At 54.2% G+C, this 461,373-nt stretch carries 394 protein-coding genes, 1 tRNA gene, 3 pseudogenes and 2 riboswitches (2 of these 400 only partly in view); of the genes and pseudogenes, 230 read left to right on the top strand and 168 right to left on the bottom strand.

The window, feature by feature from the left end; all coding sequences use genetic code 11:
* From AADB16_RS01050 to AADB16_RS01075, 6 genes are all read left to right on the top strand, one after another.
* Window positions 1-424 carry the 3' portion of an ABC transporter ATP-binding protein gene (locus AADB16_RS01050; protein WP_309043917.1) on the top strand. Its footprint begins 344 nt before the window's first position, so 424 of the gene's 768 nt are visible here — the last part of the coding sequence; the start codon falls outside the window, past its left edge; the stop codon is at window positions 422-424.
* A gap of 203 nt (window positions 425-627) precedes the next feature.
* Window positions 628-1,554: a LysR family transcriptional regulator gene (locus AADB16_RS01055; protein WP_200201323.1), complete on the top strand. Its 927-nt coding sequence runs from the start codon at window positions 628-630 to the stop codon at window positions 1,552-1,554.
* 126 nt (window positions 1,555-1,680) lie between these two features.
* Window positions 1,681-2,706, top strand: a complete 1,026-nt coding sequence (gene dctP / locus AADB16_RS01060) for a TRAP transporter substrate-binding protein DctP (RefSeq protein ID WP_410800781.1) — start codon at window positions 1,681-1,683, stop codon at window positions 2,704-2,706.
* A gap of 74 nt (window positions 2,707-2,780) precedes the next feature.
* Window positions 2,781-3,272: a TRAP transporter small permease gene (locus AADB16_RS01065; RefSeq protein WP_298450706.1), complete on the top strand. Its 492-nt coding sequence runs from the start codon at window positions 2,781-2,783 to the stop codon at window positions 3,270-3,272.
* Window positions 3,269-4,546: a TRAP transporter large permease gene (locus tag AADB16_RS01070; protein WP_410800783.1), complete on the top strand. Its 1,278-nt coding sequence runs from the start codon at window positions 3,269-3,271 to the stop codon at window positions 4,544-4,546. Before AADB16_RS01065 ends, AADB16_RS01070 begins: the two co-directional genes overlap by 4 nt.
* Before the next feature lie 4 nt (window positions 4,547-4,550).
* Complete coding sequence (locus AADB16_RS01075; RefSeq protein ID WP_309043920.1) at window positions 4,551-5,312, top strand: M15 family metallopeptidase; 762 nt, start codon at window positions 4,551-4,553, stop codon at window positions 5,310-5,312.
* Window positions 5,313-5,354: 42 nt separating this feature from the next.
* On the opposite strand, the gene AADB16_RS01080 is transcribed toward AADB16_RS01075, so the two are convergent.
* The 10 genes from AADB16_RS01080 to AADB16_RS01125 form a co-directional block, all read right to left on the bottom strand.
* Window positions 5,355-6,125 (bottom strand): heme ABC transporter ATP-binding protein, encoded by a 771-nt coding sequence (locus tag AADB16_RS01080; RefSeq protein ID WP_410800785.1) that lies wholly within the window; start codon window positions 6,123-6,125, stop codon window positions 5,355-5,357.
* A gap of 12 nt (window positions 6,126-6,137) precedes the next feature.
* A complete protein-coding gene (locus tag AADB16_RS01085) occupies window positions 6,138-7,178 on the bottom strand; it encodes a FecCD family ABC transporter permease (protein ID WP_298450718.1) in 1,041 nt (346 codons plus the stop codon).
* Window positions 7,168-8,049 carry a hemin ABC transporter substrate-binding protein gene (locus AADB16_RS01090; RefSeq protein ID WP_410800787.1) on the bottom strand — a complete coding sequence of 294 codons (882 nt, stop codon included), beginning with the start codon at window positions 8,047-8,049 and terminating at the stop codon, window positions 7,168-7,170. The genes AADB16_RS01085 and AADB16_RS01090 overlap by 11 nt, the downstream gene beginning before the upstream one ends.
* Window positions 8,040-9,131, bottom strand: a complete 1,092-nt coding sequence (locus tag AADB16_RS01095; protein ID WP_298450725.1) for a hemin-degrading factor — start codon at window positions 9,129-9,131, stop codon at window positions 8,040-8,042. Before AADB16_RS01095 ends, AADB16_RS01090 begins: the two co-directional genes overlap by 10 nt.
* 5 nt (window positions 9,132-9,136) lie before the next feature.
* Window positions 9,137-10,300 carry an HmuY family protein gene (locus AADB16_RS01100; protein ID WP_410800789.1) on the bottom strand — a complete coding sequence of 388 codons (1,164 nt, stop codon included), beginning with the start codon at window positions 10,298-10,300 and terminating at the stop codon, window positions 9,137-9,139.
* A 25-nt stretch (window positions 10,301-10,325) separates the two neighbouring features.
* Entirely contained in the window at window positions 10,326-12,350 is a 2,025-nt protein-coding gene (locus tag AADB16_RS01105) for a TonB-dependent receptor plug domain-containing protein (protein ID WP_410800791.1), read from the bottom strand.
* Window positions 12,351-12,503: 153 nt separating this feature from the next.
* On the bottom strand, window positions 12,504-13,313 hold the full coding sequence (locus AADB16_RS01110) for an energy transducer TonB (RefSeq protein WP_410800793.1): 810 nt from the start codon (window positions 13,311-13,313) through the stop codon (window positions 12,504-12,506).
* Complete coding sequence (locus AADB16_RS01115) at window positions 13,310-13,735, bottom strand: ExbD/TolR family protein (protein ID WP_410800795.1); 426 nt, start codon at window positions 13,733-13,735, stop codon at window positions 13,310-13,312. Before AADB16_RS01115 ends, AADB16_RS01110 begins: the two co-directional genes overlap by 4 nt.
* Window positions 13,732-14,130, bottom strand: a complete 399-nt coding sequence (locus tag AADB16_RS01120; RefSeq protein ID WP_410800797.1) for an ExbD/TolR family protein — start codon at window positions 14,128-14,130, stop codon at window positions 13,732-13,734. Before AADB16_RS01120 ends, AADB16_RS01115 begins: the two co-directional genes overlap by 4 nt.
* Complete coding sequence (locus tag AADB16_RS01125) at window positions 14,120-14,812, bottom strand: MotA/TolQ/ExbB proton channel family protein (RefSeq protein ID WP_309043927.1); 693 nt, start codon at window positions 14,810-14,812, stop codon at window positions 14,120-14,122. The genes AADB16_RS01120 and AADB16_RS01125 overlap by 11 nt, the downstream gene beginning before the upstream one ends.
* Before the next feature lie 203 nt (window positions 14,813-15,015).
* Between AADB16_RS01125 and AADB16_RS01130 the strand changes: the two are divergent.
* The 4 genes and pseudogenes from AADB16_RS01130 to AADB16_RS01145 all read left to right on the top strand — a co-directional run.
* Window positions 15,016-15,129 (top strand): annotated as a pseudogene (locus tag AADB16_RS01130) (CarD family transcriptional regulator); the annotation flags it as partial.
* Window positions 15,130-15,192: 63 nt separating this feature from the next.
* Complete coding sequence (locus AADB16_RS01135; RefSeq protein ID WP_353962130.1) at window positions 15,193-15,507, top strand: hypothetical protein; 315 nt, start codon at window positions 15,193-15,195, stop codon at window positions 15,505-15,507.
* A gap of 130 nt (window positions 15,508-15,637) precedes the next feature.
* Window positions 15,638-16,894 carry a cytosine deaminase gene (gene codA / locus AADB16_RS01140; protein ID WP_410800800.1) on the top strand — a complete coding sequence of 419 codons (1,257 nt, stop codon included), beginning with the start codon at window positions 15,638-15,640 and terminating at the stop codon, window positions 16,892-16,894.
* Between the two features lie 156 nt (window positions 16,895-17,050).
* Window positions 17,051-19,879 carry a M66 family metalloprotease gene (locus tag AADB16_RS01145; RefSeq protein WP_410800802.1) on the top strand — a complete coding sequence of 943 codons (2,829 nt, stop codon included), beginning with the start codon at window positions 17,051-17,053 and terminating at the stop codon, window positions 19,877-19,879.
* A gap of 36 nt (window positions 19,880-19,915) precedes the next feature.
* On the opposite strand, the gene AADB16_RS01150 is transcribed toward AADB16_RS01145, so the two are convergent.
* From AADB16_RS01150 to AADB16_RS01160, 3 genes are all read right to left on the bottom strand, one after another.
* Window positions 19,916-22,402 (bottom strand): EAL domain-containing protein, encoded by a 2,487-nt coding sequence (locus tag AADB16_RS01150; protein WP_410800804.1) that lies wholly within the window; start codon window positions 22,400-22,402, stop codon window positions 19,916-19,918.
* A 15-nt stretch (window positions 22,403-22,417) separates the two neighbouring features.
* Window positions 22,418-23,464: a spermidine/putrescine ABC transporter substrate-binding protein gene (locus AADB16_RS01155; RefSeq protein ID WP_410800806.1), complete on the bottom strand. Its 1,047-nt coding sequence runs from the start codon at window positions 23,462-23,464 to the stop codon at window positions 22,418-22,420.
* A 100-nt stretch (window positions 23,465-23,564) separates the two neighbouring features.
* Complete coding sequence (locus tag AADB16_RS01160) at window positions 23,565-25,970, bottom strand: neutral/alkaline non-lysosomal ceramidase N-terminal domain-containing protein (RefSeq protein ID WP_410800808.1); 2,406 nt, start codon at window positions 25,968-25,970, stop codon at window positions 23,565-23,567.
* Between the two features lie 174 nt (window positions 25,971-26,144).
* Between AADB16_RS01160 and AADB16_RS01165 the strand changes: the two genes are divergently transcribed.
* Window positions 26,145-26,774: an HPP family protein gene (locus tag AADB16_RS01165; protein ID WP_410800810.1), complete on the top strand. Its 630-nt coding sequence runs from the start codon at window positions 26,145-26,147 to the stop codon at window positions 26,772-26,774.
* 196 nt (window positions 26,775-26,970) lie between these two features.
* Window positions 26,971-28,437 (top strand): fibronectin type III domain-containing protein, encoded by a 1,467-nt coding sequence (locus AADB16_RS01170; protein ID WP_410800812.1) that lies wholly within the window; start codon window positions 26,971-26,973, stop codon window positions 28,435-28,437.
* Between the two features lie 22 nt (window positions 28,438-28,459).
* Here AADB16_RS01170 and AADB16_RS01175 read toward each other — a convergent pair whose 3' ends face one another.
* Both AADB16_RS01175 and AADB16_RS01180 read right to left on the bottom strand, forming a co-directional pair.
* Window positions 28,460-29,539, bottom strand: a complete 1,080-nt coding sequence (locus AADB16_RS01175; RefSeq protein WP_410800814.1) for a helix-turn-helix domain-containing protein — start codon at window positions 29,537-29,539, stop codon at window positions 28,460-28,462.
* A gap of 152 nt (window positions 29,540-29,691) precedes the next feature.
* Entirely contained in the window at window positions 29,692-32,589 is a 2,898-nt protein-coding gene (locus tag AADB16_RS01180; protein ID WP_410800815.1) for a ricin-type beta-trefoil lectin domain protein, read from the bottom strand.
* A 297-nt stretch (window positions 32,590-32,886) separates the two neighbouring features.
* Between AADB16_RS01180 and AADB16_RS01185 the strand changes: the two genes are divergently transcribed.
* The 3 genes from AADB16_RS01185 to AADB16_RS01195 all read left to right on the top strand — a co-directional run bounded on the left by AADB16_RS01185 (window position 32,887) and on the right by AADB16_RS01195 (window position 35,619).
* On the top strand, window positions 32,887-34,017 hold the full coding sequence (locus AADB16_RS01185) for a DcaP family trimeric outer membrane transporter (protein WP_410800817.1): 1,131 nt from the start codon (window positions 32,887-32,889) through the stop codon (window positions 34,015-34,017).
* A 137-nt stretch (window positions 34,018-34,154) separates the two neighbouring features.
* Window positions 34,155-35,324: an acyl-CoA dehydrogenase gene (locus AADB16_RS01190; protein WP_410800819.1), complete on the top strand. Its 1,170-nt coding sequence runs from the start codon at window positions 34,155-34,157 to the stop codon at window positions 35,322-35,324.
* 145 nt (window positions 35,325-35,469) lie between these two features.
* Window positions 35,470-35,619 (top strand): AMP-binding protein, encoded by a 150-nt coding sequence (locus AADB16_RS01195; protein WP_410800821.1) that lies wholly within the window; start codon window positions 35,470-35,472, stop codon window positions 35,617-35,619.
* Window positions 35,620-35,715: 96 nt separating this feature from the next.
* On the opposite strand, the gene AADB16_RS01200 is transcribed toward AADB16_RS01195, so the two are convergent.
* From AADB16_RS01200 to AADB16_RS01210, 3 genes are read right to left on the bottom strand one after another with little or no spacing between them, the layout of a single operon-like run.
* A complete protein-coding gene (locus tag AADB16_RS01200; RefSeq protein WP_410800823.1) occupies window positions 35,716-36,990 on the bottom strand; it encodes an NAD(P)/FAD-dependent oxidoreductase in 1,275 nt (424 codons plus the stop codon).
* A gap of 4 nt (window positions 36,991-36,994) precedes the next feature.
* Window positions 36,995-38,386, bottom strand: coding sequence for a cytochrome P450 (locus tag AADB16_RS01205; RefSeq protein WP_410800825.1), 1,392 nt, complete (start codon window positions 38,384-38,386; stop codon window positions 36,995-36,997).
* A 59-nt stretch (window positions 38,387-38,445) separates the two neighbouring features.
* On the bottom strand, window positions 38,446-38,766 hold the full coding sequence (locus AADB16_RS01210) for a 2Fe-2S iron-sulfur cluster-binding protein (RefSeq protein WP_410800827.1): 321 nt from the start codon (window positions 38,764-38,766) through the stop codon (window positions 38,446-38,448).
* A gap of 188 nt (window positions 38,767-38,954) precedes the next feature.
* Between AADB16_RS01210 and AADB16_RS01215 the strand changes: the two genes are divergently transcribed.
* Both AADB16_RS01215 and AADB16_RS01220 read left to right on the top strand, forming a co-directional pair.
* The gene (locus tag AADB16_RS01215) at window positions 38,955-40,016 is read left to right on the top strand and encodes an AraC family transcriptional regulator (RefSeq protein ID WP_410800829.1); all 1,062 of its coding nucleotides are present in this window, start codon (window positions 38,955-38,957) and stop codon (window positions 40,014-40,016) included.
* Window positions 40,009-41,196 (top strand): CynX/NimT family MFS transporter, encoded by a 1,188-nt coding sequence (locus AADB16_RS01220; protein ID WP_410800831.1) that lies wholly within the window; start codon window positions 40,009-40,011, stop codon window positions 41,194-41,196. The genes AADB16_RS01215 and AADB16_RS01220 overlap by 8 nt, the downstream gene beginning before the upstream one ends.
* Before the next feature lie 9 nt (window positions 41,197-41,205).
* Here the strand turns inward: AADB16_RS01220 and AADB16_RS01225 are convergent, their stop codons facing one another.
* The gene (locus tag AADB16_RS01225) at window positions 41,206-41,442 is read right to left on the bottom strand and encodes a hypothetical protein (RefSeq protein ID WP_309043944.1); all 237 of its coding nucleotides are present in this window, start codon (window positions 41,440-41,442) and stop codon (window positions 41,206-41,208) included.
* A gap of 131 nt (window positions 41,443-41,573) precedes the next feature.
* Between AADB16_RS01225 and AADB16_RS01230 the strand changes: the two genes are divergently transcribed.
* From AADB16_RS01230 to AADB16_RS01240, 3 genes are read left to right on the top strand one after another with little or no spacing between them, the layout of a single operon-like run.
* Window positions 41,574-44,810 (top strand): CHASE domain-containing protein, encoded by a 3,237-nt coding sequence (locus AADB16_RS01230; RefSeq protein ID WP_410800833.1) that lies wholly within the window; start codon window positions 41,574-41,576, stop codon window positions 44,808-44,810.
* Between the two features lie 4 nt (window positions 44,811-44,814).
* Window positions 44,815-45,726, top strand: coding sequence for a GGDEF domain-containing protein (locus AADB16_RS01235; RefSeq protein WP_410800835.1), 912 nt, complete (start codon window positions 44,815-44,817; stop codon window positions 45,724-45,726).
* Entirely contained in the window at window positions 45,677-47,896 is a 2,220-nt protein-coding gene (locus tag AADB16_RS01240; protein WP_410800837.1) for a putative bifunctional diguanylate cyclase/phosphodiesterase, read from the top strand. The genes AADB16_RS01235 and AADB16_RS01240 overlap by 50 nt, the downstream gene beginning before the upstream one ends.
* 16 nt (window positions 47,897-47,912) lie before the next feature.
* Here AADB16_RS01240 and AADB16_RS01245 read toward each other — a convergent pair whose 3' ends face one another.
* Window positions 47,913-50,291 (bottom strand): DUF6351 family protein, encoded by a 2,379-nt coding sequence (locus AADB16_RS01245; RefSeq protein WP_410800839.1) that lies wholly within the window; start codon window positions 50,289-50,291, stop codon window positions 47,913-47,915.
* A gap of 339 nt (window positions 50,292-50,630) precedes the next feature.
* Between AADB16_RS01245 and AADB16_RS01250 the strand changes: the two genes are divergently transcribed.
* From AADB16_RS01250 to AADB16_RS01295, 10 genes are all read left to right on the top strand, one after another.
* Window positions 50,631-52,247, top strand: coding sequence for a cbb3-type cytochrome c oxidase subunit I (locus AADB16_RS01250; RefSeq protein WP_309043949.1), 1,617 nt, complete (start codon window positions 50,631-50,633; stop codon window positions 52,245-52,247).
* Window positions 52,244-52,873 (top strand): cbb3-type cytochrome c oxidase subunit II, encoded by a 630-nt coding sequence (locus tag AADB16_RS01255; RefSeq protein ID WP_410800841.1) that lies wholly within the window; start codon window positions 52,244-52,246, stop codon window positions 52,871-52,873. Before AADB16_RS01250 ends, AADB16_RS01255 begins: the two co-directional genes overlap by 4 nt.
* Window positions 52,870-53,529 (top strand): c-type cytochrome, encoded by a 660-nt coding sequence (locus AADB16_RS01260; protein WP_410800843.1) that lies wholly within the window; start codon window positions 52,870-52,872, stop codon window positions 53,527-53,529. Before AADB16_RS01255 ends, AADB16_RS01260 begins: the two co-directional genes overlap by 4 nt.
* 1 nt (window position 53,530) lies before the next feature.
* Complete coding sequence (locus AADB16_RS01265; protein WP_410800845.1) at window positions 53,531-55,771, top strand: heavy metal translocating P-type ATPase; 2,241 nt, start codon at window positions 53,531-53,533, stop codon at window positions 55,769-55,771.
* A 554-nt stretch (window positions 55,772-56,325) separates the two neighbouring features.
* The gene (locus AADB16_RS01270) at window positions 56,326-56,652 is read left to right on the top strand and encodes a GreA/GreB family elongation factor (RefSeq protein WP_298450829.1); all 327 of its coding nucleotides are present in this window, start codon (window positions 56,326-56,328) and stop codon (window positions 56,650-56,652) included.
* A 166-nt stretch (window positions 56,653-56,818) separates the two neighbouring features.
* Window positions 56,819-57,844: a helix-turn-helix domain-containing protein gene (locus AADB16_RS01275; protein ID WP_410800847.1), complete on the top strand. Its 1,026-nt coding sequence runs from the start codon at window positions 56,819-56,821 to the stop codon at window positions 57,842-57,844.
* Between the two features lie 245 nt (window positions 57,845-58,089).
* Complete coding sequence (locus AADB16_RS01280) at window positions 58,090-59,580, top strand: parallel beta-helix domain-containing protein (protein ID WP_410800849.1); 1,491 nt, start codon at window positions 58,090-58,092, stop codon at window positions 59,578-59,580.
* 87 nt (window positions 59,581-59,667) lie between these two features.
* Window positions 59,668-60,855, top strand: coding sequence for an SO2930 family diheme c-type cytochrome (locus AADB16_RS01285; protein ID WP_410800850.1), 1,188 nt, complete (start codon window positions 59,668-59,670; stop codon window positions 60,853-60,855).
* 96 nt (window positions 60,856-60,951) lie between these two features.
* Complete coding sequence (locus AADB16_RS01290) at window positions 60,952-62,520, top strand: EAL domain-containing protein (protein ID WP_410800852.1); 1,569 nt, start codon at window positions 60,952-60,954, stop codon at window positions 62,518-62,520.
* A gap of 126 nt (window positions 62,521-62,646) precedes the next feature.
* Window positions 62,647-63,210, top strand: coding sequence for an NADPH-dependent FMN reductase (locus tag AADB16_RS01295; protein WP_309043959.1), 564 nt, complete (start codon window positions 62,647-62,649; stop codon window positions 63,208-63,210).
* Between the two features lie 60 nt (window positions 63,211-63,270).
* Here the strand turns inward: AADB16_RS01295 and nhaD are convergent, their stop codons facing one another.
* Together nhaD and AADB16_RS01305 are read right to left on the bottom strand one after the other, a co-directional pair.
* Window positions 63,271-64,779, bottom strand: coding sequence for a sodium:proton antiporter NhaD (nhaD, locus tag AADB16_RS01300; RefSeq protein WP_410800854.1), 1,509 nt, complete (start codon window positions 64,777-64,779; stop codon window positions 63,271-63,273).
* 154 nt (window positions 64,780-64,933) lie between these two features.
* Entirely contained in the window at window positions 64,934-65,692 is a 759-nt protein-coding gene (locus tag AADB16_RS01305) for a putative 4-mercaptohistidine N1-methyltransferase (protein ID WP_410800856.1), read from the bottom strand.
* 47 nt (window positions 65,693-65,739) lie between these two features.
* On the opposite strand from AADB16_RS01305, the gene AADB16_RS01310 reads away from it, so the two are divergent.
* The 6 genes from AADB16_RS01310 to AADB16_RS01335 all read left to right on the top strand — a co-directional run bounded on the left by AADB16_RS01310 (window position 65,740) and on the right by AADB16_RS01335 (window position 70,930).
* Window positions 65,740-66,732 (top strand): LLM class flavin-dependent oxidoreductase, encoded by a 993-nt coding sequence (locus AADB16_RS01310; protein ID WP_410800857.1) that lies wholly within the window; start codon window positions 65,740-65,742, stop codon window positions 66,730-66,732.
* Between the two features lie 6 nt (window positions 66,733-66,738).
* Window positions 66,739-67,266: a YqiA/YcfP family alpha/beta fold hydrolase gene (locus AADB16_RS01315; RefSeq protein ID WP_410800859.1), complete on the top strand. Its 528-nt coding sequence runs from the start codon at window positions 66,739-66,741 to the stop codon at window positions 67,264-67,266.
* Window positions 67,267-67,388: 122 nt separating this feature from the next.
* Window positions 67,389-68,414 carry a TRAP transporter substrate-binding protein DctP gene (gene dctP / locus AADB16_RS01320; RefSeq protein ID WP_410800861.1) on the top strand — a complete coding sequence of 342 codons (1,026 nt, stop codon included), beginning with the start codon at window positions 67,389-67,391 and terminating at the stop codon, window positions 68,412-68,414.
* Window positions 68,415-68,531: 117 nt separating this feature from the next.
* Window positions 68,532-69,125, top strand: a complete 594-nt coding sequence (locus tag AADB16_RS01325) for a TRAP transporter small permease (protein WP_410800863.1) — start codon at window positions 68,532-68,534, stop codon at window positions 69,123-69,125.
* A gap of 39 nt (window positions 69,126-69,164) precedes the next feature.
* The gene (locus AADB16_RS01330; protein ID WP_298450869.1) at window positions 69,165-70,451 is read left to right on the top strand and encodes a TRAP transporter large permease; all 1,287 of its coding nucleotides are present in this window, start codon (window positions 69,165-69,167) and stop codon (window positions 70,449-70,451) included.
* A 35-nt stretch (window positions 70,452-70,486) separates the two neighbouring features.
* Complete coding sequence (locus AADB16_RS01335) at window positions 70,487-70,930, top strand: universal stress protein (RefSeq protein ID WP_298450872.1); 444 nt, start codon at window positions 70,487-70,489, stop codon at window positions 70,928-70,930.
* 34 nt (window positions 70,931-70,964) lie between these two features.
* Here the strand turns inward: AADB16_RS01335 and AADB16_RS01340 are convergent, their stop codons facing one another.
* The 9 genes from AADB16_RS01340 to AADB16_RS01380 all read right to left on the bottom strand — a co-directional run bounded on the left by AADB16_RS01340 (window position 70,965) and on the right by AADB16_RS01380 (window position 81,414).
* Window positions 70,965-73,241 carry a GGDEF domain-containing protein gene (locus AADB16_RS01340; RefSeq protein ID WP_410800865.1) on the bottom strand — a complete coding sequence of 759 codons (2,277 nt, stop codon included), beginning with the start codon at window positions 73,239-73,241 and terminating at the stop codon, window positions 70,965-70,967.
* A gap of 146 nt (window positions 73,242-73,387) precedes the next feature.
* Window positions 73,388-74,428 (bottom strand): extracellular solute-binding protein, encoded by a 1,041-nt coding sequence (locus tag AADB16_RS01345; RefSeq protein WP_410800867.1) that lies wholly within the window; start codon window positions 74,426-74,428, stop codon window positions 73,388-73,390.
* On the bottom strand, window positions 74,425-75,192 hold the full coding sequence (gene potC, locus AADB16_RS01350; protein ID WP_410800869.1) for a spermidine/putrescine ABC transporter permease PotC: 768 nt from the start codon (window positions 75,190-75,192) through the stop codon (window positions 74,425-74,427). Before potC ends, AADB16_RS01345 begins: the two co-directional genes overlap by 4 nt.
* A complete protein-coding gene (potB, locus tag AADB16_RS01355; protein ID WP_309043970.1) occupies window positions 75,192-76,052 on the bottom strand; it encodes a spermidine/putrescine ABC transporter permease PotB in 861 nt (286 codons plus the stop codon). The genes potC and potB overlap by 1 nt, the downstream gene beginning before the upstream one ends.
* On the bottom strand, window positions 76,036-77,172 hold the full coding sequence (potA, locus tag AADB16_RS01360; protein WP_410800871.1) for a spermidine/putrescine ABC transporter ATP-binding protein PotA: 1,137 nt from the start codon (window positions 77,170-77,172) through the stop codon (window positions 76,036-76,038). The genes potB and potA overlap by 17 nt, the downstream gene beginning before the upstream one ends.
* A gap of 174 nt (window positions 77,173-77,346) precedes the next feature.
* Window positions 77,347-78,393, bottom strand: a complete 1,047-nt coding sequence (locus AADB16_RS01365) for a TRAP transporter substrate-binding protein (RefSeq protein ID WP_410803546.1) — start codon at window positions 78,391-78,393, stop codon at window positions 77,347-77,349.
* Between the two features lie 175 nt (window positions 78,394-78,568).
* Window positions 78,569-80,245: a methyl-accepting chemotaxis protein gene (locus AADB16_RS01370; protein ID WP_410800873.1), complete on the bottom strand. Its 1,677-nt coding sequence runs from the start codon at window positions 80,243-80,245 to the stop codon at window positions 78,569-78,571.
* 85 nt (window positions 80,246-80,330) lie between these two features.
* Complete coding sequence (locus tag AADB16_RS01375; protein WP_410800875.1) at window positions 80,331-80,534, bottom strand: DUF3565 domain-containing protein; 204 nt, start codon at window positions 80,532-80,534, stop codon at window positions 80,331-80,333.
* Window positions 80,535-80,544: 10 nt separating this feature from the next.
* A complete protein-coding gene (locus tag AADB16_RS01380; protein ID WP_309043974.1) occupies window positions 80,545-81,414 on the bottom strand; it encodes a cation diffusion facilitator family transporter in 870 nt (289 codons plus the stop codon).
* 95 nt (window positions 81,415-81,509) lie between these two features.
* Between AADB16_RS01380 and AADB16_RS01385 the strand changes: the two genes are divergently transcribed.
* Complete coding sequence (locus AADB16_RS01385) at window positions 81,510-82,391, top strand: LysR family transcriptional regulator (RefSeq protein ID WP_309043975.1); 882 nt, start codon at window positions 81,510-81,512, stop codon at window positions 82,389-82,391.
* Between the two features lie 3 nt (window positions 82,392-82,394).
* Here AADB16_RS01385 and rarD read toward each other — a convergent pair whose 3' ends face one another.
* Window positions 82,395-83,285 carry an EamA family transporter RarD gene (gene rarD / locus AADB16_RS01390; RefSeq protein WP_410800877.1) on the bottom strand — a complete coding sequence of 297 codons (891 nt, stop codon included), beginning with the start codon at window positions 83,283-83,285 and terminating at the stop codon, window positions 82,395-82,397.
* A 113-nt stretch (window positions 83,286-83,398) separates the two neighbouring features.
* On the opposite strand from rarD, the gene AADB16_RS01395 reads away from it, so the two are divergent.
* Together AADB16_RS01395 and AADB16_RS01400 are read left to right on the top strand one after the other, a co-directional pair.
* Window positions 83,399-83,779, top strand: coding sequence for a rhodanese-like domain-containing protein (locus AADB16_RS01395; protein ID WP_309043977.1), 381 nt, complete (start codon window positions 83,399-83,401; stop codon window positions 83,777-83,779).
* Window positions 83,780-83,821: 42 nt separating this feature from the next.
* Window positions 83,822-84,802 carry a diguanylate cyclase gene (locus AADB16_RS01400; RefSeq protein ID WP_410800879.1) on the top strand — a complete coding sequence of 327 codons (981 nt, stop codon included), beginning with the start codon at window positions 83,822-83,824 and terminating at the stop codon, window positions 84,800-84,802.
* Window positions 84,803-84,810: 8 nt separating this feature from the next.
* Here the strand turns inward: AADB16_RS01400 and AADB16_RS01405 are convergent, their stop codons facing one another.
* The 3 genes from AADB16_RS01405 to AADB16_RS01415 all read right to left on the bottom strand — a co-directional run bounded on the left by AADB16_RS01405 (window position 84,811) and on the right by AADB16_RS01415 (window position 86,939).
* The gene (locus tag AADB16_RS01405; RefSeq protein WP_309043979.1) at window positions 84,811-85,236 is read right to left on the bottom strand and encodes a hotdog fold thioesterase; all 426 of its coding nucleotides are present in this window, start codon (window positions 85,234-85,236) and stop codon (window positions 84,811-84,813) included.
* Window positions 85,237-85,281: 45 nt separating this feature from the next.
* Window positions 85,282-86,106 (bottom strand): substrate-binding periplasmic protein, encoded by an 825-nt coding sequence (locus AADB16_RS01410; RefSeq protein WP_410800881.1) that lies wholly within the window; start codon window positions 86,104-86,106, stop codon window positions 85,282-85,284.
* 80 nt (window positions 86,107-86,186) lie between these two features.
* Entirely contained in the window at window positions 86,187-86,939 is a 753-nt protein-coding gene (locus AADB16_RS01415) for a substrate-binding periplasmic protein (protein WP_410800883.1), read from the bottom strand.
* 207 nt (window positions 86,940-87,146) lie between these two features.
* Here AADB16_RS01415 and AADB16_RS01420 point away from each other — a divergent pair, with 207 nt between their 5' ends.
* From AADB16_RS01420 to AADB16_RS01480, 13 genes are all read left to right on the top strand, one after another.
* On the top strand, window positions 87,147-87,830 hold the full coding sequence (locus AADB16_RS01420; protein WP_309043982.1) for a type 1 glutamine amidotransferase domain-containing protein: 684 nt from the start codon (window positions 87,147-87,149) through the stop codon (window positions 87,828-87,830).
* Window positions 87,831-87,968: 138 nt separating this feature from the next.
* A complete protein-coding gene (locus tag AADB16_RS01425; RefSeq protein ID WP_309043983.1) occupies window positions 87,969-88,697 on the top strand; it encodes a flagellar motor protein MotA in 729 nt (242 codons plus the stop codon).
* The gene (locus tag AADB16_RS01430; RefSeq protein ID WP_410800885.1) at window positions 88,694-89,740 is read left to right on the top strand and encodes a peptidoglycan -binding protein; all 1,047 of its coding nucleotides are present in this window, start codon (window positions 88,694-88,696) and stop codon (window positions 89,738-89,740) included. Before AADB16_RS01425 ends, AADB16_RS01430 begins: the two co-directional genes overlap by 4 nt.
* Window positions 89,741-89,882: 142 nt before the next feature.
* The gene (locus tag AADB16_RS01435) at window positions 89,883-92,660 is read left to right on the top strand and encodes an endo alpha-1,4 polygalactosaminidase (protein ID WP_410800887.1); all 2,778 of its coding nucleotides are present in this window, start codon (window positions 89,883-89,885) and stop codon (window positions 92,658-92,660) included.
* Window positions 92,661-92,663: 3 nt separating this feature from the next.
* A complete protein-coding gene (locus AADB16_RS01440; RefSeq protein ID WP_410800889.1) occupies window positions 92,664-95,864 on the top strand; it encodes a tetratricopeptide repeat protein in 3,201 nt (1,066 codons plus the stop codon).
* Window positions 95,865-95,878: 14 nt separating this feature from the next.
* Window positions 95,879-96,409, top strand: coding sequence for a hypothetical protein (locus AADB16_RS01445; RefSeq protein WP_410800891.1), 531 nt, complete (start codon window positions 95,879-95,881; stop codon window positions 96,407-96,409).
* Window positions 96,410-96,415: 6 nt separating this feature from the next.
* A complete protein-coding gene (locus tag AADB16_RS01450; protein ID WP_410800893.1) occupies window positions 96,416-97,750 on the top strand; it encodes a PelD GGDEF domain-containing protein in 1,335 nt (444 codons plus the stop codon).
* Window positions 97,747-98,730, top strand: coding sequence for a HEAT repeat domain-containing protein (locus AADB16_RS01455; protein WP_410800895.1), 984 nt, complete (start codon window positions 97,747-97,749; stop codon window positions 98,728-98,730). The genes AADB16_RS01450 and AADB16_RS01455 overlap by 4 nt, the downstream gene beginning before the upstream one ends.
* Window positions 98,727-100,265 carry a GT4 family glycosyltransferase PelF gene (gene pelF, locus AADB16_RS01460; RefSeq protein WP_410800897.1) on the top strand — a complete coding sequence of 513 codons (1,539 nt, stop codon included), beginning with the start codon at window positions 98,727-98,729 and terminating at the stop codon, window positions 100,263-100,265. The genes AADB16_RS01455 and pelF overlap by 4 nt, the downstream gene beginning before the upstream one ends.
* The gene (gene pelG / locus AADB16_RS01465) at window positions 100,265-101,641 is read left to right on the top strand and encodes an exopolysaccharide Pel transporter PelG (RefSeq protein WP_410800899.1); all 1,377 of its coding nucleotides are present in this window, start codon (window positions 100,265-100,267) and stop codon (window positions 101,639-101,641) included. The genes pelF and pelG overlap by 1 nt, the downstream gene beginning before the upstream one ends.
* 75 nt (window positions 101,642-101,716) lie before the next feature.
* A complete protein-coding gene (locus AADB16_RS01470; RefSeq protein ID WP_309043988.1) occupies window positions 101,717-102,124 on the top strand; it encodes a YkvA family protein in 408 nt (135 codons plus the stop codon).
* A 24-nt stretch (window positions 102,125-102,148) separates the two neighbouring features.
* Window positions 102,149-102,925 carry a MotA/TolQ/ExbB proton channel family protein gene (locus tag AADB16_RS01475; protein ID WP_410800901.1) on the top strand — a complete coding sequence of 259 codons (777 nt, stop codon included), beginning with the start codon at window positions 102,149-102,151 and terminating at the stop codon, window positions 102,923-102,925.
* Window positions 102,926-102,930: 5 nt separating this feature from the next.
* A complete protein-coding gene (locus AADB16_RS01480) occupies window positions 102,931-103,860 on the top strand; it encodes a flagellar motor protein MotB (RefSeq protein WP_309043990.1) in 930 nt (309 codons plus the stop codon).
* A gap of 7 nt (window positions 103,861-103,867) precedes the next feature.
* Here AADB16_RS01480 and AADB16_RS01485 read toward each other — a convergent pair whose 3' ends face one another.
* The 5 genes from AADB16_RS01485 to AADB16_RS01505 are packed head-to-tail and all read right to left on the bottom strand — an operon-like array spanning window position 103,868 to window position 112,299.
* Window positions 103,868-104,953: a lipocalin-like domain-containing protein gene (locus AADB16_RS01485; RefSeq protein WP_410800903.1), complete on the bottom strand. Its 1,086-nt coding sequence runs from the start codon at window positions 104,951-104,953 to the stop codon at window positions 103,868-103,870.
* Window positions 104,950-107,241, bottom strand: coding sequence for an ABC transporter permease (locus tag AADB16_RS01490; protein WP_410800905.1), 2,292 nt, complete (start codon window positions 107,239-107,241; stop codon window positions 104,950-104,952). The genes AADB16_RS01485 and AADB16_RS01490 overlap by 4 nt, the downstream gene beginning before the upstream one ends.
* An 8-nt stretch (window positions 107,242-107,249) precedes the next feature.
* Entirely contained in the window at window positions 107,250-107,930 is a 681-nt protein-coding gene (locus AADB16_RS01495) for an ABC transporter ATP-binding protein (protein ID WP_410800907.1), read from the bottom strand.
* Entirely contained in the window at window positions 107,927-111,064 is a 3,138-nt protein-coding gene (locus AADB16_RS01500; protein ID WP_410800909.1) for an efflux RND transporter permease subunit, read from the bottom strand. Before AADB16_RS01500 ends, AADB16_RS01495 begins: the two co-directional genes overlap by 4 nt.
* Window positions 111,061-112,299: an efflux RND transporter periplasmic adaptor subunit gene (locus AADB16_RS01505; protein ID WP_410800911.1), complete on the bottom strand. Its 1,239-nt coding sequence runs from the start codon at window positions 112,297-112,299 to the stop codon at window positions 111,061-111,063. Before AADB16_RS01505 ends, AADB16_RS01500 begins: the two co-directional genes overlap by 4 nt.
* Window positions 112,300-112,492: 193 nt before the next feature.
* Here AADB16_RS01505 and AADB16_RS01510 point away from each other — a divergent pair, with 193 nt between their 5' ends.
* Entirely contained in the window at window positions 112,493-112,867 is a 375-nt protein-coding gene (locus tag AADB16_RS01510) for a potassium channel family protein (RefSeq protein ID WP_410803548.1), read from the top strand.
* Window positions 112,868-112,979: 112 nt separating this feature from the next.
* Here AADB16_RS01510 and AADB16_RS01515 read toward each other — a convergent pair whose 3' ends face one another.
* Window positions 112,980-114,995, bottom strand: a complete 2,016-nt coding sequence (locus AADB16_RS01515; RefSeq protein WP_410800913.1) for a TonB-dependent receptor domain-containing protein — start codon at window positions 114,993-114,995, stop codon at window positions 112,980-112,982.
* 247 nt (window positions 114,996-115,242) lie between these two features.
* On the opposite strand from AADB16_RS01515, the gene gdhA reads away from it, so the two are divergent.
* The 5 genes from gdhA to AADB16_RS01540 all read left to right on the top strand — a co-directional run bounded on the left by gdhA (window position 115,243) and on the right by AADB16_RS01540 (window position 123,194).
* Window positions 115,243-116,592, top strand: coding sequence for an NADP-specific glutamate dehydrogenase (gdhA, locus tag AADB16_RS01520; RefSeq protein WP_298450972.1), 1,350 nt, complete (start codon window positions 115,243-115,245; stop codon window positions 116,590-116,592).
* A gap of 16 nt (window positions 116,593-116,608) precedes the next feature.
* Window positions 116,609-119,185: a PEP/pyruvate-binding domain-containing protein gene (locus tag AADB16_RS01525; protein ID WP_410800915.1), complete on the top strand. Its 2,577-nt coding sequence runs from the start codon at window positions 116,609-116,611 to the stop codon at window positions 119,183-119,185.
* A 74-nt stretch (window positions 119,186-119,259) separates the two neighbouring features.
* Complete coding sequence (locus AADB16_RS01530) at window positions 119,260-120,525, top strand: sensor histidine kinase (RefSeq protein ID WP_410800917.1); 1,266 nt, start codon at window positions 119,260-119,262, stop codon at window positions 120,523-120,525.
* Complete coding sequence (locus tag AADB16_RS01535) at window positions 120,512-121,045, top strand: response regulator transcription factor (protein WP_410800919.1); 534 nt, start codon at window positions 120,512-120,514, stop codon at window positions 121,043-121,045. Before AADB16_RS01530 ends, AADB16_RS01535 begins: the two co-directional genes overlap by 14 nt.
* Window positions 121,046-121,067: 22 nt before the next feature.
* Complete coding sequence (locus tag AADB16_RS01540) at window positions 121,068-123,194, top strand: putative bifunctional diguanylate cyclase/phosphodiesterase (RefSeq protein WP_410800921.1); 2,127 nt, start codon at window positions 121,068-121,070, stop codon at window positions 123,192-123,194.
* 26 nt (window positions 123,195-123,220) lie between these two features.
* Here AADB16_RS01540 and AADB16_RS01545 read toward each other — a convergent pair whose 3' ends face one another.
* The 4 genes from AADB16_RS01545 to AADB16_RS01560 form a co-directional block, all read right to left on the bottom strand.
* Window positions 123,221-123,880, bottom strand: coding sequence for an energy-coupling factor ABC transporter permease (locus AADB16_RS01545; protein WP_410800923.1), 660 nt, complete (start codon window positions 123,878-123,880; stop codon window positions 123,221-123,223).
* Window positions 123,881-123,956: 76 nt separating this feature from the next.
* Window positions 123,957-125,687: a SulP family inorganic anion transporter gene (locus AADB16_RS01550; RefSeq protein WP_410800925.1), complete on the bottom strand. Its 1,731-nt coding sequence runs from the start codon at window positions 125,685-125,687 to the stop codon at window positions 123,957-123,959.
* A 7-nt stretch (window positions 125,688-125,694) separates the two neighbouring features.
* Window positions 125,695-126,561: an MBL fold metallo-hydrolase gene (locus AADB16_RS01555; RefSeq protein WP_410800927.1), complete on the bottom strand. Its 867-nt coding sequence runs from the start codon at window positions 126,559-126,561 to the stop codon at window positions 125,695-125,697.
* A gap of 85 nt (window positions 126,562-126,646) precedes the next feature.
* Window positions 126,647-128,155, bottom strand: a complete 1,509-nt coding sequence (locus tag AADB16_RS01560; RefSeq protein WP_410800929.1) for a diguanylate cyclase — start codon at window positions 128,153-128,155, stop codon at window positions 126,647-126,649.
* A gap of 192 nt (window positions 128,156-128,347) precedes the next feature.
* Here AADB16_RS01560 and AADB16_RS01565 point away from each other — a divergent pair, with 192 nt between their 5' ends.
* The 3 genes from AADB16_RS01565 to AADB16_RS01575 are packed head-to-tail and all read left to right on the top strand — an operon-like array spanning window position 128,348 to window position 131,317.
* Complete coding sequence (locus AADB16_RS01565; protein WP_410800931.1) at window positions 128,348-129,442, top strand: HlyD family secretion protein; 1,095 nt, start codon at window positions 128,348-128,350, stop codon at window positions 129,440-129,442.
* Window positions 129,443-129,452: 10 nt separating this feature from the next.
* The gene (locus tag AADB16_RS01570) at window positions 129,453-130,499 is read left to right on the top strand and encodes an FUSC family protein (protein ID WP_410800933.1); all 1,047 of its coding nucleotides are present in this window, start codon (window positions 129,453-129,455) and stop codon (window positions 130,497-130,499) included.
* Window positions 130,500-130,522: 23 nt separating this feature from the next.
* Window positions 130,523-131,317 (top strand): adenosylcobinamide-GDP ribazoletransferase, encoded by a 795-nt coding sequence (locus AADB16_RS01575; RefSeq protein ID WP_410803549.1) that lies wholly within the window; start codon window positions 130,523-130,525, stop codon window positions 131,315-131,317.
* Between the two features lie 12 nt (window positions 131,318-131,329).
* Here the strand turns inward: AADB16_RS01575 and AADB16_RS01580 are convergent, their stop codons facing one another.
* Window positions 131,330-132,001: a DNA-3-methyladenine glycosylase I gene (locus AADB16_RS01580; protein ID WP_410800934.1), complete on the bottom strand. Its 672-nt coding sequence runs from the start codon at window positions 131,999-132,001 to the stop codon at window positions 131,330-131,332.
* A 108-nt stretch (window positions 132,002-132,109) separates the two neighbouring features.
* Between AADB16_RS01580 and AADB16_RS01585 the strand changes: the two genes are divergently transcribed.
* Window positions 132,110-132,688: a nucleotidyltransferase domain-containing protein gene (locus tag AADB16_RS01585; protein WP_309044009.1), complete on the top strand. Its 579-nt coding sequence runs from the start codon at window positions 132,110-132,112 to the stop codon at window positions 132,686-132,688.
* A gap of 15 nt (window positions 132,689-132,703) precedes the next feature.
* Window positions 132,704-133,123 carry a hypothetical protein gene (locus AADB16_RS01590; protein WP_309044010.1) on the top strand — a complete coding sequence of 140 codons (420 nt, stop codon included), beginning with the start codon at window positions 132,704-132,706 and terminating at the stop codon, window positions 133,121-133,123.
* 3 nt (window positions 133,124-133,126) lie between these two features.
* Here the strand turns inward: AADB16_RS01590 and bluB are convergent, their stop codons facing one another.
* From bluB to AADB16_RS01620, 6 genes are read right to left on the bottom strand one after another with little or no spacing between them, the layout of a single operon-like run.
* Window positions 133,127-133,828 (bottom strand): 5,6-dimethylbenzimidazole synthase, encoded by a 702-nt coding sequence (gene bluB / locus AADB16_RS01595; RefSeq protein ID WP_410800936.1) that lies wholly within the window; start codon window positions 133,826-133,828, stop codon window positions 133,127-133,129.
* Window positions 133,825-135,294, bottom strand: a complete 1,470-nt coding sequence (locus tag AADB16_RS01600; protein WP_410800938.1) for a cobyric acid synthase — start codon at window positions 135,292-135,294, stop codon at window positions 133,825-133,827. The genes bluB and AADB16_RS01600 overlap by 4 nt, the downstream gene beginning before the upstream one ends.
* 3 nt (window positions 135,295-135,297) lie before the next feature.
* Window positions 135,298-135,909, bottom strand: a complete 612-nt coding sequence (gene cobO / locus AADB16_RS01605; RefSeq protein WP_410800940.1) for a cob(I)yrinic acid a,c-diamide adenosyltransferase — start codon at window positions 135,907-135,909, stop codon at window positions 135,298-135,300.
* Between the two features lie 26 nt (window positions 135,910-135,935).
* Window positions 135,936-136,703 carry an ABC transporter ATP-binding protein gene (locus AADB16_RS01610; RefSeq protein WP_410800942.1) on the bottom strand — a complete coding sequence of 256 codons (768 nt, stop codon included), beginning with the start codon at window positions 136,701-136,703 and terminating at the stop codon, window positions 135,936-135,938.
* Window positions 136,703-137,662, bottom strand: a complete 960-nt coding sequence (locus tag AADB16_RS01615) for a FecCD family ABC transporter permease (RefSeq protein WP_410800944.1) — start codon at window positions 137,660-137,662, stop codon at window positions 136,703-136,705. The genes AADB16_RS01610 and AADB16_RS01615 overlap by 1 nt, the downstream gene beginning before the upstream one ends.
* A 33-nt stretch (window positions 137,663-137,695) precedes the next feature.
* Complete coding sequence (locus AADB16_RS01620; protein ID WP_309044016.1) at window positions 137,696-138,565, bottom strand: cobalamin-binding protein; 870 nt, start codon at window positions 138,563-138,565, stop codon at window positions 137,696-137,698.
* 96 nt (window positions 138,566-138,661) lie between these two features.
* Window positions 138,662-138,883: riboswitch (cobalamin riboswitch) on the top strand.
* Between the two features lie 141 nt (window positions 138,884-139,024).
* Here AADB16_RS01620 and AADB16_RS01625 point away from each other — a divergent pair.
* Window positions 139,025-140,995: a TonB-dependent receptor gene (locus AADB16_RS01625; RefSeq protein WP_410800946.1), complete on the top strand. Its 1,971-nt coding sequence runs from the start codon at window positions 139,025-139,027 to the stop codon at window positions 140,993-140,995.
* Between the two features lie 68 nt (window positions 140,996-141,063).
* Window positions 141,064-142,278, top strand: a complete 1,215-nt coding sequence (locus tag AADB16_RS01630; protein ID WP_410800948.1) for a hypothetical protein — start codon at window positions 141,064-141,066, stop codon at window positions 142,276-142,278.
* Window positions 142,279-142,306: 28 nt separating this feature from the next.
* Here AADB16_RS01630 and cobD read toward each other — a convergent pair whose 3' ends face one another.
* Window positions 142,307-143,326: a threonine-phosphate decarboxylase CobD gene (gene cobD, locus AADB16_RS01635; RefSeq protein WP_410800950.1), complete on the bottom strand. Its 1,020-nt coding sequence runs from the start codon at window positions 143,324-143,326 to the stop codon at window positions 142,307-142,309.
* Window positions 143,323-144,273, bottom strand: coding sequence for an adenosylcobinamide-phosphate synthase CbiB (cbiB, locus tag AADB16_RS01640; protein ID WP_309044020.1), 951 nt, complete (start codon window positions 144,271-144,273; stop codon window positions 143,323-143,325). The genes cobD and cbiB overlap by 4 nt, the downstream gene beginning before the upstream one ends.
* 155 nt (window positions 144,274-144,428) lie before the next feature.
* On the opposite strand from cbiB, the gene cobT reads away from it, so the two are divergent.
* Both cobT and AADB16_RS01650 read left to right on the top strand, forming a co-directional pair.
* Entirely contained in the window at window positions 144,429-145,499 is a 1,071-nt protein-coding gene (gene cobT / locus AADB16_RS01645) for a nicotinate-nucleotide--dimethylbenzimidazole phosphoribosyltransferase (RefSeq protein WP_309044021.1), read from the top strand.
* Window positions 145,500-145,513: 14 nt separating this feature from the next.
* Entirely contained in the window at window positions 145,514-146,137 is a 624-nt protein-coding gene (locus AADB16_RS01650) for a histidine phosphatase family protein (RefSeq protein WP_410800952.1), read from the top strand.
* On the opposite strand, the gene cobU is transcribed toward AADB16_RS01650, so the two are convergent.
* Window positions 146,118-146,633, bottom strand: a complete 516-nt coding sequence (gene cobU, locus AADB16_RS01655) for a bifunctional adenosylcobinamide kinase/adenosylcobinamide-phosphate guanylyltransferase (protein ID WP_309044023.1) — start codon at window positions 146,631-146,633, stop codon at window positions 146,118-146,120. The genes AADB16_RS01650 and cobU overlap by 20 nt on opposite strands.
* A gap of 127 nt (window positions 146,634-146,760) precedes the next feature.
* On the opposite strand from cobU, the gene AADB16_RS01660 reads away from it, so the two are divergent.
* Both AADB16_RS01660 and AADB16_RS01665 read left to right on the top strand, forming a co-directional pair.
* Window positions 146,761-148,647 (top strand): putative nucleotidyltransferase substrate binding domain-containing protein, encoded by a 1,887-nt coding sequence (locus AADB16_RS01660; protein ID WP_410800954.1) that lies wholly within the window; start codon window positions 146,761-146,763, stop codon window positions 148,645-148,647.
* Entirely contained in the window at window positions 148,640-149,368 is a 729-nt protein-coding gene (locus AADB16_RS01665; protein WP_410800956.1) for a 3'-5' exonuclease, read from the top strand. The genes AADB16_RS01660 and AADB16_RS01665 overlap by 8 nt, the downstream gene beginning before the upstream one ends.
* Here AADB16_RS01665 and msrB read toward each other — a convergent pair.
* The 3 genes from msrB to AADB16_RS01680 form a co-directional block, all read right to left on the bottom strand.
* A complete protein-coding gene (gene msrB / locus AADB16_RS01670; protein WP_410800958.1) occupies window positions 149,326-150,537 on the bottom strand; it encodes a peptide-methionine (R)-S-oxide reductase MsrB in 1,212 nt (403 codons plus the stop codon). The two genes, AADB16_RS01665 and msrB, sit on opposite strands and share 43 nt — an antisense overlap.
* 78 nt (window positions 150,538-150,615) lie before the next feature.
* Entirely contained in the window at window positions 150,616-152,121 is a 1,506-nt protein-coding gene (locus tag AADB16_RS01675) for an ATP-binding protein (protein WP_410800960.1), read from the bottom strand.
* A 6-nt stretch (window positions 152,122-152,127) separates the two neighbouring features.
* Window positions 152,128-152,829: a response regulator transcription factor gene (locus tag AADB16_RS01680; RefSeq protein WP_410800962.1), complete on the bottom strand. Its 702-nt coding sequence runs from the start codon at window positions 152,827-152,829 to the stop codon at window positions 152,128-152,130.
* A 225-nt stretch (window positions 152,830-153,054) separates the two neighbouring features.
* Here AADB16_RS01680 and AADB16_RS01685 point away from each other — a divergent pair, with 225 nt between their 5' ends.
* Window positions 153,055-153,636 (top strand): hypothetical protein, encoded by a 582-nt coding sequence (locus AADB16_RS01685; RefSeq protein WP_410800964.1) that lies wholly within the window; start codon window positions 153,055-153,057, stop codon window positions 153,634-153,636.
* A 65-nt stretch (window positions 153,637-153,701) separates the two neighbouring features.
* Here the strand turns inward: AADB16_RS01685 and AADB16_RS01690 are convergent, their stop codons facing one another.
* From AADB16_RS01690 to AADB16_RS01700, 3 genes are all read right to left on the bottom strand, one after another.
* Complete coding sequence (locus AADB16_RS01690) at window positions 153,702-155,099, bottom strand: sodium-dependent transporter (RefSeq protein ID WP_298451064.1); 1,398 nt, start codon at window positions 155,097-155,099, stop codon at window positions 153,702-153,704.
* Window positions 155,100-155,221: 122 nt separating this feature from the next.
* Complete coding sequence (locus tag AADB16_RS01695; RefSeq protein ID WP_410800966.1) at window positions 155,222-156,796, bottom strand: methyl-accepting chemotaxis protein; 1,575 nt, start codon at window positions 156,794-156,796, stop codon at window positions 155,222-155,224.
* A 142-nt stretch (window positions 156,797-156,938) separates the two neighbouring features.
* On the bottom strand, window positions 156,939-157,811 hold the full coding sequence (locus tag AADB16_RS01700; protein ID WP_410800968.1) for a carboxylate/amino acid/amine transporter: 873 nt from the start codon (window positions 157,809-157,811) through the stop codon (window positions 156,939-156,941).
* Window positions 157,812-157,983: 172 nt separating this feature from the next.
* On the opposite strand from AADB16_RS01700, the gene AADB16_RS01705 reads away from it, so the two are divergent.
* On the top strand, window positions 157,984-159,387 hold the full coding sequence (locus AADB16_RS01705; protein ID WP_410803551.1) for an MATE family efflux transporter: 1,404 nt from the start codon (window positions 157,984-157,986) through the stop codon (window positions 159,385-159,387).
* On the opposite strand, the gene AADB16_RS01710 is transcribed toward AADB16_RS01705, so the two are convergent.
* Together AADB16_RS01710 and AADB16_RS01715 are read right to left on the bottom strand one after the other, a co-directional pair.
* On the bottom strand, window positions 159,376-160,404 hold the full coding sequence (locus AADB16_RS01710) for a GGDEF domain-containing protein (RefSeq protein ID WP_298451074.1): 1,029 nt from the start codon (window positions 160,402-160,404) through the stop codon (window positions 159,376-159,378). The genes AADB16_RS01705 and AADB16_RS01710 overlap by 12 nt on opposite strands.
* 179 nt (window positions 160,405-160,583) lie before the next feature.
* On the bottom strand, window positions 160,584-161,015 hold the full coding sequence (locus AADB16_RS01715) for a CBS domain-containing protein (protein WP_410800970.1): 432 nt from the start codon (window positions 161,013-161,015) through the stop codon (window positions 160,584-160,586).
* A 204-nt stretch (window positions 161,016-161,219) separates the two neighbouring features.
* On the opposite strand from AADB16_RS01715, the gene AADB16_RS01720 reads away from it, so the two are divergent.
* Together AADB16_RS01720 and AADB16_RS01725 are read left to right on the top strand one after the other, a co-directional pair.
* Window positions 161,220-162,581, top strand: a complete 1,362-nt coding sequence (locus AADB16_RS01720; RefSeq protein ID WP_410800972.1) for an alanine/glycine:cation symporter family protein — start codon at window positions 161,220-161,222, stop codon at window positions 162,579-162,581.
* 176 nt (window positions 162,582-162,757) lie between these two features.
* Window positions 162,758-163,411 carry a peroxiredoxin gene (locus AADB16_RS01725; RefSeq protein WP_298451082.1) on the top strand — a complete coding sequence of 218 codons (654 nt, stop codon included), beginning with the start codon at window positions 162,758-162,760 and terminating at the stop codon, window positions 163,409-163,411.
* A 109-nt stretch (window positions 163,412-163,520) separates the two neighbouring features.
* On the opposite strand, the gene AADB16_RS01730 is transcribed toward AADB16_RS01725, so the two are convergent.
* From AADB16_RS01730 to AADB16_RS01755, 6 genes and pseudogenes are all read right to left on the bottom strand, one after another.
* Window positions 163,521-164,303, bottom strand: coding sequence for a MetQ/NlpA family ABC transporter substrate-binding protein (locus AADB16_RS01730; protein WP_410800974.1), 783 nt, complete (start codon window positions 164,301-164,303; stop codon window positions 163,521-163,523).
* Between the two features lie 27 nt (window positions 164,304-164,330).
* Window positions 164,331-164,996, bottom strand: a complete 666-nt coding sequence (locus tag AADB16_RS01735; RefSeq protein WP_298451088.1) for a methionine ABC transporter permease — start codon at window positions 164,994-164,996, stop codon at window positions 164,331-164,333.
* Window positions 164,996-166,003, bottom strand: coding sequence for a methionine ABC transporter ATP-binding protein (locus tag AADB16_RS01740; RefSeq protein WP_309044035.1), 1,008 nt, complete (start codon window positions 166,001-166,003; stop codon window positions 164,996-164,998). The genes AADB16_RS01735 and AADB16_RS01740 overlap by 1 nt, the downstream gene beginning before the upstream one ends.
* Window positions 166,004-166,115: 112 nt before the next feature.
* Window positions 166,116-167,220, bottom strand: a pseudogene (locus AADB16_RS01745) (PLP-dependent cysteine synthase family protein).
* 65 nt (window positions 167,221-167,285) lie between these two features.
* Complete coding sequence (locus AADB16_RS01750) at window positions 167,286-167,900, bottom strand: hypothetical protein (RefSeq protein WP_410800976.1); 615 nt, start codon at window positions 167,898-167,900, stop codon at window positions 167,286-167,288.
* Window positions 167,901-168,011: 111 nt separating this feature from the next.
* Complete coding sequence (locus AADB16_RS01755) at window positions 168,012-169,514, bottom strand: amidase (protein ID WP_410800978.1); 1,503 nt, start codon at window positions 169,512-169,514, stop codon at window positions 168,012-168,014.
* Window positions 169,515-169,566: 52 nt separating this feature from the next.
* Between AADB16_RS01755 and AADB16_RS01760 the strand changes: the two genes are divergently transcribed.
* The gene (locus AADB16_RS01760) at window positions 169,567-170,706 is read left to right on the top strand and encodes a transglycosylase SLT domain-containing protein (protein ID WP_410800980.1); all 1,140 of its coding nucleotides are present in this window, start codon (window positions 169,567-169,569) and stop codon (window positions 170,704-170,706) included.
* The gene (locus AADB16_RS01765) at window positions 170,697-171,464 is read left to right on the top strand and encodes a sulfite exporter TauE/SafE family protein (protein ID WP_410800981.1); all 768 of its coding nucleotides are present in this window, start codon (window positions 170,697-170,699) and stop codon (window positions 171,462-171,464) included. The genes AADB16_RS01760 and AADB16_RS01765 overlap by 10 nt, the downstream gene beginning before the upstream one ends.
* Window positions 171,465-171,474: 10 nt before the next feature.
* On the opposite strand, the gene AADB16_RS01770 is transcribed toward AADB16_RS01765, so the two are convergent.
* Complete coding sequence (locus tag AADB16_RS01770) at window positions 171,475-173,823, bottom strand: GGDEF domain-containing protein (protein ID WP_410803553.1); 2,349 nt, start codon at window positions 173,821-173,823, stop codon at window positions 171,475-171,477.
* Window positions 173,824-174,175: 352 nt separating this feature from the next.
* Between AADB16_RS01770 and AADB16_RS01775 the strand changes: the two genes are divergently transcribed.
* The 4 genes from AADB16_RS01775 to AADB16_RS01790 all read left to right on the top strand — a co-directional run bounded on the left by AADB16_RS01775 (window position 174,176) and on the right by AADB16_RS01790 (window position 176,417).
* Entirely contained in the window at window positions 174,176-174,694 is a 519-nt protein-coding gene (locus AADB16_RS01775) for an Hcp family type VI secretion system effector (protein WP_309044038.1), read from the top strand.
* Window positions 174,695-174,767: 73 nt separating this feature from the next.
* A complete protein-coding gene (locus tag AADB16_RS01780; RefSeq protein WP_200201457.1) occupies window positions 174,768-175,118 on the top strand; it encodes a hypothetical protein in 351 nt (116 codons plus the stop codon).
* A 19-nt stretch (window positions 175,119-175,137) separates the two neighbouring features.
* Window positions 175,138-175,575, top strand: a complete 438-nt coding sequence (locus AADB16_RS01785) for a hypothetical protein (RefSeq protein ID WP_309044040.1) — start codon at window positions 175,138-175,140, stop codon at window positions 175,573-175,575.
* Window positions 175,576-175,760: 185 nt separating this feature from the next.
* Complete coding sequence (locus tag AADB16_RS01790; RefSeq protein ID WP_410800983.1) at window positions 175,761-176,417, top strand: hypothetical protein; 657 nt, start codon at window positions 175,761-175,763, stop codon at window positions 176,415-176,417.
* Here AADB16_RS01790 and AADB16_RS01795 read toward each other — a convergent pair.
* Window positions 176,400-179,072 (bottom strand): molybdopterin-dependent oxidoreductase, encoded by a 2,673-nt coding sequence (locus AADB16_RS01795; RefSeq protein ID WP_410800985.1) that lies wholly within the window; start codon window positions 179,070-179,072, stop codon window positions 176,400-176,402. The two genes, AADB16_RS01790 and AADB16_RS01795, sit on opposite strands and share 18 nt — an antisense overlap.
* 515 nt (window positions 179,073-179,587) lie before the next feature.
* On the opposite strand from AADB16_RS01795, the gene AADB16_RS01800 reads away from it, so the two are divergent.
* Genes AADB16_RS01800 through AADB16_RS01810 form a run of 3 tightly spaced genes read left to right on the top strand, consistent with a single transcriptional unit; the run spans window position 179,588 to window position 182,786 of the window.
* The gene (locus AADB16_RS01800; protein ID WP_410803555.1) at window positions 179,588-180,889 is read left to right on the top strand and encodes a CmpA/NrtA family ABC transporter substrate-binding protein; all 1,302 of its coding nucleotides are present in this window, start codon (window positions 179,588-179,590) and stop codon (window positions 180,887-180,889) included.
* Between the two features lie 23 nt (window positions 180,890-180,912).
* The gene (locus tag AADB16_RS01805; protein WP_410800987.1) at window positions 180,913-181,908 is read left to right on the top strand and encodes an ABC transporter permease; all 996 of its coding nucleotides are present in this window, start codon (window positions 180,913-180,915) and stop codon (window positions 181,906-181,908) included.
* Between the two features lie 11 nt (window positions 181,909-181,919).
* On the top strand, window positions 181,920-182,786 hold the full coding sequence (locus AADB16_RS01810) for an ABC transporter ATP-binding protein (RefSeq protein ID WP_410800989.1): 867 nt from the start codon (window positions 181,920-181,922) through the stop codon (window positions 182,784-182,786).
* A 9-nt stretch (window positions 182,787-182,795) separates the two neighbouring features.
* On the opposite strand, the gene AADB16_RS01815 is transcribed toward AADB16_RS01810, so the two are convergent.
* On the bottom strand, window positions 182,796-184,100 hold the full coding sequence (locus AADB16_RS01815) for a nitrate- and nitrite sensing domain-containing protein (RefSeq protein ID WP_410800991.1): 1,305 nt from the start codon (window positions 184,098-184,100) through the stop codon (window positions 182,796-182,798).
* A gap of 353 nt (window positions 184,101-184,453) precedes the next feature.
* Here AADB16_RS01815 and AADB16_RS01820 point away from each other — a divergent pair, with 353 nt between their 5' ends.
* From AADB16_RS01820 to AADB16_RS01835, 4 genes are all read left to right on the top strand, one after another.
* On the top strand, window positions 184,454-185,674 hold the full coding sequence (locus tag AADB16_RS01820; protein WP_410800993.1) for an NAD(P)/FAD-dependent oxidoreductase: 1,221 nt from the start codon (window positions 184,454-184,456) through the stop codon (window positions 185,672-185,674).
* A gap of 28 nt (window positions 185,675-185,702) precedes the next feature.
* Window positions 185,703-188,210, top strand: coding sequence for a nitrite reductase large subunit NirB (gene nirB, locus AADB16_RS01825; protein ID WP_410800995.1), 2,508 nt, complete (start codon window positions 185,703-185,705; stop codon window positions 188,208-188,210).
* Between the two features lie 125 nt (window positions 188,211-188,335).
* Complete coding sequence (gene nirD / locus AADB16_RS01830; protein ID WP_410800997.1) at window positions 188,336-188,704, top strand: nitrite reductase small subunit NirD; 369 nt, start codon at window positions 188,336-188,338, stop codon at window positions 188,702-188,704.
* 65 nt (window positions 188,705-188,769) lie between these two features.
* Window positions 188,770-190,152: a WS/DGAT/MGAT family O-acyltransferase gene (locus AADB16_RS01835; protein WP_410800999.1), complete on the top strand. Its 1,383-nt coding sequence runs from the start codon at window positions 188,770-188,772 to the stop codon at window positions 190,150-190,152.
* On the opposite strand, the gene AADB16_RS01840 is transcribed toward AADB16_RS01835, so the two are convergent.
* Together AADB16_RS01840 and AADB16_RS01845 are read right to left on the bottom strand one after the other, a co-directional pair.
* The gene (locus AADB16_RS01840) at window positions 190,145-190,552 is read right to left on the bottom strand and encodes an NINE protein (RefSeq protein ID WP_309044050.1); all 408 of its coding nucleotides are present in this window, start codon (window positions 190,550-190,552) and stop codon (window positions 190,145-190,147) included. The two genes, AADB16_RS01835 and AADB16_RS01840, sit on opposite strands and share 8 nt — an antisense overlap.
* A 212-nt stretch (window positions 190,553-190,764) precedes the next feature.
* The gene (locus AADB16_RS01845) at window positions 190,765-191,871 is read right to left on the bottom strand and encodes a helix-turn-helix domain-containing protein (protein ID WP_410801001.1); all 1,107 of its coding nucleotides are present in this window, start codon (window positions 191,869-191,871) and stop codon (window positions 190,765-190,767) included.
* A 221-nt stretch (window positions 191,872-192,092) separates the two neighbouring features.
* On the opposite strand from AADB16_RS01845, the gene AADB16_RS01850 reads away from it, so the two are divergent.
* The gene (locus tag AADB16_RS01850; RefSeq protein WP_410801003.1) at window positions 192,093-192,998 is read left to right on the top strand and encodes a metal-dependent hydrolase; all 906 of its coding nucleotides are present in this window, start codon (window positions 192,093-192,095) and stop codon (window positions 192,996-192,998) included.
* Window positions 192,999-193,049: 51 nt separating this feature from the next.
* Here AADB16_RS01850 and AADB16_RS01855 read toward each other — a convergent pair whose 3' ends face one another.
* Both AADB16_RS01855 and AADB16_RS01860 read right to left on the bottom strand, forming a co-directional pair.
* On the bottom strand, window positions 193,050-193,847 hold the full coding sequence (locus AADB16_RS01855) for a class II glutamine amidotransferase (protein WP_410801005.1): 798 nt from the start codon (window positions 193,845-193,847) through the stop codon (window positions 193,050-193,052).
* A gap of 112 nt (window positions 193,848-193,959) precedes the next feature.
* Window positions 193,960-194,775: an SDR family NAD(P)-dependent oxidoreductase gene (locus tag AADB16_RS01860; RefSeq protein ID WP_309044054.1), complete on the bottom strand. Its 816-nt coding sequence runs from the start codon at window positions 194,773-194,775 to the stop codon at window positions 193,960-193,962.
* A 198-nt stretch (window positions 194,776-194,973) separates the two neighbouring features.
* Between AADB16_RS01860 and AADB16_RS01865 the strand changes: the two genes are divergently transcribed.
* Window positions 194,974-195,432: a nodulation efficiency, NfeD-like protein gene (locus tag AADB16_RS01865; RefSeq protein ID WP_298451142.1), complete on the top strand. Its 459-nt coding sequence runs from the start codon at window positions 194,974-194,976 to the stop codon at window positions 195,430-195,432.
* Between the two features lie 2 nt (window positions 195,433-195,434).
* Window positions 195,435-196,469, top strand: a complete 1,035-nt coding sequence (locus AADB16_RS01870; RefSeq protein WP_309044055.1) for an SPFH domain-containing protein — start codon at window positions 195,435-195,437, stop codon at window positions 196,467-196,469.
* Window positions 196,470-196,501: 32 nt separating this feature from the next.
* Here AADB16_RS01870 and yfbR read toward each other — a convergent pair whose 3' ends face one another.
* Window positions 196,502-197,095: a 5'-deoxynucleotidase gene (gene yfbR, locus AADB16_RS01875; protein WP_309044056.1), complete on the bottom strand. Its 594-nt coding sequence runs from the start codon at window positions 197,093-197,095 to the stop codon at window positions 196,502-196,504.
* A 44-nt stretch (window positions 197,096-197,139) separates the two neighbouring features.
* Window positions 197,140-199,980 (bottom strand): DUF748 domain-containing protein, encoded by a 2,841-nt coding sequence (locus tag AADB16_RS01880; RefSeq protein ID WP_410801006.1) that lies wholly within the window; start codon window positions 199,978-199,980, stop codon window positions 197,140-197,142.
* Window positions 199,981-200,184: 204 nt separating this feature from the next.
* Here AADB16_RS01880 and pdxH point away from each other — a divergent pair, with 204 nt between their 5' ends.
* The 5 genes from pdxH to AADB16_RS01905 all read left to right on the top strand — a co-directional run bounded on the left by pdxH (window position 200,185) and on the right by AADB16_RS01905 (window position 205,604).
* Complete coding sequence (gene pdxH, locus AADB16_RS01885) at window positions 200,185-200,820, top strand: pyridoxamine 5'-phosphate oxidase (protein WP_309044228.1); 636 nt, start codon at window positions 200,185-200,187, stop codon at window positions 200,818-200,820.
* A complete protein-coding gene (locus tag AADB16_RS01890; RefSeq protein WP_410801007.1) occupies window positions 200,789-201,577 on the top strand; it encodes a 4'-phosphopantetheinyl transferase family protein in 789 nt (262 codons plus the stop codon). Before pdxH ends, AADB16_RS01890 begins: the two co-directional genes overlap by 32 nt.
* A 21-nt stretch (window positions 201,578-201,598) precedes the next feature.
* Window positions 201,599-202,201 (top strand): DNA-3-methyladenine glycosylase I, encoded by a 603-nt coding sequence (locus AADB16_RS01895; RefSeq protein ID WP_410801009.1) that lies wholly within the window; start codon window positions 201,599-201,601, stop codon window positions 202,199-202,201.
* A 460-nt stretch (window positions 202,202-202,661) separates the two neighbouring features.
* Window positions 202,662-203,060, top strand: a complete 399-nt coding sequence (locus AADB16_RS01900) for a hypothetical protein (protein WP_410801011.1) — start codon at window positions 202,662-202,664, stop codon at window positions 203,058-203,060.
* Between the two features lie 45 nt (window positions 203,061-203,105).
* Window positions 203,106-205,604, top strand: a complete 2,499-nt coding sequence (locus AADB16_RS01905) for a hypothetical protein (protein ID WP_410801013.1) — start codon at window positions 203,106-203,108, stop codon at window positions 205,602-205,604.
* A gap of 341 nt (window positions 205,605-205,945) precedes the next feature.
* Here AADB16_RS01905 and AADB16_RS01910 read toward each other — a convergent pair whose 3' ends face one another.
* From AADB16_RS01910 to AADB16_RS01945, 8 genes are all read right to left on the bottom strand, one after another.
* Window positions 205,946-206,275, bottom strand: coding sequence for a sigma factor (locus AADB16_RS01910; RefSeq protein ID WP_410801015.1), 330 nt, complete (start codon window positions 206,273-206,275; stop codon window positions 205,946-205,948).
* A 201-nt stretch (window positions 206,276-206,476) separates the two neighbouring features.
* Complete coding sequence (locus AADB16_RS01915; RefSeq protein ID WP_309044060.1) at window positions 206,477-207,919, bottom strand: aspartate kinase; 1,443 nt, start codon at window positions 207,917-207,919, stop codon at window positions 206,477-206,479.
* Between the two features lie 54 nt (window positions 207,920-207,973).
* Complete coding sequence (gene ectB / locus AADB16_RS01920) at window positions 207,974-209,242, bottom strand: diaminobutyrate--2-oxoglutarate transaminase (protein ID WP_298451163.1); 1,269 nt, start codon at window positions 209,240-209,242, stop codon at window positions 207,974-207,976.
* A gap of 77 nt (window positions 209,243-209,319) precedes the next feature.
* Window positions 209,320-209,835, bottom strand: coding sequence for a diaminobutyrate acetyltransferase (gene ectA, locus AADB16_RS01925; RefSeq protein ID WP_309044062.1), 516 nt, complete (start codon window positions 209,833-209,835; stop codon window positions 209,320-209,322).
* Between the two features lie 149 nt (window positions 209,836-209,984).
* Complete coding sequence (locus AADB16_RS01930; RefSeq protein WP_410801017.1) at window positions 209,985-210,938, bottom strand: metallophosphoesterase family protein; 954 nt, start codon at window positions 210,936-210,938, stop codon at window positions 209,985-209,987.
* Entirely contained in the window at window positions 210,935-212,341 is a 1,407-nt protein-coding gene (locus AADB16_RS01935) for a sodium:solute symporter family transporter (protein ID WP_410801019.1), read from the bottom strand. The genes AADB16_RS01930 and AADB16_RS01935 overlap by 4 nt, the downstream gene beginning before the upstream one ends.
* A gap of 18 nt (window positions 212,342-212,359) precedes the next feature.
* Window positions 212,360-213,328 carry a radical SAM protein gene (locus AADB16_RS01940; protein WP_410801021.1) on the bottom strand — a complete coding sequence of 323 codons (969 nt, stop codon included), beginning with the start codon at window positions 213,326-213,328 and terminating at the stop codon, window positions 212,360-212,362.
* A 23-nt stretch (window positions 213,329-213,351) separates the two neighbouring features.
* A complete protein-coding gene (locus tag AADB16_RS01945; RefSeq protein WP_410801022.1) occupies window positions 213,352-215,544 on the bottom strand; it encodes an FAD-dependent oxidoreductase in 2,193 nt (730 codons plus the stop codon).
* Window positions 215,545-215,774: 230 nt separating this feature from the next.
* On the opposite strand from AADB16_RS01945, the gene AADB16_RS01950 reads away from it, so the two are divergent.
* On the top strand, window positions 215,775-216,395 hold the full coding sequence (locus AADB16_RS01950) for an RNA polymerase sigma factor (protein ID WP_410801024.1): 621 nt from the start codon (window positions 215,775-215,777) through the stop codon (window positions 216,393-216,395).
* A complete protein-coding gene (locus tag AADB16_RS01955; RefSeq protein WP_410801026.1) occupies window positions 216,389-216,658 on the top strand; it encodes a zf-HC2 domain-containing protein in 270 nt (89 codons plus the stop codon). Before AADB16_RS01950 ends, AADB16_RS01955 begins: the two co-directional genes overlap by 7 nt.
* On the opposite strand, the gene AADB16_RS01960 is transcribed toward AADB16_RS01955, so the two are convergent.
* Complete coding sequence (locus tag AADB16_RS01960; protein ID WP_410801028.1) at window positions 216,612-217,367, bottom strand: DUF6969 family protein; 756 nt, start codon at window positions 217,365-217,367, stop codon at window positions 216,612-216,614. The genes AADB16_RS01955 and AADB16_RS01960 overlap by 47 nt on opposite strands.
* A 6-nt stretch (window positions 217,368-217,373) precedes the next feature.
* Entirely contained in the window at window positions 217,374-217,697 is a 324-nt protein-coding gene (locus AADB16_RS01965) for a cytochrome c peroxidase (RefSeq protein ID WP_410801030.1), read from the bottom strand.
* A 55-nt stretch (window positions 217,698-217,752) separates the two neighbouring features.
* Here AADB16_RS01965 and AADB16_RS01970 point away from each other — a divergent pair, with 55 nt between their 5' ends.
* Together AADB16_RS01970 and AADB16_RS01975 are read left to right on the top strand one after the other, a co-directional pair.
* Window positions 217,753-218,040 (top strand): hypothetical protein, encoded by a 288-nt coding sequence (locus AADB16_RS01970; RefSeq protein WP_410801032.1) that lies wholly within the window; start codon window positions 217,753-217,755, stop codon window positions 218,038-218,040.
* 184 nt (window positions 218,041-218,224) lie between these two features.
* Complete coding sequence (locus AADB16_RS01975; protein ID WP_410801034.1) at window positions 218,225-218,980, top strand: lipo-like protein; 756 nt, start codon at window positions 218,225-218,227, stop codon at window positions 218,978-218,980.
* A gap of 21 nt (window positions 218,981-219,001) precedes the next feature.
* Here AADB16_RS01975 and AADB16_RS01980 read toward each other — a convergent pair whose 3' ends face one another.
* A complete protein-coding gene (locus AADB16_RS01980; protein WP_410801036.1) occupies window positions 219,002-219,625 on the bottom strand; it encodes a YbhB/YbcL family Raf kinase inhibitor-like protein in 624 nt (207 codons plus the stop codon).
* A gap of 153 nt (window positions 219,626-219,778) precedes the next feature.
* Between AADB16_RS01980 and AADB16_RS01985 the strand changes: the two genes are divergently transcribed.
* Together AADB16_RS01985 and AADB16_RS01990 are read left to right on the top strand one after the other, a co-directional pair.
* The gene (locus AADB16_RS01985; RefSeq protein ID WP_410801038.1) at window positions 219,779-220,111 is read left to right on the top strand and encodes an ankyrin repeat domain-containing protein; all 333 of its coding nucleotides are present in this window, start codon (window positions 219,779-219,781) and stop codon (window positions 220,109-220,111) included.
* Window positions 220,112-220,139: 28 nt separating this feature from the next.
* Complete coding sequence (locus AADB16_RS01990; RefSeq protein WP_410801040.1) at window positions 220,140-220,880, top strand: spermidine synthase; 741 nt, start codon at window positions 220,140-220,142, stop codon at window positions 220,878-220,880.
* 24 nt (window positions 220,881-220,904) lie between these two features.
* On the opposite strand, the gene AADB16_RS01995 is transcribed toward AADB16_RS01990, so the two are convergent.
* On the bottom strand, window positions 220,905-221,465 hold the full coding sequence (locus AADB16_RS01995; protein WP_410801042.1) for a TIGR00730 family Rossman fold protein: 561 nt from the start codon (window positions 221,463-221,465) through the stop codon (window positions 220,905-220,907).
* A 187-nt stretch (window positions 221,466-221,652) separates the two neighbouring features.
* Between AADB16_RS01995 and AADB16_RS02000 the strand changes: the two genes are divergently transcribed.
* The gene (locus AADB16_RS02000) at window positions 221,653-222,963 is read left to right on the top strand and encodes an NAD(P)/FAD-dependent oxidoreductase (RefSeq protein WP_410801044.1); all 1,311 of its coding nucleotides are present in this window, start codon (window positions 221,653-221,655) and stop codon (window positions 222,961-222,963) included.
* Between the two features lie 174 nt (window positions 222,964-223,137).
* Window positions 223,138-223,545 (top strand): hypothetical protein, encoded by a 408-nt coding sequence (locus tag AADB16_RS02005; RefSeq protein ID WP_410801045.1) that lies wholly within the window; start codon window positions 223,138-223,140, stop codon window positions 223,543-223,545.
* A gap of 6 nt (window positions 223,546-223,551) precedes the next feature.
* Here the strand turns inward: AADB16_RS02005 and AADB16_RS02010 are convergent, their stop codons facing one another.
* A complete protein-coding gene (locus AADB16_RS02010; RefSeq protein ID WP_410801047.1) occupies window positions 223,552-224,010 on the bottom strand; it encodes a very short patch repair endonuclease in 459 nt (152 codons plus the stop codon).
* Window positions 224,011-224,120: 110 nt separating this feature from the next.
* Complete coding sequence (locus AADB16_RS02015) at window positions 224,121-224,702, bottom strand: hypothetical protein (protein ID WP_410801049.1); 582 nt, start codon at window positions 224,700-224,702, stop codon at window positions 224,121-224,123.
* 291 nt (window positions 224,703-224,993) lie between these two features.
* Here AADB16_RS02015 and dcm point away from each other — a divergent pair, with 291 nt between their 5' ends.
* Both dcm and AADB16_RS02025 read left to right on the top strand, forming a co-directional pair.
* Window positions 224,994-226,349, top strand: coding sequence for a DNA (cytosine-5-)-methyltransferase (gene dcm / locus AADB16_RS02020; protein ID WP_410801051.1), 1,356 nt, complete (start codon window positions 224,994-224,996; stop codon window positions 226,347-226,349).
* 64 nt (window positions 226,350-226,413) lie between these two features.
* Window positions 226,414-227,649: a type II restriction endonuclease gene (locus tag AADB16_RS02025; RefSeq protein WP_410801053.1), complete on the top strand. Its 1,236-nt coding sequence runs from the start codon at window positions 226,414-226,416 to the stop codon at window positions 227,647-227,649.
* Between the two features lie 59 nt (window positions 227,650-227,708).
* Here AADB16_RS02025 and AADB16_RS02030 read toward each other — a convergent pair whose 3' ends face one another.
* The 8 genes from AADB16_RS02030 to AADB16_RS02065 all read right to left on the bottom strand — a co-directional run bounded on the left by AADB16_RS02030 (window position 227,709) and on the right by AADB16_RS02065 (window position 238,032).
* Complete coding sequence (locus AADB16_RS02030) at window positions 227,709-228,386, bottom strand: class I SAM-dependent methyltransferase (protein ID WP_410801055.1); 678 nt, start codon at window positions 228,384-228,386, stop codon at window positions 227,709-227,711.
* Window positions 228,387-228,435: 49 nt separating this feature from the next.
* Window positions 228,436-230,403 carry a diguanylate cyclase domain-containing protein gene (locus AADB16_RS02035; RefSeq protein WP_410801057.1) on the bottom strand — a complete coding sequence of 656 codons (1,968 nt, stop codon included), beginning with the start codon at window positions 230,401-230,403 and terminating at the stop codon, window positions 228,436-228,438.
* Between the two features lie 52 nt (window positions 230,404-230,455).
* Window positions 230,456-231,796, bottom strand: a complete 1,341-nt coding sequence (locus AADB16_RS02040; protein ID WP_410801059.1) for an HD-GYP domain-containing protein — start codon at window positions 231,794-231,796, stop codon at window positions 230,456-230,458.
* Between the two features lie 104 nt (window positions 231,797-231,900).
* Window positions 231,901-232,134 carry a formate dehydrogenase subunit delta gene (locus AADB16_RS02045; protein ID WP_410801061.1) on the bottom strand — a complete coding sequence of 78 codons (234 nt, stop codon included), beginning with the start codon at window positions 232,132-232,134 and terminating at the stop codon, window positions 231,901-231,903.
* Window positions 232,131-232,970, bottom strand: coding sequence for a formate dehydrogenase accessory sulfurtransferase FdhD (gene fdhD, locus AADB16_RS02050; protein ID WP_410801063.1), 840 nt, complete (start codon window positions 232,968-232,970; stop codon window positions 232,131-232,133). Before fdhD ends, AADB16_RS02045 begins: the two co-directional genes overlap by 4 nt.
* 16 nt (window positions 232,971-232,986) lie before the next feature.
* Window positions 232,987-235,923, bottom strand: coding sequence for a formate dehydrogenase subunit alpha (fdhF, locus tag AADB16_RS02055; RefSeq protein ID WP_410801064.1), 2,937 nt, complete (start codon window positions 235,921-235,923; stop codon window positions 232,987-232,989).
* A 1-nt stretch (window position 235,924) separates the two neighbouring features.
* The gene (locus AADB16_RS02060; RefSeq protein WP_410801066.1) at window positions 235,925-237,484 is read right to left on the bottom strand and encodes a formate dehydrogenase beta subunit; all 1,560 of its coding nucleotides are present in this window, start codon (window positions 237,482-237,484) and stop codon (window positions 235,925-235,927) included.
* A gap of 17 nt (window positions 237,485-237,501) precedes the next feature.
* On the bottom strand, window positions 237,502-238,032 hold the full coding sequence (locus AADB16_RS02065; protein ID WP_410801068.1) for a formate dehydrogenase subunit gamma: 531 nt from the start codon (window positions 238,030-238,032) through the stop codon (window positions 237,502-237,504).
* Window positions 238,033-238,124: 92 nt separating this feature from the next.
* On the opposite strand from AADB16_RS02065, the gene AADB16_RS02070 reads away from it, so the two are divergent.
* The 4 genes from AADB16_RS02070 to AADB16_RS02085 all read left to right on the top strand — a co-directional run bounded on the left by AADB16_RS02070 (window position 238,125) and on the right by AADB16_RS02085 (window position 242,180).
* Window positions 238,125-239,195, top strand: coding sequence for a substrate-binding domain-containing protein (locus AADB16_RS02070; protein WP_410801069.1), 1,071 nt, complete (start codon window positions 238,125-238,127; stop codon window positions 239,193-239,195).
* 107 nt (window positions 239,196-239,302) lie between these two features.
* On the top strand, window positions 239,303-241,027 hold the full coding sequence (locus tag AADB16_RS02075) for a potassium/proton antiporter (RefSeq protein ID WP_410801070.1): 1,725 nt from the start codon (window positions 239,303-239,305) through the stop codon (window positions 241,025-241,027).
* A 108-nt stretch (window positions 241,028-241,135) separates the two neighbouring features.
* Entirely contained in the window at window positions 241,136-241,696 is a 561-nt protein-coding gene (locus AADB16_RS02080; RefSeq protein ID WP_309044090.1) for a murein L,D-transpeptidase family protein, read from the top strand.
* 202 nt (window positions 241,697-241,898) lie between these two features.
* A complete protein-coding gene (locus tag AADB16_RS02085) occupies window positions 241,899-242,180 on the top strand; it encodes an Lpp/OprI family alanine-zipper lipoprotein (RefSeq protein ID WP_298451237.1) in 282 nt (93 codons plus the stop codon).
* Between the two features lie 67 nt (window positions 242,181-242,247).
* Here AADB16_RS02085 and AADB16_RS02090 read toward each other — a convergent pair whose 3' ends face one another.
* The 6 genes from AADB16_RS02090 to AADB16_RS02115 all read right to left on the bottom strand — a co-directional run bounded on the left by AADB16_RS02090 (window position 242,248) and on the right by AADB16_RS02115 (window position 248,231).
* Window positions 242,248-243,000, bottom strand: coding sequence for an SDR family oxidoreductase (locus tag AADB16_RS02090; RefSeq protein WP_309044091.1), 753 nt, complete (start codon window positions 242,998-243,000; stop codon window positions 242,248-242,250).
* A 48-nt stretch (window positions 243,001-243,048) separates the two neighbouring features.
* Window positions 243,049-244,098, bottom strand: coding sequence for a L,D-transpeptidase family protein (locus AADB16_RS02095; RefSeq protein WP_410801072.1), 1,050 nt, complete (start codon window positions 244,096-244,098; stop codon window positions 243,049-243,051).
* 53 nt (window positions 244,099-244,151) lie between these two features.
* Complete coding sequence (locus AADB16_RS02100; RefSeq protein ID WP_200201512.1) at window positions 244,152-244,721, bottom strand: TMEM165/GDT1 family protein; 570 nt, start codon at window positions 244,719-244,721, stop codon at window positions 244,152-244,154.
* 228 nt (window positions 244,722-244,949) lie between these two features.
* Window positions 244,950-246,344 (bottom strand): DHA2 family efflux MFS transporter permease subunit, encoded by a 1,395-nt coding sequence (locus tag AADB16_RS02105; protein ID WP_309044093.1) that lies wholly within the window; start codon window positions 246,342-246,344, stop codon window positions 244,950-244,952.
* A 4-nt stretch (window positions 246,345-246,348) separates the two neighbouring features.
* Window positions 246,349-246,774, bottom strand: a complete 426-nt coding sequence (locus tag AADB16_RS02110) for a MarR family transcriptional regulator (protein ID WP_298451250.1) — start codon at window positions 246,772-246,774, stop codon at window positions 246,349-246,351.
* 170 nt (window positions 246,775-246,944) lie between these two features.
* A complete protein-coding gene (locus AADB16_RS02115) occupies window positions 246,945-248,231 on the bottom strand; it encodes an MFS transporter (RefSeq protein WP_410801075.1) in 1,287 nt (428 codons plus the stop codon).
* Between the two features lie 217 nt (window positions 248,232-248,448).
* On the opposite strand from AADB16_RS02115, the gene AADB16_RS02120 reads away from it, so the two are divergent.
* The 3 genes from AADB16_RS02120 to AADB16_RS02130 all read left to right on the top strand — a co-directional run bounded on the left by AADB16_RS02120 (window position 248,449) and on the right by AADB16_RS02130 (window position 252,368).
* Entirely contained in the window at window positions 248,449-249,351 is a 903-nt protein-coding gene (locus AADB16_RS02120) for a helix-turn-helix transcriptional regulator (RefSeq protein WP_309044096.1), read from the top strand.
* Between the two features lie 16 nt (window positions 249,352-249,367).
* Window positions 249,368-251,131 (top strand): ExeM/NucH family extracellular endonuclease, encoded by a 1,764-nt coding sequence (locus AADB16_RS02125; protein WP_410801077.1) that lies wholly within the window; start codon window positions 249,368-249,370, stop codon window positions 251,129-251,131.
* A 166-nt stretch (window positions 251,132-251,297) separates the two neighbouring features.
* Window positions 251,298-252,368: an AraC family transcriptional regulator ligand-binding domain-containing protein gene (locus tag AADB16_RS02130; protein WP_410801079.1), complete on the top strand. Its 1,071-nt coding sequence runs from the start codon at window positions 251,298-251,300 to the stop codon at window positions 252,366-252,368.
* Between the two features lies 1 nt (window position 252,369).
* On the opposite strand, the gene queE is transcribed toward AADB16_RS02130, so the two are convergent.
* The 3 genes from queE to AADB16_RS02145 form a co-directional block, all read right to left on the bottom strand.
* The gene (queE, locus tag AADB16_RS02135; RefSeq protein ID WP_410801081.1) at window positions 252,370-253,026 is read right to left on the bottom strand and encodes a 7-carboxy-7-deazaguanine synthase; all 657 of its coding nucleotides are present in this window, start codon (window positions 253,024-253,026) and stop codon (window positions 252,370-252,372) included.
* Window positions 253,026-253,691 (bottom strand): 7-cyano-7-deazaguanine synthase QueC, encoded by a 666-nt coding sequence (gene queC, locus AADB16_RS02140; protein ID WP_309044100.1) that lies wholly within the window; start codon window positions 253,689-253,691, stop codon window positions 253,026-253,028. Before queC ends, queE begins: the two co-directional genes overlap by 1 nt.
* A gap of 131 nt (window positions 253,692-253,822) precedes the next feature.
* Window positions 253,823-254,062: a hypothetical protein gene (locus AADB16_RS02145; protein ID WP_298451271.1), complete on the bottom strand. Its 240-nt coding sequence runs from the start codon at window positions 254,060-254,062 to the stop codon at window positions 253,823-253,825.
* 442 nt (window positions 254,063-254,504) lie between these two features.
* On the opposite strand from AADB16_RS02145, the gene AADB16_RS02150 reads away from it, so the two are divergent.
* Window positions 254,505-254,777, top strand: a complete 273-nt coding sequence (locus tag AADB16_RS02150) for a hypothetical protein (RefSeq protein WP_298451274.1) — start codon at window positions 254,505-254,507, stop codon at window positions 254,775-254,777.
* Window positions 254,778-254,802: 25 nt separating this feature from the next.
* On the opposite strand, the gene AADB16_RS02155 is transcribed toward AADB16_RS02150, so the two are convergent.
* Genes AADB16_RS02155 through AADB16_RS02165 form a run of 3 tightly spaced genes read right to left on the bottom strand, consistent with a single transcriptional unit; the run spans window position 254,803 to window position 259,278 of the window.
* Window positions 254,803-255,216, bottom strand: coding sequence for a response regulator (locus tag AADB16_RS02155; protein ID WP_309044102.1), 414 nt, complete (start codon window positions 255,214-255,216; stop codon window positions 254,803-254,805).
* Between the two features lie 55 nt (window positions 255,217-255,271).
* On the bottom strand, window positions 255,272-255,823 hold the full coding sequence (locus tag AADB16_RS02160; RefSeq protein WP_309044103.1) for a hypothetical protein: 552 nt from the start codon (window positions 255,821-255,823) through the stop codon (window positions 255,272-255,274).
* Window positions 255,820-259,278, bottom strand: coding sequence for a response regulator (locus AADB16_RS02165; protein WP_410803557.1), 3,459 nt, complete (start codon window positions 259,276-259,278; stop codon window positions 255,820-255,822). Before AADB16_RS02165 ends, AADB16_RS02160 begins: the two co-directional genes overlap by 4 nt.
* Before the next feature lie 308 nt (window positions 259,279-259,586).
* Between AADB16_RS02165 and AADB16_RS02170 the strand changes: the two genes are divergently transcribed.
* Window positions 259,587-260,453 carry a hypothetical protein gene (locus AADB16_RS02170; protein WP_410801083.1) on the top strand — a complete coding sequence of 289 codons (867 nt, stop codon included), beginning with the start codon at window positions 259,587-259,589 and terminating at the stop codon, window positions 260,451-260,453.
* Here the strand turns inward: AADB16_RS02170 and AADB16_RS02175 are convergent.
* Complete coding sequence (locus AADB16_RS02175; RefSeq protein WP_410801085.1) at window positions 260,447-260,704, bottom strand: hypothetical protein; 258 nt, start codon at window positions 260,702-260,704, stop codon at window positions 260,447-260,449. The genes AADB16_RS02170 and AADB16_RS02175 overlap by 7 nt on opposite strands.
* A 195-nt stretch (window positions 260,705-260,899) precedes the next feature.
* Between AADB16_RS02175 and AADB16_RS02180 the strand changes: the two genes are divergently transcribed.
* Window positions 260,900-261,244 (top strand): hypothetical protein, encoded by a 345-nt coding sequence (locus AADB16_RS02180; RefSeq protein WP_298451288.1) that lies wholly within the window; start codon window positions 260,900-260,902, stop codon window positions 261,242-261,244.
* Window positions 261,245-261,253: 9 nt separating this feature from the next.
* Here the strand turns inward: AADB16_RS02180 and AADB16_RS02185 are convergent, their stop codons facing one another.
* Entirely contained in the window at window positions 261,254-262,540 is a 1,287-nt protein-coding gene (locus tag AADB16_RS02185) for a serine hydrolase domain-containing protein (protein WP_410801086.1), read from the bottom strand.
* A gap of 78 nt (window positions 262,541-262,618) precedes the next feature.
* On the opposite strand from AADB16_RS02185, the gene ybaK reads away from it, so the two are divergent.
* Window positions 262,619-263,089: a Cys-tRNA(Pro) deacylase gene (ybaK, locus tag AADB16_RS02190; RefSeq protein WP_410801088.1), complete on the top strand. Its 471-nt coding sequence runs from the start codon at window positions 262,619-262,621 to the stop codon at window positions 263,087-263,089.
* Between the two features lie 80 nt (window positions 263,090-263,169).
* Here the strand turns inward: ybaK and AADB16_RS02195 are convergent, their stop codons facing one another.
* The 9 genes from AADB16_RS02195 to AADB16_RS02235 all read right to left on the bottom strand — a co-directional run bounded on the left by AADB16_RS02195 (window position 263,170) and on the right by AADB16_RS02235 (window position 276,552).
* Complete coding sequence (locus AADB16_RS02195) at window positions 263,170-265,413, bottom strand: NADP-dependent isocitrate dehydrogenase (RefSeq protein ID WP_410801090.1); 2,244 nt, start codon at window positions 265,411-265,413, stop codon at window positions 263,170-263,172.
* 475 nt (window positions 265,414-265,888) lie between these two features.
* The gene (locus AADB16_RS02200) at window positions 265,889-267,880 is read right to left on the bottom strand and encodes an acetoacetate--CoA ligase (RefSeq protein WP_410801092.1); all 1,992 of its coding nucleotides are present in this window, start codon (window positions 267,878-267,880) and stop codon (window positions 265,889-265,891) included.
* A gap of 16 nt (window positions 267,881-267,896) precedes the next feature.
* Window positions 267,897-268,676, bottom strand: coding sequence for a 3-hydroxybutyrate dehydrogenase (locus AADB16_RS02205; RefSeq protein WP_309044109.1), 780 nt, complete (start codon window positions 268,674-268,676; stop codon window positions 267,897-267,899).
* A gap of 62 nt (window positions 268,677-268,738) precedes the next feature.
* On the bottom strand, window positions 268,739-270,109 hold the full coding sequence (locus tag AADB16_RS02210) for a TRAP transporter large permease (protein ID WP_410801094.1): 1,371 nt from the start codon (window positions 270,107-270,109) through the stop codon (window positions 268,739-268,741).
* Between the two features lie 17 nt (window positions 270,110-270,126).
* Window positions 270,127-270,744 (bottom strand): TRAP transporter small permease subunit, encoded by a 618-nt coding sequence (locus tag AADB16_RS02215; RefSeq protein ID WP_309044111.1) that lies wholly within the window; start codon window positions 270,742-270,744, stop codon window positions 270,127-270,129.
* Window positions 270,745-270,823: 79 nt separating this feature from the next.
* The gene (locus AADB16_RS02220) at window positions 270,824-271,909 is read right to left on the bottom strand and encodes a TRAP transporter substrate-binding protein (RefSeq protein WP_410801096.1); all 1,086 of its coding nucleotides are present in this window, start codon (window positions 271,907-271,909) and stop codon (window positions 270,824-270,826) included.
* A gap of 339 nt (window positions 271,910-272,248) precedes the next feature.
* Window positions 272,249-273,661: a sigma-54 interaction domain-containing protein gene (locus AADB16_RS02225; RefSeq protein ID WP_309044230.1), complete on the bottom strand. Its 1,413-nt coding sequence runs from the start codon at window positions 273,659-273,661 to the stop codon at window positions 272,249-272,251.
* 138 nt (window positions 273,662-273,799) lie between these two features.
* A complete protein-coding gene (locus tag AADB16_RS02230) occupies window positions 273,800-275,914 on the bottom strand; it encodes a 3-hydroxybutyrate oligomer hydrolase family protein (RefSeq protein ID WP_410801098.1) in 2,115 nt (704 codons plus the stop codon).
* Window positions 275,915-276,189: 275 nt separating this feature from the next.
* Window positions 276,190-276,552: a DUF6164 family protein gene (locus AADB16_RS02235; protein WP_309044113.1), complete on the bottom strand. Its 363-nt coding sequence runs from the start codon at window positions 276,550-276,552 to the stop codon at window positions 276,190-276,192.
* A gap of 87 nt (window positions 276,553-276,639) precedes the next feature.
* Here AADB16_RS02235 and AADB16_RS02240 point away from each other — a divergent pair, with 87 nt between their 5' ends.
* From AADB16_RS02240 to AADB16_RS02255, 4 genes are read left to right on the top strand one after another with little or no spacing between them, the layout of a single operon-like run.
* The gene (locus tag AADB16_RS02240; protein ID WP_410801100.1) at window positions 276,640-278,052 is read left to right on the top strand and encodes a DUF2868 domain-containing protein; all 1,413 of its coding nucleotides are present in this window, start codon (window positions 276,640-276,642) and stop codon (window positions 278,050-278,052) included.
* Complete coding sequence (locus AADB16_RS02245) at window positions 278,049-279,479, top strand: GTPase/DUF3482 domain-containing protein (protein WP_410801102.1); 1,431 nt, start codon at window positions 278,049-278,051, stop codon at window positions 279,477-279,479. The genes AADB16_RS02240 and AADB16_RS02245 overlap by 4 nt, the downstream gene beginning before the upstream one ends.
* A 50-nt stretch (window positions 279,480-279,529) precedes the next feature.
* On the top strand, window positions 279,530-279,925 hold the full coding sequence (locus AADB16_RS02250) for an ectoine synthase (protein WP_216006726.1): 396 nt from the start codon (window positions 279,530-279,532) through the stop codon (window positions 279,923-279,925).
* Between the two features lie 6 nt (window positions 279,926-279,931).
* Window positions 279,932-281,122, top strand: coding sequence for a CynX/NimT family MFS transporter (locus AADB16_RS02255; protein ID WP_410801104.1), 1,191 nt, complete (start codon window positions 279,932-279,934; stop codon window positions 281,120-281,122).
* 143 nt (window positions 281,123-281,265) lie between these two features.
* On the opposite strand, the gene AADB16_RS02260 is transcribed toward AADB16_RS02255, so the two are convergent.
* Window positions 281,266-282,441 (bottom strand): type III PLP-dependent enzyme, encoded by a 1,176-nt coding sequence (locus AADB16_RS02260; RefSeq protein ID WP_410801106.1) that lies wholly within the window; start codon window positions 282,439-282,441, stop codon window positions 281,266-281,268.
* A gap of 254 nt (window positions 282,442-282,695) precedes the next feature.
* On the opposite strand from AADB16_RS02260, the gene AADB16_RS02265 reads away from it, so the two are divergent.
* Window positions 282,696-285,050, top strand: a complete 2,355-nt coding sequence (locus tag AADB16_RS02265) for a fatty acid cis/trans isomerase (RefSeq protein ID WP_410801108.1) — start codon at window positions 282,696-282,698, stop codon at window positions 285,048-285,050.
* 32 nt (window positions 285,051-285,082) lie between these two features.
* Here AADB16_RS02265 and AADB16_RS02270 read toward each other — a convergent pair whose 3' ends face one another.
* Window positions 285,083-285,901: a RimK family alpha-L-glutamate ligase gene (locus AADB16_RS02270; RefSeq protein WP_410801110.1), complete on the bottom strand. Its 819-nt coding sequence runs from the start codon at window positions 285,899-285,901 to the stop codon at window positions 285,083-285,085.
* Between the two features lie 160 nt (window positions 285,902-286,061).
* Between AADB16_RS02270 and AADB16_RS02275 the strand changes: the two genes are divergently transcribed.
* A complete protein-coding gene (locus tag AADB16_RS02275) occupies window positions 286,062-286,430 on the top strand; it encodes a DUF6746 family protein (RefSeq protein WP_410801112.1) in 369 nt (122 codons plus the stop codon).
* On the opposite strand, the gene hrpB is transcribed toward AADB16_RS02275, so the two are convergent.
* From hrpB to AADB16_RS02310, 7 genes are all read right to left on the bottom strand, one after another.
* Complete coding sequence (gene hrpB, locus AADB16_RS02280; protein WP_410803559.1) at window positions 286,431-288,929, bottom strand: ATP-dependent helicase HrpB; 2,499 nt, start codon at window positions 288,927-288,929, stop codon at window positions 286,431-286,433.
* Window positions 288,930-288,934: 5 nt separating this feature from the next.
* Entirely contained in the window at window positions 288,935-290,149 is a 1,215-nt protein-coding gene (locus AADB16_RS02285; protein WP_309044121.1) for a YbfB/YjiJ family MFS transporter, read from the bottom strand.
* 97 nt (window positions 290,150-290,246) lie between these two features.
* The gene (locus AADB16_RS02290; RefSeq protein ID WP_200370757.1) at window positions 290,247-290,912 is read right to left on the bottom strand and encodes an SCO family protein; all 666 of its coding nucleotides are present in this window, start codon (window positions 290,910-290,912) and stop codon (window positions 290,247-290,249) included.
* Between the two features lie 142 nt (window positions 290,913-291,054).
* The gene (cyoE, locus tag AADB16_RS02295; RefSeq protein WP_309044122.1) at window positions 291,055-291,975 is read right to left on the bottom strand and encodes a heme o synthase; all 921 of its coding nucleotides are present in this window, start codon (window positions 291,973-291,975) and stop codon (window positions 291,055-291,057) included.
* Window positions 291,972-293,054: a COX15/CtaA family protein gene (locus AADB16_RS02300; protein ID WP_410803561.1), complete on the bottom strand. Its 1,083-nt coding sequence runs from the start codon at window positions 293,052-293,054 to the stop codon at window positions 291,972-291,974. Before AADB16_RS02300 ends, cyoE begins: the two co-directional genes overlap by 4 nt.
* 64 nt (window positions 293,055-293,118) lie before the next feature.
* On the bottom strand, window positions 293,119-293,769 hold the full coding sequence (locus AADB16_RS02305; protein ID WP_410801114.1) for a hypothetical protein: 651 nt from the start codon (window positions 293,767-293,769) through the stop codon (window positions 293,119-293,121).
* Entirely contained in the window at window positions 293,750-294,487 is a 738-nt protein-coding gene (locus AADB16_RS02310) for an SURF1 family protein (RefSeq protein WP_410801116.1), read from the bottom strand. The genes AADB16_RS02305 and AADB16_RS02310 overlap by 20 nt, the downstream gene beginning before the upstream one ends.
* Before the next feature lie 53 nt (window positions 294,488-294,540).
* Between AADB16_RS02310 and AADB16_RS02315 the strand changes: the two genes are divergently transcribed.
* Window positions 294,541-294,744: a twin transmembrane helix small protein gene (locus tag AADB16_RS02315; protein WP_100638898.1), complete on the top strand. Its 204-nt coding sequence runs from the start codon at window positions 294,541-294,543 to the stop codon at window positions 294,742-294,744.
* Window positions 294,745-294,762: 18 nt separating this feature from the next.
* On the opposite strand, the gene AADB16_RS02320 is transcribed toward AADB16_RS02315, so the two are convergent.
* From AADB16_RS02320 to coxB, 4 genes are read right to left on the bottom strand one after another with little or no spacing between them, the layout of a single operon-like run.
* Window positions 294,763-295,650 carry a cytochrome c oxidase subunit 3 gene (locus tag AADB16_RS02320; RefSeq protein ID WP_309044126.1) on the bottom strand — a complete coding sequence of 296 codons (888 nt, stop codon included), beginning with the start codon at window positions 295,648-295,650 and terminating at the stop codon, window positions 294,763-294,765.
* A gap of 16 nt (window positions 295,651-295,666) precedes the next feature.
* Window positions 295,667-296,275, bottom strand: a complete 609-nt coding sequence (locus tag AADB16_RS02325; protein ID WP_410801118.1) for a cytochrome c oxidase assembly protein — start codon at window positions 296,273-296,275, stop codon at window positions 295,667-295,669.
* A gap of 13 nt (window positions 296,276-296,288) precedes the next feature.
* Window positions 296,289-297,872 (bottom strand): cytochrome c oxidase subunit I, encoded by a 1,584-nt coding sequence (gene ctaD / locus AADB16_RS02330; RefSeq protein WP_298451370.1) that lies wholly within the window; start codon window positions 297,870-297,872, stop codon window positions 296,289-296,291.
* A gap of 57 nt (window positions 297,873-297,929) precedes the next feature.
* Window positions 297,930-299,054, bottom strand: coding sequence for a cytochrome c oxidase subunit II (gene coxB / locus AADB16_RS02335; protein ID WP_309044129.1), 1,125 nt, complete (start codon window positions 299,052-299,054; stop codon window positions 297,930-297,932).
* A gap of 205 nt (window positions 299,055-299,259) precedes the next feature.
* Between coxB and AADB16_RS02340 the strand changes: the two genes are divergently transcribed.
* The 4 genes from AADB16_RS02340 to AADB16_RS02355 all read left to right on the top strand — a co-directional run bounded on the left by AADB16_RS02340 (window position 299,260) and on the right by AADB16_RS02355 (window position 303,158).
* Window positions 299,260-300,588 (top strand): MATE family efflux transporter, encoded by a 1,329-nt coding sequence (locus tag AADB16_RS02340; RefSeq protein WP_410801120.1) that lies wholly within the window; start codon window positions 299,260-299,262, stop codon window positions 300,586-300,588.
* Between the two features lie 199 nt (window positions 300,589-300,787).
* Entirely contained in the window at window positions 300,788-301,438 is a 651-nt protein-coding gene (locus AADB16_RS02345; protein ID WP_410801122.1) for a hypothetical protein, read from the top strand.
* Window positions 301,439-301,489: 51 nt separating this feature from the next.
* Complete coding sequence (locus tag AADB16_RS02350) at window positions 301,490-301,720, top strand: DUF1653 domain-containing protein (protein WP_410801124.1); 231 nt, start codon at window positions 301,490-301,492, stop codon at window positions 301,718-301,720.
* Window positions 301,721-301,835: 115 nt separating this feature from the next.
* The gene (locus AADB16_RS02355) at window positions 301,836-303,158 is read left to right on the top strand and encodes a Na+/H+ antiporter family protein (RefSeq protein WP_410801126.1); all 1,323 of its coding nucleotides are present in this window, start codon (window positions 301,836-301,838) and stop codon (window positions 303,156-303,158) included.
* Between the two features lie 476 nt (window positions 303,159-303,634).
* On the opposite strand, the gene AADB16_RS02360 is transcribed toward AADB16_RS02355, so the two are convergent.
* Window positions 303,635-303,886, bottom strand: coding sequence for a YheV family putative zinc ribbon protein (locus tag AADB16_RS02360; RefSeq protein WP_410801128.1), 252 nt, complete (start codon window positions 303,884-303,886; stop codon window positions 303,635-303,637).
* A 56-nt stretch (window positions 303,887-303,942) separates the two neighbouring features.
* On the bottom strand, window positions 303,943-305,988 hold the full coding sequence (prlC, locus tag AADB16_RS02365; protein WP_410801130.1) for an oligopeptidase A: 2,046 nt from the start codon (window positions 305,986-305,988) through the stop codon (window positions 303,943-303,945).
* 221 nt (window positions 305,989-306,209) lie between these two features.
* Between prlC and AADB16_RS02370 the strand changes: the two genes are divergently transcribed.
* Window positions 306,210-306,746 (top strand): gamma carbonic anhydrase family protein, encoded by a 537-nt coding sequence (locus tag AADB16_RS02370; protein ID WP_200370780.1) that lies wholly within the window; start codon window positions 306,210-306,212, stop codon window positions 306,744-306,746.
* Here AADB16_RS02370 and AADB16_RS02375 read toward each other — a convergent pair.
* The 8 genes from AADB16_RS02375 to AADB16_RS02410 all read right to left on the bottom strand — a co-directional run bounded on the left by AADB16_RS02375 (window position 306,743) and on the right by AADB16_RS02410 (window position 313,353).
* A complete protein-coding gene (locus tag AADB16_RS02375) occupies window positions 306,743-307,054 on the bottom strand; it encodes a PA4642 family protein (RefSeq protein ID WP_309044138.1) in 312 nt (103 codons plus the stop codon). The genes AADB16_RS02370 and AADB16_RS02375 overlap by 4 nt on opposite strands.
* A 32-nt stretch (window positions 307,055-307,086) precedes the next feature.
* On the bottom strand, window positions 307,087-307,920 hold the full coding sequence (locus tag AADB16_RS02380) for a flagellar motor protein MotB (protein ID WP_410801132.1): 834 nt from the start codon (window positions 307,918-307,920) through the stop codon (window positions 307,087-307,089).
* 4 nt (window positions 307,921-307,924) lie between these two features.
* Entirely contained in the window at window positions 307,925-308,698 is a 774-nt protein-coding gene (locus AADB16_RS02385; RefSeq protein ID WP_298451401.1) for a motility protein A, read from the bottom strand.
* A gap of 51 nt (window positions 308,699-308,749) precedes the next feature.
* Window positions 308,750-309,577: a shikimate dehydrogenase gene (gene aroE, locus AADB16_RS02390; RefSeq protein WP_410801134.1), complete on the bottom strand. Its 828-nt coding sequence runs from the start codon at window positions 309,575-309,577 to the stop codon at window positions 308,750-308,752.
* Window positions 309,578-309,589: 12 nt separating this feature from the next.
* On the bottom strand, window positions 309,590-310,516 hold the full coding sequence (gene hemF, locus AADB16_RS02395) for an oxygen-dependent coproporphyrinogen oxidase (RefSeq protein ID WP_410801136.1): 927 nt from the start codon (window positions 310,514-310,516) through the stop codon (window positions 309,590-309,592).
* Between the two features lie 8 nt (window positions 310,517-310,524).
* Entirely contained in the window at window positions 310,525-311,097 is a 573-nt protein-coding gene (locus AADB16_RS02400) for an L-threonylcarbamoyladenylate synthase (RefSeq protein WP_410801138.1), read from the bottom strand.
* 44 nt (window positions 311,098-311,141) lie between these two features.
* Entirely contained in the window at window positions 311,142-312,266 is a 1,125-nt protein-coding gene (gene dprA, locus AADB16_RS02405; protein ID WP_410801140.1) for a DNA-processing protein DprA, read from the bottom strand.
* Between the two features lie 67 nt (window positions 312,267-312,333).
* Window positions 312,334-313,353, bottom strand: a complete 1,020-nt coding sequence (locus AADB16_RS02410; protein WP_309044145.1) for a LysM peptidoglycan-binding domain-containing protein — start codon at window positions 313,351-313,353, stop codon at window positions 312,334-312,336.
* A 412-nt stretch (window positions 313,354-313,765) separates the two neighbouring features.
* Here AADB16_RS02410 and def point away from each other — a divergent pair, with 412 nt between their 5' ends.
* From def to AADB16_RS02465, 11 genes are all read left to right on the top strand, one after another.
* The gene (gene def / locus AADB16_RS02415) at window positions 313,766-314,269 is read left to right on the top strand and encodes a peptide deformylase (RefSeq protein ID WP_298451418.1); all 504 of its coding nucleotides are present in this window, start codon (window positions 313,766-313,768) and stop codon (window positions 314,267-314,269) included.
* 101 nt (window positions 314,270-314,370) lie between these two features.
* Entirely contained in the window at window positions 314,371-315,306 is a 936-nt protein-coding gene (fmt, locus tag AADB16_RS02420) for a methionyl-tRNA formyltransferase (protein WP_410801142.1), read from the top strand.
* Window position 315,307: 1 nt separating this feature from the next.
* Window positions 315,308-316,609, top strand: coding sequence for a 16S rRNA (cytosine(967)-C(5))-methyltransferase RsmB (gene rsmB / locus AADB16_RS02425; RefSeq protein WP_410801144.1), 1,302 nt, complete (start codon window positions 315,308-315,310; stop codon window positions 316,607-316,609).
* On the top strand, window positions 316,606-317,982 hold the full coding sequence (trkA, locus tag AADB16_RS02430) for a Trk system potassium transporter TrkA (protein ID WP_309044149.1): 1,377 nt from the start codon (window positions 316,606-316,608) through the stop codon (window positions 317,980-317,982). The genes rsmB and trkA overlap by 4 nt, the downstream gene beginning before the upstream one ends.
* A 153-nt stretch (window positions 317,983-318,135) precedes the next feature.
* On the top strand, window positions 318,136-319,143 hold the full coding sequence (glyQ, locus tag AADB16_RS02435) for a glycine--tRNA ligase subunit alpha (protein ID WP_410803562.1): 1,008 nt from the start codon (window positions 318,136-318,138) through the stop codon (window positions 319,141-319,143).
* 2 nt (window positions 319,144-319,145) lie between these two features.
* Entirely contained in the window at window positions 319,146-321,227 is a 2,082-nt protein-coding gene (gene glyS, locus AADB16_RS02440) for a glycine--tRNA ligase subunit beta (protein ID WP_410801146.1), read from the top strand.
* Between the two features lie 5 nt (window positions 321,228-321,232).
* Window positions 321,233-321,802, top strand: a complete 570-nt coding sequence (gene gmhB, locus AADB16_RS02445; protein ID WP_298451433.1) for a D-glycero-beta-D-manno-heptose 1,7-bisphosphate 7-phosphatase — start codon at window positions 321,233-321,235, stop codon at window positions 321,800-321,802.
* Window positions 321,803-321,826: 24 nt separating this feature from the next.
* Window positions 321,827-321,903, top strand: a tRNA-Pro gene (locus tag AADB16_RS02450).
* A 202-nt stretch (window positions 321,904-322,105) separates the two neighbouring features.
* Window positions 322,106-323,212, top strand: a complete 1,107-nt coding sequence (fic, locus tag AADB16_RS02455; RefSeq protein WP_410801148.1) for a protein adenylyltransferase Fic — start codon at window positions 322,106-322,108, stop codon at window positions 323,210-323,212.
* Between the two features lie 165 nt (window positions 323,213-323,377).
* A complete protein-coding gene (locus tag AADB16_RS02460) occupies window positions 323,378-323,698 on the top strand; it encodes a nucleotide pyrophosphohydrolase (protein WP_410801150.1) in 321 nt (106 codons plus the stop codon).
* On the top strand, window positions 323,695-325,884 hold the full coding sequence (locus AADB16_RS02465) for a DNA/RNA helicase domain-containing protein (RefSeq protein WP_410801152.1): 2,190 nt from the start codon (window positions 323,695-323,697) through the stop codon (window positions 325,882-325,884). The genes AADB16_RS02460 and AADB16_RS02465 overlap by 4 nt, the downstream gene beginning before the upstream one ends.
* A 61-nt stretch (window positions 325,885-325,945) precedes the next feature.
* Here the strand turns inward: AADB16_RS02465 and AADB16_RS02470 are convergent, their stop codons facing one another.
* Entirely contained in the window at window positions 325,946-327,475 is a 1,530-nt protein-coding gene (locus AADB16_RS02470) for a phospholipase D family protein (protein ID WP_410803564.1), read from the bottom strand.
* A 190-nt stretch (window positions 327,476-327,665) separates the two neighbouring features.
* On the opposite strand from AADB16_RS02470, the gene AADB16_RS02475 reads away from it, so the two are divergent.
* Entirely contained in the window at window positions 327,666-328,037 is a 372-nt protein-coding gene (locus tag AADB16_RS02475; protein WP_410801154.1) for a VOC family protein, read from the top strand.
* A gap of 28 nt (window positions 328,038-328,065) precedes the next feature.
* Here the strand turns inward: AADB16_RS02475 and AADB16_RS02480 are convergent, their stop codons facing one another.
* Together AADB16_RS02480 and AADB16_RS02485 are read right to left on the bottom strand one after the other, a co-directional pair.
* Window positions 328,066-330,330: a helicase C-terminal domain-containing protein gene (locus AADB16_RS02480; protein WP_410801156.1), complete on the bottom strand. Its 2,265-nt coding sequence runs from the start codon at window positions 330,328-330,330 to the stop codon at window positions 328,066-328,068.
* The gene (locus tag AADB16_RS02485) at window positions 330,327-332,021 is read right to left on the bottom strand and encodes a VRR-NUC domain-containing protein (RefSeq protein WP_410801158.1); all 1,695 of its coding nucleotides are present in this window, start codon (window positions 332,019-332,021) and stop codon (window positions 330,327-330,329) included. The genes AADB16_RS02480 and AADB16_RS02485 overlap by 4 nt, the downstream gene beginning before the upstream one ends.
* Before the next feature lie 160 nt (window positions 332,022-332,181).
* Here AADB16_RS02485 and recC point away from each other — a divergent pair, with 160 nt between their 5' ends.
* From recC to recD, 3 genes are read left to right on the top strand one after another with little or no spacing between them, the layout of a single operon-like run.
* The gene (gene recC / locus AADB16_RS02490) at window positions 332,182-335,730 is read left to right on the top strand and encodes an exodeoxyribonuclease V subunit gamma (RefSeq protein ID WP_410801160.1); all 3,549 of its coding nucleotides are present in this window, start codon (window positions 332,182-332,184) and stop codon (window positions 335,728-335,730) included.
* Window positions 335,727-339,458: an exodeoxyribonuclease V subunit beta gene (gene recB / locus AADB16_RS02495; protein ID WP_410801162.1), complete on the top strand. Its 3,732-nt coding sequence runs from the start codon at window positions 335,727-335,729 to the stop codon at window positions 339,456-339,458. The genes recC and recB overlap by 4 nt, the downstream gene beginning before the upstream one ends.
* On the top strand, window positions 339,455-341,701 hold the full coding sequence (gene recD, locus AADB16_RS02500; protein WP_410801164.1) for an exodeoxyribonuclease V subunit alpha: 2,247 nt from the start codon (window positions 339,455-339,457) through the stop codon (window positions 341,699-341,701). Before recB ends, recD begins: the two co-directional genes overlap by 4 nt.
* 77 nt (window positions 341,702-341,778) lie before the next feature.
* Here the strand turns inward: recD and AADB16_RS02505 are convergent, their stop codons facing one another.
* A complete protein-coding gene (locus tag AADB16_RS02505) occupies window positions 341,779-343,581 on the bottom strand; it encodes an ABCB family ABC transporter ATP-binding protein/permease (protein WP_410801166.1) in 1,803 nt (600 codons plus the stop codon).
* A gap of 108 nt (window positions 343,582-343,689) precedes the next feature.
* On the opposite strand from AADB16_RS02505, the gene AADB16_RS02510 reads away from it, so the two are divergent.
* The 3 genes from AADB16_RS02510 (at window position 343,690) to AADB16_RS02520 (ending at window position 347,643) form a co-directional block, all read left to right on the top strand.
* The gene (locus AADB16_RS02510; protein ID WP_410803565.1) at window positions 343,690-345,423 is read left to right on the top strand and encodes an ABC transporter transmembrane domain-containing protein; all 1,734 of its coding nucleotides are present in this window, start codon (window positions 343,690-343,692) and stop codon (window positions 345,421-345,423) included.
* 97 nt (window positions 345,424-345,520) lie between these two features.
* Window positions 345,521-346,798 (top strand): 4-aminobutyrate--2-oxoglutarate transaminase, encoded by a 1,278-nt coding sequence (gene gabT / locus AADB16_RS02515; protein ID WP_410801168.1) that lies wholly within the window; start codon window positions 345,521-345,523, stop codon window positions 346,796-346,798.
* 107 nt (window positions 346,799-346,905) lie between these two features.
* Complete coding sequence (locus tag AADB16_RS02520) at window positions 346,906-347,643, top strand: VC0807 family protein (RefSeq protein WP_309044166.1); 738 nt, start codon at window positions 346,906-346,908, stop codon at window positions 347,641-347,643.
* A gap of 117 nt (window positions 347,644-347,760) precedes the next feature.
* On the opposite strand, the gene gyrB is transcribed toward AADB16_RS02520, so the two are convergent.
* From gyrB to dnaA, 5 genes are all read right to left on the bottom strand, one after another.
* Window positions 347,761-350,175: a DNA topoisomerase (ATP-hydrolyzing) subunit B gene (gyrB, locus tag AADB16_RS02525; protein ID WP_298451473.1), complete on the bottom strand. Its 2,415-nt coding sequence runs from the start codon at window positions 350,173-350,175 to the stop codon at window positions 347,761-347,763.
* Between the two features lie 79 nt (window positions 350,176-350,254).
* Window positions 350,255-351,388 carry a DNA replication/repair protein RecF gene (gene recF, locus AADB16_RS02530; RefSeq protein ID WP_309044167.1) on the bottom strand — a complete coding sequence of 378 codons (1,134 nt, stop codon included), beginning with the start codon at window positions 351,386-351,388 and terminating at the stop codon, window positions 350,255-350,257.
* A 128-nt stretch (window positions 351,389-351,516) separates the two neighbouring features.
* A complete protein-coding gene (locus AADB16_RS02535; protein WP_410801170.1) occupies window positions 351,517-352,788 on the bottom strand; it encodes an ABC1 kinase family protein in 1,272 nt (423 codons plus the stop codon).
* 8 nt (window positions 352,789-352,796) lie between these two features.
* Window positions 352,797-353,900, bottom strand: a complete 1,104-nt coding sequence (gene dnaN / locus AADB16_RS02540) for a DNA polymerase III subunit beta (protein ID WP_298451481.1) — start codon at window positions 353,898-353,900, stop codon at window positions 352,797-352,799.
* A gap of 72 nt (window positions 353,901-353,972) precedes the next feature.
* Window positions 353,973-355,439 (bottom strand): chromosomal replication initiator protein DnaA, encoded by a 1,467-nt coding sequence (gene dnaA / locus AADB16_RS02545; protein WP_309044169.1) that lies wholly within the window; start codon window positions 355,437-355,439, stop codon window positions 353,973-353,975.
* A gap of 680 nt (window positions 355,440-356,119) precedes the next feature.
* On the opposite strand from dnaA, the gene rpmH reads away from it, so the two are divergent.
* The 6 genes from rpmH (at window position 356,120) to AADB16_RS02575 (ending at window position 361,743) form a co-directional block, all read left to right on the top strand.
* On the top strand, window positions 356,120-356,254 hold the full coding sequence (rpmH, locus tag AADB16_RS02550) for a 50S ribosomal protein L34 (RefSeq protein ID WP_008172542.1): 135 nt from the start codon (window positions 356,120-356,122) through the stop codon (window positions 356,252-356,254).
* A 15-nt stretch (window positions 356,255-356,269) separates the two neighbouring features.
* Window positions 356,270-356,677: a ribonuclease P protein component gene (rnpA, locus tag AADB16_RS02555; RefSeq protein ID WP_410801172.1), complete on the top strand. Its 408-nt coding sequence runs from the start codon at window positions 356,270-356,272 to the stop codon at window positions 356,675-356,677.
* Window positions 356,677-356,970 (top strand): membrane protein insertion efficiency factor YidD, encoded by a 294-nt coding sequence (gene yidD, locus AADB16_RS02560; protein WP_410801174.1) that lies wholly within the window; start codon window positions 356,677-356,679, stop codon window positions 356,968-356,970. The genes rnpA and yidD overlap by 1 nt, the downstream gene beginning before the upstream one ends.
* 4 nt (window positions 356,971-356,974) lie before the next feature.
* Window positions 356,975-358,696: a membrane protein insertase YidC gene (gene yidC, locus AADB16_RS02565; protein WP_309044171.1), complete on the top strand. Its 1,722-nt coding sequence runs from the start codon at window positions 356,975-356,977 to the stop codon at window positions 358,694-358,696.
* A 92-nt stretch (window positions 358,697-358,788) separates the two neighbouring features.
* Entirely contained in the window at window positions 358,789-360,177 is a 1,389-nt protein-coding gene (mnmE, locus tag AADB16_RS02570; RefSeq protein WP_309044172.1) for a tRNA uridine-5-carboxymethylaminomethyl(34) synthesis GTPase MnmE, read from the top strand.
* Between the two features lie 99 nt (window positions 360,178-360,276).
* Window positions 360,277-361,743 carry an aldehyde dehydrogenase family protein gene (locus tag AADB16_RS02575; protein ID WP_410801176.1) on the top strand — a complete coding sequence of 489 codons (1,467 nt, stop codon included), beginning with the start codon at window positions 360,277-360,279 and terminating at the stop codon, window positions 361,741-361,743.
* A gap of 46 nt (window positions 361,744-361,789) precedes the next feature.
* Here the strand turns inward: AADB16_RS02575 and AADB16_RS02580 are convergent, their stop codons facing one another.
* Window positions 361,790-362,248 (bottom strand): YchJ family protein, encoded by a 459-nt coding sequence (locus AADB16_RS02580; protein WP_309044178.1) that lies wholly within the window; start codon window positions 362,246-362,248, stop codon window positions 361,790-361,792.
* Between the two features lie 164 nt (window positions 362,249-362,412).
* Here AADB16_RS02580 and AADB16_RS02585 point away from each other — a divergent pair, with 164 nt between their 5' ends.
* Complete coding sequence (locus AADB16_RS02585) at window positions 362,413-364,521, top strand: TonB-dependent receptor domain-containing protein (protein WP_410801178.1); 2,109 nt, start codon at window positions 362,413-362,415, stop codon at window positions 364,519-364,521.
* Between the two features lie 202 nt (window positions 364,522-364,723).
* Window positions 364,724-365,479 (top strand): substrate-binding periplasmic protein, encoded by a 756-nt coding sequence (locus tag AADB16_RS02590; protein ID WP_309044180.1) that lies wholly within the window; start codon window positions 364,724-364,726, stop codon window positions 365,477-365,479.
* Between the two features lie 138 nt (window positions 365,480-365,617).
* On the opposite strand, the gene AADB16_RS02595 is transcribed toward AADB16_RS02590, so the two are convergent.
* The gene (locus AADB16_RS02595; RefSeq protein WP_410801180.1) at window positions 365,618-367,438 is read right to left on the bottom strand and encodes an acyl-CoA dehydrogenase C-terminal domain-containing protein; all 1,821 of its coding nucleotides are present in this window, start codon (window positions 367,436-367,438) and stop codon (window positions 365,618-365,620) included.
* 351 nt (window positions 367,439-367,789) lie between these two features.
* Here AADB16_RS02595 and AADB16_RS02600 point away from each other — a divergent pair.
* The 31 genes and pseudogenes from AADB16_RS02600 to AADB16_RS02750 form a co-directional block, all read left to right on the top strand.
* A pseudogene (locus AADB16_RS02600) lies at window positions 367,790-368,170 on the top strand (DUF3833 family protein); the annotation flags it as partial.
* Window positions 368,171-368,207: 37 nt separating this feature from the next.
* Window positions 368,208-369,302, top strand: a complete 1,095-nt coding sequence (locus AADB16_RS02605) for an efflux RND transporter periplasmic adaptor subunit (RefSeq protein ID WP_410801182.1) — start codon at window positions 368,208-368,210, stop codon at window positions 369,300-369,302.
* A gap of 3 nt (window positions 369,303-369,305) precedes the next feature.
* Window positions 369,306-372,419, top strand: a complete 3,114-nt coding sequence (locus tag AADB16_RS02610; protein ID WP_410801184.1) for an efflux RND transporter permease subunit — start codon at window positions 369,306-369,308, stop codon at window positions 372,417-372,419.
* A gap of 37 nt (window positions 372,420-372,456) precedes the next feature.
* Window positions 372,457-373,737, top strand: a complete 1,281-nt coding sequence (locus AADB16_RS02615; protein WP_410801186.1) for an MFS transporter — start codon at window positions 372,457-372,459, stop codon at window positions 373,735-373,737.
* Between the two features lie 356 nt (window positions 373,738-374,093).
* Entirely contained in the window at window positions 374,094-375,980 is a 1,887-nt protein-coding gene (gene mnmG, locus AADB16_RS02620; protein WP_309044185.1) for a tRNA uridine-5-carboxymethylaminomethyl(34) synthesis enzyme MnmG, read from the top strand.
* 8 nt (window positions 375,981-375,988) lie between these two features.
* Window positions 375,989-376,624, top strand: a complete 636-nt coding sequence (rsmG, locus tag AADB16_RS02625) for a 16S rRNA (guanine(527)-N(7))-methyltransferase RsmG (protein WP_410801188.1) — start codon at window positions 375,989-375,991, stop codon at window positions 376,622-376,624.
* A gap of 71 nt (window positions 376,625-376,695) precedes the next feature.
* Window positions 376,696-377,490 (top strand): ParA family protein, encoded by a 795-nt coding sequence (locus AADB16_RS02630; protein ID WP_309044187.1) that lies wholly within the window; start codon window positions 376,696-376,698, stop codon window positions 377,488-377,490.
* 66 nt (window positions 377,491-377,556) lie between these two features.
* Window positions 377,557-378,432, top strand: coding sequence for a ParB/RepB/Spo0J family partition protein (locus AADB16_RS02635; protein ID WP_309044188.1), 876 nt, complete (start codon window positions 377,557-377,559; stop codon window positions 378,430-378,432).
* Between the two features lie 202 nt (window positions 378,433-378,634).
* Entirely contained in the window at window positions 378,635-379,027 is a 393-nt protein-coding gene (locus tag AADB16_RS02640; RefSeq protein WP_298451534.1) for an ATP synthase subunit I, read from the top strand.
* A 15-nt stretch (window positions 379,028-379,042) separates the two neighbouring features.
* Window positions 379,043-379,894 (top strand): F0F1 ATP synthase subunit A, encoded by an 852-nt coding sequence (gene atpB / locus AADB16_RS02645; protein WP_298451537.1) that lies wholly within the window; start codon window positions 379,043-379,045, stop codon window positions 379,892-379,894.
* 54 nt (window positions 379,895-379,948) lie between these two features.
* Window positions 379,949-380,176: a F0F1 ATP synthase subunit C gene (atpE, locus tag AADB16_RS02650; RefSeq protein WP_014873137.1), complete on the top strand. Its 228-nt coding sequence runs from the start codon at window positions 379,949-379,951 to the stop codon at window positions 380,174-380,176.
* A 95-nt stretch (window positions 380,177-380,271) separates the two neighbouring features.
* Window positions 380,272-380,742 (top strand): F0F1 ATP synthase subunit B, encoded by a 471-nt coding sequence (locus AADB16_RS02655; RefSeq protein WP_200201633.1) that lies wholly within the window; start codon window positions 380,272-380,274, stop codon window positions 380,740-380,742.
* An 11-nt stretch (window positions 380,743-380,753) separates the two neighbouring features.
* Window positions 380,754-381,290 (top strand): F0F1 ATP synthase subunit delta, encoded by a 537-nt coding sequence (locus AADB16_RS02660; RefSeq protein WP_410801190.1) that lies wholly within the window; start codon window positions 380,754-380,756, stop codon window positions 381,288-381,290.
* Between the two features lie 28 nt (window positions 381,291-381,318).
* On the top strand, window positions 381,319-382,863 hold the full coding sequence (gene atpA, locus AADB16_RS02665; RefSeq protein WP_309044190.1) for a F0F1 ATP synthase subunit alpha: 1,545 nt from the start codon (window positions 381,319-381,321) through the stop codon (window positions 382,861-382,863).
* 67 nt (window positions 382,864-382,930) lie between these two features.
* Window positions 382,931-383,791 (top strand): F0F1 ATP synthase subunit gamma, encoded by an 861-nt coding sequence (gene atpG, locus AADB16_RS02670; protein ID WP_200201636.1) that lies wholly within the window; start codon window positions 382,931-382,933, stop codon window positions 383,789-383,791.
* A 53-nt stretch (window positions 383,792-383,844) separates the two neighbouring features.
* The gene (gene atpD, locus AADB16_RS02675; RefSeq protein ID WP_309044191.1) at window positions 383,845-385,239 is read left to right on the top strand and encodes a F0F1 ATP synthase subunit beta; all 1,395 of its coding nucleotides are present in this window, start codon (window positions 383,845-383,847) and stop codon (window positions 385,237-385,239) included.
* A 36-nt stretch (window positions 385,240-385,275) separates the two neighbouring features.
* Window positions 385,276-385,698 (top strand): F0F1 ATP synthase subunit epsilon, encoded by a 423-nt coding sequence (locus tag AADB16_RS02680; protein WP_298451569.1) that lies wholly within the window; start codon window positions 385,276-385,278, stop codon window positions 385,696-385,698.
* Between the two features lie 119 nt (window positions 385,699-385,817).
* The gene (gene glmU / locus AADB16_RS02685) at window positions 385,818-387,182 is read left to right on the top strand and encodes a bifunctional UDP-N-acetylglucosamine diphosphorylase/glucosamine-1-phosphate N-acetyltransferase GlmU (protein WP_410801192.1); all 1,365 of its coding nucleotides are present in this window, start codon (window positions 385,818-385,820) and stop codon (window positions 387,180-387,182) included.
* 57 nt (window positions 387,183-387,239) lie between these two features.
* Window positions 387,240-389,072, top strand: coding sequence for a glutamine--fructose-6-phosphate transaminase (isomerizing) (gene glmS / locus AADB16_RS02690; RefSeq protein ID WP_410801194.1), 1,833 nt, complete (start codon window positions 387,240-387,242; stop codon window positions 389,070-389,072).
* Window positions 389,073-389,243: 171 nt separating this feature from the next.
* Complete coding sequence (locus AADB16_RS02695) at window positions 389,244-389,954, top strand: PEP-CTERM sorting domain-containing protein (RefSeq protein ID WP_410801196.1); 711 nt, start codon at window positions 389,244-389,246, stop codon at window positions 389,952-389,954.
* A gap of 83 nt (window positions 389,955-390,037) precedes the next feature.
* Window positions 390,038-397,855 (top strand): putative Ig domain-containing protein, encoded by a 7,818-nt coding sequence (locus tag AADB16_RS02700; RefSeq protein WP_410801198.1) that lies wholly within the window; start codon window positions 390,038-390,040, stop codon window positions 397,853-397,855.
* An 8-nt stretch (window positions 397,856-397,863) separates the two neighbouring features.
* Entirely contained in the window at window positions 397,864-398,172 is a 309-nt protein-coding gene (locus AADB16_RS02705) for a hypothetical protein (RefSeq protein WP_410801200.1), read from the top strand.
* Between the two features lie 3 nt (window positions 398,173-398,175).
* Window positions 398,176-398,790, top strand: a complete 615-nt coding sequence (locus AADB16_RS02710) for a hypothetical protein (RefSeq protein ID WP_410801202.1) — start codon at window positions 398,176-398,178, stop codon at window positions 398,788-398,790.
* Window positions 398,791-398,890: 100 nt separating this feature from the next.
* Window positions 398,891-399,316, top strand: coding sequence for a hypothetical protein (locus tag AADB16_RS02715; RefSeq protein ID WP_410801204.1), 426 nt, complete (start codon window positions 398,891-398,893; stop codon window positions 399,314-399,316).
* 53 nt (window positions 399,317-399,369) lie between these two features.
* Window positions 399,370-400,548 carry a hypothetical protein gene (locus tag AADB16_RS02720; RefSeq protein ID WP_410801206.1) on the top strand — a complete coding sequence of 393 codons (1,179 nt, stop codon included), beginning with the start codon at window positions 399,370-399,372 and terminating at the stop codon, window positions 400,546-400,548.
* A gap of 46 nt (window positions 400,549-400,594) precedes the next feature.
* Complete coding sequence (locus AADB16_RS02725; protein WP_410801208.1) at window positions 400,595-400,903, top strand: hypothetical protein; 309 nt, start codon at window positions 400,595-400,597, stop codon at window positions 400,901-400,903.
* Between the two features lie 82 nt (window positions 400,904-400,985).
* Window positions 400,986-401,330 carry a hypothetical protein gene (locus AADB16_RS02730; RefSeq protein ID WP_410801210.1) on the top strand — a complete coding sequence of 115 codons (345 nt, stop codon included), beginning with the start codon at window positions 400,986-400,988 and terminating at the stop codon, window positions 401,328-401,330.
* Window positions 401,331-401,382: 52 nt separating this feature from the next.
* Window positions 401,383-401,748, top strand: coding sequence for a hypothetical protein (locus tag AADB16_RS02735; RefSeq protein WP_410801212.1), 366 nt, complete (start codon window positions 401,383-401,385; stop codon window positions 401,746-401,748).
* 110 nt (window positions 401,749-401,858) lie between these two features.
* Window positions 401,859-403,226 carry an amidase gene (locus AADB16_RS02740; protein ID WP_410801213.1) on the top strand — a complete coding sequence of 456 codons (1,368 nt, stop codon included), beginning with the start codon at window positions 401,859-401,861 and terminating at the stop codon, window positions 403,224-403,226.
* Window positions 403,223-403,936: a 5-oxoprolinase subunit B family protein gene (locus tag AADB16_RS02745; RefSeq protein ID WP_410801215.1), complete on the top strand. Its 714-nt coding sequence runs from the start codon at window positions 403,223-403,225 to the stop codon at window positions 403,934-403,936. Before AADB16_RS02740 ends, AADB16_RS02745 begins: the two co-directional genes overlap by 4 nt.
* Window positions 403,933-404,895, top strand: a complete 963-nt coding sequence (locus AADB16_RS02750) for a biotin-dependent carboxyltransferase family protein (protein ID WP_410801217.1) — start codon at window positions 403,933-403,935, stop codon at window positions 404,893-404,895. The genes AADB16_RS02745 and AADB16_RS02750 overlap by 4 nt, the downstream gene beginning before the upstream one ends.
* Here AADB16_RS02750 and AADB16_RS02755 read toward each other — a convergent pair.
* From AADB16_RS02755 to AADB16_RS02770, 4 genes are read right to left on the bottom strand one after another with little or no spacing between them, the layout of a single operon-like run.
* The gene (locus AADB16_RS02755; RefSeq protein ID WP_410801219.1) at window positions 404,864-405,610 is read right to left on the bottom strand and encodes a metal ABC transporter permease; all 747 of its coding nucleotides are present in this window, start codon (window positions 405,608-405,610) and stop codon (window positions 404,864-404,866) included. The genes AADB16_RS02750 and AADB16_RS02755 overlap by 32 nt on opposite strands.
* Window positions 405,597-406,520, bottom strand: a complete 924-nt coding sequence (locus tag AADB16_RS02760; RefSeq protein ID WP_410801221.1) for a metal ABC transporter solute-binding protein, Zn/Mn family — start codon at window positions 406,518-406,520, stop codon at window positions 405,597-405,599. Before AADB16_RS02760 ends, AADB16_RS02755 begins: the two co-directional genes overlap by 14 nt.
* A gap of 1 nt (window position 406,521) precedes the next feature.
* The gene (locus AADB16_RS02765) at window positions 406,522-407,640 is read right to left on the bottom strand and encodes a hypothetical protein (protein WP_410801223.1); all 1,119 of its coding nucleotides are present in this window, start codon (window positions 407,638-407,640) and stop codon (window positions 406,522-406,524) included.
* Entirely contained in the window at window positions 407,637-408,926 is a 1,290-nt protein-coding gene (locus tag AADB16_RS02770; protein ID WP_410801225.1) for a hypothetical protein, read from the bottom strand. The genes AADB16_RS02765 and AADB16_RS02770 overlap by 4 nt, the downstream gene beginning before the upstream one ends.
* 308 nt (window positions 408,927-409,234) lie before the next feature.
* Between AADB16_RS02770 and AADB16_RS02775 the strand changes: the two genes are divergently transcribed.
* The 3 genes from AADB16_RS02775 to AADB16_RS02785 all read left to right on the top strand — a co-directional run bounded on the left by AADB16_RS02775 (window position 409,235) and on the right by AADB16_RS02785 (window position 412,779).
* Window positions 409,235-410,242 (top strand): CobW family GTP-binding protein, encoded by a 1,008-nt coding sequence (locus AADB16_RS02775; protein WP_410801227.1) that lies wholly within the window; start codon window positions 409,235-409,237, stop codon window positions 410,240-410,242.
* A gap of 105 nt (window positions 410,243-410,347) precedes the next feature.
* Window positions 410,348-411,853, top strand: coding sequence for a sodium/proton antiporter NhaB (gene nhaB / locus AADB16_RS02780; protein WP_309044207.1), 1,506 nt, complete (start codon window positions 410,348-410,350; stop codon window positions 411,851-411,853).
* 116 nt (window positions 411,854-411,969) lie between these two features.
* Window positions 411,970-412,779: a substrate-binding periplasmic protein gene (locus AADB16_RS02785; RefSeq protein ID WP_410801229.1), complete on the top strand. Its 810-nt coding sequence runs from the start codon at window positions 411,970-411,972 to the stop codon at window positions 412,777-412,779.
* Between the two features lie 9 nt (window positions 412,780-412,788).
* Here AADB16_RS02785 and AADB16_RS02790 read toward each other — a convergent pair whose 3' ends face one another.
* Window positions 412,789-413,526 (bottom strand): DUF3047 domain-containing protein, encoded by a 738-nt coding sequence (locus AADB16_RS02790; protein WP_410801230.1) that lies wholly within the window; start codon window positions 413,524-413,526, stop codon window positions 412,789-412,791.
* An 81-nt stretch (window positions 413,527-413,607) separates the two neighbouring features.
* A riboswitch (cobalamin riboswitch) is annotated at window positions 413,608-413,805 on the top strand.
* A 144-nt stretch (window positions 413,806-413,949) separates the two neighbouring features.
* On the opposite strand from AADB16_RS02790, the gene AADB16_RS02795 reads away from it, so the two are divergent.
* Together AADB16_RS02795 and AADB16_RS02800 are read left to right on the top strand one after the other, a co-directional pair.
* A complete protein-coding gene (locus AADB16_RS02795; protein ID WP_410801231.1) occupies window positions 413,950-416,718 on the top strand; it encodes a ribonucleoside-diphosphate reductase subunit alpha in 2,769 nt (922 codons plus the stop codon).
* 28 nt (window positions 416,719-416,746) lie between these two features.
* Complete coding sequence (locus AADB16_RS02800; RefSeq protein WP_410801233.1) at window positions 416,747-417,805, top strand: ribonucleotide-diphosphate reductase subunit beta; 1,059 nt, start codon at window positions 416,747-416,749, stop codon at window positions 417,803-417,805.
* Window positions 417,806-417,829: 24 nt separating this feature from the next.
* On the opposite strand, the gene AADB16_RS02805 is transcribed toward AADB16_RS02800, so the two are convergent.
* Window positions 417,830-418,693 carry an integron integrase gene (locus AADB16_RS02805; protein ID WP_410803567.1) on the bottom strand — a complete coding sequence of 288 codons (864 nt, stop codon included), beginning with the start codon at window positions 418,691-418,693 and terminating at the stop codon, window positions 417,830-417,832.
* Window positions 418,694-419,150: 457 nt separating this feature from the next.
* Here AADB16_RS02805 and AADB16_RS02810 point away from each other — a divergent pair, with 457 nt between their 5' ends.
* The 35 genes from AADB16_RS02810 (at window position 419,151) to AADB16_RS02980 (ending at window position 450,518) form a co-directional block, all read left to right on the top strand.
* Window positions 419,151-419,351 (top strand): hypothetical protein, encoded by a 201-nt coding sequence (locus AADB16_RS02810; protein WP_410801235.1) that lies wholly within the window; start codon window positions 419,151-419,153, stop codon window positions 419,349-419,351.
* A gap of 118 nt (window positions 419,352-419,469) precedes the next feature.
* A complete protein-coding gene (locus AADB16_RS02815; protein WP_309045955.1) occupies window positions 419,470-419,742 on the top strand; it encodes a hypothetical protein in 273 nt (90 codons plus the stop codon).
* Window positions 419,743-419,840: 98 nt separating this feature from the next.
* Window positions 419,841-420,206 carry a hypothetical protein gene (locus AADB16_RS02820; RefSeq protein WP_410801236.1) on the top strand — a complete coding sequence of 122 codons (366 nt, stop codon included), beginning with the start codon at window positions 419,841-419,843 and terminating at the stop codon, window positions 420,204-420,206.
* A gap of 105 nt (window positions 420,207-420,311) precedes the next feature.
* On the top strand, window positions 420,312-420,734 hold the full coding sequence (locus AADB16_RS02825) for a DUF4160 domain-containing protein (RefSeq protein WP_200371163.1): 423 nt from the start codon (window positions 420,312-420,314) through the stop codon (window positions 420,732-420,734).
* A 167-nt stretch (window positions 420,735-420,901) separates the two neighbouring features.
* Window positions 420,902-422,770: a phospholipase effector Tle1 domain-containing protein gene (locus AADB16_RS02830; RefSeq protein WP_410801238.1), complete on the top strand. Its 1,869-nt coding sequence runs from the start codon at window positions 420,902-420,904 to the stop codon at window positions 422,768-422,770.
* On the top strand, window positions 422,760-423,377 hold the full coding sequence (locus tag AADB16_RS02835) for a DUF2931 family protein (protein ID WP_410801239.1): 618 nt from the start codon (window positions 422,760-422,762) through the stop codon (window positions 423,375-423,377). The genes AADB16_RS02830 and AADB16_RS02835 overlap by 11 nt, the downstream gene beginning before the upstream one ends.
* Before the next feature lie 208 nt (window positions 423,378-423,585).
* Window positions 423,586-424,152: a hypothetical protein gene (locus tag AADB16_RS02840; RefSeq protein WP_410801241.1), complete on the top strand. Its 567-nt coding sequence runs from the start codon at window positions 423,586-423,588 to the stop codon at window positions 424,150-424,152.
* On the top strand, window positions 424,153-424,494 hold the full coding sequence (locus AADB16_RS02845; protein WP_410801242.1) for a hypothetical protein: 342 nt from the start codon (window positions 424,153-424,155) through the stop codon (window positions 424,492-424,494).
* A 212-nt stretch (window positions 424,495-424,706) separates the two neighbouring features.
* The gene (locus AADB16_RS02850; protein WP_410801244.1) at window positions 424,707-425,141 is read left to right on the top strand and encodes a uracil-DNA glycosylase family protein; all 435 of its coding nucleotides are present in this window, start codon (window positions 424,707-424,709) and stop codon (window positions 425,139-425,141) included.
* Between the two features lie 83 nt (window positions 425,142-425,224).
* Complete coding sequence (locus AADB16_RS02855) at window positions 425,225-425,725, top strand: hypothetical protein (protein ID WP_410801246.1); 501 nt, start codon at window positions 425,225-425,227, stop codon at window positions 425,723-425,725.
* 96 nt (window positions 425,726-425,821) lie between these two features.
* Complete coding sequence (locus tag AADB16_RS02860; RefSeq protein ID WP_410801248.1) at window positions 425,822-426,295, top strand: hypothetical protein; 474 nt, start codon at window positions 425,822-425,824, stop codon at window positions 426,293-426,295.
* A gap of 680 nt (window positions 426,296-426,975) precedes the next feature.
* A complete protein-coding gene (locus tag AADB16_RS02865) occupies window positions 426,976-427,134 on the top strand; it encodes a hypothetical protein (RefSeq protein ID WP_309044216.1) in 159 nt (52 codons plus the stop codon).
* 637 nt (window positions 427,135-427,771) lie between these two features.
* Complete coding sequence (locus AADB16_RS02870) at window positions 427,772-428,863, top strand: hypothetical protein (RefSeq protein ID WP_410801250.1); 1,092 nt, start codon at window positions 427,772-427,774, stop codon at window positions 428,861-428,863.
* Between the two features lie 85 nt (window positions 428,864-428,948).
* A protein-coding gene (locus AADB16_RS02875) for an IS3 family transposase (RefSeq protein WP_410801252.1) occupies window positions 428,949-430,129 on the top strand; the annotation gives its coding sequence in 2 pieces (ribosomal slippage) (window positions 428,949-429,245 and window positions 429,248-430,129; 1,179 coding nt in all).
* Window positions 430,130-430,214: 85 nt separating this feature from the next.
* Entirely contained in the window at window positions 430,215-430,463 is a 249-nt protein-coding gene (locus AADB16_RS02880) for a hypothetical protein (protein ID WP_216007354.1), read from the top strand.
* Window positions 430,464-430,652: 189 nt separating this feature from the next.
* Entirely contained in the window at window positions 430,653-431,192 is a 540-nt protein-coding gene (locus AADB16_RS02885) for a DUF6988 family protein (protein WP_410801254.1), read from the top strand.
* A gap of 96 nt (window positions 431,193-431,288) precedes the next feature.
* Complete coding sequence (locus AADB16_RS02890) at window positions 431,289-431,627, top strand: DUF2750 domain-containing protein (RefSeq protein WP_410801255.1); 339 nt, start codon at window positions 431,289-431,291, stop codon at window positions 431,625-431,627.
* Between the two features lie 87 nt (window positions 431,628-431,714).
* Window positions 431,715-432,164: a hypothetical protein gene (locus AADB16_RS02895; RefSeq protein WP_410801257.1), complete on the top strand. Its 450-nt coding sequence runs from the start codon at window positions 431,715-431,717 to the stop codon at window positions 432,162-432,164.
* 863 nt (window positions 432,165-433,027) lie between these two features.
* Window positions 433,028-434,041, top strand: coding sequence for a hypothetical protein (locus AADB16_RS02900; RefSeq protein ID WP_410801259.1), 1,014 nt, complete (start codon window positions 433,028-433,030; stop codon window positions 434,039-434,041).
* 144 nt (window positions 434,042-434,185) lie between these two features.
* Window positions 434,186-436,066 carry a phospholipase effector Tle1 domain-containing protein gene (locus AADB16_RS02905; RefSeq protein ID WP_410801261.1) on the top strand — a complete coding sequence of 627 codons (1,881 nt, stop codon included), beginning with the start codon at window positions 434,186-434,188 and terminating at the stop codon, window positions 436,064-436,066.
* A gap of 12 nt (window positions 436,067-436,078) precedes the next feature.
* The gene (locus AADB16_RS02910) at window positions 436,079-436,702 is read left to right on the top strand and encodes a DUF2931 family protein (RefSeq protein ID WP_292276220.1); all 624 of its coding nucleotides are present in this window, start codon (window positions 436,079-436,081) and stop codon (window positions 436,700-436,702) included.
* Between the two features lie 184 nt (window positions 436,703-436,886).
* Complete coding sequence (locus AADB16_RS02915) at window positions 436,887-438,779, top strand: phospholipase effector Tle1 domain-containing protein (protein WP_410801263.1); 1,893 nt, start codon at window positions 436,887-436,889, stop codon at window positions 438,777-438,779.
* On the top strand, window positions 438,769-439,386 hold the full coding sequence (locus AADB16_RS02920) for a DUF2931 family protein (RefSeq protein ID WP_310966547.1): 618 nt from the start codon (window positions 438,769-438,771) through the stop codon (window positions 439,384-439,386). The genes AADB16_RS02915 and AADB16_RS02920 overlap by 11 nt, the downstream gene beginning before the upstream one ends.
* 199 nt (window positions 439,387-439,585) lie before the next feature.
* The gene (locus AADB16_RS02925) at window positions 439,586-441,466 is read left to right on the top strand and encodes a phospholipase effector Tle1 domain-containing protein (RefSeq protein ID WP_410801265.1); all 1,881 of its coding nucleotides are present in this window, start codon (window positions 439,586-439,588) and stop codon (window positions 441,464-441,466) included.
* A gap of 16 nt (window positions 441,467-441,482) precedes the next feature.
* Window positions 441,483-442,100 carry a DUF2931 family protein gene (locus AADB16_RS02930; RefSeq protein WP_410801267.1) on the top strand — a complete coding sequence of 206 codons (618 nt, stop codon included), beginning with the start codon at window positions 441,483-441,485 and terminating at the stop codon, window positions 442,098-442,100.
* A 137-nt stretch (window positions 442,101-442,237) separates the two neighbouring features.
* Window positions 442,238-442,531 (top strand): hypothetical protein, encoded by a 294-nt coding sequence (locus tag AADB16_RS02935; protein ID WP_410801269.1) that lies wholly within the window; start codon window positions 442,238-442,240, stop codon window positions 442,529-442,531.
* Between the two features lie 22 nt (window positions 442,532-442,553).
* Window positions 442,554-443,072: a hypothetical protein gene (locus tag AADB16_RS02940; protein WP_410801271.1), complete on the top strand. Its 519-nt coding sequence runs from the start codon at window positions 442,554-442,556 to the stop codon at window positions 443,070-443,072.
* Window positions 443,073-443,180: 108 nt separating this feature from the next.
* The gene (locus AADB16_RS02945) at window positions 443,181-443,582 is read left to right on the top strand and encodes a hypothetical protein (protein ID WP_410801273.1); all 402 of its coding nucleotides are present in this window, start codon (window positions 443,181-443,183) and stop codon (window positions 443,580-443,582) included.
* 100 nt (window positions 443,583-443,682) lie between these two features.
* On the top strand, window positions 443,683-444,471 hold the full coding sequence (locus tag AADB16_RS02950; protein WP_410801275.1) for a DUF2071 domain-containing protein: 789 nt from the start codon (window positions 443,683-443,685) through the stop codon (window positions 444,469-444,471).
* Between the two features lie 80 nt (window positions 444,472-444,551).
* On the top strand, window positions 444,552-444,800 hold the full coding sequence (locus tag AADB16_RS02955; protein WP_410801277.1) for a hypothetical protein: 249 nt from the start codon (window positions 444,552-444,554) through the stop codon (window positions 444,798-444,800).
* 23 nt (window positions 444,801-444,823) lie between these two features.
* Window positions 444,824-446,137 (top strand): DKNYY domain-containing protein, encoded by a 1,314-nt coding sequence (locus AADB16_RS02960; RefSeq protein ID WP_410801279.1) that lies wholly within the window; start codon window positions 444,824-444,826, stop codon window positions 446,135-446,137.
* A gap of 104 nt (window positions 446,138-446,241) precedes the next feature.
* Complete coding sequence (locus AADB16_RS02965; RefSeq protein WP_410801281.1) at window positions 446,242-446,907, top strand: glutathione S-transferase; 666 nt, start codon at window positions 446,242-446,244, stop codon at window positions 446,905-446,907.
* Between the two features lie 7 nt (window positions 446,908-446,914).
* Window positions 446,915-447,856, top strand: coding sequence for a M14 family metallocarboxypeptidase (locus AADB16_RS02970; RefSeq protein ID WP_410801283.1), 942 nt, complete (start codon window positions 446,915-446,917; stop codon window positions 447,854-447,856).
* 6 nt (window positions 447,857-447,862) lie between these two features.
* The gene (gene chrA, locus AADB16_RS02975) at window positions 447,863-449,047 is read left to right on the top strand and encodes a chromate efflux transporter (protein ID WP_410801285.1); all 1,185 of its coding nucleotides are present in this window, start codon (window positions 447,863-447,865) and stop codon (window positions 449,045-449,047) included.
* A 64-nt stretch (window positions 449,048-449,111) separates the two neighbouring features.
* A complete protein-coding gene (locus tag AADB16_RS02980) occupies window positions 449,112-450,518 on the top strand; it encodes a diguanylate cyclase (protein WP_410801287.1) in 1,407 nt (468 codons plus the stop codon).
* Here the strand turns inward: AADB16_RS02980 and AADB16_RS02985 are convergent, their stop codons facing one another.
* A complete protein-coding gene (locus AADB16_RS02985) occupies window positions 450,519-451,046 on the bottom strand; it encodes a shikimate kinase (protein WP_309045557.1) in 528 nt (175 codons plus the stop codon).
* Between the two features lie 74 nt (window positions 451,047-451,120).
* Window positions 451,121-451,285 (bottom strand): hypothetical protein, encoded by a 165-nt coding sequence (locus AADB16_RS02990; RefSeq protein WP_309045558.1) that lies wholly within the window; start codon window positions 451,283-451,285, stop codon window positions 451,121-451,123.
* Window positions 451,286-451,450: 165 nt separating this feature from the next.
* Here AADB16_RS02990 and AADB16_RS02995 point away from each other — a divergent pair, with 165 nt between their 5' ends.
* On the top strand, window positions 451,451-452,362 hold the full coding sequence (locus tag AADB16_RS02995) for a lysophospholipid acyltransferase family protein (protein ID WP_410801288.1): 912 nt from the start codon (window positions 451,451-451,453) through the stop codon (window positions 452,360-452,362).
* Here AADB16_RS02995 and AADB16_RS03000 read toward each other — a convergent pair.
* Window positions 452,359-453,873: a ShlB/FhaC/HecB family hemolysin secretion/activation protein gene (locus tag AADB16_RS03000; RefSeq protein ID WP_410801289.1), complete on the bottom strand. Its 1,515-nt coding sequence runs from the start codon at window positions 453,871-453,873 to the stop codon at window positions 452,359-452,361. The genes AADB16_RS02995 and AADB16_RS03000 overlap by 4 nt on opposite strands.
* A 140-nt stretch (window positions 453,874-454,013) precedes the next feature.
* Here AADB16_RS03000 and AADB16_RS03005 point away from each other — a divergent pair, with 140 nt between their 5' ends.
* Together AADB16_RS03005 and AADB16_RS03010 are read left to right on the top strand one after the other, a co-directional pair.
* Window positions 454,014-454,901 (top strand): hypothetical protein, encoded by an 888-nt coding sequence (locus AADB16_RS03005; RefSeq protein ID WP_410801291.1) that lies wholly within the window; start codon window positions 454,014-454,016, stop codon window positions 454,899-454,901.
* A gap of 5 nt (window positions 454,902-454,906) precedes the next feature.
* Window positions 454,907-457,699, top strand: coding sequence for an EAL domain-containing protein (locus tag AADB16_RS03010; RefSeq protein ID WP_410801293.1), 2,793 nt, complete (start codon window positions 454,907-454,909; stop codon window positions 457,697-457,699).
* Window positions 457,700-457,725: 26 nt separating this feature from the next.
* On the opposite strand, the gene AADB16_RS03015 is transcribed toward AADB16_RS03010, so the two are convergent.
* Together AADB16_RS03015 and AADB16_RS03020 are read right to left on the bottom strand one after the other, a co-directional pair.
* Window positions 457,726-458,181, bottom strand: a complete 456-nt coding sequence (locus AADB16_RS03015) for an MgtC/SapB family protein (protein WP_298451791.1) — start codon at window positions 458,179-458,181, stop codon at window positions 457,726-457,728.
* Between the two features lie 14 nt (window positions 458,182-458,195).
* Window positions 458,196-459,362, bottom strand: a complete 1,167-nt coding sequence (locus AADB16_RS03020; protein ID WP_410801295.1) for an AI-2E family transporter — start codon at window positions 459,360-459,362, stop codon at window positions 458,196-458,198.
* A gap of 208 nt (window positions 459,363-459,570) precedes the next feature.
* On the opposite strand from AADB16_RS03020, the gene AADB16_RS03025 reads away from it, so the two are divergent.
* From AADB16_RS03025 to AADB16_RS03035, 3 genes are all read left to right on the top strand, one after another.
* Complete coding sequence (locus AADB16_RS03025; protein WP_410801297.1) at window positions 459,571-460,581, top strand: DctP family TRAP transporter solute-binding subunit; 1,011 nt, start codon at window positions 459,571-459,573, stop codon at window positions 460,579-460,581.
* A 63-nt stretch (window positions 460,582-460,644) separates the two neighbouring features.
* On the top strand, window positions 460,645-461,139 hold the full coding sequence (locus AADB16_RS03030; protein ID WP_410801299.1) for a TRAP transporter small permease: 495 nt from the start codon (window positions 460,645-460,647) through the stop codon (window positions 461,137-461,139).
* Window positions 461,129-461,373, top strand: the beginning of a protein-coding gene (locus AADB16_RS03035; RefSeq protein WP_410801300.1) for a TRAP transporter large permease. Its footprint extends 1,060 nt past the window's final position; only the first 245 of its 1,305 coding nucleotides appear in the window; it begins with the start codon at window positions 461,129-461,131; its stop codon lies beyond the right edge, outside the window. Before AADB16_RS03030 ends, AADB16_RS03035 begins: the two co-directional genes overlap by 11 nt.

Genomic DNA, 461,373 nt, shown 5'->3' on the forward strand with positions numbered 1-461,373 from the left:
TATTGACGAAGCCATCCACTACCTGGAATTGGGGGAATACCAAAACCGCCACCTTGATGAACTCTCTGGGGGCCAGAGGCAGCGGGCGTATGTGGCCATGGTGATGAGCCAGAATACCGATTATGTTCTGCTGGACGAGCCGCTGAATAACATCGATATGCGCCACGCCGTGGGCATGATGCAACTGCTGCGTCGCGCTGCAGATGAAAAAGGCAAATCCGTAGTAGTGGTGCTGCACGACATCAACTTTGCATCCTGTTACTCCGACCATATTATTGCCATGCGCGGCGGCCAGCTCGCCTATCAAGGTACACCGGAGCAAATCATCCGCAGCGATGTTCTCAGTGACCTCTACGACATCCCTACCAGTGTTCACGAGCTGAATGGCCAGCGGATCTGCATGTATTTTCGCGAGTTGATCTAATCTTCAACGTGATGTGCGAGTACATCCACAAAGAAATGAAGACGGAGCTAACTTGAAGGCATTTGAGGGGCCCCGTAATCAAATACGAATAGCCTGCACACCCCTGCTAACTTTCAGATACTTGGTTTCTAGCGATCGGCTTGGCCCTGGAAACACCAAGCCGCTACATTAAGCTATACAACACCTACCAACCGGCGTTTTATATGCTTAACCAACGTGCACTAGCCTACCTGAACGAAGTCATTCGCCGCGGCTCCTTGCGGCGCGCAGCCGCCCATCTGAATGTCGACGCCTCCGCTGTTAGCCGCCAGATAAAAGCTTTGGAAGAAGAGCTGGACACGCGCCTGTGTGAACGGCACGGGCGTGGTATGCGGGCAACTGCTGCAGGGCAGCTACTTGTTCACCACTTTCATTCCCAGAGAGCTTCCGAAGAGGCTGTACTTTCCCAACTGATGGCTCTGCAAAACCTGGCCAAAGGCGAAGTTCGAATAGCCGTGGGGGAAGGCTTTGTCGCAGATTTGATTGCCGCACCGCTAGGCACTTTTATGTCGGAGTTCTCGGGGATCAATGTTGAAATCCGCATGGCCGGCGTTAACGAAGCCATGTCGCTTCTCAAAGATCGTGAGGTCGACATAGCACTACTCTATGCGCCACCGGCAGATCCGCAGTTTTTCTGCCATGTGGAAACCCGCCAGCCACTCGATCTGATTGTGCCTCCAGACCACCCGCTAACGGAGCTGAACCGCCCCGTAACACTCAACGATCTGAAAGGGTGGCCACTGGCACTTATGGACAACCCCTTTGGTATGCGGCAGATGGTGAATATGGCAGCTCACCAGGAACATGTGCACCTTGAGGCCCGCCTTCATACAAATTCCGTCTCTGTTTTGAAGAATTTTGTCCGTTCAGGGATCGGCGTTACGTTTATGCCAGAACTCACCGTCATGGATGAAATAATGCGAGGAGAAATCATTCCGCTACCCATGCAATACCCGATTATGAACGATACTCGCGCCCAGATTGTCAGCCTCAGAAGCCAGGAGTTAACGATTGCGGCAGCCGCGTGTATCGACCATTTGCAAAAAGGAATGCGTTTTTTCTCCGCTGACGCCCCTAGACTGTTGCAATAAAGTCCACACTTTAGGTATTGCATAGTCAACACTTCAACACATAGCCTACTAACTGGCATCCTTGAAGCACCTGTGGGTTCGTGTTTGGTGCCCCGCAACTAATGACAATAAAACAGGAAATTAAATATGATGACTAAACTCTTTTCACCCAAGCGCCTGATCTCAGCTTGCCTGCTTGGCTCTGCCTTGATGGCTGGCAACGCCCTCGCAGCAACCACAATTAACCTGAGCTACAACGGCGCACCAGATCTGGAAAAGAACGCTGTTCACGTTTTTGCCACGAACCTGAAAGAGCTGGTCGAAGAAAAAACCAATGACCAGCTAAAGCTGACGCTGTACCCCAACAGTATGCTGGGCGAAGAGCAGGAGCGCATGGAGCAAACCATGAGTACGCCGTCGCTCAACATCGCATCCTTTGCGGGTGTCTCGCCTCTGGTGGATGAGATTTTTGTCAGCGCCATTCCGTTCCTGTTCGAAGATTTTGCAGCCGCACGCACGTTCTTTGATGAAGGCAAGTATTGGCAGGAAGTAAGCGGTGCCCTGAAAGAACGCGCTGGCATCGATATGCTGGCTGTTGTTGAAGAAGGCGGCTTTCTGGCCTTCACCAACAACAAAAGGCCCATCACCCGCCCGGCTGACTTCGAAGGCCTTCGATTCCGCGCCATGGACCCAAGCCAGGTAGCACTTTATGAAGCATTTGGTGCATCCGGTACGCCCATCCCCTGGACAGAAACCTATATGGCTCTGCGCACCCGAGTAGCAGACGGCCAAATGAACCCGCCCATGTACATCGCCCTGGGCAGCCTTCATGAAGTTCAGAAGTACCTGACCCTTGCGAACATTCAGTATTCCGACCAGTTTCTTGTAGGCAACAGCAAGATGATCGAGAGCTGGGATGAAAAGACTCGCAACGCATTCATGGAAGCCGTGGCCGAAGCTAACCGCAACGCCAGAGAGCTCAACGAAGCGCAAGTTGAAAAGCGTATCGCCTTCCTGGAAGAACAAGGCATGGAGGTTATTCGCCCTTCTGAAGAAAACCTGGCTGAATTCCAGAGCATTGGCCAGCCTGCCTACCTCAAGTGGCTCAAAGAGCGTGGTATTGAGCAGCGCTGGATTGATATGGCACTGGAAGATGCGGGCGTGAAACGCTAAACCACCCCTCGCTATGACGACAGAGGGCTGGTTTCGCCAGCCCTCTCTATTTCTGTGCTTACTGGAACACTGCAATGCTCACCAAGCTTCGTTATCGCCTGCTGGCTATAAGTTGCCCGTCTACCCTGACTCTGGCGGGTGCTTTGCTATCCCTTAATGTTGCAGCCATTCTGTTTGGCGTTTTTGCACGTTACATCGCGGGTGGCGCACCGATCTGGACAGATGAGCTCTCCCGCTTTTTGATCATAGGCACCGTTATGCTCGGGGCTGGCGCGGTTTGGGCCGAAGGTGGGCACATGCGTGTTGGCCTGTTGGAAAAACTGCTACCCGCGCCAATCGCTCGAGTGCTGGTTGTCTATCAATGGTTGCTTACTTTGTTTGTTGCCTTGGGCGCAGCGTGGGCCAGCTATCGCTATGCATTGTCGGTCAACATGTTCACCACATCCGGGCTCGGCATTAGCCGTACAATCCCGCTGATGTCGTTACCCCTCGGCTTTTTACTGCTGGCCTGGCATGTACTGCTGTATGGGCCTGCCCCCCTCAAGACTATAGAGGACCAGCTATGATCCTCACCATGCTGGCCGTTTTTCTTGTCCACGTTCTACTTGGACTGCCTTTGTTCATTGCGCTGATTACAACGGCGATTGCTGGTTTTCTATTTGTCGATCCTTCGATGATTCCGCGGATGATGCCGCAGCAGTTCTTTAGCGGGATCAACGTGTTCTCATTAATGGCGATTCCATTATTTATCTTCGCCGGTAACCTGATGAACGTTAGTGGATTAACCGAACGTTTGATGGGGCTCGCTCGCCTGATGGTTGGGCACTTACGGGGCGGCATGGGTCACGTTAACGTGGTCTCGAGCATTTTCTTCGCAGGCATCAACGGCTCAGCCGTTGCCGACACATCGGCACTGGGTTCTCTGTTGGTCCCCGCCATGGAAAAAGAAGGCTATTCAAGGGCGTTTGCCGCCGGTTTGACCGCGGGCAGCTCGCTCATAGGCCCTATCATTCCACCCAGTATCTTCATGATTCTTTATGCCTCACTGACAAACATTTCAGTGGGTGATCTGTTTCTGGCGGGCGTTGTGCCTGGCTTGCTGCTGGGCGTGGCTTTTATGGGCATGAACGCCTGGTATGCCTGGCGCAAGAAGCTGCCCAAAAGCGGAAAGCTACCTTCCTTCGGCCAACTTGGAGTCGCATTTATTGGTGCGCTGCCCGCTCTGATTGCACCGTTCATTATCGTTGCAGGCATAGTGTTTGGCTTTGTAACTCCGACCGAATCCGGGGCGCTCACAGCTCTGTATGTGGCCTTGTGTGGTTTCGTGCTTGGCGGGCTACGTGTACAGGAGTGCTGGAAAGCGGTCGTTGATACAGCACGCCTGACCTCTGCGATTTTCCTGATCATGGCAGCCTCTGCCACCATTAGCTGGCTTCTCTCCTACGCTCAGGTTCCTGCGCAGTTTGTGTCTCTGCTCGCACCTTATGTCGACAATGGTGTGATCATTCTATTGCTGCTGAGCCTTATCACCTTCTTCACGGGCATGTTTATGGAAGAAGTGTCGGCGCTGATGCTGCTTACGCCAATCTTTGTGCCAGTAGCCATGATGGCCGGTATAGACCCGGTTCATCTGGGTGTCATCATCACGCTGAACATCACCATTGCGCTGATAACACCACCGCTAGGCGCCTGCGTTTTCGTGGCAGCGGCGGTCAGTCGGCTTGAGATAGTCTCGCTGTTCAGAACCATCTGGCCCTTTGTGCTGACGGCTGTTGCGGTACTCATTCTATTAATTCTGTTCCCACCGCTGACGCTGTGGCTCCCTACCCAGTTTGGATAAGACAATGCCTTTAACTACGTTATTGAGTGATTTGACGCCCATCCCCAGCTACCCGGCTCCCAGCTGGGAAACTCTGCGCTCCGTGTCGATTGAAGATAACGGTGAGAGCCTGGTGCCAATGAGCCTGGCTCCTGCACCCATAAAGGTCTTTCCTGCCTACGCCCGAATGGGCATACCCGGTGCGATACAGGAATGCTTTGTTCGTGAAGGTGTGTACCGGGCACTACTCGCTGCGGCGCGCAGTCTGCCCGAAGGGATCGGCATCATCGTTCTGGACGGCTGGCGCCCATGGCGGGTGCAACAGTACTTGTTCGACACCCTGCATGAGGCCATTCAGCATCAGCAACCCGACCTGGACGAAGCAGCACTACTTGAGAGAACAAGGGAGTTTGTCTCAGTCCCAAGCCGCGAACCGACAGCCCCAAGCCCCCACCTTACCGGCGGTGCAGTGGATGTGACGCTCTGCGATGCTGATGGTTTGCCGTTGGATATGGGTACGTTGTTTGATGAAGCACTACCGGCTTCCCACAGCGATTATTTCGAGCAACTCGAAACCCTCACGCCGCAGCAGAAGAACGCACGGGATCACCGCCGCCTGCTATTCAACACCATGAAACAGCAGGGTTTCACCAACCTGCCCAGTGAATGGTGGCACTACGATTTTGGCGATCAGTTATGGGCTTACTACGGCGCCCATGACCAAGCCTGCTACGGCCCGGCCGAGTTGGACACCATTGAAAACCGCTGGCGCCAGCAGCTGGCGTAACGGCTGATATGAACATTCAGGCTTGGCGCGCCAATCGGCGCACTAAGCCTGCGGAATTACCATAGGGTAGCCCTCTGGCAAGGCCAGCACTCGTGCCTTTAAGCCAAACACCCTATCCAGCAGCCCTGGCTCCAGAATAGTCGTCGCTGCGCCGTCTTCTACTATGCGCCCTGCCGCCATCATCACCAGACGGTCGGCGTAGCATGACGCTACGTTCAGGTCATGGACTACCGCTACCACACTGTAACCCTGCTCTTTCGCCAGCTCACGCAGCAGGCTGAATACGGTTTGCTGCTGGGCAGGGTCCAGCGCCGAGGTGCATTCATCCAGCAGCAATAACCGTGGCCCGTCTGTGTTCCAGATTTGCGCCAACACTCTGGCAAGCTGCACCCGCTGTTGCTCACCCCCAGACAAGGTTGGCACCAAACGGCCGGCCATATTGCCAATGCCCAATCGCTGCAGCAGGTAATCAATCAGTTCATTGCGGTCTGCGGCAGCCAGGCCCGAGCACCCCAATGCCACTATTTCACGAACCGTGAATGGGAAACTGACATCCACCCGCTGGGGCATCACCGCCCGTTGACGGGCAAGCTCAGAGCCTTTCCAATGGCGAATTGAGCGGCCAAACAGTTCAATGGTGCCCTGCCCGAATGCCAGCTCTCCCGCCAGCGTTTTCAACAATGACGACTTGCCAGCACCGTTAGGGCCGAGCAGAGCAACCAGCTCTCCCGGTTCGACGGTGAGTGACACATCTTGCAGTATTCGGCTACGCCCTAAGGTCAGCCCTAACTGCTTAACCCTCAAAACGGACATGTTGCCAGCTCCCTATGCGCCAATGCGCATTCTCATTAGCAGTACCAAAAAGAATGGCCCGCCTAACAGAGACATCATCAAACCAATGGGCAGCTCCGCCGGCGCCACAACCACCCGCGCCAAACTGTCAGCCGCCACCAGCAGCACACCGCCGGCCAGTCCACTGGCGGGGATCAACACCCGATGGCCAGCACCAACAATTTGTCGTAGCAGGTGCGGCACCACCAACCCAACGAACCCGATAAGGCCGGTAACCGCCACTGCCGCGCCAGTGCCCAACGCAGACAACACAACCGTCGCCCGCTTTACCCACTGCACCGAAAAACCCAGATGGCCAGCGACCGATTCACCAAGGGCAAACGCATCCAGGGGTTTGGCTAACACGGGGGCCAGTAACAGCGCCAGCAGCATCCAGGGGCCAGCAACTTGCAGGTCTTCCCAACTGGCGTGGCCAAGACTGCCCATGCTCCAGAAGGTCAACGAACGCAGTTCACTATCGTCGGCGTAGAATGTCAGCAGGCCGGTTAAGGCTCCGGCGACTGCATTTATGGCGATACCCGCCAGCAGCAAGGTTGCCACAGCAATGCTGCCGGAACGGCTGGCAACGCGCCAAGCCACCAGGGTGGTTAGCACCGAGCCCACAAAGGCGGCCAGAGGCAGCGCCCATCTGCCAGTGAGTATCGTCCAATCGGACAGCCAACTGCCCCCAAGCACAATAACCGATACTGCCGCCAGTGCCGCTCCGCCGGACACCCCGATTAACCCAGGGTCGGCGAGAGGGTTGCGAAACAATCCCTGCAGCAAGGTGCCGGAAACAGCCAATACCGCACCGGTGAGAAATCCCAGAACCAGCCGGGGCATACGCACATCAAAAAACACCATGTGGGCTGCGGGTTTTGCGGCCTCAGGTTCCAGCAGCAGATTCACAACATCGCTGGTGCCCAGAGGATAAGCACCGTTGGTCAGCGAGAACAAAGCCGCCAGAACAGCCAGCCCAGCCAGAACCATAAAAATGAGACTGGCAGGCGCTCGCTTTGCAGTATCAGTCGCCATGGCGACTAGCCAGGGTGCTCTCTGCGGTGGGGGCTTCAGGCAGGATTCCGTCAAGTATCACCAGGGCCTCTGCCAATCTTGGGCCAAAGCTGAGTAGCATCATGCTGTCACCCACATACCGGTGGCCGTTTTTCCAGGCCGGCAGCTGGGCCAGCTCTGGCCAATCGGCAATCCGGAACTGCCCCGGCGCAGATTCAGCAACCACAATCGCATCGGGGTTGGCGCTGATGATCGCTTCGCGACTGGCAGGTTTGTAGCCACGGATATTGCTGACCGCGTTAGTCGCCCCGATCGCTTTCAGCAGGGCATCTGCACCCGTGTGGCTACCGCCGAATGAAACACCATGGCCACCCGCGGCCAACAACAGCAAAACCTTGGGCGCCGAACCCCTTGCAGCCACCTTTTTATCGATGTCGGTAAAGACCACCTGCAATTCACCGGCGAGCCTTGCCGCTGCTTCCTCACGGTCGACCAACTCACCAATGGCCATAATCCGCTGAAGAGTCTGCTCCGGGCTTTGCGCAACAGGCAACCGAGTGACTTTGACTCCCACCTGTTCCAGGCGCTGCAGGGTTTGTTCCGGCTCCGCTTCTTCGGTGGTGATCAGGTGATCGGGCTCCAGCGACAACACGCCTTCGAATGGCAAGGCCCGCAGATAACCTACTTTCGGCAGCTGATTGACGTCTTCCGGGTACTTGCTGGTGGTATCAACACCCACCAGACGATCCTCTACGCCCAGAGCAAACAATATTTCCGTCACCGCGCCATCGGCACTGACAATGCGTGAGCCTTTGGCACCTGCATTACTGGCACTTCCGGCATAAGCCGGAAGTGCCAGTAATGCAGCCAGCAGCAACCCGGTCAATCGCATAGCTTTGCCTCCAGCGCACGCACTTCGGCTTGCCAGTTTTCAGCTTCCACCTCGCCCGGCTTACGTTTGCCAAATACCGTCAGTACGATTTCCCCGCTGGCGTTATAGCCTTCCACTGAGGTTATGGTGCCATCCACAGAAGGCCGTTTTACCGTCCACCAGTCGGTCACATCGCCAGTCTTTGCATGCAGGTTAAAGCCAGGGTCCAGCACATTCATCCACTCACCTACTCGGCGAATGTTGTCCACCTGGCCGGTCCAGATTTGCACAATGCCGGGGTTTCCCACGAACACCATAATCGGGCACTGGTTGGTTTTTACTTGCTGTAAAAGCTCATCCAAGGGGGACTCAATGGAGTCGGTGCTGCGCTTGAGTTTTCGGGTGTAGGCCGGGCCAACCAGCTCTACCGCCGTTAGCCGGTCGACCTTGTTGCGTTTGAGCATGGAGTGGAAATGGTGCACGTCTTTCAGTGTTGCCCAATCCTGCTGTAGTGCTGATACATCAACACTAGCCGGGTCCACCCGCGGCTCTGGGGAGGGAGCTGCTTTCAGTTCCGGCACCACAGGCTGATCGGCTTTGTATTTCGCGACCAGTGCATCCCAGGCTTCAGCTTGGGTGCCTTTGGTTTTGTACACTTTCTGGATGGCTCGACCACTGGTATCAAAGAACTGCAGACTATGGCGAGTGCCGGAACGCACCTCTTCAACTACATGGAAGCCAAAGGTCCAGCTTCGAAAAAATACCCGCAGGTCCATCTCACCAACGGACAGCCCCATGGAGCCACCGCCGGTTACCTTGAACCCTTTCAGGTGGCCGGTAATCTCATGCACCATTTCATCGTTGCGGGCGAGCATCATCACTTCGCCAACGGATTCCAACTCGGTGAGCAGTGCACCAAAATCACTAGACAGCGGTGTGAGTGCACCTTCTTCACGACACAGCATCAGTTCCATTTCACTGACATCAAGCAGGTTCGCGGCGTTACGGATGCGCAGGTTTGGCTGCTCCGACAGCAACTGTTGCCAGCGGTCTTTTAGCGCAATTTCTAACTTAACCTCAGGGAATTCTATCGTTGCGTTCATAGTATTTACTCTGCTGCGGTTAGTGATGCGTTAGTCCAACGAACAATGGGTTGTCCTGAAACAGTGTCGTCACCGTAATAGCCGACGATCTGCACGGCATAAACAGGGGCTTGAGCATCGTTGGTATCGGTATCGATCAGGTATACCCGGAAGTTCGGGCGAAGTAAGTGCCCACCCGCCTGATCATATGCGTACCAGCTGGATGCGTTGAACACGCCACTGGTGGTGTCGGCCGCGTATCTTCCTGTTATGTCCTCGCCTGATCCTGGCGCAATGGTGGCGCTGGTATAGACCGCCAGATCATCCCACTTGAACGGCCCGAACACCCCGCCATTACCTTCGCCAGAGGTGCCACTGTTACTTCTCAGATAGATATTTCGGCCAGCGAAACCCAGCTTCACATCCCAATGTGCGGAGGTTTCGCAGCTCACCGTTGAATCAGCGTCAAAATCAAAGCAGAGCTCGCCACCTTCAGAACCTATGGACCCGGTAAACGTGGCCGATTGGGTGAAGGTAGTGGTCTCTGGAACCTGAACATCAAAGGCCATCGTAAAGCTCTTGATGCCCTCGCCCGTGCGGGTAGGAAAATCCATCCCGGTCATACGCATGCGGGCGTAACTGTTGCCTTCCGCTGACCGCAGCAACCAGCCATTGTCCGGATTGGCGTTCATGATTCCGCCGTTAGGGTTGTAGCTGTACCATTCACCCCCAAAGCTATTGGTGATTGAGTCGCTGATCCAGTCCCTGCTGCCCGGCTCTGGATACTCCGCCAATAACGCCTCTTCCTCGGATGATGCCGTGGCATTGACCAGAAGGTTGAAGTTCGGCTCCCCGGCGGCGTCATAAAACTTGTCCTGGGCGTTAGCCACGGTGCCAGCCACGCTGCCCATTCCCGAAGCTCCACCATTAACCTGCACCGTGTCGCGCTTGAACGACAGATGCCAGTCGGTGCGGCCTTGCGCCTCATCCGCCGTCATCTGCATGGTTGCGCCCGTGTTCAGGTTCAGATAGGTGGCCTGGTTATAGGATTTCGCATCAATCACCTGATGCCGAAATTCCGGGTTGCCATTGCTCTCATCTGACCCACCAAGACTGTTCTCACTGCCGCCACAACCAGCCAGCAATACTACTGTTGCCGCCAACCCGAGCCCCCGGTAACTATTACTCATGCACTTTCTCCTTGTTGATCGATCGTTATTTTCCAAATCCAAGCGTCACGCCCATGTACACAAACCTTCCTGCCACCGGGCCGAAGTCATCGGCATCGTCGAAGTCACGCTGCTTATTGGTGAGGTTGTCGACGCCGGCAAACAGTTGCAGGTTGTCGCCAACGGTCTGATTCAGTTTCAGATCCACCGTGGTGTAACCCGGGGACTTTTTGGTTTCGTCTGTATCCACGTATTCCGAACTCTGGTTGCGAACCCGCACCGACCAGTTCAGCCCAGGGATGCCGCCAGGCCCATCCAGGCCAAGCCGGGTTTGATGATGCGGCCGATTGGGTAAAGCAAAACCGGTAGCCCGGTCTTCTGCCTGGGTGTAGGTGTAGCCTGCGGTCACTTCCAAGCCTCGGGCGAGTTGCCAACCCGCTGTGGTTTCCACGCCGCGGGTGCGTGCTTTATCAACGTTGGCGTACCGATACACATCCACACCATCACCACGGGCGGCGGTGGCATCAGCATCGAATTGGGTCTGGATCAAATCTTCAATCAGGTTCTGAAAGGCGTTAATTTCAAGCCATCCGGCGTTCAGGTAATTGACGCCCCAGCCGAGCTGGAGGTTTTGCGACGTTTCTGGTGACAGGTCCGGATTACCTTCAACCACATAACCAAGCTGGCTGTGGTCAAACCGGTAATGGCGCTCTTTCAAGTTAGGCACTCGATAGCCGCCACTCCAGCTTGCACGGAGGTATTGGCTGGCTGGGCTGTCTGGCGTCAACTCATAGCGGGTATTGATCTTGGGGGCGTAGTGGTCGCCGAAATCGGAATCCTGCTGGCCGCGTAGTCCGGCCACCCATTCCCAGCGGTGCGATGGAATCCAGGTGTCCTGGAACCAGATTTCCTTGCTGCTGCGTGATCGCTTACCGCCATCCAGTTCCATCTGGCCGTCAATCGTTTGCTCCAGAGTTTCATGGCGAAAATCAGCGCCCACCATCAGCAAGTGATTCTTACCAACGGCAACTTCAGTGTGAGCCGAAGCCTGGGACAACACCTGATTCGCATCTCGGTGGTCAAACTCACCAAAGGCCGAGTATTTGTAGGTGTTGTCTGTGAGCTCTTCCCGCAGCAGATTCCAGAACACAGTTTGGGCATCGCTCATGCCATGCTCGCCACCCAGCACCGTGCGCCAGCGCTCGACGGACTCTTCCTTTCCTTGCTTGAGAACCGTACCGGCCTTTTCGTTCAAAAACCGGGAGCCGGACGCTTCATCAAAATAGCCGACTTCCGCAAACAGCCGATGATCGTCCTCCGGTAACCACTCCAGCCGGGTATTGAACTGGTTGCGATCGTATTCATCCCCTGGCCTCGCCCAGGTGGATGGCTCCGGATCAATGCCGCTGGAATTCTGATGTGATCCACTCAGGCGAACCCGCAGTTGTTCAGTGCCCATGTCGATATTGGCTCGCGCACCGTAGCGACCAAAATCAGCACGGTCGCCGCTGGGATTTTGCTCGCCATAACTACCGCCATCAACCGTAACCTCTCCCCGCAAACCTGGCTCAAGGTCCTGGGTAATAACGTTGACGACACCGCCGATGGCCGCACTGCCGTATTGTGCAGAGCCCGCGCCCTTCACCACTTCAATCCGCTTCACATTCAGCAGCGCCAGCTGGCTTACATCCACCGATGAGCCAGTTGTGGCCGTGAGTGGCAGACCGTCTACCAGCACCAACACCCGGTCAGCACCAACACCCTGCAGCCAGACTTCCTTGCCCGCCTTGCCGTGGATGTTTCGCAGCTGCACTCCGGCAACGTTCTCGATCGCCTCCGCAACGTTTCTGGCGTGGGTCTTTTCCAGTTCCCGGGCTGTTACAACTTCAGTCCGTACGGGGGTGTCACTCAGCATGCGGTTGGAGCGGGTACCGGTAACGACGATTTCATCGAGGTAATAGGAGGATTGCGAAGTGGTTTCCGCTGTCGCCTGCCCGCAAACACTCAGAGAAAGCAAAGCGATAGAGAACAAAGGCAGTGTCGAACGATTCTTCCCGCAGGCAGCACTCACTCACTTCAACTCCTCTCAAGCGGGTCAGGCTAACAACAGCCACCCCAAATAGTAACGAGAAGCATTCTTGTTTAGATTTTGATTTCTGTCAACAAAAAACAGGGAACTTTTACGCAGGAAAGAAAAAAGGAAGGCGCGAGCGGGTTGTCGAGGCTATCGGCGATCGCTGAGCTTGAACGCCACGGGAATGGACACGCTCAGGGTGTTCTGGGTGAGATCATCGGGAAAGGCGGGCAATGGTGCCGCATTCTCGAGCATGCGTATGACCGCCTTATCCAACTCAGGGTGGCCCGAAGGATCGGTAATACTGGATTCCACAATGCGCCCTTGGCGATCAAGGGTGAAGCTGAGCCCGACTACCCCCTCCTGACGCCGCAGGCGAGATGATCTTGGATAGCGTTTAGCCCGGGCGAGTTTGGCTGCGACCACTGCCAGATAGGTACTTCGCGCACCGGGGTTGCCTCCAGAGGCACTGGCGCTGCTTTCGCCACTGCCAGCCTTGCGCGCCGGAGCAGCTGCCACATCCTTCGCCGTTTCGGTGTCGGGTAACGCTTGGGTAGACGTCGTTGCTATAGGAGACTCCGGTTCAGGCTCCGGTTCAGGGTCTGGCTCCGGTTCAGGCTCTGGTTCAGGCTCTGGTTCCGGTTCAGGCTCAGGCTTTGGAGGCTCTTCTACGCTCACCTCTGCTGTTTGCCTGGGCTGCTCCGGCTCACTTACTACAGGTTCCGGTATGGGAGGTGTCGGGATCGGTTTCGGTGGCTCGACAGTGGCCGGAGCCGCTTCCTGGGTTTCGGCCTCTACACCCAGATCACCCAGCATGCCAAGATCGATTTCAACACCCGCCTCCCCAGGAGCCTCAGCCCCTTCCGGAATGGTAGCGGTGCGCGCAAACGCCGCAAGCACCAACAAATGAAGTGCCAGCGTCAGTACCGCTGCACCGAGCCAGTGACGCCTTGCAATCATTCAGCGTCACCTTGGCGGGTTAGCAGAGCCACCTTTAACAGCCCGGCCTTTTTGATGTGTTGCAGCACTTCCTGCAACACCTCAACCGGTAACATGGCATCGGCTTTAACTAATACAGAAACCCCATCAACCGTTTCCGCTTCATCCAACAGATTTCCCAGTTTTTCTACCAGACGATCCGGAGACACCTCGGCGTTATCCAGGTACATGGAACCATCAGCCGCAACCAAAACCGTCGCTGAGTGCTCTTTTCCTTGAGCTGCTGTAAGAGATTCGGGAGCTTGAACCATCACCGCATCAGAGGCAGTGATTTGCCCGGCGACCATGAAGAAAATCAGCATCAAAAATACAATGTTGATCAATGGCACCAGGTTATCATCTGAAGCCAGATCCTTTTTCGGCGCGGTTGCTGAGAGCCTCACTTCGGCCCCTCTGCAAGCGACACGTGGGCAGCGCCAGCATTCTTCAAGCGATCCAGCAAAGTGATGAGCGCCTGCGTGTGGAGACCTGCATCAGCCTGAATGGCAAACACCGCATCGGGTTCAGCCGACACCAATTCAGCCAGCTCATCGCGACTGGGGTCCCTGTAGACCCGCCCCTCCAGCTCAAAATGACCCTGATTAGAGGTTAGGCGAATCAGCTGTATGTCTTTCGGTGGCTCGGAATTACTGTCGGCAGGCGATGCAACATCCAGCTGCCGCCAAGTAATAAACGTGGATGACAGCATAAAAAACAACAGCAGAATGAAGACCACATCAATCAACGGTGTCAGGCTGATGCCTTTGGCCCGCCTTACCGGTGAGGCATCAAGCTGCATTCCGCAGCGCCTCCGATGATGCAGCGGTCTCAAACGGCGGCAGCGTGGGCGAGCAGGTAAAAACCCTTGTGACCGCATCGCTCATAGTTGCGGATACCCGCTCAACCTTACGCTCAAGCCAGGAGTGCACGGCAACAACAGGTATGGCTACCGAGAGGCCAACGGCGGTTGTCAGCAACGCTTGCCATATACCACCGGAAAGCACCGAAGGATCTACCTGATTACCAGCGGCTTCCATTTGCTGGAACGCCACAATCATCCCCATGACGGTACCGAGCAAACCCAACAGCGGGCTAAGTGAACCAATCACCTCAAGGGGCCGGAAAAAGCTGCGCAGATCGTTCAAGTACCCCGTAGCCACTCGCTCTACTTCTTCACGCAGGATCCCATCGTCTGTGGTATTCAGCTGCCCTTGCATTGCCATAGCCACAACGGATGAGATGGGCCGTCGCACATTCAGGGCCTTCATTGCCTTCCTGCGGTCACCCTTTTTCCAAAGGCTTAGCGCAGCGTCCACATCAGCAGTGCTCTCTGCGCGCGCCAGCATGAATTGCCACATTTTGACCAGAATGATGGTCATGGCAACTACAGAAAACACCGCCAGAATCCACACCACCGGGCCGCCAGTAACCAACAGCCCTTGTAGCTGTGCAAAAAACGGAACAGATATACCAGCGCCCACAACGCTCCCCCTCGAGTAAACATCAAGAATATTCGTGAATGCTAATTGTTATCATTTGCCTTCGCAAGGGCGCCAAGAGAACTTTGACTTTCAGGCAACAAAACCGGCTGTTTGATTTTTGTGCAGAAATAGCGTAACATGCTGATTATAGTTATTTTTTAAAAGGAACATTTTCTTAGTAAAACAAGGAGAATATTATCACTATTAATCAAGGCGATCGTATTTTTCACCCCGGTCATGGCATCGGAATCGTTGAATCCATTCTTAAAAAGAGTTTCTCTGGCGAGGACAAAACCAAGTTCGTAAAACTTTATTTCGAACGTGACGACCTCACCTGGCTGGTGCGCGCCAATGATCTCCCAAGCAACATACGCTTCCCCATGAGTGCTCAGGAAGCGAAGAAGATCATCAAGCATGTGAAGAGCTGGCAAGGAAAGTTAAGCGAACAGTGGAAAACCCGGTCAACCGCTAACCAGGCCGCTATTGATAAAGGCGACCCCTACGGTTATGCGGAGATGGTTAAGGGCCTAAGCGTTATGCAAGAGGAAAACCCGCTGAGCATGACAGACCGCAGGCACCTGAACCTCGGCATAAAGTTTTTGTGTGAAGAACTTTCCAGTGCACTGGGCAAAACGCAAGAGCGGGTACAACAGCTTATAGAAGAAGCTTCCAGGTCAAAGCCAACCGCAGCCTGACCCACAGGCAGCTCGAGCTCATAATCCAACGTGTGCTCAGTATTTTTAAGGCCTTACGCGAGAGCGTAGGGCCTTTTTCGTTACAATGTGGGGGTGAGCTCTCAGCGACCCATTACACGAGGACGTTTTTATGAAGAAATTTATTAATGCAAACATATACCGCAACAACGATGCCACCGAAATCCTCGTGGAAAATGGCGTTATTCGAGCACTTGGAACCGACCTCCCCCCGGCTGAGGAAACAATCGACCTGAAAGGCCGCCTCGTTGTGCCACCTTATGTGGACGCCCACCTTCACCTCGACTACGTCTACACCGGCGGCAGCAAGGGGGCCAAAAACAACACTGGCACGCTGTTCGAGGGCATAGCTCGCTGGCACGATGTGAAAAAGAACCAATCGTTCGAAGATGCAAAAGAACGTGCGCTAAAAGGCATCCAGGAAGAAGTCTCAAAAGGTGTGCAGTTCATCCGCACCCACATCGATGTATGCGACCCGAATCTCACCGGGCTAAAAGCCATGCTGGAGGTTCGTGAACAACTTAAGGATAACGTCACCATTCAGATCGTCGCCTTTCCCCAGGAAGGGATGTACGCCTACAAAGGCGGTGACGAATTGGTGGAAGAAGCGTTGAAGATGGGCGCCGACTGCGTAGGCAGCATTCCCCACTTCGAGTGGGCCCGTGAAATCGGCGAGAAATCCATTCACCGCACCGTTGAGCTGGCCATCAAATACGACAAGCTTATCGACGTACACTGCGACGAAACAGACGATGTGATGAGTCGTTTTGTTGAACTTCTGAACGCCCTGGCCATGACCGAAGACATAGGCACTCGTACCGCGGCCAGCCATACCTGCTCCTTCGGTTCGGCCGACAACGCCTACGCATTTCGCATGATGAGACTGTTCCAGAAATCAGGTCTGAACTTCATTGCCCTGCCCACTGAGAATGCCTACCTGCAAGGCAGGCAAGACACCTACCCGAAACGCCGAGGCATGACGCGAGTAAAAGAGTTCTGGGAGAGCAACATTAACGTCTGCTTCGGCCAGGATTCCATCAACGACCCCTGGTATCCGGTAGGCAACGGAAACCTGATGAACATTCTGGATAACGGCATTCACATGGCCCAAACCATGTCGATGGATCAACTCGATACCTGTCTGGACCTGATCACCTTCAACGGTGCTAAAACCCTGAACGTGGAAGACCAATACGGCCTGGAAGCGGGCAAACCAGCAAACTTTCTGGTGCTGGATGCCACCAGCCCGTTTGAAGCTGTTCGCCAGCGAGCGGATGTACTGGCATCCATCCGCAACGGGGAATACCTGTTCCGGAAACCAGAGCCCAGTTACGACATTGAGCTGGATCTGTTCAGAAAAACCAGGTAACACCGACTGGCCAACACTGACAAAAGGGAACGTAATGGTGACGTTCCCCACACTTTTACACTTCTACAACAATCCAGTTGTTTGTAACAATCGGTAAATTAAGCAGAATCCCCGCAATTAAGAAGAGTACACCACCAAAACCGCGATAAGGGATTCATGATGTATTTCAGAGGTGCTGCAGCACTCGGGCTAACCGCCATTTTACTTTCAGGCTGTGGGGGAAGTTCCTCAAGCAAAACAATCACCGAATCCCGGCACTCAGTCAGCTTGCCTGATGCAATCTCTATGGTCAGTTATCAGTATCAGCCACAACATGAGGCGCTACCGGGAAACGTACGATATAGCGGATACAACCTCCCGAACTGGGCCTCAGTTGATGCAAGAACCGGTATCATTTCGGGCACCCCGGGGCCGGAGCATGCATCGGCGCAGGTCGAGCTTTCAATCGCAGCGTCCAATGACTCCCATCGCCTGATCCTCACTGACACAATCCAGGTGGAACACGCTGGCGCTTTTCTCAGCCCGCCCGCACTGGATTTCTACGCCAAGGATTTTGATGGCAACCCACGGAAGCCGCGAAACGATCTATCGGGGGGCGAATTAGAAGGCGAAGTTCAATTTGTACAGTCCCATTCCGTTGCGCCGGGCAATAATTTTGAGCGAAACGCAAACGACGAGACCAAGAGCAAATACATGCCCCGGCTAACAGCGCTGCGGGATACCCTGCTCCTGTTTATCCCCAAAAACGGAATTGAGCCGATTACCATGCATGCCGAAGTAAGCGTTAATGGCCAACCCTTGCTGACGCTACCAATGGCACACCCAAACGACTTGCCGCAATCAGACGTTACGGGCGCTCAACCCATTCAGTACTCCAAGCAGGCATGGTCCGTCAATCTGCCTTGGGATACCGTCAAAAACGGTTTGTCTCTTCAATTTATTGCGGACAAAGGCGCAGACGGCAGAGTTTCCGGCTACTTACCTGCTGCCGATATCGACATCGGCGAAGCCTCCCGAATTGTTTTCCAGAGCATTCGTTTAGGCATGCTGACCGAGCCCGGGCAAAGCGATGGGCACTACACGCTTCGGGACCCAATAATGGCCGCTACGGATTACTTCCAGACCCTTCCTGTCTCGAAGCTCGTCATGGGCAGCTACGCAGATGCCGTGCTCAACCGGGTAATCATCCGCTCGGGCACCATATACGACAAAGACATTGATGGTAGCAGCCAGGTTACAGGTGACGTATACAGCGGTGACATGCGCGAGAACGTTGGCAAATCGCAGGTCAGCGTTGGCATAAACATGGCCAACTTCGGTTACGCCAGCAATCACATGAACCAGCAGCACCCTCATGTCTTCAAGCAGATAACCAATCACCATGCCTGGGGCATGTACACAAATGGCCGCGTTGGTCACGGCCTCAGTGGCGGCAACGGTATCGGAACGCTTTACGACTCCTGGGGCAATGAGGCCAGCCATGAATGGGGCCACGCCTATGGCCTCGGCCATTATCCTGGCCAAGGCCTGACCGATGATGGGCGCTGGGCGGTCCATCACGCTGACAGTGGCTGGGGATACATTGCGCACCGCAACCGGATGCGCGCAAACCTGTTTGGCCTGAACGATGAAGGCGCGTACAACTACAAACGGGACGCCATGTCAGGCGGCTCTGACGGTAAACCTTTCTCTGTATACACTCATTACACAGGCTATACCGCCAGAATCATTCAGAACGATCTGGCCGGGCTCCCCATTCCAGACGCCAGCTACCCGGATGGCTACAAAAAGTGGAATACAACCACCGGCCAATATGAGAATCACGCCAGTTCACATCCTGCGCCTGTGGCCGTGGGGGTGGCGGTTGCGACCATTCTGGGCGGCTATGATCCTGATGGCACCAACGCCGTCATCTATCCGGTATTCCACGGCAACTACGGGAATCTGTTCGACCTGTCGGAACCTGACCTCAATTCCTCAGCCAATCAGTGTTGGGTAGAGGTGAACAACAGCCAGGGTGAGCAAAAGCACATCAGCGTTGCTTCCTCTCGGCATAGTCCGAACAGCATCAACCAGCTTCACTTCAATTTGCGGGCAGACTTCAAACCAACCAGTGCCAGCCTTTATTGCCGGCGGGATGGCACCGACGAGAAACTCACAGAAACTTCTTTTAGCGGGGAAATACCTGAGCTCCCACCCGTAGCGATTGTTGGTCAGGAAGCGGGACATCACCAGTTACGCACGAGGGAAATAGCCGAAATAGAAGATAAGCTCAAAGCTATGGACCCCGACCGCTTCAATACCTTGAGCGGTGATCTTGCAGTCCAGGTAGCCAGCTATACTGAGCAGGATTTAAAGGATGGGCTGTCTGGCCCGGCATGGCGACTGCTTCAGAAGATCAAAAACAACCAGAAGCTGACCACTGAGATTGCGGTTATCCTGGCCAAGGCCCGGCTTGAGAACCTGTCCCCAAAGGAGACGAAAAAACAGCTGATGCAATCACTGACCGCTAGCGGATTGATTGAATCGATAGATGATTTACTGCTGACTGGCGACGTTATCCAAGGGAGCAATGTGTATTTCGACACAAATCTTGTGGATGCCCAATACGTTGCCGTGACCGCTGTGCCGGCTGACATTGTCAAAGCCAGCCACTGGGTTATGGATCTCAAAAATCGCATCCACCCTGTCGCAACGCCCTGGCAATGCCTGACCCCCTCAGGCGAGCGTCTTGGACTGGCGCTCTGCCAGCATGACAATGCGGCACAGCGCTGGATCTACAGCTCTGATGAACAACAGTTGCGTAATGAAGGTAACGGCAAGTGTGCCGACTATGCTCGTCACAACGGCACCCTGATCACCTATGGCTGCTCAGGCAACTGGAACCAGCAGTGGGCAGGAGTCATCACTTCAGAAAACAAACTGTTATCACTGTTGGATGGCAACTTACTGGCCGAGGTCTACGGGGTCATTCTGGCTGACTGATCAGGGTGTCCCCATGCGGTTTATCATCCTGTGGGGTCACGACACCTGCAAGGTCGATTTGAGCAGATCCAATGCCTTTCTGCTCTTCAAAAACCGGGTCATTTCTGCTGCCGGCAAAGGCCGGCTCAGCAGATAGCCCTGAAGCTGATCGCACTCTTCACTGGCAAGATACGCCGCCTGTTCCGGCGTTTCCACGCCCTCGGCGGTTGAGGTCAGCCCCAGGCTTTTTGCAATAAAAAGTATTGCCGAGACGATGGCTGCGTCCTTTGGGTCGACCAGCATATCCCGCACAAAGCTCTTATCGATCTTGAGCTTGCAGATAGGCAATTCCTGAAGAAGGCTCAAGGACGAGTATCCAGTACCAAAATCATCCAGCGAAATAGTCACACCTTTTTGGCGCATCTTATCGAGATAGCCAATAACCTCCGGTCGGATCTTCATCAACGCAGTTTCGGTGATTTCGAGTTCAACTTGCCAAGGTTTCAGCCCGTTCACCTCCAGCACCTCATCAACAATCGCTATAATATTCTGCCGCTGAAGCTGTATGGCGGACACATTGACGGACACACAGGCATTGCTGAGCCCGGCCGCCTGCCAAACACTTAGCTGGCGCCCAGCCTCGCGTAGAGCCCACTCACCTATAGGCAGGATCAAACCGCTATCCTCAGCGACCGGAACAAATCTATCCGGATCGATAGCGCCTTCTCTCGGGTCATTCCAGCGTAGTAAGGCTTCCAGGCCAACGACTTTACCGGTGCTGGCCTGCACCAGTGGCTGATAATAGAGTTCCAACTCGTCATTACTCAACGCGCGCCTTAAACCGGCTTCCAGGGAGATATGTTCCAGCGCCGCACGGTTGTAGGTAGCGGAATAAAATTGAAAATTATTACGGCCCTGCTCCTTGGCCTGATACATAGCGGCATCAGCGCGTTTTATCAGATCGTCCACCCCGGTGCCGTCATCCGGAAACAGGGAGATTCCGATACTACTGCTACTGTAAATCTCCTCATGCCCAAAGTGGAACGGCGCTTTCAGTGCATCAAGGATGCGTGAGGCAACTTTTGCTGCATCCTGGGAGCTATCAACCTTGGGCAGCAGGATAACGAACTCGTCACCGCCCAGACGAGCGAGGATACCCGAGGTGTTCTGGGGTACTTCCGGGTGCACCACATCTTCCATCCTCAGTACCGATGTGAGACGAGCGGCCGTTTCCATGAGCAATAGATCACCCACCTGATGGCCCAGGGAGTCGTTGACCCGTTTGAAGTTATCGAGATCCAGAAACAACACGGCCATTTTGCCGTCCTCCCGACGGGCAAGAGAAATCATGCGGCGCAGTGTCTCGTGGGCTCGGAATCGGTTGGGTAGGCCCGTCAAACTGTCGTGATAGGCCAGCCGCTCAATTCTGGTGCGAGAGGTGTCCAGATTGCCAGCCATCTCCTGAAAGCTCTGCACTAACTGGCCCAACTCATCCCTGGTGGACAGCGCAATCTTTGGCGAGAGATTGCCATGGCCTATCTCGCGTATGGCTCTCATCAGGGTTTGCAATGGCCGAACCATAAGCAAATTCATGGAAATAAACAGCCCGACAATCATCAACACCACGGTGCCGAGTATGATCCAGGCAACCGTCGTCCCAAGCTGCTGACTCTCTTTGAGCAATTCCCGCTCCGGCAGCACGCCAATCATCAGCAAGCCTTCGTGTAATCGCCGAGTTGCCAAAAGACTCGCTTCCTGCTGGTAGGTCGCCGGCACAAGCTCCTCACTATTTTCCGCCCCGGAGATCTTGGTCAACAGGGATTCGGGTATGCGCTGCCCCAATCGCGAGCGGTTCCGATGGAAAAGAATCTTGCCTTCGTCGTTGATGATAAGCGTATGGCCGTCTTCACCAATCCGGCTGGCAGCCATTTGCTCCACCATAAAATCCAGCCCCATGGTGACGACCAGATACCCGCGCAGTGTCGGCTTGCTGTTGAGCGGGTCCTGAGTGGTTGGGTCGATTAACCGCATGGGCCGCGCGACTTGCAGTGATACCGTGCTGCTACCGGGGGTAGAGGTAACCCAGACAAACGTCTCACCCTCAAACTGGCGAAGCTCCTGGAAGAACGGTGTGTTCCCTTCCTCTTCGTTAACATTCGACGCCGGCGCCAAGGCGACACGGGCATCTTCATAGCCATCGGGCAGCAGGTATCGAATCTCAGTGTAATCAGGGTAAGCGCGCAGATAACTGGAAAACAGTTTAAGCAGTGAGGGCAGCATTAATGCATACCGTTCTTCCTCATCCTCTGTGAGCGCATAGGCTCGCATAAGCGAGGCATCGGCAAACAGTTGCACATTCGCTTTGGCAACGTCCTGATGCACCTGGAAGTTGCGGGCCATTTGGTCCATTAGCGTGGTCATCTGGCTCGAGCTGCGCTCTACCGCCGTCGAGCGCAGCTGATCATAGGCCAACCAGCCCAAAATCATTAACGGAATGACCGCTAAGGGTACGACGACTAACAGAACCTTGGCATGAAGACGCATAGGCGTATCTGAGTCTCAGTTGACGAGGCGCGAATAGATAACGGCACGGTTCTTTTTGGCACGTGGCGGCAGACGGCTATAGGCTTCCGAGTTGTCGAGTGCTTCCCCTCTTGGATAGATAACCTCGTCATCTCTGAAGCTCCCGGGCAGCAAGGCTTCGGCAGCCTGATTCGGGGTTGCATAATAGACATACTGGGCCAGCCGCGCGGCAATCTCAGGCTCATTGAGAAAATCGATGAACCGCTTGGCATCCGCTTTTCTGGTGGAGGCTCGGAGTACCCCCAAATAATCAGTCCAGATATTGCTACCTTCCTCAGGGAGTACAAACACAACATCGTCACTGTGTTCCTGCAACATACGAGTGTCGCCGTTGTACATCATGCTCATGACAACCTGGCCGGATAGCAGGGCAGAGTCCTCATTCAGGGAAATGTAGCGATAGGTTTCGACCGCTGGTGCCTGTGCATGCAGAAGCGCTTCCGCTTCTCTCAGCTCTTGCCTGTCAGTGCTATTAAGCGAGTAGCCCAGCGCCTTGAGCGCTACGCCAATCATATCCGCGCTGTCGCCGATCATGGCGATTTTGCCCTGTAGCTCTGCCACCGGCTGCAACAGGTCCATCCAGCTTGTCACCTCGAAGGGAACCAGATCTTTACGGTAGACAATGCCGAGTGTTCCCCAGAAATAAGGCACACCATACTCTTCGGCTTTTTCAAACGCGGAGCGCCAACGCGGGTCCACATGCACCAGATTGGGAATGCTGGATTCACCAAGAGGTTCGAGCCAGCCGCGCTTGGCCAGAATTCGGATGGACGCCCCATTGATGAGCACAACATCAAAGCCCTTGCCTTCCGTTTCAAGCAGCAGTTCGTCCCTGGAGGTATCGGAATCGAAATAGCTTTGCTTTACTGCGATGCCCGTGCGCTGCTCAAATTCCTCAAGAATCGCAGGGTCCATGTAATCCTGCCAGTTGAGGAACACCAGCTCCCTTGATTCAGCGGCCTGGGCAAACACTGCAGTAGCGAGCAAACAAAGCGTTAGCCATAGAGGTTTTCTTGAGCGCATATTCTTTCCCACCGTCTACAGTCAGCAACGCATACTGCCCGCCCTGTGCCACGAACCAACCTTCGACAATGCTACAGGATTCGTTGGCTTCCATCCCCTGCTAAGGGCAACTTGCTTGCACACCCTCTACTTTCACGGTTCCACTCACGCCTTCCCAGGCTCCACCAGGGCTGGCGACACCTTTGGTTCTGAGGCGATAGCTGCCCGGAGCCAAATTACGGGGTAGTTTCCAGCTAACCGTGGCTTCCGAGGCTCCGGTGAAGGGCAAATCCAAAGGCATGGGCGGCAAATACTCGGGGTGCCATGTGTACAGCAGGTCCGGATGGCGATCGGTGGCAATCACCGCCCAGCGGCCATCGTCATCAAGCTTTTCAGCAAACGCGTAACTGTCGTTAAGCATCAAATCGTTGCGAGGGTGGCTGGCCTGAAACCGGGCAGCAATCTGATCGCCAGGTGCCGCCTGGGCGGGAACATCCTCGATCAACGCACCAAACCCCTGGGCGCCGGGGCGGTCACCCGCTATGTAAGGAGGCCTGCGCAACATCGGAGTGACATCCGGATAAGCCGGGCCCTCTGGCAAAGCCGTTCCTTCCGCCATCGAGACCGCCAGCTTTCTCAGCTCCTGAGTAACAGCGGCGAGACTCCAGGGGCCAAATACCGTCGACGCGCCTTCGTATTGCTGGCTGGCGTATTCTTCCCGGGTGGTCAGGTAGTGGTTGTAACCATTCGACAAACCGGCGATGACCACCGTGTCCACACCCACCGGCACCAGCTCTTCCAGTACTATCGCCCGTATGCGCCGGGCAGAGGCAGTGGTCAGCTCCCATGGCAGGCCAACCATGGCGAGATTGCCGATACGAAATACCTGAAACGGCTGCACCGCCGGTTCGAGATTGAGGGTCAATCCGAACAGCTTGCCCAGCGTTCCAGACAATCCATCGAATACCTCCCCGGCATTGGTGAACATCAGCACCGGCTTTTCAGCGTGGCAGCCCAACCCCAACCCAGGCAGTTGCTGCGTTTTACACATCAACAAATCCCCGAGAATATTGAAAGGAAAAGCAGCGCTGGCGATATCAAGGGTCCCGCTGGACTCTGAGGATGGCGAAGTGCTGCACGCAAGCCCTTCACGACTCAAGGGGCCGGGCCCATCTTCTGCACCGGCCGGGAAGGACAACCCGAGAGCTGCATTGCAGGTTTGTTTAACTGTCGCATCCAGCTTTGGGGGATGCTGCAGGCTAGCCAGAACCTGCGCGTCTGTGACGGTGACTTCGTTCATCTGTACGTGCATCAACCGGTAGTCCACACCACCCTCAAGCGGCTGTCCGGCCTGCCAAAGTTCCAGTGCTCTGGCCAGCTGCTTCGTTCCGGAGATTGCATTGGAATCCATCGGCGTTTCACCGCCACCACGGCGGGGGTCCGGGTGGGGAAATTCGTTGATGAAAATATTAGGGGAAACATCACCTTCATCGGCCTGGGCAAAGGCGGCTACAAAACTGTCGGTTGCCGGGTCATCTCTGTATTCAGTGCCCATTATTTCTTCAAAACCCAAGGAGGCGAAGCCCTTGATATCAGAACTGACGTACGGCACCTCGGGCCCCATCACTGTGGGATGCACGCCAAACCAGTTGATGACCCCTACGGCGTTGCCATTGCCGCGGCGCAAGTTCAGCTGCACCATGGTCTTGTTAACATCAACCTCTTCGCCCCTCACGTTCAGGTACTGCTGCCGCTCCTGTTCCGGATTCATGGCATAAGCAGGCCGCGAGCGGTTGATGTTGGTGTTGAGCAGCTCACCCTCTGCCATGGAAATAGGCGCAGGCTGGGGATTGGCTTCAATGTTGCGGTGAGCACGGGATATGGCGTCTGCAATCCCGCTTACTATGGTTTTGTATACTAGCGAATCGAAGCCCAGATGCAGCGAATTCCCGGCTTCATGATGGGCGTAGCCGGCAGGGCCATTGTGGGTGTGGGTGGCAGAAAGCATGAGATTGTCTGCGGCATATACGCCCGCCAGCTCCGGGTCCGCAGCCAGCGCTTTGAGCACTCCCACCCGAATGCTTCCCCACATCAGGCCGATGTCGGCCGACACGAACATCAGCCGCTTGCCGTTGCAGGGTGATTCCACCGCAAAAGCCCGCGCATATTGCCGCTGATGAAGGCCGTGCATAACCTGGCCTGTGTCTTCCCAGCCGGCACCACTTTTCAGCGCCACAGGACCCGTAATATCCGACAGGCCACTGCCAAAGCGGAACGCTCGATTATCACGGCAAGGCGTTCTTCCGAACTCTGCCGGGATAGCAGGCTTTCGATGACCAGCCGGGTGTGTTGATGGGGCATCCAGACCTGCCCCAACCTCCCGAAGCTGGCTTTCCATAACACACTGCGCCAACGCCGGGTTCGCGAAGGGTTTTGGGGCCTCCCCGCCCGCAGCATAGGGGGCCACAACCGAGGCGAAGGCCAGCAAAAATAAAGCGTAAAACCTCACCTTGATGTTGCGAATCACGACTGGCTCCAATCAATGCCGTATTTCTTAGCCGGCACAGCATAGCGCCAGATTGCTGCGATGCATTGACTGCACTGACTCAGGCATTAAAAAAATAACCATATAACAAACGGGAAATTGCGAAAACCACTGCCACAACGTACTCTAGCCCACTTTTTTGTGTACGGACGCACCATGGGTATCAAGAACGAACGATTACGCTGGCAACTGGCTTCCGGCGTTTTACGAGCCTTCCACCTGGAACGCTTGGCAAGCAGATATAGCCGAAGAACCGTGATGGCTGGCTTCAACCTCGTTAATGGTGGGTTAAGCATCGCTCTGGTGTCATTTATCGCGCTGATCACTCAGGAAGCTTTTATTTTCCCGTCTTTGGGCGCGACTGCTTTTATTCTTTTCTATGTGCCCATGGCTCAACCAGCCTCACCAAGAAACACCCTGTGCGGACATTTAATTGGCGCTTTGATGGGGCTGTTAGCGCTGTATCTGTTTGGCTTACAGGATGCGCCCTCAGCATTTGTCAGCTCTGTGGATTTACCGCGCGTGGGTGCCGCCGCCGTGTCTTTGGGCTTGACCAGCTGTTTGATGGTTTTACTGAAAGTTGCCCATCCACCCGCAGGCGCCACTGCGCTGATCGTATCTTTGGGGCTTATGCCCAACCCTTCCCAGTTACCTATTTTGATGGCAGGTGTACTTGTGTTACTGGTGCATGCGTTCTTGATGAACCGCCTGTCGGACATTCCCTACCCGCTGTGGTCATCTGATGCGGCTGGGCCAGCACTGTCCCTAAGCCCCGAAAGGCCGTAATAGAGCTATAGCACGGGCATAGTAAGGGCACAGCACGGCCACCGCACACCACGCTTAACGCGTCCACACCCCCGCTTATCGAACTTGATGGCGACGGTTTTTTGGCTCAAAAAGTAACCAAATAGCGCCATATTTTACACCATTTAACACGCTTGCCCGATAGGATTGCATCATCCAAATACCCCGGAGATGCACAATGTCCTTCCTTACAAGCTCACGCTCAAGCCTCTTTATCATCGCGCTGAGCTCACTCCTTACCGCCTGTGGTGGTGGCGATTCTTCAGCCCCATCACCTCAAACACCCAACTCATCGGTGACCACGCCCGGTGACAACAACACCCCGGAAGAAACCCCGGAGCAGAAGTTTTGGGTAGAAGGTTATGCCGTTAAAGGAGCTGTGAACGGTGGGCTTATCTCGATCTGGCATCACGAAGCCGACGCTATGGTCAGCACTATGCATAGCAACTGGGTAAAAATCGGTGACACCGTCAGAACCAACGAAAATGGTGGATTCCGGATCTCAGTACCTGAGGCCTATTCAGCTGAGCCGTTAAAGGTGATTCTGCAGTCAGATACTGAAACCCTCATGCGCTGCGATGCCCAACCTTCGTGTAAAACACCTTCTGGAGTCAGCATCAGCTTTGGCGAATGGTTCTGGCCGGGTAACAACCTGGAGCTGAAATCCCTTGTAGTGCCGTCCAATGCCAACGAAGGTGTTGTTTTAACACCACTGGTAACTCTGGCATTTGAAAAGTTTCTCAAGTCATCGGATCACAGCGTTTCCCGGTTCACGGAATTGCTTCGCGATCAGGAAAAGCACTTTGGCCTTGGTGCCGGCGCCTTGCTGAAGAAGCCAATGGACCTTGCATCCGCAGATTTGAGCAGCATTCAAGCCCAGGACCTGAAAACCGCCTTGTTGAACATTGCCTTTCTTAGCTTGGTAGACGGACAAGAATGGAAGACACTGGGCGATGTTCTCAGTGCTGCCAAAGAGGTTTCTGAACCCAATGGTGACCTGCCGCTAAGCGCCGGAGAGAATCTGAACCTGAGCGTTGAGCTGCTAACTGTCGCAGCCATTGTGCAGGCCGATCTACTATGGGACGTGCTGAAAGGAGCTGGCGTTAAAGATGCGGTTATGGACAACACCCTTGCAAGCCTCGAACAAACCCTGGGTTCCACAATGCCGACAGTTCCGCCAGCGCCGGAACCCGTTCCTGACCCGACACCTGAGCCAGCGCCAGAGCCAATGCCAGAGCCAGAGCCAGCTCCCGAGCCTGAGCCAACACCAGAACCCGAGCCGACGCCTGAACCAGCCCCAGAGCCCGAGCCAACACCTGAGCCTGAGCCAGCGCCGACTCCTGAGCCAGAGCCAACTCCAGAGCCGATAACGGGTAACGCAACAATGAGCTGGAATGCGCCTGCGACCCGCGTAAACGGAGAAGCACTGGCCATGGGTGAAATTGACAAGTACATCGTTAAATACGGCACAGAAGAAAGTGTTGATGACAGAACGAATGAAATCACTGTAGAAGACGGTCAAGCGATGGAATACCAAGTCGCCGGCCTTACCGAGGGTACCTGGTATTTCGCAATGAAAACCGTAGATACCAATGGCCTTGAAAGCGACTGGTCCGTTTCTGTAAGCAAAACGATTTCCCGGTAACTCCGGGAAATCAACCTTAGCCTCAGCTGGAGAGCAGGTCTTTTACACCTGGATCCTCTCCAGCCTGAAGCTGCTCAAGGCTTCTCTCATGCCGAAAAGCCGTTGGTGTAGTGTTCATAATTTCCCGAAAGGCACGATTGAAAGAGCTGAGGGTTCGGTACCCCACATCCAGAGATATGTTCAGCACAGGCTCATCTGGCGTATCGATCAGGCGGCTCGAAGCCTCCGCGATCCGAAGGTGGTTGATGTAATCACTGAAGTTACGATACCCGAGCTTTTGATTAATCAAACGGCGTACTCGGTACTCCGGAATACCCAGAGCATCTGCCAACTGTTTTAACGCCAGTTTTTCCCTCTTGTAGAACCCACCTTTCATAAGCTCTTCCAGTTTTAACCCATCATCACTATCCACTTGCCGTGGCGCATCAACCAGAGCGCAAGCTTCCGGTTCCGGCTGTTGTTCACATTCAACCGACTGCTCGCTTGGCGTCAGTTCCAGCAATACATCACGGGACGAAATAATGCAGAAAAGAATCGCCAGGGATGCCAAACCCACAATCATGCCTCTGGTCGCCTCAGGGTATATACCAAAATTCAGGCTGATGGTTGCGGTACCCACTGCGCTCCCCAGAATCAACAGCAGCGCCAAGCGGAGCTTTCTACGCGCTTCAACCAGATCGTTGCGCCAATGGCGAACCACATAGATAACACCATGCAACACAACCACATACTCAAACCACTGCCCCAATTTCAGCCCCAAAAACACACCCAAATCAGACCAGTGCCCAGCCTCTATGAAAGGAGTGGATAACGCGGGGGCAGCAAAGCTGTATAGGGCCATTGCGCCCCATACGCTCAATAATCGTGGGCGCGACGCAAAGACAAGCTGACAAAGCACCCAGAACAAAGCGGGCAGCGCGGTTTGAAGATCAGAGGTTAGCCAGCGCCAGTGAGCCGGAGCGAGCGGATCCATAAGGTATGCGACTGATGCGAGGATGATCAGAATAAAAACTTTCCCTACGCGCAAGTGCCGGAAGTCTCGCCAGGAAATCAGGAACAGAGCAGCCAGAGAACCAAAACCGAACCCAGTGAGCGCGAGCAAAGCGAACCCCTCGATTATTGATGTTATTATTTTTTATCAAGTATAGGAGGAATTCAGGGAATTATGCGTCGACTGGTTTGCAGCCTTGAAAACGGTGACTGTAGAGGGAAGAACCGCCCGCCCGTCAATGATGACGAACGGGCGGCGATTAACTATTGAGGAAGTGTCGCAATCCACTGCTGATTGCTACCGCCATGGTGCTGCCACATCACCAAATTCTGGCCTGCTGCATCCAAAGCGTAATGGCTGTTTTGTTTCAGCCGGAAGGATTTATCGGCATGCTGCTCGAACTGCTGAGCCGCACCGGCACTGCAAGCGGCGAGCACCAGCGGTGTGTTGTTGATGGTCTGAGCTGAGCTGGCCACACACAAGCTGGGATCAAGCCCGGAGCGCAACACGCCCAACGTGGGCTGCCATTGCCACAACTGAGCGTCGGCTCCTGAGCAGGCCGCAAGGTTCAGTTGGGCACCAACACCGCTCGCAGTCAGGCACAAACCAGACTTGGCGCTCCGGTACTCCGCCAAGCGACCGCTTGCAGAATCCATGCGCAACTCCCATTGCTGGTTCGCGTTACCGTGGGACTGCCAGAATCCTACCCAACCGCTGCCATAGGCATCCAGAGAGTGGTTATTGCTGCCCGCATTGGTTATCCGCTGCCCGGAGTACTGCCAGCTTTGCTGTGTACTGCCGTTACACGCCTGCAGGTTGGGATAGCCGTTGTTCCAGGGCGTACCGTTGTTATCCAGGCAGAATGCATCGTCGCCTTCCTGGTTGGAGATCGTTCCCTGTGCGAGATCGAACAACCACCGCTGATCCCGGGCCAGGGGCTGGCAGGCGTAATGATCTACCCAGGCACCACTGGTTACGCCATCGTCGTTCCCCGGAATATCCATGCAGGTGTTGGTACCACGGTTATAGATAGTGACGTAGTTTGGTAACGGATTCACAAACTGGCGATTCGTGTTGCCACGAGCCCGTTCCCACATCTGCAGATAAGCTTCTGCGGAGTTCATAACAGACTCATATACGCGATTAGGCGCGCGCTCGCGAAGATCCTGAATGTGATCAGCAACCAGACCGTAATGGGCCATGCCATCAGAGTTGAGATCGAAACTGCGATTGCCGGTAACCTGTTTGTTTACCGTAAATCCGAACTCCGTAGTGAACGGATACTCAAGTGGCGATACCCCAACACTTGCGCGGGGGCCAGGCTGGTTGCCAATTCCGCTCATGTCGGTAGAGAAGGTCACACCCGGCAGATAATCCGTGGCCTCAACCTTGTCCAGAAACCCGGAAATCGCGCCGCCAATCGTGTCCGCATCGCTGTTATAGGGCGCCAGAATGCCGCCAAGTTCAGCAATCCGAACCGCATTCGGATGCACAGTCCCGTTCGTACCCGCGTGCATATGGCTGTGGCCGGAAATCAGCCCGGAGTACTGTCGCGCCTCGGCAATAGCGAGCACGGCTTCGTGGCTATGCTGGGACATATGATCCACCTCGATGACCATGCCCATATCCATCAGCCGGTTCACCAGATAAATACCAAGATCGGTTAGCCCGCGATTGTTGCACTGGCCCGTGGTTTCATCGTAATTGGTAGAGCCACTCACCCCCAGCAAGCCCTCAAGCCCGAACAGTCCCAGATCGTTAATCATCATCTGGCCTTCGGTTTCCTCAGCACAGGCACTGGTGGAGAAATACCGGCCGGTCGACAGGTTGTTACCCACATTGATTAACCCGCCTTCAATTCTGGCGCCACCAAACTGGTTATCAAACCGGTGAATGGGGTAGACCACACGAACACCCAAGTCGTGATATTTCTGCAGTTGAGCATCCACATAGGCCTGGGAGCAGGTTTGATCTTTCAAGCCACAATTAAAGAGTTCAGATGCCTCGATGCCCAAAACAATCGCCATTTTGCCATCAGCGATAACCTGTCTGGCTTGTTCGGGGGAGCTTACCAACCGGAAGAATCCCTTGCCCGGGCCGCCAGCCTGAGCGTCCACATAGGCCTGCATTTCATGCAGCCGGAGAATCTGAAGGTCGATACTCTCCATCGTATTGCAGCTGTTGGTGCCGCCCCAGCTTTGAGGCAACAGGGTGGATTGAAGATTACACAGAACTTCGTTTTCTACGAGGTGGGTCACCATCATGCGCTGCCCGCCAAGGAAGGCCCGTTCGATCCATCGATAGTAGTAGCCGGTATGGGACAAGCTCTGGTGATTGGGCCAGAAGGGGAAATCCGGCCAGCCGGCGGTGTTGTAGCGGAAGTTAATATCGTTGAAACCCATCAGGTTGCCAATCACATCCAGCGAGCCATTGGGTCCATGCACATCGGAACTGTCGGCAAGTGCTTTGGTTACACCAAAGGGATGAAACGGGGCGCCGCCCATCATGGTTCCACCCATGAATTCGTATGAGGTGATGTGAGTGTGCGCATCAATCGAGCCGCGAACCGGGGCATTCAGGTCGCCTTTGAGCTGCTCGCGGTCGCCCGCAACATTGAGCTCGGCCTCAGGGAAGTCTGCACAGTTTTCAGCAGGCACAAACCTGAACCAGTCTTCGCTATTCCTGTTCCAGGGGTTCAGCAAATCAATGAAATAAATACCCCGGCTGTTCCAGTTATGCCTGAGTGAGCGGTTCAGATACAAACTGGTTAACTTGAATTGGTGCTCTCCGCCCTCGACACGCTGATCGATACGCCAGTTTGCGTGCTTAGCAGGATCGGTGCCCGCCGTAATTTCTGCCGGAAGCCGTGTATCGAGGAAACGTCCAGCCTGGTCGCGCATGAGGAAGGTACCAAACCCGCTGGGCTTGAAGTAAAAGCTTGCCGCTTGCCCGGCATTCTCTGCCCTGAAGTCAAAACTCCAGCCATTATTAATGGTGCCGCTAGTCTTATAGCGGCGCATAAACCGATCGTTGTGCACTGACTGAACTGCATAACAACCCTGTGCAAGCCCAAACACTGCGTCTGAACTTTCGTCAGATGCATGGGCTGTTGAACCAAGTAAGGTGGCGGCTCCGAAGAACGCCAAGAGGAATCGAGCCATGATCCTGTCCTTTTATTGTGTGTTATATCGGATTGACTGGGTGGATCCGTCACAAACAATAGGAGCAGGACTTGGCTCGTGCCACAGCAAGAGGTTTGCATAACCTGAAAGAGCTGTGCAGTTTCTTGAATGCGTGTCAGGACGGGCCAGACAAGCACCCAGCCAACGGCACCGAAAAGAAAAACACAGACATTCGTCGAACAAACACAAAGATTTATTTGAGTTGTCATGGGATGGCAACTATCTTTCGTGCGGGGTCTTACAAAAATAATTACCTAATGTTTGGAGTTAACAATAATGCAAAGCAACAAATTAGGAATGGCCCTTCGTGCGGCTGCCGCTATGACTGTAGCCGGTATGGCAAGTCAGGCAGGTGCAGTAAACTTTGACGCTAATGGTTGGGACAGCAGTATTTACGGGTACGCGAGCTTGAAAGCAAGCTACGACATTGATGAAAATGCTGCATCATCCACCCGGTCTTTCAACTACGAAGCAATTAACGTGGGTGCCGCTGAAAACAACGAGGCAACAGGCTATTTCGGTGCCGATGCGTTCCAAAGCCGCATTGGCGTTAAAACAACCAGCCCTGAAGGCGTCACTTTTAACATTGAAGGGGATTTCCGTGGCGGCGGTGGTGGGACTTTGCGCTTGCGCCATGCCTACGGTTCATACAATGGTGTTTTGGCCGGCCAAACCTGGTCCAACTTCACCAGTTTCGTAGGTAACACATCAACGTTGGACTTCGACTCCCTGCCAGGTTTAGCTGGGTATCAGGCCCGCACCCCGCAGCTGCGCTACACGACCGGAGCTTTATCCGTTTCTGCAGAACAACCAATGAACTCGGTTGAAGGTGCTGGCGCTGCAGCCAAAGATGGCATGCCTGCCCTGACAGCTCGCTTTGAAGACAGCTCGGGCGGGCTGTCCTACTCTGCCGCGGTTCTGGCGCAGCAACTTGGCTATGATACAGGCACAACCGATGACAGCGCCTTTGGCTTTGCAACCTTCGTGGCTGGCAAAATCGCGCTTTCAGATATGATTACGATTCAGGGAACCCTGAGCTTCACGGATGGCGCAAGCAACTACCTGTATCGTTCAGGTGTAGCTAGCGCATATGTTGCCCCCAATGGCGATGTAGAAACTATCTCCGGATACGGCGGCAGCCTTGGCGCTGGCTTCAAACTTGGCAATGGCCGGAGTATCAACATCGGCTACGGCATGACAGAGGTCGATCTGGATGATGGTGTTGCCGACGGAGTGATTGCCGCTACCACATCGGAGACAATCTCTGCTGTGATGGCAAACTATCAGTGGACTCCGGTCAAGAACGTAATGATGGGCGTTGAATACCAGTATGGTATGCGCGAAGTGCAGAGTGGCGACGACGGCGATGCGAGCCGGCTTTTGTTTGCAGCTCAGTACAACTTCTAAAAAACCTGCTGTTAAGTAAGTAAACATACACCCCGGACTCTTCCGGGGTGTATGTTTTTGGATTGTCCGTCTCCTCAAAGCTCATCACACCCTGTGAAAATGGCATACCTGACAACTACTTTTTTTGAGGAAGAAAAATGGCTTCTGCACCTTGGAACGACCTGCTGCAACTCGATAAACAACTGGATGAAACAGAGCGTCAGGTACGGGACAGCATTCGTGGTTTTTGTGACCAACGCCTTATGCCTGGCATTCTTGCAGCAAACCGTCATGAAAAATTCGACCGCAATATTTTCAATCAAATGGGCGAACTCGGCATGCTTGGCGCTACCTTGCCTGAGGAATACGGCGGCCCTGGCCTGAACCACGTTAGCTACGGCCTGATCGCTCGCGAGGTTGAACGAGTTGATTCTGCCTATCGCTCTGCACTGAGCGTTCAATCCTCACTGGTCATTCACCCAATTCATGCGTTCGGCCAAGAAGCTTTAAGAAAGCGCATTCTGCCAAAGCTGGCCTCAGGCGAACTGGTTGGCTGCTTCGGCCTGACCGAACCCAACCACGGCTCTGACCCGGGCAGCATGGAAACCCGTGCCAAAAAGGCAGACGGCGGCTACCTGCTAAGCGGCTCCAAAACCTGGATCACCAATTCTCCCATCGCCGATATTTTTGTAGTCTGGGCCAAACTGGACGGCAAGGTGACCGGTTTTGTGATCGAGCGTGACGGTGCCAAAGGGCTCGACACCCCGAAAATTGAAGGCAAGTTCTCACTCCGCGCCTCAGAGACCGGCTCAATTTTTATGGACGAGGTGTTTGTACCGGAGGAAAACAAGCTGGACGTAGAAGGCTTGAAGGGGCCTTTCAGCTGCCTGAACAAAGCCCGCTTTGGCATTAGTTGGGGCTCCTTGGGCGCTGCCGAGTTTTGCTGGCACGCCGCTCGCAGTTACACCCTTGAGCGTACACAGTTCGGCCGGCCCCTGGCCGCCAACCAACTGATTCAAAAGAAGCTGGTAGACATGCAGACCGAAATCACTCTGGGCCTGCAAGCCGCACTGCAACTGGGGCGCATGATGGATGCCGGTGATGCCACGCCCGATGCGATTTCCCTGCTCAAACGCAACAACTGTGGCAAGGCGCTGGACATAGCTCGGGTCGCCCGCGACATGCACGGCGGTAACGGCATCTCAGACGAGTACCACGTGATCCGCCATGTGATGAATCTGGAAGCAGTGAACACATACGAAGGCACCCATGATGTTCACGCCCTGATTTTAGGCCGTGGCCAAACCGGTATTGCGGCGTTTAGCTGATGCCCGGGGGGGGGGCAGAAGCCAAGCAAGCGCTTACTGCAACTCGCTGCGTGCATTAGATTCAGCTCACGATAAGTACAACACGTCGGAGTTTTTCTATGTCCACAAGCAGTGAAGTTTCACTGAACATGATCGACCAGAATCCGTGCAACTGCTTTATACCAGTGGCACCACGGCAAACCCGAAAGGTGTTATCACCAGTCACTTGGCCGTCACCATGACGGCCATGAGCAATACGATCGCAAAAAAAACGTCATCAAAACCGGCGGCGAGAACGTCGCGTCTCAGGAAGTAGAACGTTGCCTGCCAGGCCACTCCGCCGTTTCAGAAGCACATGATTCGTAAGAGCCTTGAGGGCCATTACTCAGACAATCAATCCATAAATCTGTGCTCAACCCCCGGCACTGGCCAGTGCCGGGCTATCCGCCAGCAGCAATTCTCTGACCGGCACAGACTCATCCGCAAACCGATCCGGCTGAACAGCCAGGTTTTGCGCGATGATTCGCTTACTCAAAACAAACTCTTGCGGGCGGTTTACACAGTCCGCAGCAATGAGCCTCCCTTCTCTAAAGTAGAACGCAGCGAAGCTTCGGCCGGTGAGCCTGTCGCCTCGAATAACCAGTTGGTCGTAACCCTGGCTCAGGCCGGCGATCTGCAATTTTAAACCGTACTGATCTGACCAGAACCAGGGCAGAAACTCTGAGGTTCTGTTTTGGCCACAAATCGAGGCAGCAGCAATCCTGGCTTGTTCCGTAGCATTAGGAACAGATTCCAGGCGAATGCGGCAACCGTAAACGCTGTTAAACTGATTGGCGCAATCCCCCGCGGCAACTATGTTCTGGTCGCTGGTGCGGCAATGTTCATCCACCTTTATGCCGTTGTCCACGTTGAGGCCAGCCGCTTCAGCAAGCTCCGTGTTCGGCAACACCCCTACGCCAACCACAACCAGGTCGGCAGGGAACTCGGCGCCATCGGCACAAATAACCTTCTGCATACGACCATTACCGGAGAATCCTGAAACAGCGATATTGGTATGGATGCGCACGCCACCTTCCGTGTGTACCCGGTGGTAGAATTCGGATACCTCGGGAGCGGTCACCCGCCCCAGTAATCTTGGGCCTCGCTCTAAAAGGGTTACATGCATCCCCAGTTGCCTTAGCGACGCCGCTGTTTCGAGGCCAATATAACCGCCACCAACAATCACGGCATGCCTGCCGTCCACAACCCTCGCTTTAATGGATTCAGCGTCGGCCATATTGCGCAAATAATGAATTCCGTCCAGATCACTGCCGGGCAGCTCCACCTTCCGGACTCGCGCGCCGGTGCAAAGCGCAAGCTGGTCATAGTTCAGCTGTTCGCTCTCTCCATCTCGCTCTCCATCACCCCCAACCAACGTCAGCGTCTGCTGATCCCGTTTGATGGCAGTAACCCGCCCTTGGCGAAACTGTATATCGTTCTTTTGATAAAACGCTGCCGGGCGTATAGGCAAGCTTTCAGCCGTTTTCTCACCAGACAAAAACGCCTTGGACAGCGGAGGCCGGTGATAAGGCAAGTGGGGCTCATCACCAATCACCAGGATCTGGCCCTTCCAGCCTTCCTGGCGAAGGCTGGTGGTCAGTTGTGCCGCCGCATGGCTGGCACCGACTATGATACAAGTCCGGTTCATAAGCTCATGCCTCTGAGGGTTTGGCAGACAACTGCACCATCATCTTCGAATAGCCGCGCACGAAGTTGGATTGCACATACTCCGGCTCGCCAACCACCTCAATTTTGTCGAAACGTGCCAACAACTCTTCCCACAAGATACGCAACTGCAACTCGGCCAAACGATTGCCCATGCAACGGTGAACACCAAATCCGAAAGACAGGTGGTTGCGGGCATTTTTGCGATCGATAATGAACTGTTCCGGCTGGTCGATAGCGCGTTCGTCGCGGTTACCCGAGGCGTACCACATCACGACCTTGTCGCCTTTCTTGATGGTCTGGCCGTTCAGCTCCACATCTTGTGTTGCAACACGGCGCATGTGCGCGAGGGGCGTTTGCCAGCGAATGATTTCCGACACCATGTTCGGGATCAGGCTGGGGTCATTTTTGAGTTTGGTGAACTGATCCGGGAACCGATTCAGCGCAAACACCCCACCTGTCATGGAGTTACGAGTGGTATCGTTGCCACCGACGATCAACAACGCCAGATTGCCCAGAAACTCCAACGGCCGGTTGATCAAATCTCTGGTTTCGTCATTGCTTTGCAGCAGGGTAATCAAATCAAAGCCAGCTTCTTCCCCGGCTGCCGCTCTCGCCTTTTTGTCATACCACAGGCGTGAAAAATGCCGGGACATATCCACCATGCCGCGGAATAGCTCGTCAGAGTCATTCAAGCCACCGGTAGACTCAGCACCACCCCCCGCCAGGTCAGACCAGTAAACAAGTTTGCGACGAGTTTCGTAGGGAAAGTCGAGCAGGGTTGCCAGCATTCTTGAGGTCAGCTCAATGGAAACCTCTTCCACCCAGTTGAAGGGTCTGTTCAACGGAAGTTTATCCAGAACGTCCCGGGTGCGTTCACGAATCAACCCTTCCATCTCTTTCAGGTTCTTAGGCGCGACAGCACCTTGCACCGCCGCCCGCTGAACGTCGTGTTTGGGTGGGTCCATGGCGATGAACATTTCCACCGCGAGCTCGTCCGGTGCTTGGCCGATCACGATAAAAGGCTCTGAGGAAAACAACTTGTGGTTTTTGTCCACAAACAGAATGTCGTCATAGCGTGTAACCGACCAGAAGGGGCCGAATGCGCTGTTCTTCTGGTAATGCACCGGGCATTCATCCCGCAAACGCTTGAAGTACGACTCCCAACGATCTTGCCGATACGAAAAAGGATTGCTGACATCTATGTCTTCTATCGCCAGCGTTGATACATCCGGAATGGGCGCTTCCACGAATTCGGGAAATTCTTTGTATATGCCCAGCCTGGTTTTGGCCTTGTAAACAAAATGGGCGGCTTTGATTTGCATGGGCACGGGTATAAAAGCAGCGCCCTTCTCGGCAACCAGATTAACGAAATTCATAATGCGTCCATCCTTGCGGTTATTGTCTTTTTTGGAGGTGGGGGAGTGTCTAGCGCCGGTTACATCTGAAACTCAGGCAAACGCGCAACCAGTCCATCCATCGCATCCGTTGCGATGATCTGGCAGGACAAACGGGAAGTAACCGCTCTATCCGGCGTCATATCCAACATCTGCAACTCCTCATCGCTGGCTTTGCCTGTGGCGGCAACCCAATCGCCACCAACGATCACGTGGCAGGTGCCACAGGCCGCTTCACCGCCGCAGTCTGCATCAATGCCCGGCACGCCGTTATCCATGGCTATCTGCATCAGCGATTTACCCGCTTCTATTTCAACAGCGTGTTCTGCACCGTCGTGTTCGATGAATGTAATACTGCCCATATAGCGCTCCATAAAACCGGTTGATCGTATGGCCACCTGCAATTCAGGCGACGGGTACAGACATACCTTCTTGTCCGACAGCACCAGACTAGGCAATCACCGCCCGGTAAAAGAGGTCATTTTTTGACATCGCAGGGTCATTTAAAGACACTGTGTTTTTGAGGCGCTCACTGGAAAGGCGAAATGAAATGAAGAATAAACTGCAGGCCACAGGCCAAACGGTGGGACATTCCGCCTGCATACCCCCGAATTATTCTCGCCTGATCGCCCGGGTATTGGGCCTGCAAGCAAGGGAGCTGCCCACCCTGCTCGCGCAGACGGGCCTCTCAGTGGATCAGCTGATGCAGGACGACACCCTGCTCACATCCAGCCAGCAAATGCAGATACTGCAAAACGCCTTGCGGATGACTGACGATGAGCTATTCGGCTTGCGCATTGGGCAATGCCTGACGCCAACCACCCACGGAGCCATGGGTTTTCTGGCCAGCAGTAGCCCCAATCTGTTGATCGCGCTTAAGGCTTTCGAGACTTACCTTCCCACCCGAGCCGACTTTTCCCACCTGGAGTTGAAGCGCAGCGAGTACTACTGGGAGTGCTATTGCTACTTTGATATGGCGCTTGATGCGGATGTGCACCGGGTTATTTCGGAAGCCTACGCATCCATTCTTTTTCAGTGTGCAGAGTTCATTATCGGGCAACCAGTTGAAGGCGCGCGCACCTGTTTCTCCTTTGCGGAGCCTGATTACAGCCAGTGTTATGCTGAATTCCTGCCTGGTGGCGTAGAGTTTTCTTCTCCGGAGTTGGTACTGAAGATCCCAGCACATCTGTGCGATATCCCAAACGCTGCGGCAAATAATGAAAACTATTCACTGGCACTGCGACAGTGCCAATCAATGCTGCAGAAACTACCGCTCAAAACCAACAACTGGACCCATCGCCTGCAAAAGCTGATGCTTTCGCAGCCTCCGGGGGTGCTCAGCGAAGAAGAAGCGGCAGCCATGATGTTCATCAGCAAGCGCACCCTGGCCCGAAGGCTGGAACTGGAGGGTCGCAGCTTTCGGAGCATTCGCGATGAGATACTGTCGCAGCAGGCCAGTAGTTATCTGCGCAGCAGCACTATGTCGGTGGATGCGATTGCGGCCGTCCTCAGCTACCATGACAGCTCCAATTTTCGGCGAGCCTTCAAACGCTGGTTTCAGCTAACGCCGGATCAGTACCGAAAGCAGGCAAAATCCCAATCTCATGATTAACAAACCCCGTCCCCAGCAAGCCCGAAACGCCATAATGATGTTTGTAGGCATGATGCTGGTCGCCCTCAACCTGAGGCCAGCGCTGACCAGCGTTGGGCCGATTTTGAAGACTATTGGCGATAGCCTGCCGCTGTCGTCTGTTGGCCAAGGCGTACTCACAACCCTCCCGGTATTACTGCTGGGCCTGGCAGCGCCGATTGCCCCGCGTGCAGCGCGTAAACTCGGAATGGAACGCTCCGTGTTGCTGGTTCTCATTACTCTGGGCCTGGCCATTGTTGCGCGCCCCTATCTGGGGGTAAGTGGCTTGTTTCTGGGCACGGCAGTGGCCGGCGGCTGCATCGGCATTATAAGTGTTTTGCTGCCGGGGATCGTGAAGCGCGACTTCCCCGAATCCGCCAGCCTGATGACCGGCATATACACTGCCACCTTGTGCGCAGGTGCCGCCATAGCGGCTGGCTCTACCGAGCCACTGCGCATGTTTTTTGATGGCAACTGGCAGCCGGCTCTGGCTATCTGGGCAATACCTGCCGTTATTGCGGCACTTGTCTGGTGGTCCCAACTCGGCGGCAAGTACGTGCCCACCGAATTACCCGCTGCCGAAAAATCACTATTCAAAGACAAGCTGGCCTGGCAAATAGCGCTTTTCATGGGCCTGCAATCCTCCCTCGCCTACACGGTATTCGGCTGGCTACCAACCATCTTGCAAGATCGGGGCGTAGAGCCGGTTCAGGCCGGGCTGGCCCTGTCGGTTTCCATTATGGTGCAGGTACCCGCAGCCATTGCCGCGCCATGGATTGCCAGCAAAATGCGCGATCAGCGCTGTATGATTATGTTGGTTATGCTTGCGACGGCGATGGGGCTTGGTGGCAGTATCTATGCGCCCATTGAGAGTGCCTGGTTATGGGTAGCGGTGCTGGGACTGGGCCAAGGCGGCTCCTTCAGTATTGCCCTTACCCTCTTGGCTGTGAGAGCACGAGATGCCCAAACCGCTGCCCGCCTGTCGGGAATGGCCCAGAGCCTGGGCTACACCATGGCCGCGATAGGCCCTTTGCTGATGGGAATTCTGCACGAACAATTCGACAGCTGGAATGTTGCCGGCGGCGTCCTTGGCCTTATTGCGCTCGGTGCTCTCATTGCCGGGCTGGGTGCCGGCCGGCAGCGGTACGTGCTTGATCAATAAATAGAGGCGCTATTGCGTGCCATCACCTCGCACGCCGAGACGGTCGAGGTACACATGCAGTTCGGCTTCGCTCATATCGACATACTCCAACACCCGCCCATAAAGCATAACGGTTGGAACGTTCCGCCCGTTCCGCTCTTTCTGGGTTTCATGGATCAGGTACAGAATAAGCCTCTCTGTGCGTGTCAGACCATCTCGCACATCCGGAATCACCTCCAAAACCTGCTGCCACTCTTCAGGGCCCATAAGCTTCCTTTATTTCACACCGAAACAGGCTCACATCCAGATCCCCTAACTGTTTGTCTTACTAGTACTTCCCGGAGACCTCAGCTAACCTGATTCTTGGTACTCAAACTCACCGCTCAACAGATCATTATATGGGAAAGATCCGGGACGCCGCAGCCCAAATAACCAAACTGCACTGGATAGTCATCTGCCTTTCCTTTCTGCTGACCGTGTCCGCCTGGCAGATCTCTTCACAGATTGCCGATGCCAGGGCTGAAGACCAGTTTGAACAACGGGTTGAACAGCTCAATGAACTGTTAATGGACCGGATGCAAAAATACGAGTTTGCGTTGATTTCCGGGGCAGGCGTAATCCGCGCAAACAACAATGCTCTCTCGCTCACCCAGTGGCGGCAATTTGCAGAGGTTCTTGCAGTGCAAGACCGATTGCCGGGGGTTCGCGGCATTGGCGTTATCAAAAGGGTGCCGGAAAGCAACCTTGAAGCCTACCTTGCAGAAGAGCGGATAGAACGTCCGGACTTTCGTGTTCACCCGCCTCACACAGGTTCGGACTATTGGCCCATCACCTACCTTGAACCTCTCGCCGGGAACGAAGCCGCCATTGGCCTTGATATGGCTCACGAATCAAACCGCTTCACTGCGGCCCAGAAAGCGATGCGCACAGGCGAAACGCAAATTACCGGACCCATAGCGCTGGTTCAGGACGATGAGAAGAAGCCAGGTTTTCTGTTTTTCCATCCCTTCTATCGCACCCAGGGCGTGCAACAACAAGACAACAGGGAAGCTGACTTCCTTGGCCTTGTGTACGCGCCCTTTCTTGTTTCCCGACTTATGGGGGGCACCCTGGCAAACACGAACCGACTGTTGCACTTTCAGATCAGTGATGGCGATCACCTGCTTTACAGCGAGTTCAGTGAAACAGCGGAAGATAACTACGATAGCTCACCCATGTTCCAGGCCTCCTACTCTCTCGATATTTATGGGCGGGAGTGGCATTTTGACGTTCAGACAACCCGGCTTTTCGACAAATACAACGCCAGCAGGCAACCCGCAGCCATTCTGGTGAGTGGTCTAATCATCAACGGGCTCATACTGTCAGCCTTCTTCCTGCTTTCCAACGCCAAACGGCGGGCCGAACAGGAAGTTATTGAGAAGACGGCTGAGTTGAACATGCAAAAGTTGGAAGCCGAGTCTGCCGTTAAAGTAAAAACCGCGTTTCTTGCCAACATGAGCCACGAAATCCGTACACCAATGAACGCCATTATCGGCATGTTGGTGCTTTTGAAAGAGGCTCGCCTCAACGACTACTCCCGCCGGCTGGTAAGCAAAGCATTCCTGGCCTCAGAAGTGTTGTTGCAGCTTTTGAATGACATTCTGGACCTGTCCAGAATTGAAGCAGACCATATCGAACTGGATTATCAGCCGTTTGAAATCGAAGCGCTGGTTCAGCGCAGCGTTGAGCTGTTCGCCATCACAGCAGAAGAGAAAGGGTTGAAACTGCGGGTAAACATTGCGCCGTCCACGCCCAGGTGTGTCACAGGCGACCTCTTGCGAATCTCCCAGATATGCACCAACCTGGTCGGGAACGCAATCAAGTTCACCCAGGAAGGTAGCGTGATTGTGAGCATCGGATTTAGCAGCACAGACGAGACCCACGGAGATCTCAAAATCACTGTGAAAGATACCGGCATCGGGATCAGAGAAGAGGACCAACAGCGGGTTTTCGAGAACTTTCGTCAAGCCGATGAATCCACCAGCCGCGTATTCGGCGGCTCGGGCCTTGGCTTGGCAATCAGCAACCATCTCGCAAAACTCATGGGCGCGACGCTCAGCCTGGAAAGCGCCGAAAACCAGGGTTCCAAGTTTACCCTGACGATCCCGGTCGCTCTGACCGAGAATGAGAAGAGCATCGGCACCCGCCATGTTACAAGCCCGATTCAAGTCTATCACTATGGCATGAACCACAACCTTTCCCTGCTGGAAGCCTACCGCGAACACTGGTCTCTGGAGCTGACGAAAGCCGCATCCTTGAATGAGATCAAGTCCCTATTGGCAGAGGGCCCTGTCGAAGGAAGTACCAAGCCTTCAATGGTGATCGTCGATATGGAGGATGTTGAAACAGAAGCAATCAAAGAGTTTGTGCAGGATTTGTTGGCAGCACCAGAGCAATACCAGATGAAGGGGCTTCTGGTGGTTGTACCTGCTGGCTTCAAACATAGCTGGATGGTTGAGTTTCAGGATGCAGGGGGGCGCACAGCCTATGAACCTCTAACTCCCTCCAAGCTATTCGAGCATCTCGCGCCAAAGCAGCTGGAAGAACACACGCTCTCATCGTCTCCTCGTCCCTTATTTCACAATCTGAGGGTACTGATTGTGGATGACGTGCAACTCAATTGCGAAATCGTTGCAAGCTACCTTAGCTCGTTTGGTGTGCAATCCGAGTCTGTCCATAACGGAGCCGACGCCATGCGGCGCCTGGAAAGCCGCCCATTCAATCTTGTTCTGATGGATCTCCATCTGGATGGTGAAACAGGGCAGGATATTGCATGCCAGATTCGAAGCCACGAAGGCATCAGCCAGCCGATCATAGCCGCGCTTTCTGCTTCAATATCCGAACACGACCGCAGCAGCGCATACAGCGTGGGTATGGACGACTACCTGACCAAGCCCGTTCTTCCCGGAGACATCCAAAGGTTGCTGCAAGCCTTCTTCAAAGACCATGCCGCTAGCGGCGAACCATTCCCCCTGGCACGAGCGGCAAGGGCGCCGGAACAAACATCCAACGTTGAACTGCCCGATTTTATATCCGCATCTGCATACCAGACTCTATTCGGAGCCGACCCCGGCCTGTTCAACCGTTGTCTGCGCAGCTTTCTGGCCAGCTCCACAGAGATGATTGCTGCTCTGGAACACTGCGTGAAGCAAAACGATCCGGCAGCGACCAAGGCCATTGCTCACAAAATTAAAGGGGCCGCGGCGAATATCGCTGACACGGAATTAGCCAAGGTTGCGGATAAGGTTGAAGAGGCCGTGGAATCGGGCAGCTCAGGACTCGGGCCGGAAATGCTTCTGACAACTCTGGCGGAGCATATTCAGCAGCTTTCTGAAATGGCCAGCGCCGCGGAATCCACAGGGCGGGCTGATATTATGACAAGCGAACCCGTGATTCAGATCATTGAACGGATGATGCAGCGACTCGCTGGCAACCGTATTGCGAGTGACGGTGACATCGAGCAGGTGTTGGAATTTCTGCACGAGAATGGCGAAACTACCCTTGCATCGCGCCTGCGCCTGGCACTTGAAACCTACAAATTTAGCGAGGCCACTGATCTGCTGTCGAAGATCAAATCTGAGGGCCGAGGCGGTTAACCTGATGAGTATAAACAGCGCACCAACGGTGCTGATCGTAGAAGATGAACCCGTAGGTATTGCCAGTCTCGTTGGCATTCTGGGGGACGCCTGCGAGCTGATCATCAGTCAGAGCCTGGCAGAAGCAAAAGAGCTACTGTCTGACGAAATAGACATAGTACTTCTCGATCTGTACCTGCCCGATGGCTCCGGGCTCGATTTCCTGAACGAGCTCAGGGCGTCTGAACGGTTTGCCTACGTGCCTGTTATCTGCATTTCTGCTTCTGATAACACTCAGGATATTGAAGAAGCCTTTCGGCATGGCGCAACAGACTATGTGCTGAAACCGTTCAATAAAACCATACTCAGCTCCAAAGTATCGACGTTCATTGACCTTAAGCGTAAAACCGACATGTTGGCAGAAGCAGCTCTTATTGACCCCTTAACCGGGGTTGGCAACAGGCGCCTGTTCAACCAACAACTTGATCTGGAGTGGCGACGAGCTTGGCGCCAGAATAACTCCGTAGGGCTGGTACTGGTCGACCTGGATCATTTCAAGCAGATCAATGATCAACATGGCCATGCCTTAGGCGATGCGTGCCTGCAAAAGCTCGCAGCTATCATGAATTTCAGTTTTGCTCGGGCTGGCGAGGTGGTTGCACGCCTCGGAGGTGACGAGTTTGTCGCACTTATACCCGGAGCCGATCTGCAAAACACCGTGCTGGCGGCAAACAACCTCATCCAGTCCGTTCGGGCCGAATTCCAGAACCGCCCAGAGTATGCGAAAACCTGCCCGTCTTTCACCATATCCGTCGGTTGCTCGGCCATTCAGCCGTCATCTTTGTCAAATGCCGCCGAGTTGGTTGAAGCCGCAGACAGGAGTCTATATGAGGCCAAGGAAGATGGAGGGCGCAACTGTGTCAGACCCTTACTTTGAATTTATCATGCAAAATGGATCAGAGCTGTTCGGGTTAAGCGGCAACCCAAAGATTCTGGTTGTTGACGATGAACCGACCAACATTCGTGTTCTGACAGATGCTCTCAACGAGGACTACGACTTGGTGGTCGCATCCAGCGCTGCTGAAGCCATGAACATTCTTGAGCAAGGCGACAAACCCCACCTGATTCTGCTGGACATCATGATGCCGGGAACGGATGGGCTCCAGATGTGTCGCGACCTGAAAGCCAGACGTGATTTGCTGCATATACCGGTTATATTTATCACAGCCCTGAGCGACTCGAAATCAGAAGAGAAAGGGTATATAGCCGGCGCCGTTGACTATATCCACAAGCCTATCCGCTTGCCTGCCGTCAGGGCGCGAGTGCGCACGCACATTTCCCTCCGGGGAATGCTTGCTCACATCACGGCTCTGAATAGAGAACTCAAAGAACAGATTGAAAAACTGGCCAACTCGGGACAACCTGGCAATAACCTGTTCGAAAGAGTCTTCATGGCAACCTCGGAAGGCATTATCCTCTTGGACGCCAACAGCGCCGTCATCGCAGTGAACTCTGCGTTTTCCCGCATTACCGGGTATTCCGAAAAAGACGTACTCAATATGAGCTACGCGAATCTGAGCAAAGATATAGATACTCAATTGAACCTGGACAGCGTCTGCAAGCATCTAACGGAGCACGACCACTGGTCTGGAGAGCTTCATAGCCGGCGCAAATCCGGCGAGCTCTACCCGGAACTCCGAACCATCAGCACCATTCGCTCAACCAACAATGATGTCACGCACTACGTTGTCGTGTTTAATGATATATCCAGTGTAAAAGAGACAGAGCAGCGGCTGGAAGAACTGAAGTGGCGCGATCCGGTTACAGGCCTTTCAAACCGGGCTCTGTTCCTGACCCAGCTTGGTACCGTGCTGAAATTCTGCACTCATGGCGGTGTATCTACCGCTGTACTCGTGGTGGATATCAATAATTTCCGCTATATCAACGAAACCTTCGGTTTTAAATGCGGTGACCTGGTGATCAGAGAGTTCGCCAAACGCCTGCGCCGCGCTGTGTTCACTGACGACTCCATAGCCAGGCTGTCTGGCGACGAATTTGGCATTGTTCTGGCCCCTAAGCAGTGGGCCATTGATGACGCGTATCGGGTTGTATTAGGGCTGTACGATCGTATCCAGAGCAGTCTGACCGAACCCATTCAAACTGACGACAACCCTGCCGTCCATGTTGAAGTTACCGTTGGTGCCGCCCTATACCCGACTGAAAGCTCAAACTCACCCTCTTCCGCGCTGCAACATGCCGAAACCGCTCACCGCAGTGCCAAAGCGGTAAATCGGCCATTCGCGATTTTTGAAGATTCCATGAGTGATCGAATTCGCCACCAGCTACAGATTGAATCGGAGTTGAAGCGGGCGCTAGAGCGGGATGAGCTGGTGCTGTATGCACAGCCTCAACTGTCTCCAGAGAGGGTTCTCTACGGGCTTGAGATTCTGGTGCGCTGGAATCACCCCGAACGCGGTCTACTGGGCCCGGGCGAATTCATCCCTCTTGCGGAAAACACCCGGCAAATTGTGAAGGTCGAGCGCTGGATTCTACGCAAATCCATGGAAAAAATGGCAGAAGTTCATAGAACCCATCCCGAGCTTCGCTGCGCCATCAACATATCGATCAAGCACTTCGCAGAAGATGATTTTGTAGCGGCTGTGGAAAACCTGTTAGCCGCGTCCGGGTTTCCGGCTGAGCTACTTACCCTGGAACTTACAGAAAGTGTTTCAGCTGACAATCTGGAAGCCGTTATCCAAAAGATGCAGGCATTGCGCAGCCTGGGGTGCACCTTCTCACTGGATGATTTTGGAACCGGCTATTCGTCGCTATCCCGCTTGCAACGCCTGCCTATATCCGAGGTCAAAATTGATCGCAGCTTCGTGCTTTTAGCTCCCAATGAGCCCATGAACGCCAACATCGTTGCAATGGTTGTGAGGATTGGCGACACCATGGGCGCTCGCGTCGTTGCGGAGGGTGTCGAAACCCAAATTCATGCAGATTTTCTCGCAACTCTGCACCCTCACGTTTGCCTACAGGGTTACTTCTTCGGCGTTCCACAGCCTATTGAAACGTTTATGGACCCGGAAGAGCCACCGTTGAGCTGACTCTTCCGGGTTTCATTTAGCCTGCGGGGCGTCCTTGATCTGGCTGGCTGTAGTCGCAAACACCATCAGGGAAGATTTCATTCAGCCTCGTAATCTCGGGTTCCGTGAATGAAACGGTTCCGTAGGTGTCGTCGTTCAATGCTGTTTCAACCGACTTTAGCGCGCACTTGAAAATACTACCCTCGATAGGGCCACCCGCCACTATCCGAGAAGTAGTGTAGGTTTCAAATTCGGCAGTACAAGCGCCATCAGGCTGGTCATCAAGAATGCCGTTCCATACGCTGTCTCCCTTGGCGATAAGAGTACCGTCCGCTTTAAAGCAGCTATCTACCGCTGCCGCCGGCTTGTTGTCGGCGATACTCAGCTCGGGATTCTCACGCATATTCATCAGCCAGTCGTGCAGCACTCCCAGCGCATCCATCGTTGGGTCTGAGCTTTTATCCGGCCTCGGTCTGTTTCCATCCGAAGTGTCGGTTGGTCTGCCGTCGGTAAACCAGATTACCTGGTTACCTGAGTCTTCCATCTTGTTGATGATGCGCTGGCGCACTGAGAAGGACTGGTGACTGTTGTGCATATCCAGCACTTCCTCCAAGTAGTGCCTCCAATCTATAACCGGAATATTGAGCTGGCCGTCGAAGACCATCCCAACGTCATAGGCCGCCTGAATCGCTAACAAATCACCCTCAGTGCGAGGTGCTGGCGCCGTACCATCGGCACTCAGGTTCATGTTGCGGGAGCTCCAGGGGTCGAACTTGGTTGGATCAGCAAAGACGTCTGCTTCCGTACCAATAAACGGAAAGCCCTCCTGCACCATTTCGGAAGGATGTTTCCATCCGCCAACCTGCGCGTTCAGCTTGAGAAACTCGGTTTTGGTGATTTTGCCATCAACCAATGCTCCGAGGCCGTACTGTACGCCAACGTTGTCGTACAGAGTACGTGGGTCGCCGTTCTCATCAACGCCGTAGATATTTCGCAGGTCGTCATAATGAGACCATTCCACAGTACCCATCACGCCGGCTGGCTCCATACGTTCCTGATTATCCGCATACCCAAACGCAGGGTTCATCACCAAAGGCGTAAGCCCACGCCAAGCCGGGATGCACTCAGTCATTCCCGGCGCGGTACTGAACCCAAGCGTTTGCTTTGCACCCGCAAATGGATCCGGGTAGTCGTCGGTGGCATTTAACCCCACCAGCCAGGAGCGGTTTTTGGTGATCTGCCACTTGGCATTGCCCTTATCGGTTACGTCCATGTAGTACTCCAGCAACTCACAGTCACCGATGTGAATGGTCTGGGTGACCATGTCGGGATAGGAGTACTGGGGCATACCTGCATCCAGCAAGTCGGGATGATTCTGAGAATAGACGTACTGTTGGATAGCGCCACCAGATCCGCCGACGGACACGGTGTACTCAGGCACACCAAAGCGCTTGATGAAGTGTTCCTTCACCATCAATGCCGTTTCGCCACCCACCTGAAGGTTGTAGTGGGTGTCTGCTTTGGTACCGGTGGAATAAATAATGGCATAACCCTTCGCAAGGGCATCTGGGCGCAACGCTCGGCTGTTGCTAACACGGCCCTGTGAATGCCCTATGGCAACGCCGCCCTGAAAGTGGAACAGCAATCGGCCGTTCCAGTTTGCAGCCGATGTGTCATCCGGCTCATCCCCGAGATTGGCAAGTGTGGCAAAGCTGTATATGAACCGATTAATGGTACCTCGCTCCTGCCGAACAACGAAATCAACAGTGCGACCGTCGGTCAGTTCAGTGGTGGCCATGTCCGCCGGCCGGGGGCCTTCACCTGGAAGCGGCACCCAATCACCATCGGTTGTGCGATAGACAAACTCCACATAGGAATCGATCGAACAATCCTTGCTCAAACCTATCTTGTTCGCATCGCTATCCATAACCGGGAAGCCGGCATCGCCCGCGGTATCTACCAAAGGCTGCTTCCCCAGCTCGGTTGTAACGGTACATACAAACGGATATTGCTGTGGACCAGAAAAGATTGGGCCGCTCACAGGGAAAGCCGTCAGAATCAGATCGCTCACTGGCCCGGATTCGCTATGGTGCAACTCCAGCCGGTTTTCACCTTCAACGAGGCCCGCTACCAGAATCTCCGGGCCATTCCGCCCTGTCCTTACTTCCGGAGTGACCATCGCACCATTAAGCCAGAATTTCAGGCTGTTCATTTCTCTGGAAACGGCTGCTACGTCTCCCTCCAGGCCAATCAGTACCGTATCGCCACTGATCTGGTCTGGAGCGCTGGAAAGACTGACAAGATCAAGATCTGGCGGGCTTGAGGAACTATTACTGGAGCCACCAAAACAACCACTGAGCAGAAACACAGATATTCCGGCAATCGCTAAAGATTGCACTATCAGGCGAGTAAGCATCGAAAATACCCTCTTGGCGTTATTATTGTTACCGAGCGTTTTATCGAAGCTGGAAGCTGGTACTACACGAAAAAGCTATGTTTTTTTCTTTTCAAGACTAGTCCACCTTTCACCGAAGGTACAGTGCACCACCGGTATAGCGTAAATCTTCACACAGCCACCCAGACTTGATTTAGAACAATGACAACTATCGTCCGATCAGGCCTGTCGCGTTAATGTAGTGCAACCCCTCGTTATCTTCCAAACGAATACAAATACTGTTTTTAAAGCCCGCCTTTACTTGCTTTCGGTTGTCGGCTTTGATTAAGGTGTATTTGTAATGCATCAACAGGAAAAACTATGACGCCCACCATCGCCATTCTCCTGATCATTACCTTCGTGCTTTCCACGGTTGGTTTACTGCTACTGATCTGGTCTATCGCCAACAATCAGTTCAGCCATGGTCAGGCTGCGGCACGCACTATCTTCTCCCCAGGTGAAGAAGGCCACAGCGAAGACCCTGCGCGGCCTTCAGACCCGACGTTTACCGGCAACACCAGTGAGCAGACCGCAGCCATAGAGGCACGCTGGACAGCTGATCAATCCTCAAGAACAGCGGTCCTCACCTGGCTGAGCTCATCGGTTTTCTGGTTGCTTCTGGGCTCATTTTTTGGCCTGGCATCCTCCATCAAAATGCACCTCCCGGAATTTTTGACGGCCAGTGAGTTTCTTACCTTTGGCCGAATTCGCCCCGTACACCTGAACGCCGTTACTTATGGCTGGGCGTCTATGGCGGGCATTGGCGTAGCGCTTTTTCTGATTCCAAGATTGTTCAAAACCCCGTTAGTGGGCGGTAAGTACGCCGTTATTGGCGGCTTTATCTGGAATATCGGCCTGGTTCTGGGCTTGAGCGCCATCACGCTGGGGCTTTCTGATGGCGAGGAGTGGCTGGAGTTTCCCTGGCAAATCGACATTCTGTTTGTAGTGGGCGGTGCCCTGTGTGCCGTACCTTTGCTACTCACCGCCGCCAACCGGAAAGTGGAACACCTATATGTTACAAGCTGGTACCTGATGGCTGCGTTGGTGTGGTTTCCCTTTCTGTTCCTCATTGCCAACCTGCCTTTTGCCTTTCCGGGGGCCTCAGGCGCTACAGTAAACTGGTGGTTCGCTCATAACGTGCTTGGGCTCTGGGTAACACCCATCGGCATCGGCATTGCCTACTACATGATTCCTAAAATTCTTGGCCGGCCAATTATCTCCTATCAGTTATCGCTCATCGGCTTTTGGTCACTGGCCTTGTTCTATAGCCAGGTAGGTATCCACCACCTGATTGGCGGCCCCATTCCGACCTGGCTGGTCACGCTTTCAATTGTTCACAGCGTGATGATGTCGATCCCGGTGATTACCGTTGCCATCAACCATCACGGCACCATGATGGGCAACTTCAGTCGCCTGAAAGACTCCCCAACCCTGCGCTTTGTATGGATTGGTGCACTCATGTACACCGTGGCTTCGCTTCAAGGCTCTATGGAAGCTCTTCGCAGCATCAACGTGATAACGCACTTCACCCACTACACCGTGGCCCATGCGCATTTGGGCATGTACGCCTTCCTGAGCTTTATCCTGTTTGGCGCCGTGTATTTCATTATGCCTCGCCTGACGAACTGGGAATGGCCATGGCGCAAGCTGATCAGCCTGCACTTCTGGCTGGTGAGCATTGGCATTCTGATTTACGTGGTGTCGCTGACCATCGCAGGTTGGAAGCAAGGCGTTGCATTGCTTGATGCCGCCATGCCGTTCATGGACATAGTGAAAATGACACTGCCCGCACTTCAGGCCCGTACCGTTGGTGGTGCTCTGATGACACTGGGGCACCTGGTGTTCGCCTTCCACTTCATCGCCATGCTGATGCGCCGCGGTGCTGCCACTGAGCAACCGACCCTCTTCCGCCCAGCCACCAAGGAGAACGCTCAATGAAACGTGCTCTTGCAATCATGGTCGGCGCAGCTCTGATTCTATTGCTGGCCACGCTTACCCTAGTGGTTATGCCCTACCTGCAAATGTCTGCAGAACAGGTTCCGCCAGATCTCAAGCCTTACACGGAACAACAACAGCGTGGGCGGCAGGTCTATATCGCAAACGGCTGTGTCTACTGCCACAGCCAGCAGCCCCGAGACCCAAGCTTCGCACCGGGAGACAAAGACCGGGGATGGGGTCGTCCATCGGTGCCCGGCGACTACGCCTACGATGAACCTCACCTGCTGGGCACCATGCGTACCGGCCCGGATCTGTTCAACATTGGCGCTCGCCAGCCCAGCATCGACTGGCAGTTGATGCACCTGTACAACCCGAGGGCCATTATCAAAGGCAGCATCATGCCTTCCTACCCCTTCCTTTTCCGCCATGTGGAGGAACCGGCAGAAGGCGACAAGGTGGTGAATATACCACCGCCCTACGGCCCGGAAACCGGGAAAATTGTCGCCACTGAAGATGCGCTGGCCTTGGCGGAGTACATGCTCGCCCTTGACCACACGTACCCGGCACCGACTTTTCCGAAGAAACCGCCGAATTCCGATGAGCCCAAGGAGAACCGTGCGCCATGAACCAGCATGACCATCGCGCTCAATTTCGTGAAGCGCCCGAACCGGAAGAAGGCACACGCGCCACGCCAAAGATTGTATTGGCCTGGATCGCCGTACTGATTGTGTGGGGCGTGGGCTATTACGCCTGGCAGATTGGCAAGCCGATGCTGGGTGGTGACAGCCGCTCAGCGGTGGCAACGGTGCAGCAGGAGCCAAATCCTGCCGACAATTCTGCAGCTACCAGAGGCGCTGAAGCGTCAGGGAATTCAGATTCTGGCAGTAACACAGCGGCTGCAAAGCCTGACGGAAAGGCCATTTACAGCGCACAATGCAGCGCCTGCCATCAGGCAAACGGGCAGGGTGTGCCGGGTGCCTTCCCTCCACTGGCTGATAGCGAGTGGCTGGTCGCGGATGCGGCTATTCCGGTGGCGATCGTTCACGATGGTCTGCAGGGCAAAATTGAGGTTGCCGGCAATAGCTACCAAGGCGTCATGCCCAAATTCGGTGGCACTCTCTCCAATGCGGAACTGGCTGCTGTCCTGAGCTATGCCCGCAATGAATGGGGCAATAGCGCCAGCGAGATCGCCCCCTCCGCTGTCAGCGAACACACAGACCGTTTTGGTGACCGCGGAGACTGGTCTGCCGAGGAACTGAAGGAGGTTTTCGGGGAACCCTGAGATGGCCGCCAACAACGGGAGCACCGCACAGGAACATCATAATCAGGACATCCTGATGATTGAAGGGATGCGCTGTGGCAGCTGTGCGATCGCAGTTGAAGCCCTGCTGAAAAAGCAACCGGGGGTGAGTGACGCCGCCGTTAATTTCGCGGCAGACGTAGCAATGATTTGCTGGGACAAAGAAAAGCCCTCACTGGCGAATCTTCAGCAAGCTGTTGCTCGCTTGGGTTACAGATTGCACAGCTCGGTTGACCCGGACCGCAGCAAGCTCCAGGCGGAATCGGTGCGCAAGCATCTACAAAGGCGGCTGGCGGTTGCCGTGGTCTTTGGCATGTGGAGCATGATGCCGGCCTTGCTAATCTATCTCGCGCCCTTGGGTGCAGTAGAACCGGAAGTCCTATGGCCGCTCGCCATCGCCAGCGGTCTGTTCGCGGCGCCGGTATTGTTTTACTCAGGTTCTCACTTCTACCGGGTGGGCTGGCGCACTCTCCTTGCTGGCACACCGGGCCTCGACAGTCTTATCTTTCTGGCCGTCTTCGCTTCCAGCATCATCTCCACATGGCAGCTCTTTGCAGGCAGCTACCACGTGTATTTCGATGCGGCCGTTATGCTGATCACTTCCCAGCTGATCGCACGTTTGCTGGATACCAGCGTGCGCCGCCGCGCCTCGGAAATCATTCGCCGCTATCTTCAACAGGTGCCCGAGCAGGTCACACTCAAAGCCTCTGGCGGAACACGGGAAACCCGCCCAGCCAAAGACGTTAAAACCGGCGAGCGCATCATCCTCCAGGCCGGCGAACAACTGGCGCTGGATGGCCAGATTGTTCAAGGGCATGGCCAGGCCGACCTGTCCATGCTGACCGGGGAGCACATGCCACAACCTCTTGGGCCGGGCGCAGACATGCTGGCAGGCTGTCAATTGGTTGAAGGTGAGCTGGAACTGGTGGTAACAGCAAACATTGGTCAGCGCCGCATCGACCAGTTGTCACGCTCCATCAGCGCCTTGCTCAGCCGTAAAACCACTTTGCAGCGGCTCACCGATCGTATTGCCCGCATCCTATTACCGGTTATTGTGATCGCAGCCACACTGGCTGTGGGACTAGCCCTTGTTCAAGGCGTTCCGATGCCAGAGGCAGCGGCCCGTGGGCTGGCGGTTATGATCATCAGTTGCCCCTGCGCTCTTAGCCTGGCGATCCCGTTGGTGATCACCATGGGCCATGCCACTATGATCAGTCGCGGTATTGTATTGCAGGACCCCGCGGCACTTGAGGCGGCGGCCGACGTGGGCGCGATTGTTTTTGATAAAACCGGCACATTAACCACGGGCGAGCCCAGCGTCGACAGCATCGCGCCGGCCGGCCAATGGACGGACGATGAATTGCTGAAACTGGCACAAGACACGCTCAGTGAATCAGCGCACCCGGTTGCCCGGGGGCTGATGGCGAAAACGACATTGCCGCTTGCCCTCGCTCCAGACGGAACACGGGAGAGCTTCGCCGGCGCCGGTACTCGCTGGATAAACAAAGGGAACACTGCCCTGGCCGGGCGCGCCAGTTGGCTTCGGGAACAGGGGGTCGATGTGCCACCTACCGAAGATACCGGAATGGGCGTTCATCTCGCTTTCAATGGTCTCTACGCGGGCAAGATCGGGTTTCAGGAAACCCTCAGACCGGAATCGGCAGCCACTATTCGCCGGCTGATCAACCAGGGTTACGCTATTTACATACTCAGTGGTGATACCCGAAAAGCCTGTCTCGATCTGGCCATGCGCTTGGGTGTTCCACCCGAGCATGTGCTCGCGGAGTATTCCCCCGAGCAAAAACACCGCTTTATCGACAATCTGGAGAAACAGACACCCACCGTATTCGTGGGGGACGGCCTCAACGATGGTTTGGCCTTGGCCGGCGCCAGACTGGGTATTGCTGTAGGAAATGCCGCCTCTGCCACAGGTGCAGCAGCGGCTGTCTACCTTACAGAAAGCATCGACAAAGTGCCCGCCACTCTGCAATTGGCGCAACGAGCCCGAAAGCTCATGTACCAGAACCTCTTCTGGGCAGTGGGTTATAACGCGCTGGTGATTCCCCTGGCGGTTATGGGCTGGATTCAGCCGGTTATCGCGGCCGTGGCCATGTCTCTCAGCAGCCTCTGTGTTCTGCTCAATAGCCTGCGCATGCAAAAACAGGTTGCCGGTGATGCACCAGACAGCACCCCTGCGGTCAGCCAGACAACTGCGCCGGCCTGAACGACCGCACCAAACCCATGAATGTAATGGCCCATGCAACAAGCGCAAGGTAGAAAAAGCTGATGGGAATAAAGTCCAGAAAGTGAAAGCCCAGAGCGGCCGCCCGGCCAGGGTGAAATCCGTCAACATGGTAAATTGGCTGCCAAGCACACTGGAGCCAGCAGACAGCGTAAAAAAAACCAGGGCTACGAAGATGGTCTATCACATCGAGGAAAAACGCCTGACGGAAGAGCACCAAGCGCGAGAGTGTGGGCGGTTAAGGAGATACCATCACCATGCCAAAATAAGCCGGCGACAAGCCTTTCAAATCCTGAGCTACACTCCTTTTACCTACACTCATCTAACTGCCTGCTCCCCGGCTATGCAAACTTCAGGTCAAACTGCAGTTTAGTTCAGAGCCGGGCTGGTTCAACTCTGGCGCGGCAACATGACCCACCCTTGCCTTTAAATCCAAAGGTGCTATGGTGCCGGCAACCTCAGTGAAGGAGCTTTCCATAGTTTCTTTATGCCTCCTTTCGATTTCCTTTAATTAGCCGGTGAGCAGAGATACAGACATGATGATGAATGTGGGTTTTAACCTGGGTTCACGTGATATCGCAACGCTTAATGCAAAACTGGGAAGGCTTTACAGAAACCCCGTTATTCCCCCCGAAAACACTGCCATGATTGGCAGCACGGTAACGCTGATCAACTGCCTGGACTCATCGGAACTTACCTTTCGCCTAACAGATTCTGGCTCCTGCCCGGAAGCCGAAAAAGATGACGTCTGCATAGGCTCACCATTCGGGCTTGCGCTGCTCGGCACCACGCCGGGAAGCGTGGTTAAACTGGGGTCGGGCAATGAAGAAGGGCACGCGGTTGTGCTCAAAATATCTGGCTGACGTAGCCTGGCCCAAACTACCACTCTCCCTTTCGCTTTCCTGCAAAGTCTCTCAGCCGGGCCGTTACGAGACGTATCGTATGTCGTAATTGACACCGGCACGCCTGAGTGACATGTTTGCATCGGTCTCATACAAACAACAATAAACAGCGTCGAGTATTTTAAGCATGCTGATTTTGACCGGCTTTGGTCTGGCTTGTCTGGTTATTCTTCTGATCGCAACAACCCGGGAACTGCAACATTCATCTGCAGCGCGGGTATTCGCGGTTTTTCTCATCGCCAGTTTCGGTTTTCTGCTCCACCCGCTCACGCCTGTTCACTGGCAGTGGCTCACCCTGAACCTGCAAGGCATGCTGCCGGCCCTGTTCTGGTTTCTCTGCCAGGCAACCTTCCGCCAGCGGTTAAACGTGTTTTCCGTGTGGAGCGCGATGGCACTCTATAGTGTGATTGCTCCCTCCATAGCAAGGTTATTTTCCACCCATCAGAGCGCGAAAGGGCTTCTGCTTTTCTTTGGCTGGGATCTGGGGGAAGTGTTCGAGTTCTTTATCATCGCCAACGGATTTTGGGCGGTTATCGCTGATTGGTCGGCTGATCTGGTGGAACCCCGCCGAAAGCTTCGCGCGTTCGTTCTGGTTGTTGCCGGCACCGCCGTGGCACTTGTAGCTTTGGCATTCAATCTGGACGCTGCCTATGCCGTTAACCGGGCACTGGTGGTTTCGGTTACGGGAGTTGCTATAGCGACCTTCCTTCTAAAAGGCCGGTTCAGCGACCTCTCGTTCCGCAGCGGCCCTCCCCCGATTGTGAAAACCGAACACCCCGTGCAGGCACCGGAAACCGACACCCAGGCACCCCCCCAACATGAGCACATAGCTCGCCTCACAAGCCTGATGGACGAAAGGTATTACCGTACAGAACACCTGACGTTGAAAATGCTGGCGGGAAAACTCGAACTTCCGGAATATCGCACTCGGGCGCTGATCAACAAGCAATTGGGCTATCGCAACTTTAACGACTACATTAACCAGCTCCGAATTGCTGAAGCTTCAGAGCGCCTGATCGCCGAACCAGAGACGCCAATCCTCAATATTGCGCTGGATGTGGGGTACCGAACCCTGAGCTCGTTCAACCGAGCGTTCCGGGAAATCCAGCAGTGTACGCCTACTGAATTTCGCCAAAAAAGTACAAACACCTGACTCCACAGGCTGTGCACTTTTTGTAATTTTCACATTTTACCCAGCCGATATAACTTCACGCCATCCCTTGTGCCAGAAGGCATCGAAGTTTTTGCACACCACCTGCTGCATTCTGCGCAGCTGTTTTACTCGTGATATTCATCAATCCTGCTTAATTTATTGTTCAGCCGCGCTGTTCTTTTTTTCAGAGCCGCCCGGCGCGCAAGAAATACACAAAAACAAAATCTTAAGCACCCGGAGTTGGTATGCAGGCTAAAAGAAGTCACATCAGCGTCAACAGAAAGGCCCTTTTACTCGCGGGGATTGTGCCCGCACTGCTGCTGGCAGGTTGTGGGGGAAGCAGTAAAAACGACTCACCGCCTGCCGTCACGTTCCCGGAAGGTGCCATCATGCTACCTGCCGATGACACCCTCACCACGGAAGCTAAAAACGCTTTCATCAATGCCAAATCCGGAGACGTTATCGTATTCCCGGAAGGTAAATTTTCGATTCAAGGCACACTTATCTTTGATGCAGACTCTGACGGCGATGGCACGCCTGTTGATAACATCACCATCACCGGCTACGGAATGGGCAAAACCATTCTGAATTTCGAGAATTCAAGTGGTGGCGACGGCCTGTTTGTCCAGAACGGAAAAGACGTAACCATCAAGGATCTTGGGGTTTACGAGGCAGCTTCCAACGCCATCAAGTTCAAAAATACGGACGGCATTATTCTGAAGTCCGTTGCAACTGTGTGGGAAGGTGAACTTAACGACCAAAACGGTGCCTATGGCCTTTACCCGGTTGAATCCAAAAACATTCTTATTGAAGACTCATACGTGCGTGGGTCTGCCGACGCAGGCATTTACGTTGGCCAGTCCGAAAACATTGTGGTGCGCCGGAATATTGCCGAAGAGAACGTGGCAGGTATCGAGATTGAGAACTCGATCAACGCAGACGTATACGACAACATCGCCCGCAAGAATACTGGTGGCATTCTGATATTCGATCTGCCCATTGGTAATGAGATTTACGGCACCAACGTGCGGGTTTTCGATAACGACGTGCTGAGCAACAACGAAGTAAACTTTGCGAAAGTAGGGGACTTTGAAGGTGGCGTTCACATTGTACCACCTGGAACCGGCATCATTGTGCTGTCTACAAACGATGTTGAGATCTACAAGAACCGCATCACGAATCACAAGACCACGTCAGTCGTCACAACCAGTTACTACATTGCAGACGAGAACCTAGGCTACGCAAATCCCAAATATACCACTGCAATTGATGATGGCTGGGAAGCGGTGCCACGCAATATTTCGATCCACGATAACGAGATCGAAAACTCAAGCTACGAGCCAACCGGCGACCTAATCACCGATATCATCGGTGGCTACACCGCTTTCCACGGTGCCTTCCCCGCCATTTTGTACGACGGCCTTGGTGAGCTAGTAGCCTATGTTGGGGCAGATGCAGCCACAGCAGGAGCGCCTTTCAGCCAAGGAGACTACATCTGTTCTGCGAACAATGGCAGCGTGAGCCACGGGGTTGTGTTTGACCCTGAGGGTGATGGCAGCAAACTCGCAGATGGCGCCATGCCAGACTTCCTGTTCGAAGCTAGCCAAACCAACCTGATGGCATGCGCCACCATGCCTGCAGCGCTCAGTCCTTCAAAAGCAACCATCAATGGCATCAACTACGGCTGCGGCGAGGACGACGCAAGCGATCCAAGCTCCGCATCCTGCGCACTGTAAAAACGACGAGGCCCACACCATGTGGGCCTCGCCTTCCTTTTTGAAACAGGCTTGCGAACTTAGCCGGAAGCCTGCTGGAGTGGCCCTATGACCCTGAAAAAAACCAACTACCTGTTAACAGGTCTATCCCTAGCGGGCTTTTTGTTACTGACAGCTTGTGGCGGCGGAGATGATGATGGCACTACTGGCGGCGCCACTGATGTCTGTGAAACGGCCGGAGAAGGCATCAATATCGATGCTCTTATGACCACAAACTGCAAGTATCTGAGCAATTATCGACTATTTGAAGATCCGTCCAACCCCACAGCTAACCCAACAGATAACGGCACCCCCTACGATCTGACAACCGCTCTCTTTACGGACTACACGAGTAAATACCGGTTTGTTTTCGTGCCAGAAGGTAAAAAAGCCCAATACTCGACCAACGAGGTTTTCGAGTTTCCTGTAGGCACGGTTATCACCAAAACCTTTGCACTCCCAGCTGACACTGCCTTTCGTGGCCGGGAGAACGAAACCCTGCTGGAAACCCGATTATTGATCCACCGGGAGAGTGGGTGGACTGCTCTACCCTATGTCTGGAACGCTAGCGCCACTATCGCCGAGTTTAAAAGTGCAGGGGCATTCCTGCCTGTTTCGCTGGTCCACAACGGTGAGCAACAAGACTTCACCTATGAGGTTCCGGACACCAACATGTGCAAGCAGTGCCATCAATTTGATGTCGCTGGCACCAGCAGGTTCATGCCGATCGGGCCCAAAGCTCGCTTGCTGAATAGACCCTATGACTATCCTCAGGGCTCAGAGAACCAGCTTACCTACTGGCAAACTGCAGGGTTTCTGGAAGGCCTGCCAGCTGACCTGACAAGCATCGACACCATACCTGCATACACAGATGCAGATGCCCAACTATTGCCAACCAAAACCGACGATGAGTTGATGGATCTGGCAAAAGGTTATCTGGACATAAACTGCGCCCACTGCCACCGTCCTGAAGGTGGTGCCAGCAACACCGGTCTGAACCTGGAATATTGGCGTTCTTATAACGACCACAAGCCACAGCATGGCTACTGCAAAGAACCGGTGGCCTACCGAGGCAGTGACGGACTCAATGTCGACCTGGTACCAGGCGATGCTGAAAGTTCTATTCTGCACTACCGAATAAACACAACGCAGCCTCGCCATCGCATGCCGGAAATTGGACGAGCGTTAGTGCACGAGGAGGGCGTTGCGCTGGTTGCCTCATGGATTGATAGTTTACCAGGCTCTTGCACCCCCTGATGCTCAGCCCCGTTGTGCAAGGATGCCTGGGGCCCAGTTTTCCCACTTCACCATCTTCAACTATAGTGAGCAGACTCCCTCAACGAAGCTTTGAACATGCCGACAGCTGATCAACATTTTCGATGGACACACGCTTTCATCGTCGCGCTTTCCGGCCTATTCGTATTTTTTCTGTACGCAGTTTTCACCATCACTCTAGCGGTTCAAAGCACTCTTGCTTCCCAATCTGAAAAGCTGAACGCCCTCACTTCCGAAGCTTCGAAAATAGCCCTGGAGAGCCGTTTGATTATTAATCGCCTTAACGGCCAAGGGTTTGATCACTGCAACGACGAGATGCTGCAAGCCATGCAACGGGAACTTTTTCTTGCGAGTCGTGTGAAAGATATCGGTTTTGTAAAAGACAATGCCGTGCTGTGCACAACTGGCCAAGGGGTTTTGCAAACACCTTTTAAGCAAGGCCCTTGGGACTTCACTGGCAGAAACGGCTTCAAATTCCGACCCGACGCTCAACTTGTTCTTTTCGATGGAGAAATTACTGCGCCTATCATCCAGAAGGGCCATTTCAATGTAATTTTCGATACCCGGTGGCTCGAGCGATTAGCTTCCAATAGCAACCGCTGGCAAGTGGTATATCGCAGCAGTCAGTCAGACACCCGACATGCTTACGGGAGCCGCGGAGTGTTTCGCAATCTGGGCGTGAAATCCGGGCACGTTGTCACGCCAACAACCACATACTCAGAGGCCTGCAGCAACGATATTCCATACTGTGCAGGCCTTGAGATAGAGCACGCAGATCTCTTGGCTCAAAACCCGTCGCTCGCGGTATTTCTGGGCATTACCGGCCTGGTATTAGGCTCGGGTTCAAGCCTTGTAGGCTGGTTGCTTTTAAAAAGACGGCTCAGCACAGGGCAAAGGACAATCAGAGGTTTACAGCACAACGCCTACTTCCCTCTCTATCAACCTATCGTCGATCTGAAGAGTGGCAAAATTATTGGGTGCGAGGTGCTGGCCCGGTTTCACGATGCGGTTGGCCCCCTTTACCCGGATGAGTTCATCCCAACGTTAGCTAAAGCGGGTCAAAGTTGGCCATTTACCCAACTGATCATGCAGAAAACCCTGGACGACCTGCACTCCATGACCGGGCTGCCCGACGGGTTCAAGGTAAACATCAATCTATTTCCATCAGATATTGCCCAGAGCAGGTTGACGGACGCCGATATTCCCCTAGCCCTTTCGGCATCAAGGTTTAATATCGCTTTCGAAATCACCGAAGACGAACACCTGGATACAGCCACCGCAAAAGACTGCATCCAGTGGATCAAAAAAAATGGCTTTGAGCTGGCAGTAGACGACTTTGGTACCGGTTATTCCAACCTTTCCAAGGTGCGGGATCTGGGTTGCAACACGCTGAAAATTGACCGCAGTTTTGTATTTGATATCGATACCGGCGGGCTGGGAGCAGCGCTTGTGCCGTTAATGGTGCGTATTGCAAACGAGCTGGGCATGGATGTTGTTGCCGAGGGAGTGGAAACAAGCGCACAAGCAGCAGTTATTGCAGAAATGGGCGTACGGCTGGCTCAGGGCTGGGCATTTGGCAAACCCATGTCAGCAATTCAATTGGAAGAACTCGTAGGCACAACACTCCGACCCAACCAGCGCACTTGATCGGATTTCCTGTTCATCTCTCTCAAAATGCTCCGTTTGAAGTAATGGACGCGAACATCTAGATTTAAAGCACATCTTGTACCGCCGGTTTTGGCACGGCACTCACATCCATTCAGGACATTATTCATGGCACTTAAACTGAATATCGTAATTTGCAGCACACGCCCTGGCCGTATTGGCCCATCCATCGCAACCTGGTTTCACGAGTTTGCGACAAACAACTCCAGCTTCGACTGCGAACTAATAGATTTGGCTGACTTTGATCTTCCCGTTTACAACGAAGCCAACCACCCGCGCTCAGGCATTTATGAACACGAACATACGAAACGCTGGTCTGAAAGCGTTAACTCAGCCGATGCCTTTGTGTTTGTAACGCCAGAATACAACTACTGCCCACCGCCAGCCTTTGTGAACGCTCTGAATTACGTTTACACAGAATGGAACTACAAGCCCTGCGGCTTCGTTAGCTATGGCGGCGCTGCGGGCGGTATTCGCGCAGCAACACTGGCTCGCCAGCTGGTCAATACCCTGAAGATGATGCCGATGGTTGAAGGCGTGATGGTGCCCATGGCCTGGAACCACCTGGACGACAACAAGGTGTTCAGCTCCAACGAGCACATCGACCATTCAGCAACAACTATGCTGACAGAAATGGAGAAGTGGGCAACAGCCCTGAAGACAATGCGCTAATAGGCGCTGGGCAATACGGCTTGAGCAACGGAGCCCCTTGAGGGCTCCGTGCTTGGCCTATCAAAACAGGTGGGCGTTAAACCACATATGGGTTGCAATGGATGCTGCGTATCCAAGGGCAATCACTGGCGTCCAGCGCAGGTGTGACATAAGGGTATAGTAACCCCTCGCCTGGCCCATCAGCGCGACACCTGCGGCAGAACCAATCGACAACATAGATCCACCCACCCCTGCAGTCAGCGTAACCAGAAGCCACTGGCCATGGGACATATCCGGCCCCATTGAAAGCACCGCAAACATCACCGGGATGTTATCCACGATGGCTGAGATCACACCCACCGCAATGTTCGCACCCGTTGCATTCCAGTCGGTATACAGCAACTGGGAAATCTCGGCGAGGTAGCCGATATACCCAAGCCCGCCCACACACAGCACAACCCCGTAAAAGAACAGTAGCGTATCCCACTCTGTGCGTGCCATTGGGTTGAATATGTCGAAAGGCACCGCCTTGTCGAGCCGTGCGAGCAGGCGTGTATTCTGATGGTTTTCAGCCCAAACCCGCTCACGGGCAACGCCACGCTTGAAGCTGAGTTGCAGGTAATAACTCAGGAGCTGAAGATAGGCGAGGCCCATCATCATGCCTACCACTGCGGGCAGATGCAGGAAGTTGTGGCCTAGCACGGCTGTGGTAATCGTGAGCAAAAACAGCACCACTGTGCGACGAGCGCCACGCTTCATGATTACGGGATCCGATGCATCCTGAGGCTGTTCGCGGGGGATAGCAAAGCTCATGATAATGGCTGGCACGAGGAAGTTAACAGCCGACGGAATAAACAGCCTGAAGAACTCCGTAAACTCAACCACACCCTTCTGCCAAACCATTAGTGTGGTGATATCACCAAACGGCGAGAAGGCACCACCGGCGTTGGCTGCGACCACAATATTGATACAACCGAGACCGATAAATCTTGGGCTGTTTTCACCGACTTTCAGCAGCACAGCACACATCAATAGAGCGGTAGTCAGGTTGTCTGCAATAGGCGATATGAAGAATGCCAACAGGCCGGTAATCCAGAACAGGCTGAGATAGCTAAAGCCTCTGCTTACCAGCCAGCCACGCAAGGCATCAAACAGCTGACGCTCCTCCATGGCATTTATGTAAGTCATGGCCACCAGCAGGAATAGAAGGAGCTCTGAGTATTCCAGCAGGTTGTGTTTCAACGCTGCGTTAGCGCTTTCCGTATCGCCACTCATGGCCGCCGCGCCGGCAACCAGGAACCAGATCAATCCCGCCGCCAGCAACACCGGCTTGGATTTGCGCAAGTGTAGCTTTTCTTCCAGCATCACAAACGCCATGGCGATGACAAAGATGATGATAGAAATATAGCCAACCGGATGATGGGTAAGGCTTTGAGCATTGGATTCTGCAGCGCTGGCCAGCGCACTGAAACCAAATGAGAAGACTGCAAAAAAGACTAAGGCTACTTTTGCAAAAATGCTGGAAGGGACAATTACACGGTTGGAACAACGCCGGAACGGCAATTTTTCGGAACTACTGTTTTCAGTCATGGGATCTGGCTCAAAAGTTTGGGGCGCACATTATCAATCAAAGTGCACTTTACGCACCATAGCTTCCGTCAAGTCGACGTGATCTAAGTCGTTCGTAAGCTATTATATTTTTCATCCCGCCCAGCGCGTTTACTTTTTGAGCCTTGCCCAGCCGCTAATCAGCCCTGTTTTTCTCCCAAATGGTCAGTTCGGAAAAGCTGTGCTGAAATTTGTTGCGCGTTTCACGAATTACAAAAGGCAGGCTTCGGGTCTCCTTCATCAAGGTGAAGTGCGGCGCCAGCATATCTTGCAACCCCTGGAAGGTGCTGTAGTCCTCCCCATCTTTCTGGTAGCCCCCCACCCACTTTTCTTTAGGTGTGTACTCTTTCAGCCAAGTGTAAGGAGAGGCAATCAGCAGGAGCCCGTTGTCACTCATGCGCTCGTGAATGCGGGTTAAAAAGAGTGAAGGGTCGTAAAGCCGGTCGATAAGGTTACCCGCCAGCACCAGGTCGTACCCTGTGAACTCAGGCTTCAGGTCGCAAGCGTCGCCCTGATGGAACGCCACCCGCTCAGCAGTCTCTTCCAGGTCCAAAGACGCGAGAGTACGCTCCTGATACGTCACCAGTGAGCCTTCTTCCGGCCGGGCGTAGCGAACCACTTTATCTCTGGCCATCACCTGGCACTGCTCCACAAACTTGGTGGAGAAGTCGATGCCATCCACATGCGCAAACACCCGGGCCAACTCAAAACTGGTGCGCCCACAGGCACAGCCAATATCCAGAGCTTTCCCCATAGTGCGCCCGTCCATGGCCTCAATAGCTACTCTTGCCAGGCCCCTGGGAAAGTTGGCTTCGCCATGCCACTGCTCACCAAAGTGAAACTCCAGGTACTGGGCCAGTGTGGTGTCGTCTTCATAATAGGCACTTTGCTGCACAATGGTTTCCTTCTCTGTAGTGGAGCTTCAAATGCTATCCTAGCACTATGAACAATTATCCTGACTACTCATTACTCGAACTCGCTTCGGTTCGCGAAGGCGATACCGTTGGCAACACACTGGCGAACAGCGTGGCTTACGCCCAGCATGCCGAAAGTCTCGGCTTCAAGCGGTTCTGGCTGGCTGAGCACCATAATATGGAGGGTATCAGTAGCTCCGCGACCTCTGTACTAATTGGTCTCATCGCAGGTAAAACCCAAACCATTCGGGTTGGCTCCGGCGGTGTAATGCTGCCTAACCACCCACCTCTGGTGATTGCAGAGCAATTCGGAACGCTCGAAAGCATTTACCCCGGCCGCATTGACTTGGGCCTTGGCCGGGCGCCAGGCACTGACCAAATAACGGCTCGTGCCCTGCGCCGGGACGGATTGGGTGCGGAGCAGTTCCCGGAAGATGTTGCGCAATTACAGTCTCTGCTTGGCCCCCTCAAGCCCGGCCAAGCCGTTAAGGCTATTCCTGGTGCAGGCACAAAGGTGCCGATATGGCTGCTTGGCTCCAGTCTCTACAGCGCACAGCTAGCGGCTATGCGCGGCCTACCCTATGCCTTTGCCGGGCATTTTGCTCCGCGCCTGTACCGTGAGGCTCTGAAGGTGTACCAGGATAACTTCCAGCCTTCCGATCAGCTGCAAAAGCCTTACAGCATGCTGGCGGTTCCCGCCGTACCTGCTGCAAGCACCGAGGAAGCAAAGTACCTTGCGACCACCAGCTACCAGAGAATTCTGGCGCTTTTCCGGGGACAGCCCCTTTGGATGAAAGAGCCGGTGGAATCAATGGATGGCCTTTGGAACCCAGCTGAACATGCGACGGTTAAGGATTTTCTGGGACTGCAACTGCTTGGCGATGCCGCGGCTATCAAAACCCAAATCAACGAACTACTGGCCAGTGTGGACGTGGATGAGCTTATGTTTACCGTGGATATTTATGATCCAGAAAAACGGCGGCATGCACTCGACATACTTAATGGAACCCGGGAAGACTAAAGCGCCATGAATAAAAGCATTACACACATTTTCCTCTCCCATGGTATGGAGAGCGGTCCCGGCGGAACCAAAATTCAGGCCCTCAAAGCCTTGGCCGAGTCCTTTGAAGACGTCCGGGCGCACGCCATAGACCATAGAAGCACCAAAGACCCGGCCACTCGCCTTACCCAGATGCAAGACGCCATAGCCGCCAGTGGCGCAGATCCCCGCAACATTATTCTTGCGGGCTCCAGCATGGGTGGCTGGGTTTGCGCACAAACCAGTGAGCAAACCCCGTTCCTGGGTTGCTTTCTGCTGGCACCGGCGTTGGCAATGGAGGGCTACCCGCAATCCAGCCCACGCATACAAGCCAAACATGTGCAGATCATCCACGGCTGGGATGACGACGTAGTTCCCCCAATGCCCGTTATTGAGCTAGCCCGAAAACAGGGATTGCCAGCGCTGCTACTCCCCGATGGTCACCGCCTTGCAAACAGCCTTGAACGGATCACCAAGGAGTTCCAGGGATTCCTTTCAAGAGCCGGCATCCAGTAATCGCACACATATTGGCCAATATGGAACCAAACAGGCCATTTTCTTGCGAAAGTCGGTAAGTTTTGCCAGTCTCTACTAATGTAACAATAAATGTCTGAAGAAAAATGAACGGAGAAAACCCGATGAGCAGCATGAGAAAACTCAAGAAACTGGCCGGAATTTCAGCGTTCGCATTCGCGGCAATGACCGCAGCAAACTCCGTGAACGCAGCCAACTGGCGCTACGCTCACGAAGAGTATGAAGGCGACGTACAGGATGTATACGCATATAAATTCAAGGAATACATCGAAGAGAACTCTGACCATTCCCTCCAGATTTATCGTTTTGGCGAGCTGGGTGAGTCTGATGACATCATGGAACAAACCCAGGCAGGCATTCTGAACTTTGTTAACCAGTCGCCTGGCTTTACCGGTGCTCTGATTCCTGAAGCACAGATCTTCTTTATCCCTTACCTGATGCCCACAGACATAAGCACGGTTATTGATTTCTTCCGTGAGAGCAAGGCCATCAACGAAGACTTTCCGAAGCTTTATGCCGAGAAAGGCCTTGAGCTTCTGCAGATGTACCCGGAAGGCGAGTTTGTTATCACGCTGGATGAGCCAGTCACAACGCCCGAAGGCATGAAAAACAAGAAGATCCGGGTTATGACCAACCCACTGTTGTCTGAAACCTACTCTGCGTTCGGCGCAACACCAACGCCACTGCCCTGGGGCGAAGTTTACGGTGCTCTGCAGACCAACATGATCAACGGTCAGGAAAACCCGATTTTCTGGATCGAGTCAGGCGGGCTATACGAGGTGTCACCTAATCTGATCTACACAGGTCACGGCTGGTTTACCACTGCGGCAATGGCCAACAAGGACTTCTACGACGGCTTGTCAAAAGAAGACCAGAAGCTCATCCAGGATGCAGCAGACTATGCTTTTGAAAAAATCATCACCCATATCGATGGTTTGGCGGATGAAGCTCTCGCGAAAATCCAGGCCGCCAGTGACGAAGTTACTGTCACGCGCCTGAACGAAGAGCAGATCAAAGCTTTCAAAGCTCGCGCTCCTCAAGTTGAGAAAAAGTTCATTGAGATGACTGGCAAGGGCGGCGAACAACTGCTAAACCAGTTCAAGAAAGACCTGAAAGAAGTGCAAAAGTAATATTCTTGCATTGCTCCTGTGTCCGTCGGCACTCGCCGGCGGACACTCCATAGAACCAACCCCGCCCCGCCAAGCGTTAGTGACCGGTCGGGAGCGACATGAACCGGAGCAGATCCCATGTCGGAGAACACCCCGGAGATAGATGACGATACCGGTCCTTTTGAGTCCGGTCTGCCCGGGTTTCTGGGAACCATAGACGGCTGGATTGCCAATGCCGAGGCCGTCATATTGGCCGCAGGTATTATCCTCATGGCCATCAATACCGTTGTAAACGTTATTGCGCGATTTGTGTTTGGAGAGGGCTTTTTCTTCTCGGGCGAAATCAATCGCATCCTGATTATTCTCGTGACCTTTGCCGGCATCGGGTACGCGGCGCGTTACGGGCGTCACATTCGAATGTCTGCGGTTTACGATGCACTACCAGCCAAAGGCCGCAAGGTGCTGATGATCTTCATCTCCCTGTTTACTTCTGCGGTAATGTTCTTCCTGTGCTACCACTCCTACGGATACATCGAGACTCTTTACAGCCGTGGCCGTATTTTGCCGGCGTTGGGTTTTGAGATCTGGTGGATTTATATCTGGGTGCCTGTGGGCTTTGCCGTGACTGGCATTCAGTATTTCCTCACAGCAATCAAGAACTTCACTACTGAGGATGTTTATCTCTCCACCGGAGTGATCGACGGATACGCTGATTCAGAATCGGAAGTCTGATCCGGTTTTACACCGGGCACGATAAAAAAGGGCACACCTATGGCGACTATTTTAATGATCATCATGATCGGGCTACTGCTGCTCGGTTTCCCGATGATGATCCCACTGACGACCGCCGCCGTCGTTGGCTTTGTAATGATGTTCGATGGCTTCGGCCAAATGGGCACCTTCATTCAGCAGATGATGGGGGGTATTCGACCCGCTTCATTGATTGCCGTACCCATGTTCATTCTCGCTGCAGACATAATGACTCGTGGCCAGTCTGCGGACAGATTGATCAACATGGTTATGGCCTTTATCGGCCATATTAAGGGCGGCTTGGCGATCAGTACCGCAACTTCCTGCACCCTCTTCGGCGCGGTTTCCGGCTCTACCCAGGCGACCGTTGTGGCGGTTGGCTCGCCATTACGCCCAAAAATGCTCAAGGCCGGTTATTCCGATTCGTTTACGCTGGCCTTGATCATTAACGCCAGTGACATTGCCTTCCTGATTCCTCCCAGCATCGGCATGATTATCTATGGAGTTATCTCCCAAACCTCCATTGCAGAGCTGTTCATTGCGGGGGTCGGCCCGGGCATCCTGATCCTGTTCATGTTCTCGCTTTACTGCCTGTTCTACGCCTACAAAAACAACGTACCCACGGAGCCTAAGGCAAGCTGGCGCCAGCGGGCACTTTCGGTTCGTGATGCCAGTTGGCCATTGTTTTTCCCGGTTATCATTGTGGGTGGTATCTATGGCGGTATTTTCAGCCCTACAGAGGCTGCAGCGGTGTGCGTACTCTATGCATTCCTGTTGGAATTCATCATATTCCGCTCCCTGAAGATTGGTGAAGTTTACAAGATTGCCAAATCTACCGGCCTGATCACCGCCGTGGTCTTTATTCTGGTGGCCGTAGGTAACGGTTTCTCCTGGATCATTTCCTTTGCCCAGATCCCCCAGGCAATCCTGGAGTCTGTGGGTGTAAACGAAGCCGGCCCGGTGGGCGTGCTTATCGCTATCTGTGTGGCCTTCTTTGTCGCCTGCATGTTTGTAGACCCCATTGTCGTCATCCTGGTATTAACGCCAATATTCGCTCCTGCCATTCAGGCAACCGGGTTGGACCCAGTGCTGGTGGGCGTACTCATCACCCTGCAGGTTGCAATCGGATCGGCAACGCCGCCGTTTGGCTGTGACATCTTCACAGCCATTGCGATCTTCAAGCGGCCTTACCTTGAAGTTATCCGGGGCACGCCTCCGTTTATTTTCATGCTGATCCTGGCGGCTGGGCTGATCATTGCCTTCCCGCAAATCGCTCTGTTCCTGCGTGACCTTGCCTTTGCAGACTGACGCACACCTGGATCTGAATTTATAAGGAGACAAGCATGTTCAAACGGATACTGGTGGCGGTGGATGGGTCCAAAACCTCACTCAAGGCACTGGATAAGGCTATCGGGTTTCAAAAACTGATGCCTGAAACCGAGATCTTCATTCTCTGCGTGTACAAACACCACAGCCTGTTCGAAGCGTCTCTCTCCATTGGCAGGCCTGCGGATATGGATATTCCAGACAAAGTGCTGTCTGATTACGCTAAAGAAGTGGTCAAACATGCCAAGGATATGGCTATCGACCACGGAGCAACGAAGATTCGCGGCTTTGTGAAATCCGGGCGTCCATCAAAGGTTATTGTGAAATTTGCCCAAGACAAAGAAGCAGATTTGATCGTGGTAGGAACTCGAGGCACTCATAGCGACAAAGACGGGATGCTTCTCGGTAGCGTTTCACACCGGGTGGCCTCTCAAGCCAAGTGCCCGGTTCTGGTGGTTTGAGCCCCATTTCATTGGCCGGCCTTGTGCCGGCTGGCTAGATTTCCGGGAACGCCTCAACCTTATTTCGCCCGCCAGCTTTAGCTTTGTATAGCATCTCATCTGCCAGCTTCAACAGCTTTTCGGGATTGTTGGTACTCCCCGGCCATGACGCAACACCAATGGATATGGTCAGGAAGCCGAGGTCCTTGCCCTCAAACACAACAGGATCTTTTCGCACCGCTTCGCGCAATTGCTCAGCTCGTTCTCTTGCTCCGGTTATATCCGAGGCGGGCAGAATCACCACAAACTCTTCGCCACCGTAACGGCAGACAACATCACTGCCACGAAAACGCGATTCCAGTATTGCAGCGAATGCTTTCAGTGCGGCGTCACCTGCTTCATGCCCATGGGTGTCGTTAAACTGCTTAAAGTGGTCTATATCAACCAGCAACAGCGACAGTGGCAATTCTTTGCGTAGGGCTACGGTAGCTTCGTGTTCAAACAACTGATCAAAATAGCGGCGATTCTTAAGCCCCGTGAGGGCGTCTTCATAAGAGAAGCGGCGCAGGTCTTCCTTGAGTGAAATGCCTGAAAGCGTTACCCCAATTCGTTCAACCACCAGGTTGATTGAAGCCATTAACCTTGCGGCGCCACCTTCAGTTTTCCCAGAGCTGCTTATGCTGTCTGCATCCAATAGCAACAAGCATTCCGGCGCTGGCCCATGGCCCATAAACTCCACATTGATAGAGAAGCACACAAGTCCCTGGCAGTTATTGCAAGCCGCCTCAGCCTCCTCGATGGAACCGCCAAGAAGATGAACCGGGGGCGGCATATGACTGAGCGTCTCAATAGCAGGAGGCAGATCAGGCAGTGAATCTCCGTAGCCCCAAAGCGCAAGGCGTTCATACCCACCAAAGGCCGTTCTCCGGTATACCATGCCCTTGATAGGACTGCACAAACTGGGCATATCCTCAGCGAGCCGATGACACGCCTGATCAAGGCTAACGCATGCTTGCAGTTCCGAAACAACCTCGGCAAATACCCGGCTTTTCTGATTTTCGAACGCCAAAACCTCAGCTCTGGTCTGCTCTCGCTGCAAAAGCTTCTCTGTTTTTTCGGTTCGCTCAGCCACTTGGTGTTCAAGTGTGACAGTTAGCTCCTGCAGGGCTCGCTGGGTCATCCCGTAATGTCTTAACGAGATTATTACAACGGCCAATATAAACACGAGAAGACCCAGGCCAACGGGCACCTGAACCCAAGGCATAAAACCATGGGCTACCGCCATGTCTGCAACCAACAAAGCACCGAACACGCCACACGCCAGCACAAGAACTTGCTGCTCAGTGGTCATTAAGCGCATCCGGGGAGCGGTTATCAGCGCCATCGAAAAGAGGGACAACAAAAACAGAGCATCAAAGGGCGGGAAGGTAAACGAAAGGCCTATAACACCTGTCAACGCCAGGCTCAGCGCCCCTAGCGCGTATACAAGATGCAGCTTCCAGATCACTGAAATGGCTCGCGGCGGGCGGGCGTCACCCAGCCATTGGTCGAGCATAAGCCAAAGACCAACAGGTAGCAGAAAGTAGCTACCGGCGGCCAGGTAATCCCACATCAAGGCATCGGGCACAAGCAACTGGCTGGCTGCGCTTTCGGAGAGGAGCATCACTGACGAAGCCAGCGAAAAAAGAGCAATGCTGGTAAAGGTTTTCCTGCCGCCCTGCAGCAGGGAAAGTATCAGTGCGAGCACAGCCACCAGCAGCGAGAACCCTGCTACAAGTAGAGCCTCCAGTGAGTTGTTGAGGATATGCAGAATCAACTCGGAGTGATCCATGAGGCTCACTTCACCCCAAAGACCGATATCCGTGTAATCAGAAAACACGCGGAAATACAGCGTTTTATTCTCGTAACCCTCTGGCAGGGTGATTTTGTGCCAGGGCCAGCCTTCGAATTTTCCCCGGCCATCCTTGTCGAAGGTGCCGTATTGATAGATGTTTTCACCATCCAGCCACACCTGAACAATCAAATCGACGCTCAAGATATAGAGCACGGGATCTTGCCAGTCACCCGCGGGCAGGGTTATCCGATACCACACCTGGTCCTGGCCATTTCGGCCTGAGGGGTTAGAAGGAAAATCAATGGCGTGCCACTGTTCTGGCTGCTGTGCAAGGGACCAGTCAGGTGTACCTTCCGCGGTGAAGGGCATGTCGCCCCAGCGGTACTCCCAGCCTTCCGTTAGAGGCTGTGGTGCAGCCAGAGATGCGACAGGTACAAGCCCGCACAGGGCTCCAAACAGGATAATGAGGGCTTTCAGAATGTGTGCAGATATAGACACGGATATTCGGCCATTAGGAGCTATACCGGCCAGTATAGAGCACCCTCGCCTCGACGTGTACAAAATCCGGACACCAAAATATATTAAAACGTGAGGGTTGCAGGGCCAGGAGAGGGCCCTGCAATGTCACACTCTGAGGCTGGGATTTACAGCCCTGATTTCAACTTTTCCCAGTATTTGGCATAGACCTGCAAGGCTTCATCCCCTATGTCGGTCTGAAACTCGGCATTCACCATGTCTTCCGGCGTTGGATAGCTGGCCCGATCTCCGGCGACTTCATCGTCCAACAGCTCCCTGGCGGATAGCACCGGCGTGGCGTAGCCAATATCTTCGCTGATCAACGCCGCAATTTCCGGCTGTAGCACAAAGCTGATGAACGCGTGGGCCGCTTCCGGGTTCTTGGCATTCTTTGGAATCACGAAGCTGTCGAGCCAGGCAATAACGCCTTCTTCTGGATACACGTACTCCAGTGCTTCCATACTCTCCTTGCCCATAACGGCTTCGCCGTTCCAGATCATACCCACATCAGCTTCACCTTCAAGGAAGGGCATGCGGGGTGCATCCGAGTTAAACGTACGCACGGAGGGCATGAGTTCCGTGAGCTTTTCATAGGCTTCCTCAATTTGCTGAGGATCGGTACTGTTACCGGGGTAACCCAGTACCCGCAGGCTCATATGAAAGACTTCACGCATGTCGTTCGTAAGGTTCACCTTGCCTTTGAAGCGCTCGTCCCAAAGGTCTGCCCATGCGGTCACCGGGTCGCCGGAAATATCAGCAGTATCCACGCCAATACCGGTAGTGCCCCAGAGATAAGGCACGCTGTACTGGTTGCTCGGGTCTATATCCAGGCCAGTGAGCTCCGGATCAAGCTGATCAAAGCCACTGATCTTGCTTTGATCAATTGGCAACAGCAGTCCTTCATTGCGCATTTTGCTGACATAGTAAGTAGAAGGCACGGCAAGGTCGTATGCGGCACTCTCATCCAGCAACTTCAAACGGGCGTACATGGCCTCGTTGCTGTCGTAGGTGGTGTATACCACCTTGATGCCGGTCTCATCTTCGAAGCGGGTCAGCACTTCCTGAGGCATGTATTCAGACCAGTTGTACAGATTAAGTACCTGCGGGTCATCGGAACTGCAGCCAGTCAGGCCAAGGGCCAGAATGCCGGCCAGTGCGAGTTTCTTCATTGTTTGCTCCTTGAAAGAATCCATTGCGACAACATCAACATCACCAGTGAGAACACCAGCAATAGAGTGCCAAGTGCGTTTACTTCAGGTTTAAGCCCCACGCGCACCATGGAGTAGATGCGCAGTGGCAGAATTTCGTAACTTGGGCCGCTCACAAAGGTGCTCACCACCACATCGTCCATGGAGAGGGTGAAGCCAAGCAACCAGCCTGCCATTAACGCTGGCATGATAACCGGAATCAAAACGGTGCGGGTCATGGTGAAGTCGCTCGCGCCCAAATCTCTGGCTGCTTCTGGTAAGCGTTCATCAAAACCGCTGAGCCGTGCCATAACGGTAATCACTACAAACGGCAGGCAAAATGTCACGTGCGCAAGCAGCAATGAAACGTAGCCAAGTTTCAGGCCGAGCAGCAGGAACAGCCCCAGCAACGAAATGGCCAGCACAATTTCAGGCGACATCATCACCACAAAAAGCATGCCGTTCAGAACTCTTTTGCCACGAAAGCGATAGCGATGCAGGGCCAGTGCGGTTAGCGCGCCAATGATGGTGGACACCGTAGCAGCGGTAAGTGCCAGCCACAACGAGTTCCACATGGCCTGCACCATGGCGTGATTGTTAAATAATGAATCGTACCAGCGCAGACTCAACCCGCCCCAGCTATAACCCGTGCGGGAGTCGTTAAAAGAAAACACCACCAGCACCACAATCGGCACATACAGCAGCAAGTACACTAGTGCGAGATAACCACGGGACAACCAGCGCATCAGGCACCCTCCTCGCCCAAACGGCGCTTACTCAGACGGTGTGCAAACATCAGCAACGCCATGGTAAGAGTCAGCACAATGCTAGCGGCGGCACCAAAGGGCCAGTTGCGGGCATCCAGAAATTGGTTTTTGATCACGTTGCCCACCAGCAGGTTGCGCGAACCACCCAGAATGTCCGGCACAAAGAACAAGCCCATGGCCGGCAGCAATACCAGCATCACACCCGCCAGCACGCCCGGCAGCGTCAGCGGCACCACGACATTTTTAAAGGTAGCAAAGCGACCCGCACCCAAATCGTGGGAGGCGAGCAGGACATCCTGCCGCAAATCTTCGAATACCGAGTACAGGGGCAGGATCATAAAGGGCAGCAGCAAATACACCAGGCCGACGATTACGGCGCCTTCGGTGTATAAAAGCTGCGCCGGTTCGTCAATCACACCCAGAGACATAAGTGCGCTGTTCAAAAGGCCGTTGGTCGCCAGGATTAGCTTCAGGGCGTAGGTGCGCACCAGAGAGTTTGTCCAGAAGGGCACAATCAACAGGAATATCAGTAGCATCTGCCGGCGCTTTTCCACCCGCGACAAGGCCCATGCAAAAGGGTAACCGATCAGCAAACAAATCAGAGTTGTTAGTGCTGCCATGTATAAGGAATGAAGAAACACGTCCAGATACAGGGGATTAAACAGTTGCCGGTATGCATCCAGGTTCAAGGGCAGCGAGATAAAGGTAGAGGGGTTCCGCGTCATCACGCTGGCACCCACCACTAATATATTGGGCGCGAGTACGAGGAACAGCAGCCAACCCCACACTAATACCAGTACAGCCGCCCTGAACGGCTGCTGTTTAATGCTCCGCATCATCGGCTGCCAGCTCCTCCTCATCGGTGAGCGGCTCGTCGCCCTCTTCCGCCAACAACCATTCCCAGCCATCTACCCAGCTAACACGCACTCGCTCACCAATGCTGTAATCGAATGTGGGGTCGTCCTCATCAAAGAACTCGCTCGCCATCACATGGCTGCCGTCTTCCAGCTCAATCACCGAATCCAGAGTACTGCCCTTGTAGTTACGCTCTACAATCTTGCCAGCCACACCGTCTGTATCATCCGGTGCAAGCACTCGAATATCTTCCGGGCGCAGCAAAACGTGCAGCGACTGATTCATCGCAACACGGAACGAAGGCTTGTTCAGATCCCGGGTCAGGCCAAACACATCCACACTGATGCGCTCACCCTCGATTTTAGTCACACGGCCAGGGAAAAAGTTGGTCTGGCCCACAAAGCGCGCGGTAAACACATTGGCGGGGCGTTCATAGACTTCGCGAGGTGTGCCTAGCTGCTGAATGTGCCCGTCTTTAAGCACCACAATTCGATCAGACATGGACAGCGCTTCTTCCTGATCGTGGGTGACGAACACGAAGGTTATGCCCAGCTCCCGCTGCAAACGTTTGAGTTCCACCTGCATGGTGCGCCGTAATTTGTAGTCCAGTGCAGACAGGGGTTCATCCAGCAGCAGCATCTTGGGCCGTTTGACCACCGCCCGGGCAATCGCAACCCGCTGCTGCTGGCCTCCGGAAAGCTGGTGAGGCTTGCGCCTGACAAAGTCCTCCAACTGAACCATAGCCAGCGCCTCTTCAACTCGCTCCGTTATTTCAGCTTTCGGCCGTTTTTCCATTTTCAGGCCATAGGCCACATTGTCGAAAACCGACATGTGCGGAAACAAAGCATAGTTCTGGAAAACGGTATTGAGCGGGCGGTGTTCCGGAGGAGTCTGAGTGATATCAACACCAGACAGGGTAACAGTACCCTCATCAGGGTGTTCAAAACCCGCCATCATGCGTAACAAGGTGGTTTTACCACAACCGGAGGGCCCCAAAAGGGTAATGAATTCGCCATCATCAATGGTAAGGCTGAGTTCATCCAGCACGGTCTTGCCATCAAACTGCTTGCTGATACCGCTTAGCGATAGAAGTGTTTTAGTCATCAACCCTGCCCAAAAATAAGAGAGCTTCTGAAAAAGCCCCTGTTGCGGCGTATTTTTCCAGAAAGGAGGCTACATAAAAAGCAGTGTGCAGGATTTACGCACTGCATTCATGGGGATTGTTCTGCAATGAGAGCACCCTGTCTACCTCAGTAGTCAGGGTGCAGTGTAGAGGAGTCAGTCGGTGGCAATACTGTTCAGGTAGGCTTTATCGGAAATATTGGTCCACTGTCGAACCTGTTTCAGATAGTCACGCTGGGAATTTATGATCTCTTTTGCAAGATCATCCTTCTCAGCTGCCTCAGCCAACAACTTATTTGTTGCATCACGCATAGCGTTGATGACTTCCGGCGGGAACGTCTTGTGGGTCACGTTCGGGTAGTCTTCTTTCATGCGGTCCCAGGCCACACCGCTTTCGTGGGTGGTCTGAATATACATGTCGTAAGCCGCTGTGCGCATGGCGATGCGAAGGATTGCCTGCAGATCTTCCGGCAGTTTATTCCAGGTTTTATCGTTGATGAGGAACTGAACCTCTGCGCCCGGCTCCTGCCAGCCAGAATAGTAATATTTGGCAATCTGGTGAAAGCCCATGGGGAAGTCCAAAGCCGGACCTACCCATTCCACAGCGTCCACTGTGCCACGCTCAAGTGCAGTGTAAAGCTCACCGGGTGGCAAATTGGTAACGGCAACGCCTAACTCGGCCATCACTTCGCCGGCAAACCCGGGCGTGCGCATTTTCAGGCCTTTGAGATCTTCTACCGAATTGATTTCCTTGTTGAACCATCCGCCCATCTGGTTACCAGTGTTGCCGCCCGGAAAGGACATCAGACCGAAAGGTTCGTAAACCTTCTGCATCAGCTCCATACCCTGATCGTGATAGAACCAGGCGTACATTTCAGGCGCAATCATGCCAAAGGGAACGGTGGTGAAGTACATGGCATTGGGAATGGTGCCCTTATAGTAATAAGAGGCAGTGTGGCCCATATCGTATTGGCCATTGCGCACCAGATCAAAAATACCAAAGGGTGCTTTGTGTTTGTTGGCGCTATCTATGCGGATTCTCAAGCGGCCACCGGACATTTCTTCGGCCATTTTCGCCATATTTGTGGTGGTTTCACCAAGAATCGGAGAATTCGGGCCCCAGGTTTGCGCAAGTCGTAGCGTATATTTATCTGCAGCCATGCCAAAAGAGCTAACCGTAAGCAGCAGCGTTACCGCTACCATCTTGAACAGACGTGTCATCATCGTTAACACCATTTACCTTGTTGCGTTGTTATCGTTTGAACGCCTGCAATACTAGCCCGTGAACACACTCCGCGCCACGGGTGGCCTTAAAAACCACCCTGCCGGAAAATGCTTCACACCTCGCACTGTATTCTCAACACCGTCAAGCCGTTTATCAAACCTTGAACTGGCTCACCAGATCCCGCAAATTCTCGCCCAACCGAGCCAGCTCATTGCTGGCCTCATTAGTCTGGGTAACGCCGGCATCGCTACGCTGCGCTGCTTCTACAATACGCACCACATTCTGGTTGATTTCCTCTGCCACTTGGCTTTGCTGCTCTGCAGCCGTGGCGATCTGGGTAACCTGATCGTGAATCTGACCCACTGATTTCTCGATGGTCGAGAGGGCGCCGGTCGCATGATTGATACGTTCAACCGTATCGGATGAATAATCCCGGGATCGATTCATACGCTCAACAGCAGATCGTGACTCGCTCACAAAGCCGTCAATCATTCCCCGGATCTGATCTGCGGATTCTGCGCTGCGCCGCGCCAACTGTCGCACTTCATCCGCAACGACAGAGAACCCTCGGCCATGATCGCCAGCCCGTGCCGCCTCTATGGCAGCGTTCAGTGCAAGCAGGTTAGTCTGCTCGGTAACGGCATGAATCACGTCCAGAACCTGCTGAATATCGTCCGATTTTTCAGCAAGGGCATTAATGCTTCGAGCACTCTCCTGAATTTCTTCAGATAGTTTATTCACAGCACCCTGGGCATTGGTAATAGTCTCACCACCATCGCGAGCCATGCGATCAGCATTAGATGCGGCACTCTCAACTTCGTTGGCATTGCCAGCGATTTGCTGAATGGTTGCAGCCATCTCGTTAATCGCAGACGCAATCTGGTCTGTTTCCGCGCCCTGCTCCTGCACAGACGCACGCGTTTCATTCGCCACACGGCTCAATTCTTCCGCGGCAGAAGCCACCTGATCTGTTGTGGAGCCGACTTCCTGAATCGTTGTCTGGATTTTGATTACGAACGCGTTGAATCGACGCCCCAATTCAGCGAGCTCATCCGTGCCTGCATCAGGCAAACGCTGGCGAAGATCGCCTTCACCATCAGCAATTTCTTGCATCATATCGCTGACGTTCTTAAGTGGGCGAGTAACCGTGCGGCCAACAACAACGCCGATCACCAAAGAAATAATCACAACAACAACCGTAACCAGAAAAATAAGGCCGAGGGTTGCGACTATTCTCTCTTCAATTTCAACTCGCGCAGCTGCAACTTGCCGGTCAATATCAGTGATGTATACACCCGCACCGATCATCCAGTCCCAGTCTGGAATAATAGTGGAGTAGGAAACTTTGGGTTCCTCTTTTCCAGACGCGGGATTCATCCAGTCATAGCCGTAGTATCCTCCAGACTCCCCTGCAGCAAAAAGATCGCCCACCAGCCGCCTTAGTGTGGGGTTATTGCTTGGACCTTCTTTGGAAGGGTCAGGGGCGTATGCAAGGTTGTATACATCACGCCTATAGGCAAACACGTAGTTTGTTTTCTCGAACCGGATGGAGCGCAGGCTCGATGCCGCTGCTAACTTCGCTTCATCTTCTGAAAGAGCAGGGTTGTTTTTTGCGTCCAGCACTACTGCTTTTGCAGCATCAATCAAATTTTTCAGACCTGCCTTCCTGGCCGCCAGCAAGCTCGTCTCAAGACGCTCTAGTTCCACCTCTCCATTCGCCTGTATCTGACTAACCGATATCCAGGCGACAGTTGCCGCTGTAACCAATACAGGTATCAGTACAGCCAAAAGCAAGCGGGTTCGTATACGCAGATTGGTCAGGAAATTCATTCAGGTAGATCCTCAGAAAAGCGTTATCTTGGTTTGTTAACGGCTGTATCCGATTCTACTTGAACAAAAGATATGCCTTTGCCTGTTATAAATCGACGACGGCACCGTCATCACACTTACGACACTCGAGCTCAAAACCCAGCATGGACGCCCGACCCTCTTCCGTAATTACCCACGGCCGGTTCACCCAGGGTGGAGTGTGGCGCACATGTTGATTATGACCACAAGCCAACCGGGCGACCCAGTGGTCTTCTTCATCTTTATGGTAGGCGGTTATCGGTTGTTTCATACCGCCTAGGTCAACTGACCAGGCTGCGGATAAAAATCGCCGGGCGCACCGGAAGATCCGACAGGTGTTTTAACAGACTCCGCTTCAGGCGCTCAGTGCGCCCCGGCCAGTTGGCAGGGAGACTGATTTCCATCATCAGGTTGGGGCCAACTTTCGCCATTTTCACCTGATCCGGATCAAGCCCAACAGAGCTCAAGGCCTCATGAACCTCTTCTGCAAATTCCGCCGGAGGCGCTGCCAGCAACAACTCACGCACGGCACCGACGGTCATTTTCACAGGCACAATGATGAAATAGGCGGAAATAGCGATCATCATCACCGGGTCGGCATACACAGCCCATGCGGACCAAGCGCTCTGCTCCAACCACCAGGCTATTCCAAACCCCATCAGCACGGCTGCGCTGAGTACAGAATCCATAAACCACTGACCCTGCTCTGCAACCAGCAAACCCGAAGACTGGCGACGCTCGGCCCACTTCAGGTACACCCACACTGCGGCACACCCCAAAACACTCACGCCAGCAAATACCAGCGCTTTGTCGGCACTCACCGCGCGACCACCTTCAAGCATCGCAGCAATGGCAGAAGCCAAAGACAGCACACACACCAGCGTTATCACCAAGCCTTTGATAGCAATCACCAAAGGCTCAACCGCTCCGCGGCCGAACGGGTATTCCTTACTGGCCGGGCGGCGAATAATCCGCGCAGCGTATAGTGACAGCAGCGACAGCAACAGGCTGACCAGTGAATAGGCGCCGTCAAACAGAATAACCAGCGAATCAATCCACAAACCCCAGGTAATACCGGCCAGAGCAAACAAACCAGCAGCTACCGCAGACAAACTCAGCGCCATGTTTTCCCGCGCTATAAACTTAAACATTTTGATCTCCCGTGAATTACCAGCATATTATCGCCACATAGCTGACAGTGTGAGTCGGTCACCGACGGAAAAACCGGCGGAACGGGAGATTTCTTTTGAAAACATCGCAAATACAGGTTTTTCTGGCCGTGGTTCGCAATGGCACCATCGCCGCAGCCGCCCGGGAACTCAGCCGAAGCCGCACCACTGTGAGCACCGCCCTCGCTGCGTTGGAGGACGAACTCGGCGTGGCATTATTTGAGCGCAGCGGCAACCAGTTGCAACTGACCACCATCGGCCAGGCCATAGTGACCGATTGCCGCCGATTTGATCAGGTGGCCGGGCAGATCTTTTCACGCTGCCAGCACCATCTCAGTGGTGCCGAGTCGGTTTTACGGATAGCTCGGGACGATTCGATTCCAGAACCGGTTTGGCGTGATCTTATGCGCCGGCTAAAGATCCGCTTTCCTCAGACCAGCCTTTCGGTCTACCTGGCCACACCCAGGGAACTGCCACCTCTGGTCAAAAACCAGTCAGTAGATGTCGCCTACGGGCTTATGCCTGCGCTGGTGAGTGAGGGCTATCAATGGTTTCGGGAGCTTGCCGATGTGCGCATGCTGACGGTAGCTGCACCGGATCATCCACTGAGCCAACTGAAGCGCGTAACCCAGGACGACCTCATCAGCTTTACCGAAGTCACACTGGCCTTTATGGAAAACGATCGGCTGGAGGCCGAGTCTCCGGAAACAGCCAACTACCTGGCTTTCACCATGTACGAGCTAATCCGGGATGCGGTAATCGATGGTGCCGGGTGGGCAGATCTCCCTCTGCCCCTGATTGCAAATGCCTTGAAACAGGAAAAGCTCAAGGTTGTTCACCATCGCAGTGCACGTTGGTGGAAAGCATTCAGCGCACTGGAATCCGAACAGGCACAAGGCGGCGCCGTTGTGGGATGGCTGGCTGAAGAGCTTGAGCAGTACCTCGAAACAATGGAATAGCGCTCACTGCACTTTCGGCCTGCTTCGCCCGACCCAGGCAGACCATGAGTACATTGCCAGAGCTACCCAGATCATCACAAAGCTCGTCAGCTTTTCAGGGCTAAGAGGTTCACTGAATACCAGTAGCGCAATGAGAAACTGGATGGTCGGGTTGATGTACATAAGAAAGCCAACAGTGGAAAGCCTTAACCTTCTGGCGGCACCTGCAAAGGCCAACAGGGGAACCGCCGTAACTATGCCGCTGGAGAGCAACAAGAGCGTGGTTGCAGTGCTGCCCCCGAAGTGGGAAACCCCGGCATAACTGAGTGTCGCAAGGGCAAGAATGCCCACTGGCAACAGCAGAAGCGTTTCCACAAACAGGCCAGAAAGCCCATCAAGGGCTACCTGTTTGCGGAGCAGGCCATAGGTTCCAAAACTGAACGCCAGCACCAGTGTGATCCAGGGCACCACGCCCAGCAGGAACAACTGATACAGAATCGCAATAGTTGCCAGCACCACCGCTACTATCTGCAGCCGGGAAATGCTCTCTTTCAGCACCAACATCCCCAACCCGACGTTTACCAGTGGCGTAAGGAAGTACCCAAGACTTGCCTGCAGCACCTGCCTACTTTCCACAGCGTAGATGTACACACCCCAGTTAATTGCAATAAGCACTGCGCAGCCAAGAACGTAGCCAAGCTTCGATGGGCGCGCCAGCGCGGATTTCACAGGTGACCAGCGTTTGAGAAAGGTAACAATCACGGCCAGAAACACGCAGGACCAAAGCACCCGGTGAATCACTACCTCCCAGGCTGGCACCCCATCAAACAGCGCAAAATACAGCGGGAAGCAGCCCCACATAACGTATGCAGACAGACCGTAGGCAACGCCTTTACTGGTTTCCGACAGAGCCATTAAATAGCTTCCTCACTATGCTTTGCTGGTGAATTTAACACACCTGAAGGGTTACGCACCTTGGTAATATGTCTTAGTCTGACCAAACACCCTTATAGTAGAGAGAACCTGTTATGAAAACCGCCCAGGATTTTGTTGCAGAAGCAAAACAGCAAATTCAAGAAGTTTCCCTCGATCAAGCTGACCGCGCCATTCAAGCTGCAGATCTGTTATTGGACGTTCGCGATGGCGACGAGTATCGGCAAAGCCACATTCCACAAGCCACAAACATTTCCCGGGGCATGCTGGAGTTTAAATTCAGTAATGACCCGACGCTGGCAAACCGGGATATGAAAATTGTTCTGTATTGCAAAACCTCAGGCCGATCAGCGCTGAGTGCAAAGGTCTTGAAGGAAATGGGCTATCTGCACGTGCAATCGATTGAAGGCGGGTTTGATGCCTGGCAGGAAGCCGGAAAACCGATTGCCAAGCGGGAATTGCCATCCTTTGATTGATCGCTGATATACTGCGCCGCAAACTTACACGAACTGACGCCGATGACTACCCATAAAGCCGGGGATCGCATCCCGTCCAGAAATGTTGATGTCTATCATTCAACGTCTCTGGCTACTGAAGAATCTACTGCGCCAGCAGGGCTTCAGACGATTCTCGACAATCTTGACGCTCTGGTTTATGTGGCAGACTTCGAGACTCACGAGCTGCTCTACATGAATGCTTATGGCCGCAACATCCTAGGCAGCTTTTCCGAGGGGCAGAAATGCTGGCAAATGCTGCAAAATACTGATGGTCCATGCAGTTTCTGCACAAACCACCTTCTGATCGACAGCTCGGGCGCCGCCACAGGCATTCATGTATGGGAATTCCAGAACCGGGTAGACAAGCGCTGGTACCAGTGTCGTGATCAAGCCATAGAGTGGACAGATGGGCGCCTGGTTCGCTTGGAAATCGCCACCGATATTACCGACCGAAAGCACATGGAAGTAGCGCTTCAGAAAGCCCAGCAGGCAGCAGAAAAAGCATCCCTACAGGATGAACTGACGCTCCTGAACAATAGGCGGGCTTTCTTCCAGTTTGGTGAACAACTCCTGAAACAGGCAAAACGAAGCCAGACACCTGTCGCCGCGATTATGTTCGATCTGGATCACTTCAAACAAATCAACGACACCTATGGCCACGAGGCGGGAGACGAGGTTCTCAGAGAGATCGGAAATCTGCTACGGACCAGAGGGCGAGCATCTGACATAACCGCACGGATCGGCGGCGAAGAGTTTGCACTGCTACTGCCTGACACCCCTCAGGATCAAGCCCTGGAGCTGGCGGAACTGTTACGCCAAGCACTTCAAGCACTCCGGGTTCAGTACAAACACGCAGAGTTAAGGCCAACCGCCAGCTTCGGTATCGCCATGCTGTCTAATGATGACGGCCGCCTAGAATCACTGCTTTCACGCGCCGATGAAGCCATGTATCTGTCCAAGGCCAAGGGGCGGGACAAGGTCAGCGTACTCCCGCGGCTCTAAACGGCTGATTACGGGCGCTTCGTTACTGCCATAGTCAGGCGCGAGATACAGGTGGTTTTGCCCTCTTCGTTCGACATGCGAATTTCCCATACTTGGGTTGTGCTGCCAATATGAAGCGCCCTGGCCGTTCCGTACACCCAGCCCTTGGTAGCAGGGCGTATGTGATTGGCATTGATTTCCAGCCCCACTGCCACGGTGCCGGGATCTTTCAAGCAGCAATTTGCCGCCATGCTGCCCAGCGTTTCCGCCAAAACCACCGATGAACCACCATGCAAAATGCCAAACGGCTGAACCGTGCGCTCATCCACCGGTATCCGGCCTGTGACATAGTCATCACCAACTTCGATGTATTCAATACCCATGTGACTGACTGCGGTGTTCATGCTGGCCTTGGCCATGTGCTCAAGATCCGGTGTACGGGTCCAGATTGCCATACTGATAAAACTCTCTTACGGGTTGAATGAGTTGTCCGGTGGGCACTAAGGCTTAAGGGACATGTAACGGGCAGTATATTCGCTGACAAGTTCGTCCAGGCGGCCTGCGTTAACCAGTGTATACAGTCGATCGGCAATGCGCTCACGGAGTTCAAACGTATTGCAGCTTGAATTCTTGGAAAACGTAAAGAAAAGCCCCTCGGTACTGACAGGTACATCCAGAGCTACAAACTCATCCGCCAGTCCCAAGCGTTGCAGCTTCACCTGCCCCTGTAATCGCTCGTACAAAACGTAATCTATGCGCCCGGCAATTGCCATTTCAAAAGACTGCTCTATGGTTCGTACACCAACAATCTGCAAGTTGTCTTCTGCATAGCGGTCGAAACCCTGGCCGAAGCTGTTGTTGATCAGCGTGCTTCCACGCCTGCCCTGCAAGTCTGGCCAGTGGCGATACTCGAAAACCTTGTCCTTGGGCACCCAAATGGACGCAGCAAGGTTGGTAAAGGGCGGTAGCAGATAGTCCATATACTGGATGCGTTCAGATGTAATAAACGCGCCGGCAACCATATCCAGCTCACCAATCTTGGCAAGGCGCTGAACCCGTGCCCAGGACCCGAGGTTCTGAACTTCAAGTTTTACCCCAAGGGATTCAAGAATTTCTTCCAGCAACGCCGTGACTGCTCCCGTGAGGTGCTCCGGTGCTCCTGGGTCCTCCCATAGAAGTGGTGGATACTCCGGGTTGCCGCTGGCAGTCAAGGTTTTGCAGGTGGGCTTTTGCGCTGCGCTGGCCACACAAACAAGCATGAGAGCCAGCAGAAAAGTAACAATTCTGGCAGAGGCGGAAAGCGTCTTCTTTTTAAGGGCTAACACGTAAATGACCATCCTGCTCCCGGGCATCAAGCCACCTGAACTGGCCAGACCATAGTATTATTATGGAGGGCATTCTCATCTTACTGAGCGTACTGATCCAAATACTTTAGTACCAGATCTTCATAGATGCCCTCGGCCTCAATCAGTTTGAACGCTGCCCTTATGTCGTCCTCATATTCCAACACCGGCGACGCTTTGGCAACTGCAATCCATGATCGCTCTCCTGGCACAAAAAAAGGCGATATCTTCACCGGCATACCCAGCTCGCGAAGTGTATAGATACCAATGAGTTCGGGCACCACAACAACATCTACCCGACCTTTTTCCATCATCAACATCAAATTTTCATAGCGGGGCGCGGGCTCTTTGCGCAACTGCCCATCGTTATCAAATTTCCGAAAGTAAGTAGAGCCTTCAAGAACTCCGATTGTTTTGCCATAGAGGTCCGAATAACGCTCAATTCGGTTGGCATCGTCAAAATACAGAAACAGTCGACGATCCGCTGGAAACGCAGGAACAACGAAGGTCATATAGGCTTCTCTTTCCGGGGTTTCGCGAGCGCCCAACATAACGTCCACCTCGCCCTTTTGTAACAGATTCAGCACTCTGCGAAAGGGCACTTCCCGATAGTGCGTTTTCCAGCCGAGCCGAGCCGTGATTTCCTTGAAAATCTCGACGTAAAGGCCTGAGGGCTCGCCGCCCTGTATAATCCGGTATGGCGGCGCGTGATTTGCACCCACCGTAACCGTCAGGGCACGAACGGTCTCGGTACCTTGTTGTGCTGCGGCAGAAAACGTTATTGCTGCCAGCAAAGCAACAATCAGTAATCGCATTGTTTGTTGTCTCCTGAACACCTTTGCAAATCACAACAGGCAGTGAAATGTATACAGAGTATAGACGCTCTCAGATCTGCACAGGGCCTGGTTGCGTAAAAAGGCCTAGGTCACTGCGGTTGAATTAACAGCCAGGCAACACAAGACACAGTAACAAGTCTGCTAAAAACAGGTGACTCTCACTTCACGACAGAAAGGAAAGGCACTATGAAGATCCTTATGGTACTTACGTCACACAGCCAAATGGGCGACACCGGGCATAAAACCGGCTTTTGGCTGGAAGAATTCACCGCACCTTATTACGTATTCCGCGATGCTGGCGCTGACATCACCATCGCATCACCAAAAGGCGGCAAGCCACCGGTTGACCCTAATAGTGAAGCCGATGACGCTCTGACCGAATCCACCCACCGATTCCAGAAAGATGCCCATGCCAAGGAAGCTCTCGCCAGCACAAAAGTGCTGAGCAACGTGGACATGAACGAATTTGACGCCGTCTTTTACCCGGGTGGTCACGGCCCGCTGTGGGATCTGGTGAACGACAAAACCTCCATTGCCCTGATCAAGACCGCCTACGAACAGGACAAAGTAATCGGTGCCGTATGCCATGCACCAGCGGTGTTCAAACATGTGGAAATCAAGCCAGGCCAGAATCTGGTTGGCGGCAAGCAGGTGACCGGATTCAGCAACAGTGAAGAAGAGGCGGTCGGCCTGGCAACCACCGTGCCCTTCCTGCTGGAGGATATGCTGAAAGAAAATGCCGGAACCTACTCCAAAGGCGACGACTGGGCTCCGCACATCGTTGTGGATGGCAAGTTGATCACCGGCCAGAACCCGGCGTCGTCTGAAGGCGCTGCCAAGGCGATGGTGCAAACGCTTCAACAAAACTGAATCCGGTAACGCCCGCCCCGGCTTGGTGCCATACCTGACCGGGGCGCTCCTGCCCCCCATGATGTCCCGCAATTAACCATCAAGACTCGCCAGTCTGTGCTAACTTTTGAGGAACAACTCAAAAGGCTGGCTTCTTTCATGAGTAATCCAAAACACACCCTTTTCTGGATGACCTTTTTTCTGGCGGTTGTTACCGTTGTTGGCGTGTTGGTCCACAAACCTCTGGCCACGGCGTTTATGGCGAATTGGGTCTTCAACCTGTTAATTGTGGGCGTTCTGATTGTCGGCATCGGCCTCACCTATCGGCAGGTATTCGTGCTGTTCCCCGAACTACGCTGGATCGCCCAGTTCCGTACAGGCCATTCCGGCCTTTCGGTGCTGGAAGAGCCCCGGCTGCTCAAACCACTGGCACGGCAGCTAGGCGAAGACGCCAAACGTGATCGTTTCACCCTATCAACCATGTCACTAAGAACAGTTCTGGATGGCATTCATTCAAGAATGGACGAACAGCGGGAAATCACACGCTACTTCATTAACTTGCTGGTGTTTCTCGGGCTGCTTGGAACCTTCTGGGGTTTGCTTGGCACCATCAATGCCGTTGGAGAGGTCATTACCAATCTGGATATGGGTCAGGGTGACTTCGGCAAGGTGTTTGTGGATCTTCAGACGGGATTGCTGACGCCCTTGCAGGGTATGGGCACGGCATTCAGTTCATCACTGCTCGGTCTTGGTGGCTCGCTGATCCTGGGTTTTCTCGACATTCAGGCGGGCCACGCCCAGAACCGTTTTTACGATGGCCTGGAAGAGTGGCTAACCGGTGTGACCAACCTGCTGGACCCATTCACCAGCAATGAACGCCAACCATGATCGGATCCAGGCGCCGAAGCCGAAGCACCACCAACGTATGGCCGGGGTATGTAGACGCATTGTCGGCCCTGCTGATGCTGGTCATTTTCATGTTATTGATCTACGTGGTCAGCCAGCTTTTCCTGTCTCAAACACTGTCTGACCGCAATTCCGAACTGGCCCGACTGAACCAGCGCCTGAACGAAATATCGCAACTGCTGGGGCTGGAACAGAGCAAAACAAACGCGCTCGAACAACAAATACTCACGGCTCAAAGCAACTTCAGCGCCAGCCAGGCTGAGAATCAGGACCTGCAAGACCGCCTGGCGGCCGCTCGCAATCGCCTGATGCAGCAGACTGCCGATGCCGAAGCCCGCGCAGAAAGACTGGCGAACATGAATCAGGCGCTGGATGACAAAGACGAACTCTCCGTCAGCCAGCAAAATATGATTCTGCAGCTGTCCAATCAGATTGCATCGCTGCAGAACCAGTTACGCCAGATAACCGCTGCCTTGAAGCTGCAAAAGGAGATGGCTGCAGATAAAGAAGGCGAGCTGGAGAACGTCAGCCGGCGTCTGAATACGCTGCTGGCTGAGCGCGTCAACGAACTGGAACAGTACCAGTCTGAATTCTTCTCCCGGTTGCGGAACATTCTGGCGGCCAATGAAAACATCCGCGTAGTTGGCGACCGCTTTCTGCTGCCTTCCGAACTGCTGTTCGCTTCCGGCTCAGCCAACCTGGGCGCTGATGGTAAACGTGAGCTGGATAAGCTGGCCGAGGTGCTGCTGGATGTGGTTAAAACCATCCCCAAAGATCTTGACTGGATTCTGCGCATTGACGGCCACACCGACCTGATTCCCATCAACACACCGCAGTTTCCCTCCAACTGGGAGCTATCAACCGCCCGTGCGGTAGCGGTTGTCCGCTATCTTGCAAATCAGGGTGTGCCGCAAAACCGCATGGTCGCTGCCGGATTTGGCGAGTTCTTCCCGGTTGCGAAAGGCACCGCGCCGGAGGCACTACAGAAAAACCGACGTATCGAAATCAAGCTGACGGACCGATAATGCTTGTCCTTGCCGGCAAACAGAGTTGCCTTGTTCGAAACAGCATAAAGCTATAACCTGCTCAGCATCTGATCAGTTCTTTCTTATTAAGCGCTGGGCAACCACAGCACACCAATTCGCTTTCGATGCACTACTTGCTTACATGATCCGAAATACCCTGTTCGCTTTACTTTTACTGCTACCAGCGTCACTACTAGCCAGTGCTGGGCAGGGCTCTCCCTCAACCCTCAATGTTGGCTTTTATTATGGGCTTGAAGCGCCCATTGGCAGCCTATATGCCTATGATTGGCTGGTGCTGCAACCAACCCAGACCTCCGATGCTCGCTTGGACTTTCTTAACCTGGGCAACACACGCCCCATTGCCTACCTCAGCGCTGGAGAAATGGCCCACTCTGACCAAGCCATAAAAACCCTGGGCAAAGGTTGGGTATTGGGCGAGAACACGGCCTGGAAGAGCTATGTTCTGGATATCCGAAGGGCTGATGTTCGGGCTTTCATGCTCGACGACCTGGTAACGCCTGCAATGACGCGTGGTTTCAGGGGTGTTTTTCTGGACACGCTCGACAGCCACCTGCTTACCGAAGAAGGCAAAAACAATCAGCAGGCATTCGCCGATGCCCAAGCGCTATTGATAGCAGAAATCCGCGAACGCTTTCCAGAAAGCCGAATCATCATTAATCGCGGGTTTCATCTGCCCGAGCAGATCCATCGACAGGTTGATGCCCTTGCGTTTGAATCCTGGCGCAACGGCTACGAAGCCGGCGGACGGCGCTACTACCGCACCTCGGAACAAGACCGAGAATGGCTGGCTGGCCAACTATCCCATTGGCGCGAGAACCACCCGAACACTCCCATCATTGCGATTGATTACGCTAAAAGCGGCGCTGAGGCGGTTGAGCTGTCTCAGCAGCTGGCACAAGAAGGATTTACTCCCTATGTCTCGGACCATGATCTAAATCGCCTTGGCCCCACACTGCCACCCATTAAGAAACGCCACATTCTGGTGTTTCATGATCTGCCCAAACACCAGGCAGATCAGAGTTCAGCTCACCGACGCCTTGGCATCCTGTTAGAGCGCTTGGGGCTGGTACCAACTTATCGCTCTATTCTTCAGCCTTTGCTCAACGAACCGCTTGACGATCGTTACCTTGGCGCCGTGGTTTGGCGGGAAACCAACGCAAACGCATCAGCCTTTTGTCGCTGGCTTGGCCAATCACAATCCACAGGCTTTCCGGTCGTTGCCTTTGGGCTCTCCCCCACATCCACCCCCTGCAAAGCCCTGATACAAAGCCGACGACTGGCAGTCCCGGCTGGCAGTCTGGAACCTGCCTCTGCACACCCTTCTATGGGGAACTTTGAGAGCAAGCGCTTGCCCACAGGCACGCTCACGCCTCTACCCCAACCTCGCCTCGCCAGCAGCTGGCTGACGGTTACAGACTCTTCCAGCAACAACTTCACCCCGGTTTACACCCATCCAAAAGGCGGTGTAGCCATTGCGCCGTTCATTTTTGAAATGGGTCCTGGTGATCAAGCCTATTGGCGATTTGATCCTTTCAGCTTCCTGAAAGAAGCACTTAAGCTGGACGATTTCCCTGCGATAGACAGCACCACAGAAAGTGGCCGCCGTATCCTCACTGCGCACATTGATGGAGACGGACTGGTATCTCGTGCAGAACTACCCGGCAGCCCACTGGGATCAGAAGCTATTCAGGAACGAATCTTGAAAGTCTTCGACATCCCGCACACCATCTCGGTAATCGAAGCTGAGACCTCGCCGCAGGGGCTCTTCCCCACTGTTAGCCAAGAGGCAGAAGCCAGCGCCCGTGATATTTTCCGAATGGGCGATGTTGAAGTTGCCTCGCATTCCTACAGCCATCCGTTTTTCTGGCAAATGGTTGAAGGCGGCGCTGCCATGGCCCCGGACCCGGAAGACACTCTTTACGGCTACTCGATGGATGTACCTGGCTACACCCCTTCCTTGACCCGGGAAATAGACAGCTCAGTTGCCTACATTAATGAGCGCTTAGCCCCCAAGGACAAACCTGTATCCGTGTTTCTCTGGACTGGAGATGCCCGCCCGGGGCTTGAGGCATTGAAAGCCACCAGGAAGTTAGGGCTAGCCAACGTAAACGGTGGTGATACGCGCCCACTGCCTTATGCCTCGGAACTGGCCGGCGTATGGCCTGATGCCCGCCCTGTCGGTGATGAACTCCAGGTGTACGCCGCGACCATGAACGAGAACGTATACACTAATCTGTGGACGGGGCCGTTTTACGGCTTCAGGAATGTGGTTGATACCTTCAAGATTCTGGAAGCCCACAACCGACTGAAGCCCATAAGCATCTATTACCATTTCTACTCCGGCACCAAACCCGAAGCTCTGAAAGCGCTGAACGAGGTGTACGAATACGCCCTTTCCCAGCTGGTTACACCGCTGCATCTGAGCGACTATGCCAAGCGTGTTCAGGGGCAATACTACTCGGCGCTTTTGCAGCAAAGCGAAAACACCTATCGCTGGCGCGGCATACGGCCACCTTCAACCGTGCGCATTAGCCAAAACCAGTATCCCGATATGGAACACAGTGACGGCGTGGCAGGCTTTCACGACACCCGCAACCTGCGCTTTGTGCATCTCACGGGTGACAATCCTTTGCTGGCTCTGTCGAGCAATCCACCAACTGGCCCATTGCTCGATTCAGCAAATGCTCAAATTGTGAGTTGGCAGCGCAGCGAGCGTGACGATAGCTGGAAAATACAACTGGAACTGAAGGGGTACCAACCGCTGGAGTTTGTCTTATCGGGCGTTTCCCATTGCACTGCGCGAGATAAGCAACTATCCATTACAAAGAAACCAGACGGCCTTATTCATTTCAGAGCAAAATCACTGCGCTCAGGCCACTTCGATCTGGAGTGTGATTGATTCATGCAGCAGCGTAAGCCTGCCTTTTTCAGCCTTCCAGCCTTGCTGGCAATGACCGCACTTGTACTGGTTGCGCTCTACCTGCTGTTCCCGCGCCACGCTATTTATGAAGACCCGCGTTACCTCGAATCGCCAGACAGTATTTCCCTTGCTTATCTGGACACTCTGCTTAAATCCGACCCAGACAACCAGACCCTGCGCTTGACCTTGGGCCGAATGCAGCAGAAGGTCGGCGAAAACGACCGAGCTCTTGCAACCTTGGCTCCGTTACTGGACAACGCCTCTGTACCACTGCAGGTAATGACCACCTACACAGAATTGCTGCGTGGTAAATTTTTCAACGCCGAGACAGACGCTGCTCGCCAGCAGGTTCGGAACAGCCTTACATCTACTCTTGAGCAAGCGCTGGCACAGATCTATTCCGTGGGAGAAAAAGAGGCTCTTGTCGCCAGCACTCTGCCACTGCTGAGCACAGAAGAGCAGCTTGCTATCCGCCAGCAACTCTTTGAGCTGACTACGGGTAAAACCCGTTTGAGAATCGGGCAACAGCAAGCCATACAGCAAGAAGGCATGGGCGACCTTGAAGGCGCAAAATATACCCTTGAGTCAATTCAGGGACTGGCTCCGCCAAATGAAGCCGCAGCCTTTACGCGCAATCTGATACGTCTGGACTTAGCCACCGGTATGCCGGAATCTGCTCTTGGGCGTTTTCAGGACGCCCACAAAGGGCGCGAGCTAACGGCCCTGGAACTGCGAGAAGGCATGCGCCTCGCTGACCTGGCTGGCAAACCCGAAGTAAGTGCGCCCTGGCTGAAGATGCTGGCGCAAGCTGAACCGGCCAACATGGAGGTTCAGCGTAGGCTTCTCCTGCAACAAACGGGGCAAGGTAACATTCGTGAAGCGTTAATTACCGCCGAAGGAATGGAAAACAATGGGCGGGACTTGTCCCGCACCGACAGGGAGCGTATCGCCCGCCTTTATGAGTGGAACAACCAACCCGAAAAGGCCCTGGTTTATTGGCGTGGATTGTTTCTCGACCAACCTCCCGGGGACACACCCTCTCTGGCCTACGACAGGGCAACTAGCCTGGCTGCGGGCCTGTTTAAAGGGCCAGCTCTGATCGAGCTTTATAAAGTTCGCGCTGCGCGCGGACAACTTTCCGCTGAAGGCTATAACAATCTTGCCAATGCCCTCATCAGTAACGGCGAATGGAACGATGCTGATCGCTATTTGAATGAAGGCATGTCGCGGTTTCCCAGGAACGCATTATTGCGCCAGCGCAAATTGTCATTGTTAATAAATAGCCGCCGATTTTTCGAGGCCATCCAGTTACTGGAAACTGCTCCCACCCTTAGTGACGAAGAAAAGGTACAACTGGCCAATTTACACTGGCGCCTCAGGGACCCTGAGGCAGCACTGGCTGTTCTGGACTTCACCCCTTCAGACCCTGCCCTGGCGCAGGAGGTCGAGACCATGCGTCTGGACCTTGCCCGAATGCTAAACCGCACCGATTTGGTCGAACAGCATTATGACCGCCTTACGGCTCTGCCATCTGATTCGCTGACGGTAGAAACAAGGGAACGGCTGATTGGTTATTCCTGGCAGTTTGGCTCTCCGGAAGAAACTCTGTTATTGACCCGCCAGCAATACGAGGAAACCGGAGAGGTACGCCATTTGGTCGTCATGGCGGAACTTCAAAGTTCCCTTGGGCTCTACACCGAGCTGTCCGAATCTCTTGTGGAATGGAACAGGCTATCTCCACAGGCAACAAACGACCCCGCATTCTGGCGATTGTCAGCACGGGCACACCAGCAAAACAGCAATCCGCAAGCAGCTCAGAAAGCGTTCCAGGAGGCCGCCAGGATTAGCCCGAATGACACGCGCCTATTATCCAGCTGGGGCTGGTTTCTGGTCAGTCAGCCTGACCTGTTGCCCGCTCAGCTACCGGTCATCTTATCACTGCTGGCCGACTCCCCATCCCCAGACACTTATGCCCTGCAAGTTTACGGGCATTTCGCGCTGGGTGAGCAAGAGCAGGCAGACGCATGGCTCGCCGCAGCTCGCACAGAACTGAGCGATGATCCAGACCAGCTGCTGGCGCTGTCTGATTACGCCAAAAACTATGGTGCTAAAACACAAGCTGAGGCCGAGGGCCTGAGAAGACTGGCCGTGGGTCTCGCAAACAAGCAGGAGAAGCTGCACCCGGATACCAAAGCTCGGCTCTATTCGGTACTCCGCGATCCCGTTCAGGAACCTTTTGAACCTCTTTACCGTTTCGACAACCGGGCATTACAGGCAGGCTTCAAAATACGAGACCTGGGCGGGTTTTCGTTAAATGTGGCCGAGGTAACGGGACAGCTCAGCCACGATCGCTATCGCTGGCTGTTCTCTGCGGAGCAAGCTACAACCAACGACCAGGGACTGCTAAAAGACCGCCCCCGGCCAGGCTCAAGTGGCCGTCTACAATGGCAAACCAACTATTACGACTATCTGGTTACAGCCGAAGTAGGCACTTACACACTAGCCAACGGTGAACAGCTGAGGGGGTTACTGGAACTGACCACTCAGCCTTGGGACAAGGTTACGGCAGGAGCGGCCCTCGCGATGAACGAGCGGGTGACCGACAGCGCAGAGGCTTGGTGGCTGACCTCCGCCAACAGGCTCTCTCTTTCTGCCGGGCTTACGCCCTGGAGCAGGCTGGAGGTCAACGGGGAAATTGACTACCTTTCCATCAATGAGGCTTTTGGTGGCCAGATTGGTACTGGCTACGATGCCAACCTCAGGGCCACCTACAGTCTGTTCCGGAATGACCCCGCCTGGAGAGTTTCCCTGAACTATCAGAGCCGCCAACTTAGCCTTGGCGATAGCATGTCACCTCAAACTCTGGCCAGGCTGACAGTGCCTCTCTCGCCTGGAGGGCTGTTATCCGAGGATTACCGACGCATCGGGTTCAGCTCCGAATGGTCCCATGGCGAGCCCCACGCCCTGTACCGGACAACGGCCTCCCCGCGCTACTTTTTAGCACTGGATGGCGGCTATGTTTTATCTACCTCAAATTTCGACTATGGCGCCCGCATGGGCCTTGGCTGGCGTATTGCTGGTGATGACGAGCTGGCGATCTCTGCCGGCTATAGCAGCGACAGTCCGGGCGGGCAAGCCCGCGCAGATGCAAAAATAACCTATACACTCTATCTAGGCCATTAACAGGAGTTTCCATCATGCTCATCCGATCCATCACTCTCGGGCTAACACTGGCCTTTCTGGCTGGCTGTTCTGTCATGCAAAGCCAGCAGCAGTCTGAACCTGTTGATCTGGACAGTCGCTTCGCAGTTATCCCCCTTGGCAATTTGTCGCAGACGCCTCAAGCTGGAGATCAGGCCGCCAGTATTCTCAGCGCGCTATTACGCGCCAGAGGTGCAGCTGAGGTAGAACTTTACCTGCCAGCCGATGACAACCCCCTGATTTACGACAACCATGGCAGGCAGCAAGAAGCCACCGAAGCTGCAAAGGAAAGCGGTGCCGATATTATCGTATCGGGCACTGTAGACGAATGGAGATACAAATCCGGTCTGGACGGCGAACCTGCTGTAGGCATTACACTGGTATTCCGAAATGCAGATGACAACTCTGTGATTTGGTCCGGCACCGGAGCCCGCACGGGCTGGGGTCGTGAAGGTGTCACCGTGGCCGGCCACAAGGTGCTTGAAGAACTGCTGGATGAAATGCCTGTTATTGAGACCGCACGCTAAATCGATATGACAACTTCCGACGTGTACGGCGACCTCAACCTCGCCAGCAAAGACACCGCAGCCTGGGTTAAATGGCTCGAAACCCTCGTGATCACGGGTGTGTTTATCGGGGTCGCCTTCTGGCAGCACCCTGAAGACCCTTTGCTGATTAGTGGGGAATTCCCATGGCTTGCGCTGGCAACGCTCATTGCCGGGCTCAGATACGGCTTTTTGATGGCTCTGGTGTCGTCTACCCTGATTCTTGCAACAGGAGGGCTGTTTCTGCGCGCTGACCTATTGCCTGTAACAGCGCCGCCGTACATATGGGGCGTCGGGGTGATGGGCGTTGGCCTGCTCGCGGGTGAGTTTCGGGATTACTGGGACCGTCGGATTGAAAAACTGGTCGCTGCAAACCAGTATCGCCACACCCGTCTTGAAGAGTTCACTCGGAATTTCTATCTCCTGAAGGTCTCCCATGACCGCCTCGAACAGCAGTTAGCAGGCAACTCAAACAGCCTTCGCGAAGCACTGAGGCGCCTGGATAGCGAAATCTCTCACGCCCAGGGCACCGGGCTAAACCGCGAAACAGGCGAACTGATGATGCGATTACTGGTGCGCTATGGCCAGTTGCAGGTTGCCGGAATCTATACGGTCAGCGAAGGCAAGCTGGCTGAAAGGCCTGTCGCTTCCATCGGTAGTTTTCAGCCTGCACAGACTGACGATCCAATATTGGTCCATGCTCTTCAGGAACAGCAACTGGTCTCGGTTCATACTGAGCACCGGGAAAACCGGAATTCCATGGAAACCAACCTGCTGCTGGCCCTGCCGCTGATAAACTCTGAAAACACCATGGTCGGAATGGTGACCGTGCAGGCCATGCCATTCTTCAGCTTCCAGCCCAAAACATTGCGCTTGCTTGCCATTATGGCCGGCCACATGGCAGATATGATTCAAGAGCACGCCAAGGTGCCGGGGCAGCCAATAGCCGACTGGCGTCGCTTTGAATTTCAGCTTGCCCGGGTTGCATCTGATGCCCGAAATCACAAACTGTCGTCAATGGTGATTCACTTTACCTTCACCGACACCGCCACAGCAGTCCAAATCACCCAGCGGATGCAGCGAATGCGCCGTGGTCTGGACGTTATCGCGTTCCCGCCGGAAGCACCCGAAACGCAGCTGGTCATTCTATTGCCTTTGACCGACGAACTGGGCGGCGCGTCTTATCTGCAGCGGCTGACCGATGACATTCGCCAACACTCCGGTGAGAGCCTGCAATCTATAGCGCGCATCCAGAAGTACTTGGTCGGCCCAAAGAGCAATGTCCCCGAGTGGCTTGATCGTGTTCAGAAGGCCCCTAAATGACCGGCTGGCTCATCTCGCTTGGAGTCATGCTCGAAACAGCGGGCATTGCTTCGCTGTTTACAGACCTTCCGCCTTCGATTGCGCTGCTTACTTATCTGTCTATACATGCACTGGCGTCTTTGGTGCTTACTCTGGTGTGTTTGCCGCTGCTACCTGCAAGCTATCGGAAGAAGAGCCTTCAGGCAGGGCTTTTTCTGTTCACCCTGCAATTTGCCATGCCCATTGTCGGCAGTCTTGGTGTTTTTGGCGGCATCTTGCTGCCCTTGCACCTTCCGCGCAAAGCACCCAGCACCCCATGGCAGGAGACACCGATACCGGAGTTGCCCTTTAGCCCTATGGATATGGATCAACAAATGATCCTTAGCGACGGTGGTTTGCGCGAAGTGCTTCGAGAAGCCAGCGCCCCGGAGAAACGCTTGAAAGCTCTGCTGGCCTCCCGGCAGCTGAATGATCGAGAAGCTGTTGGCCTACTTCAGGAGGCCCTCAAAGACCCCTCCGACGATGTCCGGTTGCTGGCGTATTCAATGCTGGAGCAAAAAGAAAAGAAACTGGCCACGCAGGCTCAACGTTTGAAAAAGCTACTGGAGAGGCCTGACCACCCAGAACGCAATTTGCTCGCCCGTCGGCTGGCTCAAACCTGGTGGGAGATTGCCTATCTTGGGCTGGCACAAGGTGGCCTCAAACAGTACTACCTTGAGAATGCTCGCAAACTGTTAGTAGATCTGACCGGCACAAAATCACAACATAACGACTGGCGGCTGCTGGGTCGGGTAGAGCTTGCGCTGAACAACACCACTGCGGCGGGCGCGGCATTTGAGGCGTCCCTTGCCAATGGGGCACCGCCAGAACTGATTCTTCCGTATCAGGCTGAAATGGCGTTCCTGGCCCGTGACTTTCAAAAAGTTCGCTTTCAACTGGCGAATTGTTCTCGCTACGGTCTACCACCTAACGTTAAAGCAGTAATCGAGGGCTGGTTATGATCGGTCGAAAAGCCGCGAAAGAAAATCCCGTAGCTGATATTACCTTGCTATTGGAGGGCACCTATCCCTTTGTTCGCGGAGGTGTTTCATCCTGGGTGCACCAAATCATTACCGGGTTGCCTCAATATAGCTTTTCGCTGGTTTTTCTGGGCGGCGACCGCAGCCATTACGGCGAACACCAGTATGAGCTACCAGACAACGTTACGCATCTTGAGTGCCATTACCTGATGGATCCGCTTGATGAGGCAAAACCGAGCCCGAGAAAAGGCAACCGCTCAGCCTTCAACGACCAGCGCAAGCTGCATACTCAGTTTCGCCAAAAAGCTCCAATAAAGAAGGGGCTTATGAGTAAAATCTTCAAGGATCTCGGACGCAAAGGCGGCATCAGCAAAGAAGACTTTTTATATAGCCAGGAAAGCTGGAAAGTAATCGGCGAAAGCTACAGCAAGTATTGCACCGATCCGTCGTTCATAGATTATTTCTGGACCATCAAAATCATGCACGGGCCGTTGTTCCGGATTGCGGAAATCGCCCAGAACATCCCGCCCACCCGTGCAGTGCATGCCGTTTCAACCGGCTACGCGGGCTTGATGGGAGCGATGATTCAGGAATCCCGAGGCGTGCCGTACATCCTGACCGAGCATGGAATTTACACTAAAGAGAGAAAAATTGACCTCTCTCAGGCCGACTGGATAAGCGATGTCAGTGACAAGGTCAGCACCAACCTTAACGACCAGCTGGGCTATATCCGGCAGTTATGGATCCGTTTTTTCGAATCCTTGGGGCGTATGTCGTATCAAATGGCCGACCCGATCATCTCGCTCTATTTAGGTAACCAGCAGCGTCAGTTGGCTGATGGCGCAGATCCAGCCCGCACCCACATAATTCCAAACGGGATCGACCCAACACGATTCGAAGGCCCTCTCGCTGCGCGACCAGAAGAAGTACCAATGGTTATGGGGCTGGTGGGCAGGGTCGTTCCAATCAAGGACATCAAAACGTTTATTCGAGCCATGCGCTCCGTATACGAGGTTATTCCGAATGTGGAAGGCTGGATTGTCGGCCCTGAGGAAGAAGACCCCACCTATGTGACCGAGTGCCGGGAGTTAGTCAGTAGTCTGGGCCTGGAGGGCCACGTTAAGTTTTTGGGCTTCCAGAATGTAAACGATATCCTGCCTCAGCTAGGTTTGATGGTTCTGACTTCGATTTCAGAGGCGCTACCACTGGTCATTCTTGAAGCCCAAGCTGCTGGCTTGCCCTGTTTGGCCACAGATGTAGGCGCGTGCCGCGAGCTTATCGAAGGCGGCACCGGGGAAGACAAAAGCCTGGGGCGCAGTGGCGCCGTGGTTCCCATTGCCGACCCTGAAGCGACGGCCAGAGAAGCAATCCGGCTCTTGCTGGACCCGCCGCTCTGGAAAAAGGCGAGTGAAGCTGGCCTCGCACGGGTAAAACGCTATTACACGCTCGACGCTATGTTTGATTCGTATCGCAACATTTATGACACGGCCCTGATGGCCTCGGACCGGAAAGACTAATGGCGGGTATAGGATTCGAACTCAGGCGCATTCTGAAGCGCGACAACCTGAGCAGCCTGATTGGCGCTTACGGTCTCGCCAGCATTATCAGCTCAGGCCCTTGGGTGCTCTCGGTTCTCGGGGTGATGCTGATTGGCATCGTCAGTATCACTTTGGCAGTTCGTGATTTGGAGATCGTTCAATTTCTGGTATCCGTTACCTATTTGATGGCGATTTCCCTCACGCTTTCCGGGCTCTTTCAGCACGTATTTACCCGCTGGGTGGCCGACCGGCTCTATGAAAAGCGTAATGACCTGATCCTGCCCAATCTGATGGGGGTGCTTTGGCTTTCAACTCTTTTAGCACTGGCGGGCGGGCTTCCTGCCGTCCTGTTTTTGCTGCCCGGCACCAGCACCATGTACAAGCTGCTGATGCTGGCCAACTTTGTGGTGCTGTGTAACCTCTGGCCGGTCACCATTTTCTTGTCAGGGATGAAATCCTATTTCCTGATTGTCGGGCTGTTTGCAGTTGGCTATACCACATCCATTATTGCTTCGCTGCTACTGTCAGGCTTTGGCCTGGAAGGCTTGCTGGGTGGTTTGTTATTAGGCCATGCACTATTGCTGTTCAGTTTTCTGTTCACCATCGTTCGCCAGTACCCGAGCGATAGTCCTGTAAAGTTCAACTTCACTCAAAGGGCACAGATTTTCCCCGCACTGATTGCCACCGGCTTGCTGTTCAATGCTGCGGTCTGGGCCGATAAGTTTATTTTCTGGTTCCACCCCGACACCTCTCAGCATGTCATAGGAACGCTCAGAGCGTCCGCCATCTACGACCTGTCGATCTTCCTGGCTTACCTCGCCATTATTCCTGGTATGGCGGTGTTTCTGGTTCGCATGGAAACCGACTTTTCCGAAGCCTATGATCGTTTTTACACCGCCGTTCGGGAAGGCGACACCCTGGCACGCATCAGTGGTTTCCGGGATGAAATGGTGCGCGTAGCGCGCAGTGGTATCTACGAGATCTTCAAGGTTCAGAGCTTTACGCTGATCGTTCTGTTTATCTGGGCCGATGACCTGCTGTCGGCTATCGGTATATCCACTCTGTACCTGCCCATGTTCTATATAGACTTGGTCGCCGTTACCATGCAGCTCATTTTACTGGCCATCCAGAACGTGCTCTTTTACCTGGACTCTCGCCAAATTAACGTAACCCTGTGCGCAGTCTTCTTCGCCAGCAATATTATTTTCACCATCATAACGATCGAGCTCGGCGCCAGCTTCTACGGTTACGGTTATGCTGGTGCTACGTTCCTGTCTTCCGTTATCGGTCTGGCAATGCTGTCACGCAAGTTCGACCGGCTGGAGTACGAAACCTTTATGCTCCAGGGGCGGTAAACCGATACAGAACGTTGACTGATTTCATGACATCATTACGGTAGATTGTTAACCATCAAAAGAGGACTCGTTTTCATGGCCTTGTTCAGCCAGAAGAACGCCCGCAAACAGTTAGATGCCGAAGCCGAGAAGGTAAACCGTGCCGATCTGGAGGCGCTACTTGAGCGGCAGAAGGCTATTGAAAAAAAGGTCAAAGGCAGTGGTAAGCTGAAACGGTTCAGTGCCGATATAAAGCTGATGTTTTCCATGATCCGCGACTACTGGAACGGCAGTTATCGAGATGTACCATGGAAGAGCATAGCGGCCATGGCTGGCGCCCTTCTCTACGTAATGAATCCTCTGGATTTCATACCCGATATAATCATTGGTATCGGCTTTCTGGACGATGTCGGGGTGGTTGCACTATGTTTGAAGCTGGTCGAGTCTGATTTACACAAGTACGCTGCCTGGAAAGAAGTCAAAGAAGAAGCTACTTCCCCTTAAACCGTCAAATTCCCTGGAGATCACGTGGATTTAGCCACCCTGATTGGCCTTCTTGGTGCCATATTACTGATCGTAACGGCCGTTGTTCTTGGTGCGGCGCCTGGTGTTTTCCTCAACGGGGCATCACTGCTGATCGTAGTTGGTGGAACTCTGCTGGTGGTTCTCGCAAAATTCAGCATCCCGCAGTTTCTTGGTGCCTTCAAGGCAGCTGCCCGGGCGTTCAAGTTCAAGCTCCCGGAAACCCAAACCAGTATTGAAGAGCTGGTAGAAGTTGCAAACATAGCCCGCAAAGAAGGCCCCCTGGGACTTGAAGGCCGTGAGGTCAGCTCGCCTTTCCTCGGTAGCGGCATCCAGATGCTGGTGGATGGTCAAACCGATGACACCATCAAGCAGCTTCTTGATAAAGAGCGCCTGATGACACTTGATTACAACCGCTCTGGCTCCAAAGTGTTTACCGCCATGGCGGATGTCGCACCAGCGATGGGCATGATCGGTACCCTGATTGGCCTGGTGCAAATGCTCTCGAATATGGAAGACCCAAAATCCATCGGCCCTGCCATGGCGGTTGCCCTGCTAACCACACTTTACGGCGCAATGATTGCCACCATGATAGCCACACCGATTGCCGACAAGCTATCTCTGCGGATGACAGAAGAAGCTCGCATGCAAATGCTGTACACCGATGCGCTGGTGGCTATTCAGCAGGGCATTAACCCACGGGTTATCGAACAGATGCTATCCAGCTACCTGACTCCAAAAGAGCGCGGCAAGGCGCCTGAGGCGGAGGCCGCCAGCGGATAAGCACCATGGATGAGCTGCCAGAAGAGGAAAAACCGGGTATACCGGCTTGGGTTGTCACCTTTGCCGACCTGATGTCGCTGCTAATGTGCTTCTTTGTGCTTCTGCTGTCGTTTTCTGAAATCGACGCCATGAAGTTCAAGCAGATTGCCGGTGAGCTATCCAAAGCCTTCGGCGTGCAGCGGGATGTACCGGCACTGGAAATCCCCATGGGTACCAGCCCTATTTTCGACAAATTCTCGCCGGCGCCGCCAGAGCCTACGCTGGTTAACGAAATCAAGCAGACCACCACCGACCAGCAACCCGAACTGCAAACCCTGAAAAGCCCCACCGAAGACGCGCTTGATGCTGCCGCAAAGGACTCATTAGAGACCAGCACATCCAGTATTCAGGAGGTACTTGAAGAGGCCATTGACGATGGGCGGATTACTGTAGAAGCGGATCTGGACAAACACAGAATTGTTATCCGGGTTGAAGAAAAAGGGTCGTTTCCCTCAGGCTCAGCAGAACTGACCTGGGAATTTGAAAGCCTGCTTCTGGATATGGCAAAGGTTCTTGCAGATATGCCAGGGGAGCTGACTGTGGAAGGCCACACCGATGACATTCCCATTCGTACATCTCGGTTTTACAGTAACTGGGACTTGTCTGCGGCACGTTCTGCAGCCGTTGCCAACGCCTTGTTAGCCACCGGAGGCGTTGATGCAACACGGCTGGCCGTTAAAGGCTTGGCTGACACAGAGCCGAGAATAGCCAACACCTCCGCTGAGAACAGGGCAAGAAACCGACGCGTTGAGATCATCATCGACATGTCCGAGCCCTTGGAAGAGCAGCGTATGCGGCTTCGTGAATTAATTGAAAAAGACACAGCCGAGCGCGAGGCCATCATCGATATTCGCCCTGTCAGCCCGGATTCGGATTCAGGCACCATTACCTGGTAACTCACGCTCAATCGGCATAACCCGTGAGTTCCATATAGCCCTCTCCAGAATGGCTTCCTGACACCTCTACCGGGCTCTCCCAATAAGGATAGAGCCCGGAGTTAAGGTAATCGCCTGGTGGCGCACTCAACTCCAGATTCACCTGATAGGCTGGAACACTGAGCTGCCAGCGCACAGGTACGCCCTTACGCCGCTCCAGTGCTTTCACGCCAACCTCTGCAGAACTCAAGGGAATAGGATCACCTTCTGCAGGAAGCCAGGTGCCTGCTCGAAAACTGCCGCTGTCGTCCCGTAGCTGGAATGCCATCAGCTTGTCGCCGGTATCCAGATGCAGCGCAAACCAGTCCCATCCTTTTTGTCCGGTTTTCAGAAGCTGGCTGCTCCATTCCCGATCAAACCAGCCTTTACCTGATACCTCCAATGCCTTTCCTTCCAGCACCACCTCGCCGGTTATGGCAATGTCTACCAGGCTGAAGTACATGGAACCCTCGCCACCCGCGGATTTGGCGCTGAAGCCCTTATTCCCATGGCCCACTGGCTCGCCCTGAATAGCGAGCGTCAGGTCGTAACTCCAGCCTTCGCCTGCCGCTTGCAGCTGCCAGCGATCGTTATTGGCATTGCCCTGCAGCCGCCAGTTATCCAGCCAAACCTGAAAGGGAACGGCCGATGCCCCCGCATTCTCCATATCGCCACGGGCCAGCTTTTCCGTAAAGTAGTGCTTCCCCTTCCAACTCACTGCGCCGTGGGCCATCCATGTCGCTTGCAATGGCCAATCGGTTGAATCCGGCGCTGGCTTGGAGGCAACTCTGGGCTGAAGTGCCTGCCGGAACTGGGTCCACTGCACCCCCAAGGGTTCGCCATCAGTCGTTTCAAGGTTTGCAGTGAGGTACCACCATTCGATTCGATGCTGAGGATGCGGCCCGAAATCAGCGGGGAACGCCAACCGATCTCCGGGGCCGGGCTGCAAATAGGGCGTTTCTCCTGCAGCGCTTTGCTCAAGCCCCGCCAAACCTGCAAAGCCTTCCTCGCTGGCATCGCCAGAGCAGCCAGCCAATAGCAGTAGCCCCAATGAAAATCCCAGATACCGATTCATCGCTCGCCTCCCGTCAAGGCGCTGGCAGATACAGGTGCAACGGAGGGCTTGCCAAGTTGCCTGCGCATCAGCACAGCAATGCTCACGCCAATGGCCAGACTAAGAGCGCCAAGCTCCAGCCAGAATGCCGGGTACACGGCCATGGGCAACGACCAGCCAAATGCTAATGGATTTATCCGGTGCACCAGTACCCAGGTCAGCCAAATACCCAGTGGCAAGGCCAGCAAAGCGACACCGCCGGTCAGCGTTAGTGCCAACCTTAGCAACTGCCTGGCCACCTGCCGCTGCGACATGCCCCACACCACTAGAAGCCGGAAGTACCAGGCTCGAGTAGTGAAAAACACCCAACCCATCATCAATAGCGCCGAAGCAGCCAGTATCAGGGTGAGCAGTGTCATAGCTCGGGTTAACGCAAAAGTTTGATCAAACACACCTGTCGCCAACTCGCGAATGGTGTTGTTGTCTCTCATGGACAAGGTTTCTACAGCCCAGATTTCCTTAAGTGCATCAGTAACAGGTGCAATCCCTGACTCACCCGGCGTTATGGAGAAACTCTCGGAACGGGCAATGAAATTCTCGGGCAGTGCTTCTGCGTTCATCAATACTTCACCCACCGGGCGGCCATAGTCCGGGTATACCCCGAAAATCCGCATGTCCCGAGTCTGCTCGTCGAGAACCAATTGCAGGGTATCCCCAGCCCCAAGCGTTTGCCTGCGTGCCAGCTGCTCGTTGATCATTACGCCCTTATTGCCAGCCAACGCCTCCCAAGAGTGATCTTCCGCTTCCAGCAGTCTCCACTTGGTTATCAGAGTGCTTATTGGCGCAAGTGCGTAAACATCCACCTGCAGCCTGCTTGCGGCAGCCTTGTCTGCCATCCGGATGCTGCCCCGAATTACCTGATGCCACTGCATGTCCGGATTACTTGCCTGGTGCCCGGTGAGCCAATCGGCTGCTTTGCGGCTATCTGCACCAACGGGCACTTCAATGTAATAGGCGGCCTCCAGTCGCTGGGCCAGCCAGCGATCAAAGGTATCCTCGAAGGTGGTAACCAGAGCCTGAACCGCCAGCACCATGGCAAGGGCAAACTGTAAGGCAACCAGTGGCAATGTCAGGCGACGCGCCAGCACGGCGAGTTCCCTGTAGCGCCACCGGGCAAGCGGAGCTTTCGATTGATCTGCGCGCCAATTGACAAAATGTGTGACCGTGGCGGGTGTCAGCCAGGCGGCCCCCGCGAAAACCAAAGCCACCGCAACAAACACCCAGGGCAGCGAAGGCGCCAACCAAGCCATAACCAGTCCAGCCAAAAGCAAAGCCGTCGCCAATCTGCCCTGATTGGGCACCGACAAAGACAAGCGCTCACGGAATCTGAGCAATAGCAGATCCCCCAAACAGGCAATCACAACCACAGTCAACATAACCAGAACCGGCGTTATCCAACCCTGCCCATGCCCGGCATAGAGAGGTATATCGAACAACCCATCAAGGGCCTGGCCAAAACCACCCCCAAGCCCGGCCGCCAGCCACCGGCCAAGCCCTACGCCGGGCACCACACAAATCAGCGCCAACGCAATAATTTCCAGCACCAGCCAGCGCTGAACCTGCCCGGGCGAAACCCCAAATCGGTGCAGCAAGGCGAAGCTGTCCCGGCGTTGCGCCAGCCCCAGCAGGTAAACGCTGCGCAACAGCAGAGCGGTAATGAGCAGAACCAGAACCCCCAAGGCTTCAAGATTAAGCAGAAAGCTTTCCCCCAGCTCGCCTGTTTCCGGGCCGGTTGCGAAGGTTTTCAGGTGGTAGCCATTGGGCAAATCAGGGGCTTGCGTAGAATCAGGGGTCAGCAGATAAAAACGGCTTTCACGAGCGGGGGTGTCAGCAGCGCTGCTCATATCCACAAAAGGTTTTCCATCCAAAGGCTGATCCAGTGCTTCGGATGCTCCCGCACCAAAGCAGTGGGCGGCCAAAGGATCCACTCCGATAATACGGCTACCGGAATCCGGAGTGACTTCGAGCCAGGGCATTACGCACACACCAACAAGGCGAAGGGACACAAAGTCTTCAACCATCAGAGCCTGGCCATCATCCCTGAGCACTTGCTGGCGCTCTGCCACCGCCTGTTCGCTCTGATCAAGGCTCGCCCGTGCCTGGCTGGTGAGATGATTCACCCCTGTCCACAACATGGTGGCCAAGACAATCATGGCCGCCAGGGCAAATAGCTGCAGCGGATGGCGGCGATAATGGCTGAGCAGAGCCCAGGGTATGGGTAAAGCGGGTAAAGAAGGACGGAGAGACATTAACCGCTTCATACGGCGCTCAGGTGGCCAAGATCCAGAAGCTGTTGGCAACCGGCGGCAAGCTCGGCGTCATGAGTCGCCAGTATCAGGCCGCAGCGATAACGGGCCTGAAGATCGAACAATACCTGGGTAACCTCGGCGGCTGTCTGGCGATCCAGACTGCCGGTGGGCTCGTCTGCCAGAACCAGTGCTGGCTCCATCGAGAAAACCATAGCCAGTGCCGCACGCTGGCGCTGGCCGCCGGATACCTGATCCGGATAACGCTGGGCCAGCTCACCTATATCCAGACGTGTCAGCCAGTCTTCACTGTTTGCGGGATCACGGCCTGCCAGTTGGGCGCGGAACTGCACATTTTCCAGCAACGTAAGTGCTGGCATCAGGTTGGCTTCCTGAAACACCACGCCAATTTGCTGCCGGCGCAAGCGGGCCCAAGCCGCAGCCTTTTCCCGTGTCGCTGCGCTGCCCGCATCAAAAACCTGCCCCTGCATAACAATGGTGCCTGCATCGGGCGATTCCAGGCCACACAACAGATTCAGCAGCGTACTTTTACCGGAGCCGGAACGACCAACCAAAGCCAACGACTGGCCTTGGCCGAGGGTGAACGAAAGCTTTTCGATCACCGGGACCGTTTCATTGCCGCTGACGAAATGCTTGCTCAAACCCCGAACAGCCAGCAGAGACTCAGTCATATCGGCTCCCCTTCTTGCCTCCCTTCACGAAACTGTTCCAGCAAGGATAGCAGGGCCGGAATAATCACTAATACCAGAACAGTAGACAGCCCCAAGCCAAACGCAATCGAGGTGGCCATCGGAATCAGGAACTGGGCCTGCAGTGAGGTTTCAAACAGCAGGGGTAACAGCCCACCGATGGTGGTCAGCGAGGTCAGCAGAACAGCCCTCACCCGCTGCACAGCTGCCTCATTCAGTGCTTCGTTGATGCCCAGCCCCTTCTCACGCTGGTGGTTGTAGAAAGACACCAGAATAATCGCGTTGTTCACCACTATACCGGCCAGCCCAAACAACCCGAACAGTGATAGCACCGTGAGCTGAATCCCCATCACCCAGTGGCCCAGCAGAGCACCCACCAGGGCGAAGGGGATGATCGCCATCACGATCAACGGCAAGCTCCAGGAGGCGAATACCCAGGCCAGGATCACGTACATCAAGGCTATACCGACCACCATGCCGGTTTTCATATCCGCAATGGTTTCCCGCTGGTCCGCCGACCGACCTTCAAAGCTGTAGCGCACGTTGTAGCGGCTGGCGATGTCCGGCAGGGCGTCGGCCTCCAGGCTTTCAATAATCTGGTCAGTGGTGCTTACCCGGGTGTTCAGGGCGGAGGTTACCTCTACGGCCAGCTTGCCATCGGCATGGCGCAGAGCCTCAAAGCCCTGGCGGTGATCCAGATTCATTACCTGCCCGAGCGGCACGAAACGCCCATCCGGTATACGCACGGTCACGCGAGAGAGTGTGGATAAGCGCTCACGCTGGTCCCGGGGCAGCTGCACCCGCACTTCCATCTCATCACGCCCATCCTGATAGACCTGGGCAACCCTGCCGTCAAATGCTGCCCGCAACTGGCTACCCAAATCGGTGGTGGTGAGGCCCAGCGCCTCGCCATAGGCACTGGCCTGATAGATCAACTGCTCGCGCCCCCAGGGCATGTCATCTTCTACATCCAGAACACCGGGCAATGTCGATAATGCCTGTGCCAGTTCTTCGGCCGCAGACTTCAGGTTTTGCGCATTTTCCCCCGACAAGCGTACATTCACATCCCGACCCGGCGGCCCGGCCTGGCGTTCGGTGATAGACAAGTTATCCAGCCCCGCTGGCAGGCTCAGGCGGCTGCGCCATTCATTCATAAATTCCGGATTGCGCACCTCACGCTGATCCGACGGCGCCAGTTCAATCATTATGGAACCCAGCTCATCACCGGCACGAGAGCTTCCACCACCACCCAGGGTGGCGCCTTCTGTGGTCACTGCATGCAATATGAGATTGCCGCCCAGCGCCGATTCCGCCTCGTTCAGTGCTTTTTGCATATCCGCCATAAACCGGTCAACGGTTTGGCTGTCGGTGCCCGCAACAAAGCTGGCGTTGGCGTATAGCACAGAGGGCTCGGGAGTGGGGAAGAAGTTGAACCCGAGGCGACCACCGGCCAGCAGCCCAACGGTAACCAGTGCCAGGGCCAGAACACAGGCCATGGTGATGCCACGATTATCCAGGCTACGCTGTGAAAACCGGCGGAAGGGGCCTTCGCGAAAACGATCAAACCGGCGTTCGAAACCATTACGAAAGCGCGCAACGGGATTACGGCTGGGCTCCGCAGGTTCTGGCGCACTCTTGTTCGCGTTTCTCGGCTTGAACGCGTGCCGCAAGTGCGCTGGCAGAACAATGAAACACTCAAGCAACGAAGCAATAAGCACGCAGATCATGATGACGGGAATGTCGCCAAGGATATTACCGATAACACCACCCACAACCAGCAGCGGCATAAAGGCGGCAACGGTAGTCAACGACGACGCCAATACAGGCCACACCATGCGCTTTGCCGCGCCTTCCGAGGCGTAAATGGAGGCCTCACCCATGCGGGCATGGGCGTCTGCGTCTTCCCCCACCACAATGGCATCGTCCACGATCACCCCCAACGCCATGATCAGCGCAAACAGCGACATCATGTTGATGGAGCCGCCAATCAGCCAGAACACACCAAGCGCTGCGAGAAATGCGGTTGGAATCCCCACTGCCACCCAAAGCGCAACACGCCCCGGAAGGAACAGGTACAGCAGGCAAACCACCAGTATCAGGCCACTAAGGCCGTTGCTGGTGAGGAGGGAAATGCGGTCATTCAGCAGCTGCCAGGTTTCATCGTAAACCTCCAGCTGTATCGTAGGCTGCAAGGTGGCCCGGGTATCATCAAGCCATTGTTCCAGAACCTTGGCTGCCGCCAGGGAGTGACCGTTTTCAGATCGCAGCAGTTGTAATTCAATGGCCGGAAAACCATTACGGGTGAGTGCCACCTGGCTTTCGCGGTCTTCCTGACGAACATCGGCAATGTCCCCCAGCTGCAACTGAACACGCTCACCACTGAGCACAGGCAAGGATTCAAACGCCTGCGGGCTACGCCGCTGTTCTATGGATCGCAGCTCACGGGCCGCATCCTGCTGTGCCATGATCCCGGCGGGTAAATCCCGCGAAACCGACGCTACTCTGTCGGCAATCTGCCCGAGCGTAAGCCCAAGCGTCTCCAGCCTTTCCACCGGAACATCAATACTGATTTGCTGCTCCGGCAGGCCCCGGAAAGACACCCGGTCTATGCCCCGCTGCAGGAGTTCGTCTTCATAGCGGTAAGCCAGCGCCCGCAGTTCGCGCCGATCCACATCACCGAACACCAACATTCGGGCCACGGGCTCGTAGCGCTCGATCCGGGCGACCCGGGGTTCCTCGGCGTCTGTGGGCAGGTTGTTGAACTCATCCACTTGCTGGCGCACGTCATCCAGTGCGGTGATCGGGTTGGTGCCTTCCTGAAACTCCAGAGTGATAGACGCAATGCTCTGGGCCGAAGTGGAGGTCATCTTCTTGAGGCCATTTACACTGCGCAGTCGCTGCTCCAGCGGATTGGTAATGCCCTGCTCCACATCTTCCGCGGAGGCACCGCTCCAGACCACGCGCACGCTGACCACATCCAGCGCAAAGGTGGGGAAGAACTGGACGTTCATACGGGTAAGGCCCAGGGTACCGGCAAGCAACATCATCAACATCACCAGGTTGCCAGCAACCTTGTGATGGACAAAAAACCCTATGACGCCTTTTCTGCGCCTCATTGAACCGGCCTCCCATCGCTGGCCACGTCTACTTTAAGTCCAGTGAGGGCATTGGGAAGATGGGTAATAATCAGCTGGGCGCCAGGCTTGAGCGCCTCACCGGCAACCAGAAGGCGCCGCTCACCATTGGCGGAGAGCGCTTCGCCTACCCGTTCAACAGACACACGCTGCATGCGGCTGTCGTCTGCCATCAGGTACACATTGCTGGCGCCATACAAGGCACTGAAGGGAATGGCCACTGTCTGGCTGCGCTCTGGCCGCTCAAGGATAACGGGCAACAGGGCGCCAGGCCGCAAGCCCGCTGAATCTCCAGCCAGTGCGAGGATTGCCTCGGTTCCAGCAGGGTCGCTGATTCCGGCGAAGCGCTCCAGCCGGAAGCGAATCTCGCGCTGATCGCTGTAGGCATACAGGTTTTCACCCTTCGCCAAGGCGCTCATCAGCTCTGCCCGATACAGGTCAGGCACCCGGGCCCGAAGCTCCAGGCCCTCTATTGCATACACAGAGAGCAGTTTCTGGTGTTTTGATACCTGGTCGCCCAGAGCCACCTGAACATCTGTCACAACACCGTCAAACGGGGCAACAACCCGGGAGCGTTCGCCATCCCGTTGCGTTGTCGCAAGCGCAGCATTTGCCTGGGCCAACCTGGCCTCCAGGCTTTGCAGCCGTGCCGGGTGTTCGTCAATGGCGCGCTGGCGAATGCTCAAGGTGAGCTCGGCTCTGGCAGCGCCGTCTGTTACGCCCTCCAGGCTCTCACGGGAGGCAAGGTTTCGGCCCACCAGAGAACGCGTGCGCTCCAGCTGCCGGTGAGCATTGGCCAGGATGGCCTGCTCGCTTTTGAGCGCAGCCTGATCATTCCGGTGGCGTACCTGTTCCGAGCGGATCTGCGCTTCAAGATCAGCCACCTGGGCTTTCGCCTGGGCCAACACCGGCTCAACATCCTGAGTATCCAGAGCCACCAGCAGGTCACCGGCGCTCACCCGCTGCCCTTCTGCCACGGGCCGCTCTGAAATTCGGCCCGCCATTGCGGCAACCACCAACATCTGCTCGGGGGCCACCACCTCGCCGTACAAAGGCAACACAGGCGTGTGCACGGTTGGTTCAACCAACTGAACTTGCACCTGCCAGCTACGCTCAGTTGCAGAGACCGGGGCAGGCTCTGGACGAGTCACCTTAAGAAACAGGAAGCCAAGAACACCAACGGCCAGAATAATTGCGGGTATAATTCGTTTGGACATAACGCGTGGGCCAGCTAAGGTAAATAAAGCTCCGCCACAAGACGGCAACGGGTAGTGAGATACCTCTGAAGGCACCTCCGGATTGCTATAAAAAAGTACAGTCAGGAGTACTATACGTTTGTTAGCAGAAAATTATGCCAACCTTCTAAGCGCCACATTTATCAACGCCTTCATTGTGGTTCTCGTTGTGCTGATGCACCGCGAGGCGCTTGTCCTCCTCAGCCGCCTGTTAAAAAACATGCATTCCCATCATCACTTTCGCTTGGTTGCTGCTGTTCTTGGCGTTCTGATCGCTCACACCGCACAGGTGTGGGTATTTGCAGCAGCCTTTTATTTCATGCACCACGCCGATGCATGGGGCTCGCTGGCCGGCAACTTCAATGGCAGTTTTCTGGACTGCGTTTATTTTTCTTTCAGCACCTTCACCACCGTTGGATATGGTGATATCGAACCCTTGGGCGCGCTGCGTTTTCTGACCGGAATCGAAGGGCTCACAGGGTTGGTACTGATTACCTGGAGCGCTTCGTTCCTATTCATGAAAATGCAGCGTTACTGGACGGGCAGCTAACGTTTCAGCCCCGGGCTCCTGAGAATAAAAAACCCCATGCCGGGAGTTCATCCCGCATGGGGCAAAGTGTTACCCGCCGCCTATGAGAAGCGGGCAATCGCCATTACAAGGTTTACCACCTGGCCGTCAAAGCTGCCCGTAGCATGCGGCCCGGCTCGTTCACCCGAATCGCATCAGGATTGAACGGATCGGTGTTTGCGCGGCTCACGTGGGGCGCCCAGGTGTTATCAAACAGGTTATCCAGAGCCCAATTAAAGGTGAGATACTCCATTAACGGATGGCTACCGGAAAGGTTGAACACGCCATACCCGGGTGAAACCCCCGCATCCAGCCCCGATTGCGGATCGATACGACCCTGACGGCGGGCAAGCTGCCATTCAGCCTCAATACTATGGCCCATCGCCTGCCAGCCCAGAGTTTGCACAAATTGAACCGGAGGAATCTGCGGCAGGGCTTTATCATCATCACGGTTTTCGCCGCGAACCGACGCCAAGGCACTGCTGCTACTCCAGGTGCCATCGGTCCACCCAATCATTGCCTCAACACCCAACAAGCGGGCATCTATGTTCTTGTAGCGAGTGCAGCCGTTGACCTTGCCGCACTGAGCCTGCGTTTCTTTGTAACGCAGCACAAAATCATCCACCTGATCGACCCAGACAACAGGCTTCCAGCTCCACTGATTCTTGCTGCCACTCAGAGCCAGCTCCAGTTTGTAATGTTTTTCGATATTCAGATCCGGGTTGCCAATCCAGCTATCGCCCATGGTATTGCGCGCCAGGTAGCGCTCCGTAACGCTGGGACTGCGCACACTGCGGCTGCCGGTCAGGGTTAACGCCTGGTTCTGTGGCAGGCGCCATTCACCCGATACGAACCCACTCACGTTGTTATCTTCAACGTCTACATCCGCCGTACCGTAAGCACTCTGGTAAAGCATGGCCGGAGTCATACCCATACTCGCCACGTCGTCCGCTTTGGTGGCATTCATTTCAACACGGTCATACCGCAAGCCCGCACCCACTTTTATGTCACGGGCAATGCGCCGAAAACCCTCCGCAAAAAGCCCCGCTCGCTCACGCTCCACTCCCGGCCACATCAGCGACACCGTCATTGGCATAGGGTTACTGACGTTGAACAGGGTGGCATCCCAGTCGTTGGTCTCCAAGTCAGCGCCCATGGCCCAATCAGTTACGCTATTCGGGCTTTGATCGAGCGTGAAGCGCACGCCTCGGGTTTCGGTAATGGAGTCCGTCTGCATCTTCATCATGCCGGCCGGGCGCAGGCTGAAGTTGTCCATGGTGTGATCCACATCTGCCTGCCAGGCCAGCAGGCTCCACTCACCCTTTGCTACCGGAGAACCAATCTCCATGCGGTAAATATCTGTGTCGGTTTGCGGTGCATCCATACCGGAACCGGCGTATTTCACATCGCTTTCTTCCTGCCGGCTCACCATGGCCTTAATGAAGAAACCAGTCTCCGCCGTCCAGGCCGCGTCGGCGCGGCCTTCGGCATTTTCGTAGGCACTGCGCACCTTGTTGCCATCACCATCTTCGTAATCGTTCGCTTCGTCATATCCGCCAGACAACCTCAACCAGGCCGCCTCACTGCCCACGGCCGCTGCTGCGTTCACCAGCTTGCCGTTTCCATTATCTGAACCACCAACTGTTACCTGGCCGGTGGTCACACTGCCGTTGAACCGAGGCTCTGCGGTGGTGGCAATCACCTGCCCGCCGGCAATGGGGCCCCAACGCAGGGTGCGGTTGTTAGTTCGCACTTCCAGAGCCGGTGCCAGCGCGCTGCTCAGGCGACTCGTTGGTGGATCCATGCGGTTGGGACAAGCGCCTTCTACCCGAATGCCATCGAGCAACACATCCACTCTTTCCTGGCTTTGCCCGCGCACTACAGGCTCCAGACCGCGACCGCCCATCCGGGAGAGTGAGACTGTGGGATCTGAGGCCAGCCGATTGACCGGCTCACTTGCCAGCACCGTAGAAGCCTTATCAGCTACCTGCCCCTCGGTTACCCGGATAACAAGGCTATCTCCGGAGGCTTGCGCCAGTGCAAGAGCAGGTATTCCTGAGAGCCCTAAAGCCGCGATCCATGCGCATTTCGCAAATACTGGTTCTTTCATGCAACTGCTTCCCCGGGGGCGTTCCCGCCTATTAATCTGTAGAACAAATGTGCCCGGGCATGATAAACAGGCAGCCGCCGCAGCGCGTGAGACACAATGCCGCATCTCTATGGGGGTATGCCTTCAGCCCCCTGCCGCAGGGGCTCGCTTGCCAAACCTGCCGCAATATGGTCAAATCACCGCCCCATTTTTCCACCATCCTTTTCATTTTCCTGCAATAAGCAAGAACCGAAATGAGGAATACTCTATGACCGCCCGACTTGATGAGAAACTGGAACTGATTTACCAAGACGTTCTGCACCGCAACCCGGGTGAAAACGAGTTCCACCAAGCTGTACACGAAGTTCTGGAGACTCTGGGGCCCGTTCTGGTGAAATATCCGGAATTTGCCGAGAAGAAGATTATTCAGCGCATCTGCGAACCAGAGCGCCAGATTATTTTCCGCGTGCCCTGGCAGGACGATAAAGGCGAGATCCACATCAACCGCGCCTTCCGCGTGGAATTCAACAGTGCCCTGGGCCCCTACAAGGGCGGCATGCGTTTTCACCCATCCGTGTACCTGGGCATTATCAAATTCCTGGGCTTCGAGCAGATCTTCAAAAACGCCCTGACCGGCCTGCCTATCGGCGGCGGCAAAGGCGGCAGTGACTTTGACCCCAAAGGTCGTTCAGACGACGAAATCATGCGCTTCTGCCAGAGCCTGATGACGGAGCTGTATCGTCACATTGGTGAGTACACAGATGTACCTGCCGGCGACATTGGCGTGGGCGGGCGCGAAATTGGCTACATGTTTGGCCAGTACAAGCGCATCACCAACCGCTATGAGTCTGGCGTACTCACCGGCAAAGGCCTCGACTGGGGCGGCAGCCGTGCACGTACCGAAGCGACGGGTTACGGCACTGTGTTCTTCACACATGAGATGCTGAAAGCCCGTGGCGACTCCATGGAAGGCAAAAAAGTGGTTGTTTCCGGCTCCGGTAACGTCGCCATCTACGCCATTGCCAAAGCCCACGAACTGGGTGCCAAGGTTATTGCCTGTTCCGACTCCAGCGGCATCATCGTGGATGAAAAAGGTCTCGACCTGGCCGCTCTGAAGCAGATCAAGGAAGTGGATCGTCGTCGCCTCAGCGCCTACACCGAGTTCCACAAAGACGCAAAATACGTCAAGGGCGGCAGCATTTGGTCGATTCCTTGCGATATCGCACTGCCCTGCGCCACCCAGAACGAGCTGAATGCCAACGACGCCAAAACGCTGGTTGAGAATGGTTGTATTGCAGTTGCTGAAGGCGCCAACATGCCCACCACGCCAGAAGGGATTGCCATCTTCCAGCAGGCCAAGATTATGTACGGCCCGGGCAAGGCAGCCAATGCCGGCGGTGTGGCAACGTCTGCTCTGGAAATGCAACAGAATGCCAGCCGTGATTCATGGTCCTTCGACTACACCCAGAAGCGCCTTGAAGACATCATGATTGATATCCACAAGAGCTGCTATGAAACCTCAGCTGAGTTTGGCTCCGAAGGTAACTATGTACTGGGAGCCAACGTAACCGGCTTTATCAAGGTAGCCCGCGCCATGCAGTCTATGGGCGTTATCTGATTATGGAGTAGGCCTCATGAGCGGGAACGGCGGAAACTCACAGGATAACAACCGGGTTTCCACCGGCCTCCCGGGGCTGGATGACGTTCTTGATGGCCTGAGAATTGGCGACAATGTGGTCTGGAGAGTCAGCGATCTGGACGACTACCGCCGATTCGTTACTCCATTTATCGAGTCTGCGGCGTCCGCCGGGCGCCGTATCATTTATTTGCGTTTTGGCCAGCATCCTCCGCTGGTGCCCGCAAACACCAATATCCACACCGAAAACGTCGATGCTCTGGATGGCTTTGAAGCTTTCACCGGCAGAGTATGGCGCCTGATTGAAGAACATGGGCGCGGCGCATTCTATGTGTGCGATTGCCTGAGTGATCTACTCAACGCCTGGGCCACCGATGCCATGGTAGGCAATTTTTTCCGGGTGGTCTGCCCCTTCCTCTTTGAACTGGATACGGTCGCCTGGTTTGCTCTTTACCCGGATCGGCACTCCCGCACCACGCTGGATCGCATCCGGCAGACAACCCAGGTAATGGTGGATGTGCACCGCCTGGAGGACGATGTACAGGTTCAGCCGATCAAAGCCTGGTGTCGCCAATCCCCCACCATGTTTTTGCCACATCGAGAGCGCGATGGTCGTTTTCTGCCGGTCTCCGACAGCAGCGATGCCACCCGACTACAAGCTGGCCTGGAAGTGGCGCAGCTACATCGACAACCGCTTCTGGACTACTGGGACCGTCTGTTCATGCAGGTTACCAGTGCCATGCAAGATGATGATCAAGACCAGGCTGCCGCTATTCACGAACGCGTGCTGAATGTACTGATCAGCCGGGATTCGCGCATACTGGATTTGGCCAGAAACTATCTGAATCTTGGGGACTTGCTCGCGATACGCGCGCGAATGATCGGCAGCGGGTACATTGGTGGAAAGGCCGCTGGCATGTTGATCGCCCGCAGCATTCTGCTTACCAATCAGCCAGCTATCTGGCAGGAAAGCCTGGAGCCTCATGACTCCCGCTATCTTGGCTCAGACGCCTATTATGCATTTCTCGTACACAATGGGTTGTGGCCAGCAATCATGCGTCAGCGTGCACCCGAGGGTTATTTCAGTGAAGCGGCAACCTTGCGCCAAGGCTTACTGGAAGGTGAGTTCCCACCGGAAATCCGGAGTGAACTGGAACGGCTGCTGGATCACTACGGGCAATATCCGATTTTGGTGCGCTCAAGCAGCCTGCAGGAAGATGGTTTTGGCAACGCCTTTGCCGGCAAGTACGACAGCGTTTTCGTGATCAACCAGGGCGCTCCAGAACACCGGCTTGACGCTCTGGAGGACGCCATCCGCCAGGTTTATGCCTCTACCATGAGCGACGACGCCTTGGTATACCGTAAACAACGCGGTCTCGACCAGCGGGAAGAACCCATGGCTCTGCTGATCCAGCGAGTCAATGGTCGCTTCCATGGCCGCTACTACCTGCCAGATGCCGCGGGCGTTGGTGTTTCTCGCAATACCTTTGCCTGGGATACCGATATGGACCCGGCTGCAGGCATGGTTCGGCTGGTTATGGGGCTGGGCACCCGTGCCGTTGATCGGATCGAAGGCGACCACGCTTGCGTGATGGCGTTGGACTACCCTCGCCGCCAGCCCTTCCGCAATCAGGATGAAAGCTACAAGTTCTCCCAGCACCTGCTGGATGTACTGGATCTGCGAGAAGGCGAATTAGCCACCCGCCCGTTAAGCCAGCTCACACAGGAGGTTTCCGACCTGCCGTTGAGCCACTTGGGCGAAATAGACCAGCCCGCCAGCAGGCGAGCTCGGGAGCTGAACTTGCCAACACCGGTATGGCGCCTGACTTTTGCACCCCTGGTGCGCAATGGTCTTTTTGTGGACCGTCTCTCCAGCTTGTTGAAAACCCTCGAAGCAGGCTATAACCACCCGGTGGACGTGGAATTTACCCTGCATCTGAACAGTGCCGGAGAACCGGCCTTTAACCTGGTGCAATGCAGGCCTCTGGCAACTATCGGCGAAACCACGGCCGTTGCAATACCCGACGAAATACCGGCACAGAATCTTCTGTTCCGTACCCAGGGACACTTTATGGGGGGCAATATCAACCTGGGAATCCAGCGCGTTATCCGGGTGGACGCTGCCGTTTATAAGCAGCTCAGCGTGAGCCAACGCTACGAAGTTGCCCACCTGGTAGGCGAGCAGGTGCGTATGGACAAGGGTAAAACCATGCTTATTGGCCCCGGCCGCTGGGGCACCAGCAGCCCTGAGCTGGGCGTACCCGTTCGTTTTGCGGACATCGCGGGCGTGGCCGTGCTGGTTGAAGTGGCAGAAATGGACGGCGATATGGTGCCGGATCTTTCTTACGGCTCACATTTTTTCCAGGACCTGGTAGAAGCCGGTATCGCCTACGCGGCTCTTTTCCCCAATGGCCGGAACAGTGTTTACCAACCAGATCGACTTCCCGGCACAAACACACACAGGCAAGGGAGCTCACCTGAGGCCGCGATTCAGAGCTTTGACCTGCGCGAGAATCCGCTGCAGCTGACCGGCGACGTGATCAGCCAGGACCTGGCCTGTTACTACCCGGTTTGATACCTATCAACTATTTCAACAAAAGCACCTGACTGCAGCCCCGCTGCCCACCTGGCCCTGCTAGAATCCAGCCCATGGAATGGCTCACGCACTCTCAAACCGGTTTTCAACAAGCTGCCCGCTACCTGCTGGGCATGCGTTTGGCCGTTGCCGGTCTTCAGCTTGTCGCGCTGGCGGTAGCAGAGACCGTTATTGCCCTGGCGTACGGGGCAGAAGCACTCATACTGTGCCTGTTTTATGGGGTTCTCGCGGTTCTTGGCTGGCTTTGGTTTACTCGTCGGCCACCGCAATCCGCCATAAGTGTAAGCGCTGGCCTTGCTCTTGACCTGGTTTTGATTGGCGGATGGCTTTTCCTCACCGGCGGCTACACCAATCCTCTTGTGTCCCTGTTACTGCTGCCTATAGCGGTCGCGATCATTCTGGTTCCCCTGAGCCAGAGTATGGCCCTGACCCTGGCAGGAATCGGCGTTTATACGACTCTGATTATCTGGCACACCCCCATTACCCATGAACATCACGATGCCAATCTGGCCCAACTGCACCTCGCGGGTATGTGGGTGACCTTCGCTATGACGGCTGCAATTCTGCTATTGGTGGTTGGCGCCCTGGCACGACGGTTAGGGCAGCAACAGCAGCAGCTATCAAGCATCCGGGAAACGCGCCTGCGCGATGAACAGATCATCTCCATGGGGCTTTCTGCAGCCGCCGTTGCCCATCGCCTCGGCACCCCCTTAAACACCATGACCCTTTTGGTCGACGAGATCCGTGCCGCCTTCCCCGACCCGAGTCTTGCGGATGACTTGAAGCTGATGGAGAAACAACTCGTTCTTTGCAGTGAACATCTGCAGCAACTTTCCAGTGCGGCAGTACAAGCAAAAACTGCCCAGCTGGAAACGCTTACTGCCGAGAGTTGGATTGCACGGCTGAAGGAGTCAGCAACGCTACTGTGGCCTGCTGCACCTATCGACTGGCCCGGGGTGGTTCCGGATTGCCGGGTTGCGGTGGATGCCACCCTGGATCAGGCCATATTGAACCTGCTGGCAAACGCGCTAACCGCCAGCCCATCCTGGGTTGCCGTTAGTGTGCATTGTACAGAAAACAACCGGATTGAAATGGTGGTGGAAGACCACGGCGACGGCCTGGAAGATGACTTTCAGAAAAGCCTGGGCGAACAGATTGTTGGCTCGGAAAATGGCATGGGCGTCGGCCTCTTTCTTACCAACGCAACCATCCAGCGCCTGGGAGGCACGCTGAAGGCTCGCGTCGACCAGCAAGGAACGACTATGATCATCGACCTGCCTGCAGCCGAGACAGCGGGAGTAGCACGTGACCACCAATAAAACCTGGTTACTTATCGACGATGACACAGCGTTTCTGGAGGTGCTTCAGCGCGCCCTGAAGCGCCAAGGCGTTGACGCTACTATAGCCACCTCCCAGGCCGAAGCACTTGGCACTCTGAGCTCAAGAAGCTTCAGCCGGTGTGTGCTGGATCTGAATCTTGGCGGCGAGAGCGGCCTGCAACTTCTGCCGGAACTGCTTCACCGGCAGCCTGATCTGGACATACTGGTACTCACGGGTTACGGCAGTATCGCCACAGCGGTTGAGGCCATGCGCCGCGGGGCAATCAACTATTTATGCAAGCCGGTTACTGTTAGCCAGCTCATCAGCGGCTTTGATGCTCTGGCAATCACACCGGAGCTCCGCCCGGAACCACCTTCGGTGGAAGAAATGGAATGGGAGCACATTCAGCGGGTACTCAATGAGCACGAAGGCAATGTATCCGCCACCGCCAGGGCGCTCAACATGCACCGGAGAACCCTTCAACGCAAACTGCAAAAACACTCTCGCTGGCGAAATTGAAACACCAGGCGCAAATTGAGCCATGCCAACTATAAAGGATCCGGAAAACAAAGTGCCCACCCCAAAGGTTGACGCCAAGCGTTTGTCTCTGGTTGCGAGCGCCAGCCGCAATCTGATTATGATCCTTGACGCTGCAGGCACGATCGAGTGGGCCAATCCGGGCTTTGAGGAGCACACCGGCCACCAGCTACAAGACATTGCAGGCGCTCGCCCCCCGGAGCTGCTCAAAGGCCCCGCCACAGATCCAACAACACTGCTACGCGTTGCCCGGGAGCTGCACAGAGCTAAACGATTCGAAGAAGAGATTTTGCTTTACACCCGCTCCGGTGAACCATTCTGGGTTCACGCCTACGGCCTTCCTATTGGGGACGAACCGGGTGTGGCGCCGGGCTTTATTGTTATCATGAACAACATTTCGGATCACAAACACAGCGAGCGCGGCCTTCGTATTGCAGCCAGCGTGTTTGACCGTAGCCACGAAGCCATCATCATTTCAGATCAAAATAACCGCATACTTGATGTGAATCCCTCGTTCTCACGTATTACCGGATACAGCCGTACCGACGTTCTGGGGCTTAACCCCTCCATTCTCAGTTCCGGCCGGCACTCGCCTGCCTATTACTCTTCTATGTGGCAGAGTATTGAGGAGAGAGGTTACTGGCGAGGTGAGATCTGGAATCGGCGGAAAAACGGCGAAGAGTTTGTTGAGCTGCAGACAATCAGCCGCATTCACCTGGACGAGCCCGGACGCTATTACCATGTGGCCAACTTTACTGATATCACGGAACTTAAAAACCACGCAAAAGACATAGATCGCGCAGCCAATTACGACGACCTCACCGGCTTGCCCAATTTACAACTGCTTAAAGAACGCCTGCATCAGGCTCAAATACAAGCGGACACTCACCAAAAAAGCCTATCCGTCGGCTACATTGACCTGGATGGTTTCAAGGCAATCAACGAAAACTTTGGCGCAGAGGTGGGAGACAGAATACTGCGCACCCTGGCAGGCCGTCTTACCCAGGACCTCCGTAGTGGCGACACGGTCGCCCGAATTGGCGGTGATGAGTTTGGGCTTATCCTTCAGAACGACAACCATGAGGCTATCTACGACCGCATACTCTCTACCATCAATGAACCGGTTGACCTTGGCGGAGAGGCAGGTTCGATTGTTGTTACAGCAAGCCTCGGTATCACCCGCTACCCCTCAGACAACACAGACGCTGAAGGCCTGATTCGCCATGCCGATCAGGCGGTATACGCAGCCAAGGATAAAGGGCGTAATCTGCTGCACGTTTTCGATCCGGAACTGAACGAGCATCGCCAACAGAAACGTGCTCAACTCATAGAGCTCAGCCGTGCGCTGGATAACAACGAGTTTGAACTCTACTTCCAGCCTCAGGTACGAATAGCAGATTGCAGAGTCATTGGTTTTGAAGCACTGATTCGGTGGAACCATCCCCACAGAGGCCTGCTTTATCCAGATGTGTTTCTACCATCATTGGAAGACAGCGATCTGGAGGTGCCTTTGGGCCAGTGGGTACTCCAGGAAGCGGTTGTTCAGATGGGCCTTTGGCACGGTGCGGGGGAGGATTTGTCTGTCAGCATAAACATCAGTGCGCGACACATGATGGACCGGAATTTTACGTCCTACCTGGAAAACTATTTGCACAACCACCCTGCAATCAAGCCTCACCACATAACCCTGGAAGTGCTGGAATCGACCTCCCTGGATGACATCAAACGCGCCGGCGATGTGCTTGCCCGTTGCCAGGAACTGGGATTCCGCGTTGCTCTGGATGACTTCGGCACAGGCTTTTCGTCACTGTCCTACCTCAGCACCTTACCCATTGATCTGGTGAAAGTGGACAAAAGCTTTGTCATCAACATGCTCAACGATCCCAATGACCGGGCAATCGTGGAGAGTGTGATTTTTATGGGCCAGAGGTTTAGCCATCCCATTCTGGCGGAAGGTGTTGAAACCATGGCGCATGCCCGTGCCTTGAGCGATTTGGGTTGCGAATATATGCAAGGCTATGGGATTGGGCGACCGATGCAGGCCGGGAATGTTCTGGAGTGGGTGCAACAGTGGCGCCAGCGCCACACCGACCCGCTGGGGCCAGCGCACAAAAGCGGTCCGGGTTGGTAACTCTAAGCATCCCGGGCGCAGACTACCTATCGATAGCGTCGCTGATCCAGCGTTGTAAGCCTGTCCGGATGGAACACCATCATGCCGGTTACAACCGCGCCATTCACAAAGCCCTCTGGAACCATGAATAGAGGGAGGTAGCGCAGGTAACCGTGAACCAGCTCTGAAAACTCATAGACTCCGCTGGCCCAGAGCATAGCGCACATCATTACACCAGCAGCGGCCACCGAAATACCCGCCCCGAAAAAGCCACAAAAAAAGATGTAAGCAAAAAAATTACTGAAATCCCGATGCCTTTCCCAAAGCATGATGGCCTGGGTGACGAGAGCGGGAATCATAACGGTCACCAAGCCGTTGGTGGCAAACATCACAAGTGGCTCACGACCCGTTATCACGGTAATAACCAAGGCCAAAAGCCCGGCGAGTACGGCCAGCCCCCAGCCCAGCATCAAGGTGACGACTGTGATACCAAAGATGTGGATCGCCAGCCCGGGATAGATCCCCGCTCGCAGTTGCCAGATAAAGCCCAGCGCCACTGCCGCTCCAAAAAAGGAATGTTGCAGCGCGTTGTCGGAGCGCAACGCACGCCAACGCACCGAACGGGCGGCCTGAAGCAGAATCAGCAGGAACGCGGCCAGTGTTAGATACCACAGCCCGGTTGAGAGCAGGTTATCGGTCATCCCCATAGTGAAGCACGCCTACAATAGCTCGGAACAAACCCAATAATAACGGCCGAACCCACCCCACAGCTAATGATCCAGGTTATCCGGAAGCCGAATTAATGCAGCTATTGGTGAGAGACTGCCATGCTTCAAAGGTGCTGAGGAACACTTTTCCACCCAGATGAGACAGCAGCTGGGTGTCCTTGAGACGGTCCATTACCGGCCCTTTCACCTCAGAGAAGTGCAACCGCACACCTGCGTCTTTCAGACGCTCATTTATCGCCTCCAGGCTTTCCAGCGCAGACGCATCGATATGGCTGATCGCCGGGCACACCAACACCAGATCTTTCGTCTCTGGTTTACGAATGGCCAGCGCCATCACTGTTTCTTCAAGAAAGCGTGCATTGGCGAAATACAGACTTTCATCCACCCGCAAAAAGGTAACCTCCGGGCACAGTTCCACATCGTGACGAAGCACATTCCGGAAGTGCTCCGTACCCGGAACCAGTCCAACAACTGCGCTATGGGGGCGACTGGTTCGATAGAGATACAACCCCATAGACATCAACACACCTGCCGTAATGCCCGCCTCAACGCTATGGGCAAGCGTCAGCAGAATGGTTGCGAGCATGGCGCCAAAGTCCGCGCGGGAATAGCGCCAGGTGCGCTTCAGAGCTGGCAAATCGATCAACGAGGCGACAGCAACAATAATCGTTGCAGCCAGCGTGGCCTGCGGCAGATAAGCGATTGCAGGCGTCAGGAACAGGGTTGCCAATGCAATGCCGATTGCCGCATAGGCACCGGCAGCGGGAGTTTTTGCGCCTGCGTCAAAATTAACCACGGAGCGGGAGAAGCCACCGGTGACCGGCATGCCTCCGGATAAGCCTGCACCAAGGTTGGCGGTTCCCAGACCAATCAATTCCTGGTCGGGATCAATACGCTGGCGCCGTTTAGCCGCCAGTGTCTGCCCCACAGACACTGACTCCACAAAGCCCACAATACTGATCAGCAATGCACTGGCAGCCAACTGCTGCCAAAGTTCCCAATCCAGTGGTGGCATCGTCAGCTCGGGTAAGCCTGAAGGCACAACGCCAACCAACTGAACGCCCTGAACATCAAGCTGCAGGAGCCAGGCAGCCAGTGTAGTGACCACTACTGCGAGAATCGGAGCTGTTTTTGTAATGATGTCGGCGAGCCGTGTTTCCACACCACACCAAACCAACAGAGGCTTCAAATGTTTCCGGGAAAACATCAGAAACAGCAAGGCACCGGCACCAATTAACAGCGTGGGTATGTTGGCGGCCCCGATCGATTGGATCAGGGACTGGGTAATCGTCAACAGGTTCTGCCCGGATGCCTGCACGCCGAGAATATGCTTGAGCTGACTGGCGGCGATCACAATGCCAGAGGCGGTGATAAAACCGGAGATGACCGGGTGGCTGAGAAAGTTGGCGAGAAAACCGAGCCTAAGAATCCCCATCAGCGTGAGCATTAGCCCGGAGATAACGGCAAGCAAGACAGCCCCCGCAAGATATTCCGGCGTTCCGGCTTCTGCCAGTGGCGCCAGTGCGGCGGCGGTCATCAAGGAGACTACCGCCACCGGCCCCACCGACAGTGTGCGGCTTGTGCCGAAGATGGCGTAAATCATCAGCGGCAGAATGCTGGCGTACAAGCCTACGTGCGCAGGCAAGCCTGCCAGCAGGGCATAAGCCAGTGACTGCGGAATCAACATCACGGTTACAATAACCGCAGCCACCAGATCACTGGAAGCCTGGTTACGACCGTATTGAGGCGCCCACTGGAGAAAAGGCAGATAGCGTTTGAAGTTCATTCGGAACTCAGAAGAAGTTGACCGGAACTTTCAGGTACACCTGGCCATTATCCTCCGCTGGTGGCATCTCACCTGCCCGCATATTTACCTGCACGGAAGGTAGAATTAGCCGCGGCATATCAAGCGTCGCGTCGCGCTCAGTGCGCATCTTCACAAATTCGTCTTCGCTGACGCCATCGTGCACGTGAATGTTGGCCTCTCGCTGCTCTGCCACAGTTGTCTGGTGCACATACTCTTCCCGGCCCGGAGCTTTATAATCATGGCAAAGGAAAATACGGGTTTGAGTTGGCAGTGACAGCACCTTGCGAATCGACTGGAAGAGCACACGGGCGTCACCACCCGGAAAGTCACAGCGTGCAGTTCCGTAATCAGGCATGAACAAGGTGTCGCCCACAAAGGCTGCGTCACCTATTACATAGGTCAAACAGGCAGGTGTGTGGCCAGGGGTGTGCATAACGCGACATTCAAGGCCGCCAATTGCAAAACTATCTCCATCCTGGAAAAGACGATCAAACTGGCTCCCATCACGGGCAAATTCAGTGCCCGCATTGAACGCCTTACCAAAAATTTCCTGTACATCCCGTATGTGGGCACCAATTCCGGTTTTACCACCTAGCTTTTCGTGAAGATATGGCGCAGCGGAAAGGTGGTCCGCATGAACGTGAGTTTCCAAAATCCACTCGACGCACAAATCATTTGAGCGCACATACTCAATAATCTCATCTGCAGAACGCACATCGGTAGTGCCCGAGGCGTAGTCAAAATCGAGTACCGAATCAAGAATGGCGCAAGCCTGACTATCAGGGTCACGGACCACGTAGCTGAACGTATTGGTGGGCTCATCAAAGAAATGTTGAACGATAGGGCTGTTCACTGCACTCACCTCCGTTGGGGTGTAATCCTATAATCTATAGCATAAGGATATACCAAAACGGAATATAAGATGAAATTCTCTTTTCCTATATGCGCGATACCCCTAATGCATCAACAAGGCAGTCCCGCCCCGCCTGCTTTGCTGCATAAAGCCTGTCGTCCGCCAACCGGATCAGCGGGTCAGGCGAAGCAGGAAACTCATCGAGCTCACCGATGTCAGCAATACCGGCGCTGACCGTTAACGGCACAGTGTGATCTTCAAGATCGAAATCATGATTGCGCACGGCACAGAGAATACGGCTTACGATACGACGCACACCCGTTGCGTCTATGCCACAGAACGCTACTACAAACTCCTCTCCACCAAATCGAGCCACCACATCAGCCTCTCGGGTTTGCTCCAGAAGAACCTCGGCAAAACTCCGCAAACAGGCATCTCCTCCCAAATGGCCTACAGAATCGTTAATGTGCTTGAATCGATCGAGGTCGAACATGGCCAGTGTAAAGTGCTCCTCATATCGGCTGGCACGGCTCAGCATTTCATGAAGCCTGGGCATCAGATAGCGACGATTATGCAATTTGGTTAGGGGGTCTCGGATAGACTGGTTTAGCAGCTCTCGTTCAAGCCGGTGGCGTTCAAGTGCTCCCGACAGCAGGCTGGATACGATAATAAGAAGGTCTGCCTGGTCTTCACGCCAAGTACGTTTTCGATTGGAATCTACGCCAAAAAAACCTGTAACCACACCTCTCACACGAACCGGCACGCAAAACATTGAACACACCCCCTGCTCTTCCAGCATCGTGCGCTCGGGGCCGGCAGGAATCTGCTCGATTTCCTCAACAAAAATGACCCGGTTGCCACTTACCATTTCGACGATTTTGCATTGCCACCAATCAAAATCGTCGGTCGGCACATTGCGTTGGCTTTCGATGAGGGCTGGCACACCTTCAGAGCACCATTCGTGAGTGTTATCCATCACACGGTGGTCTTGCGAAAACTCATACAAATAGGCCCTGTCCACCCCAAAAAAGCCGCCAATGGCTTTCAATAACTCGTTAATGCACTGGTCAATGGTGCCAAAGCTCAGGTTGATAAACTGCGTTGACAGCTTGGCGATCAATTTCTGAAAATCGGCCTGGAAGGAAGCTTCCGCTTCGCGTGCTCTGAGTGTGCACTCAAGATCTTTGTAATGCTGAATGTTATGCAGCTGGCCAAACCACACCATGCTTCCATCAGCCTGGCGCTCTGGCGTTGCCTGGGCTTCGAACCACTCGTAGTGCCCCGCTCTCACTTTCATCCGGGCTTGATACCACCAGCTTTTGAGAGCAGTAGCCGATTCTTCAATGCTGGTTTCTACACCCTGGATTTGCTCCGGGTGGACCGTTAAAAACATCGAATCGGCGTTTTCGCGCAAGATGTCAGGATCAAGGCCAAGAATGTCACTTACCTGATCACTGACAAACAGATACTTATGAGTCTTCGCGTCTGCACTCTTCCAATAAGTAAAGAGTACGCCGGGAATGCCCAAGGCCAGTTTTTTGAAAAAATAAACAGAGTCGGTGTAATGCGGCCGTAGGCCGATCTCTTTGATCATGAACCTTTCGCCTTACTGGCGTGAATCATCTTAATCCTAAAAGTGTAGTCCAAGGCACCAGGCTCAGCCATTTCAAATCAAAGCCTTTCATTCACCTCAAGCGTCTCGCGCCAATTTTGAGCAGGTGCTACCCTATTTTCGTATCGGCTGAAAAGTACGGACAAGCCTAATAATTCCCCGGGAGAGCACCGAATGAGCGAGATCGACGAACAAGCTCCGACCAGGAACCCTGCAAAAACCATCGCTATCGGTGTCGTTCTGCTCCTTATTATCGTGGCGGTCACCTACGCGTTGAGCGACCGATTGGCACCGTCTTCGTCGCGAGGCTTTGTTTCGGCCCATGTTGTCCAAATTGCACCCCGGGTTTCCGGTGACATTACCGAAGTGATGGTTCAAGACGACGCTGTGGTGCAGGCTGGTGATCCGCTTTTTGCCATCGACCCCCGTCCGTTTGAACTGGCGCTTCGACAGGCGGAAGCCAATCTGGCCAGCACCGTTCAGGGTATAGATGCCTCAGCCGCCTCACTGGTAGCCGCCCAAGCTGGCGTTACCCAGGCCAGAACCAACCTTGATACGGCCCTTACAGACGCAGACCGCACATTACGCCTGGAAAAACGCGGCATAGTGCCGGTTGCGCAAGGTGATGCAGCACGGGCCAAAGTTGCGGATGCCAAAGCACAGCTCAGTACTGCAGAAGCCAATTTGGAAAGTGCCCGCAAGCAGCTCGGCCCAAAAGGTGCTGACAATCCGTCCATCCTTGCGGCACAGGCACAACTGGAAAGCGTGCAGTATGACCTTGCATCCACAAGGGTACGAGCACCCCATTATGGCGTAGTGACCAACATGACTCTGGCAAAGGGCCAGTTTATCGGTGCAGGCAACCCGGCGCTGACGTTCATTGATGCGGAGGCTGCCTGGGTCACCGTGGATCTGCGGGAAAACCAGCTTCAAAGCATCGAACCCGGTGACACAGCGCACCTGCTTTTTGATGCCGTGCCCGGCACTATCTTCGAAGGCCGTGTACAGAGCATTGCCTGGGGCATTAATCCGGGGCGCAACGTTCAAGGCGGCCTGGTGGTTAACGAAGCCTCCAATCGCTGGTTTGAACCCGCGCGACGTATTCCAGTGAGAATTGAGCTGAAAGGCTCGCAAGACGACTGGCCGCGGCAAGTGCGCGTAGGTGGCAAGGTGCATGCGGTGGTATTTGCCAACGGAACAAGCAACCCAATTGCCCTGATCGCCCGTGGGTTTCAACGCGTGAGATCCTGGTTCAGCTACCTGTATTGAGGCGTACACCATGTACGTAACCCCCCGTCCCAACGAAGCTGACGATCCGCTTTACGCTGTGCGCCTGGGTGTCACTGGCATGCTGGCTTATGCTGCCATCCCCCTGATCGACCCGGCGTTGCCGCCCATTATTGCGGCACTCCCGGTAGGCTTGATTGCCGCGCAGCGCAAAGCCTTCAACCCGGGCAAAGCCATTGGTGGGCCCATTGCGCTCATCCTGATGGTCTACCTGATGACCTGGTTTGTAGAAACCCTGCGCCCCATGCCATTGGTGTATGTAGGGGCCATGTGGCTAACCTACTTTGCCGGCTTTCGTATGATTCTGCAGTCCGGCGCACAGGCGGGCATGCTGATTGTCGTTGTTGCCGTGCTCATGTCCGTTATGGGCATGCACGGCAACGCTACGGTTGAGGCTATGCGTGACGGATTTGTTCAGGCCTCTTTGGTGGGTCTGGTGCTGGGGCCGCTTGTGTATGCAGTTTTCCCCGCACGAACCCGTGAGCAGCATGTGGACGAGCCTGTGCCCACAGGCGGCAATGTCACCCTGGGTGCTGCCATCAGGGCCACGGTGCTGATGTGCCTGTCGTTCTGGCTCTACTCCGTAATGCAACCCTCCGATATGATGATGGCGGTGATTGCGGCCATGGTGCTGGTTTTCCCAACCCGCCGCGCTGTGTTCTACGAAGCCCACCAACGAATACTGGCAACCTTCTACGGCAGCGCCGTCGGGCTTGCGGTGCTTTGGCTGTTCACCCTGTCTTCGCACTTGCCCATTCTACTCGGCCTGATTTTTCTTGGCGGATTGTGGCTTGGGCATCTGATGCTGCACGGAAAGCATCCCAGCATGGTGTACCAATATGGACTTTCTGTCGCCATGGCGCTGATTGCCGGCGCGCTCTCAACCCAGGATCCGGGTTACGCAACCTTTACGCGCATTGTGCTCACGCTCGCCGGTGCCGGCACCGCCGCTCTACTGGTTGCTGGACTGGACGCCCTCACAGGGTGGCGGAGCTCCGAACAATCACGGAAGCAACAAATACAAGAGACTGAGGCATGAGTAATCATGGTGTGGATGACCAAATGATAGACGGCCAGCCTGCTGAGGCAGCCCCATCGCCTTCCCGTTCGGTACTGCAGCACGAATGGCAAGCCTTCTGGCTAGCCGTTGGCTTTCTTACCCGCATTCCCATGCTCGCACGCATCGATTATTCCCAGAAACTGATGAACCAGTGCAGCATGTACTTTCCAGTCGTAGGCCTGCTATTAGGTGCTTTGTACGCCGGCCTATTCGCACTGCTCAGTTTGGCCTGGAGCCCATTGGTCTGCGTACTGCTGGTGCTGTGCTTTCACCTGTTTATCACCGGCGCCTTCCACGAAGATGGCCTTGCTGACAGCGTAGATGCACTGGGCGGCGGCTACACAGTTGAAAAGCGCTTGGAGATCATGAAAGACAGCCGCATAGGCACCTATGGCACGGTTGCGCTGGTGATGGCATTAGGTTTAAAAGCAGCACTGCTGCTGGATATGGAAACGATCTGGCTGGCATTGCTGGTGGCGCCCGCCATCAGCCGTGTAACACCCCTACTGCTGATGGCCTTTATGCCCTATGTAACAGACCCGGATAAAAGCAAAAGCAAGCCCGTAGCAGAGACCTTTTCCCGCCAACGCTTACTGACCAGCTGTGCATGTACTGCCCTGATTTCACTCGTATTCAGCATTTGGTTGCCGGGGCTTTGGCTTAGCGCCTTAACCGCTGTGCTCATGGTAGCCCTACTGTGGGGCTGGTACTTGCAGCGGCAATTAGGTGGTTACACCGGCGACGCACTGGGGGCGAGTGTGGTGTTTTGCGAGCTGGTGCTGCTGATGTTCTTGTGAGATGTGGCAGACTTAGTCGTTATCCACGGTGAACGAGACGATTCGGGATAAGTGGCTGATGGGCAGGCCGGTTTCCTGGTGCCACTGATTGAACGCATGCTGAGCCTGGGTCAGCCCTTTTTTGCTGGTGAGTGACGCATCCAGAATATCGGCGCGGGTCAATGCGGTCACCACATCACGGGACAGGATGAAGCCATCCCAGCCCACCCGACGCAGGAAGTATTGAGCAGTGTTCCCGCCCAACCGGGCGCCGTTGCGCTTCAAATATATCAAAAGGCCAACCTGATCCTCACTGGGCCATTCCGCTAGAAACTGCCCAAAACTACCGTAGTCTTGCGCCACTTCCATAATCATCCGGGCATTTTCAGGCACGGTGCGAATCTTCTGCATATTACGAACAACCCGCGTATCTTCGGCCAATCTTTCCAAAACTTCTGGTGGAACTTGCTGCCAGTAGGCGGGCACGAAACCTTCGAAGGCCGCCTCGAAACTTGGCCACTTATTCTCAATTACACGCCAGACAAAACCCGCCTTGAAAATACAGCGGGTGATTTCGGACAGGTAACGGTCGTCGCCAACCTCCATCAGCCGCGCGCGCTTGGGCAATGGTGGCAGCAGTGCCTTCACGGCTTCCTCGCCACCTTTTCGAGCGACTGCCTGCTGATAAAATTCAGAAAACTCCATAACCCCCCCCAAAAGCCCAAATTGGGTCTTAAGAGCCCCACTTAGGGCTTGATAAACCCCAATGTGGGGACTAAAGTACCCACATTGAGTCTTTTAAATGAGCCTACCATGCCCGTAACCAACATCGGCGATGCCCTGTTTACCAAAACCCAGCAGCGTGTACTCACTCTACTGTATGGCCAGCCAGATCAAAGCCTATACCTAAACGAATTGGTGCGGCTGGCTCAGGTTGGCCGCGGCTCGGTGGCTCGGGAGCTAACCAAGCTTACCGACTCTGGACTGGTGGTCATGACCCGCCAGGGCAACCAGAACCATTATCAGGCAAACCGGGACAACCCGATCTTTCATGAGCTGATCCATATCGTTCAGAAGACGTTTGGTATTTCTGAAGTTCTGAAAAACGCCCTGCTACCGGTAGCCGATACTCTCCAACAGGCCTTTATCTATGGCTCCGTCGCCAAAGGCGAAGCACACGCTGGAAGCGACATAGACCTGATGCTGATCGGCAAGGATCTCAGTTACAGCGACATCATGGAACTGCTGGCACCTGCGGAGCAACAGCTTCAACGAACCATCAATCCCACGTTATACTCCCCCGACGAATTCGAGGAACGCATTGCTGACAACCAAAGCTTTGTTACCCGGGTGATAGAACAACCCCGCCTCGAGCTGAACTTCGCAAGCTAAACCACGGTTCCGCGCATGGAAGCACTCGACAATCTGGTAAAGATACGACGGCTTAAAGTCGAACCGCCCGATGCCCGGGAATTTGATGGCATGCTTAGAGCGGCTGATGCCAAACTCAAAGACGCCTGCATAGAAGGGCTTTCTGAAGACAGCCAGTTTTCTCTCGCCTACAGTGCCGCTCATGCTCTGTCACTCGCCGCGCTCCGATGGCACGGTTACCGCTCAGAAAGCCGCTACATTGTATTTCAGTGCCTGCAGCACACGGTCGGTTTGCCGAATGCAAAATGGCGGGTACTGGATAAATGCCATGCGGCCCGAAACCTGGCAGAATACGAAGGGCACATGGATGTGAATCCACAGCTGTTGAAAGAGCTAGTTGCTATCACCCGCGAGTTACAGGTGTTGGTAAAGGCGTTGGCGCCAATCACAGTCTGACGTTCAGACTTTCTTTAATTGCTCAGTCAGGCCAGTCTGATCTAACGACTTTCCCCAGCCATTTCCGTGCACGAGCTCTTCCAGCGGAAGACGTGATCGCCAGCCCTTCGCCTGCAGTTCTGGTTGATCCAGAAACTCACTGACATAGCCCAGGCAAAGATACGCCAAGGGGTAGACCTGCTCCGGCAATTGTAGAATATCCGACAATCGATCCTGGTCCAAAATACTGACCCAACCCACACCAATGCCTTCCGCCCGCGCCGCCAGCCAGAGGTTTTGTACCGCAAGACAGGTGCTGAACAGATCCATCTCCATGATAGAGTTTCGGCCCAAAACATGAGGGCCACCCCGGGAACGGTCACAGGTGATACACAGGTTGATTGGGCTTTCGATAATGCCTTGAAGCTTTAAGCTACGATAGGCTTCCTTGCGCTCACCGGTATAGTTATCAGCGGCTTTGGCGTTCTCTTCATTGAAGCTGGCAAGAACCCGCTCTCGCACCGACAAACTGTCGATCACAATGAAGTCCCACGGCTGCATAAAGCCTACCGACGGCGCGTGATGGGCAGCCTTCAGGATTCGGGCTAAGACATCGTCCGATATGCGGTCGGGCAAAAACTGTGAGCGCACATCACGGCGTTCAAAAATAGCCCGGTACAGCCCTTCTCGCTGGGCTTTGGTGAACGGGTCATTGTGGTTGCTCATAGCTGCAGCAGGCTCCTTAGCCGATCGGTATCCAAACACGCCTCCACCTGGTCAGCCAAGCGATCCAACTGCTGTAACCGGTGGCTCTGGTAATCCACCGCTTGCGCAGCTGCCTGATTCAGCCCTGCCCACGCCAAGATGGCATCGCATGCTTCGGGCGCATCGAACAAGCCATGCACATAGGTGCCGGCTATTTGGTCATCATGACTAACGGCGCCGTCGGGCTGGCCTTCCAGTTCCGCAAAAGGGCGAGCGAGTGCTGGGCCTTCGGACACGCCGTTGTGCATTTCATAACCCTGCATGGTCACGCTTGTGGTCGCCCCGGCTACGCTGCACGCCAGGGTGCCGGACACTTGTTTCAGCTGCTTACCGGGTACCATTCGCGTATTCATTTCCAGCAGGCCCAAGCCTTCTGTGTGGCCAACTTCGCCCTCAAGGCCATCAGGATCTTCGACCCACTGCCCCAGCATCTGAAAGCCGCCACAAATTCCCAGCACCTTGCCGCCGTAGCGCAGGTGTTTGCGCAGTGCTTCCGGCCAACCTTGATGTATAAGCCACTGCATGTCGTGACGGGTGCTTTTACTGCCCGGCAGGATGATCAAATCAGCTGGAGGTATGGGTTGGTCCGGGCCGACAAAGATGAGGTTTACCCCCGGATGCAGCCGCAACGGATCAAAGTCGTTGTGGTTGCTGATGCGTGGTACTACCGGCACCACCACGTTCAGCGCACCAGCTTCGCTACTTCCTTCAGTGCTGACACTGTCTTCGGAATCCACCACCAGCCCGTGAAGGTACGGCAGTACGCCGAACACCGGTTTGCTCGTGCGGGTTTCGAGCCAGTCGAGCCCCGGTTCCAACAGCGCAATATCGCCCCGAAAGCGATTGATGATAAACCCTTTTATGCGCTGCTGTTCACTGGCAGAAATCAGCTCCAGCGTGCCAACAAGCTGAGCAAAAACCCCGCCCCGATCGATATCCCCAACCAATAGCACCGAGCAATCCGCTGCTTCCGCAAAGCCCATGTTGGCGATGTCGTTAGCGCGCAGGTTAACTTCCGCCGGGCTGCCGGCGCCTTCCGCAATGATCACATCGTAACGTTCGCTGAGTGAACGCCAGGCGGCCATCACCGCCTTCATGGCTTCGGCTTTATAGGCGTGATAATCCAGCGCATCCATGTTCCCATGAACCTGCCCGCGCAGAATAACCTGGGCACCACAATCACTTTGGGGCTTCAGCAATACCGGGTTCATGTCGCTGTGGGGCTCAAGGCCACAAGCCAGCGCTTGCAAAGCAGTGGAGCGGCCAATTTCACCGCCATCCACCGTCACCGCGCTGTTCAAAGCCATGTTCTGGGGTTTGAACGGTGCGACTGATACACCCTGGCGGGCGAGCCAGCGACACAGGGCGGCGACAACCGTGGTTTTACCAGCGTCGGACGTGGTGCCCTGGATCATCAGAGTGGTCATATTTTAAAGCTCGACACCCTTCTGGGCCTTGATGCCCTGATCCTCAAAAGCGTGCTTCACTACGCCCATTTCAGTCACTGTATCTGCGATATCAATCAACTCTTTCGGGGCGCTTCTGCCAGTGACCACCACGTGCTGCATCTCTGGCCGTGCTTGTAGATCGTCCAGAACACGGTCGAGATCGATATAGTCGTATTTCAATGCGATATTGAGTTCATCCAGCAAAATCAGATCGTAGCTGTCGTCGTTCAACATGCCTGCAACGATGTCCCACGCGGCATTGGCCGCTGCAACATCCTGCTCCCTGTTCTGAGTTTCCCACGTGTAGCCCTGCCCCATAACGTGGTAGTCCACATTAGGCAAATCCCGGAAGAAGGCTTCTTCACCGGTACTGAACGCACCTTTAATGAACTGCACAATGCCGACTTTCATGCCGTGGCCTAAAGAACGAGCCACCATGCCAAAACCAGAGCTGCTCTTACCTTTGCCCGGGCCGGTCAATACCAGCAATATGCCCTGTTCTTTCTGGGCGTTGGCTATGCGTTCGTGCATGATTTTTTGTTTGGCTGCCATGCGTTTGGCGTGGCGTTCGGGGTCTTTTGCGCGTTCTTTCATGGCGATTGCCTCACATCAACGTTAGTTTATTGAGCCGGCACAAATACCGACAAACCATCTTTTTCCAAGGCGATAAGGCGCTGGTTGTATAAACGTTCCAGTGCTTCCGGCACCAACATGCTGTCTGTCGCCCCCCAGCACGCATCGCCATTGGTGTACAGCAACAGAACATGGCTACACCAGCGCGCCGCCATGTTGAGATCGTGCAAGCACATAAACACAGCTTTTCCGGACTCTGCCTGGTTGCGAAGCAGATTCATCACCTTTACCTGGTGGTGCAGATCCAGATGGTTGGTGGGCTCATCCAGCAACCAGATGTCCGGGTTTTGGGTCATCAAGGTGGCAATGGCAACGCGCTGGCGTTCTCCGCCAGACAGGGTGTTGAGCAAGCGTTCAGACAAGCCATCGACATCCAGTGCCGTCAGAGCCTGTTCCGCAAGAGCCTGATCCTCGCCTTGCTCACTTTCCCAGGGTGACAGCCAGGGATGGCGGCCAATCAGGGCTGTTTCCATCACCGTTGCCGGAAACGTGTCCTGACGCTCCTGGAACACCAGGCCCAGATGCCGTGCAATATCCCGGCGCTTGAGCTCTTTTAAAGGTGAGTCATTCAGCACCACCTGCCCGCTGCGAGCAGGAAGCAAACCCGCAAGGGTATGCAGTAATGTGGTTTTGCCAGCACCGTTAGGGCCTAGCACACCCCAGATCTGGCCCGGCTCAACATTCATATTCAGAGCAAAGCCGTCAGCGCGCCCCGGTATGTTGATGATCAGTTCGCGGGCTCTCAGCGTGCTCATCAGCGACTCCGGTGCAACAGATAGAGAAACATGGGCACACCCAGCAATGCGGTTATCACGCCAACCGGCAACTGTTCGGGCGCAATCACCGTACGCGCCAGAGTGTCTGCCAGCACCAGCAACGTCCCGCCGGCCAGAGCGCTGGCAGGCAAGATAGTGCGCTGGTCATTCCCCAACACCAGCCGGAGCATGTGAGGCACGATTAATCCTACAAAACCAATACTCCCTGCGGTCGTCACGGCCGTTGCAGTCAGCAGGCTGGCAAGTAGATACACCACCCATTCCAGCGGCCGCACAGACACACCCAGCGCGGCTGCCTGCATAGGCCCCCGCGCCAGCACGTTGAGGTTCCGGGCAAGTGGCATAATCAACATTATGGATACAACCAGCACCACAAATGCCGGCCAGGGTGTACGAGCATAGGAAACATCCCCCATCAGCCAGTACAGCATACCGGGCAGTTTGTGCGAGGGCGTGATTGCCAACATGAGTGTGATCACAGCCCCCCAACCGGAAGCGACCACAACGCCAGTGAGCAGTAGGCGGGAAGGTGTCCAACTACCGGTTCCATGGGCAAGACCAAACACCAGCATGGTTGCCAGCATGGCACCAGCAAAAGCCGAGCCCGAGATTAGCAGCGTTCCCATCCCGGCAAGCATCGCCAGCAATGCCCCTACTGCGGCACCACCCGACAGCCCCAGAATGTATGGATCAGCAAGTGGGTTGCGCAGCAATACCTGCATCAGTGCGCCGGCCACAGCCAACAGCCCCCCCGTCGCAAACGCCGCAATCGCTCGCGGCAGCCGTAATTCCCAAACAAGCGTACGATGCAATGCGCTGCCGTCGCCCTGAATAACCTGCCAAAGATCAAGCAGTGGAACGGTCACACTGCCCATAGCCAAAGCCAGCATCATGGCTGCCAGTGCCATCACGCCAAGACCCAGAAGTGAGCGGGTCACTGGCCACCCTCCCACAGGTGCTCACCCACGCCATCAATGCCCACGAGCAACGTCCAACTTTTCACAAATCAGCTTGCTGGCCTCGAGTAGCCTGGGCGTGGGCCGGGAAATAGGGGAGGCGGGAACAAAAATAAGGTTATCCCGAACCACCGCACTCAACTCGGAATACTCCATCCAGCGATCCAGCTGTTCATCGGCTTCGCCATCTACACTCCCCGTGAGAATGGCATGAGGGTTGGCCTTCAAGACAACTTCCGCACTTATTCTTGGCACTAAACGTGGCATATCGCCAAACACATTAACGCCACCACACAACTGCAGAACCTTACCAATCAAATGATCATTATTGATGGTCATCAGCGGCTGCTCCCACACCTGATAAAAAACCGGTATCGGCTCCGCGTTGCGATACTCGTCAGCAATATCCGCAATGCCCTTTCTGAAACGTTCCGCTTCCGCAAACCCAGCCTGCTCTGTACCCGCAAGAGTAGAAAGCCTCTCGAGAACACTGGAAACACCTTCAAAAGTTCGAGGCTCTATGGCGAACTGGGGAATACCCAACGCCTCCAAAAGCTCAATCTGGGCCGGGGGATTTCCTGTTACCCAAGTGATCACCAAATCCGGCTTAAGCGCCACAAGGGCTTCCAGATCTATCCGCGTATGATTGCCAACCCGCGGGAGCTTGAGTGCAGCGGGAGGATAATCACTGTAATTAACACCCGCGATTACCTTATCGCCCGCCCCGGCTGCGAACGTAAGCTCGGTTGCGCCCGGCGACAAAGTAGCAATTCGCTGTGCAGGCGCCGCCAGACACAGGGGTTGACCGGCATCATCCGTTGCACAAACGTCTGCAAACGCACCGCCAACTAGCGCGAAAAACAGAAAAAAAGCACGAAATATCATTGAAAGCTCATTCCTTGGTCTGCTGCCAAAATGACGGATCCGGCGCCACAAATAACATTAATTGACTGACATAAAACGGAACCCTAGACTATGCGCCAAGTTCTATCCGTAGCAGGTGCCCGTGGCGCAATATACGTTATCGTATTATTGAGCGCAGGGTGAAACTGGGAAGTTCGGTTAAAGTCCGACGCTGCCCCCGCAACGGTAAGTGGCAATGAGCAGGATCAGCTCCAGCCTTCTGGCTGGCGCGAGCGCATCCTACTCTGGCGACATCGCCAGCCGCAAGCCCGGAGACCGGCCTGCTACCGGCTATCAGTGAGTACTGGCGGAGGGCTGGTACCGCGGAGTTTTTGCCTGCTCGTGTTGGCGTTAAACCTCCTGATGATAGCTGTTCTCGCAGCTGAAGCGGTTTTCTTTAGCTGTGGTTTATAGCTCATTTGGCCATGGTTAACTGCTCTAATGCGTCGTTTTTTCTGCCTGCTATTTCTTTTCCCCCTGGCTGCCGCAAACGCGGACGACGCTGCGCCGTTTATCATTGTTGAAAGCTCACCCGCCAACGCAGCAACAACCATCGATCCCTCCAAGGCAACCGGCCCGGTACGGGTAATCCCCCGTTCGGAATATGAAAACCGCACCGCCAATCTGGCCGACGTGCTCAGCAATCAGACGGGCGTTCAGATTCGCCAAAGTGGCGGCTTGGGTAGTTATTCCTCCGTCTCCATCAGAGGTTCCACCGCTCGCCAGGTTCAGGTTGTGGTTGACGGCATGCTGCTCAACGATCCCGTAACGGGCGGGGTGGATATGGGCAAGCTAGGGCTTCACGACATCAGCCGAATTCAGATTTACCCTGGTGGCGCACCCGCGCAGTTTGCCCAGGCTGGTATTGGTGGCGTGGTGGTTATGGAAACCCTGGGCAAAGATATTGAAGATTCCACCCGCATTAACTTGGGCGCAGGTTCTTTTGATACCTACAAGATGGGCCTGTTCAACAGTGGTGGCCACGAAGATTTTTATTATTGGGTATCGCTGGATCGGCAGAGCAGTAACAACGATTTTGAGTACCCCAACAGCCGCGAATGGTTCAATCCGAACGATGGCGCCACGACAAAACGCCGGAATGCAGACTACGATCAGGATGCTGTCAGCACTAAGCTGGGTTGGGAGATCAATAACACCAGCACGCTGGACGCGCTGATTCAGTACAACGATAACGAGCAGGGCGTTCCAAGCATTCAGAACTGGCAAAATAACAAAGCGTTTTTAGCCAACGACACCCTACGCACCCAATTGCACTATCAGCAAAAAGGCTGGATGGATGGCCAGGTTCACTCCAGCCACCGAGTGATATGGTCGGATGCCAACGAGCGTTACAACAACAAAACAGGGCTGGTCGGGCTGGGCACAACCGACGTCTATACCCGCACAAAACAGCTTGGAATGACCAATACCGTCACTTGGTTGTTGGGCAACCACACGCTTTCCGCCGCTATCGATGTCGCAAAATACGACTACCGACAGAACGACAAGCTCAGCTCGGATCTGCCTGACGAAAGGGAACGCCTGCAAATCGCCAGCGCGCTTTCCCACCAATGGCTCAGCTCAAACAGCCGCTGGCGTTCGCAGGTATCTCTGCGACAGTACCGCATTGACGACCATTCCGATGAATCACTCGGCAATGGCACCGTCACGCAAACCTCCAGTACAAATCGCTACAACAGCTGGCAACTGGGGTTGAGCCATTACTTTGCCGTCAACTGGGAAGTTTCTGGGGCGTTATCCAGACAAGTTCGTATTCCAACTCTGCAGGAGCTCTATGGTCAGCAGGGGTTATTCGTCGGCAACCCCGATCTTGAAGCCGAAGAGTCAAAGAACTACGAAATAACTCTGCGCACAGACCGGGGCTGGGGGCACGCCGAATTAACAGGGTTCTATCGTGAACTTGACCCTGCTGTTGCCGCGATCTACGACGCCCGCGGCGTTGGCCGTTACACCAATTTATCCGCAGAAATATACGGCGCAGAAATAGATGCATTGTGGCGCATCTATCACTGGTGGGAGCTGTACGGCAACGCAACACTTCAGGAGTCTGAAAACACTGATGACAGCGTCAGTGATCGCTTCGAGCAACGACTTCCCGGCATCTACCATGAGTCATTCGTCGCCGGCAGCCGCTGGCATATCCGGCCTTTCCGCTTTGACGTTTCCTACAACTATGACGACAAGCTCTATTATGACGCCGCCAACAGGCTCATGGCCGACCCCCGTACTCTGATAAACGCTTCCATAAGCTGGACAAAAGTCTGGCCCAACCGTGGCGAGAGCGAAGTCACTCTGGAACTTCAAAATATAACAAACGAAACCTATCAGGATTTCAGCCGCTTTCCCGGTCCGGGAAGGAGTTGGTTTGTGAATGTGAAGCACATTTTTTGATCGGCGAATATCTAATTACGCAAACCAAAAAGAAAGACCTTATATAAACAGGAACCAAGGAACCCATCATGAAAACTGAACTGCACTTCCGTAGATTCGCTCTACCCTTCGTGCTCGCCCTGTCTGCCACACTTACTGCCTGTGGCGGAAGCTCAAGCAACAGTGGCAGCATCGAGATCGATGAAAATACAAAGTACGTTGCCGCAATCGCGACTGCGTCGAGTGATTACCTGTCTGGCGAAGTCGAGTTGGCTGAACTGGGCAAAGACGATATATCGGCTAACGGTGGTTATTTTCCGGGGCCGTCTGATATTACAGTGAATGCCTACGGTGAAAACTACTACCTGATTGGTAAATTCTTCATTGATACCATCAAGAAGGTCAATATCAAAGATCCGGCCATCGCTACGTGGGACTACTCCACACTGGCAAAAGGCGCTACCGGCTCATCAAATCCTTATCAGCTGGTCTTTGTTAGTGAGCAAAAAGCGTATCTCCTCCGCTATGGCGCAAGCACCGCATGGATCGTAAACCCGTCAGCCGCCAATGAGTCAGAGTTCTATACGGGTGAACTGGATTTGTCCGCTTACATACCCCAAAACACAACCGGAGCACCAAACATGTCCTCTGGGGTGATTGTTGGAAGCAAGCTCTTTATTACTCTTGAGCGTTTGGGTAGCGACTATAAGCCGACAAACACAAGCTATGTCGCGGTCTTCGACACAACAACCGACAAGGAAATCGATACTGACTCAGGGAATGCAGAAGGGCTTGAGGGCATTGCCTTGCTGGGTCGCAACCCAACACGCATTGAACATGTTGAGGGACTTGGCTTGGTGGTAGTTAATCGAGGCGGGTTCAGCTCCCCATTTGCTGGCACAGGTCTGGACATCATTGACCCTGACACCTATACCGTCAGCCCTTTAATTACTGACGCTGAGATTACCACACAGATCAACAACGCCGTATTTGTGAGTCCAACACAGGCTTACGTTCTTAACTACACAGGCTGGCAGGACATTTCCCTGCAACGCTTCAACCCATTGGCAGGCGCCAACAGTCTCACGGATGTTGCTGGTCTAACAGGCGGTGATTTCAGAACTATCGACCTAAGCCCCGAAGGTACTCTCTGGATAGGGGATGCCAACACCAGTGCTCAAGGTGTTCGCATCTTTGATACGTCCACCGATCAACAGGTCGATTTTGTAGAAACACAGCTACTGCCCATTGCAGTTGCATTCATCGAAACAGGCAAAGACACGGAAGTAGCAGGCACACCATAAGCGAAGTAAAACTAAAGGCAGCGGTGGATTATTGCGCCGCTGCCTTTATCACCTCAGCCAAGCGCTTCCACTCGCCACTGCTGCCGGGCAGTCCAAATCTCAGCATTTCTGGCTGGGTAAAACAGCGAACCAGCACGCCGCTACGGGCAAAGATTTCCGCCAAAGCGCTCGCTTGGCCGACCCTTACGGTCTGAAACAGAGGGCTACCGCCGAAAACCGGAAACACACTGTCTTGGAGCAACCCTCTCAACTTGTCAGAGTCACCGCGCAAACGGTGCAAGGCATTCTGCTGCCAGTCATGATCCTCCAGCGCCCGAGCCATCACATAACGAGCAGGCCCACCAAGCACCCAAGGGCCGAGCGCACTTCTTAAAGCCCCAGCAACAACAGGATCCGCTAGCACCGCCCCTGCACGCACCCCCGCCAATCCAAAAAACTTTCCCAGCGAACGCAGAATAATCAAACCTGGCAAACCGGCACGGAATGCCAAACTGAATGCCGGCGTAGCATCCATAAACGCCTCATCGACAACGAGCCAACCACCGCGCTTCTGCAGCTGCTGATGCCAGCGCAGGAGCGTCGAGGGCGGGACGATTTCACCGGTGGGGTTATTGGGGTTAATCCACACCAGCACATCCAGCCGGTCCAGCCAACGGTCATCACAGCCTGTCGCTCCACCGTCTGTTTGCTCAGGTGCTATAGGCACAATTGTATGGCCTGCCTGCCGCCAGCTTTGCCCATGCTCTCGATAACCCGGCACAGGTATACCCACACGGCAGGGTTTGCGTAATTTCGGCAGCGCCATGATCGCTGCCTGGCTGCCCGGCACAGGCACACAGGCCGCCTCCGCGGGCGCTCCTGACCACTTGCGAATAACTTCTTCAAGCCCATCATCGGCTTCGGGCAGCCTTTGCCAAAGCTCTGCCGGTATTTCAGGCACTGGCCAGCCATTGGGGTTAATGCCAGTAGACAAATCAAGCCATTCCGAACGGGGGATTCCGCAGCGTTCTGCCGCTTTGTTTAAACGCCCACCATGTTCCAGCATCATGATGAATGCACCGCCAAAAACCAAAACACTGTGGTCACCAGAAGCGCGCCAAGCCAGAGCCAGACTCCCCGCCGTACCAATGTGATCGCAGCGTCCACACTGGCGGAGCTCGCATTCTGGGTGCCACCCAGCACCGGGCGATGTTTAACGCCGGAAGGATAGGGTGAGGGCCCACCAAGCCGAACATTCAGTGCGCCGGCACCCGCCGCCATCACAGGGCCGGCATTGGGGCTATCCCATTGTGGCGCCTGATGTCTCCAGCACCACCATGCCAGCTTGCGATTGCCCAGCAGCATGTAGGTAAGGGCTGTCAGCCGAGCGGGCACCCAGCCCATAAGGTCATCCAGCCGTGCGGCCACTCGGCCAAAATATAGAAACCGTGGGTTGCGATAGCCCCACATGGCATCCAGGGTATTCACCATTCGGTGCAGCACAACACCCGGAATGCCTGCAGCCAGGAACCAGAACAAACTGGCAAACACCGCATCGGCTCCATTCTCCAGCATGGACTCAGTTGCCGCTGCAGCCACACCTTTTTCGTCCAGCGCACTCGCCTTACGGCTGACAATACGACTGACTTGCTCACGAGCTGTCTCAAGATCGCCGGCCTGCAATGGCTCAGCCACCGCTCTGCCATGCTCAGCCAATCCGCGAAGAGACATGGCGAGCCAAAGGACGATCGATTGAATCAACATCAACAGCCACCCATCGAGAGTGACAGACACCCAGATCGCTAAGCCCAAAAACGGTGCTGTGAGCAAAAATACGGAAAACAGACCAGCCAACAGACTCAGCCGGGAATTAGTCGGTGCGGTGTTAAATCGCTTTTCAACGGCGTTTGCCAAATGCCCGAAGCCGACCACCGGATGCAAGCGACGCGGCTCACCGAACAGCTGATCAAGGGCGAGGGCGAGCACAAAAACAATTAAAGGAGTGAATAAAAGCACTGGTGATTCCAAGCCGGTCAGTCGATGAAACCGTCAAGCCTACCTCATTACACCCAGTCGGAGTATGATCCCGCTCCAAACTCTATTGAACCCAAGCCCTGATCGCCGTAATAGCATCTGACGTTACGGTCTATTGATGTCTGAAGGTATGTGAAATGTCGTTTCCCAGCAGTTGGACTACCCCTCCCCAACAACCCGACGCACAGTTTTTTGAACGAGCCGCCCAGCGTCAAAGCGTTCTGACCAAGCCCGCCGGCTCACTGGGTCGGCTCGAAAACGTGGCTGTTCAGCTAGCCGGGCTGCAGGGCACTGTTACGCCAGCAGTTGATCGTGTTCAGATCAGCGTTTTTGTGGGTGATCACGGTATTTGTGAAGAGGGCGTTTCAGCCTATCCCCAGGAGGTTACGGCTCAAATGATTGCCAATTTCGCCAATGGCGGCGCTGCTATAAGCGTGTTGGCCAAATCCCTGGGTGCGGAACTGGAAGTTGTTAACCTGGGCACGGTAGCGGATGTTGAGCCCAACTTACCCGGTGTGGTTGATGCTCACATCGCCCCCTGCACCCGTAATTTTTCAGAAGCCGATGCCATGACGACTGAGCAGCTATGCGCCGCGTTGAGCCACGGCGATGCCGCAGCCCAGCGTGCTGCAGACAAGGGCAGCCAGTTATTCATTGGCGGCGAAATGGGGATAGGTAACACCACCTCCGCCACGGCTCTTGCCAGTTCGCTCATGAGCAAAAACCCCATGAAACTCACTGGTCCTGGCACCGGCCTGGACATGGCGGGCGTGCGCCACAAAGCGGAAATCATCATCCTGGCCATTCAGCGCCACGATAACGATGACGATGGCGAGGATGCCATTGCCGTACTCAAGGCCTTTGGTGGCTTTGAAATAGCCGCTCTGGCAGGCGCCTTTGCCGGCTGCGCAGCGCGATCCATTCCGGTGTTGGTCGATGGGTATATTGCCTCTGTCGCAGCGTTGCTTGCGGTGAGCCAGCAGCCAGGCATCCGCCCTTGGCTGCTATTTGCTCACCGCTCCGCTGAGCCTGGCCACGAAGCTATTCTTGCCGCATTGGGTGCTGAACCCTTGCTGGATCTTGGCATGCGGCTCGGTGAAGGCAGCGGGGCAGCTGTCGCCATTCCGCTATTGAGAATGGCCTGTGAGCTTCACAACAAAATGGCCAGCTTTGAAGACGCTGGCGTTAGCAATAAAGATCCGCAATAAAGAGGGCAGGCACCATGGCTGATAGCACATCCGTGTTTGACCTGATTCGCCACGGCGAGCCGGAAGGCGGCCCCATGTATCGCGGCAGCAAAGACGACCCGCTAAGCGAGGCGGGGTGGCAGCAGATGCGAAGCGCAGTGACTGAAAGTGAGCACTGGGATGCCATAGTTACCTCCCCCATGCTGCGCTGCGTTCGCTTTGCGCAGAAACTCGCAGATAACCGCGGAATCCCCCTGCATAAGGACGAACGTTTGCGGGAGATTAACTTCGGGGAATGGGAAGGGCGCACAGCCGATGAGGTGATGGCCAACGATGGCGAGAGGCTCAGCCAGTTCTGGGCGAACCCGGTTGCCTACACGCCTCCCGGCGGTGAAACAGCCAAGGACTTCAATCGCCGCGTTACTGAAAGCTGGCACCATTGGCGGGAGAAGCTTGCAGGCCAAAAGGTCCTGATCGTTTGCCATGGTGGGGTGATCAGGATGGTTATTGCGGATGTTATGAACATCCCCCTGGAGCATTCCTTCTCCAGTGTGGCCACGCCCTATGCCTGCCGTAGCAGAATACAGGTGGACACATCAGCTCACGGGGCTTTCCAAAGCCTTGTAGCCCACGGGTCACTCAAGGCTTCAGCACCGTAGGCAGTCCGGCGATACTCATCACCACTTTGTCGCTCACAGCGGCCAACGCCTGATTCAGCCAACCCAGCTCATCCGCAAAACGCCGGGTGAGCGGGTCCATCCCGATCGTACCCAAGCCTACCTCATTGCTGACTATCACAAGCTCGCCGGGATAAAGGCTCACCTGATTTAAAAATGCTTCCCGCTCCCGGGCAAAGGTTTTTTCTCCGGCGTGCAGCAGGTTGCTCACCCACAGGCTCATGCAGTCAATCAGTATACAGGGCAGTTGCGTGGCTTTTGCCTGGCGGGCAAGCACCTGGGCCAGAGCCAGCGGCTCTTCCTCAAGCCCCCAGCTATCCGGGCGCTGCTGTTGATGGCGCTGAATGCGCGTGCGCATCTCGTCGTCTCCGGCGGTTGCGGTTGCCAGGTACACCACTGAATTGTTTGTGCCCGAAGCCAACTGCTCCGCAAGCGCGGTTTTACCGGAGCGGATGCCGCCAAGTACTAGTGTATGCATGATGTTTGATGGTTTCTCCGAAGGTCAAAAGCCACATTATAGCCTTTCGGCCCAACCTCCACCGCTCAGCCGGCGGCTTCTGCTATAGTTTTGCCTGAACGTTATCCAATTCCATCCGGGAGACAGCATGCAGGCTGAACTGATCGATATCCGCAACCACCTCATCCAGCATGCCCCATTTGATGAAATGCCTGGGGAGCTGGTGAACGAGCTTACTGCCAACATTGAGATCAGTTATGTGCGGGCAGGAACCCAGATAACAGAAACCGGGCAAACCAGCACTCGCATGTATTACGTGCGAAGCGGCGCTGTGGAAATTTTCCGTCGCTCCGGCGAGTTGTATAACCGCATAGGTGAAGGCGAGATATTTGGCCAGTTTGGCCTGCTTATGCGTGGCCAGGTGAGGTTTCCTGCGCGGGCACTGGAGGACAGCCTGCTCTATCGCGTTACGGCAGAAACCTTTCATTATTTGTTTGAAAACGATGAGAATTTTGCAGATTTTGTGGAGATAGAAGATCGCAGCCGTTTGCGTTCAGCCGTCTCCCGCCGGGAAAAATCCAACGCTCTGATGACCTCCCGCGTTAACCGTCTTATTTCCAGAGAAACCGTCTCGGCACCCACCACTGTGAGGCTGCAGGAAGCTGCGCGAATCATGACAGATCAGGGTGTATCTGCTCTGCTGCTGATGGATGAAGAGTGCGGTGGCACCTGCGACAGGGAGCGGTTGGTGGGCATCATCACCGATCGGGATCTGCGCACGCGGGCGGTAACCGAAGCGCTGCCCTCCGAAACGCCCGTCAGCGATATCATGACCACAGGTTTGATTACCATTCGGGCCAGCAGCTATGTGTTTGAAGCCATGCTCACCATGCTGCACAACAACGTGCATCACTTGCCGGTAATAGACGGCGATGAGGTTCGAGGCGTAATCGCCCTTGCAGACATTGTGCGCTACGAAAGTCAGAGCAGCTTGTATCTGGTAAGTAACATCTTCCACCAGCAAGATGTGAAAGCCCTGAAGAAAATCAGTAATGATGTCCGCGACAGCTTTGTGCGTATGGTGAATGAGGACGCCAATTCACACATGATAGGCAGTGCTATGGCAGGTATCGGCCGAAGCTTCACTCAGCGCTTGCTGGAGTTGGGTGAGGAAAAACTGGGGCCGCCGCCGGTCCCCTACTGCTTCATGGCACTGGGCTCCATGGCCCGGGACGAGCAACTGGTGGTGACAGACCAGGACAATGCCATGATTCTGGACAACAGCTTTGTGCCAGAAGAACACGACGAGTACTTCCTCGCACTGGCAAAATTTGTGTCTGACGGGTTAGCTGAATGCGGCTACACCTACTGCACCGGCGACATAATGGCCACCAACCCAAAATGGCGCCAGCCGTTGAAGGTTTGGCGCGATTACTTTACCGACTGGATTGAAAACCCCAAGGCAGTCGCCCTGCTGAACAGCAATATCTTTTTCGATCTGGACGGCATTTATGGCCGCACGGAATATGCCGAAGAGCTGAAAGCTCTGGTCGCCCAGAAAGCCAGCAGCAGCCAACTGTTCCTGACCCTTATGGCGCGCAATGCGCTCAACCGAACACCTCCTCTGGGCTTCTTCCGCACCTTTGTGCTTGAAGAGGACGGTAAACATCAAAAAACCTTCAACCTGAAACGCCGGGGCACAGCTCCACTGTCGGACCTCATTCGGATTCACGCCTTGGCTTGCGGCTCACAGGCGCAGAACTCCTTCGAACGATTGAAAAGCATCGGCAAAACCAAGCTGATTATGGAAGACGACCTGAGCAACCTGCGAGACGCACTGGAGTTCATTTCTATTGTGCGTATTCGCCATCAGGCGCTTGCCCTGGAAGCTGGAGAGGAACCCAACAACAATGTGCGGCCAGAAGATTTATCGCCATTTGAGCGTAGCCATCTCAAAGACGCCTTCCAGGTTGTGAGCAATGCCCAGAAGTTCCTGAGATTCCGCTACAACTCTCAGGCGACCCGGCATGTCTGATAACCAATCCTTACCAGACGCCGTTAATACCCTGCCATGGCCTGAGCAATACCAGGCTCTGTCGGAAAGCGCCAAGGCGCCTGTGCTGAAAGCCTTTTACGAGGCCGGCTGCGTTTCTGAGGACACGGCAATCTCCGAGGTGCCCATGGTGGCCCTGGATTTTGAAACCACCGGCCTTGAAGCGGACGCTCATTCAATCGTCAGTATCGGGCTGGTGCCTTTTACGATGGACGCTATTCTGCTTAATCAGGCCAAACACTGGATTGTGCGCCCGAGACTGCCACTGCACCAAGCATCTGTGACATTCCATGGCATCACCCACGCCGATATCAGCGACGCGCCAGATCTGTCAGAAATACTTGAAGACGTCTTTGCCAGCCTGAATGGCCGCATTGTGGTCGTTCACTTCAGACATATCGAACGACCCTTCCTGAATGTGGCACTGCAATACCGCCTTAATGAGGGAATCCGTTTTCCTCTTATCGATACCATGGCAATAGAGGCGCACCTGCACCCAAACCGGCAACCCTCTTTCTTTAAAAAACTGGCAGGAGAAAAGCCAACATCGATACGGCTAGGGGATAGCAGAAAGCGCTACGGGCTGCCTCACTACGCGGCCCATAACGCTCTGGTCGATGCTATAGCGACTGCAGAACTTCTGCAGGCCCAGATTCAGCATCATTTCAGTCCAGAAACGCCTGTTGGCGACTTATGGCTATAAGGCGCCTCCACCTCGGCAATCCAATCGCCGTAGCCAGACGCAGCCATGTCTTCCAACGGGATGAACTTCATCGCCGCTGAGTTCATGCAGTAGCGCAGGCCCGTCGGGGCGGGACCATCATTGAACACATGACCGAGATGCGAGTCAGCAAAGCGACTTCGAATCTCGGTGCGCTTCATAAAGAACCCATTGTCTTCCTTTTCCACAACCATGTCCGGGCTCAGCGGGCGGGTAAAGCTCGGCCAGCCAGTTCCGGATTTGTATTTGTCACGGGAAGAAAACAGTGGTTCACCTGACACCACATCCACGTAGATTCCCGGCTGTTTGTTATCCCAGTACGGATTGCTGAACGCCCGCTCGGTGCCATCGTTCTGGGTTATTTCATACTGAGTACTGGTCAGTCGCTTCTTCAAGGCTTCGGGATCGGGCTTTACAAAGCTTTCCGGGTCGAAGCCTTTTTTGTCGCCAGAACTGCCCATTGCCTTCTCGCTTGGTTTGAACTGGCTGAAATCCAATTCATAGTCTTCGCCATATACGCTTTCAATGAACTGATAGCGGCCCGAGTTGTAGGTGTAGAATTTATAGCGCACCGGATTCGTTTTATAGTAATCCTGGTGATACTTCTCTGCCGCGTAAAACGCGCCCAGTGGTGTGATTTCAATAACCACCGGCTTTTCATAGACACCGGAAGCCTGCAGTGCCTGTTTGGCCGTTTCAGCCAAACGCTTCTGATCAGCATCGTGATAGAAAATTCCCGGGCGATACTGTTGGCCACGATCCACAAACTGACCGTTGGCATCCGTGGGATTCATCATTCTCCAAAGGCCCTGCAATAAACCTTCATAGGTGATTACGGTCGGGTCGTAGTAAACCTGAACAGCCTCTGTGTGCCCGGTGCTACCGCCGGCCACCTGCTGATAGTTCGGATTAGGCTCGTCGCCACCGGTGTAGCCAGAAACAGCTTCCACCACGCCGGGGATTTTCTCGTAGCCAGCTTCCACGCACCAGAAGCAGCCACCGGCAAAGGTAGCGACTTTCAGGCCCGGGTCTGTCGGAGCATATTCATTGGCCGTGACGGTGCTTTTCTCGGCTGTGGCAACGGTGGCATAAAAGGCACCGGTAGCTGCGACAAAAAGCGCAGTAACCATCACGAGTATTTTTCGGTTCATAACAACTCTCCTGCGAGTAATAACGAAAGCCATCCTATCGCCGTGACTTCACCAAAACGTTCCTTAAATCTTACGAATTTATAACGCTGTGGATTCTTTTGCCGCTGAATCCGCCAGCGGCAGCCAAAATAGAAACCTGGCACCTGCCCCTGAATGGCTTTCTACGGAGATTCGCCCACGCTGCAACTCCGCCATTCGGCGCGCTATTGCAAGGCCCAGCCCCGCATGCCCGGTGCGGTTTGCGCCAGGGGCCTGATAAAATGGTTCGAACACATGATCGATATCCTTCGGAGCGATGCCTTCGCCTGCATCCTTTATGCAAATTGCAGCACCATCACCGTTCACCGTCACACTTAGCTGTACCTCTGCACCCTTGGGTGAATGATCCACAGCGTTGCCAATCAGGTTATCCAGCACTCGCTCGGTCATGGCGATATCAGCCAGCACTATGGCCGGCTCGGCGCTTGTGATGCTCAACGTAACATCTGCCTGTTCGGCTTTTGGCCTGTGCTTTTGCACAACGTCGTGCAGCAGCTCTGCGGGCATAAACGACTCCGCAACGGGTTGTCGTTCGCGGGCATCCAATGCCGCTAATTCAAACAGCTCATCAACCAATTTGCTAAGGCGCAGGGTTTCAGCCAAAGCCACATGAAGAAAGCGCCGGCGCTCATCAGGGCTCAGCTCCTGCTGCTTTATTCCCAGGGTTTCCAGATACCCCTGAATGGACGCCAGCGGGGTGCGTAAATCGTGTGACACCTGAGCCACCAGTTGGCGGCGCAGGTGATCTTTATCTTTCAATAACTCCAGCTGGCTGGCAATGCGAGCCGCCATCTGATCAAACCGGGCCGCCAAATAATCCACATCGTCCCCGGGCACACTGGTGTCGTCTGCAATACCCGTACTTGCTGAATCTTTTATCTCTGCCGCAAAAGCCTCCACTCGAGCAGTCAGCCCAGACAAGCGCCGTGTCAGCAGCCTAAAGAACACAAGGCCCGCAAGCAGCCCCACAAATAGGCTGATGGCTAAAGCCCCGCCGCCCATCTGTAGCAAGTGGTCGCTGTGCACCATACTTTCAGCAAAATCGTACTCTTCACCCCTAAGCACCACATACAGGTAGCCCGTGGGATTCTCCGCACTCGGCACCGGGGTGACCGAGAACACTTTGCGGCGATCGTGACTGCGCGGGTCGTCGCCCTGCAAAGGGTAGGCGCCCGGGTTGCCCAGCAACTTGTGAATAGGCTCCAGGGATACATGCTTGCGTTTGATTTTCGCCGGGTTGGCAGAGTAAGAAAGAATGCGGCCTTCGTGATCCAGCAAGTAAATCTCAATGCTGGGGTTGATGCTCATGTACAGATCAAACAGGCGCTCCAGCTCGCTGTGATTGAGTGTGCCGTTGGTGACCAGGTTGCGATCTGAGACGAGGTGGCTGGCAAGATCGCGATTCAGCTCCTGGCCCACTGCCGCACTATACTCACGCACGGAGTAGAGGCTTAACGCCGTAAACAGCCCACCAACAATCACGAGCAATAGAAACAGGCCGAGGGCCAGGCGCGCATACAGGGTTTGAAACAAAGGTCGGGGCATAATGGTTCAATCCAGAAACCGATACCCGACACCCCATACCGTTTGCACGTAACGGGGCTCGGCTGCATCGGCTTCAATCTTGTTGCGCAAGCGGTTGATGTGGGTATTCACGGTGTGTTCATAACCCTCGTGGTTATACCCCCACACTGCATCCAGCAACTGCGCCCGGCTGAACACGCGCCCGCGGTGGCAGGCAAAGTGCCAAAGCAGATCGAACTCACGGGCGGTAAGTTCCGCCTCAGTGCCTTGCACAAACACTCGCCGCCGCACAGGGTCTATTCTGAGCCCGTCTACCTCCAACTCTTCGGCTTTCGCTTGCTCGGAACTGCGGGAAGAAAGTGCATCCACCCGCCGGAACAAGGCTTTGATGCGGGCCGCAAGTTCCGCAACGCTGAAAGGTTTTGTCAGATAATCGTCTGCACCCATTTCCAGGCCAAGCACCCGATCCAGCTCGGAACTTTTGGCGGTCAGCATAAGCACCGGAACGTAACCGGGGATAGCCCGAATTTCCCGGCAAACAGAAAGTCCATCCAGTCCCGGCAGCATCAGGTCGAGAACAACCAGATCAATGCCGCCTTTTTTAAAGCGCTCAAGGCCATCATCCCCGCGATCAACAAGAACCGGCTGCATATCCAGATCTTTGATCTGCATACTCACCAGTTCCCCGATACCGGGATTGTCTTCAATAATCAATACAGTTCGCGTCATAAACGGTGGTTTAACCTGAGTGACAATACAGTCTTTGTGCGCTTTCTCATGAAATGAGTCTAGCGTTAAAAGTTCACAAATTCGTCACAACCTTCTGCTCCGACCGGGCTTCGCTAAGATAAAGCCAATGGTCTACGCTAAATGCAGGCTCTATCGCACGCAGAGTGTTCATCGAATGAGGGAGGTGCAGCAATGCCGCTCACCAGTATAAATAAGGAGTGTTCTATGTTCAGGGGTCAAATCATCGGTCGGTGTCTACTGGCGCTGGTGCTATCGATACTGGCGTTTACGGCGCAGGCAGAGAGATTGACTGACTCAACAATCGGAGCATTTATCGCATCCATGCAGGAGGCTCAGGCACTTCAGAACCAATACGAAGATACAGAAGGCTGGCCGGATCCTGACACAGAAGACATAGATTCAATACCCGACATGACGCGGCTCTTTTCTGATGGTGTTGAAGAAATGAAGGGCACCCCCGCCTATGGCAAGTTCGAAGGCGTGGTCAAAAAGCATGGTTTCAAAGACCTTCAATCCTGGGCATCTGTCGGTGACCGGGTTTTCGGCGCCATGATGGCCATTGAAATGAAAGGCGCGGGCAATGGTGGCTCCGAGATGGCCGAAGCCATGGCAGAAATGGAAAACGATCCGAACATGAGCCCTGAAATGAAAGCCCAAATGCGGGCAATGATGGGCGCTGCGCTGAACATTACAAAAGCCGCCGACAACGTACCTGCCGCAGACATAGAAGCAGTCAGACCCCACATGAAAGCTTTGCAAGCCACGATGAACGACGACGAGGACTGATGTTCAGTCCAAAAAAAGCCCGGAAAGGCACCACTGCCTTCCGGGCTTTTTTGTTTCCAGTGCAACTACACCAGCAAGTTGTAAGCAAACACGATCACAACGGCCACCGGCGTAACAAAACGCAAGAAGTTCAGCCACAGTGCAAAGGTGCCATCGCTCATTTCCAGATCTGATTTCAGTGATTCTTTAGCGACAAACCAACCCACAAAAATCGCGGTCAGCAAACCGGATAGTGGCAGCAGGATGTTGGCAGTAAAGAAGTCCAGTAGATCAAAAATCGTTTTCCCTTCAAACCGCGCGAACATATCAAGGGGCGTAACATCTGCCCAAACGTTCAGCGACAATACAGACGCAATACCCAGCAGCCAGCAGAGCACGCCAACAAAAATGGCACTGCCCGAGCGCTCCATGTTGGTGTTCTCTTCTACCCACTCAACTACAGGTTCCAGAAGGGAAATTCCCGAGGTCCAGGCGGCAAACAGCAGCAACACGAAAAACAGGGTGCCAAACACATCCCCCATAGGCATGTTGCCAAACGCCAGTGGCAGGGTCTGAAATATCAGGCCTGGGCCTGCACCGGCTTCAAGGCCATTGGCAAACACAATCGGGAAAATGGCCAAGCCGGCAAGCAGAGCCACGGCTGTATCCATCAAACCGATGGTTACCGCGGTGCGCCCAACCGCTACATCGCGCCCGAGATACGAGCCATAAGCCATCATGATGGCCATGCCCAGGCTGAGTGTGAAGAATGCATGGCCCAGAGCAATCAGAACGCCGTTGACTGTTAAGGCATTGAAATCAGGCGTAAACAGGAAGCTGACAGCCTCACCGAAGTGCCCGGTGGTGGTCGCATAACCAACGGTTATCAGCAGCAGAATAAATAGCGCTGGCATCAGTATGCTGACCGCTCTCTCCAGCCCGTTTTTAAGGCCTTGAGACACAACAAGAATTACCAAAACCATAAACAGTGTATGCCAGGCTAACAACTGCTTGGGGCTCGCCAGCAGATCACCGAACAGCTTGCCAATGGACTCTGAGTTGCCACCGTTAAAATCCCCCAATGCTGCGTGACCAACATAGGATGCAGCCCAGCCACCAATGACAGAGTAAAAAGAGAGAATGACAAAGGCGGCGATCATGCCGATAACAGCGGAGATACGCCATGCAGGTGAACTGAGGTTGCGCTCGGCAACCAACCGCATACTGCCGATCGGATTGTGGCGGCCGCTGCGGCCTATGTAGATCTCAGCCATCATGATGGGCACACCGATAATGGCGATGCACAACAGGTAAACAAGCACAAATGCGCCGCCCCCGTTCTCACCTACGATGTAAGGAAACTTCCACACGTTTCCAAGACCAACCGCGGAACCGGTTGCGGCAAGAATAAAGGCAAAGCGAGAAGACCATAGGCCGCGGGAGACGCCGGAATCGTTAGTTGAAGCCGGGTTAGACTGAGACATGTTTAGTTCCTGTGCTTTTGGCTGAGGACTCGGATTTGAAAAAATTGTGGGAATTTTGCCAGCAGTAGCCAAGGGATACCAGAGCCAGCAACACATTGGCCCCGGATTCCCTGCAGGAACACCTAATCGGCTTTGTGGAGAAAGCGCGAAACCAGATCTTTCAGCCCATGGGACATGTTGCTCAGGCTATCGCTGCTTTGTTTGGCGGAGTTAGCCTCTACTTCGCTGTGGTCTGCCAGCTCGGCAATGTTGATGATTTGGCGATTGATCTCCTCAGACACCTGATTCTGCTCTTCAAACGCTGCCGACATGCTGATAAAGCTGTCGGATATATTTCCGATGGAAGTAACAATATCCCGCAGTGAGTTCTCGGCTTCCCGTACCTTTTCAAGCCCTTGGCCGGCAACCGCTTCCCCATCCTGGGTAGCCTTAACGGCGGTATCTACCTGCAGGCGAAAATCATCAATCACATCCTGAATGCGCACCGTGGATTCGCGGGTACGCTGTGCCAGCGACCGGACCTCATCCGCAACAACCGCAAAACCACGACCCTGCTCACCAGCGCGGGCAGCTTCAATGGCCGCATTCAGGGCCAGCAGGTTAGTCTGATCCGCAATGTCTGAAATCAGGCTGGTGGCCTCACCTATGCTTTTGGTGGACTCCCCAAGCCTGCTGATGGCTTGACCAATCCCGTTCACACTGGTTACCAGCTGTTGAATGGCAACCAGGGCTTCTGAACTGCGTTCGCTGCCAATCACAGCAAGACGGTCTGCCTCCTCAGCCTCGCTGGCATTGCCCAGCATGGCGCTTGTGACTTCCTGAATGGAGGCTGTCATTTCTGTGATAGCAGAGGCTGTTTGATCTGTTTCAGCACGCTGACGCCCGATGGCTATCGCCCCATCACTGATATAACCATGGGAAGCGCGGGCCTGCTCATACAGTAGTTCAGCCTGATCTTCGATTCGGGCAAGAGCTGTGCGAACCCGGGCCTCTTCACTAATCAGTAACATTGCCAGCTGGGAAAACGTTCCAGCCTCAGCGCTGTAGGTACGAGCGACAACAGGATCGTGGAACGCATCCGGGCGGAGCTCTAGAAGCTGCCTCAGCCGGCTGGTGAGGCTTTTCTGAAACATAAATGCAGCCAACAGATGGCCAGCGACAATCAGCCCCACAGCCAACCAGGTTTTCTCGAACCCGAGCGCAACAACACTGAACACCAGCGATAGCAACAGCGGCCAAGCGCTCTTCAGTGCCGACAGTGTTCGGCTCGTTTTTTGTCGGATGGGCTTGCCGGCAACAATTCCTGCGTAGAACCTCTCAGCTCTTGTCACGTCTTCGCGGGCAGGCTCAACCCGAACCGACTCATAACCCGTCATCTGCCCGTTTTCCAGAATGGGCGTCACATAGGCACTCACCCAGTAAAAATCACCGCTTTTAGCACGGTTTTTTACCAACCCCATCCAGGCTTTACCCGCTTTCAGGTACCGCCACATATCCTCAAATACTGCCTGCGGCATGTCCGGGTGGCGAATAATGTTATGAGCCTGGCCAATCAGCTCGGCCTCAGAGAAGCCGCTTATCTCTGCAAACTCTTCGTTGCAGTAGGTGATAACGCCTTTGAGATCGGTGGTAGTAATAAGCCGGCCACCCTTGCGCATTTTTACTTCACGCTGGGTTACGGGGAGGTTTTTGCGCATAAGTTGGTCTGTTGCTCAGTGCAGGCTGGAGTATAGGTCGCTACACAATATAGATTCACCCAACTCATTGATATTGGTCAAACGTAAAACAGAGTAACAGGACTTATCCATCCGCCCCATGGCTGGGGCGGAATTTACCTACTTATGCAGTTCCGGCAAGCCGGGCACGGGGGTGGAGGCGCGCATTCACCCAGAGCGAAAAGGCGATAATGGTACCACCCAGCGCAAGTTTCAGCAGGTCGGCATCACGGTTCCAGATCACAAGGTTTACCACCAATCCGGCAGGCACCAGCACGTTATTCATGATAGCCAGCGTGCCTGCATCCACTTTGCAGGCGCCACGGTTCCACAGGAACAGGCCGGCGCCGGAAGCCGCCAGGCCCAACCACGTCAAAACGCCCCATTGCAGAGCCGTTGAAGGCAAACGCTCGGCATTGCCAAATATCATGAACGACGGCAGGGCAATAATCAGCGCACCGATAAAGAAGTAACCGAAAGTACGGTATGCGGGTATATCCACCGGATAGCGCTGCATCACGTGCTTGTAGCCCACCTGCCCCGCCGCAAACGTGAAGTTGGCCACCTGCAGCAACAGGAAGCCTGTAATGAAGTCTTCACTCAACCCATCATAACGAATAACGCCTGCGCCAAATGTTGCGATTGCAGCAGCGACAAGTGCCACCGGGGAGAACCGCCGGAACAATGCATCATCAAGCAGGGTGACGTAGAGCGGTGTAAATATGGTGAACAGCAGGACTTCCGGGACTGTCAGGTAACTAAAAGAGCGATAAAGGCACAGGTAGGTGATGCCAAACTGCAGCATGCCTGTTACCAGCACGCCGAAGCGGAGCCCTCCCGGTACACCGCGCCAGCGCGTGAAAGGTAAAAAGATAAGCGTTGCCAACAACACGCGGCTGAGCACTGCAAAATCGCTGTCGACCTGACCGGCCAGAAACTCACCAATCAAACTGAAAGAAAAAGCCCAGAGGATCGTTACAAAAACCAGAAGCCCCATACTGCACGCCACTCGAAGGAATTGGACGGGTACTTTAACGGGTTTTAAAGTGAGTTTCAGTGCCTTTGCGCGACAAATCCCTATAACGCGCGCACTGACGAACGGGTAGGATATTTCGCCCGCAATTCAACCACTCATGCCTAACAGCACCAGCTATCCGGATCAGCACTCTATGGATGAAGCCGACCAGCCACTACCGGAAGTTCGCAAATCCCTCCTCTCGCGAACACTGACCGAATGGAAAACCCTGGCAATTCTCGGCGGGCCTATTTTGATTGCCCAGCTAGCTCAGATGGCCAACGGTGTTATCGACACGGTGATGGCGGGCCATGCCAGCGCAGAAGACCTGGCGGGCGTGGGAATAGGCAGTAGCCTCTGGGCACCGTTGTTCCTGTTATTCATGGGAATGCTCGGCGCACTGCAACCCATCATTTCCGGTTACAACGGCGCGCGTACACCGGAAAAAATAATGCCGGCTACGTGGCAGGGCCTCTACATTGCGGGGGTAGGGGCCATCATCATGACTCTGCTGCTCACCAATGTTCACCCGGTTTTGCAAGGGTTGAACCTTGAGGCCAATACCGCGCGCATCACCCAGGGCTACCTGGATGCTTTTGTCTGGGGAATTCCAGCACTCCTGTTAATGGCTGCGCTTCGGGGCCTGACCGATGGTCTGGGACACACTCGAGTGATTATGGCGTTCTCACTACTGAGCACGCTAATTAACCTGCCACTGAACTATATTTTCATTTACGGCAAGCTCGGGCTGCCCGCCATGGGCGGCATTGGCTGCGGTTGGGCAACCTCTATTTCCAATGGCGTTGCTGCGATTGCACTGCTCGTATACCTGAGCCGCAGCAAGATATTCAAAAAGTTTCATCTGATTGCAGACTGGGCCAAGCCCAATCCCGCCTTGATTCGCTACGTGTTGAGCATTGGCATACCCATCGGGTTCACTATTTTTGTAGAAGTCAGCATGTTCTCGGTGATCGCGTTGTTTCTTGCGCCGCTGGGGCCTGTGGTCGTTGCGGGACATCAGGTTGCCCTGAACGTTGTCTCCTTGTTGTTCATGCTGCCTCTGAGCATTGGCATGGCCCTTACCCTGCGAGTCAGCTTTCTTATTGGCGCTGGTGCCCCGGATACAGCCCGACTGATTTCCCGCAGCTCACTGATTCTGGCGGCCATGACAGCCCTGGTGTTTGCCACCCTGTTGTTTACATTCTCACAAGGCGTTTCAGCGCTCTACACCAGTGATGCAGCGGTTCAGGCAGTGACAGTAAGGTTGTTGATGTTCGCAGCTATTTTTCAGGTGGCAGACGTCATTCAGGTAACCTGCATCAGCGCCCTGAGAGGCTATAAAGATACGAGTATTCCCTTTTTGATCATGTTGTTTTCGTTCTGGGGTGTGGGTTTGCCGGTAGGTTATATGTTGACCTTTACTGACCTGCTGGCGCCGGCAATGGGGGCTGCCGGTTTTTGGGTAGGGCTGACTGGAGGACTGGGTTGCGCCAGTGTGCTGCTTGGGTGGCGGTTGTTTCGCTATCGACCTGCAACCGTCGCGCAGTTAGGCAGTTAATTCCGGATTGGCGGAAGGCGTAACTGTGTCAGCCCCAGGCATCACGTCTGAAAACACCACCCGATCCCTACCGGTCTCTTTGGCTTCGTAGAGGGCGTCATCGGCCCGCTCCAGCCAACTGCCCACACTCTCACCATGCCTAAGCAACGCGACCCCAACCGAAACAGTGATTGGCCCGCCCGGGTGGGTCATTTTCTTCCGCAAAATGTGCTGGAGGTTATTCATTACCGCAACTAACCCCGCGCCATCAACGCCCGGCAGCAGAAGCACGAACTCTTCGCCTCCGAAGCGAAAAAGCTCATCGGATTTACGCGTGCTTTGCTGTATCAGCATCACCAGATCAACAAGTACCTCATCGCCCACTCCGTGGCCGTACTCATCGTTCACCTTCTTGAAGTGGTCAATATCCAGCATAACCAAAGCATAAGGTATACCCGTACGTTCTGCATGAGCCGCGGCCAGATCAAGCTCTTCATCCATGGAGCGCCGATTTTTAACGCCGGTCAGTGGGTCAATGGTCGCTAAGTGTTCCAGGCGCTCACGTTGATTATCAGTACGCTGAGCAAAGGCAAAGGCTGTGGCGCTCACCACCAGGGCGGTTGCCATAAAGGTCCACTTCTGTACATCGTCCTGGAAGGCGTCACCATGAAGCACAATGGCACCAATCGAAGAGAGATTGAGGAATGTCGCAACCCGTGGACTCACCAGAAAGAAGGCCGTCACAAGGCAGGGATAAAGCCAGAACAGCCCCACCTCCCCAACCACCATAGCCACTACAACGGCACCCGAACAGGCGATGACGGCAAGAAGCATTCCGCTACGCCGCGTATCACCGGTTATCCATGCATAAACCATTCCACCAAGAATCGTGAGCATTATGGTGGTATCTATGGCCCCCGCAACATGGTTGCCTTGCAAAAAACGCATGATTGCGAAGGGAGTGACACCCAGCAGGGCGCTGGTGCCCAAAATGGTAATGATCGACAACCGAAAATCGGTTCTTAGGCGCTTTAACATGCTTGTCATCTTCCGGTCAGACGGAGCTAGCCTCCCAAGCATAATTCAGTGCGGCCCAATAAGCGCCAAATCCTACTATTTGTAACATAACGACCCGAAAGAGTCGCGCAACGCTACACATAAATACATCAACCGATCTCTACCTGCCAAAAACTCTGGCTCTTAACAGGTGAGCATGCTCAGTCGTCGTCGCGCGTGTGCCTCGAAAGCTCGAGCCCACAACCAATTCGCGCAAGCTCAGCAAGCACTGCTGAACGGGTAACGATGCCAATGAGCTTTCCGTGTTCCACAACGGGGTACACCTTAGGTTTGCCAGAGCCGAGTTTCTGCGCGAGATCAACAATCGCCATGTTTGGCGAAATCGCCAAAGGCTCACGGAACATAACATCATCTACAATCGGGTCGCCCTCGCAGTGATAGTTACTGACCAGCAAGGCATGAATGCAGTCCTGCTCGGAAACGAACCCCAGTATACGCCGCTCCGCATCGACCACCGGAAGCCCGGTGATGTGATTTTCAAGCAACGCTTTGACTACCTGTGTTAGCGGCGTTCCGCAACGGATGGGCTCAATATGATTGGACATGACATTGGAAACTTTAAGCGCACACATGGTTAACTCCTCACAGTTTTTATGACCCAGCAACATCAACGGGTTCTGGCACTGAGCTCTACTGTAAACATAGACAATGGGCGCCCAATCCTCCATTTTCCTCTCTGGCGGTTTACAGATGCCAATATGTGACTAAACTCAACTAGTTATACTCCTTGCGGGTAAAATCACAACATCAAACCATGGCACAACAAGGGGATTTCCATGGAAGCCTTTGAAAACATTGTTGGTTCCATTAACGGGCTGGTCTGGGGACCTCCCATGCTGATACTCATTCTTGGTGTTGGATTGTTCCTGAGTCTCGGACTGAAACTGATGCCAGTACTGAAAATTGGCACCGGCCTGAGGTTAATGTGGACGGGGCGGAGCTCCAAAGATGCAGAATCCGACGGTGAAATCCCTCCTTTTCAGGCACTGATGACCGCTCTTGCAGCAACGGTCGGCACTGGCAACATCGCCGGCGTCGCGACCGCTATTTTCCTTGGCGGACCGGGCGCACTGTTCTGGATGTGGCTGACCGCTCTGGTGGGCATGGCTACCAAATACTCCGAAGCCGTGCTTGCTGTACGCTTTCGTGAAGTCGACGAACGCGGCGTTCACGTTGGCGGGCCCATGTATTACATCCGCAATGGTCTTGGCAAAAAGTGGGCCTGGCTAGGTGTACTCTTTGCGATTTTTGCGGCCATTGCCGGCTTTGGCATTGGCAACACAGTGCAAGCGAATTCGGTTGCAGATGTTATGGAAGCCACTTTCGGCCTTCCTCACTGGATTTCAGGCGTTATTCTGATGGTGCTTGTGGGTCTGGTGCTTATTGGTGGTATTCGCCGTATCGGCCGGGTGGCCAGCGCTCTGGTCCCTCTGATGGCGCTGTCCTATCTGGTTGCCGGCTTGATTGTCCTTGGTATTAATTTCTCGGAAATCCCGGCCGCATTCGCCCTGATCTTCGAGCATGCCTTCAGCCCCATTGCAGCAGAAGGTGGTTTTGCCGGTGCCGCCGTGTGGGCAGCAATACGCTTTGGTGTTGCCCGCGGTGTCTTTTCCAACGAGGCTGGCCTGGGTTCTGCGCCTATTGCCCACGCGGCTGCCCAAACCAAAAACCCGATTAATCAGGGCATGGTGGCCATGCTGGGCACCTTTATCGATACCATTATCATTTGTACGATTACCGGGCTGGTCATCATCACCTCAGGCACCTGGACATCTGGCGAATCCGGCGCGGAGCTCACCTCCATGGCGTTCGCACAGGCACTTCCCGGCGTGGGTGATTACGTGGTGGCCCTTGCCTTGGCAATCTTCGCCTTTACGACATTGCTAGGCTGGTCATTCTACGGAGAGCGCAGCGTTGAGTTTCTTTTCGGAGTGAAGGCTATCGTGCCTTACCGTGTCGCCTGGGTCCTTGCCATTCCTCTTGGCGCAACCGTAAATCTGGGTTTGGTGTGGCTGGTGGCAGACACGCTGAACGCCATGATGGCGCTGCCCAACCTGATTGCCCTGTTGTTACTCAGCCCGGTTGTATTCAAGTTGACGAAAGAGCATTTTGAACGAAAAACGGCGGCAGGGTTCTAACATAGTAATAGCTCAACAGGCACCCGGTGCGGGATGAGGTGAATCAAGTGACCCTTGCAAACCCGTCATCCCGCACCAATGATACTCGTATACACTTACAAGATAGTTCCGGTGGGTACATGCCCACCGGAAGCTCGAATAAAGCCACTAACAAGTGACACCGAAGGAGAGCAAATATGAGTTTACGTCTAGGCGATACTGCGCCGGATTTTGAACAGGATTCCAGTGAAGGCAAGGTTTCTTTCCACAGCTGGCTAGGTGACAGCTGGGGTGTGCTGTTTTCTCACCCTGCAGACTTTACGCCAGTGTGCACCACAGAACTTGGCCTGACTGCGAAATTGAAAGATGAGTTTGCACAGCGCAACGTCAAAGCCATCGCGCTGAGCGTTGACCCTGTTGACTCCCACCATGAGTGGATCAAAGACATCAACGAAACCCAGGGCTGCGCGGTGAATTTCCCGATTATTGCAGACCACGACGGCAAAGTGGCCGAGTTGTACGACATGATCCACCCCAATGCCGACAGCACGCTGACCGTACGTTCGCTGTTCGTGATTGATCCGAACAAAAAAGTTCGTCTGATCATCACTTATCCAGCGAGCACCGGCCGCAACTTCAACGAAGTTCTGCGGGTAATTGATTCTCTGCAACTGACCGACGACCACAAAGTTGCCACCCCGGGTAACTGGGAACGCGGCGGAGACGTGGTGATTGTGCCATCACTTCAGGATGAAGATGAGATTGCACGGCGCTTCCCCAAGGGCTACAAGAAGGTGAAGTCCTACCTGCGGATGACGCCAGATCCCTCAGCTAACTGGGGTGGTGAATAATCACCAGCACCAGTGTCTGAATGTAGAAAGTACTGAATGCAAAAAGCCGGGCAGTTTTCACTGACCGGCTTTTTTAGTACTGCTTTTTCAGGTTGTGTTCTGGCTTCGATCAGAATGCCGGAACAACGGCACCTTCATACTTTTCTTTGATGAAATCGCGAACCGCATCAGATTTCAAAGCCTTCGCAAGTTTCTGCATGGCATCGCTGTCTTTGTTATCAGGACGCGCAACCAGAATGTTCACATACGGCGACTCGGAACCTTCAATGATCAGCGCATCTTCAGACGGGTTCAGGCCCGCTTCCAGCGCGTAGTTGGTGTTGATCAGCGCAACGTCTACCTGACCAAGAATTCGTGGCAAGGTTGCTGCCTCCAGTTCTTTGAAGTCGAGCTTCTTCGGGTTATCTGCAATATCACGCGGCGTTGCGGTGATCTTGCTGCCTTCTTTCAAAGTGATCAGTCCGGCTTTTTGCAGCAGTAGAAGTGCACGGCCACCGTTGGTGGGATCGTTTGGAATGGCGATGGTTGCGCCATTTTTCAGTTCATCAAGCGACTTGATCTTGTTTGAATAAGCGCCAAACGGCTCAACGTGGATGCCAGCAACGGTTACCAGGCTTGTGCCGCGGCCGTCATTGAACTCATCAAGGTACGGCTGGTGCTGGAAGAAGTTGGCGTCCATGCGCTTCTGGTCTACCTGTACGTTTGGCTGGATATAATCGGTGAAGACTTTAACATCCAGTTCCACGCCCTGCTCGGCCAACTGAGGTTTAACGAACTCCAGCAGCTCTGCATGGGGTACAGGGGTTGCTGCTACAGACAGCTTCTCAGCGGAAACCGCTGCAGAAAAAACAGATGCGGCAGCCAATGCCACCAGGGCTTTCTTAAAGCTCATCACTCACTCTCCTATTGAATTGGAAAACTACTTACGACTGAAATACAGAACCAGACGGTCACCGGCCATCTGCAACACTTGTACGAAAATCACCAAAAGCGCCACAGTAATCACCATCACATCGGTCTGGAAGCGCTGGTAGCCAAAACGAATGGCCAGATCACCCAAGCCACCGCCGCCAATGACGCCAGACATGGCCGCATAGGAGACCAAGGTGATCGCCGTGACCGTGATGCCGGCGATGATGCCCGGAAGCGCTTCAGGCAGCAAGGCACCAAAAATGATCTGCCGCACATTGGCACCCATGGCCTGCGTGGCTTCTATGATGCCCCTGTCGACTTCCCGCAGAGAGGTTTCCACCAATCTTGCGAAGAAGGGTGCACCACCCGCAACCAGCGGCGGAATCGCACCGGCCACACCCAACGAAGTCCCAATCAGCATCACGGTGAAGGGGATCATCACAATTAGCAGAATGATGAACGGCACGGAACGCAGCACGTTCACCACAAATGACAGTACGCCGTAGGCTAAAGGTTGATCCAGCAACTGCCGCTTGCTCGTGAGGAACAGCAGCACACCAATCGGCAGGCCCGCCAGAACACTGAACAGCAGGGACATTCCCACCATTACCAAAGTGTCCCAACTCGCTATACCAATTTCTGGCCAATCCACGTTACTCAATAAGGCTTCCATCAGCGCAGCACCTCCACATGTACATCGGCCGCTTCCAGAGCCGTCATGGCGGACTCAAGATCACCACCCACCAGGGACAGCGTCAACTGGCCATAGGGCGTGTCCTTGATATGGTCGATGCGGCCAGAGAGGATGCTGAAATCCACACCGGAGGCGCGAGCCACACTGCCCAACAAAGGCTGATAGGTAGATTCGCCCTTGAACGTCAGCCGCAAAATACGGCCACTGGCCTTTTGCAGATCTTCCTGCCGCTCCTGGCTGTCGATGCTTTCGCTTTCAAACACGAAATCCCGGGTGGTGGGATGTTTGGGGTGCAGGAAAACATCGCTCACAGCGCCCATTTCAACAACACGGCCAGCGTCCATAACAGCAACCCGGTCACATACACGGCGCACCACATCCATTTCATGGGTGATGAGCACGATAGTGAGACCTAGCTCTTTATTGATCTCGGAAAGCAAACGAAGTACCGACTGGGTTGTTTGCGGGTCCAGAGCGCTGGTGGCTTCATCGCACAGAAGAATGGTTGGTCTGCATGCCAACGCCCGGGCAATACCGACCCGCTGTTTCTGCCCGCCCGACAGTTGCGATGGGTATTTTGTGGCGTGATCAGCAAGACCAACACGATCCAGCAGTTCCTGCACACGGTCTCGAATTTCCGCTTTGGAATAGATGCCCGCCAGCTTCATAGGGAAGGCGATGTTGTCCGAAACGGTTTTAGAGGAAAGCAGGTTGAAATGCTGGAAAATCATGCCAACGTTGCGACGGAAGGCACGCAGCTCGGCCGCGCTGTAGCGGGTGATATTCTCGCCATCGATCACAATATCACCACCCGTCGGTGGTTCCAGCAAGTTGATCAGGCGCACCAGGGTGGATTTCCCCGCCCCGGAATGCCCGACAATACCGAACACCTCGCCGGTTTCAATGGTCATATCAGTAGGATGGAGCGCGGGGATCGCCCGGCCGTCCACCTGATACGACTTCTGTACCTGGTTAAATACAATCACGGTCAGCGCCTTGTGGGTGCAAGAATAAAGCCGTCAATTATAGCCTATTCACCGGCCAAACCCGAACCCACAAATCATCGCTAGCGCTCGTAACCTTGGGCAACGTAAGGGATCAGCCTATGGACGCGCTTTCAAGACCCGGCTCGAACACGCCGCTTCGATCGAAGTTATCCAGGGCTGCCTCCCATTCCGTTAAATCCAGCCCCTGGCTAGCTACCCAGGTGGGGTTAAAATAGGTGTCGATATAACGATGGCCACCGTCACACAGAAGCGTAACGACTGAACCTTTCTCACCGGCTTTTTGCATTTCGCTGGCCAGGCTCAGCGTAACAATCAGATTGGTGCCGGTAGAGCCACCGCAACGCCGCCCCAGGTGCCGCTCGAGATAGCGCAACGCAGCAAAACTGGCGGCATCGGGCACGCGCACCATGCGATCGATAACCGCGGGGTTAAAAGAGGGCTCCACTCTTGGGCGGCCTATACCCTCGATACGTGAGCCGCACTGGCCAGTGATATCCGATCGGCCGCTGGCGAACGCCTCATAGAACACCGAATTTTCAGGGTCGGCCACGCACAGTTCGCAGCCTTTGGCGAGGTAACCACCGTAGCGGATATAACGCCCGATGGTTGAGGAGGTGCCTCCCGTGCCGGCGCTAACCACAACCCAGCGAGGAACAGGGTGTGGTTCCCGCTGTAGCTGTTGGAAAATGCTTTCAGCAATATTGTTGTTGCCACGCCAGTCCGTCGCCCTCTCGGCATAGGTGAACTGATCCATATAGTGACCACCCAACTCACGGGCAAGTCGCTGCGATTCGGTGTAAATCTCGCTGCCGTTATCAACCAGATGGCACTCACCACCATAAAATTCAATTTTTGGCGATTTTTTGAGCCGACGTCGTTCTGGGCATCACAGCTATGAAGCGCAACCCCAGGAGCTTGGCAAAATACGCCTCGGACACCGCCGTAGAACCGCTGGAGGCTTCGATAATGGGTGTGCTCTGCGTGATCCAGCCGTTACAGAGGCCGAACAGAAAAAGTGAGCGCGCCAAGCGATGTTTGAGACTGCCTGTGGGGTGGGTCGATTCGTCCTTTAGATAAATATCGACGCTCTGCAGCCCGGGCAGATCCAGTTTGATCAGGTGGGTGTCTGATGACCGATTGAAATCCGCATCGATACGAGCGATGGCGTCGGATAGCCACTGGGCGTTATTTAACATGGTCGTAGGTCCTGAAAGCCGGGCACTTGGCCCGGCTTTTCATTTCAGGGTTTCAGAGTTTTGAACTAGTGCAATGCTCGCAACTGCCGAGGGTAGAGTGCAGCGCTTACTTCAGGCTCCTCCAGAAGATCAGACAGTTCAAGATCAACATCCGTTTCCTCACCATGTTCTGGCAGGGGGTCAAACAGCGTGCTGAGCCAGGAGGCGATTGATGGCTCCTCGTCACGCCGGTAGTCCGTAGACAATGCTTTAATCCGGCGAAAGCCGATAATGCGCTGATGCTTGGGGTCCCGGATCTGTTCAAATCCACGCCAGTACACATGATCCCGGGTGTGGAGCTGCACAAACAAGGTATCTATCGGCTCGTTTGGCTCGACCTCCGGGCTATCACTCGATGAGACCTCAAGGCCGTCATCCTCTTCCGATTCCTTCTTTTTCTCACGAATGGTTGTCCAGGCGGGGTACAAGACCGCCACCGCATCCGCTTCAACATGCTCACGGGCAGCGCGGAGAATCAATCCCCAGCGTGCCTTGTCGGCATCGGTTTCAAGTGAGTTGATGGGCAGGTCATAACTTTGCTCACTGGCCAGAACAATCGCCATCATCGGAGCATCCAGCTCTCCCATGGCTTCTGCCTGTGCGACTGACACCAGTTCTTCGATTGCCATCGGTTGGTTCATAATACGCTCGCCTCCTCGATGCCATCAGGGTCTAACAGGAAGATGATCTCCCTGACACACAGCATAGCCTGATACGCGTAGAAAGATAAACGTGGGGTTTCAATCAACAGATCACAAGCCCTCTGCCGGAAATGCATTTTCCAGCCGTTCGTAATAGCCAAACCATGGCGCAGCCTCCTCAAGCTGAGCCGCCAGCTGCAGCAACACGCCTTCACCGCCATGGGGTGCCCCAAGCTGCACACCAACCGGCAAGCCGTCAGCCGTCCAGTGCATGGGCACGGACATGGCCGGTGTTCCGGTCAGGTTGGCAAGTTGAGTAAAGGGGGTTCGGGCCAGACTGTCCATCGCAATCTGATCCACCTGGCCACTGCGATGCAGTATTTTCCCGGCCTTCAGGGCGAGCGTCAGCTTTGCCGCCATCTTCAAATGTGCCGGCGTGTCCAGCTCACCGATGCGAGCTGGCAACTGGCCAGCAGTGGGGCAGAGATAAAGGTCATAGCCTGCAAAAAAAGCGCCCAATGCCCGGGCGAATTCGTTCCACTGCTGGCGGCGAAGCACATAGTCTGACAACGGCATGGTATCGCCCAGCATGCCTATCAGCCGTGTATCCAGCTCAAAATCACTGTCTGCAGCACCAAGCTGACTCTTGGCTTTCGCCATCAAGGCCGACACTTCACCAAAATAGAGGCCGAGGTAGCACCGGGCCAGCGCCATGCCATCAAACTCCGGCCGGGCGTACTCAACCTTGTGCCCCAGGTTCTCCAGAATCCGCGCGGTTTCTTCAACGGCAGCAACGCATTCGGGAGCAACCACGGTATCGTAGGGAGACGCGGTGAACACACCAATTTTCAGGCTGCCGGGCGACTTCTGCATCAAATCCGCATAAGCCTCGCCGGGGCCGGGAATAACAAATGGATCGCCGGAAGCCGGGCCACTCAGCACATCCAACATGGTCGCACTGTCGCGCACCGTGCGAGTAACCACATGGTCTGCCGAAGCGCCCGTCCAGGCCTCACCCATCATGGGCCCACTGGAGATGCGTCCGCGAGAAGGTTTGAGCCCGAACAAGCCGTTATAAGCTGCGGGTATACGGATTGAGCCACCGCCATCGTTTGCGCCGGCCATGGGCACTACACCGGCTGCAGCTGCGGCACCGGAACCACCGCTGGAACCGCCGGGGGTCAACTTGGTGTTCCACGGATTGCGCGACGGCCCCCACAACTCGGATTCCGTAACGGCCTTAAGGCCGAACTCCGGGGTTGCTGTACGCCCTAGAAACACCAAGCCACCCACACGGGCACGGCGTACAAACTCGGAATCCTGAGGCGCAATGTAGTTCTGGAAACCACGGCTGCCATAGGTGCAGGGCCGATCGCCCTGTTCCTGAGCCAAATCCTTGAGCAACAGGGGTACACCCGCAAACGCGCCTTGCTTCGGGAAGTCCTGGGCCAGAGCCTCTGAAAACTGAGGGAAGCAGATGGCGTTCAACGAACCGTTCACAGTGGTTGCTCGTTCCACTGCAGCCTCGCATACTTCCCGGGAAGTTACTTCGCCGCGGCGGATAAGATCGGCCAGCGCGGTGGCGTCATAACGCAGATACTCAGATTGCTTCATAGCGGCGCCCATTTGTTATTGTGGTGCCCGGAATGCCACGGACACATTGCTTATGTACTCAAGGTTCGCAAGCTTACGTCAGCTTGCCGTTATTTTCATCCTGACTGCGCTGGCGCCTGTAGCAGCGCAGTCAGAAGAGAAGCAGCCCGAAGCCGACAGTGCTGATACTGCTGGCTGGACCGCCATTGTGAGGAACTCGCCCTACTGGGTCAGCCAGGGCGTTTACACAAATATCCTTACTATCCGCCGATGGGTGTTGAAAGAATCCGGCTACTGCTCAAATACGGATCGTCACATTCTGTTCGATATGCGCGGGCAGTTTTTGGGGTGGATCAGCAACGGCACAACCAGCGCCGCCACTCAGCAGCGCCTGAACGACGCCCGTCAGGCTCAGCATGAAAAAGGGGTCACTGAAGAGTGGATTGCCGGGGACGCAAATACGAATGGATACCCGTTTGCTCTGGCGTGTGATCAACCCCATGTAAACCTGGATCTTGCCGTTGGCCGTTATCTGGGTGCCCGGGGGAAAGATCGTGTGTGGGGTGACTGGGACGACCTCTCCTTCGCCACGCGCGAAAACCCGGGATCGCTCCACGATGCGCTGATGTACATTGTTCAGCTCAGGAGCGAGCAAAACCGATATACATTGCCGGCGGTTTTACCCAGGTATCTGGCCGGGCAAATCCTGATTGAAAGCGGTGGGCAAGCCCGGGCACACTCCCGTGCGGACGCCAAAGGCATTCTTCAGCTGTCTCCCTCCGCCCTGAATGACTGCCAGATCAAGCCGCAAAACTATTGGCACCGGTTGGCCCAGATTGATTGTGCATTGCGCCTGATGCACCAAAACGCCCGCAATCTGCAGCCGGCCTTTAATGAACGCTTCGGCCACCTGCCGGAGGACAAACGCAACGAGTTGTTTGTACTCTTGCTGGTTCAGGCCTACCACGGCGGCGCGGGGCGCGTGCAAGCGCTTCTTGATGATGAAACACTGGCAAAGCCAGCCGAGTACTTTGCAGCCAACCACGAACGCTTCACCGCAGGTGATATTGCCTTTGGCATGGTGTTTCACAATCTGGGCCGGGACAGACTTGGGCTGGCATCCCTGTATTATGTGGCCGATGTGCAGCTGGCAACAGAAGCCCTATGCCGAACCCCAACTCTTGAATCCGAGGAATTCTGCGCGTGGAAATAGCGTTGCTCCCTGAGAGCCTGAGCCTGTCAGTGGCGATTTTCCTGCTGGCGAGTTCTGTTGTTACCTCAATGATCACAGCCAGTTTGGGCGCCGGCGGCGGTGTTCTTCTGTTGATTCTGATGGCCACATGGATGCCGGCAGCCGCTATTATTCCCGTGCACGGCATGATTCAGCTGGGTTCTAACGGTGGCAGGACAATACTGACCTGGAAACACATCGACTGGAGAACCATTGCAGCTTTTGCACCCGGCGTCATCGTAGGTGCAGCAGCGGGTGCCTGGTTGCTGGTGAGCCTGCCCGCCTATTTATGGCAACTGGCCATTGCGGGCTTCGTGCTCTACCTGTGCTGGGGACCATCGCTACCAAAAGGCGCCTTCGGCCCGGTTGGTGTTTTTGTTGCTGCTGCACTGACCAGCTTTATCAGCCTGTTTGTGGGCGCTACTGGCCCGCTGGTCGCAGCGTTTATCAAGCAGATTCACGCTGACCGGTTTCGCACTGTTGCCACCTTTGCCACGGCAATGGTTCTGCAACATGCCCCCAAGGCCCTGGTTTTTGGTGTGACGGGATTCGTGTTCGCGCACTGGCTGCCGTTCATCCTGGCCATGATTGCCTGCGGCTTTGCCGGCACCTGGTTAGGATTGCGTGTTCTGAACTCACTTAACAATCACTGGTTCAGCAAAGCGCTCAATCTGGTTCTGACCGTTCTGGCTTTACGCCTGATTTGGCAGGCCAGCCTCGCAGCACACTGGTGGGCATAACGTTATCTGGCTACTGCTCTGGCTCCGGAGCAGGTATAACGACAACACGGTTGCGGCCTTTTGATTTGGCTGCATAAGCGCCTTCATCGGCGCGTGCGACCACGTCTTTGGGCTCGCGGTCTGTAGGGAGCAGTTCAGTCACCCCGATACTGGCCGTAACGCCAAGCATGCGCCCTTCATGCTCTATTTTTAGCGCCTCAACGCCTGCACGAATGCGCTCGGCAAGGGCCTTGGCTCTAACCATTCCACACGCTGGTAAAATAATGCCAAACTCATCCCCGCCCAGGCGGGCAACAGCATCTGACTGACGTACCGACTCCTTGAACAGATCGGAAAGTCGACGGAGCATTTCATCGCCAAGCAGATGTCCACCTTCGTCGTTTACCGGCTTGAAGTGATCAAGATCGATGAGTATCAGCACGGAGCTTGCGTCCTGGCGGGTCATGTCGTCTAGGCATTTATTAAGCACAGCGGTAAAGGCACGGCGGTTCAACAATTGGGTCAAACTGTCGTGGGTGGCTTCCCAGGACAACCGCTCCTCCTGACGCCTGCGCTCGGTATCATCACGGAGTACAAATACCAATCGCTCGTTCTGCCGGCCTTGGCGGATGTGAATCATGCTGAGGTCGACATCGAACAGATCGCCGTTGGCGTTGCGAAGGGTAACGTAAAGGCTGTCCAGATCATCCCGGTCAAGAAACCACTCGTGGTTGAGGGCTTGGTCCTCGTGGTCGATGCCCACCAGCTCAAATACATTTTTACCAACATATTCCCCACCGGCGCCCAAAAAGCGGGCCGCAGCCTGGTTCGCATATCGGATAACACCGCCAGTGTCGGCCATCAAGACGCCGTCCTGCATTACGCCTAATATGCTCTCCGCCCTTAGTTGCTCGTCTCGCAGGGCGTCTTCTACCGCCAGTTCGTGGGAAATATCCCTCACAACCGTAATGGTACCCATAACCTTTTCGGGAGTTTCAAGAATTGCCGTCATTACCTGGCACCAAACCGGCGTGCCTGCGTTAGGCCCTTGCAACTGATAGCGCCCGCGGAATACCTCCTGTTTCTCAAGGGCTCTCTGCCAGCCATGAATCACTGCATCACGATCATTCGCGGTGACGCAATCAAACAAATGGGAACCTGTGAGCTCTGCCAGTGTCAGGCCGATAATGCCTTCAAATACCGGGTTCACGAACTCAATGCGGCCAAGTACGTCAGCCTGCACAATACCTATCGGTGCTCCGCGGGTAAGTGACCGGAAAAAGGCCTCCCGCTCTGCCAGTGAGCTCAAAACATCATCACGCTCGTCCATAACCATGTTGAATATTTCAGCCACCTGGCCTATTTCCGAACTACCGGAGACCCCCACCGGGTTACTTCGCACCCCCAGATGGCGCTCGCGCACTTGCTGCCCAAGCTCGCCCAACGGCGCCATCAGGCGACGAAAGCGCCACATGGTCACCGGAACAACCAGCAGGATCACCACCAACAACGTCCAGAGAAAGGCATCCTTGATTCGGCTAGCCGGCGCATAGGCTTCGCGAGCGGGCCAACTAGCGGCCACAAACCAAGGCACCTCAGACATTTGCTGAACCGACAGAATGATACTTTCCCCCTCAGAACCACGAGTTCTGGCGGTGCCCTCAAACCCGCCCACGGCCTCTTTTAGCAGCGGGTTAGCGTCGTTAATCGGTTGCATAACCTCACCGGTCCGGCCATTGGCCAGAACCGTTCCACCGTGGGTTACGATCGCCAAATATCCGGTTTCACCAATACGGATGTCAGAAAACTCTTCAATTAGATGCTCACCCGAAAGCACAACTGCACCCCCGAGCATGCCGATAAAGCGTTGTTTATGATCGAATACGGGCGCTGCCATCATCAGGGCAGGCCGGCCTTGATCGTATGATCTGTAGGGCTCACTGATAAGCGGGGTAAGTTGCTCTTTGGCGCGGCGAAAATACGAGCGGTTACTAATATCCAACCCGACCAGCTCCAGATCTTCCGGGTGCTCGGCAATCACTTTCCCTTGCGCATCAATCAGGTAAACACCATCAAAAAGGTGCTGCAATGCTGTTTGGCGGCGCATCACGACTTTTGCTCGCACCTCGAATGCGGCCTCACTCATGGTGAGCCCTTTGGCCACATGGCTGAGAGTTTCCAAGCGCTGAGCCAACTTATCGTCCAGTTCGCCAGCCACTATCTGCGCAATGGTCTCTACCTGTTTCGCCGCCTGCTGCTCAAGTTCGGACTTGCTTAAAAGTGAGCCAACAAGAGCAACCACGAGCGCAGTCAGGACAACAGCGGCAACCACGAAAAGCACAGCCCGGTTGACCAAGCCTCGCAGCCAGCGGGAAATCATCACAGCAGAGTTACTCCTCTTTTCAGAGATAGCGTAGTAATGGTGGGTCCCCCTGCTGTTCAGTTCGCTTAAAAATGTTTTCGGTCGTTTAAATTTTAGCAGAGCCTGTGCAGTGGGGAATTACAGGCCTGCAATCACCAGCACTATTTGCCCAGGCAAATATTCGCCCAGGGAGCAATTTATCGCCCCAGGGCCGAGCATAAGCTTGCCCATCGCAGAACAGCGCTTTGCGGAAATCCTGTTAGATACTGTTTTGAATGAACTTTACCAACTTGGCACGGGCTTTGTTTATATCTTTTTGTCCAGGGAACACCCAAGGACATTCATTCATTTAAACGTCATGGAGCAGACTATGCCAACTCCTTGTTATATCTCTATCGAAGGAAAAACTCAGGGCAACATCACCGCTGGTGCATTCACGTCCGATTCCGTAGGCAACATTTACGTTGAAGGTCATGAAGACGAAGTACTGGTTCAGGAATTCAGCCACGTTGTTACCGTTCCTACCGATCCCCAGTCCGGCCAGCCTTCCGGCCAGCGTGTACACAAGCCGTTCAAGTTCACCTCAGCACTGAACAAAGCCACCCCGCTGATGTACAACGCTCTGGCTTCTGGCGAAATGCTGCCAAAGGTTGAGCTGAAGTGGTACCGCACCTCGGTTGAAGGCAAGCAGGAGCACTTCTTCTCCACCATCCTGGAAGATGCCACTATCATCGACATCAACTGCACCATGCCCCACTGCCAGGACGCCGCCAGCGCTGACTTCACCCAGCTGGTAACCGTGTCCGTGTCCTACCGCAAGGTAACCTGGGAGCACGCCGTTGCCGGCACTTCCGGTGCTGACGACTGGCGTTCGCCAATCGAGGCGTAAGTTTCGATTTGGTTCTAAAAGAGAGGCTCCACGCCTCTCTTTTTGCATTCCAACTATCAAAAGGAAGTTGATAGTGAGCAATACCAATTTATCTGAAGAAGATGTCTCAGCTGTAAAAGCAGTAATCACTGCCTTTTACGGTGAGCGCATCGCAAACCGTTTTCATGCGGGCAGCATTACGCCAGAGACGCTACAGCTTGTTGCTCAATTAATAACCGAGACTGAAGTGTGCAGCCAATGGATCGATGCTGTCCCAAACCCAAAAGACATACTTTCTCCCGCAAATGGCATTCGAAAATGGGCCATCAGGGTTATTCGAGCTGCAGGCGAGCCATTTGCAAAGGGCCACATTAAAATCAGCCTTACTTGCAAACTAACTCGTGGACTACAATTCAGGAGTTTGCTGGAATCCTCTCTCAGATAAGACAAGGAAGCCTGAATAAATGAAACTCATCAGCACAGCTATATTTTTACTGTTTTTATCGGGCTGCAGCTCGGTTCAGCCGATATCATTTTCGCCAAGTCAGGATTATTCGGTGTCTGTGGGTTCTTCTTTATTCGATGCAGTGCGTATTGACGTAAATGACACATCTCTCTTCCGTAAAGGCAAGGCCATTGGGTTCATCCGCATTGAACCTGTCCCCGAAGGCTCCGATTCAGCGGAAGCTTTTCTGAACGAGCTTAAACTCAGCTCTGAATCAGCATCCACGAATACAACGCCATTGAATCTCCCATCTGGCTTCACGGGGTTCGCAGCAAAAAACCGTAATTACGTTACCGGCTACCTATTCAGCGAAACGCACTCCGACTCAATTCTTATTTTCAGCTTCCCTGAAGGTGACTTCGACGAAATCGTCAAGACAGTCTCGGCCGGAATTTAATACGCCGCCTTCAGACAAACTGTCACCACTTATTTTTATCTGGTGACGTTTTGTCTGACTCGTCGCCGAGAATCTAGTAAATTGGCAGGTAACCTAACGAAACCGACTTACCAGATCATGAGGCGCGTAGTCCTTCGATTGACATGAAACACCCGAAATATCAAATGCGTCAGCTAGGCGAGCTGATGTGCACTGTTACAGAGCAGATTCTCTGGCAACACGCTGCAAACCAGGTTCAGGCGCAAGCGCCCGGGAGCACTCTGGTGTGCCGGGTAGGCTCAGGCCAAGCGACCTATCACCGCTTTAACCCGCAGCCAAAACAGCACCAGATCACTTACGGCCTTCGCATGATTCAGGCCAAACACCATCCCGCCACAGCGAGTGGCTGGCTCTCCAGTCGCGAGATCCACCGGCGCGGATATTTCGGCGGCGAGCTGAACACGCTTAATCTGCTGGCACACACCTGCTGCCATGAGTTCGCACATTTGCTGCAACACAGTGCGGGCCATAGATTTCCAGGCTCGGTTCACAACCGGCACTTCTATAACATTCTTGATGATCTGCATGAAAATGGAGAAGCAAGTGTCGTGCGAGAAGTATTAGTGGAGCGCGCGGAACAGCAGGGCATTGATCTGCCTCAGCAGTCTTTCGAAATGCCTGATATCAATAAACAGAAGGCGGCGTGGAGCCTTGGCGAAGCTGTGGCCTTCGACCAGGGTTTGCGGGAATTTCAGGGCGATATTACGCGAGTTAACCGCAAAACCTGTACCGTGGACGGCACAGGCAGGTTCCGGGGCCAGCGCTACCGAGTCCCCATGTCGTTGCTACGCAGGGTGCGCTAACAGCTCACGAATTTCCGGAACACAGGAGCCACAGTTGGTGCCGCACTTTAGAGTGCGCCCCAAAGCCTCCAGTGTCGCGTGCCCACGGCGGATGGCACTGGCAATCTGGCGGTCACCCACCTGAAAGCAGCTGCATACCAGAGCCCCGATTTCTTCCGTTTCCACAGACCGGCCCGCAAGCAAACACTGTCGCTGATCAGCGCTCAAACATTCAGCCGAAAAACACTGATCCAACCACACCAGGTCCGGCAAAAGATCCGCCTCACGATCAACCAAAAGAACAGCATCCAACCGGCCATCAACTACGTGCGCTGCCCGGAAGCGCCCTTGCGCCGCATCAGCCATAATTAGCTGTGGCTCTCCCCCCAGCCAACTCTGCGCATCACTGCCCCAGTCCATCGTCTGGTTACCGGCCAGCCACCAGCTCGTACTATGGGTCAGTGGCTGGCGGCACCAATAATCACAGAGTCCCGCCAGTGCCCCCAGCCCTCCTCCGGATTCGCGACGCATCAGCCGAGCCTGCCATCGGCTCGCAAGGCTAGATAGGCTGGCAATACCGTGCTTGCTTTCTGGCTGGCCAGAGATCGGATCGGTCACCGCAGCAATCAGATTTGTTGCAACACTTTGCGAGGCAAAACATCCGCTCCAGTGAATCGGTATGAAGACCTCTCCGGGGCGTTGATCCGCTGTCAGCCGAGCCCGACCAAGAAATGCCTCAGGCCCTGGCCCGGTGAGCTGGCACAAGGTCCCGTCACTGATCCCATAGTGGAGCGCATCGTCCGGATGGATCTCAATGGAAGGTTCCTGGCGGTGCGTCAGAAGCCGAGAGACCAGTGCCGTGCGCGTCATGGAGTGCCATTGATCACGAATACGGCCGGTATTGACCACAAGTGGATAGCGTGAGGTTACGACTTGGCAGGGCAGCCCTGCAGAAATGGGCACCATTCGGGCGCGCCCGTTATCCGTGGCAAAGCGCCCGTCAGAAAACAGCCGGGGTGTGCCGGTTACATCACCCGCCGCACCCATGGACACAGGCCACTGCACAGGTTCCAGCTGGTTATACTGAGCATCTGTCAACTGGGCCAAAACGCCGATATCAAACACCTGACGCCCATCGCTAGCCTTGCAAGCAAGGGCGGAGAGCATCGCGTGCTCCCGAAAAATATCTGCCGGACGCTGATATTGAAAGGCCTGGGCGTGCCCAAGCTCCCGCGCAACCGACGTCAGTATCTGCCAGTCTGGGCGAGCTTCGGAAGTTAAAGGCAGAAACGATCTCTGGCGCGAAATGCAGCGCTCCGAATTGGTCACGGTTCCGTCTTTTTCACCCCAGCCAGCCGCCGGCAACAATATATTGGCGAAGGCTGTGGTATCCGTATTCGCCATGCAGTCGGACACTATCACCGTGGGGCAAGCTGCCAAGGCCTCACACACCCTCGCCGAATCCGGCAGGCTGACCGCAGGGTTGGTGCCCATAATCCAGAGCACCTTGATATCACCTCGATGCACGGCCTCAAAGAGTTCAACGGCTTTGAACCCGGGTGCCTTCGGAAGACGGTCTGTATCCCAGAATCCGGCCAAACGCTCACGGGCGCCCGGAGTATCGTATTCCATATGAGCAGCCAGGGTATTCGCCAAACCACCCACTTCCCGGCCACCCATGGCATTGGGCTGGCCAGTCAGGGAAAAAGGGCTGGCGCCCGGCCGGCCCACACGTCCCGTCGCCAGATGGCAGTTAATAATAGCGTTGCAATTATCGGTACCGGCTACCGCCTGATTAATCCCCTGAGAGAACGTTGTCACAGTTCGAGGTGTGTCGGCATACCAACGGTAGAACTGCTCAACATCACCTTCGTCAAGATCACACTGGGTGGCAACGGATGTCACGGAGGGGGCAACCTCCTGTGCACTCGCAAGGGTTTCTTCAAAGCCGCTACAGTGCCTAGCGATATAGTCAGAATTTGTCGCCCCGTGTTGCACCAGCCACACCAGCAATCCGTTGAACAGAACCGTATCTGTACCAGGTTTCAGTTTAAGGTGGAGGTCTGCAAGGTCAGCCGTGGCTGTTCGCCGCGGATCAATAACCACCACCCGGCGTCCGGCGCGCTGCGATGCCTGCATACGCTGGTAGAGTACGGGGTGAGCCCAGGCGGCGTTGCTGCCCGCCAGCACCAGAAGATCGGCGAGTTCCAGATCCTCGTAACAGCCGGGTACACAGTCCTCGCCAAACGCTCGTTTGTGGGCTGCCACCGCTGAAGACATACAAAGTCGCGAGTTGGTATCCACATGGGGCGTACCGATAAACCCTTTGGCAAGTTTATTGGCAACATAATAGTCCTCTGTTAACAGCTGACCCGACAGGTACAGGGCTACAGATCCCGGGCCGTACTGATCAACAGCATCGCGAATGGCATCGCGCACTGCAGCAAGCGCCTCTGGCCAGCTTCGCTCCTCACCCTCAACTTGGGGCTTCAACAGCCTTCCGTTGGGAACCAGAGTGTCATGCAACGCTGAGCCTTTAACACACAGCCGGCCCTGATTGGCGGGGTGACTTTTGTCGCCGGCCACTAAAGAAGGTGTCGCCGCCACACCACAACCCACACCACAGTATGGGCAAGTGGTTTGAATGCTGTCAGCCGGTTTGATATTGGAATCCACGCTTCTACCTCTTCGCCTGTGTTTGATCACTGTTTGCTCAAAACCCAGATGCGAACTGCAATAACAAGGCCAGCGCAGCCCCAAAAACCATGACCCTGGCCCGAATGCGCCGCGTACAGCGCCCGCGCGCCCACAACTCACCTACGACAGACTCTCGTCTGGTACGTCTCCAACGATTCACAATGGTGCAAAACCACTCGGTCCTGCACTAAAGCAAACCAGAAAAATCTTTCCCAAACACAACCTGAAACCTGAAGAAGAACATTACACCACTGTTTTTAAAGCGTTTTTTATCACTGGCACAGGCTATGCAACCTCACACATGAACTTTCGAGACCACTCAATTTAATCGGGCATAGGTGCCTGCCTTCCGACAGCGGAGGGCAGGCATTTTTTTGCCTGAAAGAATGTCACGAGGTAGATACGTCATGGAAACAACCCTGAACATCGTCACCGGATCGTTCCGCCGACTGGCCGGGTTGGCTGCTACAGCCGCCCTTATAGCCAGCGCCGGCATGGTTCAGGCAGAGATTGGCCCGCCTGAGAAGCCGGATCTGAAACTCGGTTTTATCAAACTGACCGACATGGCGCCTCTGGCCATTGCCTGGGAGCAGGGTTTCTTTATGGACGAAGGTCTGTTCGTTGAGCTGGAAGCACAAGCCAACTGGAAGGTCCTGCTGAACAGAGTTATCACCGGCGAGCTGGATGGCGCCCACATGCTGGCAGGCCAGCCGCTGGGAGCGTCCATTGGCTATGGCACTCAGGCCAACATCATTACTGCGTTCAGCATGGACCTGAACGGCAACGCGATTACCGTTTCCAATAATGTATGGGAAACCATGCGCCAGCACATTCCTGAAAAGGACGGAAAGCCGGTGCATCCAATCAGCGCAAGTGCCCTGAAACCGGCGGTAGAGCAATCCCGTGAAAAGGGTGAACGTTTTCGCATGGGCATGGTGTTCCCGGTTTCCACCCACAACTACGAGCTACGCTACTGGTTGGCGGCGGGTGGCCTGCACCCTGGCTACTACGCCCCTCAGAGCGGCGATACCAGCGGCACCCTCAGCGCAGACGTACACCTTTCTGTAACCCCGCCCCCACAAATGCCCGCTAGTCTGGAAGCGGGCACCATTCACGGCTATTGCGTGGGTGAACCCTGGAACCAACAGGCCATATCGAAGGGCATTGGCGTTCCGGTGATCACCGATTACGAAATCTGGCCCAACAACCCGGAAAAGGTGTTTGGCGTCAGTCTGTCCTGGGCTGAGAAATACCCCAACACCCACCTGCACCTGCTGCGGGCCCTGATTCGCGCTGCACACTGGCTGGATGAAAACAACAATGCCAACCGGCAAGAAGCCGTCGAAATACTGTCTCGCTCGAGCTACGTGGGTGCCGATGCCGAGGTCATCGCCAGCTCCATGACGGGTACCTTCCAGTATGAGAAGGGGGATATCCGCGAGGTGCCCGATTTCAACGTTTTCTTCCGCTACAACGCAACCTACCCGTACCCGTCTGATGCCATCTGGTATCTCTCACAGATGCGCCGCTGGGGCCAGATACCCGAGGCCAAACCGGACGACTGGTACATGAAAACGGCAGCACAGGTATACTGTGGAGACATCTATGCCGAAGCGGCCAGATCCCTGATCGACGATGGCTTGATGGAGGCTGAAGACTTCCCCGACTTCAATCAGGAGAACTTCTCCCGCCCCCATCAGGGTGAGTTGATTGATGGTGTCGCCTTTACCCCGCGCCAACCCAATGCCTACATCGACAGTTTTGACATTGGCCTGAAAGGCTCCGATACCCCTTAACGCGCTGTCCTCAGGAGAACCACATGAGCACGCTAATGAACACAAACTCCAGAATCCGACGTTTCGGGGGGCTGAAAGCACTGACAGATCGATTCACTGGCGTGGAGCTGGTCCGAACCGGCAAGCAGCTGGTACTCCCGATGGTCGGCATTCTGGTCTTCCTCGGTTTCTGGCATCTGGCTGCGCCCCAGGTGAACACCTCGTTGGGCTCCTTCCCTGGCCCGGTGCAAGTCTGGGAGCAGAGCGGACAGCTCTGGCAGGAGCACATCAATCAGAGGGAACGGGCGGACAAGTTCGTAATAATGCAGGAGGAGCGAAATGCTCGAATTCTGGCTAAAAACCCAGACGCCGAAGTCAAGATCCGAAGCTACCCCGGTGCCCCGACGTTTGTGGACCAGATTGTCACCAGCTTGATCACCGTCATGGCGGGCTTCCTTCTGGCAACGGCGATCGCCGTCCCACTGGGCATAGTGCTGGGTCTTAACCGGCACCTTCAAGCAGCGATCAACCCACTGATCCAGATCTTCAAACCCGTTTCGCCGCTAGCATGGCTACCTCTGGTCACCATGGTGGTATCGGCTACTTACGTCAGTGAGAACCCGATGTTCGAGAAGTCATTCCTCACCTCGATGATCACCGTCACCCTGTGCAGCCTTTGGCCCACCCTGATCAACACCGGCGTTGGCGTAGCGGCGGTGAATCCCGACCTGCTGAATGTTTCGCGGGTTCTGCGGTTGTCATTCTGGACCCACGTGATGAAGGTCGTTCTTCCTTCCTCGGTACCCATAATCTTCACCGGGCTTCGCGTCTCGCTCGGCATTGCCTGGATGGTGTTGATAGCTGCTGAGATGCTGGCGCAGAGCCCAGGGCTTGGAAAGTTTGTCTGGGATGAGTTCCAGAACGGCAGTAGCCAATCCTTAAGCCGGATCATGGCAGCCGTGCTGGCCATCGGTTTTATCGGCTTTGTACTGGATCGCATCATGTTGATGCTTCAGAAGAAAATTGCGTGGAACGAGTAACGGAGAAACTTATGAGCAAGCCCCATTTGGAACTGACCGGCGTGGAAATGTCTTTTGATACACCCAAGGGTTCCTTTATTGCACTGGACAACATCAACCTGAAAATCAAAAAAGGCGAGTTTGTCTCCCTGATTGGCCATTCCGGCTGCGGTAAATCCACAGTCCTGAACATCGTTGCCGGCCTGCTGCAAGCTACCAAGGGCGGATGCATTCTGGATGGCCATGAGATCAACTCTCCCGGGCCAGAGCGGGCCGTGGTGTTCCAGAACCATGCTCTGATGCCCTGGTTGACGGTGTACGAGAACGTGGAATTGGCGGTGCAACAGGTATTCCGTAAGTCCATGACAAAACAGGAGCGTCGAAGCTGGATTCATCACAACCTGGAACTGGTAAACATGGCCCACGCCGCCAACAAGCGGCCGGGAGAAATCTCAGGAGGTATGGCACAGCGAGTCGGGATTGCCCGGGCACTGGCAATGAAGCCAAGCGTGCTGCTGATGGATGAACCTTTTGGTGCTCTGGATGCACTTACCCGGGCTCACCTGCAGGACTCCCTGATGGAAATCCAGCAAGAGCTGAACAACACGGTGATCATGATTACCCACGATGTGGACGAGGCCGTGTTGCTGTCTGACCGCATTATCATGATGACCAACGGCCCCGCTGCCGCCGTCGGGGAAGATCTTTATATCGACCTGGAAAGGCCCCGTAACCGAGTCACTCTGGCGGATGATCCCACCTACGTGCACTACCGGCAGGAGGTTCTGAAGTTTCTCTATGAGAAGCAACGTAAGCTGGAAAGCATCACCCCGCGCCGGAATAATCAACCGACTGGCACAAACATGCAAAAAGACATCGTTCCGGCGGCGAAGGCCTGAACAGGTCGCTTACTTCAACACATCAGCCATAGACACCAGTGCCCGAGCAACCTCGGGCAGCTTTTTACCCTGATCCATGGCCAGCTTTCGCAAAACCCGATGAGCCTCATCGTTGTTGATTTTGCGGTGACGCATCAACAACAAGACCGCTTTTTCCTGAACCTTCCTCTCTTCCAGAGCGTCTTTGGCACTCTGCAAATCCTCGCTCATCTGTTGAAGCCGACGTGACTGCGCCTGCACCAGGTCAAAAATTGATCGTCCAGATTGTTGACCAATACCGCCGCTGTTCCAGGCTTCACCTGATTGGATCTGCCCACTGTTGTCTGGCTCACAGAGTACCAACATGGACGGCACAGAATTTTCTGGCTGCTCAAGTGCTGCAATCAGTACCTCATGATGTGCCAATGTGCTCCGTGCGTCTGCATAGCGCTCGGCACAGCGACCATGAAAACTGTTTTCCACCGATTCTTCTACCTTTTTGAGCTCATCCATACGCTCGCTCATTAGCGCAAACCAGTGATCAGCAAGTTCCGGGTCCAGTGGTTTGTATCGGCCGATGGCGCATCCGAAACGCCGCAGGCGCTCCACTTCCTGTTCCCGCTCATGAGCAAGCAGGCTCTTTAGTAGCTGGCCGCTCTGCTCATCGGCAAACTCGACAAACACCTCAAAACACCGCCCCTGCGCTTCAACAAGGTGCGTCATGCGCCGGCTCAGTGCACTGGCAAAGCGTCCTGTGGAGAAACCGACGGAGCCTGCTGCGCGCTCTTGGCCACAGAACTCTTTACCCTTCATCAGATGCACCATAGCCACCAGCAAACGCGCAAGCGAGGGATCTACGGCAGTATCCGCCGCTTCGAAAACCACGGTAATCAGCCGCTGGATAAGCGTACTGTAGGACTCGGTTGTCTCTGGCACCGACAGTGCCCGGGCTTTCACCCGCTCGCGCAGCGCTGTCAGGCTCTCCAGCCCATGAAGGGCGCTGGCAATATGAGCCAGCAAGTGGCTGCTGACAGGGTGTGTCGTCAACTCTTCATGGATCTCAGCCAGTGCCCGCTTGAAAACGATATACAAACACTCCGATTCAGCGACCATGGTTTTTCTCTCCAGGCCAAACTTTTCACCACCCGATCCCAGAAAAATGGAGGACGCTCCGCGTTCCCGCTGCAGCCCGTGCACGAGATTGCTGATGCTCTGTACCAGCCTCCCCATCTGCAAAAAATACTGGAGGTTCATAAGCTCGCACCGCCGCGATGCGATCAGGTACGCCTCAGCCGAGGGTTGGACAGGGTTGTGTCGACGCTTGCTGATATCCATTTCAAAACTCCGGGTGTAGTCACATTGCTGCATCGCTGGAAACCGGAGCAATTACCGCGCCAGCAAAAACGCATCAAAGTCGTGCAGCCTGCTCCTGCAAGGTGCAAAAAAGCCGGATACCCAAGCACCACACTTATCAAGAAAACATCAAAGCATTGATTTTAAAGGTTTTTGCAATTTGGCACGAACATCGCTTTATACAATTCAAGGACGATTGTTACGGCCAAGGATTCGGCCGAGCTTCCAGAAAACTATTGATGGCATTGGCGCCGGATCATCGATTCCCCGAGGGGACGAGATGCTCCGGCTTTTTTGGTTTTAAGCGCAGCATAGGTGCAAAGATGATCCGGAAAATGGAACCGACATTGATCGTCTGTGGCCACGGAATGGTGGCTCAACGATTCCTTGAAGAGTTGGTGAGCAAAGCCTCAATCCCCTATCGGAATATCATTGTGTTCAACGGCGAAACCTATGCGGCATACAACCGTGTTCAGCTTTCTGCCCTGCTCAGCGGAGACACCCAAGAGGATAGCCTGCCCTTGAAGCCAGACGCCTGGTTTGCCCATCACGGCATTCAGGTTCATCACGGTGAAGCAGTCGAGGCTATCGCTCCGGATGAGCACACGGTGACGACAAGCTCAGGCCGTGTTTACAGCTATAGCACACTGGTTATTGCAACCGGAGCCGGCCCCGCCCGCCTGGGTATTCCCGGCGAAGAACTGAGCGGTGTTATGAATTTTCGCGACCTTAACCACACTCGCACCCTGATTGAGCTTAGCAAAAGCCGGAAGCGGGCCATCGTGGTTGGCGGCGGATTTCTCGGGCTTGAGGCTGCCGAAGGTCTGCTGCGCCGGGGCATGGATGTCACCGTTTTGCACCGAAGCCGTCATCTCCTGAACCGGCAGCTGGACCCTGACAGTGGCAAGCTTCTGTCTGATGCCCTGACCGAACGCGGCATGCATATTCTGACGTCCACATCCCCCTCCCGGATACTGGGGCAAGAACGTGTTCGTGCCATTCAACTGCACGACCAGACTCTTATCAGCACGGATCTCGTTGTCATCGCTACCGGCATCAAGCCCAACCGTGAACTGGCACAAAACGCCGGGCTGGCCTGCGGGCGGGGCATACAGGTCAATGCTCAGCTACAAACCAGCGCTGCAGACATTTTCGCCATTGGCGAGTGCTGCGAGTTCAACGGCGAAACCTATGGGCTTGTGGAGCCGGGTTACCAGCACGCAAAAACCTTGGCATGCGTACTGGCAGGAACAACCAGAAGCGCGACATACCAGCCTTCTGAAATCGCCACCAGGCTCAAGATCGGCGGCATACCTGTTTTTTCCTGTGGCAAGCAGGCACCCGATGAGCATACCGAATCCCTGATCTGGCAAGACATTACAACCGGCGGATACAACCACCTGCTGGTTCGCGATAACCGGCTGGTTGGCGCCATTCTGATGGGCAACACAAGCCAAGGCCCGTGGTACCAGGAGCTGATTAACGACAACACCGACATTCAACGATTCCGGGCCCAGTTGCCCTTTGGCAAACCCTATTGCGAAGCAGCAGCCTGAAGCGCTGCCCATGAGAGAGGAAAGAACCATGAGCAAGAAAACCCTGATCGTGATTGGCAACGGCATGGTTGGCCATCACTTTCTCGAGCAATTTGTCGCCAGCTCTGCGGCCCCGGACTATGACATTCTGGCTTTCGGCGAAGAGAAGCAGTTGGCCTACGACCGGGTTCACCTGTCTGAGTACTTCGCAGGCTCTACCCATGCAGATCTCGCCATGGGCACGGAAGACTGGTACACCGAGCAAGGCATTGAGTTGCATTTAAACGAGCCAGTCACCGCCCTGAACCGGGATCAGCGTACCTTGATCACACCGAAAGGCGAATACCACTATGACGAACTGGTGCTGGCGACCGGCTCCTTCCCGTTCGTGCCGCCGATTGAAGGCCGCGAGCACCCCCACTGTTTTGTATACCGAACCCTGGACGATCTCGATGCCATTCGCGCCAGCGCCAAAGAGGGCAAATCCGGCGTCGTAGTAGGCGGTGGCCTGCTTGGTCTGGAGGCCGCCAATGCGCTAAGAAGTCTCGGCCTGCAGGCCCATGTGGTGGAATTCGCCCCCCGCTTGATGCCGGTGCAGCTGGATGCCGACGGCGGTGCGCTGTTGCGCCACAAAATTGAAGAGCTGGGTGTTCAGGTTCACACCGAGAAAGCCACCACCGCCATCGTTGCGGGCGAGAACGCGCGGCTGCGCATGAACTTCAGCGATGACAGCCATCTGGAAACCGATCTGATCGTATTTTCCGCCGGTATTCGTCCGCAAGACGCACTCGCGCGAGCCAGTGGCCTGAACGTGGGCGAACGCGGCGGCATCGTCGTAAACGACCAGTGCACCACCTCCGATCCGCATATCCATGCCATTGGCGAGTGCGCGCTCTGGGACCAGAGGATTTTCGGTTTGGTCGCACCCGGCTATACCATGGCCCGCACCTTGGCATCGGTGCTGAACAGCCACTCTGACGCTGCCTTTACCGGTGCCGATATGAGCACCAAGCTGAAATTGCTGGGCGTGGATGTTGGCTCCATCGGTGATGCCCACGGCCAGACGCCCGGCGCCCGCAATATACGCTTTAACGACGAGCAAACAGGCCACTACCGCCGCATGGTTGTCAGCGAAGACGGTCAAACACTGCTGGGTGCCATTCTGGTAGGCGATAACAGCTACTACGATACTTTGCTGCAGTACGCACTGAACGGCATAGCGCTACCCGACAATCCGGAAGCCCTGATCCTGCCGGAGAGCCAGGGCGGTGCGCCGGCGCTGGGCCCTGACGCGCTTCCGGAAACCTCTTCCATCTGTTCCTGCCACAACGTCACCAAGGGCGACATTTGCTGTGCCATTGATGCGGGTAGCAGTGACCTTGCCGGCGTTAAAGCCGAGACCAAGGCCAGTACCGGTTGCGGTGGCTGTACTGCATTGCTCAAGAGCGTCGTAGATAACGAGCTGGAAAAACGCGGGGTGGCGGTCAGCAAGGACCTGTGTGAGCACTTCCCCTACAGCCGACAAGAGCTGTTCCATCTGGTGAAGGTGAATGGCATCCGCAGCTTCCGCACCCTGATCAGCCAGCACGGCAAGGGCCATGGCTGTGACATTTGCAAGCCGGTCGTCGGCTCCATTCTGGCCACCTGCTGGAATGAGCATATTCTGGCCACCGATCATGTGCCGCTGCAGGACACCAACGACACCTTCATGGCCAACATGCAGAAAAACGGCACCTATTCCATTGTGCCGCGCATTCCTGGCGGGGAGATCACGCCCGATAAGCTGATTGTGCTGGGCGAGGTGGCCAAAGAGTACGACCTGTATACCAAGATCACTGGCGGCCAACGGGTTGACCTGTTTGGCGCCACGCTCAGTGAGTTACCGGAGATCTGGGAGAAGCTTATTGCAGCCGGCTTCGAGACTGGCCATGCCTACGGAAAATCGCTACGCACGGTGAAATCCTGTGTTGGCAGTACCTGGTGCCGCTATGGCGTGCAGGACAGCGTGGGCATGGCGATCCTTCTGGAGAATCGCTACAAGGGCCTGCGGGCGCCGCACAAGGTGAAGATGGCGGTGTCTGGCTGCACCCGCGAGTGTGCCGAGGCGCAGAGTAAGGATTTCGGGGTGATCGCCACCGAGAACGGCTGGAATCTCTATGTTTGCGGTAATGGCGGCATGCGTCCGCGGCATGCTGATTTGTTTGCCACCGATCTGTCTGATGAGGCGCTGATCCGCACCATTGACCGGGTGGTGATGTTTTATGTGCGCACGGCCGACCGGCTGCAACGCACTAGCGTATGGATGGAGAACCTGGAGGGCGGTCTGGAGTATCTGAAGCAGGTGGTTCTTGAGGACAGTCTGGGCATCTGTGCTGAGCTCGAAGAGCATATGAACGGCATTGTAGATACCTACCAGTGTGAGTGGAAAACGGCGGTGGAAGATCCCGACAAGCGTAAGCGGTTTCGGGAGTTTGTGAACTTGCCGGAGCAGAGGGATCCGGTGCAGCAGTGGACTACTGAGCGGGGGCAGAGGCGGCCTGTTTTGGAGTCTGTGTAGCCTGTTTGTTTTGGTGGGGGCGCGCGGCGGCACGGGGGGGCTTTCCTCTGGGAAAAATAACTCGCTGCGCTCACGATCCACCTGGATATCGAAAAGCTAAAAACACAAATTTAAGGAGAATACAGATGAGAACTCGTACTTGTTGGAACTCGGTTTGTACTGTTGATGATCTGGTGCCGGAATCCGGTATTGCGGTCTGGACGGTAGACGGGCCGGTGGCGGTGTTTTATTTGCCGCATCGGCTGCCGGCGCTCTTTGCCATCAGCCATGCGGATCCTTTCAGTGGCGCTAATGTTCTGGCGCGAGGTATCACGGGGGATCTTGGGGGTGAGCCAATCGTCGCATCGCCGTTGTACAAACAACACTTTAATCTGAAAACCGGTGCCTGTTTGGAGGATGAGTCGGTTAGGGTCAGAACCTACTCGGTGCTTCTTGATGGAAATCGGATCCTTTTGGAAACAAGGGAAACACATCAGGAGGCTGTGGCAGCCTAACCTTGAATCACTCGCGGGCAACCTGATGTAAGATCAGTCAAACAATCATAAAAAGGATCCTGCCCGTGAAGCCTCTCAGCCCTACAGACCAGCTTTTTCTCTGGCTGGAAAAGCGCCAGCAACCCATGCATGTGGGCGGGCTGCAGATTTTTTCGTTTCCGGAGAATGCGCCTGACGATTATGTCGCAAGGCTTGCTGAGCAACTTCGAAAAGATACGGAAGTAACAGCGCCTTTCAACCTGCGACTGGACAGCCGCTTAGCACAACCTGTGTGGGCCCAGGATGATCATCTGGATCTGGAGCACCATTTTCGCTTTGTCGCCTTGCCTACTCCCGGCCGTATCCGTGAGCTGCTTGCATTTATCTCTGCCGAACACTCCCACCTGATGGACCGGGAGCGGCCTTTGTGGGAGTTCCATCTTATTGAGGGGCTTGGCGACAGGCAGTTTGCCGTTTACATAAAGGTGCACCATTCCTTGGTGGACGGTATTTCCGCCATGAGAATGACTCAAAAAATGCTGTCGACGGATCCCTCCAGGCGCAACATGCCGCCCGTTTGGGACATGGTTGTACGACAAGGGCAGAGCGGGGACAGAAGCAGCCCCTCTCTCTGGCAGAGTATCAGCCATTTACTGGGGGAGTCGGGGAAGCAGCTTGGGACTGTGCCAGCCGTCGCTCGGGAATTACTGCGCTCGGTGAATAAAGCCCGCAAAGATCCACTCTACAATTCCATGTTCCATGCGCCACGCAGCATTTTGAATCGAAAAATTACCGGCTCCCGTCGATTCGCTGCGCAATCCTATTGCCTCAAGCGCATCAAGGCCGTTTGTCATAGGTACGACGCAACTGTGAACGATGTGGTCACCGCCATGTGCGCCAGTGCTTTACGTACCTATTTGATGAACCAGGATGCGCTGCCAGAAAAGCCATTGATTGCAATGGTTCCGGTGTCTTTGCGCAAGTACCAGAAGTCAGGGGAGGATCAAGCGGAGGGCAATCACGTGGGCGTTATTCTGGCCAATCTGCACACGGATGAAAGCCACGCTGGTGAGCGGCTCAGGAAGATTCACCAAGGCATGCAGGAAGCAAAGGAACGTTACGCCCACATGTCGCCTGAAGAGATTCTCAACTACACCGCTCTTACCTTGGCGCCGGCGTGCTTTCACCTTCTTACCGGCATGGCTCCGAAGTGGCAAACGTTCAATGTGGTGATTTCAAACGTACCCGGGCCAAAAGAAACCTCTTACTGGAACGGTGCCAAGCTGGAAGGCATGTATCCGGTGTCGATTGCCATGGATCGCATGGCATTAAACATGACGCTGACCAGCTATAACGACCAGATCGAGTTTGGTCTGATCGGGTGTCGCCGCACCCTACCGAGCCTCCAGCGGATGCTGGACTATCTGGAGGACGGTTTGGTGGAGTTGGAGCAGGATATGGCTAGCTGAACTTCACTTCGCGGTTCCGCTCTGAAATCTGGTCATTCAAGGTCCAAAAGTCGTAGAGAATACCAATCAGGAACAGGCCGCCGGTCAGCAGGTAGATGATGCCTGTGATCCATTTGCCCATGTACATTCGGTGCAGGCCAAATACGCCGGTGAAGGTGAGTAGCAGCCAGCCGATGTTGTAGTCGACTTCGCCTTCCCGAAACCGGCTGTCTGCCTGTTCGTCCATGGAGGGGATCAGGAAGAAGTCGATTATCCAGCCGATCAGAAAGAATCCGAACGTAAAGAACCAGATGGTTCCGGTGATGGGTTTGCCGTAATAAAAGCGGTGTGCGCCCAGAAATCCGAAGATCCAGAGTAGGTATCCAAACAGTTTGCTGTGTGTATCTGGGCGGTTGAGCATTATGGCTCCGGTGTCGGTTATCGGTAGCTTTTATATGGGGCTTGGAGGTTGATTCTACAAGGTCTTTGGTTTCGGTTCCGGGCCGGAGGGTGGCGCATATTCTCCTTGGGAAAAATAACTCGCTTCGCTCAGACATCTTTTTCCTGGCGGATAATATGCGCCACCCTCCGTCCTTCGACTCTTGCGATACCTCCAAATACTTTAGACGTTGGTCACGGCCCCAGCTCTGGTGCTGGGTCGGGGCCGCCTTCGCGGAATTCGCTGGCGGATTTCCCTGTCCATTTTTTGAAGGCTCGGCTGAAGTTGGAGAGGTCAGCGTAGCCCAGTTCGTAGGCGATTTCGCTCACGGATTGGTTGGTGTAGCGCAAGAGCTGTATGGCGCGGTCTTTGAGTACTGATTCCACGATTTCACGGTAGCTGGTTTCGCGGTCCGCCAGCCGGCGTTTCAAGGTGCGGGAGGAAACGCAGAAGCGCTCGGCCATGGCTTCCAACGAGGGCAAAGGGCCCGGCATCAGGCGCAGCATGTTGCGCACGGCCATGGCGATGTCGCCCTGTTCTTTTAGTGCTTTTTGCAGTTCAAATTCGCACTCATCGCTCGCCAGGCGGGAAGCGTCTGCATCGGCCAGCCGCATGGGCACGTCCAGCAGTGCTTTCGGGAATACCAGCATTTCATCGGGCTGGTCATACTCAAACTTTACCGGCAACTGGTCGGCAAACTGGCGGTAATAGGCAGGCTCCGCAGCACTCAGGCGCACACTGACTCCCGGCAACTTGCCGTCTTTCATGGTAAACCCACTTTTCTCTGCATCGCCACGGTCCAGCAACTGTTCAGTGAGCATCACCAAGGTTGCACAGACAGTTTCTGCCAGAAACGGATAAACGCCGGGCGCGTCGAACTCGGTGCAGAGTTTCACCAGTACCTGATCATCGGTTTCCGACTGGCTCATGGTGAGAAAAGGTATCCGCAATTGGAGGTAGCGGCGAACCGAATCCAGAGCTCCGGCCAGGGTGGGGCTGGTTAGCGCGGCGAATCCAAGCGTGCCGTGAATGGTTACCCGCAGTTCGCGAGCCAGCATAAAGCTTAAACCGTCTTTGCCGGCGAGCTTCAGGGCGCGTTCAGTCATAACCGTGGCATCTGTAACAAACACACGGCTGTCGTTGGCTTTCAGGTCTTCTGCGCTGAAATTCAGGCCCTGATAAAGCTGGCGGTCGTTATGACCAAGCTGCTGTACGGTCTGGGCCAGCACACGCAGGTATGCGCCTGGCACCAGGAATAGTCCCAGCATCTGCCGTTCTTTATCCGGCCCGGAGATCGCCATAGGTTGCCCTTGTTTGCCTAAGTGAGTACTTGCTGAAGACTCTAGCAGAAGCCCGCAGCCATGGCAGTGGGGCCGGTTGCACCTGGTGTTCCGTCGCGTTGGTCAACTTTTGTGCCGCCCTGTCCCATTTTGAATGGTGACCGGCCTGCTTTCGCATTCATCCCGGCAGTGGACTCCGACACACTGAGGCCATGTCATCAGCCAATGTGAGGAGTAGACCCATGCTGAGTACAAAAGCCGCCGAAAAGCAGGTCACCGCAGCTAACCGGGCATCGAAAACGCCGGATAACGTCAACATCAAAGCCCAGCGTATGGGGTTTGAGTTTGATGAACAGGTACCCCAGTACTGGTTGGAGGACAGCCCTTTTCTGAGTCACATGATGAATGCACTTTCCGTGCTTTTCCCGCAGGGTGAGCAGTTTTTTGTGGATTCTGTACGTGCCTATCGGGATCAGATTGACGATCCCAAACTGAAAGCCGAAGTGCGGGGATTTATCGGCCAGGAAGCCATGCACTCACTAGAGCACATGGCCATGAACCAGCATGTTCGGGATCGCGGCATGCCGGTGGATGAAATGGAAAAGCACCTGACTCTGGTACTGGACGCCACCAAACTGCTGCCAAAGCGCCACCAACTGGCCATTACCTGTGCCCTTGAGCACATGACGGCCATGATGGCGGATATGCTTCTGGAGCGTGACGATGTGCGTGAGGGCATGCACGAAACCATGCGCCCACTCTGGGCATGGCACGCTATCGAGGAAACCGAGCACAAGGCGGTGGCTTACGATGTGTTTCAGGAAGTTGGGGGCACCTACGCCGAAAGAACCTTTTATCTGGTGTTCAGCACAGCGGCACTAGGGGTCATGGCCTCTTATTTCACCGGCCGACTGATGCTGAACGATCCCAAAGGCTTCTCGATTACCGATACCGCCAAAGGCCTGTGGCGTACATGGGGCAAAAATGGCACCTTCTCAAGCCTGGTTCCGGTCTGGCTCAGTTACTTCAAGCCGGGGTACCACCCATGGGATCACGACAACAGCGAGCTAATCGCACGTTTCAAGGAGGAGATCCAGTCTTTTATAGCGCCTCAGTACCAAGGTGGGAATCGCAAAACCCTGCAGTAATTCAAGGATGCAAACACGCAGGCTGGCCATGTAGAGCCGGCCTGCCCAGTTTCAAGCCCCCGCGCTCTGCGCGTTCGCTGCAATGCCTTTGGCTTCCACTATCCCTTTCCGCCACAGCCGCCATTCACCGGGTTGGTAAACATCCCATTTCTCATCGCTGGTCAGGGGCTCGGTTACAATCACGCTGACGATATCGTTCGGGGTGGTTTCTGATTCGAAATCCACAATCACGTCGGCATCCTTTAACCTCGCGGGGCCAAAAGGTGCGCGACGGGTGATGCTGGCCATTTTGGTGCTGCAGTAGGTGAACAGCCAATCGCCGTTACTCAGCAGTAAGTTGAAAACGCCTTGCTCCGCATACCCCTGCGACAGCTCTACCAAGTGTTCTGTAATAACCTCAACCGGTTCATCCCGGTCACATTGCTTACGCAGGTGGTTGAGAATATCGCAGAACAGGGCCTCGCTGTCTGTGTCGCCAACCGGCTCGTAGAAACCCGATGATGGCCGGAACTCGGAGAGCTGGCCGTTGTGGGCAAAAACCCAGTAGCGACCCCAGAGTTCGCGCTTGAACGGGTGAGTATTGGCCAGACAAATGTCACCGACATTGGCCTGACGGATATGGCAAATAGCCACTTCGCTTTTGATAGGGTGGGTCTGCACCACTTCGGCAAGCCGGGAGTTTGAACTGGCATCCACATCGTGAAAGGCCCTCACACCTTTGCCCTCGTAAAAAGCGACACCCCAGCCGTCCTTGTGAGGGCCGGTGTCGCCACCTCTGCGGGTCAGGCCGGTGAAGCTGAAGCAAAGATCGGTGGGGGTGTTGGCACTCATGGCCAGTAGTTCGCACATAACGGGATGCGGCTCCGTGCAGGATGGGGGGTTCCAGTTGAAGGATACCGCACTTGGGCGGGTATGCCAGCAGCCGGCATACCCGCCTTTCTTCACAATCCGATAATAGCGATCAGATAATCAGCTTGTTGCGGGTGAAGCGTTCCACCAGTGGCTGGTAGGCAGACCCCAGCAACCGATTAATGACATCGATACCCCAGGCATCTGGCCCGACCAGAATGCGGGATTCGTTTTTGAGAATGCCTTTAACAATGGTTTCGGCCGCTTTTTCCGGCGTGGTCATGGCTATTTGGTCGAACCCTTTACGCAACTCTGTCGCGCTTTCCAGCCTGCTCATGCGCGCAGAATTGGCAATATTGGTACGAATACCGCCCGGGTGCACACAACTTACAGCCACTGGCTGCTTCTCCATTCTCATTTCCTGACGCAAGGATTCTGTAAAGCCACGAACCGCAAATTTCGCTGCGTTGTAGGCGCTTTGCGTAGGTACGCCGATCAGGCCAAACACACTGGAGATGTTCACTACATGGCCATCACCCGACGCAATCAGATGGGGCAGGAAGGCTCTTGTGCCGTGGGCGACACCCCAGAAGTCGATATCCATGATCCACTCGAAGTCTTCATCAGACATCTCTCTCACCGTTGCAGAGAGTGCTACGCCAGCGTTGTTGATAATCACATTAACCTGGCCGAAATCTTTCACTACCTCCGCTGCATGGGCGTATATCGCGTCTCTGTCGCCAACATCCAACCGGTAGGTTTTAACCTCCGAACCCGTCAGGCCGGCGGCGGTTTCAGCAAGGCCTTCCTCGTTAACATCAGACAGCGCCAGCCTGCAGCCCCGCACTGCCAATGCCTTGGCGAGAGCCCGACCGATACCGGAGCCTGCTCCGGTGATTACCGCTACCTTGTTTTTCAGATCTTTCATGGGCATTGCGCTCTTGTTGTGTGTTGTGCTGCTTAAAGAAGATACTCTAACAACTGCCTCTGAACAGCATATGGCCTTGAATTTCTGTGTTCACGACGCCCGGGCCACTCGGACTCAGCCCCCGCTTTTGGGTACAATCCACTTACCGGGAGTTCAATCTCGCGGATTTCTTTCACCCTGAACCTGCGGACTTTCTGTATGGAATGGAGTCTTACACATTTTTGGCTGATTCTGGCCCTTGCATTGGGCCTGGCTGAGTTGACGTCCGGCGTGCTGTTGCTGCTGGCATTGGCTATTGCTGCTGGCCTGACCGCTGTGCTCGCCTATGTCGGCATGTCGTTCGAATGGCAACTGGTCGGTATGGGCATGTTCTCGGGCCTGCTGGTGCCAATCGCTATCCGCTGGATCCGCCCACGGTTTTCCCCAAAAGGCGTGGCCTATGGGACAACTGGCACAGGCGTCGAACAGGGAGAGCGCTATCGCACCCTGAAACGGGATTTTGATGGCGCTACGGGTATCAAGATCAACGGCGACTTTTATCGCTTGAAAGATGACAATACCGGCGCCACCGATTTCCCTGAGGGAACCGAAGTTATTTTCAGTCAGTTTGATGGCACAACCGCCATTGTTCACACAGCCACACACAAGGAACAGTAAGTATGGAAGCGTTTATTACACCCGGGCTGATCATCAGCCTCATTGTTGTCGCCATCGGCATTTTCATCATTGCCAAAGGGCTAGTGATCATCCGTCAGTCAGAAGTGATGGTTATTGAGCGTCTGGGCTCTTTCAACCGGGTTCTGGAAAGTGGTGTAAACATCATTATTCCCTTTGTCGAGCGCCCCCGCCCCATCACCATGATCCGCTACATGCGCATGGGCGAGGAATACCACCCGATGATGACTGACGAAACCCGCATCGACCGCCGGGAAACCGTGATGGACTTCCCCGGCCAGCCAGTGGTGACCACCGATAACGTGACCGTGAAGATCAATGGCGCGCTCTATTACCAGATCATCGACCCCCGCCGTGCGGTATACGAAGTGGCCAACATGAGCCAGGCGGTGGAAGTATTGGCTAAAACCACCTTGCGTTCAGTAGTGGGCAAAATGGAACTGGATAAACTGTTCGAATCCCGCGCTGAGGTGAACAACGCCATTCAGGCCGAGATGGAAGAAGCGGCCTCAAAGTGGGGCGTAAAGCTGACTCGGGTAGAGGTTCAGGACATCAGCATGCCGGAAGAAGTTGAAGAGGCCATGCGCCTGCAAATGGCCGCCGAGCGTAAACGCCGGGCCACGGTAACCGAGGCAGAAGGTGAAAAGTCAGCCGCTATTGCCAAGGCCCAGGGCCAGCGTGAATCTGCCATTCTTAACGCCCAGGGCGACAAGGAATCTGCCATTTTGCGTGCTCAGGGTGAGCAGGAATCCATTCGCCTGGTACTGAGCGCCATGGGTGACTCTGAAGACAACAAGCAAACCGTTATCGGCTACCTGCTGGGCCAGAGTTACATCAAGGTTTTGCCGAACATGGCAAAAGACGGCGAGCGGGTGTTTGTGCCCTACGAGTCTTCTGCTCTGTTGGGCTCCATGGGCATGTTCCGGGAACTGGCTGGCAGCCCGGAAGACGCTGTCCGCCAATCGCTGCAGAAAGATGGCCTGCGTGGCGGCTTGGTGGGCGGCGCCAGCAACGCCTGATTTTCTGGCACGTAAACGGACAACCTCTGGGCTCAGCCCAGCAGGTTGTCCAGAGGCTCTTCGTAACTGGGTGCGAACACTTCCATAAAGTAGGTCACTTCCGGCAACCTTTCCTGCACAAGTCTCTCTCGGATTTGCTTCTCCGCAGGCTCAAACTCGCGGTTACCCGCTCGCACCTCTGCTTGGCATTTCAGCCAGGCTGACAGGCGGTCTGCTGCTTTGATCAGTTCACGATCCTCCTCTGGTAATCGGGACTCCTGAAGGTAGGGCGCAAAGTCCTCACGCAGGTCTTCCGGTAACAATGCCAGCAGCTCCGCTTCTGCTTTATGCTCAATATCACCAAAGGCCTCTCGCATAACCTTGGAGTGGTACTTTATGGGCGTGGGCATATCGCCGGTTATAACCTCTGTTGCATCGTGGTACAGCGCCGCAGCGGCAATCTTGTCGGCATTCACCTGCCCGCCAAAGTGCCGGTTGCGAATCAGCGCCAAAGCGTGGGCCAACGTAGCCACTTCCCAGGAGTGAGTCGCTACGTTTTCTTCTATAGCGTTGCGCATCAACCCCCAACGCTTAATCCAGCGCAAGCGGGAAACGTATGCAAAGAAATGACTGCTGGCCTTAGGCACGAGCTGTGTTCCTTTTGAATGCTGTTATGTGCTTCATGAATGTCTTAGCGGGAATCCAGAGTAAACCCAACGATAACCTTGCCACCTTCCGATACCGTCGCATCACGGGAAGGCTCGAGCAAAAACAACTGCTTGGCTGGCACATCGTGGGTGTCTCGCAGTATATCCATCAATACACCAGCGCGGGCGCTGGCGAGATTATTCAGCGTTTCAGGCGCCAGTGATCGCTCGCCCGCAAGATACGCCTCGCGGGCCTCTTCCCAGGCCTGTTCTGTCAGTTCGACGCTTTGGTTTGCTGCCAGCTCTTCACGCAGAAGCACCAGGCCATCAACGTTGGGTGAAACACCACCGCGCACGTTCAGCAGCAGATTCGGCCGATCAAGCAAGGCGTTGCCCAAAGCCGCCAGCTTTTCAGCCTCACCCGGGGCCAGCCTGTTGGTGCCCGGCTCAAAACCTATCTGCCCCAGTTCTTCGCCACTCAAGCCCGCAAGCTCGGCAATGGAGCCCAGCATACTGAACGGCGATGTTGCCGCTTTCGCCAGCAAATTCACAAAGGTGCGCATCACCACCTGGCCCACTCTGAAATCCGGGCTGCTCATATCGCCGCTGATGGGCAAGTTCACCTCAATGACACCATTGTTGTCCCGCATCAGCGCCAGTCCCAATTTCACTGGTGCATTCACGGCGTCTTCACTGGCAATAGCCTGTCCCAACCCAAGGCGATCCATAACCACCCGGTTCGATGCGTTTATCTGGCTGCCGGTAATCTCATAATCAAGGTCCAGTTCCAGCTTGCCGCTGTCGATGCTATAGCCCAGATACCGCCCCAGATAAGGCGTAAGTGCAGGCAAGGAGAAGTCCTTCATCACCAGTGTTAGGTTGTTGGTTTCTTCAGCTCCAAGAGTGCCGATCGTGCCATCAAGCTCCATACTCGCACTGCCTCCTACTCGCCCTTTCAGGCTAATCTTGCCCTGCTGGGGCGACACATTACTAAGGCCGGAAACAGTGCCATTAAGCTGGTCAATTGAGGTTGTAAAGGCCGGCTTCAACGTGCGATCTGTATAGTCGAGTGCGCCTTGTTCAAGCACCAACTGGCCAATACGGAAAATAAGCCCGGCCTCATCCGTGGCTTCTGGCTGAGCTGGCTCGGCCGCATTATCCGTTTCAGAATCCCGGCTGATCCGGGCAAGGTTATGAATGTTATCGGTGTTGCGTACCAGATTAATCGACGGCTCGGCGAGGGTCACCGTGCCAATTTCAAGCCGCGCCGGATGTACGTTGTACTCAATGGGGGCCAGGCGTAGCGTCTTCCATGAAACAAGACGTTCCTTACTGCCCGGCAATTGAAGGTTCAACGCGGAAACCTCAGCAGTGCCACTGAAGGTGCCGGTTAAAGGCTCCTGTTGACCATCCAGATCAAGATTTCCATCCAGCCCCAATGTGCCGTCTGCAATTGCGAGATTGGCCGATTGCTGTAAATAGGGCTCAAACGCAGCCAGAAGAATGCCTGAGCCGGCGATGGCGGCCTCCAACGTAAATGGCTCAGGGGTCAGCTGGCCCTTAACGGATAGCTTGCCCCCACTGCCCAGAGTCGCCTGTAGCTCATACGGCACCTGATCTTCCATCTCGCTGTTTATGCTTCCGATAGATAGCGACAGCGGTTCAAGTTCAAGTTCCGCTGGCGATGCGGGCTGCAAATCCTGCCAGAGCACTCGGCCATCAGACACATCGATGCCCGCAAGCGACCAGCGAAACGGCCGCTGCGTTTCCGCTGGTGCGGGCTCGCCTGATTTGGAGGCGCTCTCCTCGTTGCCCGCCTCATTCTGTTCGGAAAATGCTGCAAGCGAGGCAATCCAGTCAATTTCTCCCCGGTTGTTCCGCGCCAGCGCAATATCCGGCTGCGCCAGAGAGATTTTCCCAACTTGGGCTTCACGAGCCCGGAGATCAAACCCGATATCCTCGATGGCGATTGAGGCTGTACTCAAACGGGCCTGTTCAGCCTGCTTATCTGGCGCAACTGCAAGATCTTCCACCAACACCCGGCCATTCGTGGTGACAAGTTGCAGCGTATCCCCTGCTTGCAACTGGTAATCGGAACCCACAGTTACTTTACCTCCGAGTAAACCGTAGGGCAGGTAGGGTGTCAGGAAGTGCCCGAGTGTTTTGTGGTCGACCCCTGAAACAGCAAGATTCCCGCTGGAATAAAGTGGCGTAATGCTCAGATTGCCTTGCCACTCAATCGTCTGGTCACCTATGGCTGCCTGCAGATGGTAGTCGCTGTTGCGATCATCACGCTGCCAGGTGGCCAGATCACTCAAGGTAAGATCCAGCGGCAGAATGCGGAACTCTGCCATTTCTGGCTGAGTGAAATCCCGGAACAGCAACTCACCGCCGTTGATGGTGAGCTGTTGAAAGTAAATCGAGGGAGGCGACTGGCCATCCTCTGGCTCAGCGGGCTCTTCAAGCGCCTCCTTTTCTCTTGCGCTGGCCGCCTGAAAGTCCCGGGCGAAATTCACGCTGTAATCGTCAAGCAAATCCAGCCGGATGAACGGCTCATCCAGCTCAATCGCCTCAAACCCGACAATACCGCGAAGCAACTCAAAGAAATTCAGGTTGATATACAGCCGATCAAATCCCACGACCTTCTGGTTATCACTGTCCTGGGCCGAAAGATTCAGGGCCTCAACGCTCAATGCAAACGGGTTACTGTTGATATCACCCACCTCTGCCTGCCAGCTCATGTGTTGTTCCAGCTGATCCGGCAAAGCTCGCTTTAACCACCAGGGCAACACCAGAAAGCCCGCCAAGCTATACAACAGGATGAACACAAGCGCGACGATAATCAGAATTCCGGGAAGGCGACTGCGCTGTCGGCTTTCAGCCACGTTTTTCTCCTTTGAGACGAGGGGGGGCTAGAGCAAATAATCTTTCACAAGGATAGTCCGGAGAACGCCTGTTTGTCAGCCATTGTGCAGCAACCGCTGACACGGGAAACCGAACTCTATATCCTGATAGCTCTTACCAAGCATGGTTTGCAGTCAGTTTTTTACACGTCTTTTGTGGTTTTCAGTGATCGAGAGGGGGCATTTATGGACATCAGCGATATGCGTCGCGATTTTGAAAGTGAAGGACTCGATCATGAAGCCCTGAACAATGACCCTGTGCAACAGTTCGAAGCCTGGTTCGGAGACGCGCGCGATGCTGGTATTCTTGAGCCCAACGCCATGTCACTGGCCACTTCGGGTGCCGACCACATGCCCGATTTGCGCACAGTGCTGCTGAAGTACTTTGATAGCCGCGGTTTTGTGTTCTATACCAATTATGAAAGCCGGAAAGCCCACGAAATTGCCGAGAACCCGCGGGCGGCGCTACTGTTTCCCTGGATTGGCCTGAATCGCCAGGTACGAATTCAAGGCAAGGTAGAGAAGGTCAGTAAAGCCGAATCCCTCAAGTACTTTGCCTCGCGCCCGAGAGGCAGCCAGATTGGCGCCTGGGTTTCCGAGCAGAGCAAGGCCATCACGTCACGAGGGCTACTTGAGCAGAAAGTGGCGGAAATGAAACGCAAATTCAGCGAAGGCGAGGTGCCACTGCCCGGCTTTTGGGGTGGCTACCGCGTTGTACCTGATCGCATCGAGTTCTGGCAAGGCCGCCCCAGCCGCCTTCACGATCGGTTCGAATACGTGAGGGAAGGCGATGGCTGGCTCATCCAACGACTCCAACCCTGATTCCGGAAAGGCTCTGCAAAAGCCCACCATAAAATTGTGCCATCAGACGGGGCAAATGCCCGGCGCTGCACCGATTTGGCTGACAGCCCATGAACTTGACCGGTTCGCTCAGCTCAGTGGTAATCGCGCGGCTGAGTTTCTTACCAGCCGGTGGTTGATCCGCCAGGCTTTAAGCAAGGCAGGTTCTATGGAGCCGGACCTGTGTTGCCCGGTGGAAGGCCGCCCAACGGCCGCTGCCTGCCCGGCAGGTTGGCACCTCTCTCTGAGTCATAGCCATGGGCTGTCTGCCTGCGCGACTCAATACGGCTCGCCAGTAGGTATAGACATCGAGCCCAGCAAACGGCATCCGCAATGGCAAAAGGTGGTTAAACGCTGGTTCTCCCCGGTTGAACAGGAATGGCTGTTTCAGGAAGATGATTCCCAGGCATTCCTTCAAGCCTGGACGCTGAAAGAAGCCTGGTTAAAGGCCACTGGCCGTGGCATTGCGGGCAATCTTCAAACACTGGAGGTGCGCAGGAATTTTGAGCTTTACGGCGACCAGCCAGACGGCCTCTGGCAGGCCTGTGTGTTTTATACAGAGGGGTTCTTGTGCACACTGGTGTACAGACAAAACGCAGATGGTGAGGGTGGTTCATGGCCAAGGATCACACTGCTGGAACCGCCCCTTGATGATTACAGCCTGAGCTCAGCACAGGCACTGGATACGCACTGGGAGCCCATGTTTCATCGCAAGATTCAGGCAAAGCCACAGCAATAATACCGACTGAAGGGCCGTAGCATGGCAGTTTCGCAGGAATACCAAACACCCCCGGAGCGCTGCTCATGGTGCGGTACCGATCCGCTTTACGTTCACTACCACGACACAGTATGGGGGCGCCCGGAATACGACGACCTGGCGCTGTTCGAAAAACTTTGCCTGGATGGCCAGCAGGCAGGCCTGAGCTGGATAACCATACTGCGCAAACAGGAAAGCTATCGGGCTGCCTATGATGACTTCGTTCCGGAAAAAATCATTCAGTACGATGATGCCAAGGTGTCGGAACTCTTGACGAATCCAGGCATTGTACGAAACAGGCTGAAAGTGCAGTCGATCATCAAAAACGCCAAAGGCTTTTTGAAACTGCAGCAAGAAGGCACAGGGTTTTCAGAGTTTCTCTGGTCGTTCGTAGGCAACAAGCCCATTCAGAACCAGTGGTCCAGCTTTGCTGAGGTACCCGTTACTACGCCGGAATCCGAGGCTATGTCGAAGGCGCTAAAACGCGCAGGCTTCACATTTGTAGGCCCAACCATTGTTTATGCCTTCATGCAGGCCACCGGTATGGTCAACGACCACATGGTGTACTGCCCGCAACACGCCCAGTGCCATTCACTGGCGGAATGACCTTAAAAGTCCACGACCTCGTAAGTTCTGAAGTTTCAGATATCCCGGAGCCTTGGCGAAAAGCATGACTTCAGTAGCAAGACTGGCAATCTTTGTTGGAATAGCAGGATTAATACCCTTCATTGCCTGGGTTGCGGCCATTTGCAATGTCACAATACAGTGTTTCCCTGCTGAACTATTTTTACCTCTACAGCCGTTTTAAAACCGTCCGTGGAAACGGGGTAGAACCCAAGTGATGAGTAACTACATCTAACACATCGCCGAAACACCGCTATCCCACCCCCACGGCCGGCCTGCCAAAAGTTGGCGAACCCGCCATGCTTTGTCTATAGTTTTCTTGTCTGCCAAGTCATCGAGTTCTCTTAAGGAAGTGAGAATCGCATTTCGACGCGCGGCCAGACATTTCCACCCCCTGACGTACGCAAGCAGCTCCAACGAATCAGCACAAGGAAACACTGTGATGGCCGCCTGGTACCACGTCTATATCAAAAATTCGACGACTTATGATTTTGTTTATATGGGAGGCCGTGTTGATGCCGCGAGTAACTTCGGCAACGGCAAATGGAACAGGCACCCCCATGACATCAAATCCCAGCTGGGTGCGCCCGACCAACATACCTATGCGTTTGACTGCAAGGGAACAGATGGCTGCCAGGGGAGTGCGAGTTTTGCCATTCTGGACCCAGAGGCGGACGAAAAAATCGGTACTCTGAGCCTGAACTGGCTCGTTCGGGGCATCGGTTCGAGTAGCGCTTCAGCTTCCGTAGACAGTGAAGCGGTTCGTATCACGCGAGATGAGCGGAATGACGAGGGATACGAAGAAGTCATTCACTACGTAGAGGTCAAACAGGGTATATAGGCCTCGCGACGCCCGCCTTGCAAATACTGAGAAAGGATCTGGCACGTGAATGAAACTACCAGCTTTGATTTCAGGCCCGGTCTGGATGGGCTCAATGGTAAGCCAGAATCGGCGCCGTTGGTGTCGTCCTCTTCATTCCCTGAACTGCTTTACCATGGGTTTGTCCCTGTGGCCTATGACGTTCCGCAGGCCTCGATAGCGGATCCGGCCAATGAGTCAATAGATGACACCGTACCCGCAGGCGCACAGGTTTCTGCGAACGCTGACCTGGCCTCTGACGTTCCAGATAGACAGGCGAAAATTGAAGCGTTACTGGATGAAGTCCGCCAGTTTGAAGCTGCGATCAAATCCGGGGAAACATCCTACACCGAACATGTTCGGCATCTGGAGCGTCTGGAGAAAGAACTAAACCACCGCAAGACGGATCGCATTGCCAGCAAGCAGCCCGAGGAGTACGCGGGTTACCTGAAGAAGATTCGCGAGGATTACACTGCAGAGCTGAAGCACCTGGTCGAAGAGCAGACACCGGCCCCTCCGGTGAAAGAAGACGGTCCACAGCAGGGTGAGCCGACTGGCCCGCCAAAGCCGAAACCGGGCCCTGTTGCAGTGCCGCCTCAAACCGCGTCACCGTCTGATTTCCTGAAGCCAGCCACATCGTCGACCGCCCAGGGCGGCATGTTGGGGTACGGTGTTCTGACTACCTATCGCCAGGACTGGAAAAAACTGGGCGTATGCCTGGGCCGGCTGATCAGCACCATCTGTCTTGCCCCGGGAGAGGTGACCCGTCTGGCGATTATCGACTGGCAGCGAAAATCAGCCGGGACGAGCCACGAAGCCATCGATCAAACCGACACCGCTGAGGAGTTTTCTGACCAATCCAGGCAGATTGATGAAATCAAAGCCGGCACCGCCAGCCGAATTCAGGAAGCAAACAGCAACAATACCCAGATCGGCAGTAACACTACCGTGAGCGCCGGAGTAAGCAACCCTACCTGGAATGCCGGGTTGAAAAGCTCACTAAATGTCAGTCATGGAGTGCAGGCTTCCTACGCATCGGCAACGTCTGATCTTAACGCCAGCGGCAGCAACCGAGTTGATCAGATTACCCGTGAACTGACGCAAACCCAGCGTTCAAAGCGCGCGACTATTGTTAAAGAAGTCACGCAATCCGAGGCCGAGCGGTTATCCACCCGCGTGGTGGCCAACTATAACCAGCGGCACTCGCTAAACCTGCAATACTTTGAAATTCTGCAGAAGTATCAGATTACTACGCAAAGCGAGACAGGCAAGGGCTGCGTGTTTGTGCCCATCCAGCCACTCAACTTTAACGCAAAGGCCGTTCGAATCGCCTTCGCACCACAGCTGTTTTCGATGTTTCAGGAAGATCCAACGCTAGCCGAGCGAACCGCTGATCTGGTCCAGTTTCTCTATGGCGGTGAAACAGAGCAGGATGATCTGATAAAAGGCATTCAGGAGGCCATCTCCAGCGATGAAACCTTTATCACAGAGCATCAGGAAGAGCTGGATAAGCTCGCCGGCATTCTTAACAAACTGGACGATCTACGCCTGAAGATTAATACCCGCTCCTCGTTACAGGAAACGCTTGCAACGCTTAAGCCCGTCATCGCATCGGGAGATTATCGCGAGCTGATTGCCAGCCTGGGGAGTGGTCACACCGTCGATTACTACACCTCAGCGGTCCTCAAGCTTCGAGAGAAGTACGAGATTGCCAGCAAAGATATTGTCCGCGCGATCGATGACAGGCGCCTTATTTTTCAGGCTCGCAGGCGGCGGCTGCGTAATCAGCAGGTATCCATCCAGACCATTTTTGCCATGAATGCCGGGTACTTCACTCAGCAGATCATCATGCGGCTGGATCCGACCGAGTTGTTTCGCTTTCTGAGTGCGGTTAGCGTCACCGAAGCAGGGTCGCAAAGTGCTTCCTCTCTGGCAGACCTGGGAGTTCAGCCTGTGCCCGTGGGCTATTCGGGCAATATGATCGCTTTCCTGTTCAAATCCCCTGTAGAGAAGGCCAGTGAAACGATCAGCAAGGTGACCCAACGGTTGCTCGGCCTGCCTGGCAATCAATCTGGCTCAGCAACTGAAACCAGCGTGATCACGTTGCCCACCTCTGGTGTGTTTATGGAAGCGGTTCTTGGAGCCTCCATGGCCGCGGAGAACACGGAAACCGAGTACAAGGATTGGCGACACCACGAACACACCATTCCGATTCTGCCACCGGATATTGACGGTCTGGCCTCAAGAGATCGCAACCAGGAAACCTTCACCCTGGAAGAGGCGGGCTTTGGTGCGCAGATGCATTCTATGCGTCAGCGTGCGTTGGACAGCATTTCGAGCCTGACGGATTTTGTCTCCCAGCTCGATGCCCGGCCGTCTCTGCCAAACCAAAATACCACCGCTGCTCCCGCGACCGAGGAGCCCGACGACGAGCCCGAAGCAACGACCAAAGCGCCTGACGGCGGAGAGGGCGAGGGCAAAGGCGATGGGGATGGGGATGGGGATGGTATCGAAACCATCGATTGACGACGTTTCATGGGAGGAAGAGAGCTATGGCCACACACCTTAAGTGTTACAAAGACCCAACTGGTGAATACCTGAACAAGCTGAAAGTCTCTGCCAAGAATGGTACTTTCTTTGGCGGTATGAAGAACTATACAAATATGACGGTGTTCGACAACCAATATGCCAAGGATGGAGACACGGGCGGAGCGCATCCGGACTGGGCCCTTTTCTGGCTAAAATGCTATTCCAAGAACAACGTAAACGGCAAAAAAGTGTACTTGGACGCCTATAAGAAAAAGTATGAGGAATGGAAAAACGGGCGCCGCGTGGAGCAGGCACGCCAGCAACATACACCGTATGTGCTAACCGGCGTTGTCGGCGATGGAACCGTCAATCAACCGCCAACGGTTTACCTCTATGAGGGCTATCAGGGAGCTCAGGCGAAATGCCGGCTCTGGAAATTTACTCCCTAGATTTGGTTGATTCGTGACTTGTTGGATCTGGAGGTTGCCGATTTCGGCCACCACGTTCTCCGGCGCATGAACCAGGCGCACACCCCGTTGCAGGCAGCGCTTTACCTCTTCACTGATCCACCAATAGGCATAGATGGAAAAACGGAAGCCCTTGGTAGGATCAAATCGCTCAGCACCTTTAATCAAACCCACATTGGCATCCTGAATCAGATCAGACATGGGTATGCATTGCTGCGACAGGCGTTTGCGAGATGGAAGGCACGACGGCACTTGGATGAAAATGCACAAGCATCACCAAGGCTGCCGATAACAGCGCGGAAGGTTTGAGGGGTGTCGTCGGGCGGATACGTCCTCATGCCAAAGATGGATTCATCACAAGGCGCCCACACCTTGCAACGAACCCATCCTGGTTTTCAGTATTCAGGCGGCAACAATCGCATAACCATGGTTGTGAGGCTCAACCAACGCACCGTGCAGCGCAATGATCGCTTTTTCGTAGTTGTCTTCATCCACCACAAACTGAAGATCCACCTGGCGCATGCACTGGTGCATGGCCAGCACGTTGATCTTCTCTTCAGCTAGGGCTTTGACAGACCGCACAAGAATGTCCGGTATTTTAATATCACTGCCAATCGCTGAAACAACCGCTACTTTGCGGGTGCTGATTTCACCGTTTGGAAACTCGTCTTTTAACGCACTCACGACACGCTTAACGTGCTTGAGCGTGCTTCCCACGTAATGGGTAATGGTGTTGGCGTTAGTGTCCTTGGCCATAAAGCGCACTTTGAACCGGCTCAGGATATCCAGGATACGGCGGTCAGAACCCGGCTCTCCCTGCATGTCTTGGTCGAACACCTCAATAGCGAACACACCCTTGGCGCCGGCGATGATCTCTACCTGCGGCTTTTCACTGACGTAATCACCGGTGATCAAGGTGCCAGTATGCTCCGGCTCAAAGGTATTCATTACCCGCAGCGGAATCTCCGCCTGGCGCAGGCCTTTACCGGCGCGGGGGTGAATGGCCTCCATACCCAGGTTTGCCAGCTGGTCAGCCACGTCGTAGTTGGTGCGTCCCAATGGAACCACTTTATCGGCGCCCACAATGTTGGGATCGGCCGAGCTCAGGTGATATTCCTTGTGAATGATCGCCTCGCGCGCGTCGGTCATTACCGCAACCCGGCTAAACGTCATTTCACTGTAGCCTCGGTCAAAGGTGCGCATCAGGCCTTCTTTGCACTGGGCGTAGCCGGTCACAATGGGCAACTCACGGCTTAAATCTACCGCATCGAATGCCTGTTTCAGTTTCTCATCCAGCGGCAGCAATTCGGTATCGCGCCAGCCAGTAAGATCCACAAAACGAGCATTAATCCCTTCTTGCTGAAGCTTCAGGGTGGTGTTGAACGCACTGTGGGCTTCACCTATGCCCGCGAGCATTTCCCTCACGGTCAACAAATGCTCTTCCAGCTGAAACTGGCCATAGGAACACAGGCGCTGCAGGTCTATCAGGCAGCCACGAACCCCTTCAATGCGGTCGGTAATGAACTGATCCGCCTGCTGTTTGAGCATAGGGTCTTCAAACAGCTCACCGTTAATATCGGTGATGAACTTGATCAACTGGGTAAGGTCATCGCCCCAGGCCCAATCCGATTCGGCATCGGCGAACAACGCATACACGCCTGGCTCGCCGGTTTTTTTGTGCTCCAGCAACTCGTTGGTTACGCCACCGTAGGCAGACACCACGAAAATACGTTGATAAAGATCTTCTTTATTGCGGTCGCCAACAATAATGTTGTCGCGCACCGCTTCGTAGTTGCTCATTGAAGTACCGCCGATTTTTTCGACGGTATGTAATTGGCTTGTCATAGTCCTACCCTGGCTTACCGTGCAGTGTAAATGTCCTGGTTAACAACAGGCGTCTTAAGACGCCTTGCTCATACTTTCCTGCATGATTTCATCCACACTCTTTGCCAGCAATTCAGCACCCAGCTTCAGGTCATCCTTGCTGGTGGTCAGCGGCATCAGGCACTTGATCACCTCATCATTCGGGCCGCTGGTCTCAATGATCAAGCCGTGCTCAAACGCACGCTTGGTGACCGGTCCGGTGATGTCAGCATTGGTCGCTTCAATGCCACGCATCAAACCACGTCCTTTCATTTTGAACTCACCCGGATACTTATCGCAAATGGCCTGTAGCGCATCGCCAAGCACCTGGGTTTTTTCCTTCACTTCGTTGGCAAAGCTGTCATCTTTCCAATAGGTCTCAATGGCAGCACGGGCCGTAACAAACGCCATGTTGTTGCCACGGAAGGTGCCGTTGTGCTCACCGGAACTCCAAATATCCAGTTCAGGCTTGAACAGCACCAGTGCCATGGGCAGGCCGTAGCCGCTCAGAGACTTGGATACAGTAACGATATCCGGCGTGATGCCAGCAAACTCAAAGCTGAAGAACTCACCAGTGCGACCATTACCCGCCTGGATGTCGTCCAGAATCAGCAGCATGTCATGCTTCTTACACAGCGCTTCCAAGCCCTTCAGCCATTCGGCGCGTGCCGCGTTCAAACCACCTTCACCCTGAACGGCCTCAACAATAACGGCAGCCGGCACCTCAACACCCGAAGAGCCATCCGACAGCAGTTTGTCCATAATGGCCAGGCTATCTACGTCTTCACCCAGGTAGCCATCGTAGAACATAAAGTCCACATTGCTCAGGGGCGCGCCAACACCACCGCGATGGTGCTTGTTACCGGTTGCAGCAACGGCACCCATGGTTACGCCGTGGAAACCATTGGTGAACGAAATAATGCCAGTACGGCCTTTTACCTTACGGGCCAGTTTCAGAGCAGCTTCCACACAGTTAGTGCCTGTGGGGCCGGTGAACTGCATTTTGTAATCCAGCCCACGGGGGTCAAGAATGTACTTTTTATAGGCTTCCATGAAGCCTTGCTTGGCGGTAGTGAACATATCCAGCCCCTGGCTCACGCCGTCGGACTCGATGTACTCAAGCAGCGCTTTTTTCAGCGTATCGTTATTATGGCCGTAGTTCAGTGAACCGGCACCAGCCAGAAAATCCAGGTACTGCTTGCCGTCTTCAGTGTAAAGATGCGCGTTCTTGGCGCGGTTAAAGATCACTGGAAAGGCACGGCTGTATACGCGTACTTCGGATTCAGTAGACTTGAAAATTTCCATAGTGTTACCTCATTGCCTTACGGCATGTTTATGCAGAATTTTTAAACGATCGTTCTGATGCTTTGACGTGCGGGCACTCAGGGATTGCTGGTAAACGGCCCGATGCGCAACAGAAACTCGGAATCGTGCTTGCCGCCAAAATGGATGCCCTTCTCGAAATGCTCATGGTGCTCAATGTCTGCGCCCATATCTCGCGCAAAAGAGCGGAACAATGCCCATGAAGCTTCGTTATCGGCGGTGATCGTGGTTTCCATGTGGGTCACGTTTTTGCACGCTTCCCTGGACACGATCTCTTTCAACATTCGTTTGGCCAAGCCTTGCCCACGGCCCTTTTCATGAACGGCAACCTGCCATACGAAAACGGTTTCGGGTTTTTGGGGAGGGGTATAACCGGAGATAAAACCAACCAGATCGCCGTCTTTCTCCGCAGCTACGCCTGTATCGGCAAAATCGCTGCACTGCAGGAGGTTGCAGTAAATGGAGTTGGCGTCCAGTGGAGGGCACTCTGCTACCAACTGGTGGAGCCTGAAGCCATCATCCTTTGTCGGTTTGCGAAGGGTGATGGCGGTGGTATTCGATCCTTCAGAAGTCATAACTTAAGTGGTTCGCTATTAAAATTAAGCGTTAAATTATATAGACCACAAAATATATTTCAAGTCGAGCCGGGGAGTTACACCCCGGAAAACCCTTATACCCACCCCAAGGATAGCCCAAATTACCGCTTTCGCCAGCGCAGGAAAGATTATGGTGACAAGGGGAAAACAAGATCAGAGGGGCTTAATGAAGCGCCTTCAAGGAGACGTTGTCTATATGAGATTGCGGCCGACGAGCCCGCAGGCCAGAGCTGATCGAACTGCTCCACCCACGCACTGACATTATAATTTACAGGCATCAAATCCAGGTGCAACCCGGCCACTGAAACCAAGCCTTCCACAGGCCCCAAAGTTGATGCGGTGCGACTTATGCGAGTGATCAACCCTCTTGCGTCCCCGCTCAGGTTGCCCATACCAGATGAGCCGTTATTAGCCACTGCACAAAGCCTTCCCTGAACCAGTCCAGACCAAAGCACAGGAAGGCATGTATGGGTAGAGACCATCACATCTGCGCCGGATTCCCGGAACCACTCTTCAAGACGATGTTCATTGCCGGCAGCAAAGGATTCATGGGCCAACCCCCAACCCGCCAAAGACTCCGGATCACCATGCAAGACCAAAACCTTTAGTCCTCCAAACATCAAGCATTGATATCTGGGAAGGGCAGCCAACTGCTGCTGAATATCCGGGTGCGATCCGGCGGTTTTTTGTAGCCTCGACATAATCTCATTGGAGCGCTCAACCACATCCTGACTTACAAACTCAGGGTAGGCACAGCCGCATCCGGCACCGCTATTCGGAGTTGCCAGCTCATAATCCACATTGCCCAAAATGGCCGTGTGGCTCAATACCCGGCAGTTGATATCGCGGAACAGCTCATCACTGGCGTTAAACCAGTTGAAATCGCCGTTGAACACCAGCTTTACGCTGCGCCCTTGCCGCTCTTCCGCAAGGGCCATGTTCTCAATTTCATCCAACGCAAACGGATTGCCGTAGAGCCCGCCAATTACATAAATAACGTCTTCAGCCACCGGCACAGGGTCGGCACACAAAGCAGCGGGCTGATAGCGATACGCCAGAGGGCAACTGCGGCCTTCCGTCATCGCGCTTCTCCGGCCGCCAAAGTTTTCCCGGCCAGCAGGCGCACCGCCAACGGCAGGAAGAAGCCCGCGGTGCATATCAGGAACCCATAGGCGTTAACGCCCAACAGCGTGGCGTACTTGCCATCCCCAATCGCCCAGCTCGCCGGAATAAGCCCCGCTGCCAGAAAAACGCCTAGCCCGAGGCCTGTCCAGAAACTGAGATGAAAACTCCACGGCGACCAGCGAGTGAATCCATAAAACAAAAACACCGGCGCCAGCCCCATCACCATAGTGCCGGAAACGGTCGTGGCCTTGAGAATATCCGTGCCAGCGAACATCGGCAGGTTGCCGATCACCGCAAACACGATCATCACCACCGCACCCGCACGCATGCTCGGCAGCCGGTCTTTCGCCCCTTGCACCAACCGAGGCAAATCCACCGCCAGTGATTTCGCCAACGAGGTAAACGTGGAATCCAGCGTAGAGCCCGCAGACGTCATCATCACCACACTCATGAAAAACAACGCTGTTAGCCCCAATGACTGCCCGACAGCTACCGGTGCATTGCCTATGGCCTCAATGCCGTTAAGGCGAGCGTGAACACCCACCAGACTGAACAAAAACACCGCCACAAAGCCCAGCAAGCCTGCCACTACAAAGCTCTTGAGCATGGTTTTTTCTTTATTCACAAAGGCTCGATCAGTAAGCACCGGATCGTGAAACGGATAGCTGAACATCTGCAACAGGGCCACAAGCAACAGATCGAAGCCCGCATTCAACCGGAACTCGCCCTCGCTCAGCAAAGCGGAAGAATCGTTGGCCGGGATAATCATGAACAGCACCGCCCCCAGGAAAAACACAAACACGAACGTTTGAATCACATCCGTAAAAATCGAAGACCGCAGCCCGCCCTTCAGGCTGTAGGCCAGCGTAAACGCCGTGAACACCATGGCCGCAAGGTAATACCCCAACTCCCCTGGAAGCCCGAAGTAACCACCCACAACCGCCGTATTGCTCCAAACCTCGTTATACAACCGAATCAGAATAGCCGCCGCAAACGCCAAGCCCGCAAAACGCCCAAACCGCGACGTAAGAAAATCCTGCAAGCTCCGCGCACCCGTCTGCGTACGAATCAGATAAATCACATACCCGGCCACCGGAATCGAAAGCCAGTAACTGGCATAAGCCAGCCCACCAACCACCCCGTAATCCGCCCCCAGATTCGCCGCATTGGTCACCGACTTGGCAAAAATCCAACTGATAAAAATACTGGCCGTAAGCGACCACTGACTAACCGGATTACCCTGATCATCAGCGCCCTTGTAGAACGACTCCGAGTTCCTGCTTTTCGGCGACAGCACATACATAACCACGCCATAAACCAGCAAAAATCCCCAAAAAAGGGCGGCTTCTGTGATATTCACTGTTTGTTATTTCCTCGTTTAACCCGGCGCAGAACAACTAGCCCCATACCGATAACAGGAAAAACACCGATGATGCCGCAACATAACCCGCTCCCCCATGCTCTCGGCCAGAGACCCACCCAAATCATACTCAGGATCATCATCCACCAGCGTGCACGCATAAACCCGCACCGAATCGCCCTTCTTCACCAGCATCCGGGTATAAGTGCACATGAAATGAGCGCGGCTCTGAGGCGTTGGATATTTCTCCATACACCCCTCAGTAATCTCAGGACTACCATCCTCAGAACCCGGCGTACCCAAGTCTGGAAACGCCGTGAACGCCAGATTCTCCGGAATTTTCCATTCCCGGAAAATCTCGTGGAAAGCCGCCTCCACCTCTGCCGGCACCTCACCTGCATCAGTCTGGCGAGCAACAGACACCTTGAAACCCTGCTCAATCAGCCAGTGAATCCCCTCCAGCGCCTGATCAAAACTTCCCTCGCCGCGATCCTTGTCGTGACGAGCACGATCAGGAAAATCCAGGCTCACACGGAAATGAATCGGGTAGGGGTTCTCCAGCAACGGCAATACCTGATGCCGACGCTTCAGTAACGGCTCAGTGGCATTGGTCAGCACAAAACAGGGCCGGTGCTGACTGGCGTAATTGAGAATGTTCACAAAGTCGCGAATCACGAACGGCTCGCCACCGGTGAAAGAAAACTGCTCCACACCCATATCAATGGCTTCGTGGATGAACAGCTTCACATCGCTCAGCTTCATACCAGGAATACGGCCATCACCGGGATGACTGCCCTCCAGGCAGAACGGGCAAGCCAGGTTGCAGGCCGTACCCGTGTGAATCCACAGCTCTTTCAGTTTCTCTGCATCAATGTAACCCCGAGGATCACCATTGCGGGTGTGAGTCCAGCTGTCATGGGCTCTGGGCGCCAGCACTTCTACCGCGGGGATACGTTGCCTGGCAGGCTTTGTTTCAATCAGGGGCATGGATGCTCCTTGGTGCTGTGACACTATGGCGTCACGTTTGAAGTGTCGGGCAGGCGGCGCTGATTTTTGCCACGCCGCCAGCCGTGTAATTTTTCCAACAGTTTGAGAACGCCTTCAGGCGCATTCGCACGCTTCCACTCACCGGCAGCGTACTTAGCCGATTCGTTCCAGGTGGGGTAGGGATGAATCGTGCCCAAGATCTTGTTCAGGCCCAGGCCGTGTTTCATGGCCAGGGTAAATTCCGCCAGAATTTCAGCGGCATGGGAGCCGACTACCACAGCGCCAAGAATCTTGTCCTTGCCCGGCGGCGTAAGCACTTTGATAAAGCCGTAGTCTTCGCTGTCGGTAATCGCCCGGTCGAGATCGTCCAGGCCGTAACGGGTTAACTTGTAAGCCACACCACGCTCTTTCGCTTCTGCCTCGCTGAGCCCCACACGGGCCACTTCCGGCGAGGTGAAGGTAACCCAGGGCATAACCCTGTAATCCACCTTGAAGCGCTTGAACTGCCCAAACAAACCGTTTACTGCCGCATACCACGCCTGATGGGCTGCCGCGTGGGTAAACTGATAAGGCCCAGCCACATCGCCACAGGCGAATACGTTGGGATATCGCAGGCTCATGTCGTCTTCCACAGCCACCGCACCGTTGGGCAGAGGCTCCACGCCAATCCGCTCCAGATTCAGGCCAGCGGTGTTTGCAGTGCGGCCTACAGCCACAAGCACCTGATCGAATGGAATACGCACCCGCTCGCCCTTGTGATCGCAGTAAGCAACTTTTTCACGACCCTCCATACGGAACTCCACAGCGGCATGGTTCAGGCGTAGATCAATACCGTCTGCCTCAAACTGCTGCTTGATCAGGGCAGAAACATCTCCGTCCTCTTTAACCAACAAGCGGTCGCCACGCTGAACCTGAATAACCTTGGTGCCCAAGCGCACAAAAGCATGAGCAAGCTCAGAACCAATAGGCCCACCACCCAGAATCAGCAACCGCTCCGGCTTTTCCTCCAGATCCCACAGCGTGTCTGAGGTCAGTGGGCTCATATCCTCAAGCCCGGGGATAGGAGGCATGGCCGGTTTACCGCCCGTGGCAACCACTATACTGCGTGCCGTAAGGCGCTCGGTGCGGCCATCGTTGTGCTTTATTTCCAGCTCCCAGGGGGAGATAAAACTCGCTTCACCGAAAATACAGTCCACGCCCAACTTCTGATACCGCTCGGGGGAATCGTGTGGCTCAACTTTGGCAATCACATCTTTAACCCGACCCATAATGTTCTTGAAAGAGCCTTTCACAGGCACAGATTCCAGCCCGTAACGATTAGCATGGCGCATCGTATCGGCAGCTTTGGCACTGCGGATCAACGCTTTAGACGGAACACAGCCGGTATTGAGGCAATCGCCACCCAGTTTGTGCTTTTCAATCAGCGCCACCTTGGCTTTTACTGCGGCGGCAATATAAGCCGTCACCAAACCCGCCGAACCACCACCAATCACCAGCATGTTGTAATCAAAGGATTCCGGCTTTTGCCAGCCAGAGTAAACCCGGCGGCGGCGAATAAAGCCCACCACAAACTTGGCAACCAGCGGGAAAATGCCCAGCAGGGCAAAAGAGAATAGAAGCCCTGCAGAAACAATGTCAGATGTGGACTGTATCTGCCCCAATTGGGTTCCAGCATTCACATAGATGAACGTACCCGGCAGCATGGCTGCCCAACTCACTAGCGCGTAGGTACGCAGCTTCATGGACGTAAGACCCATGGCCAGATTGATCAGGAAAAACGGAAAAACAGGGACAAGCCGCAAGGTGGCCAGATAGAAGGCGCCGTCTTTTTCCACGCCACGATCCATCTTGGCCACAGTTTCACGGTAGCGGGAACGCAGGGTGTCTCGCATCAGGAATCTTGCAACGAGAAAGGCGAGAGACGCTCCAATAGTAGATGCCACTGATACAGCCACAAGCCCGTAAACATTGCCAAAAAACGCACCGCCAGCGAGCGTCATTATCACAGCGCCAGGCAGCGAAAGTGCCGTTACCACCACATAGATAGCCGTGTAACCTGCCACCGCCAACAGAAGGTTGGCGTCAATCCACTCAGCCAGGCTTGCCTGGTGGGATTGGAGGTTCGCCAGGGTTAGCAGCTTGTGGCCGTCCAGCCCTACAAAAAGGCTGATAACGGCCACAATGACCAGGATCAGTATCAGCTTGCTTCGATTCATGTTTAAGCCTGTTAAAAGTGTATAAAACAATTCGTTGTTATTACCCAGACACTATCACTGACTGAATGTTACAAGGTGAACAAGCTGATTTTTTTCGCAACCGTTCAAAAGTGACGGAACTTTTCTGGCAACTGAAACACTATAGAGCATGCACAATCGATCATTTCGGGTTCATATTTCAGCATTCCAGCCGCTTGACGAGTGGCGCACAGCAAAGGAATTTAATGCTCATGGATATCGCAGCGCATACGGAAACCGAACTCTCTCTAGTAGAGCGCCTGAAAGATGGCGATGCGCCGGCCTATAAGCACGCGGTTCGCCAATATTCCCCCAGCATGCTCGCAGTTGCCAGATTCTACCTTGATCATGCCAGTGCTGATGAGGTCGTTCAGGATTGCTGGGTATCGGTGATTGATGCTATCCACAAGTTCGAGGGCCGATCTGGCCTGAAGACCTGGTTACACCGTATTGTCGCCAATCGATGCAAAAACCACCTCCGAGCAAGCAACCGCGAAGTGGTGACTGATTTTTCCGAGAGCCTGGACCCGGACCTCACCGATCGATTCAAGCCTTCTGGCCGCTGGAAAACACCGCCACAGATGCGCTTTCACGAGTCGGCTGAGCTTCTTATGGAATCCGAAGCTCTCAATGACTGCCTCGACAAACACCTTGCAGCGCTACCGGAAACCCAGCGTTCAGCCCTGATGCTTTACGAAGCCCATCAACACGCTTCCGATGAAGTGTGTAACATTCTGGATGTCAGTGCCTCTAATCTGCGGGTACTTTTACACCGTGCCCGACAAAAGGTATTCCTAATGGTGGAGGCCTTCCAGGAGACAGGCGAATGTTAATGTGCAGGGATCTGGCCAGAATCGCCAGCGATTACATAGAAGACGAGCTCGGCACCCGACAAAACCTCTCAGTGAAAGTGCATCTGATGATGTGCAAAGGCTGTCGCACGTTTATCGACAACCTTCGTACCAGTACAGAACTGATGAAACACCATTCATCCGGCAGGGTAGACGAGGACTTGCTGCGCCGAATTGATGAACGCGTAGAAGAAGCACTCAACACTCAGCAATCTGACGCAGATAACCAGCCACGGGAGCTCTGACCCCCGCGTTCTGGCGGCGGCTCTGCTCGGCCTCCAGCCTGGCTGCCCACACCTCCACATTGATTGGAATACTGCCGGTAATTTCCAGCGACCGATCCTCCAGAACCTGCTCCAGATTCTGCCCGCTTCGCTGTGAGACGACGGCATCCCGATGGCGAATCAGAGCTTCAATCTGCGGAGTAAAACACCGCACCATCGCACCCAGCCACCGGTTAACCGGCAGGCTTGGATAAGCATGGTCGATATCAAAACGATCCAAAGCAGAAATAACGACTGCGGCCGGCAGCCAGCTTTCATCGGTAACCCAGCGATTCACCGCAAACAAATCGGTTGGGTAGCCCCAGGCATCCATCGACACTGCCACCAAATGCGCCACCCTGCTTTCTCCCTTGGGACCCAGCACTGGCTCAAAACCGTCTGGCAGTGCTTCTGCCCGCAAAAACAGGTGAAAGTGCCCATGCTCCGGGTGGTTATCCCGGTGGGCGTGGTAGTAGTACTGGGACGCTGTTTCCCTATCAAACACATCCTCGCTCGGGTAGTGGTCCATCTCGTAAAAAGCCCCTTGGCCTTTGAGAACTTCACCCACAATATTCAACCCGCCTTTTTTCAGCACCCGGTAGCACTCCCGGATATCCTCGATGGCCTCGAGGCTGCCTAGTAGCTGCCCGTCATCGATACACTCCAACGCTGGGACCTGTATTTGGGTCATGGTTACCTACCTCCCCCGCTGAACCTCACCCATGTATGCAGTCAGTGCGGCCAACTCCTTACTACTCCATGCCAGCGGGTCCGTCGCCATTGGCTGAACCATGCAAACCTGAACCATTTCATCCAGATGCACCGAGTCCAGACCAAATATCTCCCGAGCCATGGCCACTGAGTGCGGATACGCCTCGGCAAAGGTTGCCTTGTACCCAGCACCATCGTTATGACAGGTGGCACAAGCAAGGCCGTTACTGCTGAGGGAGGTGTCGTTGAACAGTTTTTTGCCCAATGCCATCAATTCATCAGGATCGCCTTGGTAAGGTTGATAGCCCATTGGGCGCGATACCTTTTTCGCAGCACAGGGATTCGGCTTTGCCCCGCACTTTCCCTTGGCAGAACAAGGGTTACACTCGTTCTTTGTGCAAGGATTACATTTTTTGGTCGCGCAAGGATTTTTCATTGCGCAGGGATTCTTTGAGGCGCAAGGGTTCTTTTTTATGGCGCAAGGGTTACAACCGGCTTTACAGCCCGCCTTGCAGTGCTGCCCAGCCCTGCATTTATTCTTGCAAGGCGAGCACGGAGCACACGCAGCAACTGCCATGCCGCCAGCACCCATCATCGTGGTCATCAATACAGCAGACCACAGCCCGGTGCGCCTGCGCTCGCATGAAACTTGAACTTTCTGTGCAAAAGGATGAATAGTAGACATGATCTGTCTCCCCGCCCATGGCGTGATTTTGGGCCCTCTGAGCCCGACACCGCCTAGAAGGGGCGGCTAGGAGATAGACACACAACGTGGGAACTTATTACAAAAAACCTGCGCACTGCCAATAACGGCATTGAAGTCAACCGGAGTGAAGAATGTTCCTGAACTGGCTGGCGAAGCATCTTGCCGCTTACCTTACCAAGCAAGTGGCGCAACATTCCGTGCCCGTCTCAACATGGGAAGCCTTGGCCAAAGCGCTCAAGCCGGGGGATGTTTTGCTGGTTGAGGGGAATACGCGCATCAGCGTAGCCATAAAGTACCTGACCCAGTCGACCTGGTCTCATTCGGCTCTCTATCTGGGGCCGGATGCCGGTTTGGGCACTTCCGAAGATGGCGAACCCCACACGCTGATTGAAGCAGATCTGGAGCTTGGCATTCGTTCTCTGCCTCTGTCCTTTTACCGCAATAGCCATACCCGTATCTGCCGCCCTGTAGGGCTTGATGACGAGAATATTCACATGCTCACTGAGTATGCTCTGGGCCGCTTGGGTAATCAGTACGATCTGAAAAACGTATTCGATCTGGCTCGCTATCTTATCCAGACACCGCCGGTTCCATCACGGCACAGGCACAAGCTACTGGCGTTCGGAAGCGGCGATCCTACACGGGCCATCTGCTCCACCTTCATAGCCGAAGGGTTTCAGCGCCTGCACTACCCAATACTGCCAACGGTCAACACCCTGCCTGCAAACGACCCCAATTGCCGGGACTGCATTCGCGAGCATTATCGAATCCGGCAAACATCCTTGTTTACGCCAAGGGATTTTGATGCATCCCCGTATTTCCAGATTATCAAGCCAACACTGGAAAACGATTTCGACTTCCGCACAATCGACTGGGCAGATCTATAAGTTGCCCAGTCGCCATGGGTCTTAACGCAAATCCGGGTTCAGCGTATAGGTTCCGGTCACTCTCGCACTGGCCAACACATGGCCTTTCATCGCCTTGCGCACGGCCTCACCATCAAATTCGCCAGAAAGCCCCAAAGACTCCACATCCAGCGCATGCACTTCGTAATGATAGTGATGCAGCAGCTCGTCATTCCAGGGCGGGCAAGGGCCATCGTAGCCGAAGTAGATGCCTGCCATATCCGGGTTTCCAGCAAGGAATTGGGTAAAATTGTTCACCCCACGCTCGCCAAACGGGCCGGAATTTCCGCACTTGCCTTTGGGCGTAACGCCATCACTGTCTTCGCCTTCCGGAATGCGACTAACACGGGCAGGAACATCCACCAGCAGCCAGTGGAAAAAATCCACCCGCGGAATATCCTTCGAAATGGTTTTGCCTTCCTGATTCGCATCGTCCGCCACGCTGGGCACATCCGGGTCGAACATCATAATCACAAAGCTTTTTGTACCTTCCGGTACATCTTCCCACGACATTCCGGGGTTCCGGTTAGGGCCAAAACTCATCCGGTCTTCCGGGTGGAACACTCCGAACGCGAATAAATCCGGGATCGGTTTGCCCTCTTCAATCCCCTCAACGTTCAGTTTCATGGTGCCTTCTCCTGTCAGTTATTGCTGTTGTTAGCTTAGATATATTCTACCGATTGTGCCTGAGGCTAACTCATTCTGTGATAAAAGGTTGTATCAACGGTATCGTACCCATGTCTACAACGACCGATCAGACATTATTTAAATGGAGCCAAGATGAGCGAACACAAGCCCGGCCAGCCGCAACAACCAGAAAATCAACTGGATGAAGATGCCATCGCCTTCGCCCAAGGTATTTTTGAACTGGCGCGCAACGGTGGTACCGGCCCCCTCAGTATAATGCTGGATGCCGGCGTCCCGGTGAACATGCGCACCAGCAACGGCGAAAGCCTGCTCATGCTTGCCGCCGGCAACGGCCATGCAGATACAGTGCAACTTCTGCTGGAAAAAGGCGCCAACCCGGAATTCCAGGACGCTGAGGGCAATACAGCATTAAGCCTCGCCCGCGCCAACGGCAACCAGAACGCGATCAAGCACCTGAACCGCTAGCACCCCGGATTTTTTCAAAGAGCAACGCATGTTCAACAAAGGCGATATTATTCACCACAGCCGGGATAAGCTCGGCAGCATTTTGGTGATCGACTACCGCAAGCATCGAGTACTAACCTTCAACTCGGTGTTTGAGCAAAGCAAAATCGACCGGCGCTACCCACAGGTTCCGGTACACGAATACAACCGCGCGATGTTTCTGCCTGCAGCATTTAAACGCCCGCAACACGTCACCATATTGGGGCTTGGCGGCGGCGTAATGGCCAGCGCGTTTCACCATCTGTTTCCTGACTGCCACATACATGCCATCGAACTGCGCGAGGCCGTGCTATACGTGGCCCGGGAGTACTTTGATCTGCCGAGCAGCGAGCGCCTGAACGTAACCATTGCCGATGCCCGCGACGCCCTGAGCAACATCCCTGAAAGCAGTACGGATTTAATTCTGGCCGACCTGTACAGTGCAGACCGTATGAGCCCCGCACAGGCGCAACGCCAGTTTGTCGAAGGTTGCAGCCGGGCCCTGAGTGACCATGGCTGGTTGGTGTTGAACTACCATCGCTCCCCAGACCCGGAAGGGCCTTACTTCCGCCAGCTGAAAAAGCACTTTGCCGTGTTACTGGTTTTCAAGAGCAAAACCAACAACACCATCGTGTATGCCAGCAAGCAGCCCTTCGAGGCCATGCATCCGAAAGATCCCGCACTGGCCAGCCTGGAAAAGCGATTACCCATTGGTTGGAGCCAGCTAATGAGCAAAGTCAGCCGGCTTTAGCTCTATGGAATGCTCCACTGGGGCTCAGGTCCACTTTTCCTGCGGTGCCGTGTAGCCCTTGAACCCCTCTATCAGCGCTGCCGGCGTATCCGCTAACACAATCATGTCGAGGTATTGCTGCTTGACGAACCCCGACGCCACCATGGTTTTTACCATATCGAGCTGCGCGTTGTAGAAGCCTTCCACGTTATAGAATGCGCAGGGCTTTTTATGAAAACCAAGCTGCCCCCAGGTCCACACCTCGAAGATTTCTTCTAATGTGCCAATACCCCCAGGCAGGGCCACAAAACCATCGGCCAACTCTGCCATCTTCGCCTTGCGCTCATGCATGTTGTCGACAACAAAAAGCTCAGTAAGGCCCGGATGCGCCAATTCCCGGCTAACCAAATGCTGCGGAATCACGCCATAAACCTTGCCGCCACTGGCCAGCACCGCATCAGCAACAACGCCCATAAGGCCAACATGCCCACCACCAAACACAAGATCAATCCCGTTATTACCGAAGAACTCACCCAGCTCTCTGGCCTTTTCAACGTATAGCGGCTCATTACCTGAACGGGAACCACAGTAAACTGCTACTTTCATATCGTTCTGTCTCTAGCTGTGTTTCAAATAATAAATGGGCCTTCCGACCAATTGTGCGGGCTGCCCGCAGCGCGTTAGTATTATCCTCGCAGCATCCGTATCCTACCTGTAAGCCACCCCCAGTGACGACAGCCAAGCGTTTTTCCGCAAGAGCGTTTGGCTTTCATTACTTAAAGGTCTGAACGCTATGGATAACCTTCATCACATTGTGGTGGTCGGCGGCGGTGCCGGCGGCCTCGAACTTGTTACCAGCTTGGGCAAAAAGCTCGGCAAAAAGGGCAAAGCCCGCATTACGCTTGTTGATGCCGGCCTGACCCATGTGTGGAAACCCCTCCTGCACGAAGTAGCCTCTGGCTCGCTGGACGCCAACTCAAACGAAGTGAACTACCGGGCCCACGCCCGCAAACACCACTACGAATTCCAACTCGGCCGCATGAACGACCTCAACCGCCAAGCCAAAGAGCTGGTCATCGCGCCCTTTGTTGATGAGGACGGCATTGAAGTAGTACCTGAACGCCGCCTGAAGTACGACACACTGGTGATTGCCGTGGGCAGTACCGCTAACGACTTTGGCACCCCGGGCGCACAAGAGAACTGCCTGTTCCTGGACAGCCTCAAACAGGCCCGGCGCTTCCACAATCTGATGCTCAACGCCTTTCTGCGAAAAAACCACGAAGCCATGCAAGGCGGGGCTCACGCGCTCAATATAAGCATTATAGGCGCAGGCGCCACAGGTGTTGAGCTGGCTGCAGAGCTGCGAACGGCATCACGGGAACTGCCTGTATACGGCATGAACCACCTGAAAGCCTCTGATGTATCCATTACCGTAATTGAAGCCGCCGACCGCATTCTGCCCGCACTCCCGGGCCGGCTATCGGCAGCCGCCACAAAAGAGTTGGGCCGCCAGCATGTGAAAGTACTCAACGGCCAGCCCGTAAGCGAAATCCGCCCCGGCCTTGTGATACTGAAAGACGGCACCGAACTGCCCTCGGAAATGACCATCTGGGCCGCCGGCATCAAAGCGCCTGCGTTTTTGGCCAACCTTGATGGGCTCGAATCCAACCGCAGCAACCAGCTAATAGTGCACCAGACCCTGCAAACCACCCAGGATGCAGACATCTTCGCCTTTGGCGACTGCGCCGCCTGCCCACAGCCAGATTCTGACCGCCCCGTAGCGCCCCGCGCCCAGGCGGCACACCAACAGGCCGACACCCTGTTTAAAACCCTGTGCAACCGGCTGGAAGGCAAAGACGCTGTGCCCTTCGTGTACAACGACTACGGCTCGCTGATCAACTTCAGCCACTACACCGCCGTAGGCAATCTGATGGGCAACCTCTCTGGCCGTAGCATGTACATTGAAGGCAAGGTGGCGCGGCTGTTTTACGTATCGCTATACCGCATGCACCAGGTGGCGGTGCACGGTTTTCTGCGCACGGGCGTGATCTGGTTTATGGATAAGATTAGCCGGGCGATGCAGCCGAGGATGAAGTTGCATTGATTGGCTCTGGGCCAGAATCTTAAGTATCAGGTTTTTCAATAACCCAGCTTTTTGTCAATAAAATCCTGATAAAAAAGCCGCCCGAATTTGTGACTTGGACGGCTTTTTAACGTTGCAAATATTAACTCCCCGGAGTACTGTACATAAACACAGTATCCGTTAGAGGGAGCCCCCATGAAGAAGGAACTTCAAACCTCAAAAAGCGTTCTGGATGAAGGCATCGACAGAACTCTTCGTCTCAATATCCCGATTCCAAACCCGGACACGGTTACACCCGAGGACGTAATCCGCTATCGAGTGCTCGTCGCTCAAGCCTGGATACAGCGGGATATTAAATTCAACTTTTTACCCGATGACATTCCTGATTTTGCCACGATTGGAGACTATTGCGATCACAACATGTATCTGTTGGACGAAGCCCTACACGGCTCCAAAGTTGGCAGCTTTTATGAGTGGGACTGGGATGTGCAGAAAATATGCGACCACTTCAATGCCGTCGCAGATGCTCTCAGTATGTGGTTAGCATCAGGTCGAAAAGGAAGCGCTGCCGACTACATTGATATCGAAGCTTCGTTCAACTGAGAAAACTCATGGCCGAGCTGGGCTGGTTTCACCAAAACAGCTCGGCCCAGTAATCCAGCTTGATAGATCGTCGATGACTGGCGTAAGGGATTCAGCGCGTGCGTTCTTTATTGAACACTCCCACAGAATGAAAACCCGCCAGCCTCGTTCCAGCAGTGTTTCGATGTTTTTGCGGTCACGCTCCTGATTAGCTCCAATTTTTGAACGCCAGAACTCAGGCCGGGTTTTAGGCCATTTGAACAGGTGACAACTGTGGCCGTGCCAAAAACACCCATTGATGAAAACCACGGCGTTGTAGCGCGGAAGCGTGATGTCTGGCTTCCCTGCAAGATCCTTGCGATGAAGCCGGTATCGAAATCCCTTGGCATGCAGGGCTTGTCGAACAACAAGCTCCGGCTTGGTGTTTTTGCCGCGGATTCCGGACATCATTCGTGAGCGTGTTTGCTTATCAACAATGTCAGCCATGTGTCCATTTAAACATGGAATTCATTCAAAGGTCTGGCTGCTGAAGCGCCATTAAAGGGCGCTCGAGGCCATTCAAGGGTAAGCTTGCCGCCAATCATATTTTTCGCATATCAATGCGGTAACTGTTTTTGGGGACTCATGGCAGACTGCACATCAGATGGAAATTTCTGAAGATCCCGCAGCAGCCTTGTTCCGTTAAAATTCTTGATTTCTCGCTGCTCTGAACCTAGTTGGTTCAGAAGATTGCGCGGCATATAGATCGCAAGAAACCCCCGGTAAAGATAGGAGTTGCATCTTTCGAGCCCCCACTCCCCCGGGTCGTCAAACAATCCCCACCCAAGCGTTGGAGTCAAAATGCTTCCTGTGCCACTTGCAATCAAGCGTTCCTTTGCCTTGAAGCTCTTGATGGAAACCGCGATATCGTATGGATGGCCCGGTAACAAAATATCACCAACCCACTGCCATGCTTTACCAAATGGCCTGATTTGTATTTCAGGAACTTCTGTCAGCCCGAGTTTGCAAAGGCGCTCAGATATCGTTCCTGTTGTTCCCGGCGGGATTTTTGACTTCGCATTCAACCTGTCCAGGTAACTCACTATATCCTCGATCTTTTTGTATTTGTCGCTGTCGCACAAGCCCGAGATATTGAGATGCTCGTATGCTTGACCCAACAACTCGTCGGCTTTTGTCATTGCTGCTCCGAATCGTTTGTCTGGCAAAAAATATTCAATATATGCCGCATTCCACCCCAACAGGCGGTAGGTGCGCTGGCCGTGATAGAAATTGCAAACGCCACTTTATCGAAAATTTTCGCCCCCACTGGACACTGTATGTTTAAACAGTATTATTACATGAAAGTCTCTTGGCTTCCGGAGTTTTGCTGACTAATTCAAGAAAATTCCTGGATAGACTAGCCAAGACTGGCTAATATGGAACGATTGAGTGACAAACCGTCACAGGTTTGACCCAGAATGGAGCGGATAATGAAAGACGAAGAGGGTCTGACTCTTATAAATCAATTACTTGAAATCTATGACCAGCGCTTTATTGCTGAAACTCTCAACAAACTGGGCTTTGATTCATGGTGTCGCGAAACCATCAATCGCTGGGTCAGAGGCAAGGTAGACAGAAAACTCAGTCACGGTGAATTTGAACATCTTCAGGCGCTGCTGCCGAAACCTTTTCAAAAATCTGGTCACGAGTTCCGATTTGTGGACCTCTTTGCCGGAATCGGGGGCATCAGGAGAGGATTTGAAGAAGTTGGTGGCAAATGCGTGTTTACCAGCGAGTGGAACAAGTACGCTGTGCGCACCTACAAGGCAAATCATTTCAGTGACGACGAACATATTTTCAATGAAGATATCCGCGAAGTTACTCTTTCGGATCGCCCCGAGGTTTCAGAGGACGAGGCCTATGCCCATATCGATAAGCTTGTTCCTGACCACGATGTTCTCCTGGCAGGCTTTCCCTGCCAGCCCTTTTCCATCGCGGGTGTGTCCAAAAAGAACTCTCTGGGGAGAGCTCACGGCTTCGAATGCAATACCCAAGGCACACTCTTCTTTGATGTTGCACGTATTATTCAGGCCAAGCGGCCAGCCGCATTTCTACTGGAGAATGTGAAAAATCTGAAGAGCCACGATAAAGGGAAAACCTTCAAGATAATTCTGGAAACACTTGATGAACTGGGCTACGAAGTTGCAGACGCTAGCTATGACGGAGCCCGCGACCCGAAAGTAATTGATGCCAAGAACTTTGTCCCCCAGCACAGAGAACGTATCGTTTTGGTTGGTTTCCGTAGGGATCTTGATGTTCACCAAGGGTTTACTCTGCGTGACATCAGTAAACACTTTCCTGACCGTGTGCCCTCATTTGGCGAAATCCTCGATTCGGAAGCTGAAGTGGATAGCAAGTATGTTCTATCGCCCAAGCTCTGGAAATACCTCTATGACTACGCCGCCAAACACAAGGCAAAAGGAAATGGTTTCGGGTTTGGCCTTACCGGATCCGGGGATGTAGCAAGAACCTTATCTGCGCGGTACTACAAAGATGGTTCAGAAGTTCTTGTAGATCGCGGGTGGGATACGGATGCCGGTTTTGACGATATGATCAATCAAGCAAACAGACCAAGACGCCTAACTCCGGCCGAATGCGCCAGGTTGATGGGATTTGACCAACCCGGGGAATCGACTTTCAAGATTCCTGTTTCCGATACGCAGGCCTATAAGCAGTTCGGAAACTCCGTCGCCGTTCCGGTTTTTCGGGCAGTGGCGAAGATGATGAAACCTTATGTTCTCGAATCCATTCTCAGAAATGAGGGGCGCAGAACTGAAGCTGCCTGAGGGCTGCGGACGGCCTGATCAACTGTAGCTACGACATGCCGGCGTATTGAACAGGGGTAACTAGATGCTCGATTCTGTTAGTGAGATATTTGAGGGTGCAGCTGCCAAATACCTGAGTGTTGTAGATTCAGATTCATCGCGGTCAAACCAACACGAAATAGGCGGGCTACCTAGTGTTGGCTTCAAGCGCTACCTCGGCACCCCCGGCAAATCCGATGAATATCGATTTCCCAGTCTTATGGCATATCTCACTGACGAGGAAGAAGCTGAGCTGTGTCAGGATTCGGTTACGTGGTACGACTCACGGAGAAAAAACCCCAAGCGTTCACCCGAGTACCGTCTATATTACAAATCGAACGCTGTAACAGACCAGATTCAGCCAACCGATTTTTTCCTCGTGGCGAAAAAGCGCGATGGAAGCCTGCTTCTTCTTTTTACTCCTGCGGGCTCATCAGTGGAATTCCAGTTACGGCACCTTTTCGGGTTATCAGATGTCGACAAGGATTTCACTTCAGCGTCCATGCCGACACAGACTCTTATCCTCCCGATAAAGATGCTGTTGGAAGACCTTGGTGTGCAGGCATTCGACGAGACTGAGGCTCAAAATGACCTTGATATGCTTCTTGCCAGATTCCCTGACAAACTTCCGAAAACATCGGAATTCTCAGCTGTTGCCAGAGAGGTCACCAACTTCGATTGCGTTACTGATCCTGATGTAGCCTTACTGGGCTGGATGGAGCGCGAGGAAGCGCTTTTCAGGGCCTACGAGCGGCATATAGTGTCTGAGAGACTGCGCTTCGGTTTTGGCCCTGCTGGTGACGACGTTGACGAGTTCATCACGTTTTCATTGAGCGTTCAGAACCGCAGGAAATCTCGCGTTGGTCATGCGTTTGAGAATCACCTAGGCTTTGTCTTTTGCGAGCACAGGCTTCCTTTTGAGAAAGGAGGAGGCTCCCGTGTAACCGAAAACAAAGCCAAACCTGACTTCCTTTTCCCTGATTTTAAGGCGTACCACGACTCTTCTTACCCGATAAGTAAGATCTTTCTTTTAGGCGCCAAAACAACTTGTAAAGATCGCTGGCGACAAGTTCTATCAGAGGGTGACCGTCTGGATCGGAAATTCCTAGTAACACTCGAGGCGGGTATCAGCACTACTCAGACTGACGAAATGAGAGCTAAAAACCTGCAACTGGTAATACCCACAGGTGTTCATGGAAGCTTCAACGAGGATCAGAAGCGCTGGCTGTACTCTATGTCCGATTTTATTGAGAAGGTGAGAGCAGTTCACAGTAGTAGTTGAGGCTAGCAGTTTCCTGGGCAATGTAGCGCTTGGGGCAACACTCCTCCTGTGAATGAGATTTAAGGGGCACGGAATCCATTAGAGGCTCCTAAATCCCTGAGGAAAATAACTTGCTCAGGCCGGCCACCGCTAATTAATTTACCCAGTGATTTCCGGCGCTTATGAAAAACCCCATTCACCCAATACTCATCCCGCCCCGGCCTGCGATCTGCAGTCTGCCAAGTGGTTATCTTCTCAAGCCCGGGTAATGCACCTGCCCAGCGTTCAAGCTGAGCCTCTGTTGCATCGGTAAAGTGCCGGCCATTGTGTTCGCGCTGCCCTTCTCCTCTTTTGAAACTCAGGTATAAAACGCCGCCTGGCTTCATGGCTTGCCATAGTTGGGAGAGTGCTTGGGGTATCTGCTGCTGGGGGAGGTGGAGCAAGCTGGCGCAGGCCCAGATGCCATCGTAGGCCTGATGTTCAGTAACCTGGCTAAATGTGCGAACAGAAACCGGGTGGCTTATGGCTTTGGTTGCCAGGGCAGCCAGTTTTTCGGAGGCATCAAACGCCGTAACGCGGTAGCCATGGGCCAGAAACTCCCGGGAGTCCCGCCCTGAGCCACAGCCTGCGTCCAGAATGTGTGCGTTTTCAGGGAGGTGTGGCAAAAATGCATCGTACAGTGCGGACATATCTACATGCAGCGTTTCGTCTATAAACTGCTGAGCGTGCGCGTTGTAGTAGGCAACCGATTGGCTCATGCCGAGAAGCGCCCTTTTGATTATCAACGAAGATCAGTGCACGACCAGTCTAGTCGTCGGTATTGGAAATTGGCAGGTCATGCTCACTGATAAAATACCGGTTCTTGCCCGCTCGCTTCGCTTCATACATGGCTGCATCGGCACTTTGCATAAGGCCTTCGTTGGTAATTCCAGCACCGCGAGCAACCACAATTCCAATACTCACACTCACCCGAGCAACCCCTTCGGGCATATAAACGGGCGCTGCAACTGCCTGAATAATCTTTTCAGCCACTGTTGTGGCATTTTCCGGTGAGGAGACTTCCGGTAGCAATACGATGAACTCGTCTCCACCCATACGCGCCACTGTGTCTGTCTCACGAATGCTGCTCTGCAGCCTCGCCCCGATTTCTTTTAAAAGGCTATCACCAGCATCGTGGCCAAGGGTGTCGTTCACTTCTTTAAAGTGGTCAAGATCAAGGAACATCAGCCCAAGATAGCGGGAATGACGCCTTGAGAGCGCAATAGCCAGGCTCAACCGATCGTCCAAAGCTCGCCGGTTGGGAAGGTCAGTCAAAATATCCTGATACGCGAGTGTGTGAATTTTCTCCTGGTACTTTTTCATCTCGGAGAAATCCTGGAATGAGATCACCACCCCCTCATCGCCAGTATCGCTGGTTAGCGGAGCAGCATTCAGGATCACCGGAATGGTGGCATTGTCTTTTCGGCGAAACTCCTCGTCTTTACTGCGGTATAGCTCGCGGGTATTCATCACGTTGAGGATGGAACAGCTGGTTTCATCTCCCTCATGCACGTGGAATACATCGTGCCCTTGTTTGGTGACGATTTCCTCAGAGCTCCAGCCCAAAATTCGCTCAGCTTCCGGGTTGATATAGGTAACAACACCCTCGCTATCCATAACGATCAGGCCATCTCCAAGCACGCTGGAGATTTTCCAGAAGCGCCGGGCCTGCTGTGCGTTTTCGCGCCTTAGCTGGCGGCGATTGTGGAGGGAAAACTGGAAATAGAACGTCACCACTAATATCAGCACCACACCAATCAGGTAAAAACCAACTACCCATGGGTGCGTAAAAAGTGCGTTCGTCGGTAGTGTGCTTGAGGGTAAAAACGACACAGCCTTCCATACGTAACTCTCACCTTCTGCTGATGAATCCAGCCCCAGAAGCGGGTGAACAGTTTCAAACACAAAGAGACCTGCCGGTGTATCAACATGGCCCTTTTCTGTTTGTGATATGTACTCCCATGCTTGCGGATAATCTCGCTGAAATGCAGAAGGCAAGCCAAACATGAAGCCCCACTCGTCGTTTTCATCCGGAGCAGATAGCACGCCACCCTCGCTGTTAAGCAAAAATGCCGGGTAGGTTTCCCCCATGCTCTGCCTGAAGGTGTCCAGAAGCGACTGGCCTAGCATATTGAGAATTACAGTACCTTGCTTTTGGCCACCATCACCAAACACTGGTACACCAAACCGAACCATAGGCAGGTAGGGGGATTCGACCTGGCCGTTCTCAACATTCAAATCGAGAGGGGATACGTACACATTGCCCTCAGGCATGGCCAAGGTGCCAGTGAAATAGTAACGGGTGCCTTTAGACTGCAGTTGGCCATCAGGGGTAGTTACGCTGCTACCGGATGAATAATCCAGCCGAACCAACTCAGTTCCATCAACGTCGAGAAAGCGAATCTGGTTATAGATTGATTTTTGCTCGAGCAGGACACGAAACACCTGCTTAAGCCGCACTTTGTCAATGTCAGAGCGGGATTGATTGAACGCCTCGGTCGCTGGCAGTTTTGACACTGTGCGCAGGTCATTCGCCGCGTAATCATAGATTTGGGTGAGTAGCCCGGAGGTGAGCTTAACTTTGGCCTGCTCAGCAGTTTTTATATCCGCGAGTTGTTCGCTTGCCTGATACGTTAATGCACCGTAAACAATAGAGGTAAATACCACTGCGCAGAGAAGGCCCGTGATCAAGGCCGATTTAACATACCCTTGTTCTTTTATTCCAATATCTGACATGTGTTTCCAAAAGTGCTTTATTAAAAAGAATGGAAGGGCTGACTCAGTAATCTCAATCGTTCTCTTCGGGATCAAGCGCTGGTGAAGTAGCGGCTACAATCAAACCGTCCCTCACAAAATCCTGCAAAACAATACCATAGGTGCCATCCGGCACCTCTTTGGATATATGAAAAACCTGATCTCTCTCGTCTGTTGGGCCGGTTTTCAGGTCCAGCATCCTGGCCGGTGTCACTGGTAATTTATGGGCGTTCCGTACCATCAATACCTTGGGTTTGAGCTTATGGTCAGGATCACTCTCTACTACTATCCCTACCTCTCCATTCATCATTTCAACAATGGAGCCAGGTGGGTATATCCCTATCATCTGGATAAACGCATCGGCCAGTTCCGCATCAAACTGAGTTCCGCGATTCTTGTGAATAATTTCTAACGCATGCATGGATGCCAGGGCTTTTTGGTACACCCGCTTACTGGTGATTGCATCGTAGGTGTCTACCAATGAAATGATCTTCGCAAAATAAGGGATTTTTTCAGCCGGCAGGCCCCGCGGGTACCCTTGGCCATCCACTCGTTCATGATGAGAAAAGGCAACATCCACGGCGGAATGCAGCGCAGCGCCCGTGCTCATCAGTATGGTTCGGCCATGAACTGCGTGGTTTTTCATCAAATCAAATTCGTCGGCGGTCAGGCGCCCTGGTTTGTTCAGAACTTCGTTCGGTATTTTGGTTTTACCCACATCGTGCAGCAGGCCGCACAACGCCAGGTTCTGAATTTCACCCTTTATCATGCCCAGTGATTTGCCAAACGCAGCCGCCAGTATGGACACGTTGATGCAATGCTCTGCGGTGTATTCATCCTGGTTTTTGATTCTGGTGAGCAGCATCAAGGCGTTCTCATTACGTAGAACGCTCTCCACACAACTGTTCACAACCGCTCGCGCGTTGTTGATGTCCAGAGCACGGCTTACCCGCAAGCCAGACATGATGGATTTGGCCGTATCTTGAGCCTCTTCAAATCGCATGCTGACGGTTTGAAGCTCACGGCCCACACTCACTTGATTAATATAGGAAACCCGCTTTCTCGGAATAACCCGAGCCGAGCCGGGTTGCGGTGTTTTTGCCTGTTGTTTTTTGCTTTTGAAAAAACCGGTAAGGCGATTGGAGCCGGGCTTTTTTTCTATGGGCTCGCGGTGTCTTTCAGCCACGCCCTGTATAAACACATACTCACACTGGCGGCGCACAGCGTGCAGCTGTGTCATATCGTTGATGATAAACCCCTGAACCAGGAAGTCTGTGTCTTCCCAGGGTCTATCCAGTCGGATGACGTGCATTCCGACTTCCAGGTCAGCGACATCGACCTGGGTTTCAATAAGCTCAACGTATGTGCCGCGCATGAGTTTTTCTCAAATGTGAGATTTCCAACATCAACGCCAGGCAGTTTATAAGTAAAACGTGCTTTGGGTCTGTTAAAAACGGTTAAAACCTGTACAGTTTCACGCTATACCTCCACAGCAGGCTCGAGTTTGTCGACTGTCAACTTCGCCAGAATAGACAACTCATCCGGGCGCTGGTTGGCATAGGCAATGATTTGCTGCTTCATGCTACGGGCCCAGAATTTTTGAAGGTGATCGGCGGCTATATCGGTTACCTTTTCGTCGTCACCGTGGTGCAAGTTGTTGGCGATTATCTGGTCGAGCATCTTAATCAGGTTGTTCAACTGCTGATCACTCACAACTCTCTCTCCTGAGCCTTTTCATCGCCACGGGCATAGATTACGTGGCGGCCGGGGCGAGCAAATCCGATAAGGTTCATGCCACTTTTTTCGGCTTCGCGAATGGCCAAAGCAGTCGGGGCGGATACTGCCACCAGGCTGCCTATGCCCACGTTGGCGCTTTTCTGCACCATTTCAAAGCTGGCACGGCTGGAGATCAGTGCAAAGCCTTCACTGAAGGCTTGTTCGCCATGCTCCCGTAGCCGGGCGCCAATCAGTTTATCCAACGCGTTATGCCGGCCTACGTCTTCCCGAACCATTACAATCCTGCCCCGGGAATCGCACCAGGCTGCGCCATGGGTAGCGCCCGTTTTCAGTTGGAGCGGTTGGTGTTTTTTCAGGTTTTTCAGTGCTTTCTGAACGGCCTCGTCACTGGGCAGCGGCGTCGATACCACCTTTTCAGGCGTTCTCACCACATGAGCGAGCGATTCTGTACCGCAGAGCCCACAACCGGTTCGGCCAGCCATATTGCGGCGCTGCTCCCGCAAGCGGGCATAGCAATCGCCGGCGATGTGCATCTGCACTTCTATGCCGTCTTCACCCGGCTTTATCTCAATACTGAACAGCTGGTCCGGCCGCTGCAAGATGCCTTCGCTCAGGCTGAAGCCCAGGGCAAAGTCCTCAAGATCACAGGGCGAAGCCATCATCACCGCATGGGACACTCCGTTGTACACCATAGCCACGGGTACTTCTTCCGCAACCAGATCGTGGGAGCGCGCGCCCTCGATACCGCCACGCACATTTACCCAGGCCTCGCTCACTGCTGGTGGCGAGGTTTTGCCAGGTGAATCAGCCACAGCCGCTGGCCTCTGATTACTTGAGAGTATTTGCATGGCTATTTTCCTGCTTACTCATGGCCGGTTTCAGCAGTGCCTGCTGGCGCTTGTCGAAATCCACAAAATCCCGTTGCCAATCCGATGGCTGGGACACTTTTTCTACCTGAACGGCGGTTACCTTGTATTCCGGGCAGTTGGTGGCCCAATCGGAGTTGTCGGTGGTTACCACGTTGGCACCGCTGCTTGGGTGATGGAAGGTGGTGTAAACCACGCCCGGCAACATTCGGGTACTCACTTTTGCTCGCAGCACTGTATGGCCAACGCGGCTGCTGATACCCAGCCAGTCACCGTCTTTTACGCCGCGCAGTTCTGCATCGCTGGGGTGCAGCTCCAGCACGTCTTCTTCATGCCAGTCGCTGTTGCTTGTGCGACGGGTTTGGGCGCCAACGTTGTACTGGGACAGGATTCGCCCTGTCGTCAGCAGCAACGGGAAGCGGCGGCTTGCACGCTCTTCGGTTGCCAGGTACTCGGTTACCGCAAACCGACCCTTGCCGATGGGGAAGTCCGCCATGTGCATGGTGGGCGTACCATCCGGGTGCTCATCGTTGCAGGGCCACTGAATGCTGCCCAGCCGTTCCAGCTTGTCGTAATTCACGCCGGTGAACGTGGGGGTTAATGAGGCGATTTCATCCATGATTTCGGATGGATGGTTGTAATGCATGGGGTAACCCAGCGCATTGGACAACGCCATGGTCACTTCCCAATCTTCCATGCCGGCAACCGGCTCCATTACTTTGCGCACTCGGTTGATGCGGCGCTCCGCGTTGGTAAACGTGCCGTTCTTTTCAAGGAAGGTGGAACCCGGCAGCAACACATGGGCAAACTTGGCGGTTTCGTTCAGGAAGATATCCTGCACAATCAGGCAGTCCAGAGCTTTCAGCGCCGCTTCCACATGCTGGGTGTTGGGGTCTGACTGGGCAATATCCTCGCCCTGCACATACAGCGCCTTGAAGCTGCCAGCGATGGCGGCGTCAAACATATTCGGAATGCGCAGCCCCGGTTCGTTATCGATGGGCACACCCCATACAGCTTCGAAGCGCTCACGCACGGCTTGATCGTTCACATGCTGGTAGCCCGGCAACTCATGGGGAAAGGAGCCCATATCGCAGGAACCCTGCACGTTATTCTGCCCGCGCAGCGGGTTTACACCACCGCCTTCTTTGCCGATGTTGCCGGTGGCCAGCGCCAGGTTGGCAATGCCCATCACCATGGTGGAGCCCTGGCTGTGTTCGGTTACACCCAGCCCGTAGTAGATGGCTCCGTTATTTGCCTGCGCATACAGGCGGGCGGCTTCGCGCACTTTGCTTGCAGGTACGCCAGTAACCGCTTCCATGGCTTCGGGGGAATTCCGCTCTTCCGCAATAAAGGCTCGCCAGGTGTTGTAGGCCTCCGTATCACAACGGCTATTTATGAACGCCTGATCTTCCAGGCCTTCAGTCACAATCACATGGGCCAGCGCGTTCACTATGGCCACGTTAGTGCCGGGACGCAGTGGCAGGTGCAGGCCTTTCTCGGCATTGGGCGTGTGGACTAAATCGATTCTGCGCGGATCGATTACGATCAACTTGGCACCCTGGCGCAAACGCTTGCGCATCAGCGAGCCAAATACCGGGTGGGCATCGGTTGGGTTGGCGCCAATCACCATGATGGTGTCGGCCTTCATCACCGAATCGAAGGTTTGAGTGCCGGCGGATTCGCCCAAGGTGGTTTTCAGACCATAACCAGTAGGGGAATGGCATACCCGAGCACAGGTATCTGTATTGTTGTTACCAAAGGCAGCCCGCACCAGCTTCTGCACCAGATAGGTTTCTTCGTTAGTGCAGCGAGAGGAGGTAATGCCACCAATGCTTTCACGGCCGTATTGGGTCTGAGTGTCTTTGAGTTTTTTCGCCGCGAACGCCAGGGCTTCGTCCCAGGGCACCACTTTCCAGGGGTCGTTAATGGAATCGCGAATCATCGGCTCGCGAATGCGATCCTCGTGGGTGGCGTAGCCGAAGGCAAACCGGCCTTTTACACAAGAATGGCCGTGGTTGGCTTCGCCGCCTTTGTAAGGAACCATGCGCACCACCTGGTCGCCTTTCATCTCAGCCTTGAACGAACAGCCAACTCCGCAGTATGCGCAGGTGGTGACTATGCTGTGCTCGGGCTGGCCGGCGTCGATCACGCTTTTTTCCATCAGTGTGGACGTAGGACAAGCCTGCACACAGGCGCCACAAGACACACACTCGGAATCCATAAACGGGTCGTTCTGGCTGGCGACCACTTTGGAATCAAAGCCGCGGCCTTCTATGGTCAGCGCAAAGGTGCCTTGCACCTCGTCGCAGGCTCGCACGCAGCGTGAGCAGACAATGCACTTGCTGGGATCGAAGCTGAAATAAGGGTTGGAGCTGTCGGTTTCCGCATCCAGATGGTTCTCGCCCTCAAACCCGTAACGCACTTCCCGCAGGCCTACTACGCCGGCCACATCTTGCAGCTCACAATTGCCGTTGGCGGGGCAGGTAAGGCAATCCAGCGGGTGATCGGAGATGTACAGCTCCATGATGTTGCGGCGCAGTTTCGCCAGCTTGCCGGTCTGGGTGGTAACGGCCATGCCTTCCGCCACAGGCGTAGTGCAGGAGGCCGGGTAACCGCGGCGGCCTTCGATCTCTACCGCGCACAGGCGGCAGGAGCCAAAGGCTTCCAGATTGTCTGAAGCACACAGCTTGGGGATATTGATGCCGGCCAATGCCGCTGCGCGTAATACCGAGGTGCCTTCGGGAACCGTGATATCACCACCATCCACCGATATGGAAACCAACTCTTCTGAGAGGCTGGGCGGTGTGCCCAGATCCCTGGAAAAAGAGTCAAAATCAGGGTTCAGGCCGTTTTTGCCGGGCTCGTAGCTTTGGGTGCTGGGATCGTAGTAATGCAACATATCAAGCCTCCACCTGGCGCGGACTGGCCATCAGGTCTTCTGGAAAGTATTTCATAACGCTCTGTACCGGGAAGGGGGTCATGCCACCCATGGCGCAGAGGGAACCGTCCACCATGGTTTCACACAGGTCTTCCAGCAATTCCAGATTGCTGTTCTGGTTCTCACCCGCACGGATGCGGTCAATCACTTCCACACCACGCACCGAACCGATTCGGCATGGGGTGCATTTGCCACAGGATTCAACAGCGCAGAACTCCATGGCAAAACGGGCTTGTTCGCCCATATCCACGGTGTCATCAAACACCACCACGCCGCCGTGGCCAATACCGGCGCTGAGTGCGGCGAAGGCTTCATAATCCATGGGAGTGTCCCATTGGCTTTCCGGCATGTAGGCCATGAGCGGCCCCCCCACCTGCACAGCTTTCATTGGCCGGCCGGTAAAGGTGCCTGCGCCAAAGTCTTCCAGCACGGCGCGCAAGGTAACGCCGAAGGCCAATTCAATCAGGCCTCCCTGTTTGATATTGCCCGCCAGCTGAATTGGCAGGGTGCCCAGTGAGCGGCCCATGCCGTAATCGGCGTAGGCTTTGCCGCCGTTAGCCATTATGTAGGGTACCGCCGCCAGCGAGAGCACGTTGTTGACCACTGTGGGCTGGCCGAACAGGCCTTTGATGGCGGGTAGTGGCGGCTTGGAACGCACCAGCCCGCGCTTGCCTTCCAGGCTTTCCAGTAGTGAGGTTTCTTCACCACAGATATAAGCGCCTGCACCGAGGCGCACTTCAAGGTGAAAGGGGCGACCACTACCGCAGACGTTTTCGCCAAGATAGCCTTGAGCCTCGGCCCTGCGGATAGCTTCGTTCAGCATTGTTTCCGACAGCAGGTATTCCGAGCGCAGGTAGATAAAGCCGAGAGTAGCGCCCACTGCTAATCCGGCAATAGCCATGCCCTCAATCAGCATGTAGGGGTCGCACTCCATCACCAGGCGGTCAGCAAAGGTGCCGGAATCGCCTTCGTCGGCGTTACACACCACGTATTTTTGCTGATTATGTGGTTCATCTAGCACGGTTTGCCATTTAATGCCCGCCGGGAATGCCGCGCCACCACGACCACGGAGGCCAGAGGCTTTTACTTCGTCCACAATGTTCTGGGGTGTCAGCGCAGCGGCTTTCTTCAAGCCGGCGAAGCCGCCAAGGGCAATGTAATCGTCAATACAGATGGGATCGGTGATGCCTATGCGGGCAAAGGTCAGGCGCTGCTGTTGCGCAAGGTATGGGTGCTTTTCGATATCGCCCAGATGCAGTGGGTGATCCGGTTTGCCTTCAAACAAGCCAGCAGCTGCTAACTCTTCTACTTGCTCCGGCTCTACCGGGCCATAAGCCACTCGGCCCTCGGGTGTTTGTACCTCCACCAAGGGTTCCAACCAGAAGAGCCCGCGGGAACCATTGCGCACCAGGTTTATTTCCTGGCCCTGCGCCGCGGCTGCGTGCTTTAGTTCTTGCGCTACACGGTCGGCGCCCAGAGAAAGAGCTGTGGTATCGCAGGGGACATACACTGTTATTGTCATGGAATTTGCTCCTGCTTTCATTTTAGCTGCAAAACAGACGTGGTGAGTCTGTCCGCCAGCTGGTCGAACTTTTGGGGGGTCATTCGGCCGATCGTTTCATTGTTTACGCGAATAGAGGGGCCGCAGGCGCAGTTGCCCAAGCAATACACCGGCTCAAGCGTGAACTCGTTGTCCGCTGTGGTTTGGTGGTAGTCCACACCCAGCTTTTCCTGAACATGTCGTTCAAATGCGCGGCCACCCCGAGCCTGACAGGCTTCCGCACGGCAGACTTCCAGCAGGTTGCTGCCGGCCGGGCGGGTGCGAAAGTGGTGATAAAAGCTGATAACCCCGTGAATATCGGCGCGGCTCTGCTGCAGCATTTCAGCAATAATGGACACAGCGCCCTCTGGCACATAGCCAATGCGGTTCTGTATGGCATGCAGAATGGGTAAAAGCGCACCTGGCTTATGCTGCAGGGCTGCGACTTCCTGGCGAATGATGTCAGGGCTCCAGTCCTCGGGCACGGTCATCACCGGCGCGTTATGGTTGGTGTTCTCTGACATATGCATAATCGTTCCTACCTGTTTTTATTCTGATACAGTAATCAAGCTCTCTTCAGGCAAATTAGCACTCCCCGCACAGCTAAGGAATATGAACGCAAATGCATAACAAGAAACTGGATATAGCCCCTGCGTGGGTGTTTCGCACCGACACCGATGAATTCTTTGAACCGGTTCTGTTTCGTTTGCTGGAAAGCATCCGCGATACCGGCAAGCTAACGGTTGCGGCAGCGGCTGCCGGGGTGTCGTACCGACATGCGTGGAACCTCCTGAACCGGGCTGCGGATATTCTGGGCTTGCCGCTTGTGATTATGCGCAAAGGGCACGGCAGCCAGCTCTCTGCGTTGGGGGAAACTCTGCTGTGGGCCGAACACCGGGTAAAAGCCCGGCTGGGGCCTCAAATCGATAGCATGGCAGCAGAGTTGAATGATCAGGTTCAGCAACTACTGGCCGGGGCACAACCCACTCTGCGCCTGCATGCCAGCCATGGGTATTCGGTTGCGCTCTTGCCTGAGTTCTCCCAACAGATAAACATCAACCTGCAGTACAGGAACCCGGAAGAAGCACTTACTGCGCTAAACCGTGGCGAATGTGATGTAGCGAGCTTTCACTTGCCAACGTGCCCGGCGCTTGCCCGGCAAATTATCAGCCACTATCGAAAACATCTAAGCGGGAACAACTTGCGGCTGATTCGCTTTGTTACCCGTCGCGAAGGGCTGATGATGCGTAAAGGTGAGCACGAAAACATTCGCACCTTGAAGGATCTGAGCGAATCTGGCCTCAGCTTTGTGAGCCGGGACCGCCACTCAGGCACTCGTATCCTCTTTAATTTGTTGCTGAAGCAACAGGGGCTTGCCGAGCGAAGCATCAATCGCACGCCCCAGCAGGAGTTTACCCACACAGCTATCGCGGCCTTTGTGGCTTCGGGTATGGCAGAGGTGGGCTTTGGTGTGCAGGCGGCGGCGGAGCAGTTCAATCTGAACTTTATTGAATTGGCGTGTGAGCACTACATGTTGATCTACCGTCAGGATCGCTTACCGGCTGCCACACTGGAATACCTGACCACATCAATGAAATCCCCGGCGCTGATAGATCGTATCAACACGGTGCCGGGTTATGAGCCAGACAACCTTGGCGAAATCACTACCTTTGACGCACTGACTACTCGGTAACATTGAGGAACACTCTTACTTGTCTATCGGACTCGCGATGGGCAAACTTGGACTAGCCCACTCGCGCTTCCGCCATTTCCCGGCAAGCAGTCACATACGGAGTTCTGATGGATCCAATGCTCACCCTGGTCGGTGCTCTGATGCTTGTCATCAGCATCCTGTTGAGCCCGCTTTCCAGCCGGGTAGGCATGCCGGTCCTGCTTGTTTTCCTTGCGGTGGGCATGATGATGGGCAAAGACGGCCCGGGCGGCATCGAATTCGATGATTTCCAACTTTCCTTCCTTGTAGCCAGCCTGGCGCTCGGCGTTATCCTGCTTGATGGCGGCATGCGAACCCGGGCTGAAACCTTCCGCGTTGGCCTGAAACCCGCCATGTTGCTAGCTACGGTCGGTGTTGCCATAACAGCACTGGGGGCGGCGCTTGTCGCCTGGCTTGTGTTCGATTTGAGCTGGATGACCGCATTGCTGGTGGGCGCCATCATTTCATCCACCGACGCGGCTGCCGTATTTTCGTTGCTGCAGGGGCGCGGACTGCACCTGAATGAGCGGGTGAGTGCCACTCTGGAAATCGAATCCGGTAGTAACGATCCCATGGCGATCTTCCTGACGCTAATGATGGTTACCCTGATTGCCAGCGACGGCGATCACGCCATTCAGGATTCACTGATTCTGTTGTTCAAGCAGTTCAGCATTGGTGGGATTGGCGGCGTCCTTGGCGGCTTTCTGATTTCCGAGCTGACCAACCGCATTCGCCTGATGCCATCACTCTATCCACTGCTGGTAGTAGCCGCAGGCATTCTGTTGTTCTCCGTTATTAACCTGTTGGGCGGCAGCGGATTTTTGGCAATCTATCTTTGCGGCGTGGTGATCGGCAACCGCAAGGTTCGGATGATGCCGATGATTCTGCAGGTGCACGACGGCCTGGCCTGGCTGGCTCAGCTTTGCCTGTTCCTGATTCTGGGGCTTCTGGTGAACCCCTCCGACCTGCTGCCACTGGCGGGCGCGGGCCTGGTACTGGCGTTGGCAATGATTTTCGTGATCCGGCCGGTCACTGTTCTGGCGACGCTCTGGCCCTTCGGCTTTAACCGCCGGGAGCTGGGCTTTATCAGCTGGGTGGGTTTGCGAGGTGCCGTGCCGATCGTGCTGGCACTATTCCCGATCATAGCCGGCCTACCGGAAGCACAACTGGTGTTCCATGCGGCTTTCTTTATTGTTCTGGTTTCTTTGTTGGTTCAGGGCACCACAATAACACCGCTTGCGCGCCTGTTGCGTCTGGAAATCCCGGCAAATGGTGAGCCTTTTCGCCGTTTGCCCCTGGACGCCCCTGCGGCGGGCGACCACGAATTGATGCTGTTCCCGTTGCGAGGCGAGAACTGGGAAACCCCAAGGTTGCTGAGCCAACTGCGCTTCCCTGAAAACACGGCTGTTGCCGGCGTATTCCGCAACCGGGTGTGTCTACAGCCAAAAGCTGATCTGGAGGTATCCAGTGGCGACATGGTGGCCATGTTTGCCACGCCCAGCGTGCTGAAAGAACTGGGCAAAGCACTGAGCGGCCGTCACACGCCGAAGTATCTTGCGGAAAGAGCTTTTTTTGGGGACTTTGTGCTGAACGGCGATGCGCTGCTTGGTGATGTAGAGCAAGTGTACGGCATCGCATTTGATGAGTTGGCGCCCGAGTTGTCACTGGCTGAATGTTTTGCCAAGCGCACCAAGGGTCATCCGGTTGTTGGCGATACCGTTGTTTTGGGGCCAGTCACTCTGGTGGCAAGGGCAACCGAAGCCGACCAGGTTACCAAGGTGGGTTTAAAAATGGATAAGTCACAAAACGTGTGATCTATGCACGGGATAGCTATAAAAGTTAACAAAACCCCTTAACATCCCCAGGGGCGGTTATGTTATAAACTGAACTGCATAAAGATTAATCATTGGTAAGTTTAGTATATGGCTATTCCCCGCTTATTAACCCGGTGTTTTCTGGCACTTTTTATTACGGCATGCTTTCCGGCCTATGGCACAGAGTTGCTGGCCAGAGCCGACACCTACATGCCGGTCATTGAGGACTCTCCAGGCGATTCCCTAGTGGTTAACAAGGTCTTGGTGAAGAAAGGACAACGGCGGCTCTTCCTGATGAATGGGGAAGAGATTGTGCGCAGTTACCGCATATCACTGGGAGACAACCCCAAGGGCCATAAGCTCTATGAAGGCGACGAGCGCACTCCCGAAGGCGACTACACGCTGGATTGGCGCAACTCGGGCAGCGACTTTTACAAATCCATTCACATTTCCTATCCCAGCGAAACCGACCGTGAGATGGCTGAAAACTGGGGTTTGAGCCCGGGTGGCAGCATTATGATACACGGCCTGCCCAATGGCTCAGAAGACATGGCTTTTGCCTATACAGGTCTGGACTGGACCAACGGCTGCATTGCCGTTAACAACCAGGAAATGGACGAAATCTGGCAGCTGGTCAACGATGGCACGCCAATACGCATCCTTCCCTGACGACTTTTCCGTGGTACAAATATTAAGTTGTTGTCATATCCTAAGAAAATATACATATACTGAGTTAACAATTCCTCTCAGAGTGTTTTACACTGTTTCACGACTCCGGTAGTCAATGCCTATCGGGCCGATGCTATTAGAAAGTCGTCTATACTGACTTTTGAAACACCAGGAAATAACTCGACCAATAAGGGGATTTACAATGCGTAAACTGACAATCGCCGGAATCGCACTGGCTACTGCTCTGACTGCAGGTTGTGCAACTAACGATCAGGGCGCTCTTGACGAAGCAAATGCAACTGCAAGCTCTGCTGAGCAGTCTGCAGACAAGGCAATGAACACCGCTAACAGTGCAGCTAGCGCTGCGCGTTCTGCTCAGCAGACCGCTGACCGTGCACTGGCCGCAGCTAAAGCAGCTCAGAAATCAGCTGACGAAGCTAACGAGCGCGCCAAGCGTATGCTCGATCGTGCAAGCAAGAAGTAAGACTTCTGCTTAAAAGCATGATAGAAAAAGGCCGGGATTCCCGGCCTTTTTTATTGCGCTTGATTCGTTAGAACAGCTTGGCCAATACTGAAACCGGCAGGCGCCGGATGAGGAAGCCAATAGGCGTCCAGGGCCAACAAGGCACAAAACTCTCACTCTTCCCGGACTCAATGGCTTTCACCATCGCCTTGCAGCCAGTTTGCGCATCCACAATGAACGGCGCATTTTTCACCTTTTCATTGATTGCTGTTCTGATATAGCCCGGATACAGCGTTGTCACCTTGATGGGCGATTTCGTCTTTTTCAGTTCAACCCGCAAGCCCTCTGAAAGCGCCGCAAGGCCCACCTTGGTTGCCGCATAGGTGTTCACATTACCCGGCATGCCGCGCACAGCGGTTACTGACGACACGGTTACCAGATGCCCCCGGTTTTGCTCACGAAAAATCTCCATGGCCGCTTCCATTTGCGCCAGGGCGGCAACAAAGTTGGTTTCTGCGGTTTGGCGGTTGGCGTTAAACGCACCGGTACCCAGAGGCTGGCCTTTGCCAATGCCGGCATTAACGATAATCCGGTCCAGGCTGCCAAATTCCTGCTGAAAGGCCCTGAACACCTCAAAATTCTGTTCGTGATTATTCACATCCAGTGCACGAATACTGATAGTAATCTGCGGGTATTTGCCCGCCAGCTCATCACGCAAGGTTTCCAGCCGTTCGGTACGGCGAGCACACAGGGCCAGGTTATCACCTCTGGCCGCAAACTCACGGGCCATGCCCTCACCAAGCCCGGAACTGGCTCCGGTGATCAGTATGGTGCGTTTCATGAATTCTCCCGATTTATCGTTATATGGAAAACTGCGCTGCGCGCGACATCAGAAATACAGCTTCTGTTCCGGCTTATCTGACACTGGGCTCTGTTTGTCTTTAGACGTTTTGTCTGAAGCCACCCGTGAAATCTGCTCTCCCACCATAGCCGGAATACCGTCGGCCTGGTCTACCGCCAGCTCTATCGCCTTGCGCTGAACCTCTACACCCGGGTGTTTCAAGCGGAAGGCTTCAACCTCCTGAGTTACTTCTCGCCATAGGCGATCTCTGTCCTGCTGGCTGTAGTCTTCATGGGGGCGGTGAACTTCAAGCCACACTTCTCCTCCGGACATGCCCATCTTTACCGGCTTATTCACAATCTGGACCGACGTCCCTTTGCTCACCTGATAAACAAAACGCGAAATGTCTTCGTTGTACATGCGAAAGCAGCCATGACTGACAGGCATTCCAACGCCAAACCGTTTGTTGGTGCCGTGAATCAGATACCCCTTCTCACTCAGCAAAAGAGCGTGGGTTCCCAACGGGTTATCCGGGCCAGGCGGAATCATGCGGGGGAGGAAATCACCCGAGGCTGCATGCTCGGCACGAATGCTCTCGGGGGGATACCACGCCGGTGATTCCAATGGCATGGTGACCTTTGCATCGGCCAGTGGGGACGGATTCTCGGAGGTGCCGACGCCCACCGGATAGACCTGCACACCATCTTCTGCAAAATAGTAAAGCCGGTATTCCGCCAGGTTAATCACAATGCCTTCACGGCGGACATCCGGAATTATGTACTGGCGCGGCAGGGTGATGTTGGTGCCTTCACCCGGGAGCCAGGGATCGACCCCCGGATTGGCTTTCACCAATTCGAGATAGCCCATTGCAAGCTGGCTACCCACTTCGGCAAAGGTATCTTCGTACTGGGTGGTAAACACGTCGAGCCGGCCCGCCAGATCCCCTTTGATCTCGAACGTTGGTACACGGGGGCTACGATCCGTTGCCTGCACCGCCGCAGGCTGCTCTGGCGTGCTTTTTGGCTTTGCCGCCCACACCGGCTGAAAAGCCAGGCTTCCTGCTAGTAACGCCAGTACTGAATACGTTTTAAATCCCATAAACCCCATTCCAGATAAACCTGCTTCTTAGCATGCAGTGACAGCCGACACCCTCAGTAGTTCCAAACCACTGATGACAGTGTCACAACCGCCATAACTGCGAACAATATACTTGCACAAACCCGGGCAGCTGCCAGCGGCAATCTGTCCATCAACCAGTGCCCCGCTATAATAACCGGTATATTGGCCAGCAACATCCCCGCTGTTGTACCGATAACAACCCAGAGCGTCTCAGTATAGCGAGCAGCCAGAACAACGGTGGCTATCTGGGTTTTGTCGCCCATCTCTGCGAGAAAGAACATCACCGTGGTTGCTGTGAAGGCGCCCATGCCCAGAAACCGTGAGCTTTCGCTGTCGTCTTTATCTGGCACCAACAACCACAGGGCAATTACCACAAAGCTCAGGGCGAGAATCCAGGGTAACCAGGCTGCAGGAATCCAGGCGGCCACCCAGGCTCCCAACCAGGCCGATAGTGCGTGATTCAGGATCGTCGCAATGAGTATGCCCATAATGATGGGAAAGCGCTGGGAGTAGCGAGCAACGAGGAACAGCGAGAGTAGCTGGGTTTTGTCGCCAATTTCGGCAATGGCAACGGCTACTGTAGAAGTGAGAAATGCGTCCATGGATTCTTCCGGGGCGGATAGTCAGACATGAGACAGCTCACCATCCGCCCTTGGGGGTGAAACTGCCTCAGGTCTCGCCAATTTCACTGAAACCAAGTGAAACACGGTAGCCATGGGGATTGAGCCCCAAGTATGTTGACCACCGTCCGCCCCGGATACCGGTTGCGGAGGCTACTCCCCTGAAGAGTTGAACTAATGCTAATCAATCACGCGGATTATGGCAAACCGTTAAGCGCGCATGCGCCAAACAGGCAACACCGCCACCGCTACAAATACAGCAACCAGCCACCAGGCCGCATGGAACGCATTGATTGTGGGTACGCCGCCGCTGTGCTCACCAAACTCAATGGTCAGTGCCACAATATTCACGCCAAAAGCCCCACCCAACTGGCGGGTAAAATTGATGGTACTGGAGCCTGCGCCCAGCTCTTCGGGTTTAAGTGGGTTCAGCGCGCCAATAGACAAGGATGGCAACATGAACCCAATCCCTATACGCCCAAATACGGTCCAGAGCGCAAGCCATCCAAACGCCAGAGTAAGGTTAGATAGCGCAAAAAGTATGGCCGATGACGCAAACATCGCCATACCGAAAATAACCAGTTTACGTGCATCACCGCCACGGTCAGCCAGCTTGCCCGCCAGCGGAAATGTCATGCCCAAAACAATGCCCGCCGGCAGCATCAGCAGCCCCGCCTGGGTCGCTGTATAACCCAAGGCCGTTTGAACATAGAGCGGTATCAGGTAGGTGGAGCCAAACAGCGCCAATCCCAGCGCCATAGCGCCCAGATTGGCATACAGGAAGCTGGGCTTACGCAGCAGGCTGACATTTACCAAGGGATGCTTTATGCGCTTTTCACGCAGAACAAACAGAACCAGTAGCAGCAGCGCCACCAGCCCTTCAATGGCAACCCGAACTTCCTGACCGTCCAGATTTTGCAGGCGGTTCAGGGTATCAAGGGCAAGCCCGATAGTGGCGCCCAGCAACACCAGGCCGGGCAGATCAAACCGATAAGGCGCTGGCCGGGAGGCCGGTACCGGCAGGAATCTCAGCGCCATAAATACGCCAATGAATGTGACCGGTGCCGGCGCAAACATTACAAAACGCCAGTCCAGTTGATCCACCAGAAAGCCGCCCAGCACAGGCCCAAGTGCCGGTGCCAACACCACGCCCATGCCATAGATACCCATGGCTTGACCACGTTTATTGCGGGGGAATATGCGGAACACAAGGTACATGCCCATGGGCTGCATCAGGCCAGCCATGGCGCCCTGGCCAATGCGAGCGGCAATGAGTTGCTCCGGTGAACTGGCAAAACCGCCAACCACGGAAATCACTGTAAATGCTGCCATGGCAACCGCCAGGGTCTTGCGCACGCCAAAGTGATCAAGCAGCCATGAAGACGCCAGCATGGTGGTGGTCATGGCCGCAATAAACCCGGTTGCGAGCCAGTGCACCATGCCTTGGCGAATACCAAATTCCACCATGATTTCGTGAAGTGCCACATTCACTACAGTGGCACTCAGCACGGTGGCAATGGTGCCCACCATTACCGTACAGACCGCTAGCCAACGCCAGCTATCGCCATATCGGGCCGTCAGCCCTGCTACTGAATTATCACTCAACGGATTACTTCTGCTTTTCGCCGTTTTCCATGATTCTGTGGAACACCTTTAGGGCGACCGCAATATCGCCTTCATCCACACCCTCAAGCATTTCATCCCGCAGCAGATTGGCACGAGCAGTGAGAACCTCCATGAATTCACGGCCAGGGTCGGTCAAGTGCAACCGGCGGGCTCTGCGATCGTTGGGGCAAGCCCGGCGCTCAATCAATTTCTGTTGTTCAAGGCTATCGAGCAGACGCACAAGCGTGGGATTTTCAATGGCCATCAATCCGGCCAGTTCACGCTGTGTCAGGCCTTCGCCACCTTGCTGCAGATAAACCATGGTGGTCCATCGAGCCTGGGTGACGCCCAGGTCTTTGAGGCGTTCATCCAACAATTTCCGCCAGCGGCGGGTTACTCGAGCGACGGCAAAAGGGAACTCATCTTTCATAGTGACTACTCCGTTCCGAGGCCGGAATCGCGCTTCGCGTATCGTGCTGCGCCGGCCCACAGGCTTACATTACAGGAAAGCTACCAATAGTAAGCTAACAATTGGAATAAGAACAGATGTAAAAATAAAAACAAAATCGGAAAACCTGAAATTTATTCAAAGTCCCTGGTTCAACCTGTGTGACGCAGGGACTCCTCGTTCATTTCCTCAACCTCCGGAGACTCACAAAACTCCGTATTCCGCGGATCCAGCTCTGTCAGTACAGACGAGGTTTCCGGCATGGCTGGCACATAGTGTTCCTGATCTTCCACTGCTACGTCTTCTGTGTAGGTAATACGCAGGGATGTGACGATGGCGAGAACCAGCAGGAACCCGGCATTGCCCAGGAACAGGCCTTCGGGACCCAGCAGGTTGATCAGTTCGGCCATCACGATGGGGCCAATCACACTGCCAACGCCATAGCTGAGTAACAGCGTGGCGCTGGCCGCGACTATACGGGTGCTTTCCATGCGGTCGTTGGTGATCGCAACGGAAATCGGGTAAATCGTTGCCGAAAGGCCGGTAAACGCACCTACCAGAAATGTGAGCTGCCAAAGGTTGTCGGCCCCGGTAAAACTGACACCAACAGCTGCCAGCGCGGCAAAAAACACTACCCAGAACATCACTCGGCGCCGGTCAAAGCGGTCACACAGCCGCCCCAAAGGCCAAGCAAGTATCATGGCGGCTATAATGGCGCTGGCCATGAAGGTTGATGTTTTGGCGACATCCAACCCCATCAAGGTCGCGTAAACCGGGCCCATGGCATAAAACCCACCAATGAGAACGCCACAGATCAGGGCACCGGCAACACCGGTAAACGACTCTCGGGCCAAGGTGAAAAAGGAGATACGCTGAACCTGCTCGATGATGGGAGCTTCCATGCGGGTGAGCGACAGAGGAACCAACGCCAGAGTCAGCAAAATCGCGGCGATGGAAAACGGCATGAAATTGGCGGGGTCACCCACGTTGATTATGAGCTGCCCTCCCGCCGCAGAAAGGTAAAAAATAATCTGATAGACCGCGAACATTGCCCCGCGATTGCTGTTGGTCGCTCGGCTGGAGAACCAACTCTCAATGACCACCAAAACGCCTGCGATAGTAAAACCGGAAAGCACGCGTAAGAGCGCCCAGAACACCATCGATATAGCCATCGGATACATCAATGACGTAACCGCTGCAATCGCCGCAAAAACTGCAAACGCGCGGATATGCCCGACACGGCCGATAATATGGTGCACGTAGAGGGTGCCCAGAACAAAGCCAATGGAATAGCACACCAACACCCAGCCGATGATGTCGGGTGAAACCGACTCGATGCTCAGGCGAATGCCCAGCAACGTCATCAGAAATGCATTTCCGCTGACCAGCAAAACGATACTCAAAAGGAGAGCAGAAAGAGAGGCGACCATTCGGGTCATGACGGAAACTCCGGAGGTTCTAACTAGCTATTACAGCAGCCCTTAGCGGGCCTGACTACTAAGCACTTCCCGAAGCGGGAAAAAGCCTCGGAGCGCAGCAAACTGGGGCCACCGCGCTGTTTCACAGTGTTTTACATTAATGCGCCGTAACAGACCCGCAAGTCCATAGGAGGTAACATCGATAATCATTATTCAACGAACCCGTGAGCGTCTGGTTATGAAAAAAACGGACTGGCCCATCCGATGGGATTTGCTGCTTCGCTACCGTCTCATCGAAACCATCGCACTGTGGGAAGGTCGCCTGACGACAAATCACATTTGCCACAGCTTTGGTATTGGTAGGCAGCAAGCATCCAAGGATATAAACACATACCTGCGCGAACTCGCCCCGGGCAACCTTGTTTATGACCGCCATCTAAAGGGCTATGTGCCGGCTCCCCGTTACCAGCCAGTCGTGACCCGCGGGCATGTCAGCGAGTATCTGGATCTACTGGCACGCCAGCAAAGCCTCAGCAGTACATTTGAAGCCCTGGACATCGGTTTGCCAGACAGCACCGTTGTATACAGCCCTAACCGCGTCATTGCACCCGAAACCATGCGCGCTGTCGTAACGGCAACACGATATGGCAGGCAACTCCGAGCCAGCTACTCTTCCCTGAGCCGCCCCGAAGCCGTTGAAGGCATTCTTGAGCCGCACACTCTGGTGTGCACAGGCAATAACTGGCACCTGCGCGCCTGGTGTGATTCCAACCGGGAGTTCCGGGATTTTGCCCTCAGCCGCTTCCACGCAGCACCTGTGGCGCTGCGGCAAAAGGCGAAACACTCCGTGCAGCAGGATGAAGACTGGAACCGCACGGTTACCATGTCCATCTCCCCGGATCACCGCCTTACCGAAGCTCAGCAAAAAATCATCGCGCTGGACTATGGCATGGAACATGGCCGCTTGGACGTTGAGACCCGCGCAGCTCTCGCACCCTATGTGCTGTCGCGCCTGGGAATCACGCTCGACAATTACCATCCGGACCCACTCGTTCAGCAACTAGAACTGACCAATCCGGATCACCTCGGATTTGGCAGCAAACGTGAACGCGCCCTGAAAGCCGTAGCTGGCCTACGCTAACCGTAAAGCGAGCAGTGTGAACTCAAGCATCGGGAATGTTGGTGCCTTAATTTTTATTCTGGCACTGCTGCCGGCCTCTCAGATATTGGCTGCCACTTCCTGTGGCAGTCCGGCAACGCCGATTTCCGAAATTCAGGGCCGAGCTGACAGTTCTCCACTGGTTGGCCACAGGGTTACCGTTGAAGGTGTGCTCACTCTCGATGCTCGCATGAGAGGCGGTTTTACCGGATTTTACTTGCAGCAAGCGGATGCTGAGACCGACGAAAACCCTGAAACATCAGAAGCCCTGTTTGTTTATACCCGCAAGAAAACCGGCACACCCGGTGAGCGCCTTCGAGTGACCGGCACCGTAAAAGAATTTCACGGCCTGACTGAGCTGGTTAACATAAAAACCATACAGTCTTGCGGCCCCGCGGGGCTTCCTGAAGCTCAATTTCTATCGCTGTTACAGCCGGGGGCCTTCGAGTCTCTGGAGAGCATGCGCGTTCGTATAGCCCAGCCCCTGACCATCATTGATTCCTGGAATCTCGCTCGTTACGGCGAGCTGACGCTGGCTGTTAGCGATCAGGTTGTACCAACAGAGTATCAGGAGCCTGGGCCCAAGGCGGCAGCGGATGCGGCACGTAATCAGCAGCAAAGATTGCTGCTGGATGATGGCCGCGGCGTGCGCCAACCTACACCGATTCCCTGGCCCCCGGGAGGGTTGACGAGCACCAGCACCATTCGCAGTGGCGATAGCGTCCATGATATAGCTGGTATTCTCGATTACCGGTTCGGGGCCTGGAGAATACAGCCCGAACGCCCCCCAATCTTCAGTACAGTGAACACTCGCCCTTCGGCTCCGCCACGGCCAGACACCCCGCATATCCGGGTAATGACCATGAACCTGGAAAATTACTTCAATGGTGATGGTGAAGGCAATGGTTTTCCCACTACACGGGGTGCGCCAACTACCAAGGCTTACAAATTCCAGCATAAGCGGCTGGTAGAAGCGCTACAACAGCCAGACCCAGACATACTGGCGGTCACAGAGCTGGAAAACGACGGATACAGTGAGACCAGCGCGATAGCGCAACTGACTCGGGCCCTCGGCCCTGATTGGTCTTTTATTGCGACCCCGGGCGCTGACGGTAACGACCAGATACGCACGGGCTTGCTGTACCGCCATGACCGCGTTATAGCTGTTGGGCAGCCCGAACGCCTGACCAACGGACTGTTCAGGCAACAGGGCCGGCCGCCTTTAATGCAGGCGTTCAGGCCCAGGGGCCAACACTCTTCCATTCAGGTAGTAGTGCCACACCTGAAATCTAAATCCTGCAGGGGGGCTACGGGCAAAAACCAGGACACGAATGATGGGCCGGGCTGCTACGCTCATCGTCGTTCAGAGGCTGCTCAAGCCCTTGTGCAATGGCTTGGGCAGTTACCGAAAACGTCTGCTCATGTCGGCACACTGATTACCGGCGATCTAAATAGCTATTACAAAGAAGCACCGCTACACACCCTGAAGCTTGCCGGCTTCACCAGCATGGTGCATCACTTTCATCCATGCTCTGCACAGCAGTGCGATCACTACACCTTCAGGTACAAAGGCGAGAAGGGCACATTGGATTACGCGCTTGCCTCATCGTCACTCCTGCCACGAGTACTCAACGCCAGCACCTGGGCTATCAACGCCGACGAACCACGAGCCCTCGGCTACAAGGCCAATTTGCCGGGCACCGCTGCATTGCCCTGGCGCTCTTCAGATCATAACCCCGTGATTATCGATATCCGGTTCTAACCCCTTCCTCATATTCCTGAGGGAATCCGCTGATATACCCACCAATTGGCCTGTCGCCCCTCTTGACGCGTCATTGAAGTCATGGGGGCGGAGTGCTGCAAAGGTCATAATCAAAGCCAGCATTCAGAATGACTGACAACAAGAACAGCGGATAACAAGGATTACCATGCGTGTCTCTGCCTCCAATACACAGGATCTGGGTATGCCGGCCATTTACCTGCATATACTGGCTGAACTGTTAAAGACCATCGGTCTGGACGAGCGCGAACTGTTGCTCAGGGTTGGATTGGACCCTGTCCGGCTGCAATCAACAGACGTTCGGGTTAGCCACGCGCAAGCCAACGAGTTCGTCACCCGCGCTATCATCGAAAGCGGCGAACCCGGCCTTGGCATTATGCTGGCCCGTGAGCTGAAGCTACCTTTGCACGGCGCGCTAGGCGTGGCTGTCATGAGCAGCCGCACATTGAAAGACGCGCTGGATTTGATGACTCGTTACCTCACTCTTCGCGCACCCCATCTGAGTGTTAGCAGCCGCGAGCACGATGGTGCGATGCACTACACTATTCGCTGTGATGGCGACCCGGGGCCGCTTCAGGGGTTCATTGTGGACGCCATGCTGTTTGGCTGCGCCTTCATGGGAGAGCAGCTCGCTGGCACCACTATCGGCGGCGCGGCGATTCTCCGGAAAGGCCCTGAACCCTCGTATTTCCGTCGCTTCAGGCAGTCGATCGTGATGCCGGTAACCTATGGTTCCCAGGAAGATGCGCTGGTTATTCCCCATGGCATGCTGTCTGTGCCTATCCGCTTCAGCGACGACCAGCTTGCGGCGTCGTCCCGTGCCCAGTGTGAAGATGCCCTGCAACAACTCACAGAGGATGCAGGCTTTGGATGCCGGGTACGACGGGTAATTGAAACCAGCTATCCCTTCCCCCCAAAGCTGGCGAGAGTGGCGGCCACCCTGTTTGTATCCGAGCGCACATTAAAACGCCGTCTACAGGAAGAGAATGCCAGTTTTCAGAATTTGGTAGATCAGGTTCGGCTGGAACGTGCCCGGGAACTGCTCACCGGCACCCGCATGAACCTGAACCAGATTGCAGACGTTCTAGGCTATGCCGACGCGGCAAACTTTACCCGAGCATTCAAGCGCTGGACGGGAAACAGTCCAAGCCGCTATCGGGATGCAGTGGAAAAGCCAGGCAGAGTGTTTCTACACACCAGCACGCCGGCTCATGCGTAAATCAGTCAATACCGATGATTTTGTGCATTTGTAGCGTCAGACGCCAGCGGGGGTTAGCGAGGCAATAATCCGTCGCTTTGCGGGTGTTGCTCTGTTTGACCGGGTCCGTGCTGCCGTCAGGTGCCGATGGCGAGGCCATAGGCGACAGGAAGAAATGCCGGGCGTTGAAGTGAACAAACCGTTCCGGCATGGCTTTAGGCTGAGGGTACACCAGCTTCAGTTCATCACAGGCTTCAATCACCACCGGCGCATCTGCCTTGGGGCTCACACACAACCAGTCAATCCCGGCCGGTGCAGGCAAGGTACCGTTGGTTTCCACACCCACTTCAAAACCCGCCTGGTGAAAGGCCTCTATCAGCGTTTCGTCCAACTGCAACAAAGGCTCTCCACCCGTACACACCACGTAAGGCTTGCCGGGAGCGTCTGGCCACAAGCTGCGTATGTGATCCGCCAACGCCTCTGCCGTTTCGAACGCGCCCCCATTCTGGCCATCAGTGCCTACAAAGTCCGTATCGCAGAAATTACACACGGCTGCCGCACGGTCCTTTTCCCGGCCTGTCCACAGGTTGCACTTGCTGAAACGACAGAACACCGCAGCGCGACCGGCTTGGGCGCCCTCGCCCTGCAAGGTGTAGAAGGCTTCTTTTACTTTGTACATCAGCGACCTGCCTCGTAGGCCAAGGGGTCTGCAAGGCCATTCTCTGAAAATGCTTCAAGCCGCTCTACGCAGGATCCACAAAGCCCGCAGGCCTTTTCCCGCCCGTTATAACAGGTCCAGGTGTGAGCATAATCGAGCCCCAGCTTCAGGCCTTCAGCCAGAATATCGCCCTTGGTCATGTGCATGAAAGGTGCCTCAATGCCCACGGGTTCATAGTTGGCAACCCGACATACGGCGTCCATCTTTTCGACAAATTCGGGCCGACAGTCAGGGTAAATCGCATGATCCCCGCCATGGGCGCCGTACCAAACTGCACCGGCATTCACCGTCACTGCATAGCCTGTGGCCAGCGAAAGCAGAATCATATTTCGGTTAGGCACCACGGTGGCTTTCATGTTTTCTTCGTCGTAATCGCCTTCGGGTATGTCGCTATCAGAAGTTAGCGCAGAGCCCGACATAACCTCACTCATGGCGCGAATATCTATAACCTTGTGAGGTATGTCGAGGGCAGTGCACACCGACCGCGCAACATCCAGTTCACGCACATGGCGCTGGCCGTAGTTGAACGATAATGCATGAACCTTCAGCCCCTGCGCGCGCGCGCGATGCAGCAGAGTAAAAGAATCCATGCCTCCAGAATAAATAACAACCACGGTGTCAGTCATGCAGGCTCCAGGCAAGCAGATAAAGGGTTCTGTAAAGACCGGGTAATCACGGGGCGGTATTGTAGCAGTGCAAAGCCAGGAAGGGTTTACGCCCGTATAAAACGGGCGAAGGTTCCAAGACCTGATATACGTTAGTGCTTGAGTGCACTCATTCTGAGGGCGATCACTTCGAGACCACCTCTCAGGGTGGATAGCGTCCAGTATGTCACCAGCGCCATCAATCCTGCACCGATTACGGTGAAGGCCAAATCGTCACCGACGACTCGTTCTTTTGCCAACACCATATACATAGCCAGTGCGGCAATTAAAAGGATTTCTACGACAAAATGGAAACGGAACTTGTTACGGGCAGATCCGGATTCGTCGGACATTTTCTTAGGTTTCAACCTCTGGGTTTCTATCAGTGTGGGTGATTGGTTAGTGTACGAATTATCCCCCAACGCAACCCGGATATCTGTACGAGTTAGTGGCTACGGACTTTCCACTACCGAAAAACACGCGCTCCTTACCAGCGTCTGTAGGGGTTTGCCGCAGATCCCAAGCTATTGCAAACGCCGGCCTAACGGATACACTACCAGATCAAATACACCAGAAATGCCGACTATGATCCGAATGATTCCACAGCTCTTGATAAACGCCGCAGCAGTCTGCCGTAAAGGCCACTGCGTGCGTGTGATGGTAGAAATTATCTAACGGCTTTCGGTCAGTTCCCGGGAGCCTTTCAAGCGACCGGGTCAGCGTCTCCAGCAAACCCCGGTTGCCCTCGGCTCCGGGGTTTTGTTTTTGCTGTCGAACAACGACAAGGAGATCACCATGAGAAGACAACACACTTCGCGTGCCGCGAACCAGCCCATGAACAACCGGGCAGGGGCCATTCGTCGACCGGAACAACTGCCGCTGCTTGATGCTATCTGCAAAAAACTGAATCAGCGCGTGAATCTGGATGACGAGCAGAGGGTACTTGGTGTTTACGAGCGGGGGTGGATCTTTAACGGTGTGCTCGCCACCCTGGGCACTGCGGAAGCCCGCTACGTTCGCGCACTCGCTACGCGCCACAACTCCTGGATAGCGCGCCAGGTGGCATAACACATCAATAGAAGGTCTGAACCGGTCAATGCTGCCGGTTCAGACCAAGCATAACGGCCGCATCAGGGCCATGCACTACCGCGTAGTTGTTAACCACATCGAGTATCTTTTCCTGCGAGTAAGGCTTCACCACATAACCATTGGCGCCAGCACTGATTGCCCGCTGAATACTGTCGATAGAGTCATCCGCTGTAACCAGAACAATATGTTGGCCATCCCGCGCTTTTTTGAACTCTTTCATCAGTTCGTGGCCGTCGCCATCCGGTAAACCAAGATCCAGAAGGATAATGTTGAACTTACCACCGTCAAACGCTTTGCGCCCCGATGCGACGCTTTCGCAATCCGTTACATCCGTCGCCCCCGCCTTATAAAGCATATCAACCAGCCGCTCGCGCATTACCGGCTCATCTTCCACAACCAGTACCGTCAGCTTATCCATTGTTATCTCCTTTTTCGTCGGGCGCAGGTTGTGCGGGTTTTTCGTATCGCATGGGTTACCACGAATCTGTGCCTGTGTGCCGGGGAAGGTCCAGAGGCGCATGTGCAGCTCTGGCCGGGTTGCCCGGCTCTACGGCTTTCCCGTCGGCGCCAGAACCATAAACATCCTGGCCATCGTCGCGGGTCAAAATATTGCTGATGCCCACCGCCGTAGAATAAAGCGATATAGCAAGAATGAGCAGAATCGGCTGCACAAACGCCACGAATCCAGGCACCTCAGCGCCACTTATGATGCTCAGTATAAGGATGATGGCTGGCCCCAGCACTACAAACAGTGTCAGAGCGATAAAGAATACAATACGCTCCTTGAAACGGCCAAGATCCCGATTAATCACCAGCCCCAAAACGAACTTCCCTATGGCCAGTCCGGCAAGAATGGCCGCCGCTATGCTCAGGTCTGCATGCATCAGCATCTCGTAGAGGCGGCCGTCCCATAGACGCTGCATGCCAATAACAAGAAACGGAAAAAGCACGAACAGTACGTCGGCATAGGTGCCGTACATCATGCTCATGGACTGCTGTTCACGGTGGAACTGGCGCTCACTCATTGATCTGATCCTGTTTCATTCTGGGTTAGTTCACGCTCGATCATCTTATTCAGTACGGCAAACTCGCTTTGTATCTGGCTCCACACGGGATCAGCTTCCTTTACAAGTGCTTCCACAATGCCTGCCTGAACGGTCATTTCGGGGTAGCCCATGGTGCCAGCAGACCCCTTTATCTGATGCGTTTCCGTCTGGAGCACTTCCCGGTCATGGTTTGCCATTGCCTGCTTCATTCGTTGCTGGCGCGTGACCAGCCCCGACAGAAATCTGGCTACCAGGCGACGCATAGCTTCGTCTTCTGCCTCTATTTCAGCGGGGCCGGAATCCAGAAAGCGCCCCAGCAGTGCTTGCAATCGATGTTCGTCAATCGGCTTCTCCAGCACTCCGTCGCAGCCTGCCTCACGCAGTGCATCGGTTTCTTGCTGATCGCCCGCAGTGAACGCAATAATTGGGCGCCGAAAACCTGCCTGCCTAAGCAGTTGGGTTGCCTCAACTCCATCCATTTCTGGCATGTGCCTGTCCATAAGCACCAGTTGCACTGTATCTGAAAGTGCCTTGCGCACGGCTTCGTCACCTGACGCGACAGACACCACTTCAAGGCCCAGGCGGGTCAGCATTCGCTCTACCAACTGCCGATTCCCGGCATTATCTTCAGCTACCAGTACTTTGCCCCAATGTTTCTGCAGGGGCACTGCGGAACTACCTGTTTCAACCTCAAGGTAACGCGCCAAAACCTCGTAAAATTGTTGTTTGTCGATGGGTTTGGCCAGGTGCTCATTGCAGCCCGCCAACCGGTAATCGGCAATATCCTCGGTCATGACATTAGCGGTTAACGCAATTACCGGCGTATTCACCCCCGCCTCCCGCAACGCCACGGTAGCATCGCGGCCATTCATCACCGGCATCTGAATGTCCATCAAAATCAGATCAAACGGCTCCCGAATGGCCATTTCCAGAGCTTCCGCACCGTTGCCAACGTGCACTATTTCAGCACCCGTACGGCCCACCAGCAAAGACACCAGACGCCGATTCACATCGTTATCTTCCGCACAGAGTATACGCCCGGACAGACGCGGTGCCAGAGTCATCGGGATGCTACGGCGGAGCTGACTCAGCTCAGAGGCATCCCGCAGGAAATGAGCCTGCTCAAGAGAACCGGTGCATATGGATAGCTCGAACTCACTGCCTTCTCCATATGTGCTGCTGACACGGATACTGCCACCAAGCATTTCCGCCAGCCTGCGTGAAATGCTCAGGCCAAGGCCCGTGCCGCCATACTGCCGTGAGATCGCAGCGCTGCCTTGGGCAAAGGGGTCGAACAACCGGCCTATCTGTTCTGGCTTCATACCAATCCCGGTATCCACAATGCGGGCAACCAGAACCTCCGCTTGGCGCTCGCATCGGATCGCCAGGGAGATCGATCCTTTTTCAGTAAACTTAAGCGCATTTCCACACAAATTAATAATAATCTGGCGCAAACGTGTGGGGTCGGTCTGAATTTGCTCAGGCAGCGGGAATTCACAAACTACGTTGAAATCCAGCCCTTTTTCCCGAGCCCGGGGCGCAAAAAATGCGCGGATTTCATCCAGAAGCTCGGGCAGGTTTACCGAGATCACATCAACATCCAGTTTGTTGGCGTCGATTTTAGAGTGGTCAAGAATGTCGTTCACCAGTTCCAGCAGGTGGCGACCGCTGCGAACGACGGTCTCCGCGCTGCTGCGTTTTTCCTGCTCATCAAGATCCGGGTCCATAAGCGTTTCGCCGTAGCCAATAATGGCCGCCAGCGGCGTGCGGATCTCGTGGCTCATATTGGCAAGGAACTGGCTTTTAGCCTCCGCTGAGTTACGGGCCAGCTCTTTCTCGAGCCGCTCCTGCTCCCGCTCACGTTCAATACGTTGGCGCCGATGACTTTCTGTGGAATCAACACACGTGCCTTCCAGATGGGTAGGATCGCCTTCGGCATTGTATGCGGTGTGTAGCGAGATAATGGCCCAGCGCTCGTCTCCTGACCGGGTCAGATAACGGGCTTCCACGCCTTTTACCGTGCCCCGCGCTTGCAGTTGTTCAACCACCAGCTCACGCAGTCTGTCATCGGCAATACATGCGTCCAATACATCGGGGTTAGTTTCCAGTAGCTCCCGGCTGCTACTGAAGCCCATCAGGCTCGCCATAGCCGGGTTAGCCGTTACAAACCGGCGATTTATCGACATCTGAAAAACACCTTCAATGGCGTTATCAAACAGTGACTGGTATCGCTGCAAGTTGGATAGCGCCCGCCGGCTCCAGTTCAGTGCCTGGCCCTGGACCTGTTTGATTCGATCTGCCAGGGCAAAAGAAAACAGGATTATCTGCGCGGTGAGCCCTATCTGGGGCGCGTAACCGGTGAAAGCATTAAGCGGCAAGTAACCCATGACCGTCAGGGCGTATACACCAAAGCCCACCAGGGCGAGCGTCCAGGCGAAAAAGTAGGAACGGGCCGCAGGGTTGTAATAGCGCCAGGACAAATAGCTGACCACGATCAAAATGAGACAGAGCAGCATCGACCCTATAACAATCCATTCCATGGCAATGTGATAGGGAACGAACAGCGACAGCACAAAAGTGAGAAGCACAGAATACAGGCACATGATCAAAACCCGGTCGAGATCCAAAGATCGGGTGCGGGTTTCGAGTAGTGCCCGGGCCATCAACAGGCCCCAGAACCAGGTCATCGTAATCTGAAGGTGCAGGTACTCCTTGTTGAACAACGCAGGGCGGTTGTCCAGGAGCTGAATTCCGTGAACCTGCTCGGTGGCGATAAACACCCCGGCAGACACCAGATAAAGCACATAGTAGATGTTGCTGCGCTCACGAACGGACACCGCAACAAACAGGTTATAAGCCAGAATGGCAAGCAAACTACCCAGCAGCGCTCCACGGATAATTTCGTCTACCGACACCTTTTCAATGTAGCTGTCGGGGCTCCAGAGGCTGATGGGCAGGCGGAAGGTATTGGTATTGATAATGCGCAGGTACACAGATGAAACACTACCGGGCTCCAGATCCAGCCGGAACGTGGGGTTGGGCACCGCCAGATCACGCTCTGCCCAGTTATCATGATAGCCGGCCTTGCGCTGATCGATGAGCTCTCCGTCGCGCACCATATACAGTACAACTTCATCTACTAGCGGAAGGGCCAGCTCGAGAATCCATTCTTTACTGTTCCGCCTGGTATCAGCATGCACGTCAAAGCGAATCCAGTAAGCTGATTCGGTATAGCCAAAGTTCAGCACACCGTTTTCATGCCGGGTAAACCGTTCTGGTTCCATGGCGAGGATGTCTGACAAAAGGTAGAGCTGGCCTGCATCCTCCAAATACAGGATACAACCGCCAAAATCGCGGACACTTTCCGTGCCCCTGTCCAGAACAAGCTGGCCGTTACGGCATTGTTCTTGAGCACTCACCAAGCCCGGCACCATAACCGTGACAAGGCATATCACAACAAGCAGCCACTGCACTGCGTTGCCTGAAGCCGGTTTACACCGTTGCTGCAAAATGTGATCTCCGCGCGGGCATGAGCCTGTTTTATGGTTTATTGTCAGCAGTCGGATCGGGGCAGACCGCCCCGCGGGTATTTACTTTAGCCGTTTATGGCTGACTTCGCACCTCAGGGCCTTCTGAAATGAGACACTCCTGCTTTTTCACCGCTATCTCAATTGCACTCTTTGGCATCAGCGGGTGCAAGATGGCGGATACCGGGCCTACAGGGATTAATCCTGCGACTAACGTGGATTACTCGCTCGCAACATTCATACTTCAAGATAAAGAAGGCGTTGAGCCCGTATTGAAATACACCGTTTTCCGTGATGTTTACCGGGGAGTAGAACCTTTGGTTGCAGGAGACGACAACGGCTTTGCGGCCCAATTGCGCGAGCATCTTGGCGCTTATTTAAATATTGTCCCGACCCAAAGTGGCACCGACTACATAAGCACCCGCAATCCGGTCGACCTGATGAATGAAGTCATTCGCTCCGGACAAGTCGATAATTTTAATGAAGGTCGGCGACTCATGATCTCAAGCATCAGAGATAATAGGGCCGCGACCTATAACACCCCTGCAAATCAAGTCCTGACGCGTTTCTCGGAATACAACAGTGATGAGAACACCCCTCCGGAAGATCGCACCTGGATCTACCGAATGCTGGATTGGACTTACAACGCAAATATGGGGAAAGTTTTCCGGGCAATGCTGTTTGTCGCCACCCCTCCAGCCCAGAACAGCAGCTCCACTCCAGAACTCGCCAGTGCCTCCTGGAGTGGGCGCTACGCAAAAGAAAACTTTGGCGCGATCGGGTTTAATATGCCGGAGTACTCAGCAACGAGTCTTGAGGGCCACACCCGAGGAAAAGTGGAACTTTTGCAAGAATTTGTATCGCTACAAAGAGACACTCTTATGCTTACAGGGACTTCCGGCATTACAGTCGATGGCACTGAGCCAGATTGCGTCAAGGCTGTATTTCAATACAACACGTCACGCGTGAAGGTGTTTATATCGAAAGATAAGCCCTCAAACTACCCTGACAATTGCGGCAACCAAACAGACGGCGCACAAGTGTTGGAATACGATATGGTCACAATCGATACTCGTCAGTAATAACGCCGACCATCCATCTCCCAATTCTGCAAAAAGCCCTTTTTGCGGTCGATCATGCGCTCGTAAGCTGAAATCATGACCGCCACATGGGGCGCTTTGGCCAGTCGCAAAATTTCGATTCGGCGCTCCAGGCGTTCCACTTCGGTGCAGACTTGTTGATGCACGTGAGTACGCACACTGTCGTGGTGGTCGAGCCGAACCTGCCGGGGCGAGGGGGGGAATTCTTCGTAGGGATTTCTTGGCTTATCCATTGCGTATCTCATCCATTGAGTTGCCGTGGTTCCTTCATCAAACTGCAGTTTGCACAACTGTCTAACAAAGTGCAACAAAATGAACAGAGTTTCACTTCTACGCAATAATTCAGACAACAGCTCCACACTCAGAGAATCCCGGCAAATCCGCTGCTATAGTTCCCATTATCAATTTCACAGTGAACAGGATTGTGTATGAGCCCGACATCCGTTGCCGACACCCTCAGGGAATACCTGTCTTTGCTTGAACTGCTAGACGACGCCTACTGGGAAGCTTCAAACATCGCGCACAAGGACATGCTGTACGACATCATCAGTATTTTCAGCCAGGAAGTGTCCGAGATAAACAAGCTCAGCATTCAGGATCACCACTACCCCTATGAGGTGATCACTGAAGGTATTCGCCGTGTTGTACCAAAACTGGAAAGGCTGGACGAAAGCCGCGAGGACGTCATTCAGCGCACTCAAACGCTGACAGACTTCCGGGACATACTTTCGTCCGTACTCGGTATTCTTGAAGATCAGCTCAGAACCCTTTGAATGACCGCCTCAAAAGGCGACCACAGGGCGCTCGCTTTCCGGGCGCAGCGGGAACTGGCGGGCAATGGTGTATACAAACTTACCCAGCGCCGGAATGTGATGCCCCACAATCGGGAACCCGGTGTTGAGAAGGCTGACGGAGATATCCCGCGCCGCATCGGCCCAACACAACTTATTGATCAACCCGACATGGCCGAATGCATACCGGCTTCTTTGCCCCCACAAGCCAACGGGGTTGCCGCCCAGCATCATGCCGGCACTGAAGCGCATAGGCATCATCATGGTGCGATCAATCTGCAAGGAGCCGAACTGCTGAATGGCCCGGCGAACGGTAATCTCATTACAGATGCGCTTGCCGTTCCAGGCACCGCCATTGAGCATCATCTGGAAGAACCGGCCCATCTCTTCAGCAGTGCCGCAGAGATTACCGGCGGGGATCACCGCTTCCTGAAACAGGGGGTTGTTGGTTACCTGCTCCACGGTTGAGATGTCGCCGCCAAGGGCGCGGTTTACAATCCACGACACCGGGAAACGGGGCGTTGGCCCGGTCGCGTAATTCGTAGCCAACTCATGCAGGTTCTCTGCCTCGATCCCGTAGGTAAACCACTTCATGCCCATGGGCTGGCGGATATGCTTGTCGAGGTAGTTTTCGATGGTGTCGCCAGTGACTTTTTCAAGCACCCTTTGCAGAACATAGCCGCCGGTTATCGCATGGTAGGCCACCTTGGCGCCGTCTACCGCCACGGCCCTGGACTCGCACAGCAGGCGCCAGATTTCCTCTTGATCCCACAGTACCTCGATGGGCGTGTCTTTCGGAATGGACGGAATGCCGCCCCTGTGGGACAGGATCTGATGCACCGTGATGGTACGTTTGCCATTTTGTGCAAACTCCGGGCAATAATAGGACACAGGGTCCATCAGATTTACCAGGCCTTGCTCAACCAACATGTGCATCAGTAGAGCAGTGACCGCCTTGGATGCCGAGAAATAACAAATAGGGGTGTCGGTGGTCATGGCTATTTTCGGCGTGCCGGCAGGCTCATGGGGGCCGTTTCCACTGGCATGGCCAATGGCCCGATGCAGTATTTGCTCTCCCCTGTGGCGCACGGATATCTGGATTCCGGGGTGAACTCCGGTGCGATACAAGGCTTCGACGCTTTTCCAGATGTTGTCAACGGTGCGGGTGTCTATGCCTACGGCTTCCGGGTTTTCACCGGTGGTATCGCGCTGGGTAACGGTCGATAAATCCTTGGGAACCTTGCAACTGTGCAGTGCACGACGGGCTATTGGGTTCATCAGGTACGCCTTGCTAGTGTTGACTGTTATTATAGGCAGTTGATCAGAGGGCAAATCAACTGTTTCTGAGGCCAGTTTATGACACCCGGTATCGATGCAGCCAGTAAAGCCGGCGTATTTCATACTATCCACGAGTACGAGCACGATCCTGCCAGTGCAGGGTACGGTAATGAGGCGGCCGACAAGCTGGGGGTTGATCCTGCGCGTATTTTCAAAACCCTGGTGGTCGCTGTCGATGGTAAAACCCTGGCAGTAGGCGTGGTGCCGGTTACCAGCATGTTAAGCATGAAGTTGATTGCCAAGGCTGCCGGCGGCAAAAAGGCTGCAATGGCAGACCCGCAAGAAGTGCAGCGGCGCACGGGTTATGTACTGGGAGGCGTTAGCCCTCTGGGCCAGAAGAACCGCTTGAAAACCTTTATTGATGCCTCTGCAGAAGACTTTGAAACAGTTTACGTGAGCGCTGGGCGCCGTGGGCTGGAGATTGAGCTTTCACCGGCCGATCTGGCCAAACTGACTGGCGGAACTCTGGTACCGCTGCAGCAGGCATAAAAAAACCCGGAGCGCCGATTACAGGCTTTCCGGGTTCTTGTCTCAAGCATCCGGGCGCACTGCCCGGATAAAGCCAGAGGTTACTTCACCGATGCACGGGCATCCTTCAAAATTGCATTGAAGGTTGCACTCGGCTGCATAACTGCCTCCACCTTTTCTTTGGGTGGGTGGTAGTAGCCACCGATATCGGCAGGATGACCCTGGATAACGCTCATTTCTTCCAGAATCTTGTCCTTGTTCTCTTCAAGCTGTGCAGACATCTTGGCGAAGAACTCTTTCAGCTCTTTGTCGCTATCCTGAGATGCCAGCTCTTCTGCCCAGTAGCGAGCCAAGTGGAAATGGCTGCCACGGTTATCCAACTCACCCGTTACCCGCGAAGGCGACTGGTTGTTTTCCAGCAGGCGCTCGGTAGCTTTGTCGAGGGTCTGGCCCAGCAGGCGCGCACGGTTGTTATCGTGTTTCTCACCCAGCTCATCCAGTGATACAGCAATGGCAAGGAATTCGCCCAGGGAATCCCAGCGCAGGTGATCTTCCTGCAGAACCTGCTGCACGTGTTTGGGAGCCGATCCACCAGCACCGGTTTCGTAGAGGCCACCACCATTCAGCAGGGGAACAATCGACAGCATCTTGGCGCTGGTACCCAGCTCCAGAATCGGGAACAGGTCGGTGAGGTAGTCACGCAGCACGTTACCGGTTACCGAGATGGTATCCAGACCACGAATCAAACGCTCCATCGTCCAACGAATAGCACGCACAGGTGACTCAAGGCGGATATGCAGCCCCTCGGTGTCGTGATCCTTCAGGTAAGTATTCACCTTCTTGATCAGCTCGGCATCGTGTGGACGCTCGTCGTCGAGCCAGAACACGGCAGGCATGCCCGTCGCACGGGCGCGGGTAACGGCCAGCTTGACCCAGTCGCGAATCGGCAGGTCTTTGGTCTGACATGCACGCCAGATATCGCCTTCTTCGACATTGTGCTCAGTCAGCACGGTGCCATCTTCAGCCAAGATGCGCACAATGCCTTCTTCCTTGATTTCAAATGTCTTGTCGTGGGAGCCGTATTCTTCTGCCTTCTGCGCCATCAGGCCCACATTCGGTACTGTTCCCATGGTGGTGGGATCAAAGGCGCCGTGGGTTTTGCAGAAATTGATCATTTCCTGATAAATCGTGGCATAAGTAGACTCAGGCATTACTGCCTTGGTGTCTTTCAACTTGCCGTCGCGCGCCCACATTTTGCCTGAGTTGCGGATCATTGCTGGCATGGAAGCATCAACAATAACGTCGCTCGGTACGTGCAGGTTGGTAACGCCCTTAACGGAGTCAACCATGGCGATTTCCGGGCGGTGCTCGTAGGTCTTGTGCAGGGCTTCCTGGATTTCTTCCTGCTTCGACTCTGGTAGCTGCTTGATTTTCTCAAGCACCGACGACAGGCCGTTGTTCGGGTTTACACCGATTTCGTCAAACAGGTCGCCGTACGTGTCGAAAAGCTCTTTGTAGTAAATCTTCACCGCGTGACCAAACACGATAGGGTGAGAGATTTTCATCATGGTGGCTTTCACGTGCAGGGAGAACATCACGCCGGTCTTTTCGCAATCTTCGATAACCTCTTCGAAGAATTTGCACAGCGCTTTTTTGCTCATGAACATGCCGTCGAGCACTTCGCCTTCCTGCAGTGGCAGGTCGGATTTGAGAACGGTTTGCTCGCCTTTTTTGTTCTCGAACACAATGCGGGCGTTGGTTGCCTTGTCGAGGGTTACGGACTGCTCGTTAGAGTAAAAATCGCCGCCGCGCATGTGGGCTACGTGGGTGCGTGATGCCGGGCTCCACTCTCCCATGCTGTGGGGGTATTTACGTGCAAAGGCTTTCACCGCAGTCGGCGCTCTGCGGTCTGAGTTACCTTCACGCAAAACCGGGTTTACAGCGCTGCCGAGCACTTTGGCATAGCGCTTGGTCGCATCTTTTTCTTCGTCGGTTGCAGGGTTTTCGTTGTAGTCAGGAACCTTGTAGCCCTGATCCTGCAATTCTTTGATAGCCGCACGCAACTGCGGAATAGATGCCGAGATGTTCGGCAGCTTGATGATGTTGGCGTCCGGGTCTTTGGTGTATTCGCCCAGCTCTGTCAGTGCGTCCGGAACGCGCTGGTCTTCCTCAAGGTGGTCCGGGAAGGTCGCCAGAATGCGAGCCGCCAGGGAGATGTCGCTGGTTCCAAATTCGATACCAGCCGGCTTGGCGTAGGTTTCCAGAATTGGCAACAGTGACCGTGTTGCGAGGGCAGGCGCCTCGTCGGTCAGTGTGTAGATAATCTTCGCTTTGGATGATTTCATTTTCGTCCTCAGGCTAATAGGTGGGTTCAGGACGGTCATGGCTAGATCCAGCATCTTGTGAACGCCCGAGCATTGCTATGACTGATTTTTAAAACTTTTGATAGACCTACTAAGATACCATTTTTTTGTTCTGCTTGGTTACGATCTTAGTATAAGAACGGACTAAAAACCCTTGATCTTCGGTATCTGGGGGATCATTTGGTGGGAATTTACGAAACTTTCTAACATTTTGGCCTATTGGCTTGGGAGTAGCGCACTGGCGGTAAGCCCTCCCAAAACACGCTCCTTCGGCACATCCATGTGACGCTTGGGCTCCGCCATCCCTGGCTCCGCACAGTTTTGGGAGGGCTTACCCCCAGCGCTTCGCGGACATTTCGGTGGCCTACCGGCATTTCAAGATAGAAAACACCAACCAACATATCTACACCAGAAGTCACCGCTTCCATTCCTGCACGCTTTTGACGTAACAGTCACATTAGCCTCTCGGCAACAGGTTTTCCTCAGCAAGCCGCTCGCGAATCTGGTCCAGTGCTTCGGGGTTGCCCAGGGCATCGCGGTTGTCGGCTTTGGTAGAGCCGTTGATCAGGCGGGCGACGGCCAGTTCTACTTTTTTGCCGCTGCGGGTGTAGGGGATGTCTGGCACTTGAACTATGTGTTTGGGCACGTGGCGGGGGCTGGCGCCTGTGCGGATTCGGGCTTTTAGCTGTTTCAGTAGATCGGCGCTGAGCTCCTGACCTTCGGCAGGCACTACAAACAGCACCACTTCTACGTCGCCGTCGATCTGGCGGCCGACTACCAGGCTGTCTTTTATAGCCGCTTCGGTTTCTACCTGGCGGTAGATTTCGGCGGTGCCGATTCTTACGCCGCCGGGGTTGAGGGTGGCATCTGAGCGGCCGTAGATAATGGCACCGCCGTGTTCGGTGAATTCTATGAAATCACCGTGAGCCCATACGCCGGGGAAGGTGTCGAAGTAGGCTTCGCGATAACGTTCGCCGTTGGCGTCGTCCCAGAATGCGACGGGCATGGAGGGCATGGGCTGGCGGCAGACGAGTTCGCCGCGCCCTTGGTCTACGGGCTTGCCGTCATCGCCGTAGGCTACGGCGTCGACGCCGAGGAAGCGGCATTGGATTTCGCCACGGCGCACAGGCAACAGTGGTGTAGAGCCTACGAAGCAACCGCAGATGTCGGTGCCGCCGGCAATAGAGCCTAGCAGGGCTTTAGGTGCACCTTGGCTGTAGACCCAGTCGTAGTCTTCGGGAAGCAGGGGTGAGCCGGTTGAGAACACGACTCTCAGTTTGCTCAGATCCAGGGTTTCGGCCGGTGCCATTTCAGCTTTGCGACAGCCTGCAATGAATCTTGCGCTGGTGCCGAAGTGGGTCACGCGCTCTTCGGCTACGGTGTCCCAAAGGAAGCTGAGGCTGGGGTAGCCCGGTGAGCCGTCTACCGTGATAACAGATGCGCCAGTTAGCAGCGCGGAGGCCTGCCAGTTCCACATCATCCAGCCACAGGTGGTGAAGTAGAGAAAGCGGTCATTCGGCCCTACATCGCCGTGCAGCATGAGTTCTTTGGCGTGATTGACCAGTAGGCCGGCGGTGCCGTGTACGATGCACTTGGGTTTGCCGGTGGTGCCGGAGGAATACAGAATGTATACCGGGTGGCCGGGGTCGACGGGTGCATATGAAGGCGCTTCGCCCGCACCAAATGCAATGGCGTCGTCCCAGGTGGTTACCCGTTCACCTGTAATCGGCTCAGCGTCTGGTAGTTGCTGCACATTCACTACGCACTTCAGAGTGGGCAGGCCGGCGATCAGCTCTGCAAATTCGTTCTGGCGGGCCAGCACTTTACCGCCGTAGCCATAACCGTTCACAACAATCAGTGCAGAAGGCTCAATCTGGCCAAACCGGTCAAGAATCGCGCCCACGCCAAAATCAGGCGAAGCAGAGCTCCAGATAGCACCAAGACTGGTGGCTGCCAGCATGCCAGCGAGTGCTTCGTATCCGTTGGTGACAACGCCGGCAACCCGGTCGCCTTTTTGTATGCCTTTGCTGCGCAGGAAGGCTTCCAAAGCACCCACATCGGCTTTCAGTTCGCCATAGCTGCGGCGCAGAACGGGGCGTGTTTCACAGTAGGCCACCACGGCCTCTTCATTGGCATGCTCGCCTTCTGCATGGCGCAGCAGGTTGGCCGCAAAGTTCAGCTTCATGCCCGGGAACCACTCGGCACCCGGCATATCCCGCTTGCCCAGAACTTTGAGCGCTGGCGTTGCGCTAACAAGCCCGCAATAGTCCCAAACACTGGCCCAGAAGGTTTCAAGGTCATCAACAGACCATTGGTGCAGCGCGTGGTAATCAGCAAACGGGCCATAGCCCTGCTCTTCCAGCCAGGTTTTGAAGCGACCCATTTGGCTATTGGCCAATTCGCCTGCCGATGGAGTCCAGACTACTGGGGACTGTTCAATAACGCTCATCCGTTGCTCCTGTTACTTACTGCATGTGCCAGCCGTGGCTGACAACAAAAGATTGGCCCGTAAGAGCGGCTGAAGGGAAGGCCGCCAAGTGCACCGCCATTTCGGAAACATCTTCCTGGGTGGTGAATTTGCCATCTACTGTGTTTTTTAGCATCACCTTACTGATGACTTCCTCTTCGGAAATACCCAGCTCTTTCGCCTGCTCCGGTATCTGCTTATCCACCAGTGGCGTTCTTACAAAGCCAGGGCAGATAATGTTGCTGCGAACTCCGTGCTCTGCACCCTCTTTGGCAACGGCGCGACATAATCCAAGCATACCGTGTTTTGCTGCCACGTAAGGAGCTTTCAGGGGCGAGGCCTCGAGCGAGTGCACTGATCCCATGTACAGCATAGTGCCTCCACCATTGGCGTACATTTGCTTCAGAGCCGCACGTGTGACCAGAAACGCGCCATCCAGATGCACGTTCATCACCCGCCGCCAATCCGCATACGCCAGATTGTGTACCGGATCTATATGCTGGATACCGGCATTCGCTACCGCAATATCCAGACCACCCCAGGCCTTTACAATGGCGGCTACGCCCTCTTCGACGGCGGCCTCATTAGTTACATCCATGGCCAATGCCATTGCGGTGCCGCCGGCTTTTTCTATGGCGTCAACGGTGTCTTGTGCACTTTCCAGCGTGAGGTCTGCCACAGCGACACGAGCACCTTCACGGCCGTAATGTTCGGCGATTGCCCGCCCAATGCCTCGCGCTGCGCCAGTAATAAGAGCGATATCGTTTTCGAGACGCATGGTATTTGTCTCCCAGTTATTATTCAGTTTTTGTAAGTGAAAGCCTGCGCAAAACCTGCGTATCAGGAACCGCCGTACACTTCATTAGGGAGCCAGGTCGCCAGCGGCTGGAACCAGAACACCAGTGCCAAGGCCAGAAGCTGCAACATAATGAACGGCAACACGCCCAGATATATGTCCCGGGTAGTAACACCCGGCGGGCATACGCCTTTGATATAGAACAGCGAGAAGCCAACGGGGGGTGTCAGGAAGGAGGTCTGCAAACACATGGCAAACATGATGGCAAACCACACTGGCTCCACACCCATTTTGAACAGTACGGGGGCCACTAAAGGTAAAACGATCAGGGTAATCTCCACCCAGTCCAGGAAAAACCCGAGCAAAAAGGTGATAAACAGAACGGTCAACAACACACCTGTAGTGCCAAAAGGCAGGCCGGTGATGGCCCCTTCTATCACTTCGTCGCCACCCAGCCCTCGCAGCACCGAGGCAAACACTGTGGCACCGATAAAAATGCCGAAAATGAATGCCGAGGTGCGGCTGGTCTGATAAAGGGATTCTTTCAGAGTCGCCATATCCAGACGCTTGCTGACAAAAGCCATAAGCAAGGCGCCGCCCGCGCCCACTGCAGAGGCTTCCGTGGTTGTCGCTATGCCAAAAAAGATGGAGCCGAGCACAGAAATGATCAGTGCCATGGGCGGCAAGATTGCCCAGAACACACCAAACCAGGCGCGGGCATCAAGGCGCTGCCGGTTGGTAGGCGCCGGTGCCAAATCCTTTTTGATGTAAGAGGCAATGATGATGTAGAGAATGTAAAGCATGGCGAGCATGACGCCTGGAATCAGCGCGCCCATGAACAGCTTTCCTACTGACGCATCCGAGGTACCAAGGCGATCCGCCATCAGAACCAGCATAATGCTTGGCGGCACCAGAATGCCGAGCGTTCCCACCGAGCACGCCGTGCCCACAGCCAGTGATTTGTTGTAGTTGGCCTGCATCATGGGGCCAAGGGACAACATGCCCAGCAATACCACTGAGGCGCCCACAATACCGGTTGAGGCGGCAAGCAGTACACCAACCAGCACCACCGTAATGGCATAGCCACCGCGCAGACCGCCAAGCACTTTAACCAGGCTGTGCATTAGCTTTTCAGCAATACCAGATCGGTCCAGCATGATGCCCATGAAAATAAACATGGGTAGCGCGACCATCAGCTCATTGGCAACGATGCCATAGATTCTGGCGTCCAGAACGCCAATGGTTCCCTGCCAGGTAAACCAAAGAGGAGAATCGAGATACTCGACCATAACGTGGCCGACAATACCGAATATAAGACCAATACCCGCCAGTGACCAGGCAACCGGGAACCCCGAGAGCAAGAGCACCATAAAGCTGGCGAACATGGCGATAACAAGAATTGCTTCTATTCCCATGACATTAGCCTCGTGGTTCAGGGATTAGGATGGCCGGCAGAGCGCCGATCATCGTAAGGAGGCTCAACAGCCCTGGGAAAACGGAATAGGTAGGTGGTGCAACGCGTGGCGCGTGACAGCAGCGCAATCATCACGAACACCAGCCCCAGAGGCAGCATACTTTTGAATATAAACCGGTAAGGCAATCCGCTAGGTGCCTGGGAATGCTCTGTGTAAATCCATGCTGTCCAGGCGTAGGGCACCAGAGCACTGATCATCAGCGCAATGATGGGCAGCGCCAGCAGCACAATCCCCAAAAGCTCGATAATGGCCTGGGCTTTGGGGCTGAACTTCTCTTTCAGCACATCAACACGAACGTGGTCGTCCCGCACAACCGCATAGCCCAGGGTGAGCATGGTTGCAGTTCCGAAGAGGTGCCAGGACAACTCCTCAAGGGCAATAGAGCCTTGAGATAGCGCATAGCGGGAAAACACGTTGATCAAGATAACGATCAGCACAGCAATCCATAACCAGGACGCCAGACGGCCAACAGCAACAACCAATCGATCTAGATGCCGGGATAAAGCATTGACTGGCAGCGAATCAGTATCGAATGTCGGGGCATGCTTATCCCCTGAGACATTAGTATCGGTCACAAAAACCTCGGATTTTCCGGATGCAGGGAAGGAAGCGGGCAGCGATCAACCGTTACCCGCAATGAACATCATCCGTTGATCAGTCGTACTTGTAGAAATCCCGTGGCAGATAGCCATTGGAGTGCCATATAGAGTGATGCTCCATAAATTCACGCTGACTGGTCAGTACGCGATTGAACATTTCATCTTTGGCAGCAATTTCATCCAACACCTCATTCGTGACCTTTTGCAGCTCACGCAGTACCGGCTCTGGCAGAGTCTGGGCGTTTACGCCTTCTTTCTCGTACTCGCGCAGTGCTGTTGGCTGGGCCCACTCACTCTGTGCAAACCCTTTAAGCGTGGCAGACTCGCAACCCATTTCGATAAGCGCGCGGCTCTGCGGCTCCAGCTTCTCCCAAACATCTTTGTTCACCAACAGGTGGGAGGTGGTCAGAGTTTGGTGCCAACCGGGCATGATGTAGTTTTTGATAATTTGGTCCAGGCCCAGCATCTTGTCGATGGCGGGCTGAGAAAACTCAGTTGCATCAATCGTTTTGCGCTCTAGCGCCTGATAGATTTCGCCGCCTGGAACCATGGTTACGGAAGCGCCGAGCTTCTCCAGAACCTTGCCACCAATACCGGCAAAGCGGATTTTCAGGCCGTCAAAATCTTCCACGCCCTTGATTGGATTAGCGAACCAGCCTGCGCCTTCAGGGCCAATGATGCTGCACAGCATGGGGTGGATGTTGCGTTTGGCATAGATTTCTTCCAGCAACGCACGGCCATCGCCCTCGTAATACCAGGCCAGATAAGCAGGCGGTTCCATGTTGAAAGGGGCACCGGAATACAACGGCAAGGCGGGAATGGTGCCCTGATCGTAACCAACCCAGGTGTAGCCTGCGGGGTATTTACCACCACCTACGGCATCCATGATTTCAAACGGTGGAACCAGTTCGTTCGGCTCATAGTAACGCAGCTGAATATCACCACCGGATATGGCTTTGAGATTTTCGGTCAGGTGTTTTACAGGCGTTGTGAGCCCTATAAGGTGTGAAGGGAAAGCCAGAGGCACCTGCCAGCGAACTTTTTCTGCAGCTAGAGCATTGCTGCTGACCAAGGCGCCAGTCATAAACGCAGCAGCAGTGATACCCAGTGTCAAACCCGATAGCTTATGTTTGATAGACATGAAGATGATCCTTCTTGTTGTTGTAGTCGGTCCGGACCACTTTGGTCCGGACCTCTTTGGCTCAGTAAGCCCAAGCAGAAATCACGCCAGAAAAATCAGAAGAAAGTTGGCAATGGTATATCAGGGGTCTTACTTTTGGCGCCAGCCTTTATTTCTGAATTGTTCTGACGTCCTGCACTTGGGATAAAGCAGAGCCCATGCCAATAATTTTTTTCCCTTAAATATCAAATGCATAAAAACAAACTTAAAACTGCGCCGAATATGATCGTCCGGAAATCAGGACAGCATTGAACTCTGGTCGTACGTGCTTGTACTGATACCAAGACACCTGTCCGGAAATCAGGACATTTTTGCCAGCTTCTCGTAAAGTACCGAGCGGGAGATACCCAGTAACTTGGCCGCCTGAGTGCGGTTACCCCGGCTCGCAACCAAAGCCTCTTCAACCGCTTGGGCTTCTGCCTCAGCCAATATACTGGCCAAGGGCCGAATAGGGCGCGGTGTGATTCGGGAAGCTGGGCCCGCGCTGCTGCGGGGCAACACTTTGAACATGGCATCTGCATCCAGTACGCCGCCCTCCTCACTCATGGTCAGGGCTCGCTCAAGCACATTACGCAGCTCACGGATATTGCCCGGCCAATCGTAGCTGGCCAAAGCCGCTACGCCGGCATCGGTAATTTCCGCACGCATATCCAGCCCCTCGCTAATTTCCCAAAGCAAGGTTTCGCAAAGCAACCCCAGGTCCGCAAGACGGTCCCTCAGCGGTGGTATGGGGATTTCCAGCACATTAAGCCGGTAATACAGATCTGAGCGAAAACTGCCGTCGGCAATCATCGCCTCAAGATTGCGACTGGTTGCCGCGATAACCCGAACATCAACCTCTGTCACCTTATTCGAGCCCAGAGGCTCAACTTCGCCTTCCTGCAGAACGCGCAAGAGTTTGGCCTGAAGCGGCAATGGCATGTCGCCCACTTCGTCCAGAAACAGCGTGCCTCCGTTAGCCAGCTGAAACTTCCCTTCTCGCAGTTTGCGATCGGCACCGGTATAGGCACCCGGTGCCACACCAAAGAATTCGGCTTCCAGCAGATTGTCGGGAATCGCTGCCACGTTCACGCCCACAAACGGCTTCTCGGAGCGGCTGGATACAGAATGAATCGCTTGGGCCAGCACCTCTTTGCCAGTACCTGTTTCACCCAGTACCAGTACAGCCATTTCACGTCCGGCGGCAAGCCGCGCGCGGCGCTTGACTTCGAGGGCTCCGGGGCTGGCGCCAACAAAATCTCCAAGGCTATAACGCGTACCCCGGGATTTTTTTGCCAGAGCCTTGCGAGCCGCGGCCAGATCCTGATGCAGGCGCCGGTATTTACTGACCAGGGGGGTAAGTGGTTGCAGGTCGTCGTAAAGCACAAACGCCACTGCGCCCTCAATCTCGCCGGCATTGTCATAGTATGGCAGCCGGGTAACCACTAGTTGTTGCTGTTGATACTCCATAATATCCAGTAACAGCGGTTTGCCGGTTTCCACAACTTCAGGCATGCGGGTTTCGGGAATAACCTGGCGCACCTGGCGGCCAATCACATCTGCCGGATCTTTCAAGCCCAACAACTCGGAATAGCTCACGTTTATCCAGGTAATGCGGGACTCGCGATCAACGGCAATCGCCCCTGCGCTGGCCTCCTCAAACATGGGAAAGAGTGCTTCGATTAGCTCCCGGGTAAGCCCTTTCTTATTCTTCTCACCAAACAACTGTGCCATGTAGTGCTTACCGCCAGAGTCAGTTTCATTCATCGTGAAAGCCCTGACATCCGGCGATGCCGGATGTTCTGTCAGAAGTATATGGCCCCCTCCGCAAGGTGAGCAAATGGGAGGGGACGGGGGACGGCCCGAACGCCGTCAATCAGGTATGATTAATTCACTACCAATCAGCCGGATAAGGTCTGCCTCTGGCGGCTGTGATGCAATCTGCGGAAGGTTGCTCTGGGCCAGCGGTGTTGCATCGCCTCGCGGCGTGGCCCGAACAACCTGGCTTGGCGGCAACGGTGTGTCGTTGGTCAAGCGATCCCAAACCAGATCCAGAGCCTGGAAATAGTAGTGATGCAGCGGCACATAGCTGGCGCCAATCGCTGGGAATCCGTTCAGAACGTCCAGGTGATGGGCGTTGAGCACTTCGTAGTAACGGAGTTCGCTGCCGACTCCCTCCACTTGCCGGTTAAGCCCAAAATAGGGCCGGGAAGTGTGGTTGATAGGCAAAATAGCATCCGACCGCCCCGTCACAAATACAGCCGGCTTGCCGCGGAGATCTCCGGTAGCCCTGATCTCTTCAATACCATCAGCGATGGCTTCGGCTAGCTCTGCTTCAGCTCCCGTCAGCGCATCGCCAGTGATCGCATCACGACCCAAGGCCAGACCGTGCAAGCACAACAATGCATCAAGACCATAATCCGTAAGGCCGCTGCTGGGGGATTTGCTGACAGTCAGTAGAGTCGACCGAACCACGGCGTCATCGTAAACAATATTAACCTTTGCAGTGGGCGGAATACCGTTGCTGACTGCAAATGCTGCGGCTTCCTGAACCGGGGTAAGCGGAGTTACTGCCCCGGTACCATCCGTCGCAGCCAGGCTAAGCCCGCACACACGATCCTCCACACCCGCGCGGCCATAGGCGTTGGCATAGGTCATGGAAATGCTCTGAGCTACGTTGGAGGCAAAGTGTATTGGCGCCAGCAGGTTCTGCTCGGGCTGGATACCAAATTCCTCATTCAGAATACGCAGTGCATCCGTGGCACGCGCATCAGTATCGGAGCCTGTAACCAGCCCCTTAAGCGCCAATGAGGTGCAGATATTCTCGCCAATAGCTTGCGGGTTATACGCAGCGTTCAATGGTGCAATATCACGAATAGCCGGCGCCTGATTGGCGCAACCCTGGTACACCGCAAGTGCTGTGGTGTATTCCAGCAGGCTACGACTGTGCTCAACAATGGGCGTATTGCCACCCTGCACAATGGTAAAATTGGTACTTACAGCCGGGTTCACGTTGGGCTCTGATACCGCCACGCCGTCAATCAGCCCTTTTGTATCCTGCTCCGCCGCGCGAACCGATGAACCACCGCCGTTGGAAACACTGGAGGCTATAACCAAAGTGTTTTCCGGCGTAATAACACGGGTGTTGTCATCACTGCCAAACTGTTTGTTAAGCACCCAGAACCCAAACTCAACAGACTGAAGAACATGGCGCCCCCAGTCGGCTTCCGGGTTGGTTTTCGAGTGAGCATGCTTCCAGGCAAATCGATCCGGCCAATCTGCATTGAAATCATTCCGCTGGCTGGCCGTGAGATCCGCGCGAAACTGAACAGATTCATCAGTAGACGAGAGCGTACCGTCGATACGCTGCGCGGTATTGGTTTCCAAGTTATGGGCGCCGGTGCCACTGCCTTTATCGGTATAGACCACGGCACAGCCCTTTTTCAGACCCCACTCGCCGGCTGTACCAATCGCCCCATAAATTCCCCGGGAGCCGGACGAAGGAGCGGTGATCATGCATGGGTTTTGAACATCAAAGCTGTCAGGAACCTGAGCCATAACCGTAACAGGCACACTACTGCCGTTAACGGTCATAAACGCCAGGTATTCATGGCCCGGAATCAGGCCTTCTGTTTGATTGCCGACACCGGGGCCAAAAAACTCGCCATAACCACCGCCTGGGGATGTATCCACAAGCGCCCGGTAGTTATTGTAAATCGCAAGCTGACGCAGTTCAGCCGGAGAGGGGTTAAGCGGATCAGAAAACGCAGGTGCTGTGGCACTGCCAAGGCCCGTAGCTCCGAGGCCGGCTGTTAGAAGATCGTCAGTCACGCCGTCATATTGGGTGTGCAGTATGTCACCCTGGATAAATTCAGGCGGTTGGTTTACCTCAGGTGGGTTGTTGTTATTGCTGTCACTACTGTCATTGCAGGCACTCAGGGCGATGCCTGTCACGCCGATTAGCGTACAGATCATGATACGTTTCATGGGTCGTTCCTTGTTTTTTGTTGTTAAGAACACGTCCGGGCCCAAGGCCCGAATCAACCCACATGCGCTTCCTGTGCCATTATTTTATCTTTATGTTTTTATTAGTAATTTTTTACAATTCATCGAATACACTGACGGATTTTGTCCGACTTCCCGGACACTGCCATCCACGGGACAACCGAACAAAGGAGGGGGAGTAGTACTAACGAGCGGCGGCTTCAGCTTATTTGTCCTGAAAACAGGACACCGTAGCGATTTTCGGACATTCGGGAAAATTAACCGATTCGGATAAACGGCAGCAGGCTAAAACCGGCAATCACAATAATTGCCAAACAGGCCGCCAGCGTGCGCACGGGTTTCTGCCGAAACATGTACCAGATACCGCCGCCCTTGCCCTCCAGGCGTCTGGTTTCATAGGCTTCACGCTGGCTTTGTGTGCGCTGGTACTGGTATTCATGGAGTATGGCTTTGGCCCTTTCGGCTTCTTCCGTATCGTGTACCCAGAAGCCCCCCATACTGATACCCCAGCGGCTAGGCGGGGTCTCGTAATAGCGCACGTCGTGGGCCTCGAACAAAGCCCGGATTTCTTCGGCTTCATCATCTGGCACGTGGCGCAAATTCATCAAATGGTGGGGCATGACAACTCGTTATCTGGTATCAAATGGGGTAATGCCGATATTCTAACACCACAGACCCAAAGACCGAATTCATCACCGGAACCGTTCATGACTGATCACTCCCTCCGCTTGTTGCTGGATTTTGATGCCTGCGCCCAAAGAGACAAGGGCCAGGCGCCGGCATTTTTGCACCGGCGGGATCGCAAGTTTGCCCTGACCTGCGAGCAACAAGGGGTAACCCCTACCCCGAAACGCTGGCTGGCCCATATCAACCACCTGAGTGGCCCGGGTGCTGGCACGCCCCCCTCGGCGGGCACTCTGCGCTTCTGGCAGCGGATCAACAGCGGTTTCATGGTTGCGGGCACGGTGTTTGGATTAATTGCCATGATTGGCTTGCTGTTTTACGACGGTGGCCAACGCATAAACGTGACCGTTATTGTTGCCTTTGTCGCCTTTCAGCTATTACTGGCAGTAGTGACCACAGTTCAGTCTCTGGTTGGTTGGCAACCCTGGGGGGCGCTGCTCCGGCGCTTTCACAACAATCCGGAAACGACGGTTACCACCAAGCTTCAGCCAGTGCTCATGGCTCGGGCCGCGCAGCTGGGCGGGCTGTGCTTTGCCCTTGCCGGTCTCGCGACGTTACTTGTTATGGTGGTGCTGCAGGACCTGGCGTTCGGCTGGAGCACCACTCTTGACACCGATGCCAGCCGTTATCACAGTCTGATTGCGGCGATGGCGACACCTTGGGCCGCGATTTGGCCGGCCGCTGCACCGGATTTGGCGCTTGTGGAATCCACACGTTTTTTCCGTGCCAGTGCGGGCGCGGGCAGCATGGAGCCGGCACGCTGGGGCCAGTGGTGGCCCTTTATCGCCATGCTCTGGACAACTTGGGCGCTACTGCCCCGACTTGCTCTTGCCCTTTTGTCGGGCGTATTGATAAGGCGCAAGGCTCGACAACTGCTGGCCAACCACCCAGCCAGACGGGCGTTGCTTTATCGCATGGAAACCCCGGCTCTGGATACAGGAAACGAACACAACGACGCCTCGGACTTACCGGATACACACACCCAACTCAAGCTACAACCCTTGCCGGACGCCAGCATTGTGCTGTGTTGGGCCGGCGCCGGCGACCCGGAGCTGCCGGATGCCCTTAGCAGCGGCAAAAGCCTGATTGCCAAAGCAGGTGGCCGGCTGACCCTGGAAGAAGACCGGCAAACGCTGAAGCAAGTAGCCGAGCAACTGGCACAGGAATCGGGCCGCTCCGTTATTCTGGTTGTTCGTAGCTGGGAACCACCCACCGGAGAGCTGGAAGACTTTCTGACCAGTGCAAGAGAGCTATGGCCAAAGGATGTCCGGATCGCTTTGCTGCCACTGGCCACCCACATTGAGCAGGAACCAGATGTACATCAGGTTCAGCAATGGCTGAGATTTGCCAAGCGGGCCGGGCCAGAATTTATAATGGTCAGCCTGATACCGGCTCATGGAGCAGTTCCCGGTATGAACGGGGGAGTTATGGAATGAATACAGCGCCCATTTTTGCCGTTGTAGGCCATCCCAACAAAGGAAAATCCAGTGTGGTGGCCACCCTTTCCCAGAACGATGGCATTGCCATTGCGCTGGAGCCGGGCACCACACGCAAGCGCCAGTCCTACCCACTGAGTGTGGATGGCAGGGTTCTCTACACACTGGTGGACACACCGGGCTTTCAGCGCCCCAGGCGGGTGCTCGAATGGCTTGAGGCCCACAGTGTTTCTGCATCAGACCACGGCGAAACGGTTCGTGCATTTGTTCTTCAACATCAGGGCGACAGCCGCTTCACTGACGAATGTGAACTGCTTGCACCATTGATTGAAGGCGCGGGAATTATCTATGTGGTGGACGGCTCGGCGCCCTACAGTGCCGAGCACGAAGCCGAGATGACCATACTGCGCTGGACCGGCCAGCCTAGTCTGGCCCTGATCAACAGCATCGGGCCCGACGACTACAGCGACACCTGGCACTCCGCGCTTGGACAGTTTTTCCAGGTTGTACGCAAGTTCGATGCGGTTCGCGCCCCGTTCGAGCAACATCTCAGCTTATTGCGTGCATTTGGACAACTTGAACCAGACTGGGAAAAGCCTCTGGATCAGGCAACACATCACCTCTCGGCCCAGCGCGAGCAGCGTCGCCACCAGGCGGCCGGCATCATAGCCAAAGCACTGTATGACATGATGTCGTTTCGGGAGAAGCGCACGCTAACGCTGGATCAAGTCGCGGGCACCAGCGACAGCACCCTTGCAGATCAACTCCGGCAGCGTTGGTACCAGCACCAACGCCAACGGGAACAATCTCTGCGCGTGAACATCGAGCACCTGTACCAGCATCAAAGTATCCGGCGACAAGAGGCCGAGCTGGAATGGCACAGCGACCATGACCTGTTTTCCGAAGACAGCCGCAAACACTGGGCTGTTAGCAGGCGCTATCTGGCCACAGCTGGTTTCGGTGCGGGCGCCGTCAGCGGAGCAGGGCTGGATGCCCTGACCCTGGGCTCATCACTGGGCACCGGGGCTCTGGTGGGCGGCCTGCTCGGCGCAGCCGGGAGCTATTTCTACGGCGGCAAGCTCACCCTGCCGGTACTGAATATCGGGCTGCTCCAGGACGGCCTGAAAACAGCTACGTTCGGGCCTGTGCAAGACAGCCAATTTGGTTACGTAGTGCTGGGGCGGGCCGTGGATCATTGGTGGCACATCAGTCATCGCAACCACGCCGGCAGAGAACTACTTGATCTGCAGCCGGCCGATCATCACTGGCTTGAACGACTCGACAAAAAGAGCCGTCAAACCATCCAGAGAACCTTGGACAAATGCCGTAAACAGCAGCCTCTGGAAGACGCTCAGCAGCAACGTTTTAACACCGCCATTGAGCAGTGCATGGCTGTTTATGACGACTGGCGGTTGAATCGCACCTGAAATGAATGTTTATACTGTAAGGCTATTCCATCAATAAACGAGGAATGCTCATGAAGATAGTACGAGTTCAGGACATCATCGGTACCGAACGTGAAGTGCACGGCCCAGGTTGGACCAGCCGTCGTATGTTGTTGAAAAAAGACGGCATGGGCTTCTCTTTCCACGAAACGATCATCCCTGCCGGTGCTGAGCTGAACCTGTGGTACAAGCACCACCTGGAAGCGGTTTACTGCGTAGCCGGCAATGGCAGCATTACCGACAAGGCCACCGGTGAAACCCACCAGATCTCAGACGGCACGCTTTACGCCCTCGACAAGCACGATCAACACACCCTGCGCGGCGGCACTGAAGACATGCGCTTAATCTGCTCGTTTAACCCGCCTGTAACCGGGCAGGAAGTACACGACGAAGACGGCGCCTACCTGCCGGATACCAGCGAAGACTAATCTTACTTGTCCAGAGCTGAACACCCCGCGCCATCCACATCGCCATCGACAGCAAGCCTGCTGCCGGTGGCGGTTTTACTTTGGCTGGCTGGGGTCTACCTGCGCATTCCCATACTGGTTGCGCCACCGCTGGCACCGTTTATCGGTGACGAGCTGGCACTGTCTCAGACCTTAACCGGTGCCCTGACCACACTGCCCATCCTTATGCTAGCCATAGGCTCCATGCCTGGCTCTCTATTCATTTCCCGCATAGGCCCACGCAACACACTGGCACTGGCCATGCTTATAATGGTCATCGGCTCCGCAGGCCGTGGGTTGGCACCCGGCACCATCACCTTAATGCTCACCAGCGGCGTTATGGGTGTAGGCATCGCCATGATGCAGCCCGCTCTACCGGCACTACTGCCACGCTGGCTGGAACCCAAAAACCTGGCACTCGGCTCGGCCATTTACATGAACGGCATGCTGATGGGCGAATTCATCGGCGCAGGTATCACCCTGCCTGTGATCATGCCGCTGCTGGACAACAGCTGGCGCACAACCATGCTGGTATGGTCATTACCCGCACTGCTGGTCGCCGCAGCCCTGTTCCTGCCAAAACGCGACCTGGCAAGACCTACCCGAAAAGTCGCCTGGCTACCCGACTGGAAAAACCCCCTAACGCTTAAACTGGGCTTATTACTCGGCGTATCCGGCTCCCTGTTTTTCGGCGTAAACGCCTACCTCGCGGCATTACTGGAACAAAGAGGAGAGTTCGACAACCTCACCGAAGCCCTGTTCTGGTACAACTTCGCTCAGGTGATTGCTTCGCTATTGATGCTGAAAATGGCCCGCTACTGGGTAGGAAGAAAAGCCCCACTGCTCATCATGCTGATACTCAGCCTATTGGGAACAATCGGGTTATTGGTGTTTACAGGATGGTGGGCAATCGCCAGCGCCACATTCATGAGCTTCACAGCGGGCATATTGCTGATCATGATGGTGGCGTTACCGCCGCTTCTGGTACCCGCCAACGAAACCGGCAGACTGTCCGCCGGCAACTTTCTTGTCGGCTACACAGTAGCTTTCGCGGTACCTATGCTGGGTGGGTTACTCTCAGACTGGACCGGCGATATAAAACACGCCATTGCCGTAATGATTGCCTACGGAATACTGGTCTCTCCGCTAGCTATCAAGTTAAACCTAGAACGGCAGTAAAGCGCCCCCACCAATGGCCGAAGGCCGCGGAGCGGGGTGTCTTTTCTGCCGGGAAAAAGATGTCTGAGCGAAGCGAGTTGTTTTTCCCAGAAGAAAAGACACCCCGCTTCGCGGCCCACCCCAATGAAGCAGGCCCTCAGTCTTTAGATGTAGTAATCCTTTAGCGGAGGGAATCCGTTAAATTCTACTGCACTGTATGTGGTTGTATAGGCTCCAGTGGACAGCCAGTACATGCGATCGCCGATGGCCAAATTCAGTGGCAACGGATACTTGTGGTGCTCGTACATGATATCGGCGCTGTCACAAGTCGGGCCCGCGATCACACAGTCTTCACCTTCCCCTTTTTTGTCTGTCCATATTGGAAACTTGATTGCTTCGTCCAGCGTCTCGATCAGACCGTTGAACTTGCCCACATCAGTAAACACCCAGCGGTGCAACGCTGTGCGGGATTTACGGGCAATCAGAACTACTTCGCTAACCAGAACACCAGCGTTGGAAATCAACGAACGACCGGGCTCGATAATAATCTGAGGCAGATCATCACCAAAGTCTTCTCTCAGGAAGCGAGTGATTTCAGAGGCGTATACACCCAACTCGTTGGTACGGTTAATGTAATTTGCAGGGAAACCACCACCCATGTTGATCATCTTCAACTCGATGCCGTCTTCTTCCTTCAGGCGCTCGAAAATGACCTTAACCTTGTTCAAAGCCGAGTCCCAAGCACCAATTTCACGCTGCTGGGACCCCACGTGGAACGACACGCCGTAAGGCACCAGGCCGAGATCGCGGGCCAGAATCAACAGATCCATCGCCATATCGCTCTCACAACCAAACTTGCGCGAAAGCGGCCAGTCAGCCGTTTGCGTGCCGTCAGTCAGAATACGCACATACACCTTCGCACCGGGAGCTGCCTTGGCAATAACACGCAAATCCGCCTCGGAATCCGTGGCAAACATGCGAACACCCTTCTCATAGAAGGTGCGAATGTCCCGCGCCTTCTTGATAGTGTTGCCGTAGCTGATCCGGTCGCCGGTCACGCCAAGACCCATCACCTTTTCCAACTCATACACCGACGCGATATCAAAGCTCGCACCTTTATCCCGCAGCATGGTCAGAACCTGCGGAGCCGGGTTGGCTTTTACTGCGTAATACACATTCGCATACGGGAAACCTTCCACCAGCTCGTCGTACTGACGATTAATAGTGGCGGTATCAATCACCACAAAGGGTGTTTCCTTGGTATCCGCAAACGCCTTGATCCGCTCAAAGGTCTCGGCAGTGTAATAATCGGCGATGTTAGCGTTGGCTGACTCGGTCATGGATGGTGGTCCCCCCAGGGGTAATAAAGCAATATTTATTAAGGGCACCAAACCAAAATTGGCCCCCTGCAATGGGCGCGATAATCAGGCTTTTCCCACCCCACAGATATGAGCACATCTACCCATAATTTGTACAGCGATCTGCTCTCAAGAAAGGGCCCCGGCTACTCGGCCTACCCCCAAATGAAGAGGCCTTAGCGAACACCTATTCAACCGTCTATAATTCACAAAACTCAGACGACTACAGGCCCCCAATGCCGAAACTCATTGCAGCTGCATTCCTGGCCCTGCTATTTCTGGCAGGCTGCGCCGAAAACACGACACCGCCCACATTCAAACAGGCATTGCCCACTGCAACTCACCAACCCGTGAGTTTCAGCGAAGACGTGCGCCCCATTGTGGAAGCCAAGTGCCTGGCTTGCCATAGCTGCTTTGACGCCCCATGCCAGCTCAAAATGGAATACTCCGACGGCCTGATTCGCGGTGCTCACAAAGATCCTGTTTACGACGGCGCCCGCTTTAACACCCAACAAACCACTCGCCTGGGCATTGACGCCCAAACCGAACAACAGTGGCGAGAGATGGGCTTTTACTCCGTGCTGGCCCGAGGCGACCAAACCCGCAGCCTGTTCGAAAACATGATTCGCCTGGGCAAACAGTATGAGTTTGCACCCAACAGCAAATTGCCCGAAAACCTAGAATTGGGGCTGTCCCGTGCTAACCAGTGTGTCAGCAACGAAGATTTCTCAGATTACGCCAGCGACCATCCCTATGAAGGCATGCCACTGGCCGTAACCGGCCTCACCGACGAAGAATACGCCACACTCACTGGCTGGATTAATCAGGGTGGCGCTATCAGCCCATTGGTTACCAAGCCGAATGACACTGAGCTGAATCACATCAACCGCTGGGAAGCCTGGCTTAATGATCGTAGCCCCCGCCAGCAATTGATCAGCCGCTGGATTTACGAACACCTTTATCTGGCGCACCTGTACTTTGAGGATGAGGGAGCCGATACCCGCTTCTTTGAAATCGTGCGTTCCTACACGGTGCCGGGCACCCCCATTGATATGATTGCAACCCGACGCCCCAACGACGACCCCGAAGGCCCGGTGTATTACCGCCTGCGCCCGGTTGCCGGCAGCATTGTGCACAAACGCCACATTACCTTCGCATTCGGGGAGAAGCCGTTTGAACGCACCCGGGAGCTGTTTGGCGCCGGCGACTGGCAAGTAGACGCCCTGCCGGACTACAGCCGGGATAGCCGCGCCAACCCGTTTGTGACCTTCGCAGACATACCCGCAAAAGCTCGCTACCAGTTCATGCTGGATAACGCAGAGTATTTCACACGCACCTTCATTCGCGGGCCGGTATGCCGCGGCCAGATTGCCACCGACGTGATCCGGGATCACTTTTGGGTTAGCTACCACGATCCGGAAGACGATCTTTACATAACCGATGCCGAGTATCGCGACAAGGTAAGCCCCTTACTGGCATTGCCTGGTCAGGACAGCGCACTGCTGGATCTGGGGGAAAACTGGATTACCTATCAAGGCAAGCGTAACCGCTACCATGAACTGCGAAACCAGGCCTACAGAGAGGCTTACCCAAAAGGTGCCTCCCTCGACCATATCTGGGATGGCGACGGCAAGAATACCAACGCCCTGTTAACGGTGTTCCGCCACCACAACAATGCCTCAGTACAGCGGGGGCTCATCGGTCAGGTGCCGCTAACCAGTTGGTGGATGGATTACCCTCTGTTTGAACGCACCTATTATGAACTGGTGGTGAATTTCGACGTGTTCGGTAATGTGGCCCATCAGGCTCAAACGCGGCTCTACTTTGACCTGATCCGGAATGGCGGTGAACAGGACTACCTCAGGTTGATACCGCCAGGTGAACGCAATCGAGTTTTACGGAACTGGTATCAGGATTCAGGTTCGCTAAAGCTGGATTACAGCTACGCCCGCATGGACGATACCGCCCCCTCACAGGTGCCCTATGCCACCTCGGCTTTCAATGAGGAGCTCGGCGCTCGCATGCTGTTGAAATTCCACGAACTGAATGCTGAACGGGATGACCCTATCAACCGCTGTGGCGGCAGTGATTGTGGCCGCAAAGACGAACCAGAGTGGATTCGGGAAGCCGATCAGGTGCTGTCTGAGTTAGCTGCTACCCGGGCCGAATTCCTCCCTGCAATTAACTACGTGCCAGACGTTACCTTTTTGCGGGTTCACAACGGAGACGGGCAGCGCACGGTGTACACGGTTATCCGCGACCGCGCCCACAGCAACGTCGCCTTCCTGCTCGGAGAAGATTCGCGCTACCAGCCGGAGAACGACAAGCTGACCATTTATCCGGGAATCATCGGCAGCTACCCCAACTTCATCTTTGACATCCCGGCCTCGCAACTGGGGCTATTCAAAGACCGAATGAAAGCCCTGAAGGTGGAGGAGCCGAAAGCGTTTGAAGCATTGGTGGGTGTATGGGGCGTGCGCCGGACTCACCGGCAGTTCTGGGAAATTCTTCACGACATTACCGCCTGGCACCGTGAGCACCAGCCCCTGCAGGCGGGAATTTTCGACATTAACCGTTACAAAAACCTGTAACCCTTTAGCTGTCTAACTCTCTAACCCAGGGCTCAAACCGCCACAGGGTGGAATGGCGCGGGGGTGTTAGAACCACCGGGGTCTCGGGGCTCACTCTGCTGTTGCAGGTATTCCAGAATCGCATCTTTCAGATCGCTGCCCTGGCCCAGCCCCTGATTACCGAATAAACGGTTGAATTCCAGTACAAACGGATAGCCCTCCACCAACGCAATATCGAATCCCGCGTGATCCACTTCCAGTTCCCGGGCCAGACGCAGGGCGAGATCAGTCATCACCGCTGGTACCGGGCTGTTATCGATCTTGCCGCCCTTCGATACATTGTTGTAAAAGCCCTGATCCGCCTGGGTGCGCCAATAGGCTGTCACAACCTTATCGCCCACCACCACAATGCGCGCATCGCGATCCAGCGGCAGGTATTCCTGAACGTAGAGAACCTCGGTGCGATCGCAGTATTTATTCCAGTCGTCACGGGTTTCAATCAGCCACACACCTTCGCCCATGCTGGCCTTAGGCAGCTTCCCCACAAAAGGCAGCGCCATGACGCTCCAGATGTGCTCCCGCTCCTCCGGGCCGTTGGCCTCAATGATGGTCCAGGGAATATGCTCCGGCGCGACCGCCTCAAACGCCCGGGTCATTTCCACTTTGTCGTGGCCAATACGGTAGCTGGCAACACTGGGGAACACGCGGCATTTCAAGCCATGCACCAGCGCATTGAGCTGCCAGTATTCGGGGAATAGCACCCAGTCTGCATTGCGCAGCAGTTCTTTATGGCGCAGGTAATTCTCCGGTTTCAATACCGTCGTATCCGGAAAGCCAAGTGTGCGGAAAATATTAAATGATACGAAATTCATGTGCGGGATCGCGCTGAGTGAAGTGGGCAATTTTTAAGCAGTTTCATCTCGGGCGCAAGTATTTTTTTGTGGGCCAAATTGACGGTGGTCATGGCTTTCAGTAACGCAACTGATAATAATTCGCATTACATTGCATGTTAACTTACCACGGAGCTATACCATGACAATCATTCGCCAGTTTACCGCCGTAGCTGCCTCCCTGCTGATCGCCGTGCCCGCATTTGCCGGCGACAGCAGCCACTTCAAAGGCCAGCCAGCAAACACCCTTGAGCAGGCCGTTGCCAACTTCTCCGAGTACAACACCAAGCTGGAAAAAGTGCTGGCCGGTGAACTGACTCCAGAAGCCATGAACGAAGTGCACCAGCTCACCTACACTCTTGAAAATGCCCTGCAAAAGCTGGATGACGAGATTGATGCGCTTGAGGACACCCTTGAGAAAGTCCACAAGGCCTCCGAGCATGCAGACCCGGATACCGTGCGCACCGCCGGCGAACAGTACCTCAGCAACAGCCGGAAGATGATCAAGTAGTTATTGGCGGGGCTTTCGTTTAACGCCCTGCTGGGCAACAGCGGTTAGCGGGTCTTCTGGCCAGGGATGTTTGGGGTAGCGGCCACGGGTGTCTTTACGCACCTGGGGGTAAACGTTAACCCAAAAGCTGGCCAGATCCGCCGTGACTGCCAGCGGCCTCTGGGCCGGGGAAAGCAGGTGAATCAGCACTGGCATCTTGCCACCAGCAACTGTCGGCGTAGTGATCCAACCAAACAGGGCCTGCAACTTGGCCGCCAATACTGGGCCATTCTCCGCGGTGTAATCCAGGGTAACGGAGCTGCCGGTGGGAATGGTCAGGCTGGTTGGAGCCAGTTCCCCCAGCTGCTGCTGTTGAGGATAGTCCAGCAAGCTGCTCAGGGCATTCTGAAGGTTCAGTTTAGCCAGATCAGACCAGCGGCTGATGCCGCTCAGGAAGGGCCCAAGCCACTCTTCCAGAGAGTCTGTCAGGGCTTGATCACTGACATCTGGCCACTGCCCGGGAAAATGCCTGGCCAGTAAAGCAACTCGCGCCTGCCACTGCCGGGCAGCAGGCGTCCAAGGCAGGTTATCCAGCCCTCTGCGCCGAACGGCGGCGAGTATGCCCTGCTGAATCAGTTCCGGCGAGGGTTTTGCCAGCGGTTTCTCACCGAGGAGTAGCGCCCCCAGTCGGCGCGTTTTGCGGGCGATTACTGTGCCGCGTTTATCATCCCATTCCGCTTCATCCTGCTCTCGAATATGAGCCGCGAGATCGGCTTCAAGCGTTATCAGGTCCACCGGGGCCGCCAGATAAATCCTTGCTTCTCTGGCCTTGCCGTCCAGATCTGCCGCCACCAGCCATTCGTGCCGCGCCAGCCCATCGTCGTCTCGCAGAAGCGCACCCTTGCCGTTGCTGAGCTGGTAGCGTGGTGTATCGCCGGGGCGGCGTTTGCCAATACGGTCCGGGTAAGCGAGCGCCAATAAACGCCCCACTTCCGGGGCCGTTGGCATGAGTTCTTGTTCGCTTTTCCCATGATCGCCAGACACTGACAAACGCTTGGCCTGCTGGCGCAGTGCCTGCAGCCGATGCGGATCTATACGTTGAGAACCTCGTTCTCCACGAAGGGCGCGAATGCGTTCATGCATGTCGGCACCGGCACCCGGGCCCAGCAAGTCCCTGTCTTCCAGTAACGCGGCCAGCTCCGCCGCCAGCCTGCCCAGCCCAAGCGATCGCCCGAGTATAACCATGTGCGCCAACCTGGGGTGAATGCCCAAGGCCCGAGCTGACTTGCCGTGCTCAGTGATTGCGCCTTCATCATCCAGCATGTCCAGCCACTGCAGCAGCTCCACACCCTGCTGCCAATGGGCGAGCGGCGGCGGGTCGATCCATACCAGATTATCCGGCGTTCGGGCGCCCCACTGGGCCAACTCGAGCACCAGTGGCGCCAGATCGGCCTCATGAATTTCTGGTGGCGTAAAATCTGCCAACCCGAACTGTTCCGACTCACTCCATAGCCGGTAACACACACCCGGCTCAACCCGGCCTGCACGACCTTTGCGTTGCTCTGCGGAGGCTTTGGAAACCCGACCTGTAATCAACCGTGTCATTCCACTATTTGGGTCAAACACAGCACGGCGCTGCTGGCCGCTGTCCACCACCACCCGCACGCCTTCAATGGTCAGACTGGTTTCTGCGATGGCGGTTGCCAGCACGACTTTGCGAGTGCCCTCTGCAGCCGGCGCAATGGCCTGGTCCTGCTCTGCCGCTTTCAGGTTGCCGAACAGAGGCGCGATGACAACGTTCGAGGCCACCTGCCCGGCCAACGCTTGAGCCACCCGGTGAATCTCTCCTGCGCCCGGCAGGAACACCAGCACTGAGCCTGGCTGCTGCGCCAGAGCTTCGGTAACCACCGCCACGACTTGGTCCACCAGCCTTGGGTAGCGCTGCGTGCTTGGCACCGGGCGATAGAACACTTCCACAGGAAAGGCTCGCCCTTCGCTGCTTAATACGGGTACATCGCCGAGCAGGCGGGCAATGGGGGCGGTGTCCAGTGTGGCGGACATCACCAACACTCGCAAATCTTCCCTTAGCGCTTCTTGTGTCTCGCGCACCAGTGCCAGCCCGAGGTCGGCCTGCAGGGAGCGTTCGTGGAATTCATCGAAGAGCACAGCGGCGTACTCTTCCAGCATGGGATCGCTCTGGATCAGCCGGGTGAGTATGCCTTCGGTCACAACTTCTATGCGTGTGGCGCCAGATATTTTGGTGTCCAGCCGCGTGCGGTAGCCTACTGTTTGCCCGGGCTGTTCGCCCAGTTGCGACGCCATAAATCTGGCCGCGGAGCGGGCGGCAAGTCGCCGGGGTTCGAGCATCAGGATTTTACGGCCCTGCAACCAGGGTGCATCCAGCAATGCCATGGGCACCCGAGTGGTTTTACCAGCGCCCGGGGGTGCCTGCAGCAGGGCCGTGGTGGCTTGCTGCAGGGTGTGTTTTAGCTCTGGGAGGATGTGGTCTATTGGGAGCACGGCTATCAATCGTGCGGAATTGTTCTTGCGTGCCAAGCTTCAGGCCTTGGAACAAAAAACACAAAAAGTAATCCGAAAACCAGCGCCCCGACACCTATGCCGAAAGCGGATACCAGAGTGCCGCCGGCGTCGAGCCACTGTTTGGTTAGCCAAGGACCAGCCATTTGGGTGAACCCGTAGAGGGCGACCATGGCTGCAGACAACCGGGGCCCCTGATGTGGATGCAGGGCACGTCCAAGCCGCTGGGTAAGCAGCACCGTTCCCAGAAACGTGCTTCCTACCAGTGCTGCACATAACAACAGGCCAAGGGCGCCGGGCACGATAACGGCTGCCAGCACACCCGCAAGCTGAATCAGGAAATTAAGCTTCAACGCAGGTATATCGCCCATTTTCGTGCCCAGCTTATTCCACACCCAGGCGGCGGGAATTGTGCACAAGGCTACGATTAGCCAGGCCCCATCAAGCAGCCAATGTTCGGCGTCGAGCTCGAGCTTTGCCAGCAGTGGCAGAAAGGTCATGGGAAGGATGTAACCCAGACCTGCGCCCGCGTACGACAGAAACAGAGGAATGCTGGCGCGATCGATTAACGGGGTTTTGGCTTTCACTTTGCCATCATTGCCAGGCACCTGATCTGGCACGTCGAGCTTTATCAAGCGGCGAGCGCCCCAAATGGCCAAAGGAATAGATGCCAGAGCCACTGGCCACCAGCGTGCAGCACCTTCCAGCCAATCTGCAGTGCCGGTAACGAGTCCACTGGAGAGTAGCAAGCCCAGCCCCACCCCAACGTAGACCAACCCACTCATGCTCGAACGGTTGCGCAGCACCAACCATTCCAGAATCAATGCAGGTGCCTGCACGAAAACGACTCCGTTAGCGACACCATTCAACCAGCGGGCGGTGGAGATGGCTGTCAGGTTGTCCGTTTGGGTAACGAAGATCGTGGTTATAACGTGAACGATGAGAAACGCGGGCAGCAAAATGCGGATATGGCTAACCCTATGCCAACGAATCGCCAGCATGGCACCCATCAGATAGCCTAAATAGTTCCAGGTGGCTATAGCTGCGCCTTCCGGCGCGGTGAGCTGACCATCGTCGATAAGATAGGGAAGCAGTGGGGTGTAAACAAAGCGGCCCAGCGTGTGCACAACCATAAGCACAATGGCACCCGCAGCCAGAACGCTAAAGAGTTCTTTCAGAGTTGTGGTGTTCTGCTTGTACATACTGTCGGTTCCGGCGAGTGCATTTTCAGCCGGGCAGTCTATGCGAGTCGCGCCGCTATGTCAGTCTGACCTTAGCAGAACAGGCTGCTTATCCGCCTCAGGTGCGCGGGATTTCACTGTTGGCTTTAGCCCAAATGTAGATACGCTCAAAGGCTTCCGCCAGCTGTTCCGGATTATGGGGTGGCTGAATCAATGCCGCCAGCTGGCCGTCGGGATTCACCAACGCAAAATGCCCACTGTGATCTACAAGCAGCTCACCGTCGACGTCTCGGTGTACAAACACGGCACTCAAACTTTGCGCCAGTGCACGCAATGTTTCCAGATCTCCAGTCAGGCCGTGAAAGTCTTCGCCGAAAAACCCGGTATAGGCTTTCAGTTTTTCAGGGGTGTCGTGTTCCGGGTCGGCAGTGACCAGCAGGTAATCCGGCTGGGGCAAGTCTTTCGAAAGTAGCTTGTCGGTGCGTCGCAGGTTCGCCATGGCCGCCGGGCAGATATCCGGGCAGTTGGTGTAGCCAACAAAAGCAAAGGTCCACTTACCCTGGAGACTCTCACGGGTGACGGTTTCGCCGTTTTCGTTCGTTAGCGTGAACTCGACCAACGGCCGCGGCTGGTCATAAACATAGGTGTTCATTTCAGCCAGATCCGGAGCAGGCGTCGGCTCCCCGCTGTCCACCAGGAATACCTGCCGACCAATAACCAGGCCAAATACGAGTACCACCAACAACAGAAGTACAAACAGCGTGACCTTCAATGAACGATTCATTATTACTCCTAATGGCAAACTCTACGGTAACGCAGCGACAGTAGGAGGGATGCCTTTTCTGCAGGGAAAAAGATGTCTGAGCGCAGCGAGTTGTTTTTCCCGGAAGAAAAGGCATCCCTCCTGCTGGCGCGTTTGCACCAAGTCAGAAAAACACGTAGTGGTCTACAAGGAGTACCACAAACAGGGCCATCAAGTAAGTGATGGAGTATTTGAAGGTGTTAAGTGCCACTCGGCGGTCGTCGCCTTTTAGCAAGCGTATGGCGTACTGCAGAAAGCGTAGGCCAAGAGCGAGCGCGCCAGCGAGATATATCCAGCCGGACATACCTGTGACGAAAGGTAGCAGGCTGACTGCCAACAGCATCAGGGTGTAGAGCAGAATGTGCAGTTCAGTAAACTTATTACCATGGGTGACCGGCAACATGGGAATGCCGGCTTTGGCGTATTCCTCTTTACGGTGAATAGCCAGGGCCCAGAAGTGCGGGGGCGTCCAGGCGAAGATGATGAGAACGAGCAACAGGGCATGGCCTTCTACCTGGCCAGTTACTGCTGTCCAGCCGAGCAATGGCGGCATGGCGCCCGCGAGGCCACCGATGGTGATGTTTTGGGGCGTTGCCCGTTTCAGGAACAGTGTATAAACGCCGGCATAACCTACCAGAGAGGCCAAAGTGAGCCATGCGGTGAGATGGTTCACCTGCCACATCAATACCACCATGCCTACGCTGGCCAGCAGTGTAGCGAACACTATGGCTTCTACCGGGGAGATTTTACCGGTAGCCACAGGGCGCTTGCGGGTTCGGGCCATTACGGTATCTATTTTCTGGTCGACCACGTGGTTGACCACGGCGGCAGCGCCGGCAAGAAAGGCTATGCCCAGGTTGCCCCATATCAGCACGCTCAGGCTGGGCAGGCCGGAAGTGGCCAAGAGCATGCCAATGGCGGATGTCAGGATCATCAAGGCCACTACGTTGGGCTTGGTCAGCTCCAGATAATCTCGCCAGGATATGGCGCGTGCGGATTGGCTGGTTGGGTTGCGGGCCGGCAGTACGTCCACTTGCTCACTCATGCCGTAATCTCCTGATGCATTATTGTTGTATGTGTTGCTCTTGCAGCATGTGCCTGGGGCAGCAGATTGTGCTGCCAGATCAGGTATATCACCGATAGCAGCAGCCCGGCGCCCATGGCGTTGTGAGCCACTGCAATCGGCAGGGGAATATGGAAAACAATGTTGGCGAGCCCCAGGGTGATCTGGGCCACCAACGCTGCAGAAACAAGCAGTACCGGGCGGCGCAGTTCGCGACTGGCGCTTCTACGCCAGATCAGGGTCAGCAAAACAGCGAAATACCCCAGAACCACCAGAGCACCAACTCTGTGGGTTACGTGTATGGCTACCCGGCCATGGGCTGTGAGTTGCCCACCCAGATAGTTGGGGCCCACATGCTGGGTAATATCGAAGCCATGCTGGAAGTCCATATCCTTTGGCCACCACTCACCCTGACAGGTGGGCAAGTCGGTACAGGCGACGGCCGCATAGTTGGCTGCCGTCCAGGCGCCCAAGGCAATTTGCAGAATAACCAGCAACAAGCCGCCATAGAGCCAGGGGCGAAGTTTCGCGATGTGGGGCCTTGGCGCCGAGGGGTTCGGGTTCTCTTCGGGGGCGATGTTGGCCTGTGTTGCAGAGAACTTTCTTAGCCGCAGCACCAGCAAGGTGAGCAAGCTCAAAGTGGTAAAGCCGCCAAGAAGGTGAAGCGCGACCACTTGAGGCCAGAGCTTCAAGGTAACCGTCCACATTCCAAACGCACCCTGCAGCAGAATAAACCCTGCAATGAACAGAGGCAGTTTGAAAGGCACACCGCTGCGGCGCTTTCGCACGGCGCTTGCTGCCAGCCCGAACACCACCAGCCCCAAGGTGCCAGCGGCATACCGGTGGATCATTTCCGGCCAGCCTTTAGCTACATCCACCGGCGTGTCTGGGAACCGGGCATTAGCGATGGCTATATGCGACTCGCTTTGAGGCACGGTTATGAAGCCATAACACCCGGGCCAGTCGGGGCAACCCAGCCCTGCATCCACCAGCCGGGTCCAGGCGCCCAGCATGATGACGACAATGGCGAGAAGCACTGAGAAAGTCGCCCAGTTTGCCATGGCTTTGGCGTTAGGCTGGTTGCCGGTAAACAGATGCGTCAAGGTAACTCCTCCGGGCTAAGGCTCAGCCCACCTGTGACAGTTTGAGCAGGTGCTTCAGATCTTTGAGCATGTCCTTACCAGAATTCTCGGGGCCGTAATGCATCATCACATTGCCAAAGGGGTCGATGAGCAGGATGCGCGGCTCACTTTCCGGATTGATTCCAGCAGGCCAGGCAGGTGTTTTGCCGGGTACAGGCCTCAGGCGTTCCATCAAACGGTACTCGGTTGGCCAGCGTGCCGCGAGATCACCGGTAATTCCGCCTAAAACCGCGGCTCTCGATACTCGGTTAGCATTTTTCCCCAAGGCAATATTAGCTTGTCGCGCGAGGTAGAGCAGTTCTTCGCAGCGGGTGTCGCATTCGCCCGCGGCAACCACAAGCAACCACTGAGGATCTGCTTTACCAGCGACAAACCGATTGGCCAGCGGCTCGCCCGAAAGCGTCTCAAGGTTGAGCGCGGCCACAGGCACCGTCGGGCTGATCAGCGCCCCGTGATTAGTATGCCCTGCGGGATTCAGCCAGCCGGTGTAGAACATAATGGTGGCCAGAATCATTGGCCCGAACCCCAAGGCAAACAACAACATGGCTGTACGTCGGCCCCTGCGAACTTGTTCGGGGGTTGGGCCTTCTTTTTCTTCTTGCTGTGGTAACCCGTTAACCATTGTCATTGTCATTATTGGTTCCTGTCTTTCGATAACTCGCCGCTACACTCAATATAGTCAGCACCAGTGCAAGCGCAAACCATTGTGTCGCATATCCGTAGTGGGTTTGTGGCCCCATGAGGTCTGGTTCCCAATCCGCACGATAGGCGCCAGGCTGCTCGCTGCTCGCAAGCCGGATAATAGCACCAGGCAACTCGGGGATTTCAGCTCTTGCAACCGACCCGGGTAATGCCTGCACTCTGCGGGGCCAATGTTCGTCAGTTGCTGATTTTGAGGACAGTACCGGCGGTTCCGGGTAAGGGCTTATCCGTCCGGTTAAGCTGAAGACACCTTCGGGAGGGCTAATATCCGGCAATTCATTTCGCGTTCTCGGTGCCCCGACCCAGCCTCTGTTAACCAGAACCGCAGGGCCCTGCAGTGGGTAAAACACCGTCAGAACCTCGTAACCTGCAATGCCATCGCGGGTTCGGTTATCCAGCAACCAGCTGCGCTCGTCGTAAAGCCCGGAAAGCGTAACCGGCCTGCCGCTATCAAGCCCGCTGGCCACCTGTTCCGGCCAATCAAGATCCTGTGCTTCTTGCTGCCACTGCTCAAGCAGAACCTGCTTTTCCTCGGCCCGGTTCAGTTGCCAGATACCCAAGCCAATAAGCAGCGGCAAAAAGGCGCCTGTAAACACCATCAACCGCCAGTTCAGCTGCCATTTTCGAGAGTTTTGTTTTGCCTCAGCCATGGTCTGCTATAGTGCGTTTGGCTTCAACCAGAACAAAAACCAGAGATTTTTTTATGCTCAAAGCCCTTATCATTTTCCTTATGCTCGCCGTTATCATCAGCCTGTTCAGTGGCCTTTTCTTTCTCATAAAAGACGGCGGCAAAACCAATCGGGTGGTAAATTCTCTTGCTGTACGGGTAACGCTGAGCGTGCTTCTGCTCGCTGTTATTCTGCTGTCACTTTGGCAAGGGAGCCTGACGCTACACCCGACTCCCTGAATGTAAGCCCTTGCTACCTCATATGACATATACAAAGACGAACAAGCCCAGCCAAACCACATCCACAAAGTGCCAATACCAGGATGTCGCTTCAAACCCGAAGTGGCTATCTGCGGTGAAATGCCCCTTTTGAATGCGTATAAACATGATGATCAACATCAGGGTTCCCAGCATCACGTGAAAACCGTGAAAACCGGTGAGCATGAAGAAGGTGCTCCCGTAGATACCGGATTGCAGCGTCAGGTTAAGGTCCTGATAGGCATGCATGTATTCTTCAGCCTGAAAGAAAAGAAACACCAGCGCAAGCGCAATGGTCGCCGCCAGCCAGATTTTCAGCTTCTTGCGGTTGTCCGCTTTAATGGCATGGTGAGCAACGGTTATGGTGAACGATGACGTAACAAGAAGAATGGTGTTAATCAGTGGTAGGCCCCAGGGGCCGATAACGGATTCTGGAGCAGGGTAAGCTTCCGGGTCAGGGTTGTTGATCAACGGCCAAGTAGCCTGAAAGCCTTCCCAGAGCATGTTGGAACTGCCGCGATCGCCCTCACCCCCGAGCCAGGGCACGGCAAACACCCGGGCATAGAACAGGGCGCCAAAAAACGCCGCAAAAAACATGACTTCCGAGAATATAAACCAACTCATACCCCAGCGGAATGACCGGTCCATCTGCGGGCTGTAAAGGCCAGATCGGCTCTCTTTAATAACGCTACCAAACCAGCCAAACAGCATATAAATCATAACCAGTACGCCGGCCCAGAAAATCATCCAGGCATTACCGGTGCTGTCGCCCTGATTGCTGTCGACCATAATCGAGGCCGCACCATATAGCATGACCCCAAGGCCCACCGTGGCAATAATAGGCCACTTACTCTGTTCGGGAACGTAATAGTTCTGGTAATCCGCCATAGCTATCTCCGATGGCTTATCCGTTATCGATTATTGTTTTGTTTGTTGAACTGGTTGTCTCTGTCACGGCCGCTTGCGGCTCGCCCTGATCATATAGTGTGTAGGACAATGTCAGTTTGGTGATATGGCTGGGCAAATCCTGATCCACAATAAACACCAGCGGCATTTCCGTATTCTGGCCCGCGGACAATGGCTGCTGGTTAAAACAGAAGCATTCAGTTTTGTGGAAATACAAGGCACCTTCCGATGGCGACAGGCTGGGCACCGCTTGGCCAACCATGTCCCGATCGGTCGGGTTCTCGGCATAGAAGTTCACGGTTGTGGCCTCCCCGGGGTGAACTTCAACGCTGCGCGCAACCGGCCGGAATATCCAAGGCATGTCCGGCCCGTTCTGGGCCAGAAACTGCACTTTAATGGTACGGCTCATGTCTGCTACTGAACGCTCGGTAGACTCATAGCGCCCGCTGGTTTTTCCATTTATACCGGTTATTTCGCAGAACACGTCATACAGAGGCACTAGCGCAAAGCCGAAGGCAAACATTCCGGCCACGCTGGCAAGACACCAACCAATAACCCGCGCATTACTGCGCGGAGGTACCGTCTTGTTTGCCGGTTGCTCAGCCATTTTTGTCAGCCTCCTATTTCACATCGGGTGGCGTGGTGAAGGTGTGGTAGGGCGCTGGTGAAGGAACTTCCCATTCAAGGCCTTCAGCACCTTCCCAGGGCTTGGCTGGCGCTTTGACACCGCCTCTGGCGCACTTCACAACAATCAGAAGGAACAGCAGTTGGGTAGCGCCGAACATGAAGGCACCGATACTGGACACCATGTTGAAATCAGCGAACTGCAGTGCGTAATCCGGAATCCTCCGCGGCATCCCGGCAAGCCCCAGGAAGTGCATAGGGAAGAAGGCCAGGTTCATGCCGACAAATGACAACCAGAAATGGGTTTTGGCCAGAGTTTCGTCGTACATGTAGCCCGTCCACTTCGGCAGCCAGAAGTAGGCCGACGCGAAGATACCGAAGATGGCACCAGGCACCAGTACGTAATGGAAGTGGGCCACTACAAAGTAAGTGTCGTGGTACTGGAAGTCCGCAGGAGCAATCGCCAGCATCAGGCCGGAGAAACCGCCGATGGAGAACAGGATCACAAAGGCAATGGCAAACAGCATGGGCGCCTCCAGTGTGAGAGAGCCCCGGAACATGGTCGCCACCCAATTGAACACCTTCACCCCTGTGGGTACGGCAATCAGCAAGGTGGCGTACATGAAGAAGAGTTGCCCGGCCAATGGCACGCCCACAGTGAACATGTGGTGAGCCCACACCAGGAATGACAAGAGCGCGATGGCACCGGTGGCATAAACCATGGAGGCGTAGCCAAACAAGCGCTTGCGGGAGAACGCCGGAATAATCTGGGAGATCGCCCCAAAAGCCGGGAGGATCATGATGTAAACCTCAGGGTGCCCGAAGAACCAGAACACGTGCTGGAACAGAACCGGGTCGCCGCCGCCCGCCGCATTGAAGAAGCTGGTGCCGAAGTTGATATCCATCAGCATCATGGTGACCACACCTGCCAACACTGGCATTACGGCAATCAATAGAAATGCGGTGATCAGCCAGGTCCATACAAACATGGGCATTTTCATCAGCGTCATGCCTGGCGCCCGCATGTTCAGTACCGTTGCAATTACGTTGATGGCACCCATGATCGACGACACACCCATGATGTGGATGGCGAAGATAAAGAAGGTGGTACTTGGCGGCCCATAGGTAGTGGAGAGCGGGGCGTAGAAAGTCCAGCCAAAGTTTGGCGCACCCCCTTCCATAAACAGAGTGGAAACCAGGATCAGGAAGGCACAGGGCAGAAGCCAGAAGCTCCAGTTGTTCATCCGTGGCAATGCCATATCGGGCGCGCCGATCATTAGCGGTATCATCCAGTTTGCCAAGCCTACGAAGGCTGGCATAACCGCACCAAAGACCATAATCAGGCCGTGCATGGTGGTCATCTGGTTGAAGAATTCCGGCTGAACAATCTGCAACCCGGGCTGGAACAGCTCTGCCCGGATAACCATGGCCATGGTTCCGCCGAGAAGGAACATGGTGAAACTGAATATCAGGTACATAGACCCGATATCTTTGTGGTTTGTGGTCAACAACCAGCGGCTGATGCCGCTAGCCGGGCCGTGATGATGATCTTGTGCGTGGGTACCTGCAACCGCACTCATGAAAACCCCCGTTACCGCCAATTATTGTGGCTGGTGATATCTGTTATCTGGCGTTGATTACTGTTGGTTCTTGTAATCGAAGATTTCTTTTGGCGTGACCATGTCACCCATCTTGTTACCCCAGGCGTTACGCTCGTAGGTAATGATGGCGGCAAGATCCGCTTCGTTCAGCTGACCGCCGAAGGCCTGCATTGCCGTACCTGACACACCGTTAACGACAACATCGATGTGCGCGGCCATGTCTCCGGTCGCAATGGCGCTGCCCCTGAGTGCCGGGAATGCTGGTGGCGCACCGCTGCCATCTGCCTGGTGACAGGCAGCACAAGCAGTGGCGTAGGCTGTCTTGCCTCGCTCCATCAGTTCTTCCATGGTCCAGTCTTTCTGGGTCAGCTCGCGCTCTTTCTCGGCTGCGGCTTTCTGATCAGCTACCCAGGTGTTGTATTCCTCTTCCGGCACCGCCTTTACCACCACCGGCATAAAGCCGTGATCCTTGCCACACAACTCTGTGCACTGGCCGCGATAGGTGCCTGGCTTGTCCACGCGGGTCCAGGCTTCGTTGATGAAGCCGGGGATCGCATCTTTCTTTACGCCAAAATCCGGCACCCACCAGGAGTGAATGACATCGTTTGCCGTCAGCAGGAAACGAACCTTCTTACCCACCGGAATCACCATGGGGTTATCTACTTCCAGCAGGTAGTTTTCGCCCTTGGCCTGTCGGTTTCTGATTTGGTCTGACGGCGTTGTGAGGTTGGAAAAGTAGCCGAAATCTTCGTTGATATATTCGTACTGCCACTTCCACTGGTAGCCAGTCACCTTGATATCAATATCCGACTCAGTGGTGTCGTACATATCAATCAAGGTAGCGGTGGCGGGAATCGCCATAATGACGAGAATGACAAGCGGTATGAGTGTCCAGAGGATCTCAACCATCGTATTTTCATGAAAATTGGCAGGTTTTGCCCCCTGGGACTTACGATGGGCAAAGATAGACCAGAACATAATCCCGAATACCACGACGCCAATGGCAACGCAGATCCAGAAAATGGTCATGTGAAGGTTAAATATATCGTTACTGGTACCGGTTACCCCGGGGGTCATGTTTACCGTCCAGTCCGCCATGGACAACGCGGGAAACAATAGACCGCCTAAAAGGGCACCTACCCGCTGAGCGTGCACGCGCATACTGTGTCTCCACAGAGTATTATTCTTGTCGGATTTTGCGTAATCCCTCTGCTCTTTCTCCGGCGCTCGCATTCGCCAGAAATTCGCAGAGTGAAAGCCTGCTTATGGATACATCACCATCGAGTATAGACACAGATCAAAAAAAGACTAAAAAGTCATTAAACCCAAAACGACTAAACACAACGCTTTAAGAAGCAAATCGAATATGACATTCAAATTGTCGGTTACAGACAGGCGTTTATGGGCACTGGCGTGGCCATTGATGCTCACCAACCTCACTGTTCCTTTGTTGGGCCTGGTGGATACGGCTGTACTGGGACATCTGGAAAGCCCTGAGTATCTCGGCGCCGTGGCGGTTGGTGCTAACCTGTTCACTATTCTGTACTGGACCTTCGGTTTTATGCGCATGGGCACCACCGGGCTGGCCGCCCAGGCCTGGGGCAAGCGCGACAGCTTCAGCCAGGTTGCCCTTCTATTGCGCTCGCTGATGTTGGCGGTGGGGATCGGCCTGTTGCTGATTCTGTGCCATCAGCCGCTAATCCGAATCGGGCTGACCCTGATGAACGCCAGCCCTGACGTAACCAAGCTCGCCGCCGAATATGCGGCTATCCGAATCTGGAGCGCTCCGGCGGTACTGTGCCAATACACGCTGGTGGGCTGGCTGATTGGTACTCAGTATGCTCGTGGGCCAATGATCATGCTGATCGTGGCAAACGGCCTGAATATCGTGCTCGATGTATTCTTCGTGACAGTGCTGGGCTGGAACAGCCGGGGCGTGGCCATTGCCACTGTGATCGCCGAGTACGGTGCCGCCATCATCGGTTTTGTTATCGTGTTACAGCGCATGCCCGATGGGCAACGGCTCAGCCGGGAACTGTTCGGAAGCCTTAGGGACTACCTGGCCATCTTGCAGGTAAACCGCTACATCATGGTTCGCACCATTGCACTGTTGTTGGTGCTGGCATTTTTCACCGCCCAAGGGGCTCGTCAGGGCGACACCATTCTGGCAGCCAATGCAGTGCTGATTACTTTCCTGCTCCTGATTTCCAATGCGCTGGACGGCTTTGCCAATGCGGCAGAAGCGTTAATCGGAGAGGCCGTTGGCAGAAACAGCAAGCGCCGCTTTATGGTGGTGTTTCGCTGCGCGTTACGCTGGTCTCTCTGGGGCTCGCTGTTGCTGACTGTTCTGTTCGTTCTCGGGGGCCAGGGGCTGATCGCATTGCTGACCGGTATCGAAGAGGTTCGCACCACAGCCTGGCAATATCTGCACTGGCTCTGGTTGCTGCCGTTCACTTCCGTATGGGGTTTCTTGTTTGATGGCGTTTTCATCGGCGCAACGCGCACCCGCGATATGCAGAACACCATGCTGTTTTCGGCGCTGGGGGTGTTTGCCCCCATCTGGTGGCTGACCACCGGCTGGGGAAATCACGGCCTGTGGTTTTCTCTGATCTGCCTTATGCTTGCCCGCGCAGCCAGTATGGGTTGGCTCTGCTGGTCGCACACCCGGAACGATCGGTGGTTCAACATTCAGTAGCCGATGTGTAAATGTTAACAATATCTGACACTCCAGAAATCGCAGCACGCCAAATCTCGTCTACACTTGTCAGAAAAGAAGGGCGCCTCGTGCCGGTATTTGGTGGCAACCCGCCGCAGCACAGTTGCCCGGTTACCCACTGCCCGATACGGGAGGCGCCTTGCGACCTCAACTTGTTCAGACACTGGCATGTCCTCAAATGACTCCACAGGCAGTTCTGGAAATCATTGACCACGCGCGGCGCAAGGAGGCCCGCTCTGGAACCTTTCTGAAGCAGTTGCATAAAAAGGCAGCGGCATTGCCATCGGCCGTCACCATTGAGGGCTACCAGCCTGCAGCCTGCCTGTTTCAGTTCGCCATTGAATACATAGAAATGGCGCCACGGCTCATAGAGTGTGTGGATGCCTGTGCACAGGAAGCCGGCACCGCCCAGCTGTTTGACCCTTTTGTGAAAGCTGCCATCGGCTACTTCACAGAGCCCTCGGTGCTGCTGGTGCACTACGCTGGTCTGGACGGCCTTCTGATACGCGCCTACCTCTGCCACCGTCTCATGGAAGAGATGCACGAAAACAATCACTCCATCCGAACCGGCGGCCTTGTCGATATAGAAGCAACTCGTGCTAACCTGCTGGTTCACGAACTTATTGGCGAACCCTTCGCAAACGAACTGGACGACTCAATAACCGTCACCGTGCTGCAAATTGCCGGTACGCCGGATTATTATGAGCTCAATCTGGACCCCTTCGTTGAGCAGGTGAACAATGATGCCTGGAGCTGGATGCGACGCTACTGGGAAAACCTCCTGACCCGCAATCATATCCGCTTTTCGCTGGGCTCCAGCCAGACCTGACCCACGCAAGAACTCCAACAAGCGCATCCAAAGAACCCCCAGGAACTCACTATGACTGATCGCAAAACCGATATCCGGCCCGGCCGCTACCGACACTACAAAGGCATGGATTACGAAGTAATCGATATTGCCCGTCACAGCGAAACCGAAGAGAAGCTGGTGGTTTATCGTTGCTTGTATGGCGATCACAGCCTGTGGGTGCGCCCGCTCAGCATGTTTAGGGAAACGGTAAACGTGGCAGGCGAACAGGTTCCGCGTTTTGCCCGGATTGATAAGGACTGACAGTTACACAAGTCTTTTGACTCAGCTGGCCAATTACTGCACATTACCGCGTTTTCATGATGCCTGTCTTCGCGAGAAGGCTGGATAATCCACCACGCGTACTCGGAGTTTTCCCATGAATGCCGTCGTTGCCGCGGTGCTGATCATGCTCGTGCTGAGTTTGGCCCGCATCCACGTTGTAGTTGCCCTTATCGTAGGCGCCGTCTCTGGCGGCCTGATTGCAGGATTGTCTCTTGAAGCCACCATTGAAGCCTTTAATAACGGCTTGGGCGGCGGTGCCACTGTTGCTCTTTCGTACGCTACCCTCGGTGCCTTCGCCGTTGCCATAGGCAAATCCGGCCTGGCCCACGCGCTGGCAGACAAAACCCTGGCCATGGTCGGCCAACAGGAAAACAGCACCGCGGCTAAAAGCGTGCGTTACATGATTATTGGCGTGCTGGTGCTGATTGCCCTGTCGTCACAAAACATCCTGCCGATCCACATCGCCTTCATTCCGCTGGTTGTTCCACCCATGCTGTACGTGATGGCCAAACTGAAAATGGACCGCCGGCTCGTGGCCTGTGCGCTCACCTTCGGTTTGATCACGCCTTACATGTTCCTGCCCATCGGCTTCGGCGGCATTTACCTGAACGACATCCTGATGGCCAAAATCAGCACCAACGGCGGCGAAACTGAAGGCCTGAGCGTTATGCACGCCATGGCTCTGCCTGCCCTGGGCATGCTCTGCGGCCTGCTGGTAGCAGTATTCTTCACCTACCGCGGTGACCGCGAATACGATCTGGAAGCCATCACCCGCACCGAACGAGTAAACGTGTCCTACAGCTCCGGCACATTGTTCATGGCGGTTGTCGCGATTGTGGTCGCCTTCGTGGTTCAGCTCTGGCTAGGTTCAATGATCCTTGGCGCGTTGGCAGGCTTCCTGCTGTTCAACCTGTCCGGCGTCGTAAAGTGGAAAGAGGCTGACGACCTGTTTACCGAAGGCATGAAAATGCTGGCCATGATCGGCTTCATCATGATCGCGGCGTCTGGTTTTGCGGAAGTCATGCGTGAAACCGGCGAAATCGCCACCTTGGTGCAAAGCTCTGTAGATGTAATCGGCAACAACAAGCCCATGGCCGCGTTGCTGATGCTGCTGGTTGGCCTGATGATCACCATGGGCATCGGTTCATCCTTCTCCACCATCCCCATCATCGCCGCTCTCTACGTGCCTCTGGCTCTGGAAATGGGCTTCAGCTCCCTAGCCATCGTTGCCCTCGTCGGCACCGCCGGCGCCCTGGGTGATGCCGGCTCCCCAGCCTCCGACTCAACATTGGGCCCCACCGCCGGCCTGAACGTAGACGGCCAGCACAACCACATCTGGGATTCCGTAGTGCCCACGTTCTTGCACTACAACCTGCCGTTGCTTGGATTTGGGTGGTTGGCGGCTATGGTTCTTTAATTTTGGAGTTAGCCTTCCTTTCTCGTAGCCTGCTGGTTTTGGGGGCTACGAGGTCACGGTGGGTCTTTTCTTCTGGAAAAAAGGAACTCGCTTCGCTCAGACATCTTTTTTCCGCCAGAAAAGACCCACCGCACCCTCTAGGCACACAGAATAGTTATCGCTAGGGAAAGAATGGAAAGGGGAAAACGTTCCTGCAACATTTTTAGTGCTGCCAGCACCGGATACGAGAAACCATAATCTGGAATTTGAAATCTAGAATCTGAAATACGGAATCCAAACCGTACCGAACGATCCAAACATCTTTATCTTTTAAACCGATCTATCCTCGCAGTAAGAACAAGAGGCCGTGGGGAGATGTTTTTCTGCCGGGAAAAAGATGTCTGAGCGCAGCGAGTTGTTTTTCCCAGAAGAAAAATATATCGCCGCGGCCTCGATCCCCGCTAAGCCAGCAGGCTACAAGTCTTAATCTTTAATCCCTAGTCCTCAGACCCAGCCTTAAAGAAAACAACCTGCTTAACCGTGTGATCGTCAGTGTTCTCACGCTGATTAACCCGAGTCTCCAGTTCGGGATTTTCAGGCTGCTCAGCATCCGATATGGCATCGGTAAAACCACATGCCACACACTCGCGAATCTGCTCACCGGCATCGTCAGTAAACATCTTGATCTTGTCCATCTCCGCGCAGCGGGGACACACTGCACCGGCTATAAAACGTTTTGGGGTCGCCATAACGTAACTCCAGAATAGGTCTCCGGTGGCTATAACAACCACCGGAGAGGATTAGGTCAGGCCGCTTCGTCTGTGATGCCGGTCTGCTTCAACAAGGCATCCACCTGCGGCTCACGGCCACGGAAGGCTTTGAACAGCTCCATTGGTTCCTGAGACCCACCTTTTTCCAGAATGTTCTGCAAGAACGCCCGGCCGGTTTCCGGATCAAAGATGCCGTTTTCCTCGAACAGCGAGAAGGCATCGGCAGCCAGCACTTCTGCCCACTTGTAGCTGTAATAACCCGCTGCGTAACCGCCAGCGAAGATGTGGGAGAAGGCGTTGGGGAAACGGTTGAACTCCGGCCCTTCCACTACCGCTATCTCCTCACGCACTTTGCGGTGCATGTGCAGCGGATTGGTAGGGGCCTCTTCCGTGAATTCCGCGTGCAGGCGGAAGTCGAACAGGGAGAACTCCAACTGCCGCACCATAGCCATGCCGGACTGGAAGTTTTTGGCCGCCAGCAACTTCTGCAGCAGGTCATCCGGTAATGGCTCGCCAGTTTCGTGGTGGCTGGCGATCAGTGCCAGTGACTCCGGGTTCCAGCACCAGTTTTCCAGGAACTGGCTGGGCAGTTCTACCGCATCCCAGGCTACGCCGTTGATACCGGACACATCCATAACTTCCACTTGGGTAAGCATGTGATGCAGCCCATGGCCAAACTCATGGAATAGAGTAGTTACTTCGTCATGGGTGAGTAACGATGGCTTGCCGTTCACCGGTGGCGTAAAGTTGCAGGTGAGGAACGCCACCGGCAATTGCAGCGCGCCGCGCTGATCGCGCCAGCGTACCCGGCAATCGGCCATCCAGGCGCCACCGCGCTTACCCTGGCGTGCGAACAGGTCAAAGTAGAACCAGGCGATAGGCTCGCCGTTGCGGCTGATGCAGTAGGCGGTGGCATCTTCGTGCCAGGTTTCTACGTCTGGTTTGGCTTCAATCTGTATATCAAACAGCTTCTCTGCAACCCGGAACAAGCCAGGTACCACTTTATCTACAGGAAACCAGGGGCGAAGTGTTTCGGGGGAGATGTCGTAGCGCTGCTGACGCAGCTTTTCGCTGTAGTAGCCAATATCCCAAGCCTTAAGGTCATCCAGGCCGTGCTCATCTTTGGCGAAGGCTTTCAGCTCGGCATAGTCTTTCTCTGCAACTGGCTTGGATTTGGCTGCCAGCTCAGTGAGAAAGCCCAGAACTTCGTCGGTATCCCGGGCCATTTTCTTGGCCAGTGAACGCTCGGCGTAGTTGTTGAAGCCCAGGAGTTTGGCCAGTGCGTGGCGGCGCTTGAGGATTTCGGCCATTACCTGGGTGTTGTCCCAGGTTCCAGCATCTGGCCCTACGTCTGAGGCGCGGGTAACAAAGGCTTCGTAGACTTCGTGGCGCAGTTCGCGGTTGTCACAGTAGGTCATCACCGGGAAGAAGCTGGGGAAATCCAGGGTGATCACATAGCCATCCAGTTCTTTCTGGCTGGCGGCCTGTCTCGCGCCTTCAAGGGCCGATTCCGGAATGCCGGCCAGTTCTTCAACATCTGTAATATGCTTGAACCAGTTTTGGGTGGCGTCCAGCACGTTGTCGCTGAAGCGGTTAGTCAGCTCCGACAGCTCGCGGGAGAGTTCCGCATACTGCTTTTTCTGTTCATCGGGCAGGTCGACGCCGCCAAGGTGGAAGTCACGCAGCGTGTTATCCACGGCTTTACGCTGGGCTTCGCTCAGTTCGCTGAAGTCATCCCGGGCGGCGAGCTTTTTGTAGGCTTCGCACAGAGCAGAGTTCTGGCTGACTTCGGTGCTGTACTCTGTGAGCTTTTCCAGGCAGTTTTTATAAACTTTGCGCAGGTCGTCGTTGTTCATCACGCTGTTGAGGTGCGAGATAACAGACCAGGCGTTGCTCAGCTTGTTTTCCAGTGACTGCATGGGCTGAACCAGAGTATCCCAGGTGGGGTCTTCATTCTGGGACAGGCTGGCGATTTTCACGCGGTTTTCGCTGAGAATCTGGTCGATGGCCGTTTCCATGTGCTCGGTGCGCACATGGTCAAACCTCGGCAGCAAATCATCAGTCAGTAACGGATTGTTCATGGATCCCCTTCTCAGCAATGAGTTGGTAAAGTAGCGTGATAGAGGCAACGCTAGACTGTTGGTCCCGGGAGTGGAGTCCGGAGGAAGGGCCTTTCCAAAACCGTGCGGAGCCATGGATGGCGGAGCCGAGCCTACATGGATGTATTTACGGCGTGTTTTGGAAAGGCCCTTCCTCCGGGCGACCCAGACTCGGGGAATAATCTCATCTAAGAGTATATGTAATGACGAATATACGTTCTCACAAGGGTATCACGCCAGATTTAGGAGAGCGCACTCTGGTGGACCCCAGTGCGGTAGTAATCGGTGATGTTAAAACCGGCAAGGATTGCTCCATCTGGCCGATGACCGTGGTGCGGGGTGATATGCACAGGATCCGCATCGGCGACCGTTGCAGTATTCAGGACGGCTCGGTGCTGCACATCACTCACGCCAGCGATTTCAACCCGGGTGGTCATCCACTCACCTTGGGCGACGATGTCACCGTGGGGCACAAGGCTTTGTTGCATGGCTGCACCATTGGTAGCCGGGTGCTGGTGGGCATGGGCTGTATCATTATGGATGGTGCGGTAGTGGAGGATGAGGTGATTGTCGCAGCGGGCTGTTTGGTTCCGCCAGGTAAGACACTGGAGTCCGGGCATCTGTATGTTGGCTCGCCGTGCAAGAAGGCACGTGCTTTGTCCGATAAGGAACGCACGTTTTTTGCGTACACGGCGGCCAACTATGTGAAGCTCAAAGATGAGTATCTGGCCGAGGCTTAGTGCTCGGTTGCTGCGCTCCTTTTCGCGCCAGCCTGTTCCAGCGCCCGGGCGTAGTCTGCGCCTTTGTGGTGCTGGGATACGTGGTCCAGAAAAGTTTCACCCGCCTCGTTGGTGGCATTCAGATCACCGCCAGCTTCCACAAAGAAACCTACGAAGCGTCCAAAATCCTCTGCTCTCATGGCTCGGTAGGCTTTCAATAGAGCCGTGTACTCAGATCCTTCTTCTTTTTGCTCGCGTGGCAGATGGCTTTTTACGCGCTCATCGCTCCACTCTTCATCTAAAACCTTGGGTTTATCAGGGCCGCTCATAGTCACTCTCTCCTTTCTGGATCAGTTTATGCTCAGGGCAGGATTTCCACCGGTAAGTCGCCGGTTGAGATAGATTCGTCACATTCAGGATCACGAATGGCAATTTCCACGCGGCGGTTCAGTGCACGGTTTTCCGCCGTATCGTTCGGGGCCAAGGGGTTGGTTTCCGCTCGCCCAGCTGCAACAACGCGTTCCGCAGGCACCTGCTTGCTCATCACCAGTTCGTGCACCACGGACACCGCACGGGCAGCAGAAAGATCCCAATTGGATCGATAACGGCTGCTGGAGATGGGCCTGTCGTCGGTGTAACCGGAAACCAGAACGTCGCCGGTACAACCCGCCAATACGTCCACCACCCGTTCGATAATGGGGATCATCTCCGGTTTGATAGCTGCTTGGCCGGAGCGGAATGTGGCTTCTTCCGAGAACCGGATAACAACTTTGTTCTGGTCGTAATTGACAACCAAAGCCTCAGAAGCAACTTCGTTTTCAAGCTCGCTTATCATGCGGCTGGCCAGATCCAGCACGCCGCCGGAAATAACGGTGTCTGCCGTTTCTGGCGCTCGCTCATCAATGAATTCAGGTTCCCGGGTCTGGGACTCCGTGGGTTCGGGCAGGGAGACAGTATCAGACTCTACGAGGGTGATCGGCGAGCCGCCTATGCCGTCGCCCAGTACGTTCGCAGATCCAAAAGCCACGGACATGGAGTTGGCCATGGCTTTGTATTTTTCGATATCCATTTCCGCAAAAGACAGCAGCAGAATAAAAAATGTCAGCAACAGCGTGGCAAGATCGGCAAAGGTAACGATCCACGCAGGTGTTTGATTGGTCTGCTTGGGCTTTCTGGCCTTCCGGATAGTTTGCAAAACCTCAGGCCTCCCGCTCCGGCACCAGCCCTTTGCGGTGTTCCGGCGTTACAAACGAGGAGAGTAACTCGGTCATCACTCTGGGGTTTTCTCCACGCATAATATTGCGTATGGAGGTGATGATCAGGATCTGGTTACGGCTTTCGTCTTCCGCTTTCAGTTGAAGCTTGTCCGCCAGCGGCAGGGCGATCAACTGAGCAATAAAGGCACCATAAAGCGTTGTCAGCAAGGCAATGGCCATTGCCGGGCCAATGGAAGAAGGGTCGTCCAGGGAGTTGAGCATCTGCACCAGACCCACCAGGGTACCTAGCATTCCAATCGCCGGTGCAGACTCGCCAATACCCCGGAATACCCGCTCCGCCACTTCGTAGCGCTCTGCCATCTGCTGGGATTCCTGTGCCAGCGCCTCTTCAACCATCTCAGGGGGATGGCCGTCTACACACAGGTAAATGGCTTTTTGCAGAAATTCATTGGCGGTACGATGGTTTTCCAGGCCCAGAATGCCTTCTTTACGCACAACCATGGCCAGCTCACCAGACTCGCGAATCAAGTCGGTAGGGCGCTCAACTTTGTCGGTGAAGGCGGCGCTCATGGCCAGGCGGAAAGCACTCATCACCGAAGACATGCGGAATTTTACGAGTGTGACCGCAAAGGTACCGCCAATAACAATGGCCAGCCCCGGCAGATTAAGAAAGGTAAGAAGCGAGGCATTGGCCAGCATTGCCAAAATCACGATCAGAATGCCGGCGACAAGCCCTACGAGGGTAAGAATGTCCATGCATAGCCCTTCATGGATAACATTTGTAGATAGCCCTTACGGGATATTGTCTTAGTCGTTTCGCAATACATCGATAACCGGCGCTGTGTCTGGCTGCACTCCGCGCCACACACGGAAGGATTCAGCGGCCTGTTCAACCAGCATACCCAACCCATCAAATACCCGAACAGCTCCACTATCCAGAGCCCACTGGTTAAACGTGGTTGTCTGCAGAGAATACATCATGTCGTAAACAACGGTATCCACCGCAATCACATTTGCGTTAATGGGTGGCAAGTCCCCCTGCAAACTGGCGCTAGTACCATTGATAATTAAATCAAACGATTGATCTGGCTCATTAAATCCACAAGCGCTTAGCTTAGTAACATTAGCCTCATCTGCAAACAGTGTAGCCAGTGCTTCGGCTTTGGCCACTGTGCGGTTTGCGATCGTCAGCCTGGCGGGCTGCTGTGCCAGCAACGGCCCAAGTACACCACGCACGGCACCGCCTGCACCCAGTATCAGTATGTTTGCGTTTTTAAGCTGAATACCATGATTGACGGTAAGATCCTGCACCAAGCCCTGGCCATCGGTATTGTCGGCCACCAGCTGGCCCTCGCTGTTCTGGTACAGCGTATTGGCAGCACCGGCTTTCTCCGCCCGTGCCGCGCGCTGATCTGCCAGTTCCCAGGCTTGCTCCTTGAAGGGGACTGTTACGTTCAAGCCCATGCCGCCACCCTCAAAGAACTGGCGTACGGTATCTGCAAAGCCATCGAGGGGCGCCTGAATCGCGGTGTATTCCACAGGTTCGCTCGTCTGCTTTGCAAATAAACTGTGGATCCTTGGCGACTTGCTGTGATTTATCGGGTGGCCGACCACCGCGTATTGCTTGTTGCTCATTTCTAACCCCGTTTACGTCGCGTTACCGGCAAGCCAGTCGCGCCCGGTCAGAAAATGCTCGGTCAAGCGCGCTTCTTCGCTGCCCGCTTCTGGTACCCGGCTGTAATCCCAGCGCACCAGTGGTGGCAACGACATCAGAATGGATTCTGTGCGCCCGCCAGATTGCAGGCCAAACAAGGTGCCACGGTCGTACACCAGGTTGAACTCCACATAGCGCCCGCGCCGGTAGAGCTGGAAATCCCGCTCGCGCTCACCGTACGCCTGATCCATGCGGCGCCGAACAATGGGCTCATAAGCTTCAATATAGCTGTCGCCCACGGATTTCATCAGGCCGAAATCCTGCTCAAAATCCCCGGTGTTGTGGTCGTCGAAAAACAGGCCGCCTACACCGCGAGGCTCGTCCCGGTGCTTCAGGTAAAAATAGTCATCACACCAGTCTTTGTAGCGCTGATAAGTATCGTCTCCAAAGGGCGCGCAGGCGTTTTGGGCGGTTTTGTGCCAGTGCACGCAGTCCTCATCAAAGCCGTAGTAGGGCGTCAGGTCGTATCCACCACCAAACCAGTAAACCGGTTCGCCAGTTTCCGGCGTGGCGATAAAGAACCTTACGTTGGCGTGTGAGGTGGGCACATACGGATTGTTCGGATGAATCACCAGGGAGACCCCCATAGCTTCCCATGGGGCACCGGCCAGGTGAGGGCGATGGGCTGTGGCCGACGGTGGCATGGTTTCGCCCATTACATGGGAAAAGTTAACCCCGCCTTTTTCGAAAATACGACCATCGCTGATGACCCGGCTCACACCGCCGCCGCCCTCCGGTCGATCCCACGCATCACGTACAAATTCAGCACCGCCTTCCAGTGCTTCCAGACGCTGGCAAATGGCATCCTGCAAACCAAGCAGATACTGCTTAACCGCGTTGCTATCGGGTTGCTGTGGCATGAATTCTCCTAACGAAGCTGTTTACCGCTAACGATATCAATAATTCGGCTGGGTTTCCGGTTACCGCCAAGGGCTCCCGACACAATCTGATCAAGCTGATCTTTGAAGTAGTGGCTTACCTGCTCCGCATCTCGGGCCGGCTCTTCTCCGGCGGGATTGCAGGAGGTGGAAACCAGAGGCATGCCCGCACCCTCACACAAAGCCTTCACCACCGGGTGCTCGCTGACTCTGACCGCAATGGAACTGTGACTGCCACGCACCCACTCTGGAATCTGCTGGTTAACATCCGGCAGCACACAGGTCACCGGGCCAGGCCAGTGACTCAGAGCCGCCAATTGAAGATGCTCAGGCAATGGGTTCAGCAGGAACTGGATCTGCTCTACAGACGCCGCCGCCAGAATCAGGCCTTTCTCAACCGGTCGGTTCTTGAGTTCCAGGATGCGGGTTACTGCTTGAAGGTTCCAGGGATCGCACCCCAGGCCCCAGACAGCCTCGGTGGGATAGGCAATAACGCCACCTTGCAGGATTGCGCTGCAAGCAAGCTGAATCTGCTGATCGTTTAGTGGGTAGGGCGCAGCCATGCTGATGTTGTCAGACCAATATGCGATGAATCATCACACTGGGCTCAGGCGATTTTCTGGAAACCTCCGGGGGCAGAACTCACCAACCCTTCAAGCTCGAGAAGCAGAAGAGACTGGACAAGCTGGTCGGCCGGAAGACCGGTTGCCAAGCACAGTGCATCAGTAGATTGTGGATCATACCCTAATGCCTCAAACACCGCGATTTCCCTGCTGTCCAGAGTTGCAACCGGGTTGGCAGCTGGCGCTTGCGAAGGCTGCACGGGTAGTTGCGTCCACGAGGCACCCAGCTCTTCCAGAATATCGTCTACCTGATCTACCAGCCGTGCGCCCTGCTTGATCAGATAATGGCAACCTCGCGCGACCGGGCTGTGGATTGAACCCGGAATTGCAAACACTTCACGTCCCTGCTCCAACGCCAGGCGGGCGGTAATCAGGGAGCCGCTTTTCAGCCCCGCCTCCACCACCAGAATACCGCGACTGAGGCCACTGATAATACGATTGCGCTGGGGGAAATGCGCAGCTCTTGCCGGAGTACCTGGCGGGTATTCAGAAACCAGAAGGCCGTTCGCAATAACCCGCTCCCCAAGTCGGCGATGCTGGTTAGGGTATATGCGGTCAAGGCCACAGCCGATGACAGCAATAGTTGCGTGCCCGGCATCCAATGCCCCTGCATGGGCGGCGCCATCCACTCCCAGCGCCAAGCCGCTGGTTACCAGTAAACCCCGTTCGCTCAGCTCTGCGGCAAAACGACGTGCGTGATCCAACCCTGCTGGCGTGGCGTTACGGCTGCCAATAATGCCGGTCTGTTCGCGGATCAGCAGGCTGGCATCGCCTCGAGTGTATAGCACCAGAGGTGCATCGTGGATGTGCCGAAGGGCTTCCGGATAATCCGGGCTCTGCCAGCACAAAATACCGATGGCGTGTCGCTCACAAGCCCGCAAAATTTGCTGGACGGAGCTTACACTGGCGTCGGTCACATCATGTTGTTGCCATGCCAGAATTGCCGTGACAGTTTCAACATGCAGCCCAAGTGCCCGGAGGGTTGCCGCGTTTTTAGTGAGCAGTTCAGTAAGGTTGGGAATGGTTGCGAGCATGGCTCGCCGGCGGGTGCGCCCGAACTTGGGTAAGCAAGTCAGAAACAGCCATTGCGCAGAGGGTGAGGAAAACACAGCATCGTCCTTGAAAACAACAAAGCCGGGCCATCCTGGCCCGGCTTGTGATTAACCGATCATCGAATCAGGGGTTGGTAACCTTGTCGCCCACTGACAGTGGACGGGTCGCCTGCAAAATTAACCCGTAACTCATTTTTTCATACACCTGGAATACCATCAGAAGACCAGCGCGCTCTGAAGGCAGCTCAATGGTCTCGTTGGTAACCGGGTCGCGGGCCAGATTGCCAGTCTTTAGAACAGCCATCACATTGCCCGCTTCCAGTCCTTCGCGAGCACCGCGGTTAATAGTAACCACGTTGTACTGGCCAATCTGGGTAACGCCGCCGTCCACTGACATCATTTTGCCTTCAATCTCCTGAGCTGGAGAGCTGGGCACAAAGCTGGTGGTCAGGCGACGGTCCTCATTAACCAGTAAGCGGTCGCCGATGCGCACTTCTTCGCTGGAGCGGGTTAGATCCAGCGTCAGAACTTCGCCATCTTCCGCCGCGATAGTACCACGGGCAATACTGCGCGCTTCCAGCCCAAGGAACTCGCCGGTATCCGGATCAACAAATTCCTGGCTACGACGGAACACGCCAACTTTATCGGCTGGCTTCTTGCCCCGGGCATAAACCCGGTCACCAGCGCCGAGCACGATGCGGGCGTCTTTGCCTTCGAGGATGTACGGTGCCGCATTGATCTGCTCAGGAGTGACAACCCGAGTATCCGTCAGGAAGCTGCTGATGGCATCCAGAGGAATAGCCGGGATTGGTGTATCAATCCGCTCAGAGCGCACCTGTGGTGACAGCTTCACAACGCCGTTGTTGGACGTTACCTTCGTGACGCGGGGTTTGCCGTCGATATAAACCAGGGCAAGCCGATCGCCCGGGTAAATCAGGTGTGGGTTGGCAACCTGTGGGTTAACGTGCCAAATTTCCGGCCAGTACCACGGGTTGCTCAGAAAACGCCCTGATATATCCCAGAGAGTGTCACCCTTCACAACAGTGTAACGCTCAGGATGATCAGACCGCAGTTCTGGTGCGGCGTGAGCCCAGGAGGTTAATAGCAGCGTAGTGGCTGCCAGAGCGTACAGCAGTTTCCTCATTGTCTAAGTCCTTGATCGCGTGCCTTGATTCTATGCATTCTGGTAAGGATGCAGCCAGTTTTCTGCAGCTTATTACGTTGTTATGCAACTTACTATAGAAGAAGTCTCGCAAATTGTGATGTTATGTTTTATTCCTCCAGTAAATTCTATGTCATTTACGGAAGATTTCAGCGATTGTCTGGTCAGTTTGTACTCAATCGACAATATGGGGGATAATGAACCCATCACAGGCAACGCGCTGCACATCTTATAGTGTGAAGGGAACAATTTGCGCTCTACGCTGTCGCAATTCAGAGATCGCTTTCACACAGTTACAAAAGACAACGTTAAAAAGTCAGCCAAAGCCGTAAGTCATTCGTAATGTCAGTTGTAATTACTGACATTCGTCATACAGGCCAAAAGTACGAGCACTATGATACTAGATATTCTTGAATACCCCGATCCCCGACTGCGCACTATTGCCAAGCCGGTTGATGAACTGACAGACGCCGACCGCACGCTGATCGACGACATGTTCGAGACCATGTACGATGCGCCCGGCATTGGGTTGGCAGCCACACAGGTCAATGTGCACAAGCAGATCATTGTGATGGATCTGTCTGAGGACAAAAGCGAACCGATGGTGTTTATCAACCCCGAGGTTGAAGTACTGGACGGCGAACTCGAAGCCATGCAGGAAGGCTGCTTATCGGTGCCCGGCTTCTACGAAGACGTAGACCGCATAGAGCATTGCATTATTCGTGCGCTGGATCGTGACGGAAAGCCATTTGAAATCGAAGCTCGAGGCCTGCTGGCCGTTTGCATTCAGCATGAGATGGACCACCTCAACGGCAAGCTGTTCGTCGATTATCTGAGCAACCTCAAGCGCAACCGCATTCGCAAGAAGCTGGAAAAGCTTCAAAAGCAAAGTGCGTAAAACCTGCCTGATGGCCGCGTGAGAACCGTGTGAAAGCTTAGAAAGTATCGGACCGGGCCCTGCCCGGTCTTTTCGTATTCAACGAAACAGAGACCCAAACAGTGCGACTCGTTTTTGCTGGCACCCCAGATTTTGCAGCTTCCGCTTTGAAGGCACTGCTGAGCACTCACCACACCCTCGTGGGCGTTTATTCCCAGCCCGATCGCCCAGCCGGCCGCGGCCGCAAGCTGCAGCCCAGCCCGGTCAAACAGGTTGCTCTGGATAATGGCATTCCCGTGTTTCAGCCAGAAAGCCTTAAAACCCCGGAAGCACAACAAGAGCTGGCGAACCTCAAGCCTGATGTGATGATTGTTGCAGCCTATGGTCTGATTCTGCCCCAGGCCGTGCTGGATATTCCAGCACATGGCTGCCTCAACATCCACGCCTCTCTCTTGCCCCGCTGGCGTGGTGCGGCACCGATACAGCGGGCCATTGCCGCTGGCGATGCAGAAACCGGCATTACCATCATGCAGATGGACAAAGGCCTGGATACCGGCGATATGCTGCTCAAATCCGCAACGTCTATTGGGAAAGAGGACACTGGCGGCAGCCTTCACGACCGCCTTGCCGAGATGGGTGGCCAAGCGATTATCGAGGCTTTGGATTTACTGGAAAAGGGCAGACTCCAAGGCGAGACACAGGATAACGAACTGGCCTGTTACGCCCACAAGCTGTCCAAGGAAGAAGGCCATATCGACTGGTCGCTGAGTGCTCTGGCGATTGAACGCCTGATTCGCGCCTTCACCCCCTGGCCGGGCACCTATACGGATTTTGAAGAACAACGGCTGCGAATACACGTAGCTACTGCCATTGAAGAGCAAAGCGCCAAACCGGCCGGCACAGTGATAAGCCGCGAGCGAGAGGGCATTGATATTGCCTGTGGCACCGGCACCTTGCGCGTGACCCGCCTGCAGCTGCCAGGATCTCGCGCCCAGAGTGTGAATGACCTGATAAACGGGGGCAAACAACTGCTTTTGCCCGGACAGGAGCTGCGCTGACATGGGCGATTACGACCAACCTCTGCGCGCCGTTGCAGCGGACGTTCTTCTGGCGGTGGAATGCGGTGAATCTTTGTCCCAGTGCCTGCCACCGGCACTGCAACGGGTTGCTCTCAACGAACGCCCAGCGCTTCAAGCCCTGTGCTACGGCACCTGCCGCTGGTTTCACCGCCTCGACAGCGAGCTGAATAGCCGGCTTAAAAAGCCCATTAAAAGCCAAGACCGTGTTGTTCACCACCTGATTCTGGTCGCTCTTTTCCAGCTCCGCTTCAGCCAGCAAGCTTCCTACGCGGTTCTGAATGAATCAGTGGAAGCTTGCCGCGCCCTCGACAAGCCTCACCTTACGGGTCTGGTGAACGGTATTTTGCGAGCCGCCGAACGCGAAGGGGCCCCGGAACCACAGGATGACACCAGCCGCTTCAGCCATCCCGTATGGATGGTCGAAAAGCTGCGCCATAACTGGCCCGATAACTGGCAGGCCATCCTTGAAGCCAATAACGCCCAGGCGCCTATGACCCTCAGGGTGAACGCCCTGCGATTCAGCCGGGATGAGTACCTGGCTCTGCTGAACGAAGCGGGCATTGAAGCCAGCGCCACTCGCTTTGCACCTCACGGCATCCAGCTTGGCCGGCCGGTGCAGGTGGATCAACTCCCCTGGTTTGCCGATGGCGCCGTTAGTGTTCAGGACGAAGCCGCACAGTTGTGCACAACACTTCTGGATCTTGCACCGGGGCAAAGGGTTCTCGATGCCTGTGCGGCTCCCGGCGGGAAAACCTGCGCAATTCTCGAAAGCCAGGCGGAACTTGCCGAAGTGGTCGCTATTGATGAATCCGCAGCGCGGTTGCCCAGGGTTCAGGAAAATCTGGACCGGCTGGATCTGTACGCCAGTCTGATAGAAGCTGATGCCGCAGATATTGAGCAGTGGTGGGATGGCCAAGCTTTTGACCGCATTCTGCTCGACGTACCCTGCAGTGCCAGCGGTGTTATCCGCCGCCATCCGGACATCAAGCTGCTGCGCCGTGAAACCGACATTGTGCCCCTGGCGGGCATTCAGCTAGGGCTTCTGGAAGCCATGTGGACGATACTGAAACCAGGGGGGAGATTGGTCTATGCCACCTGTTCTGTGTTCCCCCAGGAAAATCACCGTATAATCCAGAGGTTTATTAAACAGCAGAGCAGTGCCGTTCTTATTGAGCCAGAGGTTCAGTGGGGGTCCGATATGGGCGCAGGGCGACAGCTTCTCCCCGATCCAATCAGCCATGACGGCTTCTTCTATGCCGTGCTGGAGAAACCTGAATCATGAAGATCCTGATCCTCGGTGCCGGGCAAGTAGGCGGTACGCTGGCAGAGAACCTGGCCAGCGAAGCCAACGATATAACCGTGATCGACACAGACGCTGTACGGCTTCGAGAGCTGCAGGATCGCCTTGATATTCGTACCGTACAGGGCATGGCGTCTTACCCCTCGGTTCTGAGCCAGGCCAACGCGGAAGATGCCGACATGCTGATTGCTGTGACCAACAGCGACGAGACCAACATGGTCGCCTGTCAGATAGCCTCCATCCTGTACAGCACACCCAAACTGATCAGCCGGGTAAGGGCCAGCGCATACCTTTCAAACAAAAAACTGTTCGGAAGAGAAACCGGGTTCCCAATCGACGTAATGATCAGCCCGGAGCATCTTGTTACCCGGCACATTACTCGCTTGGTTGAGTACCCCGGCGCCCTGCAGGTACTGGAATTCTCCAAAGGGCTGGTTCGACTGGTCGCCATCCGCGCCACTGAAGGCGGGCCGCTGGTGGGTCGCGAGCTGTCTTACCTGCGCACTCACATGCCGAAAATCGAGACCCGGGTTGCCGCCATTTTCCGCAAGGACCGGGCGATTATGCCCAAGGGCGACACCGTGCTTGAAGATGGCGATGAGGTGTTTTTTATCGCCGGCGCCGATCACATTCGTTCGGTGATGAGCGAGCTGCAACCGCTGGTAAAGACCTATAAACGGATTTTTATTTGCGGCGGTGGCAACATCGGCCAGCGCCTGGCCTATACCCTGGAAGATCGCTATCAGGTAAAGCTGCTTGAGCGAGATCATGATCGCTGCGTGCTGCTTTCCGAAGGCTTGCGCAAAACGGTGGTTCTCGAGGGTAACGCGGCAGACAAAGACATTCTGTTGGAAGAGAACATCGAAAACACCGATGTGTTCATCGCAGTCACCAATGACGATGAAGCCAATATCATGGCCTCTTTGCTGGCCAAGCGCCTGGGCGCCCGCAAAGTATTCACCCTGATCAACAATCCCGACTATGTGGATCTGATCCAGGGGGGCGAGATTGATGTGGCGATCTCCCCCCAACAGACCACCATCGGCAGCTTGCTTACCCATGTACGCCGTGGCGATGTTGTAAACGTTCACTCGCTGCGCAGAGGCGCTGCCGAGGCGATCGAAGCCATTGCCCACGGAGATCACAGATCCTCCAAAGTGGTTGGCAAGCGTCTGGATGAAATTGATTTGCCCAAGGGTGCGACCATTGGGGCAATTGTGCGGCACAACGAAGTGCTGATCGCCCACGACCATCTACGAGTGCAACCGGATGATCACGTAATACTGTTCCTGGTGGATAAATCCCGGGTAAGGGAAGTTGAGAAGCTCTTTGCCGTAGGGCTGACCTTCTTCTAGTTCAAAATCAACAGCATGAAGACAACTTAGAAATACCGCTTTGGCGCGCGTATAATGCGCCTTTTTCCGAATGGCCCTGTTTGTGAGCGGGCCACACACAGACCGAATCAGCAGGCAAACGTTGTGACAGAGCAGGCGAAAAACAAAGCAGCGATCAGCACCACTCCAGACATCAAGACGTTTCAGGGCTTGATTTTGGCACTGCAGAACTTCTGGGCGCAGCACGGCTGCGTGGTACTTCAGCCCCTGGATATGGAAGTCGGCGCAGGTACCTTTCACCCGGCTACCTTCTTGCGGGCCATAGGGCCGGAAACCTGGAATGCGGCGTATGTGCAGCCAAGCCGACGCCCCACAGACGGCCGTTACGGTGAGAACCCCAACCGTCTGCAGCATTATTACCAGTTTCAGGTGGTGCTCAAGCCTTCTCCAGACAACATTCAGGAACTCTACCTGGATTCCATGAAAGCCCTTGGGCTTGACCCGCTGGTGCATGATATCCGCTTTGTGGAAGACAACTGGGAATCGCCAACCTTGGGCGCCTGGGGCCTGGGCTGGGAAATCTGGTTGAACGGTATGGAAGTCACCCAGTTTACTTACTTCCAGCAGGTGGGCGGCATTGAATGCTACCCGGTTACCGGCGAGCTCACTTACGGTCTTGAGCGCATCGCTATGTACCTGCAGGGCGTAGACAGTGTTTACGACCTGGTGTGGACAGAAGGCCCGGATGGTGTGGTCACCTACGGCGACGTGTTCCATCAACAGGAAGTGGAAATGTCCACTTACAACTTTGAACACGCAGACGTTGAGTTCCTGTTCCAGAGCTTTGATGTACACGAGCGCGAAAGTGCACGGCTGATTGAAGCCGGCCTCGCGCTGCCTGCATACGAGCAGGTTTTGAAGGCCTCTCATACATTCAACCTGCTGGATGCCCGCCACGCTATCTCGGTCACCGAGCGTCAGCGCTTCATCCTGCGTGTGCGCACTCTGGCCCGCGCTGTGGCCCAGGCGTACTTCGACAGCCGTCGCAAGCTCGGCTTCCCGCTGGCGCCGGATGCTTTGCGCCAGGAAGTTCTGGCCATCGCCGAGGCCGCCGACAACAAGGCCAACGGCAAGAAAGGTAAAAAAGCGAAGCAGGCACAACAGGCAGAGGGAAAGGCATAATCATGGCAAAGCAGGATTTTCTGGTAGAACTGGGCGTTGAAGAACTGCCCTCAAAATCGCTCAAGCCACTGTCTGATGCGTTCACTCAGGGTATCACCCAGGGCCTGGAAGCTGCTGGCATCGAATTCGGCAAAGTAGAAGCCTTTGCGACACCGCGCCGGATGGCTGTACGCATTCGCGATTTGGCCGATGCCCAGCCAGACAAGCCCGTTGAAAAGCGCGGCCCGGCAGTTAAAGCTGCCTTCGATGATTCCGGTAACCCGACGCGCGCACTCACCGGCTTCGCAACCTCTTTGGGTGTGACTCCTGACCAGCTGGATACTCTGGAGACCGACAAGGGTGCCTGGCTGGTTTATCGCACAGTAGAGAAGGGCAAACCCACTGTAGATTTGATGTCCGGGCTGGTTGAACAGTCGCTGTCATCCCTGCCAATTCCCAAGCGTATGCGCTGGGGCGCTCACCGCACCGAATTTGTGCGGCCGGTTCATTGGCTGGTTATGCTGTACGGCAACAAGATTATTGATACACCCATCATGGAACTGGCGCCCGGCAACAAAACTTTGGGCCACCGCTTCCATTGCCCGAAAGCATTGATTATTCCAACGCCGGCAGATTACGAAGTCGTCCTTGAACAGGAAGGCTATGTAATCGCCGATTTCGCCAAGCGCCGTGAAATGATCCGGGCTGGCGTCAGCGCCCTTGCCGAAGCCGAGGCGGGTGGCAAAGTGGTGATCAATGAAGACCTGCTGGATGAAGTCACCGGCTTGAACGAATGGCCAGTGCCACTCATGGGCCGATTCGACAAGCGCTTCCTGGAAGTGCCGGCGGAAGCTCTGATTTCATCCATGGAAGAGCATCAGAAGTACTTCCACGTGGTAGACGCCAACGGCCACATGCTGCCTCTGTTTATTACCGTGGCCAACATTGAGAGCAAAGATCCCTCGCAAGTTGTCTCAGGTAATGAAAAGGTGATTCGTCCGCGCCTCGCCGATGCCGCTTTCTTCTACGAAAACGACCGGAAGATCCGCCTGGAAGACCGAGTGGAACGGCTTAAACCAATCGTGTTCCAGGAAAAGCTTGGCAGCATCTACGACAAGTCCGTTCGGGTAGCGGCACTGGCAAGCAAAATCGCTGCAGCGATTGGCAGTGACCCAGCCTTGGTTGAGCGCGCCGCCATGCTCGCGAAGACTGATCTGGTGACCGAGATGGTACTGGAGTTCAGCGATCTGCAGGGCATCATGGGCCAGTACTACGCAGCTGACGACGGCGAGCCGGCCGATGTGGCAAAAGCGATGAACGAGCAGTACATGCCACGCTTCGCCAAGGATAGCCTGCCCACCACGCTCACCAGTTGCGCACTTGCGATAGCTGATCGCCTGGATTCATTGGTTGGGCTGTTCGGTATTGGCCAACCGCCTTCCGGTACCCGCGACCCATTCGCTCTGCGCCGCGCCTCTTTGGGGGTGCTGCGCATCATCATTGAACGGGAACTGCCCCTGGATCTGCAGACTTGTTGTGAATGGGCAGAAGAGAACTTCACCGGGTTGACCGAAGAAAACACCGCCGCCAGCGTTGTTGATTACATGCTGGACCGGTTCCGCGCCTACTACGAAGAGCGTGGCATTAGCGCCGAAGTATTCCTCGCCGTTCATGCTCGCCGCCCGACTCGCCCGCTGGACTTCGACCGTCGGGTAAAGGCCGTGGAAGCTTTCCGCCAGTTGCCGGAAGCCCAGGCACTTGCCGGTGCAAACAAGCGGGTTTCCAACATTCTGTCCAAACAGGGTGGCGAATGCGTTGGTGAAACCGTCAACGACAGTCTGCTGCAAGATGCCGCCGAGAAAACCCTGGCAGAGCAGTTAAACCAGCAGGCCGAGAAGGTACTGCCACTGTTTGAGCAGGGCGACTACGCCAGTGCGCTACAATCCCTGGCAAGCTTGCATGATCCGGTGGACGATTTCTTCAGCGAAGTGATGGTAATGGCAGACGACGAAGCTGTACGGGACAACCGCCTGGCGCTGCTGAACCGCCTGCACAACCTGTTTTTACGGGTTGCCGATATCTCACTGCTCCCAGCTGCTGGCTGACCCCCATGCTAGTCATACTCGACCGGGACGGGGTCATCAACGAATACGATGGCAGCTACATTTGCACAGTAGATGACTGGCACCCGATTCCCGGCAGTATTGAGGCGATGGCACGGCTTTGCAAAGCCGGCCATCGCATCGCCATAGCCACCAACCAATCCGGCATAGCCCGGGGCTTCTACGGCACCGATATTCTGGATGGCATGCACGAAAAGATGACGCGGTTACTGGCAGCTGAAGGCGGCCAAATCGAGTTCATTGCCTACTGCCCGCACCATCCTGATGATGATTGCACTTGCCGCAAGCCACTCACCGGCTTACTGGAACAGATCCGTGATCACCTGCAGTTGGACACCCTGGAGGGCGCCATTATGGTAGGGGACAGCCGCAAGGATCTCGAAGCTGGCGTTGCCGAAAACTGCCAGCCTGTCCTGGTGCGAACCGGCAATGGAAAAGACACAAAACGCAGCCTGAAAGCCCACGCAATTCCCGGGGCAAGCGTTGCGATATACGACGATCTCAGTGCATTTGCGGATGCCCTGTTATCAGGCTCGGGGCTAGAATTAGCCAATTGAATCCGTATAATACCGGCGGTTAGTCGGCGTGTGGCGCAGCTTGGTAGCGCACTTCGTTCGGGACGAAGGGGTCGCAGGTTCGAATCCTGCCACGCCGACCATTTTCCCCGTTTTTTCTTATCATTTTTACCTGACTGCTCCTCTACCGATATCTCGAGTTCGAGCTCATCAAGCTTATAACTCTGCCCCCTCGCCATGTCGATTTTCCTGGACTTAATCATCATAGATGTTTGCTATGTCGACGCCATAAACATAGACTGCTTAACACCCCCACCTATGTCGATATTTCGAAGGAATTTGAACATGAAGTGGCTACCGGACCAGCCTTACAACGAATTACCACCACTTCCTCCCGCTAAAGAAGTGACTGACACTATCGACATTCTCAAGGCTTGTATTCCCGCTCGAGCTGCCCTCGCTGAGCTAAAGCAGGCAGGCAAGTTAATTCCGAATCAATCACTTCTTATCAATCTACTGCCGCTGCTGGAAGCCAAAGATAGTTCTGAAATCGAGAACATTGTTACTACTACCGACAAATTGTTCCGGTACTCAAAAGAAGATCACGGCGCAGATCCCGCTACCAAAGAAGCCCTTCGTTACCGTACCGCGCTGTATCAAGGTTTTCTTCAGCTTCAAAACAAGCCCTTGTGCGCAAGCACTACTGTGGAGATCTGTGAAACCCTGAAGGGTGTGGATATGAATGTCCGAAAAATACCCGGCACCATCATAGGCAACCAAGTAACCGGGGAAACTGTGTACACGCCACCAAGTGGTGAGGAGGTCATTCGTAACCACCTCACTAATTGGGAGAATTACCTGCATTTGAACGATGGCACAGATCCTTTGATAAAAATGGCAGTTAGCCATTATCAGTTCGAAGCGATTCATCCTTTCCACGATGGCAATGGGCGAACTGGTCGCATCATCAATGTGCTGTATCTGATCGAGCAGGAGCTTCTCACGCTTCCAATACTTTACTTGAGTCGGTACATCGTTCATCACAAAAACGATTACTACCGGTTACTAACTCAGGTAACCCGGACTGGAGAGTGGCAGGAGTGGATTATCTTTATGCTAAACGGTGTTGAGCAAGTATCGATCTGGACTTGTGCCAAAATCGCTGCCATGCGAGAGCTAATTGCTCAAACAGAAAACCATGTCAGGAAAACACTACCCAAGACTTACAGCCACGAACTGATTCAGACAATATTCGAACAGCCGTATTGCCGCATCAGTGACTTGGTTGATAAAGACATCGCCAAGCGACAAACAGCTTCTATCTACCTGAAACAACTGGTTGAGATAGGCGTTCTTCAAGAAAAAAGTGTTGGAAATGAAAAGCTATTCCTTAATCCACGTCTGTTGCACCTGATGACGAGCGACAACAACACGTTGCTGCCTTACCACTGACTTACAGTGCCTATATAGGTAAAGAGCTGTCACTCAACCCACCGGTATTTTTGCATCGTTGATAAGTCTGCTAATGTTCTAGCGAAATACAGTCGTGGCCTCAGCCTGTGAGTCACTTCATGTTGAACAAGTTGGCGTTTTTTGTACCAGATAAAGGGGATAGCGATGAAGGAAGCTCTCGCACGGCTGCGGAAATTCCGAGATGACAGAGATTGGAAACAGTTCCATAACCCCAAAGACCTGTCGCTGGCCCTGAGTATAGAAGCTTCAGAGCTGTTAGAGCTTTTCCTCTGGAAATCACCAGAACAGGCTGATATTGACAAAGTAAAAGAAGAATTAGCAGACGTTGTCGCCTACGCCCTGCTGCTGGCGGACAGCTACGAGCTTAACCTCGAGCAAATCGTCTTGGATAAAATCGCCAAAAATGAGCAGAAATACCCCGTTAGTAAAGCTAAGGGAACAGCGAAGAAATACACCGAGCTATGAGTCAATCGCCAATGGTAGAGGTGCAACGCTACCCCTTCAGCCAGGAAGCTCTCAGTGAATTGCGGGACAACGCTTTTGCTGCAGGTAGCTGGCCTTTGGTGTATGTCCTCAGTGATGACAAACATAGGCGCGCTTACATCGGCGAAACCACAGACACGCTCACCCGAATGAGCACCCATCTCAAGCACAACGAAAAACAACTGCTGACGGCTGTTCACCTGATCACCAGCGAATACTTCAACAAGTCAGCTACGCTAGACGTTGAGTCATTACTGATTAAGTACATGGCAGCAGATGGTAAATACTCTCTGCTGAACGGTAATCTCGGGCTTGCCGATCACAACTATTACCAGCGGGATGCGCTCTATAACGAGGTTTTTCGTGAAGTCTGGAACCGGTTGATTGCGAAGGGAGTGGCTTCCCGCACCCTCGAACACCTCGATAATTCCGATGTATTCAAATACTCCCCCTATAAATCCCTGTCCTTCGACCAGCGCCAGGGTCTGCTGACCATCATGCATGAACTGCTGAACCCCGGGGTTAAAAACATCGTGGTCGAAGGTGGTGCGGGTACAGGAAAGTCCATTTTGGCAATCTTCCTGTTCAAGCTTCTCCTTTCAGAGAATCATCAGATCGACCTTCGGGATTTCTCCGAAGACGAAGTGGAGATTCAGTCTCTGCTTACCAAACTGAAGATTGCCAAACCCAAGCCAAAAATGGCCCTGGTGGTTCCAATGACTTCTTTTCGAACCACATTAAAGAAAGCCTTCAAACATGTATCTGGTCTCAGCCCCAGCATGGTGATTAGCCCGTCCGAGCTGGCAAAAGAGCACTACGATATTGTGCTGGTTGACGAATCTCACCGCCTGCGCAAACGTAAAAATCTTGGTGCTTACTTCGGTGGCTTTGACAAAACTTGTGCCACGCTGGGCTTGGACAAACACACCTGCAGCGAAGTTGACTGGGTGCGTCAGCAATCCGATAAGGCCATTTTCTTCTATGACCAAGGGCAGTCCATTAAACCTTCAGATGCCGACACTGATGTCTTCCTGCGCCTTAAAGCTGCTGAAGATTCGGTGACACATGCATTACTGTCTCAATTCCGCGTAAAAGCCGGGCAACCCTATGTCGAGTTTGTTGATAACTTGCTCAATGGCCGCGCTGAAGAAGGAAAAGTATTCAAAGCCAAAAACTACGAGTTCAACGTCTTCGAATCTCTCAGCGATATGGTTAATGTCATCAAGGCGAAAGAAACACATGTCGGCCTGTCCCGGTTGATTGCCGGTTATTCCTGGCCATGGATTTCAAAGAAAGACAGCGCAGCCTATGACATAGTTGTTGGCGACGTTCAGCTACGGTGGAACAGCACCAATACCGATTGGATCAACAAGGAGGGTGCACATAACGAGGTCGGGTGCATTCATACCACTCAGGGCTATGACCTCAATTACGCAGGGATCATATTCGGGGAAGAGATCCGTTTTGACAAGGAAACTCAGTCCATCGTCATCGATAAGGCCAACTATCGTGACCGGACGGGCGGGCAGGGCATAAAAGACCCGATGGAGCTGAAGCAATACATCATCAATATCTACAGAACTATTATGTTGCGAGGAATCCGGGGCACCTTTGTATATGCGTGCGACGAAAACCTTCGTGAGTACCTCAAACAGCACATACCCCTTTATGCTTCCCAATTAGATAACCCGAAAGCCCCAAACATTGTTGAGCTGAAGCCTTATGTGAATGCAGTGCCCTTATTCGATCTCCAAGTTGCCGCTGGTGATTTCAGTGACACCCAGAGCGCTGACCACAAGGACTGGGTTGCTGTCCCTGAAGGGGTTCGAGTACGTGAAGGAATGTTTGCCTGTCAGGTTATTGGTGAGTCCATGAATCGGGTTATCCCCAATGGGGCTCTTTGTCTGTTTCGTTCAGATAGCGGTGGTAGCCGAAACGGAAAGACAGTCCTGGTGGAGTCCACTGACAGTATTGATGCTGACTCAGGTTCACGATACACCGTAAAAGTGTATGAAAGCTTCAAAAATGAAGACGAATACGGCTGGCACCACACCCGCATTCAGCTCAAACCAAACTCCCACGATGAAAGCTTTCAAACACTAGAGTTGAACGAAGATGATGCTCTGCGGTATCGCGTAGTGGGTGAGTTTATTTGTTTGATCGATTAATTAAGTTATGAAGACCTTCACGCCATAACCACCCAGCCTCAACTTCGAGCAGAAACCATCCCTACAACAAATGCTCAATCGGCAAAAACGAGAACATCGAAACCATCATCCGCTTAATCAATCCGGTTCCCGGATCGCGGCTGTGAAGTGTCACTTCCTCGCCATTGCGCTCTATCCACTGTAAATCGCCATCATCGTCCAGTACTAGCTCATAGGCGGTTACGCGGGCTTGCTCTTCGAAGTGGTTTTCCATCATCTGAGTCAGTTCCGGGCTTTCAATCACGAAGCCTAGCTCGGTGTTGATATGCACGGAGCGGGGGTCGAAATTGAACGAGCCTACGAACAATCGCTTGCCATCCACTGCAAAGGTTTTTGCATGAAGGCTGGAAGAGGAGCTACCCATCAGGTTGTCTTGTAGTTTGCGCTCTACAGGCTCTTCTCCGGCCACTTTGCGCAACTCAAACAGTTGCACTCCGGCCTCTAGCAATGGCTTGCGGTATTTGGCGTAGCCGGCGTGCACCATGGCTACGTCGTTGGCTTCCAGGGAGTTGGTGAGCACACGTACATGAACACCTTGGCGCTCCAGTTCCTGGAACATTTCCACTCCGGCTTTAGTGGGAATGAAGTAAGGAGATACCAGCGTTACAGAGCGCTCCGGCCTACCCATAGCTTCGGCAAGTTGCCGGCTCATTAATCCATTTTTTGGTTTTTTCCCCAGTACTTTGGCTGGGTCGTCGCTCACCATAGAGACGGGCGACCATACAAAACCCAGATTGCCATCCAACAGGTTTTTCAAAAATTGCGAGTCGGCCACCGCACACACATACTGGCTTGCCTCAGAGCTTTCGCTGCACTCCCTGGCGGTTGCCACTACCTCTGCGAGGCTACCCTCGCCAGCTTCGGGCAAAATTAGCGCTGCAGGGAAGGCCGATGCGCTGGCCCAATAGCGATCAAAATCATTGGAAAGATCACTCACCACTGGGCCAATGGCTAGCACATCAAGATCAGAAAACAGCGCTCCTGTGCCGGCACCAAAATACTCATCCGCTATATTGCGCCCGCCTATAATCGCCGCCTGATTATCGGCAGTGAACGATTTGTTGTGCATGCGGTGATTCAAGCGCGAGAAGCTGGTTAGGTAGCCAACCCACTTAGGGTTGCGCACCACAAACGGGTTGAACAGGCGCACTTCTATGTTCGGGTGGGTGTCCAGCGCTGCCAGGGTGCTATCAAGCCCGGAAATACCATTGTCATCCAGCAAGAGGCGAACTCGCACCCCCCTCTCGGCTGCCCGGTAAAGCACATCCAACAGCATGGTGCCGGTGATATCGGGCTGCCAGATGTAATACTGCACATCCAGCGTTGCATCGGCGCCTTCAGCCAGCAACGCCCGGGCGGCGAAGGCATCGTAGGCGTTTTGAAGCATCACTATCCCGCTATCACCCGGGTGCGCCTGTTTCAGAGGGGCAATTGCACGTCCCAAACGGGTATCTGAGGTTTGTTCAGCAGGTAGCGACCGGCTTTCAGATCGATCGGTCAGGGGCGGCAGGGCACACCCACTTAGAGTCAGAAATATACCAAAGAGGCACAAGAAACCCGGATGAAGCCACTTGGGCCGGTTAGTCAATGGAAGGACTCCTTATTGATAGCGTTGCGCGACCGCCTCATTCGTAAAGGATATGCTTAACGGTTCAGACGGCAGTATGATGGTGTGTGCATCAACCAACAGTGCCGTCGTTAAGCACTACTTAGCCGAACACACGTAAGCTGGAGAATAGAGCATGATTGGATACGTTACCATCGGTGTCAGCGATATGGAAAAAGCCAAGAAGTTCTACACAGAGCTCCTCGGTGATATGGGCGCAAAGCTGCTTCTGGATATGGGGCGCATCGCCTTTATCGGCGAAAGTATGAAAGCCCCCATGCTGGCCGTTTGCACGCCCTTTGATGGCTCACCGAACCATCCCGGAAACGGCAATATGCTGGCATTACAGCCAGGCTCTAAAGAAGCGGTTGATACCTTTCACAAGAAAGCCATTGAGCTGGGAGCTACCTGCGAGGGTATGCCTGGGCAGCGTATTCCAGATCAGTTTTACGGTGCTTATGTAAAAGATCCAGACGGCAACAAGCTGGCGTTTTTCCACTTCGGTTAATCCGCCCAATCCTAAAACCGGGATCGCTCTAATCAGTGGTCTCGGTTTTGAACCACCAGCCAGGCAACAACCCTCGAATCTGCGGCTGTATAAAGCGGTCGTCTATCAACCAGATTACCCCCCGATCCTCAGGTGTTCGAATCACCCGACCAGCAGCCTGAGCCACTTTCTGCAAACCCGGAATCAGGTAGGTGTAGTCATAGCCAGCACCAAAGCGCTTGTGCAGGCGGTGTTTGAGAATCTCATGCCAGGCATCAAACGGCGGCAGGCCCAAGGTGGCCACAAATGCACCAATCAACTGCTCGCCCGGTAAATCAATACCTTCGCTGAACACTCCCCCCAACACAGCAAACGCCACGCTACCGGATTCTTCCCGGAACCCTGCCAGAAACTCTTGTCGTTGCTGCGGGCTCATGCCCGAATGCTGAGAACGCTGAGGCACATCCGGGGCATTGTTGGCCAAAGCTGCGCTCACTTCATTCAAATATTTAAAGCTGCTGAAAAACGCCAAGTAGTGCCCCGGGCGATCCCGATATTGATTCGCGATCAGTTCGGAAATGGGCTCTACCGATGCCTCGCGATGAGCCTGTCGAGTGCTGATCTTTGGCGTGAAATGCACCTGTAACTGATCGGCACTGAAGGGGCTGGGCAAAGAGCTGAAACGGCTATCCTCTGGCAAACCCAGCAAGTCCCTGTAATACACGCCCGGGCTGAGGGTGGCAGAGAACAGCAAAACCGAGGCGGCGGCCTGAAAGCGATCCCTCAGGAAGTCCGCCGGAATCAGATTCTGGATGGTAACGCTTGCCCGGCCCCGGCCTTCGCGGCGAAATTCGCACAGGGAATGATCACCAAAGGAGTCGGCCAACTTCATGAAGGCGACGGACTCGAACAAAACCTCCTGCAACGCCAAATCCGGCGGGTTATCTGCAAGGTAATCTGACAGCCCGGATACCAAGCCTTGCAGGCTACCAGTCAGTGCAGCGGGAAGCTCATCGAGAAATACCGGCGTGTCACCTTTTTCGGAATGATCACGAATAACACCCTGCCAAGCTCGGGCGGTTCGATCCAGATGGGGTTTCAGAGCCTTGGGTGCGGTTTTTCGGACGTTAAGAAGCCGCTGCTGATCCAGCTGCACCGAATACATCCCACGGCCGCGATCCACCAGGTTGTGGGCTTCATCCACCAGAACGGAGGTTTTCCAATTGTTCTGCCGAGTGAGGCCGTGGAGCAGGGCAGATTGATCGAACATCCGGTTCACATCACCGATTATTACGTCGCACCAGCGCGCCATTTCCTGGGCCAGAAAATAGGGACAAATATCGTGGCCAGCTGCAATCTTCACCAACACCTCCTGAGTGAGCGTTGAGCCCGCCTGAGCAGCTTCGGCGCGGGCATCCGGCAGGCGATCAAAGAAGCCTTTGGCTAGCGGGCAGGAATCGCCGTGACAGGCTTTATCCGGGTGTTCACAAGCGTCGTTCTTGGCCACCAACTCCAGAGTGCGCAAGGGCCAGATGTGCGGTTCTTCCTGTGCCGCTCGCAAACGCTCCACTGCGTCCACCGCCAGTTGCCGGGCAGTATTTCGGCAGGTGAGGTAAGCCAGCCGGTCGTGTTTGGCTGTGGGCATGGCCATCAGTGCAGGGAACAGGGTACCCAGAGTTTTACCCAAACCTGTGGGTGCTTCGAGAAGCAGGGTTTCGCCTTTTACCGCGTTTTTATAAACCGTTTCAGCAAGCTGTCGCTGGCGAGGGCGAAACTGTTTGAACGGGAATCGCAGAGCACCAAGGCGAATGTCCCGCTGCTCCCGGTGGTGGGCTTCCTGCTCTGCCCATAACCGGTAACGCCCGCACAGGGTTTCCAGCTCCTGCCACAACTCCTTGGCGGTGGCGGTTTCCGTCACCGGTGTTTCCCGGTTGTTGCCGATATTGAAATACACCAGCGAAAGCTTAAGAGATTTGCGCTTTTCCTGCTGGCAGAGCAGGGCACCATAGGCTCTAAGTTGGGCCCGGTGCAACGCCCGTTGGTGGGGCCGAATTCGGGAGAGATCACCCCGGTGGGTTTTGATTTCTTCCAGCAAGCCGGAGTGGGGGTTATACACATCGGCCCGGCCGTAGAGCTCAAGCCCCCAGCATTCACCGGTAAGTGAATACTCGCTTTTGTAGCCGTAACCGCGTTTACCCTGAATGGCTTGATGACCAAGAACGCCCTCTTCTGCACTGGGCGCCGGGGTGTAACGGAAGTCCAGATCACCTTCTCTCGCAGCAAATTCGCAAAGGGTTCGAACCGCCACCCTCATGTTGTTGCCTCGCTGTCTTGCCAGCGTAGGTAACACACGCTGGCGGCAATGCCCTTGCGGGCAAAGAAGTGTAGCCAGCGGATTTGATGATCCTGCAGTCGGTCGCCCGGGCCTTTTACTTCGATCATTTCATAACGGGGCCGATCTTCGTCGATTTGCGTCGAAAACTTGATTAGATCAGGGAAACCACTTCGATGTTCGCGTATATTCAATAAGATCCGTTCAAACATAGGCTGCAAGTCTGCGGCGGGAATTCTATCCAGTGCCAGGTTCAGCAATTCTTCATCCAGCGCCGGCCAAACAACAAAAGGATTGGTGATGCCCTGCTTGGCTGCGTAGGTATCCAGAATTTTCTGGCGATAGCTGCCATTCTTCAGTGCAGCAAAACACTCATCAAACGATGCTTGCCGGCGACTCACAAAATCCTCCCGCACCAAGTCTGCGGGGCCGGTATGGAAGGGGTGAAAGAAAGCGCCAGGAATGGCTTTGAATAGGGTGTGCCAGCACAGCAACCCAAACAACCCGTTAATCAGAGTGTTTTCCACATAGAACACTGGCGCTTCCGGCGTGGAAAGCTGATCTCGAACCACTTCTTCCACCAAGTTGGCGGACTGCGGCAAGGTTAGCGTGAACTCGCGGATTTCAGGATTCACCAGCGCAGACGGAACCGGCTCGCCCACCTTTTTAGCCAGCCGCTTAATAATACGAGCCAAACCCTGAGCTTCGGCATCGCTTAGCTCTCCATTTCCCCACTGAACGGCGATAGCCCAGGCTTCCTCAAAGCGTTTCATTCGCTCCAAAAGGCGCAACCGCTTTAATCCTGCTTCCCGGTGACCACTGGCCGCCAGCGCTTGCAGTGCCAGTTCCCGGTCACCCTGTCGTTCCGCTTGCCGCCCCAGTTCCAGCAACAAGCGGTCGCGGCGGCCGGTCAGCCAGGGGTTGTCTGTTGAATCTGGGATCCCGTCCCAAACCTCTGCTGCAGAAAAGCCAGCATCCAGGCTCTCGCGGCAATGGTGCATGGCCAGATAAGTGTCCACCTCGCTGCGCTGAGAGAACGCCCGTGCTTCGGGGGTGAACTCAACCTGTTCATAGCGGTGATGGCCTAGCTCAACTAAAACAAAATCTGACCAGCTCTGGCGTAGGTTGCCGAAGAACATCAGGCGAATGCGATCGAACAAAGCCATGTAACTGACCTGCACCACAGGGGAAACCGCGTCATCAAACCACTCCTCCAGCCTGCGAGCATCACTAAAGGTTTCCTGCAGGACTTCCTTCATTCGGGCTTTGGAAAGATTTTTGGCAAGTCCGGCTTGCTCCAGTATCGGTGTAAAAGCCGTGCGCAGTTCAACCAAAGTAAACAGACGGAAAATGTCATCCAGAGCCAGCAGGGGATCGGCATCCAGCCAACCACCGGCAATCAACTCATCAAGCGCCTCCGCTTCCGGGCACCCCAACTCCGGGTAATTCAGCTTATCAGCGCGAAACAAATCCCCTGTGCGCATCACCATGCGAGTCAGCAAGGCACGGGCAGCGCGAGACAACTCAAAAAAATCGCGCAAACAGCCTCGCTCCGGCTCCAGCAGCAGATCCGAGTGATGGTTTGCCACCCAGGCGACTACCGTTTCCATGTTTTGCAGGTAGTACAGGGGGTTTTCAAGATCGGCCGAGGCAGGCCGAAGATGCTTACTCATAAAACCAAAGCCTATTAGAACGACACAACCTGTCGCTACCCTCTATTATATTGTCCACTGCACCTGGTCTGATTCTTATACCAGTTGCGGTACTCTTTACTAGTTAGCGCCAGCACAATGCCCTGATCACGGGTGATACGATAATCCGATAAGGAAAAGCATGCCCGAACATTCTGCCATCACCCCCGGTTTTCACGCCGTTCACGCCAACCATCTGGAAGACCTGCGCCGGGCTGTGGTGTTTATCTGCCAGCAGAACCCGCTGCCGCCGCTACAGAGCGAGACCTTTCTGGTGCAGAGTAATGGTATTGCCCAGTGGTTGAAGCTGGCACTGGCGGAGAAGCGTTCGGAAGATGGCAGTGAAGGTGGGCTCGGAATCGCTGCTGGTATGGATTTTCTGTTCCCGGCGCGATTTATCTGGCAAGCCTACCGTGCCGTGCTGCCGGATGGCGAAGTGCCGGAGCAATCTCCCTTTGATAAACGGCGGCTGGTGTGGCGGCTTTATCGGCTGCTGCCGGAACTGGTTCATACCGACGAGGTGTTCAATCCGCTGGCGCGCTTTCTGGAAGGCAGTGATCCGGATTTGCGAGCATTCCAGTTGGCCGAAAAAGTAGCGGATTTGTTCGACCAGTATCAGGTGTTCCGCGCCGATTGGCTGGCCGCCTGGGAGCAGGGCCGGGATGTGGTGATCACCGCCCGCAGCGAAGAAAAGCCGGTTGAGGAAGACACTCTTTGGCAGCCGATGCTCTGGCGCAAGCTGGTGGAAGATACAGGCGCTGAAGCCCACACCAGCCGTTCGCAGATTCACACGCGGTTTATGGCCGAAGGCCAGCGTATCTCTGCGCCCGCTCACCCAAGCCGTTTGCCCAAACGCATCGTAGTATTCGGGGTATCCTCGCTGCCGCGTCAGGCGCTGGAAGCTCTCTACGTGCTTAGTCGTTTCAGCCAGGTGGTGCTGTGCGTACACAACCCGTCGCAGTTCTACTGGGCGGATATTGTCAGCGACCGCGAGCTACTGAAAGCGGAGCGCAAGCGCGGCAAAGTCCACCAGACCCTGTCGAAAATTGAAGATGCCGACCAGTTGCACCAGCACGCCAATCCGCTGCTGGCCGCCTGGGGTAAACAAGGCCGGGATTATATTCGCTTGCTGGATGAGTTCGACAATCCCGATGAGTATCGTGCCAGCTTCCAGACGCCGGATCAGAAGATCGATATCTTCTCCGAGCACGGATCGGATCAGGCGCCTTGCCTGCTGCATCAGCTTCAGAATGACATCTACAACCTGACGCCGCTTCAGGAAATTCGGGATGAACAGCGTGAACTCGACCTGGCTCACGACCATTCCATAGCTTTCCACGATGCCCACAGCCCGCAACGGGAAGTGGAGATTCTGCACGATCAGCTGCTGGCGGCCTTCAACGCAGATGCCACGCTGCGACCCCGGGATGTGATGGTGATGGTGCCGGATATCAACGTCTACGCACCTCATATTCAGGCGGTGTTTGGTCGCTATACTTCAGGCCTCAAGCGCCACATTCCGTTCACCATTTCCGATCAAGGCCAGCGCCACCACGAGCCGGTACTGATTGCCCTGGAAACGCTCATGTCGCTGCCCCGCAGCCGTTTCGGGGTGAGTGAGATTATCAGCCTGCTGGAAGTGCCCGGGGTTCGCGACCGCTTCGAGATTGCCGAAGAAGAAATTCCGTTGGCGCGTCGTTGGGTAGAAGGCGCTAACATCCGGTGGGGCCTGCACGGTGCCCACCGGGAAAGCCTGGAGTTGCCTGCCGGTCTGGATCGCAACACCTGGCAGGCTGGCCTGCGTTCCATGCTTTTAGGTTACGGCATGGGCGACGACGAGCCTTGGGCAGGTGTTCAGCCCTACGGTGAAATCGGAGGGCTGCAAGCAAGCTTGGCAGGCCGTCTTGGCGAATTCGTTTACCGCTTGGAAACCTTATGGCAAGAGCTGCAGGCAAGCCGCACACCCCAAGAGTGGGAAGAGCTCTTCTCGGCCATGCTGGAGCAGTTTTTCCACAAGGTAGAAGGGCACGACCTCCTGCTACTTAACCGCTTTCGCCGGCAGCTGGAGCAGTGGCTGGAAGACACGATGGCCGCCGGGCTGGATCAACAGTCGCTTCCGTTGAATATCGTGAAGGACGTGTTACTGGAAGGCCTGGATGAAGGCGGCCTGAACCAGCGCTTCCTGGCCGGCAAGGTAAACTTCGCCACACTCATGCCCATGCGTGCGATCCCCTTCCGAAAAGTATGCCTGCTGGGCATGAACGACGGCGACTACCCGCGCTCACGGCCGCCGGTGGATTTTGATCTGATGGCTCAGGATTACCGCCCGGGCGACCGCTCCCGCCGGGAAGACGATCGTTATCTGTTTCTCGAAGCCATGCTCTCAGCTCGCGAGCAGCTGTATATCAGCTGGGTAGGGCGCAGCATCCGTGACGACTCGCCGCGACCACCCTCGGTACTGGTGGGCCAGTTGCAGGATCATCTCGACAGCTTGTGGCAGGTGCCAGGAAAGCCAAAGGATTCCGTAACCGCCGCACTGACCACCAGCCACCCGCTGCAACCCTTCAGCCGGGATTATTTCCCCGAAGCCCAACACACCCGCAGCCTGTTCACCTACGAACACGAATGGCGCGGTGCCCATGGCAACGAAACGGAAGAACCGCGTCAGCAACAAACAGCCCTGCCATATCAACAGCCCGAGGAACCCATCACCCTCAACGATCTGGCTGGTTTCCTGAAAAAGCCTGTGGATACCTTTTACCAGCGCCGTTTGCAGGTACGCTTTGAGGATGTGGAAGACGACGACACGGATAACGAAAACTTTGATCTGAACGGTCTCGACCGCTGGCGTCTGGATACTGAACTGATTGAGCAGGGCCTGCTGAAAGCCGGCAATGAAGAAGACCTGCACAAACGCCTGGAAAGCACGCTGGATCGCATGGCGCGACGTGGCGACCTGGGTATGGGCGTCACCGAACACAGATTGCGTAGCGACCTCTCCGGCCGTTTGCCGGATCTGTTCCAGCGCTATCAGAGCGCTCTGGCCGAGTGGCCCGAGACGATCAACGAGCCGATACCGTTTGAGTACAGGCTAGCCAACAGCACCGGATCGGTAGAGGTGCTGGACTTGATTAACAACCTGCGCCGCAACCACGACGGCAATGCCTGCCGCCTGGTTATCGCCGGTTCCAGCCTGCTCACCGGCAGCGGCAGCAGCAAAAAACTCCGCTACGCCAACCTGATGCGGGATTGGGTGATTCATCTGGCAGGGCAACTGACAGCACAACCGTTTGAAACCCTGATTCTGGGCAAGGAAGAAGGTCGCAAAGTCCGCTTTGCACCTCTGCCCAAGGAAACTGCCGCCAAGCATCTGAACGCCATACTGGCCCATTGGATAGAAGCCAGCACCCGCGCCTTGCCGCTGCACTGTGAAGCCGGTTTCGCCTGGATTTACAGCTTCTACCAGAGCAAGAAATTTCTCGGTGATCACGAACGCGCCATCAGCGATGCCCAACAGGCCTACACCACAGCCCTGGAGCGCGACACAGGCTATCTGCGCGGTGCCTTTGAAAATCCTGAAGCTCTGATGGAAAGCGGCGAATTTGAAGCCTTGCTGCACGCGCTTTATGTGCCCCTTTGGGAGGCCGAACAGGATAAATCCGCCGCTGCTCAGATTGAGGGCAAGCTATGACGGCTACAACCGTGACAAAAAACCCGAACCTCGATCCACTGGCGCTGTCCCTGAACGGCAGCAGCCTGATTGAGGCCAGTGCGGGTACCGGCAAAACCTTCACCATCGCCATTTTGTACGTGCGTTTTGTGCTTGGCCACGGACAACCCGAAGACAGCCCGCTGGCTTCCGGCATGCTGCCGCCCAACCTGCTGGTGGTGACCTTCACCGACGCTGCCACCAAGGAACTGCGAGACCGTATCCGCACCCGGCTCACGCAAGCGGCCGAGGTGTTTTCCAGCAACGGGGGGAGCATTCAGTCCACGCCGGAAACCGCACTGATCCATCAGCTCCGGGATGACAGCTACCCAGACCCGGCAACCTGGCCGGACTGCCGCAAAAAACTTCTGCTGGCCGCCGAGTGGATGGACGAAGCTGCGGTGTCCACCATTCACGCTTGGTGTAACCGGATGCTCACTGAGCATGCGTTCGACAGCGGCAGCCTGTTCCGCCTTTCTCTGGAAACCGATCAGAGTGAACTGCTCGATGAGGTCGCGCGGGACTACTGGCGCACTTTTATCTACCCGCTGTCGCCGGTACTGATGGACGAAGTACTGAGCCACTGGAAAACCCCGGACAACTTGCGCGCCTCTGTGCATAACCTGCTCGGCGATGCCGACTCCTTTGAAGTCGCCACCGACGATGTAAAGCAGGCCATCGAAGCCACTGTGCAAAAGCGCATGGAGCGGGCTCAGGCTTTGAAAGCCTACCCATGGGCAGACTGGAAGCCTGAAGTTACCGACATGCTGATTGCGCTGAACAAGAGCAAACGCCTGCACGGTGGCAGCATGAAACCCATGATTGCCGCTTGGGACAAACTGCTGGAGTGGGCTGCCTCCGATGAGCTTTACCCGGAGGGTCTGGACAAAGCCGGTTTCCAGAACCAGACACCGGACATACTGCCGACAAAACTCAAAGGCGAGGGCGATGCACCCCATCATCCCGCCTTTGATGCCATTGCAGAGCTGATCGAATTCAGCCAGAGCCTGCCCAGCGCCGAGGCCGACATTCTTCGGCACGCCAGTTGCTGGATTGCAGCGCGGCTGGAATCGGAAAAACAAAAGCGCTCGGAAATGGGCTTTGACGACCTGCTCACACGGCTGGACGACGCCCTGCATGGCCCCCGTGGCGATCAACTGGCCGCCACCATTCGTCGGCAGTTCCCGGTGGCGCTGATTGACGAATTCCAGGACACAGATCCGGTGCAATACCGCATCTTCAACCGCATTTACCGGGTTGCAGAGAATCACCTGCATACCTGCCTGCTGATGATTGGCGATCCGAAGCAGGCCATTTACGGCTTCCGCGGCGCCGACATCTACACCTATCTGGACGCCCGCACCGGTGCCCGCGACCGCACCTGGACGCTGGGCCGCAACTTCCGTTCGTCCAAGCCCATGGTAAAAGCGGTCAACCGGGTGTTTGAACATGGCGACCTGAACAGCCCGGAAGGTGCCTTCCTGTTCGGCAAAGGCGACACCTCACCCCTGCCATTTAAGGGCGTAGACGCCAACGGCACCAAGCGCCTGTGGTCGGTAAATGGCGAGGTACAGCCCAGCCTCACCCTATGGTCACTGGAAAGCGATCAGGAAGACAAAAATGGCAATCGTAAAGGTCTCGCTAAAGGCGCCGCCACAACGGATGTGGCAGAAACCTGCGCCAGCGAAATCGCCCGACTGCTGACACTTGGCCAACAAGGGCTGGCAGGATTTGCTCTGGAAGAGAACAAAGGCGACCTGGAGCCGGTTGAACCCAAAGACATAGCCATTCTGGTGAATAACCGCAACGAAGCCGCTGCTGTGCGAGATGCGCTGGGCCAAAGGCGCATTAAAAGTGTGTACCTGTCTGACCGGGATTCGGTGCTTACCTCGCAAGAGGCAAAAGAAGTGCTGTGCTGGCTCAAAGCTTTTGCCGAGCCACGGCAACTGGCCTACGCCCGGGCTGCTCTGGCCACGCCCACGCTGGGTTTGCCTTGGCGCTATCTTGACCAACTGTTGACCGACGAGATGGCGCTGGAGCGGGAGATTGATCGCTTTATGGGCTATCAGAAGCAATGGCAGAGCCAGGGTGTACTGCCCATGCTGCGCAGCTTCCTGATGGACTTTGATGTACCCGGCCGCCTGCTGCAGCGCCCGGAAGGTGAACGCCGGCTGACCGACATTTTGCACATTGCCGAACTACTGCAACAGGACAGCCTGCAACTGGACGGCGAACACGCTCTGGTACACCACTACACCCAGATTCTGCGCGCGGCGGACGAAGAAGACGAACACCGCACCCTGCGCCTGGAAAGCGATGCCGGCCTGGTAAAGGTGATTACCGTCCACAAGTCCAAGGGTCTGGAATATCCCTTGGTGTTCCTGCCCTTTGGCACAGCCTTCCGCGCTCAGAGCGAAAAACAGTCGTTCGTGCGTTATCACGATGACAACGCAAAGCTGATCACCGTATTTGATCCAACGCCGGAAGACGTTGCCCGGGCAGATCAGGAGCGGTTGGGCGAGGATATCCGCAAACTCTACGTGGCCCTGACCCGCGCCCGCTTCGCCACTTGGGTGGGCGTTGCCGAGATTGATAACTGGCACCTCAGCGGTCTGGGTTATCTACTGGGTGGAGAGCCTGCTGCGCAACACCCGCTGAGTGACGCGCTGAAGCATCTGGTTGATGGCCACACAGAGTTATGTACAGAGGCTCTGCCAGAAGCGACCGGATTGCGTTATGCAGAAGAAGCGCCCGCAGCACTCGGGCCTGCACTGATCTCAACCCGCGAAGCCCGGGAAGACTGGTGGATTGCCAGCTACTCCTCACTGGAATACAGCGGGCTTTCCGGAACCGGCATAGCCTTCGCCGGAGAAGTGGAAGACGCCGAAACCCAGAACCTTCTGGAAGAAGGCGCCCACAATCCTGAGGATGAGAACGCAAGCATTTCGCTCAGCCACAGCCTGCACAGCTTCCCGAAAGGCGCAGGCCCCGGAACCTTTCTGCACGATCTGCTGGAGTGGTGCGTGCAACAGGGGCTGCAACACATTGTGGATAACCCCGAACACTTGCGTGAGCAGCTCACCCGCCGTTGCCGCACCCGGGGCTGGAGTGACTGGGTAGACACTCTGGAGCAGTGGATACTTGCGCTCATCCGCCAACCGCTGCCGTTAAGCCGCAACAGTGGCGAAAGCGTGAGCCTGGCGGGCCTGGGCACCCTGCGCCCGGAACTGGAGTTCTGGTTTGAGAGCCGCAATGTGAGTACCCGGGCCATGGACAAATTGGTGACTCAACACACCCTCAACGGCGCGGACCGCCCGCGAGTGGATGACGGGCGCTTCAACGGCATGTTGAAAGGCTTTATCGATCTGGTGTTTGAACACAAGGGGCAGTATTACGTGCTGGACTACAAATCCAACTACCTTGGCGACAACGACAGCGCCTACACAGATCAAGCCATGGGCGAGGCGATTCTGGAGAAGCGCTACGACCTGCAATACATCCTCTATCTGCTGGCCCTGCACCGTTTGCTGAAAGCCCGCCTGCCGGATTATGACTACGACCAGCACATCGGCGGTGCGGTGTATCTGTTTTTGCGCGGCGTGAATGCGCCGGGGGCAGGGGCGTTTACCGACAAACCACCCAGAGAGTTGATTGAACAACTGGATGCCATGTTCGACGGCAAGGCAGTCCCCGGGGAGGTGGCGGCATGAGTAAAACTCGGAATACCGATAATCAGTTTGCCTTTGATCTGGATGGAGCCATTGATGCGGATAAGACACCGCCAACATCTCCCAGCCAGGACACTCGCCTTGCTTTAGACCAAACCGAAAATGTTCTGGAGCTTCTGGATAGCTGGCAGCAAGCCGGCTGGATTCGCCCGCTGGACGTGCGCTTTGCCCGACTGATTCAGGATCTTTCAGAAGAGCAGGGTGAAGCACCGCAACCGCTGGTTTTGCTACTCGCTGCACTGACATCCCATCAGGTTGGCCGGGGCCATGTATGTGTGGATCTGGCTGACCTGATAGCTGATGCGAACAGTACTCTCTCCCTGCCAACGGAGGAGCAAGAAAACGCGGATAGCAACCTCAATGGCCCTGAAGAAGTACTGGCTCGCGTGTCCACGGAACAATGCCTGGACGCTCTGGGTATGGCGCTGGCGGTAAGTGATGGCTCACAAACAACGCCCCTTGTATTGAGTGGTACTCGCCTCTACTTGCGCCGATTCTGGCGCTACGAACAGAAAATTGCAGCCGGCATTCTGCAGCGTCTGGCACAACCATCCACCCTGTCCGACCCGTCTTCACTGGCTACAAAAACACTGAGCAATGCCTTGAACGTTCTGTTCAAACCACAGGGTTCTTCGGGCGATTCGGTGGACTATCAAAAGCTCGCCAGTGCCCTGGCGGCCCGTAATCGGTTTGCCGTTATTACTGGTGGCCCCGGCACCGGAAAAACCACCACAGTAGTAAATTTACTGGCCGCCCTGCAGTCCGTCGCAGGTGAATCCGGCGAACGAGATGGCCGCAAATACCGTATTCGCCTCGCAGCGCCCACAGGCAAAGCCGCGGCCCGGCTGAACGAATCCATCGGCGGTGCTGTTAGCCGTCTGCCACTGGCACAGCTGCCGGGGCAGGTGTCTCTCGCGGACATTCCCACCAAAGTAACCACGCTCCACAGGCTTTTGGGCAGTCGCCCGGACACCCGCAAATTCCGCCATAACCGAGACAACCCGCTGCTGGTGGATATTCTGGTGATCGACGAAGCGTCGATGGTGGACTTGGACATGATGGCCTCGGTGTTCGACGCCCTGCCCGCAAACGCCCAACTTGTTCTGCTGGGCGATAAAGACCAGCTGGCCTCGGTAGACGCCGGCGCCGTGTTGGGTGAATTGTGCCAGCGCGCGCCAGATGGCCACTATCTGCCAGAAACTGTCCAGTGGCTGAAAGCCATAACCGGAACAGACATCCCGACAAGCTTTCAGGACACCGAAGGCCAACCGCTGGATCAAGCCGTGGCCATGTTGCGCAAGAGCTACCGCTTTGCCGAAGGCAGTGGCATTCGCCAACTGGCCGAAGCGGTCAACACCAACACCCTGAGCGACAGCATGCTTCAGCAAGCCCGCAGCGCCGGTTTTGAGGATGTGGTGTGGCTGAATGGCAGTGTCAGAAGACCCTCTCTGGAAGACGCTCAGGTGCTCATCTGCCGCCATGCGGTCAGTGGCAGCCCGGAAGCTTTCCACAATAACGGGGAAGGGCGAATCGATGGCAGCAGCCAGCCCTTGCCGCCACCGGTAGGCTACCGTCACTACTTATCGCTGATGCAAAATCACAGCCTCGACAGCAACAGCACAACGGAGCAGTGGGATAAACTGGCAAGATCGGTATTGGAGGCCTTCAGTGATTTTCAGGTACTCTGCGCCCTGCGCCGCGGCCCTTGGGGCGTGGAAGGGCTCAACGAGCTGATCGCCGACCACCTGCTCAAACAAAGACTCATTCCCCGCGCCGAAGGCTGGTACGCCGGGCGTCCGGTGCTGATTACCGGCAACGATTATAACTTGGGCCTGATGAACGGCGATGTAGGCATTACTTTCAGCCTGCCCTGGGGCACTGACGCACAAGCCAGCGGCGAGCAACCGAAACCCGTGTTGCGCGTAGCCTTCCCCAGCAGTGACGGCAGCGGCGACATCCGCTGGATATCACCCAGCCGACTGCAGCAACTGGAAACCGTGTACGCCATGACCGTGCATAAATCCCAGGGCTCGGAGTTCAATCATACCTGCCTGGTGCTGCCAGATCGCCTCAGCCCTGTGCTCACGCGAGAGTTGGTGTATACAGGCATCACCCGAGCAAAAAACTGGTTTAGCCTGATAACCGGTGACGCCAGCGTGTTCTCGGAAAGTGTGGAGCAGCGGGTGGTTCGGGCTTCGGGGTTAGCTTCGGTTTTGACTCGATGATTTCTTGTTTCGAAAAACCATGATGTAAGACATTTGTTCGGGCGAGCCACCAAATCTGATCCCAGGGAAAATCAGTCTCACTCGAGACTATCATCCTCACTATGCTGTTGCTGCAGCCACAATCTGGCGTAGTAGCCATTCTGTGCCAACAGCTCACTGTGCCCTCCGCTCTCCACAATCTGGCCATGATCCATTACAAGAATCGTATCGGCATCTCGCACCGTGGATAAACGGTGTGCGATGACCAGCGTGGTGCGCTGACGGCTGACTTCGTTCAGGGCATCCAGGATTGCCTGTTCGGAGATGGAGTCCAACGACGAGGTAGCTTCGTCGAGAATCAACAACGGTGGGTTTTTCAGAAGTACACGGGCAATAGCAACGCGCTGCTTTTCCCCGCCGGAGAGTTTCAAGCCGCGCTCGCCCACTTTGGTGTCGTAGCCTTCCGGCAGGCTGCGAATGAAGTCGTCCAGGCGCGCCTGCTTTGCAGCATGATGTACCTCCGCTTCCGTAGCCCCTGGCCTGCCGTATGCGAGGTTACTGTACAGGGTGTCATTGAACAGAACGGTGTCTTGCGGAACCACTCCGATTGCTGAGCGCAGGCTGTCTTGGCTAACCTCACGAATATCCTGACCATCAATGGTGATGCTGCCTTTATCCACATCAAAAAAACGGAACAACAAGCGGGCGAGGGTGGATTTACCGGCACCGCTGGCGCCTACAACGGCCAAGGTGTGACCGGCAGGAATGGTGAAGTCCACATCCTGCAAAATCGGGCGATCTGAACGGTAAGCAAAATGGACGTGATGAAAGCCTACCTCGCCTTCGTCCACTACGAGCGCCGAAGCCCCGGGAGCGTCTTTAATCGCGGGCGTTTCACCAAGCAAACCAAACAGGCGTTCCACATTCACCAGAGACTGGCGAATTTCCCGATACACAAAGCCCAGAGCGTTCAATGGAATAAACAGTTGAAGCAGATAGGCGTTGATCATGGTGAAGTCGCCCAGGGTTATAGCACCACTGGCTACTTCTCTCACGGCCATTACCATCATGGTTATCATGGCCAAACCAATGATCAGGGCCTGGCCAGAGTTGAGGGCAGCCAGAGAAAGGCGGTTTTTCAGCCGTGCCTTCTCCCAGCCTTCCAGATTCTCGTCGTATAGCTCGGCTTCGAATGTTTCGTTATTAAAGTATTTAACGGTTTCGTAGTTCAGCAGGCTGTCGATGGCGCGGGAGTTGGACTGGTTATCCCGAGCGTTTGCCTCGCGCACGAACTTGGTTCGCCACTCGGTCACTCTGATGGAGAAAACCACATACACCACCACAGCAATGAGGATGGCAAACACATAGCTGGCGTTAAACGCGACAAATAGAATGCCCGCCACCATCAGGATTTCCAGCAGGGTGGGGAAAATGTTGAACAGGGTAAAACGTAGCAGGAAGCTGATACCGGTGGTGCCTCGCTCTATGTCGCGGGCCAGCCCCCCGGTTTTTCGATCGAGATGGAAAGCCAGTTCCCGGTCGTGCAGGTGGCGGAACACCCGCAGCGACACCCGCCGCATGGCGCGCTCTGCAACCCGAGCGAACACAGCGTCCCGCAATTCGCCGAACAGGGTGCTGCTAAACCTCAAGGTTCCGTAGGCAACCACCAGCACCACGGGAATCCAAAGCAACAGCTCAGCCTCGCGGCCCTGGTCCAGATAATCCACAATGTATTTCAAGGCCACAGGCGTTGCGACCGTCGCCAGTTTTGCCAGTATCAGGAAGGCAACAGACAAGGCTACTCGCCCGCGGAATTCGGCAAGGTAGGGCCAGAGCCCGGCGATCACTTTCCAGTCAGGCTTGTGGTTAGCGGGGTAATCACTGTCAGCATAAGCGCGCAAGAGACTTCCTTCATTTTTACGGAGAGGACAAGCGTATGATAGGGCTTGTGAATATTACTCCACCTCAACTTCAGGAGTCACATCATTAACACTCGTCATCGGCAGGCCCTGAAACTCGTCATCGGCTTTATTAGTCCCTACCGCAAAGCGGTCGCGGGCGCCTTGGTGGCACTGGTCATCACCGCAGGCATCACCCTTGGCTTGGGGCAGGGCCTCAGGATTCTAGTGGATCAAGGCCTGGCTACCCAATCACCCGAAAACCTGGCCCAGGCGGTTGGCCTGTTCTTCATACTGGTGTTGGGGCTGGCTTTTGGTTCCTTCGCGCGTTTTTATCTGGTGTCGTGGATAGGCGAGCGCGTGGTCGCCGATATCCGCAAGCAAGTGTTCAATCATCTTATTGACCTGCACCCGGGGTTCTTCGAGCAGAACCGTGCTCTGGAAATACAGTCTCGATTTACTGCCGACACCACCGTTCTGCAATCGGTGATCGGCTCAACTGTCTCTATTGCCTTGCGTAATGCGCTGATGCTGATAGGTGGTTTGGCTCTGCTGTTCATCACCAACGCCAAGCTCGCCGGGATTATTTTGCTGGGTTTCCCTCTGGTTATTGCCCCCATCCTGTTTTTCGGTCGCCGGGTTCGGCAGCTATCCCGGCTCAGCCAGGACAGGGTGGCCGATGTGGGTAGCTACGTGGGGGAAAACCTCACGCAAATTAAAACGGTTCAAGCCTTCAATCATCAGCCCCACGACCGGCGGTTCTTTTCCGAGGTTTCCGAACGGGCTTTTGAGATAGCCCGAGCCCGTATCACCCAGCGCGCCTGGCTAACCACCTTGGCCATTTCCCTGGTGATGGGGGCCGTAGGCATAGTGATCTGGATTGGTGGTCTTGATGTTATCCACGGCCGCATTTCCCCGGGGGAGCTGGCTGCATTTCTGTTTTACAGTTTGTTGGTAGGCGTAGCCGCTGGGGCGATCAGCGAGGTCATCGGTGAACTGCAACGGGCTGCAGGCTCCGCGGCCAGGCTTTTTGAGCTTCTGCAAACAAAGCCGGCTTTTGATCGGCCTACTGAACAAGTAAATGAATTTCCGAGGAAAATTACCGGCGAAATCACCATCGACGGGCTTAACTTCAGTTATCCCGGTCGCAGCGAACACCCTGCACTGAGCGATATTAGCCTGCAGGTACGGGCAGGGGAGACTCTGGCGCTGGTTGGACCTTCCGGGGCCGGTAAATCCACACTGTTTGATCTCCTATTGCATTTCTATCAACCCGACAGCGGCACCATTCATATTGATGGCACAGACAGTGCCACGGTTTCTCTCGAGGCGCTCAGAAGATGCTTTGCACTCGTGCCCCAGAACCCCGCTCTGTTCCACGGCACAGTGATCGACAACATCCGCTATGCACGCCCAGAGGCCAGCCAGGCCGACGTAGAAAAAGCGGGTCGCATTGCTCACGCTCACGAGTTCATTGCAAAGTTGCCCGAAGGCTATCACTCACAGCTGGGTGATGCCGGGTTAGGGCTTTCGGGGGGCCAGAAGCAACGGCTGGCCATTGCCCGTGCGCTACTGGCCGACGCACCCATAATGCTATTGGATGAAGCCACTAGCGCGCTGGATGCTGAAAGCGAGAGCTTGATCCAACAGGCTATGCCTGCCCTGACATCCGGTAGAACCACTCTTGTGATCGCCCACAGACTGGCTACTGTACGTAATGCGGACCGAATAGCGGTTCTGGATCAGGGTCGCCTGTTAGCCGTTGGCACACATGATGAGTTGATGCAGGAGAACGAACTCTATCGCCGTTTGGCAGATCTGCAATTCCGGGAGCAGTCAGTATGATCACTCTTTTCAATGTGGTCAGTTTGTGTCATTCCGTTCTACTCCCTACACTGGTTAACGAGACTGTTTTAATCAGAGACACAGGGAGAATGGCAAAGTGAGCAACAAAGAACTTCAGGCACTCAAAGAACGCTATGTTGCAGCGGGCGTGGCGAGCCCAAACGAGCAATTTGCCGATCACGCAACCAACGCAGAACTGTGGGACGCTGACGGAAAACGCATGATCGATTTTGCGGGTGGCATTGGTGTTCTAAACATCGGCCATCGGCACCCGAAAGTAGTGGCGGCGATAAAAGCCCAGCTCGATAAGCTGATGCACACCTGCCAAACCGTTATGCCCTATGAGGGCTATGTGCGCCTGGCGCAAAAGCTGAGCGAAGTCACGCCGGTAAAAGGCCACGCTAAAGTAATGCTGGCCAACTCCGGTGCTGAAGCACTGGAGAACGCTCTTAAAATTGCCCGTGCAGCCACCGGCCGCACCAACGTAATCTGCTTCAACGGTGGTTACCACGGCCGTACCTTCATGACCATGGCAATGAATGGCAAGGCCGCACCTTACCAGACAGACTTTGGCCCCATGCCAGGCAGCGTATTCCGCGCACCTTATCCTGTGCCGTATCACGGTGTGACTGAGGAAGAAGCGCTGCGTGGTCTGCAGATGACCATGAAGGCCGACTCTCCGGCAGACCAGACAGCTGCGATCGTGCTTGAGCCGGTATTGGGTGAGGGTGGTTTTTATGCAGCACCCACCAGCTTCCTGAAAGCACTCCGGAAGATTTGTGACGACAACGGCATTCTACTGATTGTGGACGAAGTTCAGAGTGGCTTTGGCCGTACCGGCAAGATGTTTGCTCTGGAGCACAGCGGTGTTGAAGCCGACATTATTACCATGGCCAAGAGTATGGCTGATGGTATGCCAATTTCGGCAATTGTTGGTACCGATAAAGTCATGGACTCGTCGGGGCCCAACTCGTTGGGTGGCACCTATACCGGTAGCCCAACTGCTTGTGCGGCTGCCCTTGCAGTATTCGAGGTATTCAAGGAAGAAGATATTCTCGGTAAAAGCATCAGCCTGGGCGAGAAGCTAAATCAGCGCTTTAGCCAATGGCAGGAAAAGTTTACCCATGTAGATAACGTTCGCGGCTTAGGCCCCATGGCGGCATTCGAGATGGTTGAAAGTAAGGAAAGCCGCACACCAAGGCCAGATCTGGCTGCGGAGATCACCAAAAAGGCCAAAGAGAAGGGCCTGATCCTTCTGAGCTGTGGCATGTACGGTAATACCTTGCGCTTCCTTATGCCGGTAACCATCGAGGACAGCATCCTTGAAGAAGGCTTGGCAATCGTTGAAGAGTGCCTGAAAGAAGTCGGCGCCTGATACGTTTTAGTTGAATCATATGTGACCTAAGCCGAACCTCCGGGTTCGGCTTTTTTATGGCGTTCGTCGTATACTGACCTGAGCTGTTTCACCAACCAGGCAGAGCCATGACCGCACCAAATACCACATCAATGCCCGACCACAAACCGAGACCTTGGGTTGATCTTCTGGTCAGCATTATTATCCCATCCGTTATCCTGATGAAGTTCAGTGGCGACGAGCATCTAGGCAGTGTTAATGCCCTGATTCTTGGCTTGGCCTTTCCATTGGGGTGGGGCCTTTTTGAGCTGATCCGCTACAGGAAGAAAAACTTTATCGCCTTGCTGGGCCTGATAAGTGTGGGGCTCACAGGCGGTATCGGCTTGCTTGAACTGGACGCCGGCTGGCTTGCCATTAAGGAAGCAGCTATTCCCGCAATAATCGGCCTCGCGGTACTTGCCTCTACCCGCACCAAATACCCCTTGGTTCGTACTCTTCTTTATAACCCCAACGTTCTTGATGTGGACAAAATTCAAGAGTCCCTGGAGGAGAACAATCGCGTAGCGGAGTTTGAAGGGCGCTTGTTGAAAGCCAGTTACTTTTTTGCCGGAACCTTCCTGTTTTCCTCCATTATGAACTATGTTCTGGCCCGCTGGATTGTCGTCAGTCCCTCTGGTACCCAGGCATTTAATGAGGAGCTTGGCAGGATGACTCTGGTGAGCTACCCGATGATCGCCATTCCCTCTATGGTAATGATGATGCTCATCTTCTATTACCTTTGGAGAACCATCCGCCGTCTTACAGGCTACACCCTTGAAGACGTGATGGCGCCTCATTTGGCGGAGAAAGAAAAATCCAGACACTAGTCTATAGATTGCCGACAATCACGATGTAATCCAACGAGATACCCGGATTCAAGGTACAAAAAAAGCGGCCAGAGCAATACTACTCTGGCCGCTTTTTTATTACCTGATTAAGCCTGATCAGATGTCGAGGTTGTGCACTTCCAAAGCGTGAGCCTGGATGAAATCTCGACGGGGCTCTACATCATCACCCATCAATGTCGTAAAGATCTGATCTGCTGCGACAGCATCATCAATCTTCACTTTCATCATGCGGCGGCTATCTGGATCCATGGTGGTTTCCCACAGCTGATCCGGGTTCATCTCCCCCAAACCCTTGTAGCGCTGAATGCTCAGGCCTCGCTGCGCTTCCTTCATCAACCAGTCCAGCGCGCCTTCAAACGACAACACCGCCTGCTTGCGCTCGCCACGCTGAACGTATGCACCGTCCTCGATAAGTCCGTTCAGAGTCTCGCCAAGGCGCGCAATTGCACCATAAGACGGTGAGTCAAAGAAATCATGGCTAAATACATATTCAGTAGGAATCCCGTGAACATGAATCGTCACCTTAGGCAGGAACAGACCGCGCTCGGAATCCTTGCTGACTGAGAAGGTGAATTTGGTACCGGTACGGGTATCTATATCCAGGCCTTCACCAAGACGACTTGCCCAGGCAGCAACTGCTTGTTCATCTTTCAGTTGCTCTGATTTCAGAGTGTCGTTATGCAGCATCTGCTCCAACACCTTGGCAGGATAAGCGCGGGACAGCCGCTCAATCATAGCCATCACGGCCTGATAATCCTTCACCATAGTTTCAAGTGCGGAATCCTTGATGGATGGCGCTTCGGGGTTCACGAAGAGCTGTGCACCTTCCAGAGATGTCTGGGTGAGATAGGCTTCCATAGCCTTTTCATCCTTCAGGTACTGCTCCTGCTTGCCACGCTTCACCTTGTACAGGGGAGGCATGGCAATAAACACGTGACCACGTTCGATAATTTCTCGCATTTGGCGGAACAGGAACGTCAGTAGCAACGTGCGGATGTGGGAACCATCCACATCGGCGTCCGTCATGATAATGATGGAGTGATAGCGAAGCTTGTCCGGGTTGAACTCTTCCCGACCAATGCCACAACCAAGAGCCGTAATCAGCGTGCCCACTTCAGCGGAAGATAGCATCTTGTCGAAGCGTGCTTTCTCCACGTTCAGGATCTTACCTTTCAGCGGCAGAATCGCCTGGGTTTTGCGGTCTCGGCCCTGTTTGGCGCTTCCGCCGGCCGAGTCACCCTCCACTATGAACAGTTCAGAAAGCGCGGGGTCTTTCTCCTGGCAGTCTGCCAGCTTGCCGGGTAGGCCGGCGATATCCAGAGCGCCTTTGCGTCGAGTCATATCCCGTGCCTTCCGGGCCGCTTCACGGGCACGCGCCGCTTCAATCATCTTGTTAACGATCAGTTTGGCTTCGTTAGGCTGCTCTTGCAGGTATTCAGCAAAACTTTGATAGAGTTCCTGCTCGACGGCGGTTTTAACTTCCGAAGACACCAGTTTGTCTTTGGTTTGTGAAGAGAACTTGGGATCAGGAACTTTCACACTGATGATAGCCGTGAGGCCTTCACGCGCGTCGTCGCCAGAGGTGCTTACCTTGGCTTTCTTACCCAAGCCTTCCTGTTCAATGTAGTTGTTCAGGGAGCGGGTGAGTGCTGCACGGAAGCCGGCCAGGTGGGTACCACCATCCCGCTGGGGAATGTTATTGGTGAAGCAGTAGATATTTTCCTGGAATGCATCATTCCACTGCATAGCAACTTCAACCACGATGCCGTCTTCACGCTCCCGGGTAAAATGGAAAACCCGGTTAATGGGGGTTTTATTGGTATTGAGGTGCTCAACAAACGCTCTCAACCCGCCTTCATATTCAAAGATTTCTTCTTTGCCACTACGCTCATCCGTCAGGCGGATACGAACGCCACTGTTCAAAAACGCCAGTTCCCTGATGCGTTTTGCCAGGATTTCGTAGTGGAACTCAATAGTAGAAAAAGTTTCCGGGGACGGAATGAAATGCACTCGAGTGCCAGACGCTTCCGTATCACCAACAGGTGCCAACGGCGCATTGGGCACACCGTGTGTATAAACCTGTTCATACACCTTGCCATCGCGACGGATAGTCAGGGTAAGGGTAGAGGACAAAGCGTTTACAACCGAAACGCCTACACCGTGAAGACCACCGGATACCTTGTAGGAGTTGTCATCAAACTTACCCCCGGCATGCAGCACCGTCATGATAACTTCGGCAGCGGATACGCCTTCTTCCTCGTGGATATCCACAGGAATACCTCGGCCATTATCCTGAACGCTTACAGACTCGTCCGGGTGAATAATGATCCCTATCTCAGTACAGTGTCCGGCCAGAGCTTCATCGATGGAGTTATCCACCAGTTCAAACACCATGTGATGCAGGCCAGTGCCATCATCGGTATCGCCAATGTACATTCCTGGCCTTTTTCGCACCGCATCCAGTCCCTTCAGGACTTTGATACTGGCCGAATTGTAGCTCGATTCACTCATTAGGTAACTCCTGAAGCGTAAGGGCCGGCGCAATCCTCAAACCGCCTTTTGGCGCAGCTATAAGGTTGGTAGGCCGGTTTTATTCTTCCTTCAATTTGCCATGTTCCACGTGGAACATTCGGTAATCAGGTATCTGATTATTCTGCCACAGTATCTCCGGATCAGGATGCTCAATGGCGGTAATAAATACCTGGCAACGTAACTGCTGTAACTTTCGAGCCAGCATGGTTCTATGGCTCTCATCCAACTCGGCGTTAATATCGTCGACCAGAAAGCTAACCTGCTTTCCAAGGTCATTTAACACCATACTCTGGGCAATCTTCATCAGAATAACGAGGGTCTTCTGCTGGCCGCGAGAAAAGGTTTCCGCTACCGGTCGTCCCTGATACTTGATGCGGATGTCAGCACGGTTTGGCCCATAGAGGGTGTGCCCCATGCGGGCTTCCTGCTCCCTGTGGCGGACCAATACATCCGCCAGTGACTGACTCGTGTCCCATCCAGGATAGAACTCAAGTTTCAGCCCGTCTGTCCAACTTACATCCACTTCGTGAACCAGACAGTCGAAGGCACGTTTGAATTGGTCAAAGGCCGTCTTTCGGGCCTCGCTAATTCGTTCGCTCAGTGCCACGTACTGGGTATCCCAGATACGCAACATGGATTCGTCTAGTCTACCATTTCTCAGCGTTTGATTCCGCTGTGATGTGACTCTCTGGCACTGTTGCCAGCTTGATGCAAAAGAAGGTTCCACGTGGAACACTGCCCAATCCAGAAATTGCCGACGCTTTCCCGGCCCACCCGCAACAATATCAAACACACCAGGATCTATGACTGAAACGGGCAAGTGCATCGCAAGTGAGGAAAGGCTGCGTACGCTTTCCCCATCGACCCGTAATGTGGTTTCCTTCTGAGCGACATCCCGGGAGATACCTAAACGATGGGCAAGAGATCCTTCTGCCAGATCATTACGCGGCTTCTCAAGCCCATGGTCCAAACCACCAAAAACAGTGAAGCGCTGTTGCCCGTGCTGAACAACCGCTTGATGCCGACTGACACGAAAGGAACGACCCAAGCCGAGATAACCAATCGCCTCTAACACGCTGGTTTTACCGCTACCATTAGCGCCGTAAAGAAAGTTGAATGACGGTGAGAATGAAACAGGTTCAGCAGGGGAGAGGTTACGAAAAAACTCGGTATGCAGTTTTACCAGCGCCATAGGAAGCAAAGCTCGTCGCGGCAGCAAGAGGAATGGAAGGTATCCACGAAAAAAGGCAACAACTCACGGATTACGTGGGGTGCTGCCCTTAGTGTACAAAACAAGGCTGGCGAAGGCGACTACTGCCTTCAGTGAAGCATGTTCAGGCGGTCATCCATAAAGACATCCATCTCCGGCGCAAGGATATGTACGTAACGATCAAAATACAGGAATTGCTTCAATAACAGGGCGAACTCCCGCGGGAAATGCAGACCATGGCTTTCGCCCACCTTCACCATATCCATAAGGATATTGTTCACATCGTCTTCTGCTTGGTCCGCCTGATAAGGCACATGATCTGGAACCATCTTATCCATTTGCTGGTAAAGCTTGCGCAAATCCGCTGCCAAATCGTCTGTTTTCACCGTATGACTGGTAATACCTATGCGAATCATGGCATCAGCCATACCATCAAAATTCCCGACCATCACAGACGATATGAAATCGCTAACCGCCTCCCAAGTGTCTGGGCGAATACGGCCAACGATACCAAAATCGATAAACCCTACGCGCCCATCTCTAAGTACCATTAAGTTGCCCGCGTGTACGTCTGCATGAAAAAATTCGCACTTCGTAAGGCTGGAAAACCAGGTATTCATTGCGGTGATCAGCGTCCGCTCCGGATCTTTTGCATAACCGCGGATACTCTCCAGGTCGGTTAAGGGTACACCGTGGAACCGCTCCATCGTCAGTATCCGGCGAGTACTTGCATGCTCATAGACTGCAGGAACTGTTGCATCTTCATTATGGGTATCGTGGAGGAACTTCCGAAAAACTTTGAGGTTATTAGCCTCTTTAATGAAGTCACACTCCTCCATCATGGTGCGTTGAATTTCTTCAACGATACCTGAGAGAGATGTCCAGGAGAGTTTAGGTGCGAGAGTTTCAAGAATGCGTGCCGAGAGGTACAGAAAGTTCAGGTCGGTCAGCAGGATATTTTCAACACCTGGCTTTTGAACTTTGATGACTACGTCTTCGCCAGTTACGAGGCGCGCGGCATGCACCTGCGCGATGGAGGCAGAAGCCAGGGCTACCGGATCAATCTCGGAGAACACCTGATCAATCGGACGATCCAGCTCTTTACTGATAATTCCCTTAATAATGCCATACGGCAAATTGGGGGTGCGATCCAGGCAATACTGAAATTCCTCCACATATTCCTTCGGGAAGAAGGTCGGCGAACTGGCAATGAACTGCCCAAGCTTAATGTAGGTTGCGCCTAGTGACTCAAAGGTCTGGCGCAACATACGCGGGGCAGGAGGGCGATCCCCCCTGACCCAATTGACACCGGTTCGGCCTAGTACAGAAAGTGTTTGTCCAATTCTGAATGCGCCTTTGATTCCGTTCGTTACGGTGCCCATCACTTCTCCTATAGCCTCATCGGCATAACCACGTAAAGGCAGCGGTTATCCGTTTGCGATTCGATCAATGCGCTGCTGTTGGGGTTCGATAGAGTGATTTTCACCTGCTCATCATCCAGCGCGTTCATTACATCTATCAGATAGCCTACATTAAAACCAATCTGTAGTGATTCGCCCTGATAATCCACTGGCAGCGCGTCTTCGGCCTGTTCCTGATCCGGGTTGTTCGCGAACACCTGCAATTCGTTAGTGGCCAGGTTCAAACGTACACCGCGGATATTCTCATGTGACAAAATTCCGGCGCGCTGAAGGGTGTTTTTAAGCGTAGCGCGATCTGCCAACACAATCTTGTCACCGCCACGGGGAATCACCCGATTATAGTCCGGAAACTTGCCTTCAATCAGCTTGGAGGTAAACGTGTATGACCCAACGGTTGCTCGCAGATGGTTATCACCAATCACCAGAGTGACGGGAGTTTCTACATCATCCAGCAACCGCGACAGCTCAAGCACGCCCTTACGGGGCACAATCACCTGACGGGGCTCGGCACAACCGGTATTCAACTGCACGTGGGCCATAGCCAAACGGTGGCCATCGGTGGCGACCGTGCGCACGTGGTCATTATCCACTTCCAATAGCAAACCGTTTAGATAGTAACGCACATCCTGCTGAGCCATGGCGAAGGCCGTTGCGTCGAACATGCGCCTGAGTTCTTTCTGTGGCAATTCCAACCGGAAACTCTCAGGCTCATCTTCCACATTGGGAAAATGCTCGGCAGGCAGGGTAGACAACGTAAAATGACTCGCCCCGCATCGCACGTGCAAACGATCGCCTTCAAGCACAAGTTCAATTGGGGCTTCGTCTCCAAGAGACCGACAGATATCTGAAAGTTTACGGGCAGGTACAGTGATGCGCCCGGGCTGGTCAACATGGACAGGTGTCACCCGCCCGACCAACTCGACTTCCATGTTTGTCCCGGTCAGAACCAGGGTATTGTCTTCGGCTACCAGCAGCACGTTGGACAGCACCGGCATGGTCTGCTTTTTTTCAACAACACCGGCAATGCTTTGCAAAGGTATGAGCAGGGATTCACGGCTGATCGTCAGTTTCATGTCACTCAGCTTTCTATTGTTGGAAGGATGAATGTAATTTGCTTAAGGCTTAACACATCTTCTGCTAAGAAGTCAGGTGGTCAGCAATCTCATAAAATTTTGATAGTCCTCGCGGATCCCGGGATCTGTTTCCTGAAGTTCAAGGATTTTCTTGCACGCATGCAAAACGGTGGTGTGATCTCGACCACCAAACGCATCACCAATTTCCGGAAGGCTGTGATTCGTCAGCTCTTTGGATAGCGACATAGCTACCTGTCTAGGCCGTGTTATCACACGGGTACGCCGCTTGGAATGCAGGTCCGCAACTTTAATTTTATAGTACTCTGCCACAGTGCGCTGAATGTTATCTATGCTCACTTGCTTCTCGTGAAGGGCAAGCAGATCTTTCAGGCTTTCCCGAATAAACGGTGGCGTAATCTCCGACCCCGTGAAGTGAGCATTCGCTATCACCAAACGAAGCGCCCCTTCGAGCTCTCGTACGTTCGATCGTATTTTTTGGGCGATAAAAAAAGCCGCTTCGCTACTCAATTTAACATTGGTTTGCTCAGCTTTCTTCATCAGTATCGCAACCCGCGTTTCCAGCTCGGGCGGCTCAACCATCACTGTAAGCCCCCAACCAAACCGAGACTTGAGACGCTCTTCCATATCCACAATTTCTTTTGGAAACCGGTCACAGGTTACGATGACCTGCTGGCCACCTTCCAATAACGCATTAAAAGTATGGAAGAACTCTTCTTGTGAACGCTCTTTACGGGCAAAAAACTGGATATCGTCAATCAGCAACGCATCGACTGACCGGTAATACCGCTTGAATTCGTTGATAGCGTTCAGTTGCAGCGCCTTAACCATATCGGCAACAAATCGTTCAGACCGCAAGTAAGCGACCTTCGCATTAGGGTTGCGACGCACGATGTCGTTACCGATCGCGTGCATCAGGTGAGTCTTACCCAGACCCACACCGCCATACAGGAACAATGGGTTATATGCACCACCGGGGTTCTCGGCAACCTGCATGGAGGCCGCCCGCGCGAGTTGGTTTGACTTGCCCTCTACAAAGGTGTCAAACGTAAAGCCTTCGTTCAGAAAGCTCTGGTGTTTGATATCGCCTTCTACTTGAACCGGCCTGCGCCCACCGTTAGATGTGTATTCATTAAGCTGTGATTGCCGATTACCACCTGAGGTAACTGCTACACCTTTTTCTTCTTCAGTCACTCTGCCACCGGACTCTTCCTGAATCCGCTTGCTGGAATCCTGTTTAACCAGTTCCGAGCGCACGACCGGCTCACTTTCCCGGGGAGCAGAGCCTACTTTCATTCCTACTCTTGGAGCCTGGCCCCCGTTTAAATCCTTTAGCACTTCCTCTATACGACGAAGATACTTCTCATGGACCCAGTCCATCACGAAACGGTTAGGGGCAAACAACATCAGTTGTCCTTCCCGGTGATCAGACTGAAGGGGCCTGAGCCAGGTATTAAACTGTTGCGCGGGAAACTCATCCCGGAGTACTTCAAGACATTGATGCCACAGTCTGTTCGGCACGACAGCCAGCTCCCGATAACCCATAAATTTCTGGGACCTGACAACAACTGCCCGATCCCGAAAGATGACCACGGATTCTACCCCGCCAGACCTTCTAGCGAAAGTGCTAATGGCTCTCCATAAACACCCTGTGGAAATTTAATCACCTATTTATCAGTATTTTACAAACTTATATACACCCTTGTGTACAGAAAATACCTGTTAGAATAGTTACACACAGCCCTGTGTGCACAACCGCACCTCAGCTCTGTGTGTAATCACCTTGCCATCCGGTGGATAACTCACACCTCTTCAGACGCTCCTACTTATCCACAATCCATTATGCTCTGGTCCACAGGGCTTAACCCCACTTGTACGGAGCTTTATCAATACTTCAATCCACTGAATTTATTGATTTAATTTCAGTTACCCACAGAAAAAAGCGTCTGTAATAACAGTAATAATAGAATTCTTTAAAGAATATTAAAAAGACCTATAACTACTATTATTCTGCCCACCAACTCCGCACAGCTGGTTTGTTTTGTAATCTTCCCGAACGTACAATCCAGCATCGGCATAAGCCCCTACCAATAAACATTGAACCCACCGCAGAATTTGCATAGAATGCCGCTCCTGTTTTGGCTATTAATTTTTTAAGCCATTTCCTGAATGTCCAACACACGAATTGTGAGATAGTCACCATGAAAAGAACGTTTCAACCAAGCGTACTGAAGCGTAAGCGCGTTCACGGATTCCGTGCCCGTATGGCAACTGCCAACGGCCGCAAGGTAATTTCCCGTCGTCGTGCCAAAGGCCGTGCACGTCTGTCTGCGTAATCTGTCGTTCGCCTTATGAAGGCTTTGAATTTTCCGAAATCGCATCGCCTGTTACGGCCAGCTGATTACGGCAAAGTCTTCAACGACGTACAGCTGAAGGTTCCGCACAGGAATTTTCTGATCCTGGCTACTCCGAATAATCTCGGACATGCCAGGGTCGGTCTTGTGTTCGCAAAGAAGAACCTGAAACTGTCAGTTCAGCGAAATCGGATCAAACGTCAGGTACGGGAAACCTTCCGTAACCAGCCTGAACTTCCCGGAATAGATATTATCGTTCTTGGACGTCAAGGGCTTGCAGCTATGGACAATCAAGCAGTCCGAGCTTCTCTGGATGGTCTCTGGCACCGGCTAACGAAGAAATATCATCAGCTACCGCCATCTCGGCCAGCAGAAGGTTCTTCTGCCGGTAAGGGAACAGGTTAATGCGAACGTTGCTTCTTTTTCCCATCCGCTTCTACCAATATGCCATCAGCCCGCTAATGGCCAGTCATTGCCGCCACTACCCAACCTGCTCACAATACGCTATGGAAGCCATTTCTCATCACGGGTCGCTGAAAGGTTTATATCTTTCCATGAAACGCCTGTTGAAATGCCATCCTTGGGCCGAAGGCGGTTATGATCCGGTACCCGGTACGGTAAACGCAGAGTCAGAAGAAACAATTTCCTGTTGCCCTCAGGCTGACCATTCCCCAATAACAACCCAGACCAGACAGTAACTCTATGGATATTCAACGCGTCGTATTATTTGCCGGCCTGGCTATTGTCAGTTATCTGATGGTACTTGCCTGGAACGAAGATTATCACCAGCCAGTTCCTACTGAACAAGTTGCTGAATCTGGGCGTATTCAGGCAGATAACAGTTCTGCGGATGCGATGGTACTTCCAGGTGAAACGTCTCCGGGAACCTCAGCCACAAATGGTGCAAATGAAGAATTTACGACACCGGAAACTGGCCAATCCGTATCAAGTGCTGCTACTTCAGGTGTCAACGTAAGTGATCAATACATCACGATCCGCACCGATGTACTGGATCTGGTTGTTGACCGTGTTAGCGGGAATCTCGTCAAAAGCTCCCTACTTGCCTATAACAAATCTCTCGAAGGTAGCGAGCCTCTCACGCTTCTGAATAACACTGAAAATCGGTTTTATGTGCTCGAAAGCGGACTGATTGGCCAGAATGGACCAGATAGTGCCAAAAATGGTCAAGCCCCTGTCTACAGCACAGATGCAACCAGCTATGAACTGGCAGAAGGTGAAAACGAACTGATCGTGAATCTAGTTCACACCATGGATAACGGTGTTCAGATCACCAAGCGTTACCAGTTTGCCCGTGACAGCTATGAAATTGGCGTTCGTTATTTGATTGATAACCGTTCCAGTGAAAACTGGCAGGGTAACTTTACTGGCAAGATCGTTCGTGACCAGTCACCAGATCCCACGTCTGGCCCCAGCATGGGCATTAAGGCATTTCTAGGATTGGTTACCAGTTCACCTGAAGATCCCTATGAAAAGTATGATTTTGGTGACCTGGAAGACAAACGTATAAATGAGACAGTTACCAACGGCTGGATGGCTTTTCTGCAGCATTACTTCCTTGCTGCATGGGTACCTGAGCGCGATCAACCTGCACAATTCCAGACTACTCGCCGTGGCTCACTGCATGTAATGGGTTTCGTATACCCGGCAACAACAGTCGCACCCGGTGAAACAACAGAAATTGGCGCCAGTGCATATGTAGGGCCGAAGATTATCGATCGTCTTGAAGCCGTTGCGCCCAGCCTCGATCGTACTGTCGACTTCGGTTGGTTGTTCTTCATCTCCTTGCCTCTGTTCATCATCATGGAATGGTTCCACAGCTGGGTGGGTAACTGGGGTGTATCCATTATCTTGCTGACCGTTCTGGTTAAAGCTGTGTTTTTCAAACTATCAGCAACCAGCTATCGTTCAATGGGGCGTATGCGGGCAGTTGCACCCCAGCTTACCCGCCTGAAAGAACTGTACGGCGATGATCGCCAGCGCATGTCACAGGAAATGATGGCGCTGTACAAGAAGGAAAAGATCAACCCGTTGGGTGGTTGCCTGCCAATTCTGGTTCAGATGCCGGTGTTTATCTCCCTGTACTGGGTACTGTTCGAAAGCGTACAGCTGCGCCATGCGCCATTCATGCTGTGGATTCACGATCTCTCAGTAATGGACCCTTACTTCATTCTGCCAATCCTGATGGGCGCCAGCATGATGTTGCAGATGAGCCTGAACCCAACGCCTCCAGATCCTATGCAGGCGAAGATCATGAAGTTGATGCCAGTCGTATTTACCATCTTCTTCCTGTGGTTCCCGGCGGGTCTGGTACTCTACTGGTTGGTAAACAACATTCTGTCGATCAGCCAGCAATGGTACATTACCCGCAAGATTGAAGCGGAAATGGCCACTAAAAAGCACTGACGCTTTGACCGTTTGATTGTTCAGTAAAGGCTCCGTGACGGAGCCTTTACTGTTTCAGGAATGCACAAAATGTTGTGTAAGAGGCATGATTCATGAACCAGAGCGCTAGCACCCCCCATACTCCCGACACCATTGCAGCCATAGCCACCGCACCCGGCCAGGCTGGCGTGGGAATCGTTCGAGTATCCGGCCCTCTGGCCAAGCCTATTGCTACGAAAATGCTGGGTTACACCCCAAAGCCCAGATACGCCCACTACGGGGGATTTCTGGATCAGAACAGTGACCTTATTGATGAGGGTATCGGGCTATTTTTCCCGAACCCGAATTCGTTCACTGGTGAAGATGTTTTTGAATTGCAGGGGCATGGTGGCACCATAATTCTGGATTTGTTACTGCGGGAAGTTTGCCGTCACGGTGCCAGGCTGGCACGCCCTGGTGAATTCTCTGAGCGAGCGTTTCTTAACGACAAGCTTGATCTGGCCCAGGCCGAAGCCATTGCGGATCTCATTGAAAGCAGTTCCGAGCAAGCTGCGCGCTGCGCAGTGAGGTCCATGCAAGGTGTTTTTTCCCGGCGTATCGAAACTCTGGTTGAGGCGGTTACCCACCTCAGAATATATGTAGAAGCCGCCATCGATTTTCCGGAAGAGGAAATCGACTTTTTGGCTGATGGCAAAGTGGGCAGCGATCTGCAGACGTTGCTGGAACAACTCGAGGGTATTCTGGGTGAAGCCCAACAGGGTACGATTCTTCGTGACGGGATGAAGGTAGTCATTGCAGGACGTCCCAATGCCGGAAAATCCAGCCTGCTGAATGCTCTCGCCGGTCGGGAAGCAGCTATTGTGACCGCCATTGAAGGCACCACTAGAGACGTGCTTAGGGAACATATTCACATTGATGGCATGCCTCTGCATATTATCGACACGGCTGGCCTGCGAGACAGCCCGGATGAAGTGGAACAAATCGGTATTGCCCGTGCCTGGGAGGAGATACGCCAGGCAGACCGTATTCTGCTCATGGTGGATGCCACCACTACGGATAAAACCACACCCCACGAAATCTGGCCGGATTTTATCGATCAGTTACCCGCTGCTGCACCGGTAACAGTAATCCGGAACAAGGTGGATCTGAGTGGCGAAAACATAGGTATTTCGGAGGTAACCAACGGCGATAAACCGGTGATTCGCCTGGCAGCCAAGTCCACTGAAGGCTTGGACGTACTTAGGGATCACCTCAAGCAATGTATGGGCTTCGCCAGTACCACAGAAGGAGGTTTCCTTGCCCGACGCCGCCACCTTGATGCGCTGGAACGCGCCAAGGACTTTCTGGTCCAAGGTCAAGCGCAGCTGGAAGGCTATGGTGCTGGCGAATTGCTGGCAGAGGATCTTCGGGCAGCCCAGGATTCACTGGGTGAAATCACTGGGCAGATAACACCGGATGAGTTGCTAGGTAAGATTTTTGGTTCCTTTTGTATTGGGAAGTGAACGCCCGGCCAACTATAGTTACCATCAGCTCGGTCGCATACTTCCGCTAAATAGATACACTGGTATCAAATAATCCGAATACATAGCGAGGTCGATCTTATGTCTGAGTGCTACCAAGATCTCCATTTACAGCTGTTGGCAGGGGAATGGCGAGAAGGCAGCGGTGACAATTCCCGCCCCGTCATAAATCCGTACTCTGGCGAGACATTGCTCTCGATTCAAGCAGCAACCTCCGCCGACCTGGACGCCACTTACCGTAAAGCAACAGAAGCTCAGCTGGCTTGGGCAGAAACACCACCGGCGGAGCGTTCAGCATTATTACTTCGCGCAGTGTCAATCTTCGATGAACGCAAAGAAGAAATCATCGACTGGTTGATTCGTGAGTCTGGCAGCACACGATTAAAAGCCAACATCGAATGGGGCAGTGCCCGGGGAATCACTCTGGAAGCGGCCAGTATGCCCGCCAGGGCTCAGGGTGCCACCATGGGCAGCGATATTGCGGGAAAAGAGAATTTTGTCTATCGCAGGCCTTTAGGTGTTGTGGGTGTTATCAGCCCCTGGAATTTCCCTTTGCATCTCTCGCAACGCTCTGTTGCACCCGCTCTTGCCTTGGGTAATGCGGTGGTGATCAAACCCGCGAGTGATACGCCGATCACAGGTGGCTTGCTACTGGGCCGCATCTTTGAAGAAGCGGGTCTGCCAGCGGGTTTGCTGAGTGTGGTGATTGGCCCGGGATCGGCCATCGGTGACGATTTCGTGGCCCACCCCATACCCTCTCTAATTTCATTTACCGGATCAACGCCAGTAGGCAAGAACATCGGCAAGATTGCCACCGGTGGTCGCTATCTGAAAAAAGTCGCCTTGGAACTCGGGGGTAACAGCCCGTTTGTGGTGCTTGATGATGCGGACATAGAGCACGCTGTGAAAGCGGCTGTATTTGGAAAGTTTTTGCACCAGGGCCAGATTTGCATGGCTATCAACCGGATTATCGTCGACTCGGCGGTTTACGATCGATTTGTAGAGGGCTTTGTTGCCCATGTTGGCAAGTTGAGCGTCGGCGACCCTTCTGCGATGGAAACCGCCATTGGCCCCATCATCAATAAATCCCAACTGGAGGGTTTGCAGCAGAAAATTGCCAAGGCCAAAGAGCAGGGCGCAAAAGTGCTCCTTGAAGGCGATATCAAAGGGCAGATGATGCCACCACATGTTTTTGGTGACGTAACGCCGGATATGGAGATCAGCTGCGATGAAATCTTTGGCCCGCTTGTGGGTATTCAGAAAGCACGGGACGAACAGCACGCTCTGGAGCTCGCTAATGGCACGGAATTTGGTCTCTCCAGTGCCGTGTTTTCCGGCGATCTTTACAGAGGCTTGGAATTTGCGCGCAAGATCAGAGCCGGTATGGCTCACGTGAACGATATGCCGGTTAACGATGAAGCACACATGCCCTTTGGCGGTGAGAAAAACTCGGGTCTGGGCCGTTTCAACGGCAACTGGGCCATCGAAGAGTTTTCCACAGTTCAGTGGGTGAGTGTGCAGAAAACTCCGAGACAATATCCGTTCTGATCAAGCTCGTGCATTGACAGACCCGGCTGTTAAGGGTGCTTTATCCCTAGATGCAACACGCTTTGAACTTTTTGCCGCTTCCACATGGGCAGGGTTCATTGCGTCCGGGTTTCAAAACACCTTCCTGTGGTTGGCCCTTAAGGTAATACCAGCGCCCATCTTCCCGAACAAACTCGGAATTTTCCTGCAAGTAGCCCCAGCCAGTTCCCAGCCTGTAAATCGCCTGAAAGTGCACCTGGCCTGTGTTGCCCGTTTCACCACTACTAAGAATTCGTAAAGATACCCAATCTGGCGACTCATCCAAATCCATCTCCGTTGGTCGGGTGCTGTTGTGCCAGCTGGCGCGCAGATAGTCATCAAGTTTCAATACAAAGCCGGTGAAACGCGAGCGCATAAGCGCCTCAGGAGTGAGGGCAGTGGCACCCTCGTGGTAAGGCTGGCAGCAATCCGCATAGGTGCGCTGGCTGCCACAGGGACAATATAGGATAGCGGTATGATCAGGCATAAGGTGATAACTTTTGTGCGTGAAGCTAATGCGAACCAGTATACCAGCCTGATCCGGAGCTGATTTTATTTCGTTTAAAACAACTTAATAGTATCTATTGCTATATGTAAACGAGAAGTAATATCATTCGCATCTTTCGGACATGAACCAAAAGGACGGATGGTATGTTGTTTTATCGGATAGCTATGGGCGCGGCCAGCAGCGCGCTTGTTTTCAGTGCCGCTGTACAAGCGCAACCCGCGGAGCTGAGTGAGCTGGTGGTAACCGCCTCCGGCTTTGAACAGAGCCAGTCTGCCGCGCCTGCCAGTATCACTGTTATTTCCGGTGAAGAGATCCGCAGCAAACAGGCGTTCAGCCTCACGGATATTCTTGATGACGTGGAAGGCTTGGATGTCAGTGGTTCGGCAGGCAAGACCGGCGGTTTTGACATCCGTATGCGAGGAATGCCGGCAGAATATACTTTGATCCTGATTGATGGGCGACGACAGAACACCGCGGGTAACGTCACCCCAAATGGTTTTGGTCAATCGGCAACCAATTTTCTACCGCCGCCGGCCGCCATCGAACGTATAGAAGTAGTGCGTGGGCCCATGTCCACTCTCTATGGCTCAGATGCCATGGGGGGCGTTATAAACATCATTACCCGTAAAGTCAGCCCGGAATGGATAACCTCTCTCACAGCAGAAACGACCCTCAATCAGGATAGCGACTTCGGCAACAGCCGGGCCTATAGCGCCTACACCACGGGCCCTCTTGTAGATAACCTTATAGGCATGCAGCTGCGCGGCCGTTGGTTTGAGCGGGATGAATCTACGTTGGAATTTCTGGATCTCAATGGCGATCCGATCGAAGTCAGTACCCGTGGACCCAGCCCGGTGGAGTCTGCACAATATACGGTTGGCGGCCGATTCACCGTGACGCCCGATGAATCCAACGATCTATGGGTGGATATTGAAAGCAGCCGGCAGGACTACGACAACGCTGAGGGTCAGCTGGGTACCTTGGGGACGCAGGGTTATGGCCCGGAGCTGGAATTTGATCGCGATCAATTCGCGGTTGGCCACACCGGGCGTTTCGACATTGGCACCCTGGAAACAAGCATCATGAGAAATGTCACGGAGACCGGTGGCCGGGTCATTCCCAATGGGGTGCCGGGAAAAACGCCCGGCTCAGAACGGGAGCTGAAGTCAGAGAACCGTGTGATCGACAGCAAGTTGGTAATGCCTTTGGCCAATCACGTTATGACAGTCGGCGGCCAGTGGCTTGATGCCCGGATGATTGATGGCGTGGCAAGTGAAGAATTCAAGCAAAAAAACCAAGCCTTGTTTGTAGAAGACGAATGGTTTCTGGCCGATGATCTCGCCCTGACGCTGGGTGGCCGGTACGACCACCATGACTCTTTTGGTGGCCAGTTCAGCCCAAGAGCCTATCTTGTCTGGAACTCTACACCCGAGCTAACCGTTAAGGGTGGCGTAAGCCGCGGTTACAAAACACCGGGCCTTGAACAGTTGGCTCCGGGTGTCATCGGTTTTACCGGACAGGGCACTATTCCATTATTCGGGAACCCGGATTTGAAACCCGAAAAATCAACATCCACGGAACTGGCTGTGATCTACGAAAAGCCGGCGGGCTATCGGGTGGGTGTAACTGTGTTCTACAACGAGTTCACCGACAAGATCGCTGAAGGCCCGGACCTGCTGAACTGCAGTTATGCACAGGATCCCAATCGGGCGGGCTGCGTCGACAGAGGCAACTGGCCTTTGGCGGATGTGTTTGGTCAGGACATGAACATCGATGAAGCCATAACCCAGGGTGTGGAGCTGAACGGTTCGGTACCCTTCGCCCGGGATTGGCGCTTGAGTGCCAATTACACCTATACCGACAGTGAACAGAAGTCCGGAGAGAACAAGGGCGAGCCACTGACCGATACACCCGAACACATGGCAAACCTGTCCTTGCGTTGGGCACCGTCAGTGCGCTGGTCGGCCTTTGTGAAGGCACAGTATGAAAGCGAGCGCTACCGAGCCCGGGACAGAATTCGCGGGGCTGCTTCCTACGCGGATCTGGGCGACTTCAAAGCCGTTACCCTGGTGCATCTGGGTGGAGAGTATCAGGCGTCTGACAACCTTGGCTTCAGCGCTACCATCTATAACCTGTTGGATGAGGATTTTATTGAGTATCGGGCTTACGATAACGGCGCCAGCTATGGAAACCTCTACGCCAATTCCGAAGAAGGCCGGCGTCTCTGGTTGTCTGCCACCTACTCGTTCTGATCCCCTTGCCCAGTGGACTCTAAAAATTAATGGTTATCAATTTTGCTATCGGCAGCATCGCCGATAGCACTTTGTTGTTTTACGAAAACACACACATTTCTTCTAAAATAGTGCTGAACATTGCGGTAAGCTTCCGAATAGTCGGGTTCCGTCTGTGTTTTAGTTCTTTGTAATATTATCCAGGATAAAAAGGAGAGTATCTGTGTTTAAACGTATTCGTTACGTAGCGCTGGTGATTGCGGTCATAGGAAGCATTGCGTCGGAGTTGGCTTATGCATCGGACAAGTTGTATCTGTACACGGAGAACTTCCCTCCCTATAACATGAGCTCTTCGGGCCGGGCTTTTGAGCACAATGCAAATGAAATCGATGGCATTTGTACTGAAATGGTTAAGGCCATACTGAAAAACACAGATTTGGACTACGTGATCAAATTACGTAATTGGGATTATGGTTACAACCGGGCACTGGACAAATCGAACCATGGGATTTTCTGTACAACGTTCACTGAAGAACGTGAGAACAAGTTCAAGTGGGTAGGCCCGCTGACTAAAAACCTTTGGACAATCTTTGCTGCCAGTGGAACCAACCTGAAGATTGATAAGCTGGAAGACACTAAAGGCATGCTATACGCCGGGTATCGCAATGATGTCATGACCACGTATTTGCTTGATCGTGGATATGAAGTATCTGCTATGGAGAGCGATGATATTAACCCGAAGCGTCTTGAACTTGGCCAGGTAGATTTGTGGATTGCCGACCGCTTGGCAGGGCCGTACTTTGCTTCTCAGCAAGATGTGGAAGGGCTTCAGCCGGTATTTTCGTTTAACGAAACTGAATTGTATCTGGCTATGAATCTGGGCACATCTGAAGAGGTCATGCGAAAACTTCAGGAAGGTCTCAACAAGATCAGGAGCAACGGCATGTACGAGGCTATTGAGACCAAATACGGCCTTTAAGCCTGATCTGTGATTGTCTCGTTGTTTGAAGGGGGAATTGGTTCCCCCTTTTTTCTGCCTCTCCTACTCCCGGGTTCAAGAAGACTACAGGTTACTGTGGTGCCCCGGGGGTAGCCAGTTGTGGCTCTTTATGTGGGTTTAGCCGGTAAATGCCATGTTCTCCGGATCGATCTGCATCAGGTTACGACTTGGGCTCAACATGCTTGTGGCATGGGTTTGAGACCTAGGAAGCAATCGTTCGAAATAGAACTCAGCGGTGGCTAACTTGGCATTGTAGAAAGCCTCAGAATCGTCACCCCCGTTGTCCAGACGGTCTGCGGCAGCCACAGCCTGGCGTAGCCACATATAAGCCATGGTCACATAGCCGCTGTACATAAGAAAATCGTAAGAAGCCGAGCTAACCACATCGCGATCTTTGCGCGCTGCCAGCATGATCCGCACGGTGAGCAGGTTCCACTGAGCAGTAAGTTTGAGCAGCTCTACCGCAAATGGACGCACACGGCTGTCGGTCAAATGCTTACGGGAAAAGTTCGCAATCCGGGCGGTAAACTCACGAACTGCGCCGCCTTTGGTGGTGAGCAGTACCTTACGACCCAGCAGATCCAGTGCCTGAATACCGGTGGTGCCTTCATACAAGGTGGCAATCCGCGTATCCCGGGCAATCTGTTCCATGCCATGTTCACGAATGTAACCGTGGCCACCAAATACCTGCATTCCCAGGTTAGCGGCTTCGTTGCCCAGTTCGGTCAGGAAGCCTTTCAGAATCGGGGTTAAAAAGCCCAGTTTGTCATCGTATTTGGCGGCTTTCTCTGCATCTCCCGCGGAATGGCCTTCAACCATATGGTCTGCCAGGCGAGCGGCGTCATACAACATGGCGCGGCCACCTTCGGCAATGGCTTTCTGGGTGAGCAGCATGCGCCGCACATCGGCGTGGTGTATCAGGCTGTCGGCTACATAGTCCGGGTCTTTTTTACCGGAAAGCGCACGCATGGAGCGGCGCTCCTTGGCGTAGTCCAGTGCCCACTGGTAAGACAGTTCAGCGGGCCCGACACCTTGAATAGCGGTACCGATACGAGCCGTGTTCATAAAGGTGAACATGCACTCCAGGCCTTCGTTCTCGGGGCCAATCAGGTAGCCGGTTGCGCCATCAAAGTTCATAACGCAGGTCGCAGAAGCCTTGATGCCCATTTTTTTCTCGAGGCTGCCACACACTACGGCGTTGCGCTCACCTACACCACCTTCGGCGGTGGGCATGAACTTGGGCACAATGAACAAGCTGATGCCGCGGGTGCCTTTGGGGGCGCCCGGCAGACGGGCCAGAACAATGTGGATAATGTTCTCGGTAAGATCGTGGTCGCCGGAGGAAATAAAGATCTTGGTGCCGGTAACCCTGTAGCTACCATCAGCCTGTGGCTCGGCTTTGGTTTTTACCTGGCCCAGATCCGTACCGCATTGGGGCTCGGTCAGGCACATGGTGCCGGCCCAGCGGCCCTCTGTCATAGGCAGCAGGTAGGTGTCTTTCTGATCGTCAGAGCCGTGCAAAAATATGGTATTCATGGCACCCATCGACAAGCCCGGGTACATGGAGAACGACCAGTTTGCGGTGCCCATCATTTCCTGCTTCAACAGGCCCATGGACGCCGGCAGGCCTTGGCCGCCGTATTCTTCCGGGGCAGAAAGCCCCTGCCAGCCACCCATCACATATTGATCGTAAGCTTCTTTGTAGCCCTTCGGAGTGGCTACCTCGCCATCTTTCAGTGTGCAGCCTTCTTCATCGCCCGGCTGGTATAGGGGGCTTAGCTGTTCTTCGCTGAAGCGCGCGCACTCAGTGAGGATAGCGTCCACGATATCCGGAGTTGCATTCTCTCCGCTGGCCAATGTGGCGTAGTGCTTTGGGTAATCAAATACTTCATTCAGCAGAAACTTCATGTCACGCAAGGGCGCCTTGTAAACCGGCATAATCAATCCTCTGTACGGGTCTGAAAATCTTCGAGCGGGGTTTGTGCAGCGCTCAGTTGCCTGCAGTTTTACGGCATAGTGCTGCGGAATCCATTGACGAAAAGCGCTCATGACGGTGTCAGTAAAGACAGTTCGAGGGTTTTGCAAAGGCCATCTGCTGATCGAAGAACTCTCCTCGGGCGTATTCAAGTATCAGGTATGAACGCGTTTAACCCGGTCGTAATTCTGGGTAAAAAAGCTTTCTGGAGAGCTATATGAATAGTGTAAAAAACGTGCAAAATCTGTGTTCTGCGATACCCAAAGGGGGGCGGCACTCTATACTCGTGTTGACCGCGGTTTTGGCATTGCTGGGGGGGCTGTTCTGGCCCTGCACTGACAGATTATGCAGAACGCGGGCCCAAGCTGGTTCCGGAAGCGTTCTTCAGTGGTGAACTTAGCGCCCGTGGCGTGGTCAAGGACATGTCCGGTGAGGTGATTCGCACATTTGATGCGGATATCTCGGCATCCTGGAATGACGCTGGCGATGTGGCGGAGCCGGGAACCATGCGCTGGAGTGGTAACACGATTCACATGAACTATGTGCTACGGATAGCTTATGGCGATGGAACCCTGGATGTACGAATGGACGACTGGATGTATCTGATAACGCCCGACACCTTGATCAACCAGACCACTATGAGCAAATGGGGGGTTGATGTCGGTGAACTTGTGATTGTGATACAGAAAAAATAGAACCCGGCGGAAGCCGGTCTGTCTGCTGAGAGACTTTATGTTGAAACAATGGCTGATCGGTTTTCTACTGGTCGTATTAGCACTGGGTGCTGCTTTGGTTTATCGCAGCCTGGATGAATCGGCTGAGGCGCAGGTTGCTCGTGAGCGGCCTGCGAGTGCAGTGAACATCGTGTTGCCTGCAACGGATACGGTGCGGGATGAAATCAGGGCAGTTGGTAGCTTGAATGCAGTCAATGAGGTGAACCTGACCACTGAAACTAGCGGCCGTGTGGTAGCGATCAATTTGAAGTCTGGCCGCCGGATAAAACAGGGCGACCTGCTGCTGCGGCTTGATGATCGACAGGCGAGGGCAGATCTGGGTGTTATTGAAGCCCAGTTGGCAGACGCTCGGCGTAAATACGAAAGAGCCAAAAGTCTGCGAGACAACAACAGTATTTCCCAGTCCTTCGTGGATGAGCTGAGAACCGCCGTAGAGGTGTCTGAAGCTCAGCGTACCGCGGCGCAGGTCAGGCTTGAAAACCACCGTATTGAAGCCCCGTTCTCCGGCGTGGCAGGCTTGAGTGATATTAGTATCGGCGCCTATATAACCGCGGGCACCACTATAACAACGTTGGATGCCACATCCCCCATGGAGCTGAATTTCTCCATCCCCGAGCGCTTTCTTGGCCAGATCAGTCCGGGCCAGAAGGTACAAGGCAGCTCCCCGGCTTACCCTGATCAGGTATTCATTGGCGAACTGGTTGAATTGGGTTCCCGCATTGATGAGCTCAGTCGCTCGTTACCGGTTCGCGCCCTGATTGATAACACGGAGGGGCAGTTGCGCCCAGGCCAGTTTATGTCCGTTAGCCTGACATTGCGTGAGCGCCAGGCTCTGGTTATCCCGGAGCAGGCGGTTATGGTTCGTGGTGCCGAACAATATGTGTTTGTGGCAGATGACGGTGTTGCCCGGCGCGTGCCAGTAACGCTGGGCTCACGTATGCCCGGGCGTGTGGAAATTGCGAAAGGGCTAACAGCAGACGATTCGGTGGTGGTGACAGGGCAAGATCGGCTTAGTAGTGGTGAACGTATCCGGGTGATCGATGATGAAAACGCGATTCCCGAAAACCGGTTTACCCTTTCTGTGGAGTCGTAAGCCGTGATTCTTTCAGATATTTCAATCAAACGTCCGGTGTTTGCTACGGTTCTCAGCCTGCTGATTGTCGTGTTTGGTCTGGCTGCCTTGTTCGGCCTGCCGGTGCGCGAATATCCCGACATTGACCCACCCGTGGTGTCTGTTTCCACCAGCTATACGGGTGCGGCCGCTGAGGTGGTTGATACCCAGATCACTCAGATCATCGAAGGTGCCATCAGCGGTATAGAAGGGATTCGCTCTATCCAGTCATCCACCCGTCAGGGCGGTTCTTATACCACTATCGAATTTTCCTCCAGTCGGGATGTGGACATTGCAGCTAACGATGTTCGCGATGCTATTTCGAGGGTGAACAACCAGTTACCGGATGAAGCCGATCCGCCCGTGGTGCGCAAAGCGGATTCCGATGCCCGCCCCATGATGTGGGTAACCCTGCGCAGCGATCACTGGGATTCAGCCCAGATGAGCGACTATGCCGACCGGGTTCTGGCAGATAGATTGGCGGTGGTGGATGGCGTCGCCGATGTGCGAATTGGTGGTGAGCGCCGCTATGCCATTCGCGTGTGGCTTGACCGGGAACGCCTGGCGGCTCGGGATATAACCGTGGCCGAAGTTGAGCGGGCGTTGCGCGCTAACAACGTAGAGCTACCCGCGGGTTCTGTGGATTCGTCCACTCGTAACTTTACTGTGCGGGCAGAAGGCAGGCTGGAAACGGTTGAAGAATTCCGTGAGCTGGTGATTCGCCGGGATGGCAATCAGCTGCTGCGCCTGGGAGAAGTTGCGAATGTGGTGATGGGTGTGGAGTCCGATATCGGGCGCTTGCGCGCCAACGGCCAAACCGCCATTGGTATGGGCATTATCCGGCAGTCCAAGGCCAATACCGTGGCTGTATCAGATGCTGTTCGGGGTGAGCTGGATAAGATACGGGAAACCCTGCCACCGGAAATCAGCATCACTGAAAGCTACGATGAATCCATATTTATCCGTGCCTCCATTCGCGAGGTAATGATCACCCTGGCAATTGCAGTGTCATTGGTCATCTTGGTGATCTTCCTGTTCCTGCGCTCCTGGCGCGCCACGCTGATCCCCGCAGTGACCATACCGGTAGCGGTAATCGGTGCCTTTATTGGGCTCGGCTTCCTGGGTTTTTCCATCAACGTACTCACCTTGCTGGCGGTCATACTCGCCATTGGCCTGGTGGTGGACGATGCCATAGTGATGCTGGAAAACATCCAGCGCCGAATTGATAAGGGTGAGCCGCCGCTGCTGGCCGCCTATCGTGGTGCCAGGCAGGTAGCCTTTGCGGTGATTGCCACCACCCTCACACTGGTGGCTGTGTTCGTGCCCATTTCGTTTATGGGCGGCAACATAGGCCGGTTGTTTGCGGAGTTTGGTTTCACACTGGCGGCGGCAGTAGTTGTGTCCAGCCTGGTGGCGCTGACTCTCGCACCCATGCTGTGCTCCAAGTGGCTAAAACCCAGCCCGAAAAGCGGAGAAGGGCATGGTTTTTGGGCCATTATCGAGAAAGTGCTGAACGGACTCACCAGTGGATACGAACGGCTGCTGAGGTTTTCACTCAATCAGGCTGGCCTGGTGCTGGGCATTGGTTTGGTGGGGCTGGTTGTGGCGGTTGTGATATACCCGAAACTGCCTCAGGAACTGGCACCTATCGAAGACAGAGGCACGATTATTATGCCCGCCAGTGCGCCTCGGGGCGCCACCGTTCAGTACACCGATCACTATGTAAAACAGGCAGAAGAAAAGCTCATGCCTTTTCTGGAAGATGGGCCTGCCAGCCGCATGTTATCCATTGTCGGTTTCCGCGAGCGGGAAGACAGCGCGTTCATCATAATGGGGCTGGCCCCTTGGGATGAGCGGGAGATCAAGCAGCAGCAGGTTACCAGCGAGATACGGAAAAAGTTTGCGGATATTTCCGGTATTCGCATGGTGGCGATCAATCCGCCAGGGCTGGGCCAGCGTGGTTTCAGCCAGCCAGTAGAGTTTGTGGTTGCCGGGCCGGACTATGAATCTGTGCAAGCCTGGAGTGACGAGCTGGTAGCGCGGGCCAAGGAAAACCCCAACCTGCTGAACTTGCAAACCGATTTCGAGCTCACCCGGCCGGAGCTCAGCGTTGCGATTGATCGCGAGCGAGCGGCAGATCTGGACATTACCATTGAGGATGTGGGCCTTACACTGCAAACCATGCTGGCATCACGGAAGGTAACAACCTATCTGGAACGGGGTCGCGAGTACGATGTCATCATGCAGGCCGATGATGCCAGCCGCGCGACACCATCGGATCTGGGCCAGATATTCTTGCGTCCGAGAGAAGGTGGCGACCTGATTCCACTGCAGGCACTGGTTTCAATTACAGAGAAAGGGGCAAACCCCGATCTTCGCCGCATAGATCGCCTGCCGGCCGTGGTTATCAGCGGATCTCTGGCAGATGGCTATGATCTTGGCTCCGCACTGACCTACCTGAACACGCTTGCAGTAGACACCTTGCCGTCAGAAGCCCGGTTGAGTTACCAGGGCTTGAGCCGGGAGTTTCAGGAATCCTCCTCCGCGATTTATGTCACCTTTGGCCTGGCGTTCATTATCGTGTTCCTGGTGCTGGCGGCCCAGTTTGAAAGCTGGATTCACCCGCTGATCATCATGCTCCCTGTGCCTTTGGCGGTAACCGGTGCACTGCTGGCATTGTGGTGGAGCGGCATCAGCCTGAACATATACAGCCAGATCGGGATCATCATGCTGCTGGGGCTCATGTCGAAGAACGGCATATTGATTGTGGAGTTTGCCAACCAGCTTCGAGATGAAGGTTACGAGGTTAAAGAGGCGATTCTGGCGGGTGCGTCCCTGCGATTCCGGCCAGTACTGATGACTACGATATCCACAGTCTTCGGTGCGGTGCCTCTGGTTATTGCCACAGGCGCGGGTGCTGAAAGCAGGGCAGCGATTGGTATGGTGATTCTGGGCGGGCTGATTTTTGCGACCACGCTTACGTTGTTTATCATCCCGGTGCTATACAATATGCTGGCAGGCTTTGCTAAATCCGCCAATGCGGTTGAACATGAGCTGGAGCGCCAGGCCTCTTTATCCCAAGCCAGTTCGTCAGATTAATAACGGGCTGGTGTGACCCTGCAATCCGGAAGGTTTTATGGCCATACCCAGCCAGTTCCGTTTACTGGGACAGCGGCGATTTTTGCCGTTTTATCTCACCCAGTTTTCCGGAGCGTTCAACGACAACCTCTATAAAAACGCACTCTTGTTGCTGATTGCCTATCAGACCACGGGTTTGTTGGGGATGTCGGTGAACACGGTAATCAATCTGGCTGCGTTTTTGTTCATCCTGCCGTTCTTCCTGTTTTCCGGCATTGCCGGGCAGATGGCCGACCGCTGCGAGAAAGCGGCGATTATCCGCAAAGTAAAACTCGCCGAAATAGGCATTATGGCACTGGCTACCTTAGCGCTCTGGCTAGGTTGGTACGAAGGGCTGCTGGTGCTGCTGTTCTTGATGGGCACCCAATCTACCTTTTTTGGGCCGGTGAAGTACGCCATTCTGCCCCAGGTACTTGGGGAAGATGAGCTGGTAGGTGGCAATGGCTTGGTGAGCATGGGCACGTTTGTTGCCATTTTGCTCGGCACCATAGCCGCCGGCTTGTTGATGGGGCTTGAGGGCGCGGTAAAGCTCACGGCTGCGAGCGTTTTGGTGATGGCAGTTTTAGGCTATATCGCCGCAAGACAGGTGCCAGACACTGGGGTACCCCTTAATGCGCAGGCGGTGCGCTTCCGCCCGGTGTTGGAAACCTGGCACCTGATGGGTGTGGCCGCCGAGCGCAAGCCGGTGCTTTGGGCGATTCTCGCCATTTCCTGGTTCTGGTTTCTTGGTGCAGCCTATCTCACTCAGTTTCCAAATTTCGCCTTGAGTAACCTTCAGGGTGACGAAACCGTGGTCACTCTTCTTCTGTCCATGTTTATCGTGGGCATCTCAATCGGCTCGATGATGTGTGAGCGCCTTACACGGCATCGAATCACTTTGACCCCTATTCCTTGGGGCGCCCTTGGGTTGACCCTTTTTGGGGTAGATCTGTTTTTCGCGGTACCGGCAAGCCCGGAGCCCTCCACCTGGTGGACACTGGTCACGGATCCAGCTTACATCCGGGTATTAGCTGATCTGGTGGGTATCGGCGTGTGCGGTGGTTTGTTTATTGTGCCCCTCTACGCGTTTATCCAGCATGAAACCCCTGAAAATAAACGGGCGCGAATCATTGCAGCGCTGAATGTAATAAATGCGCTGTTCATGGTTGTAAGCGCACTCACCGGCATTGTTGTACTCGGGCTTCTCGAAGTGGGAATTCCGGGCTTTTTTCTGTTGATCTCACTGGTCAATGGGCTTGTGCTCATAGCCGTGTGGCGTTTGAGGCGGCGAGCAGGATAGAGTTCTGTGGATAAATAGTTGGATAAGCTGCGGATAAGCCTTAAATATAATTTTATAATATCTTTCAAAACAACGGCTTAGTTGTCAATGAGGGGCGCTTTATAAGCGATGAATTTGTGGATAACTTTATTGAAAACTTTTTGAGGAGAGCTGCCCAAGCCTATGAAAACCCGATGATTTAGGTTTTTCGCTGCATCACACGAAGCGTTAAACAGGTATTTTATCCGGTGACAGCGACCCAGAGGCTGCCATGTGCAGGTGTTTCTGGTTAAAATTTGCACATTCTGACTGCATTTTTCCGGGCGAAACGTTATACTCCCGGCCCTGTTTTTATCCCCCGATTTCCGAGGTGAGCTGTGGATTTTCCGACCCGTTTCGATGTAATTGTCATTGGTGGTGGCCATGCCGGTACCGAAGCCGCGCTTGCGGCCGCGCGTATGGGTTCGCAAACCCTGCTGCTGACCCACAACATTGAAACCCTTGGGCAGATGTCCTGTAACCCGGCCATCGGTGGCATTGGCAAAAGCCATTTGGTGAAGGAAATTGATGCCCTTGGCGGCGCCATGGCGCAGGCCACTGATCTGGCAGGCATACAGTTCCGGGTACTAAACAGCCGAAAAGGCCCGGCAGTGCGAGCTACCCGAGCCCAGGCAGACCGTGTTCTGTACAAGGCTGCCATTCGCCATACTCTCGAAAGCGAGCCAAATCTCACCCTGTTTCAGCAGGCTGCAGATGACCTGATTGTGGAAAACGACCAGGTAACCGGCGTCGTGACCCAGACCGGTATCCGGTTTAACGCTAAAACCGTCGTACTGACAACAGGCACCTTCCTCGGCGGCGTTATCCACATTGGCATGCAGCAGCATTCCGGCGGACGTGCCGGCGATGCGCCAGCCAACGCGTTGGCTCAACGGTTGCGAGAACTGCCATTTAACGTAGGCCGCCTGAAAACCGGCACGCCGCCACGTATTGATGCCCGCAGTGTCGATTTCTCCGTGATGCAGGAGCAGTGGGGCGATAACCCTGCGCCGGTGATGTCGTTTATTGGCAGCCGGGATCAGCATCCGGAACAGGTGTGCTGCTACGTTACCCGCACCACCGAGCAAACCCACGACATTATACGCAGCGGCTTTGATCGCTCGCCTATGTTTGCCGGCAACATTGAAGGCGTTGGGCCACGCTATTGCCCGTCGATTGAAGACAAGGTCAACCGTTTTGCCGACAAAGACTCGCATCAAATATTTGTAGAGCCAGAAGGCCTGACCACCAATGAGTTGTATCCAAATGGCATATCCACCAGCTTGCCGTTTGATATCCAGCTGGCGGCAGTGCGTTCCATTCCAGGCTTTGAAAATGCCCATATCACGCGGCCTGGCTATGCCATTGAGTATGATTATCTGAACCCCCAGGACTTGCGCCACACTCTGGAAACCAAGTTCATCCAGGGTCTTTATTTCGCCGGCCAGATCAACGGTACTACTGGATATGAAGAAGCGGGTGCCCAGGGTTTGCTGGCGGGCATTAACGCAGCCCTGCGCGCGCAGGAAAAGAGCGAGTGGTATCCGCGCCGCGATGAAGCCTATCTCGGGGTGCTGGTGGATGATCTGATCACCATGGGTACCAAAGAGCCATACCGCATGTTTACCAGCCGAGCGGAATACCGCCTCATCCTGCGCGAAGACAACGCCGATTTACGCCTCACCGAAACCGGCCGCAAGCTGGGATTGGTAAATGACGAGCGTTGGCAAAAATTCAATACCAAGTTTGAAGCCATTGCGACAGAGCGCAAACGCCTCGAGAACACCCGTATACACCCGGCAACTGAAGCGGGCGATCGCGCCAACCTTTTCCTTAAACAGCCCATGACCCGGGATCACACCCTGGCGGAGTTGCTGCGTCGCCCGGAAATTGTGTACAGCCATGTGGCTGAAATCGGGGCTGCGCAAGCAGAAGACCCGGTTGTGGCGGAACAGGTGGAAATCGAGATCAAGTACGAAGGCTATATTTCGCGCCAGACCGACGAAATTGAGCGTTTGCGCCGGAATGAGAACACGGCGCTGCCTATTGATCTGGATTACGATGTAATCGGCGGGTTGTCGAATGAGATCAAGCAGAAGCTGAAAGAAGTTCGCCCGGAAACGGTTGCACAAGCCTCGCGGATACAGGGTGTAACGCCGGCTGCGATCTCGCAGATATTGGTAAATCTGAAAAAGCGCGAGCTTTTGCGCAAGCAGAGCGCCTGAACCCTGCCATGACTCAAACACTCTGGCAGCGCCAACTCCGGGAAGGGCTGGCGCAAATGCAGCTTTCCCTCGATGACGACAAGCAACAACGATTGTTGGAATTTCTTGCTCTGCTCAACAAGTGGAACAAAGCATACAACCTCACGGCGGTGCGCAACGAGGGGGAGATGGTTTCCCGCCAGTTGCTCGACAGCCTCAGTATTCTGCCTTGGGTAACCACGGAACATCTTCTCGATGTGGGTGCTGGCGGCGGCTTGCCGGGCATTCCTCTGGCCATTGTGCTGCCGGAAACGCGCTTCACCCTGCTGGATAGCAATGGCAAGAAAACCCGTTTTCTGAATCAGTGTGTGCTGGAGCTGGGGCTCAAAAATGTGGATGTTATCCATGGCCGAGCTGAAGATTGCCAGCCAGAGCAGCCATTTAGCCAGATCAGCAGCCGGGCATTTACCGCATTGGATAATCTGGTGACCTGGTGTGGCGAGCTGTTGGCGAATAATGGCAGCTTCCTTGCCATGAAAGGACAGTATCCGGATGATGAGGTGGCTGCCCTTCCTGCGGGTTGGCAGGTATCATCCAGACATTCCCTGGGTGTTCCCGGTGCTGGTGGTGAGAGACACCTGTTGGTGCTGGGTCGGGCAGAGTAGTTCCATTAAAGAATAACCCCAGTACTCGCAACGGTATTCGGCAGCGGTATTCATTAACAAGGAGGCGAGACATGGCGCGCGTGATTGCAGTGACCAATCAAAAAGGTGGTGTGGGCAAAACCACTACCTGCGTCAATCTTGCAGCCTCATTGGCCGCCACCAGGCGCCGGGTTTTGCTGGTGGATATGGATCCCCAGGGCAACGCCACCATGGGCAGTGGTGTCGACAAGAGCTCACTGGAACTCTCAGGCTACGACTTGCTTACCAAGCGCGCGACTGCCGCCGAAGTGATTATTCCGGCAGAAGCCTCCGGTTTTGACATCATGCCGTCCAACGGCGATCTGACCGCCGCTGAAGTTGAACTGATGAACGAGATTGGCCGGGAGCATCGGCTCAGGCTTGCGATCAACGGCATTCGAGACAACTACGATTACATTCTGATCGATTGCCCACCCTCACTGAGCCTGTTAACGGTAAACGCACTGTCTGCAGCGGACTCAGTGCTTATCCCCATGCAGTGTGAGTATTACGCTCTGGAAGGCCTTGCGGCATTGATGAATACCGTAGAGCAGATCAAGGAAACGGTGAACCCGAATCTGGAAATCGAAGGCATCCTCAGAACCATGTATGACCCCCGGAACAGCCTCACGCTGGATGTCTCTGGCCAGCTTACCGAGTATTTCGGAGACAAGGTGTACCGTGCGGTAATTCCCCGTAACGTGCGTCTAGCGGAAGCGCCCAGCTATGGCATGCCCGCATTAAAGTATGACAAAACCTCCAAGGGTGCGATTGCCTACCTTGCGCTGGCCGGTGAAATGGTGCGTCGCCACGGGGTGAAAAAGACATCGACTCCGGTTGCGGTGTAACATAGCGGCTCGTCTCTTTTAACAAAGAAGCACAACGACTATTTAACGGGAAGAATGACTGACACCATGGCGGCGAAGAAACGAGGATTGGGCGAGCGCGGGCTGGGAGCCCTGCTGGCCGGTTCCAGAGTTAACCTGGACCAGGAACTGAAAGATCACGACGGCGAGTTGCGACAGGTTCCTATCGATCTGATCCAGCGCGGTCGTTTTCAGCCACGTCGCGACATGGATCCGGCTGCCCTGCAGGAGCTGGCGGATTCCATTCGCCAACAAGGCGTGATGCAACCGGTTGTTATTCGCCCCATTGCGGAAGGCCGCTATGAGTTGATTGCCGGTGAGCGCCGCTGGCGGGCCACCCAAATGGCAGAGTTGGATAGCATACCCGCCATCATCCGGGATGTTCCTGATGAGGCAGCCATCGCCATGGCGCTCATCGAGAACATTCAGCGCGAAAACCTCAATCCTATAGAAGAAGCCTTCGCGCTCCAGCGCTTGCAGGATGAATTTGGCCTGACCCAGGCCCAGGTGGCTGAAGCGGTGGGCAAGTCCCGTTCCACCATCACTAACCTTCTGCGCCTGATTGGGTTAACCGAAGATGTGCGTTTGATGCTGGAACATGGCGATCTGGAAATGGGCCACGGTCGGGCCATGCTGACACTTACGCCGGAACAGCAGATGCAGGTGGCCAAACAGGTTGTCGCTAAATCTCTGTCAGTGCGCCAGACAGAAGTTCTGGTTCGTCGGATGCAGCAGGATTCCGTTGCTGGAAAACCCTCAAAACCGGGCGCCATTGATCCCAATATTCGTGCCCTGCAGGATGATCTTGCAGAGCGCCTGGGAGCAAAAGTATCTATTGCCCATGGCCAGCGTGGCAAAGGCAAACTGGTCATAGAATACAGCTCGCTCGATGAGTTGGACGGTATTCTTGGCCATATCCGCTAATCGCGGATAAAAAACAGCTTGTAGGCCCAAAGACCTACAAACACCAGATGTCGTTACCGTGACGCACCGAAGCCACAAATTGTGTGGTAAATGCCCCTTCTTAAGCCCTATGTGTTGAAAATTTAGTCAGATTTCGTTCAGAGTCTGGTTGAACAACTAGTGCTTAAAACATATAATTTCGCGCGATTGGAATGGTGGTGATATGAAATCTCGGCAATCTCGAATCACCCAAGTTCCTTTAGCTCGTTGGCTGGCCATTGAGTTTAGCTGGTTGAGCCTTTTTAGCGTGTTGTGGTTATTGCATAGCCCCTTGGCAGCTTATTCCGCTTTTGTAGGCGGTCTTATATTTTTAGTGCCAAATACCTGGTTTGCATATCGGGTTTATCGATACCAGGGTGCTCGTAACGCACACCTGATGGTGGGAAATTTTTTTCGGGCGGAAACCACCAAAATCGCCCTTACCGCAATTTTTTTCGCGGCCGTTTTCACTTTAATGGAGCCGGTATACGTACCGGCTCTGTTATTCACTTTTGCTGTGATGGTTATGGCAGGTGGCGCGTTGCGCTGGCTGGTACGACCAACAACACGGCGATGATGGGACGAGAGCAGAATGGCTGATACCCCAGTAGAGTATATTAAGCACCACCTCCAGAATCTCACCTATGGCAAGCTTGAAGCGGGCTATGAGCGATTTGATGGCAGCGTGATGAGCGAGTCCGCCTGGACCTTCGCCCGTACCGCTCAGGAAGCCTCCGATATGGGCTTCATGGCCGTCCACGTGGACACCTTGGGCTGGTCCATCGCAATGGGGCTCCTGTTCCTTGGGCTTTTCCGCTATGTGGCAACGCGCGTTACTACTGGCGTACCCGGTGCATTGCAGAATCTGGTGGAAGTCACCGTTGAATTCATCGAGAACCTGGTAAAAGACGGCTTTCATGCCCGCAATCCGCTGATTGCGCCACTGGCGCTGACTATTTTCGTGTGGATTCTGTTGATGAACATGCTCAAGTTCATCCCGGTGGACTACGTGCCAATGCTGGCTTCAGCCATGGGTCTTGAGTACTTCAAGATTGTTCCAACTACTGATCCCAACGCCACCTTTGGTATTTCCATTGGCGTTTTCCTGCTGATCATCTTTTATAGCCTGAAAGTAAAAGGCATTACCGGTTTCGCTAAGGAGCTGGGTATGCAACCCTTCAATCACTGGGCGTTGATCCCCGTTAACCTGGTGTTGGAAGTTCTGGTTCTGATAGTGAAGCCTATCAGTCTGGCACTGCGTTTGTTCGGTAACATGTATGCTGGCGAAGTGGTGTTTATCCTGATCGCATTGCTGCCTTTCTGGGCGCAGTGGACACTGAACCTGCCTTGGGCGATTTTCCATATTCTGGTAATTCCGTTGCAGGCATTTATTTTTACCATGCTGACAATTGTTTATCTTGCAGCGGCGCACGAAGATCACTGATTTACCCGTTAAAAAAGCAAACCCTTAACTATCTGAAAAACTGAGGAGTTCTCAATGGAAATGGTATTTATTGCAGCAGCGATCATCATCGGTATGGGCGCACTGGCCACCGGTATTGGCTTTGGTATTCTGGGCGGAAAACTGCTTGAAGCAACAGCCCGTCAGCCAGAAATGGCTAACCAGCTGCAGGTTAAAACCTTCATCATGGCTGGTCTGCTGGACGCCGTTCCAATGATCGGTGTTGGTATCGCGATGTACCTGATCTTCGTTGTTGCTGGCTAATCAGCCAACTAATGCGGGCGCTGCTCTGGTAATCAGAGCCTGGCGCCCGGTTTTTTGGTCTCCAGCACGCAACGAATAGCAAGAGGTATATTGCCGTGAATATAAACCTTACGTTGATAGGGCAATCGATTGCCTTCGCTATTTTCGTCTGGTTCTGCGTGAAGTACGTTTGGCCACCGATTACGGCTGCCATGCAAGCGCGCCAGAAGAAGATTGCTGATGGTCTTTCCGCTGCTGACCGGGCTTCACTGGATCTTGAGCTAGCTCAGGAAAAGGCCGCCCAGCAAATGCAGCAAGCCAAAGAAGAAGCTTCCGTTCTAATTGATCAGGCCAACAAGCGTGCCGCTCAGATTGTGGAAGCGTCCAAAGACGATGCCCGCAAAGAAGGCGAAAAGCTCATTGAGCAAGCCCGAGCGGAAATTCAACAGGAGCGTGTTCAGGCTCGCGACGCACTCAGAACAGAAGTGGCATTGCTTGCCATTGCCGGTGCCGAGAAGATTCTGGAAACCTCTGTCGATGCCAAAGCTCACAGCGAGATGCTGGACAAGCTGGCAGCACAACTCTAAGCGAGGGTCCCATGGCAGAACTGACTACGTTAGCCCGGCCCTACGCCAAAGCCGTTTTTGATGCCGCAAAAGAGCAAGATGCCGTAGGATCCTGGGATCAGGCTCTTGCTCTTGTTGGTTTGCTGGCAGCTGACGGCGCTGTGAAGAAAATTCTGGCCAATCCTGGCCTGTCTGAGCAACGCAAGGCAGAGCTGTTTTTCGATACTGCTGAAGAACAGATGCCCGAAGCGCTCAGAAACTTCCTGTTGATTCTTGCTGAAAACAAGCGCCTGGCGTTGCTGCCGGAAATTTCAACCCTGTTCACCTTCTACCGCGCAGAACTTGAGCGCACGGTAAATATGAAGGTAAGTACTGCGTTTGAAATGACTCCGGAAGAGCAGCAAAAGCTGGCAGAAGCATTGTCCAGGAAACTGGAGCGTAAAGTCGCCCTGGAAACCGCTGTTGATCCTTCGTTGATCGGCGGCGTGGTGGTAAATACCGGCGATCTGGTTATTGACGCTTCAGTCCGTGGCAAGCTGGCCAAAATGGCTAAAGCTCTGGGCTCCTGATTTCAGCAAAAGGTTTGAGGACAAAGGCATGCAGCAACTGAATCCATCCGAGATCAGTGACATCATTAAAAAGAGAATCGAAAAGCTCGATATCTCTTCTGAAGCAAAAAACGAAGGCACCATTCTGTCTGTTGCAGACGGTATTGTGCTGATTCACGGCCTGGCCGACGTAATGTCCGGTGAAATGATCGAATTTGCCAACGGCACATTCGGCATGGCGCTGAACCTTGAACGTGACTCTGTCGGCGCCGTAGTACTGGGCGACTACGAAGGTCTGGCCGAAGGTCAGAAAGTTCGTTGCACCGGTCGTATTCTTGAAGTTCCGGTTGGCCCGGAACTGCTGGGTCGTGTTGTTGACGGTCTGGGCAATCCGATCGACGGAAAGGGTGAGCTGGGTACCAGCCTGACCGATCCGGTTGAGAAGGTAGCGCCAGGTGTTATCGAGCGTCAGTCTGTTGATCAGCCGATCCAGACCGGTATGAAAGCGATCGATACCATGGTTCCTGTTGGCCGTGGTCAGCGTGAGCTGATCATTGGTGACCGTCAGATTGGTAAGACAGCAGTCGCCATCGACGCGATCATCAACCAGAAGAACTCCGGCATCAAGTGTATCTATGTTGCCGTCGGCCAGAAGCAGTCATCGATTGCTGCGGTTGTGCGCAAGCTGGAAGAGCACGGTGCGATGGATCACACCATCGTAGTAGCCGCAGGCGCCGCCGATCCGGCCGCCATGCAGTTCCTGGCACCGTATTCCGGTACCACCATGGGTGAATACTTCCGTGACCGCGGTGAAGATGCCCTGATCGTATACGATGACCTGTCCAAGCAGGCTGTTGCTTACCGTCAGATCTCCCTTCTGCTGCGTCGTCCGCCAGGTCGTGAAGCCTATCCCGGTGACGTTTTCTATCTGCACTCCCGTCTTCTGGAGCGCGCTTCCCGCGTAAACGCAGACTACGTTGAAAAGTTCACCAACGGTGAAGTGAAAGGCAAGACCGGTTCTTTGACCGCACTGCCAATCATCGAAACCCAGGCAGGTGACGTTTCGGCTTTCGTACCGACCAACGTAATCTCCATTACCGACGGCCAGATCTTCCTTGAGACCAACCTGTTCAACTCCGGTATTCGTCCGGCGATGAACGCCGGTATTTCGGTATCTCGGGTAGGTGGTGCAGCTCAAACCAAGATCATGAAGAAACTGGGCGGTAACATCCGTCTGGCTCTGGCTCAGTATCGCGAGCTGGCAGCGTTTGCACAGTTTGCTTCGGATCTGGATGACGCAACACGCAAGCAGCTCGAGCACGGTCAGCGTGTTACCGAACTGATGAAGCAGAACCAGTACAGCCCCATGACTGTGGCTGAAATGGGTAGTGTTCTTTTCGCAGCTAACGAAGGCTTCCTTGATGACGTAGACGTCACCAAAGTTGTTCAGTTTGAAGCCCAGTTGTTGGATTGGTTGCGTTCAGAGCAAAAAGAACTGCTTGAGAAGATCGGTGCCGAAGGCAACTACAACGATGACGTTGCCGCAGGTCTTAAAGCTGCGCTGGAGAAATTCAAGACCACTCAAACCTGGTAACACCGCCGGCCCGCTGCGGCGGGCCTGTAGGTCCAAATGAGTGTCTAACTTGAAAGGGCAGTGATCTATGGCCATCGGAAAAGAAATACGTAACCAGATCGGCAGCATCAAGAGCACGCAGAAAATCACCAGCGCCATGGAAATGGTTGCGGCGAGTAAAATGCGCAAAGCTCAGGAACGCATGCGGGCTACTCGGCCTTATGCGGAGAAAATGCGCCAGGTAATTGGACACATTGCCAAGTCCAACAAGGATTACCGTCATCCGTTCATGATTGAGCGTGAGGTGAAACGTGTAGGCTACATCGTTATCTCCTCCGATCGCGGATTGTGCGGTGGTTTGAACTCCAATGCGTTCAAACTGCTGGTTCGCGAAATGCGTGAATGGAAAGACAAAAATGTGGCGATTGACCTCTGCGCTATCGGGCAGAAGGGCGCTTCATTTTTCCGCAGCTACGGTGGCAACGTGGTCGCGGCACTGACACACATCGGTGACGATCCCAGCGCGGAAGTTCTGATCGGTAACGTCAAGGTGATGCTCGACGCTTTCAGTGAGGGCAAGATTGACCGCCTGTATCTGGTGAGCAACGAATTCGTCAACACCATGACGCAACTGCCGAAATCAGAGCAGCTACTGCCGCTGCCGGAAGGCATCGAAGAAGATATCGGTACCCAGTGGGATTACATTTACGAGCCGGATGCACGTCCGATTCTCGACGGGCTACTGCCACGCTATATTGAGTCCCAGGTGTATCAGGGCGTGGTAGAGAACCTGGCTTGCGAACAGGCCTCCCGAATGATTGCCATGAAGAGTGCTACCGATAACGCCGGTGACATTATTAAAGACCTGCAGTTGGTATACAACAAAGCTCGTCAGGCAGCCATTACGCAAGAGATTTCGGAAATTGTGAGCGGCGCGGCATCGGTCTGATTCGCCACAATCCTACTGGTATTATTGACTATGAAGATAACGAGGAACCGAGCATGAGTAGCGGACACATCGTTCAGATCATTGGCGCGGTTATCGACGTGGAATTCCCACGTGACGCCGTTCCAGGCATTTACGACGCACTGCTGCTTGAAGGTGGCGAAACTACACTGGAAGTTCAGCAGCAGCTGGGCGACGGCGTTGTTCGCACCATCGCGATGGGCAGCACTGAAGGCCTGAAGCGTGGCCTGAAAGCAGAAAACACACACAAGCCGATTTCCGTTCCCGTGGGCACCCAGACTCTGGGTCGCATCATGGACGTTTTGGGTCGTCCTATCGACGAAGCCGGCCCTATCGGTGAAGAAGAGCGTTGGGCTATCCACCGCAAAGCACCCAGCTATGCAGACCAGTCAGCTTCTGCCGACCTGCTGGAAACAGGCATCAAGGTTATCGACCTGATCTGCCCGTTCGCCAAGGGTGGTAAAGTTGGCCTGTTCGGCGGCGCCGGTGTAGGCAAGACCGTTAACATGATGGAACTGATCAACAACATCGCGAAAGAGCACTCTGGTCTCTCCGTATTCGCAGGTGTTGGTGAGCGGACTCGTGAAGGTAACGACTTCTACTACGAAATGAAGGACTCTAACGTTCTTGATAAAGTAGCAATGGTCTACGGCCAGATGAACGAGCCGCCAGGAAACCGTCTGCGTGTTGCCCTGACCGGTCTCACCATGGCTGAGAAGTTCCGTGACGAAGGTCGTGACGTACTGTTGTTTATCGACAACATCTACCGTTACACCCTGGCCGGTACTGAAGTATCTGCACTGCTGGGTCGTATGCCTTCAGCGGTAGGTTATCAGCCGACTCTGGCCCAGGAAATGGGTGAGCTGCAGGAGCGTATTACCTCCACCAAGACTGGCTCTATCACGTCCATTCAGGCGGTATACGTACCGGCGGATGACTTGACTGACCCGTCACCAGCCACCACCTTCTCGCACCTTGATGCTACCGTGGTATTGAGCCGTGATATCGCTTCCAAGGGTATCTACCCTGCGATCGATCCGCTGGACTCCACCTCACGTCAGCTGGATCCGCTGATCATTGGTGAGCAGCATTACGCGGTTGCCCGTGGTGTACAGAACGTACTGCAGCGCTACAAGGAACTGAAAGACATCATCGCCATTCTGGGCATGGACGAACTGTCTGAAGAAGACAAGCAGATCGTTTCCCGTGCTCGTAAGATTGAGCGTTTCCTGTCTCAGCCGTTCCACGTTGCGGAAGTATTTACCGGCTCACCGGGCAAGTACGTGTCTCTGAAAGAGACCATCAGCAGCTTTGAAGGCATCCTTAATGGCGACTATGATGATATGCCTGAGCAGGCATTCTACATGGTTGGCGGCATGGACGAAGCCATCGAAAAAGCGAAGGCCATGAAAGCGAAAGAAGCTAAGTAATCCTCTTTCAATTTCTGACCCAAGAGGCTTAGAGATATGGCTATGACTGTACATTGTGACGTCGTAAGCGCTGAGAAGAAAATTTACTCCGGTCTGGTAGAGATGCTTATCGCTACCGGCACCGAGGGTGAGTTGGGCATTCAGTTTGGCCATGCTCCGCTGCTGTCCGCGCTTAAGCCGGGGGCAGTCCGGATCATCAAACAAGGTGGCGAAGAGGAAATCCTCTACGTTTCCGGGGGATACCTGGAAGTGCAGCCAAACCTTGTGACCCTGATGGCCGATACAGCGGTGCGTGCGAAAGACGTTGATGAGGCTGCCGCCGTGCAGGCTCAAAAAGACGCTGAAGCCGCATTGGCGAACAAGACGGGTGAGTTTGAGTACTATCGTGCGGCTGCAGAGCTGGCCGAAGCGTCTGCTCAGCTACGCACCCTGCAAAAGCTGCGCAAAAACGTTCGATAGAACAGATTGCGAGAGCTTGCATCGAAGAAGCCGCATCCTTCCATTCCGAGGTGCGGCTTTTTTGTTGTGTGAACTACCATTGATATAGAACCCAGACCACGTAAGGGAGTTGTTGCCCCATGTCACCGTTGCACGTTGTAATCCTGGCTGCTGGCCAGGGATCACGGATGAAATCATCGTTGCCGAAGGTACTTCACAAGGTGGCAGGGCGGTCGATGCTCCATCACGTGATCGAGACTGCCCAGACATTGGGCGCCGAAAAAGTTCACGGTGTGATCGGACATGGCGCTGATCAGGTAAAAGCGGCTTCCAACGCCTACAGCGTTAGCTGGGTGATGCAGGAACAGCAGTTGGGAACGGGTCACGCGGTTGCCCAAACACTGCCTGAGCTACCCGACGACGCCAGGGTTCTGGTGCTTTATGGCGACGTACCCCTGACCACTGCACAAACCCTGCAGGGATTAGTACAGGATCTGGACGAGACCACCCTCGGGTTGTTAACCGTGACCCTGGATAACCCCCAGGGTTATGGCCGTATTTTGCGCGATCAAGGGGGGCAGGTTACCGCCATCGTTGAACAGAAAGACGCCAGCGCGGAACAGTTGGCGGTTAATGAAGTTAACACGGGCATTCTTGCGGTCAGTGCGCGCCACTTGAAATCCTGGCTTCCCCAGCTCTCAAGCAGCAATGCCCAGGGCGAATACTATCTGACCGACATTATCGCCATGGCCGTTCAAGCTGGCATGAAGGTGAACGTGGCTCAGCCGGGCAATCCGTTCGAAGTGCAGGGTGTGAACAATCGTCTGCAACTGGCCGAGCTCGAGCGTTGGTACCAAAGCCGGGAAGCCGAACGTTTGATGACGGAAGGTGCCACCCTGGCTGACCCGTCGCGAGTGGATGTGCGCGGTGAACTCACCATTGGTAACGACGTTCTGATTGATGTGAACGTAGTCTTCAACGGTAAGGTTACCTTGGGCAGCCATGTATCCATTGGTCCCGGGTGTGTGATCACCGATAGCAGCATTGCCGATGGCGTCCATATATATGCCCACAGCGTCATTGAGCAAAGCAGTGTGGGCCCAAATGCCAAGGTTGGACCATTTGCTCGCCTGCGCCCGGGCACGCAATTGGCGGCCAGCACCAAGGTAGGGAATTTTGTTGAAACAAAAAACACCATCGTGGGTGAAGGCAGCAAAATTAACCACCTGAGTTACGTGGGTGATGCTACGCTGGGCGTTAACGTAAACGTGGGCGCAGGCACTATTACCTGTAACTATGATGGCGTGAACAAATATAAAACCGTGTTGGGTGACGGCGTGTTTGTGGGCTCAAACAGTTCGCTTGTGGCACCGGTTACCGTTGCGGAGGGTGCCACCGTAGGGGCAGGCTCTACGATCACCAAGGATGTGCCTGAGCAGCAACTGGCCGTGGCACGCGGTCGCCAGCGCAACATCTCCGGTTGGCAAAAGCCGGAAAAACACTGACCGGATTTTCGTTCTCAGTTTTTACCACGATTTTTTATCACGAACAGGACAAACAGCATGTGTGGCATTGTAGGTGCAGTTTCGGAAAGGGACGTTCAGGGCATTCTTCTTGAGGGCCTGCGCCGCTTGGAATACCGGGGATATGATTCAGCTGGTATGGCCGTTCTGGATGGCAAGAGCGCCGTTCAGCGCGCCCGGGAAGTGGGCAAGGTCGCCTCGCTTGCGGCCGCCATTGACGCCAGCCCGCTCACCGGCTATCTGGGCATCGCTCACACTCGCTGGGCAACCCACGGCGTGCCGTCACAGCTCAATGCTCACCCGCACATGTCTGGTGACCGCCTTGCAATCGTGCACAACGGTATCATCGAGAACTATCAGGAACTGCGTGAGGAGTTGAGAGCCGACGGCTACAAATTTACCTCTGAGACCGACACCGAAGTTGTTGTGCACTTGATAGAGAAAAACTATCGCGAACTGGGCAAACTGTACGATGCGGTGAAAATCTCGGTTACACGGCTGCGTGGAGCGTATGCGCTGGCCGTGGTGCACGCCGACGAGCCGGAGCACATGGTGGTTTGCCGCGAAGGTAGCCCGCTGGTTATTGGCGTAGGTATCGGTGAAAACTTCATTGCGTCTGATCAGCTTGCACTGCTGCCTGTTACTGACCGCTTCATGTTTCTGGAAGAAGGCGACCTTGCGGATATTCGCAAGGATCGCATCGAGATTCACAATCGCGACGGTAAACCTGTTGAGCGTGCGGTCAATCGGTTCGAACATGCCGCTGACTCAGCAGACAAAGGCGAATACCGCCACTACATGCTCAAGGAAATTCATGAGCAGCCCAGAGTTATCAAGGCCACTATTGAAGGCCGCGTAACTGGCAGCCATGTTCTGGAACAAGCGCTTGGTACCGAAGCGGGAAACCTGCTGCAAGACGTTCGTCACGTACAGATCATTGCCTGTGGCACCAGTTATCACGCGGGGATGGTAGCGCGTTACTGGATTGAAGATTTGGCAGGCATACCCTGTTCAGTGGAGGTTGCCTCCGAATTCCGTTACCGCAAACATGTGATCCAGAAAGACACGTTGTTTTTGTGTATTTCCCAATCTGGTGAAACAGCTGACACCTTGGCAGCACTGCGCCAAGCCAAAAAAGCCGGCTTCCGCGCGGCACTGGCTATTTGTAACGTGCCGGGCAGCACGCTGGTAAGAGAATCTGATCTGGTCATCATGACCCAGGCGGGCCCCGAAATTGGCGTTGCTTCCACTAAAGCCTTTACGACACAGCTAACAGCGTTGCTAATTTTTACACTCGCGCTGGCACGTAAAAACGGCTTAAGCGAAGAGCGTGAAGCAGACATCGTGAAAGCCCTTCATCTGGTACCCGGCCAGGTAAATGACGTCTTGGCACTGGAAACTGAAATTGCTGACATATCCATGCGTTTCATGGATAAAAACCACTCCCTGTTCCTGGGCCGTGGATCTCAGTACCCCGTAGCCATGGAAGGTGCTCTGAAACTAAAAGAAATTTCCTACATCCACGCAGAAGCCTATCCCGCAGGCGAGTTGAAGCATGGCCCGTTGGCATTGGTAGACAGCGAGATGCCTGTAGTCACCGTTGCCCCCAATAATGACATGGCCGAGAAGCTGAAATCGAATCTCGAAGAAGTTCGCGCCAGAGGCGGTGAACTATTCGTGTTTGCAGATCGCGCGGCGAACATAAAGCCGGAAGATAACATCCACGTGATTCAACTTCCGGAAGTACACGAAATCACCGCACCGATTGTATATACCGTGCCGTTACAGTTGTTGTCGTATCACGTTGCCGTGCTTAAAGGCACAGATGTGGACCAGCCCAGAAACCTCGCAAAGAGCGTGACGGTGGAATAAATCTGCAGCACACGGCCTTCTTCGGCGACTAAAGCTTGGCCTCTGGTGGAGTTTCGAAGAAGGCGGTGTGTAAAAGAGCGGCTCTTATTCCCTTATGTAAGATTATGTAATAATATGTGCGTAGAGTTAACAGGATTTAACTTTTCTACGAACAAGGAATGTTAACAGACTATGTTTTCAAATTTGCTTGCCAGGACTGTGCTTTCTGCCAGCCTTCTAGTACCTGCATTATCCGCCCATGCTGCTGTGATCAATTTCACAGATTGGGCATTCAATATTGATGGCGTAGTCTCCGAGGCATACTTGGGTGATGCGATGCCGGGAGATGGCTTCCTGGACCCTTCGACCGGTCTGGGTTCTTTGTCCTTTGAGCTGTCTGGCGCGGGAAATCACTCATGGATCGGGTTCCTGGATCTGGATTTTGATGCCCACCTGAATACCTATCTTAACGAATATGGCTTAGCTCACGGGGCCGTTGCTAGTGGTCAGAGCTGGCAGATTGACGAGCCGGGTTATGCGTTTGGCACTATCTATGACAACGTGATTGCGGGCGCTTTGGACAATACTAACCATCTGCCATCTGACCGCCCGGATGATGTGTCTCTTGCTCTAGGCTGGAACTTTGACCTTGCACAAGGTGAAACGGCACTCATCACACTGACGCTGAGCGACATGCTGGCAACCTCCGGCTTTTATCTTGAACATGTAGACCCCCAGACTGGCCCAGGCTTCGACGACGCTGCATCGGTGTACTTCTGGAGTTCCCTGGAGATCTTCGGGGCGGACGTGCCAGTTACAGTTCCTGAGCCTGGTTCCTTGGTATTGATGGCGCTGGGCCTGATAGCCGTATCGACACGACGTTTGCGTTACACACCTGCCTGAGATGACACCAAGAAGATAATGCAATCCGCCGGGTGACGCCTTTGCGCCTGGCTGGCATTCGCCTGATGACAAGGACGTTAATAATGCTCACCCTGACTTCTTTCCGATCGTTTGTTGTATTTGCAATGTTGCTGGCAGCTCCTATGGGCTTGCTACGGGCCGCATTGCTATCACCTGATGCCATAAACGTCTCTATCGCGCAGGGACAAAGTGTTACGGTGCAGCGCTCTATCACACTAAGTGAATCCGGGCCTGCCGCTAACCGTGTGGATGTGGTTTTCCTGGCCGACAACACGGGCAGTATGGGGGGGGCCGTTAAAGCCGTTAAGGATAACGCACGCGCAATTCTGGATGCGATTGCAGGAGAGGACCAACGATTTGAAGGGGTAGACGTTGCCTTTGGGGTTGGGCGTTATCTGGGTGATCCTCGAGAGTTCGGGTCTGCTGCTAATGCGGCCGACCGTGCCTATCAGCTTCTCCAGCCGGTTACTGAAAACAAAGACGATGTTCAGGCAGCGATCAATCAGTGGTACGCCCGGGGTGGCGGAGACGCTGCAGAAGCGAATTTCTTTGCTCTCCATCAGGTAGCAACGTCGGGTGGCATCACCGATGGTGAGGGCTCTACCGACCGAGGTTATTCAACAGGCGCTGACACCGGATGGCGTGATGGTGCAGCGAAGATCATAGTGTGGTTTGGGGATGTCCATTCCCACACATCTACCGTCAGCGCGGAGGAGGTCATATCCGCTCTTGAGGTGAACGGCGTTTCTGTCGCCGCGGTGAACACCCGTGGTTCGGGACAGGGAATCGATTCGAGCAACCAGGCAACTGATATTGTCACCGCAACGGGTGGTGTGCTTGTCAATGGCGTTCAGAGCCATGCGGCCATGGTTGATGCCATTCTCAGTTCAGTCGGCACCGTGACCTCTCGCGTTAATCTTGAGCTGCAGGCTCGTGGTGATACATCCGGCATTGCGGTTTCTTACGAATGCGCTTCAGCTGAAGGTTGTGAGGATGTTCCGTCAGGGGAATCCCGCCTGTTCAATATGACGGTGACCGGGCATGTGCTGGGTGCCTACGATTTTGAAACTTACGCACCGAGGCTTTCAGGTGTGTCGGGCAGTGATCGCGTCACCGTCCGGGAGTGCGTCAGCGATGTTCGCACTCGGGCGAAGACCGGTCGTGTTCAGGTCATGTGGTCGGATACCGGCGCCCATCATTACTCTGTCCAGCGTTCGGATGCTGCCGATGGTCCTTTCGAAGAACTGGTGACGACCACCAGCCGCTATTCAACCTATCTTGATACCGGTGTGCAGAACAACAACACCTACTACTACCGCATTGCCGAAATGGATGCTGCTGGCGCCGCTGTCTGTGAGTCTGGCGTCGTATCGGCAGTTCCGCGGCACATGCGTGATCGTCCCGAGCCAGTGAACCATGCTCCTGTCATTTCCAGTACCCCGTCTGAAAGCGCTACACAGGGCGTAGGCTATATCTATCAGATCCTGGCCTCGGATCCGGATGGAGATGCACTGAGTTATCACCTCGATTCTGCGCCTGTGGGTGTGCAGATTGATAGCAATACAGGTCTCGTGGAATGGACCCCTGGCCGCGATGATGTGGGCAATCAACAAATCGTCATCGGCGTAGAAGACCCACTGGGCCTGAGGGCGACGCAGCTGTGGACTATCCAGGTAGCAAAAGTCAATGAAGCACCCAGGATCACGTCTTCGCCCGTGGGCTTTGCCCGTGTTGGCCAAGCCTATGAGTACGCCGTAAAAGCAGCTGATCCGGATCCGACCGATACGCTGATTTATGTTCTTGGTACCGCACCTGCAGGAATGCTGATCGATTCGGCGACGGGCGTTATAAGCTGGACACCGGCAGACAGTCAGGCCGGCCAGAATCCTGTGTCTGTAACTGTGGAAGATCCGTCAGGACTGTCGGACGAACAGTCGTTCAGCATTGAAGTTACTGCCGTTAATCGTGCTCCAACAATCATCTCGACACCGATCGCTAATGCAGCCACCGGGGTTGAATACAACTACCTGATTGAAGCTCATGATCCTGATGCCGGTGATTCGCTCAGCTATGCGCTGATTAGTGGTCCGTCGGGCATGACAGTTGATGCGAATAGCGGCCAATTAAGCTGGACACCGACATCGGGTCAAATTGGCGTAAGCGCAGTTGAAGTCAAGGTGGAAGACGCCGCTGGCCAGTCAGATACGCAGACCTTCCAGGTTGAGGTTGTTGTTAGCGGGAACCCGCCCATTATCGATTCAGTGCCCGTGACGACTGCATTTGCGGGAGAGCTCTATCAATACTCCGTAATCGCTTCCGATCCGGACGGTGATGCGCTTGTTTATCGTTTGAGTAAAGCACCAGCTGGCATGTCGGTTTCAGAAAGCGGCACGGTAAGCTGGGCTCCATCAACGGCTCAGGTTGGCTCCCACCCGGTTACTGTTGTTGTAGAAGACGACAGAGGTGCGTGGGTTTCGCAGGCATTTGATCTGGTTGTGACGGAAAAGAACACGGCTCCTGTGATTGCGTCTGCTCCTGCACCAGGTGTGGAGCTTGGTAGCACCTATGCCTATCAGGTGATTGCCAGCGATGATGATGGCGATGCTCTGACCTACAGCCTGCCTCAGGCGCCTGCTGGTATGGTCATAGTGGCAGATTCTGGTGTCGTTTCATGGGTGCCTTCCCCCTCTCAGCTTGGCAATCATTCGGTCAGGGTGCTTGTTAGCGACGGCAAGGGTGGCAGTGCCAGCCAGAGCTTTACGGTTGTTGTCACAGAGCGGCCCAATATTGCGCCTGTCATCACCAGTGCAGCACCGACATCGGTCGTGGTTGGCGAAACTTACAACTATCAGTTGATGGCAACGGATGCTGATGGCGATGCCGTCACGTTTGGGGCTGTCAGCATGCCGGCCGGGATGACAGTAGATACGTCCGGTTTGGTAGGTTGGTCGCCCGCGTCTGCGCAGGTTGGAATTCAGAACGTAAGATTTTTTGCCGACGACGGTAAGGAGCGCTCCTACCAGAATGTCGCTATTGAAGTTGTTGAAGCCATACAGCCCTTGCAGGTTGAGCTGAGCGCCTCCCCTCAAACGGTAGATGAAGGCGATATCGTATCCATTCTGACGGTGGTCACCGGCGGTAAAGGTGAGCGCACAATAAACTTGAATGTTGATGGTACCCCTCTGCCTGTCAATGGCAGCGGAGAAGCAATGTGGACCGCCGTCGGCACGGGCGTAAAGATTATTACCGCCACGGTGAGTGACACTGAAACCTCAGTAACAACCACCGCAACAGTGACTGTGCGCGATCCCGGCGATACGGCCAGTCCTGTGGTAACACTGGAGGGGCCAACTGACGGCACCGTTGTCACTGCACCCACGGAAATCATTGCCACCATCACTGACGACAACCTTGCCGGTTATGAAGTGCTTGTTGCGCCATCCGGTACCGACCAGTGGCAGGTGATTGCCAAGGGCGATGCCAACCAGAATTCGGCCGCCGTTGCGACTTTTGATCCCACGATGCTGACCAATGGCCAGTACGACCTGGCCATCATTGCGATCGATGTTAATAACCTCTCAGCTTCTGACATGATGTCTCTTCAGGTTGAGGGCGATCTTAAGGTTGGTAACTTCAGCATAACCTTGCAGGATCTGGAGGTTCCGCTGGCAGGCATCCCCATTCAGGTGACCCGGACTTATGATAGTCGCAGACGCAATGAAGCACTGGATTTCGGCCACGGCTGGAGCGTGGGCTATCAGGACATAAAAGTAGAAGAATCCAGGGTCCCGGGTCTCTATTGGACACTGAACGAGTACCGAAGTGGCCCCATGGGAATGCTAACCGATTTCTGTATCGAGCCCCTGGGTGCGCCAGTGATTACCATCACGCTGCCTGGCGGTGATGTGGAGAAATTCGAGACCTCAGCGTCGCCTACCTGCAATACCTTAACCGTAATTCGGGATGTGACTCTCAAGTTCACGCCGGTTGGTGACACCCGGTCGACCCTTCGGGCTTTGAACGACAACAATGCCTACTTCATGGGCGACAGCCTGGTGGAAAATGGCTACTACTCGAATCCTGTGGATCCGAGCCGGTATGAACTGACCACAGAGACCGGCTACAAGTATACCCTCGACCAGACGTTCGGCATCGAGAAGGTGACGGACCCCAACGGCAATACGCTGACCTACACCCAAAATGGAATCTTCCATTCAAGCGGAAAGTCCGTCGTTTTCGAACGGGATAGTGAGGGTCGTATCACCGCCATTGTGAAGCCAGGCGGAGAGCGGCTGGTCTATAGCTATGACGGCGAAAGCAACCTCGTCGCCAGTGCCGATGCCATGGGTAACGCGACCCAATACACCTACAATCGCAGCCATGGCCTACTGGATATTATTGACCCTATGGGCCGGCGCATGGTTCGCAACATTTTTGATGAAAGCGGCCGCCTGATTGCCCAGGAAGACAACGAAGGCAATCGCACCGAGTTCAACCATGATGTAGAAGGCCGGCAGTCCAGCGTCACCGACCGCAATGGCTACACCACCTTCTACTACTACGACGAGCACGGTAACGTTACTACCCAGGTGGATGCCGCCGGGAACACCTGGAACTACGCATACGATGCTCAGGGTAACCAGATCAGCCAGGTGGATCCCATGGGTAACACCACCCATGCGAATTTTGATGCGCGCAATAATCAGCTTAGCACCACGGATGAACTGGGGAATACGGTCGCGTTTACGTATAACAGCCGAGGCCAGGAACTGACCATTCAGGATGCTCGTGGGAACCTGTTCCGGAATACCTACGACACTGTAGGCAACCTGCTGAGTGTTACCGATCCTGAAGGCAATATTGCCGGCAATAATATTAATGCCAAGGGGCTCGTGACCCGCAGTACTGATCTGAACGGCAACGCCACCAATTACACCTACGACAGTGATGGCAACAAGCTGACGGAAACAGATCCGCTGGGCAACACCACGCGTTATACCTACGACGCTAACGGCAACGTGCTGACCGAAACACGCTCCCGGACTGTCGGTGGCGCTACCGTTGATGATGTAACGTCTTATGTATACAACGCCAATGATCAGGTAACTGAGACGGTTTACCCTGATGGTAGTACGACCGCTGCCGAGTACGACCTGGCCGGAAATGAAACGGCGACGGTAGATAGCCGTGGAAACCGGACCGAATACCGGTACGACGCCTATGGCCGATTGGTCGAGACGTTACACCCTGACGGCTCCATTGAAACCAAAGCCTATGACGGGGAAGGAAACCTGGTGTCGCAAACCGACGCCTTGGGCCGGACCACCACCTATGCTTACGATGCCCTGAATCGGGTTGTCCGCACAGTCTATCCGGATGGTAGCCATACCAGTACGGACTATGACGCCGTCGGACGGCTAATCCGGGAAACTGACGGCCTGGGCAAGGTTACTCAGTACGAGTACGACGCAGCCGGGCGCAGGACCGCGGTAATCAATGCTCTCGGTAACCGACACAGCTTCAGCTACGATGCCGATGGCAACCTGGCGAGCGAAACGGATGCCCGTGGCCACACCACAACGTATACCTATAACACTCTGGATCAACGTATCAGCACGCGCTTCCATGATGGCACGGAGTTGCTTTCCAACTACGACGCTATGGGCCGGCTGTTATCGGAGACAGACCAGAGGGGCCGCAAAACTGAATATCAGTATGATGCGCTTGGCCGCCTTACCAAGGTAACCGATGCCACGGGTGGAGAAACCGCCTACACCTACGATGCGGCCGGCAATAAGCTCACCCAGACGGATGCCGAAGGCCGTACAACCCGCTGGACCTACGACAGTGAAGGGCGTGAACTGAGCCGGACGCTGCCAATGGCTCAAACGGAAACCTCTGTCTATGACATCGGAGGCAACCGCGTAAGTCATACTGACTTTAACGGTGACACCACCAGCTATTCCTTCGATTCACGCAGTCGCCTGGTCAGAATCCGCTATGCCAGTGGAGATGAGGAAAGTTACACCTACGATGCAGTAGGCAACCGGCTGACGGCTACTTCAACGGAAGGCACGACCCAGTACGTTTACGACAGCATGGGCCGCCTGACGGAAGAAACCCAGCCTGGTGGTTCGGTAATACAGTACCAGTACGACAACGCCGGTAACCGGACGAGAGTGACAGTTCTGGCAGGTGGTGATTCGGTCACAACCAATTACACCTACGATGTTCTTAATCGGCTGCAAACAGTAACCGACAGTGAGGGCACGACTACCTATACTTACGACGCTGCGGGCAACCGCAAGTCGGTCACTTATCCAAATGGAAACGAAACCGCCTACGACTATGATGCACTCAATCGCCTGACGAAGCTGACCACCACCAACGCCCTGAACCAGGTATTGGCAGACTACCGCTATATGCTGGATGCAACCGGGCGGCGGACCAGCGTTGAGGAGCGCCACAATGGGCGGGTGGCTCTTTACAGTTATGACCAACTGTACCGGCTGACCAGGGAACTGGTGACAGACCCGATCAATGGCAATTACAGTGCCGAATACCAGCATGACAAGGTTGGAAACCGGACCTACAGCATCATTGATGGTGTGCACACCAGCTACACCTACGACGACAACGATCGCCTGACCGCCCAGGGTGCTGTCCAGTTCACCTACGATGCCAATGGCAACACCCTGACCGAAACGGATGCAGGTGTGGTGACCAGGTACCGCTACGACGGCGCCAACCGCCTGACCGAAGCACAGACGCCGGGCGCGACAGTCACTTTCGGCTACAACGCCGATGGCATCCGTACCCGCAAATCGAACGGCGGCCAAACCACTCGATATGTCGTGGACAGCAACCGCGATTACGCACAGGTACTGGCAGAAGTCGCCAATGGAAGCTCGAAGGTCAGCTACACCTACGGCGACGACCTCGTTTCACAGACTCGTGGAGGCATTACCTCTTACTATCTGTACGACGGCCACGGCTCCACCCGCGCACTGGCGGACGAAACCGGCTCCTTAACAGACAGCTACCATTACGATGCGTTCGGGGTGTTGGCGAACAGCCAGGGCTCGACCGAGAACAGCTACCTCTATACTGGTGAGCAGTACGATGCCTCGCTAGGCCAGTACTATCTGCGGGCGAGGTACTACGCCCAGGACCAGGGCCGGTTTACGCAAGTGGATAAGTGGGCTGGGCTTCCGACGCAACCGATAACACTCAACAAGTATTTGTATACTAATGCAGACCCGGTGAACCACATCGATCCGACTGGTCATTTTGGGCTTGCCATGTTCCCGAGTACCGGAATCGGGTATCACATGAGCGCATCAGCTGTATCTGTCGGATTTCTTTCTCAAGTATCCGTTCGTCTTTTGGTTGCTGGCGTTATTGGGTATGGAGTGGCTGACTCTGTCACTGCAATAATTGAAAGTAACCCTGTTGCTCAAAAAATGCTCGATCTTGAGCGTGAGAAGCTAAAGACAAAGGTGTCAGTGAAGGCTGAGCGGGCAGATCGCCGGGGAGATGTTGTCTACCATTACAGTAGCAGGATAGCTGTCAGAGAGATTGCAGCGACATCATTTATGCGCACTACCCCGCCTTATCGAGGGCGCCTAGGTAGCGGTATCACCAAGCCTAGAGGGGCTTATGCGACATCTATTGCACCGTGGAGTGGTGCCTATACTCAACGCCAGCTATCCTCACTTTTTTACGGTGGCAATACAGGTAGAGATGTAAGCTGGTTCGTGGCGCTGGATGGATACGAGTTTATACCAGTATATGGCACCCAAGAGCGGTATAAACCTGGACCTGCAGGTGGTGTGAGTGTCAAGGCAATTACTCATGGTGTGAATTTGATGCTGCCATAGAGGTTCTTATGAGCGTTGTCGTTACATTAACCGAAGTTGACTGTCGTAAAGCCGATATCGTGGAGACAGTTGTTCTAAGCCTCGAGGCCCCAAATGAAGGGGAGCGGTTTGAGGTTGCCAAAGATAAGTTGGTTATCTTTGGCGGAGTATACGAATTACAGCTTTCGGTATCCTGGGTGAATATGGCGGTGAGTTTCTCACTGATAAACGAAAGCGATGCTGTGCTCCGGTATGGCGGTGTAGTGACCGGAAACACACACTTCGACGTTTCGCTTGGCGCGGGTCAGTTAGTTGAAGTGCTGTTGGAAGTGAAATAGCAGATGAGTATAAGCATTCCCGATGATCTCGCCTTGGCAAAGTCGGTTGTAAGTCTCGCAAGATCGTTGCAAAAGCGCTTTGACCTGACTCGATCCGGGGATCTTGAAAAGGCGATTGAATTGGCGTGCTGCCTTCAGGTACTAACGGCCCGGGCTAATTTTGTGCGTTATATGGACAGCTTCATTTACGATATTTCATATAAGAGCAACAGCTACGCATGGGGGCACAAATGCGACGGTTTGGCGCTGTTGGCCTATGATGCGGACTCCCACAGCGACGACTCCCTGCGAACAAAAGCACTTGAAATCATCACCAGTAAAAATTTTGACGCGAATGACCTGGGCTGGCTGCTGGAAAACGCTCGGGGTGAGATAGAGGCTCACAAAGAAGAGCGTGAAGGTGCCGAGCTGTTAGCGCAAGCGGGAGAGGTGCTGGACCTCACTGTTAAGGAAAAGCAGCAGGGTCATTATTCGAGAATAGTGCTCTTTGCGTACTACCATCAGCTACTGAAGGCCTTTATGCCTGATACCGCTGTGCCGGAAGTGGCAGAGCTATCTGTTTTGATTGAGCGCGAAAGGCGCAGCCTTAGCGAGTTGTTGAGTGAAAGAAAGAGATGAAAGAGCCTGGTTACGCGCTAGTTTCGAAGAGGTGAACTTCGGACACCTGCCAAAGCTTGGCGTGGAGATAAAGTAAAAAATTGGCAACAGGTCAATAATCATGTCAGATGCACTGCAGGTTTTTTTAAAGAGTGATTTGGTTCCTGGTTTGAATAATGCGGTTTTGAGATTGCAGGAAAAAGGCTTAGAACTGGAAGAGTGGGAGAAAGCTTCGTCATTAACAGATGTTGATGGCTTTTGGCCAGGAAAACTCAATGGAGAAGATGCAGGTTTTGAATTCTCTATTGAAGAAGTTGACGATGATGATCTTGAAGCTTGGGATGTAGAGCGGAGTCAGCTTGAAGGTCGAGATCTAATGATGGAGCTCTGTTATTACACCGAAATGGATTTGGCTGCAGCGGTTTTGTTTATCTCCTTTATTTGTGAATCGTGTAATGGAATTACATTTGATGAAAACGATGAACTGACTGTAACGGCCGCCAATTCAAAGCAATGGAGAGAGGCACTGTTAGGGCAGATCCTTTAGAGTAAGCTGTTTAACAACCTACTTTTTACCCTCCCGATAGGAGGTAAGAAACGATGAGCCTTGCACTTCCAAAAGATAAAGACCTTGGCTACAAAGTTCCCGCAGCACTGGCCAAAAAGCTCGAAAGGAAGTTCTCGCTAACGAGTGAAGTGTGTCTGGATAATGCTGTGTGTCTGGCCAACTACCTGTTTGCTTTGAGTGAAGTAGATCAGGCACGTGAGCTTCTCGAAAGCTTTGTTTTTGATGTGCGGTCTGTTGAAGGACGCCGAGACCTTTGGGGTTCAGTGGGCCATGGGCTGATTTTGCTGGCTCACATTTACCGGGCAAGCGAGCCCGATAAAGCATCCCGTATTATTGCGGCGTTGGATGAGGACGATTTTTATACGTCCGCCATGACCAGGTACGAGATCTTTCAGAGCGATTTTGAGAGCCATCAGAATATTATGGACTACGCTTTCACCGAGACCCCCAAGTATAAATGCGAAGTCATCGGGCAGGAGGCGTTAAACTTTCTCTACTTCCACGAAATGATCCCGGTTACCCGGGAACCCCTACCCGCTGACTTCGCAGATACCTTGCGAGGCCTTATTGATGATTGCTATCACCATCTACGAGAAGCTCTGGCTGAATCCCGGGTGAAGGGGCGTAAGCAGTCGGGAGCGAAAGCCTCGGCTCTGTCAGAGGCAAAGCAACATGCGGATGCGACGGTGTTATTCTCCGGTCAATTAAGCATCAACTATGGACAGTTTTATGTGGATGAGGTCACTCTACAAAACGAAGGCGACTACCTGTTAGTTGAGCGGGCCTTCAGCGGTCAGGCTAATGGGCTATGTGGTGGAGCCCAGAAAGGAAAGCTCTTTCTGGTGGCAGGCCCGCAGACCGGAACGATCTTGATCGATGTGCTCCTGCATTCGTCGAAACCTCCAGTGGATGAGACGTTTGAAGACGCCGCCGAGTGCAGCATGCAGGTACCGGAAAACCAAACAGGCCTGTGTTCATGGGCTCACGAAGAAACCTATACCCTGGATCTTCCCCCTGGAAGTTATCGGGTGCGCTACAGCATTTCCGGAATGGATCGAGATTACACCGAAGATGATGAAGATGTGGATGTGCCAATATCCGGCCAGCGATACTTGCTGCAATTCTGGCCAGCCTCCGCGGCTAAAGACCAAATTTTAAAGGTAGGTGGCGAAACAGCTGCCTATTGGCACGGCACGCTAGAAACCGAGTGAGCGCCTGAACCAGGGGGTGCAGGCTGATCTCGACGCTGAGGTTCTTATGAGTGTTGTCATTACAATAACCCAAGTTGACTGCCGTAAAGCCGATATCGTGGAGACAGTGGTTTTAAGTCTCGAGGCGCCGAACGAAGGAGAGCGGTTTGAGGTTACCAAAGATAATTTCATTATTTTTGGCGGAGTATACGAATTTCAGCTTTCGGTATCCTGGGTGAATATGGCGGTGAGTTTCTCACTGATAAACGAAAGCGATGCTGTGCTCCGGTATGGCGGTGTAGTGACCGGAAACACACACTTCGACGTTTCGCTTGGCGCGGGTCAGTTAGTTGAAGTGCTGTTGGAAGTGAAATAGAAGATGATCAAAGTAGTGGTGTTGAGCTAGTGCGGAAGTACGAGGAAACGTAGATCAATAGCCAAATGCTGACCGGATAGTTATGAATAAGGACCTGTATTCCGAAATATTGAAGGCGCTTGTGTTGGCTGCGGAAAAATTCCCGGCTGGTAATGATGATGTGTCTGAAGAAGTTAAGGAGGATTTCGAAACAATCATCGACGAATGTGACATCAGTAGATGGAGAGTAAGTGTCGATGGATGCACTAAGGGCGTTGGCAATATTCTTTCTGATCTTGATGTGGCTATTGCAGAAGGCGACCGGCAAAAATGTGTCGAATCAATCGCGATGTTAAGGTGTGCTATCGCGGATATAGCGTCAGCTTTTTCGAACGCGATGGGCAGCATGGAAGGTCTTGTGGTTACTATTCGTGATGAAAAAGAATGATATATCGGATTGGCAGCTAAAATAAAAACGTAATGGGGCGCAGATTGGTTCTATGAATTCTGATGAGTTCGGCTCATTGTGCACGCGTTTGATAAACGAAGGCGCCGGCCGGCATACACAGGACACGATAGAGAAAATGCATGTGCTCTGTGATAAGCAGTGGCACACCTATGAGCTTCCATCGCTGGGTGCCAGGAAGGCCGCAAGCCATTGGGTGCACGAGTACCTCAATGCCGCATCGCCTGATCCGGAACTCGCTGCAAAGGTTGTCTACTGCTTTGGCCTTAACAGGGAGTTACTGGCGCAGATAATTGAATGTTATGGCGACTACGTTGATTTGAGCGAGTACGAGGAAGACTTGGAGCACTCTGGTGGGGATTTTGTCGATCCTTATTGGACACTAAGAAAAGGTGATTAGAAGTAGGCTGGTTAACAACCTACGTGATGTGAAACCTGATGAAGGGCGCTGTTACCCGAAATGCACCGGATGAGCTAGAGTATTGCAAGGACGAGTGTGAAAGGAGCGACATGAAACAGCAGCCCGGCCAGCCCCCCATAGAACTCACAGAGGCAAGCTTGTCATCTCTGCTGGCCGCATTGCAGCAGAACAAATTCACTGCCAGCCAACTTCTTGAAGCCTGCCTCAGCAATATCGATCAGTTCGATGACCCTGCCAATCAGGTGTACACAGCCCGCTTTGATCGCACTGCCAGAGCTGAAGCCGCCGCTATTGATACACTGCAACAGGGCAGGGTGCCTTTGGGAGAGCTTGCCGGGCTGCCCATTGCATTAAAAGTGCTGTTCGACGTTGCCGGTGAGGTAACCCACTCGGGCTCAAAATGGTGGAGCCAGCAGGCACAAAGCGATGCGTTGATTGTCTCGCGCCTGCGCCGGGCTGGAGCAGTCATCACCGGCCACACCAACATGACCGAGTTCGCTTACTCCGGGCTTGGGCTGAATCCACACTACGGCACCCCCGCCAATCCACTGGCACCGAGCCGCATATCTGGTGGCTCATCCTCCGGAGCCGCAGCGGCGGTTGCCTTTGGTATGGCCGCTGCCGCCATCGGCAGCGATACCGGCGGGTCGGTGCGCATACCTGCGGCTTTTTGTGGTTTGGTGGGCTTCAAACCTACCCAAAAACGCATACCTCGCGATGGCGTATTCCCCTTGTCCCAAAGCCTGGATTCCATAGGCCCCATTGCCCGTACAGTTGAGTGCTGCGCGCGCCTGGATGCCGTTATGGCAGGTGAGTCTTGGCAAAAGAACAACTCGGTTGATCTTCGTGGTCGTCGATTCGTCGTGCCTGCTAACTACATGCTGGATGACGTCTCACCGGCTGTTGCCGCTGCCTTTGCCGGTAGCCTCCGCAAGTTGCGCGAAAGCGGTGCCCAGATTGTGGAAGCACAGATTCCTGTGCTGGATGCGTTGCCAGATCTTATGCTGAATGGCGGACTTGCAGCAGCCGAAAGCTATCACGTTCACCGGCACTGGCTACAGCAGCGTGGAGACGAATACGACCCGCGAGTGCGGGAACGCATGCTGCGGGGCTCGGGCATCAGTGCTGCGGATTATCTTGATCTGCTGCAGCGCCGGGTGGCTCTGAAAAAGCAGGCAGACCAATGGCTCAGTGCCTATGACGGGCTTCTTGCACCCACCGTGGTAATTGAGCCACCCCTGCTTACGGAGCTAGAGAGTGACGCGGAATACCTGCGCCTGAACCTGCTTGTACTGCGCAACCCCACGGTCGCGAACCTTCTCGACTTGTGTGCTATCACACTGCCGAACCACCAACCCGGGGATCTGCCCAGCGGCCTGATGTTGGTAGGCCGGCATGGCTCAGACAGCACTGTGCTCGGTGTCGCACAAGCGATGGAACAGGTTCTGAAGCAGTGAGCCAGAAACCAGTGCTCGAATCCGCCGGGCTGGACGGCTGGATTGTCCGGTTGTTTGAAACGATCGACGAGGGCAACTTGCCTTGGCTGTCTGCATTGTCGAAAAGGTGCGAGCAAGCCTTTGGTGACGCACTGATTGATCTGGTGCCTTCCTACACCACGCTTCTCGTTGTGTTTGATCCGATTATTTTATCGTCTTCAGAGGCCCGGGCCATGCTGTGCCAGGTATTGGTGGATCTTGAGCCGGATAGCGGCGTTGAAGACGGGCAGGTACACGAACTTCCCACCTGGTACGACATCAGCGTAGGCCCGGACTTGCCAAGGGTGGCGGATCACACCGGCATGGCGGCTACCGATGTGATCGAAGTCCACAGCCAGCGCACTTATCGGGTGTTTGCTCTGGGTTTTGCACCGGGCTTTGCTTTCAAAGGATTAACCGACCCTCGCCTTGAATGCCCACGGCTTGATACGCCCCGCAAGCGAGTGCCGGCCGGCAGCGTGGCGCTGGCGGGCCGACAAACTGCAGCTTACCCCACAGAAACTCCCGGAGGCTGGAACTTGCTGGGGCGTACCAGTGCCCGGTTGTTCGATCGGCAGCGTGAAGGGTTCAGCCTTCTGCGGGTTGGCGATCAGGTGCGCTTTGTTTCCGTCAGCCGCGAAACCTTTGAGCGTGAAGGTGGGAACAGCACACCTGTGGAACTGGAATCGTGAGCCACCGGGAGAAGCCGCAGCCAAGCATACGGGTGCTGCGCGCCGGCCCTCTAGCCCTGCTGCAAGACAGCGGTAGGTTTGGGGTGCGCCATCTGGGGGTAACTCAGGGCGGCCCGGCCGATCCATACTCCTGGGCCTGGGCCAATCACCTGACTGGCAACCCCTGGGGTACCGCCAATCTGGAAATAACCTTCGGCGGCTTGCAGCTAGTGACCGAAAGAGACCTGGACATCGCTATTGCCGGTGCCGATCTGGGGGCAACCCTCAACAATGGGCCTGTTCCTTTGTGGCAGCGGGTTCGCTGGAAAGAAGGCGAGGTTCTGGCTTTTGCCAGGCCGATGAGTGGGCTACGTGCTTATCTGGCGGTTTGTGGCGGTTTTGTCGCAGAGCCGGTTCTGGGCAGTGTTGCAAGCGTCGTCCGGGAAGAGCTGGGTGGGTTTAGCGGAAAGGGCTGCAAGCTGGCGGAAGGGGATCTGTTATCTGTTCACGCTGGCGGAAAGAATTGTGGCCAAGGCGCGATGCAGGCACCTAAGGAGGCCCAACCTGATTTCAGCCAGCCTGTTGTGCTGGATTTACTGCCGGGGGCGCAAATTGCTAATTTCACCGGCCGCAGTCTGTTCGACGCGTTCAACACCTGGTGGCAGATGGATGATCGTGCCGATCGCATGGGCGTTCGCCTGATCGGCCCCAAGCTGCACTGCAACATTCGTAGCTTGGTGTCTGAGGGAATTAACCTGGGTGGCGTGCAGGTGCCGCCGGATGGCCAGCCTATCGTGCTGCTGAACGATCGCCAGACCATTGGCGGTTACCCCCGATTAGGTTCGCTATCGCCGCTGTCAGCCTCCCGGCTGGCCCAGTGCTTACCGAAGCAACGCGTGCGGCTGGTTGCCAGTGGGCACGAGGCTGCGCTTAGGGAGTACAGAGCGTTCAGGGCTTTTTTTCAATCGGGGCACAGCTAAAAAGCAGCGCTGTAAACACTGTGGCTATAACGATTGCGGGCCCCACTGGCACATCGAAAATCACGGAACAAACGATGGCCGCCAGGTGTCCGGCAACCGCACAAAAGGCGGCGGCCAATGGCGATTTGCCCTGGATAGAACCCACGATCAACGGCGTGATAATCAGAGTCGCGAACACAACGTAAATGCCGGCTAACGACACCGAGTAGGTGACTGCGATCGCAAATACCGGCATGAAGGCTACACCGGAAAGCCATTCTGGCAGCCACCAACCGAGCAGCCAGACAAACGCGGCCAGCACCGCTGTTGCCATCACAAGCTCCCAGCTCGCCCATAACAGATCGCCTGCGGCCGCTCGTTGCAGAGCCTGGGCACCATGAGGATCGTCACTCACCAGAAGTATCGCCAGGCTGGCACCCAGCACATACAGGATGCCAATCCACGCCTCCTTCGCGTTGCTGAGAAACCTGAAGATCAGGTGAACGGCAATGGCTGCGAGCAGGGCAAACATAAGGCTGCTCACCGGCGCACCGGCAAGCGTGTGGTTTGGTAGGAGATACAACCCCGCCAGAGTGCCTAGGGCGGCCCATTGGGCAATCGCAAGATCGGCGAAGATCACCCCCCGCGCAATCACTTGATACCCTAGCGGCACCAACAGCAGGCAGAGTAGAGCACTGCCCAATATTGGCAGAAGCATCCACTCAAAGCCCGCCATTGGGAACCTTTGTTACGCTTGCTTCAAGACTGCTCACGATCGTAGAAATCAGCCCGGTCAGCGTGTCTGTATGGCCATCGTTGGTCACGGTTCCGGGTAGCACAAGAACCGGCTTTCCCGTTCGCTGCGTCAACCATTCAGCAGGCTTTCGTGCCTGGTGGCTGGCGATCAGAATCGCAGCGGCCTTGGGCAGCTGCGGATCGGTTAGCAACTGACTCAAATGGCTGGCGCTTGGAGGTAATCCGGGCTTCGGTTCCAGGTCTAAGGTGGTTGCCACGCCCAGCCATCTCAACAGATAGTTGAAGCTGGTGTGCTGGATGACAACGGATTGCCCCTGTAAGGCTTCTGCACTTTCTCGCCATTTAGCACGGTGCTGGTTCCAATCCACGCGCCACTTTATATAGCGGGAAAATATATCCGCCGAGCGTTCCGGCCTCAGTTCACCCAAGCGCTTGGCCAGTGCTTCTGCGATCTTCGGTAGTTCAACCGGCGACAGGTGCACATGAGGGTTTCCTTCAGGGTGTACGTCCCCCATGCTGCGATCTACGTGATCATGGGGGGCATGCAGCTGGGCATGATCTGCGGCAAAAAAAAGACCTGGCCGACCCGGCTGAACCTTTGGGTTACCTGCCCGTTGAATCAGCATTGGCAACCAGCCGGCCTCCAAAGACGCCCCCGTGCACACTGCAATATCTGCCTGGCCCATAGCTGCTATCAGGCTTGGCCTCGCTTCTATGTAATGAGGATCCTGCAGATAGCTTGTGGCCGTTGTGAAGTGAGCGTCTGGCATGAACGCTCGGGCCAGGGCTGTCCACTCGGGCTCACAGGCAAACACATGAAAATCTGCCCGGGCCGGCAGAGAAACCAGTCCCAACAGAAAAACGAGAATGAAGCTTCGTGAGTCGCGCATATCAGTACCCATGCGCCCCGTGTGCCCCAAGCGACATCACGTACTGCACCGCAACGGTGTTATCCGCCTTGCTGAAGCCGGTTGCCGACTGATGCGTATATTGGAGCCGGACCGTCGAAAAGTGCGAGCGCGACCACGCCAGCATGACATCGGTTTCTTTCAGGCTTTGGCTGTGGAAGTGGTCGCCGTGGGCTTCGCGCAGGTTCACTTCGCCATACCGGGCACCCGCAGACCACTGTGGGGCGAATTGGTGAACACCGGATATGTACCAGCCTTCGTGATAGTCATCGGAGGTCGCGAACTCGTTCAGATCATCGGCATAGAGGTATTCTGCGCTGAGCGTAACTTGCTGCTCACGGGTGTTGCCATTGGGTGACCATTTCCAAACGGCATCGGCTATGTAGAGATTTTTACCGCTGTACGAGGCGCCATGACTGTGGTCGTGACCGGCATCATGACCATGATCGTGGTTATGTTCCCCTGCGTCGACCTCAGCACCGGTCTGGTGGTTGTGCAGATAAGACAGCCCAGCCTGCCAGCTTTGGGAAACAGACACGTCCCCACCGACTCGGGTATTCACGGTATAGACGCCTATATCCTCGTCGCCTTCCGAAAGCTGGTCGCCGCTGAATGCCTCAGCGCCGATTTGCCAGTAAAACGGCGTGGGGAGAAGGGCGTTCAGGCGCAGGCCGGTATCATAGTAGTGGCTTCCCAGCAGCGCGCGGTAAGCGGCGGGGCGCTCCACAAAGTCGTCTTCGTGCATGTGCCGGCCATTGAGGTAGCCTACTTGGGAGAGGAAACGACCCGCACGAACACTCAACCCTGCGGGAAGGCCGTTGGTCTGCAGATACGCCTCTTCAACCAAAACCTCACTCTGACCGTCATGCTCCTCGAAAACGGCCGTGAGTCTCCCTGAGAACAGATCATCGATGGGGGAAGATAGCGAGAGTTCCGTATGCCCCAGGCCGAAGCCTTGCTCGCGGTGGGACAGAGCGCTGTCATTTTGCTTGTAATAGCCATCCAGCGTAAGACTCACGTCAGGGTTCAGCTCCTTTGCCACGGCTCCGGTTGCAAGCAGTGTCAGCGTAAGGACGGTAGAAGAATAAATGCGACGAATCATAAATGCTCCTCATGGTCATCGCCTGCCAGACCTAGCCAAACAATAGAGGACGCCTTGAAGCCGAGATCGACGGACCGAACGATCTTGCCCGCTGCCGTATCCACCTCAATAAGAGTTTGGTTGTGCACCACGAACAGGCGTTCCTGGGCAGCGGAAACAGCTGTGGCGACCGTATCGCCTTCTAAGGGTGCATCCATTAGCGGAAGGGTGTTAAGCAGCGCCCAGTTATCGGCGGGATCAAACAGGCGCAAGCCGCCGTCATTACCGAGCACATAGAACACCTCACCGTGCGTGGTGAAGCCTTGTTTTAGCAGGCCCACGCCCTCGCCGATCTTCAGTTCGCGATAAGGGGTTGTTGATTCAGGATCGATAATGAACAGGCGGTTTCCAGCAATGCCGATGAGTTCTTCCACGTCGTGGTTGGCAACGAGTGTGCCGATGCGAGCTCCCACTTCAAGGTTTTCAGGATTGGCCAATTTGGTAGCGGGATAGCCGGCGCCATGGAGGTCGATAACCAAGACGCCATCGCTGCAACCAAACCCGAGGCTGTGTGCATTCGCAGCGGCACCGTGGAGTTTCGGGCAAGCCTCATCGTATCGGTGCTCGTGTGTGAATTGGGTGCCATCAAGGTGGTATCGCTCGACCGCTGCAGGGAGCGTGGTGTCCGTGATTCCACTGTCCCGGTAAGTCACGAACAAATGCCCGCCTATCACCTTGGCAACGCCGTGCATGTTGTTCTCCAGGTCAAGGCTGGCGAGAGTCGCTCCGTTCCCCAAAGTCGCGTCAGAGAAAGCGGTCACTTTTGAGCGGGCAGCGGTCCCGCCGTCAAAGAACACGACACCGTGGGACTCGCCGGCCGTGTAGTGTGTCGGTTTGTGGTCATTCAGCGTAAGGGACAGCATGCTCGGCGTTTCAGCATAATCGTGCATATGATTGCCGTGATCTTCGGTGTAAAGCCCACTATCAAAGAATGACACCCGATCGTCTCCTCGCTGAATAGCAACCGCGTGCCGACGATCGGGCGATGGGTAGAGGCTCGGGGGTTCACCGTTCATCGTTATTGAGGTCAGCATTTGGCCATCGTCCAAGCTCAGGAACTTCAGCGCCGATGCATCGGAATCAAACAGGGCGAGACGCCCGTCGGTCTCTATTTTCGTGTGATGATGAGCTTCATCCGAACTGTTTCCACTTCCACCGCAAGCAGACAGCAGTGTGGCTGAGGCCAACATCACCGAAGCAGCCAAGGGCCGAAGAGCAGACGAGAAGGGGAGGGAAGGGTAAAACATATAATCTCCTTTTGATGTTATAACATTGCAATCTTGGGGTCAGGAAAGCCAATCAAACCCCGGCACTGAGCTTGGGGAGCCACGGGTTTGTTGATTCTTGAAAGACGTTTTGTCGGAAAGCGCGAAATGTTATGTTATAACATATTCATTGTAAAGCAGCGCACAGACCTGGATGTCGAACGCAACAGGGAGATATAGAATGAGCCACCGAAACATACGCCGTCCAACGGGCGGATGATCAAGGCTCCGTGACAGTTACTTCCAGGCTTGCACACATAAATTGATTTAAAGAAGAGAATCACTAACCCATGACAAACAACTCGAAACCCATTCCCACGCACCTGGTACTTGGCTTTCTCGGTGCTGGCAAAACCACGGCAATCCTCAACCTGCTGAAGCAGAAGCCGGAAGGCGAGCGCTGGGCGGTGCTGGTGAATGAATTTGGAGAGGTCGGTATCGACGGGGCCTTTCTGTCGAACCAGGGCGTGGCGGTGAAAGAAGTACCTGGTGGCTGTATGTGCTGCGTTTCCGGGTTGCCTATGCAGATAGGGCTCAACAGTTTGATCAGCTTCGCGCGCCCTGACCGGTTGTTTGTTGAACCAACCGGGCTGGGCCACCCGGCACAGGTGATCAAAACGCTGACCGGAGAGTTTTACAAGGATGTGGTACACCTTTCGACGTCTGTTTGCCTAGTCGACCCGCGCCGGCTGGAAGACGAGCGTGTGCTTGCCAGTCAGCAATTCCACGACCAGGTTGCAGTGGCGGATCTGTTGGTGGCGAGCAAAGCAGACCTGTGCACGGATGAGCAGTTAGCGCGGTTCGACGCCTGGGCGAGCGACTGGCAACCGGCAAAGCGGCGCATCGGACAGATCAGTGGCGGGCAGCTTCCCCTCGAATGGCTAGCAGGGGATTCCGATCGACTACCCGCGCATTTTCCTGAAAGCCACCACCATCACCATGGTAAACCCCTGGCGGAGAAACCCTCACTGGAGGATGAACCCTGGCAGTCATACTTCAACAAGGGCGATGGTTTTACCAGTATGGGTTGGCGTGTTCACAAAGATTGGGTGTTTGATCCGATCGCGCTGCAAAGCCTGGCCAGTAATGGGGAGTTTGAGCGTTTCAAGGGAGTGGTGCATACCAACAGAGGCTGGTGGATGTTCAATGCCGTTGAGGGCGTACTGACACTGCTGGAAACGGAGCCCGCTGATGAGTCTCGGGTTGAAATTATCAGCCGCGCGCTGGAGCAAAATGATCTGGATCACGAACTTCGCAGTGCCTTGGTAGTACGGACATCTGCCAGTACTAAAGGATAGGGCTATCCTGTATCTTTGCAGCATTAACGGGCGCAGGAATGTCAAGGAAGATAAAGGCATGGCGCCATATACTGTTGTCGACCGCTAACATAAAAGAACCCCGCAATGCCCACGACCGTTTTTTCCGCGTTCTCCAGTAACTTTCTTGGTAAAGCTCCTGTCTGGTACAAGCAGATTATTCTGTTGTTTTTGATCGTTAACCCGATCGTTATGTATCTTTTGGGGCCGGTTACAGCGGGCTGGTTGCTTATAGCAGAGTTTATTTTCACTCTTGCCATGGCGTTGAAGTGTTACCCGTTATTGCCCGGCGGTTTGCTGGCAATAGAGGCATTATTGATCGGCCTTACCACGGCGGATGCGGTGTATCTGGAAGTGCTGACCAATTTCCCGGTTATTCTGCTGTTGATGTTTATGGTGGCAGGCATCTATTTTATGCAAGACCTGCTGTTGGTCGCATTCACCCAGATACTCGTTGGGGTGCGATCCAAGTCCGCGCTCTCGCTCATGTTCTGCATGTCTGCCGCAGTGCTTTCAGCGTTTCTGGATGCCCTCACAGTCACGGCGGTTATTATCAGCGTTACTGTCGGCTTTTACTCGGTTTATCATAAAGTTGCCTCGGGCAAGGGCTACCAGAGCAGCGACCACAATTCCGACAGTGATGACGAAGTCATCGAACTGCACCGAAACGATCTGCAAAACTTTCGGGCGTTTCTGCGCAGCCTGTTGATGCACGGCGCCATTGGTACCGCACTGGGTGGCGTTGCAACCATGGTGGGTGAGCCCCAGAACCTGTTGATCGCTAAAGTAGTGGGCTGGGACTTCATCGGATTTTTCCTGCACATGGCGCCGGTTAGCGTGCCCGTGCTGATAGCGGGGTTGGTAACCTGCTGGGTGCTTGAGAAAATGCGTTGGTTTGGCTACGGCGGCCGGCTTCCCAAACCGGTACGGCGGGTGTTGGAAGAGTTTGCGGATGAGGAACGTGCCAAGCGCACCAAGGCAGATGAGGCCGCGCTTTGGGTGCAGGCGGCAGCGGCGGTGATTCTGGTGGTTGGCCTGGCCTTGCACTTGGCGGAAGTGGGCCTGATCGGGTTGCTCGTTATCATACTGATTACCTCGTTTACCGGTGTAACCAGCGAGCACCAGATAGGAAAAGCCTTTCAGGAGTCGCTTCCGTTTACGTCGCTATTGGTTGTGTTCTTTGCGGTGGTGGCGGTGATTCACGAGCAGCATCTGTTCAAGCCCGTGATCGACTACGTGCTGTCACTTCCGGAGGGCCAGCAGCCAGGCATGTTCTTTATCGCCAACGGCTTGCTTTCGATGATCAGCGACAACGTGTTTGTGGCCACGGTGTACATCAGTGAAATCAAGCAGGCACTGGATGCTGGCAGTATCAGTTATGAGCATTTCCAAAGCCTTGCTGTGGCCATTAACACAGGCACCAACCTTCCAAGCGTGGCAACGCCGAATGGCCAGGCAGCCTTCCTGTTCCTGCTGACTTCTGCCATTGCGCCCCTGGTTCGTCTATCATATGGACGAATGGTCGTAATGGCGTTCCCCTATACTGTCGTGATGGGTGGTGTTGGTCTGTATATGGTCATTTATCATATTTGATGCCATTTCACAGGGCACTGCTAATCTCATCTCAGGTAGTTTGAAAAGTCCGCATACCTTCAATATGTCGGCACAACCAACGTATCGGTACTATGCGCAGACTCTGGAATCGACATTTGGCCCCGGCAAAGTTCCGGGGCTTGGCAGCCCGAATCGTAATGGTGGTCGCAGTTTTGGCGACAGTTACCCTCGCAGGGCCTGTCTTGGCTGATATTGCCGGGAACAAAGTGCGCATTGCGTACACCGAATTCCCCCCCGCTGAATACCGGAATGAACAGGGCGAACCGGCGGGTTTTTTTGTTGATCTGACTAGAAAAGTTGTCGAGGAAGCCGGTTACGAAGCCGAGTTCATTTACCTGCCTGTAAGCCGGGTTTATTTGTACCTGAAAAGCGGCGCGGTTGACCTGTTTCCCGGCCTTTCCGGTGTGCCAACTCTCAAGTACGAGGTGCTTGAGAGTTGGGTAAATGTTTATCCAACACGGCTCAATGCCTGGCATCTGGAAGATTCAGAACCACTGACCCACTTTGATCAACTGGAAGGGAAAACGGTCATTGTGATCGGGGGGTACACTTATGGTGGCTTGCTGTCCTGGCTTGAAAAGTCAGGCCGTATTCGACTTACCGAAGCCCCCAACAGCCGAGCTGCGCTCGAGATGCTGAAACTCAAACGTGGTGATTACGTACTGGATTACCGCGAAACGGTGGGCGACATGTTGACTCGCCCATCAGACAGCAAAATTCGTGGTTCGGAAGTAAGGTCGCGCTACTCGGCCTGGCTGTATTCACTGGCGAATCCCCGCGCAGCAGTGCTCCGGGAAGATCTTGACGATGCCTACCTCAGATTGGTCAGCCGGGGTGAGACGCCGCCCGTGCGAGCGTTCAAGGCAGGCTTTGTTATCCCCGGGTTTCCTAAAGAGCATCTTTAGCCTGAATTTCTAATCCTGTTTCGCCTTGGTTAGAGAGATATCGCCATACCAGGCACTTGCCTGCTCACCGGTATTGTCTGAATCCGACATGATCGCGATGCCCCGAATGGGTGGTGGGTTCTCCCCGAAGGCTTTGCGATAGTCCGCCACAATATCTCGCTCTATGGTCACCCACTCACCGGCATTCCCGCTGCCAGAGGTAACGGCAATCATCATGGTTTTGTCAGTATAGGGGTTGGCTATGAATTCGCCTTTCGGCAGGGTGTTTGCCCAGATGTAGTTCAGTGCATTGCCCGGAAGTTCCTCACCAAACAACACTTCCACTGTTTTGCGCTTGGCCCGCTCGAAAAAACCTGCTTTCTCGGGCTCGAACTCGAAGGCGACGTAGATCCGGGCAGGGTAGTCATCACCGGATTTTTTCCGGGCATCACCCTTGGCAAACACATTCGATACCTTCCAGCGCCAGTTCAGAATGGGTGCATCTTCTGGTTCTATATTCAGCCGGGCAATCAGGCCTGAGGCACCCCCGGAGGTTTGTGCCATAACTACCTGGGAGCCACCGTGTTGAACAAGTTCGTAGTGGGAAAGCTGATTTATCTTGGGAAATTCCAACGGCTCCCAGCCATCAGCGAGCGATGTCATCTTCGAGAAAGGGGTAAGTAGGGCTTCCTGTGCCAACAGGTGAGGAGAAGCCAGGCTGAGCACTGCAAAAACCAGACAGGTACGTGCGCGTTTAGAGATAAACATGAAGCCTTCCCACTTTTCTGTGTGTTCGTGATAGACCGGCAGATTGGAGAAAGGTGCCTTGTCTCTCCAAATTTTACCGTATATAGTGCCTGCATCCTTGGTTGAATACCAAATATGGTATTCGGGAATCCGGTGAGAATCCGGAACTGACGCGCAGCGGTATTGGGGAACGAGCGTGGCACAAAGACACTGGCTTAGGCCGGGAAGTCGCCACGCAAGGCAGAGCCAACAGGTTCATGCCCCTGAGTCCGAAGACAAGCCAGGGAATACACACTGCACCTTCGCGACTCAGGCGCCTGCATTTGGCCCTACAAGGTGAGCAGCAACGAGCAAGGCACTATTCGGCGCATTCTGTGCTGATGCCAGTGTTCGTCCTGCGTACGCGAAGGTTATGGAATTAACGCGTATTCAGGAGAAAACCGCATGTCTGCGACCGCTCTCACCGAGCCTCGGCCCTCATCGCCATCCGCCACAGAAGCCCTGCAAGTCATCAAGCGCAACGGCAATCTGGTCAGCTTTACCCCATCCAAAATCAGCGTAGCCGTTACCAAGGCCTTTCTTGCCGTTGAAGGCGACCAAGCCGCAGGCTCTGCCCGTATAAACGACGCTGTTCACAGGGTAACCGAGCAAGTTGTGCAGGCCATCAGCCGCCGCCTGAAAGCCGGCGGACGGGTGCATATCGAAGACATACAAGACCAGGTAGAACTGGCCCTGATGCGTGCAGAAGAGCAGAAAGTCGCCCGCGCCTACGTGCTCTACCGCGAAGAACACGCCCGCGAACGCGCCCTGCACGAGCCGGTGGAAGCCCACCCAACCCTTACTGTAAAACAGGCCAATGGCCGCACCGCACCGCTGGACTTGGGCCTGATGAAGCAACAGGTCGATAAGGCCGCGCTTGGGCTGGAAGGTATCGAAGGCGAATCCCTGGTGGAAGAAGCCATTCGCAACCTCTACAACGGCATCGACGAAGCCGAAGTACTGAGCGCCTTAATCATGACCGCCCGTGGCCGCATCGAGCGCGAGCCAGACTACAGCGCCGTCACCGCCCGCTTACTTCTGGAACAACTGCGCCTTGAAAGCGTCACCGCACTCAACCTCGATACCAGCCTGAGTCTTTCTGAAGTTTATCCACAGGCCTTGAGCGCTTTCATTCACGCCGGCATTCGTTACGAGTTGCTGGATGAAGCCATGGCCGCATTCGATCTTGAACGGCTGGGTGCTGCGATCAAACCCGAGCGCGACCAGAAGTTTGGCTTCCTCGGCCTGCAAACCCTCTACGACCGCTACTTCTTGCACTGGAAAGAAGACCGCCTGGAACTGCCGCAGGTATTCTTCATGCGTGTGGCCATGGGTCTGGCGCTGCGTGAAGACGACCCCAACAGCCGCGCCATAGAGTTCTATAACCTGTTGTCGTCCTTCGACTATATGTCTTCCACGCCCACACTGTTCAACAGCGGCACCCGCCACTCCCAGCTGTCGTCTTGCTACCTCACCACCGTAGGCGATGATCTGGAAGACATCTACGGCGCCATTCGCGACAACGCCATGCTTTCCAAATGGGCTGGCGGCCTAGGCAACGACTGGACACCGGTGCGCTCACTGGGCTCCCGCATCAAAGGCACCAACGGCCAAAGCCAGGGCGTAGTACCGTTTTTGAAAGTTGTGAACGACACCGCTGTAGCGGTAAACCAGGGCGGCAAGCGCAAAGGCGCCGTGTGTGCCTATCTTGAAAGCTGGCACCTGGATATTGAAGAGTTTCTCGAACTGCGCAAAAACACCGGTGACGAACGCCGCCGCACCCACGACATGAACACCGCAAACTGGGTGCCGGATTTGCTGATCGAGCGCATGCGCCAAGACCGCGACTGGACCCTGTTCAGCCCCAGCGACGTGCCCGACCTGCACGACCTATACGGCAACGCGTTCCGCGAGCGTTACGAGCATTACGAAGCGCTGGCTGCCGAAGGCAAAATCGAGCTCTTCAAAACCATCCCGGCCAAACAGCTGTGGCGCAAAATGCTGACCGTGCTGTTTGAAACCGGCCACCCGTGGATCACCTTCAAAGACCCCTGCAACCTGCGCTCGCCACAGCAGCATAAGGGCGTGGTGCACAGCTCTAACTTGTGTACCGAAATCACCCTGAACACCAGTGCTGATGAAATCGCCGTGTGTAACCTGGGCTCGGTAAACCTGGCCGCTCACATCAGCAACGGTGAGCTGGATGTACAGCGCCTTGAGCGCACCGTAAACACCGCCGTGCGCATGCTCGACAACGTGATCGACATCAACTTCTACGCCGTGCCGCAAGCGCGTAACTCCAACCTGAAACACCGCCCGGTGGGCCTTGGCCTGATGGGCTTTCAGGATGCGCTTTATGCTCTGGGCCTGCCGTATACCAGCCCGCAAGCGGTGGAATTTGCCGACGTGGCCATGGAACAGTTGAGCTACTTTGCCATTCGCGCATCCGCCCAGCTGGCGGCCGAGCGGGGCGCTTATGAAACCTACGAAGGTTCGTTGTGGAGCCAGGGCATTCTGCCCATCGACTCCATCGAACTGCTGAAAAACGCCCGTCGGGAAGGCGATATCAACGTAAACACCGACAGCCGCCTGGACTGGGCGCCGGTGCGCGAACTCATCGCCAAGCACGGCATGCGCAACAGCAACGTAATGGCCATTGCACCCACCGCTACCATTTCCAACATCGTGGGCGTGTCGCAATCCATCGAGCCGGCGTACCAGAACCTGTTCGTGAAATCGAACCTCTCCGGCGAATTCACCGTAGTGAACCCCTCACTGGTGCGCGACCTCAAGGCGGTCGGCCTGTGGGACAACGTGATGGTGAACGACCTCAAATACTACGACGGCAGCGTGCAGCAAATTGAACGCATACCCACCGAACTGAAATCCCGCTACGCCACCGCGTTTGAAATCGACGCCCGTTGGTTGGTGGAAGCCGCCTCTCGCCGCCAGAAGTGGCTGGATCAGGCACAGAGCCTAAACCTGTACATGGCCGAACCCAGCGGTAAAAAACTGGACGAACTGTACCAGCTGGCGTGGGAACGTGGCCTGAAAACCACCTACTACCTGCGTTCTTTGGGTGCTACTGGCGTGAACGAAAGTGCCGCCCCGGTAGCAGCACCACAGCCCCAAGTGTGCAGCATCGACGAACCCGACTGCGAAGCCTGTCAGTAACCACTTACTTTTTCAGAGAGGCACAACCATGTTGAATTGGGACGACGAAACCAAACCAAAAAGCCAGCCCGCTGCAGACAGCAGCGTGGCCCCGGTGAACGTAGACGACAAACGCGTGATCAACGGCGAAACCGACGTAAACCAGTTGGCCCCCTTCAAGTACCCCTGGGCTTGGGAGTTCTTCATGAACGCCAACAAAAACCACTGGACCCCGCTGGACGTAAACATGGCGCAAGACGTTCACGACTACCACCACCGCCTGAACCCGGCAGAAAAGCACGTGTTCGAAAACGTGGTGGCCTACCTGACCACCTCAGACATACTGGCCATGCGCAACATCGGCCTGGCCGTGATGGAAAAAATGACCGCGCCGGAACTGCAAATTTACCAGGCGCGCCAGGTGTACGAAGAGGCCCTGCACACCTGGACCTACCAGCACTGCATTGAAACCCTGAACCTGGACCAGAGCGAAATCTACAACCGCTACCGCGTAGTGCCGCAGATTAACGCCAAAATCCAGATGGCCAACCGCCGCCTAGACGCCGCTATGCGCTCCGACCTCAACCTGCGCAACAAGGACGACCTGCAAGAATTCATCATGTCGTACTTGTTCTTTGCGGCGGTGTTTGAAGGCTGCTGGTTCTACAACGGCTTCAGCCCCATCTTCGCGCTGCAACGCCGTGGCCTGATGCGCGGCACCGGCGAGCAGTTCCAGTACATACTGCGCGACGAAGCCATGCACTTTGCCTTCGGCCTGAAAGTGGTGAACCAGATACTGGAAGAAGAAAACATCAGCTTCGACCCGAAAGCCGTGCGAGAGATGTGGGAAGAATCCGAAGCCGCCGAGCGCGACTACGCCAATTACATTCTGCGCGACCCGATACTGGGCTACTCAGCGGAATACCACACCGAACAGTTCCGGTTTGTGGCCAACCGCAGAGCCCGCACCGTAGGGCTGGAAGAACCGTTCCCCGGAGCGAAAAACGTCTCGCCCTGGCTGGATGAGCAAGCCACCATGCGGAAGGAGAAGAACTTCTTTGAAACGCGGGTGATTGAGTACCAGACCGGAGCGCAGTTGGAGTGGTGAGTACTCACCCACGCTGAACGGCGCTCACCCCAACGGACTTCGAACCCCCGCAAAACCTTGCCCGAGAACATGGGTATAGATTTGGGTGGTTCGCAGGTCTGCGTGGCCGAGTAGATCTTGTACTGTGCGGATATCGTTACCACGTTTTAGAAGTTCCGTGGCGAAGGTGTGGCAGAAGGTGTGGCAACTGGCAGGTTTATGGATACCGACAGCCTTTGCCGCACCGCGCACAGAGCGTTGTACGGATGAAATATGGCGATGGTGTCGGGATACATTGCCTAGATTGTCTGTACACAAAACCGGAGAGGAAAAGAGCCACTGCCACGCTAACGAACGGCTTGCTCCGGGATACTTGCGAGCGAGCGCGAAGGGCATACTGACCGGGTGCAGAAACTCCTCACTGCGCTGCTGCCAAGCTTTGCGGATGCTCTCAACATGGTTCTGAAGCGGCTCAATCAGCGTGGCAGGTAATAAAGTGGTTCTATCTTTGGCACCTTTTCCGTCGCGCACGGTGATTACCTGCTGTTGAAAATCCAGATCCTTGATGCGCAGACGACAGGCCTCGGTTACCCGCAAACCAGAGCCATACATGAGGGATGCTATCAGCTTATTAGGTTCACTGAGATGGTTGATGATGCGCATCGCTTCATCGTGCGTGAGCACCACGGGCAACTTACGAGGCTTCTTTGCCCGGACTACATCTCCAATCTCGCCGAGTGGAGTCCCGAATACCTTGTCGTACAAAAACACCAGAGAATTCAGCGCCTGTGCCTGCGTGGCTGCAGCAACATTGCGATGTACGGCAAGCCAGGTCAAAAACTCATTAACCTCCGGCGGGCCCATATCTCGTGGGTGTTTCATTTGGTGGAAACGAATGAAGTAGCGAATTCAGTACCAATAGGTTTTCTCGGTACGAATGCTGTAATGATTAACGCGAATAACCGCGCGAACCTGATCGCGTAAACGAGGCTGCTTTCCTTGCATTGTGGGCTCCCTGCCACAGGGCTGTATATTTAGACAGTATTATTGGTGGCGCAGATCACAGAAGTCAAATGATTACGTAGTAGGCTTCTAAAAACTGAGCTAAGCTTTTGTTTTACGTGTTTTTGATTGGTGCGCAGGGGTTCGAAAAATCCGTAATAACGAAGCGGTCAAATTTTCGCAATCACTGAGACATCGATCCAATTGCTGTTAGGCAGAAAACATGGTCGAGCATGAAGACCTCAAAACTAGAAAAGTTCTCGCTGAGATATCGCTATTTCCGATGGTGATATCAGGTAGGTCGACAGGCATCACATCTGGATACCGCCCGAACCATAATTTCGGGGGGGCCGATAACCACCTGATGCGAATGGGTACTATCACGGTGGTGGGCGGAAAATGGATTAACCCCGGCGAGTCAAAAGATGCGGAAGTCCTTTTCCTCTTTCCCAAAGGCTACGATATCGCACTGTATGAGGGGCTTGAATGGCGCCTTCAGGAAGGGGCTCGTCATGTCGGGAACGGGAAGATCAAGCAGGTGCTCGACGATGAGCACCGCGAATAATCTGAGAAATTATCCATACAAGTGCAGGCACGGCGACGCCCACTACATTGCGCCTTCGGCTCCATTCCGCAGGCGCGCATGCTGCAAGCGTTAGGGCTGCAAAGAGCCGAGGAAAAATATGTCTAACGTAATCCCTTTTCCCAGTAAGAATAAGTTTTCTGAGCAATTTAGAGGGAAGGTCCCTGACCAAATTCTCGACGAAATTTTAGCGGCCCATGACCGAGTTTCGGCCCTGAAAGATCAGCACCCATCTGGCGAATTTCGGGTGAATTCTGAGGATGAGGAGAAGGCCCAACAGCTGTTCAAGGACTATGACGAGTACGTCCTGTCTCTTCTGACCAGAATTTTAAGTTTAGAGGCTGAGCTTTGTTTGGCGAAGTACAAGCCCTAACAAATCAATTAAGTACGTTCCGGCCCGCGGCCTCCACCGGACGCCCCTGTCGGGCCGCCGCTTATTTTCGGCGTTAAATCTACAGGCAGGGAGGCCCAATGGGTCGCAGATATCGAAGGAAAAATGATCTCGTATCAATAGTGTTCGAGATGGTCCAAGTTGCGGCCCGCCTTCCTTGGTGGAGCGCTTTACTTCTCGGTGCTCTGTTATATCTACTAATTGCTATCGGCCTTGGCGGCTATTTAGAAACACAGCTTGCCGCGCAAGAGGGTAGTCGTCTTTACCCGATGATCGAAGCCCGCTATGGCCGATTCATTCGGCTGTCCGCCTGGGTGGGTAACGCGTGTTTCCTATCGGGCCTGTTTTTTGCGGTTCGCAATTACTTTTTTGGTGCGAACGCCCAGCGGAAGGAAAAGAGTGGCGTCAGCTTTATAGCCAAAATTTTGGGGCGTAGCATTGACTGAGAGATTTAACCAAACGGTCAACCGGACGCCAAAAGCGTGCCGCTTTTGGTTCCCTCCGCTGCGCTCCGGCGCCGGTTACCTTCGCGTTAAGTGCTAGGGCAAACCATGAAGCCAACGAAGGAGCAACACCGAAAATTCGGGCGATTCCATCTCGTTGATCCCGACGAGCTTGAGGGCATGGATGAGTTTGCTGAGTGGCTAGAGGCGCTGCTCCACAATCCCTGTTCCGTGTGGGAAGAAGATGGAGACGAGTTTCTCATAGAAATTCGCAAACTTGTGGCAAGGGTCAACGGGCTGAAAATTGAGATCTACTCGAATGAGCATCCACCACCGCATTTTCATGTAAAGTCCCCCAATGTGGACGCCAGCTTCTCTATCGAGTCGTGTGAGAAGTTAGAGGGAAATATCGAATCCCAGGACTACCGAAAAATTCGGTTCTGGCATAAAAAGGCGAAACCGCTCTTGATCAAAGCATGGGATGAATCCAGGCCGACGGAGTGCACAGTCGGGCCATATAAAGGCACTTAACCAGTGCAGGCACGGCGACGCCAACTACATTGCGCCTTCGGCTCCACTCCGTAGGCGCGCATGCTGCAAGCGTTATGTGGTGCCCGTCATGCTACAATCACGATTTTTGAACAATATTTAATCACGGGTAGCCAGGACGCTACTCAGCAAAGAAAGGAACTCTGACTATGAGTAATCTGATTGCCGCCTGCGTTGGCGACATGCACGTTTGCCCGATCAAAGGGCACGGATCTTCCCCCATCATGCCAAACGGCTCCAGTATCCTTGTGGAAGGTAAGCCCATTGCCCGAGTGGGCGATGTTACCGGTTGCGGTGCCGTTATTACCCAAGGCTATCCGCTGGCGTTGGCCGACGGCATGCCGGTGGCCTACCTTGGCAGCCCGACTAGTCATGGTGGTTCCATTGTCAGCGGTAACCAACGAGTCATACTGGGGGGCGGCACAACCACAGCGCCTGTCGTGGATTTTGCCATGGCGGGTGCGCTGGATGATAAAGGCCAGCTTACCCCCGCCGCCAAACAGTTGCTGGACAAAGACCCGCAGGAATTTGTTCGCAAGGCCGCCCAGAAAGGTGCGTTGATTGACGAAGGCTTACCGGACGAAGAACCGGAAGATTTCTCCGCTGAAGAAGATCGCCCAAAGGTTCGGGTAGAGGCTGGCATATTTTTCGACGGTACTGGCAACAACAGGGATAACACCCAAGCCTATCAGAGACAGATGGATGAGTGCCTGACGGCCAATGCCGCTGGCGCTATCTCCGAGGATGAGTGCAGTGCCGAATTGTCGCAGATAATGGAGGGTAGTTACCTCAACGCTGAAACCAATGTCTCCAAGCTGGAGCGAATGTATCAGCAGGGTCAATTCCAGAGTGAGGAATGGAAGGAAGCTTACCGTATCTCCACCTATGTTTCCGGTGTAGGCACAACGTCCGGCGAACCAGACGATGGCCCCAGTATGGGATTGGGTCTTGGTGAGCAAGGCATACTCAAGAAAATTGCCGAAGGGTGCGGCGATTTGGCGATTGATATTCGTGACTATGTCAGCGCCCCCATCGACGAATTGATTCTCGACGTTTTCGGTTTCAGCCGTGGCGCGGCTACGGCCCGGCATTTCATCAGCCGGGAAGTTCAGGATGAAAACGGCGCACTGGCCGCCGCGTTCAAACAGCAGGGCATACCCTGGCCGAAGAAGATCACCGTTCGCTTTGTGGGCCTGTTCGATACCGTGGCCGGGGTTGCCGATCTTGGTAACCTTGATTTCTCCGCCCATGATGCAGAAACCGGACGCATCAACGTCAACCTCAGACCGGACGATGCCGAGCGGGTTGTCCAGTTCGCCGCGCGGGATGAGCGTCGTCACAACTTCTCACTGAACAGTCTGCGGGGTGAATCCGGCAACTTGCCCGACCATTTCAGCGAATGGGCGCTACCGGGCGTCCATTCTGATATTGGCGGTGGTTATCCGGATCGCTTTCATGAGCGTGTCGAGGTGCGCCCACCTCTGGTAGTGAGAGGGAAGGACCGCCGCAATCCCGAAGCCAGTTTCGAATTTTCCCGCATGTTGCAGGAGCGGGCGCTGATCAAAACCGAGGGCTGGATCGGGCCACTGAATCCACTCGCCACACTTGAAATTGAACAGGAGCGCCCGCCCGGTTTGCCGGGCGGCGATATTACGCTTCGCCTCTGGCTAAGCCGCGAGGTTCGGGGTGAATATTCCCGTATTCCGCTGTACCTGATGCACAAGTTGGCGACAGATGCGGGTGTGCCTTTCCAATCTATCAACCCAGAAGTGGACGGCCTTTCTCTACCGCAAGAATTAATGACCGTCGCCAGAAATCTCGCCGCCCATGTGTGGCATGGCAGTGAGCTACTGATGACCCCGGAATCCAGAGCGTTACTGAAGCAGCGATACATCCACCATTCCGATCATTACCTGAGACTTGGCCCCCTGTATCCCTTCAAACCCGGCAAGTATGGTCAGCGCACCATTCATCCTAATGAAGGTCAATGGATAGAGGGGCGATACCATGCGTATTAAGTCGCTTGCCATTAGCTTCTGTGTCCTGGTGTTGCTCGGGTGTTCGGATCACAGCGAATCGGAACAACCAAGGTATGGCCCCGACCCTGACTACCGAAGCATCTCCGTTGTCGTGCCTCAGCATTACGATGCATGGGTCGAGACCTTTATTCTGGAATCGGTGTCGGGGGAAATCGGTTGGCGGGCACCCATCGGGATAATCACCTGCTGCTGGGAACACCCCTCTGGTAAGAGCGCGGAGTGGCAGGCGATGCCGGGCCTGATACTCATCAAGTGGTTCTCGTTTGCCGAACAGCAATCTTATCGGGCGTTGATCCAGCTTGAAAATGCCCGTGAGATTGAGGAGGAAATGAAGCAAATCGCTCCCTATGAGCGTTATGGAAAGATTTTTGATGTGCCCCGTTACAACCTTGTATTTGGCCTGGCACCGGGCGGCACGGTGGTTGTCTGGATAATGAATGGGGCGGAAAACGCCATTGAGGTGGGGCGATACGAGGCCACACCGTTTACTAACGAGAAGTCAGATTATTCTCAATGGGTAGATGAATATCTGGAAAAAGAAGGCGAATATCTCCGGGAAAACGGGATCAAACTGGATGGCTGGTAGGTGCATGTCCTGATAGCCTGGGAGTCAGGCACCACATAACCAGTGCAGGCACGGCGACACCCATTACATTGCGCCTTCGGCTCCATTCCATGGGCGCGCATGCTGCAAGCGTTACAGCGACTCAATGGATCTGGAGTTGACAGGGTGAGGTTGCGATCCTTTCCGGCTTTCAATAATATTGCGCACTAAATTGAAAAAGGAGTTTTCAATGATCTACCGTTCCGCACTTTTTTTTCTGCTTTTTTGTATTTCTCTCAATTCCGCCTTAGGCAATGAGGCAATAAAGTTTCAGTACGAGAAAAAAGATTACGGACCAACCTTAATTTTAGCCTCTGGCCTCGTTGGTCGCTTAAATGTTCCGGTTGCTGAATTAGAAGGAGCAAAAATAATTCCAGGCGCCGGCATAACTGTGATGTTCCCCGACCGTTCCTATTTTTCCCTTGAAGTTTTGACAAGCGAAGACTTCGGTTATAAAGGGGTCGACATTCGTAGTTGGCCTTTGTATTTATTTGGCATCAAAGAAAGCGGGCCTGAGCCAGAAAGCTACATATCTGAATTAAAAAAATCTAAGAAGTTTGTTATCGATCTCGATATATCTCCCGAGGAGGTTAGAATTTTCGAAACTTCCAGTGGCACGGGATACTGGGCATTTGGGAAGAAAAAATCATTTATCGTCCTTGTTGACGAAAATAACTCGAATCAAATTTTAGTGGTAAAAATAGAGAGTATTTCGGAAGAAAGGATTGAAAGACTTATAATCAATGGAGTGATTTAAATGTCGTTGTCTAATTCGGAAAAAGAAGATCTGCTCAAAATTATTGAAGTGTTGTTTGGCCATGATTCTGAAATTGCAAGGTTAAAAGACTCGTTCAGCGGGAGAACAGTTGAAGCTGTCGAAGAAGCCCTTGAAACATTAGTTCGGTGCAATGCCAACATGCGTTCCTTGGTTGTAGGCCTGATTGGTGGTGCTGGCCTTTTTGTAAGGGGGTGGCTGCGACGGATTCTTTCAAAATTGAGGAGTGAGCTTGAGTCAAAGCGTATAAAGTTTGACGGATTAGCTTGTAAAGTCGTTATGGCATACAACTGGAGATCAGCGATAATCATTTCGACGCACTAAGCGCAAGTGCTGCGGTCGCTGCAACAAGGCAATCAAATTCGTTCCGGCCTTCGGCCTCCACCGGACGCCCTTGTCAGGGCGCCGTTTATTGCTGGCGTTAGCGAGTAAAGTTCATGCCTCAACACTTCGGAGAACACTGTCAATCTTGTCCATATCGTGATTCGAATCACCTTGACGCGAGTGCTCGTAAAATTAGGCAAACTCCAATTTCCATGGAGGACAACGGCGCTGACGTGCTTCTTATCTTCCAGGCGCCTGGGGTAGAAGAATGGGCGGAGGGTAGACCAGTCTGTAGCACGCATCCCAGTTCAGCTGGTGGTCGATTGGCTCGTGCATGGCAACGTCTAAAGCGAACACGATACGACTACAATATCACTAATACAGTGCAGTGCTTTCCGGGTAAGAGGAGTGAGGCATTTTCAGGGAGGCGGCGTGACAAAAAGCCCCCAAACGACGTGCGTAAGTTCTGCGCTAATTGGTTACAGCTCGACATTGAGGCACGGCCTTATCGCCGAATTGTCGTTTTTGGTACGGAAGCCGGAAAATCAGTAAGAGAACTCGGCTATAGCGGCGACACTCGGTTTATATATGCTGTCCATCCGGCAGGTGGGATATCAAAGGATCAGCTTGAGACCTGTCTACGCTAACAAGTGCAGGTTGTCGGACAGTTACTACGCTGCGCTCCGTACCTGCCGCAACTGCAAGCGTTAGCTCTAAATATGGAAGCAGTATGGATCTAATTTTTAGTTGGATTGAAGGGCTGTCTCCCTTCCAGCAAAGCATTCTCGGTTCTGCGGTTTTCGCCATCAGCTCTTGGCTACTTCAAAAAGTCGTCAAAAAAGCGAAGGCAAGTGGTGCAGCCTTCTCAAAAGCATACTCAGAAATTGATGTGCATAAGCATGTGCTTCACAAAGAATACATTCGCTCAGGCAATATTCAGCTAGCCAGTTATGGAGCGTCAATTGCGATGCTTCTGGCCGCTCGGTGGGTGATGCTTGGCATTCTAATCATGGTTTTCTTTTTTGGTATTAACTCGCTCTTACAGGCAGATTGGCTTTATGTGGCAGCCGCATGGTTTGCTTTCAATTGCATGCTAGAAGCAAGAAATTGGTTAAAGGACTCAAGTAACCCAGAGACCATTTCTCATGTCCCTGGAGAGACTGTTTCAAGAATCTACGAAAATTTGAGGCCCAAGCCCCAAGAGGAATTGGAGAACTCGGAAAAGAGCTAACCAGTGCATTAAATACGTTCCGGGCCTAAAGGCCCTCCACCGGACGGCTTTTTCTCCGCTTCACTGCGTAAAAGCCGCCGTTTATGCAGGCGTTAAATGTCAGATGAAATGACCTCATACAACTACCCAGAGATCATCAAGAGAAAGACTGCTGATCTGTCTAAGATCGTTGGCCTCAAACTAGAAAAGGCATTGGTCAACTACGTCTCGGACGAGATCAATGTTCTTTATTTGAAGGCTGAAGATCGTTGGTTCAGTGCACAACCGGAAATCGGAGGCGAGATACTGGGGTTTCATGAGCGAGAATCCGCGCCGCAGGAAGAGCAAACCTCTGAAGGCACTGGCGTTGTACGTATTTCGCTATTCAATCCTTTCATTGGTAACAGAGTGGTCTCGGCGAGACAGATTGGTGAAGCTTGGAATGGACACGGTTTTGAGCTGAGCTTCTCTGGCATTATGGATCAGACGCTATTGGTTCAGTCCATTCATGCAGGCTCAGAACCAGACAATTTTTCGGACTGTTTGCGCCTGGGTATCGGAAACTATGTGCATTCGGCCGATCGCATTTAACCAGGGGCTCAAGCCGACCGTTACTCCGCTGCGCTCCGTACCGGCGGCTTAGCCCAGGCGTTAGTTGGTAGTGCCTCGGTCGTTCTTGGTGGCTGTGTGCCATAGGCCTTGGCCGCAAACGGGTAACAAAACCGGACGTTTTGGAGCTTTGCCAAGGCCGTCAAATTGGGCATCATGTTGGCAGTTCAACTGATCAACGGTGTGGGTAGTGAATTGGGTGTTCCGGTCGTGGGGCCGTCCGCCGGTAAACGGTTCCTTGCTTACCTGCTAATCTAGTGTTCAGGTTCATTCACCGCATCGTTGGCGGGAATTTTATTCAAAGTGCATAAGCGGATTTTGGTGCAAGGGCAAAGGAGCATGCCATCATGTTAATTGCCAGGGAATGGGCTTCACCGATGCCCCCAACTAACCAGTCGGTCAACCGGACACCAAAAGCCTTCTGCTTTTGGTTCCCTCCGCTCGCGCTCCGGTGCCGGTTACCTCAGCGTTACATGCAATAGGGAAGCTCTATGCCGAGTCCAACCGAAGTTTGTATGAGATTCAGCGCGGAACCGCTCCCTTGCAGCGGTGAGGAAAAGCTTGGAATTGCAGTTGAGACCATTGGTAATCTTCCGATTAACGGTCTCCGGCACAAACCTGAGAATGGCACGTGCGGCTGGTATATATGGTGCGGTGAGAGCATGTCTGAAGATCCCGATTTCTTCAAACCACTTCACGTTTCTCATGTTCGAGAATATTTGCCAGAAATTGAGCAATATTTGTCGCTACCGCCAGGCTTCAGGTTCCTGGTGGCAGGCGATTACGAGGACGTTTGGTATGACCCCGAGATCGTCATGTAACAAGTCATTCCAGTTCGTTCCGGCCCTAATGGGCCTCCACCGGACGCCCTTGTCAGGGCGCCGCTGAATATTGGCGTTAGCAAGGAAGCAGATGAATCTGAATCGCGAAAAGTTTCTTGGGTTTCGGTGCCAAGTTGTCGTGGTTTTCACCGTTTGCTTCTCAGCTTGGATGGCCCTCAATTTTGCGGAAGCATACGCGTGGTATCTACTTGATTTGGAGGTAGGCAGGGAAACAGACCCTTTTCGGTATTTCGGGCGCAGAGACACCCTGTACAACCCAATTAACCTTCTGTTTTTCATTCCCTTCGCTGTTGTTTTGCTTAGCCGGCATGCAGTCTTTTTAAGGTCTATTTGGTTATGTATCGCAGTGATTTTATTGGTTATGAGCTTGATGTTAATAGGAGAAGGCGGCGACCGAAAGGGCTGTAAAACATGCTTTTCTGTTCTGCTCATATATTACATAGTGTTGCCAGTTCCAGCATTGCTGTCTTCGGCTTGGGGTATATTTAGACATTTCTATCAGAGTAGGGCTGGGCGTACTTGCTAACCAGTGCAGGCACGGCGACGCCTACTACATTGCGCCTTCGGCTCCATTTCGTAGGCGCGCATGCTGCAAGCGTTATGTTAAAGGAAGAATATGAGCACCTCCATACACACAGTTGATGCCCGTGGGCATGTCATGCTTGAAACTATGCGCGACTATTTTGGAGCGACACCGGAAGTAATGTTTCGTGAAATACAAGGTATGGTAAATACAACTGTCGAGGTTCTTAAAGATAAAGGCATTAAATACCAAGAGCTTCGGACAGCGTTGGTTCCGAGAACTGATAGATTTGAAGCAGGGTTTATTTTTGACACGCAAGATATCGAGTCAAGCTGGTATGGACTTGAAGTCATGAAACAATTGTTGCCGCTTCTAGATATCAAATCAAACTATAGCGTGCAATGTGGGGATCTAATTGGAGAAGATCAAGAGTTTATATTCTCCACTCTTCAGGAATCACTGATACTTTCGAGAAATTTAGATTTTGCTCACGGAAGCGCTTTGTACTGTGTCTATATCAACAATTTAACTGAATCAGGATTAGATCGTATAAATAAATCGCTTTCTAGTTTCAAGCCATATGTGGGCTATATTCCGTGTACATTTTCATCTAGGGCGAGGATTTACTTATCTACAATACTCGCAAACAGTTTCCTAAAGCACGGTAGTAAGGTGATCATGGGGCATGAGGATGATAGGCCAAATGAAGAAAATGTAAATATGGCTGGTTATCCATTCGAAGATTATGGAATGAAAGTTTATAGCCTTCAATCAATGTATTTTGGCGTATTGCTAAGTTACAAGATCGAAAGGCCTGTATTTAAAGGTTTTGAGTCAGATACCGAGCTTTCTTTGAACGCAATATCTTCTCAGATATTACCAATTGAAGGGTTTAATGTAGAGATTGAGGAGGCAAAGCATGGGTATTTAAAGTCAGACAAGTGCGGCAAGCTTGAAAAGGCTGGAATTGAGGCTTTAAGTAAAGACGAACTCGCCGACCTTGTTCGCTCAAAGGTATCTGAAAGCTATATCTATAATTTGTCTTATTTATCTGAACATGACGTATCAAAGTTTAACGTAATGCTTGAAATCCCAAGATTGAACGGTGGATATCCAACAAGAGTGGTAGCAGCTCTTGAATATAAGCCGAAAGAAAAATTGTTGCGCGTAATTACGATGCACTAAAAACATAACAAACGCGTCAATTAGGACGTGGACTTCCCCCACTTCAGTGGACACGCATCGATAACTCCGCCACAGGAGAAGTACGATGCCGAAAATGATCACGGGGAAGAAGACCCAACGCTATAGCGTCGAGTTCAAAGTCAAAGCGGTGGAATGGAGCTACCAGGCGCACCGGAGCGTAAAAGGCGTAGCGGAAGCGCTGGATATTCACCCATTCATGCTGTCACGCTGGCGAAAGGAATACCGAGAGGGAAAGTTCGCCATGAAACGGGTCAAGAAAGCGCCACCGGGTGCCAAAGAGCTGATGAAGGAGCGGGATGAGATCAATCGCCTGAAACGCCGAGTATCGGAGCTTCAGGAGGAAAACGACATCCTAAAAAAGTTTCAACGTTTTCAGGCCGAGGAACGACGGAAGCGTTCCGATTCGTCTGGAAACACCGGGGAGAACACGGAGTAAAAGCTCTGTGTCGCCACCTGAGCATCTCCCGCTCTGGTTACTACGCTTGGGCAAGCCGGAAGCCCAGCCAGAGAGCCGCCGAGAATGCGGAATTGCTGTTGAAGGTCCGCAGAGTCTACAACGACAGCAAGGGGCGCTACGGCAGTCCCAGGGTGTATCAAGCGCTGCGTCGTGAAGGCGAAGTGGTTGGCGAGAATCGGGTTGCCCGGTTAATGCAGGAATGGGGCATGAAAGCTCGAGTCGTGCGCGTATACCGCCGTATGACAAAGCTCAGGGAGGATTTAAAAGCTCTTCCAAATCATCGACTGGGTGCTGATAAGCCGATTGCTGTCAATCAGCACTGGAGCAGCGATGTCACCTACATCAAGTTGGGAAAGAAGTATGTGTTCCTGGCGGTCGTGCTGGACCTCTACTCACGACGCATCATCAGTTGGCGATTGGGCGAAAACCTGAGTGCAGACTTTGCTAAGGCAACCCTTAGGGAAGCTTTTATATCCCGAAAGCCAGCCCCCGATCTGTTGTTCCACACGGATCGTGGCATCGAATATCGCGCTCACAAGACCCAGGCACTGTTGAATCAGCATCGGGTACGACACAGCATGAACCGACCTGGACAGTGCACGGATAAAGCGGAGGTGGAGTCCTTCTTCAAGACGTTGAAGGGAGAATTGCTGCATGCCACCAGCTTCGTGACAATGCGGCAGTTACGGAAACATATAAGTAACTATATTGAACGCTTTTATAACAGCCTACGGCTGCACAGTAGCCTTGGTTACCGGACTCCGATAGAGTTCGAGGGAATTAACTGATGGGGCGTGTCCATTTTATTGGGGGAAGTCCAACGGCTTAAACGCCGCCGGTGTTTGAGGCGTTATATTTTTCTAGGGAGTTTCCATGGGCCTGTTTAGCTTTTACAAAGGTCGGAAAGTTGGCAGTCCTGCAAAGGTGGAGGCTCTGCAGAAAGGGCCGGTGAGGCAACGAATTGATGTTGTGGAGCTGGCACTAGAAAATGGAGATAAAGGCGTGGGGCTAAAGGTGGTCGCCACGAGCTTTTTATCCTATCAAGCACTGCCGGTTTCGCTGAATAAAGAGCAGGCCGTGGAGCTTGCCCAGCGGATACTTAAGGCTGTGGATGAGGACTAAATATAACCAGTGCAGGCACGGCGACGCCTACTACATTGCGCCTTCGGCTACATTCCGTAGGCGCGCATGCTGCAAGCGTTATGAGAAGGGGCACCATTGATAAACCGTCTTTTATCACGATCTGCTGAACTCGAAAGCAAACTCTTGGAGTTTTTGGCACTTCCTCCTTTCGATGATTCGGAGAGAGTCATGGCGAGCAGGGTCATGTGCAGCATTTCTTTCGAGCATGCCGAAAGTGCAAAGATGCTGATTTCAGCGGGTAATTTAACCTCAGCTACAGGACTTGTCCGTCTTCAATATGAAGCTCTAGTCCGAGCAATGTGGCTCCTCTATGCAGCCTCTGACATCGCTGTTTCAAAGTTAACCAGTGAACTGACACAGGAAGCAGCTGATAGAGCAAATAGGCTTCCAATGCTCAGCGAAATGTTAGAAAAACTGCAGGGTAAGGCTCCCCAAGAGCCGATCAATCTGTTGCTGGAATTCAAAGAGTACTCTTGGAAGCCCCTTAGTTCGTTCATCCACGGCGGTATTCATGCAATCCACCGCCACAGCAAGGGTTATCCACTTCCTTTACTTGAGCAGATGGTGCGCATATCCAATGGTGTGTTAGTAATGGTGGGCATGCTCTTAGTCATATTGCATGGCGGTGGTGAGCAGCGTGGCAAAATGCCACGGATTCAAAGAGAATTTGCGGACTGTTTACCTGATGTTAAGTCGCAAATCTCATAACAAGTGCAGGTTGTCGGACGTGTACTACGCTGCGCTCCGTACCCGCCGCAACTGCAAGCGTTATGTTTCGTCGTCGACAACCAATCGAGTAATTGGATGAATGTAGAAATCATCGGTGATCACGAATTTATCACCTCTGTTCAGGAGCAAGACGGTGTTTGGGTGCTAATGGCAGGCCAAGCGCTTTACGCCTTGCCATCCGAAGATGGTAAAGCTCTGCCTGTTTGGTCGTCGGCGGAGAAGGCTGAAGTATTCGCCCAGAATCTCAACCGAAGCGGATTGTTACCTGTGTTCGTGCCGTTGAATAATTTTTTGGGCGTAGCGTGGCTGGGTTCGTCGAGGCTACAAATCGTCGATGTTTTGGCATCACCTCGGTATGGTCAGGAGTCTCTCACCTACCCAGCTGCGGAGCTCAGTGCCAGACTCAAAACGTAACAAGAGCATCAAATTCGTTCCCGGCCTGGCGGCCGTCCACCGGACGCCCTAGTCGGGCGCCGTTTATGCAGGCGTTAGGAAAGAATATTGACCTTTGACTATATTTTGGAAATTGGCCACGCATCCTTGGGGCCAGTTGTAGCAATTCTCGCCGTTGCAGTCGCCTACGGGCAGTACCGCGTGCAGCGCCAAAAGGCAAAGAGCGACCTTTTTGCACTGCGGTTTGATGTATATCGTCGGACGCTTCGTTACGTCCAAGCAGCACGTTATGACTCATCAATTCCTCCCCAAATATCATCAGAATTTGCTGCTGCATTGCAGGAGGCACAGTTTTTGTTCGATGAGCAGCTATGGACATCGCTCACGAATATACAAGAAAAAGGTGTAGCCATTAGTGTGTCTCTAGAGATGATTCGAAACACACCTCCTGAACAAGAGTTGTCGTATCGCTATACAATCCAGGACTCAAAGAGGTGGATGGCCCAAGCCGAGGGCCAGCTCGCTGGGCTATTCAATAGCTACCTCCGAGTACGGTAACGAACACGCAGTGCCTAACCAACCAATCAAACCGACGCAGCAAGCTGCGCGGGTTATCGAAGCGTTATATTTCAGGGAATATTGCGTGTATCTATCCATAATAATCGGTGTCTTGGTATTACTGGGTCTTGGCGTTCTCGGGATATCTCTGCTTTTCTTTAGGCTAAATAAGTACTTGGGCTATTTTGTGGGCGCGCTTTCAAGCTTGTTAGGCCTCAGTCCCATAGTTAGTTTCGTGATTTATCAGGCTGGCTGGTTTAGCGAAGATGGTAGCCCGGGAGAGGTCGTGGGTGTAGCACTTGTAATGTTGTTTGCTGGGGCAATACTTTCCGGTAGTTTTGTCTTTTGGGGGTATGTGATCTATCGAGCCAACCGAAGCAAAATATAACCAGTTGTTGTAGTGCGTTCCGGGCCTAGCGGCCCTACACCGGACGCCTACTACGCTGCGCTCCGTAGTCGCCGCTAAACAAAAGCGTTATGGCGTTTTACGTACATTTCGTCTACATTTTTCAGGTTATGCCAAGATAGTTGGAAGGCAAAGAACATGGAGGTTTTATCGTGCGCAAGCGCCTCAATCCTGGAGAATGACCATGAAAAAAATAATGCTAAGTTTGGTTCTCATTTTATTCGCGTCGACGGCGTTTGCTCATGGGGGTGGTTGTCGCAAAGACAGTCCTCCCGGGCAATGCTGCCATGCAGGATCAAAGCCCTATCATTGCCACTAAGAGCACTTCTTCTAGCGGAGCTTGACTCGTTGAGCCATAACCATACGGTCAACCGGACATCAAAAGCGTACCGCTTTTGATTCCCTCCGCTGGCGCTCCGGCGCCGGTTACCTAGGCGTTACGTGTAAGGGTGAAGATATGGAAGTTTCCGCCGAAGAAGAAGTAAAACAAATAGAGATGGGTAAGCCGCACGTTGTCATTCTAGGTGCTGGAGCTAGTTACGCGGCCTTTCCAGACGGTGATCGACACGGGCGAAAGCTACCCTTAATGAACAACTTGGTCGAAACGCTAGGTATTGAAGATGTGGTATCGCGTTCAGGGCTATCTTTCACTTCAAATAATTTCGAGGATATTTACTCAGAAATCCACAAATATCCTGAATTGGAAAAGCTGAGAGAAGAACTCGAAGAGGCTGTTTACGAATATTTTCGGGAAATGGAGCTTCCTGACACTCCTACTATCTATGACCACCTCGTTTTGTCTCTTCGAGATAAAGACTTTATAGCAACTTTCAACTGGGACCCGTTTTTGGTTCAAGCGATCCGTAGAAATGGGCAACGGTTTAAAATGCCTCGGGTTTTGTTCCTCCATGGAAACGTTGAAGTGGGGTATTGCCCAAAAGGGCATATGATGGGGGTTAATGGCAATCAATGCCATGAATGTCATGACTTGTTAACTCCCACAAAGCTTCTCTATCCAGTCTCAGAAAAGAATTATCACTTAGATGATTTTATTTCCAAGCAGTGGTCAACGCTGGATGAGCTTCTAAAGCATACGTTCATGGTCAGTATTTTCGGGTATGGAGCTCCAGTGTCTGATGCAAGTGCAATCGATCTGCTGAAAAAGGCATGGGGTAGTGTGGATAGTAGAAACATGGAAGAGATTGAGATCATCGATATTCGCGATGAGGATGACCTTCGCGAGACCTGGTCGCCATTCATTCACACACATCATTACCGAGTCGAGAAGGATTTCTATAGCTCCTGGATCGCAAACCATCCTCGTAGGACAGGAGAGGCCTATATAAACCAATTTCTCAAAGCTCAATTTATTGAAAATAATCCGCTACCTAGAACGGCGCATTTTGAAGAGCTTTGGGATTGGTACGATAGGCTCCAGGCTGCGGAGAATTTACACGTAACCAGTGGGTGAAGCCGACCGGTACTACGCTGCGCTCCGCACCGGCAGCTTACCCAAAGCGTTATGTGGTGCCAACCATGCTACGCTTACGGGTTTTAAACCATGTTTAATCACGGGTAGCCAGGAAGCTACTTTTTACTGAAAGGAACTCTGAACATGAGCAATCTGATTGCCGCCTGCGTTGGCGACATGCACGTTTGCCCGATCAAAGGGCACGGCTCTTCCCCCATCATGCCGAACGGCTCCAGCATCCTTGTTGAAGGCAAACCTATTGCTCGGGTGGATGTTACCGGCTGCGGTGCGGTTATTACCCAAGGCTACCCGCTGGCGTTGGCCGACGGTATGCCGGTGGCCTACCTTGGCAGCCCAACCAGCCATGGCGGCTCCATTGTCAGCGGTAATCAGCGAGTCATACTGGGTGTTGCCACAACCACAGCACCGGTAGTCGATTTTGCCATGGCTGGCGCATTGGATGACAAAGGTCAGCTTACCCCCGCCGCCAAGCAGTTGCTGGACAAAGACCCGCAGGAGTTTGTACGCAAAGCCGCTCAGAAAGGTGCGTTGATTGACGAAGGCTTGCCGGACGAAGAACCGGAAGATTCCCCCGCCGAAGAAGATCGCCCCAGGGTTCGGGTAGAAGCTGGCATCTTTTTCGATGGTACAGGTAATAATCGTGGCAACACCCGCGCTTACCAGCAGGAACTTGACGACTGTCTGACGGCCAATGCCGCCGGAGCCATCTCGGAAGAAGAGTGCAGCAGTGAACTGTCGCAGGTGATGGAAGGCAGTTATCTTAATGCCGAAACCAACGTGTCAAAGCTGGAAACGCTTTATTTCAAGGACACCATAGAACAAGACGGTTCTCCTACTTACCGGCTCTCCGTTTATATTTCAGGCGTGGGCACCAAGTTTGGTGAACTGGATGATGGCCAAAGTATGGGCTTGGGGCTGGGAGAGCAAGGCATCCTCAGGAAAATTGAAGATGGTGCCGAGAAGCTCACTCTGGAGGTTGCCAACAGGGTCAATGATCCCGTTGATGAATTGATCATCGATGTGTTCGGTTTTAGCAGGGGCGCGGCAACGGCACGGCATTTTGTCAGCCGGGAAGTGTTTGACACAACGGGCTCCCTGTACGGCGAATACAAAGGGGCATTGGTCAAAGCGTTCGAGCGGGAAGGCATCCCATGGCCTGAGAAGGTAACGGTTCGTTTTCTGGGTTTATTTGACACCGTGGCTGGAGTTGCCGATGTGGGCAATCTCGATTTTTCCGCTCACGATGCGGAAACGGGACGTATCAACGTCAATGTAAAACCGGAGCATGTCCAGCGGGCCGTCCAGTTTGTTGCGAGAGATGAGCGCCGGCACAACTTCTCGTTAAACAGCCTGCGAAGTGAATCGGGCAATTTGCCCGGGAATTTTAGCGAATGGGTTTTGCCTGGTGCGCATTCCGACATTGGCGGAGGATATCCAGAACAATTCCATGAGCGAATTGAAGTGCGTCCGCCGTTAGTGATCACGGGCAAGGATCGTCGAAATCCAGAGGCCAGTTTTGAGTTCTCTCGCATGTTGCAGGAACGAGCCCTGATCAAGGCCGAGGGCTGGATCGGTTCCCTCAATCCATTGGCCAGCTTGGACATCGAACAAAAGCGCCTGCCCATGCTGCCCACTCAGCCGAGTCTGAGCGGAAATGACGTCGCTCTGCACCTATGGCTGGACCGAGAAGTTCGGGGAGAATACTCCAGAATTCCTCTGTACCTGATTCACAAGCTGGCTCTCGATGCCGGAGTGCCTTTTGATCAAATTGATCCGACAGATGCTTCTTATTCTCTACCTCAAGAACTTGTAACTGTTGCCAGAAACCTTGCCGCTCACGTCTGGCACGGCCAAGACTTGCGGCTGTCTCCTGAATCCAAAGCGCTGCTCAAGCAACGGTACATTCATCATTCTGATCATTATTTGGAAATGGGGCCGCTTTACCCGTTCAGGCCTGCAAAAAATGGCCGGCGGGCTGTTTACCCGAATAAAACCAGTGAATAAATGGAGACTTCTATGAGTATCAAGCGTTGGATGATCAGTCTCTGTATTCTGGCACTGGTTGGGTGTTCGGAACCAACGGAATCAGAGGGGCCAAGGCACGGCCCCAACAGCACATATCGCAACATCAATGTCGTAGCACCGAAACACTACGATGTTTGGGTGGATAAGTTCTTTGTTGAATCCTTGTCCGAGGACATTGGCTGGCGGGCGCCTATTGGGATTGTATCCTGTTGCTGGAAAAAACCACACGGGGCTTCGGCTGAATGGCAAACGATGCCGGAAGTCTTCCTTATCCGCTGGTTTTCGTTTGCAGAGCAAGAATCCTATGAGGCCCTGATCCGACTGGAAAACCCGGACGAGATCGAAGAAAAGATGAAGGAAGTTGCCGCATTCGAGCGCTTTGGCGAGATGGTGGAACGCCCGCGATACAACCTTGTTCTTGGCTTGGCACCAGGCGGAACGGTGGTTGCTTGGATCATGAACCGGGGTGAGAATGCCATTGAAGTTGGGCGTTTCAAGGCCAAGCCGTATGATCACGAAAAGAAGGGAGAGGACTACACAGTTCGTACCAAGAGTTACCTTGAAAGGCAGGGGGATTACTTGGAAAAACATGGAATTCGATATGAAGGTTGGTAGCTTGGGAGTAGGCAACCACATAACCAGGCCATGCACCGGATGCCAAACCCTCCGCTTCGCTACGGTTTTGCCACCGGTGATGGCGGGCGTTATGTGGTGCCAACCATGTTAATATCGCGGGTTTTGAACAAGGTTTAACCACAGGTAGCCAGGAAGCTACTTTTTACTGAAAGGAACTCTTACCATGAGCAATCTGATTGCCGCCTGCGTTGGCGACATGCACGTTTGCCCGGTCAAAGGGCACGGCTCTTCCCCCATCATGCCGAACGGCTCCAGCATCCTCGTTGAAGGCAAACCGATTGCCCGAGTGGGTGATGTCACCGGTTGCGGCGCTGTCATTACCCAGGGCTATCCATTGGCGTTGGCCGATGGTATGCCTGTGGCGTACCTTGGCAGCCCGACCAGTCATGGTGGTTCCATTGTCAGTGGTAATCAGCGAATAATACTTGGCGTTGCCACCACCACCGCACCGGTTGTGGACTTCGCCATGGCTGGCGCACTGGATGATAAAGGCCAGCTTACCCCTGCCGCCAAAGAGCTGCTGGACAAAGACCCACAGGAATTTGTTCGCAAGGCTGCCCAGAAAGGTGCCTTGATTGATGAGGGTCTACCAGAGCAGTCACAGGATCATGCCTCCGAAGAAGAGGAGCGTTCTAAAGTCCGGGTAGAGGCTGGCATCTTTTTCGATGGCACTGGCAATAATCGCGATAATACCCAAAGCTATCAGCGGCAGATGGATGAATGCCTCACAGCTAATGCAGCCGGGGCCATCTCCGAAGACGAGTGCAGTGCCGAACTGTCGCAGGTGATGGAAGGCAGTTATCTCAATGCGGAAACCAATGTCTCCAAACTGGAAAACCTTTACCAGCGTGAAGGAGGCCAAAGTGAGACCGGCGAAAGGGTCTACCGGCTATCAACTTATGTATCGGGAGTTGGGACTAAGTCCGGCGAGCCCGACGACGGTCCGAGTATGGGGCTTGGATTGGGCGAACAAGGCATACTGAAGAAAATCGAAGAAGGCAGCAATGATTTAGCCGTTAGTTTCAAACGTGCTGTGGACGCGTCGGTTGACGAGCTAATACTTGACGTTTTTGGCTTTAGCCGTGGCGCGGCCACCGCCCGGCATTTTGTTAGCCGGGAGGTGCGGGATACAACGGGCTCCTTATACGGTGAATACAAAGGGGCTTTAGTCAGAGCATTTGAGCGGCAGGGCATCCCATGGCCCAAGAAAGTTACCGTTCGCTTTGTCGGCCTTTTCGATACTGTTGCAGGGATTGCCGATATCGGCAATCTCGACTTATCTGCTCATGATGCAGAAACCGGCCGTATCAACGTCAACCTACGGCCGAAGGATGCCGAACGGGTCGTTCAGTTTGCCGCACGGGATGAGCGCCGCCACAACTTCTCACTCAACAGCCTCCGGAGTGAGTCCGGCAACTTGCCGGACCACTTCAGCGAATGGGTGCTTCCGGGTGTTCACTCCGATATTGGCGGCGGTTATCCGGATCGCTATCGAGAACGGGTTGAAGTTCGTCCGCCCTTGGTTGTCAAAGGAAAGGATCGTCGGAATCCCGAAGCCAGTTTTGAATTCTCCCGTATGTTGCAGGAACGTGCGCTGATCAAAAACGAGGGTTGGATTGGGCCACTGAACCCACTCGCCACACTTGAGATTGAACAGGAACGCCCACCCGGCTTGCCCGGCGGTGACATAACACTTCGCCTTTGGTTGGACCGCGAAGTTCGCGGTGAATACTCCCGTATTCCGCTGTATCTGATGCACAAGTTGGCGGTGGATGCTGGTGTGCCATTCGATCCTATACCCACGGAAAATCCTCAGCTGGTTTTGCCGCCGGAACTTATGACTATCGCCAGAAACCTCGCAGCTCATGTCTGGCATGGCGGCCCGCTACTGCTGAGCCCAGAATCCAAAGCGTTGCTAAAACAACGATATATTCACCATTCCGATCATTACCTGAAGCTTGGCCCGTTGTACCCGTTCAAGCCCGGCAAGTATGGCCGCCGAACCGTCCATCCGAATAAGGGGCAATGGTCAGAGGGGGAATATCATGAGTATTAAGACGCTTGCTATTAGCTTCTGTGTCCTCGCGCTGCTGGGGTGTTCGGATCAGAGTGAGTCGGAAGTGACTGCGTATGGCCCCAATTCTAATTATCGGAGTATCGGGGTAGTTGCCCCGGAACACTACGATGTCTGGGTGGATAAATTTTTTATCGAGTCGCTGTCAGAAGATATCGGGTGGCGTCGTCCCTTTGGGATCGTCACTTGTTGCTGGAAAAGCCCTCCGCTATCACGCGCAGAGTGGCAGACAACCCCCGAGTTGTTCCTTATTCGATGGTTTTCGTTCGCGGAGCAACAATCCTATGAGGCTGTTATCAGATTGGAAAACGCCGCTGAAATTGTGGAAAAGATGAAAGAGCCGGCACCGTATGAAAGATATGGTAAAACAATGCTTGAGCCTAGAGACACATTAGTTCTTGGCCTGGCACCGGGAGGAACGGTGGTCCTCTGGATCATGAATGTTGGGAAAAATGCAATTGAGGTGGGGCGCTATTCGGCTCGAAAAATAGAAACACACCCCGAGCATTACCGTGAGATCACCGAACGATATAAACGCGACAGTCAGGAGTATATATATGAGCACGGTATACCAGTGGATGACTGGTAGCTGTCGTGATTAGAAATTGGGAGCAAGTCACCACATAACCAAGCCATGCACCGGATGCCAAACCCTCCGCTTCGCTACGGTTTTGTCACCGGTGATGGCGGGCGTTATGTGGTGCCAACCATGTTAATATCGCGGGTTTTGAACAAGGTTTAACCACAGGTAGCCAGGAAGCTACTTTATACTGAAAGGAACTCTTACCATGAGCAATCTGATTGCCGCCTGCGTTGGCGACATGCACGTTTGCCCGATCAAAGGGCACGGCTCTTCCCCCATCATGCCGAACGGCTCCAGCATCCTCGTTGAAGGCAAACCGATTGCCCGAGTGGGTGATGTCACCGGTTGCGGCGCTGTCATTACCCAGGGCTATCCATTGGCGTTGGCCGATGGTATGCCTGTGGCGTACCTTGGCAGCCCTACCAGTCATGGTGGTTCCATTGTCAGTGGTAATCAGCGAGTAATACTTGGCGTTGCCACCACCACCGCACCGGTTGTGGACTTCGCCATGGCTGGCGCACTGGATGACAAAGGCCAGCTTACTCCTGCCGCTAAAGAATTGCTGGACACAGATCCACAAGAGTTTGTACGCAAAGCTGCTCAGAAAGGCGCATTGATCGACGAAGGTGTTTCTGACGAATCGCCAGAGGATTCGCCCGAAGAAGAGAACCTCCCCAAGGTCCGGGTAGAGGCTGGCATCTTTTTCGATGGCACTGGCAATAATCGCGATAATACCCAAAGCTATCAGCGGCAGATGGATGAATGCCTCACAGCTAATGCAGCCGGGGCCATCTCCGAAGACGAGTGCAGTGCCGAACTGTCGCAGGTGATGGAAGGCAGTTATCTCAATGCGGAAACCAATGTCTCCAAGCTGGAAACGCTTTATTTCAAGGACACCATAGAACAAGACGGTACCCCAACTCACCGGCTGTCTGTTTATGTTTCGGGAGTGGGTACCAAGTTCGGTGAGCCCGACGATGGTTTGAGTATGGGGTTAGGTCTTGGGGAACAGGGCATCCTCAGAAAAGTTGAGGAGGGGGCCGCAGACTTCGTATTACAACTTAGTCGCTCTGTTTACGAGCCACTAGATGAGCTGGTTCTGGATGTCTTTGGTTTTAGTCGGGGCGCGGCAACAGCACGGCATTTTGTCAGCCGAGAAGTATACGACACCACGGGCTCTTTATACGGTGAGTACAAAGGTGCGCTGGTCAGAGCGTTCGAGCGAGAGGATATCCCATGGCCTAAGAAAGTGACAGTTCGGTTCCTGGGGTTATTCGACACCGTTGCCGGCGTTGCCGATGTCGGCAATCTGGATTTTTCCGCTCACGACGGAAAAACGGGGCGCATCAACGTCAACGTAAAACCGGAGCATGTTCAGCGGGCCGTCCAGTTTGTTGCGCGGGATGAGCGCCGGCACAACTTTTCGTTAAACAGCCTGAGAAGTGAGTCAGGCACTTTGCCAGAAAATTTCAGTGAGTGGGTTCTGCCGGGCGTTCACTCGGATATTGGAGGGGGATATCCAGACAGCTTTCAGGAGCGAATTGAAGTTCGCCCTCCGGAAGTCATCACGGGTAAAGACCGTCGGAATCCAGAGGCCAGCTTTGAGTTTTCCCGTATGCTGCAACAACGATCCCTGATCAAGGCTGAGGGCTGGATCGGATCGCACAATCCATTGGCCAGCCTGGACATCGAACAAAAGCGCCTTCCCATGCTTCCCACCCAGCCGAGCCTGAGCGGAAATAAGGTCGCTTTGCACCTTTGGCTTGATCGGAAGGTTCGGGGCGAATACTCCAGAATTCCCCTGTACCTGATTCACAAGCTGGCTCTCGATGCCGGTGTGCCTTTCCAGTCCATTAACCCTGATGTAAAAGGCTTTTCAATACCACAAGAACTTGTAACCGTTGCCAGGAACATTGCTGCTCACGTCTGGCACGGTCAAGAGTTGCTGCTTTCACCCGAGTCAAAAGCTCTACTCAAACAACGATACATTCATCATTCCGATCATTATCTGGAAATGGGGCCGCTTTACCCGTTCAGGCCTGCGAAAAATGGCCGTCGGGCTGTTCACCCGAATAAAAGCGAGTGAATAAATGGAGACTTCTATGAGTATCAAGGGTTGGGTGGTCAGTCTCTGTATTCTGATACTAGTCGGGTGTTCCGAACCAACGGAATCAGAAGGACAAAAATATGGTCCCAATGGAACCCACCGAAGTATCGGCGTGGTGGCACCGAAACACTACGATGTCTGGGTAGATAAGTTTTTCGTTGAATCCTTGTCTGAGGACATTGGGTGGCGGGCACCTATTGGTATCGTGTCCTGTTGCTGGGACAAACCCTTTGGGGCAATGGCGGATTGGCAAACCATGCCAGAGGTTTTTTTAATTCGTTGGTTCTCGTTCGCGGAGCAGCAATCCTATGAGGCTTTGATCCGGCTGGAAAACCCGGATGAAATCGAGGAGAAAATGAAGGAGACTGCCTCTTTTGAAGCCTATGGCAAGATAGTAGAGCGTCCGCGAGACGTTTTGGTTCTTGGCTTGGCCCCAGGGGGAACGGTTGTAGTATGGATTATGAACCGGCATGAGAATGCTATCGAAGTTGGTCGCTTTAAAGCCAAACCATATGATAACCAAGAATCAGATTATACTCAGTGGGTAAATGAGTATCTCGAGAGGGAAGGCGACTACCTCAAAGAGAACGGTGTGAAGCTAGATGGCTGGTAAGGTTGTAGGCCCGAAACCGTAGGAGTAAGTCACCACATAACCACGCCATGCACCGGATGCCAAACCCTCCGCTTCGCTGCGATTTTGTCACCGGTGATGGCAGGCGTTAACTTTTAATCACACTAAATGGATTAACCATGATCAAACATCAATACAAACTATTGCTAGTAGCAATATTCTTATTTTCGTCGTCTTTAAGCTATGCTGATGTTTCCGATGAATCAATAAATAAATTGTTGGACTTGTCAGGCTTAGCAATGCAAGTCGATCAATTTCCAGGCTTGATCAATGCAGGCATGGAGCAAGCTAAACAACAAGGCACTCCAATCCCTGATGCTCAATATCGTTCAATGGTAAACAGTGCAGATGAATCGATTGTACCCTCAGAAATCATTGAGGGAATCAGGATCTCTTTAAAAAAAATCGATTAATGAAAAAGAGGCAAAGAAACTATTGGCTTGGTATGAGTCTGATTTAGGGAGAGAGATTACACGCGCTGAAGAAAGTGCATCTACCCCTGAAGCATACCAAAAGATGATGCAATCGGCACAATCTCTATTGGAAAATTCAGAGCGAGTCGAATTTGCCAACAGACTTGATGTATTAATGGGTGCAACTGAGATGACAATGGGTATACAAGAACATACTGGTATTGCAGTTTACTCAGCAATCATGACTGCAATGCAGCCAGACGCACCATTAAATATAGAACCATTTAAAGCTCAAATGGACGCTGCAAGCGAGCAAACACGTGCAGCAATAAAGCAAATGGTTACTATTTCTTTTTTATATTCATATAGAAATATTGAAACGAACAATTTGAAAAAATATGGAAAATTTCTAAATGATGCTACGACACTGAAATTTAATAAAACCATCATGGATAGCATGAATAGTGGGCTTGAATCTTCAGTATCAAAATGGGCTGATTTATTAGCCAAAATATTTAAAAATAAGAAGCAACAAAGTTAACAAGTTGCTGCACACGGATTCCGCAAACTGTCCCGATTTTTGCAGAGTAAAAGTACGGGCCAATTTTCTCCACCGGTGAGCAAGGCGTTATGTTCTAGCGAGGACTGCATGAGCATCAAGAAATCATTATATTATGGTAAAACTCGCCGCAAAGTAGACGAGCTTTGGTTCGAGATGTCAGTCATTAATAAATTATGTTCTGATCACTACACAATTGAAGCTGAGATAACGGGCTTTCCAGAAATTCATAATCGCAGCATGACGCGCTGCGTAGAGATTGAAGAAAGAGAGAAGAACGAAACTAACCCAGCATACCCAAGCATTAAAAAAACCATTGAGGCATGGTCTGATTTTGATGTGTTAGTCAATGCAATGGCTTACTTTAGGCAGCACCTCCGTGCATATATTGAGGCACACCCAAAGATAAAGTTGTATGAAAAAATTGAAGGCGATCTGGAAGCCCTCGAAATAGACGATATTTTCTGGACTCATGACTGTGTTCCAGATTAAAAACATAACAAGGCCATGAAGGTTGTTCTGGACTTCCCCCACTTCAGTAGACACGCATCGGGGGAAGTGCAAGTCCAAAGTCCAAATTCAAGGAAGCATCGTGCAAGAATCGCGAAAGCTGATAGATTATCTGATAGAGAGACCGAAGCCGAGAGGCATAGACGTGCTCTGTGGCCTGAAGCATTTCGCGATCATAACTTATGCTGTTCCAGCGGAGAGGTTCAAAGGGATATTCCCTGACCGATTTCAACTAGATGTAGTAGAAGTGGACGGTCAAGATATGGGGTTAATATCAGTAGTCCCCTTTATTGATGTCGATTTCACTTCAGCTGTGTTCCCGTTCCCAAAATTTACTATGGGGCAGACAAACTATCGTATTTATATTATTGATACTGCGACTAGTGAACGTTGCGTATGGTTCCTTGGCACAACGCTTGATTCGTGGGCTTTAGCGGTCCCCAGATATCTATGGAATTTGCCGTGGCATGCCGGAAGCGTACATTTCGATTGTTGCTTTAATGACTCAACCGGGTTGTATGAAAAGTACCGCATGGAAACATCATCCAGTTGGGCCGAAGCTTCAGTTGAACTGGTTCAATCAGAATCCGACGAGTTTCAATTTCCTGGTTTTCCTGATGTTGAGTCGGCATTGGTTTATCTCACACACCCGCTTGCCGGTTTCTATTATCGAAGAGACAACAAGCTAGGTACATATCGGGTGTGGCACAAAGAGCTTAAAGCTAAGCCAGCTAAACTAAAGTCGGCTAACTTCAAGCTTTTGTCTGATCTGGGCATCGTTGAAGCAGAAGAGCAAAGCGCTCCTTATAGCGTTTTAATAGAGCCAATAAATGAATTTACCATCTACCTGCCACCTACCGTTGTCGGGTAAGAATTTAACAAGCTCGCCGCTTTTGGTTCCCTTCGCTGGTGCTACGGTGCCGGCTACCTAAGCGCTATCCAGGAAAAAAATTGAGTCTATCTATATCCTATATTGTTGAAGACGCGGGGTGGGCCAAAATAGCTATTTCTGATGGTGATGGAGAGATAGCGCGCGACGTGTCTTGCTTGCATGACAGCCTTCGGGATCTGGCGGAGCTTGCAATAGATATGAGCTCTGGGGCTCGAGCTGCGAAAGCGACGTTCATGAATGAGCCTGGGGAGCTGCAGTTGGTGCTGGCCGCCCATGAAATCTTCGCATTGTCTGGCGTGCCAATATAATCTATAACATTTGGAATAATTGAATGAAAGTTCTAGTTTGGATTGGAATTGCATTTTTAGTTATATTTATAGTTTGTGCTGTTGTATTTGCTGCTTTTTCATTTTATGTGAGTAATCCAGGTACATATAACGCTATCGCTTATGACAGTAAAGTCAGTAATCAATATTACATGCGCGACAACAAAGTAATTTATGTTATGGATGGCAACTTCTTTCAAATTGGGGGTGCAGAAATTGAGGGAGCGGATCCTGACACTTTTGAGGTGGTTGATCAGTCCTACGCAAAGGACATAAATAATGTCTATTACGACGGAAAACCTGTTGCAGGGGCTAACCCAAGCTCAGTAGAGTTTGTTGAATCAGAATTTGAAAAAAACAGTGCTAATTCAGGCTACCTTATTAGTAATGGTAAAGTTTTCTGCTATGGAGAGGTCATTGATGAAGCCGATCCAGCGTCTTTCTCTTACCTTATTGGCTCATACGCCATGGATAAGAATTACATATATTATTACATCGACATAAAAATCCCACGTAAAGTGACCCCTGCGGTAATTTCTGATGCTAACGATAGATACATCAGGCATGGTGAACAAGTACTTTATAATGGTGAGGTTATTAGTGATGAAGCTGGCAGCTTCAAACCTATCAACGACGAATATGCGAAGGACGATTTTCGTGTTTATTCTCATGGGAAAGTAGTTGACGGCATGGTACCTGAAGGCTTCACGGTTATTTCTCCATATTACAGGAAAGATAAACATCAAGCTTATTACTTTAATTTACCTATTCCGGGAAGCGATCCGAAGACCTTTAAAGTACTCAATGATGCCGTTTCAAAAGATAGAAAACATATATATTACAACGGGAGTATCGTTGAAAATAAAAAGCCATCGGAGATAAGTCGCTCCGACGCAGATGAACTGCAAAAGCTATGGATGTGGAGATCACTCCATCTAGACGAGAAATTGGTAATTCTCGTTCCGAGTGATGATGTTGAAGACATTACTAACGACTACTATACCTATAACAACGACGTCTATTCGAGGACTGAAAAGCTGGCAGGCGTTAAGCCTGAAGATGTTGTTGTTCTGGATCAGAGTGAAAAAGCATTTACCCGCATAGGAAAACAAGTTTTTTACTACGGCACAGCTATTCCTGGTGCAGATCCAGAGACCTTCACTGTTGTTGCAGACCGCTTTTCAAAAGACGCCAACCATGTGTTTTGGGCTGAGCACAGAGTTCTAGACGCACATCCATCAACTTTTGAATATAAAACTAATTTATATGCAGTTGAAGATGATGAGGGTGGGTATAACTTAAAAATAGGTGAATATTAGTCTAGAGTTTGATGGTTTTTATCTGCGTTTATTTATGCCCTGGCTAATTTTTAATACTGTATTATTTTTCCATTAAAACTTGGAGGAACATTATCACTGTTTCATTGCACCGTTTGTACTCCTTTCGTCGTTGCCCTTACGCCATGCGCGCCCGGCTCGGAATCCTGTTTGCCGAAATGAAGGTGGAGCTGCGCGAGATAGTGCTGAAAAACAAGCCAGCGCAGATGTTGGCGATCAGCCCTAAAGGTACGGTTCCTGTTCTGGAGTTGGCAGCAGATAACAGCTCTACCCGGCCGGTTATCGAGGAGAGTCGGGAAATACTCGAATGGGCTCTGCAACAGAGTGATCCCCAAGGTTTGCTAGGCACCGAATTGGTCAGCGCTAACGCCCTGATCGACCGTAACGATAATGAATTCAAGCATTGGTTAGACCGCTATAAATACGCCGATCGCCACCCGGAATTGAGCCAGCTGGAATACCAGCAGCAGGGCGAGGTGTTTTTGCAGGCGTTAGAGAAGCTGCTCACCGAGAACACCTATCTGTTTGGGGATAGCATCAGCGTCGCAGATGTGGGCATCATGCCCTTTGTACGCCAGTTCGCCCATGTAGACCGGGACGTTTTTTACAGTCTGCCTTATCCGAATCTTCAGCGATGGCTGAAGAGCTGGCTGGAACACCCGGTATTCCTGCAGGCCATGGTCAAGTTTCAGCCCTGGCAGGAAGGCGATGAATTAGTGATATTTCCAAGCGACACCCCCAAAGGAGGATAAGCGTAAGATGAATACAGCCCCAGAATCCTATCCCATCGGAACCCCCGGCACGCCTTGGGGCGATGAGGAACGCGCCGAGTGGTTGTCCCGGCAGAGCCATCAACGCAGCTATGAAGCTGAGGTGTTGAGTGTAATCGAAGGCCTGGGCTCCCGCTTCGATTTGGAGGAGTATGGCCGCCTGAACTATGGCTCTGAGACATATCCCCTGATGGCGATCCGAAGCCGCGACTGGCGTGACAATTTGCCGGTTGTCCTGATTACCGGCGGGGTACATGGCTATGAAACCAGCGGTGTGCATGGCGCGCTGCAGTTTGTGGATCAGCACGGGGAAGATTACGCGGGCCGCATCAACTTGCTGGTCGCCCCTTGTGTTAGCCCTTGGGCATATGAGCGTATCCACCGCTGGAACGCAGATGCCATCGACCCGAACCGCTCCTTCCACCAAAACAGCGCAGCGGGGGAGTCGGCGGCACTTATGCAGCTGATAGAGCCGATCCGCGACCGTGTGGTACTGCACATGGATCTGCACGAGACGACCGATTCTGATGAAAGCGAGTTTCGCCCTGCGTTAGCAGCCCGGGATGGCAAGCCGTTCGAGCCGGGTGAGATTCCCGATGGCTTCTATCTGGTTGATGACAGCGAGAATCCGCAGCCAGAATTCCAGCAGGCGTTGATCGCGGCGGTGGAGCAGGTTACTCATATTGCTCCGGCTGATGCCAAAGGCGAGATATTCGGTTCGCCAGTGGTTGCCCGAGGCGTTATTCAGTACCCGCTTTCGCAGCTGGGTTTGTGCGCCAGTATCACCAGTGCACCCTACAAAACCACCACCGAAGTTTATCCCGACAGTGCCAGTGTGACGCCTGAGCAATGCAATGCCGCGCAGGTAGCAGCTGTGTGTGCGGGGATTGATTACGCGCTGGCTTCCAGTGATCACAAGTCGAAAGGCTAGGAACTGATGCGAGTTTCTGAAGTTTTCCTGGTGTTCTTGAAGCTCGGCCTGACGTCTTTCGGTGGGCCAGTCGCACACTTGGGTTACTTCAGAACGGAGATAGTTGAGCGTCGCCGCTGGCTGAGTGATGAGCAATTCGGGCAATTGCTTGCCATTAGCCAGTTCCTGCCGGGCCCGGCCAGCAGCCAGCTAGGGTTTGCGCTTGGTTTGCTTCGTGCCGGCTCGTTGGGCGCGCTTGCGGCCTTTGTTGCGTTTACCTTGCCGTCGGCGCTTCTGCTTGTGGCTTTTGCAGCTGCGTTGCCTTTGCTCTCCGGTGCTGTCGGAGGGGCCGCAATTCACGGTTTAAAGCTTGTAGCCTGTGCGGTGGTTGCCGATGCCGTTTTAGGCATGTCCAAGAAGTTGTGCCCCGATATGCCCAGAAGGGCTATTGCCGTGTTGTCAGCGGCAGCGTTACTGGTTGCCTCTTCGGCATTTTCCCAGCTTGCCGTGGTCATGATCGCTGGTGTTGTTGGTGTGTTTTTTCTCCGTGGAGTATCCGCACCAAAGAGTGAGAGTGGGTTTTTGATTTCCTACGGCCCTCGCACCGGCGGGGTTCTGCTGTTGATTTTTGCCGGGCTGCTGTTTGGCTTACCATTTATTGCAACGGGCGATCCGGATTTTGCTTCAGTTGCAGAGGCGTTCTATCGGGCGGGTGCACTGGTGTTCGGCGGTGGGCATGTTGTACTGCCTCTGCTTCAGGATTCGGTTGTATCAACGGCCTGGGTTGCACCCGAGCAATTTCTGGCTGGCTACGGTGCCGCCCAGGCGGTTCCCGGGCCCATGTTCTCCTTCTCGGCCTACCTGGGTGCTGTTATTTCACCTGAGGAGAACACCTACCTTATGGCCGCTACGGCGTTGGTCTTCATGTTTCTTCCCGGGTTTCTTTTGATGGCTGGAGTTCTGCCTTTCTGGAGTGCTGTCTCAAGCAATCCGACCGCAGGCCGAGCCATTGCCGGAGTCAACGCAGCGGTTGTTGGCCTCTTGGCAGCAGCCCTTTATAACCCTATCTTTACTAGTGGAATAACCAGCCTGGCAGACTTGGCCATTGCGGTGGTCGCATTCGCCCTGCTTGTTGTGTGGCGAGTATCCCCGCTCATGGTGGTGCTTTGGTGCGTGATCGCAAGTGTCTCGCAGTTATGGCTTTTTACTTGAGGCGTTCACTCTATCCCGTGGCATAGCAGGTTATTATGGAATTGGATTTGAATGGGATGAAGCTATGAAAGAACCTAAGCCCGGCGATACAGAATCAGCCTTATCTGCTTTTAGCAGTATCAGCGCAATTTCACCTTTGCTGCTCACCGAAATATTTCATAGTTTTGAGGATGCTGTTGTCGTTACCGACACTGGCCGACGCATGGTTTATGTGAACGCTGCGACAGAACAACTGTTTGGCTATACAAGAGACGAGCTGTACGGCCAGGAAACGAAAATACTTTACGCCGATGACAGTGATTTTTTGGAGCAGGGCCAAAAGCGCTTTAACGTAGCGAGCAGGTTAGCGGCGGAGAACTACAGGGTTGTGTATCGCCGGTCGGATGGGGAGGCTTTTCTTGGTGTGACTACGGGTGCAACCATGCGCTCCGCTGAAGGTGAAGTCGTTGGGTTTATGGGCATTGTTCGCCCGGCTCGGTCGGCGGAGCAATCGTTGGATGCCCTCCAGAAGATTCACAACATTACGTCTGATGTGGCGATGTCTCACGATCAGAAAATAGAATCGCTGTTGCGTGCGGGTCTTGACCATTTTGGTTTGGACATCGCCATACTGTCACGCATTTCAGGAAACGATTATACGGTTGAAGCCTGCGTTGATCTGAAAGGCGAGCTGGAGCCATCAACCAGGTTTGATGTATCAGGCACTTATTGTGTTCACACATTGAGTGAGAATAAGACGGTGGGTTTTCATTTTGCGGGCAAAAGTGACATTCAGAATCATCCCTGCTACCAAAATTTCAAACTGGAATCCTATATAGGAACCCCCATAAGACTGAGAGGGGAGCTGTACGGTACCATCAATTTTTCAAGTCCCTTCCCGGTTGAGCCCTTTTGCAAGGATGACTATATCCTTATGGAGCTGCTCTCCGACACCGTTAGCTATCTACTGTATACGAAGATGACTGAGGAAAAATTGGAGGCTTTGGCCAGAGTGGATGAGCTAACTGGCTTGCCAAACCGCCGTGCAACATTGGAACGCTTGAGCGACTCGGTAGATCAATCAAACCGGTTCGCTACAAACTTGGTGGTTCTTGCAGTGGATGTTGATCATTTCAAAAACATCAATGACAAGTGGGGGCACGCAGCAGGCGATCGAGCATTGGCCGGCTTTGCTCGAGTGGCTTCAGGCATAGGTCGTAAAACAGATTTCTGCGGCCGGGTTGGAGGAGAGGAGTTTGTCTTTGTACTTCCTGGGTCGAATCTGGAGGCGGGCGAGGCGCTTGGAAACGGGCTGCGGGAACGTTTAGCGGCCGAGCCGATTGATATTGGCAACGGAGAGTTTATTACCCTGACTGTGAGCGGGGGGCTCGCCATGCTCGAGAAGGATGAAGCTGTTGAAAGTATATTGGCCCGCGCTGACGAGGCTATGTATAAAGCCAAGCGGCAAGGTAGGGATCGTGTATGTTGGTGATCAGCTGAGCCCGGGTTGAAGCTTGGCACTGACCTTGAGTAATTCTTCCAAAACCTGATTCTGACTTTTATGTTCACCTTGGATAACCACATCGGCATAGCGGGTATATAACTCATACCGCTCTGCAAACAAGTCTTCCAATGATTGGTCCGGGCGCTTTGAAATGCCCCGCAGGCTGAAGTCGCCGATGCGCTGGCGCACCGCTGCGAGTGAGATGTCCAGGAATACGACAATGCTGTTTTTCTTGAGGTGCCGCATTGCTCGGTCGCTGTATACGGCGCTGCCGCCGGTCGCAATAACTTGGCCACTCACATCCAGATTGCACAACACGTGCTCTTCTATACTGCGCAAAGCCTTGTAGCCTTCGCCATCAACAATGGCCTGCAACGTTTTGCCAGAATGGGATTGAATCAGCAGATCTGTATCCACAAACCCCAAGGCCGCCATCTTGGCCAGGAGAACGCCGAGGGTACTTTTGCCCGAGCCGGGCATTCCTATCAAAACAACATTATTCAATGGCAAAAGCACAGTAAACCTTATCAGCTCATAGGTTGGCGGCTTGAGGGTAAACACACATTCGGGTTGACCCCAAGCCTGCTGGATTAGTTCCCTAGAACATTGGTATCACTTTTCTTGGATTTTTTGGCCGCCTTCTTCTCTTTTGCCGTTAAAAGCGGTTTCTTTTTCGTATCCTTTTTCTTATCTTGCCCTTTACTCATCATACCTACCTCAATAATCAATGCACCGCCATCAGTGCAAGCTGCCATGCAGCATCAATCAGTATGGCCCCAATGCTGGGCAGCGGAAAGTAATTGTTGTTCTTTGCGGTTTGATAATGGATTCATCTACTAATTCACAGTCTCATCTACACTGTGAGTTGAAATTGTGTCAGGCTCACGGGCCAATTTTTCAGGCAAGGACGTATAGCCCGAATGACTAAGAAGAAAAACCCGAACCTTTGGCATCCACGCTTTTGGCTCTCGTGGGCGATTGTATTCCTGCTTTATTTGCTGTCTTTGTTACCAATGGTCTCCAAACAGCGCTTTGGTGCGCGCCTGGGCCGATTTTTGAGCCGAAAACTCAAATCACGTGCTCGGGTCGCTGACCGGAACCTCGAAGTCTGCTTCCCTGACTTGGATGAGGCTGCCCGCAAACAGTTGGTGGAGGATAACTTCATTGCTTGCACCCGTGGTTTTCTGGAAAGCACTCATGCCTGGTGGCGTGATATGTCTCCCTATTATGAAATGACCGACGTGCAGGGGTTGGAGCATCTCAGGGAAGCCCAAGAGAAGGGCAAGGGTGTCTTGCTGATCGGAGGCCATTACAGCATTTTTGATTTCGCCTTGCCTCTGCTGGCCCAGCACTTGAAGAAGCCCGGATATGTCTATCGTCCTAATAATAATCCGGTTATTGATCGCATGATTGAAAATGGCCGCCGCCGTCACTTCGGTATTCGGCCATTTACCAAGCGCGAGCTGCGGCCAATGGTGGGTTTTCTGAAAAAGGGGGGCGAAGTCTGGTTTGCCTGCGATCAAGACTTCGGCCACAAAACCGAGCTGTATGTGCCATTTTTTGGAGTGGAAACCGGGTGTATTACCTCTCCGAGTTACATTGCCAAGGTGTCGGGTGCTTCGGTTATTTGCGTCAGCCATCTGCGGATGCCTGATGGGCGTTATCGCGTGGTGTACTCGCCAATACAGGAAGGGTTTGGGGTCGATAGCCAAAAGGACACGGAGGTGTGGAATCGATACATTGAAGACACCGTTCGCGAACTGCCTGATCAGTATCTGTGGCTGCACAAGCGCTTTAAATCACGCCCGGAGGGCGCGGACAAGATTTACTAGAAGTAAACCGTCAGGCGACCGGTTAATCTGGGGTCTTTGCTCAGGTACTCAGACTCCGCAGTCAGTGGCTTGCCTAATTCTATATAGGCTGAAACCTCACGGGTAAGCATTCTAAGCCCGATGCCAGACGCCGCGCCGGAGCTGTTTTCACTGGTTTCATTTTCGTGCGCGGTGGCGATGCCATAGTAAATATAGGGCACCCAGCGCGCGCCCTGTATCCAGCGGTCACTGTTAAACCCTCGCCTTAGCTCAAGCTTTGAGCCGATGCCCGAGTCGCCACTGAACTCTCCCGGTTCGTAGGCTCGGGCGAATTGACTTCCACCGACTGAAAAGCGCTGTGAATAAGGAAGATTATCGTCAGAGTACTGGCCAGCAACATCCAGTTTTAGCGAAAAGTCAGCGGGTAATCCGTACCAGAACGTGTAGCGCGCATCGATAATCTGGAAGTCGAGATCAAGGGCATCGTTGGCCCCGGTTCCGCTGCGCTCGGCGCCCAGAGCATCAACGCCAACCCGACCTGCAAGTCCAAACCTGGACGTGCTGTTTACACCCTTAACATACGCAAGAGCGCGCGCATTGGCCATGCGAAGCCGCTCATCCACCTCGGTTTCAGAGCCCCTTTCCCGCGTGTAGTCACGAAGAATGAGGCTGCCATCAAGAGACAAAGTCAGGTCGTTCGACTCAATGAGTTCGTGCTGCCACATCAGCCTTGCCCAAATACGCCGGTACACCCTGCTCGGGCTGGCGTTATTATCCTGGGGTACGGCACGGGACGCGCTGATATCGGCATAAACAGTATCGCGCTCGGAGGAGGGGAGAGATAAGCCCGCGCCCATATTGCGATAGCCCCCCGATTCGATTGTATGAAGACCAGATAGGTAAACCTCGTTAAGGCCAGCTCCGGGGCCGATAACACTCACCTTGCCGGCAACCATATGCTGCCCCAGGCTTTGGCTGCCCTCGGCACTGTAAGTAAGCTCTCCCCGGACTTGGGGAGCAATGGTGAGGGTAACCCTATGACGCCCAGGAGCTGTTTCGACAATGTGTGTATTCAGGCCCACACCGATGCCCTGCTCAAGGGCACGGGCGAATCTGTCGATATCCTTTCGTGAAACCGATGGCCGCTCTAACAACGGAGTTAAACGTTCGCGAACAGCAGATTGCTGACCAGAAGAGCCTCCGGCGACTTGAACGTTGTCCACCTGAGGCTCTTTAACGAGCACTAAGAGGATGTTTTCGCTATCGGGGTGGTCCGTAATGCTAACGGCTGGTGCGAGATAGCCCTGGCTGATGTAGTAGTCGCGAGTTCGTGTGGTCAGGCGAGTTTTCAGGTCGGTGTCTGGAGTTTTGCCGAGGCTTTCCATATACAGAGGGAGCAATTGCGCAGGACCAAACACAGACACACCGTCGAAAACGACCGCGCCTGTAGTTCGCTCCTGCGCCGATGAGCTTACGGCAGGCAGACAGAGCGCCAGTAGGAAGATGATACAACTCGTTACACTTGCATGCACAGCGTTTGCCGTTCGTCCGTCTAATATGTATAGAGGTTAGCGTTTAAAGATATAAAATGTTGTAAAACATTGTTTAAAAGTTTAAGCCAGAACAGCCTTGTCCGTTACAGTGCAATTATCGATCAAGCGGGAGTGAAAAAATGCGCGCCTATAGCAGTGGTGCCCAGCACGGCGTTCTTCGAATTTTCTTGGCCTGTTGCGCTTTGTTGTTTGCAACGGCGTCTGTATCTGCAGAGCAGGTACGCGTTGAGGAGGTCTCGGGACAGGTGCAGTTTCGTGCTAATGAAAGCGAAGCCTGGAAAGACGCTTCCCCTGGAATGTCTGTGGTTGCCCCTGTGGAGTTTCAGACGTTGGCTGGTGGCTCCGGTTTACTGAGCCAATCCGGTTCCGAGTTCGAACTCAAAGCGGGTTCTCACATTTCTTTGCAATCCGATGGTGTGTCGTCGGGCGGATTGGTTTCCCGGATCAAGCAGTGGTTCGGTACGGTTTTCTATCATATCGAGCGCCAGCCTGATCAGTTCAGTGTGGAAACGCCGTTTATGGTTTCAACGGTGAAAGGTACCCGCTTCGTTATCGTGTCTACCAAGACCTCTTCCACTGTGACGTTGACAGAGGGATCTTTGGAGGTACTAGACATCGCCAGCGGCGAAACCATGATGCTTGCGCCTGGTGATGTGGCCGGAATTAGCGCCGAGCAGGCTGGCGTTCAGCCCCTCAATCAAACAACGTCGAAGTCGGCTACCCCTGCCGGTTCCGGGGCAGGTAGTTTTCAGCAAGCTATGGAGGGTGAGCCATCCAGCTTTGAGAGCCAGCTGGAAGAAATCGCCGAAGTGGCCTCTGAGCAGGCGGCCGTGGTAGCAGGCAGTGATCAAGGTAGCGATGATCACGGCAACGGCAACGGCAACGGCAACGGCAACGGTCATGGTCATGGTCATGGCCACGGGAATGGTCATGGAAACGGTCACGGAAATGGCCACGGGAATGGGCATGATCACGACGACGACGATGACGACGACGACGATGATTGATGAGCATGCCTGCTGAGACAGGTTTCTTATCCAATTTACGCCCGGCCAGCAAGGTTGTTCTCTCTGCCTTGCTGGCCGCTGTCGTTTTCGCTTTGCTTTCGTGGCCAGGTTTGCTGGAGCGCGCGGAGGCGGGGCTTCGCGATCGCATTGTTGGCTTAATGGTAGAAGAGCAAGCCAGCAACCTGCTGATTCTTGAGATTGATTCTTCAAGCATTGAAGCCATCGGGCAGTGGCCTTGGCCTCGTAACGTGTATGCCGATGCCATCAACGCACTCAATGATGCGGGCATTCGCTCGTTGATGATTGATGTGGACTTCAGCGCCTCATCAAGTCTGGGCGGGGACGCAGAGATAGAAAGCGCTATCCGGTCGATTTCCGCCACAACTCCCACATACCTTCCGGTTTTTGTTCAGCGTCGCAGTCAGGTGGATTCAGAGCTTATGATACGGCGCCCTCTTCAGGGCCTAGCTGATAGCGCTGAGCTGGTTTCTGTAAACATGTATCCGGCGGCTGATGGCTTGGTGCGGTTTCTTTCTGTGGGCTTTGCCTGGCAGGACATGTTTTATCAGGGTGCATGGAATGCCCTGGCGGAACAGCCCGATGCAGGCACCTGGATTGATTACACCATTTCGCCAAAGTCCTTTCGCTACGTTAGTTTCATTGATCTTCTTGAGGGGCGGGTGCCAAAACACGCATTGCTTGACCGGGATGTGATCATTGGATCAACAGCCGTGGAACTGGGCGATAATCTGGCCACGCCAATCTACAAGATGCTTCCTGGTGCCGTTATTCAAGCACTGGGCGCTCAAACCCTTAGAAATGGTGGCCTGCATGCGGCCACTCCTTTGGTTGGATTTATCATTCTTGTGCTTTTCTGGCTCGGTGCGACAGTGGTATTCAGTCGTTGCACATGGCAGCGGGGCCTACAGGTCCTTGGATTGCTTATCATTGTTTGGCTTGGTGCTTTTGCGTTTATATACGCAGAAGCCAACTTACTTCTTGACGTGTTCAAGCCTTTGCTCCTGAGCGCCATCGTTTATGTGGCGATTAGTCTCGCTCGGCTCGACAGCGCCACTCTGGAGCGGCTCTGGCTGCAAATCAGCCTTAGGGATAACGAAGCATTACTCGATCGCATTGTTGCTACGACCAATGATTATATTCTATGCGTGGACCGCAATGGCTTGATTACCAAGTCTAATCAGGCAATTCGTACGCTTTGCGATATCTCGGAAAGCGATATGCAGAATTCCTCTCTGATTGATTTTCTTCCTGATGCTCGGCACGGGCTGTTGACGCTGCCCGATGCACCGTTTGATACCTATCTGGTTACCCGCTCGGGCAAACACATTCCTGCACAGGCGACGGTTAGCCGGGTGGCGACATCCAGCGATGCCATTTTTACCGTTGTGCTTCGAGACATGAGTGAGCGCGTCGCCCGGGAGCGTGACCTTGAATATCGCGCTGCGTACGACAGCCTCACCGGCCTGCTTAATCGGTCGTCATTTTTTGAGAGAGTTAATGAAACTCTGGATCGAAACCAGCCTGGTTGCCTGATCTGTATTGATATTGATTACTTTCGGGAAGTAAACGATACCTACGGCCACGTGGCGGGTGACCAGCTGCTCAAAGCGGTGGCACAGCATATTGAAACCTTTGTTGGGAAACTTGGGCATTGTGCGCGGATTGGTGGTGATGGTTTTGCACTGTGGTTGCCGGGTCTGCGTTTTTCGGCGGGTGGTAATCAGTTCTGTGAGCAGCTCCTGGAGCATGTTGAGCAACCACTTCTGCTCGCCATTACTGGTGACGTCCCGCTGCAGGTATCTGCAACTGCCGGCGCCGCGGAGATTGGAAGCGGTGACGGCATAGGCTATCAAGCGGCTGATGATGATTCTGCTAACCCGGCTGAAGCTTTGCTGCTTCAGGCGACGGATGCCATGCGTATCGGGAAGCGGGAAGGGGTAGCTGTTCGATGCTATAGCAAAAGTGACAGCCAGGCAGCTTTGCACAGGCTTGAGCTGGTACCGGCTATTCGCACCCATATTAAGAACGATGCTTTCTATCTGGTATATCAGCCCAAGCTGGATCTCAATACCCTGGCCCCTTTTGGCTGTGAGGCCCTCCTGCGCTGGCCGCAGAATGCCGGTGAGGTTGTTCCTGTGACCAAGCTAATTGAAGTCGCTGAAACCTCCCGGCAAATTGCACCATTAACGCGTTGGGTGGTAGAGGCCCTTCTTGTCCAGGAAGCTGAGTGGGAGAAAAAGGAGTGGCCGCGCAATTTGGCGCTGAATTTATCTGCGCGCCTTTTCCAGGATCGCAACTTCATTGCCGGTCTCAAGGATTTGCTGAGCTCAAGCAGCGGCTATTTCAATATTGAATGTGAGATAACGGAGACCGCTTTGCTGGGCGATAGAGATCGAGCCCAGGCAATGATCAACGATTTGGTGGATAGTGGCGTAACGATCGCTATCGATGATTTCGGTACTGGCTACTCCTCGTTTGCGTATCTCCAGAGCCTGCGGGCTTCTGTTCTCAAGATTGACCGCACGTTCGTGTCTAATCTGCAGGAGTCTCTCGGCAATCAAGCTATTGTGCGCTCAACAATTAACCTGGCTCATGAGTTGGGCATGCAGGTGGTGGCCGAAGGTGTTGAAACTATCGGAGATGAGCAGTTTCTCCGGGCTCATGGCTGTGATCTCGTGCAAGGCTACCTATATGCCAAACCGCTTACGTTGCCGGACTATGAGCGTTGGTTGGCTGCACATAGAAGCCAAGCCCTCAGTGATCAACGTTTTATCTGACACGCTCCAGTTTTCAGTTTGTCGTCTCAGTCGTCATTGATTACTTCATGCTGAAAGCGGCCGAGCACAGACAGAATAACTAATGCCATTAAGGTCACCATGCCTGCTAGCGCGAAGATTCCCAGGCCGCAAGCCACGCCAATAGCACCTGAAATCCAGATAGAAGCACCGGTGGTAATGCCCTGAATGCTGCCCCGGCTTTGGATAATGCTACCTGCCCCAAGAAATCCAATGCCGCCGACAACGCCTTCCACAATCCGGGTGGGGTCAATTCTCGCGGAAGGGTCCCCTTCTGCCGTCGCAAAAAGTATATGCATGCCCATGATGATAAAAGCAGAAGCCCCCAGCGACACAAGCATATGAGAGCGCAACCCCGCGGCCTTGCCTCTGAACTCTCGCTCCAATCCTAAAAGGAGGGCCAGCCCGGCGGCGGCAAGGAGCCGAATGAACATATCCAGTATTGGAATTTCTGTATCGAACATGGGGTGCCTCCCGTTTATTTTCCCAGTAGCTCACCGACTGGGCGCAGGTTCACAACGTGGTCACATAAAGACTTTATAATCATGAGTATAGGCGTCGCTATGATCAAGCCAACAGGCCCCCAGAGCCAGCCCCAGAACAGAAGGCCGATAAAGATCGCTACAGCATTGAGGCTGGAAATCTGGCTGGTCAACCAAGGTGTCAAAAGGTATCCCTGAACACTGGTGATCGCCAAGGATGTACCGGCGACGATAATGGCCATGTCCATTTCACCAAACTGAATAAACGCTGCAAAACCGGTACCAATAAAGACCAGGAAAGGCCCAAGGTAGGGTATAGCGCTAGCGATACCGGCAACTGCCCCCCACAGCATGGCCTGCTCCACGCCGAGTGCCAGAAATGCCACCCAAGTGACCAGGCCTACAAACAGCGCACCGAGCAGCATCACGAAAAGAAATCGCCGAACCTGGTGGTGGAAGTCGACCATGATCCGGGCGGCTTTTCGCATTCTCCCGAATGTTGGGCCTGAGAGTTTCACGATTTTGCGTTTGTATAGCGACCCTGCTGCGAGTATGAAGTACACCAACAGCAACACGGAGAAACACTGTGAGATCAGCACCAGTGCGGCGGGTGATCCCCTCAGCACGTATTGTTGAATGTCCAGGGGTTTATCCACGATGCGAACAGAAGTAATGCCCCTGAATCGCGGGTGCTCATCGTTTTGATCCTGTGCCGTAGATTCCTCGATCTTTCTTGCCGCCGTTTGAGCTTTTTCCATCAGCCCTTGTTCGTCGTTGGGGGAGCTTGCTTCTTTACGTTGAAATTTGCTGATAGCCACAGGAATCTTGTCCAGCATGGCCATGGCTTCACGTTGCAGCGGGATGCTGGAAGCAGCAATAGCGCTAAGCAATGCGATCATTACAAGGGCTGCACTCAGGGCTCTGGGGAGCCTGAGGCGGTCAAGCGCAGATACCGGCGGATCAAGCGCGTAGCTGATCAACACTGAGACCACGAGAGGCAAAAGCACCGCTTGCGCCCAGTTAATAAAATACACAGTGGCTATGCTGGCGAGAATAACGAGCGACGCGCTGCGAATACTGACCGCTTTGATCAGCGCTTTCTCGGGCTGTTGGCTTTCCTGTTCATTGTCGAGGCTGGGCTCAATCTGTCCGTTGCTTGCCATGGTATCCACAGTAATGGGTGTCTGGTCTGTATGTCATCAATTGTAGACTGCTCTGGCGACTTGCGAGCAAAAACAAGCAAGCCTGGCTTTTCCTCAGGTGCTTTTATTTTGCGTCGTGATAGCGCCCACTCCTATAATCCCCAATACTGCGATGTGCTGGGTACCTTGATTTTTGAATTCTCTCTTGCCAATAAAAAAGGAAAACAAAATGTTGAAGTCTTGCTCTTTGGTTGCAGTTGCAGCGGCGGCATTGCTGTTGGGCTCTGTGGCGAACGCTCAATACAAAGATGAATACACAGTTTCTACTGTTTTGCCGTCGGCGTTTCCCTGGGGACAGGCTGCAGATAAGTGGGTGGAACTGGTAAACGAGCGCTCGGAAGGGCGTATTAATATGAAGATTTACAGCAACTCCCAATTGGTATCTGGAGACCAGACCAAAGAGTTTTCAGCGATGCGTTCCGGGCTGATTGATATGGCTGTGGGTTCAACCATCAACTGGTCGCCTCAGGTGCCTGAACTGAACCTCTTCTCCCTTCCGTTCCTGATGCCGGATAACGCCGCCATTGATGCCATCACCCAGGGTGAGGCGGGCAAAGCGGTATTCAAGGCGATTGAAAAGCGCGGTGTAACGCCATTGGCCTGGGGGGAGAATGGTTTCCGGGAGCTGTCCAACTCCAAGCTTGCGATTAGTGAACCCTCCGATCTGGAAGGCCTGAAGATTCGGGTTGTAGGCTCACCGCTGTTCCAGGATACGTTCACAGCGCTGGGCGCCAACCCTACCCAAATGAGTTGGGCAGACGCCAAGCCAGCACTCACGACGGGGGCTGTAGATGGCCAGGAAAACCCACTTTCAGTGTTTGATGTGGCGCGCATCGATCAGGTCGGGCAGGAACACCTCACATTGTGGCACTACATGGCTGACCCGCTGGTATTTGCAGTTAGCAACCGCGTTTGGGCCCAGTTCAACGCAGAAGACCAGGCTCTGTTGAAGCAGGCTGCCGTGGACGCAGGAAAGTGGGAAATTGAAAAGTCCCGCGCTGAGCTGGCGGAAACACTGCAAGCTATCAAGGATCGTGGTGTGACGGTGACCGAGCTGACCCAGGAACAGCACGATGCGTTCGTGAACGCCACACGGTCTGTATACAAGAAGTGGACGCCACGTATTGGTGACGACTTGGTGAAACAGGCTCAAGCAGCTGTAGCCAACCGTAACCAGTAATTGCCCGTGGTATCAGCATTCGCTCCTGTGTGACGGATGCTGATACCAGAACCCGGAGTATTCATGCCCTCCCGACCCCCCAAGTTCCGCCCGGAAGCCTGGCTGGCATCCGTTGCCCTGATTACTATTTGCCTGATCAGCCTTGGCAACGTGGTTGTCCGTTACACCACGGATGCTTCCTTTGCATTCACCGAGGAGTTTTCGGTGTTTCTGTTGGTGTTGCTCACGTTTGGCGGAGCGGCCGTTGCTGCCCGGGACAATCAGCACATTCGTATTGAATTGGTTGAACACTATTTGCCGCCTGTTGCATTGAAGGGGCTTTTTGTTCTGCAGTGGCTTGCCGGTGTTGCCGTTATGGGTGTTACCACTTGGTACGGAAGTATTTTTGCGATGCAGGAATACGATTGGGAGTCCTTGTCGCCGGGTCTGGGCCTGCCAAACTGGATTTATGTTATCTGGTTGCCTGTGTTATCGGGTGCAATCGTTATTCGCATGACTCAAAACCTCATTGATCGTCTTCGCGGAAAAAAAGACCCGGAGGTGATTCATGAGTCCTGATATTTTGATGATCGGCAGCTTTTTGTTGGCGCTGCTTCTGGGTGTCCCAGTAGCTATCGCTCTGGGCTTGGGTGGATTGGTGGGCATAGTATCGGGGTTGTCTCCGGATATGCTGGCGACCTTCGGTACCAATACCTACAACAGCGTGGCCAAGTATCCGTTGATCGCGATCCCTTTGTTTATTCTTACCGGTCTTATTTTTGAGCGTGCGGGTGTGGCGGCCAGCCTGGTGCG

The organism is Marinobacter sp. KMM 10035 (assembly GCF_046537445.1).
GTDB lineage: Bacteria > Pseudomonadota > Gammaproteobacteria > Pseudomonadales > Oleiphilaceae > Marinobacter > Marinobacter sediminicola.

Excerpts from the sequence above, each read along its gene's own strand:
- AADB16_RS01055 (WP_200201323.1), top strand. The coding sequence starts at position 628 with ATGCTTAACCAACGTGCACTAGCCTACCTGAACGAAGTCATTCGCCGC.
- dctP (WP_410800781.1), top strand. The coding sequence starts at position 1,681 with ATGATGACTAAACTCTTTTCACCCAAGCGCCTGATCTCAGCTTGCCTG.
- AADB16_RS01065 (WP_298450706.1), top strand. The coding sequence starts at position 2,781 with ATGCTCACCAAGCTTCGTTATCGCCTGCTGGCTATAAGTTGCCCGTCT.
- AADB16_RS01070 (WP_410800783.1), top strand. The coding sequence starts at position 3,269 with ATGATCCTCACCATGCTGGCCGTTTTTCTTGTCCACGTTCTACTTGGA.
- AADB16_RS01075 (WP_309043920.1), top strand. The coding sequence starts at position 4,551 with ATGCCTTTAACTACGTTATTGAGTGATTTGACGCCCATCCCCAGCTAC.
- AADB16_RS01080 (WP_410800785.1), bottom strand. The coding sequence starts at position 6,125 with ATGTCCGTTTTGAGGGTTAAGCAGTTAGGGCTGACCTTAGGGCGTAGC.
- AADB16_RS01085 (WP_298450718.1), bottom strand. The coding sequence starts at position 7,178 with ATGGCGACTGATACTGCAAAGCGAGCGCCTGCCAGTCTCATTTTTATG.
- AADB16_RS01090 (WP_410800787.1), bottom strand. The coding sequence starts at position 8,049 with ATGCGATTGACCGGGTTGCTGCTGGCTGCATTACTGGCACTTCCGGCT.
- AADB16_RS01095 (WP_298450725.1), bottom strand. The coding sequence starts at position 9,131 with ATGAACGCAACGATAGAATTCCCTGAGGTTAAGTTAGAAATTGCGCTA.
- AADB16_RS01100 (WP_410800789.1), bottom strand. The coding sequence starts at position 10,300 with ATGAGTAATAGTTACCGGGGGCTCGGGTTGGCGGCAACAGTAGTATTG.
- AADB16_RS01110 (WP_410800793.1), bottom strand. The coding sequence starts at position 13,313 with ATGATTGCAAGGCGTCACTGGCTCGGTGCAGCGGTACTGACGCTGGCA.
- AADB16_RS01120 (WP_410800797.1), bottom strand. The coding sequence starts at position 14,130 with ATGCAGCTTGATGCCTCACCGGTAAGGCGGGCCAAAGGCATCAGCCTG.
- AADB16_RS01135 (WP_353962130.1), top strand. The coding sequence starts at position 15,193 with ATGAGTGCTCAGGAAGCGAAGAAGATCATCAAGCATGTGAAGAGCTGG.
- codA (WP_410800800.1), top strand. The coding sequence starts at position 15,638 with ATGAAGAAATTTATTAATGCAAACATATACCGCAACAACGATGCCACC.
- AADB16_RS01145 (WP_410800802.1), top strand. The coding sequence starts at position 17,051 with ATGATGTATTTCAGAGGTGCTGCAGCACTCGGGCTAACCGCCATTTTA.
- AADB16_RS01150 (WP_410800804.1), bottom strand. The coding sequence starts at position 22,402 with ATGCGTCTTCATGCCAAGGTTCTGTTAGTCGTCGTACCCTTAGCGGTC.
- AADB16_RS01155 (WP_410800806.1), bottom strand. The coding sequence starts at position 23,464 with ATGCGCTCAAGAAAACCTCTATGGCTAACGCTTTGTTTGCTCGCTACT.
- AADB16_RS01165 (WP_410800810.1), top strand. The coding sequence starts at position 26,145 with ATGGGTATCAAGAACGAACGATTACGCTGGCAACTGGCTTCCGGCGTT.
- AADB16_RS01170 (WP_410800812.1), top strand. The coding sequence starts at position 26,971 with ATGTCCTTCCTTACAAGCTCACGCTCAAGCCTCTTTATCATCGCGCTG.
- AADB16_RS01180 (WP_410800815.1), bottom strand. The coding sequence starts at position 32,589 with ATGGCTCGATTCCTCTTGGCGTTCTTCGGAGCCGCCACCTTACTTGGT.
- AADB16_RS01185 (WP_410800817.1), top strand. The coding sequence starts at position 32,887 with ATGCAAAGCAACAAATTAGGAATGGCCCTTCGTGCGGCTGCCGCTATG.
- AADB16_RS01190 (WP_410800819.1), top strand. The coding sequence starts at position 34,155 with ATGGCTTCTGCACCTTGGAACGACCTGCTGCAACTCGATAAACAACTG.
- AADB16_RS01200 (WP_410800823.1), bottom strand. The coding sequence starts at position 36,990 with ATGAACCGGACTTGTATCATAGTCGGTGCCAGCCATGCGGCGGCACAA.
- AADB16_RS01205 (WP_410800825.1), bottom strand. The coding sequence starts at position 38,386 with ATGAATTTCGTTAATCTGGTTGCCGAGAAGGGCGCTGCTTTTATACCC.
- AADB16_RS01210 (WP_410800827.1), bottom strand. The coding sequence starts at position 38,766 with ATGGGCAGTATTACATTCATCGAACACGACGGTGCAGAACACGCTGTT.
- AADB16_RS01215 (WP_410800829.1), top strand. The coding sequence starts at position 38,955 with ATGAAGAATAAACTGCAGGCCACAGGCCAAACGGTGGGACATTCCGCC.
- AADB16_RS01220 (WP_410800831.1), top strand. The coding sequence starts at position 40,009 with ATGATTAACAAACCCCGTCCCCAGCAAGCCCGAAACGCCATAATGATG.
- AADB16_RS01225 (WP_309043944.1), bottom strand. The coding sequence starts at position 41,442 with ATGGGCCCTGAAGAGTGGCAGCAGGTTTTGGAGGTGATTCCGGATGTG.
- AADB16_RS01230 (WP_410800833.1), top strand. The coding sequence starts at position 41,574 with ATGGGAAAGATCCGGGACGCCGCAGCCCAAATAACCAAACTGCACTGG.
- AADB16_RS01235 (WP_410800835.1), top strand. The coding sequence starts at position 44,815 with ATGAGTATAAACAGCGCACCAACGGTGCTGATCGTAGAAGATGAACCC.
- AADB16_RS01240 (WP_410800837.1), top strand. The coding sequence starts at position 45,677 with ATGAGGCCAAGGAAGATGGAGGGCGCAACTGTGTCAGACCCTTACTTT.
- AADB16_RS01245 (WP_410800839.1), bottom strand. The coding sequence starts at position 50,291 with ATGCTTACTCGCCTGATAGTGCAATCTTTAGCGATTGCCGGAATATCT.
- AADB16_RS01250 (WP_309043949.1), top strand. The coding sequence starts at position 50,631 with ATGACGCCCACCATCGCCATTCTCCTGATCATTACCTTCGTGCTTTCC.
- AADB16_RS01255 (WP_410800841.1), top strand. The coding sequence starts at position 52,244 with ATGAAACGTGCTCTTGCAATCATGGTCGGCGCAGCTCTGATTCTATTG.
- AADB16_RS01260 (WP_410800843.1), top strand. The coding sequence starts at position 52,870 with ATGAACCAGCATGACCATCGCGCTCAATTTCGTGAAGCGCCCGAACCG.
- AADB16_RS01265 (WP_410800845.1), top strand. The coding sequence starts at position 53,531 with ATGGCCGCCAACAACGGGAGCACCGCACAGGAACATCATAATCAGGAC.
- AADB16_RS01270 (WP_298450829.1), top strand. The coding sequence starts at position 56,326 with ATGATGATGAATGTGGGTTTTAACCTGGGTTCACGTGATATCGCAACG.
- AADB16_RS01275 (WP_410800847.1), top strand. The coding sequence starts at position 56,819 with ATGCTGATTTTGACCGGCTTTGGTCTGGCTTGTCTGGTTATTCTTCTG.
- AADB16_RS01280 (WP_410800849.1), top strand. The coding sequence starts at position 58,090 with ATGCAGGCTAAAAGAAGTCACATCAGCGTCAACAGAAAGGCCCTTTTA.
- AADB16_RS01285 (WP_410800850.1), top strand. The coding sequence starts at position 59,668 with ATGACCCTGAAAAAAACCAACTACCTGTTAACAGGTCTATCCCTAGCG.
- AADB16_RS01290 (WP_410800852.1), top strand. The coding sequence starts at position 60,952 with ATGCCGACAGCTGATCAACATTTTCGATGGACACACGCTTTCATCGTC.
- AADB16_RS01295 (WP_309043959.1), top strand. The coding sequence starts at position 62,647 with ATGGCACTTAAACTGAATATCGTAATTTGCAGCACACGCCCTGGCCGT.
- nhaD (WP_410800854.1), bottom strand. The coding sequence starts at position 64,779 with ATGACTGAAAACAGTAGTTCCGAAAAATTGCCGTTCCGGCGTTGTTCC.
- AADB16_RS01310 (WP_410800857.1), top strand. The coding sequence starts at position 65,740 with ATGAACAATTATCCTGACTACTCATTACTCGAACTCGCTTCGGTTCGC.
- AADB16_RS01315 (WP_410800859.1), top strand. The coding sequence starts at position 66,739 with ATGAATAAAAGCATTACACACATTTTCCTCTCCCATGGTATGGAGAGC.
- dctP (WP_410800861.1), top strand. The coding sequence starts at position 67,389 with ATGAGCAGCATGAGAAAACTCAAGAAACTGGCCGGAATTTCAGCGTTC.
- AADB16_RS01325 (WP_410800863.1), top strand. The coding sequence starts at position 68,532 with ATGTCGGAGAACACCCCGGAGATAGATGACGATACCGGTCCTTTTGAG.
- AADB16_RS01330 (WP_298450869.1), top strand. The coding sequence starts at position 69,165 with ATGGCGACTATTTTAATGATCATCATGATCGGGCTACTGCTGCTCGGT.
- AADB16_RS01335 (WP_298450872.1), top strand. The coding sequence starts at position 70,487 with ATGTTCAAACGGATACTGGTGGCGGTGGATGGGTCCAAAACCTCACTC.
- AADB16_RS01345 (WP_410800867.1), bottom strand. The coding sequence starts at position 74,428 with ATGAAGAAACTCGCACTGGCCGGCATTCTGGCCCTTGGCCTGACTGGC.
- potC (WP_410800869.1), bottom strand. The coding sequence starts at position 75,192 with ATGCGCTGGTTGTCCCGTGGTTATCTCGCACTAGTGTACTTGCTGCTG.
- potB (WP_309043970.1), bottom strand. The coding sequence starts at position 76,052 with ATGATGCGGAGCATTAAACAGCAGCCGTTCAGGGCGGCTGTACTGGTA.
- potA (WP_410800871.1), bottom strand. The coding sequence starts at position 77,172 with ATGACTAAAACACTTCTATCGCTAAGCGGTATCAGCAAGCAGTTTGAT.
- AADB16_RS01365 (WP_410803546.1), bottom strand. The coding sequence starts at position 78,393 with ATGGTAGCGGTAACGCTGCTGCTTACGGTTAGCTCTTTTGGCATGGCT.
- AADB16_RS01370 (WP_410800873.1), bottom strand. The coding sequence starts at position 80,245 with ATGAATTTCCTGACCAATCTGCGTATACGAACCCGCTTGCTTTTGGCT.
- AADB16_RS01375 (WP_410800875.1), bottom strand. The coding sequence starts at position 80,534 with ATGAAACAACCGATAACCGCCTACCATAAAGATGAAGAAGACCACTGG.
- AADB16_RS01380 (WP_309043974.1), bottom strand. The coding sequence starts at position 81,414 with ATGTTTAAGTTTATAGCGCGGGAAAACATGGCGCTGAGTTTGTCTGCG.
- rarD (WP_410800877.1), bottom strand. The coding sequence starts at position 83,285 with ATGGCTCTGTCGGAAACCAGTAAAGGCGTTGCCTACGGTCTGTCTGCA.
- AADB16_RS01395 (WP_309043977.1), top strand. The coding sequence starts at position 83,399 with ATGAAAACCGCCCAGGATTTTGTTGCAGAAGCAAAACAGCAAATTCAA.
- AADB16_RS01400 (WP_410800879.1), top strand. The coding sequence starts at position 83,822 with ATGACTACCCATAAAGCCGGGGATCGCATCCCGTCCAGAAATGTTGAT.
- AADB16_RS01405 (WP_309043979.1), bottom strand. The coding sequence starts at position 85,236 with ATGGCAATCTGGACCCGTACACCGGATCTTGAGCACATGGCCAAGGCC.
- AADB16_RS01415 (WP_410800883.1), bottom strand. The coding sequence starts at position 86,939 with ATGCGATTACTGATTGTTGCTTTGCTGGCAGCAATAACGTTTTCTGCC.
- AADB16_RS01420 (WP_309043982.1), top strand. The coding sequence starts at position 87,147 with ATGAAGATCCTTATGGTACTTACGTCACACAGCCAAATGGGCGACACC.
- AADB16_RS01425 (WP_309043983.1), top strand. The coding sequence starts at position 87,969 with ATGAGTAATCCAAAACACACCCTTTTCTGGATGACCTTTTTTCTGGCG.
- AADB16_RS01430 (WP_410800885.1), top strand. The coding sequence starts at position 88,694 with ATGATCGGATCCAGGCGCCGAAGCCGAAGCACCACCAACGTATGGCCG.
- AADB16_RS01435 (WP_410800887.1), top strand. The coding sequence starts at position 89,883 with ATGATCCGAAATACCCTGTTCGCTTTACTTTTACTGCTACCAGCGTCA.
- AADB16_RS01440 (WP_410800889.1), top strand. The coding sequence starts at position 92,664 with ATGCAGCAGCGTAAGCCTGCCTTTTTCAGCCTTCCAGCCTTGCTGGCA.
- AADB16_RS01445 (WP_410800891.1), top strand. The coding sequence starts at position 95,879 with ATGCTCATCCGATCCATCACTCTCGGGCTAACACTGGCCTTTCTGGCT.
- AADB16_RS01450 (WP_410800893.1), top strand. The coding sequence starts at position 96,416 with ATGACAACTTCCGACGTGTACGGCGACCTCAACCTCGCCAGCAAAGAC.
- AADB16_RS01455 (WP_410800895.1), top strand. The coding sequence starts at position 97,747 with ATGACCGGCTGGCTCATCTCGCTTGGAGTCATGCTCGAAACAGCGGGC.
- pelF (WP_410800897.1), top strand. The coding sequence starts at position 98,727 with ATGATCGGTCGAAAAGCCGCGAAAGAAAATCCCGTAGCTGATATTACC.
- pelG (WP_410800899.1), top strand. The coding sequence starts at position 100,265 with ATGGCGGGTATAGGATTCGAACTCAGGCGCATTCTGAAGCGCGACAAC.
- AADB16_RS01470 (WP_309043988.1), top strand. The coding sequence starts at position 101,717 with ATGGCCTTGTTCAGCCAGAAGAACGCCCGCAAACAGTTAGATGCCGAA.
- AADB16_RS01480 (WP_309043990.1), top strand. The coding sequence starts at position 102,931 with ATGGATGAGCTGCCAGAAGAGGAAAAACCGGGTATACCGGCTTGGGTT.
- AADB16_RS01485 (WP_410800903.1), bottom strand. The coding sequence starts at position 104,953 with ATGAATCGGTATCTGGGATTTTCATTGGGGCTACTGCTATTGGCTGGC.
- AADB16_RS01490 (WP_410800905.1), bottom strand. The coding sequence starts at position 107,241 with ATGTCTCTCCGTCCTTCTTTACCCGCTTTACCCATACCCTGGGCTCTG.
- AADB16_RS01495 (WP_410800907.1), bottom strand. The coding sequence starts at position 107,930 with ATGACTGAGTCTCTGCTGGCTGTTCGGGGTTTGAGCAAGCATTTCGTC.
- AADB16_RS01500 (WP_410800909.1), bottom strand. The coding sequence starts at position 111,064 with ATGAGGCGCAGAAAAGGCGTCATAGGGTTTTTTGTCCATCACAAGGTT.
- AADB16_RS01505 (WP_410800911.1), bottom strand. The coding sequence starts at position 112,299 with ATGTCCAAACGAATTATACCCGCAATTATTCTGGCCGTTGGTGTTCTT.
- AADB16_RS01510 (WP_410803548.1), top strand. The coding sequence starts at position 112,493 with ATGCACCGCGAGGCGCTTGTCCTCCTCAGCCGCCTGTTAAAAAACATG.
- AADB16_RS01515 (WP_410800913.1), bottom strand. The coding sequence starts at position 114,995 with ATGAAAGAACCAGTATTTGCGAAATGCGCATGGATCGCGGCTTTAGGG.
- gdhA (WP_298450972.1), top strand. The coding sequence starts at position 115,243 with ATGACCGCCCGACTTGATGAGAAACTGGAACTGATTTACCAAGACGTT.
- AADB16_RS01525 (WP_410800915.1), top strand. The coding sequence starts at position 116,609 with ATGAGCGGGAACGGCGGAAACTCACAGGATAACAACCGGGTTTCCACC.
- AADB16_RS01530 (WP_410800917.1), top strand. The coding sequence starts at position 119,260 with ATGGAATGGCTCACGCACTCTCAAACCGGTTTTCAACAAGCTGCCCGC.
- AADB16_RS01540 (WP_410800921.1), top strand. The coding sequence starts at position 121,068 with ATGCCAACTATAAAGGATCCGGAAAACAAAGTGCCCACCCCAAAGGTT.
- AADB16_RS01545 (WP_410800923.1), bottom strand. The coding sequence starts at position 123,880 with ATGGGGATGACCGATAACCTGCTCTCAACCGGGCTGTGGTATCTAACA.
- AADB16_RS01550 (WP_410800925.1), bottom strand. The coding sequence starts at position 125,687 with ATGAACTTCAAACGCTATCTGCCTTTTCTCCAGTGGGCGCCTCAATAC.
- AADB16_RS01560 (WP_410800929.1), bottom strand. The coding sequence starts at position 128,155 with ATGATCAAAGAGATCGGCCTACGGCCGCATTACACCGACTCTGTTTAT.
- AADB16_RS01565 (WP_410800931.1), top strand. The coding sequence starts at position 128,348 with ATGAGCGAGATCGACGAACAAGCTCCGACCAGGAACCCTGCAAAAACC.
- AADB16_RS01570 (WP_410800933.1), top strand. The coding sequence starts at position 129,453 with ATGTACGTAACCCCCCGTCCCAACGAAGCTGACGATCCGCTTTACGCT.
- AADB16_RS01575 (WP_410803549.1), top strand. The coding sequence starts at position 130,523 with ATGATAGACGGCCAGCCTGCTGAGGCAGCCCCATCGCCTTCCCGTTCG.
- AADB16_RS01580 (WP_410800934.1), bottom strand. The coding sequence starts at position 132,001 with ATGGAGTTTTCTGAATTTTATCAGCAGGCAGTCGCTCGAAAAGGTGGC.
- AADB16_RS01585 (WP_309044009.1), top strand. The coding sequence starts at position 132,110 with ATGCCCGTAACCAACATCGGCGATGCCCTGTTTACCAAAACCCAGCAG.
- AADB16_RS01590 (WP_309044010.1), top strand. The coding sequence starts at position 132,704 with ATGGAAGCACTCGACAATCTGGTAAAGATACGACGGCTTAAAGTCGAA.
- bluB (WP_410800936.1), bottom strand. The coding sequence starts at position 133,828 with ATGAGCAACCACAATGACCCGTTCACCAAAGCCCAGCGAGAAGGGCTG.
- AADB16_RS01600 (WP_410800938.1), bottom strand. The coding sequence starts at position 135,294 with ATGACCACTCTGATGATCCAGGGCACCACGTCCGACGCTGGTAAAACC.
- cobO (WP_410800940.1), bottom strand. The coding sequence starts at position 135,909 with ATGAAAGAACGCGCAAAAGACCCCGAACGCCACGCCAAACGCATGGCA.
- AADB16_RS01610 (WP_410800942.1), bottom strand. The coding sequence starts at position 136,703 with ATGAGCACGCTGAGAGCCCGCGAACTGATCATCAACATACCGGGGCGC.
- AADB16_RS01620 (WP_309044016.1), bottom strand. The coding sequence starts at position 138,565 with ATGATATTTCGTGCTTTTTTTCTGTTTTTCGCGCTAGTTGGCGGTGCG.
- AADB16_RS01625 (WP_410800946.1), top strand. The coding sequence starts at position 139,025 with ATGCGTCGTTTTTTCTGCCTGCTATTTCTTTTCCCCCTGGCTGCCGCA.
- AADB16_RS01630 (WP_410800948.1), top strand. The coding sequence starts at position 141,064 with ATGAAAACTGAACTGCACTTCCGTAGATTCGCTCTACCCTTCGTGCTC.
- cobD (WP_410800950.1), bottom strand. The coding sequence starts at position 143,326 with ATGATGCTGGAACATGGTGGGCGTTTAAACAAAGCGGCAGAACGCTGC.
- cobT (WP_309044021.1), top strand. The coding sequence starts at position 144,429 with ATGTCGTTTCCCAGCAGTTGGACTACCCCTCCCCAACAACCCGACGCA.
- AADB16_RS01650 (WP_410800952.1), top strand. The coding sequence starts at position 145,514 with ATGGCTGATAGCACATCCGTGTTTGACCTGATTCGCCACGGCGAGCCG.
- cobU (WP_309044023.1), bottom strand. The coding sequence starts at position 146,633 with ATGCATACACTAGTACTTGGCGGCATCCGCTCCGGTAAAACCGCGCTT.
- AADB16_RS01660 (WP_410800954.1), top strand. The coding sequence starts at position 146,761 with ATGCAGGCTGAACTGATCGATATCCGCAACCACCTCATCCAGCATGCC.
- AADB16_RS01665 (WP_410800956.1), top strand. The coding sequence starts at position 148,640 with ATGTCTGATAACCAATCCTTACCAGACGCCGTTAATACCCTGCCATGG.
- msrB (WP_410800958.1), bottom strand. The coding sequence starts at position 150,537 with ATGAACCGAAAAATACTCGTGATGGTTACTGCGCTTTTTGTCGCAGCT.
- AADB16_RS01675 (WP_410800960.1), bottom strand. The coding sequence starts at position 152,121 with ATGCCCCGACCTTTGTTTCAAACCCTGTATGCGCGCCTGGCCCTCGGC.
- AADB16_RS01680 (WP_410800962.1), bottom strand. The coding sequence starts at position 152,829 with ATGACGCGAACTGTATTGATTATTGAAGACAATCCCGGTATCGGGGAA.
- AADB16_RS01685 (WP_410800964.1), top strand. The coding sequence starts at position 153,055 with ATGTTCAGGGGTCAAATCATCGGTCGGTGTCTACTGGCGCTGGTGCTA.
- AADB16_RS01690 (WP_298451064.1), bottom strand. The coding sequence starts at position 155,099 with ATGTCTCAGTCTAACCCGGCTTCAACTAACGATTCCGGCGTCTCCCGC.
- AADB16_RS01695 (WP_410800966.1), bottom strand. The coding sequence starts at position 156,796 with ATGCGCAAAAACCTCCCCGTAACCCAGCGTGAAGTAAAAATGCGCAAG.
- AADB16_RS01700 (WP_410800968.1), bottom strand. The coding sequence starts at position 157,811 with ATGGGGCTTCTGGTTTTTGTAACGATCCTCTGGGCTTTTTCTTTCAGT.
- AADB16_RS01705 (WP_410803551.1), top strand. The coding sequence starts at position 157,984 with ATGGATGAAGCCGACCAGCCACTACCGGAAGTTCGCAAATCCCTCCTC.
- AADB16_RS01710 (WP_298451074.1), bottom strand. The coding sequence starts at position 160,404 with ATGTTAAAGCGCCTAAGAACCGATTTTCGGTTGTCGATCATTACCATT.
- AADB16_RS01715 (WP_410800970.1), bottom strand. The coding sequence starts at position 161,015 with ATGTGTGCGCTTAAAGTTTCCAATGTCATGTCCAATCATATTGAGCCC.
- AADB16_RS01720 (WP_410800972.1), top strand. The coding sequence starts at position 161,220 with ATGGAAGCCTTTGAAAACATTGTTGGTTCCATTAACGGGCTGGTCTGG.
- AADB16_RS01725 (WP_298451082.1), top strand. The coding sequence starts at position 162,758 with ATGAGTTTACGTCTAGGCGATACTGCGCCGGATTTTGAACAGGATTCC.
- AADB16_RS01730 (WP_410800974.1), bottom strand. The coding sequence starts at position 164,303 with ATGAGCTTTAAGAAAGCCCTGGTGGCATTGGCTGCCGCATCTGTTTTT.
- AADB16_RS01735 (WP_298451088.1), bottom strand. The coding sequence starts at position 164,996 with ATGGAAGCCTTATTGAGTAACGTGGATTGGCCAGAAATTGGTATAGCG.
- AADB16_RS01750 (WP_410800976.1), bottom strand. The coding sequence starts at position 167,900 with ATGAACCAACCGATGGCAATCGAAGAACTGGTGTCAGTCGCACAGGCA.
- AADB16_RS01755 (WP_410800978.1), bottom strand. The coding sequence starts at position 169,514 with ATGAAGCAATCTGAGTATCTGCGTTATGACGCCACCGCGCTGGCCGAT.
- AADB16_RS01760 (WP_410800980.1), top strand. The coding sequence starts at position 169,567 with ATGTACTCAAGGTTCGCAAGCTTACGTCAGCTTGCCGTTATTTTCATC.
- AADB16_RS01770 (WP_410803553.1), bottom strand. The coding sequence starts at position 173,823 with ATGATTTCCCGCTGGCTGCGAGGCTTGGTCAACCGGGCTGTGCTTTTC.
- AADB16_RS01775 (WP_309044038.1), top strand. The coding sequence starts at position 174,176 with ATGCCAACTCCTTGTTATATCTCTATCGAAGGAAAAACTCAGGGCAAC.
- AADB16_RS01785 (WP_309044040.1), top strand. The coding sequence starts at position 175,138 with ATGAAACTCATCAGCACAGCTATATTTTTACTGTTTTTATCGGGCTGC.
- AADB16_RS01790 (WP_410800983.1), top strand. The coding sequence starts at position 175,761 with ATGTGCACTGTTACAGAGCAGATTCTCTGGCAACACGCTGCAAACCAG.
- AADB16_RS01800 (WP_410803555.1), top strand. The coding sequence starts at position 179,588 with ATGGTTCAGGCAGAGATTGGCCCGCCTGAGAAGCCGGATCTGAAACTC.
- AADB16_RS01805 (WP_410800987.1), top strand. The coding sequence starts at position 180,913 with ATGAGCACGCTAATGAACACAAACTCCAGAATCCGACGTTTCGGGGGG.
- AADB16_RS01810 (WP_410800989.1), top strand. The coding sequence starts at position 181,920 with ATGAGCAAGCCCCATTTGGAACTGACCGGCGTGGAAATGTCTTTTGAT.
- AADB16_RS01815 (WP_410800991.1), bottom strand. The coding sequence starts at position 184,100 with ATGGATATCAGCAAGCGTCGACACAACCCTGTCCAACCCTCGGCTGAG.
- AADB16_RS01820 (WP_410800993.1), top strand. The coding sequence starts at position 184,454 with ATGGAACCGACATTGATCGTCTGTGGCCACGGAATGGTGGCTCAACGA.
- nirB (WP_410800995.1), top strand. The coding sequence starts at position 185,703 with ATGAGCAAGAAAACCCTGATCGTGATTGGCAACGGCATGGTTGGCCAT.
- nirD (WP_410800997.1), top strand. The coding sequence starts at position 188,336 with ATGAGAACTCGTACTTGTTGGAACTCGGTTTGTACTGTTGATGATCTG.
- AADB16_RS01840 (WP_309044050.1), bottom strand. The coding sequence starts at position 190,552 with ATGCTCAACCGCCCAGATACACACAGCAAACTGTTTGGATACCTACTC.
- AADB16_RS01845 (WP_410801001.1), bottom strand. The coding sequence starts at position 191,871 with ATGGCGATCTCCGGGCCGGATAAAGAACGGCAGATGCTGGGACTATTC.
- AADB16_RS01850 (WP_410801003.1), top strand. The coding sequence starts at position 192,093 with ATGCTGAGTACAAAAGCCGCCGAAAAGCAGGTCACCGCAGCTAACCGG.
- AADB16_RS01855 (WP_410801005.1), bottom strand. The coding sequence starts at position 193,847 with ATGTGCGAACTACTGGCCATGAGTGCCAACACCCCCACCGATCTTTGC.
- AADB16_RS01860 (WP_309044054.1), bottom strand. The coding sequence starts at position 194,775 with ATGAAAGATCTGAAAAACAAGGTAGCGGTAATCACCGGAGCAGGCTCC.
- AADB16_RS01865 (WP_298451142.1), top strand. The coding sequence starts at position 194,974 with ATGGAATGGAGTCTTACACATTTTTGGCTGATTCTGGCCCTTGCATTG.
- AADB16_RS01870 (WP_309044055.1), top strand. The coding sequence starts at position 195,435 with ATGGAAGCGTTTATTACACCCGGGCTGATCATCAGCCTCATTGTTGTC.
- pdxH (WP_309044228.1), top strand. The coding sequence starts at position 200,185 with ATGGACATCAGCGATATGCGTCGCGATTTTGAAAGTGAAGGACTCGAT.
- AADB16_RS01890 (WP_410801007.1), top strand. The coding sequence starts at position 200,789 with ATGGCTGGCTCATCCAACGACTCCAACCCTGATTCCGGAAAGGCTCTG.
- AADB16_RS01895 (WP_410801009.1), top strand. The coding sequence starts at position 201,599 with ATGGCAGTTTCGCAGGAATACCAAACACCCCCGGAGCGCTGCTCATGG.
- AADB16_RS01900 (WP_410801011.1), top strand. The coding sequence starts at position 202,662 with ATGGCCGCCTGGTACCACGTCTATATCAAAAATTCGACGACTTATGAT.
- AADB16_RS01910 (WP_410801015.1), bottom strand. The coding sequence starts at position 206,275 with ATGTCTGATCTGATTCAGGATGCCAATGTGGGTTTGATTAAAGGTGCT.
- AADB16_RS01915 (WP_309044060.1), bottom strand. The coding sequence starts at position 207,919 with ATGACAAGCCAATTACATACCGTCGAAAAAATCGGCGGTACTTCAATG.
- ectB (WP_298451163.1), bottom strand. The coding sequence starts at position 209,242 with ATGGAAATTTTCAAGTCTACTGAATCCGAAGTACGCGTATACAGCCGT.
- ectA (WP_309044062.1), bottom strand. The coding sequence starts at position 209,835 with ATGACTTCTGAAGGATCGAATACCACCGCCATCACCCTTCGCAAACCG.
- AADB16_RS01930 (WP_410801017.1), bottom strand. The coding sequence starts at position 210,938 with ATGACGGAAGGCCGCAGTTGCCCTCTGGCGTATCGCTATCAGCCCGCT.
- AADB16_RS01940 (WP_410801021.1), bottom strand. The coding sequence starts at position 213,328 with ATGCCCCTGATTGAAACAAAGCCTGCCAGGCAACGTATCCCCGCGGTA.
- AADB16_RS01945 (WP_410801022.1), bottom strand. The coding sequence starts at position 215,544 with ATGAATCGAAGCAAGCTGATACTGATCCTGGTCATTGTGGCCGTTATC.
- AADB16_RS01950 (WP_410801024.1), top strand. The coding sequence starts at position 215,775 with ATGGATATCGCAGCGCATACGGAAACCGAACTCTCTCTAGTAGAGCGC.
- AADB16_RS01955 (WP_410801026.1), top strand. The coding sequence starts at position 216,389 with ATGTTAATGTGCAGGGATCTGGCCAGAATCGCCAGCGATTACATAGAA.
- AADB16_RS01960 (WP_410801028.1), bottom strand. The coding sequence starts at position 217,367 with ATGACCCAAATACAGGTCCCAGCGTTGGAGTGTATCGATGACGGGCAG.
- AADB16_RS01965 (WP_410801030.1), bottom strand. The coding sequence starts at position 217,697 with ATGGGCTATCAACCTTACCAAGGCGATCCTGATGAATTGATGGCATTG.
- AADB16_RS01975 (WP_410801034.1), top strand. The coding sequence starts at position 218,225 with ATGTTCCTGAACTGGCTGGCGAAGCATCTTGCCGCTTACCTTACCAAG.
- AADB16_RS01980 (WP_410801036.1), bottom strand. The coding sequence starts at position 219,625 with ATGAAACTGAACGTTGAGGGGATTGAAGAGGGCAAACCGATCCCGGAT.
- AADB16_RS01985 (WP_410801038.1), top strand. The coding sequence starts at position 219,779 with ATGAGCGAACACAAGCCCGGCCAGCCGCAACAACCAGAAAATCAACTG.
- AADB16_RS01990 (WP_410801040.1), top strand. The coding sequence starts at position 220,140 with ATGTTCAACAAAGGCGATATTATTCACCACAGCCGGGATAAGCTCGGC.
- AADB16_RS01995 (WP_410801042.1), bottom strand. The coding sequence starts at position 221,465 with ATGAAAGTAGCAGTTTACTGTGGTTCCCGTTCAGGTAATGAGCCGCTA.
- AADB16_RS02000 (WP_410801044.1), top strand. The coding sequence starts at position 221,653 with ATGGATAACCTTCATCACATTGTGGTGGTCGGCGGCGGTGCCGGCGGC.
- AADB16_RS02005 (WP_410801045.1), top strand. The coding sequence starts at position 223,138 with ATGAAGAAGGAACTTCAAACCTCAAAAAGCGTTCTGGATGAAGGCATC.
- AADB16_RS02010 (WP_410801047.1), bottom strand. The coding sequence starts at position 224,010 with ATGGCTGACATTGTTGATAAGCAAACACGCTCACGAATGATGTCCGGA.
- AADB16_RS02015 (WP_410801049.1), bottom strand. The coding sequence starts at position 224,702 with ATGACAAAAGCCGACGAGTTGTTGGGTCAAGCATACGAGCATCTCAAT.
- dcm (WP_410801051.1), top strand. The coding sequence starts at position 224,994 with ATGAAAGACGAAGAGGGTCTGACTCTTATAAATCAATTACTTGAAATC.
- AADB16_RS02025 (WP_410801053.1), top strand. The coding sequence starts at position 226,414 with ATGCTCGATTCTGTTAGTGAGATATTTGAGGGTGCAGCTGCCAAATAC.
- AADB16_RS02030 (WP_410801055.1), bottom strand. The coding sequence starts at position 228,386 with ATGAGCCAATCGGTTGCCTACTACAACGCGCACGCTCAGCAGTTTATA.
- AADB16_RS02035 (WP_410801057.1), bottom strand. The coding sequence starts at position 230,403 with ATGTCAGATATTGGAATAAAAGAACAAGGGTATGTTAAATCGGCCTTG.
- AADB16_RS02040 (WP_410801059.1), bottom strand. The coding sequence starts at position 231,796 with ATGCGCGGCACATACGTTGAGCTTATTGAAACCCAGGTCGATGTCGCT.
- fdhF (WP_410801064.1), bottom strand. The coding sequence starts at position 235,923 with ATGTTGCATTACTACGATCCCAGCACCCAAAGCTACGAGCCCGGCAAA.
- AADB16_RS02060 (WP_410801066.1), bottom strand. The coding sequence starts at position 237,484 with ATGACAATAACAGTGTATGTCCCCTGCGATACCACAGCTCTTTCTCTG.
- AADB16_RS02065 (WP_410801068.1), bottom strand. The coding sequence starts at position 238,032 with ATGCATATGTCAGAGAACACCAACCATAACGCGCCGGTGATGACCGTG.
- AADB16_RS02070 (WP_410801069.1), top strand. The coding sequence starts at position 238,125 with ATGCATAACAAGAAACTGGATATAGCCCCTGCGTGGGTGTTTCGCACC.
- AADB16_RS02075 (WP_410801070.1), top strand. The coding sequence starts at position 239,303 with ATGGATCCAATGCTCACCCTGGTCGGTGCTCTGATGCTTGTCATCAGC.
- AADB16_RS02080 (WP_309044090.1), top strand. The coding sequence starts at position 241,136 with ATGGCTATTCCCCGCTTATTAACCCGGTGTTTTCTGGCACTTTTTATT.
- AADB16_RS02085 (WP_298451237.1), top strand. The coding sequence starts at position 241,899 with ATGCGTAAACTGACAATCGCCGGAATCGCACTGGCTACTGCTCTGACT.
- AADB16_RS02090 (WP_309044091.1), bottom strand. The coding sequence starts at position 243,000 with ATGAAACGCACCATACTGATCACCGGAGCCAGTTCCGGGCTTGGTGAG.
- AADB16_RS02095 (WP_410801072.1), bottom strand. The coding sequence starts at position 244,098 with ATGGGATTTAAAACGTATTCAGTACTGGCGTTACTAGCAGGAAGCCTG.
- AADB16_RS02100 (WP_200201512.1), bottom strand. The coding sequence starts at position 244,721 with ATGGACGCATTTCTCACTTCTACAGTAGCCGTTGCCATTGCCGAAATT.
- AADB16_RS02110 (WP_298451250.1), bottom strand. The coding sequence starts at position 246,774 with ATGAAAGATGAGTTCCCTTTTGCCGTCGCTCGAGTAACCCGCCGCTGG.
- AADB16_RS02115 (WP_410801075.1), bottom strand. The coding sequence starts at position 248,231 with ATGACCCGAATGGTCGCCTCTCTTTCTGCTCTCCTTTTGAGTATCGTT.
- AADB16_RS02120 (WP_309044096.1), top strand. The coding sequence starts at position 248,449 with ATGAAAAAAACGGACTGGCCCATCCGATGGGATTTGCTGCTTCGCTAC.
- AADB16_RS02130 (WP_410801079.1), top strand. The coding sequence starts at position 251,298 with ATGCGTGTCTCTGCCTCCAATACACAGGATCTGGGTATGCCGGCCATT.
- queE (WP_410801081.1), bottom strand. The coding sequence starts at position 253,026 with ATGTACAAAGTAAAAGAAGCCTTCTACACCTTGCAGGGCGAGGGCGCC.
- queC (WP_309044100.1), bottom strand. The coding sequence starts at position 253,691 with ATGACTGACACCGTGGTTGTTATTTATTCTGGAGGCATGGATTCTTTT.
- AADB16_RS02145 (WP_298451271.1), bottom strand. The coding sequence starts at position 254,062 with ATGTCCGACGAATCCGGATCTGCCCGTAACAAGTTCCGTTTCCATTTT.
- AADB16_RS02150 (WP_298451274.1), top strand. The coding sequence starts at position 254,505 with ATGAGAAGACAACACACTTCGCGTGCCGCGAACCAGCCCATGAACAAC.
- AADB16_RS02155 (WP_309044102.1), bottom strand. The coding sequence starts at position 255,216 with ATGGATAAGCTGACGGTACTGGTTGTGGAAGATGAGCCGGTAATGCGC.
- AADB16_RS02160 (WP_309044103.1), bottom strand. The coding sequence starts at position 255,823 with ATGAGTGAGCGCCAGTTCCACCGTGAACAGCAGTCCATGAGCATGATG.
- AADB16_RS02165 (WP_410803557.1), bottom strand. The coding sequence starts at position 259,278 with ATGGTGCCGGGCTTGGTGAGTGCTCAAGAACAATGCCGTAACGGCCAG.
- AADB16_RS02175 (WP_410801085.1), bottom strand. The coding sequence starts at position 260,704 with ATGGATAAGCCAAGAAATCCCTACGAAGAATTCCCCCCCTCGCCCCGG.
- AADB16_RS02180 (WP_298451288.1), top strand. The coding sequence starts at position 260,900 with ATGAGCCCGACATCCGTTGCCGACACCCTCAGGGAATACCTGTCTTTG.
- AADB16_RS02185 (WP_410801086.1), bottom strand. The coding sequence starts at position 262,540 with ATGAACCCAATAGCCCGTCGTGCACTGCACAGTTGCAAGGTTCCCAAG.
- ybaK (WP_410801088.1), top strand. The coding sequence starts at position 262,619 with ATGACACCCGGTATCGATGCAGCCAGTAAAGCCGGCGTATTTCATACT.
- AADB16_RS02195 (WP_410801090.1), bottom strand. The coding sequence starts at position 265,413 with ATGAAATCATCCAAAGCGAAGATTATCTACACACTGACCGACGAGGCG.
- AADB16_RS02200 (WP_410801092.1), bottom strand. The coding sequence starts at position 267,880 with ATGAGCGTTATTGAACAGTCCCCAGTAGTCTGGACTCCATCGGCAGGC.
- AADB16_RS02205 (WP_309044109.1), bottom strand. The coding sequence starts at position 268,676 with ATGCGTCTCGAAAACGATATCGCTCTTATTACTGGCGCAGCGCGAGGC.
- AADB16_RS02210 (WP_410801094.1), bottom strand. The coding sequence starts at position 270,109 with ATGGGAATAGAAGCAATTCTTGTTATCGCCATGTTCGCCAGCTTTATG.
- AADB16_RS02220 (WP_410801096.1), bottom strand. The coding sequence starts at position 271,909 with ATGTCTATCAAACATAAGCTATCGGGTTTGACACTGGGTATCACTGCT.
- AADB16_RS02225 (WP_309044230.1), bottom strand. The coding sequence starts at position 273,661 with ATGGCACAGTTGTTTGGTGAGAAGAATAAGAAAGGGCTTACCCGGGAG.
- AADB16_RS02230 (WP_410801098.1), bottom strand. The coding sequence starts at position 275,914 with ATGAAACGTATCATGATCTGTACGCTAATCGGCGTGACAGGCATCGCC.
- AADB16_RS02235 (WP_309044113.1), bottom strand. The coding sequence starts at position 276,552 with ATGCCCCACCATTTGATGAATTTGCGCCACGTGCCAGATGATGAAGCC.
- AADB16_RS02240 (WP_410801100.1), top strand. The coding sequence starts at position 276,640 with ATGACTGATCACTCCCTCCGCTTGTTGCTGGATTTTGATGCCTGCGCC.
- AADB16_RS02245 (WP_410801102.1), top strand. The coding sequence starts at position 278,049 with ATGAATACAGCGCCCATTTTTGCCGTTGTAGGCCATCCCAACAAAGGA.
- AADB16_RS02250 (WP_216006726.1), top strand. The coding sequence starts at position 279,530 with ATGAAGATAGTACGAGTTCAGGACATCATCGGTACCGAACGTGAAGTG.
- AADB16_RS02260 (WP_410801106.1), bottom strand. The coding sequence starts at position 282,441 with ATGACCGAGTCAGCCAACGCTAACATCGCCGATTATTACACTGCCGAG.
- AADB16_RS02265 (WP_410801108.1), top strand. The coding sequence starts at position 282,696 with ATGCCGAAACTCATTGCAGCTGCATTCCTGGCCCTGCTATTTCTGGCA.
- AADB16_RS02270 (WP_410801110.1), bottom strand. The coding sequence starts at position 285,901 with ATGAATTTCGTATCATTTAATATTTTCCGCACACTTGGCTTTCCGGAT.
- AADB16_RS02275 (WP_410801112.1), top strand. The coding sequence starts at position 286,062 with ATGACAATCATTCGCCAGTTTACCGCCGTAGCTGCCTCCCTGCTGATC.
- AADB16_RS02285 (WP_309044121.1), bottom strand. The coding sequence starts at position 290,149 with ATGTACAAGCAGAACACCACAACTCTGAAAGAACTCTTTAGCGTTCTG.
- AADB16_RS02290 (WP_200370757.1), bottom strand. The coding sequence starts at position 290,912 with ATGAATCGTTCATTGAAGGTCACGCTGTTTGTACTTCTGTTGTTGGTG.
- cyoE (WP_309044122.1), bottom strand. The coding sequence starts at position 291,975 with ATGAGTGAGCAAGTGGACGTACTGCCGGCCCGCAACCCAACCAGCCAA.
- AADB16_RS02300 (WP_410803561.1), bottom strand. The coding sequence starts at position 293,054 with ATGGCAAACTGGGCGACTTTCTCAGTGCTTCTCGCCATTGTCGTCATC.
- AADB16_RS02305 (WP_410801114.1), bottom strand. The coding sequence starts at position 293,769 with ATGACAATGACAATGGTTAACGGGTTACCACAGCAAGAAGAAAAAGAA.
- AADB16_RS02310 (WP_410801116.1), bottom strand. The coding sequence starts at position 294,487 with ATGGCTGAGGCAAAACAAAACTCTCGAAAATGGCAGCTGAACTGGCGG.
- AADB16_RS02315 (WP_100638898.1), top strand. The coding sequence starts at position 294,541 with ATGCTCAAAGCCCTTATCATTTTCCTTATGCTCGCCGTTATCATCAGC.
- AADB16_RS02320 (WP_309044126.1), bottom strand. The coding sequence starts at position 295,650 with ATGGCGGATTACCAGAACTATTACGTTCCCGAACAGAGTAAGTGGCCT.
- AADB16_RS02325 (WP_410801118.1), bottom strand. The coding sequence starts at position 296,275 with ATGGCTGAGCAACCGGCAAACAAGACGGTACCTCCGCGCAGTAATGCG.
- ctaD (WP_298451370.1), bottom strand. The coding sequence starts at position 297,872 with ATGAGTGCGGTTGCAGGTACCCACGCACAAGATCATCATCACGGCCCG.
- coxB (WP_309044129.1), bottom strand. The coding sequence starts at position 299,054 with ATGCGCGTGCACGCTCAGCGGGTAGGTGCCCTTTTAGGCGGTCTATTG.
- AADB16_RS02340 (WP_410801120.1), top strand. The coding sequence starts at position 299,260 with ATGACATTCAAATTGTCGGTTACAGACAGGCGTTTATGGGCACTGGCG.
- AADB16_RS02345 (WP_410801122.1), top strand. The coding sequence starts at position 300,788 with ATGACTCCACAGGCAGTTCTGGAAATCATTGACCACGCGCGGCGCAAG.
- AADB16_RS02350 (WP_410801124.1), top strand. The coding sequence starts at position 301,490 with ATGACTGATCGCAAAACCGATATCCGGCCCGGCCGCTACCGACACTAC.
- AADB16_RS02355 (WP_410801126.1), top strand. The coding sequence starts at position 301,836 with ATGAATGCCGTCGTTGCCGCGGTGCTGATCATGCTCGTGCTGAGTTTG.
- AADB16_RS02360 (WP_410801128.1), bottom strand. The coding sequence starts at position 303,886 with ATGGCGACCCCAAAACGTTTTATAGCCGGTGCAGTGTGTCCCCGCTGC.
- prlC (WP_410801130.1), bottom strand. The coding sequence starts at position 305,988 with ATGAACAATCCGTTACTGACTGATGATTTGCTGCCGAGGTTTGACCAT.
- AADB16_RS02370 (WP_200370780.1), top strand. The coding sequence starts at position 306,210 with ATGACGAATATACGTTCTCACAAGGGTATCACGCCAGATTTAGGAGAG.
- AADB16_RS02375 (WP_309044138.1), bottom strand. The coding sequence starts at position 307,054 with ATGAGCGGCCCTGATAAACCCAAGGTTTTAGATGAAGAGTGGAGCGAT.
- AADB16_RS02385 (WP_298451401.1), bottom strand. The coding sequence starts at position 308,698 with ATGGACATTCTTACCCTCGTAGGGCTTGTCGCCGGCATTCTGATCGTG.
- aroE (WP_410801134.1), bottom strand. The coding sequence starts at position 309,577 with ATGAGCAACAAGCAATACGCGGTGGTCGGCCACCCGATAAATCACAGC.
- hemF (WP_410801136.1), bottom strand. The coding sequence starts at position 310,516 with ATGCCACAGCAACCCGATAGCAACGCGGTTAAGCAGTATCTGCTTGGT.
- AADB16_RS02400 (WP_410801138.1), bottom strand. The coding sequence starts at position 311,097 with ATGGCTGCGCCCTACCCACTAAACGATCAGCAGATTCAGCTTGCTTGC.
- AADB16_RS02410 (WP_309044145.1), bottom strand. The coding sequence starts at position 313,353 with ATGAGGAAACTGCTGTACGCTCTGGCAGCCACTACGCTGCTATTAACC.
- def (WP_298451418.1), top strand. The coding sequence starts at position 313,766 with ATGATACTAGATATTCTTGAATACCCCGATCCCCGACTGCGCACTATT.
- rsmB (WP_410801144.1), top strand. The coding sequence starts at position 315,308 with ATGGGCGATTACGACCAACCTCTGCGCGCCGTTGCAGCGGACGTTCTT.
- trkA (WP_309044149.1), top strand. The coding sequence starts at position 316,606 with ATGAAGATCCTGATCCTCGGTGCCGGGCAAGTAGGCGGTACGCTGGCA.
- glyS (WP_410801146.1), top strand. The coding sequence starts at position 319,146 with ATGGCAAAGCAGGATTTTCTGGTAGAACTGGGCGTTGAAGAACTGCCC.
- gmhB (WP_298451433.1), top strand. The coding sequence starts at position 321,233 with ATGCTAGTCATACTCGACCGGGACGGGGTCATCAACGAATACGATGGC.
- fic (WP_410801148.1), top strand. The coding sequence starts at position 322,106 with ATGAAGTGGCTACCGGACCAGCCTTACAACGAATTACCACCACTTCCT.
- AADB16_RS02460 (WP_410801150.1), top strand. The coding sequence starts at position 323,378 with ATGAAGGAAGCTCTCGCACGGCTGCGGAAATTCCGAGATGACAGAGAT.
- AADB16_RS02465 (WP_410801152.1), top strand. The coding sequence starts at position 323,695 with ATGAGTCAATCGCCAATGGTAGAGGTGCAACGCTACCCCTTCAGCCAG.
- AADB16_RS02475 (WP_410801154.1), top strand. The coding sequence starts at position 327,666 with ATGATTGGATACGTTACCATCGGTGTCAGCGATATGGAAAAAGCCAAG.
- AADB16_RS02480 (WP_410801156.1), bottom strand. The coding sequence starts at position 330,330 with ATGAGGGTGGCGGTTCGAACCCTTTGCGAATTTGCTGCGAGAGAAGGT.
- AADB16_RS02485 (WP_410801158.1), bottom strand. The coding sequence starts at position 332,021 with ATGAGTAAGCATCTTCGGCCTGCCTCGGCCGATCTTGAAAACCCCCTG.
- recC (WP_410801160.1), top strand. The coding sequence starts at position 332,182 with ATGCCCGAACATTCTGCCATCACCCCCGGTTTTCACGCCGTTCACGCC.
- recB (WP_410801162.1), top strand. The coding sequence starts at position 335,727 with ATGACGGCTACAACCGTGACAAAAAACCCGAACCTCGATCCACTGGCG.
- recD (WP_410801164.1), top strand. The coding sequence starts at position 339,455 with ATGAGTAAAACTCGGAATACCGATAATCAGTTTGCCTTTGATCTGGAT.
- AADB16_RS02520 (WP_309044166.1), top strand. The coding sequence starts at position 346,906 with ATGACCGCACCAAATACCACATCAATGCCCGACCACAAACCGAGACCT.
- gyrB (WP_298451473.1), bottom strand. The coding sequence starts at position 350,175 with ATGAGTGAATCGAGCTACAATTCGGCCAGTATCAAAGTCCTGAAGGGA.
- recF (WP_309044167.1), bottom strand. The coding sequence starts at position 351,388 with ATGGCGCTGGTAAAACTGCATACCGAGTTTTTTCGTAACCTCTCCCCT.
- AADB16_RS02535 (WP_410801170.1), bottom strand. The coding sequence starts at position 352,788 with ATGGGCACCGTAACGAACGGAATCAAAGGCGCATTCAGAATTGGACAA.
- dnaN (WP_298451481.1), bottom strand. The coding sequence starts at position 353,900 with ATGAAACTGACGATCAGCCGTGAATCCCTGCTCATACCTTTGCAAAGC.
- rpmH (WP_008172542.1), top strand. The coding sequence starts at position 356,120 with ATGAAAAGAACGTTTCAACCAAGCGTACTGAAGCGTAAGCGCGTTCAC.
- rnpA (WP_410801172.1), top strand. The coding sequence starts at position 356,270 with ATGAAGGCTTTGAATTTTCCGAAATCGCATCGCCTGTTACGGCCAGCT.
- yidD (WP_410801174.1), top strand. The coding sequence starts at position 356,677 with ATGCGAACGTTGCTTCTTTTTCCCATCCGCTTCTACCAATATGCCATC.
- yidC (WP_309044171.1), top strand. The coding sequence starts at position 356,975 with ATGGATATTCAACGCGTCGTATTATTTGCCGGCCTGGCTATTGTCAGT.
- mnmE (WP_309044172.1), top strand. The coding sequence starts at position 358,789 with ATGAACCAGAGCGCTAGCACCCCCCATACTCCCGACACCATTGCAGCC.
- AADB16_RS02575 (WP_410801176.1), top strand. The coding sequence starts at position 360,277 with ATGTCTGAGTGCTACCAAGATCTCCATTTACAGCTGTTGGCAGGGGAA.
- AADB16_RS02580 (WP_309044178.1), bottom strand. The coding sequence starts at position 362,248 with ATGCCTGATCATACCGCTATCCTATATTGTCCCTGTGGCAGCCAGCGC.
- AADB16_RS02585 (WP_410801178.1), top strand. The coding sequence starts at position 362,413 with ATGTTGTTTTATCGGATAGCTATGGGCGCGGCCAGCAGCGCGCTTGTT.
- AADB16_RS02595 (WP_410801180.1), bottom strand. The coding sequence starts at position 367,438 with ATGCCGGTTTACAAGGCGCCCTTGCGTGACATGAAGTTTCTGCTGAAT.
- AADB16_RS02605 (WP_410801182.1), top strand. The coding sequence starts at position 368,208 with ATGTTGAAACAATGGCTGATCGGTTTTCTACTGGTCGTATTAGCACTG.
- AADB16_RS02615 (WP_410801186.1), top strand. The coding sequence starts at position 372,457 with ATGGCCATACCCAGCCAGTTCCGTTTACTGGGACAGCGGCGATTTTTG.
- rsmG (WP_410801188.1), top strand. The coding sequence starts at position 375,989 with ATGACTCAAACACTCTGGCAGCGCCAACTCCGGGAAGGGCTGGCGCAA.
- AADB16_RS02630 (WP_309044187.1), top strand. The coding sequence starts at position 376,696 with ATGGCGCGCGTGATTGCAGTGACCAATCAAAAAGGTGGTGTGGGCAAA.
- AADB16_RS02635 (WP_309044188.1), top strand. The coding sequence starts at position 377,557 with ATGGCGGCGAAGAAACGAGGATTGGGCGAGCGCGGGCTGGGAGCCCTG.
- AADB16_RS02640 (WP_298451534.1), top strand. The coding sequence starts at position 378,635 with ATGAAATCTCGGCAATCTCGAATCACCCAAGTTCCTTTAGCTCGTTGG.
- atpB (WP_298451537.1), top strand. The coding sequence starts at position 379,043 with ATGGCTGATACCCCAGTAGAGTATATTAAGCACCACCTCCAGAATCTC.
- atpE (WP_014873137.1), top strand. The coding sequence starts at position 379,949 with ATGGAAATGGTATTTATTGCAGCAGCGATCATCATCGGTATGGGCGCA.
- AADB16_RS02660 (WP_410801190.1), top strand. The coding sequence starts at position 380,754 with ATGGCAGAACTGACTACGTTAGCCCGGCCCTACGCCAAAGCCGTTTTT.
- atpA (WP_309044190.1), top strand. The coding sequence starts at position 381,319 with ATGCAGCAACTGAATCCATCCGAGATCAGTGACATCATTAAAAAGAGA.
- atpG (WP_200201636.1), top strand. The coding sequence starts at position 382,931 with ATGGCCATCGGAAAAGAAATACGTAACCAGATCGGCAGCATCAAGAGC.
- atpD (WP_309044191.1), top strand. The coding sequence starts at position 383,845 with ATGAGTAGCGGACACATCGTTCAGATCATTGGCGCGGTTATCGACGTG.
- AADB16_RS02680 (WP_298451569.1), top strand. The coding sequence starts at position 385,276 with ATGGCTATGACTGTACATTGTGACGTCGTAAGCGCTGAGAAGAAAATT.
- glmU (WP_410801192.1), top strand. The coding sequence starts at position 385,818 with ATGTCACCGTTGCACGTTGTAATCCTGGCTGCTGGCCAGGGATCACGG.
- glmS (WP_410801194.1), top strand. The coding sequence starts at position 387,240 with ATGTGTGGCATTGTAGGTGCAGTTTCGGAAAGGGACGTTCAGGGCATT.
- AADB16_RS02695 (WP_410801196.1), top strand. The coding sequence starts at position 389,244 with ATGTTTTCAAATTTGCTTGCCAGGACTGTGCTTTCTGCCAGCCTTCTA.
- AADB16_RS02700 (WP_410801198.1), top strand. The coding sequence starts at position 390,038 with ATGCTCACCCTGACTTCTTTCCGATCGTTTGTTGTATTTGCAATGTTG.
- AADB16_RS02705 (WP_410801200.1), top strand. The coding sequence starts at position 397,864 with ATGAGCGTTGTCGTTACATTAACCGAAGTTGACTGTCGTAAAGCCGAT.
- AADB16_RS02710 (WP_410801202.1), top strand. The coding sequence starts at position 398,176 with ATGAGTATAAGCATTCCCGATGATCTCGCCTTGGCAAAGTCGGTTGTA.
- AADB16_RS02715 (WP_410801204.1), top strand. The coding sequence starts at position 398,891 with ATGTCAGATGCACTGCAGGTTTTTTTAAAGAGTGATTTGGTTCCTGGT.
- AADB16_RS02720 (WP_410801206.1), top strand. The coding sequence starts at position 399,370 with ATGAGCCTTGCACTTCCAAAAGATAAAGACCTTGGCTACAAAGTTCCC.
- AADB16_RS02725 (WP_410801208.1), top strand. The coding sequence starts at position 400,595 with ATGAGTGTTGTCATTACAATAACCCAAGTTGACTGCCGTAAAGCCGAT.
- AADB16_RS02730 (WP_410801210.1), top strand. The coding sequence starts at position 400,986 with ATGAATAAGGACCTGTATTCCGAAATATTGAAGGCGCTTGTGTTGGCT.
- AADB16_RS02735 (WP_410801212.1), top strand. The coding sequence starts at position 401,383 with ATGAATTCTGATGAGTTCGGCTCATTGTGCACGCGTTTGATAAACGAA.
- AADB16_RS02740 (WP_410801213.1), top strand. The coding sequence starts at position 401,859 with ATGAAACAGCAGCCCGGCCAGCCCCCCATAGAACTCACAGAGGCAAGC.
- AADB16_RS02755 (WP_410801219.1), bottom strand. The coding sequence starts at position 405,610 with ATGGCGGGCTTTGAGTGGATGCTTCTGCCAATATTGGGCAGTGCTCTA.
- AADB16_RS02760 (WP_410801221.1), bottom strand. The coding sequence starts at position 406,520 with ATGCGCGACTCACGAAGCTTCATTCTCGTTTTTCTGTTGGGACTGGTT.
- AADB16_RS02765 (WP_410801223.1), bottom strand. The coding sequence starts at position 407,640 with ATGATTCGTCGCATTTATTCTTCTACCGTCCTTACGCTGACACTGCTT.
- AADB16_RS02770 (WP_410801225.1), bottom strand. The coding sequence starts at position 408,926 with ATGTTTTACCCTTCCCTCCCCTTCTCGTCTGCTCTTCGGCCCTTGGCT.
- AADB16_RS02775 (WP_410801227.1), top strand. The coding sequence starts at position 409,235 with ATGACAAACAACTCGAAACCCATTCCCACGCACCTGGTACTTGGCTTT.
- nhaB (WP_309044207.1), top strand. The coding sequence starts at position 410,348 with ATGCCCACGACCGTTTTTTCCGCGTTCTCCAGTAACTTTCTTGGTAAA.
- AADB16_RS02790 (WP_410801230.1), bottom strand. The coding sequence starts at position 413,526 with ATGTTTATCTCTAAACGCGCACGTACCTGTCTGGTTTTTGCAGTGCTC.
- AADB16_RS02795 (WP_410801231.1), top strand. The coding sequence starts at position 413,950 with ATGTCTGCGACCGCTCTCACCGAGCCTCGGCCCTCATCGCCATCCGCC.
- AADB16_RS02800 (WP_410801233.1), top strand. The coding sequence starts at position 416,747 with ATGTTGAATTGGGACGACGAAACCAAACCAAAAAGCCAGCCCGCTGCA.
- AADB16_RS02810 (WP_410801235.1), top strand. The coding sequence starts at position 419,151 with ATGCGAATGGGTACTATCACGGTGGTGGGCGGAAAATGGATTAACCCC.
- AADB16_RS02815 (WP_309045955.1), top strand. The coding sequence starts at position 419,470 with ATGTCTAACGTAATCCCTTTTCCCAGTAAGAATAAGTTTTCTGAGCAA.
- AADB16_RS02820 (WP_410801236.1), top strand. The coding sequence starts at position 419,841 with ATGGGTCGCAGATATCGAAGGAAAAATGATCTCGTATCAATAGTGTTC.
- AADB16_RS02825 (WP_200371163.1), top strand. The coding sequence starts at position 420,312 with ATGAAGCCAACGAAGGAGCAACACCGAAAATTCGGGCGATTCCATCTC.
- AADB16_RS02830 (WP_410801238.1), top strand. The coding sequence starts at position 420,902 with ATGAGTAATCTGATTGCCGCCTGCGTTGGCGACATGCACGTTTGCCCG.
- AADB16_RS02835 (WP_410801239.1), top strand. The coding sequence starts at position 422,760 with ATGCGTATTAAGTCGCTTGCCATTAGCTTCTGTGTCCTGGTGTTGCTC.
- AADB16_RS02840 (WP_410801241.1), top strand. The coding sequence starts at position 423,586 with ATGATCTACCGTTCCGCACTTTTTTTTCTGCTTTTTTGTATTTCTCTC.
- AADB16_RS02845 (WP_410801242.1), top strand. The coding sequence starts at position 424,153 with ATGTCGTTGTCTAATTCGGAAAAAGAAGATCTGCTCAAAATTATTGAA.
- AADB16_RS02850 (WP_410801244.1), top strand. The coding sequence starts at position 424,707 with ATGGAGGACAACGGCGCTGACGTGCTTCTTATCTTCCAGGCGCCTGGG.
- AADB16_RS02855 (WP_410801246.1), top strand. The coding sequence starts at position 425,225 with ATGGATCTAATTTTTAGTTGGATTGAAGGGCTGTCTCCCTTCCAGCAA.
- AADB16_RS02860 (WP_410801248.1), top strand. The coding sequence starts at position 425,822 with ATGTCAGATGAAATGACCTCATACAACTACCCAGAGATCATCAAGAGA.
- AADB16_RS02865 (WP_309044216.1), top strand. The coding sequence starts at position 426,976 with ATGTCTGAAGATCCCGATTTCTTCAAACCACTTCACGTTTCTCATGTT.
- AADB16_RS02870 (WP_410801250.1), top strand. The coding sequence starts at position 427,772 with ATGAGCACCTCCATACACACAGTTGATGCCCGTGGGCATGTCATGCTT.
- AADB16_RS02880 (WP_216007354.1), top strand. The coding sequence starts at position 430,215 with ATGGGCCTGTTTAGCTTTTACAAAGGTCGGAAAGTTGGCAGTCCTGCA.
- AADB16_RS02885 (WP_410801254.1), top strand. The coding sequence starts at position 430,653 with ATGGCGAGCAGGGTCATGTGCAGCATTTCTTTCGAGCATGCCGAAAGT.
- AADB16_RS02890 (WP_410801255.1), top strand. The coding sequence starts at position 431,289 with ATGAATGTAGAAATCATCGGTGATCACGAATTTATCACCTCTGTTCAG.
- AADB16_RS02900 (WP_410801259.1), top strand. The coding sequence starts at position 433,028 with ATGGAAGTTTCCGCCGAAGAAGAAGTAAAACAAATAGAGATGGGTAAG.
- AADB16_RS02905 (WP_410801261.1), top strand. The coding sequence starts at position 434,186 with ATGAGCAATCTGATTGCCGCCTGCGTTGGCGACATGCACGTTTGCCCG.
- AADB16_RS02910 (WP_292276220.1), top strand. The coding sequence starts at position 436,079 with ATGAGTATCAAGCGTTGGATGATCAGTCTCTGTATTCTGGCACTGGTT.
- AADB16_RS02915 (WP_410801263.1), top strand. The coding sequence starts at position 436,887 with ATGAGCAATCTGATTGCCGCCTGCGTTGGCGACATGCACGTTTGCCCG.
- AADB16_RS02920 (WP_310966547.1), top strand. The coding sequence starts at position 438,769 with ATGAGTATTAAGACGCTTGCTATTAGCTTCTGTGTCCTCGCGCTGCTG.
- AADB16_RS02925 (WP_410801265.1), top strand. The coding sequence starts at position 439,586 with ATGAGCAATCTGATTGCCGCCTGCGTTGGCGACATGCACGTTTGCCCG.
- AADB16_RS02930 (WP_410801267.1), top strand. The coding sequence starts at position 441,483 with ATGAGTATCAAGGGTTGGGTGGTCAGTCTCTGTATTCTGATACTAGTC.
- AADB16_RS02935 (WP_410801269.1), top strand. The coding sequence starts at position 442,238 with ATGATCAAACATCAATACAAACTATTGCTAGTAGCAATATTCTTATTT.
- AADB16_RS02945 (WP_410801273.1), top strand. The coding sequence starts at position 443,181 with ATGAGCATCAAGAAATCATTATATTATGGTAAAACTCGCCGCAAAGTA.
- AADB16_RS02960 (WP_410801279.1), top strand. The coding sequence starts at position 444,824 with ATGAAAGTTCTAGTTTGGATTGGAATTGCATTTTTAGTTATATTTATA.
- AADB16_RS02970 (WP_410801283.1), top strand. The coding sequence starts at position 446,915 with ATGAATACAGCCCCAGAATCCTATCCCATCGGAACCCCCGGCACGCCT.
- chrA (WP_410801285.1), top strand. The coding sequence starts at position 447,863 with ATGCGAGTTTCTGAAGTTTTCCTGGTGTTCTTGAAGCTCGGCCTGACG.
- AADB16_RS02980 (WP_410801287.1), top strand. The coding sequence starts at position 449,112 with ATGAAAGAACCTAAGCCCGGCGATACAGAATCAGCCTTATCTGCTTTT.
- AADB16_RS02990 (WP_309045558.1), bottom strand. The coding sequence starts at position 451,285 with ATGGCAGCTTGCACTGATGGCGGTGCATTGATTATTGAGGTAGGTATG.
- AADB16_RS02995 (WP_410801288.1), top strand. The coding sequence starts at position 451,451 with ATGACTAAGAAGAAAAACCCGAACCTTTGGCATCCACGCTTTTGGCTC.
- AADB16_RS03005 (WP_410801291.1), top strand. The coding sequence starts at position 454,014 with ATGCGCGCCTATAGCAGTGGTGCCCAGCACGGCGTTCTTCGAATTTTC.
- AADB16_RS03010 (WP_410801293.1), top strand. The coding sequence starts at position 454,907 with ATGCCTGCTGAGACAGGTTTCTTATCCAATTTACGCCCGGCCAGCAAG.
- AADB16_RS03015 (WP_298451791.1), bottom strand. The coding sequence starts at position 458,181 with ATGTTCGATACAGAAATTCCAATACTGGATATGTTCATTCGGCTCCTT.
- AADB16_RS03020 (WP_410801295.1), bottom strand. The coding sequence starts at position 459,362 with ATGGCAAGCAACGGACAGATTGAGCCCAGCCTCGACAATGAACAGGAA.
- AADB16_RS03025 (WP_410801297.1), top strand. The coding sequence starts at position 459,571 with ATGTTGAAGTCTTGCTCTTTGGTTGCAGTTGCAGCGGCGGCATTGCTG.
- AADB16_RS03030 (WP_410801299.1), top strand. The coding sequence starts at position 460,645 with ATGCCCTCCCGACCCCCCAAGTTCCGCCCGGAAGCCTGGCTGGCATCC.